331 protein-coding genes, 3 tRNA genes and 12 pseudogenes (2 of these 346 only partly in view) are annotated in these 461,373 nt (G+C 70.2%); 150 read left to right on the top strand and 196 right to left on the bottom strand.

Going from position 1 to position 461,373, the window contains the following annotated elements:
• A protein-coding gene (locus tag PZB75_RS17995) for a CGNR zinc finger domain-containing protein (protein ID WP_275536324.1) crosses the window boundary here: on the bottom strand, positions 1–28 show its 5' end (the start). It extends 575 nt beyond the left edge of the window; 28 of the gene's 603 nt are visible here — the first part of the coding sequence; its start codon is at positions 26–28; the stop codon falls past the left edge of the window.
• Positions 29–49: 21 nt separating this feature from the next.
• On the opposite strand from PZB75_RS17995, the gene PZB75_RS17990 reads away from it, so the two are divergent.
• Positions 50–502: a VOC family protein gene (locus PZB75_RS17990; RefSeq protein WP_275536323.1), complete on the top strand. Its 453-nt coding sequence runs from the start codon at positions 50–52 to the stop codon at positions 500–502.
• A gap of 371 nt (positions 503–873) precedes the next feature.
• Here PZB75_RS17990 and PZB75_RS17985 read toward each other — a convergent pair whose 3' ends face one another.
• On the bottom strand, positions 874–1,440 hold the full coding sequence (locus tag PZB75_RS17985) for a TetR/AcrR family transcriptional regulator (protein WP_275536322.1): 567 nt from the start codon (positions 1,438–1,440) through the stop codon (positions 874–876).
• 149 nt (positions 1,441–1,589) lie between these two features.
• Here PZB75_RS17985 and PZB75_RS17980 point away from each other — a divergent pair, with 149 nt between their 5' ends.
• Positions 1,590–3,059, top strand: coding sequence for an MFS transporter (locus tag PZB75_RS17980; RefSeq protein WP_275536321.1), 1,470 nt, complete (start codon positions 1,590–1,592; stop codon positions 3,057–3,059).
• Positions 3,060–3,392: 333 nt separating this feature from the next.
• Here PZB75_RS17980 and PZB75_RS17975 read toward each other — a convergent pair whose 3' ends face one another.
• Positions 3,393–4,010 carry a TetR-like C-terminal domain-containing protein gene (locus PZB75_RS17975; protein ID WP_275536320.1) on the bottom strand — a complete coding sequence of 206 codons (618 nt, stop codon included), beginning with the start codon at positions 4,008–4,010 and terminating at the stop codon, positions 3,393–3,395.
• Positions 4,011–4,078: 68 nt separating this feature from the next.
• Here PZB75_RS17975 and PZB75_RS17970 point away from each other — a divergent pair, with 68 nt between their 5' ends.
• Entirely contained in the window at positions 4,079–5,413 is a 1,335-nt protein-coding gene (locus PZB75_RS17970; protein ID WP_275536319.1) for an alpha/beta hydrolase, read from the top strand.
• A 222-nt stretch (positions 5,414–5,635) separates the two neighbouring features.
• Entirely contained in the window at positions 5,636–5,890 is a 255-nt protein-coding gene (locus tag PZB75_RS17965) for a hypothetical protein (RefSeq protein ID WP_275536318.1), read from the top strand.
• Between the two features lie 17 nt (positions 5,891–5,907).
• Here PZB75_RS17965 and PZB75_RS17960 read toward each other — a convergent pair whose 3' ends face one another.
• Entirely contained in the window at positions 5,908–7,569 is a 1,662-nt protein-coding gene (locus PZB75_RS17960; protein ID WP_275536317.1) for a TlrC/CarA/OleB/SrmB family ABC-F type ribosomal protection protein, read from the bottom strand.
• Positions 7,570–8,169: 600 nt separating this feature from the next.
• Here PZB75_RS17960 and PZB75_RS17955 point away from each other — a divergent pair.
• The 5 genes and pseudogenes from PZB75_RS17955 to PZB75_RS17935 all read left to right on the top strand — a co-directional run.
• Positions 8,170–9,218: pseudogene (locus tag PZB75_RS17955) on the top strand (tyrosine-type recombinase/integrase); the annotation flags it as partial.
• 166 nt (positions 9,219–9,384) lie between these two features.
• Positions 9,385–10,506, top strand: a complete 1,122-nt coding sequence (locus PZB75_RS17950; protein ID WP_275535476.1) for a tyrosine-type recombinase/integrase — start codon at positions 9,385–9,387, stop codon at positions 10,504–10,506.
• Positions 10,506–10,847, top strand: coding sequence for a helix-turn-helix transcriptional regulator (locus PZB75_RS17945; RefSeq protein ID WP_275535477.1), 342 nt, complete (start codon positions 10,506–10,508; stop codon positions 10,845–10,847). The genes PZB75_RS17950 and PZB75_RS17945 overlap by 1 nt, the downstream gene beginning before the upstream one ends.
• On the top strand, positions 10,844–13,288 hold the full coding sequence (locus PZB75_RS17940; RefSeq protein WP_275536089.1) for a site-specific integrase: 2,445 nt from the start codon (positions 10,844–10,846) through the stop codon (positions 13,286–13,288). Before PZB75_RS17945 ends, PZB75_RS17940 begins: the two co-directional genes overlap by 4 nt.
• Complete coding sequence (locus PZB75_RS17935; protein WP_275535479.1) at positions 13,285–14,013, top strand: SDR family oxidoreductase; 729 nt, start codon at positions 13,285–13,287, stop codon at positions 14,011–14,013. The genes PZB75_RS17940 and PZB75_RS17935 overlap by 4 nt, the downstream gene beginning before the upstream one ends.
• 1,609 nt (positions 14,014–15,622) lie before the next feature.
• On the opposite strand, the gene PZB75_RS17930 is transcribed toward PZB75_RS17935, so the two are convergent.
• The 11 genes from PZB75_RS17930 to PZB75_RS17880 all read right to left on the bottom strand — a co-directional run bounded on the left by PZB75_RS17930 (position 15,623) and on the right by PZB75_RS17880 (position 33,319).
• Positions 15,623–15,696 (bottom strand) — tRNA-Thr (locus tag PZB75_RS17930).
• Positions 15,697–15,825: 129 nt separating this feature from the next.
• Positions 15,826–17,355 (bottom strand): alpha/beta hydrolase, encoded by a 1,530-nt coding sequence (locus PZB75_RS17925; protein ID WP_275536316.1) that lies wholly within the window; start codon positions 17,353–17,355, stop codon positions 15,826–15,828.
• A gap of 172 nt (positions 17,356–17,527) precedes the next feature.
• Positions 17,528–18,733, bottom strand: a complete 1,206-nt coding sequence (locus tag PZB75_RS17920; RefSeq protein ID WP_275536315.1) for a DNA polymerase III subunit delta' — start codon at positions 18,731–18,733, stop codon at positions 17,528–17,530.
• A gap of 224 nt (positions 18,734–18,957) precedes the next feature.
• Positions 18,958–22,593, bottom strand: coding sequence for a dTMP kinase (tmk, locus tag PZB75_RS17915; protein WP_275536314.1), 3,636 nt, complete (start codon positions 22,591–22,593; stop codon positions 18,958–18,960).
• A gap of 240 nt (positions 22,594–22,833) precedes the next feature.
• On the bottom strand, positions 22,834–25,728 hold the full coding sequence (gene topA / locus PZB75_RS17910) for a type I DNA topoisomerase (protein ID WP_275536313.1): 2,895 nt from the start codon (positions 25,726–25,728) through the stop codon (positions 22,834–22,836).
• A gap of 586 nt (positions 25,729–26,314) precedes the next feature.
• Positions 26,315–26,512, bottom strand: a complete 198-nt coding sequence (locus PZB75_RS17905; protein ID WP_275536312.1) for a hypothetical protein — start codon at positions 26,510–26,512, stop codon at positions 26,315–26,317.
• 346 nt (positions 26,513–26,858) lie between these two features.
• Entirely contained in the window at positions 26,859–28,370 is a 1,512-nt protein-coding gene (locus PZB75_RS17900; RefSeq protein WP_275536311.1) for a class I SAM-dependent methyltransferase, read from the bottom strand.
• Positions 28,371–28,523: 153 nt separating this feature from the next.
• Complete coding sequence (locus PZB75_RS17895; protein ID WP_275536310.1) at positions 28,524–29,120, bottom strand: small secreted protein; 597 nt, start codon at positions 29,118–29,120, stop codon at positions 28,524–28,526.
• Positions 29,121–29,387: 267 nt separating this feature from the next.
• On the bottom strand, positions 29,388–31,886 hold the full coding sequence (locus PZB75_RS17890) for a sodium-translocating pyrophosphatase (protein ID WP_275536309.1): 2,499 nt from the start codon (positions 31,884–31,886) through the stop codon (positions 29,388–29,390).
• Positions 31,887–32,299: 413 nt separating this feature from the next.
• A complete protein-coding gene (locus tag PZB75_RS17885) occupies positions 32,300–32,782 on the bottom strand; it encodes an ATP-binding protein (RefSeq protein WP_275536308.1) in 483 nt (160 codons plus the stop codon).
• Between the two features lie 183 nt (positions 32,783–32,965).
• Positions 32,966–33,319 carry an STAS domain-containing protein gene (locus PZB75_RS17880; protein ID WP_003967428.1) on the bottom strand — a complete coding sequence of 118 codons (354 nt, stop codon included), beginning with the start codon at positions 33,317–33,319 and terminating at the stop codon, positions 32,966–32,968.
• Positions 33,320–33,423: 104 nt separating this feature from the next.
• Here PZB75_RS17880 and PZB75_RS17875 point away from each other — a divergent pair, with 104 nt between their 5' ends.
• Positions 33,424–36,048 carry a DEAD/DEAH box helicase gene (locus PZB75_RS17875; RefSeq protein ID WP_275536306.1) on the top strand — a complete coding sequence of 875 codons (2,625 nt, stop codon included), beginning with the start codon at positions 33,424–33,426 and terminating at the stop codon, positions 36,046–36,048.
• On the opposite strand, the pseudogene PZB75_RS17870 reads toward PZB75_RS17875, so the two are convergent.
• From PZB75_RS17870 to ssd, 7 genes and pseudogenes are all read right to left on the bottom strand, one after another.
• A pseudogene (locus PZB75_RS17870) lies at positions 36,026–36,385 on the bottom strand (Rv3654c family TadE-like protein); the annotation flags it as partial. The gene PZB75_RS17875 and the pseudogene PZB75_RS17870 overlap by 23 nt on opposite strands.
• A gap of 107 nt (positions 36,386–36,492) precedes the next feature.
• Positions 36,493–36,912, bottom strand: coding sequence for a TadE family type IV pilus minor pilin (locus tag PZB75_RS17865; RefSeq protein WP_275536305.1), 420 nt, complete (start codon positions 36,910–36,912; stop codon positions 36,493–36,495).
• The gene (locus tag PZB75_RS17860) at positions 36,899–37,075 is read right to left on the bottom strand and encodes a DUF4244 domain-containing protein (protein ID WP_275538752.1); all 177 of its coding nucleotides are present in this window, start codon (positions 37,073–37,075) and stop codon (positions 36,899–36,901) included. The genes PZB75_RS17865 and PZB75_RS17860 overlap by 14 nt, the downstream gene beginning before the upstream one ends.
• Positions 37,076–37,191: 116 nt before the next feature.
• On the bottom strand, positions 37,192–38,019 hold the full coding sequence (locus PZB75_RS17855; protein WP_275536304.1) for a type II secretion system F family protein: 828 nt from the start codon (positions 38,017–38,019) through the stop codon (positions 37,192–37,194).
• A 194-nt stretch (positions 38,020–38,213) separates the two neighbouring features.
• Entirely contained in the window at positions 38,214–39,065 is an 852-nt protein-coding gene (locus PZB75_RS17850; protein ID WP_275538751.1) for a type II secretion system F family protein, read from the bottom strand.
• Between the two features lie 50 nt (positions 39,066–39,115).
• On the bottom strand, positions 39,116–40,264 hold the full coding sequence (locus PZB75_RS17845) for a TadA family conjugal transfer-associated ATPase (protein WP_275536303.1): 1,149 nt from the start codon (positions 40,262–40,264) through the stop codon (positions 39,116–39,118).
• Positions 40,261–41,379, bottom strand: a complete 1,119-nt coding sequence (gene ssd / locus PZB75_RS17840; protein WP_275536302.1) for a septum site-determining protein Ssd — start codon at positions 41,377–41,379, stop codon at positions 40,261–40,263. The genes PZB75_RS17845 and ssd overlap by 4 nt, the downstream gene beginning before the upstream one ends.
• A gap of 504 nt (positions 41,380–41,883) precedes the next feature.
• Here ssd and PZB75_RS17835 point away from each other — a divergent pair.
• Entirely contained in the window at positions 41,884–42,723 is an 840-nt protein-coding gene (locus PZB75_RS17835; RefSeq protein ID WP_275536301.1) for an HAD-IB family hydrolase, read from the top strand.
• A gap of 578 nt (positions 42,724–43,301) precedes the next feature.
• Here the strand turns inward: PZB75_RS17835 and PZB75_RS17830 are convergent.
• Complete coding sequence (locus PZB75_RS17830) at positions 43,302–44,126, bottom strand: oxidoreductase (protein WP_275536300.1); 825 nt, start codon at positions 44,124–44,126, stop codon at positions 43,302–43,304.
• Between the two features lie 102 nt (positions 44,127–44,228).
• Between PZB75_RS17830 and PZB75_RS17825 the strand changes: the two genes are divergently transcribed.
• The gene (locus PZB75_RS17825; protein ID WP_275536299.1) at positions 44,229–45,224 is read left to right on the top strand and encodes an ATP-binding protein; all 996 of its coding nucleotides are present in this window, start codon (positions 44,229–44,231) and stop codon (positions 45,222–45,224) included.
• Positions 45,225–45,530: 306 nt separating this feature from the next.
• Here PZB75_RS17825 and PZB75_RS17820 read toward each other — a convergent pair whose 3' ends face one another.
• On the bottom strand, positions 45,531–46,844 hold the full coding sequence (locus PZB75_RS17820; protein WP_275536298.1) for a hypothetical protein: 1,314 nt from the start codon (positions 46,842–46,844) through the stop codon (positions 45,531–45,533).
• A 294-nt stretch (positions 46,845–47,138) separates the two neighbouring features.
• Between PZB75_RS17820 and PZB75_RS17815 the strand changes: the two genes are divergently transcribed.
• The 6 genes and pseudogenes from PZB75_RS17815 to PZB75_RS17790 all read left to right on the top strand — a co-directional run bounded on the left by PZB75_RS17815 (position 47,139) and on the right by PZB75_RS17790 (position 56,002).
• Positions 47,139–49,220: a SulP family inorganic anion transporter gene (locus PZB75_RS17815; RefSeq protein WP_275538750.1), complete on the top strand. Its 2,082-nt coding sequence runs from the start codon at positions 47,139–47,141 to the stop codon at positions 49,218–49,220.
• 700 nt (positions 49,221–49,920) lie between these two features.
• Positions 49,921–51,968: pseudogene (gene acs, locus PZB75_RS17810) on the top strand (acetate--CoA ligase).
• A 363-nt stretch (positions 51,969–52,331) separates the two neighbouring features.
• A complete protein-coding gene (gene nhaA / locus PZB75_RS17805) occupies positions 52,332–53,738 on the top strand; it encodes a Na+/H+ antiporter NhaA (protein ID WP_275538749.1) in 1,407 nt (468 codons plus the stop codon).
• 39 nt (positions 53,739–53,777) lie between these two features.
• Complete coding sequence (locus tag PZB75_RS17800; protein WP_275536297.1) at positions 53,778–54,374, top strand: phage holin family protein; 597 nt, start codon at positions 53,778–53,780, stop codon at positions 54,372–54,374.
• Complete coding sequence (locus tag PZB75_RS17795; protein WP_275536296.1) at positions 54,371–55,540, top strand: alpha/beta hydrolase; 1,170 nt, start codon at positions 54,371–54,373, stop codon at positions 55,538–55,540. The genes PZB75_RS17800 and PZB75_RS17795 overlap by 4 nt, the downstream gene beginning before the upstream one ends.
• Before the next feature lie 264 nt (positions 55,541–55,804).
• Complete coding sequence (locus PZB75_RS17790; RefSeq protein ID WP_275536295.1) at positions 55,805–56,002, top strand: hypothetical protein; 198 nt, start codon at positions 55,805–55,807, stop codon at positions 56,000–56,002.
• A gap of 74 nt (positions 56,003–56,076) precedes the next feature.
• On the opposite strand, the gene PZB75_RS17785 is transcribed toward PZB75_RS17790, so the two are convergent.
• From PZB75_RS17785 to nth, 3 genes are all read right to left on the bottom strand, one after another.
• Positions 56,077–57,282, bottom strand: coding sequence for a MarP family serine protease (locus tag PZB75_RS17785; RefSeq protein ID WP_275536294.1), 1,206 nt, complete (start codon positions 57,280–57,282; stop codon positions 56,077–56,079).
• Positions 57,283–57,374: 92 nt separating this feature from the next.
• Positions 57,375–58,094, bottom strand: coding sequence for a CoA pyrophosphatase (locus PZB75_RS17780; RefSeq protein ID WP_275536293.1), 720 nt, complete (start codon positions 58,092–58,094; stop codon positions 57,375–57,377).
• A gap of 226 nt (positions 58,095–58,320) precedes the next feature.
• Positions 58,321–59,409 carry an endonuclease III gene (gene nth / locus PZB75_RS17775; RefSeq protein WP_275536292.1) on the bottom strand — a complete coding sequence of 363 codons (1,089 nt, stop codon included), beginning with the start codon at positions 59,407–59,409 and terminating at the stop codon, positions 58,321–58,323.
• A gap of 371 nt (positions 59,410–59,780) precedes the next feature.
• Here nth and PZB75_RS17770 point away from each other — a divergent pair, with 371 nt between their 5' ends.
• Positions 59,781–60,455, top strand: a complete 675-nt coding sequence (locus PZB75_RS17770; protein WP_123460131.1) for a Crp/Fnr family transcriptional regulator — start codon at positions 59,781–59,783, stop codon at positions 60,453–60,455.
• 306 nt (positions 60,456–60,761) lie between these two features.
• Here the strand turns inward: PZB75_RS17770 and PZB75_RS17765 are convergent, their stop codons facing one another.
• From PZB75_RS17765 to PZB75_RS17750, 4 genes are all read right to left on the bottom strand, one after another.
• A complete protein-coding gene (locus tag PZB75_RS17765; protein WP_275536291.1) occupies positions 60,762–61,607 on the bottom strand; it encodes an MBL fold metallo-hydrolase in 846 nt (281 codons plus the stop codon).
• Entirely contained in the window at positions 61,604–62,581 is a 978-nt protein-coding gene (locus PZB75_RS17760) for an NUDIX hydrolase (protein WP_275536290.1), read from the bottom strand. Before PZB75_RS17760 ends, PZB75_RS17765 begins: the two co-directional genes overlap by 4 nt.
• Before the next feature lie 301 nt (positions 62,582–62,882).
• The gene (locus PZB75_RS17755; protein WP_275536289.1) at positions 62,883–63,353 is read right to left on the bottom strand and encodes a RidA family protein; all 471 of its coding nucleotides are present in this window, start codon (positions 63,351–63,353) and stop codon (positions 62,883–62,885) included.
• Positions 63,350–63,511 carry a DUF4177 domain-containing protein gene (locus PZB75_RS17750; RefSeq protein ID WP_275536288.1) on the bottom strand — a complete coding sequence of 54 codons (162 nt, stop codon included), beginning with the start codon at positions 63,509–63,511 and terminating at the stop codon, positions 63,350–63,352. Before PZB75_RS17750 ends, PZB75_RS17755 begins: the two co-directional genes overlap by 4 nt.
• Positions 63,512–63,582: 71 nt before the next feature.
• Between PZB75_RS17750 and PZB75_RS17745 the strand changes: the two genes are divergently transcribed.
• Both PZB75_RS17745 and PZB75_RS17740 read left to right on the top strand, forming a co-directional pair.
• Positions 63,583–64,569, top strand: coding sequence for an ArsA-related P-loop ATPase (locus PZB75_RS17745; RefSeq protein WP_275536287.1), 987 nt, complete (start codon positions 63,583–63,585; stop codon positions 64,567–64,569).
• Positions 64,566–66,215: an ArsA family ATPase gene (locus PZB75_RS17740; RefSeq protein ID WP_275536286.1), complete on the top strand. Its 1,650-nt coding sequence runs from the start codon at positions 64,566–64,568 to the stop codon at positions 66,213–66,215. The genes PZB75_RS17745 and PZB75_RS17740 overlap by 4 nt, the downstream gene beginning before the upstream one ends.
• Positions 66,216–66,536: 321 nt before the next feature.
• Here the strand turns inward: PZB75_RS17740 and PZB75_RS17735 are convergent, their stop codons facing one another.
• A complete protein-coding gene (locus PZB75_RS17735; protein WP_275536285.1) occupies positions 66,537–66,887 on the bottom strand; it encodes a WhiB family transcriptional regulator in 351 nt (116 codons plus the stop codon).
• A gap of 386 nt (positions 66,888–67,273) precedes the next feature.
• Between PZB75_RS17735 and PZB75_RS17730 the strand changes: the two genes are divergently transcribed.
• The gene (locus PZB75_RS17730) at positions 67,274–69,538 is read left to right on the top strand and encodes a transglycosylase domain-containing protein (RefSeq protein WP_275536284.1); all 2,265 of its coding nucleotides are present in this window, start codon (positions 67,274–67,276) and stop codon (positions 69,536–69,538) included.
• A 266-nt stretch (positions 69,539–69,804) separates the two neighbouring features.
• On the opposite strand, the gene PZB75_RS17725 is transcribed toward PZB75_RS17730, so the two are convergent.
• The gene (locus PZB75_RS17725; RefSeq protein WP_275536283.1) at positions 69,805–70,272 is read right to left on the bottom strand and encodes a GatB/YqeY domain-containing protein; all 468 of its coding nucleotides are present in this window, start codon (positions 70,270–70,272) and stop codon (positions 69,805–69,807) included.
• Positions 70,273–70,351: 79 nt separating this feature from the next.
• Here PZB75_RS17725 and PZB75_RS17720 point away from each other — a divergent pair, with 79 nt between their 5' ends.
• The 3 genes from PZB75_RS17720 to PZB75_RS17710 all read left to right on the top strand — a co-directional run bounded on the left by PZB75_RS17720 (position 70,352) and on the right by PZB75_RS17710 (position 73,425).
• Positions 70,352–71,290 (top strand): metallophosphoesterase, encoded by a 939-nt coding sequence (locus tag PZB75_RS17720; protein WP_275536282.1) that lies wholly within the window; start codon positions 70,352–70,354, stop codon positions 71,288–71,290.
• 319 nt (positions 71,291–71,609) lie between these two features.
• Positions 71,610–71,683, top strand: a tRNA-Pro gene (locus PZB75_RS17715).
• A 797-nt stretch (positions 71,684–72,480) separates the two neighbouring features.
• A complete protein-coding gene (locus PZB75_RS17710; RefSeq protein ID WP_275536281.1) occupies positions 72,481–73,425 on the top strand; it encodes a hypothetical protein in 945 nt (314 codons plus the stop codon).
• Positions 73,426–73,487: 62 nt separating this feature from the next.
• Here the strand turns inward: PZB75_RS17710 and PZB75_RS17705 are convergent, their stop codons facing one another.
• The 4 genes from PZB75_RS17705 to PZB75_RS17690 all read right to left on the bottom strand — a co-directional run bounded on the left by PZB75_RS17705 (position 73,488) and on the right by PZB75_RS17690 (position 76,730).
• A complete protein-coding gene (locus PZB75_RS17705; protein WP_275536280.1) occupies positions 73,488–74,330 on the bottom strand; it encodes a PE-PGRS family protein in 843 nt (280 codons plus the stop codon).
• A 115-nt stretch (positions 74,331–74,445) separates the two neighbouring features.
• The gene (locus PZB75_RS17700) at positions 74,446–75,975 is read right to left on the bottom strand and encodes a LacI family DNA-binding transcriptional regulator (protein WP_275536279.1); all 1,530 of its coding nucleotides are present in this window, start codon (positions 75,973–75,975) and stop codon (positions 74,446–74,448) included.
• A gap of 45 nt (positions 75,976–76,020) precedes the next feature.
• Positions 76,021–76,398, bottom strand: a complete 378-nt coding sequence (locus tag PZB75_RS17695; protein ID WP_275538748.1) for a helix-turn-helix domain-containing protein — start codon at positions 76,396–76,398, stop codon at positions 76,021–76,023.
• Positions 76,399–76,472: 74 nt separating this feature from the next.
• Positions 76,473–76,730 (bottom strand): XRE family transcriptional regulator, encoded by a 258-nt coding sequence (locus PZB75_RS17690; RefSeq protein WP_275536278.1) that lies wholly within the window; start codon positions 76,728–76,730, stop codon positions 76,473–76,475.
• A gap of 482 nt (positions 76,731–77,212) precedes the next feature.
• Here PZB75_RS17690 and PZB75_RS17685 point away from each other — a divergent pair, with 482 nt between their 5' ends.
• The 7 genes from PZB75_RS17685 (at position 77,213) to PZB75_RS17655 (ending at position 83,542) form a co-directional block, all read left to right on the top strand.
• Complete coding sequence (locus PZB75_RS17685) at positions 77,213–78,136, top strand: hypothetical protein (RefSeq protein ID WP_275536277.1); 924 nt, start codon at positions 77,213–77,215, stop codon at positions 78,134–78,136.
• A complete protein-coding gene (locus PZB75_RS17680; protein WP_275538747.1) occupies positions 78,133–78,828 on the top strand; it encodes an ATP-binding protein in 696 nt (231 codons plus the stop codon). Before PZB75_RS17685 ends, PZB75_RS17680 begins: the two co-directional genes overlap by 4 nt.
• 80 nt (positions 78,829–78,908) lie before the next feature.
• Positions 78,909–80,210: a hypothetical protein gene (locus PZB75_RS17675; RefSeq protein ID WP_275536276.1), complete on the top strand. Its 1,302-nt coding sequence runs from the start codon at positions 78,909–78,911 to the stop codon at positions 80,208–80,210.
• Between the two features lie 48 nt (positions 80,211–80,258).
• A complete protein-coding gene (locus tag PZB75_RS17670) occupies positions 80,259–80,705 on the top strand; it encodes a hypothetical protein (RefSeq protein ID WP_275536275.1) in 447 nt (148 codons plus the stop codon).
• Between the two features lie 113 nt (positions 80,706–80,818).
• Complete coding sequence (gene mobC, locus PZB75_RS17665) at positions 80,819–81,349, top strand: plasmid mobilization relaxosome protein MobC (protein WP_275536274.1); 531 nt, start codon at positions 80,819–80,821, stop codon at positions 81,347–81,349.
• Between the two features lie 4 nt (positions 81,350–81,353).
• The gene (locus PZB75_RS17660; protein ID WP_275536273.1) at positions 81,354–83,054 is read left to right on the top strand and encodes a mobilization protein; all 1,701 of its coding nucleotides are present in this window, start codon (positions 81,354–81,356) and stop codon (positions 83,052–83,054) included.
• A 98-nt stretch (positions 83,055–83,152) separates the two neighbouring features.
• The gene (locus tag PZB75_RS17655; protein WP_275536272.1) at positions 83,153–83,542 is read left to right on the top strand and encodes a hypothetical protein; all 390 of its coding nucleotides are present in this window, start codon (positions 83,153–83,155) and stop codon (positions 83,540–83,542) included.
• A gap of 149 nt (positions 83,543–83,691) precedes the next feature.
• Here PZB75_RS17655 and PZB75_RS17650 read toward each other — a convergent pair whose 3' ends face one another.
• The 3 genes from PZB75_RS17650 to PZB75_RS17640 form a co-directional block, all read right to left on the bottom strand.
• Positions 83,692–84,384 (bottom strand): hypothetical protein, encoded by a 693-nt coding sequence (locus PZB75_RS17650; RefSeq protein WP_275536271.1) that lies wholly within the window; start codon positions 84,382–84,384, stop codon positions 83,692–83,694.
• A gap of 97 nt (positions 84,385–84,481) precedes the next feature.
• The gene (locus tag PZB75_RS17645; RefSeq protein WP_275536270.1) at positions 84,482–84,931 is read right to left on the bottom strand and encodes a hypothetical protein; all 450 of its coding nucleotides are present in this window, start codon (positions 84,929–84,931) and stop codon (positions 84,482–84,484) included.
• Between the two features lie 97 nt (positions 84,932–85,028).
• A complete protein-coding gene (locus tag PZB75_RS17640) occupies positions 85,029–85,715 on the bottom strand; it encodes a DUF317 domain-containing protein (RefSeq protein WP_275538746.1) in 687 nt (228 codons plus the stop codon).
• 600 nt (positions 85,716–86,315) lie between these two features.
• Between PZB75_RS17640 and PZB75_RS17635 the strand changes: the two genes are divergently transcribed.
• Together PZB75_RS17635 and PZB75_RS17630 are read left to right on the top strand one after the other, a co-directional pair.
• A complete protein-coding gene (locus PZB75_RS17635) occupies positions 86,316–86,963 on the top strand; it encodes an HAD-IA family hydrolase (RefSeq protein WP_275536269.1) in 648 nt (215 codons plus the stop codon).
• 17 nt (positions 86,964–86,980) lie between these two features.
• Complete coding sequence (locus PZB75_RS17630; protein ID WP_275536268.1) at positions 86,981–87,853, top strand: DUF1932 domain-containing protein; 873 nt, start codon at positions 86,981–86,983, stop codon at positions 87,851–87,853.
• On the opposite strand, the gene PZB75_RS17625 is transcribed toward PZB75_RS17630, so the two are convergent.
• Positions 87,829–88,380 carry a guanylate kinase gene (locus PZB75_RS17625; RefSeq protein ID WP_275536267.1) on the bottom strand — a complete coding sequence of 184 codons (552 nt, stop codon included), beginning with the start codon at positions 88,378–88,380 and terminating at the stop codon, positions 87,829–87,831. The genes PZB75_RS17630 and PZB75_RS17625 overlap by 25 nt on opposite strands.
• Positions 88,380–89,417 carry an AAA family ATPase gene (locus PZB75_RS17620; protein WP_275536266.1) on the bottom strand — a complete coding sequence of 346 codons (1,038 nt, stop codon included), beginning with the start codon at positions 89,415–89,417 and terminating at the stop codon, positions 88,380–88,382. The genes PZB75_RS17625 and PZB75_RS17620 overlap by 1 nt, the downstream gene beginning before the upstream one ends.
• 179 nt (positions 89,418–89,596) lie before the next feature.
• Here PZB75_RS17620 and PZB75_RS17615 point away from each other — a divergent pair, with 179 nt between their 5' ends.
• Both PZB75_RS17615 and PZB75_RS17610 read left to right on the top strand, forming a co-directional pair.
• Positions 89,597–90,289, top strand: a complete 693-nt coding sequence (locus PZB75_RS17615) for a class I SAM-dependent methyltransferase (protein WP_275536265.1) — start codon at positions 89,597–89,599, stop codon at positions 90,287–90,289.
• Positions 90,286–90,786, top strand: coding sequence for a N,N-dimethylformamidase beta subunit family domain-containing protein (locus PZB75_RS17610; protein ID WP_275536264.1), 501 nt, complete (start codon positions 90,286–90,288; stop codon positions 90,784–90,786). Before PZB75_RS17615 ends, PZB75_RS17610 begins: the two co-directional genes overlap by 4 nt.
• Before the next feature lie 13 nt (positions 90,787–90,799).
• Here the strand turns inward: PZB75_RS17610 and PZB75_RS17605 are convergent, their stop codons facing one another.
• Entirely contained in the window at positions 90,800–91,807 is a 1,008-nt protein-coding gene (locus PZB75_RS17605) for an IS3 family transposase (protein WP_275533212.1), read from the bottom strand.
• Between the two features lie 20 nt (positions 91,808–91,827).
• Positions 91,828–92,211, bottom strand: a complete 384-nt coding sequence (locus tag PZB75_RS17600) for a hypothetical protein (RefSeq protein WP_275533213.1) — start codon at positions 92,209–92,211, stop codon at positions 91,828–91,830.
• 96 nt (positions 92,212–92,307) lie between these two features.
• Here PZB75_RS17600 and PZB75_RS17595 point away from each other — a divergent pair.
• From PZB75_RS17595 to PZB75_RS17575, 5 genes and pseudogenes are all read left to right on the top strand, one after another.
• Positions 92,308–93,129 (top strand): annotated as a pseudogene (locus PZB75_RS17595) (N,N-dimethylformamidase beta subunit family domain-containing protein); the annotation flags it as partial.
• A 13-nt stretch (positions 93,130–93,142) separates the two neighbouring features.
• Complete coding sequence (locus PZB75_RS17590) at positions 93,143–94,285, top strand: glycosyltransferase family protein (protein ID WP_275536262.1); 1,143 nt, start codon at positions 93,143–93,145, stop codon at positions 94,283–94,285.
• A gap of 6 nt (positions 94,286–94,291) precedes the next feature.
• On the top strand, positions 94,292–95,887 hold the full coding sequence (locus PZB75_RS17585; protein ID WP_275536261.1) for a hypothetical protein: 1,596 nt from the start codon (positions 94,292–94,294) through the stop codon (positions 95,885–95,887).
• Positions 95,839–96,393, top strand: a complete 555-nt coding sequence (locus PZB75_RS17580; protein WP_275536260.1) for an FkbM family methyltransferase — start codon at positions 95,839–95,841, stop codon at positions 96,391–96,393. The genes PZB75_RS17585 and PZB75_RS17580 overlap by 49 nt, the downstream gene beginning before the upstream one ends.
• A gap of 23 nt (positions 96,394–96,416) precedes the next feature.
• Entirely contained in the window at positions 96,417–97,055 is a 639-nt protein-coding gene (locus PZB75_RS17575; RefSeq protein ID WP_275536259.1) for a histidine phosphatase family protein, read from the top strand.
• Between the two features lie 32 nt (positions 97,056–97,087).
• On the opposite strand, the gene metG is transcribed toward PZB75_RS17575, so the two are convergent.
• Positions 97,088–98,809, bottom strand: a complete 1,722-nt coding sequence (gene metG / locus PZB75_RS17570; RefSeq protein ID WP_275536258.1) for a methionine--tRNA ligase — start codon at positions 98,807–98,809, stop codon at positions 97,088–97,090.
• Positions 98,810–99,162: 353 nt separating this feature from the next.
• Between metG and PZB75_RS17565 the strand changes: the two genes are divergently transcribed.
• The 4 genes from PZB75_RS17565 to PZB75_RS17550 all read left to right on the top strand — a co-directional run bounded on the left by PZB75_RS17565 (position 99,163) and on the right by PZB75_RS17550 (position 104,024).
• Complete coding sequence (locus PZB75_RS17565; protein ID WP_275536257.1) at positions 99,163–100,464, top strand: nucleotide sugar dehydrogenase; 1,302 nt, start codon at positions 99,163–99,165, stop codon at positions 100,462–100,464.
• An 11-nt stretch (positions 100,465–100,475) separates the two neighbouring features.
• Positions 100,476–101,510, top strand: coding sequence for an NAD-dependent epimerase/dehydratase family protein (locus PZB75_RS17560; protein WP_275536256.1), 1,035 nt, complete (start codon positions 100,476–100,478; stop codon positions 101,508–101,510).
• Between the two features lie 89 nt (positions 101,511–101,599).
• Positions 101,600–102,310, top strand: a complete 711-nt coding sequence (locus PZB75_RS17555; protein ID WP_275536255.1) for a hypothetical protein — start codon at positions 101,600–101,602, stop codon at positions 102,308–102,310.
• A 55-nt stretch (positions 102,311–102,365) separates the two neighbouring features.
• Entirely contained in the window at positions 102,366–104,024 is a 1,659-nt protein-coding gene (locus PZB75_RS17550) for an N-6 DNA methylase (protein ID WP_275536254.1), read from the top strand.
• Here the strand turns inward: PZB75_RS17550 and PZB75_RS17545 are convergent.
• Both PZB75_RS17545 and PZB75_RS17540 read right to left on the bottom strand, forming a co-directional pair.
• Complete coding sequence (locus PZB75_RS17545) at positions 103,999–105,288, bottom strand: restriction endonuclease (protein WP_275536253.1); 1,290 nt, start codon at positions 105,286–105,288, stop codon at positions 103,999–104,001. The genes PZB75_RS17550 and PZB75_RS17545 overlap by 26 nt on opposite strands.
• Positions 105,285–107,213, bottom strand: coding sequence for a DUF4357 domain-containing protein (locus PZB75_RS17540; RefSeq protein WP_275536252.1), 1,929 nt, complete (start codon positions 107,211–107,213; stop codon positions 105,285–105,287). The genes PZB75_RS17545 and PZB75_RS17540 overlap by 4 nt, the downstream gene beginning before the upstream one ends.
• Positions 107,214–107,349: 136 nt before the next feature.
• On the opposite strand from PZB75_RS17540, the gene PZB75_RS17535 reads away from it, so the two are divergent.
• A complete protein-coding gene (locus PZB75_RS17535) occupies positions 107,350–107,970 on the top strand; it encodes a hypothetical protein (RefSeq protein ID WP_275536251.1) in 621 nt (206 codons plus the stop codon).
• A gap of 56 nt (positions 107,971–108,026) precedes the next feature.
• Here PZB75_RS17535 and PZB75_RS17530 read toward each other — a convergent pair whose 3' ends face one another.
• The 4 genes from PZB75_RS17530 to PZB75_RS17515 form a co-directional block, all read right to left on the bottom strand.
• On the bottom strand, positions 108,027–108,560 hold the full coding sequence (locus PZB75_RS17530; protein WP_275536250.1) for a hypothetical protein: 534 nt from the start codon (positions 108,558–108,560) through the stop codon (positions 108,027–108,029).
• Positions 108,557–111,004: an AAA family ATPase gene (locus tag PZB75_RS17525; protein ID WP_275536249.1), complete on the bottom strand. Its 2,448-nt coding sequence runs from the start codon at positions 111,002–111,004 to the stop codon at positions 108,557–108,559. The genes PZB75_RS17530 and PZB75_RS17525 overlap by 4 nt, the downstream gene beginning before the upstream one ends.
• Before the next feature lie 211 nt (positions 111,005–111,215).
• Positions 111,216–111,491, bottom strand: coding sequence for a hypothetical protein (locus tag PZB75_RS17520; RefSeq protein ID WP_275536248.1), 276 nt, complete (start codon positions 111,489–111,491; stop codon positions 111,216–111,218).
• Positions 111,488–111,904, bottom strand: a complete 417-nt coding sequence (locus tag PZB75_RS17515) for a hypothetical protein (RefSeq protein ID WP_275536247.1) — start codon at positions 111,902–111,904, stop codon at positions 111,488–111,490. Before PZB75_RS17515 ends, PZB75_RS17520 begins: the two co-directional genes overlap by 4 nt.
• Positions 111,905–112,246: 342 nt before the next feature.
• On the opposite strand from PZB75_RS17515, the gene PZB75_RS17510 reads away from it, so the two are divergent.
• A complete protein-coding gene (locus PZB75_RS17510; RefSeq protein ID WP_275536246.1) occupies positions 112,247–113,095 on the top strand; it encodes a helix-turn-helix transcriptional regulator in 849 nt (282 codons plus the stop codon).
• A gap of 14 nt (positions 113,096–113,109) precedes the next feature.
• A complete protein-coding gene (locus tag PZB75_RS17505) occupies positions 113,110–113,301 on the top strand; it encodes a hypothetical protein (protein ID WP_275538745.1) in 192 nt (63 codons plus the stop codon).
• Between the two features lie 59 nt (positions 113,302–113,360).
• On the opposite strand, the gene PZB75_RS17500 is transcribed toward PZB75_RS17505, so the two are convergent.
• The 3 genes from PZB75_RS17500 to PZB75_RS17490 all read right to left on the bottom strand — a co-directional run bounded on the left by PZB75_RS17500 (position 113,361) and on the right by PZB75_RS17490 (position 126,943).
• Entirely contained in the window at positions 113,361–117,554 is a 4,194-nt protein-coding gene (locus tag PZB75_RS17500; protein ID WP_275536245.1) for a DNA methyltransferase, read from the bottom strand.
• Positions 117,554–120,475, bottom strand: a complete 2,922-nt coding sequence (locus PZB75_RS17495) for a DEAD/DEAH box helicase (RefSeq protein ID WP_275536244.1) — start codon at positions 120,473–120,475, stop codon at positions 117,554–117,556. The genes PZB75_RS17500 and PZB75_RS17495 overlap by 1 nt, the downstream gene beginning before the upstream one ends.
• A gap of 129 nt (positions 120,476–120,604) precedes the next feature.
• A complete protein-coding gene (locus PZB75_RS17490; protein WP_275536243.1) occupies positions 120,605–126,943 on the bottom strand; it encodes a protein kinase in 6,339 nt (2,112 codons plus the stop codon).
• A gap of 292 nt (positions 126,944–127,235) precedes the next feature.
• Here PZB75_RS17490 and PZB75_RS17485 point away from each other — a divergent pair, with 292 nt between their 5' ends.
• The 6 genes from PZB75_RS17485 to PZB75_RS17460 all read left to right on the top strand — a co-directional run bounded on the left by PZB75_RS17485 (position 127,236) and on the right by PZB75_RS17460 (position 138,452).
• On the top strand, positions 127,236–128,024 hold the full coding sequence (locus tag PZB75_RS17485; protein ID WP_275536242.1) for a hypothetical protein: 789 nt from the start codon (positions 127,236–127,238) through the stop codon (positions 128,022–128,024).
• A gap of 276 nt (positions 128,025–128,300) precedes the next feature.
• Positions 128,301–129,995 carry a TIGR02677 family protein gene (locus PZB75_RS17480; protein WP_275536241.1) on the top strand — a complete coding sequence of 565 codons (1,695 nt, stop codon included), beginning with the start codon at positions 128,301–128,303 and terminating at the stop codon, positions 129,993–129,995.
• 7 nt (positions 129,996–130,002) lie between these two features.
• Positions 130,003–131,331, top strand: a complete 1,329-nt coding sequence (locus PZB75_RS17475; RefSeq protein ID WP_275536240.1) for a TIGR02678 family protein — start codon at positions 130,003–130,005, stop codon at positions 131,329–131,331.
• Positions 131,328–135,590, top strand: coding sequence for a TIGR02680 family protein (locus tag PZB75_RS17470; protein WP_275536239.1), 4,263 nt, complete (start codon positions 131,328–131,330; stop codon positions 135,588–135,590). The genes PZB75_RS17475 and PZB75_RS17470 overlap by 4 nt, the downstream gene beginning before the upstream one ends.
• A complete protein-coding gene (locus PZB75_RS17465; protein ID WP_275536238.1) occupies positions 135,554–136,855 on the top strand; it encodes a TIGR02679 family protein in 1,302 nt (433 codons plus the stop codon). Before PZB75_RS17470 ends, PZB75_RS17465 begins: the two co-directional genes overlap by 37 nt.
• 739 nt (positions 136,856–137,594) lie before the next feature.
• Positions 137,595–138,452, top strand: a complete 858-nt coding sequence (locus PZB75_RS17460; protein ID WP_275536237.1) for a hypothetical protein — start codon at positions 137,595–137,597, stop codon at positions 138,450–138,452.
• Here PZB75_RS17460 and PZB75_RS17455 read toward each other — a convergent pair.
• Entirely contained in the window at positions 138,440–138,712 is a 273-nt protein-coding gene (locus PZB75_RS17455) for a hypothetical protein (protein ID WP_275536236.1), read from the bottom strand. The two genes, PZB75_RS17460 and PZB75_RS17455, sit on opposite strands and share 13 nt — an antisense overlap.
• 472 nt (positions 138,713–139,184) lie before the next feature.
• Here PZB75_RS17455 and PZB75_RS17450 point away from each other — a divergent pair.
• A pseudogene (locus PZB75_RS17450) lies at positions 139,185–139,351 on the top strand (cupin); the annotation flags it as partial.
• Between the two features lie 214 nt (positions 139,352–139,565).
• On the opposite strand, the pseudogene PZB75_RS17445 reads toward PZB75_RS17450, so the two are convergent.
• A pseudogene (locus PZB75_RS17445) lies at positions 139,566–139,712 on the bottom strand (phosphotyrosine protein phosphatase); the annotation flags it as partial.
• Between the two features lie 70 nt (positions 139,713–139,782).
• Between PZB75_RS17445 and PZB75_RS17440 the strand changes: the two are divergent.
• Both PZB75_RS17440 and arsB read left to right on the top strand, forming a co-directional pair.
• Positions 139,783–140,091 carry a metalloregulator ArsR/SmtB family transcription factor gene (locus PZB75_RS17440; RefSeq protein WP_275536235.1) on the top strand — a complete coding sequence of 103 codons (309 nt, stop codon included), beginning with the start codon at positions 139,783–139,785 and terminating at the stop codon, positions 140,089–140,091.
• Positions 140,088–141,215, top strand: coding sequence for an ACR3 family arsenite efflux transporter (arsB, locus tag PZB75_RS17435; protein ID WP_275536234.1), 1,128 nt, complete (start codon positions 140,088–140,090; stop codon positions 141,213–141,215). The genes PZB75_RS17440 and arsB overlap by 4 nt, the downstream gene beginning before the upstream one ends.
• Before the next feature lie 154 nt (positions 141,216–141,369).
• Here the strand turns inward: arsB and PZB75_RS17430 are convergent, their stop codons facing one another.
• Positions 141,370–141,735, bottom strand: a complete 366-nt coding sequence (locus PZB75_RS17430) for a metalloregulator ArsR/SmtB family transcription factor (RefSeq protein WP_275536233.1) — start codon at positions 141,733–141,735, stop codon at positions 141,370–141,372.
• 105 nt (positions 141,736–141,840) lie between these two features.
• Here PZB75_RS17430 and PZB75_RS17425 point away from each other — a divergent pair, with 105 nt between their 5' ends.
• Positions 141,841–143,235 carry an NAD(P)-binding domain-containing protein gene (locus PZB75_RS17425; protein WP_275536232.1) on the top strand — a complete coding sequence of 465 codons (1,395 nt, stop codon included), beginning with the start codon at positions 141,841–141,843 and terminating at the stop codon, positions 143,233–143,235.
• Between the two features lie 254 nt (positions 143,236–143,489).
• On the opposite strand, the gene PZB75_RS17420 is transcribed toward PZB75_RS17425, so the two are convergent.
• The 8 genes from PZB75_RS17420 to hemA form a co-directional block, all read right to left on the bottom strand.
• The gene (locus PZB75_RS17420; protein WP_275536231.1) at positions 143,490–144,224 is read right to left on the bottom strand and encodes an alpha/beta hydrolase; all 735 of its coding nucleotides are present in this window, start codon (positions 144,222–144,224) and stop codon (positions 143,490–143,492) included.
• Entirely contained in the window at positions 144,221–145,453 is a 1,233-nt protein-coding gene (locus PZB75_RS17415) for a M20/M25/M40 family metallo-hydrolase (RefSeq protein WP_275536230.1), read from the bottom strand. Before PZB75_RS17415 ends, PZB75_RS17420 begins: the two co-directional genes overlap by 4 nt.
• Before the next feature lie 88 nt (positions 145,454–145,541).
• Positions 145,542–146,807 carry a hypothetical protein gene (locus PZB75_RS17410; RefSeq protein WP_275536229.1) on the bottom strand — a complete coding sequence of 422 codons (1,266 nt, stop codon included), beginning with the start codon at positions 146,805–146,807 and terminating at the stop codon, positions 145,542–145,544.
• 120 nt (positions 146,808–146,927) lie between these two features.
• The gene (locus PZB75_RS17405) at positions 146,928–147,767 is read right to left on the bottom strand and encodes a GNAT family N-acetyltransferase (protein WP_275536228.1); all 840 of its coding nucleotides are present in this window, start codon (positions 147,765–147,767) and stop codon (positions 146,928–146,930) included.
• A complete protein-coding gene (locus tag PZB75_RS17400) occupies positions 147,764–148,555 on the bottom strand; it encodes a class I SAM-dependent methyltransferase (protein WP_275536227.1) in 792 nt (263 codons plus the stop codon). The genes PZB75_RS17405 and PZB75_RS17400 overlap by 4 nt, the downstream gene beginning before the upstream one ends.
• Entirely contained in the window at positions 148,552–149,544 is a 993-nt protein-coding gene (locus PZB75_RS17395; RefSeq protein WP_275536226.1) for a 3-oxoacyl-[acyl-carrier-protein] synthase III C-terminal domain-containing protein, read from the bottom strand. The genes PZB75_RS17400 and PZB75_RS17395 overlap by 4 nt, the downstream gene beginning before the upstream one ends.
• Positions 149,541–150,380, bottom strand: coding sequence for a TauD/TfdA family dioxygenase (locus tag PZB75_RS17390; protein WP_275536225.1), 840 nt, complete (start codon positions 150,378–150,380; stop codon positions 149,541–149,543). The genes PZB75_RS17395 and PZB75_RS17390 overlap by 4 nt, the downstream gene beginning before the upstream one ends.
• Positions 150,377–151,570, bottom strand: a complete 1,194-nt coding sequence (hemA, locus tag PZB75_RS17385; protein ID WP_275536224.1) for a 5-aminolevulinate synthase — start codon at positions 151,568–151,570, stop codon at positions 150,377–150,379. Before hemA ends, PZB75_RS17390 begins: the two co-directional genes overlap by 4 nt.
• A 698-nt stretch (positions 151,571–152,268) precedes the next feature.
• On the opposite strand from hemA, the gene PZB75_RS17380 reads away from it, so the two are divergent.
• The 3 genes from PZB75_RS17380 to PZB75_RS17370 all read left to right on the top strand — a co-directional run bounded on the left by PZB75_RS17380 (position 152,269) and on the right by PZB75_RS17370 (position 158,404).
• On the top strand, positions 152,269–153,465 hold the full coding sequence (locus tag PZB75_RS17380; protein ID WP_275536223.1) for an MFS transporter: 1,197 nt from the start codon (positions 152,269–152,271) through the stop codon (positions 153,463–153,465).
• 720 nt (positions 153,466–154,185) lie between these two features.
• Positions 154,186–156,933 (top strand): AAA family ATPase, encoded by a 2,748-nt coding sequence (locus tag PZB75_RS17375; protein ID WP_275536222.1) that lies wholly within the window; start codon positions 154,186–154,188, stop codon positions 156,931–156,933.
• Positions 156,934–157,444: 511 nt separating this feature from the next.
• The gene (locus PZB75_RS17370) at positions 157,445–158,404 is read left to right on the top strand and encodes a LuxR C-terminal-related transcriptional regulator (RefSeq protein ID WP_275536221.1); all 960 of its coding nucleotides are present in this window, start codon (positions 157,445–157,447) and stop codon (positions 158,402–158,404) included.
• 27 nt (positions 158,405–158,431) lie between these two features.
• On the opposite strand, the gene PZB75_RS17365 is transcribed toward PZB75_RS17370, so the two are convergent.
• The 5 genes from PZB75_RS17365 to PZB75_RS17345 form a co-directional block, all read right to left on the bottom strand.
• The gene (locus PZB75_RS17365; RefSeq protein ID WP_275536220.1) at positions 158,432–159,430 is read right to left on the bottom strand and encodes a proline iminopeptidase-family hydrolase; all 999 of its coding nucleotides are present in this window, start codon (positions 159,428–159,430) and stop codon (positions 158,432–158,434) included.
• A gap of 68 nt (positions 159,431–159,498) precedes the next feature.
• Positions 159,499–170,793: a type I polyketide synthase gene (locus PZB75_RS17360; RefSeq protein WP_275536219.1), complete on the bottom strand. Its 11,295-nt coding sequence runs from the start codon at positions 170,791–170,793 to the stop codon at positions 159,499–159,501.
• 8 nt (positions 170,794–170,801) lie between these two features.
• Positions 170,802–181,793, bottom strand: coding sequence for a type I polyketide synthase (locus PZB75_RS17355; RefSeq protein WP_275536218.1), 10,992 nt, complete (start codon positions 181,791–181,793; stop codon positions 170,802–170,804).
• Between the two features lie 49 nt (positions 181,794–181,842).
• Entirely contained in the window at positions 181,843–186,762 is a 4,920-nt protein-coding gene (locus tag PZB75_RS17350) for a type I polyketide synthase (protein WP_275536217.1), read from the bottom strand.
• Between the two features lie 145 nt (positions 186,763–186,907).
• A complete protein-coding gene (locus tag PZB75_RS17345) occupies positions 186,908–198,178 on the bottom strand; it encodes a type I polyketide synthase (RefSeq protein WP_275536216.1) in 11,271 nt (3,756 codons plus the stop codon).
• A gap of 479 nt (positions 198,179–198,657) precedes the next feature.
• Between PZB75_RS17345 and PZB75_RS17340 the strand changes: the two genes are divergently transcribed.
• From PZB75_RS17340 to PZB75_RS17325, 4 genes are all read left to right on the top strand, one after another.
• Entirely contained in the window at positions 198,658–198,894 is a 237-nt protein-coding gene (locus PZB75_RS17340) for an acyl carrier protein (protein WP_275536215.1), read from the top strand.
• 14 nt (positions 198,895–198,908) lie between these two features.
• Positions 198,909–200,111 (top strand): helix-turn-helix domain-containing protein, encoded by a 1,203-nt coding sequence (locus PZB75_RS17335; protein ID WP_275536214.1) that lies wholly within the window; start codon positions 198,909–198,911, stop codon positions 200,109–200,111.
• On the top strand, positions 200,080–201,780 hold the full coding sequence (locus PZB75_RS17330; protein WP_275536213.1) for an AMP-binding protein: 1,701 nt from the start codon (positions 200,080–200,082) through the stop codon (positions 201,778–201,780). The genes PZB75_RS17335 and PZB75_RS17330 overlap by 32 nt, the downstream gene beginning before the upstream one ends.
• A 142-nt stretch (positions 201,781–201,922) precedes the next feature.
• Positions 201,923–203,518 (top strand): MFS transporter, encoded by a 1,596-nt coding sequence (locus tag PZB75_RS17325; protein WP_275536212.1) that lies wholly within the window; start codon positions 201,923–201,925, stop codon positions 203,516–203,518.
• A gap of 432 nt (positions 203,519–203,950) precedes the next feature.
• Here PZB75_RS17325 and PZB75_RS17320 read toward each other — a convergent pair whose 3' ends face one another.
• From PZB75_RS17320 to PZB75_RS17265, 12 genes are all read right to left on the bottom strand, one after another.
• Positions 203,951–204,757: a TetR/AcrR family transcriptional regulator gene (locus PZB75_RS17320; protein WP_275536211.1), complete on the bottom strand. Its 807-nt coding sequence runs from the start codon at positions 204,755–204,757 to the stop codon at positions 203,951–203,953.
• A gap of 117 nt (positions 204,758–204,874) precedes the next feature.
• Complete coding sequence (locus PZB75_RS17315) at positions 204,875–206,263, bottom strand: FAD-dependent oxidoreductase (protein ID WP_275536210.1); 1,389 nt, start codon at positions 206,261–206,263, stop codon at positions 204,875–204,877.
• A 46-nt stretch (positions 206,264–206,309) separates the two neighbouring features.
• Positions 206,310–211,529 carry a type I polyketide synthase gene (locus PZB75_RS17310; RefSeq protein WP_275536209.1) on the bottom strand — a complete coding sequence of 1,740 codons (5,220 nt, stop codon included), beginning with the start codon at positions 211,527–211,529 and terminating at the stop codon, positions 206,310–206,312.
• A gap of 7 nt (positions 211,530–211,536) precedes the next feature.
• Positions 211,537–228,828, bottom strand: a complete 17,292-nt coding sequence (locus PZB75_RS17305; protein WP_275536208.1) for a type I polyketide synthase — start codon at positions 228,826–228,828, stop codon at positions 211,537–211,539.
• Positions 228,829–228,883: 55 nt separating this feature from the next.
• Complete coding sequence (locus PZB75_RS17300) at positions 228,884–230,203, bottom strand: methylaspartate mutase (RefSeq protein ID WP_275536207.1); 1,320 nt, start codon at positions 230,201–230,203, stop codon at positions 228,884–228,886.
• The gene (locus tag PZB75_RS17295; protein WP_275536206.1) at positions 230,200–230,715 is read right to left on the bottom strand and encodes a cobalamin-dependent protein; all 516 of its coding nucleotides are present in this window, start codon (positions 230,713–230,715) and stop codon (positions 230,200–230,202) included. Before PZB75_RS17295 ends, PZB75_RS17300 begins: the two co-directional genes overlap by 4 nt.
• On the bottom strand, positions 230,712–231,974 hold the full coding sequence (locus PZB75_RS17290; RefSeq protein WP_275536205.1) for a type III PLP-dependent enzyme: 1,263 nt from the start codon (positions 231,972–231,974) through the stop codon (positions 230,712–230,714). Before PZB75_RS17290 ends, PZB75_RS17295 begins: the two co-directional genes overlap by 4 nt.
• A 2-nt stretch (positions 231,975–231,976) precedes the next feature.
• Positions 231,977–233,506, bottom strand: a complete 1,530-nt coding sequence (locus PZB75_RS17285; protein ID WP_275536204.1) for an AMP-binding protein — start codon at positions 233,504–233,506, stop codon at positions 231,977–231,979.
• A 179-nt stretch (positions 233,507–233,685) separates the two neighbouring features.
• The gene (locus PZB75_RS17280; RefSeq protein WP_275536203.1) at positions 233,686–233,880 is read right to left on the bottom strand and encodes a ferredoxin; all 195 of its coding nucleotides are present in this window, start codon (positions 233,878–233,880) and stop codon (positions 233,686–233,688) included.
• A 10-nt stretch (positions 233,881–233,890) separates the two neighbouring features.
• Positions 233,891–235,120 carry a cytochrome P450 gene (locus PZB75_RS17275; RefSeq protein ID WP_275536202.1) on the bottom strand — a complete coding sequence of 410 codons (1,230 nt, stop codon included), beginning with the start codon at positions 235,118–235,120 and terminating at the stop codon, positions 233,891–233,893.
• An 86-nt stretch (positions 235,121–235,206) separates the two neighbouring features.
• On the bottom strand, positions 235,207–236,073 hold the full coding sequence (locus tag PZB75_RS17270) for a TIM barrel protein (RefSeq protein WP_275536201.1): 867 nt from the start codon (positions 236,071–236,073) through the stop codon (positions 235,207–235,209).
• A 418-nt stretch (positions 236,074–236,491) separates the two neighbouring features.
• On the bottom strand, positions 236,492–237,358 hold the full coding sequence (locus PZB75_RS17265; protein WP_275538744.1) for an ACP S-malonyltransferase: 867 nt from the start codon (positions 237,356–237,358) through the stop codon (positions 236,492–236,494).
• A gap of 881 nt (positions 237,359–238,239) precedes the next feature.
• Between PZB75_RS17265 and PZB75_RS17260 the strand changes: the two genes are divergently transcribed.
• Together PZB75_RS17260 and PZB75_RS17255 are read left to right on the top strand one after the other, a co-directional pair.
• Positions 238,240–239,004: a thioesterase II family protein gene (locus tag PZB75_RS17260; RefSeq protein WP_275536200.1), complete on the top strand. Its 765-nt coding sequence runs from the start codon at positions 238,240–238,242 to the stop codon at positions 239,002–239,004.
• A gap of 372 nt (positions 239,005–239,376) precedes the next feature.
• On the top strand, positions 239,377–239,646 hold the full coding sequence (locus tag PZB75_RS17255) for a PqqD family protein (protein ID WP_275536199.1): 270 nt from the start codon (positions 239,377–239,379) through the stop codon (positions 239,644–239,646).
• Between the two features lie 38 nt (positions 239,647–239,684).
• Here PZB75_RS17255 and PZB75_RS17250 read toward each other — a convergent pair whose 3' ends face one another.
• Both PZB75_RS17250 and PZB75_RS17245 read right to left on the bottom strand, forming a co-directional pair.
• Complete coding sequence (locus tag PZB75_RS17250; protein ID WP_275536198.1) at positions 239,685–240,314, bottom strand: TetR/AcrR family transcriptional regulator; 630 nt, start codon at positions 240,312–240,314, stop codon at positions 239,685–239,687.
• A gap of 318 nt (positions 240,315–240,632) precedes the next feature.
• The gene (locus PZB75_RS17245) at positions 240,633–241,268 is read right to left on the bottom strand and encodes an ATP-binding protein (protein WP_275536197.1); all 636 of its coding nucleotides are present in this window, start codon (positions 241,266–241,268) and stop codon (positions 240,633–240,635) included.
• Positions 241,269–241,586: 318 nt separating this feature from the next.
• Between PZB75_RS17245 and PZB75_RS17240 the strand changes: the two genes are divergently transcribed.
• Together PZB75_RS17240 and PZB75_RS17235 are read left to right on the top strand one after the other, a co-directional pair.
• Entirely contained in the window at positions 241,587–242,438 is an 852-nt protein-coding gene (locus PZB75_RS17240) for a helix-turn-helix transcriptional regulator (RefSeq protein ID WP_275536196.1), read from the top strand.
• Positions 242,439–242,449: 11 nt separating this feature from the next.
• Complete coding sequence (locus PZB75_RS17235; protein WP_275536195.1) at positions 242,450–242,641, top strand: hypothetical protein; 192 nt, start codon at positions 242,450–242,452, stop codon at positions 242,639–242,641.
• Between the two features lie 259 nt (positions 242,642–242,900).
• On the opposite strand, the gene PZB75_RS17230 is transcribed toward PZB75_RS17235, so the two are convergent.
• The 3 genes from PZB75_RS17230 to PZB75_RS17220 all read right to left on the bottom strand — a co-directional run bounded on the left by PZB75_RS17230 (position 242,901) and on the right by PZB75_RS17220 (position 244,552).
• A complete protein-coding gene (locus tag PZB75_RS17230) occupies positions 242,901–243,776 on the bottom strand; it encodes a glycosyltransferase (protein WP_275536194.1) in 876 nt (291 codons plus the stop codon).
• Positions 243,777–243,811: 35 nt separating this feature from the next.
• A complete protein-coding gene (locus PZB75_RS17225) occupies positions 243,812–243,985 on the bottom strand; it encodes a hypothetical protein (RefSeq protein ID WP_275536193.1) in 174 nt (57 codons plus the stop codon).
• A 132-nt stretch (positions 243,986–244,117) separates the two neighbouring features.
• Positions 244,118–244,552: a DUF2267 domain-containing protein gene (locus tag PZB75_RS17220; RefSeq protein WP_275536192.1), complete on the bottom strand. Its 435-nt coding sequence runs from the start codon at positions 244,550–244,552 to the stop codon at positions 244,118–244,120.
• A 259-nt stretch (positions 244,553–244,811) separates the two neighbouring features.
• Here PZB75_RS17220 and PZB75_RS17215 point away from each other — a divergent pair, with 259 nt between their 5' ends.
• Both PZB75_RS17215 and PZB75_RS17210 read left to right on the top strand, forming a co-directional pair.
• On the top strand, positions 244,812–245,642 hold the full coding sequence (locus tag PZB75_RS17215; protein WP_275536191.1) for an SGNH/GDSL hydrolase family protein: 831 nt from the start codon (positions 244,812–244,814) through the stop codon (positions 245,640–245,642).
• Positions 245,643–245,938: 296 nt separating this feature from the next.
• On the top strand, positions 245,939–247,222 hold the full coding sequence (locus PZB75_RS17210; protein WP_275536190.1) for an LPXTG cell wall anchor domain-containing protein: 1,284 nt from the start codon (positions 245,939–245,941) through the stop codon (positions 247,220–247,222).
• Between the two features lie 165 nt (positions 247,223–247,387).
• Here PZB75_RS17210 and PZB75_RS17205 read toward each other — a convergent pair whose 3' ends face one another.
• Complete coding sequence (locus PZB75_RS17205) at positions 247,388–248,239, bottom strand: class I SAM-dependent methyltransferase (protein WP_275536189.1); 852 nt, start codon at positions 248,237–248,239, stop codon at positions 247,388–247,390.
• 178 nt (positions 248,240–248,417) lie between these two features.
• Between PZB75_RS17205 and PZB75_RS17200 the strand changes: the two genes are divergently transcribed.
• Both PZB75_RS17200 and PZB75_RS17195 read left to right on the top strand, forming a co-directional pair.
• On the top strand, positions 248,418–250,433 hold the full coding sequence (locus PZB75_RS17200; RefSeq protein ID WP_275536188.1) for a prolyl oligopeptidase family serine peptidase: 2,016 nt from the start codon (positions 248,418–248,420) through the stop codon (positions 250,431–250,433).
• Positions 250,434–250,492: 59 nt separating this feature from the next.
• Positions 250,493–251,434 (top strand): SURF1 family protein, encoded by a 942-nt coding sequence (locus PZB75_RS17195; RefSeq protein ID WP_275536187.1) that lies wholly within the window; start codon positions 250,493–250,495, stop codon positions 251,432–251,434.
• Here PZB75_RS17195 and PZB75_RS17190 read toward each other — a convergent pair.
• The 7 genes from PZB75_RS17190 to PZB75_RS17160 form a co-directional block, all read right to left on the bottom strand.
• Positions 251,404–252,693: a hypothetical protein gene (locus tag PZB75_RS17190; protein ID WP_275536186.1), complete on the bottom strand. Its 1,290-nt coding sequence runs from the start codon at positions 252,691–252,693 to the stop codon at positions 251,404–251,406. The genes PZB75_RS17195 and PZB75_RS17190 overlap by 31 nt on opposite strands.
• 110 nt (positions 252,694–252,803) lie before the next feature.
• Entirely contained in the window at positions 252,804–253,379 is a 576-nt protein-coding gene (locus PZB75_RS17185) for a SigE family RNA polymerase sigma factor (protein WP_275536185.1), read from the bottom strand.
• A gap of 359 nt (positions 253,380–253,738) precedes the next feature.
• Positions 253,739–254,800, bottom strand: coding sequence for an aspartate-semialdehyde dehydrogenase (locus tag PZB75_RS17180; RefSeq protein ID WP_275536184.1), 1,062 nt, complete (start codon positions 254,798–254,800; stop codon positions 253,739–253,741).
• Entirely contained in the window at positions 254,797–256,068 is a 1,272-nt protein-coding gene (locus PZB75_RS17175; RefSeq protein WP_275536183.1) for an aspartate kinase, read from the bottom strand. Before PZB75_RS17175 ends, PZB75_RS17180 begins: the two co-directional genes overlap by 4 nt.
• 343 nt (positions 256,069–256,411) lie before the next feature.
• Complete coding sequence (locus PZB75_RS17170) at positions 256,412–257,071, bottom strand: DUF5063 domain-containing protein (RefSeq protein WP_275536182.1); 660 nt, start codon at positions 257,069–257,071, stop codon at positions 256,412–256,414.
• 59 nt (positions 257,072–257,130) lie between these two features.
• Entirely contained in the window at positions 257,131–257,730 is a 600-nt protein-coding gene (recR, locus tag PZB75_RS17165; RefSeq protein ID WP_275536181.1) for a recombination mediator RecR, read from the bottom strand.
• Between the two features lie 96 nt (positions 257,731–257,826).
• Complete coding sequence (locus PZB75_RS17160; RefSeq protein ID WP_275538743.1) at positions 257,827–258,162, bottom strand: YbaB/EbfC family nucleoid-associated protein; 336 nt, start codon at positions 258,160–258,162, stop codon at positions 257,827–257,829.
• Between the two features lie 358 nt (positions 258,163–258,520).
• On the opposite strand from PZB75_RS17160, the gene PZB75_RS17155 reads away from it, so the two are divergent.
• A complete protein-coding gene (locus PZB75_RS17155; protein WP_275536180.1) occupies positions 258,521–259,285 on the top strand; it encodes an SLATT domain-containing protein in 765 nt (254 codons plus the stop codon).
• A gap of 164 nt (positions 259,286–259,449) precedes the next feature.
• Here PZB75_RS17155 and PZB75_RS17150 read toward each other — a convergent pair whose 3' ends face one another.
• Both PZB75_RS17150 and PZB75_RS17145 read right to left on the bottom strand, forming a co-directional pair.
• Positions 259,450–260,100 carry a hypothetical protein gene (locus tag PZB75_RS17150; RefSeq protein ID WP_275536179.1) on the bottom strand — a complete coding sequence of 217 codons (651 nt, stop codon included), beginning with the start codon at positions 260,098–260,100 and terminating at the stop codon, positions 259,450–259,452.
• A 372-nt stretch (positions 260,101–260,472) separates the two neighbouring features.
• Complete coding sequence (locus PZB75_RS17145; RefSeq protein WP_275536178.1) at positions 260,473–261,282, bottom strand: GntR family transcriptional regulator; 810 nt, start codon at positions 261,280–261,282, stop codon at positions 260,473–260,475.
• Positions 261,283–261,523: 241 nt separating this feature from the next.
• On the opposite strand from PZB75_RS17145, the gene PZB75_RS17140 reads away from it, so the two are divergent.
• Positions 261,524–263,512, top strand: coding sequence for a serine/threonine-protein kinase (locus PZB75_RS17140; protein ID WP_275536177.1), 1,989 nt, complete (start codon positions 261,524–261,526; stop codon positions 263,510–263,512).
• Between the two features lie 55 nt (positions 263,513–263,567).
• Here PZB75_RS17140 and PZB75_RS17135 read toward each other — a convergent pair whose 3' ends face one another.
• From PZB75_RS17135 to PZB75_RS17115, 6 genes and pseudogenes are all read right to left on the bottom strand, one after another.
• Positions 263,568–264,197 (bottom strand): HD domain-containing protein, encoded by a 630-nt coding sequence (locus tag PZB75_RS17135; protein ID WP_275536176.1) that lies wholly within the window; start codon positions 264,195–264,197, stop codon positions 263,568–263,570.
• A 405-nt stretch (positions 264,198–264,602) separates the two neighbouring features.
• Complete coding sequence (locus PZB75_RS17130; RefSeq protein ID WP_275536175.1) at positions 264,603–265,331, bottom strand: isocitrate lyase/phosphoenolpyruvate mutase family protein; 729 nt, start codon at positions 265,329–265,331, stop codon at positions 264,603–264,605.
• A 4-nt stretch (positions 265,332–265,335) separates the two neighbouring features.
• Positions 265,336–266,550 carry a 3-deoxy-7-phosphoheptulonate synthase class II gene (locus PZB75_RS17125; protein WP_275536174.1) on the bottom strand — a complete coding sequence of 405 codons (1,215 nt, stop codon included), beginning with the start codon at positions 266,548–266,550 and terminating at the stop codon, positions 265,336–265,338.
• Entirely contained in the window at positions 266,547–266,831 is a 285-nt protein-coding gene (locus tag PZB75_RS32050; protein WP_343286280.1) for a hypothetical protein, read from the bottom strand. The genes PZB75_RS17125 and PZB75_RS32050 overlap by 4 nt, the downstream gene beginning before the upstream one ends.
• 180 nt (positions 266,832–267,011) lie before the next feature.
• Positions 267,012–267,863: pseudogene (locus tag PZB75_RS32045) on the bottom strand (lyase family protein); the annotation flags it as partial.
• 579 nt (positions 267,864–268,442) lie between these two features.
• Positions 268,443–270,374, bottom strand: a pseudogene (locus tag PZB75_RS17115) (FAD/NAD(P)-binding protein); the annotation flags it as partial.
• A 714-nt stretch (positions 270,375–271,088) separates the two neighbouring features.
• On the opposite strand from PZB75_RS17115, the gene PZB75_RS17110 reads away from it, so the two are divergent.
• Both PZB75_RS17110 and PZB75_RS17105 read left to right on the top strand, forming a co-directional pair.
• Entirely contained in the window at positions 271,089–271,871 is a 783-nt protein-coding gene (locus PZB75_RS17110; protein ID WP_275536173.1) for a LuxR family transcriptional regulator, read from the top strand.
• A 146-nt stretch (positions 271,872–272,017) separates the two neighbouring features.
• Entirely contained in the window at positions 272,018–273,091 is a 1,074-nt protein-coding gene (locus PZB75_RS17105; RefSeq protein ID WP_343286244.1) for a histidinol-phosphate transaminase, read from the top strand.
• Positions 273,092–273,252: 161 nt separating this feature from the next.
• On the opposite strand, the gene PZB75_RS17100 is transcribed toward PZB75_RS17105, so the two are convergent.
• From PZB75_RS17100 to PZB75_RS17035, 14 genes are all read right to left on the bottom strand, one after another.
• Positions 273,253–273,930 carry a DNA methyltransferase gene (locus PZB75_RS17100; RefSeq protein WP_275536172.1) on the bottom strand — a complete coding sequence of 226 codons (678 nt, stop codon included), beginning with the start codon at positions 273,928–273,930 and terminating at the stop codon, positions 273,253–273,255.
• 164 nt (positions 273,931–274,094) lie between these two features.
• The gene (locus PZB75_RS17095; protein WP_275536171.1) at positions 274,095–275,375 is read right to left on the bottom strand and encodes an MFS transporter; all 1,281 of its coding nucleotides are present in this window, start codon (positions 275,373–275,375) and stop codon (positions 274,095–274,097) included.
• Entirely contained in the window at positions 275,372–276,742 is a 1,371-nt protein-coding gene (locus PZB75_RS17090; RefSeq protein ID WP_275536170.1) for an ATP-grasp domain-containing protein, read from the bottom strand. Before PZB75_RS17090 ends, PZB75_RS17095 begins: the two co-directional genes overlap by 4 nt.
• Positions 276,739–278,037: an ATP-grasp domain-containing protein gene (locus PZB75_RS17085; protein ID WP_275536169.1), complete on the bottom strand. Its 1,299-nt coding sequence runs from the start codon at positions 278,035–278,037 to the stop codon at positions 276,739–276,741. Before PZB75_RS17085 ends, PZB75_RS17090 begins: the two co-directional genes overlap by 4 nt.
• Positions 278,034–278,645, bottom strand: a complete 612-nt coding sequence (epsC, locus tag PZB75_RS17080; protein ID WP_275536168.1) for a serine O-acetyltransferase EpsC — start codon at positions 278,643–278,645, stop codon at positions 278,034–278,036. The genes PZB75_RS17085 and epsC overlap by 4 nt, the downstream gene beginning before the upstream one ends.
• Positions 278,642–279,595, bottom strand: a complete 954-nt coding sequence (locus PZB75_RS17075; protein ID WP_275536167.1) for a cysteine synthase family protein — start codon at positions 279,593–279,595, stop codon at positions 278,642–278,644. The genes epsC and PZB75_RS17075 overlap by 4 nt, the downstream gene beginning before the upstream one ends.
• A 13-nt stretch (positions 279,596–279,608) precedes the next feature.
• Positions 279,609–280,811 carry an ATP-grasp domain-containing protein gene (locus PZB75_RS17070; RefSeq protein ID WP_275536166.1) on the bottom strand — a complete coding sequence of 401 codons (1,203 nt, stop codon included), beginning with the start codon at positions 280,809–280,811 and terminating at the stop codon, positions 279,609–279,611.
• A complete protein-coding gene (locus PZB75_RS17065) occupies positions 280,808–282,055 on the bottom strand; it encodes an MFS transporter (protein WP_275536165.1) in 1,248 nt (415 codons plus the stop codon). Before PZB75_RS17065 ends, PZB75_RS17070 begins: the two co-directional genes overlap by 4 nt.
• Complete coding sequence (locus PZB75_RS17060) at positions 282,052–284,901, bottom strand: ATP-grasp domain-containing protein (protein WP_275536164.1); 2,850 nt, start codon at positions 284,899–284,901, stop codon at positions 282,052–282,054. Before PZB75_RS17060 ends, PZB75_RS17065 begins: the two co-directional genes overlap by 4 nt.
• 125 nt (positions 284,902–285,026) lie before the next feature.
• Positions 285,027–285,662 carry a DsbA family protein gene (locus PZB75_RS17055; RefSeq protein WP_275536163.1) on the bottom strand — a complete coding sequence of 212 codons (636 nt, stop codon included), beginning with the start codon at positions 285,660–285,662 and terminating at the stop codon, positions 285,027–285,029.
• Positions 285,659–287,335, bottom strand: coding sequence for a class I adenylate-forming enzyme family protein (locus tag PZB75_RS17050; protein ID WP_275536162.1), 1,677 nt, complete (start codon positions 287,333–287,335; stop codon positions 285,659–285,661). The genes PZB75_RS17055 and PZB75_RS17050 overlap by 4 nt, the downstream gene beginning before the upstream one ends.
• A gap of 239 nt (positions 287,336–287,574) precedes the next feature.
• Positions 287,575–288,450: a prephenate dehydrogenase gene (locus PZB75_RS17045; protein ID WP_275536161.1), complete on the bottom strand. Its 876-nt coding sequence runs from the start codon at positions 288,448–288,450 to the stop codon at positions 287,575–287,577.
• Entirely contained in the window at positions 288,447–290,531 is a 2,085-nt protein-coding gene (pabB, locus tag PZB75_RS17040; RefSeq protein ID WP_275536160.1) for an aminodeoxychorismate synthase component I, read from the bottom strand. The genes PZB75_RS17045 and pabB overlap by 4 nt, the downstream gene beginning before the upstream one ends.
• Positions 290,528–290,830 (bottom strand): chorismate mutase family protein, encoded by a 303-nt coding sequence (locus PZB75_RS17035; RefSeq protein ID WP_275536159.1) that lies wholly within the window; start codon positions 290,828–290,830, stop codon positions 290,528–290,530. Before PZB75_RS17035 ends, pabB begins: the two co-directional genes overlap by 4 nt.
• A 318-nt stretch (positions 290,831–291,148) precedes the next feature.
• On the opposite strand from PZB75_RS17035, the gene PZB75_RS17030 reads away from it, so the two are divergent.
• Entirely contained in the window at positions 291,149–295,018 is a 3,870-nt protein-coding gene (locus PZB75_RS17030) for an amino acid adenylation domain-containing protein (RefSeq protein ID WP_275536158.1), read from the top strand.
• Positions 295,019–295,127: 109 nt separating this feature from the next.
• On the opposite strand, the gene PZB75_RS17025 is transcribed toward PZB75_RS17030, so the two are convergent.
• Positions 295,128–295,631: a hypothetical protein gene (locus PZB75_RS17025; protein ID WP_275536157.1), complete on the bottom strand. Its 504-nt coding sequence runs from the start codon at positions 295,629–295,631 to the stop codon at positions 295,128–295,130.
• A gap of 183 nt (positions 295,632–295,814) precedes the next feature.
• Here PZB75_RS17025 and PZB75_RS17020 point away from each other — a divergent pair, with 183 nt between their 5' ends.
• Positions 295,815–296,726 carry a DUF4232 domain-containing protein gene (locus PZB75_RS17020; RefSeq protein ID WP_275536156.1) on the top strand — a complete coding sequence of 304 codons (912 nt, stop codon included), beginning with the start codon at positions 295,815–295,817 and terminating at the stop codon, positions 296,724–296,726.
• A 96-nt stretch (positions 296,727–296,822) separates the two neighbouring features.
• Here PZB75_RS17020 and PZB75_RS17015 read toward each other — a convergent pair whose 3' ends face one another.
• On the bottom strand, positions 296,823–297,581 hold the full coding sequence (locus PZB75_RS17015) for a MerR family transcriptional regulator (protein ID WP_275536155.1): 759 nt from the start codon (positions 297,579–297,581) through the stop codon (positions 296,823–296,825).
• A gap of 127 nt (positions 297,582–297,708) precedes the next feature.
• Positions 297,709–298,287, bottom strand: a complete 579-nt coding sequence (locus PZB75_RS17010; protein ID WP_275538741.1) for a helix-turn-helix transcriptional regulator — start codon at positions 298,285–298,287, stop codon at positions 297,709–297,711.
• 96 nt (positions 298,288–298,383) lie between these two features.
• Between PZB75_RS17010 and PZB75_RS17005 the strand changes: the two genes are divergently transcribed.
• Positions 298,384–299,817, top strand: coding sequence for an MFS transporter (locus PZB75_RS17005; protein ID WP_275536154.1), 1,434 nt, complete (start codon positions 298,384–298,386; stop codon positions 299,815–299,817).
• 103 nt (positions 299,818–299,920) lie between these two features.
• Here PZB75_RS17005 and PZB75_RS17000 read toward each other — a convergent pair whose 3' ends face one another.
• Together PZB75_RS17000 and PZB75_RS16995 are read right to left on the bottom strand one after the other, a co-directional pair.
• A complete protein-coding gene (locus PZB75_RS17000) occupies positions 299,921–300,595 on the bottom strand; it encodes an isochorismatase family cysteine hydrolase (RefSeq protein WP_275536153.1) in 675 nt (224 codons plus the stop codon).
• Between the two features lie 548 nt (positions 300,596–301,143).
• Positions 301,144–301,998 (bottom strand): class I SAM-dependent methyltransferase, encoded by an 855-nt coding sequence (locus PZB75_RS16995; RefSeq protein WP_275536152.1) that lies wholly within the window; start codon positions 301,996–301,998, stop codon positions 301,144–301,146.
• Between the two features lie 659 nt (positions 301,999–302,657).
• Between PZB75_RS16995 and PZB75_RS16990 the strand changes: the two genes are divergently transcribed.
• Positions 302,658–303,242 carry a hypothetical protein gene (locus tag PZB75_RS16990; RefSeq protein ID WP_275536151.1) on the top strand — a complete coding sequence of 195 codons (585 nt, stop codon included), beginning with the start codon at positions 302,658–302,660 and terminating at the stop codon, positions 303,240–303,242.
• Positions 303,243–303,275: 33 nt separating this feature from the next.
• Here the strand turns inward: PZB75_RS16990 and PZB75_RS16985 are convergent, their stop codons facing one another.
• On the bottom strand, positions 303,276–303,929 hold the full coding sequence (locus tag PZB75_RS16985; RefSeq protein WP_275536150.1) for a TetR/AcrR family transcriptional regulator: 654 nt from the start codon (positions 303,927–303,929) through the stop codon (positions 303,276–303,278).
• Between the two features lie 139 nt (positions 303,930–304,068).
• Between PZB75_RS16985 and PZB75_RS16980 the strand changes: the two genes are divergently transcribed.
• The gene (locus tag PZB75_RS16980; RefSeq protein WP_275536149.1) at positions 304,069–305,211 is read left to right on the top strand and encodes an NAD(P)/FAD-dependent oxidoreductase; all 1,143 of its coding nucleotides are present in this window, start codon (positions 304,069–304,071) and stop codon (positions 305,209–305,211) included.
• 47 nt (positions 305,212–305,258) lie between these two features.
• Here PZB75_RS16980 and PZB75_RS16975 read toward each other — a convergent pair whose 3' ends face one another.
• Complete coding sequence (locus PZB75_RS16975) at positions 305,259–305,666, bottom strand: hypothetical protein (RefSeq protein ID WP_275536148.1); 408 nt, start codon at positions 305,664–305,666, stop codon at positions 305,259–305,261.
• Between the two features lie 155 nt (positions 305,667–305,821).
• Between PZB75_RS16975 and PZB75_RS16970 the strand changes: the two genes are divergently transcribed.
• The gene (locus tag PZB75_RS16970; RefSeq protein WP_275536147.1) at positions 305,822–306,658 is read left to right on the top strand and encodes a helix-turn-helix transcriptional regulator; all 837 of its coding nucleotides are present in this window, start codon (positions 305,822–305,824) and stop codon (positions 306,656–306,658) included.
• Positions 306,655–306,891, top strand: coding sequence for a DUF397 domain-containing protein (locus tag PZB75_RS16965; RefSeq protein WP_275536146.1), 237 nt, complete (start codon positions 306,655–306,657; stop codon positions 306,889–306,891). The genes PZB75_RS16970 and PZB75_RS16965 overlap by 4 nt, the downstream gene beginning before the upstream one ends.
• 397 nt (positions 306,892–307,288) lie before the next feature.
• Here PZB75_RS16965 and PZB75_RS16960 read toward each other — a convergent pair whose 3' ends face one another.
• From PZB75_RS16960 to PZB75_RS16940, 5 genes are read right to left on the bottom strand one after another with little or no spacing between them, the layout of a single operon-like run.
• Entirely contained in the window at positions 307,289–307,819 is a 531-nt protein-coding gene (locus PZB75_RS16960) for an ATP-binding protein (protein ID WP_275536145.1), read from the bottom strand.
• Positions 307,820–307,859: 40 nt separating this feature from the next.
• Positions 307,860–308,729: a glycosyltransferase family 2 protein gene (locus PZB75_RS16955; RefSeq protein ID WP_275536144.1), complete on the bottom strand. Its 870-nt coding sequence runs from the start codon at positions 308,727–308,729 to the stop codon at positions 307,860–307,862.
• On the bottom strand, positions 308,723–309,979 hold the full coding sequence (locus PZB75_RS16950) for a hypothetical protein (RefSeq protein WP_275536143.1): 1,257 nt from the start codon (positions 309,977–309,979) through the stop codon (positions 308,723–308,725). Before PZB75_RS16950 ends, PZB75_RS16955 begins: the two co-directional genes overlap by 7 nt.
• Positions 309,976–310,680 carry a hypothetical protein gene (locus PZB75_RS16945; protein WP_275536142.1) on the bottom strand — a complete coding sequence of 235 codons (705 nt, stop codon included), beginning with the start codon at positions 310,678–310,680 and terminating at the stop codon, positions 309,976–309,978. The genes PZB75_RS16950 and PZB75_RS16945 overlap by 4 nt, the downstream gene beginning before the upstream one ends.
• Positions 310,677–311,840 carry a glycosyltransferase family 1 protein gene (locus tag PZB75_RS16940; protein WP_275536141.1) on the bottom strand — a complete coding sequence of 388 codons (1,164 nt, stop codon included), beginning with the start codon at positions 311,838–311,840 and terminating at the stop codon, positions 310,677–310,679. The genes PZB75_RS16945 and PZB75_RS16940 overlap by 4 nt, the downstream gene beginning before the upstream one ends.
• A gap of 199 nt (positions 311,841–312,039) precedes the next feature.
• On the opposite strand from PZB75_RS16940, the gene PZB75_RS16935 reads away from it, so the two are divergent.
• Positions 312,040–313,434: a helix-turn-helix transcriptional regulator gene (locus tag PZB75_RS16935; RefSeq protein WP_275536140.1), complete on the top strand. Its 1,395-nt coding sequence runs from the start codon at positions 312,040–312,042 to the stop codon at positions 313,432–313,434.
• A 17-nt stretch (positions 313,435–313,451) separates the two neighbouring features.
• Positions 313,452–313,580 (top strand): annotated as a pseudogene (locus PZB75_RS16930) (DUF397 domain-containing protein); the annotation flags it as partial.
• A 76-nt stretch (positions 313,581–313,656) separates the two neighbouring features.
• Here PZB75_RS16930 and PZB75_RS16925 read toward each other — a convergent pair.
• The 4 genes from PZB75_RS16925 to PZB75_RS16910 form a co-directional block, all read right to left on the bottom strand.
• The gene (locus PZB75_RS16925) at positions 313,657–314,031 is read right to left on the bottom strand and encodes a nuclear transport factor 2 family protein (RefSeq protein ID WP_275536139.1); all 375 of its coding nucleotides are present in this window, start codon (positions 314,029–314,031) and stop codon (positions 313,657–313,659) included.
• Between the two features lie 133 nt (positions 314,032–314,164).
• Positions 314,165–314,455 carry a hypothetical protein gene (locus PZB75_RS16920; RefSeq protein WP_275536138.1) on the bottom strand — a complete coding sequence of 97 codons (291 nt, stop codon included), beginning with the start codon at positions 314,453–314,455 and terminating at the stop codon, positions 314,165–314,167.
• Positions 314,456–314,589: 134 nt separating this feature from the next.
• On the bottom strand, positions 314,590–316,698 hold the full coding sequence (locus PZB75_RS16915) for a trypsin-like serine protease (RefSeq protein ID WP_275536137.1): 2,109 nt from the start codon (positions 316,696–316,698) through the stop codon (positions 314,590–314,592).
• A gap of 146 nt (positions 316,699–316,844) precedes the next feature.
• Positions 316,845–318,416 (bottom strand): S8 family peptidase, encoded by a 1,572-nt coding sequence (locus PZB75_RS16910; protein ID WP_275536136.1) that lies wholly within the window; start codon positions 318,414–318,416, stop codon positions 316,845–316,847.
• Positions 318,417–318,673: 257 nt separating this feature from the next.
• Between PZB75_RS16910 and PZB75_RS16905 the strand changes: the two genes are divergently transcribed.
• Positions 318,674–321,571, top strand: coding sequence for a LuxR family transcriptional regulator (locus tag PZB75_RS16905; protein WP_275536135.1), 2,898 nt, complete (start codon positions 318,674–318,676; stop codon positions 321,569–321,571).
• Between the two features lie 214 nt (positions 321,572–321,785).
• Here PZB75_RS16905 and PZB75_RS16900 read toward each other — a convergent pair whose 3' ends face one another.
• Complete coding sequence (locus PZB75_RS16900; RefSeq protein WP_275536134.1) at positions 321,786–323,183, bottom strand: sporulation protein; 1,398 nt, start codon at positions 323,181–323,183, stop codon at positions 321,786–321,788.
• Positions 323,184–323,519: 336 nt separating this feature from the next.
• Between PZB75_RS16900 and PZB75_RS16895 the strand changes: the two genes are divergently transcribed.
• Genes PZB75_RS16895 through PZB75_RS16885 form a run of 3 tightly spaced genes read left to right on the top strand, consistent with a single transcriptional unit; the run spans position 323,520 to position 327,146 of the window.
• Positions 323,520–325,286, top strand: a complete 1,767-nt coding sequence (locus PZB75_RS16895; RefSeq protein ID WP_275536133.1) for an asparagine synthase-related protein — start codon at positions 323,520–323,522, stop codon at positions 325,284–325,286.
• 28 nt (positions 325,287–325,314) lie between these two features.
• Complete coding sequence (locus PZB75_RS16890; RefSeq protein ID WP_275536132.1) at positions 325,315–325,830, top strand: NUDIX domain-containing protein; 516 nt, start codon at positions 325,315–325,317, stop codon at positions 325,828–325,830.
• Positions 325,827–327,146, top strand: a complete 1,320-nt coding sequence (locus tag PZB75_RS16885) for a UDP-glucose/GDP-mannose dehydrogenase family protein (protein ID WP_275536131.1) — start codon at positions 325,827–325,829, stop codon at positions 327,144–327,146. The genes PZB75_RS16890 and PZB75_RS16885 overlap by 4 nt, the downstream gene beginning before the upstream one ends.
• Before the next feature lie 87 nt (positions 327,147–327,233).
• Here PZB75_RS16885 and PZB75_RS16880 read toward each other — a convergent pair whose 3' ends face one another.
• The 3 genes from PZB75_RS16880 to PZB75_RS16870 all read right to left on the bottom strand — a co-directional run bounded on the left by PZB75_RS16880 (position 327,234) and on the right by PZB75_RS16870 (position 330,077).
• Positions 327,234–327,596, bottom strand: a complete 363-nt coding sequence (locus PZB75_RS16880) for a hypothetical protein (protein ID WP_275536130.1) — start codon at positions 327,594–327,596, stop codon at positions 327,234–327,236.
• A gap of 62 nt (positions 327,597–327,658) precedes the next feature.
• Entirely contained in the window at positions 327,659–328,648 is a 990-nt protein-coding gene (locus PZB75_RS16875; RefSeq protein WP_275536129.1) for a hypothetical protein, read from the bottom strand.
• A gap of 724 nt (positions 328,649–329,372) precedes the next feature.
• Positions 329,373–330,077, bottom strand: coding sequence for a TetR/AcrR family transcriptional regulator C-terminal domain-containing protein (locus PZB75_RS16870; protein ID WP_275536128.1), 705 nt, complete (start codon positions 330,075–330,077; stop codon positions 329,373–329,375).
• Between the two features lie 125 nt (positions 330,078–330,202).
• Between PZB75_RS16870 and PZB75_RS16865 the strand changes: the two genes are divergently transcribed.
• Positions 330,203–331,360, top strand: coding sequence for an NAD(P)/FAD-dependent oxidoreductase (locus PZB75_RS16865; RefSeq protein ID WP_275536127.1), 1,158 nt, complete (start codon positions 330,203–330,205; stop codon positions 331,358–331,360).
• Between the two features lie 320 nt (positions 331,361–331,680).
• Here the strand turns inward: PZB75_RS16865 and PZB75_RS16860 are convergent, their stop codons facing one another.
• Positions 331,681–332,907: a cytochrome P450 gene (locus PZB75_RS16860; RefSeq protein WP_275536126.1), complete on the bottom strand. Its 1,227-nt coding sequence runs from the start codon at positions 332,905–332,907 to the stop codon at positions 331,681–331,683.
• A 407-nt stretch (positions 332,908–333,314) separates the two neighbouring features.
• Between PZB75_RS16860 and dnaN the strand changes: the two genes are divergently transcribed.
• Positions 333,315–334,499: a DNA polymerase III subunit beta gene (gene dnaN / locus PZB75_RS16855; protein ID WP_275538740.1), complete on the top strand. Its 1,185-nt coding sequence runs from the start codon at positions 333,315–333,317 to the stop codon at positions 334,497–334,499.
• A gap of 146 nt (positions 334,500–334,645) precedes the next feature.
• Here dnaN and PZB75_RS16850 read toward each other — a convergent pair whose 3' ends face one another.
• On the bottom strand, positions 334,646–335,560 hold the full coding sequence (locus tag PZB75_RS16850) for a glycoside hydrolase family 19 protein (RefSeq protein WP_275536125.1): 915 nt from the start codon (positions 335,558–335,560) through the stop codon (positions 334,646–334,648).
• Between the two features lie 594 nt (positions 335,561–336,154).
• Complete coding sequence (locus PZB75_RS16845; RefSeq protein ID WP_275536124.1) at positions 336,155–336,658, bottom strand: MarR family transcriptional regulator; 504 nt, start codon at positions 336,656–336,658, stop codon at positions 336,155–336,157.
• A 144-nt stretch (positions 336,659–336,802) separates the two neighbouring features.
• Between PZB75_RS16845 and PZB75_RS16840 the strand changes: the two genes are divergently transcribed.
• The 9 genes from PZB75_RS16840 (at position 336,803) to PZB75_RS16800 (ending at position 347,400) form a co-directional block, all read left to right on the top strand.
• Complete coding sequence (locus tag PZB75_RS16840) at positions 336,803–337,477, top strand: nitroreductase family protein (protein ID WP_275536123.1); 675 nt, start codon at positions 336,803–336,805, stop codon at positions 337,475–337,477.
• Between the two features lie 180 nt (positions 337,478–337,657).
• Positions 337,658–338,341: a phosphoribosylanthranilate isomerase gene (locus PZB75_RS16835; protein WP_275536122.1), complete on the top strand. Its 684-nt coding sequence runs from the start codon at positions 337,658–337,660 to the stop codon at positions 338,339–338,341.
• A 125-nt stretch (positions 338,342–338,466) separates the two neighbouring features.
• Positions 338,467–339,132 (top strand): uracil phosphoribosyltransferase, encoded by a 666-nt coding sequence (gene upp, locus PZB75_RS16830; protein ID WP_275536121.1) that lies wholly within the window; start codon positions 338,467–338,469, stop codon positions 339,130–339,132.
• A complete protein-coding gene (locus tag PZB75_RS16825) occupies positions 339,129–340,040 on the top strand; it encodes an EamA family transporter (protein ID WP_275536120.1) in 912 nt (303 codons plus the stop codon). Before upp ends, PZB75_RS16825 begins: the two co-directional genes overlap by 4 nt.
• 90 nt (positions 340,041–340,130) lie before the next feature.
• On the top strand, positions 340,131–343,919 hold the full coding sequence (locus PZB75_RS16820) for an amino acid adenylation domain-containing protein (RefSeq protein ID WP_275536119.1): 3,789 nt from the start codon (positions 340,131–340,133) through the stop codon (positions 343,917–343,919).
• A gap of 113 nt (positions 343,920–344,032) precedes the next feature.
• Positions 344,033–344,266, top strand: a complete 234-nt coding sequence (locus PZB75_RS16815) for a tautomerase family protein (RefSeq protein WP_275536118.1) — start codon at positions 344,033–344,035, stop codon at positions 344,264–344,266.
• A gap of 8 nt (positions 344,267–344,274) precedes the next feature.
• The gene (locus tag PZB75_RS16810; RefSeq protein WP_275536117.1) at positions 344,275–345,237 is read left to right on the top strand and encodes a pseudouridine-5'-phosphate glycosidase; all 963 of its coding nucleotides are present in this window, start codon (positions 344,275–344,277) and stop codon (positions 345,235–345,237) included.
• A 121-nt stretch (positions 345,238–345,358) separates the two neighbouring features.
• Positions 345,359–346,444: an alkene reductase gene (locus PZB75_RS16805; protein ID WP_275536116.1), complete on the top strand. Its 1,086-nt coding sequence runs from the start codon at positions 345,359–345,361 to the stop codon at positions 346,442–346,444.
• Positions 346,402–347,400, top strand: coding sequence for a ribose-phosphate diphosphokinase (locus PZB75_RS16800; RefSeq protein ID WP_275538739.1), 999 nt, complete (start codon positions 346,402–346,404; stop codon positions 347,398–347,400). The genes PZB75_RS16805 and PZB75_RS16800 overlap by 43 nt, the downstream gene beginning before the upstream one ends.
• Before the next feature lie 191 nt (positions 347,401–347,591).
• Here PZB75_RS16800 and PZB75_RS16795 read toward each other — a convergent pair whose 3' ends face one another.
• Complete coding sequence (locus PZB75_RS16795; protein ID WP_275536115.1) at positions 347,592–348,875, bottom strand: adenylosuccinate synthase; 1,284 nt, start codon at positions 348,873–348,875, stop codon at positions 347,592–347,594.
• A 186-nt stretch (positions 348,876–349,061) separates the two neighbouring features.
• Here PZB75_RS16795 and PZB75_RS16790 point away from each other — a divergent pair, with 186 nt between their 5' ends.
• From PZB75_RS16790 to PZB75_RS16780, 3 genes are all read left to right on the top strand, one after another.
• Entirely contained in the window at positions 349,062–349,940 is an 879-nt protein-coding gene (locus tag PZB75_RS16790; RefSeq protein WP_275536114.1) for a diacylglycerol kinase, read from the top strand.
• Positions 349,941–349,982: 42 nt separating this feature from the next.
• Positions 349,983–350,174, top strand: a complete 192-nt coding sequence (locus tag PZB75_RS16785) for a hypothetical protein (RefSeq protein ID WP_275536113.1) — start codon at positions 349,983–349,985, stop codon at positions 350,172–350,174.
• A gap of 134 nt (positions 350,175–350,308) precedes the next feature.
• Positions 350,309–350,659 (top strand): hypothetical protein, encoded by a 351-nt coding sequence (locus PZB75_RS16780; protein WP_275536112.1) that lies wholly within the window; start codon positions 350,309–350,311, stop codon positions 350,657–350,659.
• Positions 350,660–350,800: 141 nt separating this feature from the next.
• Here the strand turns inward: PZB75_RS16780 and PZB75_RS16775 are convergent, their stop codons facing one another.
• The 13 genes from PZB75_RS16775 to PZB75_RS16715 form a co-directional block, all read right to left on the bottom strand.
• Positions 350,801–352,006, bottom strand: coding sequence for a cytochrome P450 (locus PZB75_RS16775; RefSeq protein WP_275536111.1), 1,206 nt, complete (start codon positions 352,004–352,006; stop codon positions 350,801–350,803).
• A 238-nt stretch (positions 352,007–352,244) separates the two neighbouring features.
• The gene (locus PZB75_RS16770; protein ID WP_275536110.1) at positions 352,245–352,928 is read right to left on the bottom strand and encodes a response regulator transcription factor; all 684 of its coding nucleotides are present in this window, start codon (positions 352,926–352,928) and stop codon (positions 352,245–352,247) included.
• Positions 352,925–354,262, bottom strand: coding sequence for a histidine kinase (locus PZB75_RS16765; protein ID WP_275536109.1), 1,338 nt, complete (start codon positions 354,260–354,262; stop codon positions 352,925–352,927). The genes PZB75_RS16770 and PZB75_RS16765 overlap by 4 nt, the downstream gene beginning before the upstream one ends.
• A 196-nt stretch (positions 354,263–354,458) precedes the next feature.
• Entirely contained in the window at positions 354,459–355,367 is a 909-nt protein-coding gene (locus PZB75_RS16760) for an alpha/beta hydrolase (protein ID WP_275536108.1), read from the bottom strand.
• A gap of 86 nt (positions 355,368–355,453) precedes the next feature.
• Complete coding sequence (gene kynU / locus PZB75_RS16755; protein WP_275536107.1) at positions 355,454–356,680, bottom strand: kynureninase; 1,227 nt, start codon at positions 356,678–356,680, stop codon at positions 355,454–355,456.
• On the bottom strand, positions 356,673–357,521 hold the full coding sequence (locus PZB75_RS16750) for a tryptophan 2,3-dioxygenase family protein (RefSeq protein WP_275536106.1): 849 nt from the start codon (positions 357,519–357,521) through the stop codon (positions 356,673–356,675). The genes kynU and PZB75_RS16750 overlap by 8 nt, the downstream gene beginning before the upstream one ends.
• Positions 357,522–357,794: 273 nt before the next feature.
• On the bottom strand, positions 357,795–358,208 hold the full coding sequence (locus PZB75_RS16745; RefSeq protein ID WP_275536105.1) for a DUF3151 domain-containing protein: 414 nt from the start codon (positions 358,206–358,208) through the stop codon (positions 357,795–357,797).
• Between the two features lie 443 nt (positions 358,209–358,651).
• The gene (gene fbaA, locus PZB75_RS16740) at positions 358,652–359,683 is read right to left on the bottom strand and encodes a class II fructose-bisphosphate aldolase (RefSeq protein WP_275536104.1); all 1,032 of its coding nucleotides are present in this window, start codon (positions 359,681–359,683) and stop codon (positions 358,652–358,654) included.
• Between the two features lie 211 nt (positions 359,684–359,894).
• Entirely contained in the window at positions 359,895–360,434 is a 540-nt protein-coding gene (gene pyrE, locus PZB75_RS16735; RefSeq protein WP_275536103.1) for an orotate phosphoribosyltransferase, read from the bottom strand.
• Between the two features lie 144 nt (positions 360,435–360,578).
• Complete coding sequence (locus PZB75_RS16730; RefSeq protein ID WP_275536102.1) at positions 360,579–361,373, bottom strand: aldose 1-epimerase; 795 nt, start codon at positions 361,371–361,373, stop codon at positions 360,579–360,581.
• Positions 361,374–361,415: 42 nt separating this feature from the next.
• Positions 361,416–362,735 (bottom strand): SRPBCC domain-containing protein, encoded by a 1,320-nt coding sequence (locus PZB75_RS16725; protein ID WP_275536101.1) that lies wholly within the window; start codon positions 362,733–362,735, stop codon positions 361,416–361,418.
• 197 nt (positions 362,736–362,932) lie between these two features.
• Entirely contained in the window at positions 362,933–364,537 is a 1,605-nt protein-coding gene (locus PZB75_RS16720; RefSeq protein ID WP_275536100.1) for a polyamine aminopropyltransferase, read from the bottom strand.
• Between the two features lie 64 nt (positions 364,538–364,601).
• Positions 364,602–365,126, bottom strand: a complete 525-nt coding sequence (locus tag PZB75_RS16715) for a DUF2617 family protein (RefSeq protein WP_275536099.1) — start codon at positions 365,124–365,126, stop codon at positions 364,602–364,604.
• A 911-nt stretch (positions 365,127–366,037) separates the two neighbouring features.
• Between PZB75_RS16715 and PZB75_RS16710 the strand changes: the two genes are divergently transcribed.
• The 4 genes from PZB75_RS16710 (at position 366,038) to PZB75_RS16695 (ending at position 368,580) form a co-directional block, all read left to right on the top strand.
• On the top strand, positions 366,038–367,210 hold the full coding sequence (locus PZB75_RS16710; protein WP_275536098.1) for a pyridoxal phosphate-dependent aminotransferase: 1,173 nt from the start codon (positions 366,038–366,040) through the stop codon (positions 367,208–367,210).
• A gap of 169 nt (positions 367,211–367,379) precedes the next feature.
• Positions 367,380–367,796: a DUF4357 domain-containing protein gene (locus PZB75_RS16705; RefSeq protein ID WP_275536097.1), complete on the top strand. Its 417-nt coding sequence runs from the start codon at positions 367,380–367,382 to the stop codon at positions 367,794–367,796.
• An 83-nt stretch (positions 367,797–367,879) separates the two neighbouring features.
• On the top strand, positions 367,880–368,140 hold the full coding sequence (locus PZB75_RS16700) for a CopG family transcriptional regulator (RefSeq protein WP_275536096.1): 261 nt from the start codon (positions 367,880–367,882) through the stop codon (positions 368,138–368,140).
• The gene (locus PZB75_RS16695) at positions 368,137–368,580 is read left to right on the top strand and encodes a PIN domain-containing protein (RefSeq protein WP_275536095.1); all 444 of its coding nucleotides are present in this window, start codon (positions 368,137–368,139) and stop codon (positions 368,578–368,580) included. The genes PZB75_RS16700 and PZB75_RS16695 overlap by 4 nt, the downstream gene beginning before the upstream one ends.
• Before the next feature lie 133 nt (positions 368,581–368,713).
• Here the strand turns inward: PZB75_RS16695 and PZB75_RS16690 are convergent, their stop codons facing one another.
• Both PZB75_RS16690 and PZB75_RS16685 read right to left on the bottom strand, forming a co-directional pair.
• The gene (locus PZB75_RS16690) at positions 368,714–369,616 is read right to left on the bottom strand and encodes a LysR family transcriptional regulator (protein WP_275536094.1); all 903 of its coding nucleotides are present in this window, start codon (positions 369,614–369,616) and stop codon (positions 368,714–368,716) included.
• Positions 369,617–370,034: 418 nt separating this feature from the next.
• Positions 370,035–371,639 (bottom strand): CocE/NonD family hydrolase, encoded by a 1,605-nt coding sequence (locus PZB75_RS16685; RefSeq protein ID WP_275538738.1) that lies wholly within the window; start codon positions 371,637–371,639, stop codon positions 370,035–370,037.
• Between the two features lie 137 nt (positions 371,640–371,776).
• Here PZB75_RS16685 and PZB75_RS16680 point away from each other — a divergent pair, with 137 nt between their 5' ends.
• The gene (locus PZB75_RS16680) at positions 371,777–372,538 is read left to right on the top strand and encodes a TetR/AcrR family transcriptional regulator (RefSeq protein WP_275538737.1); all 762 of its coding nucleotides are present in this window, start codon (positions 371,777–371,779) and stop codon (positions 372,536–372,538) included.
• Between the two features lie 121 nt (positions 372,539–372,659).
• Here the strand turns inward: PZB75_RS16680 and PZB75_RS16675 are convergent, their stop codons facing one another.
• The 10 genes from PZB75_RS16675 to PZB75_RS16630 all read right to left on the bottom strand — a co-directional run bounded on the left by PZB75_RS16675 (position 372,660) and on the right by PZB75_RS16630 (position 383,552).
• Positions 372,660–373,076: a hypothetical protein gene (locus PZB75_RS16675; RefSeq protein ID WP_275536093.1), complete on the bottom strand. Its 417-nt coding sequence runs from the start codon at positions 373,074–373,076 to the stop codon at positions 372,660–372,662.
• On the bottom strand, positions 373,073–375,196 hold the full coding sequence (locus PZB75_RS16670; RefSeq protein ID WP_275536092.1) for an integrase: 2,124 nt from the start codon (positions 375,194–375,196) through the stop codon (positions 373,073–373,075). Before PZB75_RS16670 ends, PZB75_RS16675 begins: the two co-directional genes overlap by 4 nt.
• A complete protein-coding gene (locus PZB75_RS16665) occupies positions 375,193–376,251 on the bottom strand; it encodes a hypothetical protein (RefSeq protein ID WP_275536091.1) in 1,059 nt (352 codons plus the stop codon). Before PZB75_RS16665 ends, PZB75_RS16670 begins: the two co-directional genes overlap by 4 nt.
• A complete protein-coding gene (locus PZB75_RS16660; protein WP_275536090.1) occupies positions 376,248–376,376 on the bottom strand; it encodes a hypothetical protein in 129 nt (42 codons plus the stop codon). The genes PZB75_RS16665 and PZB75_RS16660 overlap by 4 nt, the downstream gene beginning before the upstream one ends.
• Positions 376,377–376,502: 126 nt before the next feature.
• A complete protein-coding gene (locus PZB75_RS16655; RefSeq protein WP_275535479.1) occupies positions 376,503–377,231 on the bottom strand; it encodes an SDR family oxidoreductase in 729 nt (242 codons plus the stop codon).
• The gene (locus PZB75_RS16650) at positions 377,228–379,672 is read right to left on the bottom strand and encodes a site-specific integrase (RefSeq protein WP_275536089.1); all 2,445 of its coding nucleotides are present in this window, start codon (positions 379,670–379,672) and stop codon (positions 377,228–377,230) included. The genes PZB75_RS16655 and PZB75_RS16650 overlap by 4 nt, the downstream gene beginning before the upstream one ends.
• Positions 379,669–380,010, bottom strand: a complete 342-nt coding sequence (locus PZB75_RS16645; protein WP_275535477.1) for a helix-turn-helix transcriptional regulator — start codon at positions 380,008–380,010, stop codon at positions 379,669–379,671. The genes PZB75_RS16650 and PZB75_RS16645 overlap by 4 nt, the downstream gene beginning before the upstream one ends.
• Entirely contained in the window at positions 380,010–381,131 is a 1,122-nt protein-coding gene (locus tag PZB75_RS16640) for a tyrosine-type recombinase/integrase (RefSeq protein ID WP_275535476.1), read from the bottom strand. The genes PZB75_RS16645 and PZB75_RS16640 overlap by 1 nt, the downstream gene beginning before the upstream one ends.
• A 14-nt stretch (positions 381,132–381,145) precedes the next feature.
• Positions 381,146–382,690: an integrase gene (locus PZB75_RS16635; RefSeq protein WP_275536088.1), complete on the bottom strand. Its 1,545-nt coding sequence runs from the start codon at positions 382,688–382,690 to the stop codon at positions 381,146–381,148.
• Positions 382,691–382,874: 184 nt separating this feature from the next.
• Complete coding sequence (locus PZB75_RS16630; RefSeq protein ID WP_275536087.1) at positions 382,875–383,552, bottom strand: type 1 glutamine amidotransferase domain-containing protein; 678 nt, start codon at positions 383,550–383,552, stop codon at positions 382,875–382,877.
• Between the two features lie 306 nt (positions 383,553–383,858).
• Between PZB75_RS16630 and PZB75_RS16625 the strand changes: the two genes are divergently transcribed.
• Both PZB75_RS16625 and PZB75_RS16620 read left to right on the top strand, forming a co-directional pair.
• Positions 383,859–384,629 (top strand): type 1 glutamine amidotransferase domain-containing protein, encoded by a 771-nt coding sequence (locus tag PZB75_RS16625; protein ID WP_275536086.1) that lies wholly within the window; start codon positions 383,859–383,861, stop codon positions 384,627–384,629.
• 225 nt (positions 384,630–384,854) lie between these two features.
• Complete coding sequence (locus tag PZB75_RS16620) at positions 384,855–385,151, top strand: putative quinol monooxygenase (RefSeq protein WP_275536085.1); 297 nt, start codon at positions 384,855–384,857, stop codon at positions 385,149–385,151.
• A 278-nt stretch (positions 385,152–385,429) separates the two neighbouring features.
• Here PZB75_RS16620 and PZB75_RS16615 read toward each other — a convergent pair whose 3' ends face one another.
• The 12 genes from PZB75_RS16615 to PZB75_RS16560 all read right to left on the bottom strand — a co-directional run bounded on the left by PZB75_RS16615 (position 385,430) and on the right by PZB75_RS16560 (position 398,782).
• Positions 385,430–386,116 (bottom strand): type 1 glutamine amidotransferase domain-containing protein, encoded by a 687-nt coding sequence (locus PZB75_RS16615; protein WP_275536084.1) that lies wholly within the window; start codon positions 386,114–386,116, stop codon positions 385,430–385,432.
• Positions 386,113–387,072: a glucose-6-phosphate dehydrogenase assembly protein OpcA gene (locus PZB75_RS16610; protein WP_275536083.1), complete on the bottom strand. Its 960-nt coding sequence runs from the start codon at positions 387,070–387,072 to the stop codon at positions 386,113–386,115. The genes PZB75_RS16615 and PZB75_RS16610 overlap by 4 nt, the downstream gene beginning before the upstream one ends.
• Positions 387,069–388,541: a glucose-6-phosphate dehydrogenase gene (gene zwf, locus PZB75_RS16605; protein WP_275536082.1), complete on the bottom strand. Its 1,473-nt coding sequence runs from the start codon at positions 388,539–388,541 to the stop codon at positions 387,069–387,071. Before zwf ends, PZB75_RS16610 begins: the two co-directional genes overlap by 4 nt.
• A 150-nt stretch (positions 388,542–388,691) precedes the next feature.
• On the bottom strand, positions 388,692–389,654 hold the full coding sequence (locus PZB75_RS16600; protein ID WP_275536081.1) for a hypothetical protein: 963 nt from the start codon (positions 389,652–389,654) through the stop codon (positions 388,692–388,694).
• A gap of 153 nt (positions 389,655–389,807) precedes the next feature.
• Complete coding sequence (locus PZB75_RS16595) at positions 389,808–391,025, bottom strand: MFS transporter (protein WP_275536080.1); 1,218 nt, start codon at positions 391,023–391,025, stop codon at positions 389,808–389,810.
• Between the two features lie 222 nt (positions 391,026–391,247).
• Positions 391,248–391,997 (bottom strand): HAD family hydrolase, encoded by a 750-nt coding sequence (locus tag PZB75_RS16590; RefSeq protein WP_275536079.1) that lies wholly within the window; start codon positions 391,995–391,997, stop codon positions 391,248–391,250.
• Complete coding sequence (locus tag PZB75_RS16585; RefSeq protein ID WP_275536078.1) at positions 391,997–392,551, bottom strand: DJ-1/PfpI family protein; 555 nt, start codon at positions 392,549–392,551, stop codon at positions 391,997–391,999. Before PZB75_RS16585 ends, PZB75_RS16590 begins: the two co-directional genes overlap by 1 nt.
• A 401-nt stretch (positions 392,552–392,952) precedes the next feature.
• On the bottom strand, positions 392,953–393,687 hold the full coding sequence (locus tag PZB75_RS16580) for a cupin domain-containing protein (protein WP_275536077.1): 735 nt from the start codon (positions 393,685–393,687) through the stop codon (positions 392,953–392,955).
• A 561-nt stretch (positions 393,688–394,248) separates the two neighbouring features.
• Complete coding sequence (locus tag PZB75_RS16575) at positions 394,249–394,794, bottom strand: YbjN domain-containing protein (RefSeq protein ID WP_275536076.1); 546 nt, start codon at positions 394,792–394,794, stop codon at positions 394,249–394,251.
• A gap of 139 nt (positions 394,795–394,933) precedes the next feature.
• On the bottom strand, positions 394,934–397,528 hold the full coding sequence (clpB, locus tag PZB75_RS16570; RefSeq protein WP_275536075.1) for an ATP-dependent chaperone ClpB: 2,595 nt from the start codon (positions 397,526–397,528) through the stop codon (positions 394,934–394,936).
• 631 nt (positions 397,529–398,159) lie between these two features.
• On the bottom strand, positions 398,160–398,480 hold the full coding sequence (locus tag PZB75_RS16565) for a (2Fe-2S)-binding protein (protein WP_275536074.1): 321 nt from the start codon (positions 398,478–398,480) through the stop codon (positions 398,160–398,162).
• The gene (locus PZB75_RS16560) at positions 398,477–398,782 is read right to left on the bottom strand and encodes a hypothetical protein (RefSeq protein ID WP_275536073.1); all 306 of its coding nucleotides are present in this window, start codon (positions 398,780–398,782) and stop codon (positions 398,477–398,479) included. Before PZB75_RS16560 ends, PZB75_RS16565 begins: the two co-directional genes overlap by 4 nt.
• Before the next feature lie 187 nt (positions 398,783–398,969).
• Here PZB75_RS16560 and PZB75_RS16555 point away from each other — a divergent pair, with 187 nt between their 5' ends.
• The gene (locus tag PZB75_RS16555; RefSeq protein WP_275536072.1) at positions 398,970–399,947 is read left to right on the top strand and encodes a helix-turn-helix transcriptional regulator; all 978 of its coding nucleotides are present in this window, start codon (positions 398,970–398,972) and stop codon (positions 399,945–399,947) included.
• A 365-nt stretch (positions 399,948–400,312) separates the two neighbouring features.
• Here PZB75_RS16555 and PZB75_RS16550 read toward each other — a convergent pair whose 3' ends face one another.
• The 4 genes from PZB75_RS16550 to dnaK all read right to left on the bottom strand — a co-directional run bounded on the left by PZB75_RS16550 (position 400,313) and on the right by dnaK (position 404,527).
• Positions 400,313–400,762: a helix-turn-helix domain-containing protein gene (locus PZB75_RS16550; protein ID WP_275536071.1), complete on the bottom strand. Its 450-nt coding sequence runs from the start codon at positions 400,760–400,762 to the stop codon at positions 400,313–400,315.
• A 1-nt stretch (position 400,763) separates the two neighbouring features.
• The gene (gene dnaJ / locus PZB75_RS16545) at positions 400,764–401,954 is read right to left on the bottom strand and encodes a molecular chaperone DnaJ (RefSeq protein WP_275536070.1); all 1,191 of its coding nucleotides are present in this window, start codon (positions 401,952–401,954) and stop codon (positions 400,764–400,766) included.
• A 69-nt stretch (positions 401,955–402,023) separates the two neighbouring features.
• Entirely contained in the window at positions 402,024–402,677 is a 654-nt protein-coding gene (gene grpE / locus PZB75_RS16540; protein WP_275536069.1) for a nucleotide exchange factor GrpE, read from the bottom strand.
• Positions 402,674–404,527 carry a molecular chaperone DnaK gene (gene dnaK / locus PZB75_RS16535; protein ID WP_275536068.1) on the bottom strand — a complete coding sequence of 618 codons (1,854 nt, stop codon included), beginning with the start codon at positions 404,525–404,527 and terminating at the stop codon, positions 402,674–402,676. The genes grpE and dnaK overlap by 4 nt, the downstream gene beginning before the upstream one ends.
• A gap of 524 nt (positions 404,528–405,051) precedes the next feature.
• Here dnaK and PZB75_RS16530 point away from each other — a divergent pair.
• From PZB75_RS16530 to PZB75_RS16520, 3 genes are all read left to right on the top strand, one after another.
• Positions 405,052–405,588 carry a sugar transferase gene (locus PZB75_RS16530; protein WP_275536067.1) on the top strand — a complete coding sequence of 179 codons (537 nt, stop codon included), beginning with the start codon at positions 405,052–405,054 and terminating at the stop codon, positions 405,586–405,588.
• Positions 405,589–405,669: 81 nt separating this feature from the next.
• Entirely contained in the window at positions 405,670–407,955 is a 2,286-nt protein-coding gene (locus tag PZB75_RS16525) for a (Fe-S)-binding protein (RefSeq protein ID WP_275536066.1), read from the top strand.
• Positions 407,956–408,288: 333 nt separating this feature from the next.
• The gene (locus tag PZB75_RS16520; RefSeq protein WP_275536065.1) at positions 408,289–409,206 is read left to right on the top strand and encodes a Yip1 family protein; all 918 of its coding nucleotides are present in this window, start codon (positions 408,289–408,291) and stop codon (positions 409,204–409,206) included.
• Between the two features lie 204 nt (positions 409,207–409,410).
• On the opposite strand, the gene PZB75_RS16515 is transcribed toward PZB75_RS16520, so the two are convergent.
• Together PZB75_RS16515 and dcd are read right to left on the bottom strand one after the other, a co-directional pair.
• On the bottom strand, positions 409,411–409,926 hold the full coding sequence (locus tag PZB75_RS16515; RefSeq protein ID WP_275536064.1) for a phosphoribosyltransferase: 516 nt from the start codon (positions 409,924–409,926) through the stop codon (positions 409,411–409,413).
• Between the two features lie 9 nt (positions 409,927–409,935).
• Entirely contained in the window at positions 409,936–410,511 is a 576-nt protein-coding gene (dcd, locus tag PZB75_RS16510) for a dCTP deaminase (protein WP_275536063.1), read from the bottom strand.
• Between the two features lie 583 nt (positions 410,512–411,094).
• On the opposite strand from dcd, the gene PZB75_RS16505 reads away from it, so the two are divergent.
• From PZB75_RS16505 to PZB75_RS16480, 6 genes and pseudogenes are all read left to right on the top strand, one after another.
• Positions 411,095–411,165, top strand: a tRNA-Gly gene (locus PZB75_RS16505).
• 273 nt (positions 411,166–411,438) lie between these two features.
• A complete protein-coding gene (locus PZB75_RS16500) occupies positions 411,439–412,605 on the top strand; it encodes a hypothetical protein (protein WP_275536062.1) in 1,167 nt (388 codons plus the stop codon).
• A gap of 171 nt (positions 412,606–412,776) precedes the next feature.
• Positions 412,777–413,454 (top strand): annotated as a pseudogene (locus tag PZB75_RS16495) (DUF3631 domain-containing protein); the annotation flags it as partial.
• Between the two features lie 224 nt (positions 413,455–413,678).
• Positions 413,679–414,737: a DUF2637 domain-containing protein gene (locus PZB75_RS16490; protein ID WP_275536061.1), complete on the top strand. Its 1,059-nt coding sequence runs from the start codon at positions 413,679–413,681 to the stop codon at positions 414,735–414,737.
• A gap of 407 nt (positions 414,738–415,144) precedes the next feature.
• The gene (locus PZB75_RS32040; protein WP_343286243.1) at positions 415,145–415,423 is read left to right on the top strand and encodes a plasmid mobilization relaxosome protein MobC; all 279 of its coding nucleotides are present in this window, start codon (positions 415,145–415,147) and stop codon (positions 415,421–415,423) included.
• 4 nt (positions 415,424–415,427) lie between these two features.
• Positions 415,428–417,137 (top strand): mobilization protein, encoded by a 1,710-nt coding sequence (locus tag PZB75_RS16480; protein WP_275536060.1) that lies wholly within the window; start codon positions 415,428–415,430, stop codon positions 417,135–417,137.
• Between the two features lie 19 nt (positions 417,138–417,156).
• Here PZB75_RS16480 and PZB75_RS16475 read toward each other — a convergent pair whose 3' ends face one another.
• Together PZB75_RS16475 and PZB75_RS16470 are read right to left on the bottom strand one after the other, a co-directional pair.
• Positions 417,157–417,699 carry a flavoprotein gene (locus PZB75_RS16475; protein ID WP_275536059.1) on the bottom strand — a complete coding sequence of 181 codons (543 nt, stop codon included), beginning with the start codon at positions 417,697–417,699 and terminating at the stop codon, positions 417,157–417,159.
• Positions 417,696–418,979 (bottom strand): helix-turn-helix transcriptional regulator, encoded by a 1,284-nt coding sequence (locus tag PZB75_RS16470; RefSeq protein WP_275536058.1) that lies wholly within the window; start codon positions 418,977–418,979, stop codon positions 417,696–417,698. Before PZB75_RS16470 ends, PZB75_RS16475 begins: the two co-directional genes overlap by 4 nt.
• A gap of 87 nt (positions 418,980–419,066) precedes the next feature.
• Here PZB75_RS16470 and PZB75_RS16465 point away from each other — a divergent pair, with 87 nt between their 5' ends.
• The 7 genes from PZB75_RS16465 (at position 419,067) to PZB75_RS16435 (ending at position 425,454) form a co-directional block, all read left to right on the top strand.
• The gene (locus PZB75_RS16465) at positions 419,067–419,603 is read left to right on the top strand and encodes an ATP-binding protein (RefSeq protein WP_343286242.1); all 537 of its coding nucleotides are present in this window, start codon (positions 419,067–419,069) and stop codon (positions 419,601–419,603) included.
• A complete protein-coding gene (locus PZB75_RS16460; RefSeq protein ID WP_275536057.1) occupies positions 419,600–420,919 on the top strand; it encodes a UDP-N-acetylglucosamine 1-carboxyvinyltransferase in 1,320 nt (439 codons plus the stop codon). Before PZB75_RS16465 ends, PZB75_RS16460 begins: the two co-directional genes overlap by 4 nt.
• Positions 420,916–422,130, top strand: coding sequence for a metallophosphoesterase (locus PZB75_RS16455; protein WP_275536056.1), 1,215 nt, complete (start codon positions 420,916–420,918; stop codon positions 422,128–422,130). Before PZB75_RS16460 ends, PZB75_RS16455 begins: the two co-directional genes overlap by 4 nt.
• On the top strand, positions 422,127–422,666 hold the full coding sequence (locus PZB75_RS16450) for a dCTP deaminase (RefSeq protein ID WP_275536055.1): 540 nt from the start codon (positions 422,127–422,129) through the stop codon (positions 422,664–422,666). The genes PZB75_RS16455 and PZB75_RS16450 overlap by 4 nt, the downstream gene beginning before the upstream one ends.
• The gene (locus PZB75_RS16445; RefSeq protein ID WP_275536054.1) at positions 422,663–423,199 is read left to right on the top strand and encodes a deoxycytidine triphosphate deaminase; all 537 of its coding nucleotides are present in this window, start codon (positions 422,663–422,665) and stop codon (positions 423,197–423,199) included. Before PZB75_RS16450 ends, PZB75_RS16445 begins: the two co-directional genes overlap by 4 nt.
• Positions 423,196–424,299, top strand: a complete 1,104-nt coding sequence (locus tag PZB75_RS16440) for a glycosyltransferase family 4 protein (protein WP_275536053.1) — start codon at positions 423,196–423,198, stop codon at positions 424,297–424,299. The genes PZB75_RS16445 and PZB75_RS16440 overlap by 4 nt, the downstream gene beginning before the upstream one ends.
• A 111-nt stretch (positions 424,300–424,410) precedes the next feature.
• Entirely contained in the window at positions 424,411–425,454 is a 1,044-nt protein-coding gene (locus PZB75_RS16435; protein WP_275536052.1) for a serine hydrolase domain-containing protein, read from the top strand.
• A gap of 128 nt (positions 425,455–425,582) precedes the next feature.
• On the opposite strand, the pseudogene PZB75_RS16430 reads toward PZB75_RS16435, so the two are convergent.
• A pseudogene (locus tag PZB75_RS16430) lies at positions 425,583–425,717 on the bottom strand (MFS transporter); the annotation flags it as partial.
• On the opposite strand from PZB75_RS16430, the pseudogene PZB75_RS16425 reads away from it, so the two are divergent.
• The 3 genes and pseudogenes from PZB75_RS16425 to PZB75_RS16415 all read left to right on the top strand — a co-directional run.
• A pseudogene (locus PZB75_RS16425) lies at positions 425,706–426,007 on the top strand (hypothetical protein); the annotation flags it as partial. The pseudogenes PZB75_RS16430 and PZB75_RS16425 overlap by 12 nt on opposite strands.
• Positions 426,007–426,753 carry a TIGR02391 family protein gene (locus tag PZB75_RS16420; RefSeq protein ID WP_275536051.1) on the top strand — a complete coding sequence of 249 codons (747 nt, stop codon included), beginning with the start codon at positions 426,007–426,009 and terminating at the stop codon, positions 426,751–426,753. The pseudogene PZB75_RS16425 and the gene PZB75_RS16420, both read left to right, overlap by 1 nt.
• 108 nt (positions 426,754–426,861) lie before the next feature.
• On the top strand, positions 426,862–427,218 hold the full coding sequence (locus tag PZB75_RS16415; RefSeq protein WP_275536050.1) for a hypothetical protein: 357 nt from the start codon (positions 426,862–426,864) through the stop codon (positions 427,216–427,218).
• 38 nt (positions 427,219–427,256) lie between these two features.
• On the opposite strand, the gene PZB75_RS16410 is transcribed toward PZB75_RS16415, so the two are convergent.
• Together PZB75_RS16410 and PZB75_RS16405 are read right to left on the bottom strand one after the other, a co-directional pair.
• A complete protein-coding gene (locus PZB75_RS16410) occupies positions 427,257–427,784 on the bottom strand; it encodes a hypothetical protein (protein ID WP_275536049.1) in 528 nt (175 codons plus the stop codon).
• Positions 427,785–427,991: 207 nt separating this feature from the next.
• Complete coding sequence (locus PZB75_RS16405) at positions 427,992–428,840, bottom strand: hypothetical protein (protein ID WP_275536048.1); 849 nt, start codon at positions 428,838–428,840, stop codon at positions 427,992–427,994.
• Between the two features lie 601 nt (positions 428,841–429,441).
• On the opposite strand from PZB75_RS16405, the gene PZB75_RS16400 reads away from it, so the two are divergent.
• From PZB75_RS16400 to PZB75_RS16390, 3 genes are all read left to right on the top strand, one after another.
• The gene (locus PZB75_RS16400) at positions 429,442–429,789 is read left to right on the top strand and encodes a transcriptional regulator (protein ID WP_275536047.1); all 348 of its coding nucleotides are present in this window, start codon (positions 429,442–429,444) and stop codon (positions 429,787–429,789) included.
• Complete coding sequence (locus PZB75_RS16395) at positions 429,786–430,457, top strand: nucleotidyl transferase AbiEii/AbiGii toxin family protein (protein ID WP_275536046.1); 672 nt, start codon at positions 429,786–429,788, stop codon at positions 430,455–430,457. Before PZB75_RS16400 ends, PZB75_RS16395 begins: the two co-directional genes overlap by 4 nt.
• Positions 430,458–430,970: 513 nt before the next feature.
• Entirely contained in the window at positions 430,971–431,186 is a 216-nt protein-coding gene (locus PZB75_RS16390) for a DUF6243 family protein (protein WP_275536045.1), read from the top strand.
• Positions 431,187–431,831: 645 nt separating this feature from the next.
• Here PZB75_RS16390 and PZB75_RS16385 read toward each other — a convergent pair.
• Positions 431,832–432,665 (bottom strand): NAD(P)H-binding protein, encoded by an 834-nt coding sequence (locus PZB75_RS16385; RefSeq protein WP_275536044.1) that lies wholly within the window; start codon positions 432,663–432,665, stop codon positions 431,832–431,834.
• A 562-nt stretch (positions 432,666–433,227) separates the two neighbouring features.
• Here PZB75_RS16385 and PZB75_RS16380 point away from each other — a divergent pair.
• The 4 genes from PZB75_RS16380 to PZB75_RS16365 all read left to right on the top strand — a co-directional run bounded on the left by PZB75_RS16380 (position 433,228) and on the right by PZB75_RS16365 (position 440,571).
• Positions 433,228–434,061, top strand: coding sequence for a PIG-L family deacetylase (locus PZB75_RS16380; RefSeq protein ID WP_275536043.1), 834 nt, complete (start codon positions 433,228–433,230; stop codon positions 434,059–434,061).
• 317 nt (positions 434,062–434,378) lie between these two features.
• On the top strand, positions 434,379–439,127 hold the full coding sequence (locus PZB75_RS16375; RefSeq protein WP_275536042.1) for a putative T7SS-secreted protein: 4,749 nt from the start codon (positions 434,379–434,381) through the stop codon (positions 439,125–439,127).
• 6 nt (positions 439,128–439,133) lie between these two features.
• Positions 439,134–439,508 carry a hypothetical protein gene (locus PZB75_RS16370; protein ID WP_275536041.1) on the top strand — a complete coding sequence of 125 codons (375 nt, stop codon included), beginning with the start codon at positions 439,134–439,136 and terminating at the stop codon, positions 439,506–439,508.
• A 316-nt stretch (positions 439,509–439,824) separates the two neighbouring features.
• On the top strand, positions 439,825–440,571 hold the full coding sequence (locus PZB75_RS16365) for a DUF1838 family protein (protein ID WP_275536040.1): 747 nt from the start codon (positions 439,825–439,827) through the stop codon (positions 440,569–440,571).
• 132 nt (positions 440,572–440,703) lie between these two features.
• On the opposite strand, the gene PZB75_RS16360 is transcribed toward PZB75_RS16365, so the two are convergent.
• Positions 440,704–441,468 (bottom strand): polysaccharide deacetylase family protein, encoded by a 765-nt coding sequence (locus tag PZB75_RS16360; RefSeq protein ID WP_275536039.1) that lies wholly within the window; start codon positions 441,466–441,468, stop codon positions 440,704–440,706.
• A gap of 356 nt (positions 441,469–441,824) precedes the next feature.
• On the opposite strand from PZB75_RS16360, the gene PZB75_RS16355 reads away from it, so the two are divergent.
• Positions 441,825–442,523, top strand: coding sequence for a DUF4232 domain-containing protein (locus PZB75_RS16355; RefSeq protein ID WP_275536038.1), 699 nt, complete (start codon positions 441,825–441,827; stop codon positions 442,521–442,523).
• 298 nt (positions 442,524–442,821) lie between these two features.
• Here PZB75_RS16355 and PZB75_RS16350 read toward each other — a convergent pair whose 3' ends face one another.
• On the bottom strand, positions 442,822–444,105 hold the full coding sequence (locus PZB75_RS16350; RefSeq protein ID WP_275536037.1) for a phosphatase PAP2 family protein: 1,284 nt from the start codon (positions 444,103–444,105) through the stop codon (positions 442,822–442,824).
• A 418-nt stretch (positions 444,106–444,523) separates the two neighbouring features.
• Between PZB75_RS16350 and PZB75_RS16345 the strand changes: the two genes are divergently transcribed.
• Together PZB75_RS16345 and PZB75_RS16340 are read left to right on the top strand one after the other, a co-directional pair.
• Complete coding sequence (locus PZB75_RS16345) at positions 444,524–444,922, top strand: nuclear transport factor 2 family protein (protein WP_275536036.1); 399 nt, start codon at positions 444,524–444,526, stop codon at positions 444,920–444,922.
• 524 nt (positions 444,923–445,446) lie between these two features.
• Positions 445,447–446,004, top strand: a complete 558-nt coding sequence (locus PZB75_RS16340) for an avidin/streptavidin family protein (RefSeq protein WP_275536035.1) — start codon at positions 445,447–445,449, stop codon at positions 446,002–446,004.
• A 188-nt stretch (positions 446,005–446,192) separates the two neighbouring features.
• Here the strand turns inward: PZB75_RS16340 and PZB75_RS16335 are convergent, their stop codons facing one another.
• From PZB75_RS16335 to PZB75_RS16325, 3 genes are all read right to left on the bottom strand, one after another.
• Positions 446,193–446,921, bottom strand: a complete 729-nt coding sequence (locus PZB75_RS16335) for a hypothetical protein (RefSeq protein ID WP_275536034.1) — start codon at positions 446,919–446,921, stop codon at positions 446,193–446,195.
• Between the two features lie 203 nt (positions 446,922–447,124).
• On the bottom strand, positions 447,125–448,414 hold the full coding sequence (locus PZB75_RS16330) for a family 16 glycosylhydrolase (RefSeq protein WP_275536033.1): 1,290 nt from the start codon (positions 448,412–448,414) through the stop codon (positions 447,125–447,127).
• Between the two features lie 100 nt (positions 448,415–448,514).
• On the bottom strand, positions 448,515–449,663 hold the full coding sequence (locus tag PZB75_RS16325; RefSeq protein ID WP_275536032.1) for an ROK family transcriptional regulator: 1,149 nt from the start codon (positions 449,661–449,663) through the stop codon (positions 448,515–448,517).
• Between the two features lie 140 nt (positions 449,664–449,803).
• Between PZB75_RS16325 and PZB75_RS16320 the strand changes: the two genes are divergently transcribed.
• From PZB75_RS16320 to PZB75_RS16295, 6 genes are all read left to right on the top strand, one after another.
• Positions 449,804–451,105 (top strand): extracellular solute-binding protein, encoded by a 1,302-nt coding sequence (locus PZB75_RS16320; protein ID WP_275536031.1) that lies wholly within the window; start codon positions 449,804–449,806, stop codon positions 451,103–451,105.
• Entirely contained in the window at positions 451,098–452,042 is a 945-nt protein-coding gene (locus tag PZB75_RS16315; protein ID WP_275536030.1) for a sugar ABC transporter permease, read from the top strand. The genes PZB75_RS16320 and PZB75_RS16315 overlap by 8 nt, the downstream gene beginning before the upstream one ends.
• A 1-nt stretch (position 452,043) precedes the next feature.
• A complete protein-coding gene (locus tag PZB75_RS16310) occupies positions 452,044–452,850 on the top strand; it encodes a carbohydrate ABC transporter permease (RefSeq protein WP_275536029.1) in 807 nt (268 codons plus the stop codon).
• An 11-nt stretch (positions 452,851–452,861) separates the two neighbouring features.
• The gene (locus PZB75_RS16305; RefSeq protein ID WP_275536028.1) at positions 452,862–454,121 is read left to right on the top strand and encodes a Gfo/Idh/MocA family oxidoreductase; all 1,260 of its coding nucleotides are present in this window, start codon (positions 452,862–452,864) and stop codon (positions 454,119–454,121) included.
• A 207-nt stretch (positions 454,122–454,328) separates the two neighbouring features.
• Positions 454,329–455,981: an aldehyde dehydrogenase family protein gene (locus PZB75_RS16300; RefSeq protein WP_275536027.1), complete on the top strand. Its 1,653-nt coding sequence runs from the start codon at positions 454,329–454,331 to the stop codon at positions 455,979–455,981.
• A gap of 192 nt (positions 455,982–456,173) precedes the next feature.
• Positions 456,174–456,737 (top strand): EF-hand domain-containing protein, encoded by a 564-nt coding sequence (locus tag PZB75_RS16295; protein ID WP_275536026.1) that lies wholly within the window; start codon positions 456,174–456,176, stop codon positions 456,735–456,737.
• Between the two features lie 183 nt (positions 456,738–456,920).
• Here PZB75_RS16295 and PZB75_RS16290 read toward each other — a convergent pair whose 3' ends face one another.
• A complete protein-coding gene (locus tag PZB75_RS16290) occupies positions 456,921–457,691 on the bottom strand; it encodes a VWA domain-containing protein (protein WP_275536025.1) in 771 nt (256 codons plus the stop codon).
• Positions 457,692–457,828: 137 nt separating this feature from the next.
• Here PZB75_RS16290 and PZB75_RS16285 point away from each other — a divergent pair, with 137 nt between their 5' ends.
• The 3 genes in view from PZB75_RS16285 to PZB75_RS16275 are tightly spaced (at most 4 nt apart) and all read left to right on the top strand, a layout consistent with a single transcriptional unit that may run on beyond the window.
• Positions 457,829–458,347, top strand: a complete 519-nt coding sequence (locus PZB75_RS16285; RefSeq protein WP_275536024.1) for a hypothetical protein — start codon at positions 457,829–457,831, stop codon at positions 458,345–458,347.
• The gene (locus PZB75_RS16280) at positions 458,344–458,997 is read left to right on the top strand and encodes a hypothetical protein (protein WP_275538734.1); all 654 of its coding nucleotides are present in this window, start codon (positions 458,344–458,346) and stop codon (positions 458,995–458,997) included. Before PZB75_RS16285 ends, PZB75_RS16280 begins: the two co-directional genes overlap by 4 nt.
• 4 nt (positions 458,998–459,001) lie before the next feature.
• Positions 459,002–461,373: the beginning of a putative T7SS-secreted protein gene (locus tag PZB75_RS16275; RefSeq protein ID WP_275536023.1), read on the top strand. 2,404 nt of this gene lie beyond the right edge of the window; the window shows 2,372 of its 4,776 coding nt (coding positions 1–2,372); the start codon lies at positions 459,002–459,004; the stop codon falls past the right edge of the window.

Below are 461,373 nucleotides of genomic sequence, written 5' to 3'. Positions count from 1 at the left end.
TCAGCCCCTTGGTTGCCGAGGAGTCCATGTAACCAATATAACTGGTTACATGGCATTGAGCTGGAAGCTGGTCATCGACAGCACGAACGCACCCGTCCTCGCGGACTACTGGGCCGCGGCCTTGGAGTACGAGACAGAAGACCCCAGCGCTCTCATCGAGCAACTGCTGGTCGCCGGCCAGATCGGCGAGGAGGCAGTCACCGAGCATCGCGGCCGCAAGACCTTCCGAGGCTATGCCGCGATCCGCCACCCCGAGGACCCGTTCGACGAGACCAGCGGTGTCGGCCGCGGGCGACGGCTGCTCTTCCAGGACGTGCCCGAGGGCAAGAGGGGCAAGAACCGTCTGCACCTCGACATCCACAGCGAACCCGGCGGCCTCGACGAGCTGTTGGCCAGGCTGGAAGACCTGGGGGCGACCCGCGTCCGAGAGGTGAACAAAGGGCCGGCCGGGCACTGGTGGATCATGCAGGACCCGGAGGGCAACGAGTTCTGCGTGGCGTAAGTCCGGCCCCGGCCGGCTACCGAGCACTGGTTCTCCGGTACCGGGGACGGGTCTCATACGCTGCTCAGGACGCCGATCGGCCGTGCCGTGCGGCGTCGGCCGCGGGGCCTTTGGGCCTGGCGCCGTGCGGGGGCCGGGCACCGTCGCCGGCTGGGCGGCCAGGTTCAGCTCCCAACTCCGGGCGGCTGTTCCCGTCCGGCTCGAAGCGGCCGTAGCAGTTCACGCGCGTCCAGAACGTCGGGGACGGGGCCGCAGGCGCCGGCCGCCGTCGTGAACACGCAGGGGGAACGTCTCCGGCTCCGGGGCGGCGCCCGCACCTCACGGAGCCCTGGTGCCGCGCCCGAGGGGTGATCGCGGGGGCCGGGTGGGGGTCACAGCAGTCGGTCGACCAGCCCGTCGACGTAGTCCGGGGTGAGCGGGACCATGCCGAACAGGACGCGGATATACATCGGGGCCAGGATGTGGTCCAGCACGTCGAGCGCGTCGGGTGCGTGCTCGCCCCGGTCGCGGGCGCGATCGAGCATGGACCGCAGTTGCCGGGTGCGTTCGGCGCGGAGGTCGGCACTGGCCCGCAGGCCCTGCTGGCCGCTGCCCGACAGGGCGACGGCCAGGTGCAGCACCGCCGGGCCGTCGGGTCCGGTGATCTCGCGGGCCACCTGGGCCGCGTAGGTGCGCAGGTCGCCGGCGAGGCTCCCGGTGTCGGGCATCGGCGACTGCGCGTTGAGGCGGGTGAGCGCCACGTCGGTGAGCAGGGTTTCCAGGCTGCCCCAGCGGCGGTAGACGCTGCTGTCCGCCACGCCCGCGCGGGCCGCGATCTCGCCGACGGTGAAGTTGCCGTAGCCGCGCTCGCCGATCAGGTCGGTGACCGCCTGATGCACCTGCGTGCCGACGCGGGCACTGCGCCCGCCGGGCCGCCGGGCTCGCTGTCGCTCGTTCATGCCCCCACCTTAACGCAGCAGGGACTTGCGTTTAAGGGGTGGGCCTCCTTATAGTCACCTAACGCAGTCGCGGACTGCTTTAGTGTGTTCGGGTCGGTCGCCCCCGCGTCGACCGTGACCGGGCGCACCTGACGACCGAGGGGGATTCCATGACTGCGACGCATGCGACCGCAGACAGCCGGTCAAGCCGGGCCGTGCTGCTCACGGTGACCTGTCTGGGCCAATTCATGGTCCTGCTCGACAACACGATCGTCGGAGCGGCGCTGCCCGATATGCAGCACCGGCTGCACATCCAGCTGACCGGTCTGCAATGGATCGTCGACGCGTATGTACTGCTGGTCGCCATGCTGCTGCTGTCCGGCGGTGTCTTCGCCGACCGGTTCGGCCGCAAGCGGGTGTACCTGACCGGCGTGGCGGTGTTCACCGCCGCGTCGCTGCTGTGCAGCCTCGCGCCCTCGGCCGGCTGGCTGGTCGCCGGCCGGGCGCTGCAGGGCATCGGGGCCGCGGCGCTGAGCCCTGCCTCGCTCGCCCTGCTCGCCGCCGCCCATCCCGCGCCGCAAGAACGAATCAGGGCGATCGGGCTGTGGGCCGGACTGAGCGGAATCGGTCTGGCCGCAGGCCCCGTGGCCGGCGGCGTACTGACAGAAGCCTTCGGCTGGCCCGCCATCTTCCTGGTCAACCTGCCCATCGGCGTGGTCCTTCTGCTGATCGGCCAGCGCCACCTCACCGAGTCCCGCAATCCGGGCGCCCCCGCGATCGACATCCCGGGCACGGCGCTGTCCGTCCCGGGGGTGGGGATACTGACCTACGGGCTGATCGAGGGCGGTGCACGCGGCTGGACGTCACCGGTCATCCTGGGCAGCTTCACCGCCGCGGTGATCCTCCTCGCCGCCTTCGTCGCCGTCGAAGCGCGGCGCTCCGCCCCGATGCTGCCGCTGCGGCTGTTCCGCCGGCGCCTGTTCACCGTGTCCAACACCGCCATGGTCGTGGCCGGATTCGCGCTCATGGGCTCGTCGTTCTTCTTCTCCCAGTTCTTCGTGTACGTCCAGGGCAGCTCGATCCTGCGCGCCGGCCTTCAGACCCTGCCGATGTCCCTCGCCATGGTCATCGTCAGCCCGTACGCGGGCCGGCTCGCCGCCCGGTACGGCTTCCGCATCGTGGTCACCACCGGCCTGGCTTTGGCCGGCCTGGGACTGCTGTCACTCGGCACGGTGCACGCCGACACCGGCTACGAGAACGTGTGGTGGCGCCTGGGACTCGCCGGCACCGGCTTCGCCCTGACCATGTCCCCCCTGACGGGAGCCGCCATCCAAGCGGTCAGCCCGCAGGAAGGCGGCCTCGCCTCAGGCATCAGCAGCACCACCCGGCAGATCGGCGCGGTACTCGGCGTCGCGGCACTCGGAGCCGTCGTCCGCACCCGGCAATCCGGCGGCGCCTCCTTCGAGACCGGCCTCAACAGCGCCTTCCTCACTGCCGGCGCCATCACATTGGCCACCGCCGCGTTCACCGGCCTGTGGCTGACCAGATCCAGGCCCGCAGAAGGCTCCACAGCGCCGCGACATTCCACCGATCCCGACGCGGTCACCACCTCGAACAAGACACCTACGAACAGCCGTTGACAACAACAACCGCCCCGGACGGCCACCGGACCGCGCCGGGAGCGCCCACGGCCCAGCCGACGCGTGGCCGGCTCGGATCGGCATGAAGTCACCAGACCGGCCGCCCGGTTCTCCCCGCTCCCGTACGGCCACATGACCCTCGGCGATACTCCTTCACCCGGCGCTTCGGCACCGGGCCCCGGATCAGTCTCATGGACGTCATTTCACCTGGTGCGTCGGTGGTGGTCGGTGAGGGCCGATATGGACAGCCACGAACCGATCCGTGCCGGCTGGGGAGGGTACTTCGACTCGGCTCTCCGCCAGCCGTCTCCGTGCGGCTGCGGAGCAATGGCTTCACAACGCCGAGTCTGCGCGTCGAAGGCCAGGGAAGGCGGCGGGAGTTGCCCAGCCGCGTAGTACTGCGTCAATCGTGGACCGGAACGCGGTCTCGGCTGCGGCGCCGTCAAGGCTGCCGGCGAGTTCGAGGGTCACGAGCCCGTGCAGGGCGACCCACAACGAGACGGCGATCTGTGTGGTGTCGCCTGCGAGGATGTGGCCCACCACGGCGCGGTCGATCGCCGCGACAAGCGGCCGCACTGGGTCGCGGTCGCCGATCCGGTGCGACGGGACGAAGGACTGCGCGCCGCCGAACAACACCGTGTACAGGTGGCGGTGTTCGCGTCCCCAATGGCGATATGCCGCGGCCAACGCGTGCAGATCCTCCAAGGCGGCCCCAGAGCCGGGAACGGCCGTCAGGTCCTGGAACAGGCCGGCGACCGCTTGGTCGCGCACCTCGCGGATCAGCCCGTCCTTGCCCTGGAACAAGGTGTACACCGCCGCAGTCGACGTTCCGGCGGCGGTGGCCAGCGCGCGGACCGTGACCGACCCCTGGGGACGGGTGGCGAACATCTCGGTCGCGCATGCCACGAGCCGTTCTCTGACGGCGGCGTCGTTCGTCCTCGGTCTTCCCATGGGAAGCAGTCTACCCGTGCTGTAACATCGTTTCAAAACAGCGTTTCAAAAGATTGGAAGAGATCACCATGCCACCGTCCGTCATACGTCCCCTGCGCTTCATGGCCCGCCTGCTGGCGGCCGCCGCCGCGGCGGTGGGGCTGGTCGCCTTCTTCCTGGCGCTGATCGTCGCCACCGACGGAGCGGGATCGGGGTTCGCCGCATGGTTCGCGGCTGTCGGGGTCGCGGTCATCGCGGCGCTGTGGTGGGGCCGCCGACGCTCCTGGCGGGGACGGCTGGTGCCATTCCTGCCGGTGCTCGTCGCAGCGGCCCTGACTCTGTCGGTGTGCGTCCCCACCGTCTCCACGACGCGCCACTACCCGCCCGCCCTGGCGTTCGTGACCACCGAGCACTGGCGCCTGTCCACCGGCGCCCGGGTCGCGGTCTACCACTACCCGCCCACCGGCAACAGCCCCCGGCGTCCCGTGCCGCTCGTCTACCTCAACGGCGGGCCGGTGCGCGGTATCTCGGTGCTCGACCACCACTTCCTGCAGCGGCTCGCGGGGCAGGGCTACGACGTGTACGCCTACGAGCAGGCCGGCGGCGGACGCAGCGACCTGCTACCCATGAACCAGTACTCGATCACCCGGTCCGTCCATGACCTCGGCGCCTTCGTCGGTAAGCTCGGCAAGGGCCGCGTCGACGTGCTGGGGTTCTCCTCGGGCGCGGTCGTGCTCACCCGCGCGCTCGCCGACCCGGCCACCGCCGCACACCTGCGCCGGGCGGTCGTCGCCGAGCCAGGCCCGATGGACGGCCCCACCGCCCGGATCGCGGGGCAGAAGGGCCGACCGTCAGCCCGCAGCGTCGCACCGGCCATGACCGGACCGCGCTCCACACACGTCCCGCGTTACGCGGTCGCGTTCGGCCTCATGCGGCTCGGACTGCTCAGCCCAGACAACGGGCTGGTAGGACAGGCGGAGGGCGACAACGCCTTCACCGCCGCTGATCTCGGCAGCGACACCGCGTCCGCCTACTGCGCGCGGGACGCGCAGCGCATCCCGGTCGAAGACACGGCGGGAAACTTCTCCTTCAGCGCCGCCGCCAGCCTTCGTATCCAGCAAACGATCAAAGACTCCGCTTCCATCGCTCCTCAGCTGAGGCGCTCCCGGACACCCGCGATGCTGATGATCGCCGAGTGCTCCTCCCAGGTCCGGCAGTGGGCGACGACCATCCTTGCGGACAACCCCGCCATCCAGCGCACCCAGTACATGCCAGGCGTCGGCCACCACATGTGGAACGGCCTGGGTGACAACGACCAACGAGCGGCAGCCGTCATCACCGCGTTCCTCCAGGACAAGCCCGCACCGCTGCCCGACTACCCGACCCGAGCTGACATCCCGGCCTTCCTCCGCGATCACAAGTAAGCGGGCAGGGGGCCTGTCCGAAGTGTGACGCACAAACCGGCTCACCGTGCCGCTCGCGCGGCGGCGCAGTCGCCTGCGCCTACCACACCCGCCGCTTCGCGTTCTTCGCCTCGATGGCGGAGACCCAGCGGGAGAACATCCGGGAGTCGACGCTGGAGGGGCTCGACACCGCGGCCCGCCAAGGGCAAGCACGGCGGCCGGGCGCCGGTCATCACCGACGACATGCTGCACACCGTGCTGCGACGTCGCGCGGGAGGTGAGTCCGCCGGGCAGATCCGGCCCGCCCTGATCAGCCCCACCGGCAAGCACAAGGGTCGGAACCCTTCGGTGGCCAACGTCTACCGGGCGCTCGCCGAGCACGCCAAGCGCGAGGCGTACCCGCAGGCCGTCGAACGGGCCCACGCCGACTTCGCCGCCCTCCAGACGGGCGGAGTCCCCGGACCCCGCCTCACTCCCCCTGACCGGGCATCACTCTGATGACAGAGAGCCACTTGTCACTTCGCCGTTGCTCCGGGGGAACAGGGCCGAGGCTGTGCGACGTGGCCGGCGTTCAGTTCCACGTGCCTGCCGGTGAAGCGGGTTCGCATGCGGCGGTCGTGGGTGACGACGACGACCGCGCCTCGGTAGCGGGCCAGGGCTCCTTCCAGTTCTTCGACCAAGACGGGGGAGAGATGGTTGGTGGGCTCGTCCAGCAGCAACAGGTCGATGGGTTCGCTGACGAGGCGGGCCAGTTCGATCCGGCGCCTTTGTCCGTAGGACAGTTCGCTCACTCTCAGGCGCAGGTCGGCAGGGCTGAACAGGCCGAGGGACAACAGATGGGCGATGTGCTGGTCCAGTTCGCCTCCGCGGCCGTGGGCGAACGCCTGTGGGATGGTCAGGCCAGGCGGCCACGGTGTCTCCTCCTGTCTCAAGTGCCCGACCCGGCCCCGCGTACGCACCGTCCCCTCATCGGGCTGCAACTCCCCCGCCAGCACCCGCATGAGCGTCGTCTTGCCGGCCCCGTTGGGCCCGGTGACCAACAGCCGCTCCCCGCCGCCGATCCGCAGCGAAGGTACGTGCAGCCGTTCCTCGACACGGATGCCGGTGAGTTCCGCCGCGGCCTGCGACGTCCGACCGTCGGTGGTGGTCATCCGAGCGGCGAAGACCAGCGGTTCGGGCGGCGGCGCGACAGGATTGTCCGTCAGCCGGTCGACACGCTCCTTCGCATTGCGGATACGGACCATCGCCCCGTGACCACGGCCGCGGGCACGGAAGCCGCCGTGGCCGAACACGGCAAACGGCAGCTTGCGAGGCACCGCCTCCAGCCGTGCCACGTTCGTGGCGGCCAACTTCTGGTTGCGGGCCAGCTCCGCGCACCAGTCCGCGTACTCCTGCAGACGGCGCCGCCGCTCAGCGGCCTTGGCGGCAAGGTAGCCGTTGTAGCCGTCGCCGTGACGCGTCACCTTGCCCTCGCGGACCTCCAGGATCGTGGTGGTGACCCGTTCCAGGAACACCCGGTCATGGGTGACCGCGAGCACCGTGCCGCGATGCGCCCGTAGGTGTGCCTCCAGCCAGCTCACCGCCTGGTCGTCCAGATCGTTGGTCGGCTCGTCCAGCAGTAGCAGCTCCGGCTGGGACGCCAGGGTCGCGGCCAGCGCCAGCCGTGAACGCTCACCGCCCGACAGCGTGCCCAGGGCCCGGTCCCGAGCCAGACCCGGCAGGCCGAGCCCGTGCAGGGCGACGTCCACCCGGGCGTCGGCCTCGTAGCCGGCGCGCGCCTCGTACTGGGCGACCATGCGGGCGTAGGCGTCCAGCGCGGCGGTGAGCTCCGCCCCCGCCGAGCCCGTGAGCCCGGCTTCGGCGTGGTGCATCCGCGCTTCGAGTTCACGCAGGTCGGCAAGAGCCATGTCCACCGCGTCCTGGACGGTGGCCTCGGATGGCAGGGTCAACGACTGGGCCAGATAGCCCGAGCCGCCTGGTGCGATCACAGTCAGTTCGCCGTTGTCGGGCCGGTCCTGTCCGGCGATCAGTCGCAACAGGGTGGATTTACCGGCTCCGTTGTCGCCGACGATGCCGGCCCTCTCGCCCGGCTTGACGCTGAAGGACACGTCGTCCAGCACGACGTGGTCGTCGTAGCGGCGGGTGACGTTCTGAAGAGATAGCTGTGCGGTAAGCATGGAGTCCCCTGTTCTCGGCCGGGCCGATCGGCACGGGTGGACGGACGCATCCGCGCACGCCGGAAACACTCCGCGGCACGCCGGGCAGACGGCATCACGGGAGGAACGGAAGCACGGATGAGAACGCGCGACGACGGAGCCGAGCTCAACGCGGCCGCACGGGGAATATCACAGAGAACCCATGCGCAGCACCGTAGGCGGGGAGCCCGTGGGGCTGCAAGCTGTTTTCTTCGGTGAGGTGGCAGAAAGGTGCAACAGAGGCGGGCGAATCCCCTCGGTCGACCGGCGACGACGAGTACGCGTACGGCACCGGCGCGGACGGCACGGGAAGCCGGATTCTCGCCGCCGGGAGGGCGGGTCCCACCTCCGCGAAAGCCAACCCGTTTGAGATCGCAACCGAACCGCGTTCCCGGACTCTCTGGAAGCTCCGCAGATCAGAGCCCCGTCACCCACCGACTCGAATGCGACAGGACAGGCGTCTCCGTCCCCGAGATCGCGGGCAAGCTCACCATCAAGACCATCAAGAACGCGGGCACCTCGCCGTCCGTCGCCTCGCTGTACCGCGCGTTCGCCGAGGCCGAGGAAGCCGAACCGGTGGTGCAGTGGCTCGACCGGTGGCTGGCCGGCAAGCGCATACGCAAGTCCGGCCTCAACCGCTACGAGACCGACATCCGCGTCCACCTGAAGCCGCGCATCGGAAACCGGCGTCTGGACCGGCTGCGCGTCAGCCACCTCAACGAGATGTTCACGGACATCCGCGACGCCAACGCCCAAATCCTGGAGGACAACGCCCAGCGGCGCGCCGCAATCGACGAGATGGCGACCGTGCCCTGGAAGGGCGTGGAGAACCGCGCCCACCGTAAGGCGATGAAGGCCGCGATCGACGAGATGCCGCCCTTCCGGCGCCCGACCGGACCCGCCACGCGCCTGCACGTCAAGACGACGCTCCGGCTGCCCTGAACGATGCGATCCGGCAACAAATCATCACGTTCAACCCCGCCGCCCATGTCGAGATCGATCCCGTGCGCAAACCGAAGGCGCTCGTCTGGACGGACGAGCGGGTCGCCAAGTGGGAACAGACGGGCGAGAAGCCGTCACCCGTGATGGTCTGGACACCCCAGCAGACCGGTGCCTTCCTCGACTTCGTCGCCGAGGACCGGCTATACGCGATGTGGCACCTGATCGCCTTCCGGGGCCTGCGCCGTGGCGAGGCGTGCGGGCAGCCATGGTCGGAGATGAACCTCGACACCCACTCCCCCACCGTCTCCTCCCAACTCGTACAGGACGGCTGGGAAGTCGAGTCGTCTGATCCCAAGACCGGCAGCGGCTTCCGCATCGTGGCGCTCGACGACGACACCGTCGACGTCCTGGAACGCCATCGCAAACAGCAGTACGCGGACCGCGCGGAGTGGGCGACAGCCTGGGTCGATACCGGACTCGTCTTCACCCAGGCCGACGGCTCCTGGCTCCACCCCGGTAAGGTCACTGACCTCTTCGAACGACTCGTCGCCGTCTCCGGCTTCCCTCCGATCCGCCTACACGACCTCCGGCACGGAGCTGCCACACTCATGCTCGCCGCCGGCATCGACGTCAAGATCGTCTCCGACACCCTCGGCCACAGCGATACCCGGATCACGCGGGACATCTACCCGAACCCTCAGGAATTGCATCAGGCGGGCGAGAAACCGCAGGTCGCGAGGTCAGGGCAGGTCCAAAGGAGGACTCTGTCCTCCTGCAACTTGGCGGCCTGAGCTGGGAGTTTGGTAATCGGATCCCATCTGATGCAGGATTTGCCCTCTGAAGGGGAGGGTGAAAGTGGGTCTACAGCGACGCGCCGAGCTGGCGGGGGCAGCTCACCTGGAGCTGGTGTCCGGGGTTGTCCAGCTGCGTCCGCAGGACGCGATGGTCGAAGCCATGGTGCGGGGCTGGCGGGCCCAACAAGCCGCTCGCGGGCTCCGGGAGGACACGGTCACCGCTCGGGAACGGCTCGTACGGCGGTTTCTGGAGCACACGAACGAATACCCGTGGGCCTGGACGCCCGGCCACGTGGACGAGTGGTCACTGTGGCTGACCAGCGAGAAGCACCTCGCGCCGTCCACGATCCGCAGTTATCAGGGCAGCCTGCGCCTGTTCAGCGAGTTCTTGATCGACGGCCGCTACGGCTGGTCGGTGGCCTGCGAGGACGCTTTCGGCACTCACCCCGTGGCCATCTGCCACGAGTGGAACACCATCGCCCACCTCAACGACTACGAGGGGCGCCCCGAGGCGAGGCCGTTCACCCGCGAGGAGATCCAACGCTTCCTCGACTACGCCGACGACCAGGTCGATCGAGCGGTACGGGCCAAGCGCAAGGGAGCCCTCGCCGCCTACCGCGATGCCACCCTCTTCAAGGTCATCTATGGGTGGGGTCTGCGCCGGACGGAGACATCGAAGCTGGATGTGGTCGACTTCGGGCGGAACGCGAAGGCACCGCAGTTCGGCCGGTACGGCACCCTCAACGTCCGCTACGGCAAGGCGAAGAAGGGGCAGCCGCCGCGCCGTCGGAACGTGCTGTCGGTGATGGACTGGGCGGTGGACGCGGTCGCCGATTACGTGGAGAACGTACGGCCGCGGTTCGGCTGCGAGGATCACCCCGCCTTGTGGGTGACCGAGCGGGGCGGCCGGGTCAAGCCGGCCGAGATCAACGCCCGGTTCGTCGCCTACCGCGACGCGCTGAAGCTCCCGAAGGCGCTGACGGTCCACTCCGCTCGCCACTCCTACGTCACCCACCTCACAGAGGACGGGGTTGACCGCCGGTTTCTCCAGCAGCAAGTCGGTCACGAGAATGACAGCTCCACCGCTATCTACACCCACGTCAGCGACGACTTCATGAACACCATGCTCCACAGGGCACTTGCGCCCGCGCTCGCCTCGTTCCCCGCAAACAAGGACCGCTGATGGCCGCGAAGCTCGACTACCACTGGCACTTGCGCAAGGTCATGGCCGACCGAGGGCTCTTCTCCACCACCGACCTCATCCCGCTGCTGGACAAGCGGGGCATCACCCTTTCGTCCAGCCAGGTCTACCGGCTCGTCGTCGAGCGCCCCGAGCGGCTCAGCCTGAAGATCCTCATGGCCCTGCTCGACATCCTCGACTGCACCATGGACGACCTCATCGAGCCGACCGCCGCGGCGGGTGCCGAAACCACTACCCGCACAAAGAAGGCTGTCGGTGCCGAGGCAGGTGTCGGTGACCTGCGACCCAAGCGAGCCCGCATCCGCGGTTTCGAGCGGCCGTGACCGCACCCGGGCACCCCGAGCGGGCCGTCTGCGACCCGATCGGGCTCATCGCGGACCTGGTCGCAGCCATCGAGCATCAGCTGGAACCGGACCGGATCCGTGCCGTGGTCGCCGGCGTCGCGGGCGGACGCTCGAAGTCACGCCTCCTCGCGGCACATCTCACTGAGCATCCTCGCGTGCTGAACGACGGTCGCTCGCCGGCGCCCAGGGCCGTCGGCGACCTGCTCATCGCCCTGCGTGAGGCCGGGGCCCAGACGGTCTCGCCGCCGCGTTGCGCCGAATGCGGCACGCAGATACGAACGCTCCAGCGCCGCGGCCAGGACTGGTACTGCTGGACCTGCGGACAGCCACAGCCCGAGCCGTGTGCTGCCTGCGGAAACACCCGCCGGGTCACTTCACGCGACCGGACCGGGCAGCCACGATGCGCCAAGTGCCCGGACGACGACGGACGCGACCCCATCGCAGTGATCGGCGCCCTGATCGCTGAACTGGATCCGCAGGCCGAACGGGAGACGGTCTCCGACGCGGTCCGTCGATCGGCGCCTCGCCCTTCCTACCAGCGGAAAATTGCCTGGGCCCTGGAAGCCCACCCCGCTCTGCTGACCGGCGACGGTCACCTCGCACCCCACCGCGCGATCCTCAAGCTGATCGACCTGCTGCACGAGGCCGGCATCGCCGGGATCGTCCGGCCGTCCTGCCCCGGCTGCCACAGAGTCGTACGCATCGACAAGCCTCTGGACGGAAAGCGGGTCTGCCGCATGTGCATCTCCCACTCCCGCATCGAGGAGTGCTCGGGATGCGGAGCCCGCCGAGAGCCCGCCACCCGCGACGACCAAGGCCGGCCAGTGTGTCCGAACTGCCTGGTCAGCGCCCCGGCGAACCTGGAGACCTGCATCAACTGCGGCCGACGAAGGGTCGTGAACACCCGCACACCGGACGGCCCGCTCTGCCAAAGCTGCCCCTCCCTGCCCACCGCGACTTGCAGTATCTGCGACGCGGAGAAACCCTGCGGCACCTCCCGCACTACGGGTCGGCCATGGTGCCTGGACTGCCAGCGTCACTCCGCGCCGTGCTCAGCCTGCGACAGCGTCGCGGCGGTCGTCTCCGGCACTCTCGACCAGCCCCTTTGCGCGGACTGCACCGTCTCTGAGGTCTGGCACACCTGCCCTACCTGCAGCGATCCCGACTACCCGCACCCCGGCCAGTGCGCTCGTTGTCTCATCAACCGACGCCTCAACGAGCTCCTGGGCCCTCCGTCCGATGCCCTCCACCCCGGTCTCCAAGCCCTGCGGAACAACATCGCCACCACCGAGCACCCACTCACCGCCAGGCGGTGGCTGAACAAGCCGTCCGTGTCTCCGGTCCTGGCCGACCTCGCGGCCGGCAGACGAGCCCTGACTCACGAGGCCCTCGACGAGCTGCCCGACAGCCCGCCCCTCGCCCACCTCCGCCAAGTCCTCGTCGGCGTCGGTGCCCTGCCCGAGCGGGACGAGTACATGGTCCGCCTCGAACGTTTCCTCACCGGCCTTCTCGCAGCACAGCAAGACCCCGAACAGCGCAAAGTCCTTCACCAGTACGCGATATGGCACCTGGTCCGTCGACTACGCCGACGCAGCAACGGCCGCCCCCTGACCCCGCAGCAGTTCGCATCAACGCGTCAACGCACCCACGCGGCCGTCGCCTTCCTTACCTGGCTTCAGGCTCACGACCTCGCCCTGGATACCTGCCGACAGGCCGACCTCGACGAGTGGCTTACCGACGACTCCGCGACCTACCGCCACACAGCCGGGCACTTCGTCCGCTGGGCTCGCACCAACAAGCTCACCACCGTCCACGTCCCCGCAATCCGCTGGAACGGCCCCACCCAGCCACTCGATGACGAGCACCGGTGGAACGTCGCACGCCGACTCCTGCACGACGACACCCTCAAGCCCGAAGACCGCCTCGCAGGACTGCTTCTCCTCCTCTACGCACAAGGGCCATCGGCGATCCACCGACTGACCATCGAGGACGTCGAGGTCGGCGCTCAGGCAGTACGTCTCCACCTCGGCGATGCACCCGTCCAACTGCCCGAGCCCGTCGCCGCACTGGCCCGCACTGTCGCCGCGAACCGCAAGGGTCACGCGACCATCGGCGCCCTGGCTCCCTCACCCTGGCTCTTCCCCGGTGGCCAGCCCGGACGCCCGATCAGCACCACACAGCTGACCCAGCGGCTGACCCAGCTCGGGATCCGGCCCAATCAGGCCCGCAGCACCGCACTCTTCCAGCTCGCCACCGAGATCCCCGCCGCGATCCTCGCCCGCACCCTGGGCATCCACACTGACGTCGCCGTCGCCTGGCAACGGCTCTCCGCGGGCGACTGGGCCACCTACGCAGCCGAGGTCGCCCGCCGCGCTTCACCGCAACAACAGCCGGTCCACGAACAAGGAACAAAATCATGAGATTCGACAACCACCGCGTCGTCATCACTGCTGCCGGGCGCGACTTCGGGCGAACTCTGGCCATCCGGCTCGCAGACCTTGGCGCCGAGGTCTTCCTGTCCGCACGCAGCCTCGCTGCCGCTGAGGGTGTCCGCGACGAGATCCGAGACCGAGGCCACCAGCGGGTCCACGCCTACGCCTGCAACCTGACGGATCCCGCCTCAATCCGCGACTTCGCTTCCAGCGTCACCCAGCACACCGACCGCGTCGACATCCTGATCAACAACGGCTCGCGCTACCTCGAAGGGCCGGATCTCCAGGCAGCATCCGACGCCGATATCGTCGACACCATCGCATCCGGCGCCACGGGCACGGTCCTGACCGTGAAGAACTTCCTCCCGCTCCTGCTCAACTCGGACAAGCCGGACGTCGTGACGATGGTCTCCGCCTGCGGAACGGCCGGACATCACCGCTCGGACGCACACGACGCCTTCTATGCAGCCAAGAGCGCACAGGCCGGGTTCACCGAGATCCTCTCCAAGCGCCTACGGCCCCAAGGTGTCCGGGTGATATCGCTCTACCCGCCCGACTTCGACAACGCCGACCCGCTCTCCGAGGAGTGGGAGACCACCCCGCGCGAGGCCAAGGATCCCCTCACCGGTCAGTCGCTCGTGGACTGCATCCTCTTCGCAGTCGCCCAGCCCCGCGACTGCTTCATCAAGGCGTTCCATTTCGAACAGGTCTGAGCGCTCGCATACTCAAGGCTGACGTCGGCTCCCAGGCCGCACACCGGGGGCTCCGGATCAGAGGCATTCGGATAGTTCCAATACCCGACGTCACCATTAAGCGTCCTGCCTCACGTCGGGAAGAGCGCCGCAGAGGCCACCGCCAAGCTGGTCCCCCTCCAGCGCAAGGCCGAGGCCGAGCAGGCCGCCCGTAAGGCGGCGAAGGCCGCCAAGAAGGCAAAGGTGAAAGCGAAAGACCGGGCCAAGGGCAAGAAGAAGGGCGACTTCTCCGGGATGGCCTGCCGCTCGCGGCCCCGGGTAAACCTCAGGTCTCAGCCGAGCCAAGATTCACTAGCACCGCACCGGCAACTCGCTCGTCGGCCGGTTCCCCCTCAGCGCCACGGACCATGGCTCGTACGCGTTGCGGAAGCCGGCCAACCGGACGGTCTGCCATTTCCCGTAGTTGTTCGCGAAGGGCACGTTCAGTTGGACTAAGCGGCGCTGCACCACGTGTCGCCTCGTGCTCGACGCGCCCGCGGTCATCCTCGCCATCGTGCTGATGACGACCAACCCGGCCCGGCTTCTCTGGGTTGGCCAGCCGGATCGGAGTTCTAGCCACTACCCGAAAGTTCTCCGAGAGCTCCGTCTCCCCCTCAAGCTCCGCAAGAGCCGTCTGGTGCAGACTCAGCACCCTCCCGTAAGCAATTTCCAGGCTTGGCGCCCTGGATTCACTCCCATCGCAAAGGATGCGGTTCCAAGGGCGACTGCGATCCTTCACGTATCGCGAGCTGGCGCGCGCTCCGCGAAGCGTCTGCTTTACAACCAGGGCTGACGCTATGGTGCATCCCAGCTGCCCCTCATTGAAGGTGCCATGGTCGCAGCCCAACCACGGCTTGCCTGGTCGTCTCTGTGGCCAGTTGAGGTGGTTGTAGAAGACATAGGCTGGAATGCAACCTGCGTTCATGGCGTCCTCGATCAGAAGATCATTCTGATACCTGTCACCATCGGGTCGATATCGTAGGTCGTATCCGCCGTTTCGGTTGGCACGCTTCGCTTGGACACGCATGCCGAACCCCACGGCACCAGAGTGAAACCACCACTCCCAGTCCGCTCCGTTCGAGCGTTCCTCATCGCTCGCGAACGGATGGATCGCCACCCGGTCACCATGAGCCCGATCGATGGCCCGAAGATTCTCCTCGGTGTGTGTCACTTCGCTCGACGGCCAGCCCCTACGGTGCTCGGCAGCCAAGGCTTCGAAGGTCAACTCGGCGCGTCGGCTGAGAGTTCTACACAGCGAGCTGGCCGAAGAGGTGCGCACACCACAGGCCCGACAAAAGGTGTCACTCTTGTCAACCTCCTGCCCACAGTTGCAGCGCGCCACCCCGTCTTCACCTCTCTGCGTTCCGAGTACCGAGCTTCGCCACCCTAAGCCGCTGATGGCACTGCGTCGCGCGGTTTGAGGCGAATGCCAGATCATGAACCGCAGCGCTCAGCCGTGCACCTCTTCCGGGCCCATCCGCTCACGCATCGCTCACACAAGCCCCTCCACGCCGCTGCGGCCGAGCACCCCGCCACGACCACAACATGAAAAAACCCCAGGTCACGGCGAGTGAGTCCTGGGGTAATTCCGAGCCGCCTTCGGGATTCGAACCCGAGACCTACGCATTACGAGTGCGTTGCTCTGGCCAGCTGAGCTAAGGCGGCACGCTCCGAACACACCATGGTGCGATCAGCAGCGACGCCAAGTCTACACAGTTCTGGAGAGTGCTTCGCACCGGCTGTTCGATGGTACGAATCCGCAGGTCGGAGTAGGCGTGGTGCGGTACGGGCGGGTCAGGAGCACTCTTTGCCGGCCGGGGGCGGGGTGCCCTCGACCAGGTAGGTGTTGATCGCCGTGTCGATGCAGTCGCTGCCCCGGCCGTACGCCGTGTGGCCGTCGCCCCGGTAGGTGAGGAGGGTGCCGGACGAGAGTTGCTCGGCGAGGGACCGGGCCCACTTGAACGGGGTCGCGGGGTCCCGGGTGGTGCCGACCACGACGATCGGGGCCGCTCCCTCCGCATGGATGCGGTGCGGGGTGCCCGTGGGCTTCGTCGGCCAGTGGGCGCAGTTCAGGGCGGCCCAGGCGAAGCCCCTGCCGAAGACCGGGGACGCCTTCTCGAAGCTGGGCACGGCCTGGGTGACGGCGTCCGCGTCGCGGAAGGCCGGGGGCAGGTCCACGCAGTTCACGGCGGCGTTGGCGAACATCAGGTTGGCGTAGGCGCCGTTCGGCTCGCGTTCGTAGTAGCTGTCGGCGAGGGAGAGCAATCCCGAACCGTCGCCGTCCTTCGCCCCGCCGAGGGCCTCGCGGAGCTGCGGCCAGGCCGACTCGTCGTACATCGCGGCGATCACCCCGGTGGTCGCCAGGGATTCGCCCAGCTCACGCGATTCACCGGTCGGGACCGGTTTCGTGTCGAGGTCGGTAAAGAGCCGCTTCAGCGCGGTGGCCGCCTCGGTCGTGGAGCCGGTGCCGAGCGGACAGTCCTGCTTCTTCACGCAGTCGGCGGCGAACGACTGGAACGCGGTCTCGAACCCGGCGGTCTGGTCGCGGTTCATGTCGATCGACGAGAGCGAGGGGTCCATCGCGCCGTCGAGGACGATCCGGCCGGTCCTGGTGGGGAAGAGCCCCGCGTACGTCGCGCCGAGGAACGTGCCGTAGGAGGCCCCGACGTAGTTCAGCTTCTCGTCGCCGAGGAGGCCCCGAAGGATGTCCATGTCACGGGCAGCCTCGACCGTGGAGACATGCGGGAGGATCTTGCCGGAACGCTTCTCGCAGCCCTGCGCGAAGTCCTCGAACGCCCCCTCCAGCTTGTCGACCTCGGCGGCGTCGTCGGGAGTCTGGTCGACCTGGGTGTAGGCGTCCATCTGCTTCCCGGTGAGGCATTCCACCGGCTCGCTGCGGGCCACTCCGCGCGGGTCGACGGCCACCATGTCGTAACGGGCACGGACCGGGGCCGGGTAGCCGATGGCCGCGTACCCCTGGAGGTAGCCGATGGCGGAGCCGCCCGGGCCGCCCGGGTTCACCAGGAGCGAGCCGATCCGCCGACCCGGCCCGGTGGCCTTCTTGCGGGAGACGGCCAGCTTGATGTCCCCGCCCTCCGGCTTCGCGTAGTCCAGCGGGGCCTTCATGGTGGTGCACTGGAAACCGGGCACGCCGCACTCCCGCCAGCTCAGCTTCTGGGCGTAGTACGAGGTGAGCCCTGCCGGTGTCGCCGATCCCGGCGAGGGCGCTCCTTTCGTCGACGTGCCGCTGGTGCAGCCGGAGACGAGCAGTCCGGCAGTGCCGAGCGCGGTGGCGAGGATACGGAGCAGGCGCCTGGATTCCATCCCCGGAGCGTAGTCGTCCTGAGCCGACTCGTCCGATTCGTTCCCCGTTCGGGTGAATGCGTGGGAGGACCGGAAACGGCAGTGCCGAGGTGGTCGGAGGGAGGGGGACGGGGCGGGACGCGGGTGGGGTGGGGGCAGGGCAAATGGGCGCCGGGAGGAAAGCCCGACCCGGTCAGCCCGCGCGCAGGGCCATCGTCATGGCCTCCACCGCGAGCAGCGGCGCCACGTTGCGGTCGAGCGCCCGGCGGCAGGCGATCACCGCCTCTATCCGGCGCAGGGTGCCCTCCGGGGTCGAGGACCGGACGACCCGGTCGAGTGAGTCCCGTACGTCCACATTGGCGATGGCGAGCTGCGAGCCGAGCTGAAGTGCCAGCACGTCGCGGTAGAAACCGGTCAGCTCGGTGAGCGCGAGATCGAGGCTGTCTCGCTGGGTGCGGGTCTTGCGGCGCTTCTGTCTGTCCTCCAGTTCCTTCATCACCCCCGCCGTACCGCGAGGCATCCGGCCTCCGGCCGAGGCACCGAGGGCTGCCTTCATGTCCTCGGTCTCCTTGCCGTCGACGCCTTCCGAGACCTCTTTCGCGTCGTCGGTCGCGGTGTCGATCAGCTCCTGCGCGGCCTTGAGACAGCCGCCGACGTCCTCGATCCTGAGCGGCAGCTTCAGCACGGCGGCCCGCCGGGCACGGGCCCGTTCGTCGGTGGCCAGACGGCGGGCCCGGCCGATGTGTCCCTGCGTGGCCCGTGCGGCGGCCATGGCGCGCTCGGGCTCGACGCCGTCCCGTCGGATCAGTACGTCGGCGACGGCCTCGACCGGCGGCGTTCCCAGCGTCAGGTGGCGGCAGCGGGACCGGATGGTGGGCAGCACGTCTTCCAGGGACGGCGCGCAGAGCAGCCACACCGTGCGGGGCGCGGGCTCCTCGACCGCTTTCAGAAGGACGTTCCCCGCGCCCTCGGTCAGCCGGTCGGCGTCCTCCAGGACGATGACCTGCCAGCGGCCCACGGCCGGCGAGAGCTGGGCCCGGCGGACCAGCTCCCGGGTCTCCTTCACTCCGATGGAGAGCAGGTCCGTACGGATCACGTCGACATCGGCGTGCGTACCGATGAGGCTCGTGTGGCAGCCGTCGCAGAACCCGCATCCCGGCTCGCCACCGAGCGCCCGGTCGGGGCTGGTGCACTGAAGGGCGGCGGCGAAGGCCCTGGCCGCGGTGGAGCGGCCGGACCCCGGCGGACCGGTGAACAGCCAGGCATGGGTCATCTTGGAGCCGGGCGGCACCGGCTCCCGCTCGGAGATGGCGGTCACCAGCACATCGGCGTCCTTGGCGGCGGCGCCGAGCTGTTCGCGCACTCGGTCCTGACCGACCAGGTCGTCCCAGACGGACATCGGCACCGCCCTTCCGGTGGTGATGGTGATGGTGGCGATTGGAGGTGGTGATGGGGGAGGTCGTGGTGATGGTCGTCGTGATGGGTGTCGGGGCAGTTCATGGCGGTGCGGCGCCATCGACCACCGTGGTGCCGCGACGCCGGAACATCCCGGGCATCGCGGCACCCACACCGACGGGTCTGTCGCGTTGCCTCCCATTGTGCGGGGAGGCACTGACAATCCCGTCAGCGGCGAGGACGACGGCCCCGGCCGGAGCTGCCCGGGTCCTCGTCGTCATGGCCGCCGAGCAGTTCGTCGGCCAGCGTCGGCAGGTCGTCCAGCGGAGTCTCCTCCGCCCAGTCCGGGCGGGGCCGGCGCCGGCGCGAGGAAGCGGAACCGGAAGCGGAAGCGGAACCGGAATCCTTGCGCCCCCGGCCGGTCCGCGCGTGCGGAGCCTGCGGCTCTTCGCTGATCTTCGGCAGCTCGCGGGTGCGCTCGTTCTCGCTCTCCGGTGCGGCCCTGGGCGGTGCCGGACGCTCGTCCCGGAAGATGCCCCGGGGCACCCGGTCGACCGGATCGGCGTCACGCGCTCCCCGGATGTCCCGTACGGGCGGAAGGACAGCCGTCTCGTCGGCGGCACCCGCCGGACCATGGCCGCTGTCGGGGCGGTCGGCCGGGTCCCGGTACTTCGGCAGCAGAGTCGTCTCGGCCTCGTCGGACGGCCTGACGACCGGTGAGGGCACCGGCTGCGTGATCTCGTTCGGGTCGACGATCGGGGTGGGCACCGTGATCTCGTTGTCCGGATCGGACAGACCGGACGACGACGCTCCTGTCGAGCCGGAAGGACCGGAAAGTCCGCGAGCACCGGACCCGCCCGCCCCATCCGACCCACCCGTCCTGCGCGGCTCGCCGGTCCCATCGGCCCCGGACCGCCTCGGCCGATCCGACCCGCCGGACCGCCGCGACCGACCCGAGGTCTCGTGCGACGACTCGGACGTCTCACGCGCGGCCCCGGCCTCGGCCTTACGTGCCGCCTCAGCCTCACGAGCCCGCGCAGCCTCAGCCGCCCGCGCCTCATCAGCCTCACGCGCCGCACGCGCCGCCTCGGCTTCACGCGCCGCCTCAGCCTCACGAGCCGCCCGAGCCACCTCCGCAGCCCGCGCCTCCTCAGCCGCCCGCGCAGCCTCGGCTTCACGCGCCTCATCAGCCTCACGCGCCGCCCGAGCCACCTCCGCAGCCCGCGCCTCCTCAGCCGCCCGCGCAGCTTCAGCCTCGGCCCGCGCAGCTTCGGCCTCCGCACGCGCCGCCGCCTCGGCCTCGGCCTGGCGGCGGGCCTCCTCGGCCCGCAGCAGAGCCTCCTCCGCCTTGCGCTGCTTCTCCAGGCGGCGTTCCTCCGCCTCCTTGCGCAGCCGGGCCTCCTCCGCCGCCTGCTTGCGGAGCCGTTCCTGTTCGGCCTCGCGGGCCTTCTCCTCGGCCTCGCGCCTGACCCGCTCCTCCTCTGCGCGTCGCTGCGCCTCCTCGGCCCGCAGCCGGGCCTCCTCCGCCTGCCGCTCGGCCTCGCGCTGCCGCGCCTCCTCCAGCTCGCGGCGCTTGCGCTCCTCCTCCTCGGCGCGGAGCTTGGCGAGCTGTTCCTGCCGCTCGCGCTCCAGCCGTTCCTCCTCGGCCTTCCGGGCGGCCTCTTCCTCCGCCTTGCGCCTGATCTCCTCCTCGGCGGCCTTCCGCGCCTCCTCCATGGCCTTGATCTCGGCCTCGGAGAGCGGAAGTACCCGGTCGAGCCGGTGACGTACCACCGTGGTGATCGCTTCGGGCTCCTGCCCGGCGTCCACCACCAGATAGCGGGCCGGATCGGCCGCGGCCAGGGTCAGGAAGCCGGAACGCACCCTGGCGTGGAACTCCGGCGGCTCGGACTCCAGCCGGTCCGGTGCCTCCGTGAAGCGTTCCCGCGCGGTCTCCGGGTCGACGTCGAGCAGCACCGTCAGATGCGGTACGAGTCCACTCGTCGCCCAGCGCGAGATGCGGGCGATCTCGGTGGGAGAGAGGTCACGGCCCGCGCCCTGGTAGGCGACGGACGAGTCGATGTAGCGGTCGGAGATGACGATCGCGCCGCGTTCCAGCGCGGGGCGTACGACCGAGTCGACGTGCTCGGCGCGGTCGGCCGCGTACAGCAGCGCCTCCGCGCGGTTCGACAGACCGGCCGACGACACGTCGAGCAGGATCGACCGCAGCCGCTTGCCGACCGGCGTGGCGCCCGGTTCGCGGGTGACGACGACCTCGTGGCCCTTCGCCCTGATCCAGTCGGCGAGCGCCTGGACCTGGGTGGACTTGCCGGCTCCGTCGCCGCCCTCCAGGGCGAGGAAGAATCCGGTCGCGGCGGGCGCCACGGCCGGTTCCCCGCCGCGCAGCGCCTCTCGCAGATCGCGGCGCAGCGGCACTCCGGCGCGGTCGTCCGTCTTGGCGAGGACGACCACGGCGACGGGCAGCAGCAGGGCTCCGACGAGTATCAGCGCGAACCCCGCGCCGCCGTCGGCGAAGACGAAACCGCCCGCGGTCAGCCGGTGCCGGCCGATGGCGGCGGCGAGCAGCGGGCCGGCGACCGCGCCGAGCGCGACCAGGACCCGGACGACCGCCTGAAGGTGTTCGGTGATCCTCACCCGGCGCGCTTCCTCGGTCTCCTGGTCGACGAGGGAGTGGCCGATCCGGGCGGCGACACCCGCCGCGTATCCGGCGAACAGGGTGATCGCCAGGGCCGTCGCGGTGTCCGGCACCAGGCCGAGGGCGAGGAGGGCGATCCCGGTCGCGGCGATGGCGAGGGCCAGCAGCCTGCGCCGCGACAGCGTGGGCAGGACCTTCTCCGCGGTGCGGATACCGAGACCGGTGCCGCCGGTCAGGGCGAGGACGATCAGCGCGAAGGCGGCGGGACCGGCGCCCAGATCGGCCGCGTGCAGTACGGCGACGGCCGCCGCGGCGGCGATCGCCCCGGCGACGGCGGCGCAGGCACCGACGAGCAGCGGCAGGACTCCGGTGCGCCCCTTGTCGGGACCGGCGGCCGTGGCCGGCCTGCGCAGTCCTTCCAGGGGTGAGCGCGGGCGGGGCGTGGGGACACCGGGCAGTTCGAGGAAGTACAGGGTCGATACGGAGGCGGAGAACAGCCCGGCCGCGACATACGAGCCGAGCGCCGCCTGGTGGAAGGAGAACCAGTCCAGGCCCGAGCCCAGCAGGTTGCCGATCAGGGTGGCGATCAGCAGGACCAGGGCGGCGGCGGGGACGGCCAGGAAATTCGTGCGGAGCGAGAGCCGTCGGAGGGCTCCCAGGTGGTCGGGGAGCGGGCGCACCGCGGCGCCTTCGAGCGGCGGTGCGGGCAGCAGCCCGGGGGCGGCGCTCTCCTTGGCCACCGTCCACAGGCGTTCGCCGGTACCGGCGAGGAAGACGGTGATCAGGATCATCATGAGCGCCTTGTCCGGCACCCAGTCGATCCACAGCGGCGCGACGACCAGCAGCGCCAGCCGCAGTACGTCGGAGCCGATCATCACCCATCGCCGGTCCAGTGGCCCGCCCGGCGCCGTCAGCGACGTCAACGGCCCCAGGAGTACGGCTCCGAAGAGCAGGGTGGAAAGGATTCGGGCGCCGAACACCGCGGCGACGGCGAAGGCCGCCCCGCGGTATCCGGCTCCGAACGAGCCCTCAAGGACCGCCGCTTGCAACGACAACAGCACAAGCACAAGAAGGGCGAGTGCATCGCCGATACTGCCGACGAGCTGGGCGCTCCACAACCGCTTCAGCGGAGGGTTGCGCAACAGGGCTCGTACGGCGCGCTCGCGTGAGTCTGCGGCAAGTGTGTCGGAGGTGGGGCTCACGACCGTTGGCTGCTCGGCTCGCGTCATCCGCCCAGCCTATCCGGAGCCGCGCGGTCGCCGATGGCCCCGTCCGAACACGTGCCCGTACGCGCCGATGCCCGGCACCACGTGGGTGCCGGGCATCGGACGAGAGCAGAACCGTGAACAGCGGCCCGTACGGCTTCCGTACTTCCGTACGACGGCCACTCGGCCGATCCTTCGGTCCGCCCGCTCAGCCGTCCTGTCGGCCGTCCTCGCAGCCGCCCTCCCGCTCGTTCACACGAGCGGTCACGAGGAGGACGAGGCGGAAGAAGCGGTCTCCTTCGCCCCGGCCGTCGTCTTCTTGGCCGCTGTCTTCTTCGTGGCGGCGGTCTTCTTCGTGGCCGTCGTCGTCTTCTTCGCGGCCGTCGTCTTCTTGGCGGCCGTCTTCTTCGCCGTCGTGGTCTTCGCCGCGGTCGTCTTCTTCGTGGCCGTCTTCTTCGCCGGGGCCTTCTTCGCCGTCTTCTTCTTGGCGGGCCCCTTGGCGCGCTTCTCGGCCAGGAGCTCGTAACCGCGTTCCGGCGTGATGTCCTCGACGCTGTCATCGGTGCGCAGCGTGGCGTTCGTCTCGCCGTCGGTGACGTACGCGCCGAAGCGCCCGTCCTTGACGACGACCGGCGCCCCGCTCACCGGGTCGGTGCCCAGTTCCTTCAGCGGCGGCTTGGCGGCGGCCCGCCCGCGCTGCTTCGGCTGGGCGTAGATGGCCAGCGCCTCGTCCAGCGTGATGTCGAACAGCTGGTCCTCGGAGGTCAGCGAACGGGAGTCCGTGCCCTTCTTGAGGTACGGGCCGTACCGGCCGTTCTGCGCGGTGATCTCGACGCCCTCCGCGTCCTCACCGACGACTCGCGGCAGTGACATCAGCTTCAGCGCGTCGGCCAGCGTCACCGTGTCCAGGGACATCGACTTGAAGAGCGAGGCGGTCCGCGGCTTCACCGCGTTCTTGCCGGTCTTCGGGGTGCCCTCGGGCAGCACCTCGGTGACGTACGGGCCGTAACGCCCGTCCTTCGCGATGATCTGGTGCCCGGTCACCGGGTCCGCGCCCAGCTCGAAGTCGCCGCTCGGCTTGGCCAGCAGCTCCTCCGCGTACTCCACGGACAGTTCGTCCGGCGCCAGATCCTCCGGCACGTCGGCGCGCTGGTGGTTCTCGGAGTCCTTCTCGCCGCGCTCGATGTACGGGCCGTACCGGCCGACCCGCAGCATGATGCCGTCGCCGACGGGGAAGGAGGAGATCTCCCTGGCGTCGATCGCGCCGAGGTCGGTGACGAGTTCCTTCAGGCCGCCGAGGTGGTCGCCGTCCCCGTTGCCCGCCGCGGACGCCGCTCCGGCGCCGTCCTTGTCGTCGCCGACACCGAAGTAGAACCGCCGCAGCCACGGCACGGACTGGGCCTCGCCCCGCGCGATGCGGTCGAGGTCGTCCTCCATCCGCGCGGTGAAGTCGTAGTCGACGAGCCGGCCGAAGTGCTTCTCCAGCAGGTTGACCACGGCGAAGGAGAGGAACGACGGGACGAGCGCCGTGCCCTTCTTGAACACATAGCCGCGGTCGAGGATGGTCCCGATGATCGACGCGTACGTCGACGGGCGGCCGATCTCGCGCTCTTCGAGCTCCTTGACCAGCGATGCCTCGGTGTAGCGGGCGGGCGGCTTGGTCGCGTGACCGTCCACCGAGACTTCCTCGGCGGTCAGCGCGTCGCCCTCGGCGACCTGCGGCAGCCGTCGCTCACGGTCGTCCAGCTCGGCGTTCGGGTCGTCGGCGCCTTCGACGTACGCCTTCATGAAGCCGTGGAAGGTGATCGTCTTGCCGGACGCGGAGAACTCGGCGTCGCGGCCGTCGCTCGCCCGGCCGCCGATCTTGACGGTGACGGAGTTGCCGACCGCGTCCTTCATCTGGGAGGCGACGGTCCGCTTCCAGATCAGCTCGTACAGCCGGAACTGGTCGCCGGTGAGTGTGGTCTCGGCGGGCGTACGGAAGCGGTCGCCGGACGGGCGGATCGCCTCGTGGGCCTCCTGCGCGTTCTTGACCTTCCCGGCGTACGTACGCGGCTTGTCCGGCAGGTAGTTCGCCCCGTACAACTGCGTGACCTGTGCCCGCGCCGCGGAGACCGCGGTGTCGGAGAGGGTCGTGGAGTCCGTACGCATGTAGGTGATGAAGCCGTTCTCGTACAGCTTCTGCGCGACCTGCATGGTGGCCTTGGCGCCGAACCCCAGCTTGCGGCTCGCCTCCTGCTGGAGGGTCGTCGTGCGGAAGGGGGCGTACGGGGAACGGCGGTACGGCTTCGACTCGACCGACCGCACGGCGAACGTCGTGTCGGCGAGCGCGGCGGCCAGCGCGCGGGCGTTGGCCTCGTCGAGGTGCAGCACCTGGCCGGAGGCGGCCTTGAGCCGGCCGTCGGGGCCGAAGTCACGGCCCTGGGCGATCCGGCGGCCCTCGACCGCGCTCAGCCGGGCGGTGAGCGTCGACGGGTCGGAGGAATCCCCGGCGCGGCCGGTGGCGAACGTCCCGGTGAGGTCCCAGTATTCGGCGGACCGGAAGGCGATGCGCTCACGCTCGCGCTCGACGACGAGCCGGGTGGCGACGGACTGGACGCGGCCGGCCGACAGCCGCGGCATGACCTTCTTCCAGAGGACCGGCGAGACCTCGTAGCCGTAGAGGCGGTCGAGGATGCGGCGGGTCTCCTGGGCGTCGACCATGCGCTGGTTGAGCTCGCGCGGATTGGCGACGGCGGCCCTGATCGCGTCCTTGGTGATCTCGTGGAAGACCATCCGGTGGACCGGGACCTTGGGCTTCAGGACTTCCTGGAGGTGCCACGCGATGGCTTCGCCCTCGCGGTCCTCATCGGTGGCGAGGAACAGTTCGTCGGACTCCGCGAGAAGCTGCTTGAGCTTCCTGACCTGGGCCTTCTTGTCGGCGTTGACGACATAGATCGGCTGGAAGTCATGTTCGACGTCGACGCCGAGGCGGCGGACCTCGCCGGTGTACTCGTCCGGTACTTCCGCGGCGCCGTTCGGGAGGTCACGGATGTGCCCGACGCTCGCCTCGACGACGTACCCGGGGCCGAGGTAGCCCTTGATCGTCTTCGCCTTGGCAGGCGACTCGACGATGACGAGTCGGCGGCCGCCCTGTGCGGTCTCGCTGGTCGGGGACAACTTCGCTCTTCTCTCCGGTCGGCACTCAATGGGCATCAGGGCAGCGCGATGACGCTGCCGACGGTGCTGTCGCTGCGGAGTGTGACGGTACAACCCGCCCCCGTGTCAAACGGCAAAAGCCCGCAACGGCCACTCGAACGGTAACCCGACTTCCGCCATTCCTGCCGCCCGGACCGCCCGGTACGTGGTGCGCACCCCTGCCGACCATGGGTTTCGCCGTGTATTCGGCACCTACTGGCGGACGCCCTTAGGGAGGCCGAATCCGGGCGTGTTCCCGGCCCGACGGTGGTGGGGCGGAAGGACGGCGGGAGGCGCGAGAGGCGGGAGAGGCACGCCGACGAGGGCTCGCGGCTGCCCGGCGGGTGCTCAGCCGGGGCGTCGTCGGCGTGTGGCGGGAGCGTCGTCGGCGCGTGACGGCGGCGTCGGCGGCGGGCGTCGGCGGCGGGAAATGACACCGACCCGGGAGCAGGGAAACAAAGAGGGAAAGACGAACAAGATGAACAAGAGGGAAAAATGGGGTCATTCGACAGGCGAAGGCCGCCCCGGCCCGGATCGAACGACTACCGAAGACTGACCGAACGTGCGCTCAGGCCCGGGTGAGACACCATGCGCCGAGGAGGAGGAAGAGTACGCCGCAGGAGACGGCGAGCGCGGTGGAGGCGACCAGGTCCGCGCCCTCCACCACGGGCCGGCGGTGCCGGGCGCGGGCCCCCGTCCACAGCAACAGCGCGGCGCCGAACAGCCCGAATGCCGTCGCGGCGAAGATCGCGGGTCCACTCTCCATGTCCGTACCGCCCTCTCCCGTAGCCTGTCCGGCCCGACCGGAGCCGACCTGTCCCGGAGGGGAGGCTGCCAGCCGGGGACGTCACCGACGCGAACTCCGGGTGAACAGCGACACACGGCAGCCGGACACGCCAACCGGGCACTCCAAGGGGGCGGAGTGGCCGCGTGGCCAGGCGGCGAGAACGATCCGGATGGGACGACCGGCGACGAGGGCCGAACCGGCCCCGGGCACGGACGGCAGGACCCCGGGACCCCGGACACGGACGGCAGGACCCCGCGCATGGACGGCAGGACCCGGGCACGAGCACGTGACGAGCCGAGTCCCGCCGGAACGGCCCACGCGCAGGTCAGGCTCCGGCCCGTACCGGTTCCAGGAATCCCTCCTCCACCAGCAGTCGGATCGCCTGGGGCGTGCGATCGCGCAGGAGCACGGGGTCCTCGCCCATCAGCTGGGCGATGGCGTCCAGGATGCGCCCCGCGGGCAACGTCCCGTCGCACACGCCCGCGAACCCGGCGCCGACCGCGTCGACCTTCGTCGCCCGCCGCATCCCCCGGTGCTGGCGCAGCACCACATGCTCCGGATCTTCCGCGCCGGGCAGCCCTACCTGCTCCTGCACCACCTCGCCGGCGAGAGTGAAGTGGGCGGCCAGCAGGGCCGCGTCGTCGTGGGCACGCAGATAGTCCTGGCGTTCGAAATGGGCCTGTACGGCGGTGCCGAGGGGCTGCTCCACGGAGTGCGGCCACTCCTCGATCACGATCGACGGGGACTGAGCGGCGGCCCGGGCCTTTCTGAGGGTGATCCAGCCGAAGCCGATCCCCTTGGTCCGACTGGCCTCGAACTCGTCCAGCCATGCCTCGTACCGCGCGGTGTACTCCGCGGGGTCGGTGCGGTGGTCGCCGCTGTCACGCAGCCACAACTCGATGTACTGCGTGACGTCCTGCACCTCGCGCTGCACGATCCAGGCGTCACAGCCGTACGGCACCCAGGAGCGCAGCCGGTCCTGCCACTCCTCGCCGTCGATGTGCTGCCAGTTGGCGAGGAACTGCGCGTAACCGTCCTCGTTCAGCCGGTCGCCCGCCTGCTCCACCAGCGTCCGGCACAGATCGTCGCCGCCCATGCCGCCGTCGCGGTAGGTCAGCCGGGCGGCGGGCGAGATGACGAACGGCGGGTTGGAGACGATCAAGTCGTACGTTTCGCTGCCGACCGGCTCGAACAGGGAGCCCTCTCGCAGATCGGCGGTCGCCGCGCCGGACAGGGCGAGGGTGAGCCGGGTGAAGGCGAGGGCGCGCGGGTTCAGGTCGGTGGCGGTGACCCGAGTCGCGTGCTGGGCGGCGTGCAGAGCCTGGATACCGGAGCCGGTGCCGAGGTCGAGCGCGGAGTCGACGGGCGTGCGGACCGTGATCCCGGCGAGGGTGGTGGAGGCGCCCCCCACCCCGAGGACCACGCCTTCCTCGTGCGATCCGATGCCGCCCGCGCCACCGACCGCGCAGCCGAGATCGGAAACGATGAACCAGTCCTGGCCCTCCGGTCCGCCGTACGGCCGGACGTCGACCGCGGCCCGCACCTCCCCGTCCTCGCGGGTCACCCAGCCGTCCTCGACGCACTCCTCCAGCGGAAGCGCGGCGCCGGCCTCCCGGTCCGGGACGGAGCGCTGGAGCAGAAACAGCCGCACCAGCGTGTCGAGCGGCGACTCGCCCCGGGTGGCCCGCAGGGCGGGCACCGTCTCGCTGCGGGCGAGCGCGGCGTAGGCGGACGCGCCGAGCAGGTCGAGGAGGCCGTCGACGGTGAAGCCGGCGGCGAGCAGGGCTTCGCGAAGCCGGGGCGAACGGTCGGACGCGGGAAGGCTGGTCGTACTCACCCGCCCATTGTGTCCGCTCCCACTGACAACGGCAGCGGGGACGACCCCGAAGCGCCTGTGCCGCACCGACGATCCGTCACCGGACACGGGAGGGACCGGACACGGGAAGGACCGGGGCCCGGCCTCCCGCTCAGGGACTGCCGGGCCCCGCCGTCACGCCTTGCCCGCTGACGGCCGCACCGTGGTGGGCGCGGAGGAGCCGTTCGGCTTCTGACAGCCCTCCTGCTTCGCCATCGCCTTGCCCAGGTCACCGGACTGGAGCTTCCTCAACGCCTGGTCACCGTTGTTACTGATCTTCTTCAGTTCGTCGGCGACGCCCTTGAGCCCGTCGGCGAACTTCGCCTGGTCCGTGGTGTCGAGCGCGTCGACCTTCTTCTGCAGATTGGCGTAGGCCGCGGAGGAGGTGTTCAGTTCCGCGACGGCCTTCTTCTGCGTGGTCTCGCCGTCGTCGACGGGCGGTGCGCCGGCCGACTGCACGGCGGCGCCCAGGGCCTTGTACGCCTGCGAGATCTGCTGGAAGGCGGCCGAGTCGGTCTTCTGGACGTCGGCGGGCTTGCTGTTGTCGGCGGTCTGCTGCTGGATCGAGGTGTTGGCGTTCGCGATCTTCCGCAACTGTGGCTGGACCTGGTCACAGACCTTCTTGGCCCAGTCGTTCACCTTGCTGTCGCCGTCGCTGTCGTCACTGCAACCCGACAGAGTCAGTACGAGTAGCGCACCGCCGGACAGTGCGGCCGCAAGCTTCTTGTTCACCGGATGGGTCCCTTCCAAGGCTCTCGGCCCCGGAACTTACACGCCACGTGGACGACATCCGGGTGCCCGCTGTCCGGTGGGCGAGCTTTTGCAGCCATTTGCACCAAAGGAATCGAGCGAGATACAACTCACCCGAATGGCCGCATGCCCACCGCCTCAAGCCATCGGACACCCGTACGAACCACCACACGATCAGCGGACGGCCAGTCAGAAGTGCCTCGCAGCACGCCCGCTGATCACGCGGCAGACGGTGACTGCCGACCGGGCTCAGGACGTCGTCGCCGGATCTGCCGAGGAGGCTGTCGGCGGACCTGCCGGTGCGCCCTCGCCGTCCTCTCCCGTCGCGATCCCGCGACGCTTCGAGACGTGGACGGCGCCGATGACGACCACGACGGCGAATCCGGCCACCGCGGCACGAATTCCGGGGCTCGCGTCCGGCCCGTAACCGAACTTCACGACCGCCGGGGCGATGAGCAGTGCCACCAGGTTCATCACCTTCAGCAGCGGGTTGATCGCCGGGCCCGCGGTGTCCTTGAACGGATCACCGACCGTGTCGCCGATGACCGTCGCGGCATGCGCGTCACTGCCCTTGCCGCCGTGGTGGCCGTCCTCGACGAGTTTCTTCGCGTTGTCCCAGGCGCCACCGGAGTTGGCCAGGAAGACGGCCATCAGAGTGCCGGTGGCGATCGCGCCCGCGAGATACGAGCCGAGCGCGCCGACCCCCAGCGCGAAGCCGACGGCGATCGGCGCCAGCACCGCGAGCAGGCCTGGCGTGGCGAGTTCCCGCAGGGCGTCCTTGGTGCAGATGTCGACGACGCGTCCGTACTCCGGTTTCTCGGTGCGGTCCATGATCCCGGGGTGCTCGCGGAACTGCCGCCGCACTTCGTGGACCACGGCCCCGGCCGACCGGGAGACCGCGTTGATCGCCAGACCGGAGAAGAGGAACACGACCGCGGCCCCCAGGATCAGCCCGACGAGGTTGTTGGGCTGCGAGATGTCCAGGCTCAGCCCCATCTCGTCGGTCTTCGCACCGACGTCGTCCACGGCCGTGGCGATCGCGTCGCGGTACGAGCCGAAGAGCGCCGAGGCCGCCAGTACCGCGGTGGCGATGGCGATGCCCTTGGTGATGGCCTTGGTCGTGTTGCCGACGGCGTCCAGATCGGTGAGCACCCGGGCGCCCGCGCCCTGTACGTCGCCGGACATCTCCGCGATGCCCTGCGCGTTGTCGGAGACCGGTCCGAAGGTGTCCATGGCGACGATGACACCGACGGTGGTGAGCAGGCCGGTCCCGGCCAGGGCCACCGCGAAGAGCGCCAGCGTGATCGACGCGCCGCCGAGCAGGAACGCCCCGTAGACGCCCAGTCCGATCAGCAGCGCGGTGTAGACGGCGGACTCCAGACCGATGGAGATCCCGGCGAGTACGACGGTCGCCGGGCCGGTCAGCGAGGACTTGCCGATGTCCTGGACGGGACGCCGGCCGGTCTCCGTGAAGTAGCCGGTGAGCTGCTGGATCAGCGCGGCCAGCACGATACCGATGGCGACGGCGACCAGGGCGAAGACCCGGGGGTCACCGCCGTGCCCGGCGACCGCGCCGTCGGAGACCCCGTCGAGGTCGCTGTACGAGGACGGCAGGTACACGAAGACCGCCACGGCCACCAGCACGAGTGAGATCGCGGCGGAGACGAAGAAGCCCCGGTTGATGGCCGTCATCCCGCTGCGGTCGCGGCGGCGCGGCGAGACGGCGAAGATCCCGATCATGGCGGTGACCACACCGATCGCCGGCACGATCAGCGGGAACGCCAGTCCGGCGTCACCGAAGGCCGCCTTGCCGAGGATCAACGCGGCGACCAGTGTCACGGCGTACGACTCGAAGAGATCCGCCGCCATACCGGCACAGTCACCGACGTTGTCGCCCACGTTGTCGGCGATGGTGGCCGCGTTGCGGGGATCGTCCTCGGGGATGCCCTGCTCCACCTTGCCGACGAGGTCGGCGCCGACATCCGCGGCCTTGGTGAAGATGCCGCCGCCGACCCTCATGAACATGGCGATGAGCGCCGCGCCGAGCCCGAAACCCTCCAGTACCTTGGGCGCGTCGGCCGCGTAGACGAGCACGACGGCGGAGGCACCGAGCAGGCCGAGACCCACCGTGATCATTCCGACCACACCACCGGTACGGAAAGCGATCTTCATCGCCTTGTGGGAAGCGTTATGGGAAGCCTCGCGAGAAACGCTGACGATATCCTTTCCCATTCCGTCACCCACACCACCCGTGCCACTCCCGCCGCTTTCCGGATCACCGTCCGCGGATGTCGCTTCCCGAGCGGCGGCGGCCACACGCACATTGCTGCGTACGGCCAGACGCATCCCGATGTACCCGGTGGCCGCCGAGAAAAGCGCGCCCACCAGGAAGAAAACGGAACGTCCGGCGCGCTGCGACCAGTTCTCGGCCGGCAGCAGCAGGAGCAGGAAGAAGACAACGACGGCGAACAGGCCGAGCGTCCGCAGCTGACGCACCAGATAGGCGTTCGCGCCCTCCTGCACGGCCGCCGCGATCTCCTTCATGCGGTCGGTGCCCTCGCCGGCCGCCAGCACCTGGCGTACCAGCAGCTGGGCGACGATCAGCGCCGCGACGGCCACGGCCGCGACGACGGTCACGATGGTCCGGTTGCCGTCGGTCAGCGTGGCGGCTGCGAGCGGGATGGGCCGGTCGGGAAACGCGGTGGTTCCGGCCAGTTCTGCCAGTGGGGTGGAGATGAGACCCGGCATACGTCCTCCTTGATGCTCAGCGCTCAAGTCGTGGACGGATTGTAGGGAGCGGAACCCGATCAAAACAGTGCCCGGTAAATACGATTGAGATTTTCCCGCCAATGAAACGATCAGTATCACCGAATGCGCCGGAGGACATTCCAAAAAGGTGGCAGAATCGGCGCGCGATAATTGATCAGGCCAAACAAAAGAGGCCCCGCTCAGCAGGGCCACGAGACAACCGGGGCGGTAGACCGGGACGGCAGTCCAGAGAGGTCGGCCCGGCGCGCGGACTTCACGGGGAGGGCGGGGCCAGGGGTCCGGGTGCGCGGGCATCACAGAGCACTTGTCGCCGGCTTGTCGCCGCCACACGAGTCCGGCCAGCCGCTCACCGCCGTTCGGGTACCTCGGTACCTACCGGAGTGACGACCGCTTCACGACAGCACCACACCGGGGGGCGTCGGCCAGGTCATCCGGATCACGCCGCCTTCGGCGCTGGATCTGACCTCCACGTCGTCGACCAGTCCGCTGATGACCGCGAGACCCATCTCGTCCTCGCCGTCCGCGTCGGCCTCGGGACCCGGTTCGTCGAGCCCCGCGCCGGACGTGGCCGCGGAAGCTTCAGGGGCCCCGGCGCGAGCATGGGCCGGACCGTCATGACCGATTTCAGGCACTTCGTCCCCGACCTCGATGGAGAAGGACTTCTCCTCGTCGGTGAGGACGACAGTGACCGGCGCCGAGATGCCACGGCTGCGATGCAGCCCGACAGCACGGCTGCACGCCTCGCCGACCGCGAGTCTGACCTCGTCGAGCACTGCTTCGTCCACCCCTGCCCTGCGTGCCACGGCGGCCGCCACGAGGCGGGCCGTCCTGACGTGCTCGGGCTGAGCGCTGAAGCGGAGTTCAACGGTGGCCATGCGATCCCCTCGGACGTACGAGCGTGCGTCTCAGGGGGCCGGGCGTGCCGCCCGGTTCCCCTGCTCTCTTCTTCCGGAGGCCGACGGAACCCTGCGGACCAGGACCCGCGGGACCGACAAAGCCGACAGCCGACCAACGATCAGCTGCCTGCCCGTCGGCCGTCGGCCGACCTGCACCGACCGTCAGTCGGTGGCCGCCACGGCCTCGTCGACCGTGGTGTGAATCGGGAACACCTTGGTCAGACCCGTGATCCGGAAGATCTTGAGGATGCGCTCCTGGTTGCACACCAGGCGCAGCGAGCCCTCATGGGCACGGACACGCTTCAAGCCACCCACGAGCACACCGAGTCCGGTGGAGTCGAGGAAATCGACTCCCTCCATATCGACGACCAGGTGATAGCTGCCGTCATTCACCAACTCGACCAACTGCTCGCGCAGCTTGGGCGCGGTATACACATCAATCTCGCCACCGACCTCGACGACCGTACGGTCGCCACCAGGGCCGGACACATTGCGAGTCGACAGGGACAGGTCCACGGATCCTCCAGCACCTTGCTATCGAGCGGTCGCCCCTCGGTCTCCCCGACGGAGCCAGGGGAGGGATCGCCAGCCGCGATGGCATTCAATCATTACCAGCAGCCATGCACGACGCCTTGGGAGCATTGTCCGTCACGCCAGTGACACACTCGGTGTCGATGGCCAAGAATCACCGCCCCAGTCGACCACCCGAGAGCGGGGACATGCGTCCCACTCCCGACATGATCCTCGACCGGCTCGCCGCAGGGGCGGGCCGAGCCGCGCGCATCACTCATACGGAGCACTTGCCCCCGCGTACGGGAACCCATGCCATCTGGCCCGATCGTATCCGCCCGGAGGTGATCACGGCCATCGGGAGGGCCGGAATCGATCATCCTTGGGCCCATCAGGCGGCGGCTGCCGAGCACGCCCTGGACGGTGAGTCCGTGGTGATCGCCACGGGCACCGCCTCCGGCAAGTCGCTCGCCTACCTCGCTCCGGTCCTGTCCGCCCTTCTGGACGGCTCGGAGGCCCCCAACGGCCGTGGCACGACCGCCCTGTACCTCGCTCCCACCAAGGCTCTCGCCGCCGACCAGAGGCGGGCGGTGAAGGCCCTGGCGGCCCCCCTCGGCAACGCCGTCCGGCCCGCGGTCCACGACGGCGACACCCCCGTCGAAGAACGCGAATGGGTACGCCAGTACGCCAACTACGTCCTCACCAACCCCGACATGCTGCACCGCGGCATACTTCCCTCCCATCCCCGCTGGGCCTCCTTCCTGCGGGCACTGCGTTATGTCGTCATCGACGAGTGCCACACCTATCGGGGCGTCTTCGGCTCCCACGTCGCCCAGGTACTGCGCCGGCTCCGCCGTCTGTGTGCCCGTTACGGGTCGCATCCCGTCTTCCTCCTCGCCTCCGCCACCTCCGCCGATCCTGCGATCTCCGCCGGGCGGCTCACCGGCCTGCCCGTCCAGGAGGTGGCCGACGACGCCTCACCGCGTGGCGAGGTGGTCTTCGCCCTGTGGGAGCCGCCGCTGACCGAACTGCACGGGGAGAAGGGCGCGCCCGTGCGCCGTACCGCCACGGCCGAGACGGCCGACCTCCTCACCGACCTCACGATTCAGGGCATCCGTTCGGTCGCCTTCGTACGGTCCCGGCGTGGCGCCGAACTGATCTCCGTCATCGCCAAGGAGCGCCTGGCCGAGGTGGACCGCTCGCTCCCGAGGCGGGTCGCCGCCTATCGCGGCGGCTATCTCCCCGAGGAGCGGCGGGCCCTGGAGCGAGCCCTGCACTCCGGCGAACTGCTCGGCCTCGCCGCCACGACAGCCCTCGAACTCGGCATCGACGTGTCGGGCCTCGACGCCGTCGTCATCGCCGGATATCCCGGCACCCGAGCCTCGCTGTGGCAGCAGGCGGGCCGCGCAGGACGCTCCGGTCAGGGCGCCCTGGCCATCCTGGTCGCGCGCGACGACCCGCTGGACACCTTCCTCGTCCACCATCCCGAAGCCCTCTTCCAGCAGCCCGTCGAGTCGACCGTCCTCGACCCGGACAATCCATACGTACTCGCCCCCCATCTGTGCGCCGCCGCCGCCGAGCTGCCGCTCACCGAGTCGGACATCGAACTCTTCGGGCCCGCGGTGCCCGATCTGCTGCCGCAGCTGGAGGCCGCGAAGCTGCTCCGCAAACGGGTGTCGGGCTGGCACTGGACCCGTCGCGAACGGGCCGCCGACCTGACCGACATCCGTGGCGAGGGTGGCAGCCCGATCCAGATCGTCGAGGAGGGCACCGGCCGCCTGTTGGGGACGGTCGACGAGTCCGCAGCGCACAGCGCCGTCCACGAGGGCGCCGTCCACCTCCACCAGGGCAGCACCTACCTGGTCCGGCGGCTGGACCTGGCGGACTCGGTCGCCCTGGTCGAGGAGGCGAACCCGCCCTACTCCACCACCGCACGCGACACCACGGCCATCGCCGTCCTGGAGACCGATACGGAGGTTCCGTGGGGGCAGGGGCGCCTCTGCTACGGCTCCGTGGAAGTCACCAACCAGGTCGTCTCCTTTCTCCGTCGCAAACTCATCACCGGTGAGGTGCTCGGCGAGACCAAGCTCGACCTGCCGCCCCGTGTTCTGCGCACCCGCGCCGTGTGGTGGACGGTCACCGAGGACCAACTCGACGCGGCTCGCGTCAATCCGGAAATCCTCGGCGGCGCCCTGCATGCCGCCGAACACGCGTCGATCGGCATGCTGCCCCTCTTCGCCACCTGCGACCGTTGGGACATCGGTGGAGTCTCCGTGCCGCTCCACCCGGACACCCTCCTGCCGACCGTCTTCGTGTACGACGGCCATCCGGGGGGCGCCGGGTTCGCCGAACGTGCCTTCCGCACTGCCCGCTCCTGGCTCACCGCCACTCGCCAGGCCATCGCCTCCTGCGAGTGCGAGGCCGGCTGCCCGTCATGCATCCAGTCCCCCAAATGCGGCAACGGCAACGAACCCCTGCACAAACGAGGCGCGGTGCGCCTCCTCGCCGAACTCCTCAGGGCAGCTCCCGAGGACCCGGAAGAGGTGGCGGCGGCGGGTGAAGTCGTGGAAGCGGGTGAAGTGGTGGAAGCGACAGACACCCCGCAGATCCCCGTCCCACCACTGTCACCGTTGTCGACGGAGGGCTCCCGGGTGATGCCCCCCACGTCCGCTCCAGAACTCCGGCCGTCCCGGAAGCAGCCGTCGGATCAACCGCCGGACCGGCCCGGGACCTGACCCGGGGGACGTACGGGCCGAAGCCCGCCCCAGCCGTCACATCGGCGATCTCCCCGCGGACCGCGCAGCGCACCAACTCCGCTCCCTGCGCACGTGCCACCCGCCGTGCCGCCCGGCACGCCTCCTCCGGGCCCCGCAGGGCGCGGTCGGCGGCGGCCAGAGCCGCGAGATCCGCCGCCGCACCGGCCCGATGACGAACGGCGATCACCTGTCCCAGTGCGAGGACGGCCCCGAACACGGCACACAACGTGGTCGCGGTCACCGCCACCCACACCGTTGCCAGTCCCTGGTCCTCGCGGCCCTGATACCTCTTCGCACGCTTCCACGTCCACCGCAGGACGGCCCACCGAACAGATCGGCGCGGGGCAGTCGGTCCGGATCGCGGCAGAGCCAACGACCTTGGGACGACCCTGCGCGGCGCGGAGGCGCGTCCGCCCGCTTCCGTCATGACTCCACCCCCACCGTGTCCTCGGCCAACGCCGCCGCTTCCGCGCTCAGCGTCATGGCCAGCGGGCCCAGTCCCGGTATCGGTGCCACTACCCGTACCCGCCACAGTTCGCCGGCTCGCTCCAGGACGACCCGAGCCCCGCCGGGCGCCGCCTCGCGGGCGGCGGCCAGGACTCCCGCCTCCGGTTCGGAGCGGGCCGCCGCCCGGGCCCCGGCACGCGCCGCGTCGACGCAGCGGATCTGTGCGGAGGCGGCGACCAGTGCCCAGACCAGAGCCAGCGCGAACGCCACCAACACCGGAATCACCATGGCCGCCTCCGCCGTCACCGCACCCCGATCGCCGTGCCCGCACCCACCGCGGAGTGCGCGTGCGCCACCCGGGAGGGGCCGGCCGGCGCCCAGCTCAGAACTTCGCATCGAGCGCGTTCTTCAGCAGTCCCTGAAGTGCCTCCAGGACAGGGGCACTCGTGACCACCTTGTAGAGCACCGCGGCGAATGCGCAGGCCGCGATGGTCCCGACCGCGTATTCGGACGTGGTCATTCCGTCATCCGTCCCCCCTTGTCGGACCCGGCGCACCATCCACCGCAACCGCTTCTTGATCTTCTGTCGCATGTCGATCCCCGAACTCGTGAGATACATCGGATGAACACCTGATGAGTGAGAAGGCCTTGTTCTGGCAGGTGTCGTGTGTTCTGTCAGGCGCCGTGCAGCAGGCCGGTCGCCAGGCCGATGACCACGGGTGCCACGCCGACCGCCAGGAAGGCGGGCAGGAAGCAGAGCCCGACGGGGGCTGTGATCAGCACCCCGGCCCGCTGAGCGCGCGCCAAGGCCGCGTCGGCGCGCTCGGCCCGTATTCCGTCGGCCAGACGCGAGACGGGCTCCGCTGCCGGGGCACCGGACGCTCCGGCTCGATACAGGCACCGAGCGAGTGCCGCGGCGCCCGGTATCTCCCCGAACCGCGCCCACGCGTCGGCGGGTTCACCACCGAGCCGGATCTCCGCGGCTGTGCGTGCCAGCCGCTCACCGGCCGGACCACCCAACGCCTCCCCCACCGCTTCCGCCGCCTCCCGCGGCCCGGCTCCGGCAGATACACATGCGGCCAGGAGATCTGCCAGCAAAGGCAGTTGACGTGCCACAGCAGCCGCCTCGGGCACCGAGGCCCCCGGATCACGCCTCCCCCGCCCGGCCCGCCACCGCCGTACGGCATATCCCCCCGCCGCCCCGACCGCACCACCCACAACGCCCCCGGCAAGAATCCAGCCGGTCACTGCCCCGGCCACCGGCGCCGACCATTCCTTCGCCGGACCGCACCACTTCAGCCACCGCCGCGGCGGCTTCTCCTGGTCAACTCCCAACACCGACGCGCCTCGTCGGCGGTTCACCCGTGCCTGTCTGTGGCGGACCGACAGCGCGACCAGCCACATCACCGCGCCCAGAGCGGCCACCATCGCCAGTTCGTGGACGAATTCCCCGACCGAGCTGACCCGGTCGACCGCACCACCCATGCCAATCGCACCACTCATTCCGACCGAGCCGACGTACCCCGGTGGCGAGACAGGCCCAGCTGCCCCGACCGCTTCGACTGACCCGGCGTAAGCCACCGAACCGAACGGGCCGGTCGAGCCCCCTTGACCATCCCAACCGCGCCAACCGGCCCAACCGGCGCACCCCGCTGAACCAAAGAGGTCAACCCTCCCCACCACTTCGCTCACCGCGCTCACGCCGCCTCCCCTGACCGGACGATCCGAGCCGCCCAGAAGAGACCCACGGCCTCCAACACGGCCCCCGTTGCGAGGCAGAGCAGTCCGCCTGGCGTGTGCAGCAGCACCCGTAACGGGTCGGCCCCCAGCGCGGCGCCCAACAACAGGCCCACCACCGGCAGCGACGCCAACACGACGACCGTCGACCAGGCTCCCGCGAGCTGGGCGCGCAACTCCTCACGCCGACGCCGTTCCTTCCGAAGCGCGGACTCAAGACGGTCGAGTCCGGTAGCGAGACCCGCACCACCGTCCACGGCCACCCGCCAACAGGCCGCCACTCCCGCCAGGCCCTCCAGCCCCGATTCACGTGCGGCCTGGCGCAGCGCCCACGGCACATCTCCGCCGAACTGCGCCGCCGCCAGCACCGCTGCCTCCGCACCGCCGAGCGCGCCGGTCTCCCGCGCACCGACCAGCAATGCCTGCCCCGGCTCGTGTCCGGACCTCAACTCCCCGACCACCGCGCCGCACAGGGCCATCACCTCGTCTGCCCGCAGCTCCCGTTCGCGCTTGAGGTTTCGCCGACGCAGCCATCTCCGGACCAGCGGCACCGCTACGGCTCCCGCGATCAATGGCAACAACGACTGACCCCACACGGCGAACACGACAGCCATGGGCAGGCACAGCCATTCCCGGCGTCCACCGGCCCATTGCTTCAACACCGGCAGCACCCGCTCCGCGGACAGTGGCGGTTCCGCCGCTTCGCCCGGGAGCCCCGAAAACAGCGTCCGCGCCCGGCGCAGCCCGCGGTCCCGTCCGGCCACCAGCCAAGCCGCTGCCCCCGCGCACAGCGCCGCGGAAGCGGTCACCAACACCGACAGTCCCACGTCCGTCCCCGACCCCGCGGCCGCCGGACCGCCGCTCACCTCGGACCTCCGAGCAACGAACGCAGCCGCTCCCAGCCACGCTCACGCACGAATCCATCGGACCCCCACCGCAGCGCCGGAACCGTGACGACCAGGCCGGCCGCATCCCGCTCCAGCACGTGTACCTCGGCGATGCGCCGCCGCCCGCCCCTGTCCCGTACGAGATGGACCACCACCGACAGCGCCGCGGCCAACTGACTGTGCAGCGCCACCCGATCCAGCCCGGCCGCGGTGCCCAGCGCCTCCAGCCGGGCAGGTACGTGCTCGGCCGCGTTGGCGTGGACCGTTCCACAGCCGCCTTCGTGGCCAGTATTGAGAGCGGCCAGCAATTCCGTGACCTCCGAACCCCGGACCTCCCCGACCACCAGCCGGTCGGGCCGCATCCGCAGCGCCTGGCGCACCAGATCCCGGAGAGTCACCCGGCCCGCCCCTTCCTGGTTGGCGGGTCGTGACTCCAGTCTCACGACGTGTGGGTGGTCGGGCCGCAGCTCCGCGGAGTCCTCCGCGAGCACGATCCGCTCCCGCTCCCCCACAGCGCCGAGCAGACTCGACAGCAGCGTCGTCTTTCCCGCGCCCGTACCTCCGCTGATCAGGTACGAGACCCGGGCCTCGACCAGCGCCCGGAGCACTTCCTCACCGCCCGGCGGAATCGTCCCCGCCGCAACCAACTCCGCCAGTGAGAAGGCCTGGGGGCGCACCACGCGCAACGACAGACAGGTCGAGCCGACGGAGACGGGCGGCAGCACCGCGTGCATGCGTGTCCCATCGGGCAGCCGTGCGTCCACCCAGGGGTGGGCGTCGTCGAGCCGCCGCCCGGCCACCGCCGCGAGCCGTTGTGCCAGCCGACGGACCGCGGCCGCGTCCTGGAAGGTCACCCCGGTGAGTTCGAGCCCGCCGCCCCGGTCCACCCAGACCCGGTCCGGGGCGGACACCAGCACGTCCGAAACGGCGGGGTCCGCGAGCAGAGGTTCCAGCACTCCGGTCCCGACCAGTTCGCCTCGCAGTTCCTTCGCCACGCCCAGCACCTCGGCGTCGCCAAGGATCCGCCCCTGGGCCCGCAGCGCGGCGGCGACTCCGGCCGGGGTCGGATCGGTGCCGTTCTGCGCCAGCCGCTGCCGCACGGCATCGAGCAGTCCCTCGGTCATGACTTTCCGCCCTGGTCCTGGTCGAGCGCCCGCTCCCAGAACTCGGTGCAGAACCGGGCAAGGGGTCCGCGCGGGCTGCCGCCCGGTGGCTCGCCGCCGTCCTGAGCGGCCGACAGGCCCGCTTCCGTCGGCAGCTCACCCACGAGTGGCAGTCCGAGCGCCTGAGCCACCCAGTGTTCGTCGATCCCAGCGGCGTAGGGCCCACGCGCGACGACCCTCAGATCATCGAGAACCGTTCCCGCTGCCACCACCACCCGTTTCGCCGCCGCGACGGCACGCAGCTCGCCCGGTACGACCACCAGCCCGAGATCGAGTTGTGCCAGCGCCTCCGCCACGCTCTCGTCGATCCGGCGCGGCAGATCGACCACCACCACACCACCGAGTCGGCGTGCCGCTGCCAGCACCGCCCGCATGGCCTGTGGCGGGATTTCCGCCGTGTCGTCCCTGCCCCAACTGAGAGCCCGGAGCCCGTGGAGGGCCGGCAGTGACTCCTCCAGCGCACCGCTGCCCACTCGCCCCTTGGAATGGGCGAAATCCGGCCACCTCATGCCTTCGGCACGCTCGCCGCCGAGCAGCACGTCGATACCACCGCCCAGCGGATCGCCGTCGATCAGCATGGTCCGCCGACCGGCCCTGGCAGCGGTCACCGCGAGGGCGCAGGCCAACGTGGACGCGCCCGCGCCGCCCCGCCCACCGAGCACCCCGACGGTGACCGCGGGGCGACCCACACCTTCTGCGGCATTGGCGATCTGGTCGACGAGCCAGTTCTCGGAATCGGGCAGCCGCAGCACGTACTCCGCTCCGATGCCCACGGCGTGCCGCCAGACGTCCGGGTTGTCCTGGGCCCGGCCGACCAGCATCACGCCGCGTCTGCGTGCCGCGCCGCGACAGCGGGGCGCCGCATCGTCGCCCACCAGGACCATGGGTGCCCGATCCCAGCCACTGCGGCGTTCGGGAAGCCCGTGGTGCACTTCCGGCTCCGCCCCCGCCGCCGCGCACAGCCGCAACAGATCGTCGAGCAGCTGCACGTCCTCGGTCACGATCAATGGTCCGCCACGGCGCTCCTCGGCGCTGGGCAGACGATCCCGTGCGACAGTTCCGGCCACGATGACCATCCCCCTTCTCACTGCGTCTCCACCGCGGATCGCGCCGATCTCAGGGCCTTCCGAGATCGGCGATTCCCGAGCCCACGGACTTCGTGGGTGGAATCACCGTGCAACGCTGCGGGAAATGGTGTGGATCTTGCTCAAAAACTGTGGACAACTCCGCAGCTGTGAATAACTCGCTCACTCAAACCGGCGACTTCCGGAGAGCAGCACACCTGTTACACACTGTGACGGTGCGGGCGGGCGGAGACATCCCGAGAAGCGGGTCGTCACACCCCGAGAGACCCCGAAAGAAAGGGGGAATGCCTGATTCCGGGTCCCGAAAAAGCATCCGGACATGCGACGACCCCCGCCGGGGGGGAGAGCGGGGGTCGTCCCCACGGCCGACTCGGGGGGGGGAGGAGTCGGACCGGGGTTAGCACGGTCGCGAACGATCCGTGACTTCCATGGTGTACCCGATAGCCTTCTCAGGCAAACCCACACGCCAGATTTTACGCCGAATGGTGGGCCCCTATGCTCAGCGTTGTGGAAAACTCCTTCTACCCGCGCACAGCAGCCTTCTTTGACCTGGACAAGACGGTCATTGCGAAGTCTTCGACTCTGACCTTCAGCAAGTCCTTCTACCAAGGAGGACTGATCAACCGACGCGCCGTACTGCGCACCGCGTACGCACAGTTCGTCTTCCTGGCCGGTGGCGCCGATCACGACCAGATGGAGCGGATGCGTGAATATCTGTCCGCCCTCTGCAAGGGCTGGAACGTCCAGCAGGTCAAAGAAATCGTCGCCGAGACGCTGCACGATCTGATCGACCCCATCATCTACGACGAAGCCGCGACGCTCATCGAGGAACATCACACCGCCGGCCGGGACGTCGTGATCGTCTCCACCTCCGGTGCCGAGGTGGTCGAACCCATCGGTGAACTGCTCGGCGCGGACCGGGTGGTCGCGACCCGGATGGTCGTCGGAGACGACGGATGTTTCACCGGGGAGGTGGAGTACTACGCATACGGACCGACCAAGGCCGAGGCGGTCAAGGCGCTGGCCGCTTCGGAGGGGTACGACCTGGCACGTTGTTACGCGTACAGCGACTCGGCGACCGACGTGCCCATGCTGGAGTCGGTCGGCCATCCGCACGCCGTCAATCCGGACCGCGCCCTGCGGCGCGAAGCGACCCTCCGCGAGTGGCCGATTCTCGTCTTCGACCGCCCGGTCCGGCTGAAGCAACGACTGCCGGCCTTCTCGATGCCGGCTCGTCCCGCCCTCGTCGCCGCGGCGGCGGTCGGCGCGGCGGCGGTCACCGCAGGGCTCGTCTGGTACGCGGCCCGCCGACGCGCCCTCCCCGCCCCCGCCTGAGTGGCCGCCCCTGCTCTCCAGCACTCCGGCACCGGCGCCTCAGCGCTCCAGCCACCTCACAGCACTCCAGCCGCTCCGTCATCTCCGGGCCACCGGCCTTCCCCACTCGTCCTGACCGGCTACGTGAGCCCGAAAACACCGAACCTCCACGGAGGCTCCCGTATCGCACATAACGCGCACATTTGAACATGAAAGTAAAGAAGAGGGGCCAGGGGTTCCACTTCCGTTCGCACGGGAGTACAAAGGAATCAACGGCCCACGAGACCAAGGACATCCGAGAGGATCACCTTCAACCGCGGAAAAGGCCCCACGGACCGGTACATGGAAGCCGAGCACCCACGCGACGTCGACCCGTCGATTACGGGCCAGCCACACCAGGTACGGGCAAAGAACCCGACCTGATGGGCATACATCGAGGACGCATGGTAACTAGGCCCACATGTCAGCGGCGGTACCGGTGACCGGTGCCGCCGCAACCCTTTCAGGTGATAGCCGTTCCACTTCAGGTGATAGCGGCTCCACCCGTCCGGTGAAATGGCATCCTCCCGCCGAACGGGCCTACGCCTGGACGTCGTCGACTACGCGGCTCCGCGCTGAAGCGCCTCGCACACCGCCGTCGACTCCCTGACGCCGAGCTCCACCGCCCGTCCGCAGTGCGCGATCCAGGCCACCATGCCGTCCGGTGTTCCCGAGAGATAGCCCTCGAATGCCGCGATGTATGCGGCCCTGCCTTCTTCGGCGTGCCCCACCTCGGCCGGGCAGACCGACTTGGGATCAAGCCCACTTCCGATCAGCACGATCCGCTGGGCCGTCCGCGCGACCAGTCCGTTGCACGAGCCGAAGGGGCGCAGCGCCAGCAGCTCTCCGTGCACGATCGCAGCCGTGACCAGGGCAGGGGCCTCGCTTCCGGCGAGGACCAGTCCGGCCAGCCCCTCCAACCGCCCCGTCATCTCGTCGGCGTGCGGTAGCGGGGCTTCGATCAGCGGTTCATCGACCGGCTCACCGGCCAGTCGCGGCCGTCCGACCGTGTCACCGGGGGCGGCACCACCGGCCGCCACCAGATGCAGACGTGCCAGGACCCGCAACGGCGACTGCCGCCAGATGGAGAGCAGTTGTCCGGCCTCCGAGGTCAGCCGCAGGGCCGCGCCGACGGTGCGCGCCTCGGTGTCCCCGCTGAAGTCGGTGCGCCGGCGCACCTCTTCCAGATTCCAGTCGGCGCCGGAGAGCGCCGCGGAGCCTCGGGCACCACGCAGCGCCGCCTCCCCGGTGATCTCATGGCTGCGGCGCCGCATGACACGGTGGCCGTAGACCCGGTCGACGGACTTCCGTACGGAGTCCACCGCGTCGGCGACTCCAGGCAGGGAGCCGAGGGTGGCGAGCGGGTCCGAGGCAGTCGTACTCATAAGTAGCGAGGCTACGCGCCCCGCACACCCGTACCACTCCCGAGTGGTCTTCTTCACGTGAGTCGACAGCGGTCGGCGATGACACCGCTACCCTAGGTGAACATGAAGATCGCTTTCGTGGGGAAGGGCGGCAGCGGCAAGACGACGCTGTCCTCGCTCTTCATCCGCCACCTCGCCGCCAATGAAGCCCATGTCGTCGCTGTGGACGCCGACATCAACCAGCATCTGGGAGCCGCACTCGGTCTGGACGACGAAGAGGCAGCCGCGCTGCCCGCGATGGGGGCACATCTGCCGCTCATCAAGGACTATCTGCGGGGTGACAATCCCCGCATCGCGTCCGCGAACACAATGATCAAGACCACGCCGCCCGGGGAGGGCTCGCGCCTGCTGCGGGTCCGGGAGGACAACCCGATCTACGACGCCTGCGCCCGCACGGTCCGGCTCGACGACGGGGACATCCGGCTGATGGCCACCGGACCGTTCACCGAGTCCGACCTCGGCGTGGCCTGCTACCACTCCAAGGTCGGCGCGGTCGAGCTCTGCCTGAATCACCTCGTGGACGGGCGTGACGACTATGTAGTGGTCGACATGACCGCCGGGTCGGACTCGTTCGCGTCGGGGATGTTCACCCGCTTCGACATGACGTTCCTGGTCGCGGAGCCGACCCGTAAGGGGGTCTCCGTGTACCGCCAGTACAAGGAGTACGCCCAGGACTTCGGCGTGGCGCTCAAGGTCGTCGGCAACAAGGTGCAGGGCGCGGACGATCTGGAGTTCCTGCGCGCCGAGGTCGGCGACGACCTGCTGGTCACCGTCGGCCACTCGGACTGGGTACGTGCCATGGAGAAGGGACGTCCCGCCCGGTTCGAACTGCTGGAGGCGGACAACCGCATGGCCTTGCAGGCTCTGCAGGACGCCGCTGAGGACTCGTACGCCGAGCGCGACTGGGAGCGCTACACACGGCAGATGGTCCACTTCCATCTCAGGAACGCGGAGAGCTGGGGCAACGAGAAGACCGGCGCCGACCTGGCCGCCCAGATCGACCCCTCCTTCGTGCTCGACGAACGAGCCGTGCCGAGCGGCACACCCCAGCCCGCCTGATCCAGCGCGGCAACCGAGGTCTTCCCGGCAATCTCCGGTGGGCGTCTCGCCGGTGGCGCCCCCGCGCTCACCGGCGGCACTCCGCAGCCGGCGCCAGCTGCGGGGCGCCGCCGGTGAGCGCCGGCGGAGGAGCCGCCCGGTGGTGATCGCCCGAACGTGGGGGGATTACATCCGGGTCCTCGCTGTTTCGGTCGGGATCGCCGTTCCGGTGTCGCTCCCGGGCACCAGGGGCTTTCGTTCGGATCACGCTGGGCTTCGCGTGTCCTGGCACCGCGTCTTTGTCCGACCTGATCCGAACGGAAGACCTTAACCCCTGTCCGCCACGTGGCCCGCAGGCTTCGTGGCAGGCTTCGAACCGGCCTTCTCCTGGGCCTGGGGGCCGAGGTATGCCTGCCACCCTCCCTGCGGGGCCTTGCCGACATCCAGCGTGCCGAGCTTCGCGAGCGTCGCCGGGTCCTGGACGTCCAGCCAGTCGGCGAGCTGACGGAACGACACGCAGCGCACGTCCTTCCTGGGGCAGACCGACTTGATGGTCTCCTCGATGGCGCGCATGTACGTACCACCGTTCCAGGACTCGAAGTGGTTGCCGATGATCAACGGAGCGCGGTTTCCGGTGTACGCGCGGTCGAACGCCTGGAGCAGGCCGTCCCGCATCTGATTGCCCCAGTACTCCTGCTTGTCAGGGTCACCCTGCGTCGTGCCCGACTGGTTGAACATGAAGTTGTAGTCCATCGACAGCGTCTCGAAGGCGCGGCCCGGGACAGGGACGAGCTGCATCGAGAGGTCCCAGAGGCCCCCCTTCTTCTTGGGCCAGACCTGGTTGTTGACACCGCTGGAGTCGTAGCGGAAGCCCATCGAACGGGCCGCGGCGATCATGTTCTTCTGCCCTTCCAGACAGGGGGTCCGGCCGCCGACGAGTTCCTGGTCGTAGTCGAACGGCAGCGGTTTCTCCGTCTTGAGGGACGGTTCGTTGGACTTCCATCCCTTCACGAAGGACTTGGCCTGGCTGATCTCGCTCTTCCACTCGTCCACGGACCAGGTGCCGACTCCACCGTCCTTGCCACAGAAGTGGCCGTTGAAGTGGGTTCCGATCTCGTTGCCGTCCTCCCAGGCACCACGCAGCTGAGTGAGGGTGTCGTGGATTCCCTTGTTGTCGTTGAAACCGATGTCGGAGCTGCCTGCCGAGTGCTTCGGCGGATCGTAGAGGCTCCGCTTCGCCTCAGGCAGCATGTACACGCCGCTGAGGAAGTACGTCATCTTCGCGTCGTACTTCTTGGCCACCTCGCGGAAGTGGGAGAAGAGCTTCTGGCTGTCCTCGCCCGCGCCGTCCCAGGAGAACACCACGAACTGCGGCGGCTTCTGACCGGGCGCCAGGCGGTGCGCCTTGGGGAGGTTCGGCTGGACCCCGGTGAAGGCGGTGGAGCCGTCGCCGATGAGCCGGACGGCACCCGCGGGGACGCCCTTCTTCGCCCCTTGGGCCCCTTCCTTGACCGCGGCGCCGGTCTCGGCGCCCGCGCCCGCTCCGGCCGAACCGGCACCACTTCCGGTGCAACCGGCCAGCCCCGCCGTCAGCGCCAGGGCCGTGAACCCCAGGGCAATCCTCTTCGTGGCGGCCATCATCCGCCCACCCTCTTCCCTCGCAGGTGATTCGCGGCATTTGCTCGTAAATGCCGACACAGCGGGGTCAAGGTCGCACACAAGTGCGGAGAAACCAGTATGACAAGCCGTATTAAATGCTTTTTATTCACTTGAATGGGTGATTCAGCGGATCGTTCACCTCAAATCCTGGACACGGATCTTTACCGTCCAATACGATCTCTTTACCAAAACTTGGCAATTCGTCATCGGATGCCTCTCCAGCTTCCGAGCTGGGAACTCTCGCTTCGCGTTTACGCCGACCGGAGGAGACGGACCATGTCTTTCCGCGTTCCCACTCACCACCGCATGTCCCGTGACCGATGCCCTTCACGGGCGCTCGGGATCAAGCAACCCCACAGCCCGCCACCGAGGCCGCCGAGTGGTAAGCGCTTCCGTGTCCCAGGTACCGACGTAGCCGCCTCGATCACCGTTTTCCTCATCGCCGTTCCCATGTCGCTCGGCCTCGCGGTCGCCATGGACGCTCCACTGGGAGCCGGACTGGTTTCCGCGGTGATCGGTGGCATCGTCGCCGGATCGCTCGGCGGGACACCTCTGCAGGTGAGCGGCCCCTCTGCCGGATTGACCGTCGTCGTCGCCGAGTTGATCCAGACGTACGGCTGGCGCACCACCTGCGCGATCACCGTCGCCGCCGGCCTTCTGCAGATCCTGCTGGGCTCACTGAGAGCGGCACGCGGCGCGCTCGCGGTCAGCCCCGCCATCGTTCACGGCACACTCGCGGGAATCGGCGTGGCGATCGCGCTCGGCCAACTGCACATCGTGCTCGGGGGTTCGCCACAGAGTTCCGCCACGGCCAACGCCCTCGCACTGCCTGACCAATTGACGCGGATCGAGCCTGCCGCTCCCGTGATCGGCGCACTGACGATCACCGTCCTGGTGCTGTGGCCACGCCTTCACGGAACGTTTGGACGGGTGACAGGGAAAGTTCCGGCAGCGCTCGTCGCGGTGGTGACAGCGACGGCTGTGGCCTCTGCCGCGGCACCCGGGATCGCCCGGGTCGACCTGCCGTCCTGGAAGTCACACGCACTGCCCGAGCTACCCAGCGGACCCGTACTCGCCCTGGCCACGGCGGTTTTCACGGTCATGCTGGTGGGCAGCCTGGAGTCGCTCCTCACCGCTGTCTCGGTGGACGGGCTCTCCGCCGACCGGGCTCCTGCCACCCGTGCCGGTGATGCCACCACCGCCGTACGGCGCTCCGATCTCGATCGCGAGTTGCGCGGGCAGGGGATCGCCAACACGGCGGCCGGTCTGCTGGGCGGATTGCCCGTGTCCGGTGGCGCGGTGCGAAGCTCGGCGAATGTACGAGCCGGGGCGACCGGCCGGGCGGCCACTGTGCTCCACGGCGTCTGGGTGCTGCTCGCCGCAGGTCTGCTGGTCGCCGTACTGGAATGGATTCCGCTGGCCGCGCTCGCCGCACTGGTGATGGTGGTCGGTATCCAGATGGTGAGCTTCGCCCACATCCGCAATGTCCGCAGGCACCGGGAGTTCCCGGTGTACGCGGTGACGATCATCGGGGTGATCGCCTTGGGCGTGCTGAAGGGTGTGACGCTCGGCATCGTGGTGGCCATGGCCCTCGCCCTGTACCGGCTGGCCGGTATCCGGATCACGGTGACGGAACAGGACAGCGGGCATCTCGTGATCGTGCGCGGACAGCTGACGTTCCTCGCCGTGCCGCGCCTGAGTAGAACACTCGGTTTCATCCCGCAGGGTGCGGACGTGATCGTGGAGCTGGACGGCTTCTTCATGGACCACGCGGCGTACGAGACGATCCAACAATGGAGCGACGCCCGGACGGCGCGCGGCGGCAAGGTGATATTCACCGGCAGGTCCGGCGAACGCATCGCGGCCGGACGCGAGGCAGACGCGGAGCCCTGCTGCCGCACCTGGCACCCCTGGCGCAACCACCACAGCCGCAGCCCGTCGACCGCCGAGACGGCCAGCCCCAGCCCCAGCCCCAGTATCGGTGTCGGCGTCGGCGTCGGCGTCGGCGTCAGTCCCGACCCTGGTGCCTGTTCTGATTTGGGTCCGAACCCTGGTGCGTCGAAAGGTCTGAAGCCACCCACCCTCCGTCCGGCGCACCCGGCGCAACCGGTGGACCCAGCGGCCCCGGCGCACCCAGCGGCCCCAGTGAACCCGGCGAGCGCAACAGACCCGCGGAACCCGCCGCCGGGCCTGCCGGACCTGCCGGGCCCGCCGGACTCATCGGACCCGCCGAACCCACCCAACCTGGTGTCCCCAGCGGCTCCTGTGGACCGGTCGAGCCCAGCGCACCCAGCGCACCCAGCAAACCCAGCGGATTCCAACGGAGACACAGGGGGGCCGGCGAGCAGCGTCTCGTAAACGGCTTGAGATCGCGGTCCGACGCGTCTCGGGGCGGCTGCCCACAGACACCGTGGAGCACTCGGCCTCATCGGCGACGCCCAGCAGCCGGATCGTTTCCTGGCCCACGATCGGTGGCGCGGTGGCGCGCGGTGCTCGCGCCGGGAAAGGCTGCGGGGTGCGTCCGCGCCGGTACGACCTGCACTTCCATGTGAACGAGACGCAGGCGTATCTTCTGACCGAGGGCGCCGGCACCGGTGCCGGTACGGACCTCGACGAGGTCTTCGCCCCTGTCAGCCCCGGCCACCCTCTCGGTAGCGGCAAGCCCCTCGCTACCGACAAGCCTGAGGGGTTTCGGCCGCCCTTACAGGATCGGGCGACCGAGATGTGCGAAGGACGTGATGGATACGGCAGGCAGTAGAGCGGACGTACGAGGCATCCGAAGTGCCCGGTACGCCTGGGACACCTGGAATGTCCTGAGCCACCGGGCAGGTTCTCCGAGACTGCGAGGCGAGTCGCGAGACGTGCAGGACATACCGGCGGCCGTCCAATATGTGAGCGCCTGAACCACGTTCGCCTCTCGTCCGTGAGACTTTGTGGTCCTGCTTTCCGTGTCGCGCCATGCCGCACGCAGAAACGGGCCCGGGCCTCCATACAGGAGACACAGGTCTAAACCAATTCCTGGTAGACCCTTGTCACCTGGCCTTTGGCCTGATGAGCTATGCCCTGGGACACAACGGACACCCTGGGAATGGGAGATGTCGTGAGCAACGTAAGCCTGGCCAATCTGCTCGAGGAGATGAAGGGACAGTGAGCGATCGTCCTTCCATCTCCAACATGCTCAAAGAGGAGCGGCGGTTCGTACCGCCTGCCGATCTGGCCGCGAACGCCAACGTCAAGGCGGAGGCCTACGAGCAGGCCGAGGCGGACCGGCTGGGCTTCTGGGCCGAGCAGGCCCGACGCCTGACGTGGGCAACGGAGCCGACCGAAACACTCGACTGGACGAACCCGCCCTTCGCGAAGTGGTTCGCGGACGGCAAGCTGAACGTCGCGTACAACTGCGTGGACCGTCATGTAGAAGCGGGCAACGGTGACCGTGTCGCCATCCACTTCGAGGGTGAGCCCGGTGACAGCCGTGCGATCACCTACGCCGAGCTGAAGGACGAGGTCTCCAGGGCCGCCAACGCCCTCACCGAGCTCGGTGTCGGTCAGGGCGACCGGGTCGCCGTCTATCTGCCGATGATTCCCGAGGCCGCCATCGCGATGCTGGCCTGCGCCCGTATCGGCGCCGCGCACTCGGTGGTCTTCGGCGGCTTCTCCGCCGACGCGATCGCCACCCGCATCCAGGACGCGGACGCCCGGGTCGTCATCACCTCCGACGGCGGCTACCGCCGGGGCAAGCCGTCCGCGCTGAAGCCCGCCGTGGACGAGGCCGTCTCTCGTATCGAGAGTGTCGAGCACGTCCTCGTCGTGCGCCGCACCGGGCAGGACACCGCCTGGACCGAGGGCCGCGACATCTGGTGGCACGAGATCACCGCCCGCCAGTCGGCGGAGCACACCCCCGAGGCGTTCGAGGCCGAGCAGCCGCTCTTCATCCTGTACACGTCGGGGACGACGGGTAAGCCGAAGGGCATCCTGCACACCTCCGGTGGCTACCTCACCCAGGCGGCGTACACCCACCACGCGGTCTTCGACCTCAAGCCGGAGACCGACGTCTACTGGTGCACCGCCGACATCGGCTGGGTGACCGGTCACTCGTACATCGTGTACGGGCCGCTGGCCAACGGCGCGACCCAGGTGATGTACGAGGGGACGCCCGACACCCCCCACCAGGGGCGTTTCTGGGAGATCGTCCAGAAGTACGGGGTGTCGATCCTCTACACGGCGCCGACCGCGATCCGTACGTTCATGAAGTGGGGAGACGACATCCCCGCGAAGTTCGACCTGTCGTCGCTGCGCGTCCTCGGTTCGGTCGGTGAGCCGATCAACCCCGAGGCGTGGATGTGGTACCGCAAGCACATCGGCGCCGACAAGTGTCCGATCGTGGACACCTGGTGGCAGACCGAGACCGGCGCCATGATGATCTCGCCGCTGCCCGGTGTGACGGCGACCAAGCCCGGTTCGGCGCAGCGCGCACTGCCGGGTATCTCCGCCACCGTCGTGGACGACGAGGCGAAGGAGGTTCCGGACGGAGGGGGCGGCTACCTCGTCCTCACCGAGCCGTGGCCGTCGATGCTGCGCACCATCTGGCGCGACGACCAGCGTTTCCTCGACACCTACTGGTCGCGTTTCGAAGGCAAGTACTTCGCGGGTGACGGCGCGAAGAAGGACGACGACGGCGACATCTGGCTGCTCGGCCGGGTCGATGACGTCATGCTGGTCTCCGGCCACAACATCTCGACCACCGAGGTCGAGTCGGCGCTCGTCTCGCACCCCTCGGTGGCCGAGGCGGCCGTGGTCGGTGCGGCCGACGAGACGACCGGTCAGTCCATCGTCGCGTTCGTGATCCTCCGTGGCACGGCGTCCGCGTCCGACGAACTGGTCGCGGACCTGCGCAACCACGTCGGTGCCACGCTCGGGCCGATCGCCAAGCCCAAGCGAATCCTCCCGGTGGCCGAGCTGCCGAAGACCCGCTCCGGCAAGATCATGCGTCGTCTGCTGCGCGATGTCGCCGAGAACCGCGAGCTGGGCGATGTCACCACGCTCACCGACTCCTCGGTGATGGACCTCATCCAGACGCAGCTGCCGTCCTCCTCCTCGGAGGACTGAGGACTGACCCAGCTCGGCGGCGCCGGCGGCGCTGGTACCGGTACCAGCGGCACGGCCGTACCGCTGGTACCGGCTACGCACAGGTAACTCTGTGCCTCCACCGGTGCACGCCGCCGAGACCGCCACGGCGGTGAGTTCGTCCCCGATGGGCATCCGGCAACGCGCCGGGTGCCCATCGGCCGCTTAGAGTCGTGATCACTGGATACGGCCCCGCGCACCCCCGGGTACAGTGTTCGTGCGTCAACAACGTGCCTACGTCACGTCAACAACTTCAAAAGAAACTCCACAGGGGTGCCGGGAAGTCTGGTCGGCAAGTGCATCAGCCATGCCATCGCTGCCGTACCGACCCGGAGGTCCTCACTCGTGGCCGCGCCCGCCCCCCTGCCCCCTTCCCCCCGCCGCAGCCTGCTCGGCCGGCTGCCCCTCCCCGAGCGGAACTTCGTCGCGGACGCTCTGCGTACCGAGACCGTCGGCGGGGTCATCCTGCTGGTCGCCGCCATCGGGGCGCTGATCTGGGCGAACACGTTCGGCGGGAGTTACGGCGCCGTCAGCGGCTTCCATTTCGGGCCGGAGTCGCTGGGGCTGAACCTCTCGGTGGAGCACTGGGCGGCCGACGGCCTGCTCGCCGTCTTCTTCTTCGTCGCGGGCGTCGAACTCAAGCGTGAGCTGGTCGCGGGAGAACTGCGCGATCCGAGAGCCGCCGCGCTCCCGGTCGCCGCCGCACTGTGCGGCATGGCCGTCCCGGCCGTCGTCTACACCCTGGTGAACGTCCTCGGCGACGGTTCCACCTCGGGCTGGGCCGTCCCGACCGCCACCGACATCGCGTTCGCACTCGCCGTCCTCGCGGTCATCGGAACCTCGCTCCCGTCCGCACTGCGCGCCTTCCTGCTCACCCTCGCCGTCGTCGACGACCTCTTCGCGATCCTGATCATCGCGGTCTTCTTCACCGCTGACATCGACCTCCTGGCACTCGCCGGCGCCTTCGTCGGCCTCGCCCTCTTCTGGCTGCTGCTGCGCGTCGGGGTACGCGGCTGGTACGTGTACGTCCCGCTCGCCCTGGTCGTCTGGGGCCTCATGTACAACAGCGGTGTCCACGCCACCATCGCCGGTGTGGCCATGGGGCTGATGCTGCGCTGCACCAGGCGTGAGGGCGAGGACCACTCCCCCGGTGAGCGGATCGAGCATCTGATCCGCCCGCTGTCCGCCGGTCTCGCCGTGCCGTTGTTCGCCCTGTTCTCGGCGGGGGTCTCCCTCTCCGGCGGCGCACTGGCCCATGTCTTCACCCGTCCCGAGACACTGGGCGTCGTTCTCGGTCTGGTCGTCGGCAAGACGATCGGCATCTTCGGCGGCACCTGGCTCACCACCCGTTTCACCAAGGCGGAGCTGAACAAGGATCTGGCCTGGGCCGATGTCTTCGCGGTCGCCTCGCTCGCCGGAATCGGCTTCACCGTCTCCCTCCTCATCGGCGAGCTGGCCTTCGATGCCGACACCGGTCTGGTCAACGAGATCAAGGCCGCCGTTCTGATCGGTTCGCTGATCGCCGCCGTAATCTCCGGTGTACTGCTCAAACTGCGGGTACGCAGACATCGTGAGCTGGTCGACGCGGAGGAGCGGGACGAGGACGAGTCCGGCGTACCGGATGTGTACGAGCAGGACGATCCGGCGTACCACCTGCGGATGGCCGCGATCCACGAGAGGAAGGCGGCCGAGCACCGACGCCTTGCCCAACTGGCGGGGGCAGCGAGCAACAAGCCGGACAGTCCGGCATGATCTGACATCGGACGTGTCGAAGAGGAGAGGGAGTCAGGGATGAGCGACCCCGGCAATTACGCGGGCGGTGCGGAGCGCAGTCTCGGGCAGTTGGTCGCGACTGCGACGGCCGAGCTGTCCGCACTGGTTCACGACGAGATCGCCCTGGCCAAGGCGGAAGTACGACAGGACGTCAAGCGCGGTGTCATCGGCGGGGTGGCGTTCATCGTCGCGGGCGTGCTGGTGCTGTTCGCCGTGCCGGTGCTGAGCTTCGCCGCCGCCTACGGAATCCACAATCTGGGACTCGGGCTCGCCTGGTCGTTCCTGATCGTGGGTGGCGCGTTCGTCCTGCTGGCGATCGTGCTGGCGCTGCTGGCCATCGCCAAGTTCAAGAAGGTCAAGCCGCCGGAGAAGACCATCGCGGCGGCCAAGCAGACCGCGGCGGTGCTCCAGGGCGTCAAGCCGCACCCCCGTCCGGAGGGCACGGGACGCACGAGCCGCAAGAGCATCGGCGGCAGCACGGTCAGCGCGGGCAGCGTAGCGGGTACGGGGACGAGTGCGGCAGCCACGGGTACGGGCAGCACGCTGCTGGAGAAGGCCGGTGCGTCCGGTGCGGCCCAGGACAAGGCGCCGTCTGTGACACGCTCGACCACATGACCGCACCCGATCCCCGCTCAACCGGCCCGGCCGACCCCGTCGACCCGGCGAACTCGATGGTGTCGGCGGACCCGGCCGACTCCGTCCGGACCGATGGGCCGTTCGTCGAAGCGGGCGCACCCGGTGGACCGGGCAGCTCAGGTGAACGAGGCGAACGGAGTGAGCCGGGTCAGCCGGGCATCGGCGGAGCTGCCGGGCTCCTCGTCCCGACAGGATCGTCGGTGGCCCCGACCGGCTCATCGATCGGTTCCGGGGGGCCCGTGCGTCTCGACGGCCCCTGGACACACCGTGACGTGGCGGCCAACGGGGCGCGCTTCCACATCGCCGAGATGGGTGACGGCCCGTTGGTACTGCTGCTGCACGGTTTCCCGCAGTTCTGGTGGACCTGGCGGCATCAGCTGACCGCGCTCGCCGACGCCGGTTTCCGTGCGGTGGCGATGGATCTGCGGGGCGTGGGCGGCAGCGACCGCACGCCCCGGGGCTACGATCCCGCCAATCTGGCGCTCGACATCACCGGTGTGATCCGTTCGCTCGGTGAGCCCGACGCCGCGTTGGTCGGCCATGACATGGGCGGATACCTCGCCTGGACGGCCGCGGTGATGCGCCCGAAGCTGGTGCGTCGGCTGGTCGTCTCATCGATGCCGCACCCGCGCCGCTGGCGTTCGGCGATGCTCTCCGACTTCGCGCAGACCCGGGCGGGCTCGTACATCTGGGGCTTTCAGCGCCCCTGGCTGCCCGAACGTCAGCTCGTGGCGGACGACGGGGCGTTGGTCGGCCGGCTGATCCGCGACTGGGCCGGGCCGCGCACGGCGGACTTCCCTGACGACGCGGCGGTGGACGTGTACCGGCGCGCGATGTGCATCCCTTCGACGGCGCACTGCTCCATCGAGCCGTACCGCTGGATGGTGCGTTCCCTGGCGCGCCCGGACGGCGTCCAGTTCTACCGGCGGATGAAGCGGCCGGTGCGGGTGCCCACGCTGCATCTGCACGGTTCGCTCGATCACGCGGTGCGCACGCGGAGCGCGGCGGGTTCGGGTGAGTACGTCGAAGCCCCTTACCGGTGGCGACTCTTCGACGGTCTCGGACACTTCCCGCACGAGGAGGACCCGGACGGGTTCTCCTCGGAACTCATCGACTGGCTGAAAGACCCCGAGCCGGATCGCTGACCCCTGCCCGTCAACCGCGGGGTCGTCGACCGCCTCACCGCTGAACGTCGTCTGCCGTCCCACGACCTTCTCCCACGATCGTTCTCCCCCACGGCGCCCCTCACAGCCGTCCCACGGCCGTCCCACAGCCGTCCTACGCCGCCCCGAGCCTGTCCCGGCCTCTTGCGCACAGTTGTCCTACGAACAGCCAATTGCCCGACGCATAGGCCAATTGGCTGAGCACGGTGCGATTACCGACCATGAGCCACGGGCACACGTCGAGGTATGGGCTGGACGCACGACTACGGTGATGCAACGCGCAACCGCCGCTCGGCCACAGGCATGAGCGCTCATGAGGGGGGCGGCCCGCAGGGCCGGGTGACCGATGTGCGAGAGCTGCACGACCTCCGGCTCGGCATTCCGCACATTCTTCGCCGCCGAGCCCGCTGGGTCTCGGCGCGACTGCGCCATCCCCGCAACTGACACCATCGGCCCCCCGCACCGTTGAGGGCGCCGCCGTCGGCGACTACGCGCGACCACCGGCAACCGCCGGCGTCTCAGAGCGCGCAGGACTGGCTGTCCACCTGTTGGTTGGCGGTACGGCCCTGTTCGATGTCCAGGCGGATCTCGTCCGCCGTGAGCGCGTACCCCGTCTGCGGATCGTCGAGGGACTTGGCGAACACCACCCCGTACACCTTGCCCTCCGGGGTGAGCAGCGGGCCGCCCGAGTTGCCCTGACGGACGGTCGCGAAGAGGGAGTACACATCGCGGCGGACGTTGCCCCGGTGGTAGATGTCGGGGCCGTTGGCGTTGATACGGCCGCGCACGCGCGCCGAGCGCACGTCGTACGCACCGTTCTCCGGGAAGCCCGCGACGATGGCGCTGCTGCCGCTCTTCGCGTCGCTGTCGGTGTCGGCGAAGGCGAGCGGCTCGGCGTCGAGGTCGGGCACGTCGAGTACGGCGATGTCGCGCCGCCAGTCGTAGAGGACGACCTTCGCGTCGTACAGCCGTCCCTGGCCGCCGATCTGGACGGTCGGTTCGTCGACTCCACCGACGACGTGCGCGTTGGTCATCACACGTCGGTCGGCGAAGACGAACCCGGTGCCTTCGAGGACCTTGCCGCAGCCCGGGGCCGTGCCCACGACCTTGACGATCGACTTCTTGGCCCGCGCGGCGACCGGGCTGCCCGCCAAGGCCGGGTCCGGTGCCTCGACGGCGGTGATCGGCTCGTTGGCGAAGGGGCTGAAGACCTGCGGGAAGCCGTTCTGCGCGAGGACCGAGGAGAAGTCCGTGAACCAGTTGGACGCCTGGGCCGGCATCACCCGGGAGATCCCGAGCAGCACGGATGAGCTGCGGACCTCCTTGCCGAGTGTCGGCAGTGCCGTACCGGCCAGTGCCGAACCGATCAGCCATGCGACCAGCAGCATCGCGACCACGTTCACCAGGGCGCCGCCCGTCGCGTCCACGGCGCGGGCGGGCGACCACGTGATGTACCGGCGCAGCTTGTTGCCGAGGTGGGTGGTCAGGGCCTGCCCGACCGAGGCGCACACGATCACGACGACGACCGCGACGACGGCTGCCGTGGTGGAGACCTCGGCACCGCTCGTCAACTGATCCCACACGATCGGCAGCAGATAGACGGCGACCAGTCCGCCGCCGAGAAAGCCGATCACCGAGAGGATGCCGACGACGAAACCCTGGCGGTAGCCGATGACCGCGAACCACACGGCGCCGACCAGCAGCAGGATGTCCAGCACGTTCACCGTCAATAGCCTCGCAGATTCTTCACCGGGCCCTGTCCGTTCGGCTGGGTCCGGGCCGGGGCCCGGAACAGCGCAGCACGGGAGTCAGCCTGTCATGAGCGCCAGTCGAGCGGGACCTGCTTGGACCGGTCCCAGGGCCGCTCCCAGCCCGAGTAATGCAGAATCCGGTCGATCACCCCGGCCGTGAAACCCCAGACGAGAGCGGATTCGACCAGGAACGCCGGGCCCTGATGGCCGCTCGGGTGAACGGCCGTCGCGCGGTTGGCGGGGTCCGTGAGATCCGCCACGGGAACCGTGAAGACTCTGGCCGTCTCCGCCGGATCGACCACACCGATCGGGCTCGGGCTCCGCCACCAGCCGAGGACCGGCGTCACGACGAAGCTGCTCACCGGGATGTAGAGCCGGGGCAGCACGCCGAAGAGCTGTACGCCCCGGGGATCGAGGCCGGTTTCCTCCTCGGCCTCCCGCAGCGCCGCCCTGAGTGGCCCGGTCGTCGCCTGGTCGCCGTCGTTCGAATCCAGGGCGCCGCCCGGGAAGGAGGGCTGGCCGGCGTGGGAACGGAGGGTTCCGGAACGCTCCATCAGCAGCAGCTCGGGCCCTCGCTCGCCCTCGCCGAAGAGCACGAGCACGGCGGACTGCCGCCCGGCACCGCTCTCGGGCGGCAGGAAGCTGCTGAGCTGTGCGGCCCGCACGGTCCGCGCCGTGCGGGCGACGGGGTCGAGCCAGCCGGGCAGGCCCTCGGTCGTGACGGTCACCGCGGCGTCCGGACCGAGGCCGGCTCCCCGCGCGTAACCGCTCTGTGCGTGCGTCATTGGCACCCCCGATGTTTCACAACGTCTTTCATCGCCCATTTCGTTCCGAGCCCCGAAACGCGGATTCCCGTGCCCCGGAACACGGCCTCCGGACCCGGGAACACGGCCTCCGATCCCGCGAACGCAGACTTCGGACCCGGGAACACGGCCTCCGGACGCCGGAACACAGACTTCGAACCCCAAAACGCCGGCTCCCGCGCCACGGGCCCCGGGCGGGCACTTCGCGTCATCCGGCACCGAGTGGAGGCGCGGGCTCGCCCGGGTAGTCCGGCGGCGGGCTCAGCCGCTGGCCCGGATAGCCGCCCTTCTCGTACTTCAGCAGCTTCCTGGCCTTCTCCGGGTCCGTCTCACCTTCCCCGTACGAGGGACAGAGCGGGGCGATCGGGCAGGCGCCGCAGGCCGGTTTGCGGGAGTGGCAGATCCGGCGGCCGTGGAATATGACCCGGTGCGAGAGCATCGTCCACTCGCTCTTCGGGAAGATCGCGGCGATGTCCGCCTCGACCTTCTCCGGGTCCTCCTGGTCGGTCCACTTCCAGCGGCGCACCAACCGGCCGAAGTGGGTGTCGACGGTGATGCCCGGCACGCCGTACGCGTTGCCGAGGACGACGTTGGCCGTCTTGCGGCCGACGCCGGGCAGGCTGACCAGGTCGTCGAGCCGGTCGGGGACCTCGCCGCCGAAGTTGTCCCGGAGGGAGGCGGAGAGACCGAGCAGCGACCTGGCTTTGGCCCGGAAGAAACCGGTGGGCCGGATAAGCGCTTCCAGCTCCTCCGGAACGGCCGCCGCCATGTCCTCGGGGGTGGGATAGGCGGCGAACAACGCCGGGGTGGTCTGGTTGACCCGCAGATCGGTGGTCTGGGCGGAGAGGACCGTGGCGACGAGGAGTTCGAAGGGGTTACGGAAGTCCAGCTCCGGATGGGCGTACGGATAGACCTCCGCCAGCTCTCGGTTGATCCGGCGAGCACGGCGGACCATCGCGGGACGAGACTCGGTCTTCGCCGCGCCCGAGCCGGAGCTTGAGCCCGAACCCGAGCCGGAACCGGAACCGGTCTTGGTGGCTTTCGCCGCGCCCGAGCCGGAGCCCGAGTCGGCCTTCGCGGACTTCGTGGCCTTCGCCGCCTTCGCCGCGCCCGAGCCGGAAGCCTTCTTCGCCGCGTTTCCGGCCGCCTTGCCCGATGCGCCACGAGGCGTTCCGCCGTCCGCCTTCCCGGCTGCCCCCGCCGCGTCGGCCTTCGTTTCCGCCTTCGTTTCCGCCTTCGACTGCTTCACCGACTTCCCCGCCCTCACCGACTCGTCCACGTCCTCCACTTCCTCCATGTCTGCTCCGCCTCCGACCTCTTGGCTCGTTCGACATCTGCCCGGTCAAGTGATCAGCAGGCTGCCCAATCGGGCTTTTTACGGCCTTTGCCGGGACCCGCGCAGCGTGTTCGCCCACAGCGGAATCACTGTCTTTCGCCACCCGGCCGACCGCTTCGGCCCGCATTCTCCGCGGCATTCCGGGCACCCGACCAGCCTATGGCCCACCGCTGACATCCACCCCGATCACCACTGATCCACCCCCGATCGGCCCCCTGCCGTACAACCGCGCACGTTGGTGCGTCAAACTGGTTTGTGATTGATCGCACTGTTTTACCGTCCGGCATGATGGGGACCACGGTTCCCTGAACAGGCCGACAAGGAGAGAACTCGTGGACGACGTTCTGCGGCGCGCCCCGCTTTTCGCGGCGCTCGATGACGAGCAGGCCGCGGAGCTCCGCGCCTCGATGAGTGAGGTGACCCTCGCACGCGGTGACGCGCTGTTCCACGAGGGCGACCCCGGTGACCGCCTCTATGTGGTGACCGAAGGCAAGGTGAAGCTCCACCGCACGTCCCCCGACGGGCGCGAGAACATGCTGGCCGTCCTCGGCCCCGGCGAGCTGATCGGCGAGCTCTCGCTCTTCGACCCGGGTCCGCGTACCGCGACGGCGACCGCGCTCACCGAGGTCAAGCTGCTCGGCCTCGGCCACGGCGACCTCCAGCCCTGGCTGAACGTCCGCCCGGAGGTGGCCACCGCACTCCTGCGTGCCGTCGCCCGCCGCCTGCGCAAGACCAACGACCAGATGTCCGACCTGGTCTTCTCCGACGTGCCGGGCCGTGTCGCCCGCGCGCTCCTCGACCTCTCGCGCCGCTTCGGCGTGCAGTCGGAGGAGGGCATCCACGTCGTCCACGACCTGACCCAGGAAGAGCTGGCCCAGCTGGTCGGCGCCTCCCGCGAGACGGTCAACAAGGCACTCGCGGACTTCGCGGGCCGCGGCTGGCTGCGCCTGGAGGCACGCGCCGTGATCCTGCTGGACGTGGAGCGCCTGGCGAAGCGCTCGCGCTGACGGCGCGAGCCGCCACCGGCCCCGCCCACGGACCAGTCATGGACCGCGGACCCACAGCCGCCGGATCACAGGCCGTGGGTCTCAGGCCGCGGCCACGGGTCACGGACCGTCGCCGCTGCCCCGCCCACCGGCTCCTGCCCCTGGCCCCGATGCCGGTTGTCGACCCCCGGCATCGGCCACTGTCAGGGAACGCTCCCTCCGCATGAGGGGCCCCGGCGCAACCGCGCCGGGGCCCCTCATCGCGCTTCCGCCTCCGCTCCACCCGCCTGTCCGTTCGAGCCGTCTCCGGCCTGCTCGCCCGCCCGTTCAAGCCGTCTCCGGCCCGATCAGTCCGTGCTCGGCGAGGTACTCCAGCTGGGCCAGCACCGAGAGTTCCGCCGCGGGCCACAGTGAGCGGTCCACCTCCGCGTACACCTTCGCCACCAGCTCGGACGACGTCCGGAGCCCGGCCTCCACGGCCGTCTCCACCTGGGCGAGCCGGTACGCCCGGTGCGCGAGGTAGAACTCGACCGCGCCCTGTGCGTCGTCCAGGACCGGCCCATGCCCCGGCAGCACCGTCCGTACCCCGTCGTCGACCGTCAGCGAACGCAGTCGCCGCAGGGTGTCGAGGTAGTCGCCGAGCCGCCCGTCCGGGTGCGCCACGACCGTCGTACCCCGTCCGAGGATCGTGTCCCCCGTCAGTACCGCCCGGTCGGCGGGCAGATGGAACGAGAGCGAGTCGGCGGTGTGCCCCGGGCTCGGAACCACCCGCAGCTCCAGCCCCCCGACCGTGATCACATCGCCCTCGGCCAGTCCCTCGTCACCGAGGCGCAGCGCGGAATCCAGGGCTCGTACCGGTGTACGTGTCAGCTCGGCGAACCGCCCCGCCCCCTCCGCGTGGTCCGGGTGACCGTGGGTGAGCAGGGTCAGGGCGACCCGCCGCCCCGCCCGCTCGACGGTGTCGACGACGGCTCTGAGGTGCACGTCGTCCAGCGGACCCGGATCGATGACGACCGCCAGGTCCGAATCGGGTTCGGCGACGATCCAGGTGTTGGTGCCGTCGAGGGTCATCGCGGAGGGGTTGGGTGCGAGGACGTTGACCGTACGGGTGGTGGCGGGACCGGAAACCACCTGCCCACGCGGCTGTCCGGGCAGCGCCGCGGCCTCACTCATATGCCCTCACCACCGACACCACCCGCGCCGCCGCGCCCACTCCCGCCGTTGCCGCCGCCACCCGCACCGCCGCCGGTTCCCGTCCGGGCTCCCGCTCCGGCAGGCATCCGCCGGGTGAACTCCTCGTGGCCCGGCCAGTCCAGCACCATCGCGCCGTTCTCGAACCGCGCACGGGCGAGCACGGGAGCGAGGTCCTGGGAGGCCGCTCCCCTCAGCGCGTCGGCCACGGTGGCGTACGGACGGAGCCGGCGCAGTGTCGACACGGTCGGCGGCAGCATCAGCAGCTCGCCCCGGTCATGGCCGTCGACGGCCTCGCCGGCCCCGATCCACACCGTCCGGTCGGCCTCGGTCGAGGCATTGCGGGTGCGCTGCCCCCCGGGAAGCGCGGCGACGAAGAACCAGGTGTCGTAGCGGCGCGGCTCGAACTCCGGGGTGATCCAGCGCGCCCACGCGCCGAGCAGATCGGAACGCAGCACCAGCCCCCGCCGGTCGAGGAAGTCCGCGAAGGACAGTTCGTGGGCGGCCAGCGCCTCGCGGTCGGCCTCCCAGTCGGCGCCCGTCGTGTCGCTCACGACGGTGTCGGAGGACGGTCCGGCGAGGAGCACCCCGGCCTCCTCGTACGTCTCCCGGACGGCGGCGCAGACGATGGCCTGTGCCTCGGCAACCGTGCCGACGCCGAGCCGCCGTGCCCAGCTCTCCAGGTCCGGACCGGCCCAACGGACATGGTGGTCGTCGTCGCGCGGGTCGACCCCGCCACCCGGATAGGCGTACGCGCCCCCGGCGAACGCCATGGAAGCGCGTCGGCGCAGCATGTGGACCAGCACCGGTCCACCGGCCGCGTCGGCGCCCTCGGTGCGATCCCTGAGCAGCATCACGGTGGCGGCCCGCCTGGCCGGCGCGGGTGTCAGCTCGCCGTCGGCGAGGGCCCGAATCCGGTCGGGCCATTCCGGTGGGTACCACTGACCATGGGACATGGCCGGAGGCTATCCGGAAGCGGGGAGATGTTCGAGAGCCCCCGGGGGGGGCCACCCGGACGGGAACCGGCCTCGGCCGACCGCGCACGGAGGACCCGGGAGGCGCGAGGAATTCCGTACGGACTCGGTCACGGACTCGTGGACCCCGAGCGCTCCGGGGCCGACCGGCACGCGACCGGTCCCGTCCGGTCACAGGCACGTCGCGGAGAAATCTCACGAACGTCACACGGAGCAGAAACGCGACCGGGCCGGACCGGACGGAATCCGGCCGGCGGCGACTCCCCCGCCGGTCGGCGGTGACTCAGTCCTCGACCAGCTCCACCTGGATCTCGACCTCCACCGGAGCGTCCAGGGGCAGTACGGAGACGCCCACCGCGCTCCGGGCGTGCACGCCCTTGTCGCCGAGCGCCGCGCCCAACAGCTCGCTCGCGCCGTTGACCACGCCGGGCTGACCGGTGAAGTCGCTCGCCGAGGCGACGAAGCCCACCACCTTCACCACCCGGGCGATCCGGTCCAGATCACCGGTGATCGACTTCACGGCCGCCAGGGCGTTGAGCGCGCAGGTCCTCGCCAGGTCCTTGGCCTCCTCCGGCGTGACCTCCGCACCGACCTTGCCGGTGATCGGAAGCTTGCCGTCCACCATGGGCAGCTGGCCCGAGGTGTAGACGTACACACCGGAGCGGACGGCCGGCTGGTACGAGGCCAGCGGCGGTACGACCCCCGGCAGCGTCAGTCCCAGCTCGGTGAGCCTGGCCTCGACGGCCCCGCTCACGACTGCTTCTCCCGCTTCAGGTACGCCACGAGCTGCTCGGGGTTGTTCGGTCCGGGAACGACCTGGACCAGCTCCCAGCCGTCCTCGCCCCAGGTGTCCAGAATCTGCTTGGTCGCGTGCACGAGAAGAGGCACAGTCACGTATTCCCACTTGGTCATGGGGCGACTGTAATGCCTGGCACGTACGGTCTCGTGCGTAGCCCGGGGCCCGACTGGTTAGGCTCGAATACGTGAGCAGGTTCCAGGTCGTCAGCGGTAAGGGCGGTACCGGTAAGACCACGGTCGCCGCCGCCCTCGCGCTCGCCCTCGCGACCGAGGGCAGGCGCACCCTCCTCGTCGAGGTCGAGGGCAGACAGGGCATCGCCCAGCTCTTCGAGTCGGACGCGCTTCCGTACGAGGAGCGCAGGATCGCCACCGCGCCGGGCGGCGGGGAGGTGTACGCCCTCGCGATCGACGCCGAGCGCGCGCTGCTCGACTACCTCCAGATGTTCTACAAGCTCGGCAGCGCGGGCCGGGCGCTCAAGAAGCTCGGCGCGATCGACTTCGCCACGACGGTCGCCCCGGGGGTGCGGGACGTCCTGCTGACCGGCAAGGCGTGCGAGGCGGTCCGCCGCAAGGACAAGCAGAACCGGTTCGTCTACGACTACGTGATCATGGACGCGCCGCCCACCGGACGCATCACACGCTTCCTGAACGTGAACGACGAGGTGGCCGGGCTGGCCCGGATCGGCCCGATACACAATCAGGCGCAGGCGGTGATGCGGGTCCTGAAGTCCCCCGAGACGGCCGTCCACCTGGTGACGCTGCTGGAGGAGATGCCGGTCCAGGAGACCGCGGACGGCATCGCGGAGCTGCGGGCCGCCGATCTGCCGGTGGGCCGGGTCATCGTGAACATGGTCCGGCCGCATCTGCTGGACGAGGACGCGCTGCGGACCGCTTCGGGCGGTCGGCGCGAGGAGATCGCGAAGGCGTTGACCCGAGCCGGCGTGACCGGTTCGGCGGAGCTGGTACGCCCCCTCGTGCATCAGGCCGCCGAGCACGCCCAGCGGGTCGGACTGGAGCGCGAGCAGCGGACCGTCCTCGCCGGACTGGGACTGCCGACCGATGAGCTCCCCCTCCTCGGCGAGGGCATGGACCTGGCCGGTCTGTACGAACTGGCGGCCGAACTGCGCAAGCAGGGTGCGGGAGCGGATCTGGGGGAAGGGACGGCTTCATGACACCGGACACCGGCAGAGGCACGGACGCGAGCACGAACGCCGGCACCGGCAGCGGCTCTCGTACGGGTACGGACGCGAGCACGAACGCCGGCACCGGCAGCGGCTCTCGTACGGGTACGGACAAGGGCACAGGCCCTCGTGCGGGTACGGACTCTCGTACGAGCCCAGGCACAGGCACAGACCCCCGTACGGGCACGGATGTGTCCCCCGCCCCCGCGCTGGACAGTGACGCGCTCCTCGACGACCCGGACATCCGGATCATCGTGTGCTGCGGTTCGGGTGGCGTCGGCAAGACCACGACGGCCGCGGCACTCGGCGTCAGGGCGGCCGAACGCGGCCGGAAGGCCGTCGTCCTCACCATCGACCCGGCCCGCAGACTCGCCCAGTCCATGGGCATCGACAAGCTGGACAACGTCCCGCGCCGGGTCGCGGGGATCAACGGCGCGGCGGGCGGCGAACTGCACGCCATGATGCTCGACATGAAGCGGACCTTCGACGAGATCGTCGAGGCGCACGCGGACGGCGAGCGGGCCCGCGCCATCCTGGAGAACCCCTTCTACCAGTCCCTGTCGGCCGGTTTCGCGGGCACGCAGGAGTACATGGCGATGGAGAAGCTGGGCCAGCTGCGGGCGCGCGACGAATGGGACCTGATCATCGTCGACACCCCGCCGTCGCGCTCGGCGCTGGACTTCCTGGACGCGCCGAAACGGCTCGGTTCGTTCCTTGACGGGAAGTTCATCAAGCTGCTGATGGCACCGGCGAAGATGGGCGGCCGGGCCGGGATGAAGTTCCTGAATGTCGGCATGTCGATGATGACCGGAACGCTCGGCAAGCTGCTGGGCGGTCAGTTCCTGCGGGACGTACAGACGTTCGTGGCCGCGATGGACACGATGTTCGGCGGCTTCCGTACCCGGGCCGACGCGACCTACAAGCTGCTCCAGGCGCCTGGTACGGCGTTCCTGGTGGTCGCGGCGCCGGAACGCGACGCGCTGCGTGAGGCGGCTTACTTCGTGGAACGGCTCGCCTCCGAACGGATGCCGCTGGCCGGACTCGTGCTCAACCGGGTCCACAGCAGTGACGCCGCCCGGCTCTCCGCCGAGCGGGCGCTGGCCGCCGCGGAAAATCTTGAGGAAGCCCGCATTGTCGATCAGACGACCGGGAAGGCTGAGCTTCGTGACCCGGTCGGCCCGGCGGTCGTCTCCCCCGAAGACCCCACGTCACCCGGCACACCCGTCGCCCCCGCTTCACCGGCATCCGGAACACCCACGCCATCCGCACCAGAGGTCCCCGAAGAACCCGAAGCATCTGAAGAACCCGAAAAATCCGAACGCGAAGTCGCCCCGCCACCTCCCGACCCCCTCCCCGGCGACGCCTTCCCCGCCGATGCCCTTCCCGGCTCAGGCGAGGACGAGGAGTCCGGCGATCTGCCGGTCGAGCTGCTGACCGCCGGTCTGCTACGACTGCACGCCGAGCGGATGCGGGTCGTCGCACGCGAACGGCGTACGAGCGACCGCTTCACCGCTCTCCACCCCGAGGTGGCCGTGACCGAGGTGACTGCCCTGCCCGGCGACGTCCACGACCTCGCGGGGCTCCGGTCCATCGGGGACCGCCTCGCGGCGAGCACGGCTCCGACCGGAGCCGCGTAACCAAGTCCCTGACCACATCCGGCGCATCCGTGACGACACCCTGCCGGCGCCGAGCCCGACGCGTCACCACGCACTGGCGTCAGGCGTCACCACGCCCGGCACGTCCCCACGCCCGACGTCCCACGCACCTGCACGTCCACGCGTGCTCCTGCGGCCCATGGCGTGGCCGGCCCGGTGGTCCTGTGACCCCGCATATGCGTAACCATGTACACGCCGAAGCACGTACACGGTTGACCACACATCTCTCCTGTCTCCGCAGCCACCGGCCTCTCAGCCGGCTGTCCGCGGTCATCCGGGCCTTTCGGCCCGCTGTCCGCGGCCCTAACCCACCGCGGCGTACGTCTCGTGCAGTACGTCGTCCTCCATGCCGACCGCTGCGGGCAGGATGCCCGTCGACCGCTCGTATTCACTGCGTGCGGTCTCCAGCAGTCGTCGCCATGACGTGACGGTGGGCCGACGACGCAGCAACGCGCGCCTCTCCCGTTCCGTCATTCCGCCCCACACGCCGAATTCGACGCGATTGTCCAGCGCGTCGGCCAGGCATTCCGTCCGCACCGGACATCCGGTGCACACCGCCTTGGCCCTGTTCTGCGCTGCCCCTTGTACGAATAGTTCATCCGGATCGGTAGTGCGGCAGGCTGCCTGCGCACTCCAGTCGGTTACCCAGCCCATCCCGGCGCCGTCCTCTCCCGAATCGAGGCTCCCCCACGGCGACAACGGCATATTCACCGCTGCCAGTTGAGGACGTTACGGAAGGCAGCGCAGGCACAACACCCCCTTCGGGCCCAATCTTGAATGGCCCGAACGGACTATGCGTACGCGACAGATCACCCAGAGGAGTGACGGGAGGACATGCCGGACCTACCCTGCGAAACACGGACCGTTCGATTCATCCACAACGGACGTTCGATGACACATGCGGCGCATTCGGGAGCGCCGTAAGTGCGGCTTGAACCGTGCAGGGGGCTTGCTGCGGAACGGTGCTGCTGTGACAGTTGTGAGCAGCCTAGGCCAAGGCATATACGTGTGTCCGGCGAATGAGAACGTAGGCTGCCCCCATGCCAAAGAAGCGCTCGGGCGGGGGTCTCACGACGACCCAGCAGGCCGCCAAGTTCGTCGGTGTCGCAGTGCTTTCGGGGGCCGTGCTCGCGGGTATCGCGCTGCCCGCCGCCGGAGCCCTGGGTCTAGCCGCCAAGGGAACGGTCGAGGGATTCGACGAGATTCCGGCCAATCTCAAGACGCCGCCGCTGATGCAGCGCACCAAGATCCTGGACAACGAGGGCGGCACGATCGCCACGGTCTATTCGCGCGACCGGACCGTCGTACCGCTCGAGGACATGTCCCCGTACCTCCAGAAGGCGATCGTCGCGATCGAGGACTCGCGCTTCTACGAGCACGGGGCCGTGGACCTCAAGGGCATCCTGCGCGCGATGAACCGCAATGTGCAGGCCGGCGGGACGGCCCAGGGCGCGTCGACGCTCACCCAGCAGTACGTGAAGAACGTGTTCGTGGAGGAGGCGGGTGACGACCCGGACAAGGTCGCGCAGGCCACCCAGCAGACGATCGGACGCAAGGTCCAGGAGCTGAAGTACGCCATCCAGGTCGAGGAAGAGCTCGGCAAGAAGAAGATCCTGGAGAACTACCTCAACATCACGTTCTTCGGGCAGCAGGCCTACGGGGTCGAGGCCGCGTCCCAGCGGTACTTCTCCAAGCACGCGAAGGACCTGAAGGTCGAGGAGGCCGCGCTGCTGGCCGGTCTGGTCCAGTCGCCGACCCTCTACGACCCGGTGAACAACCCGCAGACGGCGCTCAAGCGCCGCAACACCGTCCTTCAGCGCATGGCCGATGTGCGGGACATCTCGCAGGCCGACGCGGACAAGGCGAAGGACGTACCGATCACGCTGAAGATCAAGCGGCCGAGGAACGGCTGTATCACCGCTGTCAGCGGGGCCGGTTTCTTCTGCGACTACGTCCGCGAGGTCTTCCTGACCGACCCGGTCTTCGGGGAGACCAAGGAGGAGCGCGCCAAGGTCTGGAACCAGGGCGGCCTCACGGTCCGCACCACGCTGGACCCGCAGGCCCAGGAATCCGTACAGGACTCCATCAAGAAGCACGTCTACAAGTCGGACCCGGTCGCGACGGCCGTCTCGATCGTCGAGCCGGGCACCGGCAGGGTCCTCGGCATGGGGCAGTCGCGGCCGTACGGCTTCGGCAAGGACGAGACCCAGATCAACCTCTCCGTCGACCAGAAGATGGGCGGCGGCGCGGGTTACCAGCCGGGGTCGACGTTCAAGCCGATCGTCGCGGCGGCGGCCCTGGAGCAGGGCATCTCGCCGACGCAGCAGTACCCGTCCCCGTACCAGATGGACTACCCGAGCCCTGTCCAGACCTGTAACGGACCCTGGAACGACAAGGACGTCCCGGTCGAGAACGAGAACGAGTCCGAGGTCGGCCCGTACGGGATGAAGGAAGCGACCGCCAAGTCGGTCAACACCTACTACGTACAGCTGATCAGCCAGATCGGCGTCTGCCCGGTGACCAAGCTGGCGACGAAGATGGGCGTCGGACGGGCCGACGGCAAGAAGCTCCAGCAGGTCCCGTCGATCACCCTGGGCACCCAGGAGGTGTCACCGCTGACGATGGCGGGCGCGTACGCGACGTTCGCCTCCCGCGGCACGTACTGCACCCCCGTCGCGATCAGCTCGATCATCGGTCCGGACAAGAAGCCGATGGACGTCCCGAAGTCGAAGTGCTCACGGGCCATGTCCGAGCGGACCGCCGACACGATCAACACCCTGCTCAAGGGTGTCGTCGAGGACGGTACGGGCACGGAGGCCGGGCTCCAGAACAGGGCCAGCGCGGGCAAGACGGGTACGACGGACTTCCGCTTCGCGGCCTGGTTCGTCGGCTACACCCCGAACCTCTCCGCAGCGGTCTGGGTCGGAGATCCGCGCCACGACCGGAAGATGACGGACATCACCATCGGTGGCTCGTACTACCCCAAGGTCTTCGGTGGCCAGGTCCCCGGGCCGATCTGGAAGGACGCGGTCACCGGGGCGCTGGACGGCAAGCCGGCCCCCGGGTTCGACACGATCGACATCCCCGACCCGGTGAAGGACCCGGGCAAGGGGAACGGCAGGGGCGGGAAGGGCGACGACGGCAAGCCCGGCGACACCGACCCGGGCACCGGTACCGGCACGCCGTCGGGCGGTCTGCCCGGCGGAAACGGCGGTGACGGGGACGGCAACGACGGGGACGGCGGGGACGGCGGCCATCACGGCCGTCGGGGTGACGACGGCGAGGGCGACACGGACGGCCCCTGAGCCGCGTTCCCGTGCTTGCCTCCCGTTTCCTTCCGTTTCCCTCCCGCTGAAACACATCGCATGTGATCACACAGGAGGGTGGGGCGGTCCCGATCGGCATCGGGACCGCCCCACTTTTTTCCATTCTGTGCCGCCCCCGCAGCGACACAGGTACCCGTACCGGCACAGGCACCCGTACCCGCACCGGCACAGGCCGGACCCGGGCCGCAAGGCACTGGGGCCGGTAGGGGCCGGCAGGGCGAGGGCGTGGGCGCTGTCGGCGCACCTCAGCCGCCGGCGAGGAGCCTCTTCACCTCGGCGGACACCCGGCCGCCCTCCGCGCGCCCGGCGACCTTCGGGTTCACGATCTTCATGACGGCACCCATCGCGCGGGGTCCCTCGGCGCCGCCCGCCTTCGCCTCGTCGACGGCCGCCGCCACGATCGCGCCCAGCTCCTCGTCGGACAGCTGCTCCGGCAGGTAGGCGTCGAGCAGCGCGCCCTCGGCCTTCTCCCGCTCGGCCTGCTCGGTCCGGCCGCCCCGTGCGAACGCCTCGGCCGCCTCGCGGCGCTTCTTGGCCTCCTTGGCGATCACCTTCTGCACCTCGTCGTCGGAGAGTTCGCGCGCCGCCTTGCCGCCGACCTCCTCCTTGGTGATCTCGGTGAGAGTCAGCCGGAGCGTGGACGAGGTCAGCTCGTCACGCGCCCTGATGGCCGTGGTGAGGTCTTCCTTGAGCTTGGACTTGAGCGTGGTCATACGCCGATTGTGGCAGGTACGGACCGGATGACGCCCTCAGGTTTTCCTCGGGAGGTCCGGTGTCTGCGACGATGGACGCATGCGCGCACGGTACGGAGTTCCCCTGAAAATCACGGCAGTCGGCGCAGCGCTCGGCGCGGCCGGTCTTGCCTACGCCGCGGGCTTCGAGGCCCGCTCCTTCCGGCTCCGACGGGTCACGGTACCCGTACTCCCGCACGGGGCGCGGCCGTTGCGGGTGCTCCAGGTCTCCGACATCCACATGGTGAGCGGACAGCGCAAGAAGCGCGCCTGGCTGCAGTCCCTGGCGGGTCTGCGTCCCGACTTCGTCGTGAACACCGGCGACAACCTCTCCGACCCGGAGGCCGTACCGGAGGTGCTGGACGCGCTCGGCCCGCTGATGGAGTTCCCGGGGGTGTACGTCTTCGGGTCGAACGACTACTACGGCCCCAAGCTCCGCAACCCGGCCCGCTATCTCCTGGAGAAGGTCGAGGGCAAGCACGGCCTCAACGGGAACGCCCCGGCGGTCGGCGCGGTCCACAACCCGTGGGAGCCGATGCGGGACGCCTTCGACGCGGCGGGCTGGGTGGGCCTCTCCAACACCCGGGGCCGCCTCAAGCTCGACGGTTTCGAGATCGCCTTCACCGGCCTGGACGACCCGCACATCAAGCGGGACAGGTACGCGGAGGTCTCGGGCGGCCCGGAGAGCGGCGCGGACCTCTCCATCGGCGTGGTCCACGCCCCGTACCTGCGCTCGCTGGACGCGTTCACGGCGGACGGCTACCCCTTGATCCTGGCGGGCCACACGCACGGCGGCCAGCTCTGCATCCCGTTCTACGGTGCCCTGGTCACCAACTGCGACCTGGACACGGACCGGGTGAAGGGCCTCTCCGCCCACGAGGCGAACGGCAACCGCGCCTACCTCCACGTCTCGGCGGGCTGCGGCACCAACCGCTACACGCCGGTCCGCTTCGCCTGCCCGCCGGAAGCGACGCTACTGACGCTGACGGCCGGGGAATGAGGGGCGAGAAGCGAGTCTGCCGGACGGTCGGCGGGTCGGGGGAGGGCGGGACGTGTACGCCGTCGGCCGGCCCCGGCCTCCCGGGGGCCCACCCGTCGCCGCGGGACTGCCGCGCGAGACGCCGGCGCCGGCCTCCCGGGGGCCCACCTCTGGCACCACCTGGCACCACACGGCATCCGCCTCAGCATCCCGTCCCCGGACGCCCGGCATCCGGGCGCTGAGCGGCGCACGCCGCACCGGTCGCGGCGCCCGGAACCGGATTTCGCCTCCCGGCGCGGGTGAGCTAAAGTAATCGATGTCGCCGGGACACCGACGACATCGGGGTGTAGCGCAGCTTGGTAGCGCGCTTCGTTCGGGACGAAGAGGTCGTGGGTTCAAATCCCGCCACCCCGACAGCTGAAACACCAGGTCAGGCCCGGTTCTGAGAGATCAGAGCCGGGCCTGATTTGCTTTGCGACCCGGTTTTGGGAGCCGTTTGGGAGCCAACTGGGTGTGATCTTGGAGATCCGGCTCCCGGTGGCTCCCCGAGGAGCGGCCTTCTGCCTCCACTCGGCGCGGGCGTACGCATCGCGCCCCGGATCATTCACCGCACGGCTTGTGCCGAGCAGACCCAAGACGGTACGACGATTGCCATGCACCCTTGGTCTCCGTTGAATGACCGGCAGCTCGCACTCCTCACCCGCATCGGGGGCGGCACCGACCCCGTCACGTCGGACAGCCCCGAGCTCGCCGTCACGGCTCGCGCGCTCAGGGACCGGGGCTTGGTGACCATGCCCAGGAAGAAGGGGAGGTGGCAGGCGGAGATCACTGACGCGGGGCGCTTCTACCTGGAGCACGGGCATCATCCCGATCGTCCGGAGCTGGCTCCACGCAAGGCTCGCGCAGCGGCGTCTGAAGCCGAGGTGTCGACGGCCTCTGGTCCGTCGCAGGGTGCCGATCTCCCGACCGAGACGAAGCCTGCTCCGAAACGGGCTGTGAAACCTCCGCGTCCGTCGCCGGCGGCTGTCGGGCAGGCGCTCATCGCGCAAGTGCAGGAAGCCGGACGATTCCTTCGGATCCCGAACCCCAGCGAGGCGGAACGGGCTCGGTATCGCAGAGCGTTCGACGCGGCGCGGCAGTGCGCTCCGGAGGGGTACCACCTGAAGTACAGCGGGCGGGCGAAGGGTGACTTCTTCCTTGGCCTGCTCCGGGTGTCAGGCGAGGACGACACCGAGTGGAACCGGATCCGTCTGGCGCGCAGCCGTGTGATCACCGACGTCGAGGACGTGCTCGCCTCGGTCACCAAGGACCACAGCGCCTTCGAGATCTCCGAGGAGGTATTGCCGAGGGTGCTCGCACTGATCCAGCTCCTTGCCGATCAGGCACTCGCGCGGTACGGCGAGATCGCTGTGTCCAAGAAGCGCAGGCAGCCGAGGCCGCTGCTCACTGTCCACGGCAGGACGTACGAGATCAGCTTCCGTGAGCGGCAGAAGCAGGTCCGGTACGTACCCAAGCAGCCGGGCCGACGGACGTATGACTGGCAGCGGGTCACGCCGGCCCACAAGTTCGAGCCGTCCGGCGAACTGGAGCTGCTGGTCAGCGAGAACTCGGGGTACAGCTACGGCTGGAAGAAGGAATGGGCCGACACAGCCAAGAAACCGTTGGAGGAGCAGATCGTCTCAATCTTCCGGGCGTTGAAGGCGCGCGCGGAGGAGCAGGAGCGGACCCGGTTGGAGCGAGAGGCGGAGCAGCGGCGTCTGCGAAAGGAACGTGAGCGCCAGGAGGCCGAGCGTCGGCGGCTGGCGGCGGAGCGTGAGGAGCGTGAGCTGCGGGAATGGGAGGCGACGATCAGTGCGGCTTCGGTCAAGGCGGTTCACGCGGTACGGGCCGAGCACTTCGGCACGGCCCTTGAACAGTGGCGGGCCGCGGGTGAGATCCGGGCGTTCTGCGCCGCGCTGGATGAAATCGCCGCCGCGTCGGAAGATGTCCTCGAAGCTGAGAGGCTGCGTGAGTGGTCGGCGTGGGGGAACGCGGAGGCGGATCAGCTCGACCCCACGACGAACGGCAAGGGTCTGGGCGCCCGCGACTTCAACGCGGAGCCCGACGAAGAAGCAGCTGCGGCCGTTCCTCGACGGCTGGCACCCGGACCGGCCTGAGAAGGAGAAGCCCCAGGCTCAGCCAACGCCTCCGCAGCCGGAGCCAGACCCGTGGCGCGGCGTCATCGACGCACATCAGGATCAAGGGTGGCGATATGGACGCCAAGGTCGCGCTCAATGGTGGAGGCGATGACGCCGTGACCTCGGTCGCGTAGGGCCTTTGCCGCCTTCTCGACGAGTTCTCCGAGCCGGATGACCTCGGCACGCAGGGCGACCAGCTCGTTGTAGCGGTCAGCCTTGTCTTCGCCGCACCAGGCCCGGACGGTTCGCAGGACGGCCGACTCCGCGTCCAGCTTCCGGTCGTCCCGTCGGCTGTAGGAATACCAGGAGGACTGGGCACGCTCCTGCTCGATGCCCTGCTGCTTGCGGTCCACCTCCGGAAGGATCTCATCGGCGAGGCGGCTGGCGACCCGACGGGCGACGCGCTCGGTGACCGGCCACCCGGCCAGGCACAAGCCGTGTCGGTTCTCGTAGACCATGGCGTCGCCGCGGAGTTCAGCGGCGCCCAAGCCGATGAGCGGTGCCGTCTCATCGAGGCGGCTCAGCTCCAGGACCCCGGCGTCAGCCACGGTTCGGCGCAGGCGCAGCCTGTTCTTCGGACGGACGAATCCGAGGATCATGCGGGCGGCCTCGAAATCCGTACTGCCCCGGACGTGGCGAGAGGACTCCGCCAGCGCCAACTCCGCCGCGTCATCCGCGCAGAACGTCTCGGCCTCCGCCCACGGTGCCACGAGAGAGCCGGAACTGACCCACTCCTGCAAGCCAGCGGCATCGCCTTCGAGGAACCTCACGTGGACCCAGCCAGACCTACCGGGGCCGCCCACGCGAACAACCTCCACATGGAGGACCTCGCTGCCCAGGTCCTTCGACCTCGCGCGGTACGCCCAGTGCTCGCCAATCTCCATGTGTCTATTGAGCCAGGTCTACTGGCCCTCTCACCGGGCGTTTGCCATAACACCCGGAGCGAGGTGACCTCCAGGAGGTTGACGCTGCTCCCGCACGGCACAGCCATATTCACCCTTAGGACTCCACAGGCTGACGTGATTCCCTGCGCGCACGTAGGGCATCGCCGAGTACGCGCACTGGTGACGTGGGACTCATCGCCAAGCGAGCGTCGAGTGCCGTCTCCCACTGCTCGGTCAGTCCAAGCATGAGGCGCGTGCGCATCCCGGGGGTGACGTGGGCATAGCGCGCCGAAACGGAGCCGTCGATGTGGCCCATGCGGTCGTCCATGAGGACCTTCTCGGTACCGAGATCCTCCATCACCGTTCGGTGGGTGTGGCGGAGGCCGTGGGGTGTGAGGCCCTTGGCGATCGGTAGCCAGCAGGCGTCGGCCCGGTCGCTGGCGCCGCGCCCTCGGGCAGGGACTCCGGGCCACGGCTCGCTGAGCAGCGGTACGGGGCGAGGTAGCTGCGGTGCCTTCTTCGGATACCAGCCGGAGACAGCCGGCGTGAACAGCCACGTCCCGAATCCGTTTCGGCGCCAGTGGGCTGCGTGCTGCGCCACCGGGCCGCCCCGCACGAAGCCCAGGTCCGCGATGGCCTGCTCCACCTTCGCCCGCTTGGCTTCGGTCACGCGGTCGGGGTGGTTGAGGACGTTGGAGACGGTGCCTGTGGAAACCTCGGCGCGGCGCGCGACGTCGACGAGCTTCGCACCGTGGTGGCCACCGGTGCGGGCCGTGCCCTGGCCCCGGAAGACGTAGGTCCTGCCGTGGCACGGGCAGGGTTTCGGCTTCGTGTGGGCGACGTGGTTGGCGACCAGGGCCGAAAGCCAGTCCATCGCGTCGATGGTGCGGTAGCTGTCGTCCTTGGGCGGGCAGCGCACCATCTCGCCGGTGTCGAGTTCGTACAGCTGCCATTCGACGCGGACGGCCCCAGGGCGGGCGAACTCCGTTTCCAGGCCGACGATTTCACCCCAGCGCATGCCGGTGTAGCCCTTGAGGACGACGGCGACGAACTCGTCGTCGCGGCCAGAGAGCAGGGCGGCGCGCTCGGCGGTCAGCAGGATGCCGAGCGGGTCGGTGACGACCTTCTCCGGGCCGCGGTCGCGGGAACGGCCGGCGCGCTTGCCGCGCCCGCGGCGTCGGGCGGCCGGGTTGGACGTGATCAAGCCCTCGTCGATCGCGTCCTCGAAGATCAGATGGAGCGTCGAGCGCCAGGTCTTGACGCTGGAGGCCGCGTAGACGGCCTTCTCCTTCTTCTCCCACAGGTCGACGTCCGTGCGCAGGATGCCGGCGAGTGCCTTGTCCTCGAAGTCTGGGAGGAGGTGCTCCTCGATGTGGCGCTTGTAGTTCTGCATGGTCGAGGCGGCCAGGTCCTGGGCCTCGTACCAGCGGTTCGCGTACTCGCCGAAGGTCTCCTGGCCGAGTGCCGGGTCGCGCCAGTCGCCGCGCCGGTACTTGTTTTCGGCCTCGCTCGCGGCGCGCTGGGCCTCGCCCTTGGTGGCGAACCGGATCGCCTTGCCGGTGTCGTCGACGACCGTGAGGTGCTTGCCGGGCGCGGTTTTGTACCGGCCGCGCCAGTAGTTTCCGCGTTTCTCCGCGAAACCCAAGTTCCGTCTTCCTCTGCTCTCGGCTTGTGACTGGGCGCGGGCGCACTACGCGACGGTCTCGTACTGGGTGCGGCGCGGCGGTCGGGCCCGCAGACGCCCTGGCGTCGGGGCCGTAGTCGACTCAGGAGGCCGGGCGGCACGAGTTCGCGAGGGAGGGCTTGTCGCTGCCCGACTCGTCGGCGCGCTGCTGACGGATCGCTTCGGGCGCTCTTCGTGGAGGCAGACGATCTCGGCAAGGTGCGCGCCGGTGAAGCGGTAGGCGCGGCCGACGCGGGTGTGCGGGATGAGTCCGCGTCGGGCCCGGTCCTTGACCCACCAGGCGGAGCAGCCGAGGACTTCGGCGACTTCTTCGGGGCGGTAGAGACGAGGCAAGGGGGCTCCGCCCTCGGTGCCGGGAAGGCGTCGTACGAGGGCAGGGGGTATGTCGGAGTGGCGCAAGAAGGGCGGGTCCTTACTGGGTGGGGGCGTGCTCGGTCAGCGGTGCTGAGCGGTCCTCGTCACGTGGCGGTCGGCCTCTGCAGCAGCATGGGAGGCGAGACGAGAAGGGCTTCGGCGATCACGACGAGGCCGTCGGCATCACATCCTCGTTGGGCGCGTTCGATGCGGGACAGCATGGTGTTGGACATCGAGTGGCCGGGGGCGGTCACCCGGCCAGCCAACTGCCATTGTGAAAAGCCTTGTTCTGCGTGGAGGATTCCGATGGTGCGGGCCGCCTGTATTTCAGCGGATCCGACTTCCAATGAGCGTTGGGGCATGACTCCAATTGAAAGGTCCGATCGCCGGTTTTGGTAACCGGCGATCGTCGGCTATGTTGCGCTCGCGCGGTTCGCCGCGAAGTGGGTCGCAAGGGACCGGAAGCGGCTTGGAGCGGGGTGTCGGCCAGGGATCTGACGTGGGATGTTGTGTTGTAGCTTCCTCGTCGGCGGCGTGTCAACGGCTTGCCGATGTGATGCTTCTGGCTCTGCGGTCCGGGCAACTATTTGGTCAACAGCGGATCGCGCCTTAAGGTTTTGCTCCCGCCCGCCACACAGCCCCATTTCCACAGCCTTTCTGCCGTGAGAGATAGGGCCGGATAGGGCTGGACTTGCGCAACGGGGGTGTGGCTATGTTGACGACACCCCCGGAAAAGCAATCGCTTCTCTGCGCGCGTCCGCGCCAATACCCCCTCGAATCCCGCCCGACCGACGGTGAGCCGTACTGTCCACGCACAGGCCACCGAGTGAGGACGTCCCCGCACTTGGCACGAATCCGCACCATCAAGCCCGAAGCCTTCGTCTCCGAGTCCTTGGCCGCCGTCTCCCTGACCGCCGAGCGCACCTTCCTCGGCCTGCTCACCCAGGCCGACGACCAGGGCCGACACCGCGACCACGCCGCGATCATCGCCGGACAGTTGTGGGTCCTGCGCCCGGAGCACACCCCGTCCGAAGTCGAGACGGACCTCGCCCAGCTCGCCGACGCCGGGCTGATCTGCCGCTACAAGGCGCCGGATCACAAGCGGTACCTGCACATCGTCACCTGGGGCCTCCATCAGAAGATCAACCGGCCCAGCAAGAGCCGCCTCCCTGCATGCCCGCATCACGAGGTTCCGGCCGGAGTCACACCGAGCCCAGCCGAGACCGGATTCAGGGAGCCCTCGCTGCCGTCTCACGGAGCCCTCCGCGAGGGCACAAGGGGAATGCGCGAGCCCGCAGCGAATCCGGGTACCGCTTGCGAAACCACAGGTCAGGACGGATTTATGGAGGGCTCCATGAGGGCTCATGGAGCCCTCCCGGAGCCGTCGGTGAACCCTCACTGCCCGGATCTAGGACCTAGGACCATGGATCTAGGAGATACCCCTTCGGGGGGCGCAAGCGCCCACGCGCCCGACACCGTCTCGGCCAAGCAGCTCCTCGGCGAGTACATCGCGGCGTGCAACCACCGCCCGCCGGACGCCTTCCTGAACCATCTCGGCGGACAGGTGCGCAAGCTCCTCGACGAGGGCATCGCCCCCGCCCACCTCCGGGCCGCCCTCGAACGCCACCGGGCCAAGGGGCTGTCCCCGAGCGTCCTGCCCAGCCTCGTCCACGAGGTCATGAACGCCGCCTCCCCCGCCACGCCCGCCGCCCACCGGGCATGGACGAACCCCACGGACGTCGTCGCCGCCTACGGAGATGAACTCTGACCGCTACCCTCGCCCGCGCACCCCAGCGCGTCGGCCCGCTCGCCAACCGGCTCAACACGATCCTCGCCAACCGCGGCATCGACCCCGCCGCTGCCGCCCAGGAGCCGGCGCCCGAGACCGTCACCGCCCTGGAACTCGCCGATGCCCGCATCCCCGCCCGATACCGCCGCGCCCTGGCTGACCACCCCGAGATCGCCACGTGGGCCGACCAGATCGCCCGCACCGGACGCCCCGGCCCGAGCGGACCAGGCATCGCCGAGGGCCCGTCGCTGCTGATCGCCGGCCCCACCGGCACTGGCAAGACCCACCAGGCATACGGCGCCGTACGCGCCCTACTCACCCGAGGCGTCCGCCTGCGCTGGGAGGCCACCACCTCCGCCGATCTGCACGCGCGGCTCCGTCCCCGTGTCGGCCACGACGGCGAACGGGAGCTCCAGACGCTGTCCCGCAGCCCGCTGCTGCTCCTGGACGACCTCGGTGCGGCCAAGACCAGCGAGTGGACCGAGGAGCTGACCTACCGGCTGATCAACCACCGGTACGAGCACATGCTCCCCACCCTCATCACCACCAACCTCCCGACCGCCGAGTTGCGCATCGCGCTCGGCGACCGCGTCACCTCCCGTCTCGCCGAGATGACCGAGCGGGTCATCCTCACCGGCCCCGACCGACGCCGCACCGCGCCCGCCACCTGACAGGTACTCGCCCCCACCGCCCTGCCCGCCCTCGCTTCCGCCTGCCCTCAAACGCGCAGGCCCCTTTGGAGAGCCTCTGCATGACCCCTGGCACCACCACCCTCATCAGCGCCGAAAGCACCGGCATCCCCGTCCTGCCGCACTGGATCCCCGCGCCTGCAGCCATCGCGGTCCTGCTCATCACCCTCGCGCTGGTCACTCGATGGCTGTGGCCGCGCGCCCGCAAGCTAGGCGGCGGAAGGCGGCCTAGCAGCGCCGCCGTCCGGGTCGCCGCCGTCGCCGCGATCGGCTGCACCGCCTACAGCGCGGACACCAGCTGGCGCTTCGCCGCCGACTACCTCGGCATGGGCAGCACCGTCGAGCGCGCCTCCATGTTCGCAGTCGCTGAACTGGCCTTGTTCGCAATGGCATTGATGGCACGCCAGAACCTGAAGGGCCCCAGGCAGGCGCCGGGACCGCCGGGCGTCCTGGTATGGGTGATCACCGGAGGCCAGATCATCCCCGCCTACGCCGAGTCCGGTCCCGTAGGCGGCACGGTCCGCGCCCTGATCGGCCCAGTCATGGCCGCAGTCCTCTGGCACCTGGCCATGGGAATCGAGCTACGCCACCACACCCCCGAGGCCGCCTCACGCAGCCTGCCCGCAATCCTCGGCCGACAGGCACGCGAGCGACTGCTGGCACGCCTGGGCATCCACGACCAAGACGCCGATGCCGCACGACTCATCCGCGAACGCGCCCTGAGCCGGGCCGTCACATTGATCCTCCGCATCGAAGCGATGCCCGAAGCGAAGCGCAACAAGGGACGTGGCCGGCGTGCGACTCGGCGCCTGCACGAAGCGCTGGAGAAGGCCGACGTCGACGGTGATCTCCGCCAGGACGAACTGCTGCTGCGAAAACTCGGGACCCGACAGCAGGCCACACGGTTGGCCTCGCTCCCGCTGCCCGAACGGTGGGAGACGCCCGGAGACCGAGTCAGCCAGCCCCGCACTGCCGCGGCGAAGCGGGCAAGGCCCGAGCGCCCGGAGGGCGTACCGAATCCGGGCGACCAAGGCGTACACCGGTCGGACCGCCCGGAATTCATGGTCCGCCCTCAATCCGCTACTGATGGGGGCACGGACGTGAGCGCGGGCAGAGACGCGGGTGCCGAGCCTGGCGGGAAGCCGGAGCCGGTACGCCCGGGTCGCAAGCCCGACCTGCCGCGGGATGCCCTCATCGCGTACGCGGAGCGCATCTACCGCGAGACGGGGCGCCTCTCTCGTGACTCCCTCAAGGCAGCCGTCCGCGCCGACGGCCACCAGGTCGGCACGGACCTGGCCCAGAGCATCGTCAACACGGTCAAGGCCGAGCAACAGGACTCAGTCCGTACCGGCCACCCCCACTGAACTCTCCCTCGCACCTCTAACCACCCGCCGCTGAAAGGCCCTTCCGCCATGCCCCGCTCGACCACGCCCGCCTGGGACTGCCACAACTGGTCCTGCCCCATCTGCACCGCGCCTGAGCGCGACGAGATGACCCTGCTGCGCTGCGCCATCCTCACTCTGCTGGAGCAGGGACGATGGATGGCTCAGGACGAGATCTCCCTTCCCGACATCCTCTCTGCCGGCGGCCACTACCTGAGCCGACTCAGGATCGGCCCCCTCGGCCAGATCAATGAAGACACCCCGGTGCCCGCCATCGAGCAGTGGGCCTGGCTTGAGGCCGAGCTGCGCCTGGTTGTCGCCCGCGCCGCCGGACTGGATGCCGTCAGCACCCTCGACCCGCGCATCAATGGCGCCCTAGCCTCCGCGGCTTGCCTCCCGGAGCGGCGCCTGGTGGATCTGCTCGACCTCGCAGCCGAGCAGTTCGCCGAGCTCAACACACAACCGCGCGCCGCCTGACCCAACACCCCCGCAACCCCGACACAAGGACATCGCGTCGTGCGCGATCACTACCCCGAATTCCCCATCGCCCAAGAGCAGATGGTCACCACTCCCGTCACACGCGCAGCAAGTTGTCGGGTAAGGAGTCCTTACCCGGCCTCCGCCCCCTCCGGGGCGGAGGCATCCGGCGCCGGGGCGGCACCGGAGTCGGTCGGCCCAGGGGGCCGACCGAGGCTGGGGGTGCCGAACCGTCGCCGAGCGCGCCGCAGCAGCGTACGCCGCGTCGCCGTCTGCGTGACCAGCAGCTGCGCGAGCGCCGCGTCCATCCCCGCTACAACGACGACGAGTTCGCCCTCGTCCAGGGCGCCTCTGCCCTGAGTGGCATGGCGCCTGGTGGCTATGTGGCTGAGTGCTCGCTCGCTGCGGCCCGCGCCGATGACCCCACTGCGGCGGTGGCCGACTACCGCGCCATGGTCAAGGTGCTCATGACCGCCAACGGGCAACTCGGAAAGGTCGGCAGCAACCTCAACCAGCTCACCCACCACCTCAACAAGGACGGCGCCTGGCCCCACCCCGCCGCCGTCCAACAGCTCCTGGACCATATTGAGGCGTCCATCACCCAGCTGGACGCCGCCATCGCCCAGGTCACTGAAGGACGGTGAGCGGGTGATACCCAAGATCATCCTTGGCTCGGGCCCGAAAGCCGCAGGCCGCACGATCGGCTACCTCTTCGGCAAGGGCCGGGCGAACGAGCACACCGACCCGCACCTGGTGGCGTCCTGGAACGGCTTCGCCCCCGACCCCGGCCGCAGCCCTCACCGCGACCCCAAAGCGGTCGAGCGGCAGCTCGTCGCCCAACTCGACCAGCCCGTGAAAATGCTGGGCGACAAAGCACCCAAGGACACCGTGTGGCACTGCCCCGTCCGGGCCGCACCCGAAGATCCGATCCTCACCGACGCGCAGTGGGCGGACATCGCCCGCCGGATGGTGGCCGCCGCCGGCATCGCCCCCGAAGGGGACGATGAAGCCTGCCGCTGGGTGGCCGTCCGCCACGCCGAGGACCACATCCACATCGCCGCCACCCTCGTACGCCAGGACGGCCGCCGTCCCGAGCGCGGTTACGACCAGCGCGCCGTCCAGCGCGAGGCCCGCAAGATCGAAGTCGACTACGGGCTCAGGCGGCTGAATCAGGGCGACGGCACCGGCGCCAAACGCCACACCAGCAAGGAGCACTTCAAGGCCAAGCGCCTGGGCCAGGACGCCACCACCCGCGATGTCCTGCGCCTGCGGGTGCGCCGCGCGGTCGCCGCCGCGTCCGACGAAGCCGAGTTCTTCTCCCTGCTGGAAGCCACCGGCGTGACCGTGCGCCTCAAGCTCGGCCCCTCCGGCGACGCGCTCGGCTGCAACTTCGCCATGCCCAACGACATCAACGACCAGGGCCAGCCGGTGTTCTACGCGGGCTCCACCCTCGCCCCCGACCTGTCTCTGCCCAAGATCCGCAAAGGCCTCGCCACCACCAGCCCCGAACCGGCCCCTGCCTGGCCAGGTGACCCGTGGCACCAGGCCACCGCCGCCACCGAACGCATCCCCCACCACCTCACCCATGGCGACGATCCGACCGCCCAAGGCCAACTGGTCGCGCTCGGCGCCACGCTGGACCTACTGCCGATCGCCGCGCCGGCCGCGCTGAGGTCCGAACTCGAACAGGCCGCCGTCGCCTTCGAGCGCGCCACCCGCTCCCGTATCGCAGCCGACCTCGACAGCACCCGCGTCCTGCGCCGCAGCGTCCAAGCGATCTGGCGCGAGCAGCCCTCGGACGGCGACGGAGCCGGGTTCGCGATGCTCCTGGACACCGTGCTCACGACGGTGGCGTTCGCCATGCACTGGCACCGCACCCACCAGCACGCCCAGCAAGAAGCAGCAGCCGAACAGGCTCTCGTCCACCTGCAGATCGTGTGCGCGCAGGTCGCCGAGCCTGTCCTGACAGGACTCGCGCAACGCGCTCCCAGCCTCCAGATGAAGCACCGCTTCGCCTACCACCTCCAGCAGGCGGTCCCCGAGTACGCCGAGCGCATCCTGGGCGACCCTGCCTGGGACGCGCTGGCCGCCGTGCTCGCCGAAGCGGAGGCAGCCGGACATAACGCGACCGTCGTCCTCGACCAGGCGCTTGGCCAGCGCACCCTGGACGACGCCAACAACCCTGCCCGCGCCCTGACCTGGCGCGTCCGTCGCCTCGGCGAGCGCCACGCCCCCGGACCCCGAGCCCAGGCAGCCAAGGCCCGCAGCACCGCACAACGACCCGGTGTAACGGTGCATCCCGCGGCCGCCGTGCCGCTCCAGCAGCGGTCGCCAGCGCATCGCCGCTGACCAAAACGGGCGCAACATAGACGACGATCGCCGGTTAGCCCAACCGGCGATCGTCCGGAGACTTGATGCCTCAACCCCACTCCGGAAGGACTCCCTGTATGGCCCAGACCGACATCCGACCCCGTGCCGTCGTCCTCCTCACCGACGTAGACACCTCCCGCCGCGACGAACCCGGTCGCCTGTATCACCACGACGGACGCCCGTTCACCACCGCCGAGTACGACCTGCTCTGCACCTGCACCCGGGCGGAGATAGACATCGCGGTCGCGCACATGCAGCCAGTGGGCGCCTGGATGAGTGAACGCCACACGATGCAGAAGGCCCTTATCGGCCTGTATATGAAGTACGCATACCAATTCACCGACGCCTCCCCGGACAGCGTCTACGACCTCGTGACCGACGAGGACTACGCGAAGTTCGAGCGCCTGGCCGAAATCCTCAGTCCCGGCGATGCCGTCGAAGACCTCGCCGGACACGAACAGGACTGACCGGCCACACGCCAAGGAGCGGCTCTTCAAGACTCCGTCTGCTTGAACAGCACCCTCAGGGCCACGTGCCCGTCCACGTGGTCCCCGGCTCCGCACACGCCGCAGGCCCGACCGGCTTGTCCGGTCGGGCCTGCGGCATTCCTACCCATTCAGTGAGCCCCGCGGGCTTTCGCCACCGCCCTCTCCACGTGGGCATCGACGAGCGCGGACGAGCCCGAGACCACCGCAACCACCCTCCCCACACGAACGACTGTCTGCTTGACGACGCTGCTCCGTCCGCCGGCGGTGAAGGTGAGCAGCTGACTCCACCGCTCCTCGCCCAGCCGGGCCTCGGCAAGCACCTTCCGGGTCGTAATCGTGACGGGGGTACTGCCGAGGCGCACCTGATACGTGCGGCACGAAGTCATCGCATCGAAGATCCGGCCCACGACATCGGAGAGCCTCTGCTCGGTGTCGCTGTACAGCTCCTCGGCCACCTCGGAGTCGCTGCCGCCCGTGTAGGTGAAGGACGCCTTCGCCCTGCGTGGGAAGTCGAGGCTGCCACCGGCCGCGGCCTGGTCGCCGAGCTTCTCCAGCGCCGGGCAGCCGGTCACCGTGACGGCGTCGTGCCGCTTGGGCTGTTCCGGCTTACGGATGTAGCCCTCGCCCAGGTCGCCCTCGTCGAGGAGGCGCTTGCTCAGCGCGGCCGAGGACAGCGGCCTGGGCACAGAGGCATCCTTGCCCTCTGGGCGCACAGGGGCGGAAGCGGTCGGGGAGTCAGCGGAGGTGCTGCCGTTGGAACAGCCCGCCAGGGCCAGGACGGTGAGGGCGCTCAGGCCCAGGGTGGTGTTGTGAAGGCGCATGCGATACCCCAAAGTTGCTGCGGAATGGACGGTCTGACCAGGCCGGCCCTCCGGGCACCGGTGATACGGAGAAGTGGGGCGAGGGGTTTCGCGGAGGTCAGTGGCCGAGGTGGCGCAGGCCGTCCTCCAGGGTGGGGTGCCAGCGGTCGGCCGGACCGGAGTTGCGGTTGTACCAGGCGGTGTCCAGGCCGGTCTCCTTCGTCTCGTGGCCGGCCCGGCAGCGCAGCCATACCGAGTCGTCGCGCAGGTTGAAGATGATCCAGTTGCGGTACGCGCCACACGCGGGGCACTGACGGACCTCGCCGTCGATGACGAGCGGGGAGTCCCAGCGCATCATGAACCCCTCGACGTCCTTGCGGGATGGCGCCCGAAAGTCCGGCGGCAGGAAGGTGAGCTCCACCGCCCTGTCCGGTGTGGCCGGGACCGCAGCGGCGACCAGGCCGGGATCGGTGGGCCGCGGCTGCTGGGCGTACATGGCCAGCATCGCTTGGCCGGCGCGCTGGGCTTCGCGGAAGGCACGGTCGGCGCGAGCACGGCGTCGGAACATGAACTCTCCATCTCTGCCAACTGGCAGGCAAGGGGGAACGGGCCACTTGGGGAATGGGCGTCGAGCGGCACCACAGGCGCTCCAGGAGCGTGGGTCGTCAGCTGTGGCGGATGACGCTGAGCCGGTCCACGGCGCTCTCGGGCAGAGTGCGGCGAGCCACCGGGACCTGAGAAGCGAGCGAGGCAGCGAACGAGGCGACCAAGTCATGGGGGACGCTGGCGCTGAAACTGGCGCACCACAGATACGGTTCTGCCAGAGCGGGTTCCGCCCACGCCTGCCAGCCGACCAGGTCAGGGCGCGGGTCGGCATCCTCGATGAGCGGCGGCAACACCTCCAGGGACATGCTGCAGGAAGACCCGGGGGCCATGGCGGTAGTACCGGGCCGGTCCGCATCCCTGTACCAGCCCCGTGCGGCGAGTGCGTTCAAGACCGTCTCGGGACCCTCGCCCACGCCATCAGGCGCCTCGCGGGCGTCGATCACGACAAGGAGATCGGCGAGTGCCTCGCACGGGACGCCCGCGGTGAAGTACGCATTCCACTCCGTCATCGCGGAGGCGGCATGAGGGCGGGCAGACAACTGCCAGGCGACGGGCAGTCCGCCCAAGGAGAACGGGTAGGCCGAGAGGATCCACTCGGCGCCGCACAGCCCGTCCGGGCTCACAAACAGCAGGGTGTTGCGAGAGGTCGGCCACATACGCCAACCGAGGCCGACCAACGTGTCGCCGACCTGCTCGGCCAGAGCGCCGTCGTCACCGGCCAGGTGGCGCGGAGTAACCCAGTACACCGGGTCCGACGCGCCGGGGCGGAAGGGATCGTTGAAGTGGTGCGGGTACAGGGGCGCCTCCGTGGACTCGGGGAAGGATGCTCGGCTGGGTGTGTACGTTGACATGCCTTGCCGTAGCGCACCAGTCATTTCGGCGGAATTCATGTCTGCCCCTGGCGAACTGGTGAAAAGTGAACAGATTCGCCCCGCTAAGTGGGCCGCCCCCACCGCGCCCCGGGCCGCCTTCACCAGCGACATCTGGCGCGACCGCTCGCGAAGGCAGGGCCAGCACCGGTCTCCGGTTTCCCTAACCGGGGACCGGCGACTATCGCACCGCTTTCAGGGACCAGTCAGGGCGCATCCTCACCGGGCTGGTCGGTGTCGGTTTCACGTAGGACGGCGGGCCCGCGTTGGAGTGCTCACGCATCGCGCACGTGCGGCTCGGCCTCACCGTCTCGCGCAAAGACGCCCAGTCGTGTCCCCCATAGGGGGCGGTTCGGTCTTCGCGAGTGCGCGCGCTGAAGCGCACCGATGGACCCTCCGGATGCGCAACCTCAGGGTCACCACAGTGAAGTCCCCTCTTCAGTAACGGCGCATCCGTTCCGGCTAAGGTCGTCACCTATGCAGCGGCTGGTGCTCTTCGATCTCGACAACACCCTGATCGACAGGAACGGTGCCATCCACGATTGGGCTGTTCAGTTCGCCGCTCGGCACTCCCTCGCTGACGACGCCACTACGCAGTTGGTCGAGTTGGTCCAGGAACGAGCGTTCCCAGTCACCTTCGAAACCGTACGGGCGCAGTACCGTCTCCAGCCCTCCGCGAAGACGTTGTGGAGGCAGTACTGCTCCAACATCGCGGCGGCGGTCAGGTGTCCTGAGAGGGTACTCGCGGGCCTGGATGTCCTACGAGCCACCGGCTGGCGAGTGGGGGTCGCCACCAACGGAGCGACCGACATTCAGAACGCCAAACTCCAGGCAACCGGTCTGATCGATCGCATCGATGGCGTCTGCGTCTCGGAGTCCGTCGGGGCACGAAAGCCCGCACCCGCCGTCTTCGAGGCGGCAGCCGTAGCGTGCGGCTCCCTCCTTTCCCAAGGTGGCTGGATGGTGGGCGACAACCCGGAGACCGACATCGATGGAGGTCGTCGAGCGGGCCTACGCACGATCTGGATCCCCAACGGGCGGGCCTGGCCCAGCCGGCTCGCCGTACCTGACCATTGCGTACCCGACGCGGAGACGGCCATCGCGCTGTTGCTGGCCAGTGACTGATCGAGGAGTGTGACTACGTGAAGTGCGACATCACCGAGGTGGGACTGCTGCATCCGGGCAGCATGGGTGCGGCCTTCGCAGCTCAGCTCCGAGCCCAAGGCACGACCGTCCTCTGGTGTCCTGTCGGCCGCAGCGACGCTTCCCGGCGACGTGCGGAACTCGCGGGTATGGAAGCAGTCAACGATCTCGGACAGCTTCTACGGCGCGTCGGCCTGGTCATCTCCTTGTGCCCGCCGGCAGCGGCCGAGGAGGTCGCAGCTGAGGTGGCCGAGCATGGTTTTCGCGACGGGACGTACGTCGAGGCCAACGCGATCACTCCGCAGAGGGTCCGGGCTGTGGCCGCCTGCCTGCCTGACACAGCTGTTCTCGACGGTTCTGTCGTCGGGTCTCCGCCGGTCGGAGGAAAGCAGCCGACGCTCTACCTTTCCGGCCCCCCGCGGCACGTCGCGCTGGTTGCCGACCTCTTCGAAGGGACCGATGTGCAAACACGCTCCCTGGGGAATGAGATCGGGCAGGCTTCCGCTCTGAAGCTCGCGTACTCCAGCTACCAGAAGGCGTCCCGCGTCCTGGCCGCCGTGGCGTACGGGGTGGCCGATGCGAACGGCGTCGCGGACGAACTCCTGCAGATCGCCGCCAAGCGGACCGGCAGCTATCTGACGGAGACGGACTACATCCCCAAGACCGCCGCCCGCGCCTGGCGGTGGGCACCGGAACTGGAAGACGCCGCAGACCTGCTCGCCGAGTCGGGGCTGCCGGACCACTTCATGCGGGAAATCGCCGCTGTCCTTCACCGTTGGGATGAGATCCACGACGGGTCCGTCACCATCTCCCATGCCCTCGAACTGCTGTGTTCAGCGGACGATCGTCACACAGACGCGCGTACAAGCTGATCAATCAGGGCAGCCCCGTCCGCAGACGAGGAGACTTCGGTGTCCACGCGGAGATCCCAGGGAAAATGACCGTTGATGGCGAGGTCCTGCTCCGTCGCGTCCCAGGCAGCCAGACGAGCCTCCGTATCGCGATCACCTCGCCCCTTGGAGCGGACAGCCGTGGCCTCCCGAGAGCACCACACCAGCACCGTCGACCAAGCGGCAGGATAGTTGGCGGTCACCGCTTCGATGCCCGCGACCTGGCCGAGATGGAGGACCGGAATGCGCCCGCCTTCCATGGCCAGCCCGAGTCCCGGACGGTCGACAACGTAGGTGTTCCCATAACGGTCGTTGCGGTAGATAACGTCACCGCGTCCGTCCAGCTCTGCCAACTGGGCGGGCGTGCCCATTCGGTAGCCCTCCGACTTCCCGCTGCCGATTTTGAGCCGGCTGAAGAGGGCATAGCGTGAGTCGAGTTGGACGAGAGCTGCCGTCACGGTGTCCTTGCCGGCGGCAGGCGGTCCGTACAGCAGGATTCCCTGGTTCATCAGAACACCGTCCCCAGCACCTGTCGCACCTGATCAGTGAGGGATATCGCCGCGCCGAGGCGGTTGTCCACCACCAGGTGATCGACGACAGGACGTAGGTCGACGTCTACGGTCTTCACGTACTCGTCCCAGTGCTGAAGCTTCCAGCTGTCGCGGGCGGCAGACCGGAAGCCGATGTACTCGCGCATCGTCTCCACATCGCACTTGATCCAGACTATGGAGACGCTGACTCCTCGGGCCTCGCACCGATTGGTCAGCCGCTGGATCCACCGGGCATCCATCACCTCTGAGATGAACGGTGCTGTCAGCACCGTGCTGATGGAGCAGTCGATGTTGGCGTAGGCGGTCTCCAGCAGGCACTGGTACTCGAGAGGCCGCACCTGCTCGCGGTAGATCTGGGAATGCCGGTCGTTGGGCTCGCTGCCCATCTCCACCAGAAGTCGCTCGACCAAGGGACGCGTGATCGGGTCCTTGTCGAGGACGGGCCATCCCGTGAGCTGGGAGATGAAGCGCGAGAACTCCGACTTCCCGCTGCCTGCGAAGCCGCCGACGATGAACAGAGACGGGCGATGAGGATCTCCGCCCGTGTGCCGACGCTTCCACGCGTCGATGATCCGCTGCTGAACGTCGAGCTCTCCGGAGACATCCGTTCCTGGCGTGATCTGAGAAAGTGCCCGCTCGACAGCGAGGACGTGGGCCCCGTTGCGAGACTCCGCCGACGGCGTGAGGTCCAGGTGCGTGGCCTCGTCGGGCAAGGGGTGGCGGAACCCGAGCTCGGGTTCCGTACCGCGGTACAGAAGGCAGTACGCACGTCGGTAGTGCGGCCCCGGGTACACCTCGCCCTGCTCGTGCTGCCAGAGTGTCTGGAAGTTGGCAGCGGGCACCGCGATGGCAGCCCGCGTCGCCACTTCCCGCAATCGCTCGCCGGCACGCTCGAGGGTCAATCCGTGTGCCTCGCGCACCTCACGGAGCTTGTCCGGGCGCCATCCCGCACGGCTCCTCGCCACGTCAGTTACCGCCTGCCCATCGGTCAACATGATCGGGACTGTAAGTCTGCCCTGTGCGAAGTCGTGTGTAAGCGGATGTTGAAAAGTCGGGGTGCTCGACGTTGAACGGCCTCACTAGCTCGCCGTGATACACGGATGACCTGCGCCCCGCTGTCATGGACCTTGTCAGCCCGCCGAGTTCACAACTCGCGGCCGAACACAACAAGTTCATGAAGGAGCTGAGGATGCTCGACTTCGGAGAGCAGCACAGCGCATCGGCTGAGTGGTCCGAGCAGCAGATCGCCTACTACCGCGCAAGGGCCGACGAGTACGACACCGCATACGCGGAGCGCATGGGGATGCCTCAGCTTTCGCACGCGCTCGATCGGCTGCCCATCAGCGGAGACGTCCTGGAACTGGCGTGTGGCACGGGCCAGTGGACCCATCTGCTCTCCGGGCGCGCCCGGACCCTGACCGCGGTGGACGCCGCGCCCGAGATGCTTACCGTCGCGCGACGCCGCCTGGAGGGTTCGACCACTCGTTTCATCCAGGCGGACATCTTCAGCCAGGTTCCTGATCGCCAGTACGACACCGTGTTCTTCGCTTTCTGGCTCAGCCACGTGCCGCCCGCGTACCTGGAACCCTTCTGGAAGGCCCTCCGGGGGGCTCTGAAGCCCGGTGGCTGTGTGGTCTTCCTCGACGACTCCCGCGCGAAGGCGGAGATCGAGGAGACGATCGAGGGACGTGCGGTACCTACGGTTCGCCGGAGGCTCTCCGACGGGAGCCAGCACCTGACCGTCAAGGTGCTGTACGACGCCGACGGACTCGCGAAGCGGCTGGGCGCCCTGGGCTGGGAGTCTCACGTCGAGCAGGTCGATCGCTATCACTACATGGGAGTCGCGCGGCCCCAGGCGCACTCATGACCGGCATCAACGGATACCCGGCGTCCCCCACGGTCCGTGCCGGCCGCAGCATCCGACTGCACATCGCCACCTCCGCGGATCGCTTCCGGCTCGACTTCTACCGCTGGGGCTCGAAACCCAAGCACACGGGGCACGTCGAGTGGCCCGGACGGGACGCCGCACTCGGGCGGTATGACCAGGACTGGCAGTGGCCGGGCTACGACTTCCTCGTACCGCGAGACTGGCGGTCCGGTGTCTACATCGGAGTCCTGAGCACGGGCGACTGTCCGATCCGGCCGGCCATGGACGCTCGCGAGGCCAGATTCCTGCTGGTCGTCACGCCCGCAGTTCCCTCGGGCCGCAAGGTGCTCTACAAGGTCCCTGTTTCCACCTACCACGCGTACAACACGGCAGGAGGTGGAAGCCTCTACAGCGCCTCCCGGGTGACGCTGCGCCGACCGGGAGGAGGTGTCGGCGGTCCGGTCAAGGGCCTGCCCGGAAGATTTCAAGTCCAGTGAGACGGTCGTGATGCTATGAGGTTTGTGGTGCGGGTTCCCTGCGCTTGGCTGGGTCGTTGATCCATGCCTGCTGGGGTATCCGGGGTGGTCGGGGGCGGCGGCCGAAGCGTTCGGGGTGGCGGATGTATGCGTCGGCGAGGGTGACGGCCCGCTGGTCGCGGACCTCCTCGGCGGTGCCGAAGTGCACGCTGGCCGGTGTGTGCCAGCCGATGCCCGAGTGCCGGTGTTCGTGGTTGTAGTACGCGATGAATGCCTCGAACCACTCGCGGGCATGGGCCAGCGAGTCGAATCGTTCGGGGTAGTCGGACATGTACTTCGTGGTCTTGAAGTGTGCCTCGCTGTAGGGGTTGTCGTTGGAGGTCTTCGGCCGCGAGTGCGACCGGGTGACGCCGAGGTCGACCAGCAGCTGCGAGACCCTCTTGGAGGTCATCGAGGTGCCGCGGTCGGCGTGCACGGTCTGGGGCACGATGCCGTTGCGGATGATGGTCTCGCGGATCAACTCCTCGGCCCGCACCGCTGATTCGGCCCGCTCAACGGTGTGGCCGACGATGTAGCGGCTGAAGATGTCGATGATGACGTAGGCGTGATACCAGGTGCCCTTGACCGGTCCGGCCGCCTTGGTGATGTCCCAGGTGAACACCTGCGAGGGTCCGGTTGCGACCAGCTCGGGCACTGCTTTGGCGGGATGAGCGGCCTGCCGTCGGCGCTCACCGGACTGACCCTGCTCGCGCAGGATCCGGTACATCGTCGAGACGGAGCAGTAATAGCGGCCGGCGTCCAACTCGCGGGCCCAGATCTGGGCGGGCGCCAGTTCGGCGTACTCGTCGCTGTTCATCAGTTCCAGGACGGCAGAGCGCTCCTGGTCCGTCAGGGCCGAGGGCTGCACCTGCGCGTGGGAGCGGGGTGCGCGGACTGTCGGGGGCTTGAGGCTGCGATAGTGCGTGGCACGTGAGCGACCGGTCAGCCGACACGCGGCCGTGATGCCCAGCTGAACCTCGACGCCGGTGAACGCCTCGTCCACGACAGGGACTGCGGCAGGCTTCAGTCCGCGCTCTCGGAGATCATTTCCAAGAGCGCGGAAGCTTTTCCCATCACCTCGAGTGCGGCCCTGTTCCGGGCCAGGTCCTTCTCCAGCCGTGCCACCTGCTGCCGCAGTTTCTCGTTCTCCACCTCCGCGGCGGACTTCTTCCCACGGGCCGGGCTCGTGCGGCGGTCGACCAGGTTCTCCAGGGCCCGGGCGTCCCGGGCGGCCCGCCATTCCTTGACGTGCGAGTGGTAGAGCCGTTCCCGGCGCAGGACCGCGCCCTTCTCGTTCCTGGGCGCCGCGTCGTACTCAGCGACGATCCGCAGCTTGTACTCCGAGGTGAAAGTGCGGCGCTTCGGCCTCGGTGCCGGGTCGGACCCGACCGGTTCAGTGCTGGTCATAAGGGGCGATTCTCCTGTCCTACCCTCTCAGGCTAACCCGACAGAGCGGGATGTCTCACCCAAGGCTGGCAGAGAGGGCCCGACCCGTACGACGCCACATCGCCTCGGCAGTCGTTCGCGCACTGGGATGCTCCCTTCATCTCCTGGATGGAGGAGAACGGGATCCAGAGCGACTACTGCACGGACCTCGACCTCGACGAAGGCCGGCTCCTCGGCGACGGGTATCGCCTCCTGGTCTCCTCCGGGCACGACGAGTACTGGACGGCTCGGACCCGTCGGAACACGACCGCCTTCCGCGACGCAGGCGGCAATATCGCCAATTTCGGAGCCAACAGCTGCTGGTGGCGCGTGCGTCTCGACGAGAATCGCTCGGCACTGGAGTGCGCGAAGTTCCCTCCCGGCGCCCCCGCTGGAACGGACCCGGACAGCTCGTACGGCTGTCCCGACCACTGGTGGGGGTCGGACCCCGAAAACGCCCTGCTGGGTGTGAGCTACCGGAACGGCGGCGGGCACTGGGACGGCCCGCGCACGTCTCTCGGGTTCACCGTCACCGACGCGGACCACTGGGTGTTCTCCGGAACGGGCCTCAGGACCGGTGACACCTTCGGCCATGACCGAGCGCTCGTCGGCTACGAATGCGACGGAGCCGCATACGAGATCGACGAGCAGCGACGCCCGCGGCCCACCGGCCAGGACGGAACGCCCGAGGACTTCGAGATCCTCGGCATCGCCCCACTTCCCTCCGACTGGAACTTCGCAGCCCGAGAGCCGATACCCAGTCCCCGCGCGGCCACCCTCGGTCTCTACACGGCGACCGGCACCGTCTTCACCGCTGCCACCACTGACTGGGCCCGGCTACTCCCCACCGACCCCCAGGTCGCGGCCATCACCCACAACGTCATCACCCGGCTCGCCTGACGAAGGGATCGTCGTGTCCGCACTCACACAGCCGCTCAGCGTGATCATCGGCGTCAACGGCATCGGCATGGGGCATTCCGTCAGGCAGAGCGTGATCGCCCAGTACCTCCGCGACCGCGGCCACCATGTACGGATCATCACCAACGGGAGCACCCGAGTCGAGTACTTCCGCGACCTCGGATTCCCCGCGTGGGACGGGTGGATGCCGACGCTCCTTGCCCGTGACGACCGCATCCACGCGGCCGATGTCTTACGCACCAACATCCGGCGGACTCCCGCCGGCATCAGCCAGCACCTGCGGCTACGCCGGGCCATCAGGAAAACCGGCGCCCCGGACATGTTCATCACGGACTACGAGCCCAACACACCGCGCCTGGCCTACCACTTCGGCAGGCCCCTCATATCGGTGGACCAGCAGAGCAAGTACCGGCACCTCGACCTGCCGCCGGTCGGTCGGTACGCACGCACCGCCGACGAGCAGCGCCTGCGCTACTTCGCCCCTCGGGCCGACCGGTCCTTCATCTGCTCCTACGTCCCCTTGGAGGCCGACGACCGGAAGCTGGAGTTCATCGCCCCTGTCGTTCCGGACTTCGTCCGCTCCGCCCGGATCACGAGTGAACCTGTGTCCACGGCCTACTTCTCCCGGTACTTCGATCACGGCCCTGAGGACTCCGTCCGCGCCCTCGCCGACGTGTTCCGCCAGTACGTCCCCGATCGAACTCTGCGGATCTACGCGCACTCGGATGAGATCGAGAACCTGCGCCCGTACGCCGACGACAAGATCGAAATCTGCCCGTTCGACCGCCAGGCATTCATCTCCGACCTGGCCCGCTCCGAGGCCGTCTTCTCCAATGCCGGCTTCAACCTCATCAGCGAGGCGTTCGTTCTCGGTAAACCGGTACACCTGGTGCCGCTGCCGACGTATGACCAGCACTGGTGCGCCAAGGTGGTCCACGAGGCGGAACTCGGCACCAGCACTCCACGGATCGAGCGCGGGGCGGTACTCGACTTTCTCAACCGGGCGCGTGAGCTTCGCGTCAACGTCGAACGCCATCGGGACCTGCACCTCGTCCAAGACCCCCGGGAACGAATCGCCTCCTACCTGGAGACCCTGCCCGCAGCCTGTGGGCGGGTCCCCTCCCCGTCCGTCCGGTAGGCGGCCATGGAGCTGCCTTCACTGCCCGCGTACGTGACCACCGTCGTGATCGTGGCGGCCGTCGTGTTCTGCTACCGCTTCGCCGTCTCTCCGACGGTACGGACGCTGTCCTCTCGGCCGACGTTCTCGCGAGCGACGTTCGCGACTGCCGTTCCCTCCGTCCTGCTCGCCTTCCTCCCCCCGCCCGACCCCGGCCCCTTCCGCTGGTTCGTCGTATTCGTGATCGCCCTGCTGACTTGGCAGGGCACCACGAGCGACTACGACGTGACCCAACCCATCGGCCCACAGCGCTGGGCCAAAGTGGTGCTGCTGCTCCTCGCAGTAGCCTCCTGCTTCTGGGCACCGGCCCTGCTGCCGTGGCTCGCTGTCTACTGCGGCCGGCTGCGCGGGTGGAAGCACCACGCGATGATGCCGCTGAGGCTGCTCAAGGCGTACCTCGCTTGGTTCTTCGTGGGGACGGCTCTCAGCACGCCAGAACCCTCAACCGGGCTCGTACTGGTACTCGGATGCGTCTCGCTCTCCCACTACGTCAAACCGGCGTGGAGCAAAGCCCGGCTCGGGCCACGCCCCTGGTCGTGGGCCTGGCACAACCGCACCCACTACCTCACAGCCTCCGCCTACTCCTGGGGATGGGCACGCTTCCTGCCCGCTGAAACCGTGACCGGCTTCCTGCGCCGCGCACGCGCCGTGGACCGCCCCCTCAACATCCTGACGGTGCTTGTCGAAACCGCCGGCCTTGTCGCGTTCCACGACCGGAGCCTCCTCGTCGCTGTCTTGGTCGCGACGGCCGTCTTCAACCTCGCCGTCGTCCTCGCCTCCGGCATCTTCTTCTGGGAGAACATCTGCACCAACGCCGCACTCGCGCTGACCGTCGCACTGCTCCCTGATCAGGAGTACGACGCAGCGTTCGGCTGGCCGGCCGTCGTCATCGCACTCCTGATCTTCATCCTCAGCACGGCTGACCTGCTGTGGCAGCCATGGCACCTCGGCTGGTGGGACTCACCGTTCACGGCACGCGTCAACTGGCAGGTGGAGACAGCCTCCGGCGCAACACTCGGGCTCTACAACGACTTCATGTGCCCGTATGAGCGCGAATTCGGCCGAGTCCTGGGCTACTTCCTCACCAGCGAACCCATCCTCCATGGCCACCTCGGCATCGTCTGGGACCCAGGGCTGCGCGACCGCCTCGTTCGCGCAGCAGGCGACCCGGCCGAGCTCCACCGCCTCAAGCAGACCTACGGCCGAGCACAAACGAACGCGGAACAGGCACGCGAGCACATCGCCTTCCTGACCACGATGTTCATCCGCCTCAACTCCGGTACGCCGAAGGGCCCGCTGCCCCGGCGGCTGCGCCGGCTCAAGGCCCCCGGCGGCCAGCTCTACCAGTGGGGCGACCTTCCTCCCTACCGCGGTGAGGAACCGGTGCGCCGCATCACCATCCGCTACCAGGAACGCTGCTACCGGCCGGAAACCGGCGACTTTGTCCTGCTCGCCGACGGCGTCGTGCAGGAAATCCACCTACCCGCCACAACGACCAACCACGGGAGTCCTTCATGCGCAAAGTTTTCATCGACTGCGGGACCAACCTCGGAATCGTGCTGAGCCGCTTCATCGACGAGCTCCCTGACCACGACTTCTATGCCTTCGAGCCCAACACGGAGCTGCTGCCGGCCATCCGCTACGAAGTCGAACAGGCTGCTCACTCACCTCGCGTCGAGGTCTCTCACAGCGCCGTGTGGACGCACGACGGGGTGATCAACCTCTTCCTCGGCCACCACGAGAGCTCCACGGTGATGCCCGACAAGCGGGTCCCGCCGGTGTATGACCAGCAGATCGACTACGGATCGCCGGTCCCGGTACCTGCCGTCGACTTCAGCGCGTGGCTGCGCCAGACCGTCACCCCGAACGATCACGTCGTCGTGAAGATGGACATCGAGGGCGCCGAATACCCCGTGCTCACGAAACTGATCGCCGACGGGACGATCGGTCTCATCTCGGTCCTCTACATCGAGTGGCACTACGACCGCTTCCCCACCATGAGCCGAGCCGACCACGACCAACTCGTCGCCGCCGTATCCGCTTTCGTCGACGTCCGCGACTGGGACTGATCCGAGAAGAGGGACGGACCACCATGAGCACTAAACACATCTACCTGGTCAAGCACGGTGAGACCCAGGAAAACGCCCGCGGTATCCACCAAGGCAGGGCCGTCGGCGGCACACTGAGCAAACGTGGACGCGACGACATCCGCGCTGCTGGTCGCACCCTCGCCGCAGCCGGACTCGCGGTCGACCAGATGCTCGTCAGCCCGATGTCCCGATGCCGTGCGTCGGCCGCACTCCTGACGGCCGCGCTCACACCGGCCGACACCCGTGTGGACACCCGGCTGGCGGCGAAGAACAGCGGCCATCTCGGCGGCCGGCCCAGAGACTGCGCGGCGGCGGAGGCGGCCCGTCAGAGTGTCCCCATCCACCAGCTCCGAACGCCGGGCGGCGAATCCTCCGAAGACGTCCAGGCCCGTTACATGCGCCTGTGGGGCGAGGTCTGCACCGGACCGCACGGCACGACCGTCCTGGTCGGACACGGCGGCGGGATCGCCTGCCTCCTGCTGAAGCTCACGCAACACGGCTTCGAGCACTACCTCGAGTATGTGCCCGGATCCGGAGGCGTGACGTGGGTCGAGATCGACGAGGACGTCCCTCGAATGCGGCTGATGAACGTGCCACCCGCTGAGCTGGCCGGGCACCTAACCGCCCGTACCGCCCGATGAAGCCGGGATCGGTACGGGCACGAGAGGCACCGTCAGGCGTCGGCTCCGCCGAAGCGCTCCCGGTAGGACTCCAGGTCCTCCTCCGAGATCTTCGCGAAGAGCACCGGCGGCACAGTGAAGGCTGTACCGGCCGGGACAGCGTCCAGGGACTTGGCCTGCTCGGCGGTCACCCAGGTCGCGGTGTCGCTCTCCAGGGCGAAGGCACCGCGCATGGCGGCGGCCGAGGCCGGGATGAACGGCTCGGAGACGACCGCGTACAGGTGGATCAGGTTCATCGCCGTGCGCAGCGTCAGTGCGGCGCCGTCGGCGTCGGTCTTGATCTCCAGCCAGGGGGCCTTCTCCTCCAGGTAGGAGTTGCCCGCGGACCACAGGGCGCGCAGGGCGGCGGCGGCCTTGCGGAACTGGAGCGCCTCCATCTGCTCCTCGTACTCGCCGAGCAGCCGTGCGATCTCCTCGCCCAGCTTCGCCTCCGCCTCGCCGGCGGCACGACCTGCCGGGACCTCGTCGCCGAATCGCTTGCGGGAGAAGGACAGCACGCGGTTGACGAAGTTGCCGAGGGTGTCGGCCAGGTCCTTGTTGACGGTAGCGGTGAAGTGCTCCCAGGTGAAGGAGGAGTCGTCCGACTCGGGGGCGTTGGCGATCAGGAAGTAGCGCCAGTAGTCGCCGGGCAGGATCTCCAGGGCAGCGTCGGTGAAGACGCCTCGCTTCTGGGAGGTGGAGAACTTACCGCCGTAGAAGGTCAGCCAGTTGAAGCCCTTGACGACGTCGACCTTCTTCCACGGCTCGCGCACGCCGAGCTCGGTGGCGGGGAACATCACCGTGTGGAAGGGGACGTTGTCCTTGGCCATGAACTGCGTGTAACGGACGGTGTCGTCGGCCTCGTACCACCACGACTTCCAGTCGCGGCTCTCTCCGTCGGCGGACGCGCCCGCCCACTCCTTCGTCGCGCCGATGTACTCGATCGGGGCGTCGAACCAGACGTAGAAGACCTTGCCCTCGGCCGCGAGCTCCGGCCAGGTGTCCGCCGGGACGGGCACGCCCCAGTCCAGGTCCCGCGTGATGGCTCGGTCGTTCAGGCCCTCGGTCAGCCACTTGCGCGCGATGGACGTGGACAGGTGCGGCCACTCGGCGCTGACGGTCGCGATCCACTCCTCGACCTCGTGCTGGAGCTTGGACTGGAGCAGGAAGAGGTGCTTGGTCTCGCGGACTTCCAGGTCCGTGGAACCGCTGATCGCCGAGCGCGGGTCGATCAGGTCGGTCGGGTCGAGGACGCGGGTGCAGTTCTCGCACTGGTCGCCGCGAGCCTTGTCGTAGCCACAGTGCGGGCAGGTGCCCTCGACGTACCGGTCCGGAAGGAAACGGCCGTCGACCGGCGAGTACACCTGCCGGATCGCACGCTCCTCGATGAAACCGTTCTCGTGCAGCTTGCGCGCGAAGTGCTGGGTGATCTCGACGTTCTGCTGCGAAGAGCTGCGGCCGAAGTAGTCGAAGGCCAGCTCGAACCCGTCGTACACGGCCTTCTGCGCGTCGTGGGCCTGCGCGCAGAACTCGGCGACCGAGAGTCCGGCTTCTTTGGCGGCCAACTCGGCCGGCGTGCCGTGCTCGTCGGTGGCACAGATGTAGAGGACGTCGTGACCACGCTGGCGGAGGTACCGGGAGTACACATCCGCCGGAAGCATCGACCCGACCATGTTGCCCAGGTGCTTGATCCCGTTGATGTAGGGAAGCGCGCTGGTTACCAGGTGTCGAGCCATCCTTGGATGCTCCATTTCGTACGCATTGCGGCGCCGGTGCCACTGCCACGGCGGGCCCAGGTCGGGAGGCCGCAGCCGATGCGATCACTCCGATCGCACGCACACGTCACACACGGTGACGGAACGAGGCTGCAGGCCATCGTCATCGTATCGAACCGGGGGTTGGGCCAGCCTGCGGGTTTTCCCGGCTCCCCATGCCACACCCGAAAAGCACTCGGCCGTCCGAGACAGGCGGCCAAGCGAGTCCCGTACGGCCGAGGCGCGCCCCATCTTACGGCCACCACCCACCGCGGGTCCCGCGCCACGTATACGTCCCCGCTCCCCCAGCCCCCAATTTCAGCGAGGTGGACCGCATGACCAGGAAGCACAAGTCCCGCGGGCTCCGCGTCGTCGTCGTGGGGCAGGGATACGTCGGGCTCCCGTTGGCAGTGCGAGCCGCCGAGGTCGGTCACCAGGTCGTCGGCCTCGACGTGGACGCCGGGCGGATCAAGCGGCTCGTGATCGGTGAGTCGTACGTCGAGGACATCTCGGACAAGCGGCTGGCGCCTCTTCTCGCCGCCGGCGCCTACCGGCCGACCGTCGACCCGTCCGACTGCGCCGGGTTCAACGTGGCGGTCATCACTGTCCCGACGCCGCTGCGCGACGGCGCTCCGGACCTGTCGCACGTCGAGGAGGCGGCGCGGACGCTCGGCCACCACCTCACCCGCGGAGCGACCGTAATCCTGGAGTCGACCACGTACCCCGGGACGACCGAGGAGGTGTTCCGACCGCTCCTCGAAGGCGGCTCCGGGCTGACCGCCGGCCGCGACTTCCACCTCGGCTACAGCCCGGAGCGCATCGACCCCGGGAATCCCACCTGGAGGCTGGAGAACACCCCCAAGGTCGTCTCGGGCATCGACCCGTCCTCCATGGAGGCGGTCCGCGCCTTCTACGCGTCGCTCGTCGACACGGTCGTGTCCGTGGCCAGTTGCAAGGAGGCGGAGCTGACCAAGCTCCTTGAGAACACCTTCCGGCACGTGAACATCGCGCTCGCCAACGAGCTGGCAATCATCGCCCACGACCTGGGCATCGACGTCTGGGCGGCCATCGACGCCGCGTCCACCAAGCCGTTCGGGTTCATGCGCTTCACCCCCGGCCCCGGGGTCGGAGGTCACTGCCTGCCCGTCGATCCCTCGTACCTGTCGTGGCGGGTCGAGCGGGCCCTGGGGCAGAACTTCCGCTTCGTCGAACTGGCGAACGACGTCAACAACCACATGCCCGACTACGTGGTGCGGCGCCTCGTCGCGGGCCTCAACGAACGAGGCAAGCCGCTCAAGGGCTCCCGGATCCTGCTGCTCGGCCTGGCATACAAGGCCAACACCGGGGACGCCCGGGAGACACCGGCCACTCGCATCGCCGAACTCCTCACCGGCATGGGCGCCGAGGTCCAGGCCGCCGACCCCCACGTCCTGGACGAAGCCCATCCCCGCGCCGTCGGCTTGGCGAGCCTCCAGCAGGTCGATGTGACCCCAGCCCGCCTCGCGGCAGCCGACGCCGTCGTCCTCCTCGCCGACCACGACGCCTTCGACTACCCCCTGATCAGCGCGCACGCCCCGTACATCCTCGACTGCCGCCGTCGGCTCGCCGGCGCCGGCGCCCACGTCGACTCTCTCTGAAGGGCAACCCCATGCAGATCGTCATCACCGGCGGTGCCGGGTTCATCGGCGGCAACCTTGTCCGTGCCCTGACTGGGCAGCCTCAGGTCACCCGACTCCGAGTCGTCGACAACCTCTCCACCGGGGACAAGGCGAATCTCGGCGGCCTCGACGTCGACTTCTTCGAGGGAGACGTCCAGGACGCCTCTCTGCTCGACCAGGTGTTCCACGGCGCCGACGCCGTCGTCCACCTGGCCGCGCTTCCCTCCGTACCGCGCTCCTTACAGGACCCCCTGGCCAGCCACCACGCCAACGCGACCGGCACCCTCCAGGTCCTCGAAGCAGCCCGCCGCGCCGGGGGCCCGCACGTGATCGCCGCTTCCTCGTCCTCCGTCTACGGCTTCAACCCTCACCTGCCGAAGCACGAGGACCTCGCCACCGCCCCGATGAGCCCGTACGCGGTCACCAAGCTCACGACGGAGGCGTACCTGAGCGCCTACCATCACAGCTTCGGCCTGCCGGTCCTCCCCTTCCGCTTCTTCAACGTCTACGGCCCGGGCCAGCGCGCCGACCACGCCTACGCCGCCGTCATCCCGAAGTGGATCAGTGCCACCCTCGCCGGCGAGCCCGTAACCGTCTACGGCGACGGCACCCAGACCCGCGACTTCACGTACGTGGGCACCGTGTGCCGCATCCTCACCGACGCCCTCCTGCGCCGCGTGGTGGGCCCCCGGCCGGTGAACCTGGCTTTCGGGAGCCGGACTTCGCTGCTGGATCTGGTCCAGGAGATCGAGGCAGCCATTGGGCACGTCGTCAAACGACAGCACATGCCCGCGCGCATTGGCGATGTCGCCCACTCCCAGGCCGATAGCGTCCGTCTGCAAGCGCTCTTCCCGAGAGTGGCACCCATGACACTCGATGAGGGGATCTCCGCGACAGCGGACTGGATTCAGACCTCGATCATGAGCGCGACTCCGAGGGGGGCAGGTCTTGATCGAATGGGGTTGGAGAAGAAGCATGATCGCGGTGATGCTCCGCTTCTCTGCTGCCCAGAGGGCGGTTACTGAGAGCGCCACAAGGGCGTGCACTACTGGCAGGCTTAACTCTGTACCTGCTTGATAGTTCGGAGGACTGTGTGGGAACCGAGCTTGGGCCGATGGTCATCGCGCGTCGCAGCGGCGATGAGTTGATACACGCCAACGGCAGGACGGTGGGCAAGCTCGCCGACTTCTGGAGTTGGGCGTGCTCCGACCTGACCAGCAACACCATGCGAGGCGTGCTGGCCGAGTACCTCGTGGCCACCGCGCTGGGCGCTGCCACGGGTACCCGTACCGAATGGGACGCGGTTGACATCCGTACGCCCCAGAACTGGCGTATCGAGGTGAAGTCGACGGCCTACCTACAGTCGTGGGCACAGTCGCAGACATCGAGAGTCTCCTTCGGTATCGCGCCCGCCTCCGGTTGGGACGCCCGGACCGACATCACTTCAGCCGATGTACTGCGCAGCGCGGACGTGTACGTGTTCTGCCTTCTGCATCACCGGGAGAAGCAGACCCTAGATCCTCTGGACCTGGGCCAGTGGACCTTCTATGTCCTGCCCACTCACGTCTTGGACGAGCGTTGTCGGCTTCAGAAGACCATCACTTTGGCCAGCCTTGAGAGCCTCAAACCGTTGAAGGCCGGTTTCGTCGGCCTCCCGGAAGCTGTCTCAGCCTGCGCCGGAGGCTCGCGGCGGCACCATGGGTATCAAGCTCCAGATGATCGCTGTCGAACAACGCGGCCCACTCCGCCACGAGGGGATCTCGATGGCGATTCGCCAGCGAGATCGAGCGCCCGGCTCCCATCGGACGCAAATGATACTTGTTGACATCGCCAACGTATCAACTCTCGAATGTCAGGCGAACTGCGTGTACGGTGGAGTCATGAAGGAATCAACTCCACCAGCCGCCGAATCGCTGATCACCGGAGCAGAGATCGCCAGGCTGGCGGGGGTGACCCGGGCCGCCGTCTCCAACTGGCGACGGCGGTACAGCGACTTTCCCGCGCCTGCCGATGCCGGGGCGAGCACTCCGCTCTTCTCTCTCTCCGAGGTCCGTTCCTGGCTCGCCCGGCAGCAGAAGGGCACCGACGTCTCGGACGATGTCCGCCTCTGGCAAGCGCTACGTGGCGCCTTCGGCGACGACATCATCACGGGGGTCGCCGGCGTCGCCCGGATGCTGGCCCGTGGCGACGCCGACGGGCTGGACGAGACCCTGGTCGGCCTGGCCACCCGGCTGGCCGACCAGGAATCGTCGGCCCAGGTCGTCGAGCAGCTGGTGGAACGGTTCCGCGACTCCTCACGACGCGTCGGATCCGACCAGGTCACTTCGTTGCGCCTGGTCAAAGCGGTCAGCCACTTCGCGGGCCCGGTGCCCGGTGGCTCCGTCGTCCTCGACCCCGCATGCGGCATCGGGACGCTTCTCCTGTCCGTCGGGTCCACCGAGGGGCCGATACGACGCGGCCAGGACATCGATCCGGCGGCGGCCGGGCTGGCAGGGGCACGGGCCGAGCTGGCCGGGCAGCAGGACACCGTGATCGAGACAGGGGACTCCCTGCGACACGACCACTGGCCGGACCTCCGCGCCGACCTGGTCCTGTGTGACCCCCCGACCGCCGGTCCGGACTGGGGCCGAGAGGAACTGCTCCTCGACTCCCGGTGGGAGCTGGGCACGCCCTCGAAGGCGGAGGGGGACCTGGCCTGGCTCCAGCACTGCTACGCCCACACCGCGCCCGGCGGCAGAGTCGTCGCCGTCATGCCGGCCTCCGTGGCCTACCGGAAGGCCGGACGCCGTATCAGGGCAGAGATGGTGCGTCGGGGCATCCTCACGGAGGTCGTGGCCCTGCCACCCGGGATGGTGGCCTCCCACGCACAACCCGTCCATCTGTGGATACTGCGCCGCCCGGCCCACGCGTCCGGTGGCTCGGAGTCCGTGCGCATGGTGGATCTGACCTCCAACGCGCCTGACGGTCCGATGGAACCGGCGGCCGGGCAAGCGGTCGACGTACCCCTCATCGATCTGCTCAACGACGCCGTCGACCTCACCCCGAGCGCCCATGTGGACGCGGCGCGCGAGGATCTGCCGGCCGAGTACCACGCTCTGCGGCAGAGGATCGAGGAGCGGCTGGAGCGGTTGAGCACTCTACTGCCGGCGCTCTCGGCGGGCGAGGGGCCGGGAACGCTGGACGGTGCGACCGTCAGCATGGCCGACCTCTCCCGCGCCGGACTCGTCGACCTGGCCGACGGCGAACCCCGTTCGACGAGCGACCAGTTGGACACCGGCTATCTGCGGGGCTTCCTGCGCAGCGCGTCCAACAACCGCCGCTCGACCAGCAGCAGCGGCTCCTTCCGCCTCGACGCGAAGGGAGCGCGCGTGCCGCGGATGGCCGTGGAGGAGCAGCGCCGCTACGGTGCCGCCTTCCGCGCGCTGCGGGAGTTCGAGGAGTACGTGGCCGAGGTCGCCCGGCTCACGGAGCAGGCGGGTGCGCTCGCCCGTGACGGTCTCACCAGCGGAGCACTCACGCCTCCCGAGGATTCCGCCTGACGGCGACGTCACCGGTGTCCGTCCGGGCAGTGATGCCGGACGTGGCTCCGGACGCGGTGCCGGACGTGCCGCAGGTCATCGCGCGGGCGAGGGCGGCGATCTCGGCGAGCAGCTCCCCCGGGGGGCGGTCCAGGGTCAGCGCGTGCTGGTGGATGCGGATCTTGGAGTGGCGCACCTGGTGCGTCACGGTCGGCTCGTACCCCCGCGCGTAGACCAGGTGGCCCTCCCGGAGACCGAGCGCCGTGCAGTAGGCGAGCATCTGGTAGAGGTCGGCGTCCGGGAATCCTTCCGGCTTCTCCGCCTTGTACTTGGCGTCCGCCACGGCCCGAGGAGTCCGGTCCTCGCCGTACCAGACCAGGTCGGGGCGCATGCTGATCTCCCCGGCGTCGTCCAGGTACACCCCGCGGGCCTGGAGGGCCGTGCGTCCGCCGTACCGCGCCAGCGCCTCACGCAGGGCGACGCAGACGAAGTCCTCGAAGATCTTGTGTGTGTCGATGAGGTACCCGTCGACCGAGGCCCCACCCGTGCCGTGCTCCACCGACGCCCCGCGCAGGATCGTCTCGGCCAGCCTCAGCGCGGGCAGGTAGCGGTGGTTGAGCCGGCTCGGCCGCCACCGCGGCAGGTCCCGCGCTCCTCGCCCCAGCGGTTCGGCGTCCAGCAGGCGGGCCCGGTGGTGGCGGAGCCGGCGGCGTACGTCGCCGGGGACGCGATGCAAGGGGAGCAGCCGCTCCACCGCGCCCCTCAGGAGGCGGTTCTCCGCAATGTCAGTGCCGTAGTCGTCGTAGGCGATCTCGACGGGGAAGGACTGCCCGTGATGGCGGTTGACCTGGTCGGCCTCCCGGACGCGCCCGCGGACGACGGGTGATGCCTCCTCGGTGTGACGGTAGCCCTGGAGCACTCCTTGGCGCAGCGCGCGTTCGAGGGCCCGCTCGAACCCCTGGGCCAGTGCCGGAACGATCTCCTCGTGTTCGGTCACGTCCACCTCACCGTCCCGGTGGACCCGGGGGTCGGCGGCGTAGCCGATGAGGAAGAACAGCCTTCGCACCGGCACCTTGGGCGCGATGCGCAGGATCATCGGTTCCCGCCCCGCCGACTTCAGAGCCACCGCTCCGACCTTGCCTCCGGCGCGCAGCCGCCAGGCCCCGGGGCGGTACGGGTCCGGTGCCGCCTCCACGATGCGGGCGGCGGCGAGCGCCCGGCCCACCTCGTCGGGGAGCGACACGCTGACGGCGGCCCCGTGCTCGTCCAGCTCGACGGTCGTCACGGAGTCGCCGCGCCCGTGCCGCCGTCGCCGCCCGCTCCCAAGCCGCCTCCTCCCCCGTCCCTGCCCCCGCCGTCGCCGTCGCCGTCGCCGAGGGAGCGGGACAGGGCGTCGAGTCCGTACCGCTTCACGATGTCGAGGGACTCCCCGTAGTGGTGCTCCTCCAGGAGCGGCAGGATCTTGGTCCGCCAGGTCCGGTCCAGGCCGCCTTCCCGGTGCACGCTCTTCTTCATCAGGTACGAGGGACCGATGAGGAAGTCCTCATCGTCGATGCGTGCGTTGAGGGCGTCCAGGAGGTCCGCCGCACGGCTGCCGAGCCCCTGCCGCTCCAGCCAGCGCCGCAACAGGCCGCGGGTCGGTTCGGTGCGGGGTGACAGTTCGACGAAGGCGAAGCGGCGGCGCATGGCAGCGTCGACTAGGGCGATCGAACGGTCGGCGGTGTTCATCGTGCCGATGACGAACAGGTTGGGCGGGAGGGGGAAGTCGTCGCCGGAGTAGGTGAGCCGCACCGACCTGTTGCGGTACTCCAGGAGGAAGTACAGCTCGCCGAAGACCTTGGCCAGGTTGGCCCGGTTGATCTCGTCGATGATCAGGAAGTGCGGGATGTGGTGGCTGCCCTCGCGGGTGGCCAGGTCGGCCAGGTCGCGCAGGGGGCCGGGGGTGAGCCGGAAGGCGACCTCGCCCGTCTTCGGGTGCTCGCGGGGCCGGAAGCCCTCGAAGAAGTCCTCGTAGGAGTAGGACGGGTGGAACTGGACGAGCTTGACGCGCTCGGCCCCGCCGCTGAGGTGTTCGGCGAGCTTGATGGCGGTGTACGTCTTGCCCGTGCCCGGCGGCCCGTAGAGGATCAGCTGCTTCTCGTCCCGGAGCAGTTCGCGGACCTCCTGGAGCCAGTCCACGTCGTGGGTCAGCAGTTCGTCGGCGAGGGCCTGGTCCGGGACGGGCAGTTCCAGCTCGCGGCGGGCGGCGAGAGCGGGTGTCGTGCCGCCGGGGCCGCTCTCCGACTCGACGGCCTCGTCCTCCAGCTCCTCGTCGGAGCGGCCGAGCCCGTCGATGTGCGCCTGCACCGCCGTCAGGTCGACGACGTCGTGCTGGGCGGCGAGCCGCTGCTGGATCTCCTCCGGCAGGGTGTCGTAGGGGTGGCCGGTGCTCTGCCACTCCGCGGGCCGCCGGAGGTTCGACAAACCGTTCTCGGACGCCGTCTGCTCGGCCGCCCCGGAGATCTGCCCGACGTAGAACCGCCCGCCGGAGAGGGTGCACACGGTGTCTCCGGACTTCATCCGGGACAGGAAGGCGTGCAGTTCCTCGACCAGTTCGAGTTTCTGGCTGTACGTGGCGGTGGTGCCCCAGTCCTCCTCGACCAGGGCGCGCAGCCGTTCCTTGCTGACGCCCTGGTCGACTCCCTGCCGCAGCCGGGAGGCGGCGAGGGAGACACGTCCCTCGGGCAGCCAGAGTTTCTGGACGAGGTCGACCCCGGAGACGTTGTTGCCGCGTATCAGCCAGGACCGGGCGGGGCCGGACCAGACGCCCTCCATGAAGTCCGAGAGCGGCACGTCGTCCTCGGTCTTCCAGTCGATCCACCCGTTGCGCGGTGATCCCACCAGGACACCGGCCGCGAAGGAGGGTGAGCCGCAGTCGATGTCCTCGGCCGCCTCCAGCCAGCCGGGCCATCGGGTAGACGGGCGCAGGACGCCCGTCTGCTTCAGCAGGGCTCGTACCCGGGCCGTGGCGCTGAAGTGCTTCTTGAAGGACGGCATCTCACGGTCTCGGGCGGGTGAGCCGGCCAGGATACGGAACTTCCGGCTCCCGTTGGTCCCGACGGCATCCAGCAGGACGCCCCGGGCGTGGTCGACACCGCCCGCGCCGGGTAGCCGGAGCAGGAACTCTGGCGTCCGGTCCGGGCCGCTCGGCACTTCCCCCATGTTGCTCATCGTCCTCTTCCCGTTCCGGGCGAAAAACGCATCGCCACCTTTTCCCGCACCCGTACTTTCCTTACTGGTTCATCGCATAATCTCCACACAGGGGGGCGTGGTGTGCGCTACCTCACAGGGGAGGGGCGTGGTCTTCATGACCATCATGGATCAGTTCGTTCTGCGCCGGGACGGCCTGGTGCCGAAAGGCGTCGCGGCCACCTGTTCCGGTGAGCGGTGCGGAGGTACGGCGGCCGTGTGGAAGGTGAAGCTGGAGGGCCGCCCGGATCTCACGGTCCACGACACCCGGTGGGAGAACGGCGAACGCGATCTCGTCCTGTACCAGCCCGCCGTGGTGCCGGAGATGCCCGCGCCGCTGGCCAACCTCCACAACCGTCGCCGCGCCGGGGTCCAGGGCACGGGTGCGGGGAGCGGAGAGCTCCGCGTCATGGGGTGGGTCGCGGTCCCCGGGGACCGCCCGACCGTCAAGAAGACGTTCACCACCGCCGGTTTCGCCGAGGTGTGCGGCCTGGACGCGTTACGGGAGCTGACCAGTCGGCCCGGTGTGGAACTGGACACGGCCTTCGTCCTCGCGGACCCCGTCCGCGTCGATCTGGACGAGCCGCAGGACACCGTCGCCGTTCAGCACGCTCTCTTCTTCCCCGAGGAGGACGAGCGCTCGCCCGTCGTCTTCTACCTGCTCAGCCGGGTCGTGCCGACGCTGCGGCACATCGGGTGGCTGCCGAAGCCGGTCCTGCGGATGCCCGTACGGTTCTGAGGGGCGCCGTCCGCCGACGGCCGTGAGGCGTGCGGACGGCGCAACGTCACGGACGCTCACGGGCCGGCGGCGAACGGGGGCGCGGCCTGCCGCCCCGGCGGCGGGCCGGGCTTCGGAACGGAACGGACCGCCGCCGGGGCCGTCACGGAGGTGGCCGACGGCCCCTCCGCTTCCTCCGGAGCCGAGAGCGGGGACGGCACGGCGTACGGGACCGCCGGTCCCCTGCCCAGCGCGGCCAGCAGAGCCTCCACCTCCAGCAGGCGGCTCTGGATCTCCAGCGGCGCCGGGGGCAGTTCGTTCACCCGGTAGTGGCAGGCCGTGCTGAGCGCGGACCAGGTGAGGTAGCACCGCCTGGCGGTCTCCCGGCCGGTGTACGGCCCCAGGCACAGGATGCGGTGCTTCCCCACGCGCGTCATGTCCGGGGTCACGCCCAGCCAGAAGTCGTCCAGGCCGCGTTCGAGGGCCTGGCGCAGCAGCAGGGCCGCGGCACGGGCCCGCACTCCGGGGCCGAGCGAGGTCATCGTGCCGGCGGCGGGGCGCAGGAGGGACCGGGCGGCGTTCACGTCCGCCCGCGCGGTGTCGTCCGTCATCGGGCACCGCCCTGCGGGCCGACGGTGCCCCGGCCGAAGCGCCGGACGGCCTCTGCCAGTCGTTCCGTACGCTCCACCAGCCTCCCGCGCTCCGTAACGGTCGCCAGGCCCCCGTGAGAGCCCTCGTTCAGCTTCTCGATCAGGTCCCAACCTCCGCTGTGCAGCACTTCAACCGCTGCCTTGGGCCTTCCAGAGCGGTCCCCCAGAAGCGCGAACGCCACGTACTGCTTGGTGCTTCCCCGGGCCGGCACCCGCTCCTCGAACTCCGCGAGGCTCAGGCGGTTCCCCCGCTCGTCCCGCACAGTGCGGCGGGCGGTCTCCACGCATGCGGCCTCCAGGGCGGCGCGGCACATCGCCGGGATGACCCGGTCGGCCACGACCTGGGGCACGGACGGGTCCTTGGAGACGTCCTTGGCCTCGCCGATCGCCTGCAGGAAGGGGTCCATCGTCCGCTCGACGGTCACGCGCGACTTCTCCTCGCGGGAGATGCGGTGGACCGTCGCCTCGATCCCGAGGTGCGTGATGGCCTGTTCGAGGCGGGTGTCGTGGGTGAAGACGACGACCTGGCGGTACCGGGCGCACTCGCTGAGGACGGTGGCAAGACCCTCCACCTTCTGGGTGTCCATCGACTGTACCGGGTCGTCGATGACGAGGAAGCCGAACGGACTGGCCTCGTGCGTGGCCCGGGGGATGAACAACGAGAGGGCGAGCGAGTGCAGTTCGCCCTGGCTCATCACGCTGTACGCGGCCGCCTCGTGGTCGTCGACCGAGACGTCGAGCTCCACTCCGCCCTGCTTGGCCGTTCCGGTCAGGTCGACGGGGCCGAGGGAGACGTTGCTGCTCTCGCACAGCTTCGTCCAGACCTCCTGGGACTGCTTGCTGAAGTGGCGCATCCGCTCGGCCCGCAGCTCGTCCGTCAGCTTCCTGAACCACTTGCGGGCCGCCTCGGCCGTCTTGCGCCGCCCGGTCGCGTCCGCCGCCTCCTCGGCCGCCTCGGCCCACTCCGCGAGCCGCACGGCCGCGGGCCGCCAGGCGGTGTCACGGTCGGTCAGCCGACGCGCCGCCTCCTCTCCGGACTGGCGGCAGGCAGCCGCCAGCCTGGGCGCGAGGCGTCCGACGCACTCGGCCAGTTCGGCGGGGTCCGTGAGGCTCCGGCAGAGCGACCACTCGCGCCACAGCTCCGCCAGCTCGGAATCCTCCGTCCGCAGCAGGTCGGGAACGGGCTGCACCAGGTCGTGCACGGCGCGCTTGGCGCCGCTGAGAGTACGGCGTACGGCATCGGCCTCGGCCGCCTCCGCCTGAAGCCGCTCGATCTCGGCCCGGGTCGCCTCGGCCCACGCCTGGTCGAGACGGTCCTCGGTGCCACAGACCGGGCAGTGCGGACTCCCCGACCGGCGACGCTGCTCGAAGGCGGCCTCCAGCAGGGCGGCCAGGCGGCGCGCGTCCTCCGCGTCGGAGTGCCGTACGTCCTCCAAGGCCGCGATGGCCTCCCTCAGCCGGGCCAGCGCCCCGACGACCTCCGACTCATCGGGTCCGGTCAGGGAGGCGCGTGCCCGGAGCCGGGCCGCGTCGCCCTGGTCGGCGACCGCGTCCTGGTCGAGCAGGGACCGTACGGCGTCGACATCGGGGACGCGCCCGCCGAGAGCCGCCATCGCGTCGACGGCACGCCGGTCGTTCAGACCGGTCAACGCCTCGACCGCCGCGGCCTTCAGCGGGCGGGGCCTCGCCTCGATGTCCTTGCACTCCTTGACCCGGTCCGCGAGCCGGACGTCCATCTCTCCGAGCCTGCCGAGCCCGATGAACGTGGAAATCTTGCGGTACAGATCGCTCATCGTGCCGTCCACCATCGAGCCCAGCTCGCTGTAGGGCAGGAAGGGCCGGTAGACGTCGAGCATGTCGGCGTTCACGCACTCGTCCAGCTTCAGCTCGGTGCCGTCCTCCCGGATCACCGTCGTGCGCGCCTCCTCGACCTCCACTCCGTACCAGGTCCGGCGTACCGTTACCGGCTCGGCGGAGTCGTCCAGGGTGAGGCTCACTGCGACCTGGGGCGCCGTGGCCTCGTGCAGGTTGCACCATCCACTCCGCCAGACCTTCGTCCGGGGCTTACCGCCGTTGCTGCCGTCCCAGCGGGCGTTGAACCCGGTGAGCGCGATCTCGGCGGCCTCCGCGAAGCTCGACTTCCCGGTGCCGTTGGCACCCGTGACCACGGTGAGGCCGGGGCCATGGGGGAGATCGAGCGTCGCCTCGGGGCCGACACCCCGCCAGCCGGCCGCCGTGATGGACCGGAGATAGACGGGACCGGCCCGCCCGGCCTCCTCCGGAGCCGGGTCCGGGTCCGGGAGCGTGTCGCGCAGCAGGGCGGCGGCCTCGGGCGACAGCTCGGACGGCTCCGCGCTGTCGATGCGCTGGGCGATCAGCTGGCGCAGGGGGGTCTTGTGGCGCATGGCGTGTTCCTCACAGGAGTGGTCAGCGGTCGCAGCGGGATCGCCGGACCGTTCACTCCAGAATCATCACGTACACACGTTGGCGATGTCAACAGACATTCACCATGGGCAATATCGTTCACGTTGACGCCCATGGAACATCCGCTCGACTCCACCGCCCCTCACCCCGCCCCCAGGCGCCGATGGCGCGAGCACCCGGTAGCCGGAACCGTCAGGCAGCCCCCTCCTGGACACCGCCCGGGCCTGACGCGTCGGTCAGGCCCGCACCGATCGCCACCCAGGTGCACACGCCCGTCGCGGGCGGGTGCGCGGCGGCGAACCCGCACTCGCCGCCCCACCCCTCCGCCAACTCCCGTGCCCCCGTCAGCGACACCCGGCGACGCTCGGCGCACTGCCGGGCCAGGCGCGAGTGGAGGTGCGGGGCGTGCGTGTCGTGCGCGACCACCTGGAGGACACCGCCGGAGCGCCGCAGCACGAGGTGGATCATCTCCCCGGCCCCGTGAACCGGCATGCGTGGACGGCGAGTTCACGGACCAGCTCAAGCGCCGGCCCGACCAGCTCGTCCTCGACCTCATGCACGTCGAGCACGGCGTCCGCCGTCTCGGCCGCGATCAGCGGCGTCGCACCGGCCGAGGGCAGCGTCAGTCCGTAGACGAAGTGGGACGGCGAGGGCTCCCGGAGGTCCGGCGGGGGCGGCGGGCACTGGGTGATCCGCGACGCGACCTGGAGGGCGTACGGGGAGCCGAAGGCGTAGGCGGGCAGAGCGGACCGCCTTGCCGCGAGGGGGAGTTCACCGTTCGGGCGGCACGCGGCCGTGGGAGGCGCGGGCCGGACGGGGAGGGGATCGACAGGGAGGGCGGTGGAGGACTTCGCGGGCACCGTGGGCAGGCTTTCGGACATGGCGACTCCATTCGGCTGTGAACACCGGGACGCGAAAGCGTCGTTGACGAGGTGATGCGACTACGGAGGTACGACCCCGATGCGTGCGGGGTGGGTCGAGTCAGGTCGGAACGGTTCGACGACGCAGCGAGGCAGTGGCCCGTCTCCCTGGCGCGAGCACACCCCTCCCAGGGCAGGAGGACGCGGGCAGGCTCGCGCGATGCTCTTCTCGTTCACCTTGCGTGAGCGTCGCGTGACTTAAGGCAGGGCAGTGGGGTGGCAATTGCCACCCGCTCAAGGACTTTGCCACCTATCGCACCACCCGGTGCACCCCACACGGTTCGATCCGGGGAGAATCACGGCATGCCACCACGGAGTGTCCCCAGCGAGCGCCAGAAGCGTCTCGGGGCTGAGCTGCGAAGAATGAGGAACGACGCGGGCGAGAGCACCGACTACGCCGCTCGGCTACTCGGGCTGGACAGAGCGAAAATCTCGAATATGGAAGCAGGTGTTCGGGCAGTCACCCCTGAGCGGGTGCGTACCCTCGCCACCAACTACGGTTGCAACGACGAGCAGTACGTCGAAGCGCTGGTCGCCATGGCCAAGCCCCGCCCTAAAGACTGGTGGGAGACCTACCGAGGTCAGTTGCCAGCTGGGCTACTCGACATCACCGAGATGGAGTGGCACGCATCAGCAGTGCGAGCCGGCGCCTTCCTGCACGCACCAGGGCTCCTCCAGACCGACGGATACGTCAGAGCCGTTGGCAGCGCAGCCCTGCCGCCCCTGTCAGAGCATGAGATCGAACTGCGGGTCGCCATGCGCATGCAGCGGCAGCAGGTCCTGCACCGCCCCACCCCGATCTCGTACACCGCCTACATCCACGAGGCGGCCCTGCGAATCGAGTTCGGCGGAATGAAGGTCATGCGCGCCCAGTTGCATCATTTGTGCGAGATGAGCGAGCTCCGCAACGTGGAAGTGAGAGTCGTGCCGTTCTCCTCCGGTGCGTTTCCGGGCGCTGGTCAAGCCCTCATGTATGCGACGGGCGTGGTGCCCCAGCTGGACACGGTCCAACTCGATTCGGCGCACGGCCCCGGGTTCACTCACGCACCCGCTCAGCTCGACAAGTACCGTGCGCAGCTGGACTGGATGCAGGCGGTGTCCTTCGACCCCGGCAAGTCACGGGACTTCATACTCACCCTTGCGAACGCTTGATGGGAGATTTCAACGTGCCGGACATCGCCTGGGAAGCCCCCTACTGCGCAGAAAGCTCGAACTGCTTCCGCATAGGGACCGACGCAGACGGCAACGCGTACATCGCCGTGGCCGGCCAGGAGGACTCCTACCTCACGGACAGCCGCGAGGCACTGCGCGCGCTCATCCAGGACATCAAGGCGGGCAAGGCCGACCACCTGCTGTGACAGCCCGGGGCGGGGACAGAAGGCGCGCCCCCTGCCCCCGCCCGAAACTGCTTTCCGCTTCAGCCAGCCGCCAGCTCGGCCGGGTGACGCGGACCCTGGCCCGGCGGCGGGGTGAGCGTGGAGGTGTAGCTCTCCCCATCCACGAGAGGCGCGGCAAGGCTCATACCGGCGGCAGCCATGCGGTCGTACTCGGCGAGAACGAGATCCTTGGTGCGGTAGTGGCCGTACTTGGCGATCTCGTTGTTCTTGAGGCCGCCGGTCTCCGACTGGAAGGTCTCCAGGATGTAATCCGTGTCGTCGCGGCTGATGCCGTAGAGATGGAAGAAGTAGGCGTCGAGTTCGGCACGGATCTGAGCGCGGCGGGACTCGTCCCAGAGGAAGGGGGCTCCGTCATCTCCCAGGTCCTGAGCGAGGGGAATCATGTCCTCGGCTGTGAAGACAAGCTCTCTGCAACGTGCGACAACGAACGCCGCATGGCGCTCCATATCGCCTGGCGGCGGCACGGGAAGCTGCTTCCACGTCATCAGCGCCATGTGGATACCGCCGATCTTCTGGCGACTCACGAAGTCGAAAACCAGAGAACTCTGCACCGCCGCAAGAACCGCCACGAGCTCGGCAGAAACGCCAGGCATCATCAGAGGATAGGTGTGGCCCACCGAGCTCATCGGCAACAACGCAGCGATGGCCGTGCGTTCATCAGTAGTGCGGCACACATCCCGCCACCCGTAGAGCCACTGGTTCTCCCAGCCGAGTTCCTCCAAACGCACGGCGACACCTGGCACATCGACAGGCTTGCCTTTGCGCTCAGTCGAGATGGATCCCTCCTCTGCGATCCAGTACCGCGGCATCGCGGCCACACCGGCGTCCTGCTTCTCATCCAAGCTGAGCCGGCGACGGTCCTCGCTACCCGTGCCGTAGTAGCTGTTCCACCGATGGTCGAAATGGTGAGCCATCTTCCCCTCGTACAAGGGAAGCATCCGCTTGCCGTCGCGCGAGAACACGTTGCCGTGCAGCTCCCAGCCGTCCCGCTCCAAGTCCTCCCGGGTGCGAAACAAATCTGAGTCGTCAGACATGTTGAAGAGGTTCTTGAAGACAACACCCCACGGGTTGCCCCCCTTCTCCCCCTCATTCCACAACACCGGAACCCGCCGGTAGATCCCCACCGTAAGATCCGCATCCCGCCGCGTCCGGAAAATCGGCAGCGTCCCCGTGTTCGGGTTGATGAGCGTGATCTCTTCGGGGCTCAACGCGAACACACGCTCCGCGTCACCCAGGTCCGACGGGTCCTCCAGGAAGAACGCGTACCGCGCCGCAGGCTCCCGCAGCTCCCGGCCGACCAACGCCAGCACGCAGAACTTGTAGCGGGAGTCCACCCCCACGAACAGCGGCTTCCGGTTCTCGAAGTCGTACAGCGCCGCCACCGCGCCCCGCCGGGTCAAGTCGCTGAACAGGTACTGAGAGCCTGCCCCCGTCGCGATGGCCGTCGGTACGATGCAGCCGAAACGGCTTCTGGGCGCCGCGATCGTCGCGAACTGCTCAGCGAACAGCTGGTCCGTCTGGAGGGAGTTGACGCCCTTGATCGTCAATCCCTTCCCACACAACGGAAACGCCCCCGACGCCCCCGCGAACAGGAACGTCGACTTCACCATCCGCCGCGCGAGCCGGTACCGCCGTCCCGCCTCCGGGTTCCCGGCCCGCTCGTTCTCGGCCTCCCACTCCGCGATCTTCGTACGCCGGGCCGTGCCCGCGATGGCCGCGATCGACGGCTCGACCACGCTGAAGTACTTCTTGTCCTCGAAGTCGACCTTGTCCCACGGCGGATTCCCCACCACACAAGAGAACCCACCCGACCACCCCGTAGCCGGGTCCACCCCCTCCGCGGGCTCCCCCTCCCCCGAGGCACCCGCCTTCCCCTCCTGCGCCGCCTTCTCCGGGACCGTGAACACCTCTGGGAACTCCAGGTGCCAGTGGAAGAAGCGGTACCGGTCCCGCAGCTTCCGAATCTCCTTGTGCGTGGCCTCCGGCGCCGCGCTGCCCTCCGGGTCCCGCAGGGACTGGAAGACCTCGTGGGTGACCGGTGGAGGGGCGTCCTTCGTCTTCCGCCACATGAACGCGGCGCACCAGGCGTCGGCCAGGTGGCGGGCGTGGACGTACTCCTCCTGCCCGCGCCAGTCCTCGTACGCCGCCTGCTGGGCGCGCACCTCGCGCAGTTCATCGGAGGGGGCCGCGATGATGCTCCGCAGGCCCGAGGCGAACGCGGTGTTGGAGACCTTCGGGTCGAGCTCCACGTCGAACAGCCCGCGCTGGCCCTTGCGTTCCTGGTCGTTCCGCTTCTCCAGGAATCGGGCGAACTTGTCGTCGTCCCCCTCCACCGCCTTGAACGCCTTGTTCGGGATGCCGTCCAGCATCAGGCTCGGCGTCGTGCCGACCAGGCCGTTGCCGTGCTTGATGTGCGCGTCCAGGAAGCCCAAAGCCTTTCCCGGCTCCAGGGCCTCCAACCACAGGGACACCTTGGCCAGTTCGACCGCCATCGGGTTGAGGTCCACCCCGTAGAGGCAGCGGGCGACGACCTTGTGCAGCGCACTGCGTACGGCCACGGGGGGCGGCTCGGGATTGTTCTCATCCACCGCGGCCACCCGCTTGGCGATGCGGCGGGCCGCCGCGACCAGGAAGTGACCCGAGCCGCAGGCCGGGTCGCAGACCGTCAGCGACAGCAGTTCGCGGATGATCGCCTCCCTCGGGTCCGGCTCGCCCGCCTCCGCCGCCGCACGCTCGCCGCGCTTCTGGGCGTCGTCTATCACCGGGTCGAGGGTGGAGTCGAGCAGGGTCTCGATGAGGGAGGCCGGCGTGTAGTAGGAGCCGGTCTTCTTGCGGTCGTTGCCGAGGCGGTTGACCAGTTCGAAGGAGCGGTCGGTGGCGCTGTGCTTGGGGACCAGTTCGAGCAGGGACTCGTAGATGGAGCCCAGTTCCTCCGAGCCCATGTTGCGGTAGTCGACCGGCCGCCAGCGGGCCGTCTTCTCGTCCCGGACGCGCGCGAGGTGGCGTACCGCTTCGAACAGGGAGGCGTTGGTCAGGACGCAGTCGCGCAGCGGGGCGTCGGCCTCGGTGTCGTCGAAGAGGCCGCCGAGGCCCGGGAGGCCCAGTTCGGGGCGGCCGTCCTCGCGGCCGAGCGCGTCCAGGACGATGCGGAGGACCGCGTACTGGTCGGCGTGGGCCGTCCCCTGCCTGCGCAGGGCGAGGCGGCGGAGGCGGGCGGAGCCGAAGTATGTGGCGTAACGCTTGCGGGTCTCGGCACTCGCGTCCGGGCTGTGCAGGGCGTCGCGGTCCTCGGCGACGAAGAGGAAGATCATCCGGTAGGCGAGGCGGAGCAGGGACGCGTGGAAGCGGTCGGCGTCCAGGTTCTCGCGCAGGGCGGTGTTGTCCGGGTGGCGCAGGAAACCGGTGCCGAGTGCGGTGATGGCCCGCTGGACGCCGTCGCGGTGGTGGTCCAGTGCCCGGGTGCCCGAGGCGATGGCCTCCGTACGCCACTTCTCCAGCCAGCACGCGGAGGGGGCGCCCTTCTCCCCGGTCTCGAAGCGGGAGACGTGCAGCAGCCGGTAGAGCAGGACGAACTCGCTGAACAGTTCGCCGTCGAAGATCGCTTCGAGGTCGAACTCGACGTACGAGGCGGTGGCCAGGGCGTTGGAGTCCCGCAGCAGGCGGAGCTGGCGGCCGTTGGTGAGTACGCCCCAGAGGTGGGCGTCCCGGCGGTTCAGGCACTCCTGGACCAGGGAGTGCGGGGGTACGGTGCCGATGGCTCCGGGGCGCCTGTCCAGCACGGAGTTCCAGGCGGCCAGGTGGACGGGCACATGGTGCCAGCGGTGGCTGACGGGGAAGACACGCTCCGGGTCGCTGTCGGCCCGGTACTCCCCGGGGGCCACCGTCGTCAGGCGGCCGAACCCCAGCTCGGTGAAGAGCGGTTCGAGCCACTGGCCGATCGCGAGGCCGGTCGGGTCCGCCGGCAGATCGGCCTCGGGGCTGACGGGGAGCTTGTCGCGGAGCTCGCGCCAGATCGACTTGAGGTAGTCCCAGTGGCGTTCCGCCTCGTCGCGGACCGACCGGCGGGGGCCGATGACGTGGTAGTCGGCGGGGCCGGACCCGGGGACGTCCTTGCCCTCCTTGCTCTCCGAGATACGGACGAGCATGTCGGCGGGGAGCAGGCCGCCGACGGTGTGAACGGCGGAGAAGACCTGGTTGCGGGTGGTGGCGGACATCAGGCGGCCTCTCCGTCTGCGGTGATCGGGGGCAGGTAGACGTAGACGCCGAGGATGTCGGCGGGCTGCTGGGCGGTCACCTTGAGGCCCTGCACGATCTCGTCAGAGGCGCGCCGGACCCGGCGGTGGGACTCGTGCAGCTCCTCGGCCAGGCGATCACCGTAGGCGTCCATGTGGTCCTGAACGGCGCCCAGTTGCCCCAAGGTTCGGCTCATCGTGCGTTCCTGGAAGTAGTCGTCGGTGCTCTCGGCGGCCTTCGCCGTGAGCAGGGCGAGCGCCTCGTCCTCGGGCAGCCAACGGGGGTTCTTCGCCGAACCCTCGTAGGCGAGGAGGCGCGCGTCCTCGGCGACCATCCTGCGGGTGCCCTGGCGGGAGGGCAGGGTGAGGTGGAAGCGGTAGCGGAGCAGAAGGAGCGTGGTGGGGGCGGTTACGGCGGCCGTGGAGACCACACCGCAGCGCCGGGCGGGCCGGCGGCCGGGGACCTTCGCGTCGAGGGCCGTGTTGAGGACGTGCGCCGCGACGGCCCCGACCACGGGGTCCGTGCGGACGAGGGCGGCCTCGCCCCGGGCCACGGCCGCCGTGGTCCGGAACGGAACGGGCCGCCCGGACTCGACGGCGTCGGCGCCGGCCACCGGGGCGAGGGCGTCGCGCAGCCCGGCGGGCACACCGCTGACCTCGGCGGTGAAGTCGCCCGTGCCGTCGTCCGCTTCGACGACATGGGCTTCGAACGCCTCCAGCGCGTGGCGGACGAAGCCGGTCACCTCGTCCGCCCGGCCCAGGGCGTCGCGGACGGCGGCCACCTCGCGGGCGACCTCCTCGGGGTGGATGGCGCGCTGGGCGAACCGGGAGCGGGAGGCGGTCTCGCGTTCGGCGGCGGAGACCCACCGGCTCTCCAGCTCGGCAGCCCGCTCGTCCACGGTCTTCAGCTCCTCGACGCCGAACAGCCCTTCCTGTTCGGGCTGCCGGCCGCGCAGGAGGAGCCATTCGACGATGGCGTCGGTGACTCCGGAGGACGCCTCGTCGGGGACGGAGACGGAGATGCCGAGGTCCTTGCGGATCTGGCGGTGCTTGGCGATGAGGACTTCCAGGACCTTGCCGTCGATGCCGTTGTCGATGCCGTACAGGGTGATGACGCGGACCTTGTCGCGCTTCTGCCCGTACCGGTCCACCCGGCCTTCGCGCTGGTCGTGGCGGGTGGGGTTCCAGGCCAGGTCGTAGTGGACGACGGCGTCGAAGTGGTGCTGGAGGTTGACGCCCTCGGAGAGGCAGTCGGTGGCGACGAGGACCCGGCGGGCCGCCGGGTCGTCGCCGGCGAGCGCGGCCAGTTCCTCGATCCGGCCCAGGCGCTGCTGCGGGGAGAGGCTGCCGGTGACGGCCTTGACCACCGTCTTCGAGCCGAGCTTCTTCGCCAGGTGCTCCGCCACGTATTCGGCGGTGGGGATGTACCGGCAGAAGACGATCGGGTGGTAGCCGTCCTTGAGGAGGGCCTTGAGATGCCGGACGAGGGCGGCGAGCTTGAGGTCCTCCTCCGGGCCCTCCAGGGCGGCGGCGCGCTCGGCGAGGTCCGCGAGCCGGGCCCCGGCGCCCTCGGTCTCCGCACCGGGGGCGGCGTCGAGCCCTTCGAGGGCGTCGCTGTCGGCGGAGTCGCGGGTCAGGGGGGCGGCGAGCCGGTCGGCCTCCTCCGCGCTGGCGGCTACGGCCGCGGCCGACCGGGTCGAGAGGGTCTGGGCGGCGGCCCGGGGCGAGGAGACCAGCGAGCGCAGCAGGGCGATCGCCGACCACCAGGCGATACGGGCCTCGCGCCGGCCCTGTTCACCGGCGGCCTGGACGCGTTCGCTCGCGTAGGCGATGGCGTCGTCGAGCAGCGCGCGGTAGGCGGGCGACAGCTTGTACTTCTCGTCCTTGGACTCGCGGTCGGAGGGGAAGACGGTCTTCTCGGTGAGGCTGTCGTCGGCGAGCCCGCTCTCCTTGGTCAGGTACTGGCGTACGTCGGCGCGCTTGCGCTGCACGAAGTGCTGGGCGAGCAGCCGCCGGCCGCGGTCCGTCTCCAGGTCCACGTCGGCCAGCTCCGGCCGGACCAGGCCGAGCAGGTTGCGGAAGCCGGACTCCTTGCCGCTGTGCGGGGTCGCGGTGACCAGGAGCAGGTGGCGCTGGGTGTCCTCGGCGATACGGCGCAGGAGCTCGTAACGAAGCTGGTTCTGGGTGGAGACGGTGTCGTCGGCGGCCACGCACGTGTGGGCTTCGTCGACGATGACGAGGTCGGGGCAGTGGCGCACGAAGTCGTCGCGGTGGCGGGTGGACTTGATGAAGTCGGTGGAGATGATGACGTGCGGGTAGCGGTCGAAGAGGGACTGGCCGAAGTCCAGTCCGCGTTCCAGGCGGGAGACGGTGGAGGCGAGGACGAGTTCGGCGTCGATGCCGAACTTGGTGCGCAGCTCCTCCTGCCACTGCTCGGCCAGCGCGGGCGAGCAGAGGACGGCCAGGCCCCTGGCCTCGCCCTGGGTGAGGAGTTCCTTCGCGATCAGGCCCGCCTCGACGGTCTTGCCGATGCCGACGTCGTCGGAGATCAGCATCCGTACGGTCTGCTGCCGCAGCGCCATCAGCAGGGGCACGAGCTGGTAGGCGCGGGGTTCGACGGCGATACCCGCGAGGGAGCGGAAGGGCCCGGCACCGGAGCGGAAGCCGATGCGCAGGGCGGAGCGCAGCAGCCCGGCCGCCCGCTGGTCGCCGAGGTCGGCTGGTGAGGGGGGCGCGAACTGCGCGTCGCGCACCTCCTCGAACGAGGGGAAGACGGCGGAGATGCCGTCGTCGGACCCGCCCAGTGGCCGCAGCACGAGCAGGTCGGGCTCGCTCTCCGGGAGAACGACCCACTCCCGGCCACGGGCGGTGACCAGCGAGCCGGGGGTGTAGGTGCGCGTCATCGGGTCTTCCTCCGGGCGGTCCCGGCCGGGTCGCGGGCCGGGAGGGTTGATCGGTGCGGGCGGGGTGGTCGGAAGCGGCACGGGGGGGGGCGGTGCGGGTCGCGGGAGCCGCGACCGGGCGCGGGCGGGTCAGGACGAGCCCCGGCCGAAGTAGCGGGCGTGCTCGGCCGCGATGGCTTCCCAGTCTCCCCCCTCCGGGAAGCGGATCACGTCCCAGCGGGCGAGGAAGAGCCGGTCCTCGGCATCCTCGTCCCGGGCCGGGTCGTCCTCGCCCCCGACGAAGACGGCGAGCCTGACCCCGGGCATCCGGTAGACGAAGTCGGGGCGGGCGTGCGCCTCCGGGACGGTGACCGCCGCCTCGTCGGGAAGCCGCAGACCGTGGTCCCTGAGCCAGTCCAGGAACTGCCTTTCGACCGGGGTCAGGGCACCGCCCGGACCGCTGCCGGGCTCGGCGGCCGGTGTGGGGGCGGCGGAGCCGGTGGCCGAGGCGGTGCTGGTGGCGGTCGTGAGCCTGAGGTGCTGCTCCGTGGTGCTCTCCCCGCGCTTCTCTCTCGTCGCCACGGCGGACGCGAGCCGCACCAGCAGGTCGGCCACGTCGTGGCGGTTGATCGCGCCGTGGTGCAGCTGGTTGCCGTAGGTGAGCAGGCAGTCGTAGCAGCCTCGCGCGCAGGGGCGCTCGGAGCCCGGCCCGGCCTCGTCCACGCCGAGCTCGTCGAAGTGGCAGAGGGCCAGAGCCTGCCGGGCGGCCTCCGCGAGGGCGTCCGGTTCGGCCTGGAGACGGCGCAGGACACCGGCGCCGCCCTCCGCCGCCTCGGTGAACAGCAGCCGGTCGCGCGAGCCGTCGGCCGGTGGCAGCAGCTCGCTGGTCAGCTCGGAGTCCTCCAGCTCGAAGGCGGTCTCGATGCCGCGCTCCAGGGCGTACATGAGGGTCAGGGCGACCTGCTCGGGCAGCGGCTCGTCCAGAGTGAGGACCAGGATGTTGCGGCGGTCCTCGACGAACGGGATGACCCTCTTCTTGCGGCGCTTCTCCTTGCCGTTCGCGTCGACGACGGGCATCTCGCTGGAGTCGCCCGACGCGTCGGAGGCGTCGCGCTCGTTCAGCCACCGTCCGTCAGCCGGGTCGAGCCAGTAACCGGGCGGCTCGTTGTCCTTGGCGCGGAGCCTGCCGACGTTGGTGATCCGGACCGTGGCGGAGTCGCCGTAGGTGAGTGTGGCGAGCCCTCCGGCGGCGTCCGCCGCGCGCGCGTCCTGGCGCCCCGTGCGGGAGCCGTGCCGCCGGAAGCGGTACGACGTCTCCAGCCGGTAGCCCGCCCGGCGGCGCTCCTCCTCGTCGGAGGAGATCCGCTCGCGGCGCTGGGTGAAGACGGTGTGCAGGTGCAGGAGGCCGTAGGTGGGCGCGCCCAGTGGCTTGTCACACATCTCGCAGGTGTCCCGGCGCTGTTCGGGGTCGTCCAGGTAGCCGCAGTGGGCGCAGCGACGCGCCTCGCCGGTGGAGATGTCGCCGGTGGAGTCCGGCGGGAGCTGGATGCGGGTGACCTGGTAGCGGGCGCCCTCGTGGTAGATGAGCGCGCCGGGGCCGAACTCGCGGATCGCGAGGAAGCGGGGGCGCTGGAGGTAGTCCCCGTCGCCGTGGCGGCCTCCGGGGCTGGGGATATAGGCGGCCAGCGGCAGCCGGGGGAAGGAGTAGCCGGGCAGGAACCCCTCGGACGCCAGGTAGCGGTAGGGGTTGAAGTCGGAGAGGACGGAACGGTTGTCCGCACTCTCGTTCTTGAGCAGGTTGAGCTGGGTCTCGGCCTGCGTACGGCGGCGGAAGGCGCGCCTGCGGTCGCCTTCGGTCAGGCTGTGGTCGAGAACCCTCCTGTTCTGCACGTACTGGTCGAGGAGGGCGGTGCGGTACAGCTCGCGCCAGCGGTCGAAGGCCCGGTCGAAGCTGCGCGGGGCCTTGGCCACGGCCTCCTCGATCCACCGCTCGTCCCACCAGGTCGTCTCGCCGAACCGGGGCAGCAGCGGGCCGAGGACGCGCCGCGCGGCGGCCACCGTACGGGCCTGGGCACCGGGGTCGTGGGAGGCGGCCCGGATGTCGTCGAGGAGGGCGAGGGCGGGAGCGGGGGTGCCGGAGGTCTCGTCGTGGGCGATGTCGAGGACCTGCGGGACGGCCCGGCCCAGGACGAGACCGGCCTCGGCGAGCCAGATGGCCTGGAGGTGCGAACGGACCAGGTCCTCGTTGGCCAGGTCCAGACGCGGCGGGGCGACGGCTCCGGCGACCATCCGGTGCGAGCGGCGGAAGTAGTACTGGTCGTGGCTGTTGCCGGTGGCGCAGTACGTGGTGACGAGAGCGGGCTGCCCGCTCCGCCCGGCCCGGCCGCTGCGCTGGGCGTAGTTGGCGGGGGTGGGCGGGACGTTGCGCATCATGACGGCGTTGAGCGAGGAGATGTCGACGCCCAGTTCCATCGTCGGGGAGCAGTAGAGCAGCTTCAGGTCGGCCTTGCTGAAGTCCTCCTCCCGGCGCTGCCGGTCCCGGGGGTCGACCTGTGCGGTGTGCTCCCGGGCGAGGAGCCCGGAGAGACCGTCGGCCGCCTCGCGGTAGAGCTGCCGGAAGAAGGTGTTGACGCGGGGGCCCTCGCCACTGGCGTACGTACGCGTGAGCGGGTCGTGCGCGCCGGTCTCCCCGGTGCCGGCGCGCCAGATGATGGCGGCGGCGGTCACCCGGTAGCCCGTGGCGGTCGGCGAGGACCGGCGGAAGTGGCCCGCCTTCTGTGGGGCGAGGGACACCTCGGTCACGATTCCTGCGTCGCGGAGGACCTTGAGCAGGTCCGCGATGACCGTCTGGAGTCCGGCGTTGTCCAGGTCGTCGCGGAACCCCCGGTGTGTACGCCGGAGGTACTTGCCGTACTTGCCGCGGGCCGAGAGGAACAGTCCCGCGCGGTCCATTCCGGGCTTGGAGGGCTGCGGGTAGGCGGTGGCGACCTTGGGGCTGTCGCTCTTGCCGAGCCGCCAGGGGTCGACGAGCCGCTCCTCGCTGGCGCTCTGGAGGGAGTCGAAGTCGTCGCGGAAGTACTGCACGTCGATGGCGAGCGACCGGCGCATCTCGTCCAGCAGTACCTTCATGATCTCGGTGCGCAGCGGGGCGTCCGCCTGGCGCAGCGCCGGATGCGCCCGCTCCCAGCGGTCGTCCCGCTCGGCCAGCCACGGGAGGTCCGCGTAGTCGATCTCCAGGAGGCCGGTCTGCTCCAGGTTCGGCATGGTCACGCGCCAGCCGCGTTCCAGGTCGAGGTAGAGGCGGAAGGCGATCACCTCCCGCAGGGTCTTCGCGGCGGCTGCCGCCAGGCGCGGCGGCAGGTCGCTCTCGCCCGTGTACACGGCCGGATGGAGGGCCAGCGCGTTGGCGACCCGCGTGGCCAGCTCCTCGTGCGGGATGCCCTCCTGACCGGCGTCCAGCGCCGCCCGGTACAGCGCCCCGCGCAACTCGGTGACCTGGACGAAGTCGTTGAAATGTCCGGCCTGGAGGGAGGCGTCCTGGCGGTTGTCGACGAACGTGAGGAGCTTGCGGGCCTCCTTGGGCAGGGCCGCCTCCGGCACGCTGTCCAGGGAGCGGACGACGGATGCGGAGATCAGCGACGTCGCCGAGGAACGGCCCTCCTGGTCCAGGGTCGCCAGCTTCGCGAAGTCCTTGCCGCGGGTCTGCTCGTAGGAGATGGAGCACTGCGGGCAGAACAGGAAGGGCGCGGGGATGAAGGCGGCGTGCAGTTCGCCCCTGCCCTCGTTTCCGTACGGGTCGACGGTGACGGCTCGGGGCAGCCGGTCCCGGTAGGACTTCTTGACGACCTCCTGCCCCCGGTCGTCGATCTCCAGCCAGGACTCGGGCAGCCTGCGGTCCGCTATGGCCTCCTCCGAGGTCGGCGGCCAGGGAGAGGAGCCGGGGAAACGGTCGGTGTCGATGTAGAGATAGCCGTCACCCGCCCGCCCGCCGGTGGCGACGGCGTCGCGGCGCGGCTCGTAGCGGATCTCGCCGTCCTTCTCGGTACGCCACACGGTGAGGTAGTCCTGACCGCACTCGCGGCAGAAGGCGAGCGGCATCAGGGCGTGCCCGTCGGTGCCGGGTCGCACCCGCTGGTAGTCACGGGTGACATGCCGGTCGGCCTTGCTCTCCAGGGTGACGTAGACGGTGTCGCCCTTGGACAGGAACTGGTGCAGCCGGAAGGCGAACAGGGGGCGCTCGGTGACCGGGTGGTACGCCTGCGAGCCGGCCTCCAGGGTGTCCCGCAGGGCGGCCGCGCAGTCCTCCTCCGCGACACCGCTCAGCCGGTGCAGTTCGGTGGCCGCGTCCTCGATCCTCCGGGGCTTCTGCCGTACGAGCAGTCCTGTCGCCTCGTCGGCCGCGAGACCGAAGTACGTCTCGATCCAGCGGGCGAGGGGATCGGTGACGAGGTCCGCGTAGGCGCTGGGCGCGGTGCGGGCGAGCCGCTCGGCGGTCACCGTGGCCGGGGCCTCGCCCGTGGCCCGGACGAGCGTCTCACCGATGACGTGCTCGGGGCCGACCACAGTGCCGAAGAGCTTGGAGGCCATGTCGGCCACCGCGGCCTTCTGCTGTTCCAGGCTGCCCTCGGTGGACATGGTGGCGGAGGTGCCGATGCACTGCACGTCCTCGGCGCGGCAGGCGTCACGCACACGGCGGATGAGGAGCGCAACGTCCGCGCCCTGGCGGCCGCGGTAGGTGTGCAGTTCATCGAAGACGAGGAACCTCAGCCCCTCGGCCATGGCGACGAGGCTGTCCCGGTCGTCGGGCCGGGTGAGCATCAGCTCCAGCATCACGTAGTTGGTGAGCAGGATGTCCGGCGGGTTCTTGCGGATCTTCCGCCGGGTCTCGTCGTCCTCCTGGCCGGTGTAGCGGGCGAAGGTGACGGGCTCGGCGCCCTCGCCGTACCCGTGGCGCAGGTACTTCTCCAACTCCTTGAGCTGGCTGTTGGCGAGGGCGTTCATCGGGTAAACGATGATCGCCCGCACGCGCTTGGGTGCGTCGGGGCCGGCTGCCTGCCGCTCCTTGAGCACCTGGTTGACGATCGGGACCATGTAGGCGAGGGACTTCCCCGACCCTGTTCCCGTGGTCAGGACGTAGGAGACGCCGGCCGCCGCCGCGTCGATCGCCGCACGCTGGTGCCGGTGCAGGGTGAGCGGGCGGCCGTCGCACACGGTGGTGCCCTCGGACTTGCCCGCCTGGAAGATCCTCGCGCACTCGTCGTGGAGGACCTGCTGGGCGGCCAGTTCGGCGACCGTGCCGGCGGCGGCGAAGAAGGGGTTGAGCGACAGCCAGGGGTTGGGCCACTGGGACTTGGCGTCGAGGTCCTTCTTGACGAAGTCCTTCACGCGCTCGTCGCGGATGACCGTGCCCGCCTCGGTGAACGAGCGGTAGTCCTCGATGAGCTTGGCGTGTACGCCAAAGACATCCATGGCGGAGCCGGACAGAGGGCGCTTCGCGGTCTCCGGTACCGCTGGGTCGGCGAGCTGAAGCCCGGCCTCCGTGGCAGCCTGTCCGGCCGGCCGGAGCAGCCGCTTCACGGGGTCGAAGTCCTGCCACACGGGGAGGGAGGCTTCTTCCTTCACGTACGGCAGCAGGGCGTCCCGCACCGCGACGGCGTCGGCCGGGCGGTCAGCCGGATTCTTGGCGAGGAGGTGGTCCACGAGGCGGGCCAGCGCCTCCGGCACCTCCGGACGGACGGACCTCACCGGCGCGGGCGCCTGATTGCAGTGCTTGTCGCGGAAGTCGAAGGGCGTGTTGCCGACGAAGGGCGGGACACCCAGAAGCATCTCGTGCAGCACGCAGCCGAGGGCGTACAGGTCGGCGGCACGGGTGACGAGACTGGCCTCGAACTGCTCCGGCGCCATATAGCGCGCCGTACCGATCGTCATGCCCGTGCTGGTCAGTTTGGTTCCGTCGGGATCGTCGACGATGCGCCCGATGCCGAAATCCAGAACCTTGACCACGCCGCCACGGGTGAGCATGACGTTGCGGGGCTTGAGGTCGCGATGGACCACGTCGGCGGCGTGAGCGGCGGCCAGGGCCGCCGCCATCTGCACCCCGAGGGCGGCGGCCCAGGAGACCGGGATCTGCCCCTCGTCATCGATCAGGACGTCGAGGGTGTGACCGTCCAGGAACTCCATGGCAAGGAACGGAAGATCGTCGTTGGTCTCGTCCACCCCGCCGTCGATGGTGCGGGGCAGGTTCGGATGGTTCAGCAGGTGCATGATGTGCACTTCGCGCGCGAACCTCTCCACCGCGTGCGGGTCGGCCTGGGTCTGCACGAGCGCACCCGAACGACGGCGGCGGATGAGCTTGAGGGCGACGGTACGCGCGGGAGAGTCCTCGGCCTCGCGCAGGTCCTCGGCCCGGTGCACCTCACCCATGTTCCCGGAGTCCAGGGGGCCCAGCAGGCGGAACCGCCCCGCGATCATCCCGGCGTCCTCGCTCATCCCGCTGCCTCCCCGTACGGCCCCGCGAGAGGGCCTGTTGCTTCCCCGTGTGGCGGGGGCGTCCATCGTGACAGACGGCACCCCGAGGGCAAACGTACACGGAGCGGGACGTAGAAGCAAAACTTTAATGCGTTTACATCGTCAACACGCTTCTCGTGGTAGCGTGACCGCTGAGCGCTTCGGGTGACGGCGTGCCCCGGTCGGGAACGGCCCCATGCATGTCGCTCCGGGCCGACGAAGGCGTTGGGTAGGCCGGGCAAGCAGATCATCGCAGCCGAAATGGAGACAGAACATGGGCGATCTGGCCAACACCGTGGCGAAACTCGAAGAAGCAGCAGCGGAAAGCCGCGAACTGCGAAGCATCGTGGAACGGCTCGACACGGAGATCTCCTTCCGTATGGACACCGTCCAGGAGGTCGGCGGGGAACTTCTCGAACTCCACGGATCTCTCGACGACCAGATCGCCGAACACGACTACATGGCCGTCGAACAATCCGCCGCGTCCGTTCGGGGACTCGTGGACGTGGAGACCGTTCTTCCCGCGATCGACGCCGTTCTCCTTCTCACCGCCCTGCGGGACGACGGGGCCATTCCGGATCTCACCCTGCCCCTCGCATCCTTCGCCGACGACTCCTGGGACCACCCTCGACTCACGCAGGGCGACCTGGACCGCGTCTTCGAAGCCGCGCTGGTCCGAGCCGAGGAGCAGTGGCAGGAGATCTGGGGCGATCATGTCTGGGACGACGAGAACGAGCGGGACACCCACAGGGAGCAGCACCGGGCCGAGGCCGAGCTGAAAGCGGTCAAGGAGCGGGCCGCACGAGCCGGAGCCCACCTCATGGCTCTCGTCGACCACATCGGCGACACCCTCTGGCCCGAGGTCGTGGAGGCGATGGAGCTCGGCGATCGTGACCGTGCCGTCCGGGCGCTGGCCGCCGCGAACTCCGCCGGACGGGAAACCGAAGCCGCGTACAAGCTGTACGAGGTCAACCTGTCGATCCAGTTCGAGAAGGCGCCGGAGTCGATGGGCGCCATGGGCGAGTTCCTGAGCGACGCCCGGGACTGGTTGCTGTCGCAGTAGCCCGGGTGACGGCGCCGGCCCCTGGGGACGACGGGGCGGGCGTCAGTTCCTCCCGCAACCGGCTCGCCCGCCACGTCGGCGTCTACACGCCCCACTGCGGAACCGCGGCACCGCGCGCCTGCTCGCCGTCGTCGCACGGGCACCCTGCTGTCGCATCGCCGCTGCCCACCGGTCCGGAGCGAACCACGCCCTCACCCGAGCACTGCATCGGTGGCCCCGCGACCAGTTCCAGCCACCCCACACCGTCTGTCACCCCCTCCACGTAACCTCGCGAACATGGAGGACTCCATGCCCGGCACACCGCCGGAACCCGGCAACGCGCCCTCGGCACCCGACGCCGACGAGACGCGCCGCCGCCTCGACGCGTACGCGTACCTCAGCGCGCCGGAGCGGCTGGAGTACCTCGCGATCATGCGGGTCTTCTGCGGCACCCTCCTGGCCGATCTGGCCGTCCCGGACGTGATGGCGAAGCTGCGTGAGGGCGGCGGGCCCGCCTCGGGGCTCGACGCCGACCCCCTCACCGTGCGGCTGGAACAGCTGGTGAAGTGGGGGAACCTGCTGCGGGGCAGCCACACGGTGAAGGCGTCCAGCATCACGGAGTACCAGCGTTCGCGGGCCCGTTACCAGCTGTCGCGGCTGGGCGAGCGCGTCCAACGGGACGCCGACGGGGTGCTGGCCGAGGCCGACGCCGCCCGCGAGGTGAGCAACGAACTGTTGGCCCTGGTCGAGCGGGGGCTGCGGGAGCTGGCCGAGCTGGTGGCAGAGCCGGGCGGCATCGCCCCGCAGGACGGGCTGGAGCGGATCAGCACGTTGTTCGTGCAGTTCACCGGATTCGCCGACTCCGTCCGGGACTTCTACGCCTATCTCGGCCAGGTGCTCGCCCGGTACGACCTGGACGGCGGCGAGTACCAGGGCTTCAAGGAACTCCTCCTGGACTATGTCGAGGCGATCACGGAGGACGTGTCCTTCCGCGCCCCCCGCATCTCGGCGGCCCTGGACTCACTCTGGCCCCACCTCCCGGGCCTGCTGGAGCAGTTGGACGCTCACGCGCAGGGGCTCGCCGGGCTGCCGACACGGAGCGAGAGCCGTACGGAGACCCGCGTGCAGCGCAGCCGGGGTCGCGAGCTCGCGGACTGGGAGGGGCTGCGGGGCTGGTTCAGGGACACCGACGGGCAGGGCAGCCAGGTAGACCAGCTGCGCGACGCCACCCTGCGGGCGCTTCAGTCGCTGCTGGCCAACGCCAAGCGGATGCTGCGCTCGGCCACCGGCGAGATGTCGCGGCGCCGGGACCTGCTGCGGCTGGCCCGGTGGTTCGACGAGGCCGCGCCGCAGGACGCGCACGACATCGCCGTCGCCGCCTTCGGGCTGTACGGCGCCCGCCACCTGGGCATACCGCCCGCCTCCGACGAGGTGGTGCCCGCCTACACCAGCTGGTGGACCGGCCCGGTGGTCGAGGTGCCGGTCGCACTGCGCGAGAGGGGCAGCCGCGCCCAGCGGGGCCGGACAGCATCGGTGGAGGACCATTCCGCGCAGAAGGAACGACTGCGGGAGGCGGCGCGTCAGCGGGCCGCCGAGAGAAGCGCCGCCGCGGACGAGCTGTGCAGCGCGTCCGGCCGCTTCGACGACGTACGGCTCACGTCGGCGGCGCTCAGCCTGCTCCTGGAGCTGCTGGCCACGGCGCTCGGGAACGCCCAGCTCAGGCAGCGGACCGCGGAGGACGGGCAGGAGGAGCGGGGCTTCGGGCTGGACGCGGCGTGGAGCGAGGACGTCGATCTGGGCATCCGGCTCACGGTGCACCGTACGGCGGGAGCGCGCACGCTTCTGCGCTCGGCCGACGGGGATTTGCTGCTGGACGACCTGGAGCCGACGGTCCACAGGACGGCCGGCTCGGTCGGCGGAGCGGAGCCGACCGGGAGCGAGGCGCTTCCCACGCGGTCGCACGGCGCGTCCGTCGGCGGCAGCGGGAGATGAGCGCGCCATGACACTTCCCTCCGCCCACGACGTGGCTCTGGCCACCGAACGCCGCACCGCGGCACGGCTGTTGCTCGCACACCCGCTGGTCACATCGGACGGCCCGCACGCCGACCTCTTTCCGCTGGTCCGCAGGCACGCCGATTGGCTGGGCGGCCGGTTCCAGCAAGTGCTCGGCTACCGCCTCCTGGTCGACAGCTCCTACGCCCGGCTGTTCAAGGCCGGGCTCGGAGCCCGGTCGGGGCACCGGCTCGTACGATCCACCGGCACGCCCTTCACCCCGCACACCTACGCGTGTCTGGCTCTGGCCCTGTCGGTGCTGGTCACCGCGCCGGAGCAGGTACTGCTGTCGCAGCTCGTCGCCGACATCGGGGCCGCGGCGGCCGACGCGGACATCGAGCTGGAGGAGACCGGACGAGCGGCCGGGAAGCGGACGCTGGTCGCGGCGCTACGGCAGCTGGTCGAGTGGGGCGTCCTGATCGAGACCCACGGCCACGTGGGCGTCATCGCCCAGGAGGCCGACGGGGAGGCGCTGATCACGGTCGACCGGGAGCTCGCCCGTGTCATCGTGGCCGGACCGCTCGCCCAGTCGCGGGACGGCGCCGACCTGGTCAGGCGGGCGGCGGACCCGGGGTTCGGAGGGCCGCGCACCTATGTGCGCCGGATGCTCGTCGAGACCCCTGTCGTTCACCTCGACGAACTGACCGACACCGAACGTGACTGGCTCCGCACCCGCCAGCGCCGGGAGGCCCAGGCGTTCCTCGAACTGCTGGGCCTGGAGACGGAGATCCGGGCCGAGGGAGTGGCCCTGGTCGACCCCGAGGAGGAGCTGACCGATCTCCACCTGCCGGGGACGGGGACGGTCGCCCAGGCGGCGTTGCTCTTGGTGGAGAGGCTGGTGAAGCGGCTCCGCCCGGCTGAACCCGGACATCCCGCGACCGGGGGTGTCCTCGTCGTCGGGGTCGCCGTTCCGGACGGTGTGGTGGATGAGCTGCTGGCCGAGCTGATCACCGAGTACGGGCAGCGCAGCAACTGGCAGCGCGGTTACCTGGAAGACCCCGACGCCCTGCGCGAAGCCGTGCTGGACCTGCTCTCCCGCATGCGCTTGATCGCCCCGGCCGGCCCGCTGCGATCCGAGGGAGCGGGGCTGCCGGAGGAGTACGCCGACGAGCTGCCGGAGGGACGCCAGGTCACCGACGTCCGGGCGGCCCGCCCCAGCGGCGGCGAGGGCTGGGTCCTGCTCGCCCCAGCGGCCCGTTACGCCACCCAGGTCACCGTGCCGACGACGGGCGGACGGAACAAATCCACCGACGCACAGCAGGAGTTGCCGCTATGACCGCCGATGCTCGTGGTCTCGTCCCCCTTCCACGTTCAGGTCACACGCAGGCGGCGCGTACGCGCTTCCGGCTGCACCGGGCGGGCATCCAGAACGTCTGGCAGTACGACGAGCAGGAGTTCGCCTTCGGCGACGGGCGGCTGCTGCTGCGCGGCAAGAACGGGGCGGGCAAGTCCAAGGCCCTGGAGATGCTGCTCCCGTACCTCCTAGACGGCGACTCCCGGGCCCTCGATGCCACCGGCACCGGGCGGACGACGCTCGCCTGGCTGATGCTGGACGGCTTCGAGCAGACCAACCGCCTCGGTTATCTGTGGGTGGAATTCCGAGGTACCGACGAGGCAGGCGACCACCGCTGTCTGACAGTCGGCGCCGCGATCCGCGCCTCGAAGTCAGCGCAGAAGGCGGTGCCGACCTTCTTCATCACCCCGCTGCGCGTCGGCGAGGACCTGCACCTCGTCGAGGCGGGCAAACCCCTTGCCGTCGACCGGCTCAAGGAGATCGTCGGCTCCGGCAACACGACGGACCGACCGGTCGAACACCGGGCCCGCGTGGCCCGGGACCTCTTCGGGATCACGGACGCGACGCGCTACCGCAACCTCACCCAGCTCCTGCACCGGCTGCGGCGGCCCACGGTCGGGGACCGCATCGAGCACGGCGGTCTCGCCGTCCTGCTGGGCGAGACCCTGCCCGGACTCGACGAGGACGTGGTCGAGAAGGTGGCGCGCAACCTCCACGATCTTGACACCGTGCGGGCCGAACTGGGCCGCCTGGAACGCACCGACGCGGCCTTGCGCACCTTCCTCTCCGACTACCGCCACTACCTCGCCGGAGTCCTGCGCACCGCGGCGCGGGACGTGAGCCAGGAACTGGACACGCTCGCCGAGCGCCGCCGGAACGCCGGGGACGCCGCCCAGCAGACGAGCGTCCTGAGGGAACGTGAGAAGGAATCGGAGGAGGGGCTGAGGACACTCCGCGAGGAGGAGGAGTCCGCCCGGACGGAACTCGCCGCCCTGCACGACAGCCACGCCTACCGCAGCCTGCGCGAGCTGTCGGAGCGCCGCAGCACGGTGGAAGCCCTGCACACTGCGGCCATGACCGCATTCGCCGCGTTGCGCGGCGCGCACGAGGCGGAGGAGAGCGCGGCCGAACGGCTGGACGAGGGCGGCCAGGAGTTGGGCGCCCGGCTCACCGAACTGGCCACGGAGCACCGGGAGCTACTGGTCCAGGCGGAGCGGGCGGTACTTCCCGCCGCACATCTCGGCGAGGCGGTCGCTCTGCCGCACACCGTGCGTTCCCCGTCGACACGGACGGAGCTGACCGGCCCGGACGGGGAATCGCCGACCGTACGGCACCGACCTGTGGTGCGGGTGGACCTGGCGACGGCGGAGGCCGGACTGCGGTCCTGGCAGCAGCAACTGGGGGCCGCCGAGACCGTCGTACGGAACCGGCAGCGGACCGTCCAGGACGTGACCCGTCTCTTCGCGCTGGCCGACGAGGCGCGAGGCGGCGCGGTGCGGGCCGACGAGGTGCGGGAACGGCTGGAGGGCGAGGTGGAGGAGGCTGCTGACCGTCTCGAAGTCAGCCGGCAGAAGGTCGCTGAGGAGAGCCGGGAGTACGCTGACGAGGTCGCCGCGTGGGTGCGCGAGACGCGGGCCGCAGCGGGGCCCGAGTGCCCGCCGCTGGACACCGTCCTCTCCGAAGTGGTCCGCGCGGCCGACTCCGCCGCGGCGTTCTCCTCCCGCACGCTGCCGGCCGGCATCGACACCGTCGCGCGGCAGACGGCACATCTGGCTCTTGAGCCGTACGCGGACGCCCTCACCCGGCATCGCGACACCCTGGCGGTCGGCGTCGGCCGGCTCGGTGAGGAGATGGACCGCCTGGCGGAGGAGAGGCGAGCTTGGGAACGCCGTACGGACCCGGAGCCTCCGGCCCCGTACCACCGAAGCGCGGGGCGAAACCCTGCCAACGGGGCACCGTTCTACCGGTTGGTGGACTTCGCCGAGCACCTGAACTTTGCCGAACGGGCCGGTCTGGAGGCGGCGTTGGAGGCGAGTGGCCTTCTCGACGCGTGGGTCAGCACGGGCGGCGCCCTTCTCGACCCGCTCTCCGGCGACACCCTTCTCGACCCGGCTCCGGCCCACGACCCGCTGCCGGTGGCACAGACCCTCGCCTCGGCGCTGCGACCGGTCACGCAGCCGGACAGTGGCATCACATCCGACCAGGTGGAGCACTTGCTGTCAGCCATCGCGCTCGCACTGGCCACGAGGACGACGGACGGGGGGACGGCAACCGCGAGTACGGTTCATTTCGACGGTAGCTGGCGACTGGGAGCCCTCCGCGGGCAGCACCACAAAAGCGCCGCCGAGTACGTGGGCGCAGCGGTGCGGGCCGAGACCCGGCGACGGGCACTGGCCGAGCTGGAAGACCAGCTCGGGCAGACGGAACGGCAGCTGGCCGAAGCCCGTACCGAGCTCGCCGCAGCCGATTCCCGGCGACGGGCCCTCGCGCAAGCGGAACGCGATTTCCCTCGGGCGCAGCGGCTCTCCGACGCCTGGAGCACCCATGCCTCGGAGGAAAGGGCGGCACGAGCGCTGTCCGCCAAGACGGCCGAGGCGGCACGCCAGGCGGAGGAGGCCCGCGCCCTGGCCGTTTCGACGCGCTCCGAGGCGGACGCCACCGCGACCGCCCACGACCTGCCCACCGACACCGTCGCACTGGACCGCGTGCGCACCGCCCTGGCCTCGCTGCTCACCGGCGTCGGCCACCTGCGCAGGGCGGTCAACGGTACGGTCGCCCGGCTCGGCGGAAGCCAGGCGGACGACCGGCGGTACGCGGCGGCCCGCGAGAAGCGGACGGAGGCGGAAGAGGGCTACCGGCTCCACCACCGGCAACTCCTCGCCGCGCAGCAGGATCTGCGGACCCGGGAAACCGCCGTCGGATCGTCCGAGGAGAAGATCCTCGCCGACGAACAGGCGGCCAAGGGCCGTATCGCCCATGCCGTGGGTGCCATCCCGTCGAGGGAGCGCGACCACAACGGTCTGCGCGACCAGCGTGTACGAGCTGAAGAGAAGGAGGAGCGTCTGCGCGAGGAACTGGCGGACCAGGAAGCAGCCGTGATCGAGACCGGCCGCGCACTGCGCGGCGCTCTCAGCCGCCAGGAGATCGTCATCGGAGTGGGACTGGATCGTACGGCCCTCCCCGATCAGCTACAGGACGACTCGGGCACCAGCGCACGCGACCGCCTGCGCTCACTGCGAACGCTGGCGGAAGCGGTGGATCGGAGTCTCGGCCGTCACCAGGAAGAGGTGTCCGACGGCCTTCTCCTCAAACGGCACACAACGCTGCGTGATCAACTGGCGGGCGGCTACGACGCACAGCTCGACGAACACGACGGCATCAAGGTGTGTCGCCTGCTCGACGACCACGGTTCGCACGACGTCGCGGTCGTGGGCGAGCGGATCGCCGTGGAGGCCGCCGAGGCACGAGGGCGGCTCACCGAACGCGAGAGCGACGTGTTCCAGCGCTTCCTGACCGGCGAGCTCGGCGACCACCTCTCCGCGCAGGTCATCACGGCGGCCAACATGGTCGCGGCACTCAATGACACGCTGAAGACCGTACGGACCTCGCACGGCCTCGGTGTGGAACTCCTCTGGAAGCTCAACGACGACGCCGAGGCCGACGTGCGGGTGGCCGTCGAACTGCTGCGCAGCCCGTCGAGCCTCCGGACACGCGAGCAGACCGAGCAACTGCGCGACGTACTGCAACGCCGCATCGAGGAAGCCCGCCGCGCCGACCCGTCCGCCGGATACACCGCCCACCTCCGCACCGCACTCGACTACCGCACCTGGTTCACCTTCCACACCTTCGTGGTCGAGGACGCCGCCCCCGGGCGCAGAAGGAAGCTGACCGGCCGCACCGGCCTGAGCCAGGGCGAGCAGCGCGTGCTCTCCTACCTCGTGCTCTTCGCCGCCGCTGCCGCCCACTTCACCAGCCTCGCCGACGCGGCCCCGCACGCGCCCCGGCTGATCCTCCTGGACGACGCCTTCGCCAAGGTCGACGAACCCACGCATGGACGGCTGGGCCGCATCCTGGTCGATCTGGACCTCGACTTCGTCCTCACGAGCGAGCGGCTGATGGGCAATTGGGCCGAAGTCCCTTCCCTGCACATCTACGAGTGCCTGCGCGACCCCCACGTACGCGGAGTGGCCACGTTGCACTACACATGGAACGGTCGCCACCGGCGGCCGGCATCGGGATGAGCGCCCTTCCGCCCGCCACGCGCGACTGGCTGGCAGGTCCCGGCCTCGTCCGGCTCTGGAGCGCGGCACGCAAACGGCTGGAGAGCAACGGGGTGCGGTCCACCGGCTCCCTCCGGCTGACGGCGGTGAGTTCCCAGGAGCGGAACGACCTGTCGCTCCTGCTGGGCAAGCCCCTCACCGGTACGGCGGTGACGGTGAGGCTCGACGTGCTCGACGAACGCCTGCGGGCCTCGGCCGCGGGGCTCGGGCTCAGGCAGGTCCTGGAGGAACTCGGCCCTCCGCTCGTCGACCGCCGCGCGGCCCGCGAGGAGAACGCGGCAGAGCGTCAGCGCGTCTGGGCCGCGCTCGCCTCGTCCCTCGACGCGTCGCCGCTGGCCGGGCTGGCGTGGGTGGAACAGTGGTCGGATGTGCTGCGCCGCACAGGCGTCCCGAAAGGTGTGGCACCGGAAACGGCCGTACGCACGCTTCAGCAGGCCGTCCAGGTGCTCGGCGTGCTGCTCGACCCACACCGTACGGGCACACGGGGCCGCGGCGAGCTGGCCGCTTCGGTAACAGGTTCGGCGCACGGGCTCGACGACGGCACCTGGCTCGCTCGCCTCGTCCAGCGCGGTATCACGCTGGCCCACGACACGGATCTTCCCGGTGACGCGGTCGGCCGACGGGCACTGTGGCGGCTGGTCGCGGTCACCCCGGACGAGGTCTCCAGCACAGTGCTGACGTACGGCCTCCGGCCCCTCGGCGAGGACTGGCGCGCGAGGTCCCTGCGGGAGCGAGCCGACCACCGTGCGGAGACCCACCTGACGTCCCGGGACCTCCGTGACGTGCCACTTCGCCTGCCAGCCGACTCCGTCGTCCACATCTGCGAGAACCCCCGTGTGGTGGAGGCCGCAGCGGACGCGGGCTGTTCGCAGGCCCTGGTCTGCACCTCCGGCAGCGCCGCGACGGTGGTCCTCACCCTTCTCGACGCCCTCGCCTCGGGCGACTGCCGCTTCGCCTACCACGGCGACTTCGACTGGCCGGGCATCGCTCTGGCGAACCGGATCATGCGCCGTTACGGAGCCCGACCTTGGCGCATGGGCGCTGACGACTATGAACACCTGGCTACGCGCAGCCAGGCCGAGGGAATCCCCCCACTGCCGCTGGTCGGTGAGCCCGTCAGCGCGGTGTGGGACGCCGGTCTCGCCCCTGCCATGGCAGCGCTCGGGGTGGCGCTCCACGAGGAGGCGACGCTGGACCTGTTGGTAGACGACCTGGGTATCCCGTAGCAGAACACGGTGCCCGACCTGGCTCGGTCCCGCTCACGCTGCCCATTCCTGGGAGCCATCTGGGAGCCAACCCGCTCCCCAGTCCCCTTCGAGACCGCCCGAGACCACGACAGACCGATGCCCTGACCAGGGCAAACACCATCCGCACTGGCAAGATCAGTAACCGACCCTCATTCGGGACGAAGAGGTCGTGGGTTCAAATCCCGCCACCCCGACAGCTGTAAGACCAGGTCAGGGGCCATCTTGTGAGCCAAGTACGGGAGGCGGCTCCCGAACGGACCCGCCCCGACTGTCGGGGTCTCCGGCTAGCGTCGACGCCAACAGGTTCCCTCGACCATGAGTGGTGAGGTAGACATGGCAGACGGTGTGGCCGAGGGCGGGCACAGACCCTCGCAAGGTGTCTGTGATCCACGGGCGCAACAGACTCGCCCGCAAAGCGCTCTTCGATTCCCCGCGGGCGCTTGGCCTTGATCCAATCGAGTGGTCCCTCGCCGCCCAGGCACGCACCACCACGACGGCAAGGCTGACGCCCAAGCCCCCGGCCGTGCCCGGCCCTGCTGCACTGCTGAGCCCGACGACACGGCCCGTTCCGCGCCGACAGGCCGACCTCTGATGGCCTCCTCCACCACACAGGAAGGAGGCCATCAGCGTGCTCGAACCGCACTGACAGAGGCCGGTAACCGCTCGTCCTTGGCTCATATGCCTCTGCGGCACCTCGCCTCGCTGCTACGGTCCCCGCATGACGCACTCGGTCTCCGCTGTTCGCGCTGTTGACCTCCGAGTCGAGCCGGTCGACGAGCTGCTTGATCACGTCGAGCGTTCCCTTCAGACGCGCTTGGACACGGACACGGTGGTGCGCAAGCGCCGGTCGGTCGGCGTCCGGACCGAGCGCGATACCTGGGTGCGGGTGGAGCGGCGCCCCCTTGAAAAGATCACCGACCAGGGGTGGAACGGTACGGAGAGCGCCGCCCGGCTGGAAGGGGTCGCCCAGCCGGCCTGGCAGGGATGTGTGGTCTGGCGGGACGCGGACGAGCCGGTGATGTGGCGGGCCGACGAGACCGGGCTCCTTCCCGGCGAGCCGGTCGGGACAGCCGTGTTGAGCGAAGAGCCCGCACTGTCCGAGGAGTGGTGGCGGGCCTTCGGAGCCTCCCTGGACGCGCTCGCACGGAACAGCACCCGGCGAGTGGCCACCCCGGACACCATCACGATCACGCGGGACCTGGTCACCGAGTCGATCCGCGGCGTGTTCCCCGAGGAGATCGACACGACCGTCGAGCGGTGGGTGCCGGCCCACGCCGACCTGAATTGGGCCAACATGAGCGCACCCGTCTTCTCCCTCTTCGACTGGGAGGACTGGGGAAACGCCCCCCAGGGCCTCGACGCCGCCACCCTGTGGGCCGCCTCCCTCGCCGTCCCGGCGCTCGCCGACCGCGTATGGAGCGAGCGGCGGCACGACTTCGAGAGCCGGGACGGCAAGCTGATGACGCTCTTGGCGGCCTCGAAGATCCTCGGACCGGACGCCCATCCGGAGGACCCCCGCAGCGAACCCGCCCGGCACATGGCGCGGCAGGTCATCGCGGAGCTTCAGGCGGGCTGACCGCTGGAACACTTCCGGAGGAGGGCGCGGTACTCGTGGATCGTCTCCTCGTCGGCTTCGGCGGCGAGGGCATCGAGCAGTTCCGCCAGATGAGCGGGCTCGTCCGTGCCGACGGCCAGGGTGCCGACCGCCCGGGGGAGGCGGTAGGCAGCCCGGAAAGCCGCCTGGGTGCGGGAAAACCCGTCACCGTTCCGGAGGAACATCCGAGGATCGACTCGGTCCCACACCGGATCGCCCGTGCTTCCTCCGAAGGGGCTCATGCCCCACACGCTGCCACTGCCCAAGCCCCAAGCCGCTGTGAGGGCATCTACGGCGTCGAGCGTTCTGACACCGACCAGCAGCCCGGCTCTCGCCATGAGGATCGACGGCCTCGGTGTAGTCGAATCGACCAGGCCGATCAGTGGGTACGGGTCCCAGGAGGAGACGCCCCAGGCACCGCACAGCCCCTTCGAGGCGGCATCGTCCTGGGCCGTACATGCCTGGGCGAGTGCGTCCCGACCATGGCCGCCGTTGTCGCGGAGGGAGTGTTCGGGGTTGTGGAGGAACACCAGGTCAGGCTCTCGCCCAAGGTCCTGGGCGGCTTGCTCCACGGCCTCGTACAGCCGTACCGGTTCCAGGGAATGAATGCTCCGAGCGTTCCGGCCCGGGGAAGTAACCCACCTTCGTGGAGACCGTGAGTCTCGGCAGGACGTCGTCGGCCACTCGTGCCAGAACCGTGTGCGAGGGGAAGCCGAGGAAGTACACCCGGCCGTCTACTTCACCGACAGCGTGAGCCCTCGGGGCCAGAGCATCCCATGGTGAACATGCGCAGCCTCGGCCGGCTGCTGGGAAAGGGTGCCACGGTGATTCTCGACCAGGCCAACGTCTTCGACCCGACGATGGAGGTCGCCTGCCGGGCCCGGTACTTGATTCCGGGCGTCGCCCGGCTGTGTCCGGTTCGCGGAGGTAGCCGTCCGACGTATCGAGGGTGGGTCTACGCTTCGGAGCGCACCCCTGCCCCCGGCGGTCCCTGACCGCACGGCCCGAAGCAGGTGAGGATTGTGGCGCGTATCCCCCCTGGTCACGTTTTTCGAAAGCCCGTCCTGGTCGATGTACGGATCGGGCGGCCGGGCTTGCGGAGCGGACCTCGACGCGATCCCCGGCCAGGTGGGTCAGCCAGGCGGCCGCCATCTGCGAGCGGCCGGCGTTGTGGACGCAGATGAACAGGACGGACGGCTTGCCGGTGGACTCGGCCGTGTTGATCGTTCTCCCTGGTCGCACGGCGGGATCAGTTGGCAATGACTTCACTTCGCACTGGCATCAGTGGACGCTGATGTGAAAGTATCAGTGCATGCTGACTTCAGTCGATACTGATCTGATTCGGGTGCTGGGCGATCCGCTCCGCCTCCGGATCGTGACCCTGCTGGCGCGCGAGACGCTCTGCACGACGCACCTGGTCGAGGAGACCGGCGCGAAGCAGACCAACCTGTCCAACCACATGAAGGTCCTCCGGGAGGCCGGCGTGGTGGAGACCGAGCCGTGTGGCCGCTTCACCTACTACAAGCTGCGCCCGGAGGTCCTCGCCGGGCTCTCGGCGCAGTTCGCGGCGCTGGCCGAGTCCGCCCGTACCGCCGTCGGGAACAAGAGGGCCTGTCCGTGACCGCCGAGCACACCGCGGCGGATACCGCAGCCGATGCGGGCGGGGGCGGGGGCGACTCGATCGTCGGGAAGCTCTCCACCCTCGACCGCTACCTCGCGGTGTGGATTCTGCTCGCCATGGCCGTCGGCCTGGGGCTGGGCCGGCTGATCCCCGGGATGAACGACGCGCTGGCGAAGATCGAGGTCGGCGGCGTTTCCCTGCCGATCGCGTTCGGTCTGCTGGTGATGATGTATCCGGTGCTGGCCAAGGTCCGCTACGACAAGCTCGGCACCGTCACCGGCGACCGCAGGCTGATGGTGTCCTCGCTGGTCATCAACTGGATCGTCGGCCCCGCCGTCATGTTCGCCCTGGCGTGGATCTTCCTGCCCGACCTGCCCGAGTACCGCACCGGTCTGATCGTCGTCGGGCTCGCCCGCTGCATCGCCATGGTCATCATCTGGAACGACCTCGCCTGCGGTGACCGCGAAGCCGCCGCCGTTCTCGTCGCCCTGAACTCGGTCTTCCAGGTCCTGGTCTTCGGTGTGCTGGGCTGGTTCTACCTCGATCTGCTGCCCCGGTGGCTCGGCCTGGGCGACGGACAGGGTCTCGACGTGCCCGTGTGGCACATCGCCCTCAACGTCATCGTCTTCCTCGGCGTCCCGCTGCTCGCCGGTTTCCTCACCCGCCGCATCGGCGAGAGGAGGATGGGCCGCGAGTCCTACGAGGCGAGGTTCCTGCCGAGGATCGGCCCGTGGGCGCTGTACGGGCTGCTGTTCACGATCATCGTCCTGTTCGCGTTGCAGGGGAAGACAATCACCTCACAGCCGCTGGACGTCGTACGTATCGCGCTGCCGCTGCTCGGCTACTTCGCGATCATGTTCTTCGGCAGCTTCCTGCTCGGCAAGGCACTCGGTCTCGCCTACGACCGCACCGCGACCCTGGCCCTCACCGCGGCGGGCAACAACTTCGAGCTGGCCATCGCCGTCGCCATCGCCACCTTCGGCGTCACCTCCGGCCAGGCGCTCTCCGGCGTGGTCGGCCCGCTCATCGAGGTCCCCGTCCTGATCGGGCTGGTGTACGTGGCGCTGGCCTGGCGCGGGAAGTTCGGCCCCGCGGCCCTCACCACCCCAGGACGGAACGCCTGACGCCCCGCGCCACGGAGAGGGACGTCTGACGCTCCGCGGCACGGAAGGGACACCTGACGCGCCGCCTCGGCCGCCGCGCCGCGGGTACGAACAGCCCTGCCGTCGGCATCCGCCCGTGCCAGGGCTCCCGGCGTGCGGGCGCCGGACCGGGGGTTCAGGGGCGCACGTCGAGCATGGCGGACATGGCCGCCACGACGGACGGGGCGACCTGGTAGTAGACCCAGGTCCCGCGCCGCTCGGAGGTCAGCAGCCCGGCCTCGCGCAGCTTCTTCAGGTGGTGCGACACGGTCGGCTGGGAGACGCCGACGTCGGAGATGTCGCACACGCACGCCTCGCCGCCGGGGTGTGAGGCGACCTTGGAGAACAGGCGCAGCCGCACCGGGTCGGACAGCGCCTTGAACATCACGGCCATCCTCTCCGCGTCGTCCCGCGACAGCTCTCCCGCGGTGATCGGCGGGCAGCACGGCACCACGACTCCCGCGTCCAGGACCGGCGGCCCGGCAACCTCTGACTTCGACATATGTCTATGTTGACACCCATCGATACCGGGTGGCAAGGTCCGCATATAGACAGCAATCGAAACAGTGGCCGGTCGCGGTCGCTCATCCGGGAGGACATCACCGTCATGACCACCACCGCAGACCTTCCGGTCGTCGTCATCGGCGCCGGCCCCGCCGGGCTGGCGGCCGCCGCCCACCTGGTCGGGCGGGGCATCGAACCCCTGGTCCTGGAAGCCGGGCCCACGGCCGCCACCGCGGTGCGCGACTGGTCGCACGTGCGGCTGTTCTCCACCTGGGGCGAACTCATCGACCCGGCCGCCGAGAAGCTGCTGGCACCGACCGGCTGGACCAGGCCCGAAGCGGACGTCCACCCGACGGGAGGCGACTGGGCCGAGCGGTACCTCCAGCCACTCGCCGCCGCCCTCGGGGACAAGGTCCGGTGCGGCGCCACCGTCACCGGCGTCTCCCGCCTCGGCCGTGACCGGATCGTCGACGCGGACCGGGAGCGGCAGCCCTTCACCGTCCGCGTCGCGCTCGCCGACGGCGCCGAGGAGCGGGTTCTCGGCCGGGCCGTGATCGACGCGTCCGGCACCTGGTCCATCCCCGGCCCCATCGGTGCCGACGGGCTCCCCGCCCTGGGCGAACACACCGCGTCCGCCCGCGTCTCCTACCGCGTCCCCGACCTCAAGGACCCGGCGGTCCGCGCCCGTTACGCGGGCGGGCGTACCGCTGTCATCGGCTCCGGAGCCTCCGCGTTCACCGCCCTGGCCGCCCTCGCCGACATCGCGAAGGACGAGTCCGGCACGCACGCGGTGTGGATACTGCGCCGCGGCATCAGCGGCTCCACCTTCGGCGGCGGAAGCGCCGACCAACTCCCCGCCCGCGGCGCGCTGGGTCTGGCGGCCGAGGCCGCCGTCGACGACGGACACGCCGACGCCGTCACCGGATTCCGCACCGAAGTCATCGAGCCCACCGACGACGGCCGCCTGGTCCTGGTCGGTGAGGACGGCCGGCGCCTCGATCCGGTGGACGAGGTCATCGTCCTGACGGGTCTGCGCCCCGACCTGTCCTTCCTGTCCGAGCTCCGCCTCGCCTTGGACGAGCGCTTGCAGGCGCCGGTGGGGCTCGCCCCGCTCATCGACCCGAACCAGCATTCCTGCGGCACCGTCCCCCCGCACGGGCACCGCGAACTGTCCCATCCCGAGCAGGGCGTGTACCTGGTCGGCATGAAGTCCTACGGCCGGGCCCCGACCTTCCTGGCCATGACCGGTTACGAGCAGGTCCGCTCCGTCACCGCCGCCATCGCCGGTGACACCGAGTCCGCCGACCGGGTCGAACTCGCCCTCCCCGAGACCGGGGTCTGCGGTGGCGCCGGACTCTTCGACGATCCGGCCGCCGGCCGGGCCGACGAAGGTGGCTGCTGTGCTGCGGCCCCCGCCCTCGTGCGGATCGGCACCGGCATCTCTCCGCCGGTCGCAGCCGCTGACGACACGGCGTCCGGCGGCTGCTGCGGGTCCTGAACCCACCGTGCCCCGACCGGTGCCATGCCGGCCGGGGCACGCACCCCGCGTTCGGAACGAAGCGGTCGTGGGTTCGGAGCCCGCCGCCCCGACAGCTCACGTACCGGGTCGAGGTCCTGATCCGCGGCGCGTGATCTGCGGTGCGTGATCCGCGGTGCGTGATCCGCGGTGCGGGTCGGGTTCCTGGATCATCCCCCGCCCGCCGTGCGCCCGTGCGCCCGTCAACCCGCCCGCCCTTCCACACGTGTTGACGGTCAGGTCGCCTCCGCGTCCCGCGCACCGGCGGAGGATGCCCCGACGGACGCGGCCATGCGGAGAATGTGATCGCTCAGCTCGGCCGGGTGGCTGTAGAAGGGGGAGTGGCCCGAGGACAGCGTCACCGTTTCCCCGTCGAGGCGCGACGCGTAGGCGGCCTGTACCGCGTACGGGATGGCGCGGTCCTCGGTGCACAGTAGGTAACTCGTGGGCAGAGCCGACCAGTTGGTGTCGTCGGGGGTGCCGGTGGCGCACGGCAGGTGCACCGGCCGCAGCCGGTTCGCCCCTGTCTCCGCCAGGCCGGCCGGGCAGTCGTGGTAGAACAGCGCCTTCGCGTCGTCCGCCGACACCGTGGTGCGGTCCTCGGCGAACCGGATGGCGGCGACCAACTCCGGGGTGAGCACCGACTCGTGGCCCTCCGGCAGCGCGCCGCCGGTGAGGTCCTGCGGTTCGCCGGTGCCCACGACCTTCGCCGTCACGTACAGCACCGCCGCCACACCGGGCGCGGCGGACGCCGCGCTGACCACGGAACCGCCGTAGCTGTGTCCGACCAGTACCACCGGCTCCCCGGCCTCCGCCACGGCGGCGCGCACCACGGCCACGTCGTCGGCGAGGCTGGTGAAGGGCAGCTCCACCGCCACCGGTGTCACCCCGCCGTCACGCAGCAGTGGGGTCACCAGGTCCCAGCACCACGCCCCGTGCCAGGCGCCGTGCACCAGTAACACCGTCGTCATCGCAGGCTCTCCGTGTCCAGTCGGGTGAGGGCGAGGGCGAGCACGTCGGCCGCGGCGACGACATCCGCCTCGGCCACCGACTCGTCCGGCCCGTGTGCCCTGGACACCTGACCGGGTCCGAACACGGCGGTCGGGACCCCCGCGGCGCCGAAGTAGGCGGCGTCCGACCCCGCCGTGAAGCCGGTGAACCGGGGTTCGCCGAGCACCGTCTCCCGGGCGGCGGCCAGTGCCTTGATCAGCGGGTGGTCCTGGGCGGTCTCCCAGCCGAGCAGGCCGTGGTCCCAGCGCACCTCCGGTGCGGGCAGCGACGGGTCGTCCGCAGGCGCCGCCGCCACCGCGGCGAGGAATTCGGCGCGCACCGCCTCCAGGGACTCACCCGGGCGCACCCCGATCCGGCCGGACATGGTGGCCGACGCGGGCACCGCCGCCCGCCAATGGCCCGCCGTCACCGTGCCGATGGCGAACGGGATCGCCGTGGGCACATCGGCGAACAGCGGGTGCCGGTAGGCCGCGCCCCGGCGCTCGGCCAGGTCGAGCAGGGCCGCGCGCACCCGTAACAGCCGGTCGAACGCGTCCACCCCGCGCCACGGCGCCGACGTGTGCGCGGAACGCCCGGCGACGTCCACGGTGAAGAACTGCAGGCCCGTGCTCACCGGCACGATCACACAGTCGGTGGGTTCCAGGACCAGTGCCGCCGCCGGCCGGGGGAAGCCCTCCAGCAGGGTCCTGGTGCCTATGCCGGTGGTTTCCTCACCGGCCACGAGCTGCACCGCGATGTCGAAGGGCGGGTCGAACCCGGCGTCGGCCAGGGCGGTCAGCGCCAGCAGACCGGACGCGATGCCGCCCTTCATGTCGATCGAACCGCGCCCGTGCACCAGCCCGTCGGCGCGGACCCCGTCGTACGGTGGTCTGCTCCAGCCGTCCTCCTGCCTGGCGGGCACCACGTCCATGTGGCCGTTGAGGACCACGACCGGCCGGCCGCGCCGCCGCGGCCACCAGGCGAGTACGTTCGCCCGCTCCTCGGCCCTGTTCTCGGTCGCCGACGCGGCCAGCGGCAACCGTTCGGCCTGCCAGCCGTGTTCGGCGAACCAGTCCAGGTACAGACCGTCCACCCTGTCCTCCCAGCCGCTCTCGCTGGGTCGGCGGACGCTCTCGGCGAGCAGTTCCAGCAGGGCGTCGGCGTGGGTGACTGTCCGGTCACGGATCTCGTCCGGTGCGAGTGGGAACATCGACGCTGACCTTTCGACGACAGGTTGTCCCGACCCGCCCACCGCGGGGCGTGGCGTCGGGAGAGGGAAAGGGCGGTCCGGCGCCCGGTCAGGTGGCGGTGCCCGCCATCCGGCCGGCCAGGGCGCCGGTCTGCCGGGGGGCGCGGATCACCCGCGACACCTCCGCGCGTGCGTCGGCCAGTGCGGTGCGTTGGATCACGGTCAGCTCGTCCTCGTCCCGTTCCAGCACCCGGGCGAGGACGGCCGCGGCCAGATCCGGGTGGCCGAGAGCGGCGTGACAGCGGGCGAGCTGGATGTGCGCCAGCATCTCGACCGACAGGAACCGCTTGCCCGGCGGGGACGCGTCGAAGAGTTCGAGTGCCCGGTTCAGCTCGTCCAGCGCGTCGGACGCCTGTCCCAGCAGCACCAGCGCCGTGCCCGCCATGCACGCCTGGACGTCCGGTGGCGGCTCCGTCATCGGGTGCGCTGCAGGCCCCGGTGCCACCGGCCGCAGGCTCCGCCACGCGGCCAGAGCCCGTTCCGCCTCGCCGGGCATCTTCGCCGCCGCCAGCGCCATGGCCCGCTGGAGCAGCAGCATCGCGTCGGAGTTCTCCGAGGGGTGGGTCAGGCCGTCGGCGGCCATCTCGGCCGACTCCACCATGTGCCCCATGGCGTAGGCCACCCGGGACTGCGCGGTGCGGACCCACCTCCGCGCACCGGCCTGGCCGGAGAGGTCGGCCAGGTCCCAGGCGGCGGTGAGGTGGTTCTGCGCCGCCTTGCGCTCGTCGAGGTCACTGGCCATCCAGCCCATCACCGCACAGCTCTGGGCGGCCATCGCCAGCAGCCGTACCCGCTGGTTGGGCCGCTGCTGCCCGCGCAGCAACTCGGCCACCCGGTCGCGCAGCAGGGTCGCCCGGTGCATCAGCGAGACCGGCGGCACATGCGCGTACGACTGCCCGATGGCCAGCAGCTCCAGGTCGAGCTGCTGGAACGTCGATTCGTCCGTGTTGGTCGCCGCCACCTCCCTGGCCATGGTGAGTGACCCGCACGAATCCCTCACCACGGGCGTGTAGTCCGAGGTGTCGTACGCGACGGACTGCGGTACGGGCTCCGGCTCGGCGACCGACGGTGCGGCCGCCTCGGCCAGGCCGTCCGGCCAGATCACGCTCACGTCGATGCGCTCGCGCAGATGCTCGGACAGGATCTCGGCCACCGCACAGGGGATCTGGCGGCGCGGATAGGCACCCTTCAGCCAGTGGTACGGGGCCTTGGGGCTGATGGTGCCCTCGCCGCACCTGCGGTTGATCTCCCTGGCAAGCCTCTCCGGCGGCCAACCGAGCCGGTCGAGGAAGACGCGTAATCGGGTCGTGGACAATGAGCCCCCCAGCTCCGCTCGCGGCCATCACCGAGACAGTGACGCCCGTCATCATGGGGTCATTACGCGTACTGTAATTGAGCGTCTGCGCATCCGCCCCGCTGGATCGAGTCGTTCTCATCAGCCGACGGCCCCGGTCGCCGAGGCCACCAACAGGTGCCGCTCGCCGGGTGGTTCACCGCCGAACACCATCACATCGGTGCCGCCCGCCGCGCGCAGGCCGTGCCCGACCGCCCATGACGTCAACGCCGTCCGGCACGGATCGAGATCCACCCGCACCGGCCGGACCGCGCCGCCGACCAGGTCGGACAGCAGGGTGGTGGCCACCCTGTCCGACGTGGCGACCACCGGGCCGATGACGTCGGCGTCGACGCCGTTCCACCGCGCCCCGTAGCCCGCGATCCCGTTGCAGCCGTCCACGACCCGGACTTCCTCGGCCACCGCCAGCAGATAGGCCAGCACCCTGGGCCGGGCCGCCCCGAACGCCTTCGCGTCCAGCCGCACCGCGCCGGCCAGGTCGGCGACCGACGCGGTGCGCGAGGTCAGCGGGCCGGTCGGGTCCGGGACGCCCTCGAACCGCACCTGCCGGCCCACCGCGCGGAACCCGGCGCCGGAGTAGAGCGGGACGCCCTGCGGGGTGGCGGTCAGCCAGACACAGTCCGCGGTGACCCGGTCGAGCACCTGCCGCAGCAGCCGCCCGCCCATGCCCTGGCCCGCGTGCTTCCTGGCCACCAGCATGGCGCCGAGGGTGGCCAGGCGAGGGCCGTAGCGCAGCAGCGACACGGTCGCGGCCAGCCCGCCCGCGTCGTCGCGCACCCCGTACACCTCGCCGAACTCCAACAGGAGCGACCACGCCCGCAGTTCGGGGGGCCAGTCCCGGTCCTCCGCCAGACGGAGACAGGCGTCGAGATCGGCGTGTCCGAGCAGGACCATCTCGCCCGACCGCCTCACGGTGGTCACGGAACGCGCCCCACCACGGCGGCGACCAGTCCGAACCACTCGGCCATCTCCGGGCTGTCCGGGGTGGCCAGGAACCGGTCCAGCTCCTCCTGGGTGAGCAACGCCTTCTCCACCAGGCTCGGCCCGATCTGGTGCACGGTCGAGCGCAGCCATTCGTGGTGCTGCGCCCCCCAGCCGTCCCACCCGCTCAGCGAGGGGGCCAGCTTCACCGACATGTCGGTCAGCCCGAGCCGGACCATCCGCGACGGCAACTGCCGTGTCCAGCGCATCAGTCCGCCCTGGGACTCCATCTGCCGCACCACCGCGTCGACCACCCGCGACCACTCGGGGTGGGCGCTCTCGTCCGACGGGAACCAGTAGCCGTCCACCACCACCATCCATCCTCCCGGCCTGACCCAGTCACGCATCCGGGCCAGCACCTCCTCGCGCTCGGGGATGTGCTTGAGGGCCGACCGGGTGTAGACGAGGTCGAACGAGTGCTTGGGGAACTCCTCCTCCCTGGCGTCGAACGTGACCACGTCCAGATTCGGCGCCCGGGTCCCGTCCAGATATCTGGGGTCGATGTCGGCCGCGGTGACGCGCCCCCTGAAGAAACGTTCCGCCATCCAGTAGGAGATCGATCCCCGCCCGGCCGCCAGGTCAAGGCAGCGTGCGTCCACCGGCAGCGGCAGCGCCTCGATCGCCTCCCGGCTCAGCGGGTCCAGCGCCTGCTCCAGCTCGGCGAGCCGGTCGCTCTCCGAGGGGATGTCCTTGCTCAGTACCCCGGTTCCATACGGATCGTGCTTCATCGCCGGCCTCCCGGTCCGTCGTGGCCGCCACCCTCGTAACGCAGGGCGGTGATCCCCCAGCTGAATCCCATGGCGCTGGTCGCCAGCAGCAGCAGATCGCCCGGCCGCAGCGCGTCGTCGTCGAGCAGACCGCGCAGCGCGATCAGCGTGTCGGACGCTCCCATGTGGGCGAGGTGGTCGTAGTTGAAGACACTGCGCGAACCCGGGATGCCGAGTTCACCCAGCAGTCGTACGTGCATGTCCCGGTCCCCGTGGTTGATCAGGAACCAGTCGACGTCGTCGACGGTCCTGCCCAGCGCGTCGAGCACATCGGCGGTCAACGCGGTGAAGTTGGCCACGTAGGCCGACGCCAGACCGGAGCGGTGTGCCTCGCGGCGGATCACGAGCCGGTCGTCCCGGTACTCGCCGTGGTAGTAGCTCGACCAGTCCGGGTCGGTGCGCATCCGGGACGCGGGGACGGTGAACAGGGGGTCCGGGCCGAGCAGGGCCACCGCCGCCGCGTCGCCGAAGTTGAACAGCTCCTTCGACATCGGATCGTCCTGGTCGAGCATGGTGCTGAGCCGGTCGGCCATCACCACCAGCACGGACCCGGCCCGCCCGAGGGCGAGCCGGTCCAGGCCGATCTGAAGGGCGGTGCTGCCCGCGTTGCAGAAGTTGGCCACCTCGAAGCAGTGCGCGCCGGTGATGCCCAGCTCCCCCGCCACGTGGGCGGCGGGCGACCAGAACGGCACGTCCCACTCCGCCGAGCCCGCCCAGAGCACCAGGTCGATGCCGTCGACATCCACAGCGGTGCGTTTGAGCAGGGTCCGCGCCGCGTGCAGGGCCACGTCGACCGAACGCTCACCCGGGCCCAGCGCCGGGAACCGGCGGCAGTGCGTGATCCTCAGCGCGTCCGCCAACGGCACCCCCGCCCTGGCCGCGACCTCGCCGATGTCGACCGTGCCACCGGGCAGCGCCACTTCGAGATCGACCAAGCCGTGCACGGTCATGCCGCTATGCTCACGCGGTGCACGGTTCTGCCGACACCGGGTGTCACGTCGGTCGCCGCGTGCAGCGTCGTCCTGGTCTTCCACACGATCAGGTCGTTCGTCGTCCACCGGTGCTCGTAGACCCGGCTCGGCTCCTGGATCAGCCCGTCGAGCATCTCGAAGAACGCCGCGTTCTCGTTGTGGTCGAACCCGGTGACCGAGTCCAGGTACTCCGGCGCCCCGTAGACGAACTTGCGGCCGGTGTACGGGTCGGTCTCCACCAGCGGGCGTTCGACCAGCGGGTGCTCCTCCTCGATCCACGCCTTCAGTTCGGCCACCGACAGCCCGATGTGGTCCTCCCTGATCCGCAGCCGCTTCGCCACGGTGTGCAACGCGGTCCGGTCCTCGATGCGGTCCCTCCACTCCCGCGGCATCCGGTCGTAGACGTCGATCGCGCTGGCGAACAGGGTGTGGCCGGTGGTGCTCGGCACGTTCACCCCGTGCAGCATGGTGTACGGGGCCGGGTCCGCGACGAACGACGAGTCCTGGTGCCAGAAGTTGCCCACCCTGGCCACACCGACCGGCCGGCCGTCCCGCTTCTCGTTGGAGGAGATCATGATCTCCGGCATCTCGGGATGCCTGTAGCGCTGCAGCACGAACGGCACCGGCTTGCCGATCCGGGCGGCCAGCTCCACCTGCTGACGCGGCGTCATGTCGAAGCCGCGCACCACGACGAGTTCGTGCTCGCGCAGCGCGCGCAGGAACTCGTCGAAGACCTCGGGGCGGTCCAGGTCGTCGTAGTGGTTGACGTCGGTGATCTCGGCACCGACGAATTCGGTGATCCGCTTGAGAGTCATACGGCCTGCTCCCTCTTCTCCGCAGCGACGCACTCGGCCAGCGCGTTCGCGAATCGTTCGATCTGTTCCTCGGTGCGGTTCGGTGCGACGGTGACCCGAAGCCGCTCCTGGCCCATGGGGACCGAGGGGAAATTGATCGCCTGCACGTAGATGCCGTGCTTGGTGAGCATGCGCTCCGCCACCCGCTGGGCCGCGGTCCGCCCGGGGACCATCACCGGCAGGACGTGCGACTCGGTGCCCGCCACCGTGATGCCCAGCCGTTGCAGCCGGCGCTTGAGCGATTCCGACTTCGCCGCGAGTTCCCGTCGCAGTTCCACGCCCTTCTGCACCAGCCGCAGACCGGTCATCGTGGTGTCCATCGTCGCCTGCGGCAGCGCGGTGGTGAAGATGAAGCCCGGGGCGTGGGAGCGCACGTAGTCCAACGCCACGTCGGGTCCGGCGACATAGCCGCCGACCGTGCCGATCGCCTTGCCGAACACTCCCTGGACGAAGGTCGGACGGGTCTCGCCCAGTTCCTCGGCCAGCCCCGCGCCGGTCGGTCCCTTGACGCCGATCGCGTGCGTCTCGTCGAGGTAGGTGAGCGCGTCGTGGCGGTCGGCCAGGTCACAGATCTCGCTGATCGGTGACCGGTCGGCGTCCATCGAGTAGATGGACTCGAAAACGATCAGCTTGGGCGCCGAAGGTGGACTCTCCTCCAGTAATCGCTCAAGGGCCTTCACGTCGTTGTGCGGGACCACGTGCCGTCTGCATCCGGAGCGGCGGATGCCCTCGATGAGCGAGCGGTGGTTGTTCTCGTCGGAGAAGACGATGATGTCCGGCACGGCGGTCAGCAGCACCGACAGCGTCTCGAAGTTCGCGACGTACCCGCTGGAGAACACCAGCGCCCGTTCCGTACCGTGCCAGTCGGCCAGGGCTTCCTCCAGCGCGACATGTGTCGTGCTGGTACCGCCGATGTTGCGCGAGCCGCCCATGCCCACCCCGTGCGCGGCGGCGGACCGTACCTGCGTCATGATCAGCTCGGGATGCTGGCTGAGACCGAGGTAGTCGTTGCTGCACCAGACCTCGACCTCCTCGACGCCTTCCCGCGCTGTGCTGCCCGGCACCGCCGCGTTGTGCGCGGTCGGCATGTAGGCACGGTAAAGGCCGTCGGCGCGCAACTGTTTGATGCCGTCGCCACAAATGGACAACATGGCGTGCGATTGCGTCAGACTCTGTCCAGGCATGTGTCATCCATATCTCGTCGTTACGGGATCATGAGGTGCGACGAGGAGAACAATCCAGATCGGCCGAAGCCGGCAGAAGTGCGACGAGCCTTTGAGCGGCCACGCGAATACAGAACGCGTTCACTGAAAGGTTCCCCCTGAAGCCCCCGACCCCCGGTACAACCTTCAGGGTCGCCTTGTCAGCACGTTCGCCATGGTTTCTATCCTGACCCGAGCGCCGGGCGAAAGCATTCAGACAGTCAGCTCAGTCAGCATGGAGTCAGATTGGTAAGTTTTTCGAGCACGTCGGCCCGCAGCCGGGCGCTTACCAGGCACTGTCACATCCCGTGACCGTCACGGGGTGAACAGCGCGCTGACCATGCGGTCAGGACCCGCTGACACCGACCACGGCACACCACACGCCGTCGTCCGACCGGCTGCGGCCGCGACGGCGTGGCCCGGCGGCGATTCCATTGTGTCAGCAATGTTTCGTTCCACGTTCTCACCTGTGTCGAGATCACTCGGTCAACTCCGCGCAATTGACCAAGCTGACCTCGCTGACCAGCGACAACGGCGACGTGGCGATGCGATTATTCGTGCACACCGAGGCGCCCTGGCGTGCACTCGGCGCTATCGACGGTTGCACGCATGCGTCCCGTCGTCCGGGTTTCTGGAGGAGGTTGATTATGCCAATCGCCGTGTTCGCGTTAGCGCTCTGCGGCTTCGGCATCGGGACGACGGAGTTCGTCGTCATGGGATTGCTGCCCGATATCGCGAAGGATGTGAGCGTCAGCATCACCACGGCGGGTGGCCTCATCTCCGGATACGCCCTCGGCGTGGTGATCGGCGGTCCGGTCCTCGTCGCGTCGGCCATCCGGATTCCGAGGAAACGGATGCTGCTCGCGCTGATGGCGATCTTCGTCCTGGGCAACCTGGTATCCGCCCTGGCGCCGAGCTACGGACTCCTGATGGTCGGCCGGATCGTCACCTCCGTCTGCCACGGAGCGTTCCTGGGCGTGGCTTCCGTCGTCGCGGCCCAGCTGGTCGACGCGAGCAGGATGGGGCGCGCGGTGTCGTTGGTGTTCGCCGGCGGTGCCATGGCCAATGTGCTCGGCGCTCCGCTCGGTACGTTCATCGGGCAGAACCTGGGCTGGCGGTCCACCTTCTGGATGCTGGTCGGCATCGGGGTCGTCGGTTTCTTCGGCATCGCCAGGCTGGTGCCCGCCATCGCGGTGTCCACCGACACGAAGCTGAGCAGCGAGCTGGGTGTGTTCCGAAAACCGCAGGTGATCATCGGTCTGCTGATGACCGCGCTGTCCCTGGGCGCCCTGTTCACCTCGTTCACCTACATCGCCCCGATGCTCACCGAGGTCACCGGGTACGCGTCGAGCGCGCTCACCCCGCTGCTGGCGCTCTTCGGTGTGGGGCTGGTCGTGGGCAACACCCTCGGCGGCAAGATGTCCGACCGTATCGGTCTGATCAGGACGCTGACCCTGGCGCTGGCGATGCTGGCCGTGGTGCTGGGCCTGTTCGTGTTCACCGCGCACGCCAAGATCCCGGCCGCCATCACCTTCCTGCTGGTGGGTTTCGCGGGCTTCGCCACGGTGCCCCCGCTGATGACCCGGGTCATCTCCAAGGCGGAGGGCGCTCCGACACTGGCCGCCGTGGTGACCGTGTCGGCGTCCAACGTCGGCATCGCCCTCGGCGCGTACCTGGGTGGTGTCACCATCGACGCGGGCCTCGGCTACACCTCGCCGAACTGGCTCGGCGCGATCATGGCCGGACTGGCCCTGGTGCTGACCCTGGTCTCCGGCGCGATGGACCGGTCGCGTACGACCCCCGCCGTGGCCGCCCGGCCCGAGCCGAGCCCCAGCACGAACTGATCAGGACCGTCAGGACCCGGGCCGGCGCAGGGTTCGGCGGGTGTGACACGCGGAGCCGTTCCCCGAACGGCTCCGCGTTCACGTGTGTGGCCGATCGCCCGCCCGGCCTTGTCCGGCCCCTCCGTCCCGCATGGCCTTGCCCCGGCCCGCCCGGCCTCTCCGTCCCGTATGGCCTCGTCCCGGCCCGCCCGGCCTTGTCCGACCCGCCCGGCCTCTCCGTCCCGCATGGCCTTGCCCCGGCCCGCACGGCCTCTCCATCCCGTATGGCCTCGTCCCGGCCCTGCCCGGACTCGTCCGGTCCACCCGGCCTTGCCCAGGCCCGCCCGGCCTCGTCCCGGTCCGGTGCGCGGCCCCGCCTTCCGTCCCGCCGCCCTCGCCCTTCCGGTGGAGGACCCCGAGCCGAGGGAACCCTGAGACCGGTCGCCGCGCGGTCCGACCGGAGCCGGCCCGGCTTCCCCCGAAAAGTCCGGTGAAGGGTCCGGCGAAGAGTCCGGTGAAAAGTCCGGGAGAGGGCCCGTTCACCCTCGCCGCCCCAGCCGTGGGACGCATGAGGAAGCGTGCAGCTTATGGCCACTAGAGGTTCGACCGGGTGTGGGCCACACTCGTAGGCGTGTGACGTACGCACACGCGTTCCACGTACGCCACATACGTTCCCCCTCACTTCCACCTGCGCGGGAACGGTACGAGTGACGGTCGGCGTGAGACATCGGGGGAGACAGAGTGGCACTGATCGAGCGCGAATCGGAAGTGGCGGCCCTGCGCGTCGCCCTGGACGAATGCCTCAGCGGACAGACCCGCATCGCCCTTGTCGAGGGAGCGGCCGGCTGCGGCAAGAGCGAGCTCGTCGACACCGTCACCGAATGGGCCGAGGACGCCGGGGCCCTGGTACTGCAAGCCTTCGGTTCCCTCGCCGAGAAGGAGCTGCCGCTCGGCGTGATGCGGCAGTTGGCCCACGACGCCCCACCCGGCACCCTGCCCGAGGTCTCCGCCGCACCCGACGGGCAGCCCCAGGTCAGGGCGATGCGCGAATTCCGCTCGGCGCTCGCCAAGTTGAGCACCACGACCCCCGTGATGCTCAGCATCGACGACCTGCACCACGCCGACGACGCCTCCTTGCGCTATCTCCAGCACCTCGTCCGCCACAGCCGCACCACCAGCATGCTGCTGCTGCTCGCCGGCCCCCTGCATCACGCGGGTCAGGACGCCGCCTTCGGTACGGAGCTGCTGCGCAGCCGCAACGTCCAGCGCATCCGCCTGCGGCCGCTCAGCCGCGAGGGCACGGCCGGCTTCGTGACCGACGTGCCGCAGCCCGCCCCGCCCGCCGAGTTGGCGGACGAACTCCACGCCATCAGCGGCGGCAACCCCCTGCTCCTGCGCGCCCTGCTGGAGGAGTACCGGTCCGTACAGCCGGGCCGGGGCGACGCCGGGCACCTCCTCCCGGAACCTGAGGAAATCTTCGGTCAGGCCGTTCTGACCTGTCTTCGCCGCAGCGGACCGCACGCACCCGAACTCGGGGCGGTACTGGCCGTGCTGGGGGATTCCTACACACCCGAACGCGCCGGCCGGCTCCTCGGTCAGCCCGCGTTCGCCACGGCCCAGTCCGTGGCCTCGCTCGCCGCGTCGGGGATTCTGGACGGTCACCGCTTCCGCCATCCGAGCGCCGAGAGCGCCGTGCTGGACAGGGCCAGCTCCACGACGCTGGCCGGCCTTCATCTGCGTACCGCCGAATTCCTCTACGCCGAAGGGGAGTCGGTCACCCAGGTGGCGGGGCACCTCCTCTCCGTGGCCCAGCACGGCGGCTGCCTGTCCGGCACCCCTTGGGCCGCGGGCATCCTGAGCAAGGCGGGCGAGCGGCTGGTACTGGACAACGATGCCACCCGGGCGACCACCCTGCTGGAACTCGCGCACGAGCTGAGCGAGGACGAACAGCAGCGGGCCGCGATCAAGACCCGGCTGGCGGCCATCACCTGGCGGGTGGATCCGGCGACGGCGGAGAACCACCTGTCCGTACCCCTGGAGGTGCTGCGCTCCGGGCGGCTCCCCTCCGAGCGGATGGCCCCCCTGGCCGCGCTCCTGACCGGACAGGGCCGGATCGCCGAAGCGGCCGAGGTACGAGCACGGCTGCTCTCGGTGGACCGGGAATCCGACCTCGACGGTTTCGCCCGCACGGGAGCGGGCGTGGGTACGGGAACAAGCGTGGGTACGGGCGCGGTACGGGACGCGGTGGAGTCCGAGCCCCCGCTTCCGGCGGGCGAGGAGCCGGTCGGCTGCGATGCCTGGCCGTTGCCCGAGACGGAGAGCGAGACGGAGACCGCCACGGCCGAGCGCTTCCTGCGGGCCGTGGTCCTCGCCGACGCGACCCTGGAACCGATCATCCGCGCGCTGCGGGTCCTGGTCCACTCCCGCCGCCCCGAACGCGCTGCCCTGTGCTGCCGCGAACTGATCGCGGAGGCGGAGCGTCAGGGCGCCCCCACCTGGCAGGCACTGTTCTCGTCGAAGCTCGCCGAGGTACTGCTGCGTCTGGGCGACCTGCACCCGGCGGAGGAGTACGCGAACAGGGCGCTGGCCTACCTCCCGGACCGGTGCGGCAGCGCGTTCGCCGGCGGGCCGACCGCGGTCGCGATCCGGGTCCGCACGCTGATGGGTGATCACGCCACCGTCGCCCGCCTGTTGCAGCAGCCCCTCTCGGACAACCTCTTCAGGAGTGTCCACGGGCTCTACTACCTCCGCGCCCGGGGCCTCTACCTCATGGCCACGCACCAACTCGACGCCGCCTTGGCGGACCTGAGGGAGGCGAGCCGGCTGGCCCGCCGGTGGGGCGTGGACCGGCCGGCCATGCTGCCCTGGCGCACGGACACGGCGGAAGTGCTCATCCGGCTCGGCGAACCCGCGCGCGCGGAGCGCCTGGTGGAACAGCAGTTGGCCACCCCGGACGCCCAACGTCCGTGGGTCCGTGGCATATCGCTACGTCTACGCGCAGAGACCGCTGATCCCAGGCAGCAACTGTCCCTGCTCAACCAGGCGGTGGACGAACTGGCCCGCTCCGGGGACCGGGTCGAGCAGGCACGTGCCCTGGCGGACCTCGGCCGGGCGCTGCGTACGCTCGGCGAACCCGCACGGGCCGACCTGATGACCCGCCGGGCCTTGATCCTGGCGCGCGAGAGCGGCGCCGAGGCGATGTGCGCGGAGATCGCCCCCGAGCTGGGACCGGAGGACGGGGCATCGGGGTACACCGTCCACTCCTCGTTCCGGTCGGACGTCGACACGAAGCTCAGCGACTCGGAGCGCCGGGTGGCCACGCTCGCCGCCAGCGGATACACCAACCGCGAGATCTCGCTGCGCCTCCACATCACCGTGAGCACGGTCGAGCAGCACCTCACCCGGGTCTACCGCAAGCTCAACATCACCCGGCGCCAGGACCTCCCTTTCGATCTGCAGCTGACCGTCTCGACGACCGAGGTCGCCTGAGCGGGACCGACCGATTGGCTTGAATCCGCCGCTCACGGCGTGGCTGAAAGATGCCCATTACCGGGGTCCACTCCCCCACAAAAGTCCCACTTGAACGAAATAACCGACTCTCCGCCGAGGCGAATGATCGCAAAGAGAAAGCAAACTTTGGGTCTACGATTGGCAATCAATGTCACGCCCTCGCAATCACCACAGCTAGTGTCTTGATTCAGCCAAGAAGAGAGTTAGTTTCGGCATACACAAATATGCCCCACTCGACACACCGAGCGGAACCGCCAGCTGGACGCCTCAAAACCAGGCAGACCACCCCGCGCGCACCGCGGAACCGACACCCACTCGGCTCCGGCCCACCCCAGCGGGGTCGCGTCCCGTACGACCAGTCGTAACCCCCACACCCCATCCGTATTTATTGAATTCGCAAGGAAGTATTCATATGCGAAGTTCACCACACGGAATTCACATGCCTTAGATTTGACTCCGACGATCAACGGCACAAGGGGGTAGTGGGCGAATGTCGGCGGCGAGCGACAAGAACTCGAACGGTGAATTCACAACCCTGGACCGCAGTCCGTCTGGTTATCGCTTCCCTGACAAAGGGGAACTGGGCAGGGATCTCGGCAGGGACCTGGGCGGGTGTGAAGCGCTGGCCGAAGACCATCGCCCGGCGTGCGCGGAAGCAGGCGAAGCCGAACGCATCCTGCAACTGCTTGGCCTGATAAGGCCCGTCGCCGAGCGCGGCTCGCTCCACACGTATCTGCTCGGACTGGACGCCCATTGTTGCGAGGAGCTGCTGCTCGTCCTGCCGAAAGGCAGCCGCCCCTGCAACATCCTGCCCACCCTCCGCAGCATCGCGCTGCGCCTCCTCAACCGCGATGTACGGGTCCGGATGCTGTACCAGCACGCGGCGCGGGGAGATCTGGTGACCCGCGCGTCCGTACGCGAACTGACCCATCACGGAGCCGAGGTACGCACAAGCGCCGAACTCATCGGCCCTCTCGTGGCCAGTGACCGGGAACTCGTGCTCCTGCCGGCGACTCAGGACTGGGCGGCGGAAGGGCCGGAGGGTCCGGAAGGCCCGGAAGCGACGGTGGCCGCGGCCCGCGACCCGGCCATCGTCTCGTTCGTCCGCGGCGCGTTCGAGAACCTGTGGAACACCGCGACCCCGTTCATGCCGGACTGCAAGGACGTCCCGCCCGCCATCGACGATCTGAAGAAGTCGATAGTGCAGTTGCTGGCCATGGGGCACAAGGACGAGCTGGTGTCCCGGCGCCTCGGCATCTCCATTCGCACCTGCCGCAGGCACATCGCCGAAATCATGGAGGAGCTGAGCGCGACCAGCCGCTTCCAGGCGGGCGTCAATCTCGTGCGGGCAGGCATTCTCGACGGTGGGCACGGCGGGCATGGTGCGCACGGCGGCCCCGGCGGGCACGGTGGGCACGGTGGGCATGGCGGGGGTACCGGGCTGCGGTAGGAGGCCGCCCTCGGGGCACCGACGGGTTCAGCTTCTGAGTGCCCGGCCCGGGTCCCGGTCCGATGCCACGGCCGGGTCCCGGTGCGACGGCGCGGCCGGGTCCCGGTCCGGCGCCACGGCCGGGTCCCGGTCCAGCTCGTCCAGGAAGGCCCGCATCACCTCGGTGAAGCGCTCGGGCTCCTCCAGGTGCGGCAGATGGCTGGACTCCTCGAACATCTCCCACCGGATGTCGGGAATGAGGTCCTGGAAGGGCTGGACCGTCGCCGGGGTCGCCTCGTCGTGGCGCCCGGATATCAGCAGGGTGGGCACGGCGACATCGGGGCAGTGGTCGATGACGGACCAGTCCCGCAGGGTTCCGGTCACATGGAACTCACTCGGCCCGTTCATCGCGTAGTAGACCGTGGGGTCGTTGTAGACCTCGTAGAAGGAGGCCAGGTAGTCGCGCGGCCACGGCTTGAGTCGGCAGACGTGCCGCTCGTAGAAGGGGCGCATCGCCGCGTGGTACTCATCGGTGTCGGTCGTCCCGGCGGCCTCGTGCCGCAGCAGGGTCTCGTTGACGCCATCCGGCAGCCTGCTCCTGAGCAGTCCGACCTCCCGTAGCCAAAGCTGGTAGGAGGCTGGGGAGTTGGCGATGACCAGACCGCGCAGCCCGGCCGGACGGTCGCTCGCGTGACGGGTGATGAGCATCCCGCCCCACGACTGCCCGAACAGTACGTAGTTGTCGGCGATGCCCAGGGCGCGCACAAGGTTGTCGAGCTCGGCCGCGAACAGGTCGACGGTCCAGAAGTCCGGCCCCTTGTCAGGCAGATGGGTGGAGCCGCCGTTGCCGAGCTGGTCGTAGTGGACGACGGCTCGGCCGTCCTCGGCGAGACCGGCCAGGTTCTGCAGGTAGTCGTGGGTGCTCCCGGGGCCGCCGTGGACGACGACCAGGACCGGCCGGTCCGATGTCAGGTCGCCCGTGACCCTGTACCACGTCTCGTACTCGCCGAAGGGCACGGTGCCCTTCGAACTCGGTCGCGTATTCACGTTGGTTCGCCTCGTCTCGCAGGAAATCGGGGGCCGGAGGTCGGGGGCCGGGGATCAGGGGCCGGGGGTCAGGACGGGGTGGTCGCGGGTGGGTTCATGTCCTCGGATGTCAGCCACTCCTCGATGACGTGGGCCGTCTCGTCCGCCCGGTCGTCGACGATGGTGAAGTGGTTGGCCCGTACGGTTCGCAGGGTGTGGTCGGCCTCCCACGGCTCCGCGCGCCCCTCCATCAACTCCGGCGAGGAATCGTCCCCGTCGGGTACGAAGGACTCCGTGCACTGCACGAAGAGGACCGGAGCCTCGACCGGTTCGAGGGGCAGCTGGGGTACGAGTTCGACCCAGCGGCCCATCGCCGACAGCCGGCTGCTGTCGAAGCGCCCGAACACCGCTTCCTTGTCGAACATGCCGAGGGCCAGATCGCCCATCGGTACGCCGTCACCACCGCCGTCGTGCACCTGGAAGGTGTCGAGGAGGATGACGGCCGCGGGGGTGACACCCAGTTCCCTCTCCAGGTATCCCGCGGTGGAGTAGGCGAGGGTGCCGCCGGACGAGTAGCCGAGCAGTGCGAACGGTTCCCCGTCCGCCGCCTGGAGCACGCTCCGGGCGAGGGCCTGGAGTGCCGCGTCGGAGGAGTCCGGCAAGCTCTCCCCCGCGATGAACCCGGGGACGGGAAGCGCCGAGATCCTGCGCCTGCCCTGGAGGTGGGAGACGAGCCGCGCGTGCTGGTGCACACCTCCGGTGGCCATCGGAGTACTCAGGCAGATGAGGTGCGGGCCCGCACCTGACTCGGAGAGCCGCACGGCCGAGGGCAGCCGGTCCAGCTCGTCCGCCGAGGCGAATGAGGGGCGGGTGCCCGCCGCGGCCTGCAACAGGGCGAAGCCCTTGTCCGCGTGTCCGGCGACGACGGCGGCGTGAAACATGTCGCGCAGGGTCTCGGGTACGGCGTCGGCCGCGCCGACTGCGGTATGGCCGTCCGCACCGGGATGCGTGTTGTCGGTGCTGTCGTCAACGGCCGTTGTGGCCGCCTCTGAGGCGGGAGGGGTGAGCGGGGCGGCGAGCGGGGCGGTGACCGCGCGAAGTCCGTCGCGCAGAAGGTGCGCGAGCCGCGCCGGACTCTTGCTGTCGAAGACCACCATGGGAGGCAGCCGGAGTCCGGTGTCCTTCATCAGGGCGTTACGGAGTTCCATCGCGCTCAGCGAGTCGAACCCGGACTCCAGGAAGTCGCGTTCGGCATCGAGTGCGGCGGCACTGCCGTGTCCGAGGAGGCCGGCTGCCCGTTCGAGCACCAGCTCCTTGAGGACGGCTTCCTGCTCGGCCTCGTCCGCCTGAGCGATGCGCCGGAGGAGGCTGTCCCGATCCGTTTCCGTGGCGGTGGCGGTGGCGGTGGCCACGCTGCGCCGCCGTGTTGTCGCCGCCAGATCGCGGAGGAGGGCGGGGACGGTGTCGGTGCGCGAGCGCAGGGCGGTGATGTCGATGGGGAGCGGGACGACCGCAGGCCGGCCCGAGGCCAGCCCCGCGTCGAACAACGCCAGACCCTGCTCCGGCTCCAACGCCGGCAGCCCCTGACGCCGCATCCGCTCCAGATCCGCCTCACCCAACCACTGCCCCATCCCCGCACCCGCCCACAGACCGTAAGCGAGAGACGTCGCGGGCAGCCCGAGCGACGCCCGATACACCGCCAACCCGTCCAAAAACACATTCGCCGCCGCATAATTCGCCTGCCCCGCCGCCAGCACCAGACCACCCGCCGACGACAACAACACAAAGAACGCCAACTCCCGCCCCAACGTCAACTCATGCAAAAACCAGCCACCATCCGCCTTCGCACCCCACACCCCCTCCAACCGGCCCACATCCATCGAACCCACCAACCCGTTGTCCCCCGCACCCGCCGCATGCACCACCCCCACCAAATCCTCGATCCCCCCCACCAACGAAGCCACCGCCCCCCGATCCGACACATCACACACCACCACCTCCACCTCAGCCCCCGCACCCACCAACCCCTCCACCAAACCCTCCACACCCGGCGCACCCCCACCCCGCCGGCTCGTCAACACCAACCGACGAACCCCACACACCTCCACCAAATGCCGAGCAATCAACCCACCCAAACCACCCGTACCACCCGTCACCAACACCACACCCGACGACACATCCACCGACACGTCAGCAGTACCCGCCCCGGAGCCCTCCACCGCCACCAGACGCGGAACCCACACCACACCACCCCGCACAGCCACCTCCGGCTCACCCAACGCCACCACCCCCGCCACATCCACACCAGCCACACCCTCCACATCCACATCCACATCCACATCCACATCCACATCCACATCAAGCAACACAAAGCGCCCCGGATTCTCCGCCTGCGCCGCCCGCACCAGACCCCACACCGGCGCCTGACACACATCCACACCCTCACCAACACCCACAGCAACCGCCCCACGCGTCACCACCACCAACGGACCACCACCCCCATCCCCACCAGCACCCGACAACCACTCCTGCACCACACCCAAAACCCGACCCGTCACCAACCGAACACCCGACACAACATCCGACCCCGACACCTCCCCACCACACTCCGCCACCACATCGAACACCGTCGCACCCGACACGGCGGACCCGACAGATATGGCAGCCCCGGCACCCGACACCGGACGCCACACCACCTCCCACAACCCACCCGAACCACCAACCGACAACTGCCCCACCGACACCGGACGCAGAGTCAGCCCATCCACCGACATCACCGGTATTCCGGTCGCATCGGCGATGGCCAGCGAGACGGTGTCCTCGCCTGAGCCCGACAGCCGTACGCGCAGAGCAGTGGCACCCGTCGCATGCAGTCGCACTCCTTCCCAGTGGAAGGGCAGGGCAGGCCGTTCGTCCTCCGGGGCGTCTCCACCCGGGGCCGCGTCCATCCCTGACAGGCCAAGTGCGTGCATGGTGGCGTCGAGGAGGGCAGGGTGCACACCGAACCGTTCGGCGTCCGCGTGCGCCGACTCGGGCAGCACGACCTCCGCGAACACGTCATCCCCGCGCCGCCAGGCAGCCTTGAGCCCCCGGAAGACGGGACCGTACTCGTAACCTCGCGTCGCCAACGTGGCGTACAGGTCGGCCACTTCGGTACCGATGGCTCCGGGCGGGGGCCATTCGGTGAGGTCCATCTCCGGGACCGGCCCCGCCTCCGCGAGCACACCCTCCGCGTGCAAAACCCACGCTTCACCCACCCCAGCACCCTCACGCCGGGAATACACCCGCAACGAACGCCGACCACCCTCACCCACACCACCCACCACCACCTGCACCGCAACCCCACCAGACCCCGACAACACCAACGGAGCCCGCAACGTCAACTCCTCCACCAACCCACAACCCACCTCATCACCCGCACGAACAGCCAACTCCACAAACGCCGCACCCGGCAACAACACCGAACCCAACACACCATGATCAACCAACCACGGCAAACCATCCACCGACAACCGACCCGTCAACACCACCCCACCCGAATCCGCCAACACCACCACCGCACCCAACACCGGATGCTCCACCACCACCTGCCCCACACCCACCACATCCCCACCCGACACCGACCCCAGCCAAAACCGCTCACGCTGAAACGCATACGTCGGCAAACCCACCCGCCGAGCACCCGAACCCCCATAAAAACCAGCCCAGTCCACCCGTACACCGGCCGTGTGAAGCCGCCCCAGAGCGCCGACCGCTGTCTGCGCCTCCGACCGGCTACGACGCTGAACCGGAACGAACAGCCCGTCCTCCACACTCTGAGTGCCCATGCCGGCCAGTACCGCGTCCGGACCGATCTCCACGAACGAGGTCACGCCATGGGCGGCCGTGTACGCGACGGCGTCGGCGAACCGCACCGCCTCCCGCACATGCCGTACCCAGTACCCCGGCGACCCGATCTCCTCGGACACCCCACCCGTCAGACCCGACACCACAGGCAGCACCGGAACGGAGAACGACAGACCCGAGACCACCTTCTCGAAGTCGGCCAGCATCGGTTCCATCAACGGCGAATGGAAGGCGTGCGACACCCGCAGCACGCTCGTCCGTCGCCCCAGACCGGCGAAATGCTCCACCACGGATGCCACAGCGTCCTCGGCGCCCGAAACGACCACCGAACGCGGGCCGTTGACGGCGGCGATATCCACCGCACCATCGAGCAGGGGAATGACTTCGGCTTCCGACGCCTCGACCGCCACCATCGAACCGCCCCCGGGCAACTCCTGCATCAACCGACCACGTGCCATCACCAGTTCGGCGGCATCGCCCAACGACAGCACCCCCGCCACATGCGCGGCAGCGATCTCCCCCACCGAATGCCCCACCAGGAAATCCGGGACCACACCCCAGGACTCCACCAGCCGGAACAACGCCACCTCGAACGCGAACAACGCCGCCTGAGCAAACTCCGTCCGCTCCAACAGCCCAGCGTCCTCACCCCACATCACCCCACGCAACGGACGCAACAGAAGCAGGTCAACTTCATCGACTACCGCGTCGAACGCCTCCGCGAACACCGGGAACGCCTCACACAACTCCCGGCCCATCCCCAACCGCTGCGCACCCTGACCTGAGAACAAGAACGCCGTGGACCCAGTGCCACGAGCCACACCCCGCACCACCAAGGCCGAGTCCTCACCCGCCACCAGAGCCTCCAACCCGGCGACCAGCTCCTCCTGATCCCCGGCCGTGATCACCGCACGGTGCTCCAGCACCGCACGCGACACCACCGACGAAAACCCCACATCAACAAGCGCCGCACCCGACGAACGCACATGCTCCAGCAACCGGGCCGCCTGGGCGGTCAACGCCTTCTCCCCCCGCGCCGACAACACCACCGGCACCACCGGCACCACAACCGACCCCGGCATCTCCTCTTCCACCACCGCCGGAGCCTGCTCGACGATCACATGCGCATTCGTCCCACTCAGACCGAACGACGACACCCCCACCCGACGCGGACGATCCCGCACCGGCCACTCACGCGCCTCCGCCAACAACTCCACCGCACCCGCATCCCAATCCACCTGCGGCGACGGCTCATCCACATGCAACGTCCTCGGCATCACCCCATGCCGAACCGACAACACCGCCTTGATCACCCCACCCACACCCGCAGCCGCCTGCGCATGACCAAGATTCGACTTCAACGACCCCAACCACAACGGATCACCCTCAGGCCGCCCCTGCCCATACGTCGCCAACAACGCCTGCGCCTCGATCGGATCACCCAACCGGGTCCCCGTCCCATGCGCCTCCACAAGATCGATATCCGCAGCCGTCAACCCGGCTTGGTCCAACGCTGCTCGGATGACTCGGCGTTGAGATGGACCATTGGGTGCCGTCAGGCCGTTGCTCGCGCCGTCCTGGTTCACGGCCGTGCTCCTCACCACCGCCAGGACCTCATGCCCGTTCCGGCGCGCGTCGGACAGCCGTTCCACCAGCAGCACACCCACACCCTCCGACCACGCGGCACCGTCCGCCGCACCCGCGAAGGACTTGCACCGGCCGTCCTTCGACAGACCACGCTGACGACTGAACTCCACGAACATGTCGGGCGTCGACATCACCGCGACACCACCCGCCAGCGCGAGCGAGCACTCGCCCGACCGCAACGCCTGAATCGCCAGATGCAGAGCGACCAACGACGACGAACACGCCGTGTCCACCGTCATCGACGGACCTTCGAGCCCAAGCGTGTAGGACACCCGGCCCGACACCAGGCTTCCGCCCGTGGTCGCCGCTGCCTCCGTACCCTGCCCGTAGTCGTGATACATCAGGCCGGCGAAGACCCCGGTCCTGGTGCCCTTCAGGGACCGCGGATCGATACCCGCTCCTTCGAGGACTTCCCAGGACGTCTCCAGCAGCAGCCGCTGCTGCGGGTCCATGATCAACGCCTCGTTCGGACTGATCCCGAAGAACCCGGGATCGAAGTACCCCGCGTCATGGAGGAATCCCCCATGGTTGGCGTACGTCTTTCCGGGCGTGCCGGGCTTGGGGTCGTACACCCCGGACACGTTCCACCCCCGGTCCTGTGGGAACTCCGAGATCGCGTCCCGGCCCTCGACGACGAGATCCCAGAGGTCTTCGGGCGAGGTGACCCCTCCCGGGTAGCGGCAGGCCATTCCCACGATGACGATGGTTTCGTCGGCCTGGTCGCGCAGCACCGGAGAAGTGGTGGGCGCTGCTGCCTGGGTGACTCCGCCCGCTAGTTCGGCATCGATGAACTCGGCCACGGCCCGCGAGGTCGGAAAGTCGAAGACCAGGGTGGCCGGGAGCCGCAGCGCGGTGACCGCGTTGAGCGAGTTACGGAGTTCGACAGCGCTCAGTGAGTCGAAGCCGAGTTCCTGGAAGGGGCGGTCCAGCTCGATCGCGTCGGACGAGGTGTGGCCCAACACCTTGGCGACGTGGGTCCGGACCGTGTTCAGAAGGGCCTGCGCGCGCTCGGTGTCAGTGAGGCCGGCCAGGCTGTCGAGCAGTTCCGAGCCGTTGGACGAGCTCGTGGCGCGTGCCACAGAGCGCGTGGGACGGGGCATGAAGTCTCGGAGGAGGGCGGGGACGGTGTCGGTGCGCGAGCGCAGGGCGGTGATGTCGATGGGGAGCGGGACGACCGCAGGCCGGCCCGAGGCCAGCCCCGCGTCGAACAACGCCAGACCCTGCTCCGGCTCCAACGCCGGCAGCCCCTGACGCCGCATCCGCTCCAGATCCGCCTCACCCAACCACTGCCCCATCCCCGCACCCGCCCACAGACCGTAAGCGAGAGACGTCGCGGGCAGCCCGAGCGACGCCCGATACACCGCCAACCCGTCCAAAAACACATTCGCCGCCGCATAATTCGCCTGCCCCGCCGCCAGCACCAGACCACCCGCCGACGACAACAACACAAAGAACGCCAACTCCCGCCCCAACGTCAACTCATGCAAAAACCAGCCACCATCCGCCTTCGCACCCCACACCCCCTCCAACCGGCCCACATCCATCGAACCCACCAACCCGTTGTCCCCCGCACCCGCCGCATGCACCACCCCCACCAAATCCTCGATCCCCCCCACCAACGAAGCCACCGCCCCCCGATCCGACACATCACACACCACCACCTCCACCTCAGCCCCCGCACCCACCAACCCCTCCACCAAACCCTCCACACCCGGCGCACCCCCACCCCGCCGACTCGTCAACACCAACCGACGAACCCCACACACCTCCACCAAATGCCGAGCAATCAACCCACCCAAACCACCCGTACCACCCGTCACCAACACCACACCCGACGACACATCCACCGACACGTCAGCAGTACCCGCCCCGGAGCCCTCCACCGCCACCAGACGCGGAACCCACACCACACCACCCCGCACAGCCACCTCCGGCTCACCCAACGCCACCACCCCCGCCACATCCACCCCAGCCACACCCTCAACATCCACATCAAGCAACACAATGCGCCCCGGATTCTCCGCCTGAGCCGCCCGCACCAAACCCCACACCGGCGCCTGACACACATCCACACCCTCACCCACAGCAACCGCCCCACGCGTCACCACCACCAACGGACCACCACCCCCACCAGCACCCGACAACCACTCCTGCACCACACCCAAAACCCGACCCGTCACCAACCGAACACCCGACACAACATCCGACCCCGACAACCCCCCACCACACTCCGCCACCACGTCAAACACCGTCGCACCCGACACGGCGGACCCGACAGATATGGCAGCCCCAGCACCCGACACCGGACGCCACGCCACCTCCCACAACCCACCCGAACCACCAGCCGACAACTGCCCCACCGACACCGGACGGGAGACCAGTGCACCGACAGTGAGTACGGGCTGCCCGGCTCCGTCGGCCACCAGTACCGCGACGCTGTCCGGCCCGGCCGGTGCTATACGTACCCGCAGGGTCGAAGCGCCGGCGACATGGAGAGCGACATCGGTCCAGGCAAAGGGAAGGACAGTCGTCTCTTCGGTACCGGACGCACTGTCGAGCAGCGCCACGTGCATCGCGGCGTCGAGGAGGGCCGGGTGCACGCCGAAGCGTTGGGCTTCCGCGTGAGCTGACTCGGGCAGCGCAATCTCGGCGTACAGCTCTTCGCCCGAAGACCAGGCGGCCTTGAGCCCCTGGAACACGGGGCCGTAGCCATAGCCCCTCTCCGCGAGGAGGTCATAGGCGCCATCCATCCGAATCGGAACGGCTCCTGGAGGAGGCCACTCGGTGAGCACCGCCGCCGGGACCACCGTGGCGTGCCCGAGGATGCCTTCCGCGTGTCGAATCCAGGGGGCTTGATCGCTGTCCTCGTCACGGGAGTACACGCTGACCGAGCGCCGACCGGACTCGTCGGCTGCACCGACCGCGATCTGGACGACCACTCCGCCCCTTTCGGGGAGGACGAGTGGGGCCTGGAGCGTCAGTTCCTCCAGAAGGTCACAGCCGACGTGGTCGCCGGCCCGGACAGCCAGTTCCACGAACGCGGTGCCCGGCAGCAGAACACTTCCGAGCACATTGTGATCGGCAACCCACGGGTGACTACCGACAGCGAGCCTTCCCGTGAACAACGTCTCGTCCGCATCGGCGATCGTCACAACCGCTCCGAGAAGCGGGTGATCGGCACTGGCCAGCCCGAGCGCCCTGGGGCTACCTCCGGCCGTATCGTCCACGAGCCAGTACCGTTCGCGCTGGAAGGCGTACGTCGGCAGGTCCACGCGCCGGGCATCGGAACCCGCGTAGAAGCCAGCCCAGTCGACCCGTGCGCCAGCTGTGTGGAGTCGTGCCAGGGCACTGACTGCTGTTTGTGTCTCGGACCGGTTACGGCGCTGAGCCGGGACGAACAGCCCGTCCTCCACGCTCTGAGTGCCCATGCCGGCCAGTACCGCGTCCGGACCGATCTCCACGAACGAGGTCACGCCATGGGCGGCCGTGTACGCGACGGCGTCGGCGAACCGCACCGCCTCCCGCACATGCCGTACCCAGTACCCCGGCGACCCGATCTCCTCGGACACCCCACCCGTCAGACCCGACACCACAGGCAGCACCGGAACGGAGAACGACAGACCCGAGACCACCTTCTCGAAGTCGGCGAGCATGGGCTCCATCAACGGCGAATGGAAGGCGTGCGACACCCGCAGCGTGCTCGTCCGCCGACCCAGACCGGTGAAGTGCTCCACCACGGATGCCACGGCGTCTTCGGCGCCCGAAACGACCACCGACCGGGGGCCGTTGACGGCGGCGATTCCCACCGGGCCGTACAGCAGGGGCAGAACCTCGGCCTCCGACGCCTCAACCGCCACCATCGAACCGCCCCCGGGCAACTCCTGCATCAACCGACCACGCGCCACCACCAGTTCGGCGGCATCGCCCAACGACAGCGCCCCCGCCACATGAGCGGCAGCGATCTCCCCCACCGAATGCCCCACCAGGAAATCCGGGACCACACCCCACGACTCCACCAGCCGGAACAACGCCACCTCGAACGCGAACAACGCCGCCTGAGCAAACTCCGTCCGCTCCAACAGCCCAGCATCCTCACCCCACATCACCCCACGCAACGGACGCGACAGACCCGCGTCCAACTCCCCCACCACCGCGTCAAAAGCCGCCGCGAACACCGGGAACGCCTCACACAACCCCCGGCCCATCCCCAACCGCTGCGCACCCTGACCCGTAAACAGGAACGCCGTACCGCCCACGTTCCCGGCCACTCCCCGCACCACCAGGCCGGACTCCTCGCCTGCCGCCAGCGCCTCCAAGCCCGTGACCAGCTCCTCCCGATCCCCGGCCGTGATCACCGCACGGTGCTCCAGCACCGCACGCGACACCACCGACGAAAACCCCACATCAACAAGCGCCGCACCCGACGACCGCACATGCTCCAACAGCCGGGCCGCCTGGGCCGTCAACGCCTTCTCACCCCGTGCCGACAACACCACCGGCACCACCGGCACCACAACCGATCCCGGCATCTCCTCTTCCACCACCGCCGGAGCCTGCTCGACGATCACATGCGCGTTCGTCCCACTCAGACCGAACGACGACACCCCCACCCGACGCGGACGATCCCGCACCGGCCACTCACGCGCCTGCGTCAACAACTCCACCGCACCCGCATCCCAATCCACCTGCGGCGACGGCTCATCCACATGCAACGTCCTCGGCATCACCCCATGCCGAACCGACAACACCGCCTTGATCACCCCACCCACACCCGCAGCCGCCTGCGCATGACCAAGATTCGACTTCAACGACCCCAACCACAACGGATCACCCTCAGGCCGCCCCTGCCCATACGTCGCCAACAACGCCTGCGCCTCGATCGGATCACCCAACCGGGTCCCCGTCCCATGCGCCTCCACCATGTCGACCTGGTCCGTCGATATCTGGGCATCGACGAGCGCCGCCCGGATGACCCGCTGTTGCGACGGGCCGTTCGGGGCCGTCAGGCCGTTGCTCGCGCCGTCCTGGTTGACGGCGCTGCCCCGTATGACAGCGAGGACGGGGTGACCGTTCTTGCGTGCGTCGGACAGCCGCTCAAGGAGGATGACGCCCGCGCCTTCCGACCAGCTGGTGCCGTCGGTCGAACCGGCGAAGGACTTGCACCGGCCGTCCTTGGAGAGGCCACGCTGACGGCTGAACTCCACGAACACCTCAGGCGTCGACATGACCGCCACGCCTCCGGCGAACGCCATCGTGCACTCACCCGACCGCAACGCCTGCGTCGCCAGGTGCATGGCGACCAGCGACGACGAACACGCCGTGTCCACCGTCATCGACGGGCCTTCGAAGCCGAACACGTAGGAGACCCGGCCGGAGGCGATCGATCCCGTGGCGCTGTTGTGGGCGTAATCGTGGTACATCATCCCGGCGAATACGCCGGCCTTGCTTCCCTTCAGGGAATGCGGGTCGATACCGGCTCGTTCGCAGGCTTCCCAGGAACATTCGAGCAGCAGTCGCTGCTGCGGGTCCATGATCAGTGCCTCGTTCGGGCTGATCCCGAAGACCGCCGCGTCGAAGGTGTCCGCCGAGTGGAGAAATCCACCCTTGTTCACGTAGCTGGTGTTCTGGCGGATTCCTTCGGGGTCATAAATCCCGTCGAGATCCCAGCCGCGGTTCTCCGGGAATTCCGATATGGCATCCACTCCGTCGTGGACCAACCGCCACAGGTCCTCGGGTGATTCGACGCCTCCGGGGAACTTGCAGCTCATCGCGACGATCGCAATCGGCTCACGGCCGACGGACGACAGCTTGCGGTTGTGGGCCCGCAGCCGGTCGTTCTCCTTGACGGACGCCCGGAGTGCGGCTACCAGCTTCTCTTCGGAATTGCTCATCGGTGCACTCACATTCCCTGCGTCGCGTCGTCCTGGCCAGCACCTTCGAGAACCATATTGATCAGATCCTCGGCATCCATCGAGTCGATGTCGTCGCCCGACGGTTCATCGTCCGTGTTCACGGTGTCCTCCGGCTCCTCGCGGACGCCGGCCAACTCGAAGAGGACATCCATCAAACCGGCATCCCTGAGCCTCTTCAGCGGAATCCCCTGAAGGATGCGGCGGACCCTCTCGTCGGTTTCGGAGTCCTGATCCGACAGCAGGTCCGGACGGATTTCCCCAGCCAGGTACTGCGCCAGGCCGAGGGAATTGGGATAGTCGAACACCAGGGTGGCGGGCGGGCGCAGTCCGGTGGCCTCGGCGAGACCGTTGCGGAACTCCACCGCCGCCAGGGAATCGAAGCCCAGCTCCTTGAAGGACCGCTCCGGCTCGATTGCCAGCGGCCCGGAGTAGCCAAGGATGGCAGCCGCGTGTGCCCGCACGAGATCCAGCAGCTGTTCCTGGCGTTCCTCGTCGGACAGGGCGGCCATCCGCAGGCGGAACGACCCGGCCCCGTCGGCCCGGACGGAGCGGTTGCCGGGCTTGGTCCTCACGAGTCCCTTGAACAGATCGGGCAGATTCGCCGCCCCCCGGGCCTCGGCCGCGGCGAGGTCGATGTCCATGGTGACCAGAGCAGGAGCGCCTGTGGCCTCTGCGGCATCGAAGAGGGCCGTGCCACGGTCGTACGACAGCGCGCGGATACCGATCCGGCCCATCCTCTGGACATCGGCCTCGTCCAGGTCCCCGGTCATGCCTCCCGCTGCCCAGGGTCCCCAGGCCAGTGACTGGGCGGTAAGTCCGGCCGCCCTGCGGTGCTCGGCGAGGGCGTCCAGGAAGGCGTTGGCCGCCGCGTAACTCCCCTGACCCGCATTGCCCAACGTACCGGCAGCGGAGGAGAAGAGCGTGAACAGGGACAGATCCATGCCCTGAGTCAGCACATGAAGATTCAGCGCCGCATCCACCTTCGGCCGCAACACACCCGCAACCCGCTCCGCCGTCAACGAACCGATCACCCCGTCATCCAGCACACCCGCCAGATGCACCACACCCACCAACGGACGATCAACCGGAATCCCCGCCAACACCCCCGCCAACGCCTCCCGATCAGCCACATCACACGCCACCACCTCCACCTCCGCACCCAACCCAACCAACTCCGCGACCAACCCCGCCACACCCACAGCCCCACCACCACGACGACTCACCAACACCAACCGCCGCACCCCACGCTCCACCACCAAATGCCGAGCGAACACCGCCCCCAACGCCCCGGTGCCACCCGTCAACAACACCGTCCCCGCGCCATCGAGATGCGCCACCGAAGCGCTCGCGCCCGCATCCACGCCCGCTGTCACCAGCCGGCCGACGTACATCCGTCCCTCACGCACCACCACCTGCGACTCACCCAACGCCAGAGCACCCGCCACATCACCCACCACACCATCCACCAACACAATCCGACCCGGATTCTCCGACTGCGCAGACCTCACCAACCCCCACACAGCCGCACCCACCACATCCCGCACACCCTCACCCTCCAACCCCACCGCACCCCACGTCCGCACCACCAAACGCGAATCCACAAACCGCCCGTCCTCCAACCACCCCTGCACAAACTCCAGCACACGACACACCCCATCACGCACCACCCCACCCGACACACCCTCAACACCCGCACCCCACACCGCGTCGAACACCACCACATCCGGCGGCACATCCGACGTACCACCCGACACCGACACCGACACCGGCACCGGCACCGGCACCGGCACCGGCACCGGCACCGGCACCCACTCCACAGCGAACAACGACCGCCCCACCCCCGAACCCGCCAACACCGCCCGCTCCACACCCACCGACCGCAACACCAACGAACCCACCGACGCCACCACACCACCCACACCATCAACCAACACCACCGACACCCGACCCTCACCCACCACAGACACCCGCACCCGCACACCCGAAGCACCCACCGCACCAACCCGCACACCCGACCACACAAACGGCAACGCAGCACCCTCACCCACCACACCCAACAACGCCACCCCATGCAACGCAGCATCGAAGAGAGCGGGATGCAGAGCGAAGGCGCCGGGCTCGGTCCCTTCGGGGAGATGGGCCTCGGCGAAGATCTGGTCGCCGTACTTCCAGGCGGCGGTCAGGCCACGGAACGCAGGCCCGTAGCCGAGGCCCGCGTCACCCATCGCCTCGTAGAAACCGTCCAGATCCACCGGCACCGCACCCGCAGGCGGCCACGACACCGCATCGAACGCACCCCCCTCCGCCACCACCAACGACTCCGGCATCACCGACTCCCGCGCCAACGACTCCGGCGCCAGCGTGCCGACCGCGTGCCGCGTCCATTCCGTATCACCGACTTCGTCGCGCGAGTGGACGGTCAACGGGCGGCGACCGGATTCGTCGGGGGCACCCACGCCCACCTGTAGAGCGACACCTCCCTGGGCGGGAAGGATGAGAGGCGCCTCGTGCGTGAGCTCTTCCAGCACCCGGCATTCCACCTCCGCGCCCGCTCGTATCGCCAGCTCCACGAAACCGGTGCCCGGGAAGAGAATGGTGTCCCCGACCGCATGATCGGCGAGCCACGGGTGCGTAGCCGTGGAAAGGCGTCCGGTCAGCAGCACGCCGTCTGTGCCGGGTGTCCTCACCGCAGCGCCCACCAGCGGGTGGCCGGTCGTCTCCTGGCCCATCGCTTCCATGTCCGCGCCACGCTGTTCACCGTTGATCCAGTAGCGCTGGTGCTGGAAGGCGTACGTCGGCAGGTCCACGCGCCGGGCCCCGGAACCCGCGTAGAACCCCGCCCAGTCGACCCGTGCGCCAGCTGTGTGGAGTCGTGCCAGGGCGCCGACCGCTGTCTGCGCCTCCGACCGGCTACGACGCTGAGCCGGGACGAACACCCCGTCCTCCACGCTCTGCGCGGCCATGCCGGCCAGCACCGCATCCGGGCCGATCTCCACGAACGTCGTCACACCACGAGCAGCCGTGTACGCGACGGCGTCGGCGAACCGCACTGCCTCCCGCACATGCCGCACCCAATACCCCGGCGACCCGATCTCCTCGGACACCCCACCCGTCAGACCCGACACCACCGGCAGTACCGGGACGGAGAACGACAGACCCGAGACCACCTTCTCGAAGTCGGCCAGCATGGGCTCCATCAACGGCGAATGGAACGCGTGCGACACCCGCAGCACGCTCGTCCGCCGACCCAGACCGGCGAAGTGCTCCACCACGGATGCCACAGCGTCTTCGGCGCCCGAAACGACCACCGAACGCGGGCCGTTGACGGCGGCGATATCCACCGGGCCATCGAGCAGAGGAATGACTTCGGCCTCCGACGCCTCGACCGCCACCATCGAACCGCCCCCGGGCAACTCCTGCATCAACCGACCACGCGCCACCACCAACGCCGCCGCATCCGCCAGTGACAACACCCCCGCCACATGCGCGGCAGCGATCTCCCCCACCGAATGCCCCACCAGGAAATCCGGGACCACACCCCACGACTCCACCAGCCGGAACAACGCCACCTCGAACGCGAACAACGCCGCCTGAGCAAACTCCGTCCGCTCCAACAACCCAGCATCCTCACCCCACATCACCCCACGCAACGGACGCGACAGAAGCAGGTCAACCTCATCGACCACCGCACCGAACGCCTCCGCGAACACCGGGAACGCCTCACACAACTCCCGGCCCATCCCCAACCGCTGCGCACCCTGACCGGAGAACAGAAACGCCGTGGACCCCGCACCACGAGCCACACCCCGCACCACCAAGGCCGAGTCCTCACCCTCGACCAGAGCCTCCAACCCGGCGATCAGCTCCTCCTGATCCCCGGCCGTGATCACCGCACGGTGCTCCAGCACCGCACGCGACACCACCGACGAGAACCCCACATCAACAAGCGCCGCACCCGAGGAGCGGACATGCTCCAGCAACCGGGCCGCCTGACCCCTCAACGCACCCTCACCCCGCGCCGACAACACCACCGGCACGACCGCCGATTCCGGTGTCTCCTCTTCCACCACCGCCTCTTCCACCACCGTCGGGGCCTGCTCGACGATCACATGCGCGTTCGTCCCACTCAGACCGAACGACGACACCCCCACCCGACGCGGACGATCCCGCACCGGCCACTCACGCGCCAGCGTCAACAACTCCACCGCACCCGCATCCCAATCCACCTGCGGCGTCGGCTCATCCACATGCAACGTCCTCGGCATCACCCCATGCCGAACCGACAACACCGCCTTGATCACCCCACCCACACCCGCAGCCGCCTGCGCATGACCAAGATTCGACTTCAACGACCCCAACCACACGGGGTCGTTCGCCGGACGGCCCTGACCGTAGGTCGCCAACAACGCCTGCGCCTCGATCGGATCACCCAACCGGGTCCCCGTCCCATGCGCCTCCACCATGTCCACATCACCCGACGTCAGCCCCGCCAGCTCCAACGCTGCGCGGATGACTCGCTGTTGCGACGGGCCGTTGGGAGCCGTCAGGCCGTTGCTCGCGCCGTCCTGGTTCACGGCCGTGCTCCTCACCACGGCCAGCACCTCATGCCCATTGCGCCGCGCGTCGGACAGCCGTTCCACCAGCAGAACGCCCACACCCTCCGACCACGCGGCACCATCCGCCGCACCCGCGAAGGACTTGCACCGGCCGTCCTTCGACAGACCGCGCTGACGACTGAACTCCACGAAGACCTCGGGCATCGCCATGACCGCCACACCACCCGCCAACGCGAGCGAGCACTCACCCGACCGCAACGCCTGAATCGCCAGATGCAGAGCGACCAACGACGACGAACACGCCGTGTCCACCGTCATCGACGGACCTTCAAGCCCGAGTACGTACGAGATGCGGCCGGAGGCGATGCCGCCGGTACTCGCGTTGTGGGCGTAGTCGTGGTACATCATCCCGGCGAACACACCGGTACGGCTTTCCTTGAGGGACAGCGGGTCGATGCCGGCCCGTTCGAACGCTTCCCAGGACGTCTCCAGCAGCAGTCGTTGCTGCGGGTCCATGATCAGCGCCTCGTTCGGGCTGATCCCGAAGAAGGCCGGGTCGAAGCCGGCCGCGTCGTCGAGGAAGCCGCCCCGGGCCACGTAACTGGTGTCCGGACGCGTTCCCTCGGGGTCGTACAGCTTGCGCAGGTCCCAACCGCGGTCGGTGGGGAAGTCCCCGATCAGGTCGGCGCCTTCCGACACGGCGCGCCAGAGGTCTTCGGGTGAGCCGATGCCTCCGGGGTAGCGGCACGCCATCGCGACGATGGCGATCGGCTCGTCGTCCGGGCCGACGGCCGTGGTGGCGTTCCGCGGACGGGAGCCTGTGGCCGGGCGGTGTGCATCCGTTCCCGGCAGTTCACCGAGCAGGTGACGGGCGAGTGTGACCGGGCTCGGGTAGTCGAAGACGACCGTGGCGGGGAGGCGAAGCCCGGTGGCCTCGGCGACCCCGTTGCGGAACTCCACGGCCCGCAGTGAGTCGAATCCGAGGTCCTTGAAGGCTCGTTCGGGTTCGATGGCCTGGAGCGACTGGTATCCGAGGATGTCGGCGACCTGCTGGAGGACGATCCCGAGGACGGCCTCTTCCCGCTCGGTCCCGCTGAGCCCCGCGAGGCGCTGCTGAAGAGCGCTCGTCTCGGCCCTGCTCGATGCCTTGCGTCGTGCGACGACCGGGACCAGGGAGCGGAAGAGATCGCGACTGCTGTCTCCCTGGGCACGGATCGCGGCCAGGTCGAGCTGTACGGGCACGACGACGGCTTGCGGGAGTTGTCCGGCCGCGTCGAACAGGGCGACGCCGGTCTCCGAGTCGATGGGGAAGACACCGCCGACCGAGGTGATACGTGCGCGCTCCGCTCCGGAGAGCCCTCCGGTCATGCCGCTGGCTTCGTCCCAGAATCCCCAGGCCAGTGACTGGGCGGTGAGTCCGGCCGCCCTGCGGTGCTCGGCGAGGGCGTCCAGGAAGGCGTTGGCCGCCGCGTAACTCCCCTGACCCGCATTGCCCAACGTACCGGCGACGGAGGAGAAGAGCGTGAACAGGGACAGATCCATGCCCTGAGTCAGCACATGAAGATTCAGCGCCGCATCCACCTTCGGCCGCAACACCCCCGCAACCCGCTCCGCCGTCAACGAACCGATCACCCCGTCATCCAGCACACCCGCCAGATGCACCACACCCACCAACGGACGATCAACCGGAATCCCCGCCAACACACCCGCCAACGCCTCCCGATCAGCCACATCACACGCCACCACCTCCACCTCCGCACCCAACCCACCCAACTCCGCGACCAACCCCGCCGCCCCATCAGCCCCACCACCACGACGACTCACCAACACCAACCGCCGCACCCCACGCTCCACCACCAAATGCCGAGCGAACACCGCCCCCAACGTCCCCGTGCCACCCGTCAACAACACCGTCCCCGCAGCGTCCAGTTCCACCACAGAGCCATCCGCACCGGCACCGGCACCGGCTGCCGCAGCCGCGTCCGTTGTCGCAGCTACCAGCCGGCCGACGTACATCCGTCCCTCACGCACCACCACCTGCGACTCACCCAACGCCACAGCACCCGCCACATCACCCACCACACCATCCACCAACACAATCCGACCCGGATTCTCCGACTGCGCAGACCTCACCAACCCCCACACAGCCGCACCCACCACATCCCGCACACCCTCACCCTCCAACCCCACCGCACCCCACGTCCGCACCACCAAACGCGAATCCACAAACCGCCCCTCCTTCAACCACCCCTGCACAAACTCCAGCACACGACACACCCCATCACGCACCACCCCACCCGACACACCCTCAACACCCACACCCCACACCGCGTCGAACACCACCACATCCGGCGGCACATCCGACGTACCACCCAACACCGACACCGACACCGGCACCCACCCCACAGCGAACAACGACCGCCCCACCCCCGAACCCGCCAACACCGCCCGCTCCACACCCACCGACCGCAACACCAACGAACCCACCGACGCCACCACACCACCCACACCATCAACCAACACCACCGACACCCGACCCTCACCCACCACAGACACCCGCACCCGCACACCCGAAGCACCCACCGCACCAACCCGCACACCCGACCACACAAACGGCAACGCAGCACCCTCACCCACCACACCCAACAACGCCACCCCATGCAACGCAGCATCGAGCAGGGCGGGATGGACGCGGAAGCCGTCCACGTCCGTTCCGTTGGGCAGGGCCACCTCCGCGTACAGGTCGTCCCCCGACCGCCAGGCGGCGGTCAGGCCACGGAACACCGGGCCATAACCGAGGCCCACCTCACCCATCGCCTCGTAGAAACCGTCCAGATCCACCGGCACCGCACCCGCAGGCGGCCACGACACCGCATCGAACGCACCCCCCTCCGCCACCACCAACGACTCCGGCATCACCGATTCCCGCGCCAACGACTCGGGCGCCAGCGTGCCGACCGCGTGCCGCGTCCACGCCTGGTCGCCGTTCTCCGGCCGGGCGTGGACGGTCACGGGGCGTCGGCCGTCGTCCTCGGCGGCGCCGACGGTGACGCGTACGGCGACACCCGCGCGTTCGGGGAGGACCAGCGGAGCTTCCAGGGCCAGATCATCGATCACGGGGCAACCGACCAAGTCGCCCGCGCAGATGGCGAGTTCGACGTATCCCGTACCGGGGAAGAAGACCTGTTCCCCCACGCGGTGGTCGGCGAGCCAAGGGTGCGAGCGCAGGGAGAGCCGGCCGGTCAGGCTCAGGGAGTCCGTCTCGGGTGCCGGTACGACGGCGCCGAGCAGCGGGTGGTCGGCGGGTTCCAGGCCGGCCGCGACGACGTCCCCGGTGGCGGCCGGGGCGGCGGCCCAGTACCGCTCGCGCTGGAAGGCGTACGTCGGGAGGTCGACGCGGTTCGCGGAGGCGGCGTCGAAGAACGGCGTCCAGTCGACCGAGGCCCCGTGGGTGTACGCCTCGGCCAGCGAGGTGACGAACCTGTCCATGCCGCCCTGGTGGCGGCGCAGCGAGCACACGGGGGTCGCGGTCGCTCCGGCGGCGGCGACGGTCTCGCCGAGGCCGACGAAGAGTCCGGGGTGCGGGCTGGCTTCGACGAAGAGGGTGAAGCCGTCGTCGAGGAGTGCGCGGGTGGTGTCCTCGAACCGGACGGTCCGGCGCAGGTTCTGGTACCAGTAGTCGGCGTCGAGTCCGCTGGTGTCCATGGGACGGCCGGTCACCGTGGAGTAGAAGGTGGTCGTGGAGGGGCGGGGGCTGACCTCGGCGAGTTCGGCCAGCAGCCGGTCCCGTATCTCTTCGACGAACATGGAGTGCGAGGCGTAGTCCACCGGGATGCGGCGGGCCTGTACGCCCTCCTTGTCGAGGTGGGCGTACAACTCGTCGAGTGCGGTGGTCTCGCCGCAGACGACGGTGGACGCGGGGCTGTTGACGACGGCGAGCTGGAGTCGGCCCTCCCATCCGCCCAGGACGGCTTCGACGCGGTCGGCGGGCAGACCGACCGACATCATCCCGCCGCGCCCGGCCAGGTCCTGGCGGATGATCCGGCTCCGTAGCGCGACGACGCGGGCGCCGTCCTGGAGGGTGAGCGCTCCGGCGACGCAGGCCGCCGCGATCTCGCCCTGGGAGTGGCCGACGACCGCGGCGGGCTCGACACCGAAGGAGCGCCACAGTTCGGCGAGGGACACCATGACGGCCCACAGGACGGGTTGTACGACGTCGACCTCGTCGAAGGTGGGAGCGCCCGGCCGCTGGTGCAGGATGTCGTGGAGGTTCCAGTGGTCCCAGTCGGTGAACGGGGCCAGGGCGTCGGCGCATTCGGCCATGCGGGCGGCGAACACGGGTGAGGTGGCGAGGAGTTCGACGGCCATGCCGGGCCATTGGGAGCCCTGGCCGGGGAAGACGAAGGCCACCTGGGCCGGTCCGGTCGTGGTGCCCCGGACGACGTGCGGGGCCTTCGAGGTGGCGGCGAGGGCGTCCAGCCCGGACAGCAGGCCCTCGATCGCCGCTTCGGAGGAGTCGGTGGGGCCCAGGACGACGGCCCGGTGTTCGAAGGCACTGCTGCGGGTGGTGCTCAGCGCGTGACCGAGGTCGTGCGGGTCGGCCGGGGCGTTGTCCCGGACGTACGCGGCGAGGCGTTCGGCCTGCGCGCCGAGCGCGGCGGCGCTCCGCGCGGAGACGAGGAACGGGGTCACGGGGCTGTCGACGACGGGGCGGGGTGCCGCCTCCTCCGGCGCGGGTGCTCCAGCGTCCGCCGCCGCAGGGCGTGCTGCCACGGGACTCGCCGCCGCAGGACTCACTGCCGTGGGACTCGATGCCGTCGGACTCGCCGCAGCAGCACTCGATGCCGTGGGACTCGCCACCGTCGGACTCGATGCTGTGGGACTCGATGCCGTCCGGTCCGTCGAACCGGGCCTGGCCACCGGCTTGTTCGCCGCACCGGACCCCGCCGCCGCCGGATTCACCGCCCCGGGCCCGGCCACCGCCGGATTCGCCGCGCCCGGCCCCGATGCCGTCGCCTTCGGTGTCGCGGGCTCGGGTTCCGGGGTCTCCTGGAGGAGGAGGTGGACGTTGGTGCCGCTGAGACCGAACGCGGAGACTGCCGCCGTACGGGGGTGGTCCCGCTCCTTCCAGGGCTCCGCCTCCGTGAGCAGGCTGACCTGACCGGTGGACCAGTCGACATGGGTCGTGGGCCGCTCGATGTGCAGGGTCTTCGGCATCAGGCCGTTGCGCAGCGCCATGACCATCTTGATGACACCGCCGACGCCGGCCGCCGCCTGGGCGTGCCCGATGTTCGACTTGAACGAGCCGAGGCGCAGCGGGTCGTCGGCGGGGCGGTCCTGCCCGTACGTGGCGAGGAGGGCCTGCGCCTCGATGGGGTCGCCGAGCGTGGTGCCGGTGCCGTGGGCCTCGACGATGTCGACGTGGGCGGCGGGAATCCGGGCGTTGGCGAGTGCCTGGCGGATGACGCGCTGCTGGGAGGGGCCGCTGGGGGCGGTGAGTCCGTTGCTCGCGCCGTCGGAGTTGACGGCCGAACCGCGGATGACGGCGAGCACGGGATGTCCGTTGCGGCGGGCGTCCGAGAGGCGTTCCAGGAGGAGGACTCCGGCGCCCTCGGCCCAGCCGGTTCCGTCGGCGCTGTCGGAGAACGCCCTGCACCGGCCGTCCGGGGACAGGCCGCGCTGTTTGCTGAACGCGACGAAGGGCGCGGGGGTCGACATCACCATCACACCGCCGGCCAGGGCGAGGCCGCACTCGTCCTGCCGCAGTGCCTGCGCGGCGAGGTGCAGGGCGACCAGGGAGGAGGAGCAGGCGGTGTCGACGGTGAAGGAGGGGCCTTCGAGACCGAAGGTGTACGAGATGCGGCCGGAGATGACGGAGGCGGCGCGCGCGGTCGCCATGTACGCCTCGACGGACTCGGGGACGCCTTCCGGGAAGTCGCCGTAGTCCTGGATGCCGGAGCCCATGAAGACGCCGACCCGGCCGCCGCGCAGTGTCTCGGGGTCGATGCCGGCGCGCTCGAAGGCTTCCCAGGCGACTTCGAGGCTGAGGCGCTGCTGGGGGTCGGTGGCTTCGGCCTCCATGGGGCTGAGGCCGAAGAACCCGGCGTCGAAGTCGGCGGCGCCCCGGAGGAATCCGCCCTGGTGGACGTAGCTGGTGCCGGTCCGGCCGGGGTCCTGGCTCATGAGCTGTTCGAGGTCCCAGCCCCGGTCGTCGGGCATGCCGGACACGGCGTCATGGCCCTCGGCGACGAGCCGCCACAGTTCCTCGGGGGTGGTGATCCCGCCCGGGTAGCGGCAGCCCATGGCCACGATGGCGATGGGTTCCTGTGCCTGGGCCTCGACGTCGTGCAGGCGGCGGCGCGTCCGCTGGAGGTCGGCGGTCACCTTTTTGAGGTAGTCGAGGATCTTCTCGTCGTTAGCCATGTCGGGTCTCACCGATTCCTTTGGGTCAGATGCCGGCAGCGTGCCCGTGTCAGGCGAGGCCGAGTTCTTGGTCGATGAAGGCGAGGACGTCCTCCGCGGAGGCGGATTCGAGCGTGCTCTCCGCCGCGGGGGTCTCCTCGCCGCTCCGCCGGTCGGACAGTTTGTCGAGGAGCGTCCGCAGCCTGGACGTGATGCGGCTGCCGCGTATCTCGTCGATGTCGGAGGCCAGGACGAGGTCTTCGAACCGGTCCACCTCGGCGAGCAGCGGCAGGGCGGAGGTGTCGCCGTCCGGGAAGAGCCGGGTGTGGAGGTGGTCGGCGAGCGCGGTGGGGGTGGCGTGGTCGAAGACCATGGTCGCGGGCAGCCGGGTGCCGGTGGCGGCGGTCAGGGTCCGGCGGAGTTCGACGGCGGCCACGGAGTCGAAGCCGAGGTCCTCGAAGGCGCGTTGGGGGTCGAGCTGGGCCGGGGAGTCGTAGCCGAGCTGTGCGGCCACGCGGGTGCGCACGAGGTCCAGCAGGGCCCGGCCGCGTTCGGCGGTGGTCAGTCCGGCCAGCTCCGCCATGAGGGAGGTCGCGTCGGGTGCCGCCGTGCCGGTGTCCGGCGCCAGGATCTCCCGTACCTCGTCAAGCGCGTCGAGCAGCGGCCGGGGGCGGGCCAGGGTGTACGTCGGTGCGAAGCGCGACCAGTCGAACTCGGCGACGACCAGGTGGCTCTCGTCGTGTTCCAGGGCCTGGCGCAGGGCGCCGACGGCGAGTGCCGGGTCCATGGCGGGGGCACCGATGCGTTCCATCATGGCGCTGATCCCGGCGTCCACCATGCCGCCTTCCCAGGAGCTCCAGGCCAGCGAGGTGGCGGTGCGCCCCTGTGCTCTGCGCCGGTGGGCGAGGGCGTCGAGGTGGGCGTTGGCGGCGGCGTAGGCGCCCTGTCCGGCGCTGCCCCAGACGGCGGCGCCCGAGGAGAAGAGGACGAAGGCGTCCAGCGGCCGGTCTCCGAGCAGTTCGTCCAGGTGCAGGGCGCCGGTGACCTTCGCGTGGCCGACCTCGGCGAACTCGTCGGTGGTGAGGTCGGTGAGGGGCGCCATGCGCTGCATGAGACCGGCCGCGTGCACGACGGTGGTCAGGGGGAGTTCGGCGGGTACCGCGTCGAGGACCGCGCGCAGCGCCTCGCGGTCGGTGACGTCGCAGGCGGCGAGGGTCACCCTGGTCCCGGTCGTTCCGAGTTCGGCCGCCAGCTCCCGGGCGCCCCGCGCCGCGCCGCCGCTCCGGCTGATGAGCAGCAGGTGTTCGATCCCGTCCGCTGCGAGCATGCGTGCCACGTGGGCGCCGAGTCCGCCGGTACCGCCGGTGATGAGGGCGGTGCCGTGGGGCTGCCAGGTGCGGCGCGGGGGCCGGTCGCCGACGGGTGCCCGGACGAGGCGGCGGGCGAGTGTCCCGTGGGGGCGGATCGCGACGGCGTCCTCGCCGGACGTGCCGGCCAGTACGTCGCAGAGGCGGTCCACGGCGGTGGCGTCCAGGGTGGCGGGGAGGTCGACGGTGCCGCCCCAGGTGTCGGGGTGGTCGAGGGCGAGGCCGCCGCCGAGGCCCCAGACGGGGGCCTGTGCGGGTGCGGTGAGTTCGGGTGAGCCGCTGGTGGCGACGGCGCCCTGGGTGGCGCACCAGAGGCGCGCGGTGCTCGCGGTGTCCGTCAGCGCCTGTACGAGGAGGACGGTGGCGGTCATGCCGTGCGACAGGGGCGGGTGGGCGGGGTCGGGGCGGTCGTCGAGTGCCAGCAGGGAGAGCACGCCTGTGGTCCCGGGCCGGGCGGCGAACAGTTCGGCCGTCGCGGCGCGGTCGGTGCCGGGGGCGATCTCGACGGCGTGGGCGGTGGCGCCCCGGGCGGTGAGGCCGGTCAGGACCGCCGTGGTGCGGGGATCGTCCCGCTGCCCCCGCGCCACGACGACGAGCCAGCCGCCGTCGAGGGAAGCGGCCGGGGCGGCGGGCGCGGACCGCTGCCAGACGACGCGGTAACGCCAGGTGTCGAGTGTGGCCCGTTCCTGGTGGAGCCGGTGCCAGTGGGCCATCGCGGGCAGTACGTCGTCCAGGGCGCTCTTCGGCAGGTGGAGCCGTTCGGCGAGTGCGCCGGCGTCCTGTCGCTCGACGTCCGCCCAGAAGGCCCCTTCCGCCGGGCCGGCCGGAGTGGTCGCGGCATGGGTGGCGGGGACGGCCGGTGCGGTACGTGCCCAGTGGGCGCGCCGCTGGAAGGCGTACGTCGGCAGGTCCACGCGGTGTGCTCCGCGGTCCGCGAAGAAGGCCGTCCAGTCGATCGCGGTGCCGCGGGCGTGTGCCAGTGCGACGGCCGACACCAGGGTGCGTTCCTCGCCGTGTCCCCTTCTGAGCGCGGGGGCGCACACGGTGTGGTGGCCCTCGTCCTCGGGGAGGCAGTCGGCGGCCATGGGGGTGAGTGCCGCGTCCGGGCCGAGTTCGAGGAGGACGCGTGCCCCTTCGGCGTACAGGGTCCGTACGCCGTCGCGGAAGCGGACGGGTTCCCGTACGTGCCGGACCCAGTAGTCGGGCGTGGTCAGTTCGTCGGGTCCGGCGAGCTGTCCGGTGATGTTCGACACGAGGGGCAGTCGGGGCCGGTGGTACGTCACCTTGGCCGCGACTTCGCGGAACTCGGCGAGCATGGGCTCCATCAACGGGGAGTGGAAGGCATGCGACACCCTCAACCACTTGGTCCTGCGCCCCGACGCCGCGAAATGATCCACGATCCGCGACACCCCCTCACCGGACCCGGACACCACCACGGCCGACGGACCATTGACCGCGGCAAGAGCCACCTCATGCGACAACAACGGCCGCACCTCGTCCTCCGACACCCCCACAGCCGCCATCGCACCACCCACCGGCAACGCCTGCATCAACCGACCCCGCGCCACCACCAGATCAACCGCATCACCCAACGAGAACACCCCCGCCACATGAGCAGCCACGATCTCCCCCACCGAATGCCCCACCACCACACCCGGCCGCACACCCCACGACCCCAACAACCCGAACAACCCCACCCCCACCGCGAACAACCCCGCCTGAGCGAACTCCGTACGATCCAGCAACTCCCCGTCCGAACCCCACATCACCCCACGCAACGAACACCCCAACCGCACATCCAACTCCCCCACCACCCCATCCAGCACACGCGCAAACTCCGGAAACAGCCCGTACAACTCACGCCCCATCCCCAACCGCTGCGCACCCTGACCCGAGAACAAGAACGCCGTCGAACCCGACACCTCGGCGGATGCCCGCAGGGCGGTCGTCCCGTCGCCCGTCGCCAAGTCGGTGAGTCCGCTGAGGAGTTCGTCGTGGCCGGAGGCGAGGAGCACGGCGCGGTGTTCGAGGGCGGCGCGGGTGGTGGCGAGGGAGAAGCCGAGGTCCGGGACGGTCGGGCCGCCGGCCTCCGGGGCCGCCGTCCGGAGGTGTGTGAGCAGCCGGGCGGCCTGGTCGCGCAGGGCCTCGGGGGTCTTCGCGGAGAGGGGCAGCGGGGTGAGCGTGGGCGCGGGCGCGGGGGCGGGTGTCGAGGAGGCGGCCGACGCGGGAGGCTGTTCGGTCGGTTCGGGCGCTTCGGTCGGCCCGGGTTCCGGTGGGGCCTCTTCGATGATGACGTGGGCGTTCGTACCGCTGAGGCCGAACGCCGAGACCGCCGCGCGGCGCGGGCGCCCGTGGTCGGGCCAGGGGCGCGCCTCGGTCAGCAGGGAGATGTTGCCGGCCGACCAGTCGACGGCGGGGGTCGGCTCGTCGATGTGGAGGGTCTTCGGCAGGACGCCGTGGCGGATGGCCTGCACCATCTTGATGACGCCGCCGACTCCGGCCGCCGCCTGGGCGTGTCCGATGTTCGACTTGATCGATCCGAGGTGGAGGGGCCGGTCGGCGGGGCGGTCCTGCCCGTACGTGGCGAGCAGGGCCTGCGCCTCGATGGGGTCGCCGAGCGTGGTGCCGGTGCCGTGCGCCTCGACGGCGTCGACCTGGTCGGCGGTGAGCTGCGCGGAGGCGAGTGCCTGCCGGATGAGCCGTTGCTGGGCGGGGCCGTTGGGCGCCGTGAGGCCGTTGGAGGCACCGTCGGAGTTGACGGCGCTGCCCCGGACCACGGCCAGCACCGGGTGGCCGTGGCGCCGCGCGTCGCTGAGGCGTTCGACGACGAGCATGCCGGCTCCTTCGCCCCAGCCGGTGCCGTCGGCGGCGGCGGCGAAGGACTTGCACCGGCCGTCCGGGGCGAGGCCGCGTTCCTGGCTGAAGCCGACGAAGGAGGTGGGGGTCGCCATCACGGTCACCCCTCCGGCCAGGGCGAGCGTGCACTCGCCCGCCCGGAGGGCCTTGACCGCCCAGTCCAGCGCCACCAGCGAGGAGGAGCAGGCGGTGTCCACGGTGACGGCCGGGCCCTGGAGGCCGAGGGTGTAGGAGATCCGGCCGGACGCGACGCTGGCCAGGCCGCCGGTACCGCCGTCCGAGGCGTAGTCGTGGTAGACGACGCCCGCGAACACTCCGGTGAGGCTGCCCTTGAGGGAGAGCGGATCGACTCCGGCGCGCTCCAGGGCCTCCCATGAGGTCTCCAGGAGGATGCGCTGCTGTGGATCGGTCTCGCGGGCGTCCTTGGGGCTGATCTTGAAGAAGTCGGCGTCGAACAGGTCGGCCTCGTGCAGGAAGCCGCCTTCGCGCGCGTACGTCCTGCCGGGGGTGGCGGGCTCGGGGTCGTACAGGTTGTCGAGGTCCCAGCCACGGTTGACGGGGAAGGCGCTGATGCCGTCGTCCCCGGCGGCCACCAGGTCCCACAGCTCCTCGGGGGAGGTCACGTCGCCGGGGTAGCGGCAGCTCATGCCGATGATCGCGATCGGCTCGTGCTCGCGTGCCTCCACCTCCCGCAGCCGGCGTTTGACCTGCCGCAGATCGGTGGTGGCGCGCTGGAGATAGTCGCGGAGCTTGTCCTGCGTTGCCATCTGTACCTCAACCAGTCTCGGAGCGTGGGTCGTTGGTGCCTGAGGGGGCCGGTGGGGGCGGGCGCGCCCGGGGGCCCGGGTCGGCCGGAGCCCGGCGGGCCCCGGGGGCCCGGGTCGGCCGGAGCGCCCAGCGCCCGGGTCGGCCCTAGAGCAAGCCGATCTCCTGGTCCAGCACGTCGAACAGCTCGTCGTCGGTGACCGAATCGAGGTCGTCCTCGGGCTCGGTCCGTGTCGTGCCGTCGCGGTGGGTGTCCTGCCAGCGGCGCAGGACCGCCTCAAGCCGTGAGGTGATCCTCGGCAGGTCCCCGGCGTCCGGTGCCGAGGCCGTGAGTGTCGCGTCGAGCCGGTCCAGGAGCCCCAGCAGTTCCGTGGTCCCGTCGTTCCCGGCGGCCTCGTCCCCGATCAGGGTGGTGAGGTGCCCCGCCACCGCCCGGGAGTCCGGGTGGTCGAACACGAGACTGGCCGGGAGGGTCAGCCCGGTGGCCGCGCCGAGCCGTCGGCGCAGTTCGACGGCGGCCAGGGAGTCGAAGCCCAGCTCCTGGAAGGCCCGGTCCGCCCCGATCGCGTCGGGGGTGGGGTGGCCCAGGAGGTTCGCGACGTGCGAGCGCACCACGTCGAGGAGGATGCGCAGACGTTCGTCCTCGCCCCGGCCGGTGAGCCGCCGACGCAGTTCCGCCGCACCGGCCGCCGCGCCCCCGGTGCGAGGGCCGGGCCGGCCGGGTGCGCGTACGAGCGTCCCCAGCACGGGGGGCAGTTCGTCGGCGAGGGACCGCAGCGTGCCCCGGTCGATGTGCAGCGCGAGCAGGGCGGGTTCGTCGGTGCGCAGCGCCTCTTCGAGAAGGGCCGGACCACGGTCGGCGGGGAACGGTGGCAGGCCGAGCGCGGTCATGCGCCGCTCCCGCTCGGTGTACGTGTCCCCGTCACGCCGGTCGTCCCCCGCCTCCACTTCGTGGGGGCCCAGCGCGAGGGTGGTCGCGGGCAGTCCGAGGGTGTGCCGGTGGTGGGCGAGGGCGTCCAGGAACGTGTGGACGGCCGCGTCGTGGGCCGCTCCCGCTCCATGGACGAGCCCGGTGGACGACGACAGGAGCACGAACGCCGACAGGTCGTGGCCGGCGGTGAGTTCGTGCAGGTTCCACGCGGTGTCGGCGTCACGCCGCAGGGCGGCTTCCAGGAGTTCCGGGGTCCGTTCGCCGACGAGCGCGTGACCGGTGGGCGCGGCGATGTGGACGACGGCGGTGAGCGGACGGTCGGCGGGGATACCGGCGAGCAGTTCGCCCAACGCCTCGCGGTCGACCGGGTCGCAGCGCAGCAAAGTGACTCCGGGCCGGGTGAGGAACTGCTGGACGACGGTACGGCCGACATCCCCCGTACCCTCCGTGCTCCCCGTATCCCCGGAGACCAGGACGGTGCCCGGGGTCGGTGTCCGGGAGGACCGGAACGCCCGGGAGCCCTCGGGTGTCCGGCCGTGGGGTGCCACTTCGCTGAGTCCCGGCAGCAGCACGGCACCGGCCCGGACGGCGAACTCGTCGCCACCGCCCGCCAACGCGCTGTCCAGGGCTCGCGCGGATGCGTCGCTCCTGTCGAGGTCGGCGAGGACGAACCGCCCCGGGTGCTCACTCCCGGCGGCGCGCACCAGACCCCACAGCGGGGCCTGACGGATGTCGACCGGTTCCTCACCGGCGGCGACCGCGCGGCGGGTGACCACGACGAGCCTGGTCGCGCCGCTCGGCTCATGGGCAAGGAACTCCCGTACGGCGGTGAGGGTCCGGTGCGTGTGGGCGCGCACGTCCTGGGGCACCGGGCCGGACAGGTCCGGTACGGGCAGCAGGACGAAGTCCGGTACGGGGCCGGTGCCCGGGTCGCGCGGGTCGTAAGACGGGTACGGGCGGCCGGTGAGCGGGTCGGTCATGCCCGGGTGGCCGGTGAGTACGGCGGTCCGGTGCGGGGGCCGCCCTGATGTGGGCGCGGGGGCGGGGGCCGGGGTCCAGTCGACGCGGTACAGCGCCCCGGCGGGCTTCCCGGCGGTCAGGTCCTGCGCGGTGACGGGCCGCGAGACGACCGTTCCCACCGACAGGACGGGCCTGCCCCGCTCGTCGGCGAACTCGTACGAGGCGGTGTCCTCGCCGGTGACGCGTACGTGTATCCGCAGTCCGGTGGCGCCGCTGCCGTGTGTCCGCACGTCACTCCAGACGGCGGGGGCCAGGGGGCCGTGCTCCGGCTTCCGCTCCAGCGGCCGGCCTGCCTGTACGAGCTGCGCGGCGGCGTCGAGCAGGGCGGGGTGCAGGACGCACCGGTCGCCCGCCGTGTTCTCGTCCAGTACGGCCAGGGCGAACAGTTCGTCGCCGCGCCGCCAGATCTCCCGGAGCGTCCGGAAGGCGGGGCCGTGCCCGTGGCCGAGGGTGAGCAGCCGGTCGTACACGTCGTCCGGATCGACCGGTACGGCCCCGGGCGGCGGCCAGGCCGCCGGTTCCTGGCCCGCGCCGGACGCGCCGGCCTCGGACGCGCCGGCCTCGGACGCACCCGCGCCGGACATGCCCACTTCGGACGCACCCGGGTCGGACATGCCCGGTCCGGCGGCGCCCGCTCCGGACGCGCCTACTCCGGCGGCATCCGTTCCGGCGGCGCCCGGGGACAGGATTCCTCCGGCATGCCGCACCCAGGGCGCGTCCTCGTCGTCCGCCGGCCGGGAGTAGACGCCGACCGTCCGGCGGCCGTCGTCGTCGGACGGCCCGGCCGTGACCCGCAGCGCCCTCGCGCCGTCCACGGGCAGCGGCAGCTGGGCCAGGACGGTCAGCTCGTCCAGGCGGGCGCAGCCCGTCTCCGTACCGGCCCGCAGTGCGAGGTCGACGAAGCCGGCGGCGGGGAGGACGACGGTGCCCAGCAGGTCGTGGTCGCCGAGCCAGGGCACGGAGGCCGGTGACAGCCGGCCGGTGAGCAGTGTCCCGCCCGTGTCGGGTGCGGTCACGACCGCTCCCAGCAGGGGGTGGTCGGCGGCGCCCAGGCCCGCGGCGGACAGCCCACCGCCGGTGTGCGCGGGCAGTGCCCAGAACGTCTCGCGGCGGAACGCGTACGTGGGCAGAGGAACCCGGCGTGCGCCGCTCCCCGCGAAGAACCTGCCCCAGTCGACGGGCACTTCGTGCCGATGCGCGAGCGCCACGGCCCGGACGAGGGTGTCCGCCTCGTCGTGGCCGCGCCGGGCCAGGGGCAGGAACGCGGCCGTGCTCCCGTCGGGCAGACAGGCCGGACCCAGCGCCGACAGCACCGCGTCGGGGCCGACCTCCAGATAGGTGGTGACGCCCGCCTCGTCCAGGGCGCGTATCCCGTCCGCGAACCGTACGGCTTCACGCACATGACGTACCCAGTGGGCGGGGTCGGCGAGTTCGGCCTCGGTGGTGAGGGTGCCGGTCGTGTTGGAGACGAGCGGGACGGCGGGGCTGGTGATCCGGACGCCCGCCGCGACCTCCGCGAACTCGGCCAGCATGGGTTCCATCAGCGGGGAGTGGAAGGCGTGCGACACCGTGAGCCGCTTGGTGTCACGGCCCAGCGCGGAGAAGTGGCCGACGACGGCCCGTACGGCTTCGTCTGTGCCGGACACGACGACGGATTCCGGACCGTTGACCGCGGCGATCGCGACGCCCTGGGTGAGCAGGGGGGCCACCTCCGCCTCGCTCGCCCGCACGGCGGCCATGGCCCCGCCCTCGGGCAGTGCCTGCATCAGCCGGCCGCGCGCGGCGACGAGCCGCGCGGCGTCGGGGAGGGACATCGCGCCTGAGACGTGGGCCGCGACGAGTTCACCGATGGAGTGTCCGGCGAGGAGATCGGGGCGGATGCCCCAGGACTCCAGGAGCCGGAACAGCGCCACCTCGAAGGCGAACAGCCCCGCCTGGGTGTACGCGGTGCGGTGCAGCGCCGCCGCGTCGGAGCGGATGACCTCGGCGAGCGGCCGGTCCAGATGGGGGTCGAGTTCGGCCACGGCCGCGTCGAAGGCCCGCGCGAAGGCGGGGAACGCCTCGTGCAACCGGGCGCCCATGCCGAGGCGTTGGGCGCCCTGCCCGGAGAAGAGGAACGCGGTACGGCCACCGGACGCGACCCTGCCGGCCGTCGTGCCGGCGGCGCCGTCGCCGTCCGCGAGGACCGCCAGTTCACGCAACGCGTCCGCCCGGTCGGTGACCACGAGGGCGGTGCGGTGTTCCAGGGCGGTACGGGAGGTGGCGAGCGAGAACGCCACGTCGAGCGGGTCCGCCTCCGGCGTCCCGTGCAGATGGTCCAGCAGCCTCCGGGCCTGTCGGCCCAGCCCCTCGGGGTCACGGGCGGACAGCAGCCAGGGGACGGGTACGGGGGGTGCGGGGAGCACGGGGCGTACGGGGAAGGGGGCGCCTGTCGCCGCACGGACGTCCGCCGGGGTACCCGCGTGGGCGGGTTGAGCATCCGAAGGGGCGGGCGGAGTTCCCGCCACGGTCGGCGAGACTTCCGCTTGGGCGGGCGGTACTTGTACGTCCGTAGGCAGGGTTTCCGCGTCGGCGGGCGAGACTTGTGCGCCCGTGGACGGGACTTCCACGTCGGCGAGCGGGACTCGTACGCCCGTGGACGGGACTTCCACGTCGGCGAGCGGGACTCGTACGCCCGTGGACGAGGCTTCTGCGTCCGTGGCTGGGGACTCCGCATCAGCGAGTGAGGCTTCCGCCTCGGCGGGCGGGGCCTCGATGATCACGTGGGCGTTGGTGCCGCTGATACCGAACGACGACACACCCGCCCGGCGCGGGCGGTCGGCCTCGGGCCAGTGCCGGGCCTCGGACAGCAGGGCCACATGGCCCGCCGCCCAGTCCACCTGCGGCGAGGGCTCGTCCAGGTGCAGGGACTTCGGCAGCACTCCGTGGCGCATCGCCTCGACCATCTTGATCACCCCGGCGATGCCCGCGGCGGCCTGGGCGTGCCCGATGTTCGACTTGATCGACCCGAGGTGGAGGGGCAGGTGGGCGGGGCGTTCCTGCCCGTACGTCGCGAGAACGGCCTGTGCCTCGATGGGGTCGCCCAGCGTGGTACCGGTGCCGTGCGCCTCGACGGCGTCGACGTCGGACGGAGAGAGGCCCGCGTTGGCGAGCGCCTGGCGGATGACCCGCTGCTGTGCGGGGCCGTTGGGGGCCATGAGGCCGTTGCTGGCGCCGTCCTGGTTGATCGCGCTGCCCCGGAGGACGGCGAGGACGGGGTGACCGTTGCGGCGGGCGTCGGAGAGCCGTTCGACGACCAGCATGCCGGCGCCCTCCGACCATGCCGCTCCGTCGGCGGCCGAGGAGAACGACCGGCACCGGCCGTCGCGGGACAGCCCGCGCTGCCGGGCGAACTCGACGAACGTCTCGGGGGTGGACATCACCGTCACTCCGCCGACGAGCGCGAGTCCGCACTCGCCGGACCGTACGGCCTGCGCGGCCAGGTGCAGTGCCACCAGGGACGACGAACAGGCCGTGTCCACCGCCAGCGAGGGGCCTTCGAGCCCGAAGGTGTACGAGACCCGACCCGGGCCCAGCGAACCGGCGGCGCTGTTGCCCGCGTAGTCGTGGTACATCGTCCCGGCGAAGACACCGGTCGGTGTCCCCTTCAGCGACAGCGGGTCGATAGCGGCCCGCTCCAGCGCCTCCCACGCCACTTCCAGCAGCAGACGGTGCTGCGGGTCGGTCGTCAGGGCGTCGGCGGGGCTGATGCCGAAGAAGCCGGGGTCGAACTCGGCGGCGTCGTGGAGGAACCCGCCGTGGCGTACGTAGCACTTGCCGGGTGTGCCGGGCTCGGGGTCGTACAGCCCGTCGAGGTCCCAGCCCCGGTCCCGGGGGAACTCGGTGATGGCGTCCACCCCGTCGTCGACGAGCCGCCACAGGTCGTCCGGGGTGCGCACCCCTCCCGGATAGCGGCACGCCATCGACACGATGACGACCGGATCGTCCGCGTCGGCCCGCCCGGCCGACGCGCCGCCCGTGACGGCCGCGGCCTCCGCGCCCGCCGCCCCGGCGAACAGGGTGTCGACATGGGCGGCGACGGCGCGGGCGCTCGGATGGTCGAAGACCAGGGTGGCCGGGAGCCGCAGACCGGTCACGGACGTGAGCCGGTTGCGCAGTTCCATCGCGGTGAGGGAGTCGAACCCGATCTCGGTGAAGGCCCGGTCCGGTTCGACGTCGGCCGCCGAACCGTGTCCGAGGACGGCCGCCACCTGGGTGCGTACGAGATCGAGCAGTGCGCGCGGCCGTTCCTCCGGTGACAGCCGCGCGAGACCGTTCCCGGGAGCCGCGTCCGGTCCGGTCGTGGTGGCGGCGCGCGGACGCTGCCGCACGAGTCGGGAGAAGAGACGCGGCAGCGGGTCGGCCGCGCGCAGTGCCGTCAGGTCGAAGCGGACGGGCAGCAGTGCGGCCGTGTCCCCGTCGTCGTGTGCCACGGCGGCGTCGAAGAGGGCCAACCCCTGGGAGGCGGTGAGCGGTTCGACCCCGGAACGGCTCATGCGCAGCAGGTCGGTGTCGGCCAGACCGCTCGCCATGCCGTCGCCGTCGGCCCACAGCCCCCAGGCGAGGGACTGCCCCGCGAGACCGCGTGAGCGGCGGTACGCGGCGAGTGCGTCCAGGAAGGCGTTCCCGGCCGCGTAGTTGGCCTGGCCGGGGTTGCCGAGCACTCCGGCGACCGACGAGAAGAGCACGAACGCGGACAGTTCGAGCCCCTGGGTCAGCTGGTGCAGGTGCCACGCGGCGTCGGCCTTGGGACGCAGTACGGCGGCCAGCCGTTCGGGGGAGAGCAAGGTGAGCGTGGCGTCGTCGAGCACACCCGCGCAGTGCACGACCGCGGTCGGCGGGTGCCGGTCGATCAGGTCTCGGGCGGCTGCCGGATCGGCGAGGTCGCAGGCGACGACCGTGACGTCGGCCCCGAGCCCGGTGAGTTCCGCGCCCAGCTCGGCCGCCCCGGGTGCTGCCGGACCGCGTCGGCTCGTCAGCACCAGCCGTCGCACGCCGTGCGCGGTGACGAGGTGCCGGGCGACGAGGGCCCCGAGGGTGCCGGTGCCTCCGGTGACGAGGACGGTCGCGTCCTGGCCACCGCCGAAGGGGCTGTGCGGTCCTTGGCCCGGTTCGGCGTCCGGTCCGGCGTGTGGTTCGGCGTGTGGTTCGGCGTGTGGTTCGGCGTGTGCTGCGGCATTCGGCCTGGTGCCGGGTTCGACGTCCGGTCCGGTATCCGACGCGGCGTACGGTTCGGGGCGCGTGGGGGTGCGGATCAGTCTCGGCACCCAGGTCGCGCCGCCGCGTACGGCGGCCTCGGGCTCGCCGGAGGCGAGGAGCGCGGCGACGAGTGCCGCGATGCCCTCCGTACCGTTGATACCTGCGTCGATACCCGCGTTGATACCGGTGTCGATCTCGGTGTCGGTGTCGGTGTCGGTGTCGGTGTCGGTGTCGGTGTCGATCTCGGTGTCGGCGAGCAGGATGCGGCCCGGGTTCTCCGCCTGGGCGGAGCGTACGAGTCCGACGACGGCCGCCGCTGCCGGGCGGGTCAGGGCCTCTCCCGGCAGGGCGACAGCCCCGCTGGTCAGGACGAGCAGTCGGCACCGGTCCAGTCGGCCGTCTCCCAGCCATTCCTGTACGACGTCCAGCGCGCGGGCCGTCACCGCGTGCGTATCGGCCACCACATCGCCGACGGGCGGTGGGCACTCCCACACCAGTACGGTCTGACCTGAGAGGTCATCGACGTTCTCGCGCTCGTCCCAGCGCAGCACGGGCACCGCTGGGGCGGCCGGTACCGGGCCCGCCGGGGTCCACCGTACGGAGAAGAGCGCTCCGCGCCGCCCCTGTACGGGGCCTTCGACCGCGACGGGCCGGGTGACGAGGGAGGCGACGGAGAAGACCTGCCGTCCGCTCGCGTCCGCACCGGCCACCGCGATGCTGTCGGGGCCGGACGGGGTGATCCGCACCCTGAGCCGGGTGGCTCCGGTGGCGTGGAAGCGCACGCCCTTCCACACGAAGGGCAGCCGGGTCAGGTCCTGATCGCTCTCAGGCGCTGTGCCGGTGAGGAGCGAGGCGTGCAACGCGGCGTCGAGCAGGGCGGGGTGCAGTCCGTAGTCGGCCGCCTCGGACTCGGCCGACCGGGCGAGGGCGACTTCGGCGAACACCTCGTCGCCCTGCCGCCAGGCGGAGGTGAGGCCCTGGAAGACGGGGCCGTACGCGTACCCCTGGGCGGCCAGGTGTTCGTACACGCCGTCCAGGTCGAGCGGGGTGGCACCGGCCGGCGGCCATACGGATGCCTCGAAGGACGGCAGGGACGCCTCCGGCACCAGTACGCCCTCGGCGTGCAGCGTCCACGCGCTGTCGACGCCACCCCCGGTGTCGGGCTCGGCGTCGTGCTCGGAGCGGGAGTGAATGGTGACGTCTCTGGCCTGCTCGGCGTCGCCCGCCCCGACCCGTACCCGTATCTGGACACCGCCGTGGTCCGGCAGTACCAGCGGCGCGTGGAGCGTCAGCTCGTCAAGCACCTCGCGCCCGACCCGCGTACCGGCGCAGAGCGCCAGTTCCACAAGTCCGGTGCCGGGGAAGAGCACGGTCTCCCCCACCCGGTGGTCGGCGAGCCAGGGCTGCGCGTCGACCGACAACCGTCCCGTCAGGACCGTCCCGTCCGCGCCGGGCAGAGACACCACGGCACCGAGAAGCGGATGCTCCACGGTGTCCAGCCCCAACGCCCCGGGGTCGACGCCGCCCAACTCGCCCAACAGCCAGTAGCGTTGACGCTGGAAGGCGTATGTCGGCAGGTCCACGCGCCGGGCCCTGGTACCTGCGTAGAAGCCAGCCCAGTCGACCCGTGCGCCAGCTGTGTGGAGTCGTGCCAGGGCACTGACTGCTGTCTGTATCTCGGACCGGTTGCGACGCTGAGCCGGGACGAACAGCCCGTCCTCCACGCTCTGCGCGGCCATGCCGGCCAGTACCGCGTCCGGACCGATCTCGATGAACGTCGTCACGCCATGGGCGGCCGTGTACGCGACGGCGTCGGCGAACCGCACCGCCTCCCGCACATGCCGCACCCAGTACCCCGGCGACCCGATCTCCTCGGACACCTCTCCCGTCAGACCGGAGACCACGGGCAGAACCGGGACGGAGAACGACAGACCCGAGACCACCTTCTCGAAGTCGGCCAGCATCGGCTCCATCAACGGCGAATGGAACGCGTGCGACACCCGCAGCACACGCGTCCGCCGACCCAGACCGGCGAAATGCTCCACCACGGATGCCACAGCGTCCTCGGCGCCCGAAACGACCACCGAACGCGGACCGTTGACGGCAGCGATATCCACCGCACCATCGAGCAGGGGAATGACTTCGGCCTCCGACGCCTCGACCGCCACCATCGAACCGCCCCCGGGCAACTCCTGCATCAACCGACCACGCGCCACCACCAACACCGCCGCATCAGCCAATGACAACACCCCCGCCACATGAGCGGCAGCAATCTCCCCCACCGAATGCCCCACCAGGAAATCCGGGACCACACCCCACGACTCCACCAGCCGGAACAACGCCACCTCGAACGCGAACAACCCAGCCTGAGCAAACTCCGTCCGCTCCAACAGCCCAGCATCCTCACCCCACACCACCCCACGCAACGGACGCGACAGACCCGCGTCCAACTCCCCCACCACCGCATCAAAAGCCGCCGCGAACACCGGAAACGCCTCACACAACTCCCGGCCCATCCCCAACCGCTGCGCACCCTGACCCGAGAACAAGAACGCCGTGGACCCAGCGCCACGAGCCACACCCCGCACCACCAAGGCCGAGTCCTCACCCGCCACCAGAGCCTCCAACCCGGCGACCAGCTCCTCCCGATCCCCGGCCGTGATCACCGCACGGTGCTCCAGCACCGCACGCGACACCACCGACGAAAACCCCACATCAACAAGCGCCGCACCCGAGGAGCGGACATGCTCCAACAGCCGGACCGCCTGGGCCGTCAACGCCTTCTCACCCCGTGCCGACAACACCACCGGTACCACCGGCACCACAACCGACCCCGACGCCCCCTCCGTGTCCCCCGCCTCTTCCACCGCCGGAGCCTGCTCGACGATCACATGCGCGTTCGTCCCACTCAGACCGAACGACGACACCCCCACCCGACGCGGACGATCCCGCACCGGCCACTCACGCGCCTCCGCCAACAACTCCACCGCACCCGCATCCCAATCCACCTGCGAAGAACGGGACTCGCAGTGAAGGGACCTGGGCATCACCCCATGGCGGATCGACAACACCGCCTTGATCACCCCACCCACACCCGCAGCCGCCTGCGTATGACCGAGGTTCGACTTCAACGACCCCAACCACAACGGATCACCCTCAGGCCGCCCCTGACCATACGTCGCCAACAACGCCTGCGCCTCGATCGGATCACCCAACCGGGTCCCCGTCCCATGCGCCTCCACCACATCCACATCACCCGACGTCAACCCCGCCTGCTCCAACGCCGCCCGGATAACTTTCTGTTGTGCGGGACCGTTCGGTGCGGTCATCCCGCTCGACGCCCCGTCCTGGTTGACCGCGCTGCCCCTGATCACGGCGAGCACCTGGTGCCCGTTCCGCCGCGCGTCGGACAACCGCTCCACCAGCAGCACACCCACACCCTCGGAGCACCCCGTACCGTCCGCATCCGCCGCGAACGACTTGCACCGGCCGTCCGCCGCCATACCCCGCTGATGACTGAAGTACAGGAACATGTCCGGCGTCGGCATGACGGTCACGCCGCCGACCAGCGCCAGCGAGCATTCGTCGGAACGCAGGGCCTGGGTCGCGAGGTGCAGGGCGACCAGCGAGGAGGAACACGCGGTGTCGATCGTCACGGAAGGGCCTTCGAGGCCGAGCGTGTAGGACACCCGGCCCGACACGAGGCTTCCGGCCGTGGTCGCCGCCGCTTCCGTGCCCAGCGCGTAGTCGTGGTACATGACGCCGGCGTAGACCCCGGTCCGGCTGCCCTTCAGCGACAGCGGATCGATACCCGCCCGCTCCACCGCCTCCCAGGACGCCTCCAGCAACAACCGCTGCTGCGGGTCCATCCCCAACGCCTCACGCGGCGAAATACCGAACGCCTCAGCATCGAAATCAGCAGCCCCGTAAAGGAAACCGCCCTCCCTCGTCACCGTACGATTCGGCTTCCCCGGCTCCGGATCATAAATCCCCTCCACATCCCACCCACGATCCACCGGAAAACCGGACACACCATCCCGGCCCTCCACCAACAAATCCCACAAACCCTCCGGCGACTCCACCCCACCCGGATAACGACACGCCATACCCACAACCGCGATCGGCTCACTGCTCGATTTCCGCTCGGCGGCGGCAAGCCGTTTGCGCGCCTCACGCAAGTCGGTTGTCGCCCGGCGCAGGTATTCGAGAAGTTTCTCCTCGTTGTTCACCGAGCATGCCCTTCTGTGTCATGACGTGGCAGCGGACCGCAGGCCGGAACGACGTTCGGCACGAGACCGGAACAGCTCGGAAATTACGGCGTCGCCGGCTCGCTGCCCACCCCTGATCAGGCTTCGGCGCCCCCACATCTCAGCCCCTGCTCCGCCCCCGTACCCCAGAGTCCGCCGGGTCGGCCGGTCGTCGGCCGACCGGGGCGGACATGGGTACGAGGCCCGGTTCAGGGGTCTCGTCGCCCGCCCGTCCGGCCATAGGGGCGGTGGATAGGGGTACTGATTCCATCGTCGCCCCGATAGCGTCTGCGGCCGGGAAGGACTGTCCGTCCGGATGTCACCGGGCGGGACCCGTTCCCATGTCTCCGCTCTGCCGCCCGCTGTTTCCATCCGCCCTTTCCGACGTATGGCGATTTCGCGCGGCATCGAGTGAACCGCCCTTCGTGCGCCATGGCGTACGCGTCGAAACCGGAGTCATCATGTGGGACGAACAGTTCGAGGCCCTTCTGCGGAAGCAGCTTTCCTTCCTCCCGCCCGACGAGCCGATCGAGGGCACCATGCGGCTGCGTGACTACGGGCTCGACTCGCTCGGCATGATCGAGCTCCTGGCGGGTCTGGAGTCCACCTATGACGTCCAGTTCCGCGACGAGGCACTGACGCTGGACACGTTCGAAAGTCCGGAAAGACTGTGGCGCACGTTGCAGAGCCTGCTCTGAGGGTCGCGGTTCCCGTGCCCATCGCTTCCGCGCTCCGACTGCGTGAGGGGGACCGGGCCCGGCTTGAGGCGCTGACCCGGATGTCGACCGCGCCGGCCGGGCTGGTGCGGCGTGCCCGGATCGTGCTGCTCGCCGCCCGGGGCGTCTCCAACACGGAGGTGGCCGCCAGTCTCGGGGTCTCCCGTCCCACGGTCCTCAAGTGGCGTGCCAGGTACGAGGCTTCGGGAATCGACGCGCTGGGCGATCTGCCCCGGCCGGGCCGCCCGGCCGCGGTCGACGAGACCGCCGTCCTGGGCGCGACGCTGGCAGACGGTGGCAGGCCCCCGATGCGTCTGGGCGCCGCCCGGTGGTCCTCGCGGCTGCTCGCCGCGGAGCTGGGGCTCGCCCACTCCACGGTTTCGAAGGTGTGGCGCCGCTGGGGTGTCCAGCCGCAGCGACCGGAGTCGTTCCGCCCGCCCACGGTGCCCGCGTTCGAGCCGGAGGCCCGCGAGGTGGTGGGGCTCCGGCTCGCGCCGCCGTGGAACGCGGTGGTGGTCAGGGCCGGCGGGCAGCCGGGGCTCGGCCCAGGGGTCGGTGCGGGGCTCGGCCCAGGTGCGGGGCTCGGCCCAGGTGTGGGTGCGAGGTTCGGCCCAGGTGTCGGTTCGGGTATCGATGGTCCGGGGGCCGGCTCGGGTATCGGCTCAGGCGTCCGCACGGTTGACCTCTCCGCCTCCACCTCCTCCTCCGCCGCCCTCTCCCCCTCAGCGTCCTCGTCCCCGTCGGCGGCGGACCGGGCGCGGCAGGTGCGTGCCGTGGTGGCCGAGCCGTCCGCACCGGCGGCGTTCCTCTCCTTCCTGGAGTCGGTGACGGCGGCCCACCCACGTACGAGACTTCTGGTCGTCGTCGACGGACGGGCGCCGGTGAACTCCCCTCGGATGCGGGCGTGGTTGGCCAGAAACATCGACATCACCGTGCATCGGACGGCGGCGGACCGCTCCTGGTGGACGCTCGCGGAAGTCCTCATCCGTACCACCGGTCGCACCGCTTTCCGCGGCGGCACCTTCGAGGCGGCGCCCGCCATGCGGAACTCCTTGCGGGCCCTGCTCGACATCCCGACCGGCTCCTGGCGCGAACACGCCGTTCCGCTGCCGGACGCCGTGGACCGCAGGACTCCCCCACCCATCCACCGTCTCCTCGGGGTACACCATGGACCAGATACCGGCGCACGCCCTCTATGACCGTTTCCTGCGTGGTCTCGCCCGCTCTCCGCACCAGGTGGCCGTCCGCTCGGACGGCGCGGAGCTGACGTACACGGAGCTGTACGAGCGGGCCCTGACGTGGGCCGGTTCGCTGCTGGCCTCGCTTCCCGAGCGGCCGGGGGCCGTCGGTGTACTGGTGGGCAAGGGGCTCGACGCCTACACCGGCATACTCGCCTGCCTGTTCACGGGTGTGACGATGGTGCCGCTCCAGGCGTCCTTCCCGGTGCTGCGTACCCGGCAGATGATCGAGGCGGCCGGAGTCGAGGCGCTGTTCGTGGACGGCGGTTCGGCCACGGAACTGGGACTGCTGCGGGCGGAGGGCGTCGATCTACCGGCACTCTGCCCGGACACCGGCCCGGACACGGGCGCGGATACGGGCGCGGATACGGGCGCGGCCCCGGTCACGGATACGGGCGCGACCCCGGTCACGGTCCCGGTCCCGGTCCCGGTCACGGGCGCAACCCCGGAATCGGCCCCGGGCGCGGGCGCGGGCTCAGCCCCGGACCCCGGGCGGACCCTCGTACCCGACCCCCGGCTGCGCCTCCCCCGCCCCCGCCCGGTCGAGCCCGACGACGTGGCGTACATCCTGTTCACCTCCGGGTCCACGGGCCGTCCCAAGGGGGTGCCGGTCACGCACCGGAACACCGCGCATTACTTCGGCGTGCTGGACGACCGTTACGACTTCGGTCCGGACGACGCCTTCTCGCAGAACTTCGATCTCAACTTCGACTGCGCCGTGTTCGACCTCTTCTGCGCGTGGGGGGCCGGGGCGACGCTGGTGTCCGTGCCGGCGGAGGCGTACCGGAACCTTCCGGAGTTCGTGACCGAGCAGGGCATCACCGTGTGGTTCTCCACCCCCAGCGCGATCGGCCTGGTCCGGCGGACCGGCAGGCTCACGGAGGGGGCGCTGCCGTCCTTGCGGCTGAGCTTCTTCGCGGGCGAGGCGGTGACCTGTCAGGACGCCGAGGACTGGTCCGTCGCGGCGCCGAGGTCGGTGGTGGAGAACCTGTACGGGCCCACCGAGCTGACCGTCACCATCACCCGGCACCGCTGGTCGCCCGAGCGGTCGCAGCGCATCGCGGTGGCCGGTGTGGTGCCCATCGGGAGGGTGCACGAGGGCCACGCGTGGGTGCTCCTCGACAAGGACGGTGAACCCGACCCGGTGGAGGGCGAGTTGTGCGTCGCGGGTCCGCAGCTCACCGACGGATATCTCGATCCGGCCGACGACGCGGGCCGGTTCGTCGACCGGGACGGTCTCCGGTTCTACCGGACGGGGGACCGGGTGCGGTCCTCCGGTGGAGGCGAGCTGCTGTATCTCGGCCGCCTGGACCAACAGGTGCAGGTGCGCGGGGTACGGGTGGAGCTGGCGGAGATCGACGAGGCGCTGCGCCGGTGCGCCGGGGTCGAGGAAGCGGTGGCGGTCGCGGTGGCGGCGGCCTCGGGGCAGACCGTCGAGGTGGTCGCCTTCCACATCGGTGAGCCGGTGGCCCCCGTACTGCTGGCGCGCGAACTGAGCCGGACGCTTCCGCGAGCCGTGATCCCCCAGCACTTCTTCCATCTGCCGGAGTTCCCGCTCAACCCCAACCGCAAGATCGACCGTCGCGCGCTGGCCCGCCGGGCCGAGGAGCGTCTCGGGAGGACTCGCTGAGAACCGGGGGAACCCGCGCTCGCGGGCACCCCCCTCGCCATTGGGTACGCAACACGCAGAGCGTATGACGTACGCGCGTACGTGGTACGCTCTGCGTGTTGCGTACCCAACATGTGACCGCAGGAAGGCATGGACGTTCGCCATGACAGAAATCAAGCCCCGAGCGGGGCTCAAGGAATGGCTCGGCCTCGTGGTGATCGTCCTGGTCACCCTGCTGATCGCCATCGACATCTCGGTGCTCGGGTTCGCCATCACACCCGTCAGTGAGGCGCTGAAACCGAGCGCCACCCAGCTGCTGTGGATCATGGACATCTACAGCTTCGTACTGGCGGGCGCCCTGATCACGATGGGATGGGTCGGCGACCGGTTCGGCAGGCGCAAGCTGCTGATCATCGGCGCCGTCGTCTTCGGCGTGGCCTCCGCGCTCGCCGCCACGGCCGACAGCGCGGTCATGCTCATCAGCGCGCGGGCCCTGCTCGGCCTGGGCGCGGCGACGCTGACGCCCACCTCGCTCGCGCTGATCCGCAACATGTTCCAGGACTCCGGGCAGCGCAAGACCGCCATCGCGGCGTGGAGCGGCACGCTCGCCACGGGCGCGGCCGTCGGCCCGGTGGTGGGCGGACTGCTGCTCAACAACTTCTGGTGGGGCTCGGTCTTCATGATCAACACCCCGGTGATGGTGCTGGTCCTGGTGCTGGCCCCGATCCTGCTGCCCGAGCGCCGCGACCTCTCGCGCGGCAAGCTGGACGTGCTCGGCGCGCTGCTCTCGCTGGCCGGGATCATGCCGTTCATCTACGGGCTCAAGGAGCTGGTCGTCGACGGCTACAGCCGGAACGCCACGATCTGGGCCGTCGTCGGTGCCGTCCTGCTCATCGCCTTCGTCCAGCGGCAGCGCACCACGCGGCACCCCATGATCGACATCTCCCTGTTCCGCTACGGCGGCTTCACCGGGGCGATCCTGACCAACCTGATGGTGATGTTCTCCTTCATGGGCGTCAGCATCCTCACCAACCAGTTCCTGCAGATGGTCCTCGGCATGACCCCGTTCCGGGCGGCGCTGTGGTCCATGGCCGTCATGCCCGCCATCGGTATCGCCGTGGGCCTGGTGTCGGCCCTGTCCCGCAAGGTCAAGCCCGTCTACCTGGTCGGCAGCGGCATGCTGGTGATGGCGATCGGCTTCGGGGTGCTGAGCCGGCTCACGGTCGACTCGAACGTCGCCGTACTGCTGGTCGGGGTCGGACTGATGGCGGCCGGCATGACGGCGTCGAAGACCCTGACCGCCGAGATCGTGGTGACCTCGGCGCCCAAGGAGCACGCCGGGTCCTCCACCGCGACCTCGGAGACCTTCACCGAGTTCGGCAGCGCGTTCGGCTTCGCGGTGATCGGCAGCATCGGTTCCGCCGTGTACCGCGACAACATGGCCGGGGTGAGCCCGCCCGGACTCGGCGGCGAAGCCCTCGACGCGGTACGCAACACCATCGGCGGCGCCGCCACCGTCGCCGCTCACCAGCCGGCGGCGATCGGCGCGCAACTCCTCGCCACCAGCCGGGAGGCATTCACCCACGGTCTGCAGATCGCCGCACTCTCCGGGGCCGGAGCCATGGTCGTGATGACGGTGATCGTGTCCTTCCTGCTCCGCAAGGTGCCGATCGAGACGGGCGACCCCATCGACCCGCACGACCTGGACGCACCGGCGACCGTCCCGGCCGACAACCGGATGCAGCCGACCACCGGCTGACCCCTGCCCGACGGGCCGCCGTCCCCACGGCCCGTCGCTCCCGCCCCACGGGCCGTCGGGCCACCACCCGTCGGCCCGCGTCCCGTTGGCCCCGTCGCCCCAGCGCGCCATCGCCCCAGCGCGCCATCGCCCCAGCGCGCCATCGCCCCAGCGCGCCATCGCCCCAGCGCGCCATCGCCCCAGCGCGCCATCGCCCCAGCGCGCCATCGCCCCAGCGCGCCATCGCGCCATCGCGCCATCGCGCCTGCGGCACGTCGCCGAGTGGACGGCGGACATGCTGCGGGCGGTGCACGTGCGGAGGGCCGGTCCGGAACCCCGTCACTCCAGGTTCCGGACCGGCCCTCCGCGTGTGCGCTCACCCCATGTGTTCACCCCTGCGCCCACCCCGCGCACTCGCTCCGGGCGCTCATTCCGGGCGTTCATTCCGGGCGCTCAGGTGAGGGGCTTCTCTCCCTTACGGATTCTGACCAGCACCTCGGTACCGTCGAGGACGCGCTGGAGGCCGAAGGTGAAATCGTCCTCCGGCGCCTCGAACGCTCCGGCCTCCAACAGCTCGGCGAGCGCCGGGAACGACGCGGCATCCGTGTACTTCGCCAGCGCCCGCCCGTAGTTGGCCATCAGATCGGCCTCGCTGATGTCCTGGGTGACGACCCCCAGCGACAGCTGCACGTAGTTGCGCACATAGCCGATCATCAGCATCATCACGGACAGCTTCTCGTCCGGCCGCAGCGCGGTACCGCCGAGGGTGCGCAGTCCGCACTCCAGCCAGCTGAGCTGTCCCGGCTCCAGCGGCGGACCGCTCACAGAGATCTGCAGCATCCACGGATGGCGGCGAAAGACCTCCTGGAACGCCCGCGCCCACTGCTCCAGCCCCGCCCGCCAGTCGTCCGGCCCGGCGTCGATGGGCGGCGGGGTGCCGTACGCCATGTCCAGCATGAGCTGTTGCAGTTCGTCCTTGCTCGACACGTGTCGGTACAGCGACATCGTGCCGAAATCCAGGCTCTTGGCGACGCGGGACATGGACAGCGCGCCCAGACCGTCGGCGTCCGCCGACTCGATCGCGGCCGTGACGATCCGCTCCACGCTCAACCCGGTCCGGGCCGTGCGCTGCTCACGGTTGCGCAGCTCCCACAGCACTCCGATGCTGTTGGGCAGGCCGGCCCCGTCCGTACCCGTTCCCTCGCCGTTCTTCATGTCGTGCCTGCCTTCATCGGAAGCCTTGGCGTGCGTATCACGCACGCATAGGGTATCGCATACGCCAGATGTACCCATACGCGGCTCGCGGGGGAATCCCGGGTCGACGGAGCCCGTGGGGTGCGGGGCCGGTCGCACCCCGGCCCCGCACCCCACGGGAAATCAGACGCCGGCCGAACCCGGCGCGACGGACACGGCGGGAGCGGGAGCAGAAGCCGGGGCGGACACGGCGGGAGCGGGGGCGGAAGCCAGGTCGGTCACGGCGGGAGCCTCAGCAACGGCCGGGACGTACGCCGAGGCGGAAGCCGGGACGTATGCCGAGGCGGAAGCCGATCCGGATACCAGGACGGAAGTCGAGGCGGAGGCCGGGGCGACGAAATCCGCCGAAGGACGGCCGAGCGACATCCGGCACTGACGCATCCCCCGCGCGCTGTTCCAGCCCAGCGCGCCGACCAGGCGGCCGTCACGGTGGTACGCGGCGACGAACTCCCCGCTCTCCGGAGAACCGCTGACGATCTCCGTACGCGCGTCCGGTGAGCACCACCCGATGGTCTGGATCTTCGTCCCGAACTGATGTGTCCAGCCGAACGGCACCGGCGCGTAGGGCCGTTCCGCGCCCTCCCCGGCCAGCAGGTTGGCGACGACCGCCATGGCCTGCTGGGCCGCGTTGGTCCGCTGCTCCAGCCGCACCCGGCCGCCCGCCGTCGGGTGCGGCCAGTTCGCGACGTCCCCCGCCGCCCACACCCCGGGCGCGGCGCGGCAGTACGCGTCACAGAGCACCCCGTCGCCGAGGGCGAGCCCCGAACCGGCGAGCCAGTCCACCGCGGGCACCGAGCCGATCGCCACGACGACGAGATCCGCCTCGACCCGCGAACCGCCGGCCAGCAGTACCGCCTTTACTCCCCCGGGCCCCTCCGCGAGGCCCGCCACACCCGCGCCGAGAACGAGCCGCACCCCGTGCTCCCGGTGCAGCGCGGCCACCCCGGCCCCGACGCCGGGCCCGACCTGAAGGGCCAGCGGCGTGGAGTTGGTGTCGATGAGCGTGACGTCGAGCCCGGCCTCCCGCGCGGTGGCGGCGATCTCCGAACCGAGGAAACCCGCCCCGATCACCGCGACCCGCGGTCCGCGCAGCAACTCCTCGCGCAGCCGTAGGGCGTCGTCGAGCGAACGCAGCACATGGACGCCCCGTACGCCGTCGCCCCACGGCAGCCGACGGGGACGCAGACCGGTGGCGATGATCAGTTCGTCGTACGGAAGCTGTTCTCCGGTGGAGAGCGTGACGGTGCGCGCACCCGTGTCCAGACCGGTGGCCCGGCAGCCCAGCCGCAGTTCGGTGTCCACCGCGGACAGCACGTCCTCCGGCCGCAGCCACGTCTGCCCGGGGTCCCAGGTGTCCCGCAGCAGTTCCTTGGAGAGCGGTGGCCGGTCGTACGGGGGATGCGCCTCGTCACCGACGAGGGTGAGCCCACCCTCGTACCCCTTGGCGCGTAGGGTCTCCACGGCGGTGAGACCGGCTGCCGCCGCGCCCACGACGACTATCTGCTTCCGCACGTGGGCTCCTCATCGGGTCGGTCGGCGTTCGTACCGTTCGTGCCGCTCATGCCGACACCTCGGCCCCGCCGTCGAGGATGTCGAACAGCTCGTCCGCGGTGGCGGAGCTGAGATCGTCCTCGGGAGCGTCCTCGCCGAACAGGACCTGCCGCAGATGAGCGGCCAGTTCGGCGGCCGACGGGTAGTCGAAGATCAGCGTCGGGGTCAGCCGGCAGCCGGTGAGGGCGTTCAGCCGGTTACGGAGTTCCAGCGCCGTCAACGAGTCGAACCCGATGTCGAGGAAGCCCCGCTCCGCCGGAACGGCGTCCCGGCCGGCGTGCCCGAGGACGGCGGCGGCGTGGTTGCGCACCAGGTCCAGCAGCGCCTCTTCACGCTCCTTGGTGCCCAGCCCCGACAGCCGGGCGACCAGCGCGGCCGGATCGGCTCCTTTCGTACGGCTCCGTGACACGGGAAGGTCGGCGGGGCGCACGAGGTCGCGCAGCAGCGCGGGCAGTTCCTCCCGGGCACGCAGGGTCGGTACGTCCACGGCGAGCGGCACGAGCGCCGGCCGCCCCGAGCGGAGTCCCGCGTCGAACAGTGCCAGCGCGTCGGCCGCTCCGAGCGCGGGCAGGCCGCGTGCGGCCATCAGCCGTACGTCCTCTTCGAGGGATTCGGTCAGCCCGGTCCGTACGTCCCACAGGCCGTAGGCGAGAGACGTCGCGGGCAGCCCGAGCGACGCCCGATACACCGCCAGCCCGTCCAGGAACACATTCGCCGCCGCATAATTCGCCTGCCCCGCCGCCAGCACCAAACCACCCGCCGACGACAACAACACAAAGAACGCCAACTCCCGCCCCAACGTCAACTCATGCAAAAACCACGCACCATCCGCCTTCGCACCCCACACCCCCTCCAACCGGCCCACATCCATCGAACCCACCAACCCGTTGTCCCCCGCACCCGCCGCATGCACCACCCCCACCAAATCCTCGATCCCCCCCACCAACGAAGCCACCGCACCCCGATCCGACACATCACACACCACCACCTCCACCTCAGCCCCCGCACCCACCAACCCCTCCACCAAACCCTCCACACCCGGCGCACCCCCACCCCGCCGACTCGTCAACACCAACCGACGAACCCCACACACCTCCACCAAATGCCGAGCAATCAACCCACCCAAACCACCCGTACCACCCGTCACCAACACCACACCCGACGACACATCCACCGACACACCACCCAACACGTCAGCAGAACCGGTCGCGGGCGCCTCCACCGCCACCAGACGCGGAACCCACACCACACCACCCCGCACAGCCACCTCCGGCTCACCCGACGCCACCACCCCCGCCACATCCACCCCAGCCACACCCTCCACATCCACATCAAGCAACACGAAACGCCCCGGATTCTCCGCCTGCGCCGCCCGCACCAAACCCCACACCGGCGCCTGACACACATCCACACCCTCACCCTCACCCACAGCAACCGCCCCACGCGTCACCACCACCAACGGACCACCACCCCCACCAGCACCCGCCAACCACTCCTGCACCACACCCAACACCCGACCCGTCACCAACCGAACACCCGACACCACATCCGACCCCGACAACCCCCCACCACACTCCGCCACCACATCGAACACCACCGCACCCGAACCACCAGGCACAGCAGCCCCGGCACCCGACACCGGACGCCACACCACCTCCCACAACCCACCCGAACCACCAGCCGACAACTGCCCCACCGACACCGGACGGAAGGAGAGTCCACCGATCGTGGCCACGGGCGAACCGTTCTCGTCGGCCAGCTTCAGCGAGAGGCTGTTGGGGCCCTGTCGCGACAGATGGACCCGAAGTGCCCGAGCCCCGTTGGCGTGCAGGGAGACGTTCGTCCAGGAGAAGGGAAGCTCTGTCGCCTCCTCACCCGTTACGTGCTCGCCGACCCCGAGTGCGTGCATGGTGGCGTCGAGGAGGGCAGGGTGCACACCGAACCGTTCGGCGTCCGCGTGCGCCGACTCGGGCAGCACGACCTCCGCGAACACATCATCCCCGCGCCGCCAGGCAGCCTTGAGCCCCCGGAAGACGGGGCCGTACTCGTAGCCCTGCTGGTGCAGCAACTCGTAGGCGTCGTCGACGAATACGTCGGTCGCACCGGGCGGGGGCCATTCGGTGAGGTCCATCTCCGGGACCGGCCCCGCCTCCGCGAGCACACCCTCCGCGTGCAGAACCCACGCTTCACCCACCCCAGCACCCTCACGCCGCGAATACACCCGCAACGAACGCCGACCACCCTCACCCACACCACCCACCACCACCTGCACCGCAACCCCACCAGACCCCGACAACACCAACGGAGCCCGCAACGTCAACTCCTCCACCAACCCACAACCCACCTCATCACCCGCACGAACAGCCAACTCCACAAACGCCGCACCCGGCAACAACACCGAACCCAACACACCATGATCAACCAACCACGGCAAACCATCCACCGACAACCGACCCGTCAACACCACCCCACCCGAATCCGCCAACACCACCACCGCACCCAACACCGGATGCTCCACCACCACCTGCCCCACACCCACCACATCCCCACCCGACACCGACCCCAGCCAAAACCGCTCACGCTGAAACGCATACGTCGGCAAACCCACCCGCCGAGCACCCGAACCCCCATAAAACCCAGCCCAGTCCACCCGTACACCGGCCGTGTGAAGCCGCCCCAGAGCGCCGACCGCTGTCTGCGCCTCCGACCGGCTACGACGCTGAACCGGAACGAACAGCCCGTCCTCCACACTCTGCGCGCCCATACCGGCCAGCACCGCGTCCGGACCGATCTCGATGAACGTCGTCACACCACGAGCAGCCGTGTACGCGACGGCGTCGGCGAACCGCACCGCCTCCCGCACATGCCGCACCCAATACCCCGGCGACGCCACCTCGTCCGAAACCTCACCCGTCAGACCCGACACCACCGGCAGAACCGGGACGGAGAACGACAGACCCGAGACCACCTTCTCGAAGTCGGCGAGCATCGGCTCCATCAACGGCGAATGGAACGCGTGCGACACCCGCAGCACACTCGTCCGCCGCCCCAGACCAGCGAAATGCTCCACCACGGATGCCACAGCGTCCTCGGCGCCCGAAACGACCACCGACCGGGGGCCGTTGACGGAGGCGATTCCCACCGGGCCGTCCAGCAGGGGCAGAACCTCGGCCTCCGACGCCTCGACCGCCACCATCGAACCACCCGCCGGCAGCCCCTGCATCAACCGGCCACGCGCCACCACCAACGCCGCCGCATCCGCCAGTGACAACACACCCGCCACATGAGCGGCAGCGATCTCCCCCACCGAATGCCCCACCAGGAAATCCGGGACCACCCCCCACGACTCCACCAGCCGGAACAACGCCACCTCGAACGCGAACAACCCAGCCTGAGCAAACTCCGTCCGACTCAGCAGCTCAGCATCCTCACCCCACACCACCCCACGCAACGGACGCGACAGACCCGCGTCCAACTCCCCCACCACCGCGCCGAAAGCCGCCGCGAACACCGGGAACGCCTCACACAACTCCCGGCCCATCCCCAACCGCTGCGCACCCTGACCCGTAAACAGGAACGCAGTCCCGCCTACATTCCCGGCCACTCCCCGCACCACCAGGCCGGACTCCTCGCCTGCCGCCAGCGCCTCCAACCCGGCGACCAGCTCCTCCTGATCCCCGGCCGTAATCACCGCACGGTGCTCCAGCACCGCACGCGACACCACCGACGAAAACCCCACATCCACCAACCCCGCACCCGACGAACGCACATGCTCCAGCAGCCGGGCCGCCTGGGCGGTCAACGCCTTCTCCCCCCGCGCCGACAACACCACCGGCACCACCGGCACCACAACCGACCCCGGCATCTCCTCTTCCACCACCGCCGGAGCCTGCTCGACGATCACATGCGCGTTCGTCCCACTCAGACCGAACGACGACACCCCCACCCGACGCGGACGATCCCGCACCGGCCACTCACGCGCCTGCGTCAACAACTCCACCGCACCCGCATCCCAATCCACCTGCGAAGAACGGGACTCGCAATGAAGGGACCTGGGCATCACCCCATGGCGGATCGACAACACCGCCTTGATCACCCCACCCACACCCGCAGCCGCCTGCGTATGACCAAGATTCGACTTCAACGACCCCAACCACAACGGATCACCCTCAGGCCGCCCCTGCCCGTACGTCGCCAACAACGCCTGCGCCTCGATCGGATCACCCAACCGGGTCCCCGTCCCATGCGCCTCCACAAGATCGATGTCCGCAGCCGTCAACCCGGCTTGGTCCAACGCCGCCCGAATGACCCGCTGTTGCGACGGACCGTTCGGAGTGGTCATCCCGCTCGACGCGCCGTCCTGGTTGACCGCGCTGCCCCTGATCACGGCGAGCACCTGGTGCCCGTTCCGCCGCGCGTCGGACAACCGCTCCACCAGCAGCACACCCACACCCTCGGAGCACCCCGTACCGTCCGCATCCGCCGCGAACGACTTGCACCGGCCGTCCGCCGCCATACCCCGCTGATGACTGAAGTACAGGAACATGTCCGGCGTGGTCATCACGGTCACCCCGCCGACCAGCGCCAGCGAGCAGTCCCCCTGCCGCAGTGCCTGCGCCGCCCAGTGCAGGGCCACCAGGGAGGAGGAACACGCCGTGTCGACCGTGACCGCGGGTCCTTCGAGGCCGAGGGTGAAGGCGACGCGCCCCGTGACCAGGCTTCCGTCGCTCGTTCCGGGGCCGTAGTCGTGGTACATGACGCCGGCGTAGACCCCGGTCCGGCTGCCCTTCAGCGACAGCGGATCGATACCCGCCCGCTCCACCGCCTCCCAGGACGCCTCCAGCAACAACCGCTGCTGCGGGTCCATCCCCAACGCCTCACGCGGCGAAATACCGAACGCCTCAGCATCGAAATCAGCAGCCCCGTAAAGGAAACCGCCCTCCCTCGTCACCGTACGATTCGGCTTCCCCGGCTCCGGATCATAAATCCCCTCCACATCCCACCCACGATCCACCGGAAAACCGGACACACCATCCCGGCCCTCCACCAACAAATCCCACAAACCCTCCGGCGACTCCACCCCACCCGGATAACGACACGCCATACCCACAACCGCGATCGGCTCCTGGGCCGCGTCGGTGAGCTGGTCGTTGCGGGCGCGGAGCCGTTCGTTCTCCAGCATGGTCGTGCGGAGGGCGGCGACCAGCTGCTCGACAGAAGATTCCATGATGTTCTCAGCCCTCGCTCGGGTTCATCGGGTCGGCGGACGCGAGCGCGGCGCGAACGAGGTCGTCGACGTCCATGGTCCTGATCGCTTCACCGGTCGCGGTGTCGCTCCGGTGGGGTGCCTGCACGGATTCGGCCAGCTTCAGCAGGTCGTCCAGCAGGCCCGCCTGCCGGATCGCGTCCAGCGGGATGGCGGCGAGCACTTCCCGGAACGACGCGTCGTCCGAAGCGCCACCCGCACTGCCCGTACGCCGCGCACTACCCGTACGCCCCGCACTCCCCGTACCCCCCGCACTGCCTGTGCCTGGGACGTCGGGTGCGGACGACTCGTCCTCGTCGCCGCCGGGCAGTTCCTCAAGGAGGTGTTCCGCGAGCCCGAGCGGGCTCGGGTAGTCGAACATCATGGTGGCCGGAAGCCGGAGCCCGGTGGCCTTCTGCAGCCGGTTGCGCAGGTCGATGGCCGCGAGTGAATCGAGGCCCAGCTCGGTGAAGCCCTTGCCGACGTCGATGGTGCCGGGCTCGCTGTGGCTGACTCCGGCCACTTCCGTCCGGATGACCTCCAGCACGGCGCGTCTGCGTTCGGCCGGCTTCATTCCGCTGATCCGCTGTTCCAGCGAAAGGGGGGCCGGGGCCGGGTGGGAGGCGGAAGCGGGGGCCTGTGCGGTGGTGACCACCGCGGGGGCGCTGACCTCGTTCTTCCCGGGCGTGGTGCGAGGCGGTGCGCGCAACACGTCCTTCAGCAGCAGCGGGGGCTCGGTCGCCTTGCCTTCCGCCCGCTTCACCCGGAGCGGTACGAGGACGGGCCGGTCGAGGCCGATCGCTTCGTCCAGGAGGGCCAGGCCCTCCTCGGTGGAGAGCGCGGGCATTCCGAGGTTGCGCATGCGCCGCAGGTCGGCGTGGGTGACCCCGCCGCCGAGGCCGGTCGTGGTCTCCCACAGGCCGAAGGCCAGCGACGTGGAGGGCAGGCCCTCCGCCCGGCGGTGCAGGGAGAGCGCGTCCACGAAGCGGTTGGCCGCCGCGTAGTTGCCCTGCCCGACCCCGACCACCAGGCCGGCGCAGGACGAGAAGAGGACGAACGCCTTGAGGTCCGGGACCAGGTCCCGGGTCGCCTCGTGGAGGTTCCACGCCGCGTCCACCTTGGGCCGCATCACCGTGTCGACCTGCTGGGCGGTGAGCGCGCCGATCAGCGCGTTGTCCATGGTCGCCGCGGCGTGCACCACGGCGGTGAGCGGGTGCGCCGCGGGGACCCGGGAGAGCAGCGCGTCCACCGCCGGGCGGTCGGCCGCGTCGCAGGCCGCCACGGTGACCTGGGCGCCGAGGGCGGTCAGTTCGTCGCGGAGTCCGGTCGCGCCGGGTGTGTCCTCGCCGCGCCGGCCGGCCAGCAGCAGGTGCCGGACGCCGTGTTCCCGTACGAGGTGACGGGCGACGAGGGCGCCGAGGCCGCTGGTACCGCCGGTGATGAGTACGGTGCCGGTGGAGTCCCACGGCGGTGCCACCGTGGGGGTGGCCGCGCTCACCCGGGCCAGCCGGGGAACGCGTACCTCCGCTCCGCGCAGTACGGCCTCCGGCTCCCCGGACGCGGCCACGGCGGGCAGGGCGTCGAGGGCCGTGGCGGATGCGTCCGAGTCGACGACGACGAAGCGGCCCGGGTTCTCCTCCTGCGCCGAGCGCAGCAGGCCCCACACGGGTGCCTGGGTGAGGTCGACGGTGTCGGAGTCCGCGACGGCGACGGCGTTCCGGGTGACGACCATGAGCCGGGAGCCCGTGTACCGGGGGTCGGCGAGCCAGCCCCGCACGGTGTCCAGGACGTGCCCGGTGACGGCGCGGACGGCTGCCGGGACGCAGTCGTCGGGTCCGGCGTCCGGTACGCGCAGGACGACCACGTCCGGTACGCGGGCGCCGGCGTCGACCGCGTCCCCGAGCGCGGACAGGTCGGGGTGGTGGGGGAACGCGCCGCCGCTGTCCGGATCGGCACCCAGCACCGCCCAGTTGTCGGGCACGGCGGTGACCGCGCCGCCGAGCGGGAGTTGGTGGGAGACCAGCTGGAACACGGCTTCGCGTTCGCCGGCCCCGGCGGCCGCCGCCGCGTTCACCTTGGCGGCGGTCACGGCCCGGACGACCAGGGACTCGACGGTGGCGACCGGGGTGCCGTGCGGGTCGGCGAGTTCGAGCCGTACCGCGTCCGATCCCTGCGAGCGGTGTGATTCCACGGCGGTGATGCGCACCCGCAGCCGGGAGGAGCCCGCCGCGTGGAGGGTGACCCCGGACCAGGCGAAGGGGAGCTGGGTTCCGCCGACGTCCTGTGGTCTGCGCCCGTCCATGAAGTCGGTGGCGCTCAGCGCGGCGTCGAGGATCGACGGGTGGAGCCGGAAATCGGCGCCGACCGCCAGTGAGTCCTCGGGCAGGGACACTTCGGCGAAGGTCTCCTTGCCGCGTGACCAGATGCCCCGCAAACCCCGGAACATGGGGCCGTAGCCGTATCCCTGGCCGGTGAGGTAGTCGTACACACCGTCGATGTCGACCTCGGTGGCCCCCTCGGGTGGCCAGGTCCCGGTGCCCGCGCCGAAGGAGGCGGGGGCGGGGGCCGTCCGGGCGCCGGGGGCGAGTACGCCACTGGCGTGCTTGGCCCACGGGGTGCCGGCGGGCGCGTCCTCGGCCCGTGAGTAGACGCCGAGCGAGCAGCGGCCCGTGGCGTCGGGCGCGTCGACGACGACCTGGAGGGCGAGGCCGCCGTGCGGGGGCAGTGGCATCAGGGCCTCGATGGTGAGTTCCTCGACGACATCGCAGCCGACCTCCTCACCGGCCCTGATGGCGAGTTCGATGTATCCGGTGCCGGGCAGCAGGACCGTGCCGAGCACGTCGTGGTCGGCGAGCCAGGGGTGGGTACGGATCGACAGGCGTCCGGTCAGCACCGCGCCGCCCGCCTCCGGGGAGGTGACCACCGCGCTGAGCAGCGGGTGGGCGGCAGCGCTCTGGCCGAGGCTCAGGACGTCCCCGCCGGTCGCGGTGGGCGCGTCGAGCCAGTAGGTGTCGCGGGCGAAGGCGTACGTGGGCAGGTCGACGCGTTGTGCGTCGTGGCCGTCGAGGACCGCCGCCCAGCGGGGGGCCTGCCCGGCGACATGCAGGGCGGCGAGCGCGGCGAGCAGTGTGGCGGCCTCGGGGCGGCCCTTGCGCAGGGCCGGCACGGTGACGGCGGCCGGTCCGTCGAGCGCGGCCCCGGTGGACGACGTCTCGGTGAGGGCCGTCCTGGTGAGCGCGGTCAGTACGGCATCGGGGCCCAGCTCCAGATAGCGGGTCGTTCCCTCGGCGCGCAGATGCCGGACACCGTCGGCGAACCGTACGGTCTCCCGCACATGGCGCACCCAGTAGTCGGGCGAGGTGAGTTGAGCGGTCGTGGCGGTGGTGCCCGTCACGTTGGACACCACGGGGATCGTCGGGCTGTGGTACGAGATGCGTTCGGCGACTTCGCGGAACTCGGCGAGCATGGGCTCCATCAACGGGGAGTGGAAGGCGTGCGACACCCTCAACCACTTGGTCCTGCGCCCCGACGCCGCGAAATGATCCACGATCCGCGACACCCCCTCACCGGACCCGGACACCACCACAGCCGACGGACCATTGACCGCGGCAAGAGCCACCTCCGCCGACAACAACGGCCGCACCTCGTCCTCCGACACCCCCACAGCCGCCATCGCACCACCCACCGGCAACGCCTGCATCAACCGACCCCGCGCCACCACCAGATCAACCGCATCACCCAACGAGAACACCCCCGCCACATGAGCAGCCACGATCTCCCCCACCGAATGCCCCACCACCACACCCGGCCGCACACCCCACGACCCCAACAACCCGAACAACCCCACCCCCACCGCGAACAACCCCGCCTGAGCGAACTCCGTACGATCCAGCAACTCCCCGTCCGAACCCCACATCACCCCACGCAACGAACACCCCAACCGCACATCCAACTCCCCCACCACCCCATCCAGCACACGCGCAAACTCCGGAAACACCCCATACAACTCACGCCCCATCCCCAACCGCTGCGCACCCTGACCCGAGAACAAGAACGCCGTCGAACCCGACACCTCGGCGGGGCCGGTGCCGGTGACGATGCCCGCTCCGGGGCGTCCGGCCGTCAGCCCGTCGAGTGCGCGCAACGCCTCCTCGCGGTCGGAGGCCAGGAGCACGGCCCGGTGGTCGAGGACCGCGCGGGTGGTGGCGAGGGAGTGGGCGATGTCGGTGACGGACTGCTCGGGACGGGCCCGCATGTGGTCCCGGAGCCGTTCCGCCTGGGCGGACAGCGACTTCGCGCTCCGCGCGGACAGGACCAGCGGTACGACGGGCAGCGGGTCCGGGGCGGGCAGGGAAGCGGGTACGCGTACGGGGGCCGGGTATTCGTCGGCGGCCGTCCCCTGCGGCGCGGGGGCCTCCTCGATGATGACGTGGGCGTTCGTACCGCTCAGTCCGAAGGAGGAGACACCGGCCCGGCGGGGGCGTTCCCCCGGGGGCCAGGCGACCGGTTCGGTGAGCAGCCGTACCGCACCGGCCTCCCAGTCGACCTGCGGGGACGGTTCGTCCACGTGCAGGGTGCGGGGCAGCAGGTCGTTGCGGAGGGCCATCACCATCTTGATGACACCGCTGACCCCGGCCGCCGCCTGGGCGTGCCCGATGTTCGACTTGACCGAGCCCAGCCACAGCGGCCGGTCGGCGGGCCGGTCCTGCCCGTACGTGGCGAGCAGGGCCTGCGCCTCGATCGGATCGCCGAGCCGGGTGCCGGTCCCGTGGCCCTCGACGGCGTCCACGTCGGCCGTGGTGAGTCCGGCGGCCGAGAGGGCCCTGCGGATGACGCGCTGCTGCGAGGGGCCGTTGGGGGCGGTGAGACCGTTGGACGCGCCGTCCTGGTTGATGGCGCTGCCCCGGACCACGGCGAGGACGGGGTGGCCGTTGCGCCGGGCGTCCGAGAGCCGTTCCACGAGCAGCAGGCCGACCCCCTCCGACCAGCTGGTGCCGTCGGCCGCCCCGGCGAACGCCTTGGAACGGCCGTCGGGTGCGAGGCCGCGCTGTCGGCTGAAGTCGACGAAGATGTCCGGGGTCGGCATGACTGTCACCCCGCCCGCCATCGCCAGGTCGATCTCTCCGGCGCGCAGGGCCTGGCAGGCCATGTGGAGGCCGACCAGGGAGGAGGAGCAGGCGGTGTCGACGGTGACGGCGGGTCCTTCGAGTCCGAGCGCGTAGGCGACCCGGCCGGAGGCGATGCTTCCGGCGCTGCCGTTGCCGAGGTAGCCCGCCAGGTCGTCCGGGACGTCCGTGACCCGGCTCCCGTACTCGTGGTACATCACTCCGGCGTACACCCCGGTCTGGCTGCCCCGGAGGGTGTCCGGGTCGATTCCGGCGCGCTCGAACGTCTCCCAGGCCGCCTGGAGGAGCAGCCGTTGCTGCGGGTCCATGGCAAGGGCCTCGCGCGGCATGATGCCGAAGAACCCGGGGTCGAACTCGGCCGCGTCGTAAAGGAATCCGCCCTCGCGCACATAGGTACGGCCGGGCAGTCCGGGCTCGGGGTCGTAGAGGGCGTCGCCGTCCCAGCCCCGGTCGGTGGGGAAGTCCCCGATGGCGTCTCCGTCGCGGACGACGAGGTCCCACAGCTCCTCGGGGCCGGTCACGCCGCCGGGGAAGCGGCAGCTGATCGCGACCACGGCGATCGGCTCGTCGGTGGCGGTGGCGGTGGCGGTGGCGGCCGGAGCGGGGGCGGACGGGGGCGCCGCCTTCACGGTGCCGGTTGCGGTTGCGGTTGCGGTGAACAGCGTGTCCAGATGTTCCGCGACCGCCCGGGAGTTGGGGTGGTCGAAGACCAGCGTGGCGGGCAGCTTCCGGCCGGTCACGCCGACGAGCAGATTGCGCAGCTCGACGGCGGCGAGGGAGTCGAACCCCTGGTCGCGGAAGGCCGTACCGGCTCCGACCGCTTCGGCGGAGGGCTGGCCGAGGACGGAGGCGACCTGGGTACGGACCACGTCGAGGAGGATGCGGGCCCGCTCCTCGGGCGACGCCCCGGCCAGCCGGTGTTCTAGGGCGGAGCCGACGGCGCCGGTCCGTGCGGTACGGCGGACGGCGCCCCGGGTCCTGCCGCGCAGCAGGGCCGGCAGTTCGTCGCTCCGGGCGGCGAGGGCGACCGCGTCGACGGCCAGCGGGACGACGACGGCGTCCCCGGTGGTGAGGGCGGCGTCGAAGAGGGCCAGTCCCCGGTCGGCGGGGAGGGCGGGCAGTCCGAGCCGCCCCATCCGGTCGAGGTCCGCGTCGGTGAGGTCGCCGAGTCCGGTGCTGACCTCCCACATGCCGAAGGCCATGGCGGTGGCGGGCAGTCCGGCGGCGCGGCGACGGGTGGCGAGTGCGTCCAGGAAGACATTGGCCGCCGCGTAGTCGGCCTGGCCGGCGGCGAGGACCAGTCCACCGGCCGAGGAGAACAGGACGAAGGCCGTGAGGTCGGTGTCCTCGGTCAGTTCGTGCAGGTGCCACGCCCCGTCGGCCTTGGGCCGCAGCACCGCGTCGAACCGTTCGGGCGTCAGCGTGCCGACCAGGCCGCCGTCGGCGACCCCGGCGGCGTGCACGACTCCGCGCAGCGGGTGGTCCGGGTCGATGTCCGCGAGCACGGCGGCCAGTGCGTCCCGGTCCGCGACGTCGCACGCGGCGACGGTGATCTCGGCGCCCAGCGCGGTGAGTTCGGCGACGAGTGCGTCCGCGCCGGGCGTTGCCGCACCGCGCCGGCCGATGAGCAGGAGGTGCCGCACCCCGTGGCCGGTGACGAGGTGGCGGGCGACGAGTGCGCCGAGGCCGCTGGTTCCGCCGGTGATCAGTACGGTGCCGTCGGTGTCCCAGGGGGCGTCCGGCGCCGGCTCGGGGACGGCCGCCCCGGTCAGACGCGGGACCCACCACCGGCCCTCACGGAGAGCCAGTTCGGATTCACCGTTGCCCGTGGCGGCGGCGAGTTCGGCAGCGGTGTGATCCGTGCGGTCCGTGCGGTCCGCATGATCCGTGTGGTCCGCGTCGTGATCCGTGCGGTCCGTGCCGTCGGTGTCCACCAGCAGGAACCGGCCGGGGTTCTCGGCCTGTGCCGCGCGCACCAGGCCCCACACGGGCGCCTGGACCGGGTCGACGTCCTCGCCGGGGCGGACCGGCACGGCGTGCCGGGTGACCACGGCGAGGCGGCGGGAGACGGTGGCGGGGTCGGCGAGCCAGGTCTGTATCTCACCGAGCACCCGGTGGGCGACCTCGCGCACGGCGTCCGGTACGGCGAGGCCGGCCGGGGTGGGCGGGCAGCGGAAGACCGTGACACCCGTGACACCGGGGTCCGAGGGCCCGGCGGCGGCCTCCGGCTGTGCGACGCGCTGCCAGGTGACGCGGTGGAGCGAGGCGGACGGCGCACCTGAGGCCGCCGCGATCTGCTCGGGCGAAACCTCCCTGGACACCAGGGACTCCACGGTCGTGACCGGCGCCCCGGTGTCGTCGGCGACCATGATGGCCGAGACCTCGTCGCCGCGTATCCGCCGGATGTGGACCCGTACGGCGGGCGTTCCGGCGGCGTGGAGGGTGACACCGTTCCACGAGAAGGGCAGCAGGGTCGGGGCGGTGTCGGTCCCGGCCCCGGTCAGCAGGTCGGCGTGCATGGCCGCGTCCAGCAGCGCGGGATGAATCCCGTAGCGGGGTGCCTCGGCGCGGGCCGGTCCGTCGAGCGCCACCTCGGCGAAGACGTCGTCGCCGCGCCGCCAGGCGGCCCGCAGGCCCTGGAAGGCGGGCCCGTAGGCGTAACCGCGTTCCCGCAGCCTGTCGTACGCGCCCTCCACGTCCACCGGTGTCGCGCCGGGCGGCGGCCACTGCGTGAGGTCGAAGGCGGGGGCGGGCGCCTCACGGCTGAGGGTGCCGTGGGCGTGCCGTGTCCAGGGGGTGTCCGGGTCGGTGCCCGGGCGGGAGTGGATGCCGACCGGGCAGCTGCCGGTGGCGTCCGGTGCGCCGACGACGACCCGGACGGCGGCGGTGGCGCGTGCGGGGAGGACCAGCGGTGCTTCGAGGAGAAGTTCCTCGACCCGCCCGCAGCCGACGCGGTCACCGGCCCGTACCGCGAGTTCGACGAAGGCGGTGCCGGGGAGCAGCACGCTGCCCAGTACGCCGTGGTCGGCGAGCCACGGTTGACCGGTCGCGGACAGTCGTCCCGTCAGGATCACGCCGCCGGAGTCGGGGGTCGTGACCGCCGCGCTCAGCATCGGGTGTCCGACCGGTTCGAGACCGGCGGCGTCCAGGTCGCCGGAGTCGGCCGGGACGTCCAGCCAGTAGCGCTGGTGCTGGAAGGCGTAGGTGGGCAGTTCGGTTCCGTCGGCGTTCCCGGGGAGCCCGTAGAAGGCGTCCCACGCGACGGGGACGCCGCGTGCCTGCGTACGGGCCAGGGCGGTGAGCAGTTCGCGGGCCTCGGGGCGTCCTCGGCGCGAGGAGGGGATGAACGCGGTGTCACCTTCGACGGCGTCGACGTTCTCCGCTCCCATGCCGGTGAGCACCGCGTCGGGACCGATCTCGACGAACGTCGTCACGCCACGCTTGGCTGTGTACGTGACCGCGTCGGCGAACCGCACCGCCTCCCGCACATGCCGCACCCAATACCCCGGCGACCCGATCTCCTCGGACACCCCACCCGTCAGACCCGACACCACAGGCAGAACCGGGACGGAGAACGACAGACCCGAGACCACCTTCTCGAAGTCGGCGAGCATCGGTTCCATCAACGGCGAATGGAAGGCGTGCGACACCCGCAGCGTGCTCGTCCGCCGACCCAGACCGGTGAAGTGCTCCACCACGGATGCCACGGCGTCCTCGGCGCCCGAAACGACCACCGACCGGGGGCCGTTGACGGCGGCGATTCCCACCGGGCCGTCCAGCAGGGGCAGAACCTCGGCCTCCGACGCCTCAACCGCCACCATCGAACCACCCGCCGGCAGCCCCTGCATCAACCGACCACGCGCCACCACCAACGCCGCCGCATCCGCCAGTGACAACACACCCGCCACATGAGCGGCAGCGATCTCCCCCACCGAATGCCCCACCAGGAAATCCGGAGCCACACCCCACGACTCCACCAGCCGGAACAACGCCACCTCGAACGCGAACAACCCAGCCTGAGCAAACTCCGTCCGCTCCAACAGCCCAGCATCCTCACCCCACACCACCCCACGCAACGGACGCGACAGACCCGCGTCCAACTCCCCCACCACCGCGCCGAAAGCCGCCGCGAACACCGGGAACGCCTCACACAACTCCCGGCCCATCCCCAACCGCTGCGCACCCTGACCCGAGAACAGGAACGCCGTTTTGCCCTCGCGGACCGTGTCCTGAACCGTTCCGGTGCCCGAGGCGGCCAACGCGTCGAGAGCGGCGGCCAGTTCCGCCCGGTCCGCGCCCAGGGCGACAGCCCGGTGTTCGAGCGCGGCCCGGGTGGTCGCCAGGGCGTACCCGGTCGCGGCCAGCGCGTCGCCGGGCAGGCCGGCGAGGTGGTCCCGCAGGCGCTCGGCCTGGGCGCTCAGGGCCTCCGGGGTCCTGGCCGACAGCGGCCAGAGCACGATCCCCGGCGCCTCGCCCGGCGCCTCGCCCGACGTACCCACCGGCGCATCGGCCGGCGTACCCACCGGCGCCTCGCCCGACGGCCCGGACTCCGGCAGTGAGCGGGAGAGGGAGCGGGCGCGGGCGGGCGGCTCCTCGACGATGACATGGGCGTTCGTACCGCTGATTCCGAACGAGGACACCCCGGCCCGGCGGGGACGGTCCCGCGCGGGCCACTCGGTGGGCGCGGTCACCAGCCGTACGGCGCCCGCCTCCCAGTCCACCTGCGGTGAGGGTTCGTCGGCGTGCAGGGTCGCGGGCACCACTCCGTGGCGCATGGCCTGGATCATCTTGATGACACCCGCGACGCCCGCGGCCGCCTGCGTGTGGCCCAGGTTGGACTTGACGGACCCCAGCAGCAGGGGGCTGCCGTCCTCCGGACGTTCCTGCCCGTACGTGGCCAGCAGCGCCTGCGCCTCGATCGGGTCGCCCAGCGTGGTGCCGGTCCCGTGGCCCTCGACCACGTCGACATCCGCGGGAGTGAGGCCGGCGCCGGCCAGGGCGCGGCGGATGACGCGCTGTTGCGAGGGGCCGTTGGGGGCGGTGAGGCCGTTGGACGCGCCGTCGGAGTTGACGGCGGAGCCGCGTATCACCCCGAGGACGCGGTGGCCGTTGCGTTCGGCGTCCGAGAGCCGTTCGAGGAGCAGCAGGCCCACTCCCTCGCCCCAGCCGGTGCCGTCCGCGCCGCTGCCGAAGGACTTGCACCGGCCGTCGGCGGCGAGGCCGCGCTGGCGGCTCATGTCGACGAAGGTGTCGGGGGTGGACATGACGGTGACGCCGCCCGCGAGCGCGAGGCCGCAGTCGCCCCTGCGCAGCGCCTGCGCCGCCCAGTGGAGGGCGACGAGGGAGGACGAGCAGGCGGTGTCGACGGTGACGGCGGGTCCCTCGATGCCGAGGGTGTACGCCACCCGCCCGGACACGACGCTGGCGAGGCTGCCGTTGCCGTGGTAGCCGGCCATGTGCTCGGGCAGCGGGCCGAGCCGCAGACCCCAGTCGTGGTACATGACTCCGGCGAACACGCCCGTGTCGCTGCCGCGCAGGGATTCGGGGTCGATGCCCGCGCGTTCGACGGTCTCCCACGCGGTCTCCAGCAGCAGCCGCTGCTGGGGGTCCATGGCGTGGGCCTCGCGCGGGCTGATCCCGAAGAACTCGGGGTCGAACTCGGCCGCCTCGTAGAGGAATCCGCCCTGGTCGGTGCGGCTCTTGCCGGGCCTGCCCGGTTCCGGGTCGTACACGTCGGTGTCCCAGCCCCGGTCGGTGGGAAACGCGGATACGGCGTCGCGGCCCTCGGCGACGAGCTGCCACAGGTCCTCGGGCGAGGTGACCCCGCCGGGGTAGCGGCAGGCCATGCCGACGACGGCGATGGGCTCGTCGTCGTCGGCCGGGCCGGTGGTGCGGCGGTCCGTGGTCCGCTCGGTGACGCCGCCGAGCCTGGCGGCCAGGTGGTCGGCGAGTGCCCCGGGGGACGGGTGGTCGAAGACGAGGGTGGCGGTCAGGGGGACACCGGTCGCGGAGCTGAGGCGGTTGCGCAGTTCGACGGCGGCGAGCGAGTCGAAGCCCATCTCGTTGAAGGCGCGGGCCGGACCGATCCGGCCCGCGCCGTCGTGGCCGAGCACGGCGGCGACCTGGACGCGGACCAGGTCGAGGAGGGCTTCGGCCCGTTCAGCGCGGGTCAGGCCCGCGAGCCGGTCGGCGAGGGACCGCTCGACGCTGACGCCGCCCGCGTCGACCGCGCGCCGGGGCGGGCGGACGAGGCCGCGGAGCAGCGCGGGGACGTCGGCGGCGCGCGCGTTCAGGGCGCGCAGATTCAGGCGTACGGGGACGGCCGTCGGCAGGTCGTCGGTGGCGGCGGCCCGGTCGAGGAGGGCAAGGTTCTCGGCGGCGGACAGCGGCTGGAGGCCGAGGCGTTCGATGCGCCGGAGTGCGGCCTCGTCGAGCCCGCCGCCCATTCCGCCGGTGCCGGTCCACAGGCCCCAGGCGAGGGAGGTGGCCGGGAGGCCGAGGGCCGCCCGGTGGGTGGCGAGGGCGTCGAGGAAGACGTTGGCGGCGGCGTAGTTGGCCTGGCCGGCGCCGTCGAGGAGGGTGGCCGTCGAGGAGAACAGGACGAACGCCGACAGGTCGGCGTCGCGGGTCAGTTCGTGCAGGTTCCAGGCGCCGTCGGCCTTGGGACGCAGCACGGTGTCGAGACGTCCGGCGTCCAGGGAGTCGACCAGCCCGTCATCGAGGACGCCGGCGGCGTGCACCACCGCGGTGAGCGGAAGCCGGTCCGGTACGGCGGCCAGTACGGCGGCCATGTCGTCCCGGTCGGCCGCGTCGCAGGCGGCGACGGTGACCTCGGCGCCCAGGGCGGTGAGTTCGGCGCGCAGTTCCTCGGCGCCGGGGGCCGCGAGGCCCCGGCGGCCGGTGAGCAGCAGCCCGCGTACCCCGTGCGTGGTGACGAGGTGCCGGGCCAGGGTGGCACCGACTCCGCCGGTGCCTCCGGTGATGAGGACGGTGCCGTCCTTGTGCCAGGGCGCGGTGTCCCGCGGGGGCGCATCGGTGGCGTCGGTGGCCTTGGCCGTTCCGGTGGCCCCGGTCGCTTCGGTGGCCTTGGCCGCTTCGGTGGCCCCGGTCGCTTCGGTGGCCCCGGTCGCTTCGGTGGCCTTGGCCGCTTCGGTGGCCCCGGTCGCTTCGGTGGCCGCCGTGGCGCCGGTCGTCTCGACGGCTCCGGCCTCCCCGGCCTCCCCGCTCGCCCCGCTCGCCCCGCTCGCCCCGCTCGCCTCGATCAGTCTCGGTACGAGGAACTGCCCTGTTCGCACGGCGAGTTCGGGTTCGTCGGTGCTGGCGGCGACCCGCAGCAGCTCGTCCGTGTCCATCGAGCCGTCGGTGTCGACCAGCACGAAGCGGCCGGGGTGCTCGGCCTGTGCGGAGCGGACCAGGCCCCACACCGGGGCCTGGCTCAGACCGGCCTGTTCGTCGGGGCCGGTGGCGACCGCGCCGGAGGTCAGGACGACGAGCCGGGCGCCCGGACCGTCCTGCGGCGAGGGTTCGGCGAGCCGGGAGCGGACGGCGGCCAGGGCGTCGCCGAGGACCGCCCGGACGGCGGCCGGTACGTCCACGCCCTGACCGGTGGAGCCGAGGGGACCGGGGGCGTCGGCACCACCGGCGCCGGGGACTCCGGTCGGGCCGACGGCGCAGGTGTGGAGTACGGCCGTGACGGCGTCCCCGACCGGCGCCGGGCCGGCCGGCGGGGTGGGCAGCGGGGTGGGCAGCGGGCTCCACCGGACGCGGAACAGCGAGTCCTGGCGGGCGCGGGCGGCCGTCAGCCGGCCGGCGTCGACGGGGCGGACCAGGAAGGAGCCGACACTGGCGACGGGAGCGCCGGTGGGGTCGGCCAGTTCGAGGGTCACCTCGTCGGGGCCGGTCGCGGAGACACGTATCCGCAGTGCCGTGGCGCCGGACGCGTGGAGGGTGACCCCGCTCCAGGCGAAGGGCAGCCGAATCCGCTCGTCGGCGGTGCCGTCGGGGTCGGTCGCGAAGTCGGTGGCGTGCAGGACCGCGTCCAGGAGGGCGGGGTGGAGGCCGAAGGAGGCGGTACGGTCGGCGACCGTGTCGGGCAGCGCGGCCTCGGCGAAGACCTGCCCGTCGGGGGTGCGCCACACCGCTCGCAGTCCGTGGAAGGCGGGCCCGTAGCCGTAGCCCTGCCGGGCCAGGTCCGCGTAGAGCCCGGTGACGTCGACGGGCCGGGCGCCGGCCGGGGGCCAGGTGCCCTCGGCGAGGTCCCCGTGCGGCTCGCCGGTCCGGGGGGCGGGGGCGAGCCGGCCGGACGCGTGCCGGGTCCACGACGCGTCGGCGGGGGCGTCCTCGTCCCGGGAGTGGAAGGTGATCGGCCGGGTGCCCCCGGTGTCCGGGGCGCCGACGACGATCTGGAGTGCGACGCCGCCCGTGGCGGGCAGCACCAGCGGCGATTCCATGACGAGTTCGTCGAGGCGGGCGCAGCCGGTCTGTTCACCGGCCCGCAGCGCGAGGTCGACGAAGGCGGTGCCGGGCAGCAGCACGCTGCCCGCGATGACGTGGTCGGCGAGCCACGGGTGGGAACGCGGCGACACTCTGCCGGTGAGGACGGCGCCGTCCGTACCGGCGAGTCCCACGACGGCACCCAGCAGCGGATGGTCGGCGGCGACCTGACCGAGGTCGGCGGCGCTCCCGGTCCGTTCCGGGGCGCTCAGCCAGTAGCGCTCGCGCTGGAAGGCGTACGTGGGGAGTTCGGTGCGGCGGGCGCCGCCGCCCGCGAAGAACGCCTCCCAGTCGGGGCGGGCGCCCCGGGCGTGGGCGACGGCCAGCGCGGTCAGCGCCTGCCGGGACTCGTCGTGTCCGCGCCGGAGCACGGGCACGAACTCGACGCCCCCGTCGACGCATTCGCGGCCCAGTGCGCACAGCACCGGGTCGGGGCCGAGTTCGAGGAAGGTGGTGACGCCCCGGTCGGCCAGCAGACGGATGCCGTCGTGGAAGCGGACGGAGTCCCTGACGTGACGTACCCAGTACTCGGGGTCGCACAGTTCGTCGGCGGTGGCCGCGCGACCGGTGACCAGGGAGACGACGGACAGCTTCGGTGGTGTGTAGGTGAGGACCTGCGCGACGCGGCGGAAGTCGTCCAGCATCGGTTCCATCAGCGGCGAGTGGAACGCGTGGCTGACCCGGAGCCGCTTGGTGCGGTGCCCGGCGGCCTCCAGCAGGGCGGCGACCTCGGAGACGGCCCGTTCGTCGCCGGACAGCACGACCGCTTCGGGGCCGTTGACCGCGGCGACGGCGACCGTGTCGGAGCGGTCGGCGAGCAGCGGCCGTACCGTCTCCTCGGAGGCGGCAACGGCGAACATCGCGCCGCCCTCGGGCAGTTCGTCCATCAGCCGGCCCCGGGCGGCGACCAGGGTGGCCGCGTCGTCGAGGGAGAGGACCCCCGCGACATGCGCGGCGGCCAGTTCGCCGATCGAGTGCCCGGCGACGTGGTCGGGGCGTACGCCCCAGGACTCCAGGAGCCGGAACAGGGAGACCTCGACGGCGAAGAGGGCCGCCTGCGCGTACCCGGTGCGGTTCAGCAGCTCCGCGTCCTCGGAACCCTCCTCGGCGAACAGCACGTCCCACAGGGACCGTTCGAGCTGGAGGTCGAGGTAGCCGATCGCGTTGTCGAGGGCCTTGGCGTACAGCGGGTGGGCGGCGTAGAGCTGCCGTCCCATGGCGAGCCGCTGGCTGCCCTGGCCGGTGAAGAGGAACGCGGTCTCGCCGCCCGCGACGGACCGGTGCGTGCCGGGGCCGTCCTGCCCGTCGGCGAGCGCGCCCAGCGCGCCCATCAGCCCGTCCCGGTCGTCGGCGAGGACGACGGCCCGGTGCTTCAGCGAGGTACGGGTGGTGGCGAGGGAGTACGCGAGGTCGCGCGGGCGGACGGCGGGGCGGTCCTCGATGTGGGCGAGGAGCCGGCGTGCCTGGTCGCGCAGGGCTTCGTCGTTCTTTGCGGAGAGCACGAAGGGCAGGGTCCTCGGAGCGCCTACGCCGTCACCCGTACGATCGTCGGCCCCGGCGCCCTCGGCGCCCCCGGCGACTCTGGCGCCCCCGGCGACTCTGGCAGCCTCGGTGACCCCGACAGCTCCGGCGACCCCGGCAGACTCGGTGGCCCCGACAGCCCCGATCACCCCGACACCCTCGGCGTCCCTGACAGCCTCGATGACCCCGACAGCCCCGGTCACCCCAGCAGCCCCACCAGCCTCGCCACCTTCGCCAGCCCCACCAGCCTCGCCGTCTTCGCCAACCACACCAGCCTTGCCAACCCCACCAGCCTCGCCAACCCCACCAGCCTCGCCAACCCCACCAGGCCCACCAGACCTGACAGACCCGTCAGCCCCAACACTCCCGTAACCCCCACCGACCCTGTCGTCCCCGCTGTCCCCGCTGTCCCCACCGACCCCACCGACCCAGTCATCCCCCGCCCCCCGCGTCGGCGCTTCCTCGATGACGATGTGCGCGTTGGTGCCGCTCACGCCGAAGGACGAGACCCCGGCCCGGCGCGGCCGGGGCCCGGGGGCCCACGGCACGGCCTCGGTCAGCAGTCTGACGTCGCCCGCCGTCCAGTCGACGTTGGGCGAGGGAGCGTCCACGTGCAGTGTCGCGGGAAGCACCCCGTTGCGCAGCGCCATGATCATCTTGATCAGCCCGGCCGAGCCCGCCGCGGCCTGGGTGTGTCCGATGTTCGACTTGACGGAGCCGAGCCACACCGGGTCGCCCTCGGAGCGTCCCCGCCCGTACGTGGCCAGCAGGGCCTGCGCCTCGATCGGGTCGCCGAGCGTGGTGCCGGTGCCGTGCGCCTCGACGGCGTCGACGTCCCCCGGGGTGAGTCCGGCGTCGGCGAGCGCCTGCCCGATGACCTGGCGCTGGGCCCGGCCGCTGGGCGCGGTCAGGCCGTTGGAGGCACCGTCCTGGTTGACGGCGGTGCCTCGGACGACCGCGAGGACCGGGTGCCCGTTGGCCCGCGCGTCCGAGAGCCGTTCCAGCACGAACACACCGACGCCCTCGGCGAACGCGGTCCCGTCCGCCGCCGCGGCGAACGCCTTCACCGTCCCGTCGGGCGCGAGCCCGCGCTGTCGGCTGAACGCGGTGAACGTACCGGGGCTGCCCATGACGGCCACCCCGCCCGCCAGGGCCAGGGAGCATTCGCCGCGCCGCAGGGACTGGACGGCCAGATGGAGTCCGACCAGGGAACCGGAGCAGGCGGTGTCGACGGTCAGCGCCGGTCCTTCGAGTCCGAGCGCGTACGAGACCCGGCCGGAGACCACACTGGGGGTGTTGCCGCTGAGCAGGTATCCGTCGAGGCCGTCGGGCGCCTCGTGCAGGCGCATGGCGTACTCCTGCGGTTCCGCCGCGACGAACACGCCGGTACGGCTCCCGCGCAGGGTGTCCGCGTCGATCCCCGCCCGCTCGACCGCCTCCCACACGGTCTCCAGGACGAGCCGCTGCTGCGGGTCCATGGCCAGCGCCTCACGGGGGCTGATGCCGAAGAAGTCCGCGTCGAAGTCCGCGGCGTCGGCGAGGAACCCGCCGTGCCTGGCGTAGGTGGTGCCGGGGGTGGAGGGGTCGGCGTCGAACAGCCGGTCGAGGTCCCAGCCCCGGTCGGTGGGGAACTCGTCGCGGATGTGCGTGCCGTCGGCGACCAGCCGCCAGAGGTCGTCGGGCGAGGACACGCCGCCGGGGTAGCGGCAGCCGATGCCCACGACGGCGACGGGGTCGTCGTCCGCCGTGCTGCGTGCCGCGACGGGCTCGGGCCGGTCGGGCAGCCCCAGCACCTCGGAGCGCAGATGGGCGGCGAGGGCGGCCGGCGACGGGTGGTCGAAGACGACGGTCGGGGGCAGGGCGAGGCCGGTGGCCGCGTTGAGCCGGGTGTGCAGGGCCAGCAGGGCGACGGAGTCGAGCCCCGTCTCCCGGAACGGCCGTTCCGCGTCGACGTCCGCCCCGGTGTCCGGCCGGGTCCGCCGCAGCACGGCGAGCGTGTGTTCCCGTACGAGATCGAGCAGCACCCTGGTCTGCCCGGTGGTGGGGAGGGCGTCCAGCTCACGCACGAGCGCGGCCCGCCGCACCGTCCTCCCGCCGGACGCACCGTCGGTGCCGGAGACGGGGTTTGCCGACTCGGTCATCTGCACTCCACACAATCGTCGCCCGTCGTCTGACGGAAACCAGCAGGGAAAGGCATCACTTGGACGTCTCGATCGGATCGAGGACCGCCCTGTCGTACGTCCGCCGCACATGGGAGAGATCGGCGAGCAGACCGGCCGAGGTCACCCGGCGGGCGGGGCCGTCACCGGTCCGGCCGTCGATCGGCAGCCGCCCGGTGTCCGCCCACCGCAACCGGCCGTCGCGGTCGATGTAGCTGCGGGTCAGGCCCCGGTTGTCCGGGTGCAGGCAGTAGGGAATGTCCAGCCGGCCCTGCTCGAAGGCGAGGGACAGGGCGCGCCCGATGTCCGGGTGGAGCACGAGTACCCCCTCGACCAGGGCCCTGGCCTCCCGGTACGTCTCCGAGTCGGTGACGGCCGGGACGTCACCGGTTCCGCGTACGCCCTCCTCGGCCACCCGCGCCGCCGACTCCAGCGCCGCCACGTTCTCCTCGATGGTGGGGATACGGACCGACTCGGCCACCGTCTTGACGATGAGCCGTTCCGACCCCGACGCCACCGCCAGCCGGGTCGCCTCGTCGAGCAGGCGGTAGCAGCCCTCCTCGGTGGCCGGGTAGACCCCCATGTACGCGTAGATCACCACGTGCCAGTTGTCGGTGGGCAGCAGTTCGCGGGCCAGCCGCCGCAGTGCGGCGACGGCCTCCAGGTCCTGCCCGGGATGCGTCTGCTGGGCGTAGCTGAGGGAGACGCTGCGCATCCCGTACCGGCAGAAGAAAAGGGCCTCCAGCACGCTGATCGCGACGAGTTGGCCGGGCGGGCACAACTGGCCGAGCATGCAGCCGCCGAACGTCTCCAGATGGGGCTCCACCCCCGACTCCCGCATCCGCGCGAAGAGTTCGGTGCAGCGGACCCAGTTGCGCACCGAGTCCCCGAGCGGAGTACGGCCGTAGGGCAGGCAGTACGAGACCGGGCCGCCCTCGGTCGCGTTGATCAGCGAGGTGCCGAGCGCGGCGAAGATGTCGTGGGGCACCGCCGATCCGTGGCGCACCTGGACGGGGAAGTCCTCGGACCGGATGCCGTCGAGGACTCCGGCGGTGACGGCCGGGGGGAGGCTGACGACGGGGTAGCCGTTCAGCCGCTCCCCGCTGCGCAACGCAGTGTCCACCGAGGCCAGTTCGCCGACGCGGGTGAAGCTGTCGACGGTGATGGTGCCGACGGTCGTGGCGTCGGCGGCCCGGGTGGCGGCCAGCCCCGCCCGCATGGTGGCGGGGTCGCTGAATCCCATGCGGGGCTGGACCACCAGACGGCCCGCGCGGCTGCGGGCCCGGACGAACGCGCCGAAGTCCACGGGGCGTTCCTCGCCCGCGAAGGGGTCCGGCAGCCGCGCGCCGGGTCTCACGCTCCGACCTCGGCGGGTGTCGCGGGCGCGCCCGGCAGTGCCGGGAGGGCGGCGACGAACCGGGTGAACGCCGCCGTGGCGGTGGAGGCGTCGTCGAAGACGGCGTCGAAACCGGCGTCCGTCAACGCCCGGTTCGCCGCCTGGCTCCGCTGTCCCTCGACGCCGAGCTTCCCGCCGATGACCACGGGGGTGGCCGCCAGGGCGGCGCAGGAGCGCAGGGTGGTGATGAGCCGCAGCCCGTCCTGGTGGCCGTGGCCGTTGACGCTGCTGATCACGACGAAGTCGGGGGCGATCTCCCGGCAGGTCTCGACGAGGAGGTCGTCCGGGACGCAGGGGCCGAGGTTGACCACGTCGTACCCCAGTTCCTCGATGAGCAGTTGGAGGAAGACCAGGTTCCAGGTGTGCGAGTCGGACGCCACCGTGCTGACGACCACGGTGCCGCGCCGCCGGTCGCCGCCGTGCGCCGGGCGGGCCCCCGCGGCCCCGGCGGGGTGGGTGAGGTCGGTGGTCATCCGGCCGCTCCCGGGGCGTCCGCGGACGGGGCCGTGTCCTCGGTCCGGTAGGCGCGCCGGTGTTCGATGCGGGAAACGGAGAGCACGTCGTCGCCGCGGACGATCACCTCGACCGGGGCCGGCCGGCCCAGGAACATCAGCAGGCTCGCGGTCGGACCGTACGCGCCCGCGTTGGGAATCCGCACGGTGTCGCCCGGCTCCAGGGCGGGCAGGTCGATCTCCCGGCCGAGGATGTCGCCGGGGGTGCACAGGGGGCCGACCAGGCTGGCCCGCTGGGCCGTCTCCCCGGATTCCGTGCCCACGGCCACGGGGAGCAGCCTTCCCAGGCCCGACATGCCGCCGAAGGTGTTGATACCGGCGTCCAGGATGACGAAGGTGCGTCCCCGGCTGGTCTTGACGTTGCTGACCCGGGCCACGAGCGTGCCGCTCGACCCGACGAGGTAGCGGCCCGACTCGCAGGCGATCTCGGGCCCTTCGGTACGCCATCGGGGGAAGTGGGTGTCCAGCGCGGCTTCGAGTTCGCCGCGGAGCTTCGGGTAGGAACCGCGTGCGCCGGGCACCGCGTAGGGGACGGTAAAGCCGCCACCGATGTCCAGGAACCGCAACGGCAGGCCGAGTTGGCGCTGGAGCTCCGCCGCCAGCTCGATGGTGTGCCGGAACTCTCCGACGAGGTCGGCCTCGTCCTTGGCGTTGCTCAGCGGGAAGAAGTGCATCCCCGACAGGCGTACGCCCTCGATCTCCCGCAGCCGCGGCATGAGTTCGGGCAGGGTCTCGCTGTCGAAGCCGAACTGGGACGGGGTGCCGGTCATCCGGATGCTGCTGGTGGCGCTCGCCGTGACGCTGTTGACGCGCAGCAGGCAGTCGGCGGTCACACCGTGCGTGCGGGCGGCGTCGGCGACGTGTTGTACGTCGGTGACCGAGTCGGTGGAGAAGAGCCGCACGCCGAGCGCGACGGCCTCGGTCAGTTCCCCGGCGGTCTTGCCGGGCCCGGTGTAGAGGCAGTCCTCGCCGCGGAAGCCCGCGGTGAGGGCCGCTTCCAGCTCGCCCGTCGAGCTGATCTCGGGCCGGCAGCCGCGTCCGTCGCCCTCCCGCAGGGCCCGGACGAGACCGGGGTGGGGGTTGGCCTTGAGCGCGTAGAAGAGCGTGAATCCGTCGGGCAGCGCGTCGAACAGGTCCCGGCGGGCCGCGTCCAGCTCGTCGAGGTCGTACACGTACAGCGGTGTGCCGTGGCGTGCGGCCAGTTCCTCGTAGCGGTCCATGGTCATTCCCCGTCGATCATCTCGGCCAGGAGCTGACGGGAGTTCTTCCCGTGGAGGCTCAGCGGCAGTTCGTCCAGGACCCGGCAGAGGGCCGGGACCTTGGCCTGCTCCAGGCGTTCGGCCAGTTCCTTGAGCACGGTGTGCGGGGCGAGTTCCGTCTCGGCGAACAGCACCAGGTCACGGGTGTCGGTGGGCGGCAGCGCGGTGGCGTTCCGGACGCCGGGGACGTCCATCGCGGCGGCCTCGATCTCGACCGTGCTCATCCGGATGCCCTTGCGTTTGAACATGTCGTCGCGGCGGCCGTCGAAGTAGAGGTAGCCGTCCTCGTCGAGGTGTCCGTAGTCGCCGGTGTGCAGCCGCAGGGCGCCGGTCTCCGGGTCGCGGCGGAAGGTCCGGTCGGTGAGTTCGGGCCGCCGCCAGTAGCCGGGCATGACGTGCGGGCCCACGGCGACGATCTCCCCGGTCTCCCCCGTCGGCACGGACCGGCCCTCCGCGTCGAGGACGAGGACCGACGTGCCGGGCAGCGGGAGGCCGACGGAGTGGGGCCGCAGGCCGTCCTCGTCCGGCGGCATGATCGTGACGCGCTTGCACTCGGTCTGGCCGAACTGGCGGACCACCCGGACTCCGGGGAACGCCTCGCGCAGCGCGGCGACCGCGTGGGGAGGCAGCGCGGCCCCGGTGTTGGTGAACATCCGCACCGGGGCCCGGCCCTGGGTCTCGCGCCGGGCCAGAGTGCCGATCATGGTCGCCAGCGACGGGACGATGGGGACGACGGTGGCGCCCGTCTCCCGCATCCGGCTCAGCAGCACGAGGTCCGACTCACCGCCCGCGAGGACGAGTCCGGACCTGCCGAGGCAGGCGAGGAGCACTTTGTACAGGCCGTAGTCCCAGGAGATCGGGAAGCGGCAGAAGACGACGTCGTCCGGGCGGTAGCGCAGCACCCGCTGGATGGCGCGGGAGGCGAAGACGACCTGTGCGTGCGGGCAGATGACGGCTTTGGGGGCGGCGGTGCTGCCCGAGGTGTAGACGAGGAAGGCGGTGTCGTCCGGCCGTACGCCGTCGGAGGTGACCCGGGCGGACGGTGCCCGTTCCTCGATCCCGGGCCACAGTCCGGCCAGATCGTGCACGGGCACGTCCGCGACGCGTTCCAGGACCTCGGTGGCGGCGCCCTCCGCGATGACGAGCGCCGGTTCGGCGTCGGCGACGACCGAACGCAGGTGGTACTCCTTCATCGCCGGGTTGAGCGGCACCAGGATCACACCGGCCCGGGAGGCCCCGTAGACCATGGCGACCAGCTCGCGCCGGCTGGGGAGCTGTACGAGCAGCCGGTCGCCCCGGCGCACTCCCCGCTCGGTGAGCCAGGCCGCGAAGGCGTGACTGAGCCGGTCCATCCGGCGGTACGTCAGTTCTCCGTCGGGGTCGCGCAGACAGAGGCGGTCCGGTGCGTCGGCCACGGCCTCGTCGAGCAGGGAATGGACCGTCCCACCGTCCCCGTGCGGCGTCCGCGCGTAGGGGGTCTTCGGATTCTCCACGGTTCCAACGTCGCTTTCGGGTGTGGGTGGCGAGCGGGCCGCCCGCCGTCGCGACGGGGCCTGGCTCGTGCGGAAGAGGGGCGCCCGGGAGGCCGGGTCCGGGGCCCGGAGGGGGCGGGTTCCGGACCCGGGGTTCCGGGGCCGCCGGGCGTCCGGCCCGGTGGGTCCCGTACGGACCGCTACTCGGCGATGCTCAGGGCGGCCACGGGGCAGACGTTGACGGACTCCACGACCGTTCCGCGGAGTTCGTCGTCGGGCGTCTCGATCAGCAGCACCACTTTGCCGTCGTCCTCGTCCTGGTCGAAGACGGCGGGTGAGGTGATCACACAGGACCCCGCCGCGACACAGCGCTCCTTGTCGACGATCACACGCATGTAAATCTCCTTACCAGGTAACCGGCAGCTCGTGGACGCCGTCGATGAGTGCGTTGGCCTTGAAGGGCAGTTCGCCCAGGGGGGTGTGCAGACGCAGTCCCGGGATGCGGCGCAGCAGGGTCGTGAAGACGACCTCCAGCTGCATCCGTACGAGCATCTGGCCGGCGCACTGGTGCCGTCCGAAGCCGAACGCCACGTTGGCGCGCGCCTCACGGCGGGTCAGGTCCAGCTTGTTCGGCTCGGTGAAGACGGCCGGGTCGTGGTTGGAGGCGGACAGCGAGCAGATGACGCCCTCACCGGCCCGGATGAGCTGTCCGCCGATCTCGACGTCCTCCAGGGCGACCCGTACGGTGCCGTGGTCCGAGATGCTGGAGTAGCGGGACAGTTCGTCGACGGCCTGGCCCGACATCTCGGGGTGCTCCCGCAGCCAGTCCGCCTGCTCCGGGTGCTGGAGGAGGACCAGGGTGCCGATGGAGATGCCGTTGACGGTGGACTCGTGTCCGGCGGCGATCATCGCGCGGACGAGGGCGCTGATGTCGGAGGGCTCCAGCTCCCGCTTCTCGGCGTTGCGCTCCAGGAGGCTGCTGATCAGGTCGTCACCGGGGTTCTCCTGGCGCTCGGCGATCAGCTTGTAGAGCAGCACCTCGACCTCGGCGTTGGCCGACGCGTGTTCCTCGGCGCTGCCCTGGGTGACGAGCAGGGTGACCCAGCGGTGGAAGAGGTCCCGGGCCTCGTGGGGCACGCCGACCAGTTCGCACATGGCGATGGACGGCACCGGCATCGACACCATGGAGACCAGGTCGACCGGGCCGCCCCTGGCCAGCATCGCGTCGACGCACTCGTCGACGATCTCCTGGGTACGGGGCCGCATGGCCTCGACCCGCTTCACGCTCAGCTCCGGCATCAGCATCATGCGGTGCGTGGTGTGGTCGGGCGGGTCCATGTGCAGCAGGGCGGGCTTGACCTTGCCGAGCAGTTCCATGGGGAAGTGGAACTGCAGCGGGTAGCCGGGGTCGGCCATGTTGGAGCTGAAGCGGGGGTCGACCAGCATCTGCCGGACGTCCTCGTACCGGGTGAGCAGCCAGGCCTCACGGCCGTTGAACGTCAGCCGGACCCGGGAGACGGGCTCCTTCTCCCGCAGTTCGTCGTACTCGGGGGCGGGCTCCAGCGGGCAGCCGGTACGGGCCAGCGGGAAGGGTCGTGGTGCGGCGTGGGGACATGTGTCGACGAGGTCCGACATGGTTTCCTCTCTCGTGCTCTTCCGCGCTCGGGACGCGGGTCCGGTGTCTGTCGTCGTGCGGCCCGTCCGGGTTCACGGGACAGCTCTCAGGCGGCGCGGGCGGTCTCCAGGGACCTGCGGACGGCGGTGAGGGTGCGGGCGATGTTCTCGCTCGGCGTCAGCGCGCGGAGTTCCGTCGACAGCACCTCGACCGAGGGCGCCACGTCGACCCCCTTGGCGTCGAGGGTGCGCAGCAGGCCGGTGATGTCGCACTCGCCCTCGCCGGGCAGCAGCCGGGCGCTCAGCACCTCGTGCATCACGTCCTCGTCCGGGACGAGCGGGGCGTCGCCGAACTCGACGCCCACGATCTGCGAACCCTTCAGCCCGTCGATGGCGGCCACACCGGCCGGGTCGCGGAAGAGGTGCCACATGTCGATCACCAGACCGGCGTTGGGGCGGTCGGCCGCGGCGACGACGTCGGCGGCGACCTGGTACGTGAAGCCGGGCATCACCGCCATGGCCTCCAGCGCCACGGTGAAGTTCCGGGCGGCGGCCCGGTCGCACAGGGCGCCGAACCGCTCGGCGAGTACCTCGACCGGGGGCATCTCGACCCCGGGCGGGTAGACCGCGCAGGTCTTGACCGTCGGGACGCCGGCCGCCTCGGCCAGGTCGAGGAAGCGCGCCTCCGCCTCACGGGCGGCGCCGCTCTCCTCCGGGCCGGCGTTCCAGCCGAAGAGCACCTCCAGCTCGTACAGACGTACTCCGTACTCGGACATCAGGCCATGCAGCTTGTCGGCCGAGTGCTCGGCGATGAACTTCTCCAGCTCCTCGGAACTCATGCCCATCGCCGGGACGCCGTGCTCGGCCAGCGCGGCCAGCCGTGACTCCAGGGAGTCGCGCACCGGCTCCTGCCAGGCCGCGCCCGTCAGATGCAGATAGCTGAAGCGGATGTCGTCCCTGTTCAGGATGGTCATGAAGGGCCTCTCGGTCGGGTCGGTCGGATCGTCGAGCCGTCGGGTCAGGTGGGTCGTTCGGGTCGGTCGGGTCGGTCGGGTCGTCGAGCCGTCGGCTCGTTCGGGTCGGTCGGGTCGTCCGCCCCTCGGGTCGTTCGGGTCGGCGGTTCCGGCGGTCGTCCCGTGCGTCGCGCGCCGTGTCGCCGTGTCGCCGTGTCCGGAACGCGGCGCCGGCCCGGGAGCGACCCCGCCGGAGCCGCGTGCGGGGCCACCGCGGCGAAGGGCCCCGCGCTCCCCGGTGGACGGTCGCGTGGCGTCGGGACCGGTGCGCCGCGAGGTGCGGGGGTGTTCGTCGTACCGGATGCGCGCGGACGTTCCGGCGACGCGGGGCGAGGTGCTGGGACGGACATGGCGCGCCCGCCCGGGATCGAGGGGCGCCTCAGGCGGCGAGGCTCCGGCGGACGGGCAGCAGCGCCGACCGTGGATCGACGGCGACGACCTCGAAGGCACCGGTGGTGACGGGGACCCGGCCGAACAGGCTGTCCTGACCGGCCACGTACAGCCGGGTGACGCCGTGCTCCCGCAGCGTCCCGACGACGGCGGGCCAGCGCACGGGCCGGGTGAATCCGTCCAGGAGCATGGCGCGCACCTGCGCGCCGGTGGTCAGCAGGGTGCCGTCCTGGTCGGCGACGACGGGGATGTCCGGGTCACGGAAGGTGAGGCCGTCGAAGAGTTCCTTCTCGGCCAGCTCGCGCAGCGGGGCGAAGCGGCTCGCGTGCATCGGCGGACGCATCGTATACAGCGGGAGGCCGCCGACCGAGCGCAGCCGCCGGCCGAGCGGTTCCACCAGGTGCTCGCGCAGCGACACCATGAAGAAGTCCTCGTCGACGTGGCAGGAGATCTCGTACCACTCGCCCTGTTCGTCGAGTTCGGCCAGCACCTTGTCCAGTTCGCGGCGCGGGACGCGGGTGAAGGAGTGCGTGACGACGTCGTGGTAGTTCTCGGCGAACCACGCGTCCAGCAGACGCGCCCAGCGCGCGGTCAGGAGCACCGCTTCGGGGAAGTCCAGCACACGGCAGTAGGCCGCCGCGGTCTTCCCGCCGAAGCTGGGGCCGACGCAGAACGCGGGCTCGGGGTCGAACCGGTCCCGCGCCCACCGCGCCAGGGCGAGGCAGTTGACGAGGAAGGCGACCTGCGCGTACTCGGAGTAGTCACCCTCCGCCTGCCGGTACCTGTCGACGAGGGAGTAGCCGAGCACCGCGTCGGCCTCGGCGACCATGCGGCGGGCGACGGGATTGACGAGCATGAACTTGGCGGACTCCTGGAACCGGGTCGGACTCATGCCGGGGAAGACCAGCGCACCGCCTGCCCGGAAGTCGGTCGTCATGTGTGTCCTGCCTGCCCTTCACCACGTCGCCCTGCCGGGACCGGCCCGGCGGTGTGTTCCGTGTACGGCCCCGATTCGGCCTTCAGGCTGCGGTCTGCGCCACCGATGCCAAAACCCCTAAGGTTCCGGACGCGAAGTACGTTGACGGTGGCCCGGCCCGGAGGCTCGGGCACGGCGACGCACTCGGTACGGTCGCGCCGACGCACTCGGTACGCGTACGCCCACGCATTCGGTACGGACCCGGCGCGCGCTCGGCGCGACCCCGGCGCACGCTCGGCGTGGAAAGGGACTTCGCGTCCACCGGGCGCCGCCCCGTACAGCCCCTACGGGTCGGTCGGGCGGGTACGGACAGGCCGACGGGCAGGGGGCGGGGAAGCGGGGACCGGTGTGGGACGGCGCCGGGGCGTAGGGGGCGCCGGACGGAACTTAGGGGAGTCCACGACCGCCGCCCACGGCTTCAATGAGGACCGTTCCCACCGTTCCCACCGTGCTCACGTTCTCCGGGTCCCCGAACTCCCGGACTCGGGCCCGCCGCACCCGCGGGGCCGGGGGCGCGGCCGGCCGAACAGCGGCCCGCCCGGGGCGGAGCGACCGTACCGGACCGCCGGACCCGTCGATGTGGCCGGTTGACCGGCTGACCGGTTCCCGCCCGGCGGGGACCAGGAGCACCCGGGCGTGCTCCGGCACCACGCCGGACCACTCCGCACGGACCGCTCCACGCCGGACCGTTCCGTGCCGGACCGCTCCACGCCCGCCGCGGCTCCACGGTCCCGCGGGTCCTACAGAAGGATGTCCAAGAGATGACACGAGCCCCCCGGGAGACCGGCCCCTGGATTCGCCGTTTCCACCCGGCGCCCGAAGCCGCCGGGCGACTGGTCTGCTTCCCGCACGCCGGCGGTTCGGCCACGTACTACTTTCCGGTGTCACGTTCGCTGTCGCCGGAGACGGACGTGCTCGCCGTGCAGTACCCCGGCCGCCAGGACCGCAGGCACGAGCCCTGTGTCGAGGACATCGAGGCGCTGGCCGATCTCGCCGTCGGGCAACTGGCCCCGTGGACCGATGTGCCGGTGACCCTGTTCGGTCACAGCATGGGAGCCATGGTCGCGTACGAGGTGGCTCGCAGGCTGGAGGCGGGCGGCACACCGGTGACGGGGCTCGTCGTGTCGGGGCGGCGCGCCCCCTCACGGGTGCGGCGGGAGACCGTGCACCTGGCGGACGACGACCGCCTCGTCGAGGACATCACCCGGCTGAGCGGGACGGACTCGGCCGTGCTGGGCGACCCGGAGATCCTGCGGATGATCCTTCCGGCGGTCCGTAGCGACTACAAGGCGGTGGAGACCTACCGGCACCGGCCGGGCCCACCGCTCGCCTGTCCCGTCGTCGCGCTCATCGGTGACAACGATCCCCAAGTGACCGTCGCCGAGGCCGAGTCCTGGGAGGACCACACCACGGGCGCGTTCCGCCTCCAGCTGTTCCCCGGCGGCCACTTCTTCCTCAACACCCACACGGCGGCCGTTCTCGACATCGTCCGGTGTTCCCTGCGGGGGACCTCTCCGGCCCTCTGAGCAGAAGCCGGCCCGGCCCGCGCGAGACGCGCCCACCCACAATGCCCTCGGAGTCCGCTCCGGGGCATTGTGCCGTCCGCGCCGCTTCCCGCCCTCCATCCCCGGAGAGGCCCCTGCGGCCCTGCGAACAGACGCGATTCGGCCAGAGTCTTTCAAGGCGCCCCAGAATCTAGACGACCGTACTAGACTAACGTCTATAAACGGCGAGGGCCCGGTTCGTCCGCTCACCGCCCGGAGCCCGCACACACAGCCGTCCCCGGTCGACGTCCGTGGAACCCAACGGATCTCTCGATGCCTCACCCCCCACTCACCGGCCCCACGCCCTTCTCGTGGTCGGCCGCCACTGCCCGGCTATCGACTACGGAGGCCAGAGTGCCGGTACGACCCGAGCGCGGTGTCACCACCCGGGTGACCGAGGACGGATCGCTCGAACTGCTCCTGGACGCCTGCGGTACCAGCTTCCGCTGCGGCCCCGTGGCCGCGGCCATGTGGATCGCGTTACGCCAGCACGACGGCCATCTCGAACCCGCCGCCGAGATGCTGGCGCGCCTGTGGTCCACGGACCCGGAGAACACCCGTACCGACATGGACATCTGGGTGAGCGAGCTGCGGGACGCCGGACTGGTGCGCGTGGAGCCGTAGGTGGCCTGACGGGCCGTCCGGGGCCCGTGCGCACCGGGTCAGCGGGCGGCGGGGACCGGCCCGCCCGGACCGGCGGCCGCCTCGCCGCCGTGGAGAGCCAGCATGGCGCGCATCGCCTCGGCCAGGTTCCGCCCGGAGGGGGCGGTCTCGGGGGAGAACAGCCAGAGCGACATCACCCCGTTCAGGAGCGCCGCGTAGAGCTGGCCGAGAGTCATCGCGAGTTGCTCGTCGACCTCGCTCTCGTCGATACCATGGAAGAGGGCGACCAGCGCCGACCAGCCGAACGGCTGGGCCCTGGACAGCCCTTCACGCACGTCCGGCAACTTTTCGGCCCGCACCGCGACCTCCACGCTCAGCACCCAGAGGGACTTGCGGGCGGGGAAGAGTTCGATGATTCGGTTCCAGACCATCTCGAACCGGTCGATCGCGGACTCCGCCGATTCGAGATCGGCGCCGATGGCCGTGTCCGGCTCGAATTCGTCGGCCCAGTCCTGGATCGCCTGTACGTACGCCTGGGCCAACAGGGCGTCCTTGGAGCCGTAGTGGTACCCGATGGATGCCAGATTGGTCCCCGACGCGGCCACGATGTCACGCGCACTCGTGCGGGCGAACCCCTTCTCCAGCAGACAGCGCTTCGCGCCCTCCAACAGATCTTCACGGTGACCCACGGCACCACCCTCGTCTTGAAGCTGTCAGGGCATCTTAAGGGCTGACGCACAACTAACCTGTTGCTTCTCGGACTTGCCTTCGCAAGGCAACGCGCCGAACGCCCGGACGCCGTTCTTCGGGAAGTTCGGAAAGCCCTGACACCGGGAACGTCTCCGGGTGACGGACGAGCGGATCACGGCGTGAGCCCCCGCTTCGTCCACGGCGGCCGACGCGGGCAAGCTCGGGCGCCCGGCGTACGTCCGGATCTCTCCGCGATGCGACGCGAGGTCACCGCGCCCGCTTCAGCGGGGCGGCCTCGCGCGACCTGCGGCCGGTGGTCAGGCGGCCCGGCCGGGCGGAGTGCAGGCCAGGCCGGCCCAGGTGCACGTTCCGGCGCCGGGCGGGTACGTCGCGCCGAAGCCCCAGGCACCGAGATGCGCCTCCACCAGTTCCGGAATCCGTTCGAGCGCGGCCCGGCGGCGCTCGTCGCAGAACGCCGCGAGCCGGGGGTGGGAGTGCGCCGCGTGCGTGTCGTACACCGTGACCTGGAGGCCGTCCTCCACCGACCGCAGCGCCAGGTGCACCTGCTCCCCGGCCCCCGTGAACCGGCAGGCGTACGCAACGAGTTCGTGGACCAGGAGGAGCGCCGACCCGATCACCTTCTCGTCCAGGAGGTGCGCGTCGAGAATGACCTCGGCGGCCTCCCGGGCGATGGCGGGCGAGACGGCCGCCGAGGGCAGCGCCATCTCGTACGCGAGGTTTCCCGCGTCCGGCTCCGCCAGGTCCAGGAGCGGCGGCGGGCACTGGGTGAACCGCGGGACGGCCCGCAGGCCCAGGGGCGCGAAGACGATCGGGGGCGCCTGGTCCAGGCGCGGTCCACCCCTGGACGGGACCTGGCGGGCGACGGTTCCGGTGGGCGCGCCGCTGACTGAACCGTGTGCGGCGGGCACGGGGGTGGAAGCACTCTCAAGCATGACAACTCCGCTCGCTGATGCGGTGATGGGGGGTGGTGAGGTGAGTGGACGGGCAGGCGGGGCTGCCCTCGGGCATACGACGGCACGGCGAGACAGTGGCTCGTCTCCCTGACGCGAGCACACCCCTCCCAGGGCAGGAGCAAACGGGCAGGCTCGCTCGATGCGCTTCGTTCTCGCGTTGAGTGAGCGTCGCGTCACTTAAGGTAGAGCAATAATCACAGCATGCGCCACCTTGATGGTGGGAAATTAACCACCTCCATGGATCGCGCTGGTGATTCCCGGCAGACTGAGCAACAGATCGGACATGAAAGGCATTCGATGCCACCAAGAACCATCCCCACACAGCGGCAGCGGAGGCTCGGTGCGGAGATCCGCAAGATGCGCACGGAGGCGGGACTGTCGGCCGAGTACGCGGCCGGTCTGCTCGGCGTCGACCGGGGCAAGATCTCGAACATCGAGTCAGGTGTCCGCAACATCAGCCCCGAGCGCCTGCGCACCCTCGCCACCCACTGCGAGTGCACGAACGAGCGGTACCTGTCCGCCCTTGTCGATCTCACGGAGACACCACAGCGCAACTGGTGGGACGAGTACCGGGGAAGGTTGTCGCCGGGGCTCTTGGACATCGTCGAGTTGGAGTGGCACGCGGCCCGAATCCAGACGATCCAGACGGTGCACGTGCCAGGGCTGCTCCAGACCGAGGACTACGCCCGCAGCGTCTTCGCTACAGTGCTTCCCGCGCTTTCACCACTCGAAGTCGAACTACGCGTGGCTCATCGGACGGAGCGGCAACGCGTGCTGAGCCGGGAACAACCCGTCGATTACATCGGATACGTGCACGAGGCCGCCCTGCGCATGCTCTTCGGCGGACGCGCTGCAACCAGAAGCCAGCTCAGCGCCTTGGCCGAGGCGAGCGAGCAGGACGCCATCACCATTCGCATAGTGCCTTTCGAGTGCGGCAGCTTCCCAGGCGCCGGACATGCTCTGCTCTACGCCGAGGGGCCCGTACCTCAGCTGGACACGGTACAACTCGATTCGGCGCACGGGCCGGAGTTCATGCATGCGGAGCCTCAACTTGCCAAGTACCGAGCCCACTTGGAGTGGATGAACGAGAAGAGTCTGTCGCCACAGGACTCGCGCGACTTCATCCACGGTGTCATCAGAGAACTATGAGGAGCTTGACCATGACAGAGATCAACTGGGAAGACGCCTTCTGCGGCGAAGGCAACAACTGCTTCCGCATCGGCACCGACGCCGAGGGCAACGCATACATCTCGGTCGCCGGTCAGGAGGGGAACTACATCACGGACACCCGCGAAGCCCTGCGCAACCTCGTCCGGGACATCAAAGCCGGTAAGGCCGACCACCTGTTGTAGCGCTCCACGCATGTCCCGAGAACGCCGCACCCTCGCCGCACCGCGATCGCGGGGTCACCGGGGCGGAACAAGAGCGTCAAGTGCACGGCGACCGATCCGGACGGCCGGCGCATTCCCACGCGCGTAGGCAACGGCGCGCGCCGTCCACCTTGTCGGCATTACCCCCGATGGGGATGTTGACGATCGCGCACTTCTCGACATCGCGCTTTCCTGAGAAGTAGTTCCACGCCATGACCGTCCGGCCGGACGCCGGAGTCGCTCAAAGGATCGGCGGGCGCCCCAACCGCGTCATGCGCCACACCGTGCGCCACCTCATCGGCTTGCGCGGGCCGCACGACGTCCGTACGCCCTCGAAGAAGCCGCCCCACCACGCCTTCAGGCCCATCAGGGACCGGGTCCGCGCCATGGTGAGCAGAATCCACACACCGAGATAGACCGGAAGCAGGAGGACCGGAAGCCGCCGACGGGCCAGCCAGACCCGGTTACGGGCGGTGAACCGGTAGTAGACCGCGTGCCGGGCCGGCGAGGTCTTCGGGTGCTGGAGGACTAGATCGGGTTCGTAAAGGATCTTCCATCCAGCGTCGAGCGCACGCCATGCCAGATCGGACTCTTCATGCCCGAAGAAGAACTCCCCCGCCCACAGGCCGGTCTGCCGGAGCATGGGCATCGAGAAGGCGTGACCCCCGCCGAGGAAGGCGGTCACCGGACCACGGCGCATCGGATCGTCCGCCCGCAGCCGGGGCACCCAGCGTCGCTCGGTGTGCCCGTGCTCGTCAGCGACCCTGAATCCGATGATCCCCAGCTTCGGGTCTTCCGCGAACAGCCGCTGGACCTTGCGGAACACGTCGTCGGCGATGAGCAGGCCGTCGTCGTCAAGCTCGATGACGACGTCGACGTCGCCCGAGTCACGCAACAGCTCCAGCCCCACGTTGCGACCACCGGGACAGCCCAGATTCTCTTTCAGTGGGATCTTGGTCGCGTCCGTCGCGACCTCGGTGAGGGATGTCGCGTTGCCCACCAGAACCACCCGTGCCGCAGGGACATCCTGCTTCTCCACTGAAGCGAGCAGAGCCTCCAGCTCCCGTGGGCGGGTGCCCATGGTCACGACGACGACTCCGATACGCGGCAACGACATAGTGGCGAACTCCAGTGGTCGGCGGAGTGCCGATGCTAGCGTCGCGCGAGGTGTCCCTCGCACCGCCTGTTGCGGGTGCACTCGGCAACGTCGGCCAGTGCCACAGCGTGGACGACGTAGTCGCTGCGCGGGATGAGGTGGTCCATCAGCGCGGAGTCCGTGATGTCGCCCGCGATCACGTCCGGCTCGGCGGGGGAGATCCCGATCACGATCGAGTAGATACGGCTTCCGACCAGCCCGAACACCAGGTCGCTGACCGACTGGTAGCCGACCGGCAGCGGGTCCGCGACACCGCGCCGGACAGGGCGAACGCCGCCGCGAGGGCCCGTTCCCGTACTCCCCTACTCCTCCGGCCCGTCCCCGGTCCGGGCCGTGGGCAGGAGTCCGCCGATGTCCACGGGGAGCGCGGCCGTCACCTTCTCCATCAGCTCGGGGGAGACAGCCGCGTCCAGGACCTCGAAGACGGCCGCCGTCTGCTCCAGCGCGGTGTCCTCGGACGTTCCCGTGCGCCAGGCCACCCGGCCCGCGAACGCGGTGATGTCGAAACGCTCGCCGCTGCCCTTGCTCCGCGGTTCCGGGTGGGCCGGGTCCTCCGCCGTCCCGGACACCGCTGTTGCCAGTGTCGACGGCAGCTGGGCGAGCAGATGCCCGGCAAGCCCGTCGGGCAGCCGTTCCACCAGTGTCCGCAGCACCGCTCCCGTCACCCGCTCGGCAGCGCCCCGGCCCGGTAGCTGAGCCCTGGCCTGCACCTTTCCGATCAGCTCCTCGTACTGCATGGCGCCCGCTCCCTTCGTCCGTACCGGCCCCGCTCCGGCGTGCACCGGAACCCTGGCCAGGCGTGCTCGCTCCGAGTACCCGTATCCGGGGCAATCCCACCAAGGAGTGCGAAAAGGTTCCGCCCCCGGCCCGGGTCGGCCGTACGGGCCAAATGGGCGACTTCCCCCGGAACCGGGCACCGGCCGGTTCCGGCGGCTGCTAGACATCGTGACGCTCGACCAACCCTCACCCACCCCACATTTCGGAGGGCTGACAGTGATGTCAGTACGGAGATTCCGGGCGTCCGCATCCGCTCTGGTCCTTGCCGCCGTGACCGCCCTGGGCCTCGCGAACCCAGCGTCGGCGGCGGGCACCACCGCAAGCACGTCGGCGGGCACCGCCGCGGTCGGCGGCTATGTCGCGCTCGGTGATTCCTACTCGTCCGGCGTCGGCGCCGGGAGCTACATCGCCGACAGCGGCGACTGCCGGCGCAGCACCCTGGCCTACCCCTACCTCTGGGCGGCGAAGAAGTCACCGTCCTCGTTCGCGTTCGTCGCCTGCGCCGGCGCCACCAGCGCCTCGGTGGCCAAGAGCCAGCTGAGCGCGCTCCGTCCGTCGACCGCGCTGGTCAGCGTCACCGTGGGCGGCAACGACGTGGGATACGCCGACGTCATGCGGGACTGCGTCCTGTCCACCGAGGCCACCTGCCTGAAGAGCGTGAAGACCGCTGTCTCCCGGATGAACAAATCGCTGCCCTCGGGCCTCGACTCCCTCTACCGGGGCATCCACGCCAAGGCGCCACGGGCCCACGTCGTCGTCCTCGGCTACCCCCGCTTCTACCACCTCGGCGGCGGCTGCGCCGCCGGGCTCAGCGAGGCCGAGCGGTCGGCGATCAACCGCGCGGCGGACGTCCTGAACGGAGTGCTCGCCAAGCGGGCGGCGGACATCGGATTCACGTACTCCAGCGTCGTGGACGAGTTCACCGGGCACGAGATCTGCTCGCGGGCCCCCTGGCTCCGCAGCGTGGCGTTCCCCGTTCACAACTCGTACCACCCCAACGCCTCGGGCCAGGCGCACGGCTATCTGCCCGCACTCCGCTCGGCCCTCTGAGACGGGGAGAGGAAGTACGGGAGGAAGGAGCGGCGGCGAGGGCGCCTGACCAGGCCCGAGGAGACCCGGAAGGGCTGTTGCACAGTAGTGACGATTCCGGGTCACTTTGGATGATCAGGAGATGTGAGGATAAGCACATCGCAAACCGCAGGGGGGTCGAAAGACCGAGCGGGACGCGATGACCGATCCACCCCGGTGCGCCTCTGAGTGCGGGCCGGTTCGCGACTCCCGCACCACCTCGACCGCCGCTCGTCACGATGTTCTTCCGCTCGTCATGTCCTTTGGGGGATCTCCGCATGTCCATCCGTCTGCGCTCCGCGGCAACCGTCGCCGCCGCCGTCATCGGCACCACGCTCGTCCCGCTCGGCACCGCCCACGCGGCCCCGGCCGCCGGTGAGAAGCCGTTGCGCATCGAGCTGGGCTCTCCGGTCCCGTCCGGGCCGCTGACCCGGGGCGGGGCGACCGAGACCTTCACCTTCGCGGTGAAGAACTCCTCCGACAAGGCGGTGGAGTTCAACCCCTGGATGACCGGCGGGTCGAGCGGTCCGAGCCCGATCACCGGCACGCAGCTCTCCGTCGATGTGCAGGCGGTCAACGCCCCGGCGACCGAGGAATCCCTCAGCTCGCAGGACGAGGCCGCGGTCGTGTCCATCTATCCCAAGGCCGGCGGCAAGGGCTCGGCGTTCTCGGTCCCGGCCTCCGGCGAGCTGAGCTGGAAGGTGACGATCGGGCTCGGCGCGAACTACCCGACCAACAACCCCGATCTGGAACTCATGGTCTCCGACCTGCTGGGCAACGCGCCGGTCGAGCGTGACGACACCCTGGTCCTCAAGGCCGCGCCCGCGGTCGTGGCCGGAAAGCTCGACATCGGCTTCGTCAAGGGCGGCTCCCCGGCCCGGCCCGGCAGCCCCCTCCCGATCTCCGTCCAGCACACGGCGAAGGGTGAAGGGGTGTTCGACTCCGCCCTGGCCACCACCGTGAGGATCACGGGCCCCGCTTCCGGTCCCGCGCCGAAGCTGGCGGTCGAGATCGAGTCGGCCAAGGGGGTCTGGAAGAAGCTGGAGCACGTCCAGGGCACCACCAACACCTGGAAGCTGCCGAACATCGCCAAGGGCTTCGGCGGCAAGGAGCGGACCCACACCACCCCGCTGCGTGTCGTGGTCCTCGACCTGAACGGCGTCATGAAGGCCACCTCGCTGGACCTCGCGGCCTCCACCGCCCTCACCGAGGGCAACACCTACCCCTTCGCCGACGGCAGGACCCGGTTCGAGGTCGCTCCGGCGAGCAGCACCTCCACGCCGCCCGCCACCCCCGGGACTCCCGGCACCGGCTCGACCCCGTCGACCCCGGCGTCAACCGGCACGCCCACGGCTGAGCCGTCCACCTCGACCCCGCCGGCCACCACCACGACCGGTGGCGGCACGGGGACGGGCACCGACCTGAACACCACCTCCGCGAACAGTTCCCTGGCCAGCACCGGCTCCTCGAACACCACCTGGTACGCGGCCGGTGCCGCGCTCCTGATCGCCGCCGGTGGGGCGCTCGCGTTCGGTATGCGCCGCCGCGCCTCCCGCTCGTAACCACGTCTGCGCGCAGCCGATCACAGCGCGGCCCCGTCCGGTTCCATCCGGGCGGGGCCGCGCCGCGTCCGCACGGCGAAGGACGCGCCCGAAGAACGCGCGGCCGTGTGTGCCCTCTTCACCTGAACGCGACGCCCCTCCTCGAACGCGACGCCGCGGGAAAGGTCAGTCGCGCCGACGCGAGGACTCCGCCGGGCGCGACGCCTTGATCGAGTACATCAGGGGAATGCGCGGCCGGTCCGCCGGGAACCGGTAGTAGCCGTCCGCGTGCCGCTCCAGCGCCGAGAAGCGGGCGAACAGCGAGACGGCGTGCTCGCGCAGGAATTCGATCCGCAGCCCGGCCCCGGCCAGCGCCGTCACCACCTCGCCGATCGGGTGCTGCCACTCGACGCTCCGGTTGTGCACGGTCGGGGCGTCGAAGTCGGCGTAGGTCCCGGGTGTCTCGTCCACCCACGCCTCACGGCTGAAGTAGTCGTGGGTGATCCGTGAACCGGTCGAGTCGTCCAGGGTGTCGGTCAGCGGATGGAACTCGGCGAGGTAGAGGAAACCGCCCGGCGCCACCAGCGAGGCCGCGGTGTCCGCCCAACGCTCCAGGTCCGGCAGCCAGTTCAGCGCGCCGACACCGGTGTAGACGATGTCGTACGAGGAGTCGGGCACCGCCTCGGCCGCCTCGTACACGTCCGCCGCGACGAACGCCGCCCGCTCCGGGCCGAGCCCGAGGTCGCGGGCGAGGGCGCGGGCGGTCTCCACGGCGGGTTCGGAGAAGTCGAGGCCGACGACGTGCGAGGCGCCGTGCCGGGCCCAGGACAGGGTGTCGACGCCCAGGTGGCACTGGAGGTGCAGCAGCGACTTCCCGGTGACGTCCCCTACCTCCGCCAGCTCGAAGTCCCGCAGCGCCTCCTTGCCCGCGCGGAAGGCGGCGAGTCCGTAGAAGTCGCTCGCCGCGTGAATGGCCGCGCGTTCGTCCCAGCGGGCGCGGTTGGCCTCGTGCCAGTCCTCGGGGGTCGGTGAGTACATGGCCGAAAAGTTACCCACAGGTTGGGGACGACGCGAGCGGAATACGGGCCGCCCCGCGATTCCGGGCTTCCGGGCCCCGCTCCGGGCTTCCCCGGGACCGTGCTCGGACCGCGTCAGCGCCGTACGCCCCCGTACGACCCCGTACGACGTCACCGGCCCATCGGGTTGGATGGTGGGCATGAGCGATACACAGAACCATCAGCCCGCACCGGAATGGGAGCAGCGCTTCCGGGCACCCCGCGTGTCGCTGCCCGAGTGGGCGGAGGACGCGCCGGACCGGGCGCTGTTCATCTCCAACGCGACCGGGACGTTCGAGCTGTACGCGTGGGACCGGGCGACCGGCGGACAACGGCAGATCACGGACCGCGCGAACGGTACGACCGACGGGGCGCTGCCGCCCGACGGCGAGAGCGTCTGGTGGTTCGACGACACCGACGGCGACGAGTTCGGGGTGTGGATGCGGCAGCCGTTCCACCCCCGCGACGCGGCCGGGGACGTGCGCGACGAGCCCGCCACGCCGGGGCTCGCGCCCTCCTACCCGGCCGGGCTCGCCATCGGACGGGACGGGACGGCGGTGGTCGGCCGGTCGACCGACGAGGACGGTACGACCGTCCACGTCGTACGGCCCGGTGAGGCGCCCGTCGAGATCTACCGCCACCGGGAGTCGGGCGGGGTCGGCGACCTGTCGCGCGACGGCACGCTGATCGCCCTTGAGCACACCGAGCACGGCGACTCGATGCACGCCGCGCTGCGGGTGGTTCGCCCGGACGGGTCCACGGTCGCCGAGCTGGACGACACCAAGGGCGGCACGGAGGAGCTGGGCCTCACGGTGATGGGCTTCGCGCCGGTCGCCGGGGACTCCCGGCTGCTGATCGGGCACCAGCGGCGCGGCCGTTGGGAGCCGATGATCTGGGACCCGCTCACCGGGACGGAGACCGCGCTGGACGTCGATCTGCCCGGTGATGTGGGCGCCGAGTGGTATCCGGACGGCTCCGCGCTGCTGCTGGTGCACGGCTTCGAGGCGCGCAGCGAGCTGTGGCGGTACGAGCTGGCCGCCCCCCACGCGGCCCCCGACGCCGCCCCCGACACCGCTCCCGACGCGGCCGACGACGCGGCCGCACCCGGTGACGCGGCCCCCGGCACCACCGCCACCGCCGCCACGACCCCCGCTCCGGCCGGCGACCGGCGCCTGGTGCGCGTCGAGACGCCCGCCGGATCGGTCTCCGCCGCCACCGCCCGGCCGGACGGCACCGTGGAATACCTCTGGTCGTCGGCCGCCCGGCCGCCCGTCGTGCGCTCCACGACCGGTGACGTCGTCCTCGACCCGCCGGGCGCCGAGGCCCCCGCCTCCGTGCCCGTGGAGGACGCCTGGGTGGACGGTCCCGGCGGCCGGGTCCACGCCCTCGTGCAGCGGCCGGCCGGCCGGGGCGACGGGCCGTTCCCCACGGTGTTCGAGGTGCACGGCGGACCGACCGCGCACGACCGGGACTCGTTCGCGGCGGGCCCGGCGGCCTGGCTGGACCACGGTTTCGCGGTGGTACGGGTCAACTACCGGGGGTCCACCGGCTACGGCCGCGCCTGGACGGACGCGCTCAAGCACCGGATCGGGCTCATCGAGCTGGAGGACATCGCCGCGGTCCGTGACTGGGCGGTGCGGTCCGGGCTCGCGGACCCGGCGCGGGTGGTGCTCGCGGGCGGCTCCTGGGGCGGCTATCTGACGCTCCTCGGCCTCGGGACGCAGCCGGACTCCTGGGCCGTGGGACTGGCCGCGGTCCCGGTCGCCGACTACGTCACGGCCTACCACGACGAGATGGAGGCCCTGAAGGCCCTGGACCGCACCCTGCTGGGCGGCACCCCGGAAGAGGTGCCCGAGCGGTTCGAGGCGTCCTCCCCGATCACGTACGTGGACGCGGTGCGCGCCCCGGTCTACATCTCGGCGGGGCTCAACGATCCGCGCTGCCCCATCCGCCAGATCGAGAACTACGTCGACCGGCTGAAGGCCCGCCGGGCACCGCACGAGGTGTACCGGTACGACGCCGGGCACGGCTCGCTCGTCGTGGAGGAGCGGATCAAGCAGGTGCGCCTGGAGATCGACTTCGCGCTCAGGCACCTCGGGGAGCGGGACGGGGACCGGGACGAGGACCAGGGACGGCCGGAGCCGTCCGCCGGGTCGGGCCGCCCGGCGTCCGCGTAGGGCGTGCGCCACGGGACCCCGCTCCGGAACTTCTGAGCGGGGAACCGTACCGTGGAGGGGTGTACCGGTTCCTGCTGACCCCACGATGGTGGGGGATCAACCTCTTCGTCGTGCTGGCCATCCCGTTCTGCGTGTTCATGGGCACCTGGCAGCTCGGCCGCTTCGAGGACCGTGTCGAGACGCACCGGGAGGCCGAGAAGCTGCCCGATCCGTCCACCCGGGCGGCGAAGCCGCTCGACGCCCTCCTCCCGGTCAGCACGGAGACCTCGGGCCGCCCGGCCACCGCGACCGGCCACTACGCCGACCAGTTCCTGGTGCCCGGCCGCGAGCTGGACGACAGGACCGGTTTCTACGTCCTCACCCTCCTGCGCACCGACGGCGGTAAGGCGCTGCCGGTGGTACGGGGCTGGCTGCCCGGCACTCCGGGGCGCACCCCGGTCCCGGCCGCACCGACCGGTGAGGTCACCGTGACCGGCGACCTCCAGGCGTCCGAGAGCGCGGGCAGCTCGGGCGCGCGGGCCTCGGGCGGGCTCCCGGACGGGCAGCTCGGGATGATCAGCGCGGCGTCGCTGGTGAACCTCGTCCCGTACGACGTCTACGACGCCTGGGTGACGCTCCCCGGCACGGGCGCGCCGGGTGGCGTCATGAAGCCCGTGCCGGCCGTCGCACCGCAGGGCAGCGGGCTCGATCTGAAGGCGTTCCAGAACCTCGGCTACACCGGTGAGTGGTTCGTCTTCGCCGGGTTCGTGCTCTTCATGTGGTTCCGGCTGATCAGGCGCGAGGCGGAGGCGGCGAAGGACCTCGCGCTGGGCCTCGTACCGGACACCGGGACGGCACCCGCCACAGCCGCCGCGCCCGCCGACACGGAAACTTCCGGTACGGACACGAAGACGAACACGAACACCGGCACCGACACCGAGACGAAGACGAACACCGACACGATCCCGGCCACGGACACCGGCGCCACCGGCTACGAGGCCCCGAGCATCCCCGTCCGGTAGATCGTCCCCGTACACGCGTTGGGGATCGTCGTCTCGGCGACCGGGGCGCCCGGTTCCGGGGTGTGCCGCACGGAGACGCTTCCCTCGCCCTTCGTACCGCTCCCGCCGTCGTCACCGCCCGGCTGCGGTTCCGCCCCGACGGGGCCCGTGTTCGGGCCGTCCGTCGTGGAGCCGCCCGGCCCTCCGGAGGGCGGCGAGGTCGGGGTGGGTGACGCGGCGGCGCCGGTGCAGCTCTCCTTCGGCACCCAGGCGAACCTCACCTCGTACGCCATGGCCGGCTTCAGCGTCACCGACGCCTCCTCCTCGGAGGGGTCGGGCAGTCCGGTGGCCGCGTCGCCCGCGGTGTGTTCGACGACATCGATCCTGGACCGGACGGCCGCTCCCCGCGCCTGGAACCCGACGATTCCCTTGCTGGTCACCGAGCAGCCCCGGTGCGACACGTTGGCGATCCGGAAGCTCCCGTACACCGTGCCGTCCGCGCCCGCGGCGCCGGTCGTGGCGGAGGCGACGCCCAGCTGTTCGGGGCCGCAGACCGGCATCGTGAGGGTTTCCGGGCGCGAGGGGTCCGCGGAGCCGCCGGTGGGTGAGGCGCCCGCCTCCGCGCCGCCGGCCTCGGCGGGGTAATCCACGCTGTCGGACTCGCCGTCGCCGCCCGCGTTCAGCTCGGTGCCGACGCCGTCGGACCCGCGGGTGCCCGTCTCCGCACCGGGTTCGGCGCCACTGCCGCCCTGGGCCTGTTCACCGTGGCCGGCGATCGAGGGCCGGTCACGGGCCGGGCCCTCGGAGTTCGCGACGTGCACGAAGGCCGGGACCCCCGTGCCGATGAGCAGCGCCGCGGCGGCCACCCCGACGACGGCCTGCCGCCGCCGGGCCCGCCGGGCCGGTACCGCCCGGTGCAGTTGGTCGAGGGAGCCTTCGGAGGGTTCGATGCTCCGTACCGCTCCGCGCAGCATCCGGCGCAGCGCGACCTCGTCCAGATCGGTGACACCGGTGGCGGCACGATCGGTGGCGCCGCCACCGGCCCCCCCGCCGCCGACCGTGGCGGGAACCCCGCCGCCGGTCCTCCCGCCGCCCGCACCGGGAACCCGGCCCCTGGCGGCCCCGCCGCCCGACGCGATCCCGAGCGGGCGGGCCGGATTCCGTACCGGGGCGGTGTCGGCGCAATCACCGGCCGCGTCCGCCCCCGAGCCCCGCCCCGCCGTTTCCGCGTCGCCCGCCGCGCCCGGCGCGTCCGACGTACCGTTCGTCGCCTCGTTCACCACGCCATGTCCGGATTCGCTCCGGTGCGCGCCGTCCGCGCCCCCATGCCCCGGTCCCTCACACACAGGTCCCTGCCCATTTCCACGCCCCGGTCCGTTCCCACGCCCACTCACGCCTGCGCCTCCATCACCACACGCAGAGCCGCTATCCCCCGGGAGCCGTACGCCTTCACCGAGCCGAGCGATATGCCCAGCGTCTCGGCGACCTGGGCCTCCGTCATGTCCGCGAAGTACCGCAGCACCAGTACCTCACGCTGGCGGCGTTGCAGCCCTCGCATCGCTTTGATCAGCGCGTCCCGTTCCAGTTGGTCGTACGCGCCCTCCTCGGCGCTCGCCATGTCCGGCATCGGCTTGGAGAGCAGCTTCAGCCCGAGGATGCGGCGGCGCAGCGCGGAACGCGAGAGGTTGACGACGGTCTGGCGGAGGTACGCGAGTGTCTTGTCCGGGTCCCTCACCCGGTTGCGCGCCGAGTGCACGCGGATGAACGCCTCCTGCACCACGTCCTCGCACGACGCGGTGTCGTCCAGCAGCAGGGCCGCGAGGCCGAGCAGCGAACGGTAGTGGGCGCTGTAGGTCTCGGTGAGGTGGTCGATCGTGGTCCCGGCCACCACGGAGTCGTCAGCGCCCTCGCGTTGCGACGGCAGCCTGGTGGGGCGCGCGGCCGGCAGGGGCGCGATCACCGGCATGCCACCGGGCGTACGCGTCCGGCGGCGCGGTCGCACCGAAGTGCCGCGCAGCGGACCCACCACTGTGATATCGAGAACCTCTGCCACGCCAGTTGGACACGTTTCCCCCCATCAGGGTTGTACGCGTACGGCAGCGCGTTCGGTACCGTGCGACATGCCCTCATACGTACCTGCTCTTCCCCAAATGCCCCTTACAAGCGCCCCGCCGCGCAAGAAGTGACGGCATAGACGCCTTCCGCCCGACCGTTGGTTGCGCCTGGCGGCGAGTTCATGGTCGAACACCGCGCCACCCCACCTCAAGAGGCTCAGACCAGTTACTTGCCCACAGAGCTTTCACAGATCCTACAAAACAGGTTCGATCAGGTGCGGGGGCGTTCCGCGGCGACAGATTCGGCGATCTGGGCCACGTTGAGCGCGGCGCCCTTACGGAGATTGTCGCCGCAGACGAAAAAGTCCATCGCTTGGGGGTCGTCCAGCGAGCGGCGGACCCGGCCGACCCAGGTCGGGTCGGTGCCCACGACGTCGGAGGGGGTCGGGAAGTCCCCGGCGGCCGGGGAGTCGAAGAGCACCACGCCGGGCGCGGTCGCCAGGATCTCGTGCGCGCGGTCGACGGTGACCTCGCTCTCGAACCTGGCGTGCACGGCCATGGAATGGGTCGCGACGACGGGTACGTACACACAGGTCGCCGTGACCCTGAGGTTCGGCAGGCCGAGGATCTTGCGGCACTCGGCGCGGATCGCCAGTTCCTCGGACGACCAGCCGTCACCGGCGTCCGTCCCGGCCCACGGCACGACGTTGAGCGCGACCGGCGCGGCGAAGGGGCTGCCCTGGGTGTCGCCGACGATGCGGCGTACGTCTCCGGGCCTCGTGCCCAGCTCGGTGCCCGCGACGAGCGACATCTGCTCGCGCAGCGACGCGACGCCCTCACGGCCCGCGCCGCTCACCGCCTGGTACGAGGAGACGACCAGCTCGCGCAGCCCGAACTCGGCGTGCAGGGCGCCGACCGCGACGATCAGCGACAGGGTGGTGCAGTTGGGGTTCGCGATGATGCCGCGGGGCCGGAGCCGCACGGTGTGGGGGTTGATCTCGGGGACGACCAGCGGCACGTCGTCGTCGAGCCGGAACACCGCCGAGTCGTCGATGACGACGGCGCCCTTGGCGGCGGCGATCGGGCACCACCGCGCGGAGACCTCGTCGGGCACCAGGAAGAGGGCCACGTCCACGTCGTCGAACACGTCCTCGGTGAGGTCGAGGACCGCGCTCTCCTCGCCGCGTACGACCAGCTTGCGGCCGGCCGAACGCGGCGAGGCGATCAGTCTCACCTCGCCCCAGACGTCCGCGTGCTGCGAGAGGATCTGGAGCATCACGCCGCCGATCGCCCCGGTCGCTCCGACGACCGCGAGCGTCGGCCCGCGGTTCATCGCCCGGTGCCCCCGTAGACGACGGCCTCGTCGGAGTCGCTGTCGAGCCCGAAGGCGGTGTGCACGGCGCGCACGGCCTCGTTGACGTCGTCGGCGCGGGTGACGACCGAGATGCGGATCTCGGACGTCGAGATCAGCTCGATGTTCACGCCCGCGTCGGACAGCGCCTCGAAGAAGCCGGCGGTGACGCCCGGGTTCGTCTTCATGCCCGCGCCGACGAGGGAGATCTTGGCGATCTGGTCGTCGTAACGCAGCGACTCGAAGCCGATGATGCCCCGGTTGCGCTCCAGGGCGTCGATGGCCTTGCGGCCCTCGGCCTTGGGGAGCGTGAAGGAGATGTCGGTCAGACCGGTCGACGCGGCGGAGACGTTCTGCACCACCATGTCGATGTTCACTTCCGCGTTCGCGATGGTGCGGAAGATCGCGGCGGCCTCGCCGGGCTTGTCGGGCACGCCGACGACGGTGACCTTGGCCTCCGAGACGTCGTGGGCGACTCCGGAGATGATCGCGTGCTCCACCTGCTGGTCCCCTTGCGGCTCGTTGCTGACCCAGGTGCCGCGCAGCCCGGAGAAGGACGAGCGGACGTGGATCGGGATGTTGTATCGGCGTGCGTACTCGACGCAGCGGTGCAGCAGCACCTTGGAGCCGGACGCGGCCAGCTCCAGCATGTCCTCGGAGGAGATCCAGTCGATCTTACGGGCCTTCTTCACGACCCGCGGGTCGGCGGTGAAGACACCGTCCACATCGGTGTAGATCTCACAGACCTCGGCGTCCAGCGCCGCCGCGAGCGCGACGGCGGTGGTGTCCGAACCGCCCCGGCCGAGGGTGGTGATGTCCTTCTTGTCCTGGGACACCCCCTGGAACCCCGCGACGATCGCGATGTTCCCCTCGTCCAGCGCCGTACGAATCCGGCCCGGCGTCACATCGATGATGCGCGCTTTGTTGTGGACCGAGTCGGTGATGACGCCCGCCTGGCTGCCGGTGAACGACTGGGCCTCGTGGCCCAGGTTCTTGATCGCCATGGCCAGCAGGGCCATGGAGATCCGCTCCCCGGCGGTCAGCAGCATGTCGAACTCACGCCCGGCAGGGATCGGGGATACCTGCCCGGCGAGATCGATCAACTCGTCCGTCGTGTCGCCCATCGCTGACACCACGACAACCACCTGGTTGCCGCTCTTCTTGGCATCGACGATTCGCTTGGCGACGCGCTTGATGCCCTCGGCATCGGCTACGGAGGAGCCTCCGTACTTCTGCACGACAAGGCCCACGTGCGCTCCTCGCTCGGTCCATTACTGCGGTCGGCTCAGTTTAACGAGCAGTCCGAAAACGCCTCGCCGATACCACATCCTGAGATGTTCCGCTCAAGAAATGATCACCGACACTCCGGCGCGGGCTGCTCGTAGGGGTTGCTGCCCGATGATCCGCACCGCATTCAGGATGTGTCCCACCCCACACCGCCGGGGCCGACCGGGGCCCGGCCGGTCAGCCCGCGTAATCCTTCAGCTTCTCCGTGTCGAGGACGACGCCGACCGGCTCGGGAAGCCCGGCCTCCGCCCCGAAGGGCCGGGACAGACGTCCGCGCGCCAGGTCCGGGGCCCGTCCACCGCTCGGTTACTTCACCGGGCGCAGGCCCAGCGGGCCCGCGATCTCCTCCACCATCACGCGGCCCGCCTCCTCCGCGAGGTCTTCCTCTCCGAGGTCCTGGTCCGTGTCCAGGCCGTCCAGCTCCTGGAGGGGCTGGTTCAGGCGGATGTGGGCGACCAGGGAGTGCAGGGCGCGCAGGGCGGACGAGGCGGTGGAGCCCCAGTTGGAGAAGTACGAGAACTGCCACCACCACATGCCCTCGGTGGTGCGGCCCGCGCGGTAGTGGGCCAGGCCGTGGCTCAGGTCCGTGACCAGGTCGGCCAGATCGTCCGAGAGGCGGCAGGCGACCGGCGGCTTGTGGGGCTCGTACGGGTCGAACACCTCGGAGTAGATGTCGATCGGCTCCAGCAGCCGCGCGAACCGCTCACGGAGGTCGTCGGGGTCCGGCTCGGCGCCCAGGTCCGGCTCGTAGCGCTCGTCCGGGAGGATGTCCTGGTACGCGCCGAGCCGGCCACCCGCCAGCAGCAGCTGGGAGATCTGGAGCAGCAGGAACGGAACGGCCTCTTCCGGTTCCTCGACCTTGGACACCTCGGTCACCGCGACGACGAAGGACTCGATCTGGTCCGAGATCTGGACCGCGAAATCGTCCGGATCCTGCGTGACGGAGTGCAGCGTGGCGTCAGACATCGAGGAGACCTCCCGTGGACACGGTCGCGGACGGTGAGTACAACCTAGCGCCGTCGGCGTCAGACATCGAGCAGTCGCCTCCCCTCGAACGCACGCCCGAGGGTCACCTCGTCCGCGTACTCCAGGTCACCGCCCACCGGCAGCCCGCTCGCCAGCCGGGTGACCCGCAGTCCCATCGGCTTCACCATCCGGGCGAGATACGTCGCCGTGGCCTCGCCCTCCAGGTTGGGATCGGTCGCCAGGATCAGCTCGGTGATGTCGCCGTCGGCCAGCCGCGCCAACAGCTCGCGTATCCGCAGATCGTCCGGGCCGACGCCCTCGATGGGACTGATCGCACCGCCGAGCACGTGGTACCGGCCCCGGAACTCACGCGTCCGCTCGATCGCGACGACGTCCTTCGGCTCCTCGACCGCGCAGATCACCGTCCGGTCGCGGCGCGGATCGCGGCAGATCCCGCACAGCTGCTCCTGCGCCACATTGCCGCACACCTCGCAGAACCTGACCTTGTCCTTGACCTCCAGGAGCGCGTGGGCGAGACGCCGCACATCGGTCGGCTCGGCCTGGAGGATGTGGAAGGCGATCCGCTGCGCGCTCTTGGGACCGACGCCGGGCAGCCTGCCCAACTCGTCGATGAGGTCCTGGACCACGCCTTCGTACACGGAACGCCTTCCTGTCGGTTCGGTGCTGTCTGTGTTGTCTGTGCGTCCGTGCCCGTACGTGTTCCGCGCGGGTCACGTGTCCCGTACGGGTACGGGTCAGAACGGCAGGCCCGGCATTCCGCCCAGTCCCTGCGCCAGCGGGCCCAGCTTCTCCTGCTGGACGCGCTGCGCGTTCTCGTTCGCCGCCTGGACCGCCGCGACCACGAGATCCGCCAGTGTCTCGGTGTCCTCGGGGTCCACCGCCTTCGGGTCGATCACCAGAGCGCGCAGATCGCCCGAGCCCGTCACCGTGGCGCGCACGAGTCCGCCGCCCGCCTGACCTTCGACCTCGGTTCTGGCAAGCTCTTCCTGGGCCTCCGCGAGGTCCTGCTGCATCTTCTGGGCCTGCTGGAGCAACTGCTGCATATTGGGCTGGCCACCACCGGGAATCACGGTCACTCCTGGCATTTAGACGACGAATGTTTCGGTGTTCCGAGCCTACGTGGTCACCGGGCAGCGCGCCCCACTCGCCCGGCGGCAACTCTTTCGGGTGAGATTTCAGCAGCGACGGTTGAACTCCTATACCTGATCACGGCCCTTAAGCACCCGGGAATACCGCGCTTTTGACCCCATGGCCCACCATTCGGCGGTAGGAAGAGCACAGGCCCGGTACCCACATGCGCCTCGCTCGTCACGCAAAGTTACCTGGGCCGGGTAGCCGGCCGTGCGCGCAGAACCAGCAGAAGCCGACCGCAGTAGATACACGCGACACATGAACGCGTCGATTCGCAGAGTGCAGAGGAGTGCCCCGGTGAGTCAGCCGGAGATGCAGCCCGAGGGGCCGCCCCGCAACGAGTCCGGCTCGTCCGGGCCGTCCGGGTCGGACTCCGGTGCGAGGGCCCGGGACCTGACAGGGACACCCTTCCCGCTCGGCGACTGGGGCGAACCCGCCGAACGTCTCGACGAGCTGTACCGCTGGGTCGAGGCGAGCGCGCTGCGCACCGCCGACTGGTACCTCCACGAACGGGTCTGGAAACGCCGTGGCGCGCGGCTCCTGCGGCTCGGCACGGCGGCCGGTGTGGTCTCGGGCGCCGCGCTCCCCCTGCTCGACGCGACGCAGTCGGTGCACGGCTCGGCCGGCTGGGGCTATCTGTCGCTGCTGCTGGGCGCGGCCTGCATGGCGTGCGACCGCTACTTCGGCATGACCTCCGGCTGGATAAGGAATGTCGCGACGGCACAGGCCGTGCAGCGGCGCCTCCAGGTGCTCCAGTTCGACTGGGCGTCGGAGTGCGTGCGGGAAGTGCTCGGTCCGACCGAGGGCACGGCGAGCGAGGCCGCCGACCGCTGCCTCGGGGTGCTGCGCCGCTTCTCGGAGGACATCACGGAGCTCGTACGGTCCGAGACGGCCGACTGGATGGTGGAGTTCCGGGCCGGGCCCGCCCCGATGGGGATGCAGGCCCTGGTCTCGGGCAGCGGCGGGCGTACGGAACAGGGCACACCGCCCGGCCGGTACCCGATGCCCCCCGTGACCCGGCCGAACATGCCGCGCCAGCGGCCCCCGGAGTCGCCCCGCTAGCCGGGAAACCAGGGGCCGTGCGTGGCCGAGAAGCGGAACGGGGACGGGGGGACAGGGCGGCGGAGGCCGTGGGGACGGCTGGGGCGGTCGGGACGGCTGGGGCGGTCGGGACGGCGGAGGCGGTCGGGGCGGCGGAGGCGGTCGGGGCGGATGGGAGCGTCGGCTCAGCTGAAGATGATCATCGAGCCCTGGGCGAGGCTCCGGGTCGCCGCCGCGTGCAGACCCAGCCAGACGTGCCGCTCCCGGGCGAACGGTCCGTCGTCGTACGGGACCGGAGCGGCGGGCTCCTCCAGCGAGGTGGGGTGGTCGGGGGGCAGCGGCGCGGCCGGCGGGTTCGCCGGGTCGATGCCGATGGCCGGGGCGACGAACTCCAGTTCCCTGAGCAGCCCGTGCGCGGACCCCACCGGTCCGCCGCCCGCGAGCAGTTCGTCGTTGGAGAGGGGGACGGGGAAGTCGACCGGGACGTACGCCCCGGCGTGGTCGTAGTGCCAGACGAGGTGCGACTGCTGGGCCGCCTGCTCGAACATTTCGAGGAGTTGTTCGTAGTCCCCGCCCAGTTCGTCGACGGGGGACACGGCGAGTCCGCTCAGCCGGAGCAGATGGGCGCGGCGCAGGAAGTGCAGCGCCTCGTAGTCGAACCCGGCCACGGGAGCGACGTCCCCGGACAGTCCCGGCATGTACGGATAGACGGGCACGGACGGCAGCCCGGCGTCGTTCAGCGCCCTGTCGTAGAGGGCGAGCTCTTCGGCGAACGGATTGTCGGGGCTGTGGCACAGCACATCGACGAGGGGGACCAGCCACAGGTCACAGGCCACGAAGTCTCGCTCTCCAACGGGTTTCCCGGCGGCGGTTCGGATCGTCCGACGGGATTGCGGCAGGGTGCACCGAAGTGCGACGGCGTTCCGCACGGCACGGCGGGGCTCAACAGCGCCCGGCGGTTCGCGCGATGGTCAAGCAAGCGTAATGCGAGGGGTACGCGTCGGACAGGGCCCCCCGCACCCCCGGTTCGGTCCCGGTCCGGTCCCGGTCCGGTCCCGGTCCGGTCCCGGTCCGGTCCCGGTCCGGTCACCTGGTCCCGGTCCCGGCTCCGTCCCTGGCCCGGTCCCGGTCCGGCCCCCGGCTCCATTCCGGCTCCGCTCCCGTCCCCGGTCCCGGCTCCGCCCTCCGCCCACGTGCCACCGCGGCTGTCAGGAACGCCCGGGTCGTTCGGGTCGCTCCGATCGGTCGGGCGGGTCCAACGGGCATATGTGGCGCATCTGTTGGACCGGGTCGACGGGCCCGGTGAATCGGCCGGGGTGTTCCGGGTTCCCGGCGGCGAGCCGGGCCGCCCAGGTCATCGCGTGGGTGTTGTACGCGTCGACGACCACGCCCACCGCCTCGCGGTCACCGGCCGCGATGGCGGTGACCAGCTCCGGGTGACGGTTCCACAGCCAGTCCCGTACATCGGCGTCACCGCGCAGATACGGCACGGCGAACACCCATGCCTGGACGCGCAGTCGGTGCAGGAAGTCGGTGATGTACGAGTTGGACACCAGGGCGCCCAGCTCGCGCCAGAAGCGGAGGTCGTAGCCGATGAGGATGTCGAGGTCGCCGCCACGGGCCGCCCGCGCGGCCTCCTCGGCCCTGCGGCGCACGGAGATCAGCTCGGTGACGTGCCCGGCGACGATCCGGGAGATCGGCGGGTCCTCCCCGTCGAACAGGGTGCGGTAGACCGCGTCCGTCACCAGCGCGCGGGCATCGACCATGGACCGGTAGTCGGCGACGGTGAACTCGTGGACCCGGAAGCCGCGGTGCTGGTCGGATTCGAGCAGCCCCTGGGCCGAGAGATCGAACAGTGCCTCACGGACGGGGGTCGCCGAGACCCCGTACTGATCAGCGATCTGCTTGACGGTGAACTCCTGCCCCTGACACAGGCGTCCCGCGAGGACCTCGTCACGGAGCGCGTCGGCGATCTGCTGGCGCAGCGTACTGCGCGTCACGGCTGCGCTCGCGCACATGGCGTCCCTCTCCCTCTTGGCTTCGGTCACCATAAGCCCAGGTCCGCCCTGCCCGAATCCGGGCAGGCGAAGGAGCCCGTATCCCGTCGGGCCTCGTCCGGCATCCGCTCCCGTACTCAGTCCGTACCCGGCCCGTGTGCGACTCACATCCGAGTGCCGAACACCAGGACCGTGCCGGTCCCGCCCGGCTATTCTCAAGCCGCGTCCGGCGTGTCGTCGTACGGGGGAAGGGCTGCACACCATGGAGAACCTCGGGTCCGGCGACCCACAGCGGATCGGCGCGTACCGCCTGCTCGGGCGGCTCGGCGCGGGTGGCATGGGTCAGGTGTACCTCGCCAGGTCCGACCGGGGCCGTACGGTCGCGATCAAGCTGGTACGCGGCGAGCTGGCTCAGCAGCGCGAGTTCCGCGACCGCTTCCGCCAGGAGGTGCGGGCCGCCCACCGGGTCGGCGGCAGCTGGACGGCGCCCGTCCTGGACGCCGACACCGAGGCGCCCGTGCCGTGGGTCGCCACCGGATATGTCGCCGGGCCCTCCCTCCAGACGGTCGTCACCGGGCGGGCGGGCGCCCCGGTGGGGCCGGCGTCGGGGGCGTACGGACCACTGCCGGAACGTTCCGTTCGCATCCTGGGCTCCGGTCTCGCCCACGCGCTCCAGGACATCCACACCGCCGGGCTCATCCACCGCGACCTCAAGCCGTCGAACGTCCTGCTGACGATCGACGGGCCCCGGGTCATCGACTTCGGCATAGCCCGCGCGCTGGAGACCGTCACCGACGGCGGCCTCACCCGCACCGGCGCCCTGGTCGGCTCCCCCGGATTCATGGCGCCCGAGCAGGTGAAGGGCGAGCGGATCACCCCGGCGTGCGACGTGTTCTGCCTCGGCTCGGTGCTCGCGTACGCGGCGACGGGCCGACTGCCGTTCGGCGCGAAGGACAGCGGGGCGCACGCCCTGATGTACCGGATCGCGCAGGAGGAACCCGATCTGGCGCGTCTCCCCGTGGGTCTGCGTGATCTGGTCCACGACTGCCTCGCGAAGGACCCGGAGGCCCGCCCGACGACGGCCGCGATCCTGGACCACCTGGCCGAGGCCGGGGGAGGGGCAGGGAACGGGGGCGGGGGCGGCGGCGAGCCCTGGTTGCCGGGTGCGTTGATCGCCCAACTCGGCCGACACGCGGTGGGGTTGCTGGATTCCGAGGACCCGGAGACGATCGGGGACGCGGCGCGTCCCGGCGAGCGGCCACCGACGGTTCCCGAGCAGGACGCCGCTCCCGCCACGCCCTTCCCCCTACACCCGCCGACGGCATCGCCGTCCGCCGCGCCCCCGCCGTCCGTTCCCCCGTTGTCCGCTTCCCTGCCGCCCGTGGACCCGCAGTACACCCCGCCGTACCCGCCCACCGCCGTCCCCGCCACGCCGCCGGACGGACCACACGCCTTCCCCACCACGGCCGGTCCCGTCGCTCCCCCGCCCCCGCCGCCCGGCTACGGCCATCCACAGCAGCCCCCGCCCCCGCCCGGCTACGGCTATCCGCAGCACCAGCCGCCCGCGCCCCTGCCCCCGCTCGCCCACGGCTCCACGCCCCCGTACGGTCCGCCGTACCCGACGCATCTCGGCCCCGTCCCCACCCCCGAGCCGGAGCGCCGCCGCGTCAAGGGCTCCACGATCGCGCTCGTCGTGGTGGCGATCCTGGTCGCGGTCGGAGCGGGCGGTTCGGTGTACGCGTTCATGAACGGCGACGACGGGAACTCCGCCGCCCCCTCCCCCACCACGTCCGCCACACGCGCGGACACGGAGACGGGCACCGAGGGCGGCTCCCCCGACCCGTCCCGCTCGCCGTCTTCCTCGCCCTCCCCCGACGAATCCGACCACGAGGGCTCGATCCCCAGCGGCTATCTGGGCAGCTGGTCGGGCACCATCGACGGCGCGGCGGGCCGGTCGACCCGCGAACTCGTCATCCGGCAGGGCGAGGTGGGAGAAACGGTTCTCACCCTCACGGCCAAGGGGCCCACCGACACGGGCGGCTCGTACCGTTGCGTCTTCCAGGCGGACCTGGAGTCGGAGCCTTCCCCGGACGCCCCGATCCACGTCGGCCCGTCCGTGGTCACGGTCGGCGAACCGATGACGTCCTGCACCCCGGGCAGGCCGACCACGCTCACCCTGCTCCCGGACGGCACCCTCCGCCGCGAGACGACGGACACCGGGGAGCGGGTCACGTACACGAAGACGGGCTGACGGGGACGGGGACCGCGCGTGCCTGGGATCGCGGTCCCCCGGCCCGAGCGGCTGGTCAGCCCTGAGGCACGGCCCCCAGGGCGGCCAGGTCCGGATCACCGAAGGCCGCGCGCAGCGCCTCGAAGGCGGCGACCTTGTCCGCGCCGAAGCGGCCGACCTGGACGGCGTACTTCTCGGGCGGGACGAACCTCGGCGGTGTCGACTTGCTGTGGAACTTGTCCGCGTACATCACCAGCTTCTCCTCCGTCGACACGGCGACGTAGTCACCGGGCGGCAGCGGGAGGCCCTGACGGGCGATGTCGTCCCGGGTGAGGCCCACGCCCGTGTGACAGGAGCAGAACCGGCGCAGCGGCTCTGGGAATCCCTCCCGCTCCAGGATCTCGTGCCCGAGCAGGCCGTGGCGCAGGTAGTTCGGGTAGTCCAGCGTGCCGTGCTCGTCGTAGAGCCGATAGACACCGATGTCGTGCAACAGGCATCCGGCGCGGACCAGTTCGGGTTCGATACCGGCGAAGGCACCGGTACCGCCGCCCGGCACCGCGTCGGGGGCGAGCCGGGAGGCTCCGATCAGCTGCTCGGCGATGCTCCACACCGTCTCGCAGTGCGAGTGGACGAGGTCGAACGCCTCGGCGGTGGGTGCGTACTTCTGGTGCAGCGCACGGATCTCTGCGGGGCTCGGAATCCTCATCGGGGGAGCGTAACAACCGTGAGGGGCGGGGCTTCGTGGTCGGGGCGCGGCCCACCGGACAGAGCGGCGCCTTCGGTCCGCGCGACTGCCCGTACGACCGCGGGTTCCGGGCGGCGGTCTCCATGAATCCGGAACCGGAGTCCGAAACCGAAGTCCGGAACCGAAGTCCGGAACCGAAGTCCGGAACCGAAGTCCGGAACCGAAGTCGGGAACCGAGGTTACGGACGCGCCGGGCCGCGAGGGGGCGGGCACGCCTCACGCCCGTCCCCTCATCCACCCGTCCGACACCGGTCGTCCGACACCGGTCGTCCGGTCGTCCGTCCCGGGACCCCCCTGTCCGTCGTCGTCTGCCGCTGTCCGCCGTACGAGCGGGCGGGCGGGCGGGTCACTCCGTCATGGCCGGCCTCACAGCTCTCCGGCCAGTCCGCGTACGCCCTCCATGGCGCGGGTGTACAGGGTGTGGCCGAAGGTGACCCTGGCCGCCCCCAGCTTGCCCAGTTCCGCCGGACGCGGGCCGCCCGGCAGGCACAGGGCGTTGACCGGCCGGGTGACGCACTCCGCGATGTCGGGCAGGAGTTCCACCGGGGCCAGGATCGGGAAGATCACGTCGGCGCCCGCCTCGATGTAGCGACGGGCCCTGCGCACCGCCGACTCCACCGACCGGTCGCCGTACAGGAAGGTGTCGACGCGGGCGTTGAGGACGAGCCGGTCGCCCGCGGCCACACTGACCTCGGCGAGCCAGCTCGCGTGCTCGTCGACGTCCCTGAGTTCGCCGGTCAGCGGCTCGGAGTCCTCCAGATTGCAGCCGACCACGCCCGCTTCGAGCAGCCGGTCCACGATCTCCCGCGGTTCCAGTCCGTAACCCGCCTCGATGTCGGCCGTCACCGGTACGTCGACCGCGCGTGCGATCCTCGCGATCGCCGCGAACATCTCGTCGGCGGGGGTGCGCCCGCCGTCCTCGTACCCCAGCGTCGCCGCGACCGCGCCGCTGGACGTGGCGAGGACGGGAAAACCCCTCTCGGCGAAGGCACGTGCGCTTCCCGCGTCCCACACGTTGGGGATGACCAGGGGGTCCTCGGGGTCCGTACGTTCATGCATGGCCCGGAACGACTCGGCGGCCTTCGGGTCGGTCATGTGGTTACCTCCTAGTGGGCGGATGTTGGGCATACAGGTCAGCCAACTCCCGCGCCAGATCGATCGCCTGACATCGGTTCAGTCGCGGGTCGCAGGCTGTTTCGTACCGGACCGGCAGGTCCTCGGGGGTGACCCCGGGGGTTCCGCCCAGGCACTCGGTGACGAGCATGCCCGTCAGTTCCGCGTGAACTCCTCCCGGACGCGTGCCCAGGTGGGCGTGCACCTCGAAGAATCCCCGGACCTCGTCCATGATCCGGTCGAAGTGCCGTGTCTTGTGACCACTCGGCGCCACGAAGGTGTTGCCGTGCATCGGATCGCACAGCCACACCACCCTGGCGCCCGACGCCTCGACCTTCGCCACGAGATCCGGCAGCACCTCGCGCACGACGTCCGCGCCCATCCGGGAGATGAACGTCAGCCGGCCCGGGATGCGCTCCGGGTCGAGCCGGTCGACGATGGCCAGGGCGTCGTCCGGGGTGCTGGTGGGGCCGAGCTTCACCGCGACCGGGTTGCGGATACCGGCCACGAAGTCCAGGTGCGCGCCGTCGAGTTGGCGGGTGCGTTCGCCGATCCACACCAGATGGGCGGACAGGTCGTAACCGCCCGACGGGGTGTCGCGGGTCAGCGCTCGCTCGTACTCCAGGACCAGCGCCTCGTGGCTGGTCCAGAACTCGGTGCCCCGCCGGGCCGCCAGGGCGCGCAGCAGGTTGAGCGTGGTCGCCGAGATCCGGTAGCCCCGGTAGAGGCGCGCGGCGTCGGGTGTCCGCGACCGAGGGGTGAAGGCGAGGCCGTTGACCAGGTCGCCCCGGTAGGCGGGCAGGGTCTCCCCGTCCCGGGTCTCCAGCGGGCTGGACCGCGGCTTGGCGTACTGGCCCGCGATCCGGCCGAGTCGCACCACGGGCAGCGCCGTACCCTCGGTGATCAGGGCCGCCATCTCGTCCAGGGCGCCGAACGTGCCGCGCACATGCTCCTCCGACACGCCGTCGAAGGTCTCGGCGCAGTCACCGCCCTGGAGCAGCACGGCCTCACCGCGCGCCACGGCGCCCAGCCGGTCGCGCAGCCGGTCGCATTCCTCGGCGAGCACCAGGCCGGGCAGGGAGCGCAGTTCGTCGGAGACCGCGCGCAGCGCCGCCGGGTCGGGCCAGTCGGGACGCTGGGCGACGGGCCGGGTCCCCGGTGCGCCGAGAGCGGTCCCGGTGTTCCCCGTGGTGACCGTCATGTGGTTCTCCCCTCCCGCAGCGCCCGGTCGACGAGTGCGCCCGCGGCTCCGGTGTACTGGGCGGGGTCGAGCAGCGCGGCCAGCTCGGCGGCGCTGAACACCCCGTGTATCTCGGGTAGTTCGGTCAGCACGGCGCCGAGTGCGACGCCGTCCCGGTCGGCGCGCTCGGAAGCGCGGGTGAGCAGTTGCTTGGCGGTCACCTTGCCCAGTCGTGGTGCGAGGACCGCGGCGATCCGCTCGGAGACGATCCGGCCGCCGGTGATCCCGAGGTTGTCCCGCATCCGCTCCGGGTGGATGCCCAGTCCTTCCGTCAGCTCGACCGCGGTGTGGGCCGCCCCGCCGGTCAGCCGCAGGCATTCGCGCAAGGGCAGCCATTCGGCGTGCCACGCCCCGGCGGAGCGTTCGTCCTCGGTGGACAGGCTCTGGGTCAGCACGGTGGCCAGGCACGGCACCTGGAGCGCCGCGGAGCGGATGAGGGTGGCCAGGACCGGGTTGCGTTTGTGCGGCATCGCGGACGAGGCACCGCGTCCGGCCGGGCCCGGTTCGACGGCCTCGCCGATCTCGGTGCGCGCCAGCACCTGCACGTCGAGGGCGATCTTTCCGAGCGCCGCGGCGGTGTACGCGAGCGCGGCGCCGAGGTCGGCGAGCGGGGTGCGCAGGGCGTGCCAGGGGAGTACGGGGGCGGTGAGCCCGGTCTCCCGGGCGTAGGCGGCGGTGAGCCGCTCCTGGTACTCGCCGGGCGTCGCGGCGCTGCCGCCGATCGCGGCGTGCTCCAGATAGCCCGCGAGTGTTCCGGCCGCGCCGCCCAGCGAGACGGGCAGCCCGTCGCGGACCCGGGTCAGCCGGTCGGCGGAGTCGAGGACCAACTGCCGCCAGCCCGCCGCCTTGAGGCCGAACGTGGTGGGCACGGCGTGCAGCGCGAGGGTGCGCCCGGCCTGCGGGGTGTCCCGGTGCCTGACGGCGAGGTGGGCGCACGCGTCGGCGGTGCGGCGCAGATCGGCGATGACGCCCGCCAGGGTGCGGTGGGCGACGAGCATCGCCCCGGTGTCGAAGATGTCCTGGCTGGTGGAACCCCGGTGGACGTACTCGGCGGCCTCGGGGTCGGTGGCGGCGACCACCATCGTGAACGCCGCGACCAGGCCCACGACCGGGTTGGCCGTCTCGCGGGAGGCCACGGCGAGGGCGCGCGGGTCGAGCCGGTCGGCCCGCGCCGCCGCGGTGATCGTGGCGGCCGCCTCGGCCGGCAGGGTGCCGAGCCCGGCCTGGGCGCGGGCGAGCGCCGCCTCGGCGTCGAGCATGGCCTGGAGCCAGGCCCGGTCGCTGGTCGACGCCTCGGCCGGGGTACCGGCCCGGACGGGCGACAGGATGCCGGAGTCGAGCGGGTCCGGCAGATCCGCCGTGTCGGTCACGGCCGGAGCGGCCCCGGACCCCGAGGAGTGGACGGCGCCGGCCACCGCGTGCGGGGCCCGGATGGCCGTGGCGTCGGGGGCGGAGTCCGTGGGTACGGCCCCGGCCCTGGTGTCGGGCTCCGTGGCCACGGCCTCGGCGCCGCGATCTGCCGACGCCGCCCCGGCGCCGGAACCCGACGGTGCGGTCCCGCCCCCGGCATCGAACCCCGCCGGTACGGTCCCGACCCCGGCATCGGGCTCCGTGGGCACGGTCCCGGCCCCGCGATCCGCCGATGCCGCCCCGGCGCCGTAACCCGCCGGTGCGGCCCCCGAGGCCGCGACCCGCGCGTCCATCCCTCCCTGGGCGACCCGCGCATCCATCCCTCCCTGGGCGACCCGCGCATCCATCCCTCCCTGGGCGACCGGGGAGGCCGCCCCTCCCCGGCCGTCCGGCTCCCGTTCGGCGGCCGGTGGCTCGCCGCCCCGTACCTCCCGGGCGGACGGCAGCGACAGGACCGCCGCCGCGATGGCGTCGGAGTCCTCCAGCGTCACCGAGCCCACGCCCGGCCTGATCCCGGCGGCGGTGACCCAGTGCACGGATTCGGTGGGCACTCCGTAGGCGAAGCGCCGTGGATGTGCCCGGCCCTCGGCGTCGAGCAGCCGATAGGGCCGCTCGGTCACCGCGAGCCCGCCCGTCTCGTACCGCGTACCGTCCTCGCCGGATATGCGGTACGGGGCCGCCTGTCCGGTGTCGAGCAGGTGGCGCAGGAGCGGATCGGCGGTACGGCTCAGGTCGGGTTCGGGCAGCCGCGCCTCGACGAGCGCCGTGGCCCGCAGCCGGACCTCGGGGAACGCAGCGGAGCGCACGACGAAGGCCGCGCCTTCCGCGTCCGCCACGGTCTCGACACGCATCCCGGGCCCGGTCGGCTCGACGATCCCGGCCTCGACGAGGGCGATCAGCTCCTCGATGCGGGAGGCGGGTGGCCCGATGGAGAGGAAGGCGTTGAGCGGGGTGTACCAGCCTTCGAGTTCGTCGCGGTGCGAGGTGCCTTCGAGCCCGCCGTGGTCGACGGCGAGCCGGATCTCGTTGCGCAGGTCCCGCAACACGTCCAGCGCGGCCTTGACCGGTCCGGAGACATTGCCGAGCCGCGCGTGCGCCACATCGGCGCGCAGGTGCTCCAGGAGCCAGCTCCGGAAGTCGGTGTGGTCGGTGAACGCCCGCTGTTCGTGGGGGCGTTGGAGGCGGTCCCAGGACCAGAGGTCGGCGTCCGTGATGCCCGCCCCGGCCAGCAGCCGCGCCTCCTCGGGGCCCGCCGGGACCCGCAGGTAGCGCTCCGCGAAGGCGGCTCCGTCCGCACCCCGGGCGGTGAGCAGCGTCGCGTAGTAGACGCTCTCCACTTCCTTGGTGATCAGCGGCCACAGATCGGCGCGGAACCGCACCGGGTCGCCGCCACGGGTCCGTTCGCGCAGCGCGGTCGCCCGCTCGGCGGTCAGCAGCCGGGGGACGTGGCGCCCGTGCGGGCCCTTCTCGTTGTCGCCACGGGCGTGGTACGGGATTCCGCGCCGTGAACCCGCGTACAGCCGGGGCTCCTCGCCCGAGGCGCGGTAGACCAGGCGGTCCCCCTCGCGGACGAAGGAGCCACCGCGGCCGAGCGTGAACAGGGCCATGTAGTCGAAGAAGTTGAGCCCCAGGCCGCGCATCGCGACGCCCTCACCGGGCCGGACGGCCTCCAGGTCGACGTCGGCCGGGTTGGCCGGTGGCAGATAGGTCAGCGTGTGCCGGGCCGCGAAACGGGCCAGCTCCGCCTCGGTGCGGGTCGGCTCGGCCGGTACGTGGCCCTGCGCGAACACCACCGCGTCCAGCCCGGTCAGCCGGGTGCCGTCGGCCAGCAGCACCTCCTGGGGGCCGTGGGGCCCGCCGTCCTGCCCGTCCTGGCCCACGGGCGCGTCCTGTACGGCGACGGCGCGCGACGCGTGCACCCGGACGGTGATGTGCGCGGGCGCGGTGTCGACCAGGCGCTGGAAGACCCACTCCAGATAGCGGCCGTAGAAGGCCCGGGTGGGATACGAGTCGGGCCCCAGGGCGCGGGCCTCCGCCAGGGCGGTGTCGTCAGGTCCGCCCGCCGGGGTCTCGCCGCCGGAGAGCAGCCGCTGCGCCCACTCGTACAGGCTCGGCCCCTCCTCGATGGGGCCCGCCATGGTCACGCTGGCGTCGGTGAAGACGCTGACCTGCGAAGCCACGGTGTTCATCAGGAGGTGACCGGACTGCCCGGTGCGCCAGACCGCGCCCGCGCCGGGCGTCGCCGGGTCGACGACATGGACGGTCAGCCGTTCACATGACGGGGACTTCCGCTCCTGGGCGCACAGCCGCTCCAGTACGGACACACCGCGGGGCCCGGCCCCGATGATGGAGAGTTCCGAAAGTCTGCTGTTCACGTGTTCGTTCTCCGCGTGACGTGGGACGGATGGACGGAAGACGCGCGGGCCTGTCCGTCCGTCGCCGGAGCGAGAGCGGAAGGAACAGGTCCGGGGCGCGCGCAGACGGTTTTCAGACCTGGAGCCCGTTCCACCCGATGTCATTTGTTGCCGACATGTGAAGCGAATTCCAGCCAATATCATCAGCCCCGCCCGACAGCGCGATCGAGCCACCGAGGGCGAGAAGGAGAGCGACACCGAGTACATCGGTGACCAGACGCGTACGGATCGATTGCACGTACATAAAATCCCCCCAAAGCATAGATTTTCATCCCGTTCCACGCACCCGGCAGCCCACTCCTATGAGCGAAAGGGAGAAGCGGCGCGAATGACCGGAAGTGGAATTCTTGATACCGCTCAGCGGACGCGTCGAGACCGGTCGACGATGGAAAGGAATGAGCCTGGAAACGACACTCCTCAGGACAAGGCTCTTTCCAGCCACACCAACACGCCCGTACGATCCCGCTGTTGACCCTGTCACCCCTGGAGCATTCGCGGATGATCACGGATACTTCGGGTCAGTGCAATGCCACGAAACGGGGGATTCAAATGGGAACAAAGAGTCACACAAGATCGGCGCGCGGTGCCGCGCCCGACACCCCGAACCGTTCTAAGCATCCGGTCGGCGGAGGGCTCGGCGACATCGCGGTGAGCCCCGGGGAGACCATGCTCCGGATGGCGGAGACGCTCACCGAGCTGTCCCGGACTCTCGCCGTCCAGACCGCGCCCCGGCCCGGGACCGACGGTCCCGGCACGCCGCACGGGGCGTCCTCCGGAATCGGTTTCGTCTACGTCAAGGGGCTCCCGGAGATCGCCGAGGCCATCCAGCGCGTGGTGGACGGGGCGCGGAAGGAGATCCTGACGGCCCAGCCCGACGGGCCGCGCCCCGGTGCCGTGCTGGACAAGGCGCTGGCCGGGGTGCGCGCGCAGATCGACGCGGGCGTGTTCATGCGCACCCTCTACCAGCACAGCACCCGGTTCGACGAGCCGACCAAGGATTACGTGCGGACGGTCGCGGGATACGGCGCCCAGGTCCGTACCCTCGCGGAGTTCTTCGACCGGCTGATCATCGTCGACCGGCACACCGCGTTCATTCCGGCCAATGCCGAGCGCACCGTCATGGTGCTCGTCACCGAGCCCGCCGTGGTGAAGTTCCTGACGGACATGTTCGAGCGGGCCTGGGACCGGGCCGAGCCCTACCCCTTCCTGCCGGTACGGGCGGCCGACGCGGCCGCGGAAGTGATCCCCGACATGCGGGACACGATCCGCAAATTACTGATCGAGGGACGTTCCGACCGGGAGATCGCCCGCCGGCTCGGGCTCAGCCTGCGTTCGCTCCAGTCGCACATCGCGCGGCTCAAGGACGAGTACGCCGCGCAGCACCGGCTGCAACTCGGCTATCTGATGGGGCGGGGCGAGGCGACCGGGAAGCCGCCCGGCCCTCCCCGCCAGCCCTGACCCTCCGCCGCCGGCACACGGCTTCCGGGTGGTCGCGGACAGTTGACGGCGGGATCTTGCGAGGCGCCGACGCACCTCGTAGGGTTGTCGCAGCGACGCCCCCGAGCAGTCAACTCCTCGGATGCAGGCGCGCATTACCCATCCCCATGCTTGCGCCGAAGCGCGCGTCGACCGGTTTCCGGTGGCGTGCCCCCGGTGTCGGAAGGTGCCGCGTGCCGCCCTTTTCCCTTGCTGCCAACGAGAACCCCCATCCGCCCCTGCCCTCGGTCCGGGAACTGCTCCGGGACGAAGGCGGCCGGATCAACCGCTACCCCGACCGGTCCGTCACCGAGCTGACCGAAGCGCTCTCCGCGCACCTCTCGGTCCCCGCCGCGCATCTCGCCGTCGGCGCCGGCTCGGTGGGCGTCACCGCGCATCTCCTGCACTCCGTGCTGGGGCAGGAGGGCGGCGAAGTGGTGTACGCCTGGCCCTCGTTCGAGGCGTATCCGCACCTCACGGACCTCTACGGCGGCACCGCCGTGGAAGTGCCGCTGAGGGCGGACCACAGTCACGACCTGGACGCCATGGCCCGTGCGGTGACCGACCGGACCAGGCTCCTGTTCGTCTGCACCCCCAACAACCCCACCGGGACCGTCGTCGATCAGGCGGAGCTGGAACGCTTCCTGGACCGGCTCCCGGCCCATGTGCTGGTCGTCCTCGACGAGGCGTACCGGGAGTTCGTGCGTGACGCGCGGGCCGTTCCGGACGGCATCGCGCTCTACCGTGACCGGCCGCGGGTGATCGTGTTGCGCACCTTCTCCAAGGCGTACGGACTGGCGGGGCTGCGGGTCGGCTTCGCGGTCTGCCACGAACCGGTGGCGGCCGGTGTCCGAAGGTCGGCCGTTCCGTTCGGCGTCAGCGCCATGGCACAGAGCGCGGCCGTGGCGTCACTGGCGGCCGAGTCCGAACTCCTGGAGCGAGTGGAGGAGTTGGTCAAGGAACGGGACCGGGTGCAGGACGCACTGCGCGAGGCCGGGCTCGACTTCCCGCCCTCGCAGGCCAACTTCGTGTGGCTGCCGCTGGGCACGGCCACCGAGGACTTCGCGGCCGCCTGCGAGAACGCGGGCGTACGGGTCCGGGCGTTCCCCGGAGAAGGCGCCCGGGTCACCATCGGCGAACCGGAGGCCAACGACATCGTGGTACGTGTCGCCGCGCGCTTCGCCGGCCCCGGCTCCGCCTGAACACCGCCGGCCGGGCCGACCCGTCGAGTCCGTCAGGCACGTCCGCCGCTTCCACCACGGCGGAGGCGGCGGACGCGGGTAGGCCGGCCGGACGCAGGCCCGGCGGACCCGCCGGAGCCGGCCCGGCCTACGGGCCCGGCCGGTTCCGGCGACGGCGCCCGTCAAGCGGTGGGCTTCACCGCCGTCAACAGGTACTCGTGCGAGCGGTTCGACAGCATCGGATCGTCGCCGCCCACCGGCCGGTCGTAGAGGTGGACGCGCTCGTCGCCCAGTGTCAGATGACGGCCGAGCACACGGGAGGCGTCCCAGGCGAGCGGCACGAACGAACCCCCTGTCCGACGGTTCTGCACGGCGATCACGGCGTACGCGCCCGGTCGCATCACGTCGGCGACGGCTCCGAACACCTCGTCGAGCGCCGTCAGGTAGTCGTCGTAGTCGCGCAGCGCGTACATCTGGCCCGTGCCCTCGGCCTCGACGTCCAGATCCGTGCCGAAATAGGGGAGATCACACAGCACCAGGTCCACCGAGTCCGGGTCCAGCGGCGGCTTGCGGGCGTCCCCGCAGAGCATCCGCTGCTCGGGATAGACCGCCACGCGCCGCCGGGCCTCCTCCGCACGGGACTCGTTGATCTCCAGTCCGACCCCCCGCCGCCCCTCGGCCGCACACGCCACCAGCGTCGTCCCCCACCCGGCGAACGGGTCGAACACCAGGTCACCGGGGCTGCTCAGCTCGGCGATCAACGGCCGCAACTGACTGACCAGACCACTCTGCCCGGCCGCATCGGCAAGGGCGTACTCCGGGTCCTCGCCACCCAGCACCAACCAACTGGAAACCCCCATCGGGATCACGCAACCTCTCCGCGTTCTCGCCGCCGTCGACGCGATGCCGGGCGGCCTTCGAGCTGGACACATCTCATGACGGCCCGTTCCACGGAACCGGCCGTCCGCACGCCGGGGCGCGAAGCCCCTTCGTCAACCCTCCTCCGGAGTTCCCGGCCCCGCTGTCAGGTCCCCACCGGGCGCTGCTCCCCGGCCGACTGCTCCCCGGCCGGCTGCTCATCGGCCGGGCGCACACTCGGCCGCGGATGCACCGCCGCCTCCGGGAGCCGCCGCTCCAGCCGGAGCACGCCCAGCGCGGCACCGGCCACGCCGACCGCGAGGAGCAGCCACATACCGATCGCGGAGACCGACAGCAGGGCGGTCAGCACCGCGGGCGCCAAGGCGATCGGGACCGCCCAGGAGAGCTGGTAGATCGCCAGGTGCCGGCCCCGGGTCTCCTCCGGGGCCGTCTGCGCGACCAGCGCGGACGCCGTGGCGCCGTGCAGCAGTTCCCCGGCGGTGAACGCCATCGTGGCGGCGAAGACACCGACGATCACCGCGGTCCCCTTCGGGAAGGTGCCCAGCACCGCGAAGAACACGAAGGACGCGGCGAAGACCGCCGCGCCCAGCGCCATGGCCCTCGTCCTCCGGTATCCGCCGAGCACCCGGGTCACCGGGATCTGGAGCAGCGCGATACCCACCGTGTTGACCGCGTACAGGACACCCACCATGGAGCTGGACGCGCCCAACTCCTGTGTGAGGTACACCGGGAGGCTCACCGAGAGCACCATGTACCCGAAGGCCGTGGGGACGTTCAGCAGGGACAGCGCCATGAACGGACGGTTGCGGGCCACCAGGAGGTAGCCGCCCTTGCGGGACGGTCTGCCGCCGACCGGCGGGGCGGCCCGGTCGGTGGGGATCGTCCGGATGAGCGCGGCGGCCACCAGGTATCCGACGGCCACGCAGATCACGATCAGGTGGTACGCGGAGTCGCTGCCCAGCGCCAGTGCCGCGCCCGCGAGCAGTCCGCCCACCCCCATGCCGGCGTTGCGCAGACTGCGCTGGGCGGCGAGCAGCTTGTCCCGGTCGGTGCCGCGCGCGATCTCGGCCACGAAGGACTGGATGGCGGGCGGGAAGGACATGTCCCCCAGCGCGACCGGCAGCACCACGGCGAACATGAACACCCCGTTGTCCACGAACGGGTAGGCGCAGAATCCCGCGGCGCGCAGGACGTACCCCCCGACGACGACGGTGCGGGCGCCGAACCGGTCGATGAGCACCCCCGCGACCGGGTTGCTCACCAGGCCGACCACCGCGGCCGAGGTCATGATGACGCCGACCTTGGTGATCGGCAGCCCGGTGACGTAGTGGAAGTACAGCAGGGAGAGCGGGAGGTACATACCGCTTCCGGTGGCGTCGACCACCATCCCGATCATGTACCTGACCTGTTTGGACGGCTTCTTCACGAGGTCACCGCGATCTCCGTGGCGGTCCGCGCCTCGTCGGCGGCACCGGCCCGCGGGCCGTCGGCACCGGCGTCGGCCGGCCCGCCCTCGTCCTCGGCGCCGACCGGCACGATCTCCGTACCGGCCTGCACCCGTGCGCCGAGTCCGCGCAGCCTCCGTTCGCACTCCGCCCGGGTGGGGGCCGAGGCCACCGCCGCGGTCAGGAAGTCCGCGGAACCGGAGGCGGGTGCGATCACCTGGCCGGGTTCGGCGAAGAGCCAGAAGCCCTCCACCCAGGGGTCGTCGGGGATCTCGGGCAGCGCGCGCACCAGGCCCGGCCGCTTCATCGTCAGCACCTGTCCCGACATGCACCGGGGCCGCGGCGGGGGCCCGTCGCCGACGCCGTCCTCGAACCCGGGAAGCGGCATGCCGGCCTCCGCGCGGGTCACGTACTGCGCGAGGTGGATGCCGAACATCGTCCGGAACACCTCCCGGATCTTGGCGCCGCCCGACCGGCAGGCGATCTCGCACAGCACGAGCCGCCCGTCCGGGGTGTGGAAGACCTCCGCGTGGAAGGCGTGGTCCCGGAGCCGGGTCCCCTCCGGTCTCAGCGCCGTGAGGACCCGGTCGACCAGGTCCAGCAGCCGGGGCGTGAGCGGATCGTCCGGGTCCAGCGTCAGATCGACGCGCGGTCCCGGATCGGCCGCGAACGACGACAGGTCGTACTGGTACTGGGAGGGCCAGGCCGCCACGGTCCTGCCGTCGACCACCAGACCGTCGACGTGGCACATCCGGCCCGGTACGAACGCCTCCAGCAGTACGTCGTCACGCGGCGGGCCCGGGAAGACGTCGGCGAGGCAGCTCTCCAGCTCGTCCTCGTCCCGCAGGATACGCAGTCCCACGGAGTTGTAACCGGCCCGCTCCTTGCACACCAGCGGGAGTCCGTACCGCCCCGCGAACTCGCGCGCCTCGTCGGCGGTGTGCGCCAGGACGTGCGGGGCGACCTCGATACCGGCCTGCCGGGCGAGCCGCTTCATCAGGAGCTTGTCCCGGAACGGCCGGACGTCCTCGGTCCACGCCCCGTCGAGGCCGAGGCGTTCCCGCAGCCGGGCGGCGCGGTCCACGTCCGCCTCGTGGTGGGCGACGACGTGGGTGACGCGGAACTCCTCGGCCAGTTCCAGCGCCCGGGTGTCGACCGCCTCGGCGTCGAAGTCGTCGAAGACCTCCAGGCGGGTGAATCCGAGGTCGCCGCCGTCCGGCACCTCCTCGCCGGGAAGCCCCAGCTTGTCGCGGGCCGCGAGGACGACCACGTCACCGGTGCGGCCGGTCAGCCACTCCTGGTAGGGGAAGGGGCGGAACGGGTTGCGGTGGAGGATGAGGACACTCACGCGGACGCCACCGCCCGCTCCGTCACCGGGGCCACCTCGGCCAGGCCCGTCCGGCCGTCGTCGGCGACCACCCGCACCCTGATGGTGTCCCGGACGACCTCGGCGCCCCGCCGGACCGCCGCCGTCGTGTCGGGGCCTGCCACCGCCACGAGACCGAGCCGGTCCCAGTTGTCCCGGACCCGCCGGACGGTGTCCCCCGGCCGGGCGCTGATCCGCACGTCGATCACCCCGTCCTGGCGCCGGGCCTCCGCCACGCCGTCGACCGACTCCACCCGTCCCGGCTCCCCCACCAGGACGCGCACACTGGCCCCGCCACCGGCCACCGGGCGGTCGGGAAGTTCGTCGACCAGCCCGAACGGCCGGCCGAGGGCGAGGGTCATCAGATCGATGCCGTACGCGCTCAGGACCAGCTCCGGGATGGCGTCGCCCGCCACCCGGTTGTGGCTCTCGATCACCCGGGGACCGTTCCCGCCGATCCGGATCTCGGTGTGGGCGACCCCGTCCCGGTATCCGATCACGTCGAGGAAGCGGACCACGCGGTCACGCACCCCCTCCGCCACGTCCGACGGCAGCCGGGCGGGCAGCGCGTGACCCAGTTCGGCGCAGTGGCCGGGGTCGGTGAACTTCTCCGTGATCGCCACGACGACATGGCGGCCCGCGAAGCTGAAGGACTCCACGCTGTACTCCGGCCCGTCCAGGTACTCCTCCATGAGGAAGTCCCGGAGGACGAAGAGCGTCGACACCCGGTCGGTCCTGGTGCCGGTCAGCCGCCGTACCTCGTCCCACACCTGATCGATGTCGGAGGGACCGTCGACCCGGCGCACCCCGATGCTCGCGGTGGCGTCGGTCGGCTTGACGATGAACGGGTAGCCGTGACGGCCGCCGAACGCCGCCAGGTCCTCGCGCTCGCGCAGCGGCGCGGCCTTGACCGCTTCCGGGTCCAGGGCGGCGAAGTGACGGCGCATCACGCCCTTGTCCCGGAACCTCAGGGCGACTTCGTGGCCGGTGCCGCCGAGACCGAACAGGTCGTTGACGCGGGCGGCGCCTTCGAGTCCCGGCTCGGTGAGCGATATCGCGGCGCTGAACCCGGGCGCCTCCCGCAGTTCGCGGGCGATCGGCTCCACCAGCTCCCACCGGGTGTAGTCGACGATCAGGACGAGGTCGGCGAGACGTTCCTGCTCCGGGGTGATCTTGCTGGGGTGCTGGAGCAGCAGGACGTGCAGGCCCAGCGCCTTGGCCTTGGCTACGGTCTCGTCGGTGGCACCGACGAGCAACAGTGCGCGCTCGGGGTTCATCGGTCCGTTCCATTCTCGGAGGGGGGTGTCGGAGGGTGCGTGACGGTACGGGCGCGGTCCCCCGGCGCCCGTACGTGTGCGCCCTTGGGCACGTCGTCCAGGACGAGGGACATCGCGCCGATCAGGGCGTCGTCGCCGATGGTGATCGGGCCGAGCAGCGTGGCTCCCGTGCCCACCGTGACGCCGTTGCCGAGCCGGGGATGGCGCCTCCCGCCGCCCGCCCCGTCACGCTCACGGTCCTGCCACCAGCCGGTGGAGCCGATCGTGACCTGGTGGAACAGCGAGACGTCGTCGCCGATGACGGCGGTCTCCCCGATCACCACGCCGCAGCCGTGGTCGATGAAGAGGCGCCGCCCGATCTGCGCGCCCGGGTGGATCTCGACCCCTCCCGTGAGCGCCTTCGTCATCATGCAGATCAGCCGCGCGGAGCGGTAGTGCCGGTGCCGGTAGAGGTAGTTGCCGGTCCGGTGACCGGCCAGCGACATCAGGGTGGGGTGCAGCCACGCCTCGCTCCGGGAGCGGACCGAGGGGTCGCGGGCGACGACGACGTCCAGCGTCTCCCGTACCCGGCGGCGCAGCCCTCGGGTACCTCTCAGCGCGCCTGTCATCCGGCGGGCTCGGCTTCGGCGGGCCACCAGCTGAGGTAGCGCTCCCCCGTGTCGGGGAAGACGGTCACGACGGTGGCACCCGACAGGTCGTGACGGCGGGCCAGTTCGAGACAGGCGTGCGCGGCGGCGCCGGAGGAGACACCGACGAGCAGCCCGCTGGTGGCGGCGACGGCCCGGGTGGCCGCGGCGGCGTCCTCGTCGGAGACCGCGACGACCTCGTCGATGAGGGTGACGTCGGTGACCGGGCTGATGAAGCCGCCGTTGAGGCCGGGGATGCGGTGCGGTCCCGGCGGGCCGCCGGACAGCAGCGCGGAACCCTCCGGTTCGACGGCGACGACGTGGAGGTCCGGGTTCCGCTCGCGCAGGAAGCGGGCGATGCCGGTGAGGGTGCCGCCGGTGCCCACCGCGCACACCAGGTGGTCGACCCGGCCCCCGGTGTCCCGCCAGATCTCCGGCCCGGTGGACTCGTAGTGGGCGCGCACATTGGCGGGGTTCTCGTGCTGGCGCGCGTACCAGGAGCCCGGTGTCCGCGCGTGCAGTTCCTCGGCGCGTTCCACGCACCCGGCGAAGCCCAGGGTGTGGTCGGTGAACTCGACGTCGGCCCCCAGCATCCGCAGGGTCAGGACGCGTTCGCGGGAGGCGTTGTCGGGCAGCACGATCCGGCACGGGTGGCCGCGCACGGTGGCCAGCGAGGCGAGCGCGATCCCGGTGTTGCCCGACGTCGACTCGATGACGGTCGCGCCGGGCAGCAGTTCGCCGGACTCCTCGGCGGCCCGCATCATGAAGAGCGCGGCCCGGTCCTTGATGCTGGACAGCGGGTTGGCCGCCTCCAGCTTGGCCAGTACGTGGGCGTCGGCGGGCAGCCCGTGGAGGCGGAGCCTCAGCAGCGGGGTGTCGCCGATCAGGTCCTCGGACGAGGCGGCGACGCTGACGGCGAGTGGGTTCGCCACGGGTACCTCCGGGTCAGTTCTGCTCGGCGTGGATCGACAAGGTGTGGCGTACGTGCTCCAGAGCGTCCTCGCGCTCGTCCGGCGACGAGGCGTTGACCAGGACGTGCCCCATCCGCTGGGACGAGGAGGACAGCGGGCGCACGGCGTCCCCGACCCCCTTGCGCAGCCGGACCCGTACCACCGCCGGATGGGCCAGGACCTCCGGCACCCCGGAGATGGCGCTGATCGTGCCGGGCGCGGCCGTCGGGAAGACGGTGGCCGCCCAGGACACCGGACGGCCGGTCACCGGACCGTCCAGGGGCATCCCCAGGGAGAGCCGGATCACCGCCTCGTACAGGTCGAAGCCGTACGCCAGACCGATCGCGTCCGGCAGGTAGTCGCCGGGGGTGCGCACCGCGATCTCGATCAGCGCCGGTCCCCGCGGCCCCACCTTGAACTCCAGGTGGACCAGGCCCGTCCGCATCCCGATCGCGTCGAGCACCGACCGCGTCAGGGCCGTCACCCGGTCCGCGAGCGGCTGCTCGAAGACGTGGCCGACGCGGTGGCACAGCTCGACGAAGTACGGCGGCGCGGTGGTCTCCTTGGCGGTGACGTTCTCGAAGAGCACCTCACCGTCGGCGACCAGCGCCTCCCAGCTGTACTCGGGCCCCTCGACGGCCTCCTCGACGAGCACCGCGCCCTCGCCCGAGCGGCGGGCCACGACATCGGCCACCTCCGCCGGGGTGCGGACCAGTTCCACTCCCTCGCTCCCGGCCAGCGTCAACGGTTTCACGACGACGGGCAGCCGCTCCAGCATCCAGGCGCGTGCCCGGTCGACGGACGGGACGTGGAGATGCGCCGGCTGCGGCACCCCGTACGCGGCGAAGGTGGCGCGCTGCAACGCCTTGTTGCGGGAGATCACCGCCGCGTGGAGCGAAGGGCCGCGCAGGCCCAGCCGGTCCTGCGCGAGTGCGGCGGAGAGCACATGGGGTTCGGCGAAGGCGACCAGGCCGTCCGGCGCGCGCTCGGCGACGGCCCTGGAGACACCGAGGGCCCAGGACTCGTCCTGGCCGCCCTCGACCCGGTAGAAGCGCTCGGCGAGATCGACCGGGCGGTTCTCCCAGACGGCGGCCGACTCGACGGCCCGCACCCGCAGGCCGAGCCGGGCGGCGGCGTCGAGGTAGGGGCGGCCCATCGTGCCGATGCCGACGAGCAGCAGCTCCCTGGGGTCGTTCATCGGCTGAGCCCTTCCACGGGTACGGGGGCGGTGACCCGCAGCAGCCGGGTCACGGGGGTGACCAGCACGGCGGCCACGCCGAACACGACCGCGAGGCCGAGCCAGCCGGCCGGTCCCGCGGCGATCACCACGGAGGTGACGAGGGCGGGGCCCACGATGCGCTGGCCGGTGCCGCCCAGGCTGAAGACCGAGAGGTAGACGCCCTTGCGGTCCTCGGGGGCGAAGTCGTACGAGAGCTCCCAGCCGCCGGTGGCCTGCCACATCTCACCGAACGTCAGCAGCACACAGGCGACGACCAGGACCGCGGCGGCGGCCCACGGGGAACCGGGACCGGCCGCCGCCGCGAGCGCGACGCAGCACAGGACCATCGCGAGGCCGCCCAGGCGCAGCGCGCGGACCGCGCCGCCCGCGCGCTCGGCCGCCCGGGAGACGGGGACCTGGAGCACGATCGACATCAGGGTGTTGATCAGCACCAGGACGGGCAGCAGCCCGGCGGGCATCGAGGTGGACCCGATCACCCACAGCGGGATGCCCACGGCCAGGATCGTCACGTGCAGGTTGAGCACGCCGTTGAGCCCGGTCAGCAGCAGGTACCGCCAGTCGCGGAAGTCCCTGAGCGCCGTCAGCGGTCCGACCTTGCGCTGGACCGCGTCGGCCCCGTCGATCCGCAGCCGGGTGAGCATCAGGGCGGAGACGACGAAGGCGGCGGCCGTGCCGAGGACGATGCCCCGGTACGCCCAGAGGCTGTCGGCGGCCAGCAGCGGCGCCGCGAGCAGCGCGCCCAGCGAGAAGCCCGCGTTGCGGACGGTACGGATGATCGCCATGGTGCGGGTGCGGTCGGTTCCCGCCACGGTCGCGGAGGCCACCGCCTGCGTCATCGGCTGGGTGGCGGCCTCCGCCGCTGCCAGACAGGACGAGACGACCGTGAAGCCGACCGGACCGTGCACCAGACACAGCGCGGCGAAGCCGCAGGCCCGCCAGAGCTGGAGCACGATCAGGGTGCGGCGGGCGCCGAAGCGGTCGGCCGCCGCCCCGATCGGCACCGTCGTCAGGAAGCCGACGATGCCCGAGACGGCCAGCCCGGCACCCACCTGGGCGGGGGTGAGGCCGACCGAGCGGACGAAGAACACCGCGGAGGCGGCGAGGAAGAGACCGGTCCCGACCGCGTTGATCAGGGAGATCGACGCGAAGGTGCGGCCCGCCGGGGTGGTGGGCAGGTAGTCCCGCCAGGACATCCGTCTCATCGGGCCACCCCGTCCCGCGCACGAGCCCCGCCGGGGACGGGCACACCGCCCCCGGAGCCGCCCCCGGCCGGGACCGCTCCGGCGCCCGTGGGTCCGGTCGGTACGGAGACCTGCCCGGCCTCCGGCTCGGCTCCGGTCGGTACGGAGACCTGCCCGGCCTCCGGCTCGGGCCCGGTCCTCCCCCGCACGGACTCGGACGCGACGGCCGCGCGCTCCGGCCCGGTCCGCACGGACTCGGACGCGGCGCCCGCCGACCCGGTCCGTACGGTGATCAGTCCGGCCGCCCGCTCCGCGTTCTCTCCGGCTGTCGCGCCGTCCGCGCCCGTGGCGATGACGAACCCGGCCCGCTCCCAGGAACTGGTGGTCGGCAGCACGGTCGCACCCGGCTCGACCGCGAGGTGGACCATGTGCACCCCGTCGGCCGCGTGGGCCTCCGCCGTGCCCGTGACCTCCCGGACCTCGCCGGGGGCCGCCGCCAGGAACCGTACCGCCGCGCCCTGCCGCACGGGCAGCGCCTCGACCGCTCCCTCGCCCTCCAGGACGTGCAGCAGGTTGTCCAGGATGTCGGTGTCGTACGCGAGGTCGATCAGCGCGGTGATGCCGCCGCCCGGGAGGCGGCCCGCGCACTCGACCAGATGCGGTCGGCCGTCGTGCAGAATCCACTCGGAGTGCAGCACCCCGGAACGGAAGTCCACGGCCTCGGCCAGTGCGGCCAGTGCCGCGCGCAGCGCGTCCGCGGTCCCCTCCGGCAGGTCGGCGGGCACGGTGTGGCCGGTCTCGACCGGGTGGCGGGAGTCCTGGACGCTCTTGGCCGTGATGTTGGTGAAGCCGACGACGCCCTTGTGCACCACGGCCTCGACGCTCACCTCGGGACCGGTCAGCAGTTGCTCCACCAGGTAGCGGTCGGTGCCCGGCGGCTTCGGGGCGCGCAGCGAGGGTTCGTCGGCGGTGGTGGTGTGCGCCCACGCCTCGGCCACGTCGTCGTCCGGGCCGAGCAGTTGGACACCCAGGCTGGCCTGCCGGTTGGCCGGCTTCAGCACGCACCGCCCGCCCTGGGCGGCCCGGAACCCGGCGACGTCCTCGGCGCTCCCGGCGATCCGCCAGGCGGGCTGGGCGATCTCGGTGCCCGCCAGCGCGGCGCGCAGCACGCCCTTGTCGCGCAGTGTCCGGGCGGCCGTCGGTCCGGCCCCGGGCAGTCCCCACGCCTCGGCGAGGGCCGCGGCGACCACCACCGCGTACTCGACGACGGGCACGACGACGCGCACCCCGGGCGGGCGCGGAACGCTCTCCGCCATCCGCTCGGGGTGCTCCTCGTCCTGGCTCGGCGCGGGCAGCAGCGCGCCGACGCAGGCGTACCGGTCGGCGAGGCCCTGGAGGTTCCGGGCGGCGATCACGGCCGGTTCCTCCAGGACGAGCACCGAGTCCGGGGGCAGCTGTCCGTCGAGCTTGCCGAGCATCACCGGGCTGTGGCCGACCAGGACGTGGGTGACCGTGTCCGGTACCGAGGGCACGGTGGTGATGGTCAGCGCGTCGCGCACCCGGCGCTCCAGCGCGTCGAGTTCCCCGACGGTCGGCGCGTCGATGAAGAAGGAGACGGCACGGTCCTCGGAGCTGTGCAGCGGCCCCAGTTCGGCGCCCCGGTCCTTGTGCACGAGGACGGCGCGCAGGGTGGGTCCGTCGTCGGGGGCGCCCGGTTCGACGCGCGGCCACAGTCCGCCGTCGCCCACCCAGGCGGGCTCGGTGTCGAAGCCGTCCAGGGTGACGTCCCGGAGGACGCCGGGTATGTGCTCGGGGTAGACCTGGCGGGTCATCCGGGTCGGGGCCGGGTAGGCGGCGGGCTCACCCAGCGCGATCTTGATGATCTCGGGTTCCAGCGGGACGCCGGTGGCCAGTTCGTAGAGGACGCACAGGCCGTCGCCGGGCGTGCGGGCGGCGACCTCCATGAGGTAGGCGCGACCGCTCGCGTCGATGCGCCACTCGGCGTGCGCGATGCCGTCCCGGAAGCCCAGGGCGTCCAGCATCCGCGCGTTCGCGTCGAGGAGCGTCGCGTCGGCGTCCGGACGGTCGTTGGGCACGGTGTGGGCCAGCTCGACGAAGGTGTTCGCGTGCGAGTCCGTGGTGTCCTTGCGGGTGGCCGAGGCGAAGACGGTGCGGCCCCCCTGGACCAGGCTCTCCACCGAGTACTCCTGACCGGTGATCTTCTCCTCGATCAGCACGGTCTCGTACGGCGGGTACGTGGCGAGCCGGGCCCGCAGCGCGTGGGGCCCCTCGACGGTCGCCACGCCCGAACTGGAGTGCCGGCCGGTGGGCTTGACGACGGCCGGGTAGGTCAGGGAGTCCATGTCGATGGCGTCTCGCCCGTCGCCCGCGACGACCGTCGAGACCGGGCCGAACTCGGGGAGGTACCAGCGCTGGAGCTGCTTGCTGCGGCACGCCCGGGTGGCGCGCAGCCCGGGTCCCGGCAGGTCGAGCGCGTCGGCGAGCAGTCCGGTCGGCTCGACCTGGGTCTCGCCCACGGCGTACGCGCCGACGAGGTGGTACTCCTGGCGCCAGCGGGTGGCCGCCGATATGACGCCCGGCAGATAGGAGTTCTCGCGCGTGACATCACCGTCCACGAAGGCCACTTCGTGGATGGCGGAGGCCGGATGGGACAGGTCCTTCATCGCGATGTGTGCCTCGTCGCGCCACGCGGACGGTGTGATGAGCAGGATCTTCAGACCTCGTCGGGACAGCTCGGCGAGGTACTGGGGCGCCCGGCACACCACGAGGAACGAGCCGGTGAGCACGAAGGCGTCGGGTCGTTCCGGGGAGCTTCCGGCCGCCGCGGCGGGAGGCGTTGTGTTCATGTCTTCCTTGGTCCCTCGTCGGTTCGCTGGTCCGGCCGTCCGGCCGGCGCCCGTGGACGGTGCGGCTGTGGCACGGCGCCCGCTCCCGGCCGCTTCCACAGCCGGGAGCGGGCGCCTCGCCCGGATCAGTCGAAGTTGAGCTTCCCGGTCCGGGTCCTCTTCAGCTCGAAGAAGTCCGGGTAGTTGGCGAGCGCGCGGGCGCCGTCGAAAACGCGCGCGGCCTCCTCGCCCCGGGGGATCGAGTTGAGGACGGGCCCGAAGAAGGCGACCCCGTCGATGTGGATGGTGGGTGTGCCCACGTCCTCACCGACCGGGTCCATGCCCTCGTGGTGGCTGCGGCGCAGCTGCTCGTCGTACTCCTCCGAGTCCGCTGCGTCGAGGAGTTCGGCGGGCAGGCCCACCGCGTCGAGCGCCTCGGCGGCGACGGCGAGGTAGTCCTTGTTGCCGCCGTTGTGGATTCGGGTGCCGAGTTCGGTGTAGAGGCCGCCCAGGACCTCCTCGCCGTGCCGCTGCGCGGCGGCGGCGCAGATCCGGTTCAGCGCCAGCGAGTTGTCGACCAGGGTGCGGTACCAGTCCGGCAGCTCCCGGTTCTCGTTGAGCACGTACAGGCTCATGAGGCGGAAGCGCAGGTCGAGTTCGCGGTGCTGCTGGACCTCCAGAATCCAGCGTGAGGTGATCCAGGCGAACGGGCAGGCCGGGTCGAAGTAGAAGTCGACCCGGGCGCGTCCGGTGGGTCCGTTCGTCGTGCTGGTGGTGCTCATGCTCCGACCTCCGCGGTGGCAGCCAGGAACCGGTCGTCGGCCTCCTGGACGTGGGTAACCAAGTCTGCATATTTTTCACGCAGTTCGCGCTTGAGTACCTTGCCTGTTACACCGCCGGGGAAGTCCGCCTCGGTCCGGGCGATCTCCAGCACGGCGAGCTGCGGGTGGCCGGCCGCCTCCAGCGCCTCGTTGGCGAGCAGCAGCAGCTTCGCCGGGTCGCCGACGCCGTCCGGGACGGTGACCACCGCGACCGGCAGCACGGACCCGTTGCGGCGCCCGGCCACCACCGCGACGTCGCCGATGCCGGGCACGTCGTTGAGCATGATCTCCTCCATGAACACCGAGTAGCCGGTGCCCTTGTCGGTCCTGATGGCGTCCACGACCCGGTCGACCAGGAAGTGGTCGCCGGTCTCGTCCCGGTACGCCATGTCGCCGGGCAGCCAGTAACCGGCCAGCTTGCAGCGGTAGGTGGTGTCGGAGTCCGCCCAGTACCCGGGCGTGACGGCCGGGCCCTTGGCGGCGAGGAAGCCGACCTCGTTGTCGTCGGCGTGGCTGCCGTCCGGGCGCAGGATGGCGACCTCGGCGACCCCGACGGCCTGGCCCGCGCAGCGGTCGTTGCGCTCGGTCTTCAGCGTGCGGACCTTGAGCAGCACGCCCCAGCCCAGCTCGGTGGTGCCCAGCCGGTCGAAGAAGGCGGACGGCTCCAGGTGCTCGCTGCGCAGCGAGAGGACCTTGGTGATGTGCGCCTGGTGGACGGCGTCACCGATGGAGGTCCACACCTGGACGGAGTCGAGCGAGCCGACGGGCAGGTCGAGGTTGGCGAGTTCGGCGTAGCCGCGCGCGAAGGACATCACCGCGGTCGGCCGGTGCTTCTGCACGGCCGCGGCCAGGGAGGACCCGCTGCTGTCGCTCAGGGCGACGAACGGGGTGCCGCCGAGCATCGCGTACACGGTGTACGCGACGCAGCCCAGGTGCGACTGGGGCAGCGCGGTCATCATCAGCGCGCCGGGCTGCTCGGTGTGGTCGACCAGCCGGAACTTCGGCCCCGAGATGATCGACTTGTGGGTGTGGAGGGTCGGCTTGGGACGGCCGGTGGTGCCGGAGGAGTGCAGGATCACGACCGGGTCGTCGTCGTGGTGGTTCCAGTACGAGGACTCGGGGAGCGTGGCCGCGGGCGGCGCGGGCAGCTCTTCGAGGGACTGGACCCAGTTCGGGCTCAGCTCGGCGGTGTCGCCCAGGATGTCCAGCCGCGCCTGGTCGGCGTAGAGGCCGACCGGGGTGGTCTGCCGCAGCAGGGACACGGCGATGGCCTGCGGCGCGTTGGAGTTGATCAGTACGGCGACGGCGCCGATCTGGGCGAGCGCGTAGAAGTGCAGGGAGTACGCGATCGAGTCCTCGATCCAGACCGCGACCCGGTCGCGGGTCTGCACGCCCTGTGCGAGGTACCACGCCGACCACGCCTGTGCGAGCGCGTCGAACTCCACCAGGCTGAAGTCCTGCCGCAGTTCGCCGGAGGCGGTGGCGATGGGCTGGGAGGAGTGGATGAACCGCTCGTCGGGCCGCGGGTTGGCGGCGATCGCGGAGCGGAGCAGGTTGCCGCCGCCCACGGTGGTGTCGGCGGCGAGATCGGTCCGCTGCTGCGGCGTCAGGACAGTGGGGGCGAACGTGGACATGGATGCACCTTCCGGAGTGACGCGTGAGGGAGTACCGCGGTGGGTCGGTGGAGCGTTGGTTCTTGGCAGGGGGTCGGCCCGGACGGAGCGCCGGCCGCGAACTGAGCGCCGGGCGCGGACGGAGCGTTGGTTCCGAACAGAGCACCGGTCGCGGACAGGGCATTGGTTCTGGACAGCGCGTTGGTTCTGGACAGGGCATTGGTTCTGGACAGCGCGTTGGTTCTGGACAGAGCTTTGGTTCATACGGAGGAGAAGAGCCGGGCGCAGGTGTCCCGGTGGTGGGCGAGGTCGTCGCCCAGGTAGTCGCGCAGTTCGGTGAGGACCGCGGTGAAGTCGGCCTCGGTGCCGGACTCGACGACGGAGGCGAGCCGTTGGAGGTTGTCGGCGAGCGCCTTGCGCACGCGCGGCGCCTCCGGGTTGGCGGCCTGCACGTCCCGGTAGACCTCCGGGGTCCCGGACGCGATCCGGGCGAGCAGGGCCAGCAGGGTGTTCGCGGGCGGTGGCGCGATCCTGCGCAGGTCGGCGGCGGGCACACCGAGTCCGGCGAGGGTGAGTCCGAAGCCGAGGACGGCGGCGTGCGTCAGCACCTGGGCGGCGCCGGCCAGCCGGTCGTGCTCGACGGCGTCGACCTGTACGACATCGGCGCCCCAGCTCCTGACGAGCGCCAGGAACTCCGCGACGCGCGGGCCGCCGTTGACCGTGACGGCCGCGACCGGCCGTCCCGGGAAACCGAGCGAGGGCGCGAACATCGGGTTCAGGCCGACGGCCTGCACGCCCGGTGCCCGTGCGCGGATCGCCTCCGTGATCGGCTGCTTGACGGACAGCGTGTCCACCAGCAGCGCGTCCGGTCGCAGTCGCTCGGTGACGGGGCCGACCGCCGCCAGGGCCACGGCGTCGGGCAGCGCGAGGACGACGACGTCCGCGCGGCCCAACTCCGCCGCCAGGGCCGGGTCCACCGCCGTGACGTCCCCCTGCAGCCGGCGTATCCGCTCGTCGGCCCGCCCGGGAGCGACGCGGTCCACCACGGTGACCGCCACCCCCGTCTCCAGGAGCCGTTCGGTGAACAGCGCGCCGACCGCGCCCGCCCCGCCGACGACCACGGCGTGCTGGATCACCGGTGGCCGCCCAGCCCGGCCTCGGCCGTCCCGAGGTCCAGCGCCGTGTCGAGGACCGCGGTGACCACGGCCCTGGACTTGACGACCGTCTCCTCGAACTCCTCCTCGGGATCGGACAGGGCGACGATCGCACCGCCCACCCCGAAGCTGACCCGGTCCTCGGTGGCGACCAGGGTGCGGATGACGATGCTGAGATCGGTCGCCCCGCTGAGCGAGAACCAGCCGAGCGACCCGGAGTAGACCCCGCGCGGCCCCCCTTCGAGCCGGTCGATGATCTCCGTGGTGCGCAGCTTGGGGGCGCCGGTCATGGAGCCGCCGGGGAACGCCGCGCGGGTGCAGGAGACCGCCGACTCCCCGGGCCGCAGGGTGCCGCGGATCGTGGACACCAGCTGGTGGACGGGCGCGTACGTCTCGACGTCGAAGAGCTTGGGCACGTGCACCGAGCCGACCTCGCAGACCATGTTGAGGTCGTTGCGGATCAGGTCCACGATCATCAGGTTCTCGGCGCGGTCCTTCTCGTGACCGAGGAGGTCCTGCCGCAGCGCCTCGTCCTCGGCGGGTGTCGCGCCGCGCGGCCGGGTGCCCTTGATGGGCTTGGACTCGGCGACCCGGTCGGTGCCCACCGTGAGGAACCGTTCGGGGGAGGCGCTGAGCACCGCGAGCCCGGGGTAGTGGAGCAGCGCGCCGTACGGGACGGGGCTGACGCGGCGCAGTCGGGAGTAGGTGCGCAGCGGGTCGATGCGGGCCTTGAGGTTGACCGTGTTGGTCAGGCACACCTCGTACGTCTCGCCCTGTCTGATCTCCTCCAGGCTCTCGGCGATCCGGTCCAGGTAGGCGTCCTTGCCGTGGCGTGCCACGACGATGCCCTCGGCGGCGGGATCGGTCATGCCGACGCCCACGAACGGCAGGGGTTCGCTCTCCGGGACCGGCGGCAGGCGCAGCAGCCGGGCCTCCGTCTCCGCGAGCCAGCGCAGGGCGTCGGTGTCGTCGCCGTCCCGCGAGAGCGCGAGGAGGTGGCTGACCCCCGTGGAGTGGTCCACGGCGAGCATCCGGTCGGCGAACAGGAAGGCCGCGTCGGGCGTTTCGGCCTTGTGCACGGTGTTGCCGGTGGTCTCGGTCTTCATCTCGTAGCCGAGGTATCCGACGTAACCGAGGTTGAACTCGAACGGCAGGCCCTCGGGGACCGGCACCTCACGCAGCCGCAACTGCTCGTCGAGGTAGTCGAAGAAGCCCTGTTCGACGATCTCCTCGCCCTGCCCGGCGAGGCCCGGTGAGGTGACGGTGGCGAAGCCGTCGCTGATCCGGTACGTGACGTATTCGGCGAGCGGTCCCGATCCGTCACCGAGGAAGGAGAAGCGGGACAGGCCCTCGATCACGCTGCCGCTGTCCAGCCAGAAGCTGTGGTCGCCGCCCGCGAAGAGTTCCCGGTAGGCGGCCTCGGTGTCGGTGCGCGTCGCGACCTCGCGTGCGTGCACGGTGTACGCGGCCGGCCGCTTCCCGGTCCGTCCGTGCGCGAGTGCCAGGTCACGGAAGTTGGCGAGCAGTTCGCGGCCGTACTCACTGCTGATGGACTCGGGGTGGAACTGGACGCCCCAGATGGGGCGCGTCCGGTGCCGCACGCCCATGACCACGCCGTCCTCGGTACGGGCGGTGATCTCCAGGTCGTCGGGGACGTCGGTGGCGGCCAGCGAGTGGTAGCGCACGACGTCGTACGGGGACGGGAGCCCCGCGAAGAGTCCGGTGCCGCTGTGGTGCACGGGCGAGACCCTGCCGTGCATGGGCTCGGGGGCGAGACCGACCTGGCCCCCGAAGAGGTGGGTGATGCCCTGGTGGCCGAGGCACACCCCGAGCACCGGCAGCCCGCTGTCCGTGATCGCGCGGGCGCTGATGCCGAAGTCGCGCTCCCGGTCGGGGCGTCCCGGGCCGGGCGAGACGACGACCGCGTCGAATTCGTCGAGGCGAAGGTCCGCCCAGTCCGTGCCGTTCCTGACGACCACCGGAGGGCAGCCGTTCACCTCGCCGAGCAGCTGGTAGAGGTTGTAGGTGAAGGAATCGTAGTTGTCGATCAGTAGGGTTCTCATACGGCTTTCCCGATGACGAGATCCTCGACCCGGCAGGTCTCCTCGATGATCAGGTCGTACAGTCGGCGGAGAAAATCCTTGTTGATTCCGTGCTGTTCACCGAACACGGCCGCGCGTTCCTGGACGATACCGATGCGGTGCGGCTGCATCATGGGCACATCATGCTCCCGCTTGAAGTGACCGATTTGCACGCACTTCTCGATTCGAGCACGCAACTCCTGAAGGAAACGCTCATCGATCGCGTCGAGTTGTGCCCGAAGAATTTCAATGGTGAGTTCTGGCGCCGGGTTTTCCAGCATGATTCGTCCCTCCCCCGGGTATTCCACTCCCCGAAGTCTGCCGCGCGCCCCGGGGGTGCGCCATGACCCCCATGGCTCGGGTCCACGCACTGCACACAATCCAGGGGTGGACATAGAGGACCAAATCACCTTATGGCGACGTGGAGAACAAGTCGCGGAGGCCGAATGCACGGCCCGCCGGGACAGAGGCGGCCAAACGCGACCCGGCCTCGCACACGCCGACCGTGGACAGGCACCCCCTTGCCAAGCGCAGTTGGCCGATCCCATACTTTCCAGCATTCCGGGGCCGACCAGTCGTAGGACAATCAGGGGGACACGATGGGAAATCCTGGTGCCGTCAATAAATGTCTGACAGATCTGCTGATCGAACAGGTGCGCAGGCACCCCGACGACATCGCCGTCCGGCACGGCAGCTCCACCCTCACCTACGGCGAACTGCTCGCCGAAAGCCTCGACCTCGCCCGTCACCTGCACCAGCTCGGGGTCGAGAGGGACAGCCCGGTGGGCGTCCTGGTCGGCCCCTCGCTGGATCTCATGATCGGCACCTGGGGCACGCTCTTCTCCGGCGGAGCCTATCTTCCGCTGTCACCGGATTATCCGGACGCACGGCTGCAATACATGCTGGAGGATTCCCGCGTATCGGTCGCTTTCTGCGAGGAATCACTCCGCGACCGACTGGAGCAGATCGCTCCGCGCGGGATCACGATCACCACCCTGGAGGACGCGGCGGAATACCGGAAATCCGGTCGGGCCGAAACGCATGACACTCCGCTCGACAATCCGGAACCGCAGGGCCTCGCATACGTCGTCTACACCTCGGGAAGCACCGGGAAGCCCAAGGGTGTGATGATCGAGCACCGCAGCATCGTGCACCAGATGAACTGGCTCCTGCGCAAGTCCTACCTGGGCCCCGCACGCGTCGTGCTCCAGAAGACCCCGATGAGTTTCGACGCCGCGCAGTGGGAGATCCTGGCCCCGGCCTGCGGCAGCGAGGTCGTCGTCGGAGTCCCGGGAATTCATCGCGATCCGCATCTGATCATCCAGACCGTGGTACGTGACGGAATCACCACACTCCAATGCGTTCCCACCCTGCTGCAAGCACTCGTCGACACCGACGAACTGCACCGCTGCACCTCGCTCACCCATGTGTTCAGCGGCGGCGAAGCCCTTTCCGGCAAACTCGCACGGCAGTGCGCGGAAATCCTGCCGGACTGCGCCCTCGTCAATCTCTACGGGCCGACCGAGTGCACCATCAACGCCTCGGCGCTCACGGTCGGCCCGGCGGTGCTCGGCGACGGAGCACGGTCCCTCCCGATCGGCACCCCCGTGGACGGACTGCGCCACCACGTCCTCGACGCCCACCGCCGGCCACTGGGCCCCGGTGAGACGGGCGAGCTGTACATCAGCGGGGTCCAGCTGGCCCGCGGCTACCTGCACCGCCCGGACCTCACAGCGGAACGTTTCGTCACAAGTCCCGTCGCGGACCCCGCCCCCCACGACCGGCTCTACCGCACGGGCGACCTGGCGCACTGGAACCCGGACGGCACCCTCCAGTTCGCGGGACGGGCGGACAACCAGGTCAAGCTGCGCGGCCACCGCGTCGAACTCGACGAGATACGCCTCGCCATCGAGGCCCACGACTGGGTGCGGAACGCGGCGGTACTCGTCCGCGACGACCCGCGCACCGGCTTCCAGAACCTGATCGCGTGCATCGAACTCAGCCGCCGCGAAGCCGCGTTGATGGACCAGGGAAACCACGGGGGCCACCACCTGTCGAAGTCGTCCCGGCTCCAGGTGAAGGCCCAGCTGGCCGGCGGAGGCGTCCGCGACTCCGACGACCTGGCGGGCCGCACGGCCGTCGCCCTGCCGGGCGCCACACCCACCCCGCAGCAGCGCCGCCGCGCGTTCGCCCGCAAGACGTACCGCTTCTACGACGGCGGCCCCGTCAGCGCCCAGGACGTGACGGCGGCACTGGAGCGACGGGTGACGGGGGCCGCGCCACGCTCCCCCGAGGACATCACCCTCGCCGAACTCGGCGCACTGCTCAGGAACTTCGGCCGGTTCACCAGCCAGGACCGGCTGCTGCCGAAGTACGCGTACGCCTCACCCGGATCGCTGTACGCCGCACAGCTCTATCTGGAGCTCGCCGGGATCGGGGGCCTGAGGCCGGGGTGCTACTACTACCACCCGCTGCGCCACGAGCTGTACCTGATCCGTGCCGCCTCCGAACCCCGCCCCGCACCCGGCGTCCGGCTGCACTTCATGGGCCGCAGAGGCGCGATCGAGCCGGTGTACCGGAACAACATCCGGGAGGTGCTGGAGATCGAGGCGGGCCACATGGTCGGCCTGTTCGACGAACTCCTCCCGGCCCACGGCCTCGCCGTCGTCGAGGCGCCCCACGACCCCGGCGCCCCCGCACGGCTGGAGTGCCCACCGGAGGACTTCCACCTGGGCAGCTTCGACCTGACCGGCTCGGACCCGGAGCACCGGCCGCACGGCGGGAGGGACGCGGCCGACATCCACGTCCAGTTCCATCCGGGCGGCGGACACGGCATGCGCAGCGGACAGTACGAGTACCGCGACGGCCGACTGGAGTGGTACTGCGACGAGTTGGTCCTCAAGCGCCATGTCATCGCCATCAACCAGGCGGCGTACGAGCGGTCCGGCTTCGGCATCACCGTCGTCAGCCGGGCGGACCAGGACCGGGGCGGCTACCTCGACCTGGGGCGAAGGCTCCAGCACCTGATGCTGAACACGTCCGGCCTCGGCTTCATGTCGGCCGGTTACAGCTCCCGCACCGGCCAAGACCTGCCCGCCGCCCGGCGGATGGAGGGCATCCTCCGGGAGAACGGGCGGGCGACCGGCCCCTCGTACTTCTTCGTCGGCGGCCGGGTGAGCGACGAACAGCTCGCCCACGAGGGGATGAACGAGGACGCCGTCCACATGAAGGGCCCGGCGGAGCTGATCAAGGAGGACCTGGTCGCCTCGCTGCCCGAGTTCATGCTCCCCAACCGGTTCCTGGTCATGGACAACCTGCCGCACACGCCCAACGGGAAGATCGACACCAAGGCCCTCGAAGCACACGCGGACCGGACCGCGGCCCTCGACGACCGTCCGGTCGTCGCCCCGCGCAACAGGACCGAGTCGAGGCTCCGCGACCTGTGGAGAGCGGCCATGAAGCGCGATGTCGTCTCCGTCCGGGACGACTTCTTCGAGTGCGGAGGCAACTCCCTCATCGCGGTCTCCCTGGTGAACCGCATCAACCGCGAGTTCTCCCGGACGCTCCCGTTCCAGGTGATCTTCGAGGCCCCGACCGTGGAGCAGTTGGCGGTACGCGTCGACGCCCCGGACGCCGCGCCCTCGTCCCGGCTGATCCCGCTGGCGGCCGGGGGCACCGCCCGCCCGGTCTTCTGCTGGCCGGGCCTGGGCGGCTACCCCATGAACCTCCGTCCGCTGGCGGCCCGCACCGCCGCCGACCGGCCGTTCCACGGCGTCCAGGCCCACGGCCTCAACAGCGGGGAGACCCCGTACGCCGACATCGGGGAAATGGCCGCCGCCGACATCGAGGCGCTGCGCCGGGTCCAGCCGGACGGCCCGTACACCCTGTGGGGGTACTCCTTCGGCGCCCGGGTCGCCTTCGAGACGGCCCGGCAGCTGGAACGGTCCGGCGCCCGGGTGGACCAGCTGTTCCTGCTGGCCCCGGGCTCCCCCCGGATACCCGGCGACCGGGCACCGGGCCGGTCCGCGGCGGACTTCGCCGACCCGGCCTTCGTCACGCTCCTCTTCTCCGTCTTCGCCGGCACGATCAGCGGCCCGCTCCTGGACTCCTGTCTGCGGACCACCCGGGACGAGGAGAGCTTCACGGAGTTCGTGATCCGCCGCTTCCCGCAGCTCGGCGCGGGACTGATCCGCCGGGTCATCGCCGTGGTCCGCCTCACGCACCGCTTCACGTACGACGTCACCGACCCGGCCCACCGCCCGCTGCGGGCGCCCGTGACGGTCTTCAAGGCGCGCGGCGACACCCCTTCCTTCATCGAGGGCACCCCGGCCCACACCGCCGACGCGCCCGCCGTCGTCCACCTGGACGCGGACCACTACGGGGCGCTCCGGGACCCGGGCGTGGACGAACTCGCCAAGGCGATCCGCCGCGCACGTGCCACCGCGGCGCAATCACCCGGACACCGATGAGTCCGGGCCGGCGGGACGGGCGGGGCCGGCCGGTCCGGAGAGGGCAGAGGGCGGGCGTCGGGCGACGCCCCGGAACGCCGAGGCCGGTGCACCGCCTGCCCGGCGCCCGTCAGTCCGAGGGGTGATCGAGCCTGTCGAGGTGCCGGATCATGCCGTCCCGGACGGGCTCGACGTCCAGCATCGAGTTGACCTTGTGGAGGTGCGACCAGCACACGAACTCCTCCTTGGGCCAGTACCCCCGGAAGAACCGCTTCGTGGGGCGCTTGACCAGCCCTTCGGTCAGCGGCATGACGAGGGTGCGGCCGTCCTCCATGAGCACCAGGCGGGTCCCGCCACTGCCGTCGGACGTCTCCCAGTAGCTGCTGAACACCCACCCGTGACCGTGGATGTCCGGCGTCACGTAGAAACGCCGGAAGTTGTTCGCGGTCGGCTCGACGGTCCGGTAGCCGTGGACCGCGACCGACGGCCGCCGACCACGCTTGCGCAGCGCATCGGCGAACTCCCCGAGCAGCGGAGCGAGAGCGTTCTCCGCGTCCTCGGCCTGTCGCCGACGACGCTCCGCCTCCGCCTGCCGTTCCGCTTCCAGCCGCCGCGCGCCCTCTTCCAGAGTCATGGGCGCACGTTACGCCCATCCGACGAACGTGCAGAAGGCGCAGAAGGCTATGAGGCGGTACGCACACCACACCTGCGGTCGACCGACCGGGAACTGTCCCGCGGGCCCCCTTGTGACGCCACTGTGACGGGATATGTGGCCTGCCTCACAGCCCGTTCGAACAGCCCCTGGTGTCCTGAGCGGATGCGTCCCGCCACTCCTCTCGCCCTGTCCGCCGTCCTCGCGAGCGCGTTGCTCCTCACCGGGTGCGGAACACGGGACGCCGACTCCGCCGGCCCCGGCTCGTCCGGTGCGTCCGCCGCCTCCGGTTCCCCGACGTGCACGCCGTCCCCACCCGTCGGCGATCCCGACCGGCTGAAGCGGGACGGCGTGACCGTCCTCGGCCGGGGCTGCGGTCCGTCGGCGACGGCCACCGAGTTCGAGGTCACCAACTCCGGGTCGCAGGCGCTCACGTACACCATCAACTTCGCCCTCATGAACGACGCCGGTGAGGCCATGGACAGCACCATCCGGACAGTGGCGTCCGTGGGTCCCGGCCGCACTGTCAGGGACATCGTCGACACGGCGAGGACGGGGGCCGACGGCAACGGCTGGCCGCGCGTGCAGATCACCAAGGTGCGTGCCGTTCCCGCGAACGAGGCGTCCGGTTCGGCCGGGGCGTGTCCGCCCTCCGGTATCCGGGTCACGACCGACGAGGGCGACGCCGCCATGGGGCTGCGGGTCGTGGGGCTCCATCTGACCAACTGCGGAACCGGTGACTACCGCCTCGACGGCTATCCCCAGCTCCAGCTTCTCGACGCGAACCATGAGCCGGTGACCGGCGTACGAATCCTCCGGGGCACCTCCGAGATCTCCACCGGTCTCGGCTCGGACGCCCCGCCCGGACCCGTGACACTGAAGCCGGGCGAGTCCGCGTTCGCCCGGCTGGCCTGGCGCAACACCACCGGGTTCGGCGAGGCCGTGAACGCCCCGTACGCCAGGGTGACGGCGAGGCCCGGGGCCACGGCGGTGACCGTGACACCGGAGTTCGACCTGGGCACCACGGGGAAGCTCGGCACGGGCCCGTGGCAGAAGGAGCAGCCGAAGGCGCGGTGAGGTACGACCGGCGCCGCAGACGCGGGCGGCGTGGCGGCTTGCACGGGCGGTGGTCGCTCCGGCTGTGTGACCGGCACGATCGCCACTGCCACGCCGTCAGCCGTTGCGGGCGGCGTTCGCGAGCATCGCGTCGCGCATGTACACCGCCAGGCCGGGCCGGATCGCCTCGTAGGTGGCGGTGAAACGCTCGTCCGCCACGTACATCTCGCCGAGGCAGGTGTGGATCTCGTACGAGCACGCGTAGTGGTTCCGGGCGATGGTCTCGCGGTGTTCCTCGGCGCCGTCCATGGCCTCACCGGAATCCGCCGGGACGCCGCGCACCAGTAGCTCGCCCATGCGCCGGTGGACGGCGTCGAACTCCTCGGTGATGCGTCTCCAGTCGTCCTTGCCGTACGACGCGGCCTTGCGCTGCGATTCCCGGTACGCCTCGGTGTCACCCCAGCGCTGTTCGACCTCCTCCGCGTGGTCGTCCGGGTCGAAGTCACCGAAGACCTCGAACTTCTCCTCCGGGCTGAGATCGACGCCCGTCTTCTTCGCCTCCATAGCGTTGCCAACGGCCGCGGCCATCTCCTGGAACCTGGCGATCCGGGTGGTCAGCAGGTCGTGCTGACGCCGCAGGTGTTCCTGCGGATCGGCGTCCGGGTCGTCCAGGAGGGCCGCGATGTCGTCGAGCGGAAAGCCGAGTTCCCGGTAGAACAGGATCTGCTGCAACCGGTCGAGGTCGGCGTCGTCGTAACGCCGGTGTCCCGCATGGCTGCGGCCCCCCGGCACGAGCAGTCCGGTCTCGTCGTAGTGGTGCAGGGTGCGCACAGTGATCCCGGCGAAGCCGGCGACCTGTCCCACCGAGTAACCCATGTCCGCTCCTTCATCGGTACGTCCCCCACCATGTGCCCTCACGTGACGTGAGGTGCAAGCCGGGCCGGGAGGGGAACTGCTGCCGGTGGGCGCGGACCCCCGCGAGATCGTCAGGAGCCCGTGCCCGTCAGCCCTTCGCCTTCGGGTGGGTGCGGACGACGGCCTGGTCGCCGTGGGGGCCGAACAGGTGCAGGATTTCCACCACTTCGGTATCGGCCGGGCCGAACCAGTGCGGTTCGGTGGTGTCGAACTCGGCCACCTCGCCCGGTCGCAGAGTGACCTCCTGCTCCCCGATGACGAGGCGCAGCTCGCCTGCGAGGACGTAGAGCCATTCGTAGCCGGAGTGGGTCACCAGTCTCGGTTCGCGGTGCGCGAGGACCTGTTTGAAGACCTGGACCCGGCCCGGGTACTGCGTCAGCGGGACGAGGACGCTTCCCCGGCCACGGCTTCGCGGTTTCAGGTGGACCCGCGGATCACCGGTGGCCGGAGCCGCCACCAGTTGGTCCAGCGCGACGCGGTGGGCACGGGCGAGCGGGATGAGGAGGTCGAGTGTCGGACGCCGCCGGCCCGACTCCAGGCGTGACAGCGTGCTCACGGAGATCTCGGTGTCCTCCGCGAGGTCTTCGAGGGTGAGACCGCGGTCGCGCCGCAGTGCGCGCAGCCGTGGTCCGATGCTGTCGAGCAGTTCGGCGAGGTCGGCTTCCATGCCCGTCATTTTGCGGTCTCCGCAAATTCCCTGGGCCTGGGCCCCCGCCCGGCCCGAGCCTGGGCGGCAGTCGATCCCGTTGAAGGGGGACCTCCCGTGCTCACGTCATCCTTGTCCGCCCCGCCCTCACCACCGAGCGCGCGTCGGCGCTGGACGGTATTGGCGGTCTGCGCGCTCAGCATGTTCCTGGTGGGTGTGGACACCACCATCGTCAATGTGGGTCTGCCCGAGATCGGGCGGGGCCTCGACGTGGGCATCCATGGTCTTGAGTGGGTCGTCGATGCCTACACCGTGGTCCTGGCCGGCCTCCTCGTCGTCTCCGGCGCGCTCGCGGACCGCTTCGGACGCCGCCGGATCTTCCGGTGCGGACTGCTCGTCTTCGGTCTGGCCTCCCTCGTGTGCGCCCTCGCCCCCTCGCTCGGCGTGCTCGTCGCGGCTCGGGCCGTCCAGGGGGCCGGGGCCTCGATGCTGAGCCCCGTGGCCCTGGCGATCGTGGTGAACGCGATGCCCGACCCGAGGGAACGGGCTCGGGCGATCGGCGTGTGGGCGTCGGTCTTCGGCCTCAGCATGGCGGTGGGGCCGGTCACCGGCGGGGCGCTCATCGCCGCGTTCGGCTGGCGTTCGGTGTTCTGGATCAACGCACCGGTCGTCGTCACGGCCCTCGTCCTGGTCGCCGTGTTCGTACCGGAGTCCCGCGCGGAGCGTGCCCGGCGCCCCGACCTGCCCGGCCAGGCGCTCCTCACTGCCGTCCTCTGCCTCTTCGTCGGCATCCTCATCGAAGGGCCCCGCATCGGCTGGGCCTCGCCCGCTGCCCTCACCGGCTACGCCCTGCTCACGGCGGCGACGGCCGGGTTCGTCCTGGTCGAGCTACGCCGCGACGAACCCCTCATGGACCTCCGCCTCTTCCGTCGACCGCCGTTCGCGACCGCGGTGCTCGGCGCGACGGCGGTCTTCGTCGCGCTGAACGTGAGCCTGCTGCTCAACACCCTCTACCTCCAGCACGCCCGCGGCTGGACACCGCTCGCGTCCGGGGCCGCGACCCTGCCCATGGCGCTCGGGGCCGTCCTGTGCGCCCCCTGGTCCGGGGCGCTGGTCGGCCGTCTCGGACCACGGCGTCCGCTGCTCCTCGCGGGCGGGTTCACCACGGTCGGCGGTCTGTGCCTGATGAACCTGGGCCAGGACACGAGCGTGCCGCTGATCCTCTTCTCCTACCTGCTGATCGGTGTCGGGTTCGGCTTCGCCAACGCCCCCCTCACCAACACCGCGGTCAGCGGCCTGCCGCGTTCCCGGGCGGGCGTGGCAGGGGCGATCACGTCCACCGCACGCCAGGTCGGTGCGGCGATCGGCATCGCTGTCGCCGGTGGCCTCGTCGCGGGCACCGACCCCGCCGGTCTCGCCGCCGCGTCGCATCCGGGATGGCTGCTCGTGGCGGCCTGCGGACTGTTCCTCTTCGTCGTGGCGCGGGCCTCACGGCCGACGGCCGTCGGCACTCCCGCCGGAAGACCTGGAGAGCCGGGCACCACCGGCTGATCCGCGCGCACGCGCAACAGCGTCAGGGCCCCACACCCCGGCGGGTGTGAGGCCCTCGGCACGCGTGCCCTGTCCGCGACACCGGCCTCCGCTCGTGCGGGGACTACGGTGTCGGCGCCCGGCCGGGCAGGTGGCCGATCAACTCGGCGGCGGGCACCAGGTGCACGCCGAGGCCGGAGATCTCCGCCAGCCCCACCTCGGTTGCGCGGGACACGGCATCGGGGACGAGCACGACGCGGTAATCGCGCTCGCACGCCTCGATGACGCTGGCCCGAGGGCAGTTGGGCAGGTTGCACCCGGCGAAGACCAGCGTGTCCACCCCACGCGCACGGAGCAACTCGTCGAGCCCGGTGCGGTAGAAGGCCCCCCACCTCGGCTTGAACAGGACGAACTCGTGCGGACCTAGCTCCTGCGGCCTGCCCGACTTGAGCAGGTCGACATCGAGTTCGGCCGCACCGGCCGGAGCCATTCCCTCGGCGAGCTGGCTGCCGGGAGTGCCGGGAGCGGCAAGGTCCACCCCGCTCTCCAACAGGCGGCGGCGGGACGGTTCGGCGTTGCCGCCACCGACGTCGTACAGCCGGACGATGTGCACCACCGGGCGCTGAGCGGTACGGAACGCGGAGACAACCTCACGGATGCGGGGAAGCGCCTCGGTCGTCCCGGCGACGCCGTACGGCGCTTCCGACAGAAAGTCCCGCTGCACGTCGATGGTGATGAGCGCGGCGGAGGCGAACCGCGGCGCGGTGTAAGGGTCGTCGAATATCTGGTCGATGCTCAAGGGAACGCTCCCTGCGTTCGCCGGCCCTGTCGGAGGGCGGCTTCTGAATCGTGGCTGAGATGACGAAGTCCGGACGCCGGGCAGGAATGCCACCCGCAGGCCGTACAGAGCTGGGCGTACGTGCGCCCGGCACGGCGTCGGAGGGGCTGGTGGCCACCGCGCTCGGTCCCGGAGGGCAGCCAGGTCCGACGAAGCCGCCCCGGTGGTACTGCCCTCAGCGGAGTGAGGCCGATGAGCCGTTCACGGTGGCGGGCGGGCTGCGCCAGGCGCTTCTTCGTGAGAGCGCGGCTGGGCACGGCCCGGACAGACCATGGGGAGATGAGAGTAACTGCCGGGAGATCACGCACCATCGCCCAGGCTGTCCGCGCGGGCTTTTGCGCCGTCACACCATCGGTCGTCAGGCCACTTTACTCGTCGTGTTCCTTCACCACGCCGTCACCGGCCGGACGAGCGCACTCGGTCGACACCCCACGACCACCTCCTGGATCAGCTCTTCGGGACGGTCCGTCGACCTCCGGGACCCGGACCCGGTCCATCAGCGGCTCGGCCTACCGGGTCGGGGCCGCCCGGCGGGCCGGGACGCTCGCACGGGCGAGGACGGACAACTCGAACGGGCGGAGCGCGTCGGTACGTTCCCACTCCGCGGGGCCGATCGTCTCGCGTTGCCGGACGTACTCGATCGGCTGGAGCCGGTGCTCAAGCAGAAGCGCGTCCATCTGCTCGATGCCGAGGAACGTGCGCCAAGGCTCGCCCTGCTCGGCCGCCGCAGCCATGACCAGCTCCGCGTACGACTGACCGGCCTCGTCGCGGACTCCGGCCGGCAGAAGGTGCTCCACGACGATCTCCGTGCCGGGTGCGAAGCCGCTGACGACGGCCAGGGTCTGCCCGATCGCCTCCGAGGTGAGGTACATCGTGACCCCGAGCCAGCTGACCAGCGCGGGGCGGCCCGGGTCGAAGCCGGACCGCACGAGGTGATCGGCGAGTGACCGGGCGGACTCCTTCTCGAAGTCGACGGGGACGAAGAAGGCGGATGGCGGCACCTTCGTCGCCGTCTCGGCCAGCAGCGTCTGTTTCCAGTGCTGGGTCGCGGGCTTGTCCACCTCGAACACCCGGACGCGGTCGGCGAGTTCCGACCGGTAGGCGAAGGAGTCCAGCCCCGCGCCGAGGATCACGTACTGGTCGACGCCCCGGCCGACAAGCTCAGCCAGCCGGTCCTCGGTGTAGCGGCTGCGGGTGACGGCCGCCGTCCGAGCGCCGGACAGGGCTGGGTGGCCGCCGTGGGACCGGTGGTAGCCGAGGAGTTCTTCGGCGCGCTCCCCCAGGAAGGTCTGTGCGAGGGTGTCGGCGAAGATCGGAGGGGTTCCGTCGACGAGAAGGTGCGCCGCGCGTGCTGCGGCCGACATAAGGGCTGTCCGACTGGGTTGCGCCTTGTTCATCATGACGCAGGACATTAACCCAGCAATTTGAGATTATACCACAAAAACAAAACTTTCGGAAGAGCTTCCGAGTTCCGTCTCGATAACGAATGCGATCCCCGCGATTTCCGAAATGACCTGCGGATCAGCTCCGAAAAGCACCGAACCACTACGCGTTCCACCCCTCACGGGAATGCCCGGCGGCCGACAACACCGAACCGATTACGGGCCGACCTGTGGAGCAGAGCCACCAGGCACCTCGCGGCGGGCACGGTGCAGACGTACCCGAGTTCCCGCAGGGGCGGCAGGGGCGGCAGGGGCCGCAGTACGCGGTGGGGTGGCGCCCGACGACGTAAATGAGGTCTCCTCGGCGATGTGACGGCTGCGGTGTGTGACAGCCTGCGTGTGCCCGTCCAAGAACCCCCTTCCTGTCTCCCTGCTGGACGCGGGGGGCGGGATTTCGCTGTTTCGCCGACAGAACACCATCCGGCGTCCATTCTGATGAGCGTGAGCTGTGGGTGCGTTTCGCGCCGGAGGAGTGACCGGAGTGCCTGAGCTGACCAGTACGGCCGCGCTGAACGACCTGTTCGAGGAGTTCGAGCACACGGCTTGGCGGCTTGAAACGGCCCCTCACCCGGAGGTGTGTGTTGTCGGACTTCGATGATCTGGTCGCAGCCGAGCGCCGCAGGATCGCGGCCGGGGAAATGGAGCGGGAGGCACAGGAACGGTCGAAGCACGAGCAGTGGGAGGAGACGCTGAGCAGCGCGCGTGCTCTCCTCAAGGCGGCCGTGGGGTCGTTGCGCGCCGCGCGGGCGGAACCGGTCCCGGTTCTGAGCAGGCGCAAGGCGGGTCTCTTCGGTTCGACGGATCGGACGGTGATCGTCGACCGGCGTTGGCCCCTCGGCCGGTTCGCCCTGGACGCGGAGGCCCGCGCGTACAGGTGCGGTCGCGTCATGCGCCTGAGGGACACGTGGGAGAACGTCGACCATCCCCTCGTCCTCCCCAAGGTACGCAAGTCCCGTCTGCGCACCGGGCTGTCGGAGGACCAGTGGGTGATGTGGGACGAAGAACCGATCGCGTGGAGTGTCGCCGAGGCGGTTCGTACCGGCGGGGCTGCCTGCTTCGGACGAGCCGAGGACGGTACGCCCCTCCTGCTGCCGGCGCATTCCGATGACGAGCCGGTGCCGCTGAAGCAGTACCTGGCGACTTCCGCAGCGGGCTACAACAGATAGGCGCGGGTCCTGCCGAGGCGCGGACCCGTAGCCCTATGCGACCGGCGAGGGACCGGTGGCGGGACCGCCAGGTCCGGGGGCGTCCTGGGCGGCCGTGGTCGTCCAGCCCTGGTCGAGCAGGAGGCATGCCTGGTCGATCGCGGCGGTGGGGTCGGGGCGGGAGCCGGCGAACGCGAGGGCTTCGAGGGTGAACCGGGCGTAGGCGGCGCAGAGCAGGTCGTCGTGCGGCCGGCCGGTCTGGTCGGCGAGAGCGCGGGCCAGAGCGTGTTCGTGGCGCAGCCACATCGCGCGGGAGTACTCGCGCAGGGCCGGGGTCTCCTGGACGAGCCGCTGGAAGTCGGCGAAGCGGGGGTCTCGGGAGTGGGCCGAGTCGACACAGCCGGTGAGATGGGCGCGCAGCGCCTGGGGGATGCTCCGGCCCGGCGGCCGGTCGGTGACGGCGTCGACCAGGGCGGCCTCGTTGCGGGCGTCCTCGTCGAAGACCAGGGCCTCTTTGCCCCGGGGGAAGTAGTTGAACAGGGTCGACACCGACACGTCGGCGCCCTCGGCGATCTCGCGCACGCCCACCTGCTCGTAGCCGCGTTCCAGGAACAGCCGCAGCGCCGTATCGGCGATCGCCTGGCGGGTGGCGGCCTTCTTGCGTTCGCGCCGCCCACCCGTTCCCGCGCGGTCGATCGTCTCTGCCATGTCTCCGACCTTACCCGGCGCACGGCTAATCTGGAACTGTTGCATTTTTGTAGTCGTTGCAAATACCGTGGATGGTGTCCGACGGGTCCGCGGCACAGGTCGCGGACGTACGTGATCCGGCGTCGGCGGAAGGAACACCATGAACTCCGTAGCACCCACCCAGGCCAGGATCAGCGTCATCGGCGCCGGGCCCGGCGGGCTGACCTGCGCCCGCGTCCTCCAGCGGCGCGGCATCGCGGTCACCGTCCACGACCGCGCGCCCAGCGCCGACGCCCGCGACCAGGGCGGCACCCTGGACCTGCACGCCGACAACGGCCAGATCGCCCTGCGCGAGGCCGGTCTGCTCGACGAGTTCTTCACGCTGGCCCGCCCCGAAGGGCAGGAAATGCGGCAGATGGACCCGACCGGCACGATGACGTCCCACAAGGTCCCGGCGGCCGACGAACTCTTCAAACCGGAGATCGACCGCGGCCGGCTACGCGATCTGCTGCTCGCATCCCTGCGACCGGGAACCGTGCGCTGGGGACAGGCCCTCGACACGATCAGCGGGCCCGCCGACGGACCGCGGCGGCTGCGCTTCGCCGACGGCACGACCACGGAAGCCGATCTCGTCATCGGCGCCGACGGCGCCTTCTCCCGGGTACGCCGGGCCGTGTCTCCCGCCAAGCCCCGGTACACCGGGGTGAGTTTCCTGGAGGCGTGGTTCTCCGACGTCGAGAACCGCCACCCCGACATCGCCGAACTGGTCGGCCCGGGCGGCGCCCACGCAGCCGACGGCGACCGCGGACTGTTCGCCCAGCGCAACGGCGGAGACCACATCCGCGTGTACGTCATCCAGCGGGTCCCGGTCGACTGGATCAGCCGGAGCGGCCTGACCGCCGACGACACCGATGGCATCCGCGCCCTGCTCCTCGACGAGTACGCCCACTGGTCGCCCCGTATGCGCCGGATGATCACCGACAACGACGGCCCCTACGTCGACCGTCCGATCCTCGCCCTCCCCGTCCCGCACACCTGGGACCACAACCCGACCGTGACCCTGCTCGGCGACGCCGCCCACCTCATGCCCCCGCTCGGCGTCGGCGTCAACCTCGCCATGCTCGATGCCACCGAACTCGCCCTCGCCCTCGCCGACTCCGCCACCGTCGACGACGCCATCCGCACCTACGAGAGGACCATGCTCCCCCGCTCCACCGAGACGGCCAGGCTCCTCGAAGGCGGCGCCGAGCACCTGCTGTCCGCCGACGTCCCCGACTTCGGCGACGACGACGCCCGCCCCTGAGCCCCCACCGCGAGAACGACACACGTCGGTGCGGACCCCGGCGCGGCTCAACCGAGCAGTGAGTTTGCCGCGTTGAGGAGAAGCAGCGGATGTACGAACCTGTCGGGGGTCGTGGGCGGTACGTACCACGACAGCGGCCAGGTGCGACCGGTGAGTGCCGGAACGGGTACGTAACACACGTGGCCCGGCGCCGAGTTCAGACGCGTCACACCCTCGGGCCATGATTTGTGCGCGGCACTGCCCGCCGGGAGCAGGAAGTAGACCCCACGCCGGCCGTTCGCCGCGATGATGATCGGACCGGGTTCACCGGCCACCATCGACCGCATCGCCTTCGCCAGTCGACGCCCGTCACCGCCGTCGACCCGTACGGCGTCGAATTGGACGCCGGCCTTTCGCAGCTGGAATCCGGAAGACGGAATCCAATCAAGGTTCAGGGTGGAATTTTTGGTATTCACAGGACCAGTCTGGCCCCGGCTGGTTACCTTTTGCCATGACTACGAGGGGTCGTCAGTCACTCGTTGAGCTGCGCGAACTCACGTGGTGAACAGTCGAATTCGACTGGGTCGAGTCGGGACCGGTTGAGACCGGTTGAGTCAGAATGGTGATCGGTATGGCACGAGCGCAGAACAAGGAAACTGCTGGTCCAGCGGCCAAGATGATTGCCGGGGTCGCCCGGCGGGCGCGCATCCGGAAGGGGTGGACACAGGAATACCTCGGCACTCAACTCGGCTACTCCGGGGCGGCGGTGAGCGCCATGGAGACGCTTGCGCAGCCCGCGAGTGACGAGATGCTGGTGGAGTTGGAACGGGTGCTCGGCGACAACATGGGCATCTTCGAGGAGGCGCGACTGTACGTACGGTTGGAGAAGTACCCCCGGCAATTCCAAAACTACGCGCTTTTGGAGCAGACGGCGGTGTCTCTGCGTCTGTACGCGGCAGTCGTCGTGCATGGTCTCTTCCAGACGGAGGCGTACGCCCGCGCGTTGATCGGCGGCAGCTATCCACCACTCCCGGACCAGCGGGTGCAGGAACTGGTGGAGAACCGGATGATTCGCAAGGCGCTCTTCGAGCGTGAGCCCACCGCGCTGATCGAGGTGGTCCTGGAGGAGGCCGTTCTCACTCGCGTCATCGGGTGCCAAGACGTCATGCGCGACCAGATGCGCCACCTGGCCGAGTGCGCTCGACGTCGTAACGTCACGCTTCAGGTGCTTCCACTTGACTGTGGTCTCTCGGGCGAGCATGCAGGGGCCTACGGAGACGTAAATTTGGTGGAGACGCCAGAGCACGACAACCTCGTCTACCTGGAACCGCAAGAAGAGAGCCTGCTGATCAGCGATCCTGATGTGGTGAGCAGGTACGCCCAGCGGTATGCGAAGATCCGAGCACAGGCCCTGGGTCCTCGTGAATCGCTGGACCTTATCGAGCGGTTGGCAGGAGATCGGGAATGAACAGCACCCTCCAGTGGTTCAAGTCCAGCTACAGCAGTGACAGCGGCGGCAACTGCGTCGAGGTCGCCTACGACTGGCACAAGTCCTCGTACAGCAATCCCAGCGGCGGTGATTGCGTGGAGGTGGCCGCCTGCCCCCACGCCGTCCACATCCGCGACTCCAAGGTGCCCGAAGGCCCCACCTTCACAGTCGCTCCGGACGCGTGGTCCACGTTCGTCGGCTGGGCAGACTGAAGCGTACGGGGCCGGGCTGACCCCGGCCCCGTAGCAGCCGCACCACCCCCTCAGGACCTCGTCGAGCGACCGACAGGAGATCGGGTATGGGCAGCACCCTCCAGTGGTTCAAGTCGAACTACAGCGAGGGTGGTCAGTTCACGTGACTGCCCTGATCGGCTCCACAGAACTGCCAGTGCGGACTCGTCCGGGCCGGAAGTTCCTTTCGTACGGGAACTTGTTCGGCAGAGGCGACTGGCCGCACAAGACCAGTTGAAAGGCACCTGTCAGGATCGCGTGCCGATTCGGGCCGTGTCTCGATCCGCGGCGCATCGGGCAGGCGGGGACGGCACGGCGCCCGCACAGCCCCTGCCAGGAACATCGGCCACCCAGTGCATGGCGGTATCCGACCTGATCTTCAAGCTGTGCGACGTGCCCGTTCCAGCAGCACGGCCAGTGCCTCCGCATCGCCGGGACGCACCACTGGGTTCTCGTCGGCGCTGGGTGGTTCGAAGCGGGCGAAGAAGTCGTCGAGGGCTTCAGGAGTGACGGCGAGGGCGTTCGCATCGGCCCGCAGGTTCCGCTCGGTGAGGCGGCGCAACAACCCCTGACGGTCGGCGGGCAGATACACAAGCACGGGGAGGCCGCCCGCATTACGGGCGGCCGCCTTCCATGCCTCGCGGTCCGCGCGCTGCCACAGGCCGTGGTCCAGGACCACGTCGTGGCCGACTCGCAGTTCGGCCGTGAACTGCCCTCGAATGGTGGCCAGGGCGGGGCGCTCGCGGGCGAAGTAGGTGTCCTCGGGATAGTCGACACCGTAGCGGCCGTGCAGCCGGTGGACTTCCTCGTCCACGGACAGCCGGGTGAAGCCGCGTACGACCAGTGCCTGGGCGAGTGTCGTCTTTCCGGATCCGGTGAGTCCGGCGAGGAGAACCGCGAGGGGTGGCACGCTCTTCAGTCCTTTGCTCGCTGTCGGTCCAGGGGTGTGATCATTGTCCATCCTGTCGGCCGCTCCCGGTACGGGGGAGCCAAGTGGTGTGGATGGTCCGGGCTTCGGTGGGCCAGCTGTGCGGCATGAGGTCCAGACCCACCCGGCGGAAGGCGAAACGCGGGTCGGCGACGTTCACCCTGCCCTGATATCGACCGACATGAGCGAGAAACCGGCCGGCCTCGGCCCGTACGGCGGGACTCTGTTCCCGCCACAGGCCGGTGGAGAAGTGATGGACCCGGCGGCGCAGATCGTCCAGAATTCCCGTACGCCATTTGAAGTGGTGGACCGCACTGAGCCGATCCGGGTCGGGCTTGTGGCCGGGCGCACGGTGGTTGCCTGAGGAAAGGGGAATGTCGTGGCGGGCGAGGACGATCTTGCGTGGGTCTCCGTGCAGAAGCCGGTGCGTGAGGTGCCCGCCGAACGGATAGGCATGATCGAGTCCGTCGCGTTGGTTCCAATCGGTCAGATCGCCACTGGCCGAGACACGGTCCAGGAGCAGGCCGCCCACCACCCGCCGGCGGCTGCGTTCGGCCTGGGCGACGACCTCGTGCAAGGGCGCAGGGTACTGCTGGAACTCGTCCGCGTCCGCGAACAGGTGCCAGCCTTGCCCCGCCTGGTGCCGCAACGCGTCGCGGATCCGCGTGTTGGTGTGCTCGTGCCACGGCCCGCTACTGGTCCCGGCGGGCACGATGCCCGCTTGGCGGCACACTGATTGCAGTTCATGGCGGAGTTGGTCGGGGACGTGCTCGGGGAAGTGGAAGGCGAGAAGGAACCGTTCGACGCCCAGCCATCGGTAGTGCTTGATCCAGTCGGTGAGCAGGGCGGGTTCGACGGGCCCGATGACGGCGATCAGCGTAGGCGTCAGCACCTCGCCCCCTTTCCGCACAGGCCGTGGGCGGTCCGGGTCAGGAACCGGACTTGCTCGGCGGCACTCCACAGGTCCAGGGCCTTCAGCGCGCCGGGACCCGGCACGTCGAAGGGCCGACGCACCAGGTCCTCCAGAACCGAGGCGAGCGAGGCAGGGTCTCCTGCGGGGAAGATCCGGGCCCAGGACTGTTCCCGCAGCCGTTGGTTGAGATCCGGGTCGTGGTCGGAGACGATCAGCGGCACGCCGTAGCGGGCCGCGTCCATCACGAGCCCGGACTCCTTCCCTACCGCCGCGTACCGGGCCACCAGGGCCGCGTCGGCCGCCGCGTAGACCAGTCTCAGCACGGGTTCGCCGAGCGGTCCGGGCTCGATATGGAGCCGGACATTCGGCAGGGCCTGCCACCGAGCGAGGACGGAGTCGTCGAGCGGGTGGCCGGTGACGATCACATGCAGCGGTTCCTTCAACGAGCCGAGCGCCGCGCCGATCACTCCGATGTCTTTGTGTGGCCACCAGCCGCCGACCAGACACACCGCGGCCTCCGCTCGGGGGATCGAGAAGGCGGCCCGGCCATCTCGGCGTTCGCCTTCGGTGAGGCGGCGACCGTCGTCGACCGCGAACGCCCGTACCTCCGACGCCATACCGGGGAAGAACCGGGCCACCTGGTCGCGGACCGTGGCGGTCGGACACAGGGCGACCACCCGCCGCCGGCCACAGCGGGTGAGCCGTCCGAACAGGCGCAGGGGCGCGTCCTCGGTGGTGACTGTTTCGTGGACGAACCGCAGGTGAGGGAGTCCGCCCAGCACGGCTGCGGCACCGTGCAGGGCCTCGCTCGCGCTCAGGATCACCACCGCCCCCGCACCCCGACCCTCGCGGCGGGCCGTCCGCAGTGCGGCGGCCTCCACCAGACACCGTGCGACGAGGGTGATCTGGTGCGGACTCCGCCGCACAGCACGAGGCCAGCGGCGGGAGCGAAAGACCCGTTGGGCGACCCAGGAAAGCCTGGCCAGCAGGACGGAGGCCCGCAGCAAGAGACGCGCGCAGTGCCCGGCCCCACCGGTGACCAGCCGCGCCCTGGCCCCGCGCAGGCCGGCGGCCGTCTGCCGGACGATGCCGTTGGGGGCGATCACCAGGGTGCCGGGGCAAGCCCGTGCGAGGGCGAGGAGTGTGTGCTGATGGTGGCCACCCAGCCGGTACGCGTACGGCTCGATCAACACCAACAAGCGCGGGGAGACGCTCGGTTCGGTGTTCATGCCGATCCCTTCCGGATGCCGTGCGCGGAGGCGAACCGCGTGCGTAGCCAGAGCGGGTCGTTCAGCTGCTCGAACTCCTGCGGATCACGGGCAGCTTGGCGGGCGAAGGCGACGCCGTGGCGGGCACCTGAGGCGACGAAGAGCGCGTACTCACCGTCGTGGCTGTCGGTCCAGGCCCTGATCCGGTCTGCTGTGCGGCTGGCACTCATGCCGTATTCACTGCCGCGGGTGAGCATGGCGCACTCACGGAAACCGGCCTTCCAGGCGTGGAACGGGCTCTGGTTGAACCGCGTGACCCCGGCGCTCTCCGGAGCGAATTCGGCCTTGCCGGGCAGGGCGGCCAGCACATCGACCGCATTGCCCATCTGCCGCAGGGCGGTGCGGCGCAGAAGCTTCAGCCCGCCGTACCCGTACGCGTGGCCGGTGACGGGGTTGACCGCCCGCCACACCCGCATCGACACCCCCTCACCGAGTGGTTCGACGGCGGCCGTGTCGAATGCGGGGTGGATGTCGAAGTCCCCGTCAGCGAGGAAGAACTGCTCGTGGTCCACGACCTCCGCGCACAGCCGGTACGCGCGCCGCATTCCGTGCACGCCGTGCAGCCGCTTCACCGGCCCGCCGAACACCCCTTCCAGGCGGGTGTGGAATTGATTGGCAAGGGGCTCGTCGTAAGAGAGCAGTACCGCGCCGAAGCCGCTCATGCGATCGCCTCCAGGTAGCGAACCGCCACGGAGGCCGGGGTGAGGCCGGTGGTGGAGGCGAACGCACGCCGGGCGTGTTCGGCGTGGAAGGCGTCGTCGGTGGCCAGCCGCTCGGCCAGGGCGACGGCCTCGGCCGAGGTGGAGAAGCGGAGGGCGGGGTCGATGTGTTCGGCGAGCCAGCCCATGTGCGGGGAGATCACCGGCAGACCCATGCCCTGGCAGTCGATCACGCTCATCGACCAAGGACAGCCGGGGCGGAAGGGGGCGATGCCGAAGCGGGCGCCGGCCAGCAGCTGCCGGTAGCGGATCCGGTCACCCCGGTCGGAGACCACCTGTACATGCGGCAGGGCCGCCAGTTGGTCGCGCATCCGCTCAGGGCTGTCGTCCAGGCCCGTGCGCTCGGTCCGCCGCGTGCCGAAGAGGTCCATCACCCGCACCCGCACCATCCCGGACGCGGTCAGCTCCCTCGCCAGGTCCACGAACCGCCCGGTGCCGTAGTGCGCGTAGAGCCGGTGGTTGTACACCCCGATCGCCCCCGCACCGGAGCGGTCCGCCGCGGCGACGGTGGCGGGGCCGCGGACCAGGCGCCCGTCGCGTGGCGGGGGCACAACCCGCGTCCGGCCGACGAGGTTCACACCAGCCTGGGTGGCGGCGGCCGATACCCAGGACTCGGCCGTGGCGGAATGGACCATCACCCGGTCGCAGGCGGAAAGGCCCGCGGCGAACGCCAGCAGCACACTGCGCCCGAGTCCCGCGTCGTCCAGTGAGGGATCCAGCACGATCTGCCCGTCGTCGGTGAGAGAGAAGGGGAGATAGTGGCAGTACCCGGCCAACAGGGCACCTGCACCGGCCTCCAGCAGGGCCGCGCGGACGGCGGGCGCCTCCTCGATCTGGTTGGCCACCACCGCATCCGGCTTCGCGGCCCGGATCATGGCCACCAGCCCATCCATGTCCGTACCGAACCGGGCCCGGTACTTCGTACCGTGAACCCTCGTACGGTGGAACACGGCCCGGTTGTCCCCGGCGGGTGACGGTGCCGCGACCGTCACCTCGGCACCGGCGTCCGCCAGAGCCGGTGCGAGGAGATCCGCGAAGATCCACCCGGAGTCGGCGGCCAGCCGGTCGGGGTTGGAGATGTTGAGCAGATACAGCACACGCATGATGCCCCTGCCTCCCATTGCGGCAGCCCGGGTCTCGGACCGGCCGTTCAGGCAGACAACCGCCACCCCCGTCCTCTGGGCAGGGGCGACCACGTACCGCGTACACGGTATGCACGGGGTGTAAGCGACGTGCAAAAACCCGTACGCTGCCCCGTGTTGGCGGGACGATTGCCCCAGCACCGGCGGAAGGCAGCGGGCCGTGACCCTTCACGACACCCACTCGATCTGGCACACCCCAGAAATGCGCGAGGCCATCACCCGGGGCGACCCGGGAGCGGTCGTGCGCCTGGCCCGCCGCGCGGCCGAACTCACCCAGGCACAGCTCGGTCAGGCCACCGGCTACACCGCCGCGTCCATCTCCCGGATGGAACGCGGCAAACAGCCGATGCGGGACATGCACCTCCTCCAGCAGATCGCCGACGTGCTGACCATCCCGCCCCAACTCCTCGGCCTTGCGTCCCGACACGCCCCGCCGTCAGGCCCTGAATCCGTCCCCCGTCCGGCCGCCGGTGGGACTAGGGTTGCCGCACGAGACGGACGAGACCTGTTCGGTGAAGAGGGTGAGAACCCGGTGCGACGCCGCAATCTCCTGGCCGGCCTGGCCGCCGCCACCGCCGGTACCGTCCTCGGTGCCTCCCCGGCCGCTGCCCGTCCGACGCTGACGGGCCTGGAAGACCTGCTCCTGCACCGCGGCGGCGATCTCACCGGCACCGAACCCACGCGCGCCGCGGTCACCGCAGCCCTGGATGCTTCCCGCCGGGACTTCGGAACCTGCCGCTACGACAGCCTCGCCCGCGCCCTGCCCTCCCGCATCGCCCTCGCCCAAGCCCTGGGCCGCCACCGTGCCACGGAAGAGTCGGCCGCGGCCGTCGCAGAGCTCTACAACATCGCCACCCGGCTGTGCATCAAACTCGGCGAGGACGGACTGGCCGCCGTCACCGCAGACCGCGCGCTGACCGCCGCTCTCTCAGGTGCCGACGCGCTGACCATCGCCGAGGCACACCGCATGGTCTCCAGCTCCTGGCGACGCCAGGGCCACTACGCCCGCGCCACCGATGTCGCCGTCACCGCCGCTGAACAACTGGCCGCCGACCGCACCACCTCTCAAACCCAGCGTCTCTCGGTGCAGGGCAACCTCTACGCGACCGCCGCCTACACCGCCGCCAAGCACGGCGACCGCAACACCGCCCACAACCTGATCGCCGAAGCCGAAGCCACTGCGAGGCGTCTGGGCCAGGACCAGTCCCCTGGCGGCACGGCGTTCTTCGGCCCCAGCCAGGTTCTCCTGCACCAGATCTCCATCAGCCACCTCCTCGGCGACGCCGGCACGGCCATCGACCACGCCCGCCACGTCAACACCGGGCAACTGCCGACCGCTGAGCGCCGGGCCCGCTACTGGATCGACGTGGCCCGCTCATTCGACCAGTGGAACAAACCCGACCGCTGCTACCGCGCCCTGCTGGCTGCCGAGGAAGCCGCCCCGCAAGAAGTGCGCCGTGGCGCGGTACGCACCATGGCGGGCGGGCTGCTCCGCCACGACCGCACCCTGCCTGGCGTACGGTCCTTCGCCCACCGTGTCGGCGCACTCACCTGACCTCAACCCATGGTGACGGCGGTGATTGCGTCGAGATGGCCACCTGCCCCCACGCCGTCCACATCCGCGACTCCAAGGTCCCCGAAGGACCCACCTTCACAGTCGCTCCGGACGCGTGGTCGACGTTCGTCGGCTGGGCAGACTGAAGCGTACGTACAGGGCCGGGCCGTCCCCGGCCCCGTCGGCCGCTCCTCAGTCAGGCGTTCCTCAGGCGGGCGCTCCTCAGGCGGGCGTTCCCAGGTCGCCCGCGAAGACGATCATCTGGTCGATCCGCCCGTCGCGCAGGTGCACGACATCCGTGCCCGCCAGCCGTGGGCCGTCGGCCGGTGTGCTGAGGGCCCAGCGGTAGCGGGCCCACTCGTCGGGGGCGTCCACGGCCGAGCACCGCACCATGGTGCCGGGCCCCGCCGGGTGCTTTCGCATGTCCAGCACGAACCGTTCGACCGCCTCGATGCCATGGCTGCGTCCCAGGGGTCCCCAGAAGATGACGTCCGGGGTGAGGGCCTGGAAGAGGAGGTCGGTCACATAGCTGTCGCTGGAGGCGTTGAAGGCGGAGAGGAAGGTGTCGATGGCTTCTTGAGCCGAGCGTTCCTGCATCCTTCTGTCCTATCAGACCCGACGCGACGCGGGCCGGGGACGGGAACAAGACCCGCGGGGCCGGACGGGCAGGCGGACGCGCGGACGGACAGGTGACCGGACCGACAGGCGGGCCGCCGGGCCGTCGGGCGGGTCACTCCATGACGAACCGCGCGACACCGGATTCCAGGAGTGCGCCTGCCGAGTCCAACAGTGGTTCCAGCGCCGCGAGTTGGTCGTATTCCGTCCGGAGGACGGGGATGCGGAAGCACTCGATCACGTGCGCCAGGTCGTCCAGGGCCAGTTCCGCCTCATCGTTGTCGATCATGTCGATGACCGAACGCAGTGCCGAGGCCGCGTTCTTCTCCATGGCCGATCGGCGGGCGATGGTCTCGGCGGTGGAGCGCAGAAGGTCCTCGGGGGAGCCCGGTCGGGGTGGTCGCATCCGCCCAGTTCACCAGGCCACCGTCGGTCACCGGCCTCCGCCCCCGGGGGACATGGCACGCGAAGGACCCGCGAGCGTGCGCTCGCGGGTCCTCGTGTGTCGCCGTGTCGCAGACCGGGTTCGTCAGTGGATGGTCAGCGGACGGTCAGTGTGAACTCCGCGGTGCCCTTCTTCCCCGCCTGGTCCGTGGCCGTGACGGTGACCTTGTAGACACCGGCCTGGAACGGAGCGAAGACGGTCATCTGCGAGGTCCCGCCCTGCGCCACCGTCGACGGGAAGAACATCGGGTCCATCGTCACGCCCGTGGCGGTGAGCTTGCTGGAACCCTGCCCACCGGTCACCGTGACGTTCGTCTGGAACATCTGGCCGCGGCTGATGGTGCCGGAGGAGACCGCCAGCACCGGCTTGGGGCCTTCGGTGGTGGTGGTGCCGTCGACCGTGAGCGTGTACGTCGCGGTCTTGGTGCCCGAGGCGCTCTTGGCCTGGACGGTGATGGCGTAGTTGCCCTTCGGCGTCTGCGCGGAGGTCTCGAAGGTGACCTTCGCGGCGTCGCCGGCCTGGATGGAGGTGGGCTGGAACATGGCGGTCGTACCGGCGGGGAGGCCGGTCGCCGACAGCGCGATGTCCTCGGCGCCCGCGCTACCGGCCTGGGTGGTCAGCGCGGTGGACACGTGGTTGCCCGCGTCGACCCGTCCGGAGGTGGGGTTGAGGGCCACCGAGAACGTACCCTCGCCCGGGTCGGTGCCGCCGTCGACCGTGAGCGTGTACGTCGCGGTCTTGGTGCCCGAGGCGCTCTTGGCCTGGACGGTGATGGTGTGGTTGCCCTTCGGCGTCTGACCGGTGGTCTCGAAGGTGACCTTCGCGTTCTCACCGGTGCGGATGGAGGTGGGCTGGAACGTGGCGGTCGTACCGGCGGGGAGGCCGGTCGCCGACAGGTCGATCTGCTCGGCGCCCGTGCCACCGGCCTGGCTGGTCAGCGTGGTGGACACGTACTTGCCCGCGTCGACCCGACCGGAGGCGGGGTCGAGAGCCACCGAGAACGTACCGTCGCCGGGGTCCGTGCCGCCGTCGACCGTGAGCGTGTACGTCGCGGTCTTGGTGCCGGACGCGCTCTTGGCCTGGACGGTGATGGTGTGGTTGCCCTTCGGCGTCTGACCGGTGGTCTCGAAGGTGACCTTCGCGCCTTCGCCCGCCTGGATGGAGGTGGGCTGGAACGTGGCGGTCGTACCGGCGGGGAGACCGGTCGCCGACAGGTCGACCTTCTCGGCGCCCGCGCCACCGGCCTGGGTGGTCACTCCGGTGGAGACGTACTTACCGGCGTCGACCCGACCGGAGGCGGGGTCGAGAGCCACCGAGAACGTACCGTCGCCCGGATCGCTGCCGATCTCGCCCTTGGCCCAGTCACCCATCGTGTTGGTGAGGCGGGACATGATGCTGTAGCGGTCGCAGTTGCTCGCGCCCCATGACACGAGGCCGACCACGACGCCGTCCACGGTGAACGGGCCACCGCTGTCACCCGAGCAGGTCGCGGTGCGTCCGTCGTTGTAACCGATGCAGACCATCAGGTCGGGGTTGACCCGGATGTCGAACACCTGGCAGTTGGCGGCGTCGTTGACCGGCATCGTGGTCTTGTTGAGCACGCCGGTGGAGCCGTTGGCGGAGGTCTTGCCCCAGCCGAACGCCGTCCCGGTCCTGCCGGGCTGGGTGAGCGCGCTGTCACCCGAACCGGCGACCTTGGCCCACTGGCTCGGGGGCACCGGGATGTCGTCCACCGTGGTCACGACGGCGACGTCGTAACCGTTCTGCCAGCTGTTGGTGCCGGTGTACTTCGGGTGCACCTTGTAGGAGGCGAGCTTCGTGCGGAAGGTCTCGTCGCCCGGGGTGTTCAGGTCGTCGTCGCCGTACAGATAGCTCTTCGCGCCGGTGGCGTCGATCATGCAGTGCGCGGCGGTGAGGATCTTGTTCCGGCCGACCACCGACGCGGTACAGGAGGCTCCCTGGGGGCCGCCGCCGCCGACGCGCAGGCCGGTGATGAGGGACGGGTTCTCCCTGACCGTGGTGCGCTGCCCGTTGACCACCTTGGGGGTGGCGGCGCTCTCGTCGGGATGCAGTTGATCGGTGGGGATGGCGGCGTGGGCGGGGGTGGGCCCGCTGTGCGTGGCGGCCGCGGCCGGTATGGCGGCCGGCAGGAGGGCTACGGCCACCGCCACGATCAGCGGCCGTAGCAGATGTCTTGCTCTCATGGACGATCCCTTGGTGGTGTGGTGAGTGGGGGGGCGAGGAGAGGACGGCCGGGAAAGGGGTGCGGAAGGAGTTGTCCTCGGGTGTGTTTCGCTGAAGCGCCGGGGACGGTCCCGGGAGCGGACCGGTGCCCGGCTCTCCCGGCGACTCAGAAGGTGATCGACCAGCCGGTGAGCACGCCGGTGTCGTACCGGTACGCGTCCTTGACCCGCAGCTTCCAGACGCCGTTGGCCTTCTCGGCGGAGGCGTCGACCGTGAAGGTCTTGTGGACGCCGCCCGCGGTACCGACGCCGCCCGAACGCAGCAGCGAGTAGCTTGCGCCGCTCGGCCCGACGAGGTCGATGGACAGGTCGGCGCTGTACGTGTGGTCGATGTCGACCTTCACCGCGAGCGCGGACGAGGCGTTGCCGGCGCAGGAGTCCTGGGTGATGTCGCTGCTGCCCTCTCCCGCGTCGGGGATGGTCACGGCCTGGGCGTTGGACTTGGTGCCGCAGACCGGACTCGGGCCGCTGCCTCCGATGAAGCCGGTGTACAGCAGCTTGTTCGGCGAACCGGACCCGGCGTTGGTGACCAGGTTCGGCGTGGCGTTGTTGACGAGCGCGTCGCGCACCTGCTGCGGGGTGGCACTCCGGTTGGCCTCCAGGTACATCGCCGCCGCACCCGCGACGTGCGGAGTCGCCATGGACGTACCGCTGCCGGAGCGGTAACCGCCGGTGTTGTCGGCGGAGGTGATGTTGCCGCCGGGTGCGAACAGGTCGAGGCAGCTGCCGTAGTTGCCGCTGCGGCTGCCGCCCTGGTTCATCCAGCCGACCGTGATCGCCTCGGGCACCCGGGCGGGGCTCACACCGCAGGAGTCCACACCGTCGTTGCCGCCCGCGACCACGACGACGAAGCCCTTGGCCACCAGCGCCTTGACCTGCTGGTCACCGACGCCGACGGAGTCCATGCCGAGGCTCATGTTGACCACGGCCGGGCCCTTGCCGTTGGTGGCGACCCACTCCATGCCCGCGATGGTGGCCGAGTCGGGGCCGCTGCCGTCACAGCCGAGCGTCCGCACCGCGACGACCTTGGCCTTCTTGGCGATGCCGACGGTCTTGCCGGCGATGGTGCCCGCCACGTGCGTTCCGTGCCAGAAGCAGTCGGTGGCATCCGTGTCGTTGTCGACGAAGTCGTAGCCGAAGCCGGCCCGGCCCTCGAACTCGGTGTGGTTCTTGGCCACACCGGAGTCGATGACGTAGGCGGTGATGCCGTCAGCGGTGTTCGGATAGGAGTACTTCTTGTCGAGGCTGGTGGTCTTCTGGTCGCTCTGGTCCAGCCCCCACGAGGGCGGGTTCAGCTGGTCGGCCGTGGCGCGGGTGGTGCCGTCCTCGTACACCGCCTTGACGGACGGGTCGGCCGCGAGCCGCCGGGCCTCCTGCGCACTGGTGCCGTGGACGGTGAAGCCGTTGAACGTGGCGGAGAAGGTCCTGGAGACCGAGGCGCCGTAGCGCTTGGCCAGGCTGGTGGCCTGCCCGGCCGCTGCCTTGGGCGCGTCGTCCTTCAGAACGACGATGTACTGTCCCTGAACGGGGTGGGAAGCCTTCTGGACCGCGGCTTCGGCCATGGGACCGGCGGCCTGGGGCGGCTGTGCGCCGGCCGTGCCGCCGACGGCCAGCGCGGCGGCGGCCAGCACGGCCACCGTGCCGGCACGTCGTGTGCCGTGCAAGGATCTGTCTCGCATGAGAACTCCGTCTCCCCGCTCAGGGTCCGGCGATCCGGACATGAGGAGTGGCCGCCGGGGGTCGGGGAACGGTGAACCACTCGGCGAGAACGATCCCCCCGGCCCGGTCGCCCGAACAACCGTGGGAACTACCCGTAGAGGTACGGGATTTTGCCGACCGGGAACACGGCCTTCCGGAACAACACCGCCTTGGCTATCCTCTGGACACCTCATCAATGATCAACGGTCAAGCCAGGATTTTTGGCGGGAGCGGGACGATGACGAATGGTGCGCAGCCGGCCAGAGCCCCGTCCCCGGCGGTGCTGCGGACCAGCTCACCGGTGCTTGTGGGCCGCGACCGGGAACTGCGGGCCCTGATCACCGCCGTCGCCGCCGCACCATCGGTGATCTTCGTCGAGGGGGAGGCGGGCGTCGGCAAGTCCCGCCTGATCGCCGAACTGATCACCGGACTGACCACCGAACCGATCGCCGGCCCGCGCGGACGTCCACCACGGACCCTGGTCCAGTACTGCCAGCCGCTGCGCGATCCGTTCCCGTACGGCGTCGTCCTCGACTGCCTGCGCCAGTGCGCGGGCCAACTGGGGCGAAGACGGGAGAAGCTGAGCCCCGTCGTCGGTGCGCTCCGCCCCTATCTGCCCGAGCTCGCCGACTCGCTGCCGCCCGCGCTGCCACCGCTGGGCGATCCCGGCGCCGAGCAGCACCAGGTCTTCCGCGCCGTCCGCGACCTGCTGGCCGCGCTGGGCCGGGTCGTCCTGGTCATCGAGGACATGCACTGGGCGGACGAGGGCACCCGGCAGCTCCTGCGGTTCGTGATGACCGACCCGCCCCCCGGCCTTTCGCTGGTCATGACCTACCGCCGCGAGGACCTGGCGGGCAACGCGCCGCTGGGCCGGCCGTTCCGCGCACCGCCGGGCGCCACCGGGGCGCACCTGACCCTGGGGCCGCTGGACACCGACGGCGTACGGGAGCTGGCCGAGGCGATCCTCGGCGCTCCGGTGGCCGAGGGGTTCGCCGAGATCGTGCGGCAGCGCACCGCCGGTATCCCCTTCGTGGTGGAGGAGACGACGTGCGCGCTGCGCGCTCTGGAGGAGCGGCTGTGCGCCGACGAGGAGACGGCTCGCCGTCTGCTGGACATCGTCGAGGTGCCCGTACTGCTGCGTGAGGCGATGGCCGAGCGCATGCACGCGCTGCCGGACGACGCGCGTACCGTCGCGCAGGCGTCGGCGGTCCTCGGGGTCCCCGCGTCGGTCGCGCTGCTGAGCGCGGTCGCCGGAGTGAAGGGGAGCAGGGCGCACGTCACCCGGCTGCTGGAGCAGGCGGTGCTGGTGGAGGCCGCGGAGAACGCGTACGGCTTCCGGCACGCGCTCGGCCAACGGGCGGTCTACGAATCGCTCTCGGGCCCGTACCGCCAGGAACTGCACGTGCGCGCGGTACGGGAGCTGGCACGGATGGACCCGCCGCCGCTGGTCCAGCTGGCCTCGCACTGCAAACGCGCCGGGCTGACGGCGGACTGGCTGCGCTACAGCGAGGCGGCGGCCGACGCGGCGGTACGGGCCGGGGACACCTTCACCGCGATGGAACTGCTCTGCGCCGCGGTGGCCGAACCCACCGTCCCGGCCGGGGACGTGGACCGGCTCGCGGTCAACCTGTGCGAATCCGCGCTGATGGGCCTGCACCACCAGGAGGTCACCACACAGATCGAGCAGTTGTCGTCCGATCCCCGCCTCTCGGACGAGGTGCGCGGCGAGGTGCACCTGTGGCTGGGGTTGCTGCTGATCCGCAGGCCGGGCGGGATGGGCCGGGGCCGGGCGGAGATCGAGCTGGCCGTCGAAGCGCTGCACGGCCGGCCCGAACGCCGGCTGCGCGGCATGTCCGTGCTGGCCCTGCCCTACATCAGCACCGGCCCGTACGCCGACGACCTGGTCTGGCTGGAGCGGGTGGACGCGCACGTGGAGGCCCTGGAGCCGGGCGGTCTGCGTACGGAGCTGCTGGCGTCCACCCTCGGAGCCCGGGTGCACGTCGGCGACCGGCGGGTGTGGGACCGGCTCGGCCTGCTGCCCCCCGCGTCCGGACCGGTCGACGCCGAGACGCTGCGCGCGCTGGCACGCGCGCACTGCAATCTGGCCGACGGCTGCTCGTGGACCGGACACTACGGGCGGGCCCGGGAGTTCCTGCACAGCGGCCTGGACCTGGCCAAGCGCGCGGGGGCGTCCTACGTGGTGGGCACCGCCGAGGCCACCCGCGCCCGGCTCGACTGGCACGTCGGCGACTGGGACGGCCTGGCGGAACGGGTCGAACGGCTCATGCAGACCTACGCCCACCTCTTGTGGGTGACCAGCGAACTGAATCTGGTGAAGGGCTGGCTGGCGACCGCGCGCGGCGACTGGGGCCGCGCGGAGACCGCCTTCAAGGCCACCCGCATGGATCAGCCCGACTCGGCCATCATCCCGGTCGCCGCCGCCGCGCTCGGCGCGATGGTCACGCTGCTGTCGAACCGCGACGACACGGCGGCGGCCTGCGAGTACGCCGACCGGGGCGCGGCACTGATCCGGCGCAAGGGCGTGTGGTCCTGGGCGGGGGAGCTGGCCTGCCCGGCCGTGGAGGCGTACGTGGCCGCCGGACGCCACGACGACGCGCACGCCTTCGTGGCCGACCTGGCCGCCGGGCTCGACGGGATCGACGCGCCGCTGGCACAGGCGTCGCTGATCGCCGCCCGAGCGCGACTCGCGGAGGCGGCGGGGGACCTGACCGGCACGGACCGCCTCTGCGACGAGGCGATCGGCCGCTTCGAGGCCCTCGGGTTCCCCTACCGGGCGGCCCGGCTCACCGAGTCGGTGGCGGCGCGCGCGGCCGACGTCACCGCGCTCACCGATCTCGCGCGCACCTACGAGGAGTTCGGCGCGACCACGGACGCGGCCCGCTGCCGCCACCTGATCCGCGGCGCCGGTGCGAGCACCCCCTCGCCGCGTGGCCGACGTGGCTACGGCAACGAACTCTCGCCCCGGGAACGCGAGGTGACGCGCCTGCTGGCACACGGCCGCACCAACCGCGAGATCGCCCAGGCGATGTTCCTGTCCCCTCGGACGGTCGAGGAACACGTGGCCAAGGTGCTGCGCAAACTCGGGGTGAGATCACGGCAGGAGATCCACCTCTGACCGTCGACGCGGATCGGGCCCGTATCCACCCGAGCTGACCGTGACCAGGCACGCACTGTTGGGTGGGTGGCCGCCTGGCTGAGGGCTGTCCCGCACGCCCACCAGGGATTGCGGGACAGCCCTTTAGGCGCGCATACACGACGAGGCATTCGATCACCCGCGCCGAGGCGTTGCGCTGGGTGGCCGGGGCGGGCGTCGGTGTCCTGGCCGCCGGTCAGGCGGCGACGGCGAGTTCGGCGCGGGCGCGGTGGATGAAGTCGCGCACGGCCGGTTCGCGCCTCCAAGGGGCCAGTGCGGTGTTGAACTCGCGGACGTAGTCCAGGGCCCGGCTGGACTGGACACGGGCGAGGATGTCGACGGAGCGATGGCCCAGTTCCAGGCCGAGGTCCAGGTCGCGGGCCTGGAGGTGGGCGGACCCCACGATCGCCAGGCGCATGCCGACGGAGCGGGTGAAGACGCCCGAGGGCATGGCCGCCGCCCGCTGGTTCCAGGCCAGGGCGGCCTTGGGCTTCTTCAGGTCGCGGAAGACCTCGGCGGCATCGGCGGACAGGCGGGCGTGGTGATAGAAGTCGATCCACGCGGGCTCGTCGCCACTGTCGTCCTTCGTCTGTTCCAGCAGCGTCTCGGAGGCGGCAAGGGCCCGGGAGGCGGCCCGGGGGTCGTTCTCGCGGGCGTGAGCACGGGCCTCGATCAGCTTGGTGAACGCCAGTACTCGCGGCACCGCCTGGCCCTTCGCCCGCTCGTAGGCACCCTGGGCCATGTCGACGGCCTCACCGGCGAACCCGCGCAGGAGCGACTGCATGGCCATCGTGGTCAGGACATAGCAGCCCAGTTGCACGTCGCCGCCGGCGCGGGCGAGGCGGAGGGCCTGGATGAAGTGCCGTTGGGCGACGTCGTGCTCTCCGACATCGAAAGCCGTCCACCCGGCCAGCCGGGACAGCTCCGCGGTGACGGAGAACAGCTCGCGGCCGACACCGTCAGCGAAAGAGCCTCGCAGCAGTGGGGCCGCCCGCTCCTGGAGACAGGTGGTGACGGAGTTGGCCTTCCAGTTCCCGCCCCCGTATTTGGAGTCCCAGCGCCGGGCGTCGTCAGCGGCCTCGCGCAGTTCGTCGAGGTCCGCTCGGCCGACCCGGTGGCCGCCGTCGTGATCGGCGGTCTCGTCGGCGGGAGTGACCAGCCAGCGGGTTACCGGGGTGGTGAAGGCGGACACGGCGAAGCCGGATGCGCCCGTGGTGAGGAAATCGCGGCGGTTCACGGAGCTCCAGAACGAAGTGGCGACGCGGACGGCGTCAGTGGGATCTCGCGGAAAATCCAACCCCACGTTCGCATCCGGTGTCTGCGCATCGCCCATACCTATTTCGGCAAGGCTGACGGGCCGCCCCAGCCGTTCACCGATCGCCTGGGCGAGGAGCTTGGGAACGGGCCACTTCGGCTTCATCCCGCGCCGACACCAGTTCGCCACCGAGGTATGCGAGTAGTCGGTGGTGATTCCGGCCTGCTGAGCGAGCTGATTGATCCGGAGGGCCAGGGACTTGCGGCTCGCACCGCAGTTTTCGATGAGTTGGGCCAGATCCGCGTTGGGCGGGCGGCTCCGACGGACGGTCGATGTCACGACGGCCCCCTTGACCAGTCACTGAAGCGTTGCGCACACGAAGAGTCGCCCTGCCCGAAGCCCAGAAGTCGTACGCCGCTGAGTACGTTCAGCGGCACGCGACGGCAGCTGAGCATTTTCGTCCGGGCACGTTTCCCGTGTGTCGGGCCACCGAGGGTATTGCCTTGCGGGCTCGCGGTGAACCGCGCACGCGAGTTGTGAGCCTCCCTGCGAGCCCTCCCCGCGATCACCTGCGACCGGTGTGATGAGGGTCCAGGCCACCGCAGGAACCGGAGAGACCTCTTTCCGGTGGTGGTCGCCGCCAAGGCATCCCAACCACCCTCGGGGGTGAACCAGATGTGTGGAATCGCAGGACTGGCCGGAGGCGACGCCTCCCGGCACGAGACGACGGTAGAAGCGATGGGCCTCTCGCAGGCACACCGCGGACCGGACGGCACGATGCACGTCACGTCGGTCGACGGGCGGGCGGTGCTGGCGATGAACACGCTGCTGATCGTCGACCCGCAGGCCATGCCCGGCCCCTACCTCGACCGCCCCACCGGGGTGCTGCTGGCCTTCAACGGCGAGATCTACAACTTCCGCCGACAGGCGAAAGCCTGGGGAATCGAGCTGGCCGCCCGGGAGTCGGACGCGCACTTCTTGCTGCGGGCCTGGGCGAAGATCGGCCCATCCTGCTTGGACGGTCTGGACGGCATGTTCGCCCTGGCGATCTACGACCCACGCGTTCGCAAGCTCTTCCTCGCCCGGGACCGGCTGGGGGAGAAGCCGCTCTACTGGCGGCTGGACGGCGGCCGGCTCGCGTTCGCCTCCGAGGTCACGACCCTGACCGGCTACGGCAGTGCCCCGCCGGTCCTGCGGCCCGAGACGGTCTCCATCGAGACCCCGACCGGCGCCGACACCCCCTTCCAAGGCATCCAACTGCTGTCCCCCGCCACCCTGATGGCCTTCGACACCGCCACCGGCTCCCTCGATCAGCACACCTGGTGGTCGCTGGAAGGAACCCGGCCCTTCGACGGCGACTACAAGGAGGCTCTGGCCCGCTTCTCGGTGGTGCTGGCCGAGCAGGTCCCGCTGCGGGTCCCGACCGGAGATTTCGCCCTGCTGTTGTCGGGCGGCCTGGACTCCTCGGTGCTGGCATACCTGATGCGCCCTCCGGCCTGCATCACGGTCCGCTACCCGGGCCAGGACCGCCTCGACGAGTCCAAAATCGCAGCAACGATCGCCCGTGACATCGGGGCCGAGCTGGTGGTGGTCGAGCCGGACAGCGCCGACTTCGCGACGGTGCTGCCGCACATGGTCTCGGCGCTGGACTATCCGATGGGCAACGCGTCGACGTTCTCCGAGTACATGGCCTACCGCAAAGCGTCCGATCTCGGACTCAAGGTCGTCGTCGGCGGGCTGGGGCCGGACGAGTTCCTGATGGGCTATGTCCGTCACGCCCTCGTCCTCTTCGGCCCCGATGCTGTCCTGGCTGCTGGGCTGGAGGCGTACCGACCGCTGGCCGCGAAGCTGATGCACATCGCCGGGCAAAGCCTGGACCCGGCGGAGGCTGTCACCCGGCTCGTCCTGCGCGGCCCTGACCCCGAGGGGCGAATCCGCGACCTGGTCGGCAGTGCGATGAGCCGAGCCTGCGGAGATCCGGCCCGCGCGCTCACGTTGGCCGACCTGGCCACGGCCTGGCGTCCGCTGGTGATGACCAGCGACAAACTCGCCTCTGCCTACGGCCTCGAACGCCGGTCGCCCTACCTCGCCCGCGACCTGATCGAGCTGTCCTACCGGCTCCCGGTTGAGCACAAGATCTGCGATCCGGCCGAGGGAAAGCGGATCCTGCGTGATGCGGCGAAGGCCCTGGGGCTGCCGCGGGAGGTCTGGGGCAGCCGGGACAAGCTCGGCTTCGCCAGCCCCGTCCCCACGTGGCTCAACGGGCCCCTCGCCGCCTGGACCGATGATCGGATCCGCACCGCCCTCACGGACGCGCCGGCGGTCTGGCGGCCGTTGCTGGAGAGCGGGCTGAAGCCTGGCGGCCGGTTCGACCGCACCCGGATGCAGGCTCTGACGGTAGCCGCCTGGCTTTCGAAGCAGACGGTGGGGGCTGCGGCATGACCTTCAACTCCGTTACTACGGTGGTCGGATGCGATCCGACACCAACAGCTCACCACAGCCGTCCACCGCCCGCGGAGCGGTCGCGGTCATCGTCAACCGGCGCGGTGAACTCCTCCTCCACCTGCGCGACGACCTGCCGGGCGTCATTGCCTGGCCCGACCACTGGAGCCTGCTGGGAGGCGGTGCCGACGGCGATGAAACCCCGGCCGCAGCGATCGTCCGTGAGCTCGACGAAGAGGCCGGTCTGACCGTCGCCGACCTGGCCGAACTCTTCGAGATCCGAGACACCCACGGCTCCGGCCAAATCATCACCTTCTTCTGTGGCAGCTGGGACGGCGACGAGTCCCGGCTGCCTCTCGCCGAGGGCGTCAAGCTCCAGTTCTTCGCCCCCGAACACCTCGACATCCTCACGATTCCGCCGTTCATCCGTGACGGGATCCACCGCTATCTGGCCGCCCGGCCCGCCACCTCTCCCCGCCCTTTTCGGGCGGGGAGAGGTGGGGCCGCCGCAAGCGGCCTCACCTGGAAGGAAACCTGCTCGTGAAGCTCACCGTCATCGGTTGCGGCTACCTCGGAGCCACCCACGCGGCCTGCATGGCTGAACTCGGCCACGAAGTGATCGGCATGGACACCGACATGGACAAGATCCATGTCCTCAACACCGGAAAGGCCCCGTTCTTCGAACATGACCTGGATGACCTGCTGGCCAAGCACATCGCGACGGGCCGGCTGAAGTTCAGCGCCTCCTACGCCGAAGCCGCCGCCCACGGCGACCTGCACTTCATCGGCGTCGGCACCCCGCAGCAGGCCGGAGAAGACGCCTACGACCTCACCCAGCTGTTCTCCGCCGTTCGTCGGCTCGCCCCGCACCTGCACGGCCCGGCCGTGATCGCGGTCAAGTCGACCGTCCCGGTGGGTACCGCACCACGCGTCGCGGAAATCCTGCGCAAGTGCGCTCCGGCGGGCGAGAAAATCGAGGTCGCCTGGAACCCTGAGTTCCTGCGCGAGTCGTTCGCCATCGAGGACACCCTCCGTCCCGACCGACTCGTCCTCGGCTTCAACACCGCACGCACCCGGGCCGAAGCCGTCCTGCGGCAGTGCTTCGGCAAGATCATCGAGGCGGGGACACCGACGATCGTCACCGACTGGGCCACCGCCGAACTCGCGAAGGCTTCCGCGAACTCCTTCCTCGCCACGAAGATCTCGTTCATCAACGCGATGGCCGAGGTCTGCGAGACAGCGGGTGCCGATGTCGGCCGACTCGCCGACATCCTCGGCCACGACGTCCGCATCGGTCGACGCGGCATGCGGCCCGGTCTCGGCTTCGGTGGCGGCTGCCTGCCCAAGGACATCCGTGGCTTCATGGCCCGCGCCGCTGAGCTCGGCGCCGACCAGGCCCTGACGTTCCTACGCGAGGTCGACGCGATCAACACCCGGCGCCGCGAACGCATGGTCGACCTCGCCCGCGAACAGCTCGACGGCAACCTCATGGGCAAGCGGATCACCGTCTGGGGCGCCGCCTTCAAGCCGAACACCGACGACATCCGCGACTCACCCGCCCTCGCCGTCGCCCACAAGCTCCACGAACTCGGGGCCGCCGTCACCGTCACCGACCCCAAAGCCCTCGACAACGCCCGCAAGACCTACCCCGAGCTCGACTACGTCGACGACCCGATCGCCGCAGTCCAGGACGCAGACCTGCTCCTGCACCTGACGGAGTGGCCGCAGTTCAACCACGTCGACCCCTGCTGTCTCGCCCACCGCGCTACGAGCCAGAAGGTCATCGATGGGCGCGGCACCCTTGACGCCGACACCTGGCGCGAAGCGGGCTGGACCGTTCGCGCTCTCGGCCGCCCCTGATCTCAGGGGACTGACAGGGGCTGATTCTCCGAGCGCGCCCGTGCCGTGGCTGCCGTCGTGCCCACGCCCGGGAGTACGCGGCGACCCTCAGGGCTTGCGGTCCGGCAGCGGTTCCGGCAGTCCCTCGTACCAGCGCTCGACCACAGACCAAAATCTGGTCAGCGCTACGGCGGCGAGTGCGACGCGCCCCGCGTACCCGGCCGCGTACCGTCCTGCCCGCAGGCGTCGGGGCAGCAACCATGCCGTCAGGGCCACCGCCACACCCGCGAGGACGGTCAGCGGGAGTTCCGCGTACAGGACGTGCCAGGCCGGTCCTCGCTGGTATCCGGCACGTGCCCGGAGTTCCGCGTCGGCAGCCCATCCCAGCAGCCCCGCGAAGCCGCCGACCAGGGCCACCCCGCTGCCGCTCAGTGCCTCGACGCCTCTCAGTGCTTCGATGCGTTCCCTCATGATCGTTGAGGACGCCGACCGCGGCTTGGGGGTTCCTGGAGAGCGACGGTCGAGGCGGTCGCTCACAGTGCGCCCTGGGCGACCGCGGGCCTTGCTGTGCGGTCGTCCGAGCCGTCGCGAGCGCCCAGGGCCGCCCGTACCGCCGCGCGGCCCCTCTGCGCGGCCTGGATGTATCCCTGGAGCTCCGGTCGCCGTGCGGGGGCCGGGGTCGTACAGGCGCGGCACTCCCCCGCCGTGTTCACGGGCGCCCCGCACTCCGCGCACTCGCCGGGGCGGGGCGGTGACTGCGGCGGTGCTGCCGGGGGCGGGGTGGGCAGCTTGCGGCGCAGTCGGTCCATGACCAGTCCGGGCGCCGAGAGCACCTGCGCGGGCAGCCCGGCCGTCAGCGCCTCGCGGAGCTGCGCGTCGCTCGCGCCCGCCGCCCGCCACTCCTCGACCTTCGGGGCCAGCCGGACGGCCTCCGCCGTGCCCAGGGTGAGCCGGACGTCGCGGCGGCCCAGCGACAGCAGCAACTCGGTCGCCGACCTGAGCTGTTCGGGCACGGAGAGCGCGGAGAGCCTGGGCAGCACGGGCTTCCGCCTGCGGGAGGGGGCCGGTCGGGGCCTCGGTCGCCGAACCGGGCGCTGGTCCGGGTGCGGCTCGTGCTCGTGTGCCGGGGAGGGAGGTACTTGTTCTCCTGTCCTTTCTCCCTTGGGGAGCGGGCCCGCCACGCCGGTGTCCGGCTCCCCGGAGGCCAGGTTCTGGACCATTTCCTGGTCGTACGGGGAGTCGAACACCTCGTACACCGTGATCAGTTGGCCGGTGTCCGCGTTCTTGAGGACCAGGCGGCGCAGATACCGCGAATCCTCCAGCTCACGCAGGGCGTTGGCGATCGTGGCGCGGCCTTCCCTGCGCTGCGCGGCAAGGGCGCGAACGGAGGCGCGGGCGCCCTCGGGGAGGCTCAGGAGGTACACCAGTACGCCTGCCGCGCACCAGGAGATGCTGCGGTCGCGGAGAAGGGCGTTACCGAAGGTGGAGAAGCACGTGGTCTGCCTTGTACGGTGGATACGCATTGGGAGGTCGCTCCTAATGTCATGCCCCCGGGTGGGCCAACACCGCGGGGGCTCTTCTGTGCTCGACGGGCACGTTGAGGTCGATTGCGGCGAATGTAGTGCTACGCGTCATGACCCCTCCAACGGCAACAAAACGGGCGCGTACGGGGCTCGTTGCACCTCTCGGTCCCCTGTCCACCTGCGGTTTTCCTGTGGGGGTGGGGCGTCGGGGCATCGCCGCGGCAGGTCGTCGTCGCCGCACAGTTCACCCGACGGAGTGATCACCCCGTGTGCGGTGGGATCGAACTCCCTTACGGGTGGAGTGGGTTGCGTACGCCGTGAGGCTCGTACCGGGGAGAGACATCCGCGTCTGGTGCCGGGCCGGTGACCGGCGTCCGGCTGCTCGGCGCGCGCCGGGAATCGAGGGGTGGTGGGGGCGGTGGGGGCGGTGGGGGTGGTGGGGGGCGGTGGGGTGGTGGGCGTGGAGAGCCTGTCGGCGTGGGTGGACACGCTTCGGCGGGTGTGGCGGCTGGCGCCGCTTGCGGGCGTATTCGCGAGCGGGTTCGCGAGCGGGTTCGCGGGCGGGTTGGCGAGCCTCTTCGCGGACTATTCGCGGCGAACGCGGCCCGCTACAAGCGCACGGCGGCGGTGAGGACGGTGACAGCCGCGGTGACGGCCGGGCGATCGGCCGCGCACCGCCCGGGTCGCCCGGGTCACCGCGTCACGTGGGCGGTCACGTGGGCGGTCACATGGACGGTCGCGGGTCCGTGCTCGCCGTCAGGCCGTTCAGGAGCAGGTCGAGGCCGGTGATGAACTGATCGCGGTCGTCATGGTCGCGCAGGTCGGTGGTGGCGCGCGTCAGGAAGGGGTACTCGGCGGGGTCGAGTTCCGCCCAGCGTTCCGCGGTCTCGGCGAGGAAGGCGTCACGGCTGGTGGTCGCGCCGACGGTGACGCCTGGGGCGACGATCTGCGCGCTGACACCGGTGATGTAGTAGAAGACCGCGGTGCAGACCGCGAACTGCCGCTCGGCGGGCAGCCCCGTTCGTGCGACAAGGGTGCCGATGCGGTCGAACAGGCGCAGCGTATGCGCCAGCGTGGCCGGCGCGGTGACGTGGAACGCGGCCCACGGGTGCCGGTCAAGGGCGTCGAAGACCGCGACGGCGAGCGCGCGCAGCCCGGCGCCGGCCGCGACGCCTTCGTCGGGACACCGGGCCGTGGCGACGGCGTGGCCGATCACCTGATCAGCGGCCAGGGCGACCAGCTCGTCCTTGTTCGCCACGTGCCAGTACAGGGCGCCGGGACCGGTGTTCAGCCGTTCGGCCAGCAGCCGGAAGGTGAGTCCCCGCTCGCCGCGCTCGTCCAGCAGTGCGACGGCGGCGCCGACCACTATGTCCCGCGAGAGGGCGTCGGCCCGCCCCCCGGCGGGTGCTCTTCCTCGCGTCCGTGGCATGACCTCATTTTGGCACATTCTTGACACGTTATGGAACCGCGTTCCATACTCTTTATGGAACATCGGTCCATTTGGCGCCCCGGGCAGAGGCCCGGTGCGGCGCCCGCACAGAGACGAGGGAGCCCATGACCGCCACCCCCCACCCGATCGCCATCGTCGGCGCCGGACTCGGCGGCCTGACCCTCGCCCGGGTCCTGCACGTCCACGGCATCCCCGCGACGGTCTACGAGGCCGACGCCTCGGCCGAGTCACGCACGCAAGGCGGCCAGCTCGACATCCACGAGGACGACGGACAGCGTGCGCTCGCGGACGCCGGTCTCACCGACGAGTTCCACGCGATCATCCATGAGGGCGCTGAGGCGTTGCGCGTGCTCGACCAGCACGGCACGTTGCTCCACGACGAGCCTGCCGACGGCACGGCGGCGCGTCCCGAAGTGCTCCGCGGAGACCTGCGCCGCATCCTGCTCGACTCCCTGCCCGACCGGACGGTGCGGTGGGGACGCAAGGTCACCGCTGTCCGGGCCCTCGGCGACGGCCGTCACGAACTCGTCTTCACCGACGGCTCCACCGTGACCAGCGGCCTTCTGGTCGGAGCCGACGGCGCGTGGTCGAAGATCCGCCCCCTGCTCTCCGACGCCGAGCCCGAGTACATCGGCACGACGTTCATCGAGACCTACCTGTACGACGTGGACGAGCGGCACACCGCGACGGCCCAGGCGGTCGGTGCCGGCGCGATGTACGCGTTGACCCCGGGCAAGGGGATCGTGGCGCACCGCGAGGCGGGAAACATCCTGCACACGTACGTCGAGCTGAACCGTCCCGCCGAATGGATCACCGGCATCGACTTCACCGACGCCGCCGCCGCGACCGCCCGGATCGCGGCCGAGTTCGACGGATGGACACCGCACCTCACCGCGCTGATCACCGACGGCGAGACCGCTCCGGTCGCGCGCATGATCCACACGCTCCCGGACGGGCACCGATGGGACCGTGTGCCCGGGGTGACGCTCCTCGGGGACGCCGCGCACCTGATGCCGCCGTCCGGCGACGGCGCGAACCTGGCCATGTTCGACGGCGCCGAACTCGCCAAGGCGATCGTCGCGCACCCCGACGACATCGAAGCGGCACTCACCGCCTACGAAGAGGCGCTGTTCCCCCGCAGCGAAGCCTTCTACGCCGACGCTCACGAGATCCTGGACCTCTGCCTCGGCGACCGGGCACCGTTCGGACTCATCGACCTCTTCAACGGCGTCCCCCAGGGCGGGCACGGGGCACCCGAGTAGTGCGGGGGAGGCGCACGGCGTGACGTGGCGCCCGGGACGGGCCGCCGGGCCGGGCGCACGGCAGGACATGGCGCCCGGGACGGGCCGCCGGGGCCGGACGCACGGCAAGACGTAGCGCCCAGGACGGGCCGCCGGGGCCGGACGCACGGCAAGACGTAGCGCCCAGGACGGGCCGCCGGGGCCAGGCGCACGGCAAGACGTAGCGCCCAGGACGGGCCGCCGGGGCCAGGCGCACGGCAAGACGTAGCGCCCAGGACGGGCCGCCGGGGCCAGGCACACGGCAAGACGTAGCGCCCAGGACGGTTCGCCGGGCGGCCGGTTCAGCCCCGGACCCCGCTCACCACGAATCCGCTGCGGGGACGGGTCGGGACGCGCCGCAGCGGAATGCTCAGGTCCTGTTCCGGCACGTCGTACTCCAACCCGGCCAGCCGCGGACCCAGTGCGGTGAGGACGGCCAGGGTGATGTCCTCACCGGGGCACCGATGGCCCGCGTCGGCCTCACCGCCGCCTTGCGGGATCAGCTCGTCACGCCCGGGTTCCCGGTCGACGAACCGCTGGGGCGAGAAGACGTACGGGTCGTCCCACAGCTCCGGGTCGTGGTTCTGGCCGTAGATGTCGAGCAGCACCATGGTGCCCTCGGCGATCGGCTCGTCGTGCCACCGCAGGTCGGCGACGGCGAGACCGCCGACGAACGGCGCGAAGGGGTAGAACCGGCGGACTTCCTGGGCGAACGCGAGCGCGTAGGAGGCATCGCCCGACGCGAGCCGTTCCCGGACGTCCGGCCACCGGTGCGTCGCGTGGGCGGCGAAGGTGACGAACCACGTGACGGCGACGGTCGGACGGATGACGTTGAGGAGTTCGACGGCGGCGGTACGGGCGTCCAGCAGAGAGCCGTCGCTGTCCCGGTGGGACGCCACGCTCATCAGGATCGACCCCTCGGACACACCCGCGGGCGCACCCGTCGTACGGCACTCCGTGACGAGCCTCCCCAGACGCTCCTCCTGGCGAGCGCGGGCGCGACGGGCCCGCCAGTGCCGCGGCCCGGCAGTGGCGAAGCCGTCCACCATCGCCACCAGGTCCGCCGCCGTGCCGTCGTCCTCGCCGATGGCGTCCGGAATCCCCGCCCAGGAACAGACGGACCGGGTCAGCACCTTGCTCACCTCGTCGAACAGCACGAGCTGTTCCCGCTTCGCCCAGTCGGCCCGCGCGCGCTCCCACTCCTCCTCCACCCGGTGGACGAGTGCGGCGACGCGCTCCCGGTCCTTGAGCAGCGAGACGAACATCGCCTTGCGCACCCGGTGTTCCTCGCCGTCGAGGGTGTGCACCGCCCCCTGGCCGAAGAGCGTGTCGACGACCGGCTCCGGAAGCGCCGAAGTCCGTCGCACATGCGTCTCGTCGTAGAAGAAGCGCACCGCGTCCACACCGTGGAGGGCGATCGCCGGCTTCCCCAGGAGCCGCGTACGGACGGGCGCCCCGCCGTCGCGGCGCCGCCGGTCGGGGAGCCAGGCGTATCCCTTGGCCAGCAGGGCGAGCGTGCTGTCGTACATGGGGCCTCCGGGGCACAGGGTGGAGCGGGCTTTCGGTCGCGCGCGGGGACGAAGAGCGCCCTACCGCGCGTTCCCTTCCCTTACCGCGCAAAACACGACGCGTATCCGGCGCGGGCTCCGCCGAACGGATGCGGCCTCCGCCGAACGGGGGCGAACGAGGCGGGAGCGACGGTGGATCGTGATGGCCGGCAGTCCCATCGGCCGACGCCCCGGTCAACCGGTCAACCGGTGGGTCGTGATCGACCGGCGGCCCAGCAGGGCGCGTCAGCCGATGAGGCTGCCGGTCAGTGGCCGGGCCGTCACGACCACCAGAACCCGGGCAGCGGCGTCGTTGTCAGTGGCGGCACATAGCGTCGGTGCACGCACAAGGAGTGTCCCCGACCGACCCGACCGACGAGAGGCCCGCCATGGAGTTCCGGATCGAGCGCAGCGCACTGACCGATGCCGTCGCCTGGGCGGCGCGGGTGCTTCCCACCCGGTCGCCCGTCCCGGTGCTGGGCGGGCTGTTGCTGGAGGCGGACGGCGGATCGCTGCGCATCTCCGGCCTCGACTACGAGGCGTCGGCGTGCGTCGAGGTCGAGGCGGAGACCGCGCGGGCCGGGAAGGTCCTGGTCATGGGGCGACGGCTGCTCGACATCTGCCGGGTGCTGTCGGACGGCCCGGTGGAGTGCGCGGTGGAGGCGGCGCGGTTCACGGTGACGGGCGGCGGTGCCCGGTTCGGGCTCTCGGTGCTGCCGCTGGACGACTACCCGTCCCTGCCACCGCTGCCCCCGGTGCGCGGTGAGGTCGACGCGGAGGCGTTCGCCGCCGCCGTATCCCATGTGGCGGTCGCGGCGGGGCGGGACGACACCCTGCCCACGCTGACCGGCATCCGGCTGGGCCTCGACGGCGACACCATGACGCTGGCGGCCACGGACCGGTACCGCTTCGCCGTGCGCACCCTGCCGTGGAAGCCGCTGGAGGCGGACGTGTCGGCGGACGTGGTGGTGTCGGCCCGGCGGCTGACGGAGATCGCGCGCTCGCTCGGCCGGGCGGGCACGGTCCGGGTGGCGCTGGACGGCGGATCGGCCGGGTTCGAGAACGCCGGGGCGCGTACGACGGTGCGTCTCCTCGACGGGCGACTGCCGCGCCACGACAAGCTGTTCGCGATGGCCGACCCGGTGGTGGCGGTGACCGACCGTGAGTCGCTGACGGAGGCGGTCAAGCGGGTCGCGGTGGTCGCGGACGGCGACAGCCCGCTCCAGCTCGCGTTCACGGGCGACTCGGTGCTTCTCCAGGCGGGGTACGAGGACGATGTGGCGTCGCAGCGGCTGCCGGCCGTCCTGGAGGGGGCCGCCGACATGACCGTCGCGTTCAACCCCTCGTACCTGATGGACGCCCTGGCCTCGTTCGAGGAGCCCGTCGTCCGCTTCCAGTTGGCGGGGCCCGGTCAGCGGGCGATGCTCACCGGGCTTCCCGCGTCCGCGACGGGGGCGGGTACGGGAGCGGGGTCGGGTACGAAGTCGGGTGACGCGGGCGACGGAGGTGACGCGGGCGACGCGGGTGTCGGCACGCATCGGCATCTGCTGATGTCCATCAAGCCGTTGGTCTGACTCGGCGAGAAGGCGCGGCCTCCGCTCCGGTGCCGGAGCGGAGGCCGGACCACGGGCGAGGCCCGGATACCGGAGCAGGGGGCGGGCCCGGCCTTCTCGGCCGGGCGCGCCCCCTGTCGGGTGGGGGGAACTGAAGGTCCAGGACCTCAGCAGCTCAGGTTCGAGCCGGGGGTGGTGCCGAGGATCTGAACGAACGCCTGGTAGCGGTCGATGCGGCTCTGGACCTGGGCGGGGTTGCCGCCGTTGCACTCCAGCGAACCGTTGATGGCCCAGATCGTCTGACCGAAGCCGGCGCCGTTGACGATGGCGTTGTGGGCGGTCATCGTGCCGGGACCGTTCTGCGTGTTCCAGTACCAGAGGCCGGTCTGCCAGGCCACCGACGCGTTCGTCTGGACCAGCGACGGGTTGTGCAGCAGGTCGATGCCGAGCGCGTCACCGGCCGCCTTGTAGTTGAAGTTCCAGCTGAGCTGGATCGGACCGCGTCCGTAGTACGCGGCCTGGCCCGCCGGGCAGCCGTAGGGCTGGTTGGCGTCGCAGTAGTGGGGGTAGTTGGCCGTGTTCTGCTCGACCACGTACACCAGGCCACCCGTCTCGTGGCTGACGTTGGCGAGGAACGCCGCCGCCTCCTGGCGCTTGACCGTGTCGCTGCCGGTCTTCGCGAAGGCCGGGTACGCCTTCAGCGCGTCGGTCAGGCCGGCGTACGTGTAGAAGGGGTTCCGGTTCGGGAACATCTGGTTGAACTGCGCCTCGCTGACGACGAAGCCCGAGGTGTTGCCGCCGCCACCGTTGTCACCGCCGCCGCCGTTGTCACCGCCGCCGGTGCCGCAGGCACCCTTGTCGGCCCAGACGTCGGACTTGCCCGGGGTCTCGTTCTGGGTCCACCACTTGGCCGACCAGTTGTGGCCGTTGTACGAAGCGGCGCCACCTCCGGTGTATACGGACGAAGCGCTCCAGGGGGTTGTGCAGGCCACCGCCGCGGACGCGAGAGTCGCGGGGAGGACGACGATCGTCGCCACGACCGCCCCGAGGGCGGCCAGCAGGCTGATGATTCGTCTGAACACGTGATCACTCCTTCGGCGCGGTACACCGCACGAGTCGGCACACCGCCATGGGGGGTGCCCCGTACTCAATCCGGATGGTCTGGACCTGTCAAGGTCTAGACCATCCTTCGGGAAATTACCGATGCCGGGGCACGTCACCTGGTAGTGACGATCACTACGCACCGAAACCGGCGCCAACAGCCCTTTCCTCGCCGAACGTTCCGACCCGGTGACGCGCGACCGCCGGCACCGACATTGGCGCGAATCCCTTCACCGCGTCCACGATGCGGACGGCACACCACTCGATCGGGTGCGGCCCGCACCCCACGACGGCCCGGCATAGTCCTCTGACACAGTCCCCAAGCGGAAGCACGGCCACCTTGTCAAGTTGTGATGATTTAGCCGTCGGCGGCAGACCGAACTTGTCAGAAAGGCGCAATTTTCGGCGCGGTTGGCCGATAAGGCGCTGGGAGTGAACGCGGGAAAGCGCTACCTTGCGCCATGCACCGACCCCGGGGGGGTTGGCGCCTGAAAAAGGAAACGGACCGCGCCCTCCACGAGTGGGCGCGGTCCGTTTCCGGCGCGGGTCGGTTCGAACCCGGTCCGACCTCAGGACTACCTGAACTGATCGGTGTCGCCAAGAGACTCCAGCAGGCGCCGGAGATCCCTCGCGAGCCGGTCCCGCTGAGCGGGGGTGAGACCGACGAGCAGCCGGCCCTGCGCCCCGACGTTGTCGATCTGCGCGTTGTCGATGAGCGCCAGGCCCTCGTCGGTGAGCGCGACGCTGAAGCTGCGCCCGTCCAGCTGGCTGCGGGTCCGGGTCACCAGCCCCCGCCCTTCGAGCCGGTCCAGCCGTTGCGTGATGGCACCCGAGGTGACCATCGACGCGCGCATGAGTTCGGCGGGTGTCAGCCGGTGGGGCGGAGGACTGCGCCGCAGTGTGGCCAGTACGTCGAAGGCCGCGGCGTCGAGCCCGTGCTCGTTGTAGGTGGTGCGCAGCTCGCCCTCGACGATCTGGGCGAGGCGCTTGATCCGGCCGATGACGGCCATGGGTGAGGCGTCCAGCGCCGGGGCTTGTTCCGCCCACTGCGCCAGTACGTGATCTACGTGGTCAGCCATGTGGTCACCTTAGTCGACTTCCTTAGCGTTGAGGTATCGCCTCGCCGAAAGTTGTCTCGATCATCATCCTTAGCGCTCAACTATTTACCTTAGCGTCGAGCATTGGCCTTGCCTTAGTCCTAAAACACCTCTACCGTGGTTGTCATGACCGAGGACAACGCCCCACTGACAGTGCCGCAGGCCATCCACGCTCGTCGCGCGGTCCGTCACTACCTACCGGACCGGATTCCGGCAGCCCAGCTCACCGAACTGCTGGAACTGACGCTGGAGGCACCCTCCAGCTTCAACATCCAGGCACGTTCCGTGGTCGTTGTCTCCGATCAGCGGGGCCGCTCCGGCCTCACCTGGGCCACCGGCGGCCAGCCGCATCCGGAGGAGGCTCCGGTGACGTTGGTGTTCGTCGGCTCCAGCAGGGCGTGGAGCGAGGATCTGAGCGACATCCACGGCCAGGCGGGACGCAACGGCGCGTGGAACGACCAGTACATCGCCGGATTCCCGCAGGCCACCCTGGATTTCTACGAGGATCAGGAGAAGCGCGGTCTGCTGCGTGAGTGCGCGATCAAGGACGCCATGATCGCCGCCACACACGCCATGATCGTCGCCGCCTCCATGGGTCTCGCCACCTCCCCGATGAACGGGTGGGACGAGGCCAAGGTCAAGCAGGTCATCGGCATCGAGGACCGCGACGACCTGCACATCGCGCTGCTGCTGCCGGTCGGCAAGCCCGCGGAGAACCGCAGGCACCCCGGCCGCCGGCCGCTCGGGCGCAACGCCTTCGACGGCACGTACGGCCACGGCTACACGCCCGAGCGCGCCTGACCTTCACCGGACCACCGGACCGCCGGACCGCTCGGGCCACCCCCGGGCCGTCCCCCGATCCGCCGCGCCATCCGCCCCACCCGATCCACCAGCCCCACCTGATCCGCGCAGGTACACACCCAGCACCGCCACGGGGGACTTCGTGCTGCCCCCACCCACCACGGACCAAAGGGAAACACCATGTCTGATGTGAAGAATCTGGTACAGGTCGCCGGGATCATCGACGCCGAGGAGGCGGCGATGCTCGTCGAGGAGGGCGTGGACTGGCTCGGCTTCCCCCTCCGCCTGCCGTCCGGCAAGGACGACATCACCGAGTCGGCGGCCACCCGCATCATCGGCGGACTCACGGCGCCGCAGGCAGGGGTCCTGATCAGCTACCTCACCGACGCCGACGAGATCAGCGCCTTCACCAGCCAGCTCGGGGTGAGAGCGGTGCAGCTCCACGGTGACGTGGAGCGGGTCCAGCTCGCCAAGCTCAAGGCGAACCGCCCCGACCTGTACGTCCTCAAGAGCCTGGTGGTCCGTGAGGACAACGCCGAGGAGCTGCTGAACCTCGTGGACGAGGTGGCCGACTCGGTGGACATGTTCATCACCGACACGTTCAACCCCGCGACCGGCGCCAAGGGTGCCACCGGCCTGACCCACGACTGGTCGGTCAGCGCGGAGCTGGTCCGCCGCTCGCCGAAGCCGCTGATGATGGCGGGCGGTCTGAACCCGGAGAACGTCGCCGCCGCGATCCGCGCCGTACGGCCCGCCGCGGTCGACGCGCACACCGGCCTGGAGGGCGCCGACCGCCGCAAGGACCGCGCGAAGGTCGCGAAGTTCGTCGCGGAGTCCCGCCTCGCCTTCGCCGAGATCGGCTGAGACACCACCCCGCCACCGGAACCGAGCCGAGCCCCGGTACCGGACCCGGGCCACGAGCCGCGAGCCACGAGCCCCGGCCCCCGTGCGCCCGGACCCGGTCCCCGTCCAACGACAGGCAGGTAGTCATGACCGTCGGCCACAACGTCCACTTACTCCCGCAGACGAACCAGCTGCGGGCCATGCACACCATCATCCGCGACCGCGAAGCTCCCCGCGCGGACTTCGTCTTCTACTCCCGGCGCATCATGCGCCTGCTGCTCGAAGCGGGCCTCGACCTCCTCCCGTTCGACAAGCACGAGGTCACCACCCCCGTCGGCGAGACCTACGACGGTCTGACGTTCGCCACGAAGCTGTGCGCCGTCCCCGTCATCCGGGCCGGCGAGTCGATGGAGGCGGAGCTGCGGGACATCCACCCCGGCATCCGGATCGGCAAGATCCTCATCCAGCGGGACAAGAAGACCAAGCTCCCGCACCTGTACTACTCGCACCTGCCGGACGACATCGCCGAGCGCCACGTACTCCTGCTGGAGCCGATGCTCGCGACCGGAGGCAGCGCTCTCACCGCGATCGGTGTCCTCCTCGACGCCGGCGTACGGGAGGAGAACATCGTGTTCGTCAACTTCCTCACCGCCCCCGAAGGCATACACACCGTCTGCCGCAAACACCCCAGGGTCAAGATCGTCACATCGGCGATCGAGGACCGTCTCAACGAGAACGCGTTCATGGTTCCCGGAATCGGCGACTTCGGCGACCGGTTCTTCGGCACAACGGATTCGGCAGTGCACCAGTGAAGTCCAACCGAGTCGCGACAGACTCCGCTCTCACCGCTCTCGCCCCGCTCATCTGGGGCTCCACCTACGTCGTCACCACCGAACTCCTGCCCCCCGACCGGCCGTTGCTGGCCTCGGTGGTCCGCGCCCTGCCCGCCGGCCTGGTGCTGATGGCAGTCGGCCGCACCCTGCCCCGCGGCATGTGGTGGTGGCGGGCGCTCGTCCTCGGCGTCCTGAACATCGGCGCCTTCTTCTACCTGCTGTTCGTCGCCGCCTACCACCTGCCGGGCGGGGTCGCGGCGCTGGTGATGTCCGTCCAGCCGATGATCGTGCTCTTCCTGTCGGCGCTGCTGCTGAAGGACAAGATCAAACCCGTCCACGTGGTGGCGAGCGTGTTCGGGGTCGTAGGTGTGGGGCTGCTCGTCCTGCGACCACAGGCCGAACTGGACGCCGTCGGCGTCGGAGCCGGTCTGCTGGGCGCGGTGAGCATGGCCTCCGGGATCGTGCTCACCAAGAAGTGGGGCAGACCGGAGGGCGTCGGCCTGCTGACCTTCACCGGCTGGCAGCTCACCGTCGGCGGGCTGGTCCTGCTGCCCGTGACCCTGATCGGCGAAGGACTGCCCGGCAGCGTCAACGGCCACAACCTCATCGGATTCGCCTATCTCGGCCTGATCGGCGCCCTGTTCGCCTACGCGATCTGGTTCCGCGGCGTGGAGCGGCTGCCCGCCCTCGCCGTCTCCTTCCTGAGCTTCGCCTCACCGCTGGCCGCGACCGTCCTCGGCTATCTCGTACTGGACCAGTCGCTGACCGCCCTCCAGTTCGTGGGTGCGGCGGCCGTGATCACCGCGGTGGTGCTCGCCCAGCCCCGGCAGAAGCGTCCGAAACCGGCCGAACCTCAGGCCGACTCCAGACAACCCGTACACACCTGAGTCACGTACCAAGTAGTGGGGGGATTCATGGAAACGCACACCTTCGGAAGACTGAGATCCAACGGCCTCCGTGACACCAGACTGCCCGGAATGCTCAGGCAGCAGGTCGCCACCCGGCCGGAAGCCGTGGCGGTCGTCCACAACGGCCGGGAGCTGAGCTACCGGCAGCTGGAGGCGGCGGCAGACGAACTCGGCGATCGGCTAGGCGAGTTAGGGGCCGGGGCGGACACCCCGGTGGGCCTCTACGTCGAACCGTCACTGGAACTGATGGTGGGGGCCTGGGGCATTCTCGCCTCGGGGGGCGCCTATCTGCCGCTCTCTCCGGAGTACCCGCAGGACCGCCTCCGCTACATGCTGGAGAACTCCGGCACCCGGATCGTGGTGACCCAGGAACACCTGGCCGACCGCGCCCGGGAGCTGTCGGCCACGGGCGTCACCGTCGTCGTGATCGGCGACAAGGACCCCGTGGCCGACAGCGGCCCCCGGCCGTCGGCCACCGCCGGCCCGGACCTCGGCTCGGACACCCTGGCGTACGTCATCTACACCTCGGGCTCCACCGGCCGCCCCAAGGGGGTGATGATCGAACACCGCAGCATCGTCTCGCAGTTGCGCTGGATGCAGGACTGCGGGCACCTCGGGCCTGACACCACCGTGCTCCAGAAGACCCCGATGAGCTTCGACGCCGCCCAGTGGGAAATCCTCGCCCCCGCGGCCGGCGGCCGGGTCGTGATGGGCCCCAGCGGGGTCTACCGGGACCCCGAGGCGCTGATCGAGACCATCGCTAAGAACGACGTCACGACGCTCCAGTGCGTCCCCACCCTCCTACAGGCGTTGCTGGACACCGAATCGCTCCCCGCCTGCACCTCGCTCAAGCGGGTCTTCGCCGGAGGCGAGGCCCTCAGCTCCACGCTGGCCCGCACCTTCGCCGAGGAGATGCCGCACACCTCGCTCGTCAACCTGTACGGGCCGACCGAGTGCACCATCAACACCACGGCCCACCTCGTCGACCCGCACGACCTCGCCGGGAACGAGGCGGCCTCGATCGTCTCCATCGGCGTCCCGGTCGACAACACCACCTGCTTCATCCTCGACAAGAACCTCCAGCCGGTGGACATCGCCGAGAAGGGCGAACTCTACGTCGGCGGCATACAGGTGGCCCGCGGCTATCTGAACCTGCCGGACCAGACCAGGGAACGCTTCGTCACCAACCCCTTCATGCCGTGCGAACGGCTGTACCGGACGGGTGACCTGGCCTACTGGAACTCCGACGGGACGATCCAGTTCTGCGGACGCGCCGACTCCCAGATCAAACTGCGCGGCTACCGCGTGGAGCTGGAGGAGATCGCCTCCGCGATCGAGGAGCACACCTGGGTCAAGCGGGCCGCCGCCGTCGTCACCGACGACCCCCGCACCGGCTTCCAGAACCTGGTGGCGTGCGTCGAGCTGAACCCCAGGGAAGCCGCCCTGATGGACCAGGGCAACCACGGCTCGCACCACCAGTCGAAGACCAACAAGCTCCAGGTCAAGGCCCAGCTGTCCAACGCGGGTGTACGGGACCCCGAGGAACTGGCGGGCCGGCCCGCCGTCCCGCTGCCCGGCGCCGAGGAGACCCCCGCCCAGCGCCGCGAGGTCTTCGCCCGGAAGACGTACCGCTTCTACGAGGGCGGCAGCGTCTCCCACGCCGACCTGCGAGAGCTGCTGAGCCCCCGGACGACCCCCGCCTACTCCCGCGGCACCGACCGCCTCACGCAGGCCGAACTCGGCACGATCCTCAGGTGGTTCGGGCCGTTCCACAGCGAGGAACGGCTGCTGCCGAAGTACTCCTACGCCTCACCGGGAGCGCTGTACGCCACCCAGATGTACCTGGAGACCGGAGGCGTGGCCGGACTCGACCCGGGCGTCTACTACTTCCACCCCCTGGACCACACGCTGGTCCGGATCGCCGACGCGCGATGTCCTGCCCCCGAGGGCCTTGAGGTGCACTTCGTCGGCAAGAAGCGGGCGATCGAACCGGTCTACAGGACCAACATCCAGGAAGTGCTGGAGTTCGAGACCGGCCACATGCTCGGTGTGTTCGAGGAGGTGCTGCCCGAGTACGGGCTGGCGATCCACCCCGCCGGATTCGACCCGTCGGCGCGGGGCCTCCTGGACGTGGCCGAGGAGGACTACTACCTCGGGACGTTCGAGATACGCGCCAACGACGGCCGCCCGGCCGCCGACCCGGTCGAGATCTTCCTCCAGACCCACCCGGGCGGGGTGGCCGGACTGCCCACGGGCACCTACCGCCACCGCGGCGGTGACTTCGAGCGGATCTCGGACCGCACGGTCCTGAAGAAGCACGTGATCGCGATCAACCAGGGCGTGTACGAGTCCGCCCCCATCGGGATCACCGCCGTCAGCAGGGAACCCGAGGACTGGCTCTCGTACATCGTCCTCGGCCGGAAGCTGCACCATCTGCAACGCAACGGGCTGAGGATGGGCTTCATGTCCTCGGGCTACTCCTCGAAGACCGGGCACCCGCTGCCCGCCGCGCTGCGCGCCGACGACATCCTCGCCGAGGCCGGCATCGGTTCCGGCCCCTCCTACTTCTTCCTCGGTGGGAAGGTCAGCGACGAACAGCTGCGCTCCACCGGGATGCGCGAGGACTCGGTGCACATGCGCGGACCGACGGAGATGATCCGGGACGACCTGGCGCGGCTGCTGCCCGACTACATGATCCCGAACCGGCTGCTGATCCTCGACGAACTCCCGCTGACCGCCAACGGAAAGATCGACTGCAAGGCGCTCGCCGCCTCGGACGTGGTCAACGACGCCTCCGGCAGTACGGTCCACGTCGCTCCCCGCACCCCGGTGGAACGCTGGCTGGCCGCGGAGTGGGGCAAGGCGCTGAAGTACGCGGACGTGTCGGTCGAGGACAACTTCTTCGCCTCCGGCGGCAACTCCCTCGTGGCGGTGGTGCTCACGCACCGGATCAACCGGGAGTTCGGCATCTCGCTGCCCCTCCAGATCCTCTTCGAACACCCCAGGCTGGCCGACCTCGCGGCGCGGATCGAGGACGACAGCCCCGAACCCTCCTCACGGCTGATCCCCCTCCACGAGAGGAGCGGCACGGCGGCGCCCGTGTTCTGCTGGCCCGGCCTCGGCGGCTATCCGATGAACCTGCGGCTGCTCGCCCGGGAGTCGGACGTGCCGGGCACCTTCTACGGGATACAGACGGCCGGGATCAACGCGGGCGAAGTGCCCTACGGCACCATCGGCGAGATGGCGGCGGCCGACATCGCGGAGATCCGCCGGGTGCAGCCCGAAGGGCCGTACACCCTCTGGGGCTACTCCTTCGGCGCCCGGGTGGCCTTCGAGACCGCGTGGCAGCTGGAGCGGGCCGGGCAGCGGGTCGAGCACCTGATGCTGCTGTGCCCCGGCAACCCGAAGGTGCGGCAGGCGAACGGACGGCGGTACGGGCGTGAGGCGTCGTACCGCAACCCCGGATACGTGAGCGTCCTGTTCTCCGTGTTCGCCGGGACGATCAGCGGACCCGCGCTGGACGCCTGCCTGCTGGCCACCCGCGACGAGGACAGCTTCGTGTCCTTCGTCCACGCCGCGTTCCCGGCGCTCGACGAGGGGATGGTGCGGCGCATCACCCGCATCGTCGGCGCGACCTACGAGTTCGACTACTCCTTCGACGAGCTGGTCGAGCGCCGGCTGGACGCCCCCGTGACGATCCTCAAGGCGTCCGGTGACGACTACTCGTTCATCGAGGAGCACTCCGGCTATTCGGCCACCCCGCCCACCGTGCTCGACCTGAAGAGCGACCACTACCAGGTCCTCCGGGACCACGGCATCACCGAACTGGTGTCGGCCATCCGCTCCCGCACCACCTGAGCGCACCATCACGCACCACCGGCGGCGCCTCTCCCGGCCCCCTCAACGGCCGGGACGGGAGGAGCGCCCCCGTAACAACCTGATCCGCCCGCCCGATCCGAAGGAGCGCAGCCGTGCCCCATGTCCACATCCAGCACTATCCCCGGAACTTCACCGAGGAGCAGCGCCGGGCCGTCGACGCGGCGATCACCCGGGCGGTCATGACGGCCTTCGAGACCGGCGAGGAGACCATCTCGATCGCGCTGGAGCCGATCGAGCCGGACGACTGGACCGCCCGCGTCCTCGACCGGATCGAGGCGCGCGAGGACCTGCTCCTCAAAGCCCCCGCCTACTGGAAGCGAAAGTGAGAGATCCCATGCGCGCATACGACGGCGTCCCGATCGTCTTCGGTCCCGAGGTCCGCTCCACCCTCGACGAGGGCGGACCGGTGGTGGCGCTGGAGAGCAACGTCATCACGCACGGCCTGCCGTACCCGGACAACGCGGCCACCGCCCGGAAGGTGGAGGACGCCGTCCGGGCGGGCGGGGCGGTCCCGGCCACGATCTGCGTGCGGGACGGCGCGATCCACGTGGGGATGTCGGACGAGGAGATCGAGCGGTTCGCGTCCACACCGGGCATCCCCAAGGTCTCCAGCCGGGACCTGCCGGTGGTGCTGGCGAACGGCGGGCTCGGCGCCACGACCGTGGCCTCCTCGGTGGTCGCCGCCGAACTGGCGGGCATCCCCTTCTTCTCGTCGGCCGGGATCGGCGGGGTGCACCGGGGGGCGCAGGAGACGTTCGACATCTCCTCGGACCTCGTCCAGTTCACCCGGTCCAAGGTCGCCGTCGTCTGCGCGGGCGCCAAGATGATCCTGGACCTGGGGCTGACCCTGGAGTACCTGGAGACGCAGTGCGTCCCGGTGGTCGCCCACCGGTCCGACGACTTCCCCGCCTTCTACTGCCGCACCAGCGGCCACCGCGCCCCGCACCGGATGGACGACGAGACGGCCATCGCCCGCGCCGTCGAGAACCACTGGGCACTGGGCAACCACAGCTCCTTCCTCATCACCACCCCGGTCAGGGAGGAGGACGCCATCGACTCCGTCGAGGTGGACGCGGCCATCCGCGATGCCGTCTCCGCCGCCGGCCGGGACGGGGTGTCGGGCCAGAGCCTGACGAAGTACCTCATGCGCGCCGTCGACGCGGCCACCGACGGGCGGTCGGCCAGGGCGAACATGGCGGTCCTCGCCACCTGCGCCGAGACCGCGGGCCGGCTGGCCGCCGCGCACAGCCGTCATCTGGCGGAGCGGGACGCCGGTGCCGCTCACGGCACCGGCTGACGCCCGGCCGGTTCCGGACCCCGGCCCCCTTCTCACCCGGGCGACTTCAGCGCCTCTCAGCACCTTCAGCGCCTCTCACCACCTTTCAGCGGCTCAGCTCTCGTACACAGGAGAAGACACCATGTCCTCGAACCTCTTCGAACCGGTCACCCTCGGCAAGCTGGCCCTCAGCAACCGCATGGTCATGGCCCCCATGACCCGTAACCGCGCCACCCCCGACGGCCAGGCCACCGAACTCATGGCCACCTACTACGGTCAGCGCGCCGCCGCCGGGCTGATCATCACCGAGGGCATCCAGCCCAACGCCGTCGGCCAGGGCTTCCTCCAGACACCGGGCCTGCACACCGAGGAGCAGGTCGCCTCCTGGGTCCCCGTCACCGAGGCCGTGCACCGCGGCGGCGGCCGGATCGTGGCCCAGCTGATGCACTCCGGGCGCATCGGCCACCCGTCCCTCTACCCCAGCGCGCACCGGTCGGTCGCCCCCTCCGCCATCGCCGCCGCCGGTCAGTGCTTCGGCCCCGAGGGCCCGTTGGACTACCCGGTCCCGCACGAGCTGACCGTCGAGGAGATCGCGCGGACCGTGGACGACATCGCGACCGCGTCCCAGCGCGCCGTCGACGCCGGTTTCGACGGGGTGGAGCTGCACGCGGGCAACGGTTTCCTGCTGCACCAGTTCCTGTCGGCCAACACCAACCACCGCACCGACGCGTACGGCGGTGACATCGCGGCCCGTATCCGCTTCACCGTCGAGGTCGCGGAGGCCGCGGCCGAGCGCGTCGGGGCGGACCGGGTCGGGATGCGCGTCTCGCCCGCGAACCCGTACAACGACATCGCCGAGCACGACACGGCCGAGCTGTACGCGGCCCTGGTCGAGGCGCTGCCCCCGCTGGCGTTCCTGCACGTCATGGAGTCCGCGAACCGGCCGCAGACGCTGGCGGTGCGCGGACTGTGGCAGGGCAAGCTGATCCTCAACCCGCACCCCACCGCCGACTCGGGCCCGGTCAGCCCGGAGACGGCCGCCGACACCCTGGAGTCGGGCGCCGCCGACGCGGTGTGCATGGGCGCCCTCTTCCTGGCCAACCCGGACCTGCCGGACCGCATCAAGGCCGGAGGCCCGTACAACTCCGTCGACGAGAGCGCCCTGTACGGGGGCGACCACCGCGGATACACCGACTACCCGACCCTGCGCGGGACGGACGCCGCGTGAGCGGCGGCAGAGAGCTGCTGCTGTTCTCCGGCCGGGCGCACCCCGCGCTGGCCGAGGGCATCGCGGCCGAGCTGGGCACGACGCTGGTCCCGACGAAGGCGATCGACTTCGCCAACGGCGAGATCTACATCCGCTACCACCAGTCCGTGCGGGGCGCGGACTGCTTCGTGATCCAGAGCCACACGGCCCCGGTCAACAAGTCGATCATGGAGCAGTTGATCATGATCGACGCGTTGAAGCGGGCGTCCGCCCGGAGCATCACCGTCATCGTCCCGTTCTACGGCTACGCCCGTCAGGACCGTAAGCACAGCGGCCGGGAACCCATCTCGGCCCGGCTGATGGCCGATCTGCTGACGACCGCGGGCGCGGACCGGATTCTGACCATCGATCTGCACGCCGACCAGATCCAGGGTTTCTTCGACGGCCCGGTCGACCACCTGTCCGCGATGCCGGTGCTCGCCGACCACGTCGGTTCGGTGGTGGACCGGAGCAGGCTGACGGTGGTCTCCCCGGACGCGGGCCGGGTCAGGGTGGCGGACAGCTGGTGCGACCGGCTGGACGCCCCGCTGGCCATCGTGCACAAGCGGCGGGACAAGGACGTCGCGCACCAGGTCACGGCGCACGAGGTCGTGGGAGAGGTTCAGGGCAGGGTGTGCGTCCTGGTCGACGACATGATCGACACCGGGGGCACGATCTGCGCGGCGGCGGACGCGCTGTTCGCCCATGGCGCGGAGGAGGTGATCGTCGCGGCCACGCACGGGGTGCTGTCGGGGCCGGCGGCGGCGCGCCTGGAGCAGTCGAAGGTGGGCGAGTTCGTCTTCACTGACACCCTGCCGGTGCCGGGCGGCCTCTCGCTGGACAAGGTGACGGTCCTGTCCGTCGCGCCGCTGATCGCGAGCGCGGTGCGGGAGGTGTTCGGGAACGGGTCGGTGACCCGCCTCCTGGCGGGGCGGTAGCGGGACCCGGAACGCGTACGGGCCGGGTCGGGCCGGAGTGTTCCGGCCCGGCCTTCACGCATGCGCGAGGCCGGAACGGAAGTGTTCCGGCCCGGCCGTACACACGCGTGAAGGCCGGAACGGAGCGCTCCGTTCCGGCCTTCACGCGTGCGCGGCGTGCGAATCCCCGAAACCGGGGCCCCTCCTCCGTCTCAGAGGAAGGAGTTGATCTCGATCGTCTCGGTCCGGCCGGGGCCGACCCCGATCGCGGAGATCGGTGCGCCGGACATCTCCTCCAGCGCCTTCACGTACGCCTGCGCGTTCTTCGGCAGGTCGCCGAACGTCTTCGCCTTCGTGATGTCCTCGGTCCAGCCGGGCAGCATCTCGTAGATCGGCTTGGCGTGGTGGAAGTCGCTCTGGCTGTACGGGAGTTCATCGACCCGCTTGCCGTCGACCTCGTACGCCACACAGACCGGGATCTGCTCCCAGCCGGTCAGCACGTCCAGCTTCGTGAGGAAGAAGTCCGTGAGGCCGTTGACCCGGGTCGCGTACCGCGCGATCACCGCGTCGAACCAGCCACAGCGGCGGTCGCGGCCCGTCGTGACCCCGTATTCACGGCCGATGCTGCGCAGGGCCTCGCCGTCCTTGTCGAACAGCTCCGTCGGGAACGGTCCGGCGCCGACGCGCGTGGTGTAGGCCTTGAGGATGCCGATGACCCGGCTGATCTTCGTCGGCCCCACACCGGACCCGGTGCAGGCGCCGCCCGCGGTCGGGTTCGACGAGGTGACGAAGGGATACGTACCGTGGTCGACGTCCAGCAGCGTGCCCTGTCCGCCCTCCATCAGGACGACCTTGCCGTCGTCGATGGCGTTGTTCAGGATCAGCGTCGTGTCGGCGACGTACGGCTTGATCTGCTCCGCGTAGGTGAGCAGTTCCTCGACGATCCTGCCGGAATCGATCGCGCGCCGGTTGTAGAGCTTGGCGAGGATCTGGTTCTTGAAGTCGAGCGCCGCGTCGACCTTCTGGATCAGGATCGACTCGTCGTAGAGGTCCTGGACCCGGATGCCCACGCGGTTGATCTTGTCCGCGTAGGTCGGGCCGATCCCGCGACCGGTGGTGCCGATCTTGCGGGAGCCGAGGAACCGTTCCGTCACCTTGTCGACCGTGGTGTGGTACGGGGTGATCAGATGAGCGTTGCCGCTGAGCAGAAGCTTGGACGTGTCGACGCCCCGCTCGTTCAGACCGCTCAGCTCGGAGAGCAGGACCGCCGGGTCGACCACGACACCGTTTCCGATGACCGGGGTACACCCCGGCGACAGGATTCCGGAGGGGAGGAGATGCAGTGCGTACTTCTGGTCACCTACGACCACCGTGTGGCCGGCGTTGTTGCCGCCTTGGTATCGCACCACATAGTCCACGGAACCACCGAGGAGGTCGGTGGCCTTTCCCTTGCCCTCGTCACCCCACTGAGCACCGAGCAGCACAAGTGCGGGCACAGGCGTACACCCCTTCCGGGCGGGGCATGTCCAAGGTCAGGGGGCGTACGTAAACGCCGTACACGCGGTACGTCGATGTACGACGAAGCCTGAGCCGTCGAACCGGGTGCCCCGGAATAGACGAAGCCCCTGGCGCAATAGCGAAAGGGGCTCTTGCACCAAGATGCTACCCGAGGAAGGACCGAGGTGTCGGCTGCAGAGCCCCCCGGTGACGGCACACGCCAGCTACTGGTGGTGATCGACCCGGTCGCCCGCCGGTCGGACGGCGAGTCCGTCCGCATCGCGAAGGACGTGCTGAGCGCCGGTTCGCACGCCAAGATCTGTCTCCCCCAGGACCACGACGAGTTCTCCCGCGCCCTCTCCAGGCGGGGCAACCGCAGGCCGGTGGTCGTGGGCGACGACCGCGCGCTGCTGCGGGCGGTGGCCACCTTGCACCGGGAGCGGGAGCTGGCCGACGGGGTGCTCTCGCTGGTGCCGGTGGGACCGGCCGCCGGGCTCTCGGTGGCGTACGCGCTGGGCGTGCCGTCGAGCACGGTGGCGGCGGCCCGTACCGCGCTCGACGGGACCGCGCACCGGCTCGACCTGCTGGTCGACGACAGCGACGGCGTCGTCCTGGGCGATCTGCGGATACCGGCACGGGCGGCGGTGCCCGGCACGGCGTCCGGACATCCGGGGGTCACGGCGGTCTGGGACACCTGCCGCTCGCTGGTACGGACCCTGGTGCGCCCCGCGCCCCCGGAGATCCCGCCCGCCCCCGCCACGGCGGGGTACCGGCTGCGGGTCGAGGCGGACGGGGCGCTGCTGACCGACCTGGACCGCCAGGTGGAGTCGGTGCACCTCACCACGCGCAGCTCCGGAGGGGTGATGGACGTGGTGATCAGAACACCGGACGGCCCGCCCGTGACGGTCGGGGCGAAGCAGGTCACGGTCTCCGGCGCGGACTTCCGCTACCGGGCGGACATACAGATCGGGGGGCCGGTGCGGACCAGGACCTGGACGGTGCGGGAGGGCGCGTGGGCGCTGATGCTCCCGGCCGCGCTTCCGGCCCGGGGACCGGACGGATAGCCTCCACGCGGGGACACTGTGCGTGGGGGACGTGAAGAAACGGTGTGTGCGAGCGGTACGGGGCAGTCGTCGGCGGGCGCGGACGAGGCGGGAGCGGGCACGGGGACGGGAGCGGGCGCTGCCGACGGCGCGGGGGCGAACAAGGCGGTGAGCGCGGGGGCGGGCGCGGACGAGGCGGCGGGCGCGGGGCCGGGAGCGGGCGCTGTCGACGGCGCGGGACGAGCAAAGCGGTGAGCGCGGGGGCGGGAGCTGTCGAGGCCGCGGGCGCGGGGCCGGGGGCCGTACCGCTTCCCCCCGCACGGCCGGTTCGGAAAGCGGTCTGCCTCTCCCCCGGGAACCGCCTACCGGTCGTGGGTCGTGCGTGAGGTGTGACGACGAGAGAGACGGGGAGTGTGCGGGAGGCCGCCGCGGACGCGGCCGGCTGCCTGGTCGCCCTGGCCGGGGCCGTGGCGGGGCTGCTGCTCTGGGCGCCCTACGGCGGACACGGGCTGCTGGGCGGCTTCGAGGGCGCGACCGCCTGGAGGGTGCTGTGGCTGGGGCTGCCCGTCATGACCGTGGGCGGGGCCGTCGCCGCGCTCACCGTCCGGGCGCTCGCCCGGCGGCGGTGGCGGCGGACACTCGGGCTGGGACTGCTGCTCGTGGCGCTGGCCGCGATCGGCACGGGATACGAGGTGCTGGCGGGGCCGCCATCGGGGTGCGGCACTCCGGGGCCCTGCTGAGGGCCGGGCGGGGAGCATGGGCGCACCGCTCGCCGGGGAGCTGAGGAGAGTGCGGTACGGACCTCAACTCCCCGCGGTCTTCCGGAGGTTCCTCGGGCGGCTCGTCGCGCGGTCCCCGCTCGGGCGGGAACGCACCGGCGCTCACAGCTCGACGCGGAGTTCCTTGAGGCCCCGGATCACGTATCCCGGGCTCCACTCCGGTTCGGCCGCCAGCCGCATGTCGGGCGCCTGGCGCAGCAACTCACCGAAGGACGCCTGGAGTTCGATACGCGCCAGTGGGGCGCCCAGACAGTAGTGGATGCCCGCCCCGAAGGTGATGTGGGGGTTGTCCACGCGCGCCAGGTCCAGTGTGTCCGGATCGGTGAAGCGGGCGGGGTCACGGTTGGCGGAGGCGAACAGCAGGGCGACCTCCGATCCGCGCGGAATGACCGTGCCGCCGATCTCGATGTCGTCGAGCACCCACCGCTCGAACATCTGGAGCGCGGTGTCGTACCGCATCAACTCCTCGACCGCCGTGGGCAGCAGCCCGTGGTCCGCGCGCAGGGCCGCCAGCTGTTCGGGGTGCCGGAACAGCGTCCACCAGCCGTTGACGGTGGTGTTGACGGTCGCCTCGTGGCCCGCGTTCAGCAGCAGGACGCAGGTGGAGACCATCTCCTGCTCGCTCAGCCGCTCGTCCTCGTCGTGGGCGGCGATGAGCGCGGAGATCAGGTCGGGTCCCGGTTCGCGGCGGCGTTCGGCGATCAACTCGCGCAGATACGCGGAGAAGTCGACCGAGGCGCGGACGGCCGCGTACGCGGTGTCCTCGTCCGGGTTCAGCTCGAACATCCCGCAGATCGCCGCCGACCACGGGCGCAGCGGAGCCCGGTCGGACTCCGGGATGCCGAGCATTTCGGCGATGACGGCGACGGGCAGCGGTTCGGCGACCGCCGTGAGCAGGTCACCACCGCCCGAGACCACGAACGCCTCGACCAGTTCGGCGGCCACCCGGTGCACGGTCGGGACCAGCAGTTCGACCGTGCGCGGGGTGAACGCCTGGGAGATGAGGCGGCGGATGCGGGTGTGGTCGGGGGCCTCCAGATCGAGGAGGCCGTGGCCGTTGAGGGTTTCGAACGGTTCGTGCCAGGAGGGTGGCGGCGTACGGCCGAACTCGTCGTGGCTGAAGCGGTGCAGATACGTCCGGCCCAGCCGGCGGTCGCGCAACAGGGCGGAGACGTCGGCGTGATGCGGGACGAGCCACTGCCGGGTCGGTTCGAAGTAGTGCGCCCGGCCCGTGGCGCGCAGGTCGGAGTAGGCCGGATACGGATCGGCGACGAACGCCGGTGACCAGGGTGAGAAGGGTGCGTGCACAAATGGAAGCTAACCGGTCGGGACAGGACTTGCCAGATCCCCTTGGAGTGACCTCCCGACCGGGTACGGACCGCCGCCGCACCGGTCGGGGCCCGCCCGGCGCCCGCTCAGGAGACGCCCGGCGCCCGGTCGGAGCCCGCGCAGGAGACGCCCGGCGCCCGCCCGGGTCCCGCCCCGCGCCCGCCCCGGACCGGTTCCGGCCGCCCGCGGGACAACCGGTGCGGCCGGCGCGGGCCCCTCAGGACGGTGTCACCAGCCGTGCCTCGTACGCGAACACCGCCGCCTGGGTACGGTCGCGCAGCCCCAGCTTCACCAGCACCCGGCTCACATGTGTCTTGATCGTGGACTCGGCGACCACCAGGTGGGAGGCGATCTCGGCGTTCGAGAGACCCTGGGCGATGAGGACGAGCACTTCCGTCTCGCGCTCGGTGAGGTCGCCGACCTGAGTGAGGGCGGGGGCGCGCGGCGACTCGGCCAGCCTGGCGAACTCGGTGATCAGCCGACGGGTGACGGCCGGGGCGAGCAGCGCCTCGCCGGACGCCACCACCCGTACGCCTTCCGCGAGTTGGCGGGCCGAGGCGTCCTTGAGCAGAAAGCCGGACGCCCCCGCGCGCAGCGCCTGGTACACGTACTCGTCGAGGTCGAACGTCGTCAGTACCAGCACCTTGGCGTCCGCGTCGGCGGCGACGATCTCGCGGGTCGCCTCGATGCCGTTCAGCTCCGGCATCCGGATGTCCATCAGGACCACGTCCGGTCGCAGGGCCGCGACCTGGGCGACGGCCTGCCGCCCGTCGACCGCCTCGCCGACGACCTCGATGCCGGGCATGGCGTTCAGCAGGACCGAGAAGCCCTCGCGGACCATCATCTGGTCGTCGACGATCAGTACCCGGATGGCGGGCGTCACGCGCGGTGTCGTCGTCATGCCGGGTCCACCGGCAGGGTCAGGGTGGGTTCCTGGGAGGCGTTCTCGACGCGCGCCGGACGCGCTTCCTCGGTCCGCTGCACGGGGATGAACGCCGTGACCTCGTACCCGCCGTCCGCCGTGCTCTCGGCGGTCATCTCGCCGTTCAGCATCGCGACCCGCTCCCGCATCCCCGTGATGCCGTGCCCGGCGCCCGGTGACGGCTTGACCAGGCCGGTCGGCGGCCCGTTCACCACCCGCAGCCCGAGACCGCCGAGCACATATCCGATCTCGACCCTGGCGGTGGCGCCCGGCGCGTGCCGCAGGGTGTTGCTGAGCGCTTCCTGCACGATCCGGTACGCCGACAGCTCGACGCCCTGCGGCAGCTCCCGTACCGCGCCGGTCACCGCCTTCTCCGTCTCCAGACCGGCCTGGCGCACATTGGCGAGGAGCCCGTCCAGCTCGGCGAGGGTGGGCTGCGGGGCGTCGGGGGCTTCGTAGTCCTCGGCCCGTACGACGCCGAGCACCCGGCGCAGTTCGGTGAGCGCGGCGACCGCGTTCTCCCGGATCGTGACGAATGCCTGTTCCAGCTCGGGCGGCGGGTTCTCCACCCGGTAGGGGGCGGCCTCCGCCTGGATCGCGACGACCGACATGTGGTGGGCGACCACGTCGTGCAGTTCCCGGGCGATGGTGGTGCGCTCCTCCAGCAGGGTGCGGCGGTCGCGCTCGACGGCGGTGACGGTGCGCTGCGCGGTCATCTCACGCTCCGCGTTCCTGCGGACCTGGACCACGGTGACCACGAGCAGCGCGAAGGCGGAGCCCATGGACAGGCCGATGGTGGTGAAGGACGACGAAGAGTGGGTGGCGTTCTCCATCACGATGCCGTACACCAGCGTGCAGGCCCACATCCAGGCGGCGGTACGCGGCCGGGTCCTGGCCGCGACCACCACCATCACCACGATGTGGCCGAGGACCGTGCCCGGCGTCCAGGGCCATTCCGCGGTGCTGACGAACGCCACGACCGGGACCGACGCCATCGATGCCCAGAACGCGGCGATCGGCCTGACCAGGGTCATCAGTACCGCTGCGGGCGGCAGCAGGACGGCGATCACACCGCCCCCCGTCGCGACGCCGAACAGCATCGCGAAGAGCGCGGCCAGCACCACCAGGGCGTGCGGGACCCACCGGGCGAGTTCGCGGGGCCGGGGCGGCAGCAGCCTCAGCAGCGGGCCGAGAGCGGGCCTCGGGGGCATGGGCCGGTAGGCGAACACGTCATGGAACAGGTCCTGCCGCAGGCCGCCCAGCACGGTCGCGGCATGCCGGTACTCCGGGCTTCTGCTCTTGGTCTCGGTCACGTCTCCACGGTAGGCGGCGGCGCGCGGCCGGTCGTCAGCAGTGATACGGATTCCGGGCCGTCCGTCGCAAGGACTACGCGCACCGCCGGGGTGTGTACGGGCGGGGTGTGTACGGGCAGGTGCGCGGGCGGCGGGAGGTGTGCGGGCGGGGTGCCCACGCGTACGGGCTTCGGGGCGGGCGGCGCCGAGGCCGTCGTCACCAGGCGAGTTGGGCCAGTTCCTCCGCGACGACCGCGCAGGCGTCCGCCGACGGGTCGATCAGCGGGAAGTGGCCGACGTCCGGCAGCAGCGTCAGACCGACCAGCTCCCCCGCCTTGGCCGCCGCGTCGACGAACGCCTCGGCGACCGACTGCGGCACGGTCAGGTCGGTGGTGCCCTGTACGACGGTCGTCGCGATCCCGGTCGGAAGCAGCGCGGCCGGGTCGGCGTACCGCGCCCGTATCGCGAAGTCCGCCTCGGCGCCCAGGAGTTGACGGACAGCGCCGGAACAGACGTCCTGTTCGACGGCGGTGGCGAGGTCGGCGATCGGGGCGAGCGCGACGACTCCGCGCAGCGGCGGCACGGTGGCCGGGCGCCACGGGGAGTCGGCGGGGAGGACGTGCCGGGCGGCTGCCCACAGCGCGAGGTGGCCACCGGCGGAGTGCCCGGTGACCACGGTCCGGCGCGGATCGGCCTCCGGAAGCTCCCGGGCGGCCAGCGCGGGCATCGCGTCCAGCGCGGCGGCGACGTCGTCGAAGGTCTCCGGCCAGCGGCCCGCGACCGGTCCCGAGCCGCGCTGCTGGGGAAGCTCACTGCCGCGCCGGTACTCCACGTTGGCGACGGCGAAACCGCGCCGGGTCAGGAAGTCCGCGAACGGCGTCACATGCTGCCGGTCGACCCGGTCGCGCCACGCACCGCCGTGCAGCAGGACGACGAGCGGGGCCCCGGGCCGGCTCCCGGCACGCGGCGGATGGAAGTCGACGACCTGGTCGGGGTGGGAGCCGTAGGCGACGGTGGAGCGGGGAGCGACCGGCGGGTGCGAGAACAGCGACTCAGTCTCGGCCGCGTCCCGGGCGACCGCCTCGCGCGTTGCTGCGTCACTGTCACGCGCGGCAGAATCCGACATGCTGCTCCAACCTCCGATGGCAATGCCAACTGGCCTGACCTGCGGGGACGGTACCAGTACGGAACCGGTCCGCCCCCGCCCGCCGGTCAGTCGCCGACCACCACCCCGGCCCCCCGGTCCGCCAGCACCTCGGCGAGGGTCCGCGCCGCGCGTTCCGCGTCCGCGAACCCGACGTACAGCGGGGTGAAACCGAACCGCAGCACATCGGGCCGACGCAGATCGCCGACGACGCCCCGGGCGACGAGTTCCGTCATCACCGGTCCGGCGTCCGCGCAGCGCAGCGAGACCTGGCTGCCGCGTTCGGCGTGCGCGTCCGGGGTGACGGAGGTAACCAGGCCGTCCCCCGGCACGTACCGGCCGACGCACTCCAGGAAAAAGTCCGTCAGCGCCAGGCTCTTCGCCCGTACCGCCGCCATGGACACCCCGTCCCACACGTCCAGCGCCGCGTCGAGCGCCAGCATGGAGAGGATGTCGGGGGTGCCGACCCGGCCCCGCGGCGCACCCTCGGCGGGGGCGTATCCGGATGTCATCGCGAACGGGTCCGCGTGCGACGTCCAGCCGGGCAGCGGGGAGTCGAAGGCGCCCTGATGCCGCTCGGCGACGTACAGATAGGCGGGCGAACCCGGCCCGCCGTTCAGGTACTTGTACGTGCAGCCGACCGCCAGGTCCACACCGTGCGCGTCCAGGCCCACCGGCAGGGCGCCCGCGCTGTGGCACAGGTCCCACACGGCGAGCGCGCCCGCCGCGTGGGCCTCGGCGGTCAGGCCGGGCAGATCGTGCAGCCGTCCCGTGCGGAAGTCGACGTGGTTGAGCAGGACGGCCGCCGTACGGGGTCCCAGGGCGTCCGGCACGTCGGCGGGGGCGACCGGGACGAGCCGGTGGCCGGTCAGCCGGGCGGCGGACCCGGCGATGTAGCCGTCCGTCGGGAACGTCGCCGCGTCGACCAGGATCTCGTCCCGCCCCGGCGCCGCCAGCCGGGTGGCGGCGACCACGGCCTTGAAGACGTTGACGCTGGTGGAGTCGCCGACGACGACCTGGCCGGGAGCCGACCCGACGAGCGGGGCGATCCGGTCGCCGATCCGCTCGGGCGCGGTCCACCAGCCGCTCTCGTCCCAGGAGCGGATGCGCAGGGCGCCCCACTCGCGGGTGATGACGTCGTGGAGCCGGTCGGGGACGTGGCGGGGCAGCGCGCCCAGCGAGTTGCCGTCGAGATAGACGGTGTCGTCGAGGGCGAACAGCGCGCGGCGGCCGGCGAGTTCGTCGACGGCGTCGAGGGCCGCGGCCTCGTCGGTGAGCGTGCGGGTCTCAGACATGGCTGCGCGCCGTCCACAGCTCGGGGAACACGTTCTTCGACGCCCGCTTCTCCAGCCAGGCGACTCCGGCGGAGCCCCCCGTACCGGTCTTCGAGCCCATCGCCCGCCGGGTGGCGACGAGATGGTCGTTGCGCCATCGCCACACCAGTTCGGCGACATCGGTCAGTGCCTCGCCGAGCCGGACGATCTCGTCGTGCTGGTCCGGCCGGGCGTAGATCTCCGTCCAGACGGCCTCGACCTCGGGGGACGGCTCGTACTTCTGCGACAGGTCCCGGCCGAGCACGGACTGCGGTACGGAGTGTCCGCGGCGGGCGAGGAACGCCAGCACCTCGTCGTACAGGCTCGGCTCGTGGAGCGCCTTCTCCAGCTCCGCGTGCACCCGGGGCGCGCCCCGGTGCGGCACCAGCATCGACGCCGACTTGTCGCCGAGCAGGAACTCCATCCGCCGGTACATCGCCGACTGGAATCCGGAACCCTCGCCGAGCGCGCCCCGGTAGGAGTTGAACTGTGCGGGGGTCAGCCGGCTCAGCGGCTTCCACGAGTCGTTCAGTGCCTGGAGTTCCGGTACGGACCGGTCGAGCGCGTCCCTGGCGGCCGGGACGTCGTCCTGGCGCAGGGCGTGCGCGGCGGTGTCCCACTCATGGACGATGACCGTGAACCACAGCTCCATGACCTGGGTGGTGACCAGGAAGACCATCTCGCCGGGATCATCGGAGCGCAGGTGCTGGAGGTGGGTCAGGACATCCGCCTGGACGTAGTCCTCGTACGGAGTCGTTCCCGCGAAGTCGAGGTACGGGGTCTCCGCACCGGGGGCTTCGGAATCGGGGTGTTTCGTCGACATCTCTGTCTCCTCGACGCGAGCTTCCGGGTAGCGGTCCGCCCCTTCCTGGTGAGGTGGTGGAGCTCCGGTCCCCTGTTCGCATCCTAAGGCCGGGCGGTGGACATGGCAGGGGCTCGGGTCCACGGAAATCCCCGTGAGCACAGGACGAACACAGCGCACGGAGAACACAGGGACCCCGCAGGCGATGTCACGCCTGCGGGGTCCATGAGAACGCCTGGGCCGACCGGATCGGCGCGGGGCCCCAGGAAACGCGGGCCCGGCGGTGTCCGGCCGTCAGCCCAGGGTGTCGGCGGCGGTCGGCGACGAGTCGCGGAGGAACGCCGAGCAGCGCTCGTACTCCTCCTGCTCACCGATCACCTGCGCGGCCCGCGCGAGGGCGTGCAGGGCGCGCAGGAAGCCCCGGTTCGGCTCGTGCTCGAACGGTACGGGGCCATGGCCCTTCCAGCCGGCCCGGCGCAGGGCGTCGAGGCCCCGGTGGTAGCCGGTGCGGGCGTAGGCGTACGACTCGACGACCCGGCCGGCCTCGAACGCCTCGTCGGCGAGCTGAGCCCAGGCCAGGGAGGAGGTCGGGTACTTCGCGGCGACGTCGGCGGGCGGCGTGTCGTTGGCCAGCAGCTCACGCGGCCCCGGGTCGTCGGGCAGGTGGGTCGGGGGAGGCCCCCCGAGCAGGTTCTCGTGGATCGACATGCGTCCCAGTGTGCCTGCCACCGCCCCCGTACCGGCACCCGGTACGAACCCTGGGCGGGAACCCGTACACCTTCGTGGCGGGAAACGACGAAATCACGCGAAGCCCGCACCCGTGCATGCGCACCACCCGGACCGGACCGCAGAGCCACACCCGGGGACGCGTACCCCTGGACCGGACGGGGCCGCTTGGACCGGACCGGGCCGCTTGGACCGGATCGCTTGGACCGGACCGGACCGAACCCCCGGAGCGGACCGGGCCGCCGGGCGGCCATCACACCGCTTGGACCGGACCCCCGGACCGAACCCCCGGAGCGGACCGGACCACCGGGCGGCCACCGCGCCGTCGGGCGCCACCGCTCCGGCCGCCCCACCGTACGGACATGCCAGGGGCCCAGCACTCCCGAGGGGAGGCCGGGCCCATGGCCGCCGTACGTGCGATGTGCCTACTTCAGCTTGGTACCGGTGGAACGCAGGTTGGCGCAGGCCTCCGTGACGCGCTTGGCCATGCCCGCCTCGGCCGACTTGCCCCAGCTGCGCGGGTCGTAGACCTTCTTGTTGCCGACCTCGCCGTCGACCTTCAGGACGCCGTCGTAGTTACGGAACACGTGGTCCACGATCGGACGGGTGAAGGCGTACTGGGTGTCGGTGTCGAGGTTCATCTTCACGACGCCGTTCTCCAGCGCGGTGGCGATCTCCTGCTCGGTGGAGCCGGAACCGCCGTGGAAGACGAAGTCGAACGGCTGGCTGCCGGCGGCCTGGCCGTACTTGGCCGCGACACCCTGCTGGAGGTCCTTCAGCAGCTCGGGACGGAGCACGACGTTGCCCGGCTTGTAGACGCCGTGGACGTTGCCGAAGGAGGCGGCCAGCAGGTAGCGGCCCTTCTCACCCAGGCCGAGGGCCTCGGCGGTACGCAGCGCGTCGTCCACGGTCGTGTACAGCTCGTCGTTGATCTCGTGCGTGACCCCGTCCTCCTCGCCACCGGTCGGGGTGATCTCGACCTCAAGGATGATCTTGGCGGCGGCGGCCTTGGCGAGCAGTTCCTGGCCGATGGACAGGTTGTCGGCCAGGGTCTCGGCCGAACCGTCCCACATGTGCGACTGGAACAGCGGGTTCAGGCCCTTGGCGACGCGCTCCGCGGAGACCTCGATCAGCGGACGTACGTAACCGTCCAGCTTGTCCTTGGGGCAGTGGTCGGTGTGCAGGGCGACCGTGACGTCGTACTTGGCGGCGACGATGTGCGCGAACTCGGCCAGGGCGACAGCGCCCGTCACCATGTCCTTGTTGTACTGGCCGCCCAGGAACTCCGCCCCACCGGTGGAGATCTGCACGATGCCGTCGCTCTCGGCCTCCGCGAAGCCGCGCAGCGCAGCGTGCAGCGTCTGGGTCGACGTCACATTGATGGCCGGGTAGGCGAACTTGCCTGCCTTCGCCCGGTCGAGCATCTCGGCGTAGACCTCGGGGGTTGCGATGGGCATCTGTCCGCTCCTTGGGATGTGCGGGTGTGCGTTGCTGGTCCCTGACCTGGGGGCGACGTCATCGTCTCCCCCATCTTTCCAGACTCCTGTACGGGCTCCACCCGGCGGACCCCACCGATCGCATGACCGAGATGCGACAGGGGCGCCCGGTTTCACGTGAAACCGACCACCCCTGACAAAAACCGCAGGTCAGCCTTGTGAGAGAAGCGGATCAGCCCAGGTCGAGGTCGGCCACCGAGTAGACGTGGACATAGGGCAGACCGGCCTCGGCGATGGCCGGAGCAGCGCCCCGCTCGACGATCACGGCGACGGCGACGACCTCGCCCCCGGCCTCGCGGACCGCCTCGACGGCGGTCAGCGGCGAACCGCCGGTGGTCGAGGTGTCCTCGACCACCAGACAGCGGCGGCCCTTGACGTCCGTTCCCTCGATCCGGCGCTGCATCCCGTGCGCCTTCTGCGCCTTTCGCACCACGAACGCGTCCAGGCGCTGCCCACGCGCGGCGGAGGCGTGCAGCATCGACGTGGCGACCGGGTCGGCGCCGAGCGTCAGGCCGCCCACGCAGTCGAAGTCCAGCTCGGCGGTCGCGTCGAGCATGACCTGACCGACCAGTGGTGCGGCCTTGCCGTCCAGGGTGATCCGGCGCAGGTCGATGTACCAGTCGGCTTCCAGACCCGAGGAGAGGGTCACCTTGCCGTGGACCACGGCCTTGTCCTTGATCTGCTGGAGCAGGTCAGCGCGTACGTCAGTCATGGAAAAGAGGGTAGCGCCGGGCAGGGGCCCGCCCTCCCGCGCAGGCCCGGACGGGAGGGCGGGGAGGGCAGGAGAGTGGTGCGGGGGCGCACCCGAGCCCGCGTCCGCACCCGAGCCCGCGTCCGAGCCCGCGTCCGCGTCCGCTCAGAGCCGTGCCCAGCTCCAGGTCGCGGCGATCTCCAGCGGCTCGATCGGCGTGACATACCTGGGCGTGGTGTTCAGCCCGTTCGGCGGCCCGGACTGCGGTTCCACACAGACCGCCTCGTCCTGCTCGTCGTAGACCACGACCCACGGGTCGCGGCTCCGCACGGTCAGCTCCAGCCGCTCCGGCCAGGTGAGCTTCACCTCGACACCGTCCGGCATCCCGAAGCAGTCGTCCCACGGACCCGGCAGCGGGTCGATCCGCCGACCGGTCGGCAGATGGTCGTCGCCGCGTTCCTCCTGCCAGGCGGCGTCGAAGTCGATCCGCACCTCCTGGCCGTCGACGGTCCGGTGGAACCACGGATGCCAGCCGGCCTGGGCCGGGAAGGAGTCCCCGTACGTCTCGATCCCCATGCCCAGCGTGAGCGAGTCCTCGGCCAGCTCGAAGGACTGCGTCACCCGGCCCCGGTACGGCCACGGGTCGGCCAGGTCGTAGTAGAACGCCGCTTCCGTCCCGGTCAGCCGGGCCGTCCGCCACGACGTGTCACGGCCGGTGCCGTGAATGGCGTACGGCGGGGAGTTCAACGGGAGCTGGTGGACGGTGTCGCCGTTGCGGAACCGCCCGTTCTCGGTCCGTCCGCACCACGGCACCATCGGGAAGGAGCCGTACCGCTCCCCCTGCCGCAACAGCTCGGTACCACCGATCCGCAGGCTGCTGATACGGCAGCCGTTGGCGGGGTCCACGGTCAACTCGGCGTCGCCGACGGTCAGCCGGACGCTCTTCTCATCGCTGCTCACGCCACGACACTACTTGTCGCGCCCGCGTCCCGGCCGGTACGGCTACCGGTGCCGCCGCAGCACGCGGCTCACCACCACGGCGGACGCCAGGGCGAGGGCGGCGGCCGGAACCACCCAGCGCAGAGCGATTCCCGCCGTGGACGATTCGGGCGGGGGCAGCGGGGCGTACCGACCGCGCGGCGGCGCGTGGTCGACCTCCTCGGCACTGCGCCCGATCATGGTCCGCCGTGCGTGCGCGGCCTCGGCGGGCGGCTCGTCGTCGATCGGGAACTCCACCTCGCCCATGACGTCGTCGGCCATGGGATCGAGCGACGGCGGCTCCGCGACCGCCTCGAACATGGACGATCCGTTGTCCGACGGCATCTCGGGCAGCACCGCGTCATCGGCCACGGACCCCGGGGCGGCGGACGGCATCTCCCCGATGTCGTCGACCGTGAACTCGTCCAGCAACTCGGCCAGCTCTTCGGGCTCCACGCCCGCGTCGGCGGCCGGGCCACCGGGAGTGTCGATCCCGCCCGGCCCGTTCGCGACGGCGGACGAACCGCCACCGGCCGCACCCTCGGAACGATCCGCCCCGGACTCGCCGCGTCCGCCGCCCCCGCCGCTCTCGTCGCTCCCGCCGCTCTCGCCGCCCCCGGCGCTCTCGTCGCTCCCGCCGCTCCCGTCGCTCCGCGAGCCATCGGCTGCCGAGCCGTCCGCCCCGGAGCCCCCGGCCCCCGAACCCCGGGCCGAGGAGTCGTCGGCCGCGGCGAGATACCCGGGAGAGGCGGGATCGGCCGGACCGACAGCCTCACCGACGGCACCCGGCACACCACCCGCCTCAGCGGTCGCCTCACCGGGGCGCTCCCCGCCAGGACCCTTCCCGCCAGGACCCTTCCCATCAGGGCCCTCCCCGTCAGAGCCCTCCTCGCCAGGACTCTCCCCCTGGGCGGCGAGCGACTCCGTCACCAGTTGCTGGGTGAAGCGGTCCAGCAGCCGGTGGGCCGTCGCGAGCGCCGCCCCCGGGCTCAGCTCGCCGAACCGGCCGTCACCGCTCGCCGTACCCATGTACGCGATCGTCGTGCCGCCGTCCGTCTCGGTGAGCCGGATCGTCAGGGCCAGCTTCGCCGAGCCGGTGCCGCGCGCCTCGACGCCCTCACCGGTCACGGAGAACGTGTCGGTGCCCTCCGGGGCCGTACTCCAGGCTCCCCGGTACGTGATGGTGTGACCGCCGACCCGGACCTTGAACCGGGCCGCGGGCGTACCCGTCGACGCGTCGGCGTCCTGTTGGAGACCCGGCACACAGCGGGCGACACGGGCGGGATCGCCCAGCGTCTCGCGAAGAGAGCGGGCCGGAACCGGAACGAACGTCTCATGCTCCATGGAAACCGAGACTACTCAGCCCCGGCCGTCACGTCAGTGCTTCCGCGCCCGGAAGGCGTGCCGGAAGCACCCGAGCGCCACCCCGCCCAGCCACTCGGCGCACCCGAGCGCCACCCCGCCCAGCCGTCACTCGGCCGCCCAGCCGCACAGCCGCGCCAAGCCACTCGATCGCCCGTACCTCCGCCGTCGGCCGCGGGCTACTCCCAGTACCGGGGATGCACCAGCGTCGATGGTTCCACCCCCGGCAGCCGCCCCGCCTCCGCCGCCCGCCCGGCGGCGGACAGCTCGGCGCCGCTGAGAGAACGCAGCTCCGGCGCCCCGGCGACCAGCCCCAGCGCGGGCGGTGTGCGCGGTGCGGCCAGGACGAACCCCCAGTCCTGCGGCTCCCCCGAATGCCCCGACACGGCCGCGGCCCGGTCAGGGCCCGTGTGGAAATCGGCGAGCCGGCCGTTCATCTCGTACGGGCGCGTCGCCAGGCCCGCCGCCCTGATCGACGCCTCCACGGTCCAGTACGAACCCGGCCTGGTGGCCGGCGGCCCCGCGTGCACCGCCAGCCGCCCGCCCGGGGCGAGGCTTTCGGCGGCCAGGCCGTAGAACTCCGTGGAGTACAGCTTCGTGCTCGCCGTGATCCCCGGATCGGGAAGGTCGGATATCACCACGTCGTACCCGTCGCCCCGCGCCTCCCGCAACCAGGTGAAGGCATCACCCACGACCGCCGTCAGCCGGAGATCGCGGTACGCGTGCCCGTTCAGCGAGGCGAGGGCGTCGTCCGTGCGGGCCAGCCGGAGCACGTCCGGGTCCAGCTCGACGAGGGTGACGCTGCGCACGTCCGGGTAGCGCAGCACTTCCCGCGCGGCGAGACCGTCGCCACCGCCCAGGATCAGCACCCGGCCGTGCGGCCCGTTCATCGCGGGGTGGACCAGCGCCTCGTGGTAGCGGTACTCGTCGCGGGCGCTGACCCGCAGGCGCCCGTCCAGATACAGGTCGAGGGTGTCCCGCCCCTCCCCGGTGAGTACGACCTCCTGGACGCCGGTCTGCACGGCGACCCGTACCCGGTCCCCGTACACCGCCCGCCGCGCGGCCCGTTCGAAGTCGTCGACCAGCACCGTCGCGGTGGCCAGCAGCGCGATCACCGCCACATTGACGACGATCACCAGCCACCGGGCACGCGGGCCGAGATCGCGCCGGAACAGGAGCAGTACCAGCGCCCCGCCCGCCACCGCGTTCACCACCCCCGTCGCCAGCGCCCCGGTGAGCTGCCCGAGCCTCGGCAGCAGCAGAAAGGGAAAGGCGAGCCCACCGACCAGCGCACCCACGTAGTCGGCGGCGAAGAGATCCGCGACGGCCCCGTCCGCGTCCTGCCGGTCGACCCGCTGGATCAGTGTCATCAGCAGCGGGATCTCCGCGCCGATGAGCACCCCGATCGCCAGTGAGAACCCGACCAGCGCGAACCGCGACCCACCGGCCCAGGCGAACGAGGCGTACAGCGCCAGCGCCGAGCAGCCGCCGACCAGCGCGAGCGACGCCTCCAGCAGCCCGAACCCCACCGCGGCACGGCAGCGCAAACGTTTCGCGAGAAGTGAGCCGACGCCCATCGCGAACACCATCACGGAGAGTACGACCGACGCCTGAGTGACGGAGTCCCCGATCAAGTACGAAGCGAGCACGACCAGTTCGAGTTCGTACACCAGTCCACACGCCGCGCAGACGAAGACGGCGGCCAGTACGAGGAGCCGGGCGGTCCTCGGCCGCACGGGAAGCCGCGTCCCGCCGTTTCGTAGCGGCACCTGCTGGTCGATCATAATTCTTACGCTACGTCACAATGCGACCTCACTCTGTCACCCACAAGGATGTAAGTAGGAGAATTCAGAGAGCGACGGCTGCGGGCGTCCGCACACCCACACGGGTGCGGGTCACCACCAACTGCCCCTCCTGTGGGTACGCGTGCCAGGTCCGCCACCGCACCTGCCCCTCGGAACGCTGCGCCAGCATCGCCGTGAAGGCGTGCGGACTGCCGGGGAACGTACCGGCGAGACCGTGGGGGTGGTCGGTCACGAGCGCGAGCAGCTCCTGGGCGCGCCCGGCGAAGGAACCGGGCGTCAACGTCTCGACGCGCGCCGCGAATTCGTACTCCCAGTCGCCCAGCCGCTTGGCGACCCCGAGGGGAAGTGGCGTACTGCTGCCGGGAATACAGGCGACCGTCTCTGAACAGGTGCCCCGGTCCTCCTCCAGGAGGACCTGGTGAGAAGCGCCGAGAAGTCTCATCTGGAGGGTGGCGCCCGCGAGCTGGAGGTCGAGCACGGCGAGGGCGGGAAGCGGCTCCCGCCCCAGCGCCCAGGCCAGGTCGGCAGCGCGGGTGTCGGAATAGGCCGTCTGGAGGGTCGTGAGCATGGGTGGGCTCCGCAAACACGCATGGACAGGTGGACATGAGGGCACCCCGGCAGACAGGTAAGGGGTGAGGGGGCCCGATCAGGTCCGACTGGGGTCCGAGGGCTGGATGTTCTCTACAAATAGGGAATCATGAACTACGTCGGTCTCGCAGCGCTTTTGCCCAACTTGACGGGGTTTCCATCCAACCGGGGGCTGCACGGTTCACCTGTTCAAGCGGAACCCGCCCTCACCCAACCAAAAGGTGCCCGGCGGGAGTTCACCCTCCGGGCACCTTAGGTCACGCACTGCGACGAAGGACCGGCTGCCCCGTGACAGCCGCCTCCTCAGCTACCGCAGCCGCCCCCTCCACCGCACGACGAACCACCGCCGCACGAAGACCCGCCACCCCCACACGAGTGGCCACTGGAACTACCGCACGAGTGACCGGAATGACCCCCGGAGTGCCCGCCGGAGTGCCCACCCTGCGGAGCGTCCGCGCTCCCGGTGCCACCGAGGTCCCCGCCCCCGGCCCACCAGCTGCCGCCGGCCGCGGCGGCACCGCCGTCCGCCCGGCGCCGCCCGCCGACCCCCACCCTCGGCGCCCTGCGCGACCGGTGCGCGGCGTTCGCCACCAGCCTGACACCCACGGCCACCGCGACGACCGAACCGACCACCCAGAAGATTCCATCCCCCATCACGCCCACTCCCCTTCTCTTCCCCCGGAGCGAGGCCCCCGCCTCTTCCGCTTCTCGCGTGCAGGGGAGATGCCCTCGGCCGCACGGAGCCAAAGCAGACTTGAGCAAGTCCAGAGCTTCCCCACCCGCCCCCGCCATCCGACAGGATGGAGCCGTACGACACACCGCACCGCACCACACACCGCGACACCGACCGCCCCGCACCGCGATCGAGCCCGCACGAGGATTGGTGGAGACATGAGCGACAGATCACTGCCGAGGCCACTGCTGAACCGCGGCCTGGCCGGACTCGGCACGACGATCTTCGCGGAGATGTCGGCGCTCGCGGCCAGGACGGGCGCGATCAACCTGGGCCAGGGCTTCCCCGACACGGACGGCCCGGAGGAGATCCGCGAGGCGGCGGTACGCGCGCTGCGCGCGGGCCACGGCAACCAGTACCCGCCCGGCCCCGGCGTCCCCGAACTCCGTAACGCCGTCGCCGAGCACCAGCACCGCTTCCACGGCCTGACCTTCGACCCCGACACCGAGGTCCTGATCACCACGGGCGCCACCGAGGCCATCGCCGCCACGATGCTCGCCCTCCTCGAACCCGGCGACGAGGTCATCGCCTTCGAACCCTTCTACGACTCGTACGCGGCCTGCATCGCCATGGCGGGCGCGGTCCGCGTCCCCCTCACCCTCCACGCCCCCGCCTTCCGCCCCGACCTCGACGCCCTGCGGGACGCCGTCACGCCCCGCACCCGGCTGCTCCTCCTCAACAGCCCGCACAACCCCACCGGCATGGTGCTCACCCCCGCGGAACTCGCGACGATCGCCGAACTCGCGGTGGAACGCGACCTGTTGGTGGTGACCGACGAGGTGTACGAGCACGTGGTCTTCGAGGGTGAACACATTCCGCTCATCTCGCTCCCCGGCATGCGCGACCGCGTGGTATCCATCTCCTCCGCCGGCAAGACCTTCTCGTTCACCGGCTGGAAGGTCGGCTGGGTCACGGCCGCCGCCCCTCTGGTCACGGCGGTCCGCACGGCGAAGCAGTATCTGACCTTCGTCAGCGGAGGCCCGCTCCAGTACGCCGTCGCCGAGGCCCTGCGCCTCCCCGACAGCTACTTCACCGGCTTCCGCGAAGACCTCCGCGCCAAGCGTGACCTGCTGTCCGCCGGGCTCACGGCCGCCGGATTCGAGGTCCACCAACCGGCGGGCACGTACTTCATCACGACCGACGTCGCCCCGCTGGGCGAGAAGGACGCCATCACCTTCTGCCGCGCCCTCCCCGAACGCTGCGGCGTGGTCGCCGTCCCCAACTCCGTCTTCTACGACCACCCCACAGCGGGCCGCACCCAGGTCCGCTTCGCCTTCTGCAAACGCGTGGACGTACTCGCGGAGGCAGCGCGACGGCTCCGGGGCCTCTGAGGCCTCCCGGTCGTCACCCGAACGGGAGGGACATCGGCCGCTCCCTGGCGTCCGTTCACCGTGCGGAACACCCTCCACACACCAAAACTTCAAATCTCCATTGACGGGAGTCTTCCAGAGTGGCATCCTGGAGAATATTCCGATACCGGAGGTGCCCATGTCCCGTCCCATGCGAATCATCGAAGTCGACGAAGAGGTCTTCTCCTACCTGCAGAGCCGCAGCGAACCCCTGGTCGACACCCCGAACGACGTGCTGCGTCGTGAGCTGCTGGGGAAGACCGGGGAAGCCGTCAGCAGGGCCACGGGGCGCCGCGACGGAAGCCTGACGCCACTCATCGAGGCGGGGCTCGTGTCCGCCGGAGACACGCTCCAGCACCATCAGTCGCGCCTCAAGCGCACCCACACGGCCACTGTCACCGCCGACGGCTGGATCGAGATTCCGGACGGGCGGGCATTCCCCCAGCCCTCTCCCGCCCTCAAAGCCCAGACGGGCAGTTCCATCAACGGCTGGGGCCAGTACACGCACGTACCCAGCGGGCGCCGACTACAGGAACTGCGTGAGGAGGCCGCCACGCATCAGCCCTGACGGCAGCGACCGCCGCGCTCCCCGCACTCCGGGCCGCCCGCCGGGAGACCCGGCCCGAGGCGTACATGGACTACCCTTGGTACATGTCCATGAAGCGCACCAACGTCTACGCCGACCCCGAAGACCTCGCCATCATCAAGGAAGCCGCCGCCCGCCGGGGCATCAGCGAAGCTGAGATCATCCGGCAGGGCATCCACCTCGCCGCCATGGCGAATCGCGTCTGGCACGAGCCGCTGTTCAGCCGTGTCTTCGAGGGCCCAGGCAACACGCCCTCACGGGAGGACACGCGCAACGCGGTGGCCGACGCAGTCCTCAAGGAAAGCGGGACAGAGAACCCTTCGTGATCATCGTCATCGCCGACACGTCGGGGCTGCTGGCCGCGCTCGACTCGTGCCACCCGGACCACCGGGGAGCCAGCGAAGCGATCATGGCCGCTGGGCTGCTCGTGATGTCACCGCTGCTGCTCGCCGAGATCGACCACGTCGCAACGCGCGAGCTGGGCCGGGACGCGGCCATCAGCGCGGTTGACGACATCCGCCGCTGGATGCGCGTGAGCCGCGTCACCGTGCCCGAGATCACCGAGGCACACCTCGCCGCCGCACAGTCCGTAAGGGCCCGGTACGACTCGCTCAAGCTCGATCTGGCGGACGCCGTGAACGTCGCCCTCGCGTCGGACTACGACACCGACGCGGTCCTCACGCTCGACCGTCGGGACTTCCGTGCCGTGCGCCCCCTGGGCCGCCACAAGTCGTTCCGGGTGCTGCCCGACGACCTTCCTCTCTGACTTCTCCCGCACTCCGGCGGCAGGCCCGCCTTCGTCCGTCCGAGGGTCCGCCTCGCCCTCTGCGAACGCGTGGACGTGCTCGCGGAAGCGGCCGAGCGACTGCGGCGTCTGTGAGGCGTTCGGGGCCGGGCCGTCAGGTCCAGAGCTGGGCCTTCATCAGCAGATGGCCGTGCAGCAGCGTCAGTTCGGGGTGCCGCGAGCCGCCCCGGCGGGTGGCGAGGTAGAACGTGTTGAGGGGCGGGAGTTCGGGTTCGAGGAGGGGTGTGATGTCCCCGTTGGCCAGCTCCTCGGCGCAGAGATAGGTGGGTAACACGGAGATGCCGGCCGAGGACTTGACGGCGGCCAGGACACCGCGCAGATCAGGAATGACGAGGGCCGGCGGGGTGGTGAGGGGCCGCTCGAAGACGGTGTGCCAGTAGCGGCGGACGATCGGCAGGGACTCCGCGTAACTGATCATGGGAACGGCATCGAGGGGGCCGGGGCTCCCGCTCGCGAGCTCGTCCAGGGGCAGTCGGGCGGCGAGCTCGGCGGAGGCCACCAGGACGAACTCCTCGTCGACCAGCGGGGTCGCGGTGATGCGCCGGCTCCGGGGGCGGACCGTGGAGATGACGAGGTCGAACTCGTCCTCCTCCAGGCGGCCGAGGAGATCGTCGGCCAGGCCGAAGGTGAAGCGCATCTTCATCCCGTCGGCGGCGAGGTCGCTGACCGCCGGGATCACTCGGGTCGTGGTCAGCTCGACCGGTCCGGCGACGGACAACGCACGGGCGGCGGGGTCGTTGTCGAAGGCCCGCTCGATGGCGCTGCTGAGCAGATCGATGGGGCCCTGCACCTCACGTATGAGGCCGTCGGCGGCCGGGGTCGGCTGCGCTCCGTGCGGAAGGCGCTCGAAGAGCGGCCGGCCCAGCTCGTTCTCAAGGTTACGGATCTGATGGGTCACCGCGGGCTGGGACAGGCCGAGTTGCTGAGCGGCCTTGGTGAAGGAACCGAGCCGGTAGACGGCAACGAACGTGCGTACCCAACCGAGTTGTACGGACAAGCCAGCCCCCCGGAACCTCTCCCGGCCCCGGCACGGGCGGAGCCAGTGGTGCGCACGACATTACGCGATCGGGTGATGGCCGCCGGGCTCACGGATGTGCGGAGAGGGGGTGGGACCGCGTACGGGTGCCTGGCGGTCCCGTCCGGGGCAGAGACACACGGGTGGGTGCCCGCAGGTCCCGTCAGGATCAGACGTAGACGCACGGATGCCCGCAGGTCCCGTCAGGATGAGATGTAGACGCGCGGATGCCCGCAGGTCCTTCCCTGTCAAGTTCAGCGTGTCGAAGTGAATCGTGGCCCCGTGGCCCCGTGGCCGCTGCGTAACCCTGATTTGGTTGACCTGGACGGCGAAGAGGGGTGGAGGAGTGAGCCGGGCCCGACGGCCCGGCTCGTCGACCGTTCCCCGGAGGGCTGACGAATTACGCGAGCCCAGAGCTGCTGGGAAGTACCAGTGCCGAGTCCGTATGGAGCGTGATGCGCACCGGTGTGAAGGTGGTGGCGTCCACCGGCGACTCACCGGTGCCGGGATTGCGGGCGTAGCGTGGGTGGGCGCCTCCGCTGATCTGCCAGCGTATGCGGTGGCCGACGGGGAAGCGGTGGGCGGTGGAGCTCATCGGCACGGTGACCTGCGAGGGCGCCTGTTCGGCCGTCCGTAGTCGGCCGAGCCCGTCACAGATGTTGACGGAGCGGCCTTGTGGGTCCACGTCGCACAGGCGGGTGAAGACGTCGGCGTGTCCGGTGTCCGTGGAGATGCTCAGCCGTGCGGAGACGGGGCCCAGGATGTCTATGGGCTCGGTCAGTGGTGGGCCGGTGAATGTCAGGACGTCGTCTCGGGCCTCCAGGGTGCCGTTGTCCCGGGGGCCGGCAGTGCGGGAGAGCAGTGGGCCGCCGAGGGAGGGGGTGGGGTCGGCCGGGTCGTAGCGGAACGCCGCCACGGGTGCGGAGTCTGCGCGGGCCTGCTGGGTGAGATGCCCGCCGGGAATGGGGTGCCACGAGGTGGCAGCCGTGGCTGGCGGCCAGTCGTCGAGGTCCTGCCAGGTGTTTTCGCCGCCGATGTGCACACGCACTGCGGTGGGACGCAGGCCGGAGGGATCGGCGTACAGGTGGGCGCGCAGCCACGCGAGGCTCTCGGCGAATACCTCGGGCCATCCCTGCTGCAGGGCGGAAGTGTGGGTCCAGGGACCGACGAGCAGGGCGGTCTCACATCCGGCTCGGCGCAGCCGGTCGTACTGCTCGAAGGTCTGCTCGACCAGTGCGTCGTGCCATCCGGTGATCAGAGCTGTGGGCACGCGGAGCCGCTCCGCCGACTCTGCCAACGACGCGCCGCGCCAGTAGGCGTCCTTGGCGTCCGGGTGTGTCACCACGTCGTCCAACCAGGGCAGTTCGCTGCCGAGAGCTGACACGTACGCACCGCGCAGGGGCTGCGCGGTGGTGACGTCGCGCAGGCGGCGCTGCAGACGCAGTGTCGCCCTGAGGAACGGTGCCATGCCCTGGTGCTGGTAGTGCATGCCCGCGCCGACGGCGAGGGCGTTCTCCAGGCGGAGCGCACCGTCTGCGTGGAACAGGGCGTAGGGATCGTGCAGCCCTACTTGCACCACCATTGCCTTCAGTTCTGGCGGTGGGTCCAAAGCGAGGGCCCATTGCACGTAGCCCAGGTAACTGGGGCCGACGGTCCCCAGTGTTCCGTTGAACCAGGGTTGCTCGCGCATCCAGGACACTGTGGCCCGGCCGTCGGCGGCCTCGTTGCGCCACAGGTCGAACACGCCGCCCGAACCGCCGGTGCCGCGGCAGCTCTGCAGGACCACGTGGAAGCCCTGTTCGGCGAAGAGCAGGCCGTACTGGGGTGACCACGGCAGGCCTCGGCCATAAGGCGAGCGGACCAGGAGGGTGGGGAAGTCGCCCTGGGCGCGCGGAAAGTAGTGGTCAGTGATCAACGGGCTGCCGTCGGCGGCCGGCACCACCAGTCCCGGCTCCCATCCGGCCTCGTGCCGTTTCGCCGGCAGACCTCGCCAGGTCGCCCTCATCATCCGGGAGGAAAGTGGCGGCTTTCCGGCGGGTGGCACCCAGGCTGGCCTGCCAACGGCGTCGGGCGTGCGTGATGGCATCGTTCCCCTCCTCTATTCTCGTACGATGTACGAGAATAGAGGATGCTTGGATGAACATGGCAAGAACCGCCTCAACCACCAAGGGGAAGGAGTGCGAGGCCGTGTCCAGTGACGGGAAGCCAGGTGCCGTGGGCGTCGATCCCGAACAGCTCTGGCTGCGTCCCACCGAGCCCCGCAGGGGCCGCAGACCCTCCTTCAGCCGGGAGGCGATCATCGCGGCAGCCGTCACTCTGGCGGACGCGGAAGGACTTGAAGTGGTCACCATGCGGCGAGTGGCCGCCGAGGTCGGAGCGGGCGTTATGTCGCTCTACAGCTACGCCCCTGACAAGGAGACGCTGCTGGAACTGATGGTCGACCACGTCAGCGGGGAACTCCCGGTGACGGACCCACCCAGCGGCGACTGGCGTACCGATCTGAAAACCGTGGCCCACTTGCAGCGCGCCCACATGCTGCGCCATCCCTGGTTGCCCGCCGCCTTGTCCACCCGTCGCGTCCCGGGCCCCAACACACTGGCCTTCCTGGAACACGTGCTCGCCGTCCTGCGGCCCACCGGGCTGGACGGTGCGGCGAAGCTAGAGGTCTTCGCCCAGCTCACCGCATTCGTAGCCGGGCACGTTGCCCATGAGATCGTGCAGGCCGCAGTCTCACGATCACCGGACCGGGCCGCCGCCGAGGGCCGCTACCTCGCCGCTGTCGCCGCCGACGGCTGCCACCCGGAGCTCGCCGAAGCCCTTTCCGCCCCCGGACGTCCCCTCACCCCCGAGGCCACCTTCACCCGGTTCCTCAACCGCCTGATCGACGGCCTCGATACTGACTGATGCCACGCAGCTGTGACTGCCGTCCCGCCCGCGGCACCTCCGAGGAACAGACCATCGCCCTCTCCGAGGCCACGGCCGCGACCAAGGCTGCCGCCAGCTTCCGTTTTCGGCGGTAGACCGGCTACCTGCCGAGTGGGGCCTGCGTGGGCAGCGCGCGGATCACAGCATGGCGGTCGGCGAGCTGCTGGCGCAGGTGAAGGTTCTCCATCGTGGCCTGGTGCAGGGCGCCCACCAGTGCCTCGACGTCGGCCTTGAGCTGGGCGAGCTCCTCGGCGTCGGCGGCTCGTAGTTCCTTGAGCCGGCGGATCTGCTTGCGCAGGCGCCGTTCACTGTCCGGAGTGCCACCCCGGGCGCGGACCTTGTCGTAGAACTCATTCTTCAGGTCGGTGTGCCGCTGGGTCAGTGCGTTGCGCGGGACACCGGCTTCGAGCGCAAGAGCAACGATCGTCAGGGCGCCGTTGGAGAGCTCGGGGGTGCCGCCCAGGATGCGTTCCATCGCGGCACGGATGCGGTCGCGTTCATCCGGGGCGGGGCTCATGATGTCGGCTCCTGGAAGTGGATGCAGTCGTGTTTGTGACGGTCGGCTACGTCCCGGAGGCGCCCGGCGCGTTGCGCGAGCCGGCCGGCAAGTGGGCCAGGCACCGCCTCCGAGGCGGCCTGCTTCTCCAGGGCCCAGGCGTGCTGCAGGAGTTCGTCGGCGTGCCGGTCGCTGCGCGCGATGTTCGCACAGGATGGTCGGCACCGATCTAGGCTCGGGGCGTCAGCGATGTCCAAGCGGTGGCACAGGGCGCGGTCGGGGTTGTAGACGCACATCAGGAACGAGTGCGGGTTGTCGTAGACGGCCAGGGCCGGGTTGCCCAGGATGTCCCGGGCCTGGCGGTGCGTGCGGATGGACCCGGCGAAGGTGGGGGCCTGGGCCGCGGCGTGGATCGCTCGCCGGGCGGCCGGTCCTGAGATCCCGGTTCCGGCGGCGAGGTCGTCGTGGAGGGTGGTGAGGGTGTCGGCGGTAGCCCGGACGGTTTCGATGTCGAGCAGCTCGTGGATGCCGCCGCGGCCGCGGGCGGCGTAGCCGGCACTCATTGCGGTGCGCACGTGCCCGTACTGGATGGCCAGGGCCACCAGCCCGCCAGGTCTGCGCGCGATATGCCAGGCCAGCGACCGGCGGAAGCGCGCCACGCCGAGTGCCCCGAAGGGATCATCTGGGATGACTTCATGGGGACGCTCCAGGCCCACCGCGAGGCCGGAGGCCCATTCGATGAAGCCCTCAATCCGGTTGCGCATCGCCTCGAAGCCGACGACCCGGCCGGTGGAGATGCGACCGCGCGGGATCGCGTGGACGACGCTGTCGAAGAGGAGCCCGTCCGGGACGATGCGTTCCAGCACACGGATCGCGCCAACCACCGGTGGAATGGCGACCCAGGGGACCTCCCGCACCTGCCCGGCGGAGTAGTGGTTACCGTCCTGGTCGTGGACGCCCTTGAACACTCGGCCGTAGATCAGGTGCCGTCCTGGCGACGGCGGTTCGGGGCAACAGCCGCTCTCCAGGCCCATCACCTCACCGGGCCGCATGCCGGTCAGATACGCCAGGACGATGAAGCAGGCGACGCTCAGGTGCCGCATGAGCTGTGGGACCTCGGTGAAGTCGATCGATTCGGTCCACGGCTGTCCGGCGACCCGCCCGGTGATCGGTGTGGAGAGCGGGCAGGGGCCGGGGTGGCGCTGGGCGTAGTCGCGAAAGCCCTCCCGCAACTCGGTCCGCAGATGGCTGTTGACCTGCTTCGGAGAGCAGCCGACCAGCGCGGCCATGTAGGTCATGCTGATCTGGTGCTCGCCCTTGTGCCATCGGGTGGGTACGGGGGCACCACGTTCCACGGGCTGATCGAGGTAGGTCCTCAGCCGCGCCATGGACTCCCATGTACCGACGGCCTGTTCGGCCTGTTCGGCCTGTTCGGTCAGGCGCTGCGTCTTTGTCCAAGCGGACAGGATGTCGTCGGCGAAGTCCTCGACCACGCGCAGCGCCCAGATCAGCAGCGGCCCCATGGTAGCCGGAGCAATCGGCTCACGGCTGTTCTCCCCAGGGCCGGGGGCAGGCGCGGCCGGGAGGTAGTCGTCGACGCCGTGCCGGTGCCAGGGAGGAACCACCAGGCCGGCCGGGCGGGCGCTCGCGGCGTCGAACCCCCACAGGCGGGTCAGAGCGACCAGCTCCTTCGTGCCATCGTTGCGGTTGGCTCTTGACCGGCGGGCCAGGTGATCGGCGTACGCGGTGAAGGCCTCGGCCGTGCAGGCACCGAGGCCGGACAGCCCCTGCGTGGTGAGCCAGTGGGCGAAGCGCTGCCACCGGCGGACGGTGTCGTAGATTCCGTGAGGTCCCAGGCGGGAGTGCCAGGCCGGGTGACCGACCAGAACGCTCGCAGGCAACGCCGTATTGATCATCATCCAGGCCGCGAGACGCATCTCTTCCCGGAAAGCGTCCGGGAAATTCGCCCAGTCCACGCTGACCCGCGATGCGCTGGGGTTGGCGATCAGCGGTGCGAGGGACCAGACGTCGTCGCCGTAGATCGAGATCGGGACTGGACCGGGCGCAAGGATCAGGGACGGTGCGATGACCGGTGTCCTCCATCCGGGCAGTGCTGGCAGTTCGGTGGGCAGAGCGGTCACAAGTCGTAGTCCCCGTGGAGAAGTTGATTGATGACATCGCGGTCGGTCTCGCTGACCGAGGTGAGCGCGGCATTCCAGACCGGTTCACCGAGGCGGTCGCGTAGATCGGTGTCGGTGAGGTTGCGGCTCTCGAAGCGGCCGCGATGACCTGCACGGCGCCGTTTCTCCAGCCGTAGCCGGTAGACCGGCATTGCCGCCTCTGCCGTGCCGGGCAGCGTCTTGGGCGCGGGCATCTCGGAGATCGTGGTGGAGTTCAGGCCGAGCTCCGCAGCGATGAGCACCGCCAGCGCGGCCGCCTCCTTGCGGCTGAGGTAGAGCCGCTTCCAGGTGTGTTCCGCCGAGCCGCCGCCCAGCGCCGGACGGTAGCGACGGCGGACGACGCGGCGCCACTCGTAGAGCGGTACATCGCCAGTGCGGGCCAGCACGCCCAAAGCCTCCCCGACCAGCCACTCCCGGCTGCCCGGCGCAATCGCGCCCGCGCGCCAGGCCGCCAGATGGTCGGTGTTCTCCCGTATCCGCAGCAGCGCCGAGCGGAACGTACGCCGGGCCGCGATGCGGATCTCCTTGAACTCCTCGGGCCGATAGGCCTGTACACGGCCCGTCTCCCACGCGAACCGCTTGGCCATCGCCTCCCGTACCGGCTGCGGGAGCCGCGGATCCATCTGGAGAAGGCCGGCGACCGACGCGTACTTGCTGTAGCCGTTCGACCGTGGCGGCAGGCTCATCCGCCACGCATTCCAGTGCGCCGTCGTCAGCCCGTGCACATCCGGCGGCACGTCGTTAAGGCCGGCGAGGAACTCGGTGAAGGGCCGCACGAGATACCAATGGGCCTCGCTGGTCTCGACGCTGTCCCAGCCTCCGCCCGGGGCACACTTGGCCGCGTACAGGGCGGCCAACGACCGCTGGAACGCCTCCGGGACCGGCAGCGCGCCGAAGTCGTAACTGCGCGCCATGCCCTGCGCGTCCCGGTGCCGCACGACCAGGCTGTCCTCAAGGACCGCCGGACGCTGATGCAGGCCGTCGGGCAAGGCGGCCGTGCGACCGCGGCGACTCACCGGGCCACCAACTGATCGTCCAGGTCCTGGATGCCCTCGCTCTCCCGGGCCAGCCGGGCGAACAGCCCTGCAAGCTCCTGCTCCGACACCGGTCCGCCGGCGGGCACGAAGTCAGCCAACAGCAACCGCAGCTGCAGATCCGCAACCGGGGCTAATGGTGACGTCGGGTATTGGAACTATCCGAATGCCTCTGATCCGGAGCCCCCGGTGTGCGGCCTGGGAGCCGACGTCAGCCTTGAGTATGCGAGCGCTCAGACCTGTTCGAAATGGAACGCCTTGATGAAGCAGTCGCGGGGCTGGGCGACTGCGAAGAGGATGCAGTCCACGAGCGACTGACCGGTGAGGGGATCCTTGGCCTCGCGCGGGGTGGTCTCCCACTCCTCGGAGAGCGGGTCGGCGTTGTCGAAGTCGGGCGGGTAGAGCGATATCACCCGGACACCTTGGGGCCGTAGGCGCTTGGAGAGGATCTCGGTGAACCCGGCCTGTGCGCTCTTGGCTGCATAGAAGGCGTCGTGTGCGTCCGAGCGGTGATGTCCGGCCGTTCCGCAGGCGGAGACCATCGTCACGACGTCCGGCTTGTCCGAGTTGAGCAGGAGCGGGAGGAAGTTCTTCACGGTCAGGACCGTGCCCGTGGCGCCGGATGCGATGGTGTCGACGATATCGGCGTCGGATGCTGCCTGGAGATCCGGCCCTTCGAGGTAGCGCGAGCCGTTGTTGATCAGGATGTCGACGCGGTCGGTGTGCTGGGTGACGCTGGAAGCGAAGTCGCGGATTGAGGCGGGATCCGTCAGGTTGCAGGCGTAGGCGTGGACCCGCTGGTGGCCTCGGTCTCGGATCTCGTCGCGGACACCCTCAGCGGCAGCGAGGCTGCGTGCGGACAGGAAGACCTCGGCGCCAAGGTCTGCGAGCCGGATGGCCAGAGTTCGCCCGAAGTCGCGCCCGGCAGCAGTGATGACGACGCGGTGGTTGTCGAATCTCATGATTTTGTTCCTTGTTCGTGGACCGGCTGTTGTTGCGGTGAAGCGCGGCGGGCGACCTCGGCTGCGTAGGTGGCCCAGTCGCCCGCGGAGAGCCGTTGCCAGGCGACGGCGACGTCGGTGTGGATGCCCAGGGTGCGGGCGAGGATCGCGGCGGGGATCTCGGTGGCGAGCTGGAAGAGTGCGGTGCTGCGGGCCTGATTGGGCCGGATCCCGAGCTGGGTCAGCCGCTGGGTCAGCTGTGTGGTGCTGATCGGGCGTCCGGGCTGGCCACCGGGGAAGAGCCAGGGTGAGGGAGCCAGGGCGCCGATGGTCGCGTGACCCTTGCGGTTCGCGGCGACAGTGCGGGCCAGTGCGGCGACGGGCTCGGGCAGTTGGACGGGTGCATCGCCGAGGTGGAGACGTACTGCCTGAGCGCCGACCTCGACGTCCTCGATGGTCAGTCGGTGGATCGCCGATGGCCCTTGTGCGTAGAGGAGGAGAAGCAGTCCTGCGAGGCGGTCTTCGGGCTTGAGGGTGTCGTCGTGCAGGAGTCGGCGTGCGACGTTCCACCGGTGCTCGTCATCGAGTGGCTGGGTGGGGCCGTTCCAGCGGATTGCGGGGACGTGGACGGTGGTGAGCTTGTTGGTGCGAGCCCAGCGGACGAAGTGCCCGGCTGTGTGGCGGTAGGTCGCGGAGTCGTCGGTAAGCCACTCGTCGAGGTCGGCCTGTCGGCAGGTATCCAGGGCGAGGTCGTGAGCCTGAAGCCAGGTAAGGAAGGCGACGGCCGCGTGGGTGCGTTGACGCGTTGATGCGAACTGCTGCGGGGTCAGGGGGCGGCCGTTGCTGCGTCGGCGTAGTCGACGGACCAGGTGCCATATCGCGTACTGGTGAAGGACTTTGCGCTGTTCGGGGTCTTGCTGTGCTGCGAGAAGGCCGGTGAGGAAACGTTCGAGGCGGACCATGTACTCGTCCCGCTCGGGCAGGGCACCGACGCCGACGAGGACTTGGCGGAGGTGGGCGAGGGGCGGGCTGTCGGGCAGCTCGTCGAGGGCCTCGTGAGTCAGGGCTCGTCTGCCGGCCGCGAGGTCGGCCAGGACCGGAGACACGGACGGCTTGTTCAGCCACCGCCTGGCGGTGAGTGGGTGCTCGGTGGTGGCGATGTTGTTCCGCAGGGCTTGGAGACCGGGGTGGAGGGCATCGGACGGAGGGCCCAGGAGCTCGTTGAGGCGTCGGTTGATGAGACAACGAGCGCACTGGCCGGGGTGCGGGTAGTCGGGATCGCTGCAGGTAGGGCAGGTGTGCCAGACCTCAGAGACGGTGCAGTCCGCGCAAAGGGGCTGGTCGAGAGTGCCGGAGACGACCGCCGCGACGCTGTCGCAGGCTGAGCACGGCGCGGAGTGACGCTGGCAGTCCAGGCACCATGGCCGACCCGTAGTGCGGGAGGTGCCGCAGGGTTTCTCCGCGTCGCAGATACTGCAAGTCGCGGTGGGCAGGGAGGGGCAGCTTTGGCAGAGCGGGCCGTCCGGTGTGCGGGTGTTCACGACCCTTCGTCGGCCGCAGTTGATGCAGGTCTCCAGGTTCGCCGGGGCGCTGACCAGGCAGTTCGGACACACTGGCCGGCCTTGGTCGTCGCGGGTGGCGGGCTCTCGGCGGGCTCCGCATCCCGAGCACTCCTCGATGCGGGAGTGGGAGATGCACATGCGGCAGACCCGCTTTCCGTCCAGAGGCTTGTCGATGCGTACGACTCTGTGGCAGCCGGGGCAGGACGGCCGGACGATCCCGGCGATGCCGGCCTCGTGCAGCAGGTCGATCAGCTTGAGGATCGCGCGGTGGGGTGCGAGGTGACCGTCGCCGGTCAGCAGAGCGGGGTGGGCTTCCAGGGCCCAGGCAATTTTCCGCTGGTAGGAAGGGCGAGGCGCCGATCGACGGACCGCGTCGGAGACCGTCTCCCGTTCGGCCTGCGGATCCAGTTCAGCGATCAGGGCGCCGATCACTGCGATGGGGTCGCGTCCGTCGTCGTCCGGGCACTTGGCGCATCGTGGCTGCCCGGTCCGGTCGCGTGAAGTGACCCGGCGGGTGTTTCCGCAGGCAGCACACGGCTCGGGCTGTGGCTGTCCGCAGGTCCAGCAGTACCAGTCCTGGCCGCGGCGCTGGAGCGTTCGTATCTGCGTGCCGCATTCGGCGCAACGCGGCGGCGAGACCGTCTGGGCCCCGGCCTCACGCAGGGCGATGAGCAGGTCGCCGACGGCCCTGGGCGCCGGCGAGCGACCGTCGTTCAGCACGCGAGGATGCTCAGTGAGATGTGCCGCGAGGAGGCGTGACTTCGAGCGTCCGCCCGCGACGCCGGCGACCACGGCACGGATCCGGTCCGGTTCCAGCTGATGCTCGATGGCTGCGACCAGGTCCGCGATGAGCCCGATCGGGTCGCAGACGGCCCGCTCGGGGTGCCCGGGTGCGGTCACGGCCGCTCGAAACCGCGGATGCGGGCTCGCTTGGGTCGCAGGTCACCGACACCTGCCTCGGCACCGACAGCCTTCTTTGTGCGGGTAGTGGTTTCGGCACCCGCCGCGGCGGTCGGCTCGATGAGGTCGTCCATGGTGCAGTCGAGGATGTCGAGCAGGGCCATGAGGATCTTCAGGCTGAGCCGCTCGGGGCGCTCGACGACGAGCCGGTAGACCTGGCTGGACGAAAGGGTGATGCCCCGCTTGTCCAGCAGCGGGATGAGGTCGGTGGTGGAGAAGAGCCCTCGGTCGGCCATGACCTTGCGCAAGTGCCAGTGGTAGTCGAGCTTCGCGGCCATCAGCGGTCCTTGTTTGCGGGGAACGAGGCGAGCGCGGGCGCAAGTGCCCTGTGGAGCATGGTGTTCATGAAGTCGTCGCTGACGTGGGTGTAGATAGCGGTGGAGCTGTCATTCTCGTGACCGACTTGCTGCTGGAGAAACCGGCGGTCAACCCCGTCCTCTGTGAGGTGGGTGACGTAGGAGTGGCGAGCGGAGTGGACCGTCAGCGCCTTCGGGAGCTTCAGCGCGTCGCGGTAGGCGACGAACCGGGCGTTGATCTCGGCCGGCTTGACCCGGCCGCCCCGCTCGGTCACCCACAAGGCGGGGTGATCCTCGCAGCCGAACCGCGGCCGTACGTTCTCCACGTAATCGGCGACCGCGTCCACCGCCCAGTCCATCACCGACAGCACGTTCCGACGGCGCGGCGGCTGCCCCTTCTTCGCCTTGCCGTAGCGGACGTTGAGGGTGCCGTACCGGCCGAACTGCGGTGCCTTCGCGTTCCGCCCGAAGTCGACCACATCCAGCTTCGATGTCTCCGTCCGGCGCAGACCCCACCCATAGATGACCTTGAAGAGGGTGGCATCGCGGTAGGCGGCGAGGGCTCCCTTGCGCTTGGCCCGTACCGCTCGATCGACCTGGTCGTCGGCGTAGTCGAGGAAGCGTTGGATCTCCTCGCGGGTGAACGGCCTCGCCTCGGGGCGCCCCTCGTAGTCGTTGAGGTGGGCGATGGTGTTCCACTCGTGGCAGATGGCCACGGGGTGAGTGCCGAAAGCGTCCTCGCAGGCCACCGACCAGCCGTAGCGGCCGTCGATCAAGAACTCGCTGAACAGGCGCAGGCTGCCCTGATAACTGCGGATCGTGGACGGCGCGAGGTGCTTCTCGCTGGTCAGCCACAGTGACCACTCGTCCACGTGGCCGGGCGTCCAGGCCCACGGGTATTCGTTCGTGTGCTCCAGAAACCGCCGTACGAGCCGTTCCCGAGCGGTGACCGTGTCCTCCCGGAGCCCGCGAGCGGCTTGTTGGGCCCGCCAGCCCCGCACCATGGCTTCGACCATCGCGTCCTGCGGACGCAGCTGGACAACCCCGGACACCAGCTCCAGGTGAGCTGCCCCCGCCAGCTCGGCGCGTCGCTGTAGACCCACTTTCACCCTCCCCTTCAGAGGGCAAATCCTGCATCAGATGGGATCCGATTACCAAACTCCCAGCTCAGGCCGCCAAGTTGCAGGAGGACAGAGTCCTCCTTTGGACCTGCCCTGACCTCGCGACCTGCGGTTTCTCGCCCGCCTGATGCAATTCCTGAGGGTTGAGGTACACCGCCTTCGTGGTCTCCAGCTGGGCATGACCGAGCAGGTCCTGCACCATCCGCCACGGATCGCCGTACAGCAGACGGAAGTCCCTTCGCTCCTCCGGCGTCAGCCCCATGCGCCGGTCCATGGTGGTTGAGGACCACGAGCATCAACAACGCGAAGCTGTGCCGGCACATGTGCGGCGTGCAGAACGGCGGTTCATCCATCACCGGCGACAGCACTGCCTCGCAGCGCTCGTTCGCGGCCCGGAACACGCCCTCCCACGAAGCCGACTGGAGCGGCAGACCCGCCTCGTTCAGCCACAGCCACAGCGGCTCCGGACCATCCTGGCCCTCGGTGAAGAAGCTCATCCGCTCCTCCACCGTCGCCTCGGCCAGCGGAGTCTGCCCGATCACCCCGTCCCGATCGCGCCAGTGCAGCACACGCCGGTGTCGACCGGTCTCGTGGGTCACCAGCCGCGTCGGCAGATCGTCATAGCGGCCCAAGGCCTGTGCGCGTCGAACAATCCGGGCGCGCGAGGACTCGACGTACCCCTCGATCTCCCCCGCCACCACAGAGGAGACGTAGAACGTGCGCGCCCGCTTCGACTTCGTCACCACCCGAGCGAGCCGCCCCACGTAGTACCGACCACCCTCCAACCGAAGACGCGGGATCTCCAGAGTCAACAACGAAGCCCCCTCCGTCAGCCGCAGACCAGAAGAGAACAGCAGATCAGCGAAGGCGCCGTTGCGGTCCGCAAGCCGCCCTGCCCACCCCAGTGACGGGACGCCGTTCGCGCCGTACCCGAGTAACCCGACCTCAACCCAGCGGCGAAACGCCCGTGGCGTCAGCCAACGGACCTCGCTGCTGCGGGCGTTTTTCGCCCGAGCCGCCGGTACCAGAAGCCGCTCGCCGTTCCTGCCGACGAACGAGCGCATGATCACCGGGTTGACCATCACGTGCTCGCGCTGCACCGCCCACTCGTACAGCCTGATCAGCGCGGCAAGCCCGCGGTTCCACCGCGCCCCACCGACCCGGCGCGGATTCCGCATCGACCGGGTCCGCCAGTCCTCGAAGTCCCACAGATCGTCTGACGACGCCTCGCTCCACCACTTCCCACGGCCCCACAGGAAGTCGAAGAACAGGCAGTAGTCGTCGGTGTAGTTCCGCTTCGTCTCCGGCGCGAGACGGGCGAACGACGACCGGCACAGGTACCGACTCAGCGCCTCATCGATCCGGTAGTCCGGAGAAAGAAGAATTGGATCCCCAGGATGAATTCCAACTCGGTCCTCACGCTCCGCCAGGTCCTTCCACCCGGCCAGAGCGGGCACTCGGTCCCCCGCCACCCGGCGGTCCCTCGGCACCAGTACGTACGCCAACCCGGCACGCGTCCACCCCTGTTCGATCCGCTTCAACACGTCGATCCAACAGGGAAGACGACCGTCAGGATCAGACGTAGACGCGCGGATGCCCGCAGGTCCCGTCGGGGTCAGATGTACGGGGTGCTCGCCGGTCCCGTCAGGACCGGGCGTACGGGTTCCCGCCGGTTCGCGTCGGCGGGCACCCGGACGTCTGGTGCGGTTCGGCGAGGGCTGTGGGTCAGCGGGTGGTCAGCTGCTCGACGACCAGTTCGGCCACGCGGGCGGCGGAAGCGGGGTTCTGGCCCGTCACCAGCCGCTGGTCGGCGACGGCGTGCTCGGCGAAGTTGCCGGTCTTGGTGATCTTCGCGCCGCGTTCGGCGAGGGTGCTCTCCAGCAGGAACGGCACGACATCGGTGAGGCCCACCGCGGCCTCCTCCTCATTGGTGAAGGCCGACACCTGCTTGCCCTCCACCAGATACGAACCGTCGGCGAGCTTCACGTTCACCAGACCGGCGGGGCCGTGGCAGACCGCGGCGACCGTGCCACCGCGCTCGTAGATCGCCGCCGTGAGCGAGGCGAGGTCTTCGGCCTCCGGGAAGTCCCACATGGTGCCGTGGCCACCGGCGAAGTAGATCGCGTCGTACTCCTCGGCGTCGACCTCCTTCGCGGTGACGGTCGTGGCCAGCGCGTCCTGGGTCGCGGGGTCGGCGAGGAAGTCGGCGACGACGCCGTCATCGGGGTTGATGCCGTCCTGCGGGGCGGCGCCGCCCCGGACCGAGACGTAGTCGAGTGCGTAACCGGCCTTCCGGAAGACGGCCGCGGGATGGGCGACCTCTGGCACGTAGAAACCGGTCCTTCGCCCGGTGGAACCGAGCGAGTCATGGCTGGTGAGGGCGAAAAGGATCTTCTTCGGCATGGCGGGATCTCCCGAGGGGTCACGGATGGCTTCACCACACCCGCCGGGCCGTGCTCGGGGCCGGGACGGGTCGTCCGGTGGCAGGTGCCGCGTCGGCGGCCCGGACACCAAGAAATCTAGGACCACCCGCCCGGACCGGCAAATAGACGAATTCATGCCCCGTATAAGCAGCCCTATAGCCCGTCACGATTAGCCGTTTGCCTCTGGGGCAGGAATCGCGCAATGAGTTATGGTGCTTCTTCGTGTTACTGCCGCGTGTCACCGATCGAATGAATACGGCCACCCCCTGATGAAAGTAAGGCTAAAGTGCCTGCACACCCCCCCAATGGGCTCATCGTCCTCAGCAGCACCGAGCGCCTTCCCAACGGCAGATCCGCAGGCTTCTGGCTGCCCGAAGCCGCATATCCGTGGCGGGCGCTGCTGGCCGCGGGATGGGACTTCGAGTTCGCCAGCACCCGCGCGGGCCGGCCCCCGATGGGCGGGGTCGACCGGTCGGACCCGCCCCAGCGGATGTTCCTGGAGGACCCGACGGTGCAGGACCGGCTGGACCGGGCGCGCACCCCGGACCAGCTCTCCCCCGCGGACTACGGCGTCGTCTTCGTCGCCGGAGGTCATGGGGCGATCATGGATCTGCCCGGCGACGAACGCCTCATCCGTTTCCTCGGTGACTACTGGGCCGGACGGGACTTCGCCGTGATCGCCGCCGTGTGCCACGGGGTGGGCGCGCTGCTCGACGTACCGGCCCCGGACGGCACGCCGCTGGTGGCCGGGCACCGGGTGACGGCGTTCACCCAGGAGGAGGAGCGGGCCGTCGGACTGGACGAGGTGGTCCCGTACTTCCTCGGCGAGGCCCTGACCGAGCGGGGCGCCCACTACGAGGCGGGGGAGCCGTTCCGCCGCCATGTGGTCACCGACGGGGCGCTCATCACGGGCCAGAACCCGGCGTCGAGCGCCGCTCTCGCCCAGAAGGGCGTCGAACTGGCCGACGGCCGGCCGCTGCCGCGGCACTGGCTCCGGCGCACGGCCCCGGCGGCTTCGGTGGCTTCGGCTGCTTCGGGGCCCCCGGGGGCCCGGTGACCGCCTGCCCCTGCCCCTGCCCCTGTCCCTGTCCCTGTCCCTGTCCCTGCTGCCCCTGCCCCCGCCGACCTCTGCCCACCGACCGTTCACAGGCGATAGGGATTCTTATTCGGGCAACGTCGTATTCTATTTGTTCGGGACCTGCTTCCGGTGTTCTCCTTGAGCGGCACGAAGATACGGATGATTGATCCGAGTATCCGAGCAATAGCACTCCGGAGGTTTATCATGTCGATTACTGTCATGGCGCACTGGACCGCACGCGAGGGCCGGGAAGAAGACATAGAGCGATTCCTGGCCGAAATTACGGAAAAAAGTCTCGCGGAGCCCGGATGTCTGGCATACCGGTCGTTCAGGTCACTTGAGAACGGCCGCGAATTCGCACTCTTCGAGGAGTATTCGGACGCGGATGCCCTGGCACACCACAAGGCATCGGCCCACTACCGCGAACTGGTCCTGGAGCGGGTGGTGCCGCTTCTGGTGAAGCGGCACGTCGGTCGTTACGGGACGCTTCGAGCGGTCTGACGCCTCACGAGCGAGTGCCCCAAGGCACCCCGGGCGACACCCCGGGCGCACCCCGGGAGCCGGATGCCGCCGAGGCGGTCCGGATGGACGGACGCGCGGTCCGCCTCGGAGAGGACCCCGGGAGGACCACCGGGAGCACACCAGGAGGAGCGCCGGAGGACCGCCCGGAGGACGCGGGAATCGCCGGGAGGACGCTGCCGGTACGCGGAGCGCCCGGAGGACGCCGGTACGCGAAAGGGCCCAGGGGGATCTCCGTCCCCCTGGGCCCCCGCCGGTTCTCAGGAACCGAGCAGTTCCGCGACCGCCCTGGCCATCCCGGCCGCCGACGCCGGGTTCTGGCCGGTGACGAGACGTCCGCTGACCACCACATGGGGCTCCCGGTCGGGCGCGCAGCTGTACGCCGCGCCTCGCTCCTCCAGGGCGCGCTGCAACGAGAACGGCACCACGGTGTCCAGACCGCGGGCCGCCTCGCCCTCGTCCGAGAAGGCGGTGAGCCGGTGGCCGTCCACCAGGTGACGTCCCGTGCTCAGCCGCAGATCGACGAGCGCGGCGGGGCCGTGACAGATCGCGGCGACCACTCCCCCGCTCTCGTACACCGTCCGGCCGATCTTCTCCAGGGCCGGGTGCCCCCGGAAATCCCACATCGTCCCGTGCCCGCCGACGAAGTAGACGGCGTCGTAATCCCCGGGGTCGACTTCCTCCGGGCGGGGAGCCGCATCGATCAACGCTCCCCCTTCCGGATGGGAGAGAAATGCGGTGTGCGCCTCATTGGTTGAATCGTGTCCGATCATCGGGGGCCGGCCACCCCCGACCGAGACGAACTCCACCCGGTGGCCCGCCCGCCGCAGGATCTCCCAGGGCTCGATTGTCTCGCCCAAATGGAAGCCCGTGGGGCGCCCGGCCGGGCCCATGGAACCGTGGCCGGTCAGTACGGACAGGACCGTCCCGCGAGCAGTGGGCTTCATGCCGCCTCCACATTGTCTGAATCACGCGTTACGGAAAGGGCGTTCACGTACGCGAGGTCGGCGCGGGCACACCCCGCCTCTTCTCTCAGCAGTCGGGCGCGGGTCGGACGCCGGAAGGCCACGTGATGCGTCGCTCCCGTCGCGGTGCGCACCCGCGCGAGCCCGCCGCCCCGGCCCACGTCGACGGTGACCGTACCGGGGCGGCCGGGCACCTCCACAGCGGTGACGCCCCCCGTCCCCCGCCCGCCGACGCGCTCCACCGGTCCGCCGGACCGGAGCGAGAGCCAGTGGGCCAGCAGTTCCGCCGACGGGTCGTAGGCGCCTGCGTGCCACACCCGGGCGGACGGGTACGGGGCCCCGGGCACCGCAGCCCGTCCGGCTCCGCGCCCCGCGTCCGGCGGGGGTTCCAGGAGCGACGAGAGCGTGGCCCGCCACCACGCCGTACGTGTCCACGCCAGATCGGCGTCACCCGTGGTGTGCAGCGCGGCCCGGTGGCTCAACGCGGTCCGTGGCGCGCGGTGGGCGGCGGTGTCGACGATGCGGCGATCGGCGAGGCGGCCCACCGGGGTGGCCGCGGGCGCGCCCGGTGCCTCACCCGGCCACCACACCAGCAGCGGGGTGTCCGGCGGGAGGAGCGGGAGCAGCACCGTGTCGGCGTGCCGGGCCAGTTCCCCGTGGAGCCGGAGCACGACGCTCTCCGACCGGCCCGCCACCCGGACGCGGGCGTCGAACCGGGGGGCGCCGGTCTCCGGTCCCGGCAGGACGGCCAGCGTCCGCGCCGGAACGTCCCGGAACGCCGTGCCGACGTCCTTCATGGCGTCGCGCGCGTTCTCCTCGTCGGTGACGACGACGAGGGTGAACGCCAGGCCGGTGGCCGGGGCGCCGACCGCCCGGCGACCCCGTGCCAGCGTCCTGTCTATCTGTTGGGAGGTGGTCCCCGTGAGGTCGGTCCTCATGGTCTGCGCCAGCTCCGTCCGTCACGTGCGAGCATCGTGTCCGCCTCGACCGGACCCCAGGTGCCCGCCGGATAGGGGACGACCGTGCCGTTGTCCCTCCAGTGCCGCTCGATCGGGTCGAGAATCCGCCAGCAGAGCTCGACCTCCTCGGTGCGGGGGAAGAGGCCGGCGTCGCCCAGGAGCACATCGAGGATCAGTCGCTCGTACGCCTCGGGGCTGGACTCGGTGAAGGACCCGTCGTACGCGAAGTCCATCGACACGTCGCGGATCTCCATCGAGGTGCCGGGCACCTTGGCGCCGAGGCGGACGGTGACGCCCTCGTCGGGCTGGACGCGGATGACGATCGCGTTCCGGCCGAGCGCGTCGGTCGCCGTACGGCCGAAGAGTGAGTGCGGGACGCGTCCGAGGACCACCGCGATCTCGGTGACCCGGCGGCCGAGGCGCTTGCCGGCGCGCAGGTAGAAGGGGACGCCCGCCCAACGGCGGTTGCGGACACCGACCTTGATCGCGGCGTACGTGTCGGTCGTGGAGCCGGGGTCGATGCCGTCCTCCTGGCGGTAGCCCGGCACCCTCTCACCGCCCTGCCAGCCCGCCGCGTACTGGCCGCGCACGGTATGGGCGGAGAGGTCAGCGGGCAGTTCGACGGCGGCCAGGACCTTGCTCTTCTCGGCGGCCAGTGCCTCGGCCGTGAAGGAGCCCGGTTCCTCCATGGCGGTGAGCGCGAGCAGTTGGAGGAGGTGGTTCTGGATGACGTCCCGGGCGGCGCCGATGCCGTCGTAGTAGCCGGCCCGGCCGCCGATGCCGATGTCCTCGGCCATGGTGATCTGGACGTGGTCGACGTACGACCTGTTCCAGACCGGCTCGAACATCGTGTTGGCGAACCGCAGCGCCAGGATGTTCTGGACCGTCTCCTTGCCCAGGTAGTGGTCGACCCGGAACACCGCGTCGGGTGCGAACGCGTCGAGGACGGTGGCGTTCAACTCGCGGGCCGACTCCAGGTCGTGGCCGAACGGCTTCTCGACGACCGCGCGCCGCCAGGCGCCCTCGGGCGGATCGGCCAGCCCGTGCTTCTTCAACTGCCGTACGACGGTGGCGAAGCACTTCGGCGGTACGGAGAGGTAGAAGGCGTGGTTGCCGCGGGTTCCGTCCCGCGCGCCGACCTCCTTGGCCAGCAGCTCGAACGCGTCGTCGTCCGCGAAGTCCCCCTGGACGAACCTCATTTCCTGCCGGAGCTGTTGCCAGACGTCCTCGCGGAAGGGGGTACGCGCATGCCGCGCGGCCGACTCGTGGAGGACGTCGGCGAAGTTCTCGCCCTCCCAGCGGGGCCGGGCGAAGCCGGTGAGCGCGAAGCCCGGTGGCAGCAGTCCCCGGTTGGCCAGGTCGTACACGGCGGGCACCAGCTTCTTGCGGGACAGGTCACCCGTGACGCCGAAGACGACCAGGCCCGAGGGCCCCGCGATCCGCGACAACCGGCGTTTCTCCCGGTCCCGTCGGTCCTGTCGGTCCCGCCGTCCTTGTCGGTCCTGTCGGTCCCTCGCGGCGTGTTCCTGTTCCCGTTCCGGGGGTCCGTCCTGATCCGGTAGCGAACGCACAGCTCTCACATCCCTCGGGGCTCGATGTCAGCGGGCGAGCGGGACGCTGAGGACATTGGGGTCGTGGGCGGTGAAGTAGGCGGCGCTGGTGACCACGATCCGACGCCCTCGCAGTGCGACGGCGGTGGGCCCGGACAGGCCGTCGGCGCTGTTCAGCACGGTGGTGCGCGACTTCCCGGGCACGATTCTCGTCAGCGTGTCGGCCTTGATGTCGGTCGCGAGCAGTTCGTCGCCGCGGCCGGTGAAGGCGAAGTCGTCCACCGAGCCCAGTCCGCGCAGGACCTCCCTGGCGGCTCCCGCCCGGCCGTCCGCGCGCACCGGCACCCGCAGCAGGGTCCCGGCGTCCAGATTGGACACCCATACCGCTCCGTCGTGCAGCTTCAGCCCGTTCGCCCCGAGGAATCCGCTCTCCGGCGCGAGCGCCGCGTCCCGCAGCCACCGGGTCGGCGTCCCGCCTCGCAGCGGTACGGTCCAGATCGTGGAGCCGGTCGAGTCCGCCACGTAGATCCGGCCGCGTCGCTCGTCGACGGCGAGCCCGTTGAGCAGGCTGTCGGCGGGCAGCGCCGCGACGCGGGTCGGGGGCCGGTGCTCCCGGACGCGCCAGATCCCGGTGCCGGACGAGGTGCCCGTACTCACCGCGACGTAGAGGGTGCCGTCGTCGGTACGGTCGATGCCCGCCGCGAAGACCTTGCTGTGCAGGACGGGTGTGTCACCGTCGGTGGGTACGGGCAGCCGGGCGAGCACCCGGACCCGGCCGGTGCGGGAGATCTCGGCCACCTGACCGGTCAGCGCGAAGGTGACGGCCACGGAGCCGTCCGGCAGCGGGGCCAGGTTCTCGGGCTGCTGACCGCTCGCGAGGTCCAGGTGCGTGAGGTGGGCGGGGCGGTGGTGCGACCGGGCCCCCGGAAACGCCTGGGCGGGAGCGCTCAGGGCAGCGGTCAGGGCGAGGGGAAGAGTGACGAGCAGCGGGACGATACGACGCGTACGCATGGTGTGACCTCCGAGGGGTTCCGATGGCGATGAGTTGCGAGGGGCTGCGACGAGTTGCGAGGGGACCCGGGAGTTCCGACGGGCCCGAGGGTTCCGGGAGCCGATGGGAGTAGCGGTTCCGGGAGCTGACGCGCGTCACAGATGAGTGGTCGGTCAGTGGCGGGCGGGCGGCCGGCCGGCTCGGGCCACGGCGAAGGCCGCGAGGAGCACCGCGGCGGCGAGGATCGCCAGCGTCGTCCGGTAGCCGGTGTGCGCGGCGACGAGCTGTCCCGCCGACGCGCCGACGAACAGCAGGAAGGTGTTGAAGGAGACCGCCGTACCGGCGCTGTGGGGTGCGATCCGGTGCAGCGTCCCGACCAGGCCGGGGACGACCAGGCTGATGCCCGCGACGAAGACGACGCTGCCGAGGACCAGCGGGACCGGCGCGGACCTGAACTGCGCCACGAGCAGACCCGTCAGCGCGGTGAGGAATCCCGCCGTCGCGAGGCGTCGCGGCCCCCGGGCGGCGGCGAAGCGATGGACGACGGGCGCCGCCAGCAGCCCGACCGCACCGATCGCCTGGACGCCGAGCACCTGTCGGCCGCTCATCCCGAGAGCGCCCTCCAACTGCCGGTCGAGTACGGCGTAGAACGCCACGAAGCTTCCGAACACCGTGAGCGCCGAGGCGAAGACGGCGACGGCCTGTGGGGTGCGCAGCAGTCCGCGCAGCACGGCCAGCGTGGAGGCGACGGTGACCGACGGGTCGGTCACGGGGTCGCGCAGCAGCAGACGGAGCCCGGCCGCGGCCGTGAGGTAGAGGACGGCGGCCGGCCAGAAGGCGGTCCGCCAGGAGGCGTGGTCGCTGACGGTCTGACCGAGCACCTGGCCCGCGATGCCGGAACCGAGCAGTCCGGTGGTCAGTACGGACAGCGCCAGGGAGCGGCGGACGTCCGGCGCATGGCGCGCGACGTAGGCGAGCGCGACGGGGGCGATGCAGGCCGCCGCGGCTCCCTGCATCGTGCGGAAGGCCAGGAACCAGCCGTAGTCGGGGCTGAGGGAGAGGACGGCGGTGGTCAGCGCGGTCGCCACCGTACCGGCCACGAGGACCGGGCGGTGGCCGACGCGATCGGCGAGCGCCCCGAACAGCAGGAAGCCGAGGGCGTAGGCCAGGGAGAAGCAACTCCCGGCCCAGGCCGCCGAGCCGGCGTCGACGCCGAACACCGTCCGGAAGCGCCCGGCCATCGGGATGGCCAGGTACAGCTGGGCGGGGACGGCCACCGCGAGGACGGTCAGCAGCGTCAGCTGGAGGGCGAACCGCGGGGCGGCTGGGGCGGGGGCGGGATCGTGCGGACCGGTACCGGTCCGGGCGAGCTGCGAGGTCGGCGCGGTCATGACGGCGTCTCCAGGTCGGGGGAGGGAGGGTCGGTTCGGACTGCGACGGATCGGGATGTGGTCGGTACGGGGCACGGTGGCCCGGCCGTCCCGCGGAACGGCGGTGGCCACCGCCACGTGGACAGGGGCGGGACCCGGCAACCCGCACGGACGGGAACGGGACCCGGCCACAGGTGACGCGAGGCCGGGTCCCGTCCGTGCCGATGACACCCGGGGTACGGGTCAGACGGCGACGGGAACGAGCGCTTCCAGACCGTCCAGGGACAGCGGGCTCACTCCCAACTCCTGCGCCAGCGCCTGGTGTTCGGGAGTCTGATAGCCCCACTGGGCCCACCGGGACAGCGCCCCCGTGGCGGCGACACCGACGGCGTTGGGGAGGTTGTCGTCGATGAAGGTCACGTCCCTCAGATCGACGCCCCGCTCCGCGCTGACCTCGCGCACCACGTCCGCCTTGCGTCCGCACTCGCCGAAGACCGCCGAAACCGTGTCGTCCAGGCCGTGCCGGTCGAGGATGGCGTGCACCGAACCCTCGTCCTTCGCCGTGACGATCACGATCGAGCCGCGGTGCCGGCGCAGCAGGTCCGCCACCCCCGGATACAGGGTGTGGAGATCGAGCCAGAAGTCGGCCTCCTGAGTGCGGAACCACTCGCGCGCCGCATTGGCCGCGGTGGTGAACCGCCGTACGTACGAAGGGGAAAGTGCCTCGTGGAGGCGGTCGAAGTCCGCCTGCGAACGAATGGAGCCCGCCTCGGGGAGGTGGGCCACCACGAAGTGGTCGAGGACCCGGGCGTAGTTCCGTACGGTACGGAAGCGCTCCACGAACTCCTGGGGCACGAGCCGTAGTTGCTGTGCCCCGGAGATCGCCCGGTCGTGCGGATGGATGCCGAGCCAGCTGACCAGGGCGCACTCCTCCAGGGCGTCACAGATGACTCCGTCGAAGTCGAGCGCCAGGAGTGAGGGCCGGGCGCCCATCACGCGACCTGCTTCTCGGCCGCGATCTTCGCTGCGGTCTCGAAGACGGATCTCATGAACGCGCCCATGTACCCGTAGTAGGAGCAGGTGATGATGTTGCCGTCGACGATCACGTCGCTGTCGACGACATCGGCTCCGGCGTTGATCACGTCGTCGCGCAGACCGATGTAGGCACACGCCTTGCGTCCGTTGAGGACGCCCGCGCTGACCATGATCCAGGGGCCGTGGCAGAGACCGGCGACGACCTTGCCCGCCCGGTCCATGCCCGCGACGAAGTCGAGCACGTTGCGGTCCTGGCGCACCCGGTCGGGCGCCTCGTGGCCGCCGGTCAGTATGACGACGTCGTACTGGTCGACCGACAGGTCCTCGAAGGCGATCAGCGGCCGGGCGGTCTTGTCCATGGGCAGCGGGATGCCGTACTTGCCGGTGACGGCGTCGGCGTTCTTCGTGGCCACGTCCACGTGCCAGCCCTCCTCCATGAGGCGGTAGTACGTGAAGACGACGTCGTGGTCCTGGAAACCGGGGCCGGTGATGATGACGGCGTTGCGGGACATGAGCGAGCTCCTTCGGGCAGCCGGCCGACGGCCGGGCGGAATCTGATGGGGGTGTCCGTGTCCCCGGACGACGAAGGACACGGACACGGAGCAGTACGAACACGAAGTACGGACGCGGAGTACGGACAGGGAGTACGGACGCGGACGCGGAGTACGGCTGTCGGCACGGAGTGCGGGGCACCACGAGTGCGGGCACGAAACGCGAGACGAGGGCGCGGAGCACAGGGCTCGGGCACCCACGGCACCGGATGCCGGACACAGAAGGCGGATGCCGGCCGCAGGGCGCGGGCTGCGCCGGATGCCGGGCACTCGATGCCGAACACGGGGCGCCGGGCACACGGTCCTCGCCCGCCGCGAAGCGCCCCCGTACCGGGTACGGATCGCGCGCCAGCGCGTACGGCTCAGAGGTTCTTGCTGATGCAGAGGTACTGCTTGTCGGTCTGCGGCCGACGGGTGTCACCGGGGTGCCCGGTCAGAATTTCGACGTCATTGCGAATGACGCCAGAAATGTGCAGGGGGATGTGGAAGAGATCCGTCTCCTGCGGCCGGTAGAAGACGTCCATTCCGGTACGCAGATCGAAACGGAATCGCCGGTCCGGTGTCTGGGACCGCATCTTCGTATTCGGCAGGGACCGGACCTTCCGCATACGGTGCTGGGGCTCTTCGAGGGAAGTGCTCTCATACGCGGTGCCGGCCCGGTTGTAATCGTCCTGGAGCCGGATGAGATCGAACTTGTTCCTCGGGACCTCGACCTCGATCAGCTCCAGGGGCTCGTCCCCGGTGGAACGGGTCCCGTGAAACGCTCCGGCGGCGATACGGAGGATGGAGCCCTCCCTGACGCGGATCTCCTCGCGGTCGATCCCCGTGGTCACTCCCTGCCCGCCGAGGCACAGCAGATAGGTGAGCTTCCGCGGATGCACATGGACCGACGTGCTGTGACCACCGTCGATGTGGAGGGACCAGAGGTCGAAGAAGTCGTCCACGTACGCCCGGTACTCGTAGCCCCAGGGCTTCGGTATCACCTCGTCCAGGTGCGCGTCCTGGTCGAACTGCTCGTTGGACGGCCGCGCCCCGTCGCGCAGCAGTCCGGTCAGCTTCGCGATGTCGGCCCGGCCGGCGTCCACGCGAATCGGCATGAAGTCCGCCGTGTCGAGATGCTTTCCGGGCAGAATTTCCACACCTTGAGTTACCGTCACGTCATCCCCCTGATGGCTGGAAACTATATGTTCCGACCCCTTCGGCATGTGCCGTTCGGTGCCGTCGCAGACTTAACCAGCTAGGTGACAGCGGCCTCAAATAGAAGAACGTTGGTGCCCCATAACGGTGTTTGTGACACCTAGTCAGGGCCACTACTACCGCAGAGTAGCGATCATGTCGTAATTCGGAATTCGCTCTTCCTCCGTTTTCCCCGCGCCCCCTCTCCTCCGGCCGCACCGCCCGGGGCGTCGGACCGCCCTCGGAACGCCGCGTTCCCCGGAAGCGGCCGAATGTCTCCGGGGCCGGGGGAAAGAGTCGAGCCGAATCGCCCCCGACAGAGCGAACCCGGCCGGGGGCGGCGGTCATGATGACCGCCGCCCCCGGCCGGGTGGACGTGCTGCGCGAGGCGCGGGTGCCGATCCGCCGCGCCGGGGCCGCGTCGCCGGGAGAACCGGGCCACGAACCCGGCCGACCGGACCGCGAACCCGGCCGCGAACGGCTCAGGCCTGCTCGGTGCCCTCCGGCGACGGCCTGTCGGCGGCCGGGTCCAGGCCCAGGCGCTCCACGAGCCACTTGTCGAACTCGATCGAGGCCCGCACCCAGCTGACCGTCGACGAGACGAAGTGCTCCAGGCTGACGCCCGTGCCGATGAGCATCTGCGCCTCACCGATCAGCCGGACGGATGCCTCGGCGCCCTCCTCGGGCTCGTGGTTGTGGGTGTAGACCTTCGGCCACAGGGTGCGGCGGTTCCAGTCGTCGATCGCGTCGAGCAGCACCGGACGCTGGTCCGTGGCGTGCGGGCGGTCGTAGAACGTACGGACCGAGAAGACCTGCTGCTCCTCCTCGCCGCGGAACATGAAGTACGTGCGGAAGTCCTCCCACGGCGCGGCGAGGTCGCCCTCGTCGTCGACGACGTACTTCAGCTCCATCTGTTCGAGCAGCTGCTTGACGAGATCCTGGTCAGGGACGACGGGGCCCTCCGGTCCTGCCGCCTGCGGTTCGGGCTGGCCCCCGAAATTCGGAATCGAGGACGGGTCGATGCTCACCGTGTATTTCCCTTCGTACGGTTGGCCGCCATCCTCTCCCATGCCGGGCGGGGCGTGGCAAGCCCCGACGGGCCCGATCCGCCAGAAGCTGACAAAGCCCTGGCCGGACCGGGCACCGCCGGGGTGACGGGCGGGGCGGTCAGCGGGCGCGGCCCACGATCAGGCCGTCCCCCGCACGGTCCACCCGGACCGTGTCGCCGTCCTTGATCTCGCCCGACAGGATCTCCTTCGCGAGCCGGTCGCCGATCGCCGTCTGGATCAGGCGGCGCAGCGGCCGTGCCCCGTACGCCGGGTCGTTGCCCTCGTCCGCCAGCCAGGTCAGGGCCTCGGGCGTGATGTCGAGCGTGAGCCGGCGGTCGGCGAGCCGCTTGGCGAGGCGGCCGATCTGGAGTTCGGCGATGTGCGCCAGCTCGTCGCGGGACAGCGCCGAGAAGACCACCAGGTCGTCGAGCCGGTTGAGGAATTCGGGCTTGAAGGAGGCGCGTACGACACCCAGCACCTTCTCCTTCTTCTCCTCCGGCTTGGTGAGCGGGTCGACGAGGAACTGGCTGCCGAGGTTGGACGTCAGGATCAGGATGGTGTTGCGGAAGTCCACCGTCCGGCCCTGCCCGTCGGTGAGCCGGCCGTCGTCGAGGACCTGGAGCAGGATGTCGAAGACCTCCGGGTGGGCCTTCTCCACCTCGTCCAGCAGGACCACGCTGTACGGGCGGCGGCGGACCGCCTCGGTGAGCTGGCCACCCTCCTCGTACCCCACGTAACCGGGCGGGGCGCCGACCAGCCGGGCGACGCTGTGCTTCTCGCCGTACTCGCTCATGTCGATGCGGACCATGGCCCGCTCGTCGTCGAAGAGGAAGTCCGCGAGCGCCTTCGCCAGCTCGGTCTTGCCGACCCCGGTCGGGCCGAGGAAGAGGAACGATCCGGTGGGCCGGTCGGGGTCGGCGATCCCGGCGCGGGTGCGCCGTACCGCGTCCGACACGGCCTCGACCGCCTCGCTCTGCCCGATGAGGCGCCTGCCCAGCTCCTGCTCCATGCGCAGCAGCTTCCGCGTCTCGCCCTCCAGGAGACGGCCGGCCGGGATGCCGGTCCAGGCGCCGACGACGTCCGCGATGTCGTCCGGGCCGACCTCCTCCTTGACCATGGTGTCCTTGGTGTCCTTGGCGGCCTCCTGCTCGGCCTCGGACGCCTCCGCCAGCTCGCGTTCCAGGCCCGGGATCTCCCCGTACAGCAGCTTGGACGCGGTGTCGAAGTCGCCGTCGCGCTGGGCGCGTTCGGCCTGTCCGCGCAGTTCGTCGAGGCGTTCCTTCAGCTCACCGACGCGGTTGAGGCCCTGCTTCTCCTTCTCCCAGCGCGCGGTGAGCCCGCGCAGCTCCTCCTCCTTGTCGGCGAGGTCGCGGCGCAGCTTCTCCAGCCGCTGCCTGGACGCCGGGTCGGTCTCGTTCTTGAGGGCCAGCTCCTCCATCCGCAGGCGGTCGACGGCCCGCTGGAGCTCGTCGATCTCGACGGGCGAGGAGTCGATCTCCATGCGCAGCCGGGACGCCGCCTCGTCGACGAGGTCGATGGCCTTGTCGGGGAGGAAGCGGGACGTGATGTAGCGGTCGGAGAGAGTGGCGGCGGCGACCAGCGAGGAGTCCGCGATCTGCACCTTGTGGTGCGCCTCGTAACGGCCCTTGAGGCCGCGGAGGATCGCGATGGTGTCCTCGACGGACGGTTCGGCGACCAGGACCTGCTGGAAGCGGCGCTCCAGGGCGGGGTCCTTCTCGATCCGTTCGCGGTACTCGTCGAGGGTGGTGGCGCCGACCATGCGCAGCTCGCCGCGGGCCAGCATCGGCTTGAGCATGTTGCCCGCGTCCATCGAGGAGTCGCCGCCCGCGCCCGCGCCGACGACGGTGTGCAGCTCGTCGATGAACGTGATGACCTGGCCGTCGCTCTCCTTGATCTCGGAGAGTACGGTCTTCAGCCGCTCCTCGAACTCGCCCCGGTACTTGGCGCCCGCCACCATCGCGCCCAGGTCGAGCGAGACCAGCCGCTTGTTCTTCAGCGACTCGGGGACGTCGCCCTTGACGATGCGCTGGGCGAGTCCTTCGACGACGGCCGTCTTGCCGACGCCGGGTTCGCCGATGAGCACCGGGTTGTTCTTCGTACGCCGCGACAGCACCTGTACGACCCGGCGGATCTCCTGGTCGCGTCCGATGACGGGATCGAGCTTGCCCTCGCGCGCGGCGGCCGTGAAGTCGGTGCCGAACTTCTCCAGGGCCTTGTACTGGCCCTCCGGGTCGGGTGTGGTCACCCGGCGTCCTCCCCTGGTGTTCTCGAATGCTTCCAGCAGCTTCTTCGCCCCGGCCCCGTGCCGGGTGAGGACCTCACCGGCCCGGCCGCCCTCGGCCGCGACGGCGATCAGCAGGTGCTCGGTGGAGAGGTAGTCGTCGCCCAGCTCCTTCGCGCGCCGCGCGGCGTCGGCGATGACGGCGAGCAGTTCGCGGTTGGGCTGCGGCGGGGCGACCGTCGAGCCCGTGACGCTGGGCTGGGCGGCGAGCAGCTGCTCGGTATCGGCCCGCACGACGGCCTGGTCGGCCTCGACGGCCGCCAGCAGGTCGGTGATGTTCTCGTTGTCCTCACCCGCGAGGAGCGCCAGCAGCAGATGCGCGGGGGTGAGATCGGGGTGCCCGTCCTTGACGGCCCTGCTGGTGGCCGCGTTGATGGCGTCCCGGCTCCTGTTGGTCAGCTCGGCGTCCACGTGCGCTGTCTCCTCCTCGCCCGGTGTGTCTGTCCGGCGTCTCTCGTGAAGTGAACTCTGACTCGAACAACCTGTACAAAGTTGAGTCTATTCCACTCAAGGCAAGTTCGGTACGCGCCCCGCCTCGTCGCGGCCTCGGATTCGAGTGAACCGGCCTCATCGGCCTCCCGCCACCGCGGCGATCCTCGGTCGGCCACTGCCGGGACCACGCCGCACGCCCACGTCTGCCCCACGGCCGTGGACGTACGCGGGGCCGTACGCGCACCCGGCCCGGAGCAGGAAGGTCGTCGGCGCCCGGCCCGCGTCGGCCCGGTGTGATCACGGGCCGCGGGTCCGCCAGGTGCGCCGGCCCGTCACGGCCGCCGGCGACGCCGGAGGGGGCGCGGCGAGGGCGCGCACGCGGCGGGAGGGGGCGGGAGGGAGGCGGGGAGCGGGTCCGGAGCCGGAAGGCCGTCACGGGCGCGGTACGCCGCCACACGGAGCGGTACGGGCCGGGGCGCCGGGGCCCGGCGAAGCAGCCGAGGGCCGGAGCCCGGGTCCGGGCAGCACAACGGCGCCACCGTGTTCAGGTCACGATGGCGCCGTTGTGTGGGGGAAGTACCTGAGCGACACGTAACGACGGGGGAATCGCTCAGGCACTGCGGGGGGTGGCGATGATGGTTTCGGGCTCGCTCAGCTGGTGGTCACGCTGGTCGAGATTGACAAAGATCATGTCGTACCTGATCTCACACCGCACGGGTTGCGGGGCCCCTCGGGGCCGCCGCAAGCAGCGGTACGCACGGACTTCCTCGTTCTCCTCGCGGACGACGACGATCGGCTCGCCGAACAGAGTGACCATCAACGAATCGTCACGGTGCGGTATCGCCGAGACGAGGTCGATGAAGTGCCACCCTGACCGGTACGCCGTGGCCATCTCACGCCGGAAGACCCGATCGTCCGGCGGGACGGTCATGCGCTCGTACGGGCCGGAGTGGTGCCCCAGCCGGTGTCCTGCTGAACACCCGCCGGAGCGCTGCCCCAGCCGGTGTCCGCGGGTCCGAATCCCCAGCCGGTGTCCGGCGGGAGGTAGCCCCGGCCGGTGCCCTGCTGAACACTCGCCGGGGTGCTGCCCCAGCCGGTGTCACCAGGGGCGAGACCCCAGCCGGTGTCCAGGCGCACCTGTGTCGGCGCGCTGCCCCAGCCGGTATCCTGCTGAGCCGCCCCAGGAGTGCCGCCCCAGCCACCGCCCGCGACGCCCAGAACCCCGTAGGCCACGGCAGCGGAGAAAACTGCCGCAAGTACCGAGCGAAGCAATCTCTTGTACATAGTCGGCTTCGTCCTCACTTGATGGATTCCTCTCCCCCGCATGACAAGACGATGTCTTATTGAGGCACGTCAATGCCACAGGAACGATGCATCATGTTCTTGTACGTTCAGGACCCTGGGGGGTGGAGTTTTGCCCATGATCGACGCAAACCAGACACATCCCCATGCTGTCACCGAACTATGTGACGAAGGGGCGCACCTTTACGCCAGCGCGCTGAGCGTCGGCCGCATCGCCCGCGTCGAGGTGGAGGCGGCTCCCTGCCTGCTGGAATTCGCTCTTCTGCACCCCGATCCCGACGACCCGAACTGGCTGCGGCCCGTCACACCGTCCGTCGCGCTGGCCCAGCGGCTGCACCCCGTCGAGCGGGAGATCCAGGAGCGGCGCCGGCTTTCCATCGACCTGACGGAAGCTTTTGAGCCATTCATGGCCATCAGCGCGCTGAATCCGGCCCCGACCCACGCCATCACCGTCCTTGAGGGCTTCAACCGGATCAACGCCGCCCTGAACCTGGCCACCGCCGAGTGCCACACCGAGGTCCTGACCGTCCAGCCCGGCGGCGGCCGGCGCGAGCACATCCTGAGCCAGGCCCTGGAGCGCGACCGGCCGCTGATCGACCGCGGCGTCAGCATGCGCACGCTCTACCAGCACACGGTCCGGCACAGCCAGGGCACGATGGCGTACGTCGACCGCATCGCCAGCGGCAAGGTCGAGATCCGCACCCTCGAAGAGCTGATAGAGCGTCTGATCATCTGCGACGAGACGGTGGCGTTCATCCCCGTGCGCAACGACCAGCAGGTCGCCCTGGAGCTGCGCCACCCCGGCCTCGTCAGCTACCTCGTCAAGGTCTTCGAACAGCTCTGGCAGCGCGCCACGCCCCTCAACGAACCGGTGTCGTACGAACCGACCCCCGCCGGCATCACCGGAGTCCAGCGGACCATAGCGAAGATGCTCGTCGAGGGACACGTGGACGAGGCCATCGCCCGCCGCCTGGGCATGAACGTGCGGACCTGCCGCGCGCACATCGCCAAGCTCGCCGCCACCCTGGGCAGCGGCAGCCGCGCCCAGCTCGGCTACCTCATCGCGCACTCGGGGATTCTGCGGCACGAGGACTGAGACCCGTGGGCGCGCCCGGAAGGACCGCGGGCCGTGCGAGGTCCGCGTGGGAGCGCGGCCACATGCCGGAGGGCCGGCCCCCGCCGACGTGCGACGGGAAACCGGCCCTCTGCCGTGCGATGTGCGCACCGGCCCACGCGGTACGCGTACGAGGCCCAGCCCCGTCACCCGTACCCCCGCGTACCCGCGCGCCTGGACCGGTCCAAGGGCTGTCCCGCGATCCGTGGTGGATCAGCGTGCGGCGTCGGATGCGGTGCGTCGCAAGGCGCAGGAGCGTCCGCGTACTGGACGTACGGGGACGCTCCGACAACGCCGCGAGGCGCCGTAGCTGTCGTCGCACCCCACCAGGGAGTGCGGGACAGCCCTTACTGTCCGCGCCGGTCCGCCGGGCGCCAGATCACCAGCGCGCTGGTCTGCTGCACGTCCTGGTACGGCACCAGGTCACGGCGGTACGAGGCGTGCACCTGCGCCTCGCGCTGCTGGAGCGCGACCGCCGCGCCCTCCACCGCCGCCGACAGCTCGGCGACGCGCTGCTGAAGGGCGGCGACCTGGTTCTCCAGCTCGATGATGCGCTTGATGCCCGCGAGGTTGATGCCCTCGTCCTGCGACAACTGCTGCACCTGGCGGAGCAGTTCGATGTCACGGGCCGAGTAGCGCCTGCCCCGCCCGGCCGTGCGGTCCGGGGAGACCAGGCCGAGGCGGTCGTACTGGCGCAGTGTCTGCGGGTGCAGCCCCGAGAGCTGGGCCGCGACCGAGATCACGTACACCGGTGACTCGTCGGTCAGCTCGTACGGATTTCGCCGTCGGCCGTCCATCTCAAGCTCCCTTCGCGGCCTGGAACAGCTCCGCCCGCGGGTCCTCCCCCGCGGTCGCCTTCCGGTAGGTCTCCAACGCGTCCCTGGCCTCCGGGTCGAGGTCCTTGGGCACCGAGACCTCCACGGTGACCAGCAGGTCCCCGCGCGTCCCGTCCTTGCGCACCGCTCCCTTGCCACGGGCGCGCATCGTGCGTCCGTTCGGCGTGCCCGCAGGGAGCTTGAGGGTCACCGGGGGCCCGCCCAGGGTGGGCACCCTGACCTCGCCACCGAGCGCCGCCTCCGGGAAGGTGACCGGCACGGTGACGGTGAGGTTGTCGTCCTTGCGCCCGAACACCGGGTGGGTGTCGACGTGCACCACGACGTACAGATCGCCGGCCGGGCCGCCGCGCTCACCGGGAGCGCCCTTGCCGCGGAGCCGGATGCGCTGCCCGTCGGAGACGCCCGCCGGAATCCTGACCTGCATGGTCCGCGACGAACGCGCCCGGCCGCTCCCCTTGCAGACCTCGCAGGGGTCCTGGGCGATGAGGCCCCGGCCCTTGCAGTCCACGCAGGGATCGGTGAGCGAGAACCCGCCGCCGCTGCCGCGTGACACCTGGCCGGTGCCGACACAGGTCGGGCAGACCCTCGGTGTGCCGTTCTTGTCACCCGTGCCGGAACACGCCTTGCAGGGCGCCTGGCTGGACATCCGCAACGGGACCGTGGCCCCGTCGACCGCCTCGGTGAAGCTGAGCGTCACCTCGGACTCGACGTCCTGGCCCCGGCGCGGCTGCGGACGCGTGCCCGCACCACCCCGGTTGAAGAGGCCGCCGAAGACGTCTCCCAGACCACCACCACCGCCGCCGAACCCTCCGGCGCCGCCGGGCTGGCCCCCGCCCTGGGCGCCTCCGAAGAGGTCGCCCAGGTCGAAGTTGAAGTTGCCTCCCGCGCCGCCGGGTCCGGGGCGGACGCCGCCGTTGCCGAACAGGGCGCGTGCCTCGTCGTACTCCTTGCGCTTCTTGGGGTCACCGAGGACGTCGTTCGCCTCGGAGACCGACTTGAAGCGCTCCTCCGCCTTCGCGTCGCCCTTGTTGGCGTCCGGGTGCGACTCGCGGGCGAGCTTCCGGTACGCCTTCTTGATCTCTGCGTCGGTGGCGTCCTTGGGGACGCCGAGAACCTTGTAGTAGTCCTTCTCGACGAAGTCCTTCGTGCTCATCGACGTCCCTCCTTCCGGACGACTGGCGCGGGGGCACCGAGGTGGTCAGGCCGGTTGTCGCACCGGCCGTCAGACCTCCTCCGTGCCACCGCTCTCCTCGTCGGTTGCCTTCTCTTCCTTGTCCGCGGCGGGCGTCGCGCCCGGCTGCGGCTCGGCCACCGCCACCCGCGCGGGGCGGATGGTGCGCTCGCCGATGCGGTACCCGGGCTGCAGGATCGCCACGCAGGTCGTCTCGGTGACGTCCGGCGCGTACGAGTGCATCAGGGCCTCGTGGATCGTCGGGTCGAAGGGCTCGCCCTCCTTGCCGAACTGCTGGAGGCCCAGCTTGGCGACGACCGTCTCCAGCGACTCGGCCACCGACTTGAAGCCGCCGACCAGCTCGCCGTGCTCGCGCGCCCGGCCGATGTCGTCGAGCACGGGCAGCAGCTCGGACAGGAGGTTCGCGGAGGCGATCTCCTTGACCGTGACCCGGTCCCGCTCGACGCGGCGGCGGTAGTTCTGGTACTCGGCCTGGACCCGCTGGACATCGGCCGTGCGCTCACTGAGCGCGGAACGGGCCTGGTCCAGCTGGGCCGTCAGCCCGACTGTCTCTTTCGCGTCCCCGGCCTCGGCCTCGGGGGCCTCCTTCTCGGAGGCCCCTTCGGTCTTCGGCTCGGCGTCTTCAGGAGTGGCGCCGGAGGGGACGTCGGGCTTCTCCTCGAAGCCCGGGGTCTCCTCAGTCACGCCGCACCGCCCTTGTTGTCCTTCTCGTCGTCCACGATCTCGGCGTCGACCACGTCGTCGTCGGCCTTCGCCTGCTCGGTGCCCGGCGCGTCGGCGCCCGGAGCGGCACCCTCGGCCTGGGCGTTGGCGTACATCGCCTGGCCCAGCTTCTGCGAGACGGCGGCGACCTTCTCGGTGGCCGTGCGGATCTCGGCGGAGTCCTCGCCCTTGAGCTTCTCCTTCAGCTCGGCGAGCGCGGCCTCCACCTCCGTCTTGACGTCGGCCGGGACCTTGTCCTCGTTGTCCTTGAGGAACTTCTCGGTCTGGTACGAGAGCTGCTCGCCCTGGTTGCGGGACTCGGCGGCCTCGCGGCGACGGTGGTCCTCGTCCGCGTACTGCTCGGCCTCCTGGCGCATCCGGTCGACCTCGTCCTTCGGCAGCGAGGAGCCACCGGTGACGGTCATCTTCTGCTCCTTGCCCGTGCCCAGGTCCTTCGCGGTCACGTGCATGATGCCGTTGGCATCGATGTCGAACGCGACCTCGACCTGCGGCACGCCACGCGGGGCCGGCGGCAGACCGGTCAGCTCGAACATCCCGAGCTTCTTGTTGTACGCCGCGATCTCGCGCTCGCCCTGGTAGACCTGGATCTGCACGGACGGCTGGTTGTCCTCGGCCGTCGTGAAGATCTCGGACCGCTTGGTCGGGATCGTGGTGTTGCGCTCGATCAGCTTGGTCATGATGCCGCCCTTGGTCTCGATACCCAGGGACAGCGGGGTCACGTCGAGGAGCAGGACGTCCTTGACCTCACCCTTGAGGACACCGGCCTGGAGCGAGGCGCCGATCGCGACGACCTCGTCCGGGTTGACACCCTTGTTGGCCTCCTTGCCGCCGGTCAGCTCCTTCACGAGCTCGGCGACGGCGGGCATACGCGTCGAGCCACCGACGAGAACGACGTGGTCGATCTCGGAGAGCTGGATGCCCGCGTCCTTCACCACGTTGTTGAACGGGGTCTTGCAGCGGTCCAGCAGATCGGCCGTCAGCTGCTGGAACTGGGCGCGCGTCAGCTTCTCGTCCAGGTGCAGCGGGCCCTCGGCGGACGCCGTGATGTACGGAAGGTTGATGCTGGTCTCGGTCGAGGACGACAGCTCGATCTTCGCCTTCTCCGCGGCCTCGCGGAGACGCTGGAGAGCCATCTTGTCCTTGGCCAGGTCCACACCGTGGCCGTTGGCGAACTGCTTCACCAGGTAGTCGACGACGCGCTGGTCCCAGTCGTCACCACCGAGGTGGTTGTCACCGTTGGTGGCCTTCACCTCGACGACGCCGTCACCGATCTCCAGCAGCGAGACGTCGAAGGTGCCGCCACCGAGGTCGAAGACGAGGATCGTCTGGTCGTCCTTGTCGAGCCCGTACGCCAGAGCGGCGGCCGTCGGCTCGTTGACGATGCGCAGGACGTTGAGCCCCGCGATCTCGCCGGCCTCCTTGGTCGCCTGGCGCTCGGAGTCGTTGAAGTACGCCGGGACGGTGATGACCGCGTCGACGACCTTCTCGCCCAGGTACGCCTCGGCGTCCCGCTTCAACTTCTGCAGGATGAAGGCGCTCATCTGCTGCGGGTTGAAGTCCTTGCCGTCGATGTTGACCTTCCAGTCGGTGCCCATGTGGCGCTTGACCGAGCGGATGGTCCTGTCGACGTTCGTCACTGCCTGGCGCTTGGCGACCTCGCCGACCAGCACCTCGCCGTTCTTCGCGAAGGCGACGACGGACGGCGTGGTCCTGGCGCCTTCGGCGTTGGTGATGACGGTGGGCTCGCCGCCTTCGAGAACGCTGACGACGGAGTTAGTCGTGCCCAGGTCGATGCCGACCGCACGTGCCATTTCGATTCCTCCAACTGACTACTTGAGTGGATCTGACTCAAGGATGCATGACACCAGTCCCGGAGTCAACAGACATGAGTCAGGGTGGCTCAACTATCGTGCACGCACCGCACGCCACCCGCGCATCCTGCCCGGGACAACCGCGATGAATCCCGTTGACGGGCGTTCGATCGGCCGACTCGACAGGGACCACGGGCCGGGAATCCCGCGACCCCGCCGCCGGGGCGGCGCGTCGCGCTCCGAACGGGCGCCGTTTCGTGAACCACACCCCCGCCCCACCTTGCCACCATAGGGGCGCTATGTCACAAAATGCCGGGGAAGCCCACGACTGGAGGACCCCGGCTCCCCATCCCCCGATCCCCAGGCAGGCAGACGCGATGCGGCCGACAGAGAACCAGGCGGCGGGCCGGGCGCCGAACCGGCGGACCTCCCCGCACCCACACCCGTACCCGTACAACCGTCCACACCCGCATCCGCACTCCTACCCGCTCCCGCCTCCCCCGCCCCTCCCGGCGGCCAAACGCGTGCTGGACCTCCTCCTGGCCACCGCCCTCCTGATGGCGGTCGCCCCGCTGCTGGCCGCCACCACCCTGGCGCTCGCGGCGCGACGGCCGCCCGGCGGCGTGCTCGTACGGTCCGTACGCACCGGGCTCGGCGGCCACCCGTTCGTCCTGCGCTCCCTGCGCACCCGCAGCCCCCGGCTGAACGCGCTGTCCCGGCTCCCCCACGTCGTACGCGGGGATCTCTCGCTCGTCGGCCCCGAACCCCTCGCCCCCGGCGACCCCCGGGCCGACGAGTGCGGACCCTGGCGGCACGAGCTGCGGCCGGGCCTCACCGGCCTGGCCCAGGTCCGCTCCCGCTCCGGACTGCCGTGGGACGAACCGGCACTCCTCGACCAGCACTACGCCGACCACCACCGGACAGGGCTCGACCTGGCGATCCTGGCGAAGGCGGCACGCCTGCCACCGCGCACCGCGACACGCACGACGCACCCGGACGACCTCCTGGCACGTCTGAGCGACACAGATCACCGGCCACTCGGCTACAGCGCGCCGGGATAAGTGGATAGGGTCAGCACAGACTGATTAAGTTACTGCTTAGTAAGTGCGGTATCCCACCCTCGCAGGCCCGAGGAGCCCTTCATGCAACTCGCCGCGATCATCGTGTCGCTGGTGCTGACCGTTGTCGGCGTCGCGCTCATCGCCCGAGCCGTCGCGCAGATCTACCGGTTCGTCACACTCGGACAGCCGGTCCCGGCAGGCAGCCGCACCGACCATCCCAAGCAGCGCACCCTCACCCTGGCCAAGGAATTCCTGGGGCACACCCGGATGAACCGCTGGGGGATCGTCGGCGTCGCGCACTGGTTCGTCGCCATCGGCTTCCTGACGCTGCCGCCGACCCTGCTCCAGGCGTACGGGCAGCTCTTCAAGGCCGACTGGGTCCTGCCGGTCATCGGCGACTGGCTGCCGTTCGAGCTGTACATCGAGTTCATCGGTCTGATGACGACCGCCGGCATCCTCGTGCTGATGGCCATCCGGCTGCTGGACCTCCCCTCCCGGGCCGGCCGCAAGTCCCGCTTCACGGGCTCCAAGGCGTGGCAGGCGTACTTCGTCGAGTACGTCATCCTCGTCATCGGCCTCGCCATCCTGACGCTGCGCGGCCTTGAGGGCGCGATCCACCACGTCGGCGGCTACGAGGCCGCGTACTTCGTCTCGTACCCCTTGGTCCTGGCGTTCAAGGGGCTCTCCCTCGGCACGCTCCAGAACCTCATCTACCTCACCGCGATGATCAAGATCGGCACCTCGCTGATCTGGATGATCACCGTCTCGCTGAACACCAACATGGGTGTCGCCTGGCACCGCTTCCTCGCGTTCCCGAACATCTGGTTCAAGCGGAAGGCCGACGGTTCCACCGCGATGGGCGCCCTGCTGCCGATGACCTCGGGCGGCAAGGAGATCGACTTCGAGGACCCGGGCGAGGACGACGTCTTCGGTGTCTCCCAGGTCGAGCAGTTCTCCTGGAAGGGCATCCTCGACTTCTCCACCTGCACCGAGTGCGGTCGCTGCCAGTCGCAGTGCCCGGCCTGGAACACGGGCAAGCCGCTCTCCCCCAAGCTCCTGATCATGTCGCTGCGCGACCACGCGCACGCCAAGGCCCCGTACCTCCTCGCGGGCGGCGGCAAGGACATGGAGGGCGACGAGAAGGCGACGCCCGAGCAGCTGAAGGACGTACCGGCCGCCGCGCTCGCCGAGGCGGAGCGCCCCCTCATCGGCACGGCCGAGGAGAACGGCGTCATCGACCCCGACGTCCTCTGGTCCTGCACCACCTGCGGTGCCTGTGTCGAACAGTGCCCGGTCGACATCGAGCACATCGACCACATCGTCGACATGCGCCGCTACCAGGTGATGATCGAGTCGTCGTTCCCGTCCGAGGCGGGCACGATGCTCAAGAACCTGGAGAAGAAGGGCAACCCCTGGGGGCTGGCCAAGAAGCAGCGCGTCGAGTGGACGAAGGAGGTCGACTTCGAGGTCCCGATCGTCGGCAAGACCGTCGAGGACCTGTCGGAGGTCGACTACCTCTACTGGGTCGGCTGCGCGGGGGCCCTGGAGGACCGGGCCAAGAAGACGACGAAGGCGTTCGCGGAGCTGCTGCACATCGCGGGCGTGAAGTTCGCGATCATGGGCGGCGACGAGAAGTGCACGGGCGACTCGGCCCGCCGCCTCGGCAACGAGCCGCTGTTCCAGCAGCTCGGCCAGGAGAACGTCGCGATGCTGAACATGGCGTACGGCGAGGACGACGAGGACCCCTCCACGAGGAAGCCCACGTCGTCGAAGAAGATCGTCGCGACCTGCCCGCACTGCTTCAACACCATCGCGAACGAGTACCCGCAGCTCGGCGGCGAGTACGAGGTCATCCACCACACCCAGCTGCTCCAGCACCTCGTCGACGAGGGCAGGCTGGTCCCGGTGACGCCGGTCGAGGGCCTGATCACGTACCACGACCCCTGCTACCTGGGCCGGCACAACAAGGTCTACACACCACCGCGCGAGATCATCGCGAGCGTGCCGGGGCTGCGGAACGAGGAGATGCACCGCCACAAGGAACGCGGCTTCTGCTGCGGTGCCGGTGGTGCCCGGATGTGGATGGAGGAGCGGATCGGCAAGCGCGTCAACAACGAGCGCGTCGACGAGGCGCTGTCCCTCAACCCGGACATCGTCTCGACCGCCTGCCCGTTCTGCCTCGTCATGCTGACCGACTCGGTCAACGGCAAGAAGAACGACGGTGAGGCCAAGGAGTCGCTGAAGGTCGTCGACGTCTCGCAGCTGCTGCTGGAGTCCGTGAAGACCCCGGCGGACGAGCCGGACGAACCGGGTCCGCCGGGTCCCCAGGGAACGACGGACGCGCCGGAACCGGAGCCGGTGAAGTAACCGCGTCCGCGCTCATGTTCGCGTTCATGTTCGTGCCCGCGCCCGCGTTCATGTTCGCGTCCGCGTCCGCGTTCACGTCCCTGTCCGGGGCCGTGTCCGCGCGGACATGAGCGGCCGGACCCGCCTCGGGGGCGGGACCGGCCGCTTCTGTCTTCCCCCCTCCGCCCAGGGAATCCCCGGAACCCCCACACCCCCCGGGCCCCCCGAATCCCCCCGGCTTTCCCCGGATTTCCCCGGATTTCCCCCTAAGGGATGTCACAGCTAGGCCGCAATGGCAGGCGGGTGCCGTCGGCGCTTCCACCGCCCACACGCGGACCAGGTACGTTCGATGCCGTGGCTGGATTCAGGATCGGACGCGGCCGGGACAACCGCACCCCGCAACAACAACCGCAACAGCGGCAGCGGCAACAGCCGCCGTACGGCACGCCGGCACCACCGCCGCCGCCGTACGGTGGTCAGCCGTGGCCGCCGCCGGGAGGCAACGGAGCCCCGTACCCCAACGCCCCGTACGCCGGGCAGGCGCAGCAACCGGGCGGCAACGCGCACGGCGAACCCGAGTACTTCGGCGACCCGTACCACCAGCCCCACTCCCCGCAGAGCGACCCGTACGCCAACAACCCCGGTCACACGCAGGCGTTCAGCGTCGGTGACGACCCGTACGGCGACGGCAACACCTACCGCGCCGGCCAGTCGCCCCCTCCGCCCGTGGGCCCCCGACTGCACTGGAAGCAGCTGCTGAGCGGAATCGTGCTGCGCCCCGGGCCGACGTTCTGGCAGATGCGCGACCACTCGGTGTGGGGTCCGGCGCTCATCGTCACGTTCCTCTACGGCCTGCTGGCCCTCTTCGGCTTCGACCAGGCCCGTGACGAGGCGATCCACGCGACGATCTCGACGGCCATCCCGTACGTGCTCTTCACGGCCGTGGGCTTCGTCATCGGCGGGCTGGTGCTCGGCGCGGTGACCCACACCCTCGCCCGCCAGCTCGGCGGCGACGGCGCCTGGCAGCCGACCGTGGGCCTGTCCATGCTGATCATGTCCCTCACGGACGCGCCCCGTCTGATCTTCGCCGTCTTCCTGGGCGGTGAGAACGGGCTGGTCCAGGTGGTCGGCTGGGTCACCTGGCTGGCCGCGGGCGCACTCTTCACCTCGATGGTGAGCAAGTCGCACGACCTGCCGTGGCCGAAGGCACTGGGCGCGTCCGCGATCCAGCTGATCGCCCTGCTGTCGATCATCAAACTGGGCACCATCTGAGCACCGCCCGACGCGGTGCCCGGCACGCGCCGCACAGGAGAGAACCCCCGGACGACGACAACGACGTCCGGGGGTTCCCGTACAACACCGACTCCGGACACCGCCCCTGGGCACGACCCCTCCGAGTCGCGTCACCGGCACCGGCACCTGACTGCGGCTGCGGCTGCGGCTGCCATCTGCGGCTGCGGCTGCTCCCGCTCCGCCTCAGGCGTCGAGCACCTGCCCACCACGCCGTACGACGGGCTTCTCCACGCTCCACGGGAAGTTGATCCAGCGATCGGTCCGCTTCCACACGTACTCGCACCGCACGAGCGACTGCGGCTTCTCGTAGACGACCGCGCTGCGCACCTCGGCGACATGGTCGATGCAGAAGTCGCGTACCAGCTTCAGCGTCCTCCCGGTGTCGGCGACGTCGTCGGCGATGAGGACCTTCTTGTCCGAGAAGTCGACGACGTCGGGCACGGGCGCCAGCATGACCGGCATCTCAAGGGTGGTCCCGACCCCGGTGTAGAACTCGACGTTCACGAGGTGGATGTTCTTGCAGTCCAGGGCGTACGCGAGTCCGCCCGCGACGAACACCCCGCCGCGCGCGATGCTGAGGATCACGTCCGGCTCGTACCCGTCGTCGGCGACGGTCTGCGCCAGCTCACGCACCGCGTGACCGAACCCGTCGTAGGTGAGGTTCTCCCGCACGTCCGTGCCCGCGTCCGTGTCACCCATGGCCCGGCCTCACACCTGTGTCCGGTGGAAATTCATGAAGGAGCGCGAGGCGGTGGGCCCGCGCTGCCCCTGGTAACGCGACCCGTAGCGCTCGGAGCCGTACGGGAACTCGGACGGCGAAGTCATCCGGAACAGACAGAGCTGCCCGATCTTCATGCCGGGCCACAGCTTTATGGGCAGGGTCGCGAGGTTGGACAGCTCAAGGGTCACGTGCCCCGAGAACCCGGGATCGATGAACCCGGCCGTCGAGTGCGTCACCAGCCCGAGCCGCCCCAGCGAACTCTTGCCTTCCAGCCGCGAGGCGAGATCGTCGGGCAGCGAGACGACCTCGTACGTCGAAGCCAGCACGAACTCACCGGGGTGGAGGATGAACGGCTCGTCCCCGTCCGGTTCGACCGTACGGGTCAGGTCCACCTGCTCGACCGCTGGATCGATATGGGGGTAGCGGTGGTTCTCGAACACCCGGAAGTAGCGGTCGAGCCGCACATCGATGCTCGAGGGCTGCACCATCGACGCGTCGTACGGATCAATGCGAACCCGCCCGGCGTCGATCTCGGCCCGGATGTCCTTGTCAGAGAGAAGCACGTCCCGAGGATACGCAGAACGCGCGGACCGGCCCCAACCGGACCACCCCGCGCGTTCCACCGAACCCGCCGTACACCTCGCGTCCGCGTACGCCCCGCTCCGCCTAACGGTCCTCGAAGCTCCGCCTAACGGTCCTCGAAGCTCCGCCTAACGGTCCTCGAACGCCACGGGCACCGCGTGCCGCAACCGGGCACAACGCGGACAGCGAATGAGCCGACCCGGCCCGATCCGCCCGGCCCCGAGCTGCTGCATCGGGAACGAAGCGGTAGCGAAAACGTGCCCTTCGGCACAGCGGACGACGGTGCGCTCCATCGAATCCATCAAGTCCCTTCCCCAACCAAGCCGTGGACGAGAGCGCCACATTAGGGGATGAACGGGACGCCACTCCAGGCGGCACTCCGACCCCGCACGTTACGCCCCCAACTCCCGCCCCGAGCACCCCCACCACCCGCCCGGACACGCCCGCCCTCCGCCCACCTCGACTCACCCGGCCCACAGGACGAAGACCCCACGGCGCATACGCCGGGGGTCTGGCATGGGGTAGAGTGAGCGAGGATGCACAACAGGTCATGCGGTGTGTCAGGCGGGTGTAGTTTAATGGTAGAACATGAGCTTCCCAAGCTCAGAGCGCGAGTTCGATTCTCGTCACCCGCTCTTTCGTGAAGCCCCAGGTCGGAGACCTGGGGCTTCGTTGTTGTCTAGACCTCCAGGTGGCCACGTGCCATTCGCGTGCCATATGGGACCTCGGGCGACGTCACGATGGAGGCCGATCCAGACCCTGATCGCGAATCGTGAACCTGAGTGAGATTGATCTAGCTCGCTCACGAACCGAAGGATTGCGCCTGCACGCCGGAAATTCGACATGGTCCCGACAGAGGCTGGCAGACCCGACGCATACCCTTGGAGCCCGCTCCGCTCTGCGCACGAATGGGTGATGATGGCGCCGTGATCGTGGATGTGAGCAACTACGAGCTGGTGTGGCCGACATCGCTGTTCGTATCGGAAGGGGAACGCATCCTGAGGACGCCGACCTCTCAGTGGGAGGACCGTGCGGAGTGGCTCCTGACCGAGGCGATGGTCGGGTCAACTGCGGTGACGGACTTCCGAGAGGTCGATGCTTTCCGTGATCCCTGGGCCACCACGCGGGAAAGCCGGACCCTGACGAGAACGCGCGAGAACTGGTTCTCGGAGCTCATCAGTCGCGCTTCGGAGATACGGCCCGCGCTCGCGCCCCGGCCTTACTGGCCTCAGCGACAGGGACGCGGCTTGATTGCCGACGGGAGCACCGATCGAGATGCACGCCGTGACTTCGCACGGATCGTCGCCGACTTCGCGGACAACGGCTACCTGGTCGAGCAGTTCGGCGAGGAGTGCGTCGACGGGTCGGACGACCTACCCGACGCCTCCGCGCTGATCGAACGGCGCCTGGGCATTCCAGACCTGTGGCCCCTGGCTCCGGCCACCTGGGACGAGGACACCTTCTACGGTCTGATCGAGGTCTTCCACGACCTCGTCAGCCGTCCCCGACGCCGGAGCTTCCACTCCTATAGCGGTTGCGGTTGGCACCACTCGGAGTTCCACAACGGACCGGCCCGAATCCTCTATCGCGCGAAGATCAACGATCTACTGCGCGAAGCCGGGATCGAGTACGAGCTCGCGGCTGAAGGTGAGGACCTGGGGCGGCTTGTTGCCATAACCGACGACGCGCGTCGTCAGCTGGTGCACCATGTCCTCAAAGACAGTCCTCCCGCCGTCACCGACCGCGTCCGGCACGCCATCGCACTCTTCCGCGCCCGCGACGCATCTCTGGAGAGCAAGCGGTCGGCCATCGTTGCCGCCGTCGGCATCCTGGAGGAGCGCCGCGCCCTGATCCGCGAGGACCTGGGAAAGCCTGACGATGGCGCGCTGTTCGAAATCGCCAACAGATTCGGCCTGCGTCACCGTCGCGCGGACCAACTCGCTAACTACAGCGACGCTTTCCTCGACTGGATCTTCTGGTGGTACCTCGCCACCGTCGAACTGACCAACAAGCTGATCGAGGCAGCGGAACCCCCGGCTGTCGGCCCCGCATCCGAGCCGCCTTTTAGGGGCTGAGAAGCAGCAGGTGGAGGTCCGCTCTGGACCCCCACCTGTGCCTGTCACCTCGCCCGCGCAGCTCCGCCAGAACCCGAGGGCGAACCCGGAAACCTGTGGACAGCAGCGGCTCCGCCCTCACCCGGGTCCCGCACCGCCGTGCGCTGCTGGCGTACGTCGGCGTCGATGTCGTTCGACACCTTCGCCATGGCTGCCTTCGCCGGAATCGGCGACCTGCCCGACACGATCATGGACCGGTCGGTCGTCATCCGCATGCGCCGCCGAGCCGAGAGCGAGAAGGTCAGCGCCTGGCGCTACGGCCGCGACGACCTGGCAGTACGCGAACTCCGTACGCGGCTGGCGGCCTGGCTGACCTCCGTACGTGAGAAGGCACTCGTCCTGGAGCCGAAGATGCCGGTCGATAACCGCGCAGCCGACACCTGGGCACCGCTGGTCAGCGTCGCCGACCTCGCTGACGGACACTGGCCCGTCCTGGCCCGTACCGCGTGCACGGCCATGACGGACTACGAGTCCGGGCGCGACGAGGACGGCGGCCTGAAGACCCGCGTCCTCGCCGACATCCGCCGCGCCTTCGCTTCCGAGGGGGACCAGCCGACGATCCGCACCGGCCGGCTGCTGGAGATCCTCAACCAGGACCAGGAAGCGCCCTGGGCCGAGCACAGCCCCAACGGGCTCACCCCGCGCGGCCTGCAGATCCTGCTCCAGGACTACGGCATCAAGTCGGCCAACCGCCGCTTCCCCGGTGGCAACCAGGCCAAGGGCTTCACACGCGCCCAGTTCACCGACGCCTGGACCCGCTATTGCCCGCCCGAGGCAGTCACCACCCTTTCGGCCGAGCCCGGCGCCTGACCCTCTTCGACTCGTCCCACTCGTCCCCGCGCAGGTCAGCGCGGGGACGAGTCACCGACCCGCAACGAGTCGACTCGACATCACCGCCCCACCTGTACCTGCGCTGACCAGCGACGGGACGGGTGGGACGACTCCGCACCGCTCACGGTTGCCCACACCGGCAGCCACACCCAGCCCTGGAGCTCTCCACCTTGCACTCCCCTGCTCCAAGCACCCCGGCAGCCATGCGCAGCATCCGCGTCGGCATCGCGCGATTCGCCTTCGGCGCCAAGAACGACGACCGCAAGCGGCGTGCCAATCTTGGCGACGCTCGCCGAGCACCCGCTCCCGCTGGGAGTCGTCGCGTAAACCGCACGGGAGGCATCGCCCTCGTCATCGGCCTGGTGGCCGTCGTCCTCATGGCCTTCCGAGTCTCGTGGAACGCACTGTCCGACGTGGCCCGCGCCATCAGCGCCGACTCCACCGCCGCCCTGCTCTACCCGATCGTGGTCGACGGGCTCATGGCCCTCGCGCTGACCGCCACGCTCGTGCTGACCGGTGCCGACCGGAAGTTCGCACTACGCGTCCTGGCGACCTACACGATCGCCAGCCTCCTACTGAACTACGTGCACGGTCTCGTACCGGCCCTGCACACCGACTCGATCCAGTGGGGCCGGCTGACCGACCTGGACTACGCGAACTGGGCCCTCGTCCTGCTGGCAACCTCACTCCCAGTCGGATCGATCTACTTCGGATCGGAGCTCGTGGCCAAGGTGCTGCACCACAAGCCGGAGGAGTCGGCCGACTCCTCCGAAATGGCCTCCGGCCAGTCGGCCGGCGAGCCGACCTCACAGTCGACGCCTGACCAGCCCGCATCGATTCCCGAGCAGCTGCCCGAGTCGACCCCCGCTAAGGTCACCGAGGCACCCATGACGGAGCTGGCCGAGGAATCCGAATCGTCCCCCGTCACCCGACCGCCCAGGTCGGTCACAGCAGCGGAGACGACCGGAGCCGCCACGCGCCGGGCGACCGTTCGGGGCCCCGCCCCCGCCAAGTCGACCACCGGCCCCACCGGCATCTCGGCCGAACTCCTGAGCCGGGCCCGACTCCTGACCGCCGACTGGCCCGACGGCCAGCTCACTGCCGTGCGGCTGCGTACCGAACTGCGGATCGGTCAGAAGCCCTCCCGACTCCTGCGCGACCAACTACAGGCCGACCACACCGGTCAAGTCCAACCCGTCACGGACAACGCCTTCGAGGCCGGATCGCTCGACGAAGCCGCCTCCCCCACGCGCACCGTCTGAACCCGCCCTTCAGCACACCCCGTGTCCCCGTGCTGCCGAGCGCTGGGACACGGAGCCTCGCACAGCCGAGTCCTCGGCATCATGACCCCACGGAGAAGCGACCCATGCACGACCCGCACCACGAACTCCCCACCACCCAGAAGGAGACGATCACCGGCCTCAACAGCGCAGCAAGTTGTCGGGTAAGGAGTCCTTACCCGACCTCCGCCCTGGGGAGGGCGGAGGTATCCGGCTCTGTGGGGGCGCCGGTGTCGGTCGGCCCGGGGGAGCCGACTCGGGGAGAAGCCACGCAGTCGTCCGCGCCGCGCCGCCGTCTTCGCGAACCCACGCAGCGCGAGAAGCGCGTCCACCCACGTTACAGCCACGACGAGTTCGCCCTCCTCGCGACGGCCGCTCACCTCAGCCGTATGTCGGTAGGTGGCTACGTCGCCGAGACCTCGCTCGCCGGCGCCCGCTCCGACGACCCCACCGCCGCGGTCGCCGACTACCGCGCCATGGTCAAAGCGCTGATGGCCGCCAATCGCCAGCTCGGCCTGATCGGCAACAACCTCAACCAGCTCACCTGGCACCTCCACAAGGACGGCGCCTGGCCCGCGCCGGACATCGTGGCGCGACTGCTGGACCGCATCGAGGCATCGGTCGAAGACGTGGACACGGCCGTCGCCCAGGGGATCTCGGGGCGGTGACCACGTGATACCGAAGATCATCCTCGGCAAGGGCGCCCGCGCCACACGCCGCCTCATCAGCTACCTCTACGGACTGGGCAGCGCCAACGAACACACCGACCCTCACCTGGTCGCTTCCTGGAACGGCTTCGCCCCCGACCCCGGCCGCAGCCCCCACCGCAACCCGAAGGATGTCGAGAACCAGCTCGCCACACAGCTCGACCAGCCCGTGAAGATGCTCGGCGACAAGGCGCCGGCGACCACGTTGTGGCACTGCCCCGTTCGCGCCGCACCTGAGGACCCGATCCTGACCGACACCCAGTGGGCGGACATCGCCCGCCGAATCGTGGCCGCCGCCAGCCTCGCCCCTGAAGGCGACGAGGAAGCCTGCCGCTGGGTCGCCGTCCGCCACGCCGACGACCGCATCCACATCGCCGCCACCCTCGTACGCCAGGACGGCCGCCGCCCCCGCCGCGACCACGACATCCGCGCCGTCCAGCGCGAAGCCCGCAAGATCGAGATCGACTTCGGCCTGCGCCGGCTCAAGCCCGGCGACGGCACCGCCGCCAAACGCCCCACCAGCAAGGAACACTTCGAGGCCAAACGGCAAGGCCGGGAGACCACGAGCCGCGAGATCTTGCGCACGCGGGTACGGCGGGCAGTGGCAGCCGCCTCCAGCGAGACGGAGTTCTTCGCCTTGCTCGAAGCCACCGGCATGAACGTACGGCCCAAGACCGGCCCGTCCGGAGACACCCTGGGCTACAGCGTCGCCCTGCCCGGCGACCTCAACAAACACGGCGAACCGGTCTGGTTCTCCGGCTCCACCCTCGCCGGTGACCTCTCCCTGCCCAAGATCCGCCACCGCCTCACCGCCACCAGCCCCGAACACGCTGCCGCCCGAGCAGCCGATCCATGGCACCAGGCAACCGCCGCGACCGAACGCATCCCCCACCACCTCACCCATGGCGGAGCCGAGACGGCCCAAGGCCAGATCGTCGCGCTCGGCGCGGCCCTCGACCTGCTACCGCTCACCGCACCTTCCCAGGCACGACGGGAACTCGAACGGGCAGCCGCCGTCTTCGAGCGCGCCACCCGCTCCCGTATCGCCGCCGACCTCGGCAGCACCCGCGCGCTCCGCAACAGCATCCAGACCATCCTGCTCACCCCCACCGCCACAGGCGACGGGGCCGCGCTAGCGATGCTGCTGGACGCCGTCCTCATCGCCGTGTCCTTCGCCCGGCACTGGCACCACACTCACCAGCACGCCCAACAGGAAGCAGCAGCCCACCAGGCCCTCGTCCACCTCCAAACCGCATACGCGCAGGTAGCCGTCCCGCTCCTGGACACCCTCGCTCGCCGCGTTCCCGGCCCCCAGACCACACACCGCTACGCCCGCCACCTCCAGGAAGCCGCTCCCAAGCACGCCGACCGCATCCTGAACGACCCCGCTTGGGACGCCCTCGCCGCCGTCCTCGCCGAAGCCGAGACAGCGGGCCACAACCCGGCCACACTCCTCGAACAAGCCCTCGGCCGACGCACCCTCGACGACGCCCGCAACCCCGCCCGCGCTCTGGCCTGGCGCATCCACCGTCTCGGCCAACGCCACACACCCAGCTCACGCGCCCAAGCGGCCATGGCCCGCAGCACCGTCCGACGTTCTACCGCTCCGATCCCGCCCCCGACAGGCAGCACGCCGACTGCCGCTCGGTCGTCCTCACACAGTCGCCGGCGTTGACCAGCGACCCAAGCGGCGATCACCTTCCGGGAAGATCGGCGACCTTGCCCTCCAACAGCTCCAGCGCCTCCCCCCACCGGAAGCGGTCCGCCCCACCGCCTGTCTTCGGCCTGTGCGGCTCGTACGACCCGATGAGAACGCCCATCTCCCGGAGCTGTTCCAGGCTCCGGCCGTATGCCGGGTGGGCGGCCATGGCCGTGTTCACATAAGGGAGGACGGCGGTCGGGATGCCCATCCCGTATGCCTCGCACAGGATGCCGAGGGCGAGGGTGTCGGCGATGCCGGCCGTCCATTTGTTGATCGTGTTGAAGGTGGCGGGCGCGACGGCGATGGCGTCGGCGGGCGGCAGCGGACGCGGGTCTCCGGGACTGCGCCAGGCCGAGCGGATCGGATAGCCCGTTTGCGTCTCGATCGCTTCTGCGTCGAGGAAGCCGAGTCCTTGGGGTGTGGCTACGACCCCGACGCCCCAGCCCTTGTCCTGTGCGGCGGTGATCAGCTTGTGGGCGTCGCCCGCGATGCCGGCTGCGCAGACGACGACGTACAGGAAGGGTGGTGTCGTCATGCTGGGGCTCCCAGTCGTCGGCTCAGTCGGTGGAGTTCGGGCAGCGTGCGTCGCCGGTCGCGGGCGGCCATGTCGACCACCAGGTCGCGAACCGCGGGGCGGCGTACGTCCTGGGCGGCGCAGGATTCGGCGATGCGGAGAGCTTGGTAGCCCTCCGCGAGGCGGCCCTGCTGGTTGTACGCGCGGGCCGCTTCGACCCACAGGGCCGCTCGGCGTTCTGGGACGGGGATGTGCCGCCGCATGAGGGGCGCTGCGGTATTCAGGGCGATGCCCGCGTCACCGAAGGCGACCGCGGCGCTTACGGCGTGAAGGGAGAGATTGGTGGGGCTGAAGTTCGCCCAGGCGTCGGGCTGGTCAAGCGCGACGTAGCGGGCGACGTTCCGGGCTTCGTCGAGGAATTCGCGTGTAGCTGCGCGGTCTCCGGCTGTGCTGGCGGCTGTGACGCCCCGGAGGAGGAGTAGCCCCACAGCGGCCAGGTAGCGAGGGGACCGCTGGTCGTATGCCCCGGCGAGCTGGCCCGCCGTGTGCCGGACGAGAGTGACTGCCTGGGTGGTGTGTTTTTCTCTGGTCAGGACGTGGGCGTGTACGCGGACGCTGGAGGCGAGGACGACAGGGTCGCCGGAGCGCTCGGCTTCGGAAAGGGCGCGGCCCACCGCGAGCCAGGCGTTGCCGTGGTCGCCCTGCTTGAGCAGCAGGCTGGTCGACGTCTGATACGCGGTGGCCAGGAGACCGGAGGCTTCGGTCCCGTTGCGGTGATCGGCTGCGGCCTCCCGCAGGTCGGTGAGCAAGTCGGGCAGGACGGCTTCCAGCTGTGCGTAGTCGCACATGGAGAACAGGCGCCGGGCGGCGGCGACGTGGGACTCCAGAGTGGCTGTGTCCGAGGCTCCTGCCTGAGCGGACGTGATCTGGGGGCCGGGGAGGAGGGCGCGGACGAGGTCGGCGTGGGCGGCCGTGGCAGGTGCGGTGTGGGCCGTGAAGGAGGCGATGCTCCCGGCGAGGAAGGTGCGGCGGCGCATGTCTTCTGTCTCGGGATCGTCGGTCGGTTCTGTGGGCGGGCCGGCAGTGCTGAGGCCGAGGAGGCTTAGGGGGATGCCGAGTTCGGCTGCGACTGCGCGTAAGACCCGGGTGTCTTCCGTACCCCGCCCGTTCTCAAGGCGGCTGAGCTTCGACTGGTGGTAGCCCAGGGCGGTGGCGACGTCGGTCTGCGAGCGGCCGGCGCGCTGGCGGGCGTGCTTGATCGCCTCGCCGATCTTCTCGGCTTCGGTCTTCACGTCTGCCACCCATGCCCTTCCGTCCTCACCGAGCATGCCCTCGTGTACGAGCGTAGGCGAGCGGTGCAGGGGCTTCATGCAGCTTCTGCATAAACGATGCGGTACGGGCACGAGGCATCGCGAACTGCGTTGTGGGCGCGGTTCCTTGGGGTGGTCGCAACCGACTCCTGGAGGCCGCTCGTGGAAGCGCACCAGCTCACCTTTACTCTCCCGCCGACACCGGTTGCCGTGCCCGTGGCACGACACCGGGTGCGGGAGGCCATAGCCGCATGGCCGACAGTGCTCGCGATGCCGGAAGCCGTCGACACGGTCGAGTTGGTGGTCAGCGAGCTCGTCACGAACGCAGTCCGTTATGCCGGTCACCAGCCGATCGGCGTCAGGGCTCAGCTCTCCGGCGGGGTTGTGCGGGTGGAGGTCAGCGACGCGAGCCGCGCTGCGCCGAAGCCGGCGCTGCCGGACACGGACAGCGAGGGCGGACGCGGCCTCTTCCTCGTCGGCGTCCTCGCGGACCGCTTCGATACGGCCCCGACGGACTCCGGCAAGTGCTGCTGGGCCGAGATCGACGCGGCGGTTCCACCTTCCGCCGGGGCTGTATCCGCCTCGGCCCCTCCTAAGCAGAGGAGTTGCACGTGAATACCTGTGCCCCCGCAGTCACGTCCGAAGTCATCGCGATCCGGCCCGGACGACCCCTCACCGGTTCCGTGAGGGTCGACGGTTCAAAGAATGCCGCGCTCCCGCTCGTCGCGGCTGCAGCCGCCCTCCTTCGACCCGTGCGCTTCGACAACGTGCCTGCCAGCTCCGACGTACGGACACTGCTCGACCTGCTACGGCAGGCGGGCTGGACCGCCGCTCACCCGGTCAGTGACGGCCCAACCACCCTTGTGCTCCCTGGCGAGACGACCCTGACGCCCGAAGATCTGGGTGAGGCCGCGTCCAGCATCCGTGCTTCGTACTACCTCGTCCCCGCCCTTATCGCCCGGTGCGGCCGGGCCCGGCTCCCCTGGCCCGGCGGGTGCCGGATCGGCGACCGTGGCATGGAACAGCACTTCAAGGTGTACGAAGCCTTCGGCGACCGGATCCGCGTGGATGATCGCGGGTACCTGGTCGAAGTCGGCAAGGCGGTCCGGGGCACGGTGTCGTTGGTCCTGCCGTTTCGCTCACGCGGGGCGACGATCGCCGCGATCCTGCGCGCCGTGGTCGCCGGTACCCCGCTTCGGCTCGGTCAGCCGAACCTCTCTCCGGAGGTCCTCGGCGTTGTGAACGCGCTGAAGGCCATCGGTTACGAGTGCCGTGCCGGTGAGCGCGTCCTCACCCTCGTAGCACCGTCCTCCGTTTCGCAGGACGTACCTGCCTGGAAAGTGCCCGGAGACAAGATCGAGGCCGGGACACTGGCCTGTGCCGTGGCGGCGACCGGCGGCACAGCCCGGGTCGAAGGTATCCACGGCTCCGACATAGCACCGCTGATCACGGCGCTGAACCGGGTGGGCATCCCTACCGCCTACGAAGCCGAGGCGCTCGTCGTGCAAGGTCAGGACATGCAGCCGACCGGTCGGCCGCTCCGGGCCATGGCCTCCCTCGCTCCCAACGGCCTCGACGCCGACTTCGAGCCACCACTCCTCGGCCTCGCCCTGGGATTCCCCGGCACGCACTTCTTCTCGGACCCGATCAACCCCGGCCGCCACAGCAACCTCATCCCTCAGCTCGTCCGCATGGGCGGAGTCATCACCGAACTGTCCACCACCGAATGCCGGTTCACCGGACCGCAGCGCCTGACGGGCGCCGGGGTGGAGGCGACCGACATCCGTACGGGTTCGGCGCTGATGATCGCCGGGCTCACCGCCCGAGGCGTCACCACGCTCGGCAGAGTCGACCAGATCCGCCGCGGCCACGCCGATCTGCCCGGCAAGCTCCTCGCACTCGGCGCCGACATCTGCGAGGTCACCCCATGACCGCCCCGAGACGCCTCCAGCGCATCATCGCCACCACCGATTTCCACTCGACGTTCGACGACGCCGCACCGATGCTCGCGCACCTGCACGCCGTGAGACACGACAGCCTCATCGTCGACTGCGGGGACTTCTTCGAGGGCACGGGTTACTACCAGCTCGGCCGGGGACGGATCGAGAGGGAGGTCCTCCTCCGTCTCTACGACGCCGTCGTTCCTGGCAATCACGGCTGGAGCCACCACCTCGAACCCGCCCTCCACGACATCAGCGTGTGCGCGAACGTCGTCGGCGACGACACCGGTGAGCCGCTCTTCCACCAAGTCCGCCTGGTGCGCATCGGCACCCGCCGTATCGCCCTCACGGGCGTCATCGGGCCGCAGGCGTTCAACGCCATCCCGCCCGACCAGCGCGCCGGCCACCGTGTCGTCGAGCCCGTGCGTGCACTGCGCGAGCTGATGCTGGCCCATCACCACAAGGCGGACTCCTGGGTGGTGCTGAGCCACTCCGGGTTCGACGAGGACCTCAAGCTGGCCGCCGCCTGCCCGTTCCTGGACGTCGTCTTCGCCGGACACTGCCACAGCGACCGTCCGAAGCCGGTGCCCGTCGGAGACACGCTCGTCCTCAAGGGACGCGAGCTGGCAGCGGGATACGCACTCGCGCGGCCCTTGCACTCCGGCTGGGCAGGTCGGCTGGCGGACTTCCCAGCAGCGGGCGGGCTTCCGGACGAGCTCACGCACGTACGAGAAGCCATCGACACTGTCCGCGAGGAGCTGCGCACACCGCTCGGGCCGATCCGGCATCCGCACGAGAACCGCCCTCTCGAACGTCGGGCCCTTCTCCAGGACCTCTCCAACCGCCTCCACAGCGGCCTGGGCGCCGAAGCCGTCGTACTCAACGAAACGGCCCTCCGCACAGTCCAGCTCGGGACCACGCTCACCACGGGAACGCTCCTGGCCATCGAGCCCTTCAACAACCAGCTCGTCCACGCCCGCGTGCCCGAGCCCTTCGCCACAGACCCGGCGGCCCTCCTCTCCCATCTCGCGGAGAGAGCCGGCCCGATCGTGTTCGCCCCCGAGCCCCTGCCCGACCGCGTGCCGACCGTACTCACCACCGGCTATCTGGCCGAGACGTACCTCGGAGGCCGTACCCAACAGGCCGGCATCCCCCTCAGCCAAGCCGTGCAGCACACGCTCACCGATGGAGGCTTGCGATGATCCTCACCGGCCCCGAGATCACCCAGGCCGCGACCGACGGCCGCATCCGCATCTCCCCGTTCGAACCGACGCAGGTCAACCCGAACAGCTACAACGTCCGTCCCGGCGGGACCCTGCTCACGTACGCCGCCGACACGCTGGACGCCCACCAGCCGAATCCCACCGTGCCGATCGAGATCGGGTCCGACGGCTACGAACTCCAACCCGGCCAGCTCTACCTCGGCCACACCATCGAAGAGGTCGGCTCCAACACGTTCGTGCCGCTGCTCTTCGGCCGGTCCTCGGTAGGCCGCCTCGGCCTGTTCGTGGAGATCACCGCCCCCATCGGCGACATCGGCTTCCACGGCCAGTGGACGCTCATGCTCTCCCCGATACGACCCCTGCGCGTGTACCCCGGCATGCGAATCGGCCAGATCATGTTCTTCGTGTCCGTCGGCCCGGTGGCGCTCTACTCGGGCAAGTACCAGTCCGCGGCCGGCCCCCAGCCCTCCGCGTACTGGCGCGACCTCGCCGCCTTACGGGCGGTGGCCTCGTGATCCTCACCGGCCCCGCCATCACCGCCGCCAGAGCCGCCGGCGAGATCACCATCGAGCCGTACGAGCCGCAGAGGGTGTCCCCCAATGCCTACGACTGGAGCCTCGGCGACACCCTGCGCTTCCACGACGGCTCCTTGGACGCAGCCAAGCCGACCGAGTTCCAGGAGGCGCCGATCCCCGCCACCGGCTACGTGCTGCGGCCCGAGGTCCTCTACCTGGGAACGACGTACGAGCGAACCGGCTCGGAGACGTACGCGCAGTTCCTCAACGGCAACCGGACGATCGGCGCGCTCGGCATCTGGGTCCACGTCTCCGCTCCCCTCGGACACCAGGGCCACGCCATCCGCTGGACCCTGGAGATCCGCGCCAGCCGACCGGTTTGGGTCTACCCACGCATGACCTTCGGAAAGCTGGTCTTCCTCCAGGCCCTGGGCGCTGCGGCCAGCTACCAGGACCACGGCCTCAAATACCGAAGCAGCCAGGGGATCGAAACGTCCCGCCTCTACGAGGAGGACCCGGGAGGCCCCGCGTGAACCCCACCATCATCACGGCCCTCGACCTGCCGTTCCCGAGCCCCGGCGGAAGCGTCGAGCTCTTCCTGGACCTGTACACCGGCAGCGATCCGCTCCTGCCCGCCCGAGCCTTCATGCTCGCGCCGGAGGGCAGGGGGCCGAGGCCGACAGCACCAGTAGGTCTGGGTCTGGTGGAGGCGCCGGGCAAGTGCCTGACTGGTTATGCCTTCCGGCGCTACGTTGCCACCCTCCAGCGGACGCTGGTCAGGGCGGTAGATCCAGCAGACGTCGGAATCCTGCATCTGCAACACCTCGCATTCGGGGCGACACCAGCGCTGGTCCGGGCCTTCCCTAAGCATCCCCGAATCGCATTGGTGCACGGCACCGATCTGATCTTCGCCGAAGCCCACCGCAAGCAGCTCCAGGTCCTGCGAGCGACCGCCCGCGCCGCAGACGCCATCGTCGTACCCACCAACGCGATGGCCGATCACCTTCTCAAGCTCGCCCCGGAGACCGACCGACGCAAAATCACCCGCATCCCGTGGGGAATCCCCGACCACCTCCTCACTCAGCCGCCGGCCCAGCCCGTACGCACGACCAGGGGCCACTTCCGCTTGTTGTACGCGGGTCGACTTACCGCTGAGAAGGGCGTAGAAGCGCTGATCCGGAGCGTGGCCACGCTCCAGGGCGTCGAACTGTCGATCGCCGCTCCCAGCTCTCAGTTCCGGGCGTTGGCACCGCAGCTACAGCAAGCGGGAGTGAGGGCCCGCTATCTCGGCTGGCTCCGCCGCCCCCAGCTGTGGAGAACGTTTGGCGAGCACGACCTACTCGTCATGCCCTCCACGACCCTGGAGGCCATGGGCCTGGTCGCCCTCGAAGCCCAAGCCTGCGGACTCCCCGTCCTGTACCAGCCGGTCCCCGGCCTCAGCGAAGCCCTCGGTGGCTCCGGTATGACCGCCGACTTCACTCGCCCCTCCGTGCTCAGCCGGGACCTGGATCGCTTTCGAATCGAACGTGGACTCCTCGCGGCCCTCAGGCAGGCCGGATACGCCAACGCTGCCCGCTACCCACTGTCGAAGACCGCCCGAGAACTGGCCAGCCTCGGCCGCCAGCTCACCTGAGACCAGCGGGCCGGGCAACGCACCCTGCATCCCAGCGGCACGCCGCTGCCCGTCCCGCACCACTCACGTCACTACGCTGGCCGCCGAGGTGCCCACACGAAGAGGGAGACCATGCCGTACAACACCGACCGGATCGAGAACCTGCTGAGCGAAGGCGTCCGCGACAAGGTCTATCCGGGCGCGGTGTGGGCTGTCGGCGACTCCGGCGGAGTCCAGGAGGCTGGTGCCGCCGGGGCTTTGAATCCCGATGAACCCGACGTGAGGATGCGGCCGGACACCGTCTTCGACGCGGCCAGCCTGACCAAGATCCTCGCGGTCTGGGCGTCCATCGGTGCGCTGTGGGAAGACAGCGTCCTCGACCTCCACGCCCCGCTCGGCACCTTCTGGGACGAGGCCGCAGGTCACCCCCTCGCCGCCGTAACAGCCCGCCAGCTCCTGACCCATACCGCCGGTCTGCCCCTGCGCGCCCAGCTGAAGAACCTCTACAGCAGCGATCCCATCGCCATTCGTCGCGGGGTTCTGCGCGAAGCCCTCAACCGGCCGCCCGGGGAAGCCGTCGAGTACACCGACCGGGCCGCCCTCATTCTCGGCTACCTCGCCGAACACCTCTCTGATCAACCGCTCGACCAGCTGGCCGAGAAAAGGACTTGGCGCCCACTCGGCATGAACTCCACCCGGTACGGGCCGCTGCCCGCCGACCTCGCGGCCAAGTGTGCTCCCACCGAACTCGACCAGGACACCGACACCCACCTCAAGGGCGTCGCCCACGACTTCTCCGCCCGGCTCCTCGGCGGCGTATGCGGTATCGCCGGCGTCTTCACTGTCCTCGACGACCTGGCCGTCTTCCTGCGCTACATGCTCGACCACACCACAGCCCCCGCCGAAGCCGGCTTCGGCGCGGAGTGGAGTGCCTACTCCCTCACCGTGCAGACCGGCGGCCTCCAACCGGTGCGCGGCCTGTTCTGGCACCCGGCGCCCGGCACCACGGACGAGCAGGACGTCTGGGTCCACTACGGCTTCACCGGCACCGGTATGTGGATCTCCCCCGCTCAGGACCGATGGGCGGTGCTGCTGACCAACAAGCTCTACTACACCCGCGACCGCCAACCACTGACCGACGTCCGCAACGCCTTCCGAGAGCTGGCGTTCGCCTGAGACGGCCCTGGCATGCTCCCTGTGGGAACGACGGATCCGCTCCGTCCCGGAACACCAAGCCCATTCTGGCTTGAGACGCCCCTGGCGTTCCGATACGGAACGGCCACGAACAGCCAGCCTCTTCCCGTCGCCCACCAGCCGGTGTCATTAGTGATGCGGGAAAGCAGGACGGGGAAGGCGTAAGAGACGACCCCCCAGCCGGTCATCTGCGTCAGGCAGAGCGCGGCCAGCGCGGCGCGGGGCCCCGACCGGTCCCCGTCCATTCCGACGCCCGTGGTCAAAGCGTCGCCTCCGTGTTGCTGAAGACGCTCATCGACTCCACCGAGGCGGCCGGGGTCTGGACCATTCAGTCTGGCATCTTCCCCGAGAGTGCCGCTAGCCTCACCGTCCACGAACGGGCCGGTTCCGGGTGATCGGCACCCGTGGGCGCATCACACAGCATCACGGGGTCTGGCGCGAGGTCGTGCTGGTCGAGCGGTGCAGCACTGCCGTCTCCCGATGCTGGCCGTGCCAAGCGGGTTCGGTGTCGGTGGGTGTGTGGATGATGGCGTGATGACTCTCGACATCCACTGGGCACGCGGCGAGCTCGCCCGTTTCCTGGAACTGACCGAGCTGTACCGGCTGCCAGACCCGCCCGGCGTGATGATCTTCAGCAGCAGCCTCTCCAACAGGGGATCACAGCGAGACATCGTCGCGAGCGCTCACGTCGTGGAGAAGATCCTCGACCGCGTGCTGCCGCACTGGAAGACGGACGTCCCGTCCGACCGAAACGAGGAGATCAACCGCTGGTGCCAGCACCGGGAGGCCGCACAGCGCGCCGACGCGGCACTCCAGCGGGATACAGAAATCAGCGAACGCCTGGGGGACAACGCCCCTCAGCTGAGCGCCGCGACCATGCACCCGTGGGTCTGGCAGGGGGCGGGGGCACTATGGCAAAGCAGTCACTTCCGCGAGGCGGTTACCGCCGCGGCGAGGAAGGTCAACGCCGAGACGCAGAACAAGGTGCAGCGGCGGGACCTCAGCGAGACGAAGCTCTTCCAGAACGCCTTCTCGTTGGCTCCGCCCAAGGAGGGTGAGCACCGCCTTCGCCTGATGGAGGATGACGGCGGAGACACCTTCCGCAGCGTCCATCGCGGAGCCATGGCCTTCGCCGATGGCTGCTACGCGGGCATCCGTAATCCCAACAGCCACGAGGACGGCCTGCCGGAGCTGCCCGAACATGAGGCGCTGGAACAGCTGGCGGCGTTGAGCGTCCTGGCCCGCTGGGTGGACAAGGCCGCAGTTACAGGACCGAGTTGAGAACTAGTTCCGGCCGGTAACGTGATCAGCTTTCCGGCTGGGGGCCGGTGTCGGCGCCGCGTCGTAAACTGCGGAGAAGGCGCGGGGCCGACAAAAGAATGAGATGCCATGCGTCACTACCGTGTCAGCGCTGCGAACTTCATCGCCCGCGTGCTTCCCGATCCGTATGAGGCCCTACTCGGCGGGCCGGATTCGGAAGCAATCCATCACCTGCTGGCCACTGTCCACGCGGACTTCGTCTGCCCGCCGAGTGGCCACTCGATCTCGTGGCAGGACTGCTACGAGGGGGTGATGATCCGCCCCCTGCCGCACAAGGCCGAGTTCCTCCTGGACGAGCGGGGCGATCCGAAGCCCCTCCCCGCCCACGTAACGAACGAAGCCGCTGCCCGAGCACGAGAGGCTCAAGCCATCGCCGTACGCATCCGCCGAGAGTCCCGGCACATGCCTCTCGGCAACCAGGGATGAACCGACCGGCCGCACCCCTTTTCGGGGTGCGGCCGCCCTCAACCGATGCGCGGCGGGACTCGCAGCAGGACTGGTTCGTCCTGTCCCTCCCAGACGACACGAAGGACGGAGGGAATGGGTTCCTGCATGGACCCGGCCATCATGAACGGGTACACGTCCCCCGCCGCGATGGAGAGGCCAGCCGGCCATTCGTTTCGTGCGCCGGGTGCGTCGAGACATCGAACGTTCTCGGCAGAGGCAGTCCCGCAATTGATCAGCTCCCAGACGGCCTTGTTGCGGTGCTCAATGCGGAACTCAGCACGGGGCCGGTTGGCCTCTTGCTCTTGCCTGCGCCGCTCGGCTGCCCCGCGCCGCTGGTCGGCAAGAGCCTCTTCTGCGGCTGTCGCGGAGTGTTCCGCCGCATCGCTTGAGCGACGTGTCTCCACCACCGACTGCTGAGCAGCGGTGGCCGAGCCTTCGGCAGCGTTAGCTGCACGTTTGCCGTGCTTCACCGATCGCAGGCTGACGACGAACGCAGCCAGTCCCAGACCTGCTCCCGCCCACCCCGGGGCATCTCCCATGTTCATGCTGTGAACGTACGCCGCTGGTCTGACACCGATGCCTCTCGCAAGCGCGGGAGTACCGGTCAGTCGCCCACCCGGGCACACGGCATCTTTGCGACGTGGAATGCCTATCTCACCTCACCGCAGCCGCCCCGCGCCTGCATACATGAATCGAGAGAGAAACACCTCCGGCGGCCGAGGCGACCGACTCAAATTAGCCGCCTACTTGATTCACGGTTTGAATTTTTCAGTCCCGACCACAGGAATAATACCTTCGCCATCAAGGGTCTTAAGAGTTCCTAGCAGCTTGGCCTGTGCCCAGCTATTCCAAGATTTTGCGATCAAATTATAGGAGGCTCGACGCCCCCCACTCGTCCCAAGAACTACACGATCCCGGAAAAATCGATTCCTAAGTACGAGGCGAGGGTCTTTTGCATCCATATTGGCACCAGAAATCAGGCCACTAGCCCAATCTTCGATCTTTTCTGCGTGCTCGGTCCGTGCCGCTTGAGCGAGAACCACTAGGTGAGTCGGCTGATTAATCCCGGAGGCTCGATATGACGCTGCAGCAATAGGCGCCATGGTCGTAAGCTCTGGCCATGCTGCAACAGCCCTCAAGATGTCCGAGGTGGGCGCTTTCGTGTCGTAAAAACCGTCGAAAAGAGTTACAGGATCCCACATTTGATACATTTGCCCGATGATTCGCGCTGCCGCAGCAACGATAACTCTGTGGGGGATCTTGAGTAGCTGAGCCGCTTGCCGACGATGCCCCGAGTCAAGCACGTCGAACGTCTCCGCCTCACAGTTGGGAATAACAAGCATCTCAACTGACACGCCTGAGTTCTTGATACCCATCAACCTATGTTGCCCGTCAAGCAGCATTCCATTTTTATCGAAAGCGATACCCTGGTGCGTTGTCCTCCAAGCCCCGTTCGCCATCGCCTTAGCATATCGCTCGTAGACAGTGTCGGAGAGAACTCGATTATGCGCCGGGTTGCAGTGGGTCAACCACAGATCAGCCATATGTGGACTAATCGTCATGTATTTGGGTCCGGTAGGCAGAGCCGGGAGATCAATCATGCTTCGCCTGCACCTCTCGATATAGATATGAGAACAGCATGATCGCAGATCGAAGGCGCCACTTTACACACTTGCACCTAAGTGATGAAGTTAGACCCATATTGCGCTAAACGCTTCGTTGCTGCGCAACTAGCGATGCTTTTCGACTCCGCCATCTTCGTCTCCGACCGGAATCTTCGGCTGTCAGAATCCGCTCCACCCGCCTACGCGGCGGGCACGGTCCAGGTCGACGGCATACGCTCGCAACACCCACCACACCGTCGGCAATCGGGCTCGCAGGTCACACATAACCGGCATACGTTGGACATGCATCGCGGGCCCCTCCCGTCGCCGTGCCTCATCCGTGCCCTTCGGGGCGGACATCAGCGGTCAAGTACGGCGCCCAGAGACCTCGCCGACCTCACCTGGACCGGTCAAACATGCAGGTCAAGGCGACTGCACCGGTCCAAGCACCGCTGATTCCCAAGCTCAGAGCGCGAGTTCGATTCTCGTCACCCGCTCCATGAAAAAGCCCCAGGCCAGCGGCCGGCGGCTTCTTTGTATGCAGCACCTCGTCACCGTCCGGTCGGCCCCCAGCGGCCCCTCCCTGGATAATCGGGGTATGGCATCACAGCCCAGCCTTTCCGATCTCCGTCGTGCCAAGTTTGCCCGGCGCGCACCCGCAGCGCTCTCCGAGCTCGTCGGCCCCGAGCACGGCACAGTGAGCCTGCCACTCCACCTGGCGTGGTCGGGACTGACCACTTTCAACCTCGATCAGCCCCGGTTGCGGATGAGCTACTACCGCATCGTCCTGGCCGAGGGCCAGCATGACGATCTGATCCGGTACCTCAATCATGGCCTTCTCATCAGCCTGTGGCCCACACTGCGCATGCTGATCAGCCGTGATGTCCGTGAAGTCTGGGAACGCTCCTTCGACGAGTTGGCTCACAGGGCCCAGGCCGCGGCGTGAACCTCACCGACCTGCACCGTCGCTTGCTTGCAGACGTGCTTGCCGTAGGCGGTGCATACCCTCTGGCGCTTACCGGTGGCTACGCGGTCCAGGCGCACGGCCTCGTCGACCGGCTCAGCCAGGACCTCGACGTCGCGACCGAGAACCCCGAGCGCATGGAGGACATTGCGACTGCCGTGCGCATCGGCTTGGAGCAGCGCGGGTGGCAGGTCAGCGCTCTGGAAACAGACCCGCTGTCCGCGCGCCTGATCGTCACCGACCCCACCAGCCGTGAAGAGTGCGAAGTCGACATCCTCAAGGAAGCACTCTGGCGACCGCCTGTGCACACCGAGCACGGCTTGGTGCTGTCACTCGAAGATGTCGTTGGAACCAAGGTCCGCGCGCTGTCCGACCGCGGGCTCGCCAGAGACCTGATCGACGTTCAGGCCGCAGCGAACCACTGGAGTCACGTCGAACTCGAAGAGCTCGGACGGCGCCATGCCCGCGACTCCTTCGATCTGAGCGAGCTCCAAGCGCGACTGGGTGGAGCCGACTGGATCGACGACACAGAATTCGCCGCCTACGGACTCGACGAGCAGGCAATCACCGGGCTGCGGCAGTGGGCACAGGCATGGGGCGACGACATCGGCGAACGACTCCAGGAGCAGGAGGCTCCGCACGAAGACTGATGACTGCAAAGAGACCATGCGCTAACAGGATGCACATCAGGCTGCTCAGACCTCAACGACCGTGCCCCATCCGTGCCCTTCGGAGCGGACAACAGCGGTCAAGAGCAGTGCCCAGAGACCGCGCCAACCTCGCCCCACCCAGACGAAAATGCAGGTCAAAGGAACTTTGACTGCCCAAGAGCCGTTGATTCCCAAGCTCAGAGCGCGAGCTCGATGCTCGTCACCCACCCCATGAAAAGGTCACAGCCGACTTGAGTTCCATTGGTTGTCGCAACACCCCGGTTGAAGGGGTGCGATGGGCTTCGACATCCGGGAGGACCGGGGGCTTCTTTGTTGTCTGGATCTCTTTGACGCGTGCCATCCGTGTGTCGTGACTGCCTTGGCCTCGCCTCGACCCCGGACTTTCGTGACGGGCCGGCCGGGTTCTCCGGCGGCCCGTGACATCCCCCAGTCGCCGTACCCGTCCCCCACCGATGAATCCGTAGATCACTTCACATCATTCCGGGAGAATCCATGACCGTGAGCAAGAACATCAACAACCCCGTGGGCATGGGCGGCGGCCAGCGCAAGAGGCTGTCCCGCGCCGAGCGGCAGAACAACGGCCCGCACCGCAACCTCGACCGCAAGAGTGCCGCCGACCAGAAGGCGGAGCTGGTGCGCAAGATGCGCGAGAAGGCAGGTGCGGCCGAGGACGCAGGACAGGCAGGCGACGACACCGCGCAGAGCTGACGCACCGCCGCCGCAGGGCGGCACCGCACGGGGCAGGGCCCGGACCGCGACACACGCGCGACACACGGTCCGGGCCCTGCGGCCGTACCGGGCCCCGCGGCCGGCCGGTCCCGCTCTCGGACGACCATCCGCGTCTCGGCCGGCCATCCGCGTCTCAACCGTCCACCGCGTCTCAGCCGAACCACCCGCCTCAGCCGGCCACCCGGGGAGCGTGCCACCACGTGCCAGTCAAAACGACGAACAGCGGTCAGCAAAGGCCCGAACGAAGCCGCTGCGGCACGACCCCGGGGCGACGCAGCGGCGGGCATGCCTACGCAGCGTCGGGTGGTCCCCACGTCACTCGCCAGGCGGCGATCCTGCGGCGAGATCGGAAGTACCGGGTCACCGAGCCGAGCATGACGTCCACCCCCAGGACTCCACCGCGGGCCGTACCCTCCAGTCGGCTACCGGAGCCTGAACGTGCAGATCGCCTTCGTGTCCTGACAGCCACGATGAACATCGACGCCGCAGCCGGTCGTTCTCCAGGTCAGCGTCTCCCGAAGAGACTCAGGACTCCCTCAGCGCCATGGCCGGCTCCCTCAGTGCGTGAAAGGCGGCCGGCCGCCCGGCCGTCGGCCAACGGTGAGTGCGTATCGGATCGTCGGCTCATGCGAAGGCCGCGGCATTCTCCGAGGCCCATTGATGAAACGTCCTCGCCGGGGAACCGGTGATCCGGGAAACCGTGTCACGCACTGTGAGCAGCTCCTCGTTGACATCGCCGCCGGTCACGTCGAGCACCGCGTCAGCGGCTTCGTCGCCGAGGAAGGTGGCCATCTGGCGATGAGCCTCCTGCCGGCCGATCTCGGCGAAGGGCACCTCCCGTCCCAGTACTGCCGCGATGGCCCCGACCTGCTGACGGGCGGTGATCCTCTCCGGACCGGTCAGCGCATATGTCCGCTCGCGGTGGCCGGGCTCGGTCAGCGCCGCACGGGCCACCGACGCTATGTCCGCGGGGTGGATCGTGGGGAGGCCGACCTCCGCATAGGGCACGCGGACCGTCCCGTGTTCGCGGATCACCTCCGCCCACCACATCGCGTTCGAGGCGAACTGCGTCGGCCGCAGGATCGTCCACGCCATCCCGCTGTCCTTGAGCAGGCGTTCGACAGCCGAGTTCTCGCCGGCGGGACCGAGGTGCGGATGAGTCTCGACGGTGATGGACGACACCAACACCACGTGTTCCACCCCCGCCCGGCCGGCAGCGTGGAGGATGTCGGCGTCCGAGCCCACGCGTGAGACGAGGAACAGCGAACGCACGCCCTCCAGCGCCGGCTTCAACGAGGCCGTCCGGGTCAAGTCCCCCTCGACGGCTTCGACCCCATCCGGAAGCGCGGCCCGCACGGTGTCGCGAGTGAGCCCCCTCAGCGGCCCGGCGCCGAACGCCTGGAGCTCCTTCACGAGGGCTCGTCCAATATTTCCGGTGGCCCCGGTCACGAGGATCATGGGGTCTTCTCCCGTCGTCAGGCGTTGGTCACTGGAGGCTTGACGCTAAAGCCTCAACCGCACTTGAACTCAAGGCGACTCGACAAGTTCCGTGACCCGGGTCCGTCCCTGTGCGCGTACGTCTCCAGCCAGGGACCTGCGCCACATGCTCCGGGTTCGGCACCCCTGAGAGGGGTTCGTCTGCCGACGGCGATTCGTCCTGCACGAGCCGGTGCTAGGCGGGTGCGCCAGCCGTGCCCTTCGGAGCGGTGGACAGCGGTCACCAGGTCGGACCCGGCGTGGCACTGAGACGTACGGGTCGCGCCGGGTCCGACGTGGCACTGAGACGTACGGGTCGCGCCGGTACCTCGTTCACGTTGAAACGCCGATGTCCGGAAGGCCGAGCGGCCGCGCCGGGAACAACCGGTCCGGCCGGCACGGTTGCAACCGAGGGACCGGTGCCGTACCGGCGGGGAACACGGAGACGACAAGGTCGTCCGCCCCGCCAGAACCCGGGCCCAGGATCGCGGTACGCCGCCGCGCACTCGGAGCGAGACGTAGTTCTGCAGGAGGACTGTTTTTCATGACTGGCCGGCCCTTGACGCTCATGGCAGTACACGCCCACCCCGACGACGAGGCCACCGGAACCGGAGGGGTCCTCGCGCGGTACGCGGCGGAGGGCATCCGCACGGTTCTCGTGACATGCACCGACGGCGGTTGCGGTGACGGACCGGGGGGTGTCAAGCCGGGCGATCCCGGGCACGATCCGGCGGCCGTCGCCTCGATGCGCCGTCAAGAACTCGGGGCGAGCTGTGAAGCCCTGAAGATCAGCGATCTGGAGACGCTGGACTACGCCGACTCCGGGATGGCGGGCTGGCCGAGCAACGACGCCCCCGGTTCCTTCTGGCGGACCCCCGTGGAGGAAGGCGCCGCCCGCCTTGCGGAACTCATGCGGCACTACCGACCCGATGTGGTCGTCACCTACGACGAGAACGGCTTCTACGGCCACCCCGACCACATCCAGGCCCACCGCATCACGATGGCGGCGCTGGAGATGACCGCGCTGACACCGAAGGTGTACTGGACGACGATGCCCCGCTCGATGATGCAGCGGTTCGGGGAGACCATGCGCGAGTTCCAGGAGGACATGCCGGAGCCGGATCCCGCCGAGGTCGCCGCGCTGGCCGAGATCGGCCTCCCCGACGATGAGATCACCACGTGGGTGGACACCACGGCGTTCAGCGGTCAGAAGTTCGATGCGCTGGCAGCGCACGCCAGTCAGGGCGAGAACATCTTCTTCCTCAAGATGGGCAAGGAGAGGTTCGGCGAGTTGATGGGCACGGAGACCTTCGTACGCGTAAAGGACGCCACCGGGGCTGCCGTACCCGAGAACGATCTCTTCGCCGGACTGCGCTGATCCGCCCGCCCGCCCGCCCGCTCGATCCGGGCGCGGGACGGCTCATCCGCCTCGACGGGCCTTCCCTCCCCCGTCTCACTCCGAGGAGCCGCACCGGCCCCCTACCGGCATCGTCACGAATGACCTGGAAGGATACGGGGAGGGCCGGTGTTCGGGGGAACAGCGGTCCAGGGCAGGGCAGTTGTGCAACTTGCTGGGCGCAGGCCAGGGGCGTTCGACCGGTCCGTGGACGACATGTTCGGACTTTCGCCCGAGGAGCCGGCCCGAGGAAGGGGCCCGGCAACGACAGCAGTAGGGCAACGGGGGGATGGGAGTACATGGGCTTCGGGGATTTCGTCCGGGACATCACTCCCGACGTCGTCGAGAACGCGGTCGAGGACGGTGTCGAATGGGCCGGTGACCGGGTCGAGGACGCCGGGAACTGGACCGGTGGCCGACTGGAGGACGTCGGTTGGGAGTCCGGGGCGGACTGGGTCCGCGAGAAGTCCCGCTCGGTGGCGAACCGGATGGGCGCCGAGGTCGACGAGATGGACCTCGGGCAGACCGAGGACAAGACGAAGCTGATCTACGGCAGCCCTTCCAAGATCCGTTCCACCGCCACCCACCTGCGCAGACTGCAAGGCGCGTTGGACAAGGTCGGCAGTGGGCTGAAGGGGCTGAATTCCTCCGCGATCAAGGGGCAGGCCGCGGACGCGTTCCGGGAGTCGGTGGCCATCGAGCCGCCGAAGTGGTTCAAGGCCGCCGACGCGTTCGAGAAGGCGGCGGGCGCGCTGGACGCGTTCGCCGGGACCGTGGAGTGGGCGCAGGGCCAGGCGCAGACCGCGATCGACAAGTGGAAGGCCGGGACGAAGGCGTCGGAGGAGGCCAGGGACGCGTACGACGAGAAGACGTCCACGTACAACAAGGCCGTCGATGCCTACAACGCCAAGCCCGCCGACGAGCGTGACCCTGCCGCGCTGCCGCCGAGGCCGGGCGCGTTCAGCGATCCGGGCAAGGCGGGGACGGACGAGGCGCAGGAGTTGCTCGCGGAGGCGCGTAAGCAGCGCAACACGGCGGCGGAGACGGCCCGCCGTGCGGTGACCGCGGCGCGGGACGCGGCGCCGGAGAAGCCGCGGTACGCCGAACAGGCCATGGACGGGCTCGCCGAGTACCAGGTGATGCGGACCCACATCGCGGGCGGAGCCGTCAAGGGCACGGCGGGAATCCTGGCCTTCGCGCGCAGCGTCAATCCCCTGGACGCGTACAACATCACGCACCCGGCGGAGTACGCGCTGTCGCTCAACAACACCGTCGCCGGACTCGTCCAGGTTGCCAACGACCCGTGGGGCACCGGCAGGCAGATGGTCACCGACTTCATGAAGGACCCGGCCGAAGGGTTCGGCCGGGTCCTGCCCGACGTGGCCCTCACCGTGGCGACCGGCGGCGCGGGGGCGGGCGTCAAGGGGGCCCGGGTGGTGAAGGACGCCGTCGACCTGGCCTCCGACGCCAACCGGGCCCGCCGACTCGTGGACGACGCACCGGAAGGCACCCACAACCGCCCGGACGGCGAGCGCACCACCGAGGGCACGGACCCGGTCGACCTCGCCTCCGGCCGCATGTTCCTGCCCCAGACCGACGTGGTGCTCCCCGGGGTGCTGCCCCTGGCCTTCACCCGCCGGGTGGAGTCGGGCTACACCGCCGGCCGGTTCTTCGGCCCCTCGTGGTCCTCCACCGTCGACGAACGCCTGGAGATCGACGCCACCGGCGTCATTCACGTCACCGACGACGGACTGCTGATCACCTATCCGCACCCCGCGCCCGGACTCCCGACCCGCCCGGAATCCGGCACATCACGCAGCACTCTCAGCCGCGACGAGGCGGGCGACTACACGGTCACCGACCGCGACAGCGGTCTCGTACGCCATTTCGGCGCACCGTCCGGAGCTGAGCCAGGAGGCGACGGTGATGCCTGGCTCGGGCAGATCGGTGACCGCAACGGCAACACCATCACCTTCGACCGCGCTGACGACGGCGCGCCCACGGCCCTGGTGCACTCGGCTGGCTACCACCTGGGACTGGCGCTGACGGACGGGCTCGTGACGGGTCTGGCGCTGCTCACCCCCACGACCCGCGGGGAAGCGCTCACGGCCGTCGGTGCAGAGGCGCCCCATCCTCTGCGCACCTACGGCTACACGCACGGCAACCTCACCACCGTCGTCAAACCGTCGGGCGCCGCCCTCACCTTCGTCTACGACGATCGCCGCAGGGTGACGACCTGGATGGATTCCAACAACAGCCGCTACAGCTACGTCTACGACGACCTGGACCGGGTCGCCGCGGAGGGCGGTGAGGCGGGTCACTTCCATCTCACCCTGGCATACGACGAACCCGATCCGTCCACGGGCAACCGAACCACTACCCTCACCACCGCCGATGGTCGCTCCACACGGCATCTCGTCGACGGCGGGTGCCGGGTCCTGGCCACCACGGACCCGTTGGGCAACACCACCCGCCACGCCTTCGACGCCGACGGGAACCAGCTGAGGCACACTGACGCGCTGGGGCACACCACCACGTTCTCGTACGACGAAAAGGGCAGAGTTTCCGGGATCACCCAGGCGGACGGCACCCGACTGGATGTCGTCCGGAACCGGTTGGGGCTCGTGACCGCGCTCATGAAGCCGGACGGCTCCCGACGCCTCCAGGAGTTCGACGACCGCGGCAACCGCACCGCGGTCACCGAGCCGGGCGGCAGCACCACCCGCTACACCTATGACGCGGCGGGCCGGGTCGCCTCGGTCACCGACGCACTGGGGAACGTGACCGGTGTCCGTTGCGACCCTGCCGGATTGCCCCTGGAGATCACCGACCCGCTCGGGGGCACCACCCGCTACGACCGGGACCCGCTGGGCCGTCCCGTACGCGCCACCGACCCTCTGGGACGCGTGACCCTGCTGCGATGGACCGTGGACGGTGAACTCTCCGAGCGCACGGGCCCCGACGGGGCCGTGGAGTCATGGACCTACGACGGTGAGGGCAACCCACTCAGCCATACCGATCCCGTCGGCGGAACCAGCCGTTTCGAGTACACCCACTTCGACCTGCTGTCGGCCCGGACCGATCCCGACGGGTCCCGGTACGAGTTCACGCACGACGCGGAGCTGCGCCTCACTCAGGTCACCAACCCGCAGGGACTCACCTGGTCGTACGCTTACGACCGGGCCGGCCGGTTGGTCTCGGAGAACGACTTCGACGGGCGCACCGTGGGCTACACCGTCGACGCGGCCGGGAGGATGACCGCCTCCGTCACCCCGCTCGGGGAGACCATCTCCTATGCTCACGACGCACTCGGCCGTGTGATCCACAAGGATGTCGTCGGCCGGGTGACCACGTACGCGTACGACGCCGCGGGACGGATGGTGCAGGCGACCGGCCCCGACACCGAGTTGATCCGCCAGTACGACCGCGCCGGGCGCGTGAAGACGGAGCTTGTGGACGGCCACGCCACCACGTATACGTACGACGCTCTGGGTCGGCGCACCCGCCGGGTCACTCCCACCGGCCAGCGCACCACCTATGGGTACGACGCAGCGGGCCGTCCCACCGAAATGACCGCCGGTGAAAGGCGCATCACCTTCGCCCACGACGCCGTCGGCCGTGAACTGGAGCGCGCTGTCGGTGACGCCTTCACCCTCACCTCCACCTGGGACGAGGCGGGCCGGCTCAGCACCCAGCATCTTGTCGGCCGCGACCGCGCCACCCTGAACTCACGCTCCTACACCTACCGTGCCGACGGATATCTCACCGGCCTGGACGACTCCCTGAACGGGGCCCACCGCTTCGACCTGGACGACGCCGGCCGCGTCACCCGGGTCACGGCCGCCAACTGGAACGAGTCGTACGCCTACGACGCCGCCGGCAATCAGACCGCCGCCTCCTGGCCCTCGTCCCACCCGGGTCACGAAGCCACCGGCACCCGTTCGCACACCGGCACAACCATCACCCGTGCTGGGAGGACGAGGTACGAGCACGACGCCGCCGGCCGCATCATCCTGCGCCAAAGGACCAGGCTCTCCCGCAAGCCGGACACCTGGCGGTACGAGTGGGACACGGAAGACCGCCTGGCCGCGGTCACCACCCCGGACGGCACCTGTTGGCGGTACCGCTACGACCCGGTGGGCCGCCGAGTCACCAAGGAGCGCCTCGGCGGCGACCGCCGGACCGTGGTCGAGAGGACCCGTTTCACCTGGGACGGCACCACCCTCTGCGAACAGACGACCACCGCGACCGGACTGCCCCGACCCGTCGTTCTCACCTGGGACTACCAGGGGCTCCGGCCGTTGGCCCAGACCGAACGAATCCTTTCCGCCGATGGCTCCCAGCGCACGGTGGACGAACGCTTCTTCGCCATCGTGACCAATCTGGTCGGCGCACCCACGGAGCTCGTCGACGAATCGGGCTCCTTGGCCTGGCACACCCGCACCACCCTCTGGGGCACCACCACCTGGGCCAGACGCAGCACGGCGTACACACCCCTCCGCTTCCCCGGCCAGTACTACGACCCCGAGACCGGTCTGCACCACAGCCACCACCGTTACTACGACCCCGAGACCGCCCGCTTCCTGACACCGGACCCGCTGGGTCTGTCTCCGGCGCCCAACCCATCGACGTACGTGCACAATCCGCATACCTGGTCCGACCCCCTGGGCTTGGCTCCTCGCTGTCTGAACGACACGGGCCGGGAGGGCAAGGACGTCAACGAGAACTTCGTGCCGGGCTCGTCCGAGGGGCAGCGGCTCGCCGAACAGCTGCGCAGGGAGTCGGCGGGCTCGATCTTCAACGAGAACGGCCGGCTCACGCCCGAGGCCATCACCGACTCGCGGCGGGTGATCGATGGGGAAAAGATCGGCAACCCCGCGGTGCGTGAGGCCATGACGTCGGACGGAAGCAATCTCAGCGACTGGGGAAAATACACGACCAGGACGCATCAGTCACCTTACGGGGACTTCCAGGTGCACTATTATTACAATCCCGAGACGGGGCGAGTTCTGAACTACGATTACAAGGTAATCATGAACAGGAGATGATTCAGCATGCGCGTCCGCGTGAACACCGGCAGGGTCTCGGACCCCAAGGCTCTACAGGGAATCACCGCACTCACCGATGGACATGAATACGTGGTGCTCGAAATTTCCGCACGTTTCAAAGTGGCCACCTCTTTCCGTGTCGAATTTACTGAGGGTGGGCTGAGGCAGTCCGCCCTCTTCGACACCCGGGCCTTCACCGTCGTCTCCCACTCCCTGCCGCCGACCTGGAAATATTTTCAGCTCGAATCAGGCTCCTTCTCCTTGTGTCCGGAATCATGGAACACGCCCGGTTTCTGGGATGCCTTTTACGACGGCGACCCGCAAGCGATCGCGGTGTACGAAGACGAGCGGACGGCGATCCTGTCCCATTACCAGAAGTAGGGTTGTCGGGCTCCATGATGAAGACCTTGGCCGTGGGCCCGGGCCTTGCCCATGGTCCGGACCACATATGCGGCGCCTGCCGTGGGCACCTCCAGCCCCCATCGATGGTGTGCGATGCCCCGGGTGAAGGTCTCACTCCGTCGTCCCGCCTCGCGAGATCGAACGAATGTGGCCCGCATCCCGCACGCGGCCAGTTCGGCTCTCTTCGGATCTTGCCGGGTCCGTCGGCCCGGGAGCGGCTTCTTCCGGTCGCCTCCGCCGCCGGCCGGGGCGATTCCCGTCCGGCCCGGGGCGGCGGCCGGGCAGAGTACTCCGTATGACGACACCCGCAGAGCTGCTCCGCTCCTTCGCCCGAACCCGCGCCTCGCTGGACGGCGAGGAGGTCACGTACTGGTGGTCCGGAGACGTGTACTCCTGGGGCCCGGACGAGCCCTACCAGCGCGTCTTCGGCTTCGAAGGGCTCAACGTCTCCCGCCTGGTCCAGGACGCCGAAGCCGGTCCGGACGCCTACCAACTGCTCACCCGTGAGGCCGCGTTCTACCTGGACCCCGCCACCCGCGAGATCCTGGAGTCCTGGCAGGACCTGCCGGTGGTGCACGTCTGGAACGACCCGGCGAACCAGAAGTGGCGTCCCTTCCCGATCCCGACGACCGAGCTCGGCGGACAGGTCTGCTTCAGCCTGGAGATCCCGCTCGCCTATCCCTCGCCGCTGCCGGTCGCCCAGTACCCCGTCCACTCGGCCGGTGACACGTACAAGGCCCTGGAGCTGTTCCAGTTCTTCGCCGATCGCGCCGACCTGGCCGGACCGGCTCCCAGCGTCCCGGCCACCATGTCGTGGTCCCGGATGTCCCCCTGGCTCCCGTGGATGGCACGCGGCCTGCGGCCCGGCGGGCTCACCTTCCACTGCCGGGGCCGCAAGCTCGGCTCGTACGCCGAGGTCCCCGAGCGCACCCGTGCCTACATCGCCGGCCGGCACCCGGAGTTCGCCCAGGCCCCGGAGACGTGGAGCGAGCCGAACGAGACCAGCTGGACGTACTTCCGCAAGCTCAACCCGCCGCAGTAGACGCCCGGCCACCACGCCGCCCGGCCGGCCCGGCCGCCCAGGGTCCGGATCGGCGCTCCTCAGGTGCTGGCACGGCCGGCCTCGCGCGACCGGTCAGCAGTTGGGGCGCGCGGGCGTGGCGAGACGCGACGCCTAGCGCACCGGGAAGCCGAAGGTGTAGCCCTGCTCCTTGAGCCGGGGAAGGACGCGGCGCAGGGCCTCGACGGTCTGGGTACGGTCGCCGCCCGCGTCGTGGAAGAGGAGTGTCGGTCCGTTGGGCAGCTCCCGCTCGACGGTGGCCACGATGGTGTCCGTACCCGGGCGCTCGAAGTCCTTGGTGTCCACGTTCCAGCCCAGCGGGCGCATGCCCCGGGAAGCGGCGAGCTTGCGGCTGTACGGGGTGAAGGCTCCGCCCGGCGCCCGGTAGTACATCGGCCGTACGCCCCCGGACGCCTCGGTGATCATGCGTTCGGCGTCGAGTATCTGCTGCGACTGGTAGGTCTGGGAATCCTTGTCCATGGCGGTGTTGTGCGACACCGAGTGGTCGCACAGCCGGTGCCCGGCCGCGACCACCTTCTTCACGAGGTCCGGGTGGGCCTGGGCCTGCGTCCCCACCATGCAGAACGTGGCCTTCACCCCGTATTCGCGCAGCAGGTCGAGTACTTGAGGGGTCCACACGGGGTCGGGGCCGTCGTCGATGGTGAGGTTGACGCCGCGCGGCCCCTCTTCCGAGGCGTGCGCGATGGTCTCCGCGACCTGCTTGATGTCACTGACCGGCGCGGTCGCCCTCGGTGCCGAGTCGCCCGCGGAACCAGCCTGCGCGGACCACACCGAGGCACCGGTGGCGAGCATCGTCACCCCGAGCGCCGCCCCGACCACTTTGCCGTACCAGCCCCGTCCGCCGCCGTGCCGTGCCATGTCCGCCCCTTGTCTCGCAGTCCCTCGCCGGTCCCGGTCACCTTGCGACCATCTGACAGGACGAGGCACACGGGCCAAGGGGTGCGTCCGTTACCGATCAGGGACACTTCCAGAAGAGATCGCGGACAATGCTCCGCGAACGGCGCCCGGGGCCGCACCGGTTCGCCCGGCCCCGCCCGCACGGGCGTCGGCGCGTGTCCCGTGACCTCGTGACCATGTCACCGGCCCGCGACAGCGGTGTCGTGGAACGACGACGCCGGTAACCCTTCGGTTCCCCGCCCCTTCATAGTGATCAGGCACATACCGGAAAGCCGGAGCCGCTTCGGCTTCAACCACTGGTCACCAAGGGGTGTTTCATGTACGGCAACCGTCGCAAGGCCCTTCTCGTCTCCGCGGTCCTCGTCGGCGGCACCATGCTGGTGACAGCGTGTCAGGACACGGACTCCGGCGCCGCGCGGAAGTCCTCGTCCGCCGCTCCGACCGGCCAGGCAGTCGCCCCCTCCGACTCCGACTCGTCGACCACGGGCGGCGATCAGGGCGGTGGGAAGGGCTCCACCGGGAACAACAGCTCCGGCGGGCAGGGCGCGGCCTCCGGGTCCGGGTCCGGGCCCGGCGAGAAGGGCAAGGCGGGCAAGGCGGGCACGTGCCGCACCGACGAGCTGAAGATCACGGCGACGGACAACACCATCGCCGGCGACCCCGACGGCACCGTCACGGTGCAGCTGAAGAACGGCGGCGGCCGGGACTGCGCGATGTCCGGGTACGCGGGCGTCGACCTGAGGACCAGCGCGGGGACACTGTCCGCGAAGCGCACCGGCGAGCGGGCCAACCCGGTCATGCTCAAGAGCGGGCAGTCGGTGGCCTTCGGCATCAACTACCCGATCAACGACTCCGGCGGCTCCGGCGTCCGTGTCACAGCGCTGCTGGTGACCCCGCCGAACGAGACGAAGACGGTCACCCTCCCATGGCCGGGCGCCGGCACGCTGCCCGTCACCGAGGGCGGCGGCTCCCCGGTGAGGGTCGGCCCGGTCGGAAACGCCGGTCAGGGCGGCTGACCCGCAGACGCGTTCGACACCACGAATCCTTCATCGCATTCGTCTCGCGTTTGACTCGCGTTTGACTCGCATTCGTCTCGCATTCGTCAGGATCGGTGGGGACTGGACTCAGGCAGCGGAGTCCCGTCACGGGCTCCGGTCGAGCCCGTCCGTTCCGGCGATACGGCACTGCGATCACTTCTCGGGATCAGGGGTCGGAAGCACTGCGCCGAGGGGCCTCTCGGTCGGCGACGACGTGAAGTCACGTGATTGATGAGTCGCACGTCTGAAACTCGTACGCCTCCTGATTCGACACGACTCAGACCAGTTCTGGTTGCGGTTCCGGTTGCCGTATCGGCACGGCCTTCGGTTCCCACAGTCCGGTGGTCCGTACATAGCCGTGGATCACCGAGGCCATCGCCAGAACGAGAAGCGGTCCGAACACCCACGGATGTTCGGCCATCTCCGTCGACAGATAGCGATAGGACACCAGGAGTGCGGTGAAAATCGTCGCACCGTGGACGACCAGCAGGATTCCCGACCGGTCCCAGCCACGTTCGAGTGAGCGCAGAGCTGCCTCGATCGTGACCGTGAAGACCACCCCGGCGACGATGTCCGCGCCGTAGTGGTAGCCGAATCCCAGCGTGGCGGCGAGCGTGGCAACCAGCCAGAACGCGCCTGCGAATCGCAGAATGCGCGGGCCCTTGCGGGAATGAATGAAGATCGCGGTGGCCCACGCCGTGTGCAGGCTGGGCATGCAGTTGCGTGGGGTGATCTCGTCGAACGTCATGTGGTGCGGGGCACTGACCGGGGGCGGCGTGTTCGGCCACAGGTTGGCCACCGCCCAGTGTCCGCCTTCGGCGCCGTAGGCGAAGATCGGCCCGACCACCGGGAAGATCATGTAGATGGCGGGCCCGAGGAGGCCGATCACCAGGAAGGTGCGCACCAGGTGGTGGCCCGGGAAGCGGCGCTCGACCACCACGTGACGCAGCTGGTACAGCGCGACGGCGACCGCGGCCACCGGAAGCTGGGTGTAGACGGAGTCGAGGAAGTGGGCGCCGACCGGGCCGGTGGCCGTGACGATCCGGCCCACCAGCCACGACGGGTCGCCCAGGGCGTGGTCGGCCGTCGCCACGTACTGGTCGAGCACCGCCGGGCGCGTCTTCGATGTGATCAGCAGCCAGGTGTCGCCGGTCTTACGGCCTGCCACCAGCAGCAGGCCCAGTCCGACGCCCTTCAGCAACAGGACCCGTTCCCGGCCCGTGCGGCGCGTGACGGCGATGACCGCGTAGCCGAGAATCACCCACAACGCGCCGTTGCCGAAGGGGTGGCCTTCGGTCACTGGGGCATCGGCCACCCATCGCACCAGCAGGAACACGACGTCGATGCCGATCGCCACGGCAGCCGCGACGAGCCGTTGCCGCCAGGTGAGTACCACCGTCATCAGCGCCATGCTGGCGTACAGCAGGAAGCCGGATTGGGGCGCGAATATCACTTCCTGCGCCTGGGCGACGATCGGCCCGGGTATGCCGTAGTGACGCGCGGCGATCTCCAGCATGATGAGGAATCCGAGGGTCACCACACCCGCCGCGGCCCACAGCATCGTTCGTGGTTGACGCCATGCGGTGAACGTATCTCTTCGGTTTATTCGCGAAAACACCCGCGATACTGTAGGTATCAATTGTTTGGCCGATTTGTTAGATGTCAGTTGAATAGCTCACCCTTCATGCCGGACGACATGATCTCCCCGTCAGGAGCGTGGTCTTCCGGTGAAGGGCGGGCGATAGGGGCGCTCGCCGTAAGTCCGGTCATGTTATCGGAGCGGTGCGGTGGGTTCGCTGGTCACGGGTGGTACGAAGGTCAGCCGATCCTGGCTCGACGGTCCGGCACCCCGCCCGTGGCCGTCCGGCCTCGGATCACGGGCTGCTCCGCCATGGGACGAGGTGCCCGCGTCCGGCCTCCGGCCGTCCGGACGGTATCGGCGAACACCCCCTGGCCTCTTCGGTGTTAGCGTCGCGCCCATGTCCAAGACCGAGATCGACACAGTGACCGCCGAGTTCTTCGGCGCCTTTGACAACCGGGGCGGCAAGGCTGCCGACGTGGACCGGATCAGGCTGCTGGTTCTTCCCCGCGGCGTGATCGTCAAGACGGCCCCGGAGTTCACGGTCTACACCGTGGACGAGTTCATCGAGCCCCGTCGGCGGCTGCTGTCCGACGGCCGACTGGTCGAGTTCTCCGAGTGGGAGACCTCCGAGCGGACCGAGATGGCGGGCGACATCGCGTCGCGGTTCAGCGAATACAGCAAGTCCGGGGTCCTGGACGGTGAGCCGTTCGAGGGGGCGGGGACCAAGACCATCCAGTTCGTCCGTACCGAGGACGGCTGGCGGATCACGGCCTTCGCCTGGTTCGACCGGCCCTGAGTCCCGCGCGGTGGCGCTCGGTGCGTGGTTGTCGGCATGGCGGAGCGGGGGCCGGCAGTGCGGGGGCCGGGCGGGGCGAGGGCATATGGAACCTCCGCGACCGTTTACCGTCGCCATCCGATCAGCGGCCACGCCGAAAGAGCTCAACGCGCAAGAACGAGCCATCGGCTCACTCAAGCCATCATGGCTCACTGATGACTCTTGCGGAAATACGATCATCGCTTTCACGGCGCTGGGCGCGATAGCGGAATCCGAGTGCGACAGCCGGTCCCGGCAGCAATTTCCGAGTCGTTGTCGAGTCGAGTCGCATTCGCAGACAATCGCAGCGCCTGCGGCTACACTTCGTCGTGCGGAAGTCCCTGGCCACGATTGATCGCGATTTTCCACGATCACACATAGCAGCGGAAAGATCGCCTCCGTGCGGGTCAGGATCATTTTCGCAGTGTTGGTGCCGGCCGCCCGACACCGACGCGAAGATCGGTTCGGACCATATCAGCCATGAATTCCCAGACAGGGGAGTCATCATGTCTCATTTACGACGGGTCGCCTTCACGGCGCCTGCGCTCATTGCCGTAGTGGCGCTTTCGGCCACCGCGTCGGCGGAGTCCCGGAGCACCCCGAAGGAAAGCCCACCGAGCGTCACTTCGGCCATCACCGGTACGTGGTACAACCAGCTGGGCTCCACGATGGTCGTCAAGGCCACGCCGAGCGGATACCTGACCGGAACGTACAACTCGGCCGTCGGCAACGCCGAGAACACCTATGTGCTGACCGGCCGCTACGACACCGCTCCCGCCACCGACGGCAGCGGTACGACGCTCGGCTGGACGGTCTCCTGGCGTAACAGCTACCGCAACGCCCACTCGAACACCACGTGGAGCGGTCAGTTCTTCGGGGGCACCGGCGCCCACATCAACACCCAGTGGCTGCTGACCCGTGCCACCGTCAGCTCCAACGAGTGGGAGTCGACGTACGTCGGCCACGACGAGTTCACGAAGACCCCGCCGACAGCCGCCGAGATCGCCAAGGCCAAGAAGCTGGGCGTCAACTCGGCCAATCCGCTGGACCACGTGGCGAAGTAGCCCGCCGGGCACGACGCCGCCCACCGGAGCGAATGCCCAGGTCGGACACCTGGGCATTCGTCGCCGTCGGGTTTCCGTCGCCGTCGGGCATTCGTCGTTGTCGGGCATTCGACGGGGCGTCGGCCATGTGGGGCACCCGAAGACCGGCTGCCTTCAGGAGGACGCCGCCCGGCGGAAACCGGCCGCCTTCAGGAGGACGCCGGACGGGAGGCGTCCTTCACCATGGGACTCTTCTGGATCGCCGTGATCTTCCACTGGCCGTCCCGCTTGGCAAGGCTGACCGTGCGGTGCTGGGTGTACGGCGTGTTCAGCGCGAAGCCCCCCTTCTTCAGGTAGCCGGGCGCGGCGGCGGTGAACTCGATGACCGTGTCCATGTCGGCCTTGGCCGTCGCCCGGTCCTTGTAGATCGTGGAGCGGTACCAGGCGGTCTTCACCTGCCGCGTGGTGAGTTGGTTGCCGCGGAAGAGGGTGGCGAGTTGTGCGCCGTAACCCTGTCCCTTGAGTACCTGTACGAACTCGGGAGCGTAGAAGGTGAACTCGTTCTCGGTGCTGTCGGCGATGGACCGGTGGTCGCGGTTGTCGGTGGTTACGGAATGCAGGGCGACGGTCTTGCGCACGGCGACGACGTCCGCATCGTCGTCGGGCAGCGTCGCGATGGTCGCGCCCTTGTCGTCGATGAGCGTCCACAGGGATCGGCCCGCCGGTCCGGTGGGCGGGCCGCCTTGCGGGGACGGGTCGGCAGGGGACGGGTCGGCCGGGGCCGGTGTGGTGCGGGCCGGGGCGTTCGGGTCCGACGTGGCCGGTGCCGGGGCGGTCGGGTTGGCGGTGGTGTCGACCGGTGCGGAATCGCAGCCGCTCAGCACAAGGACCAGGGCAGTGGTGAGGGTGACGGCGAAGGCGGCTGTCGGCTGGCGCATCGGGGTTCGCTCCTGGGGGAGGGAAGAGCGGGCGCGCCCCTCGGCGGGGGCGCGCCCGGAGGTTCAGCAGGCGGTCAGGGGCGGTGTCTCAACCAGCGCCCGGATGGACGAGGCTCCGCGGACGGTCAGGGAACCGGTCCTCAGCGGGCCGCCCGGGGGCGGGAGTTCGGCCCGCGATCCGGGGCCGGATGGTCGGCCGCCGGTCAGAGGACGGGTTCGCGAGTCCACTGGCTGGTCCAGTACGTCGCCGGCACGGAGCCGTACTGGACGTATCCGGTGGCGCCCTCCGTGTGCATGTACTGGCCGGTCTGGCGGTTCTTGAACCGGATGCGGCCGTCCACGCTCTCCTCGGTCCACTGGCCGCTCCACCAGGTGGCGGGGAACGTCCCGTACTGCACGGTGCCGGTCCCGCCCTCCGTGTGCAGGTACTCCCCGGTCGCCCGGTTCTTGTAGCGGTAGCGGCCGTCGGTGGTCTCCCGGGCCCACTGGGAGGTCAGATCGGTGACGGGCACATTGCCGGACCGCAGTTGACCGGTGTTGCCCTGGATGTTCATGTACTGGCCGGTCTGGCGGTTCTTGTACCGGTCGTACGTCTGCGGGTAGCCGCCGTTCTTCTTCCAGACCCGCAGGTAGTCGACGTTCCACGACTTGGGCCAGACGTCGTTGTGCTGGCCGGAGCCGGCGTCGGTGTACAGGCCGAGGATCATGCCCATGGGCATGTTGGGCGCGTCGTTGATGGTCTTGAAGAGCTGGTTGTCGTAGTAGAACTTCAGCTCCGTCGGAGTCCACTCCATGCCGTAGACGTGGTACTCCTCCGTCGGCTTTCCGCTGGGCACCGCGTTCTCGGAGCCGTCCCAGGAGCCGAGGAAGTTGGGGTCGCCCCACCCGTAGGCGGCGATGCGCCAGGTGTCGGGCTTGCTGAAGAACGTCTCGATGAAGTCGATCTCGGAGTTGGCCGAGGCGCTGGAGGTGTCCTCGGTCCCGACCAGCCAGAGTGCCTGGTGGCCTCCGCCGCCGACGTTCGAGAACTTCGCCCGTGTCTCGAAGTAGCCGTACTGGGTGGAGTATCCGTCGAAACGCGGCTCGTGATGGTCGTTCGGCATGGAGTAGTTGAAGCGGTGCCACCAGTCCTGGTTGAAGGTCTGGATGCTGGAGATCTTCACGGTGCCGTCGTACTGGGGGTTCCAGGCCGGGGTGTCCGGGTCAAGGCGCTCGGTGAGCACACCGTTCGCGACGGTGTAGCGCGCCTTGGCGTTCTCCCGCTGCGGGGTCCAGTGGGGCAGGTAGTACGGCAGCCACTTGTCCGTGTCGAGCGAAGAGCCGTTGAACTCCTCCTGGAAATCGAGGGTGTAGCCCGTCTTGTTGACCGGACTTGGCGGGAAGTCGGCCGCGTGCGCGCTCTGGCCGCCGATGGCGGTGCCCATGAGGCAGAGAGCGGAAGCCAGCGCACCGGTGAGCAGGGTCCGCAGGGACCGCGGAGAACGGCGTCTCACAGGAGCTCCTTAGGGGATCTTCCGTAGGTAACTTTCCTTCGAAAGTGTGCCCGCAATGTGCCGGTGTCCCCCGGGCGCTGTCAATGCCCGCGTCAGGAATTCAGGAACTCAGTACCTGATCGACCGTCACCCGCATGCCGGCGCGGACCAGATCGCGCGCGGCCTCCACCCCGCCGACGCTCACCACGTCGCCCACCAGTGCCGCCAGGGCGAGCGGCGGAGCCTCGTAACAGATCTCCGCCAGGCGGCGCCGGATCGGGTCGAGCACCACGGCGCCCGATCTCGCCAGGCTGCCGCCCAGGACGATCAGCCGGGGATCGACGGCCAGCACCATCGCGCCTATGCCGTCGGCGAGGGTGCGGGCGTAGGCGTCGACCGCGGCCCGCGCCTCCGGATCGCCGTGCGCGGCGCGGGCGAAGGCCAGCGCCCCCGCCTCCTCCTCGCTGTCGCGCGCCGACCCGGACGCCGCGAAGAGCTTCGCCGGAGCGTCCTGCCAGCCCAGCTCGGGATGACGCCCGATCTCGCCGGCCGCCCCGGTACGCCCCGTGAACGGAAGCCCGTCGACCAGCACGCCCACGCCGAGCCGGCCGCCCATCTGCACGTAGAGGATGTCGGGGGTGCCCTGCGCCGCACCGATCCGGTGCTCGGCGAGCGCGGCCAGATTGGTGTCCTTGGCCGTCACCGCCGGGCAGCCCAGCCGCTCGCCGAGCTCGCGGGTCAGCTCCGTACCCGTCCATCCGGGGATGGCGACGCTCAGCCGCACGGTGCCGGCGCTGTCGACGATTCCGGGAGTGCCCGCGCCCACGGCCCACAGCGGGGTCTCCGGCGAGGGGAGGTGCCGCCGGACGAGGGCCGCGGCCGCGTCGACGCGCTGTCCGGGGGTGGTCTCGGCGGGCAGTACGACATGAGCCGTCACGACCGACTCCCCGGCGAGGTCCGTCACCCGGGCCCACACGCCGTCCGTGTCGAAGCGGAGCCCCGCGAGGCGGCCCGCGCTCCGGTCGAAGGCGTAGCGCTGGGCGGGACGGCCTCCCGTGCGGACCGCGTCCTGGCCGTCCGGCTTGAGCAGCCCGGCTTCGAGGAGGGTCGTCACGATTCCCCGCACGGTCGGCCGCGAGAGGCCGGTGACGCGCGAGAGCGCGTTGATGGTCAACGGGACGCCGTCGTACAGGAGATGCAGCACCCGGCTGGTGTTCAGATGCCTGAGAGAGCTCTGGTCCCCGCCCGGCGGAACCTCCGCGTCGCTCATCGGCCCCCCTTGACAGGCGTTATATGACATGAGTCACTTCGATAGAAAACTTTCTTACGAAACCTCGGGGACACGGCTAGTCTCCCGACTCGTCATCCTGCCACATGGCGCCTGCGCCTTTCCCGAAAGCGATCAACCCGATGAAGCTCAGAACAATGCTGGCCGGGACCGTGTTCGTGGTGCTCGCCGCGACTTCCTGCTCGCCGGGCGCCGGCAGCGAGGCACCGGCCGACTCGTCCGGCCCCGTCAAGACCGGAGTGCCCGAGGGCGAGGCCACCCTGTCGCTGGTCTCCACGCCCGAATCGGGTGCCGCCGTCAAGGCCATCATCAAGGCGTTCGAGGCGAAGCACCCCAACGTGACCATCAACTACCAGGACACCAACTACGACGACTACAACAAGAGCCTGAACCTCTCCCTCGCCTCCGCCCAGGCACCGGACATCGCCCTGCTGAACTCCGTGGGCACCACCGTCAAGGACAACCTCGTCCGTGACCTCTCCCCCTACGCGAAGGCGTACGGCTGGGACAAGACGTACGCGAGCACCCAGCTCGACCAGTGGCGGGTCGGCGCGGACGGCTCCACGCTCGGCGAGGGCAAGCTCTACGCGGCACCCGCCGGGTTCTCCCTCGTCGGCGTCTACTACAACAAGGCGAAGGCCGCGCAGCTCGGCATCACCGCGCCTCCGGCCACCCTCACGGAGTTCGACGCCGCGCTCGCCAAGGCCAAGAAGGCCGGCGAGACACCGCTCCAGATGGGCAACGCCCAGGGCCACGCCTCCTTCCCGATCCAGCTCGCCGGCCAGTCCCTGGACGGGGCCGGGGCCGCCGCCAAGTGGACCTTCGGACAGAAGGGCGCCACGTTCGACACCGCGGGCAACCGGGCCGCCGTCACCAAGGTCGCGGAGTGGGCCAAGAAGGGCTACCTCCCCGCGAGTGCCAACGGCACCGACCTCCAGGCCGCGACCGACAAGTTCGCCAAGGGCGAGGGCCTGTTCTTCGTCGACGGGAACTGGGACGCCGCGAAGATCGGCGAGAAGCTCGGCAAGGACGCGGGGTTCTTCGCCTTCCCCGGCCCGAAGGCCACCGCCATCGGCACGTCCGTCGCCTACGCCGTCTCCACCCGTACCAAGCACCCCGACGCGGCCGCCGCCTTCCTGGACTTCCTGCACTCGCCCGAGGCGTCCGCCGAGCAGTTCAAGGCCGGCTTCATGCCCGCGGACATCACCGCGGCCAAGCCCGCGGAAGGCACGGTGATGTCCGACATCGTCGCCGCCTGGACCAAGGTCAACGCCGACAACGGCCTCGTCGGCTTCAACAACAACGCCACCGCCACCATGAACGACAAGCTCACCGCCACCACTCAGGAACTCCTCGCGGGCAGGACCGACACCTCCGGGTTCGTCAAGGCCATCCAGGACGAATGGGCCGGCACCCATGGCTGACGTGCTCGTCGGCGCCGGGCGGGCGGGCCAGGACGCCGCCCGCCCGGTGCCCGCACCGAAGCCGTCGGCACCCCGACCGGGGCGGCACCGCCTCGTTCCCCTCCTCTACGTCCTGCCGGCCTTCGTCTTCTACGCCGCCTTCGTCATCGGACCCTGGCTGCACAGCGTGTGGATCTCGTTCTGGAACTGGAACGGCATCGGCGTCGCCACCTGGGCCGGACTCGACAACTACGCCGCGGTGTTCAGCGAACCCGCCCTGCGCAGCGCCCTGCTCCACGCCTTCGTCTTCATCCTCTTCTACACCGTCATCCCGGTGGGCCTGGGACTCGTCCTGGCGGCGCTGGTGGCCTCCGTGCCCTGGCGCGCGATGCCGGTGATCCGCACCGTCATCTTCCTCCCCCAGGTCCTCCCCCTCGTCGCCGTCGGCGTCGTCTGGAAGTGGATCTACAGCGAGGACGGCCCCCTCAACCAGCTGATGCGCGCCGTCGGCCTCGGCGACTTCACACGCGCCTGGCTCGGTGACTTCACCTGGGCCCTGCCGACCGTGGGCCTCATCGGCACCTGGGTCTCCACCGGCCTGTGCTTCCTCCTGCTGCTCTCCGGCATCGGCAAGATCGACCCGTCGCTCTACGAGGCCGCGGGCCTCGACGGAGCGGGCCGGCTACGGCAGTTCTGGCACATCACGGTGCCCGGTCTGCGCAAGGAGATCGGCGTCGCCTGCACCGTCACCGTCATCGCCGCCCTCGCGGGATTCGACGTCGTGTACGTCATGACAGGCGGCGGTCCCGGCTACTCGACCATGGTCCCCGGTGTCCAGGTCTACCAACTCGTCTTCACGGCCGGTCGCGTCGGCACCGCCTGCGCCCTCGCCACCGTACTGTCCGTGCTCACCTGCGCGGTCATGTACATCCTGAACAGGCTCACCCGGGAGCGATGAAATGACCAAGCACCTGCCCCGGCTCATCCTGCTCCTGGCCGCCGCGTCGGTTCTCTTCCCCTTCCTCGCGCTCTTCAGCGCCGCCCTCCAGCCGCAGACCGAGCTGTCGCCGGGCCTCGCCTGGCCGTCCGATCCCCACTGGGAGAACTTCGCCACCGCCTGGACCACCGCGGGTTTCGGCTCACTCCTGAAGTCGAGCGCCGTGATCGCCCTCGGCGTCGTACCGATCGCGCTGATCCTCGCGACACTCGCCGGATACGGCCTGGCGTCCATGCGTCTGCGGGTCAAGGGCCCCCTGTTCGCGTCGCTGATGCTGGGCATGGCGCTGCCGTACGAGGCGATCGTCATCCCGCTCTACTACGACCTGCAAACCGTCGGCCTGCTGAACAGCTACTGGGCGGTGATCCTGCCGCTGATCGGACTGTTCATGCCCTTCGGCGTGTACTGGATGCGCACACACTTCGAGTCCCTGCCCCACGAGATCACCGAAGCCGCGGCGGTCGACGGGGCGGGCAGCTGGCGCACCCTGACCAAGGTGCTGCTGCCGACGGCCGGTCCGGCGCTCACCACGCTCGGCCTGCTGTACTTCATGTGGGCCTGGAACCAGTTCCTGCTCGCCCTGGTCCTGATCCAGGACCCGGCGATGCGCACCGCGCCCTCGGGACTCGGCAAGTTCGTCCAGCAGTTCGGCAAGAACATCCCGCTGCTGTCCGCCGGAACGATCATCGTGATCACGCCGATCGTCCTGCTCTACCTCTTCTTCCAGCGCCACTTCATCAAGGGCATCCTCCAGGGTGCCGTCAAGTAAAGGACTTTTCCGTGACCGTCACTCTGGCGATCGTCGGCGCGGGGGCCCGGGGGGCCTCGTACGCGCGCATCGCAGTGTCCGAGGGACTCGCGACCGTCACCGCCGTGGTCGATCCCGATCCCGTGCGCAGGGGGGCCCTCGCCGAGGAGTTCGGCCTCCCCGACGACCACGTCTTCCACGACTGGGCACAGCTCGCCGCCCGGCCGAAACTCGCCGACGCCGCCATCGTCGCCACACCCGACCGGCTCCACGCCGACCCGGCCGTCGCCCTCGCCGATCTCGGGTACGCCCTCCTCCTCGAAAAGCCGATGGCACCGTCCGAGGAGGACGCGCGCCGGATCGTCGAGGCCGCGGTACGCAACGACATCCTGCTCGGCGTCTGCCATGTCCTGCGCTACACCCCGTACTCGGTGAAGCTGAAGCAGCTGATCACCGACCGCCGGATCGGCGACATCGTCAGCGTCGAGCACCTGGAGCCCGTCGGCTGGTGGCACCAGGCCCACTCCTACGTACGCGGCAAGTGGGCGGTCGAGGCCCAGTCGTCCTCCATGCTGCTGGCCAAGTCCAGCCACGACATCGACTGGCTCGGCCACATCGTCGGCCGCCCCGTCGAACGGGTCTCCTCCTTCGGCGGCCTCCACCACTTCCGCCCCGAGAACAAGCCCGAGGGTGCCGGGGACCGCTGCGTCAGCTGCCCCGTCGAGCGCGCCTGCGCGTACTCCGCGGTCCGCATCTACGAACGCTTCCTCGGCGACCCGGTGTACGAGCAGTGGCCACTCGGCGTGCTCACCGACGACGTCTCCCCGGCCGGTCTGCGCACCGCACTCGCGGAGGGCCCCTACGGTGCCTGCGTCTACGCGGGGCACAACGACGTGGTGGACCACCAGGTCGTGAACCTGGAGTACGAGGGCGGGGTCACCGCCTCGTTCACCATGACCGCCTTCACGGCCCTCGACTTCCGCAAGACCCGGGTCTTCGGCACCCACGGTTCGCTTGAGGGCGACGGCCGTCGGATCACGCTGCACGACTTCCTCACCGACACCCAGCACACCTTCGACCTGGACCCGGACGGCGGGGCGTCGGCCGCGGACGGACACGGCGGCGCCGACACCGAACTCCTGCGCGCCTTCATCGCGGCGGTCGCCAGTGGGGACCGGTCGCTGGTGGGCTCAGGACCGTACGAGACCCTGGAGTCCCACCTGGTCGTCTGGGCCGCCGAACGGGCCCGGCGGGAGCGGACGGTCGTGCAGATGGCACCGGTGTCTTCCTGACGCCCCGCCCCCACGCGTGCGGCGGGGCCGTATCCCGGGTGCTTGGGTGTCGCGTCAGCGCCGGCCTAAGGGCTGTGCCGCAATCCCTGGGGCGTGCGGGACAGCCCTTAGCAAGACCGAATCCGGCCAAGGGGAAATACCACTCGTTCAGGGTAAAAGTCAGTCCGGACGGGTGAGAGTGGCGGACGGCCGCGAACAATTCGGGGCGTGACCCGTTCCCCCGGCGCGACGCCGCCCGCCTACCCCGTCCTCCTGGGCGGTGTGCCCGAGCCCGGTGAGGGCTGGGTGCACTGGCCCAGGAGCAGCGCGACGCTGTACGAGACGTACGACGTGCTCGCGCTCAAGGCACGCCTCGACCACTGCCGCGCCCAGCCGGAGGACCACACCGATCCGCGGCTGGCCGGGAAGGTGGCCCGGTCCACCGGTACGCAGGCCCTCGCGGCGCTCTCGTCGGCCCGCGCGGCGCAGCCCGCCTGGGCGCGGGTGCCGCTGGAGCGTCGGCTGGACTTCGTCCGCGCCTTCCACGACCTCCTGCGGGACCGGGCGGAGGAGTTCATCGCGGTCCTGGTGTCCGAGGGACATCCGGTACGCGTGGCCGACTGGGCCCTGTCGGCGGCGCTGAACCTGACGCACCCGGACACCGTCGACCACGCGCGGGCGGCCATGGTGTGGGAGGGGAGCCAGGCGGGCCGGCGGGTGCGGCTGGTGCGCAAGCCGGACGGAGTGGTGTGCCTCGACCCGGCCCGCAACGCTCCCCTGCTGACCGCCCTGGCCGGAATCCCGACGCTGGCGGCGGGAAACGCGCTGATCGTCAACGCCCCGCCGTCGGTCCCGCTGAGCGTCGCGTACCTCTTCCACGATCTGGTCGCCCCGCTGCTGACGCGGTACGGGGCCCCGCCCGGCACGCTCAGCGTGCTCTGCGCGCCGGCGCGGCCGGTGCTGCGGACGTGGCTCAACTCGCCGGACTGCGACGACATCTTCTTCTTCGGCGGCTCCGCCCAGGGCGCCGAACTCACTCGGTCCTGTCTGGAGCACGGCAAGAAACCCATCATGGAACTCGCCGGGAACGACGCCCTGGTGGTGTGGCGGGACGCGGACCTGCCGCGAGCGGCCGACGCGGCGATGGAGCGGTACCAGGGGTCGGGTCAGCTGTGTCTGGCGCCGAAGTTCGCGCTGGTCCACCCGGCGGTGGCCGAGGAGTTCACCGAGCTGGTATGCGAGCGGGTGGCCGCGCTGCGGGTGGGGCCGCCCGAGGACCCCGATGTCGTACTCACTCCCGTGGTCAAGCGTTCCCAGTGCAAGGACGTCCTCGACGACGCCGTGGCCAGGGGCGCCGAACTGCTCTGCGGGGGCGAGTTGGTCGACGTACGGGACGAGCCGTCGCTCCGGGGGCCCTTCATCAGACCGGTGCTGCTGCGCGTACGGGGGCTGCGGACGGCGGCGGCGATGCGGGCGGTTGCCGAGGAGACGTTCTTCCCGTTGATGTGCGTGATCGTGCCCGACAGCGCGCCGGGCGAGGCGACGGAGGCCGACCGTCAACTGCTGGGCTCCCTCATCGCCTTCGTCGATGCGAACCGGTACGGACTGCGCAACTCCCTGTGGGCGCGTGATCCGTACGTCATCGAGCGGTTCACCGACGAGGTGACCAACGGCGGCGTGCTGAAGGTCAACGACAGCCACATCGGCACCCTGCCCGTCCTCCCCATCATCGGCGGTACGGGACTCTCCGGCGGGGTGTTCGGCGAGGCCAACATCCCCTTCCTGCGCACCACCCGGCTCCAGGGGATCAGCATCGGCACCGGCGAGGCGGCGAGCTTCGACCACCTCGCCGCCGCCGGGTTCCACCACGCCCCCGAATAACGGACCGGAACCGGCCGTCCCCACGAGCCCGAGCACGAGCGCGAATCCGAGCACACCCAGGCAGAGGCACAGTCACAGTCACAGGCACACACAAACAGGCACACAGGCCCGAGCACGAGCAGAGCACCGCACACACACCGCGCACACGCACCCACGCACCCACGCACCCACGCACACGAGAGAGGCACGCCCATGACCACGCTTTCCGGCACCCCCCTGCTGCACCACAAGATCGATGTCTGTTTCCGGCACTTCGACGCCGACGACAACGGTTCGATCGACCGGGACGACCTGCTCACCCTGGGCTCCCAGCTGCTGTCGAGGTTCGGTGAGCCCGTCACCTCCCCCAAGGGCACCGCGCTGATGGACGGGATGACGCGCTTCTGGGACGCCCTCTCGGCCGTCGCCGACCTGGACGGGGACGGGAAGCTCTCTCCGGAGGAGTACCGCACGAGCATGACCGGCGCGTTCGTCACCTCCACCGAGGGCTTCGACGCATCGTTCCGGCCCCTGGCCGAGGCGGTCTGCGCGCTGCTCGACACCGACGGGGACGGCGAGGTGGACGAGCGGGAGTTCGAGGCGTGGCAGGAGGTGTTCCGTACGGCACCCGCCGACCGGGCCACCGCGTTCCGGAAGCTCGACGCCAACGGCAACGGCAGGCTGAGCGTCGACGAACTCCTCGCCGCCATCCGGCAGTACTACATCAGCCCCGAGGCCGACGCGGCGGGCAACTGGCTCTACGGGCCGCTGGCCTGAGGCGCGTGGTCGAAGGACCGGCAAACCGGCGACGTACCGCGTCGCCGGTCGCGGGTGCCCGGTCGCCGAAGTGCCGTCCCTCAGTTCTCAGTTCTCAGTTCTCGGCTATCGGTCCCCATCCCCTGACCGGTCCCGTCCTCGGCCCCTGTCCCCTGAGCGGTCCCGTCCCCGGCCGGTCGGCCCTCAGCCCTTGACGATGCCCGCGGCGCGGGCCGCGACCAGCCACTGCGGGAACTCGTTCAGCAACTCGTCGTAGAGGTACCCGTCGGAGAGTGACTTCGGTGACCACCCGGCGGCGAAGAACCCGGCGTTGTCGACCACGCGCCGCTCCGGCACCGGCAGGTCGTCGAGCTTGTGCAGGAAGCGGAACTCGTCGTTTCCGAACCCGACGAACTGCCAGAAGATCGGCAACTTCGCGGCCGTGCACAGCACATGCTCGGCGGCGGCCTTGGAGGTGGGCGAACCGTCGGTCTGGAAGATGACCAGCGCCGGGTCGGTGGCCCCGCAGGACTCGTAGTGGTCGATGACGGCCTGCATCGCGACGTGGTAGTTGGTGCGTCCCATGTGCCCCATGGACTCGTGGAGCGCGTTGATCCGGCCCCGGTAGGCGTCGAGGCTGATCTCGGCCGTTCCGTCGATGCCCGTGGAGAAGAAGACGACCGGCACCACCCCGTCGTCGTCGAGGTTGGCCGCCAGGGCGAGCGTCTGCTCCGCCAGGTGCTGCACGGAACCGTCCCGGTAGTACGGGCGCATGCTGCCGGAGCGGTCCAGCACCAGGTACACGGCGGCACGCTGCCCACCGACGTCGTGCTTGGCCAGCGAGACCGCGGCGGACTTGTAGAGGCTGACCAGTTCGGGAGCGCCGGCGGCGACCTTTTCCAGACTGATACCGACGGACACCGACAGCCGCTTGTCCTGATCGGTGCTGGGGCGCTTGCGATAATCGATGGCCATGCGTCGTGATTATCCTCCATTCCCGTCGGAACCGGCAGGTGTTGCACCGTGCTTGGGCCGGTACGACGGGGCTTGGACCGGGCATCTACGGTGCTTGGACCGGTAGGCGGGGGAAGACCTGGCGAAGGGGGTCCGGGATGGGTACGAGGCTTGCGGAGCAGATCGCCGAGCGGCGGGCGGGAGTGGGTGATCCACGGGCGCTGGTGGGTGAGTTACGGCGGGCGCTGGTGCTCGTCCCGTTGGACGGTGGGAGGTTGTGGACCGCTGCGTCGGGCGGGGTGCGCTGGGTGTACGGGTTCACGGACGAGGCGGCGCTCGCCCGGTTCGCGCGGGCACATGAGGCCGGGCCGGAGATTGGCAACGGTCGACTGCCGGAGAGCGACCGACCGGGGGCAGGTGGCCGGCCGGCGGAGAGCGGGCGGCCGACGGAGGGCCGTCGGCCGTGGGAGTACGCCGTGTTGCGTGGGGCGCGGTTGCTGGACGAGATCGTGCCGGCGATGGGTGAGCCCGCCGGGGTGGCCGTCAATGTGGCCGATCCGGACGGGTCGATGTTGTTTCCGCCGGTGTTGGGGATCGTGCCCGACGCCGTCGCCGTCGACACGGACGTACCGAGTGAGCCGAGTGAGCCGAATACGCGGGGCGGGGGGCGGGGCTGATGGGAGACGGAGCGGGGGATCTGCACGTCGATCCGGCGAGTGTTCAGCGGATCACCGAGGGACTGCGGGCCGCGGTCGCGGAGTTGCGTGAGGTCGGCACCGGGACCGGTGCGGTGCTGGGCAAGGGTTTCTCGGACCTGTCGATGACCGGTATGGAGGCCGGGCACCACGGTCTGTCGGTGGACTTCGAGGACTACTGCGAGCGCTGGGAATGGGGAGTCCGGGCGCTGGTCCAGGACGCCAACACCATCGCCACGAAGCTGGGGCTGGCGGCGGGGATCGTGTGGGAGGAGGACCAGTACGTCCAAGGCGCGTTCAAGATCGCGGTGAACGCCGGGGTGGGCAATCCGCACGCCTCCGAGGACGAGATCGTCAAGCAGAGCTGGGGTGATGTGTTCACGCCGGACTATCTGGATGTGGACTACAGCACCGAGTCGTTCCGGCAGGCGGGCGACGAGGCCGGGCAGACCTGGAAGGACACCGCGCGGTCGGTGGTGACCGAGGGCTCCGGAGGCAGCCGGGTGAGCGCGCTGAACGCTCTCATCGGCGTCGACCAGGACGACTTCGAGCGTGCCGTGGACGGTGCGCTCGGCCCGTCCCCCGAGGAGCGCGCCCAACGGCAGCCGGACGAGGGCAACGGGGGGAACTGACACCGTGGGCATAGGTGACCTGATCCGTGACGTCACTCCCGATGTCATCGAGGACAAGATCGAGGCCGGTACGGAATGGCTCGGCAACCGGGTCGAGGACGCCGGCGACTGGACCGCCGACCGGCTGGACGACGTCGGCTGGGACTCGGGCGCGGACTGGGTACGCGAACGGTCACGTTCGGTCGCCAACCGGATGGGCGCCGAGGCCGACGAGATGGACCTCGGGCAGACCGAGGACAAGGCGAAGCTGATCTACGGCAGTCCGTCGAAGATCCGATCCGGGGCAGCCCATCTCCGGGTCATGCAGGGCGCGTTCGACCAGGTCGGCGAGGGGCTCGGCGGCCTGGACTCCTCCGCGATCAAGGGGCAGGCGGCGGACGCCTTCCGTGCGACGGTGGCGATCGAGCCGCCGAAGTGGTTCAAGGCCGCCGACGCCTTCGAGAAGGCGGCCGGGGCCCTGGAAGCCTTCGCCGGGACGGTGGAATGGGCCCAGGCCCAGGCGCAGACCGCGATCGAGACGTGGAAGGCCGGGACCAAGGCGTCCGAGGAGGCGAGGGACGCGTACAACGAGCAGGTCGGCACCTACAACAAGGCCGCCGACCGCTACAACGCCCAGCCCGCCGACCAGCGCGACCCAGCCACTCTGCCGCCCAAGCCCGGCGCGTTCACCGACCCCGGCAAGGCGCGCATGGAGGAAGCACAGGAACTGCTCGCCGAGGCCAGGCGGCAGCGCAACACCGCCGCCGAGACCGCCCGCAGCGCGGTACGGACGGCGCGGGACGCCGCGCCGCCCAAGCCGTCGTACTCCGAACAGGCCTCGGACGGTCTGGAGGAGCTTCGGGTGGTGAACACCCATGTCGGCGGGGGCCTGCTCAAGGGCACCGCCGGGATGCTCACGTTCGTACGCGGCGTCAACCCTCTCGATCCGTACAACCTGACCCACCCCGCGGAGTTCGCGCTCTCACTGAACAACACCGCCGCCGGACTCGTCCAGGTCGCCAACGATCCCTGGGGCACCGGCAGGCAGATGGTCACCGACTTCATGAAGGACCCCGGCGAGGGTTTCGGCCGACTCCTGCCCGATCTGGCGCTGACCGTCGCCACCGGAGGCGCCGGGGCGAGTGTCAAGGGTGTCCGGGTGGCGAAGGAGGCGGCGGACCTGGCCTCCGGCGCCCGCAGGGCGCGTACCCTGCTCGACGACGCACCGGAGGGCACGCACCGCAGGACCGACGGCGAGCGCACCACCACCGGCACCGATCCGGTCGACCTGGCGTCGGGCCGGATGTTCCTCCCGCAGCTCGACGTGGAACTGCCCGGCGTACTGCCCCTGGTGTTCACCCGCCGCGTGGAGTCCGGCTACACCGCCGGGCGGTTCTTCGGCCCGTCGTGGTCGTCCACCGTCGACGAACGCCTGGAAGTGGACGCCACCGGGGTCATCCACGTCACGGCCGACGGCCTGCTGATCAGCTATCCGCACCCCGTCCCCGGCCTGCCCAGCGTCCCCGGCTCCGGCACCACCCGCGCCGCCGTCCTGGCCCGCGCCGAGAACGGCGACTACACCCTCACCGACCCGGACACCGGCCTCGTACGCCACTTCGCCGCTCCTCCCGGGACGGAACCGGGCGACGACGGCGATGCCTGGCTGGTCCGGACCGGCGACCGCAACGGCAACACCGTCACCATCGACCGCACCGACGACGGCACCCCTCTCGCGGTGGTGCACGACTGCGGGTACGAGCTGACGCCGACCGTGACCGAGGGCCGAGTTACCCAACTCGCCCTGCTGGAAAGGCCCGTGGCACGGGAAGGGCCGACCGCTTCCGAGGGGCCATCAGGCACGGAGGCCGGACGTGTCCGCCCCCTGATGACGTACGGGTACACGGACGGCAACCTGACCACCGTCACCAGGCCGTCCGGCGCGGCCCTGACCCTTGAGTACGACGAGCGCCGACGGATCACGGCGTGGATCGACTCCAACAACAGCCGCTACGACTACGTCTACGACGACCAGGACCGGGTCGTCGCCGAGGGCGGCGAGGCAGGCCATTTCCAACTCGCCCTGGAATACGGCGAGCCGGACCCCACCACCGGCTACCGCACCACCACGCTCACCACCGCCGAGGGACACGCGACCCGCCATCTGATCGGCGACGGCTGCCGCGTGCTGGCCACCACGGACCCGCTCGGCCACACCACCCGCTTCAGCTACGACGCCCACGGCAACCGGCTCACCCGTACCGACCCGCTCGGCCGGACCACCGCCTTCACCCACGACGGACACGGCAGACCGACCGCCGTCGTCCGCCCCGACGGCAGCGAGGTGCGCACGGAACGCGACGCCCTCGGCCTGCCCACCGCGTTCACCGGGCCGGACGG

It is taken from the genome of Streptomyces sp. AM 4-1-1 (assembly GCF_029167625.1).
Taxonomy (GTDB): Bacteria; Actinomycetota; Actinomycetes; order Streptomycetales; family Streptomycetaceae; genus Streptomyces.
The sequence above is the reverse complement of the archived record's forward strand: the minus strand, read 5'-3'. Positions and strand labels throughout refer to the sequence as shown.

Bases quoted from the DNA above. Each gene is read 5' to 3' on its own strand.
- PZB75_RS16500 (WP_275536062.1), top strand. From the start codon at position 411,439: ATGGGTGATGATGGCGCCGTGATCGTGGATGTGAGCAACTACGAGCTG.
- PZB75_RS16355 (WP_275536038.1), top strand. From the start codon at position 441,825: ATGTACGGCAACCGTCGCAAGGCCCTTCTCGTCTCCGCGGTCCTCGTC.
- PZB75_RS17245 (WP_275536197.1), bottom strand. From the start codon at position 241,268: ATGCTTGAGAGTGCTTCCACCCCCGTGCCCGCCGCACACGGTTCAGTC.
- PZB75_RS17060 (WP_275536164.1), bottom strand. From the start codon at position 284,901: ATGAACACAACGCCTCCCGCCGCGGCGGCCGGAAGCTCCCCGGAACGA.
- PZB75_RS17050 (WP_275536162.1), bottom strand. From the start codon at position 287,335: ATGTCCACGTTCGCCCCCACTGTCCTGACGCCGCAGCAGCGGACCGAT.
- PZB75_RS16350 (WP_275536037.1), bottom strand. From the start codon at position 444,105: ATGCTGTGGGCCGCGGCGGGTGTGGTGACCCTCGGATTCCTCATCATG.
- PZB75_RS16845 (WP_275536124.1), bottom strand. From the start codon at position 336,658: ATGGCTGACCACGTAGATCACGTACTGGCGCAGTGGGCGGAACAAGCC.
- PZB75_RS17585 (WP_275536261.1), top strand. From the start codon at position 94,292: ATGGAGCTGCCTTCACTGCCCGCGTACGTGACCACCGTCGTGATCGTG.
- PZB75_RS16760 (WP_275536108.1), bottom strand. From the start codon at position 355,367: ATGTCGGATTCTGCCGCGCGTGACAGTGACGCAGCAACGCGCGAGGCG.
- PZB75_RS17720 (WP_275536282.1), top strand. From the start codon at position 70,352: ATGCGCGCACGGTACGGAGTTCCCCTGAAAATCACGGCAGTCGGCGCA.
- PZB75_RS16405 (WP_275536048.1), bottom strand. From the start codon at position 428,840: ATGATTGATCTCCCGGCTCTGCCTACCGGACCCAAATACATGACGATT.
- PZB75_RS17360 (WP_275536219.1), bottom strand. From the start codon at position 170,793: ATGAGCAATTCCGAAGAGAAGCTGGTAGCCGCACTCCGGGCGTCCGTC.
- PZB75_RS17820 (WP_275536298.1), bottom strand. From the start codon at position 46,844: ATGATGGCCGCCACGAAGAGGATTGCCCTGGGGTTCACGGCCCTGGCG.
- PZB75_RS16835 (WP_275536122.1), top strand. From the start codon at position 337,658: ATGTCTGATGTGAAGAATCTGGTACAGGTCGCCGGGATCATCGACGCC.
- PZB75_RS17220 (WP_275536192.1), bottom strand. From the start codon at position 244,552: ATGCAGTACGAGGAGCTGATCGGAAAGGTGCAGGCCAGGGCTCAGCTA.
- PZB75_RS17390 (WP_275536225.1), bottom strand. From the start codon at position 150,380: ATGACTCTCAAGCGGATCACCGAATTCGTCGGTGCCGAGATCACCGAC.
- PZB75_RS16750 (WP_275536106.1), bottom strand. From the start codon at position 357,521: ATGTCGACGAAACACCCCGATTCCGAAGCCCCCGGTGCGGAGACCCCG.
- PZB75_RS17380 (WP_275536223.1), top strand. From the start codon at position 152,269: ATGCCAATCGCCGTGTTCGCGTTAGCGCTCTGCGGCTTCGGCATCGGG.
- PZB75_RS17760 (WP_275536290.1), bottom strand. From the start codon at position 62,581: ATGTCCCATGGTCAGTGGTACCCACCGGAATGGCCCGACCGGATTCGG.
- PZB75_RS16315 (WP_275536030.1), top strand. From the start codon at position 451,098: ATGGCTGACGTGCTCGTCGGCGCCGGGCGGGCGGGCCAGGACGCCGCC.
- PZB75_RS17430 (WP_275536233.1), bottom strand. From the start codon at position 141,735: ATGTCGAAGTCAGAGGTTGCCGGGCCGCCGGTCCTGGACGCGGGAGTC.
- PZB75_RS17750 (WP_275536288.1), bottom strand. From the start codon at position 63,511: ATGACCAAGTGGGAATACGTGACTGTGCCTCTTCTCGTGCACGCGACC.
- PZB75_RS16340 (WP_275536035.1), top strand. From the start codon at position 445,447: ATGTCTCATTTACGACGGGTCGCCTTCACGGCGCCTGCGCTCATTGCC.
- PZB75_RS17730 (WP_275536284.1), top strand. From the start codon at position 67,274: ATGCCAAAGAAGCGCTCGGGCGGGGGTCTCACGACGACCCAGCAGGCC.
- PZB75_RS17920 (WP_275536315.1), bottom strand. From the start codon at position 18,733: ATGTCCGTCTGGGACGACCTGGTCGGTCAGGACCGAGTGCGCGAACAG.
- PZB75_RS17105 (WP_343286244.1), top strand. From the start codon at position 272,018: ATGCTTGCGCCGAAGCGCGCGTCGACCGGTTTCCGGTGGCGTGCCCCC.
- PZB75_RS17515 (WP_275536247.1), bottom strand. From the start codon at position 111,904: ATGTCCGAAAGCCTGCCCACGGTGCCCGCGAAGTCCTCCACCGCCCTC.
- PZB75_RS16745 (WP_275536105.1), bottom strand. From the start codon at position 358,208: ATGTCGATCCACGAGAACCTGCTCGGGGGGCCTCCCCCGACCCACCTG.
- PZB75_RS17180 (WP_275536184.1), bottom strand. From the start codon at position 254,800: ATGAACCGCGGGCCGACGCTCGCGGTCGTCGGAGCGACCGGGGCGATC.
- PZB75_RS17560 (WP_275536256.1), top strand. From the start codon at position 100,476: ATGCAGATCGTCATCACCGGCGGTGCCGGGTTCATCGGCGGCAACCTT.
- PZB75_RS17740 (WP_275536286.1), top strand. From the start codon at position 64,566: ATGACACCGGACACCGGCAGAGGCACGGACGCGAGCACGAACGCCGGC.
- ssd (WP_275536302.1), bottom strand. From the start codon at position 41,379: ATGGTCATCGTGGCCGGAACTGTCGCACGGGATCGTCTGCCCAGCGCC.
- PZB75_RS17580 (WP_275536260.1), top strand. From the start codon at position 95,839: ATGCGCAAAGTTTTCATCGACTGCGGGACCAACCTCGGAATCGTGCTG.
- PZB75_RS17260 (WP_275536200.1), top strand. From the start codon at position 238,240: ATGACACGAGCCCCCCGGGAGACCGGCCCCTGGATTCGCCGTTTCCAC.
- PZB75_RS17610 (WP_275536264.1), top strand. From the start codon at position 90,286: ATGACCGGCATCAACGGATACCCGGCGTCCCCCACGGTCCGTGCCGGC.
- PZB75_RS16615 (WP_275536084.1), bottom strand. From the start codon at position 386,116: ATGAAGCCCACTGCTCGCGGGACGGTCCTGTCCGTACTGACCGGCCAC.
- PZB75_RS17875 (WP_275536306.1), top strand. From the start codon at position 33,424: ATGCACGACGCCTTGGGAGCATTGTCCGTCACGCCAGTGACACACTCG.
- PZB75_RS17135 (WP_275536176.1), bottom strand. From the start codon at position 264,197: ATGAGGATTCCGAGCCCCGCAGAGATCCGTGCGCTGCACCAGAAGTAC.
- PZB75_RS16805 (WP_275536116.1), top strand. From the start codon at position 345,359: ATGTCCTCGAACCTCTTCGAACCGGTCACCCTCGGCAAGCTGGCCCTC.
- PZB75_RS16455 (WP_275536056.1), top strand. From the start codon at position 420,916: ATGACCGCCCCGAGACGCCTCCAGCGCATCATCGCCACCACCGATTTC.
- PZB75_RS17205 (WP_275536189.1), bottom strand. From the start codon at position 248,239: ATGTACTCACCGACCCCCGAGGACTGGCACGAGGCCAACCGCGCCCGC.
- PZB75_RS17485 (WP_275536242.1), top strand. From the start codon at position 127,236: ATGGGCGATCTGGCCAACACCGTGGCGAAACTCGAAGAAGCAGCAGCG.
- PZB75_RS17970 (WP_275536319.1), top strand. From the start codon at position 4,079: ATGCCACCGTCCGTCATACGTCCCCTGCGCTTCATGGCCCGCCTGCTG.
- PZB75_RS17555 (WP_275536255.1), top strand. From the start codon at position 101,600: ATGGTCATCGCGCGTCGCAGCGGCGATGAGTTGATACACGCCAACGGC.
- PZB75_RS16860 (WP_275536126.1), bottom strand. From the start codon at position 332,907: ATGTACGACAGCACGCTCGCCCTGCTGGCCAAGGGATACGCCTGGCTC.
- PZB75_RS17125 (WP_275536174.1), bottom strand. From the start codon at position 266,550: ATGACGGTCACCACGGGGAACACCGGGACCGCTCTCGGCGCACCGGGG.
- PZB75_RS16895 (WP_275536133.1), top strand. From the start codon at position 323,520: ATGTGTGGAATCGCAGGACTGGCCGGAGGCGACGCCTCCCGGCACGAG.
- epsC (WP_275536168.1), bottom strand. From the start codon at position 278,645: ATGACAGGCGCGCTGAGAGGTACCCGAGGGCTGCGCCGCCGGGTACGG.
- PZB75_RS17625 (WP_275536267.1), bottom strand. From the start codon at position 88,380: ATGAACCAGGGAATCCTGCTGTACGGACCGCCTGCCGCCGGCAAGGAC.
- PZB75_RS16710 (WP_275536098.1), top strand. From the start codon at position 366,038: ATGAGCGACAGATCACTGCCGAGGCCACTGCTGAACCGCGGCCTGGCC.
- PZB75_RS16410 (WP_275536049.1), bottom strand. From the start codon at position 427,784: ATGAACATGGGAGATGCCCCGGGGTGGGCGGGAGCAGGTCTGGGACTG.
- PZB75_RS17020 (WP_275536156.1), top strand. From the start codon at position 295,815: ATGCGTCCCGCCACTCCTCTCGCCCTGTCCGCCGTCCTCGCGAGCGCG.
- PZB75_RS17215 (WP_275536191.1), top strand. From the start codon at position 244,812: ATGTCAGTACGGAGATTCCGGGCGTCCGCATCCGCTCTGGTCCTTGCC.
- PZB75_RS17085 (WP_275536169.1), bottom strand. From the start codon at position 278,037: ATGAACCCCGAGCGCGCACTGTTGCTCGTCGGTGCCACCGACGAGACC.
- pyrE (WP_275536103.1), bottom strand. From the start codon at position 360,434: ATGACTGACGTACGCGCTGACCTGCTCCAGCAGATCAAGGACAAGGCC.
- PZB75_RS32040 (WP_343286243.1), top strand. From the start codon at position 415,145: ATGTCGGTAGGTGGCTACGTCGCCGAGACCTCGCTCGCCGGCGCCCGC.
- PZB75_RS17765 (WP_275536291.1), bottom strand. From the start codon at position 61,607: ATGAGTGAGGCCGCGGCGCTGCCCGGACAGCCGCGTGGGCAGGTGGTT.
- PZB75_RS17510 (WP_275536246.1), top strand. From the start codon at position 112,247: ATGCCACCACGGAGTGTCCCCAGCGAGCGCCAGAAGCGTCTCGGGGCT.
- PZB75_RS17885 (WP_275536308.1), bottom strand. From the start codon at position 32,782: ATGGCCACCGTTGAACTCCGCTTCAGCGCTCAGCCCGAGCACGTCAGG.
- PZB75_RS17645 (WP_275536270.1), bottom strand. From the start codon at position 84,931: ATGTTCCGACGCCGTGCTCGCGCCGACCGTGCCTTCCGCGAAGCCCAG.
- PZB75_RS16700 (WP_275536096.1), top strand. From the start codon at position 367,880: ATGTCCATGAAGCGCACCAACGTCTACGCCGACCCCGAAGACCTCGCC.
- PZB75_RS17935 (WP_275535479.1), top strand. From the start codon at position 13,285: ATGAGATTCGACAACCACCGCGTCGTCATCACTGCTGCCGGGCGCGAC.
- PZB75_RS16865 (WP_275536127.1), top strand. From the start codon at position 330,203: ATGACCGCCACCCCCCACCCGATCGCCATCGTCGGCGCCGGACTCGGC.
- PZB75_RS16965 (WP_275536146.1), top strand. From the start codon at position 306,655: ATGAACAGCACCCTCCAGTGGTTCAAGTCCAGCTACAGCAGTGACAGC.
- dnaJ (WP_275536070.1), bottom strand. From the start codon at position 401,954: ATGAGCACGAAGGACTTCGTCGAGAAGGACTACTACAAGGTTCTCGGC.
- PZB75_RS16585 (WP_275536078.1), bottom strand. From the start codon at position 392,551: ATGTCCCGCAACGCCGTCATCATCACCGGCCCCGGTTTCCAGGACCAC.
- PZB75_RS16360 (WP_275536039.1), bottom strand. From the start codon at position 441,468: ATGGCACGGCACGGCGGCGGACGGGGCTGGTACGGCAAAGTGGTCGGG.
- PZB75_RS17565 (WP_275536257.1), top strand. From the start codon at position 99,163: ATGACCAGGAAGCACAAGTCCCGCGGGCTCCGCGTCGTCGTCGTGGGG.
- PZB75_RS17815 (WP_275538750.1), top strand. From the start codon at position 47,139: ATGTCTTTCCGCGTTCCCACTCACCACCGCATGTCCCGTGACCGATGC.
- PZB75_RS16525 (WP_275536066.1), top strand. From the start codon at position 405,670: ATGCAACTCGCCGCGATCATCGTGTCGCTGGTGCTGACCGTTGTCGGC.
- PZB75_RS16450 (WP_275536055.1), top strand. From the start codon at position 422,127: ATGATCCTCACCGGCCCCGAGATCACCCAGGCCGCGACCGACGGCCGC.
- PZB75_RS17860 (WP_275538752.1), bottom strand. From the start codon at position 37,075: ATGGTGCGCCGGGTCCGACAAGGGGGGACGGATGACGGAATGACCACG.
- PZB75_RS17235 (WP_275536195.1), top strand. From the start codon at position 242,450: ATGACAGAGATCAACTGGGAAGACGCCTTCTGCGGCGAAGGCAACAAC.
- PZB75_RS16295 (WP_275536026.1), top strand. From the start codon at position 456,174: ATGACCACGCTTTCCGGCACCCCCCTGCTGCACCACAAGATCGATGTC.
- PZB75_RS17330 (WP_275536213.1), top strand. From the start codon at position 200,080: ATGGACCAGATACCGGCGCACGCCCTCTATGACCGTTTCCTGCGTGGT.
- PZB75_RS16310 (WP_275536029.1), top strand. From the start codon at position 452,044: ATGACCAAGCACCTGCCCCGGCTCATCCTGCTCCTGGCCGCCGCGTCG.
- PZB75_RS16335 (WP_275536034.1), bottom strand. From the start codon at position 446,921: ATGCGCCAGCCGACAGCCGCCTTCGCCGTCACCCTCACCACTGCCCTG.
- PZB75_RS16705 (WP_275536097.1), top strand. From the start codon at position 367,380: ATGCGAATCATCGAAGTCGACGAAGAGGTCTTCTCCTACCTGCAGAGC.
- dnaN (WP_275538740.1), top strand. From the start codon at position 333,315: ATGGAGTTCCGGATCGAGCGCAGCGCACTGACCGATGCCGTCGCCTGG.
- PZB75_RS16945 (WP_275536142.1), bottom strand. From the start codon at position 310,680: ATGAGCGGCTTCGGCGCGGTACTGCTCTCTTACGACGAGCCCCTTGCC.
- PZB75_RS16465 (WP_343286242.1), top strand. From the start codon at position 419,067: ATGCGGTACGGGCACGAGGCATCGCGAACTGCGTTGTGGGCGCGGTTC.
- PZB75_RS17830 (WP_275536300.1), bottom strand. From the start codon at position 44,126: ATGAGTACGACTGCCTCGGACCCGCTCGCCACCCTCGGCTCCCTGCCT.
- PZB75_RS17280 (WP_275536203.1), bottom strand. From the start codon at position 233,880: ATGCGTGTGATCGTCGACAAGGAGCGCTGTGTCGCGGCGGGGTCCTGT.
- PZB75_RS17620 (WP_275536266.1), bottom strand. From the start codon at position 89,417: ATGTTGACCGATGGGCAGGCGGTAACTGACGTGGCGAGGAGCCGTGCG.
- PZB75_RS16320 (WP_275536031.1), top strand. From the start codon at position 449,804: ATGAAGCTCAGAACAATGCTGGCCGGGACCGTGTTCGTGGTGCTCGCC.
- nth (WP_275536292.1), bottom strand. From the start codon at position 59,409: ATGGAGGAAGTGGAGGACGTGGACGAGTCGGTGAGGGCGGGGAAGTCG.
- PZB75_RS17070 (WP_275536166.1), bottom strand. From the start codon at position 280,811: ATGAACGACCCCAGGGAGCTGCTGCTCGTCGGCATCGGCACGATGGGC.
- PZB75_RS16475 (WP_275536059.1), bottom strand. From the start codon at position 417,699: ATGACGACACCACCCTTCCTGTACGTCGTCGTCTGCGCAGCCGGCATC.
- PZB75_RS16580 (WP_275536077.1), bottom strand. From the start codon at position 393,687: ATGCCGATTCGCGTGGACGCCGGCCGGGCCGACATCGCGAAGCTGACC.
- PZB75_RS16515 (WP_275536064.1), bottom strand. From the start codon at position 409,926: ATGGGTGACACGGACGCGGGCACGGACGTGCGGGAGAACCTCACCTAC.
- PZB75_RS17965 (WP_275536318.1), top strand. From the start codon at position 5,636: ATGCTGCACACCGTGCTGCGACGTCGCGCGGGAGGTGAGTCCGCCGGG.
- PZB75_RS17530 (WP_275536250.1), bottom strand. From the start codon at position 108,560: ATGACGGACGACACCGCGCGGGCGGACGTGAACGCCGCCCGGTCCCTC.
- PZB75_RS17265 (WP_275538744.1), bottom strand. From the start codon at position 237,358: ATGCTCGTCAATCCCGTCGCCCGCCGCATGGTCGCCGAGGCCGACGCG.
- PZB75_RS17030 (WP_275536158.1), top strand. From the start codon at position 291,149: ATGGGAAATCCTGGTGCCGTCAATAAATGTCTGACAGATCTGCTGATC.
- PZB75_RS17015 (WP_275536155.1), bottom strand. From the start codon at position 297,581: ATGGGTTACTCGGTGGGACAGGTCGCCGGCTTCGCCGGGATCACTGTG.
- PZB75_RS17395 (WP_275536226.1), bottom strand. From the start codon at position 149,544: ATGACCGTGCACGGCTTGGTCGATCTCGAAGTGGCGCTGCCCGGTGGC.
- PZB75_RS16550 (WP_275536071.1), bottom strand. From the start codon at position 400,762: ATGGACGGCCGACGGCGAAATCCGTACGAGCTGACCGACGAGTCACCG.
- PZB75_RS16435 (WP_275536052.1), top strand. From the start codon at position 424,411: ATGCCGTACAACACCGACCGGATCGAGAACCTGCTGAGCGAAGGCGTC.
- PZB75_RS17495 (WP_275536244.1), bottom strand. From the start codon at position 120,475: ATGACGCGCACCTACACCCCCGGCTCGCTGGTCACCGCCCGTGGCCGG.
- PZB75_RS17140 (WP_275536177.1), top strand. From the start codon at position 261,524: ATGGAGAACCTCGGGTCCGGCGACCCACAGCGGATCGGCGCGTACCGC.
- PZB75_RS17310 (WP_275536209.1), bottom strand. From the start codon at position 211,529: ATGGAATCTTCTGTCGAGCAGCTGGTCGCCGCCCTCCGCACGACCATG.
- PZB75_RS17735 (WP_275536285.1), bottom strand. From the start codon at position 66,887: ATGGGCTGGGTAACCGACTGGAGTGCGCAGGCAGCCTGCCGCACTACC.
- PZB75_RS17275 (WP_275536202.1), bottom strand. From the start codon at position 235,120: ATGTCGGACCTCGTCGACACATGTCCCCACGCCGCACCACGACCCTTC.
- PZB75_RS17480 (WP_275536241.1), top strand. From the start codon at position 128,301: ATGGAGGACTCCATGCCCGGCACACCGCCGGAACCCGGCAACGCGCCC.
- PZB75_RS17540 (WP_275536252.1), bottom strand. From the start codon at position 107,213: ATGAGCAACATGGGGGAAGTGCCGAGCGGCCCGGACCGGACGCCAGAG.
- PZB75_RS17305 (WP_275536208.1), bottom strand. From the start codon at position 228,828: ATGACCGAGTCGGCAAACCCCGTCTCCGGCACCGACGGTGCGTCCGGC.
- PZB75_RS17490 (WP_275536243.1), bottom strand. From the start codon at position 126,943: ATGAGCGAGGACGCCGGGATGATCGCGGGGCGGTTCCGCCTGCTGGGC.
- PZB75_RS17500 (WP_275536245.1), bottom strand. From the start codon at position 117,554: ATGTCCGCCACCACCCGCAACCAGGTCTTCTCCGCCGTTCACACCGTC.
- PZB75_RS16345 (WP_275536036.1), top strand. From the start codon at position 444,524: ATGTCCAAGACCGAGATCGACACAGTGACCGCCGAGTTCTTCGGCGCC.
- PZB75_RS17295 (WP_275536206.1), bottom strand. From the start codon at position 230,715: ATGACCACCGACCTCACCCACCCCGCCGGGGCCGCGGGGGCCCGCCCG.
- PZB75_RS17370 (WP_275536221.1), top strand. From the start codon at position 157,445: ATGTCGGCGGCGAGCGACAAGAACTCGAACGGTGAATTCACAACCCTG.
- PZB75_RS17705 (WP_275536280.1), bottom strand. From the start codon at position 74,330: ATGGAGATTGGCGAGCACTGGGCGTACCGCGCGAGGTCGAAGGACCTG.
- PZB75_RS17240 (WP_275536196.1), top strand. From the start codon at position 241,587: ATGCCACCAAGAACCATCCCCACACAGCGGCAGCGGAGGCTCGGTGCG.
- PZB75_RS17800 (WP_275536297.1), top strand. From the start codon at position 53,778: ATGAGCGACCCCGGCAATTACGCGGGCGGTGCGGAGCGCAGTCTCGGG.
- PZB75_RS17340 (WP_275536215.1), top strand. From the start codon at position 198,658: ATGTGGGACGAACAGTTCGAGGCCCTTCTGCGGAAGCAGCTTTCCTTC.
- PZB75_RS17010 (WP_275538741.1), bottom strand. From the start codon at position 298,287: ATGGAAGCCGACCTCGCCGAACTGCTCGACAGCATCGGACCACGGCTG.
- PZB75_RS17440 (WP_275536235.1), top strand. From the start codon at position 139,783: ATGCTGACTTCAGTCGATACTGATCTGATTCGGGTGCTGGGCGATCCG.
- PZB75_RS16680 (WP_275538737.1), top strand. From the start codon at position 371,777: ATGGCAAGAACCGCCTCAACCACCAAGGGGAAGGAGTGCGAGGCCGTG.
- PZB75_RS16610 (WP_275536083.1), bottom strand. From the start codon at position 387,072: ATGAGGACCGACCTCACGGGGACCACCTCCCAACAGATAGACAGGACG.
- PZB75_RS17170 (WP_275536182.1), bottom strand. From the start codon at position 257,071: ATGTCTGACGCCACGCTGCACTCCGTCACGCAGGATCCGGACGATTTC.
- hemA (WP_275536224.1), bottom strand. From the start codon at position 151,570: ATGTTGTCCATTTGTGGCGACGGCATCAAACAGTTGCGCGCCGACGGC.
- PZB75_RS16970 (WP_275536147.1), top strand. From the start codon at position 305,822: ATGGCACGAGCGCAGAACAAGGAAACTGCTGGTCCAGCGGCCAAGATG.
- PZB75_RS16720 (WP_275536100.1), bottom strand. From the start codon at position 364,537: ATGATCGACCAGCAGGTGCCGCTACGAAACGGCGGGACGCGGCTTCCC.
- PZB75_RS16920 (WP_275536138.1), bottom strand. From the start codon at position 314,455: ATGCGACCACCCCGACCGGGCTCCCCCGAGGACCTTCTGCGCTCCACC.
- tmk (WP_275536314.1), bottom strand. From the start codon at position 22,593: ATGACGCGAGCCGAGCAGCCAACGGTCGTGAGCCCCACCTCCGACACA.
- PZB75_RS17420 (WP_275536231.1), bottom strand. From the start codon at position 144,224: ATGACGACGGTGTTACTGGTGCACGGCGCCTGGCACGGGGCGTGGTGC.
- metG (WP_275536258.1), bottom strand. From the start codon at position 98,809: ATGGCTCGACACCTGGTAACCAGCGCGCTTCCCTACATCAACGGGATC.
- PZB75_RS16645 (WP_275535477.1), bottom strand. From the start codon at position 380,010: ATGGCCGCGAAGCTCGACTACCACTGGCACTTGCGCAAGGTCATGGCC.
- PZB75_RS16770 (WP_275536110.1), bottom strand. From the start codon at position 352,928: ATGACGACGACACCGCGCGTGACGCCCGCCATCCGGGTACTGATCGTC.
- PZB75_RS17460 (WP_275536237.1), top strand. From the start codon at position 137,595: ATGACGCACTCGGTCTCCGCTGTTCGCGCTGTTGACCTCCGAGTCGAG.
- PZB75_RS17975 (WP_275536320.1), bottom strand. From the start codon at position 4,010: ATGGGAAGACCGAGGACGAACGACGCCGCCGTCAGAGAACGGCTCGTG.
- PZB75_RS17230 (WP_275536194.1), bottom strand. From the start codon at position 243,776: ATGTCGTTGCCGCGTATCGGAGTCGTCGTCGTGACCATGGGCACCCGC.
- PZB75_RS16420 (WP_275536051.1), top strand. From the start codon at position 426,007: ATGACTCTCGACATCCACTGGGCACGCGGCGAGCTCGCCCGTTTCCTG.
- PZB75_RS17110 (WP_275536173.1), top strand. From the start codon at position 271,089: ATGGCGGAGACGCTCACCGAGCTGTCCCGGACTCTCGCCGTCCAGACC.
- PZB75_RS17790 (WP_275536295.1), top strand. From the start codon at position 55,805: ATGGGCTGGACGCACGACTACGGTGATGCAACGCGCAACCGCCGCTCG.
- PZB75_RS17675 (WP_275536276.1), top strand. From the start codon at position 78,909: ATGACCCCTGGCACCACCACCCTCATCAGCGCCGAAAGCACCGGCATC.
- PZB75_RS16285 (WP_275536024.1), top strand. From the start codon at position 457,829: ATGGGTACGAGGCTTGCGGAGCAGATCGCCGAGCGGCGGGCGGGAGTG.
- PZB75_RS16910 (WP_275536136.1), bottom strand. From the start codon at position 318,416: ATGCGAGACAGATCCTTGCACGGCACACGACGTGCCGGCACGGTGGCC.
- PZB75_RS16630 (WP_275536087.1), bottom strand. From the start codon at position 383,552: ATGCCGAAGAAGATCCTTTTCGCCCTCACCAGCCATGACTCGCTCGGT.
- PZB75_RS16380 (WP_275536043.1), top strand. From the start codon at position 433,228: ATGACTGGCCGGCCCTTGACGCTCATGGCAGTACACGCCCACCCCGAC.
- PZB75_RS17200 (WP_275536188.1), top strand. From the start codon at position 248,418: ATGAGCGATACACAGAACCATCAGCCCGCACCGGAATGGGAGCAGCGC.
- PZB75_RS16655 (WP_275535479.1), bottom strand. From the start codon at position 377,231: ATGAGATTCGACAACCACCGCGTCGTCATCACTGCTGCCGGGCGCGAC.
- PZB75_RS17055 (WP_275536163.1), bottom strand. From the start codon at position 285,662: ATGAGCACCACCAGCACGACGAACGGACCCACCGGACGCGCCCGGGTC.
- PZB75_RS17905 (WP_275536312.1), bottom strand. From the start codon at position 26,512: ATGGAGAGTGGACCCGCGATCTTCGCCGCGACGGCATTCGGGCTGTTC.
- PZB75_RS17425 (WP_275536232.1), top strand. From the start codon at position 141,841: ATGACCACCACCGCAGACCTTCCGGTCGTCGTCATCGGCGCCGGCCCC.
- PZB75_RS17185 (WP_275536185.1), bottom strand. From the start codon at position 253,379: ATGCCGGTGATCGCGCCCCTGCCGGCCGCGCGCCCCACCAGGCTGCCG.
- PZB75_RS16880 (WP_275536130.1), bottom strand. From the start codon at position 327,596: ATGAGGGAACGCATCGAAGCACTGAGAGGCGTCGAGGCACTGAGCGGC.
- PZB75_RS16365 (WP_275536040.1), top strand. From the start codon at position 439,825: ATGACGACACCCGCAGAGCTGCTCCGCTCCTTCGCCCGAACCCGCGCC.
- PZB75_RS17985 (WP_275536322.1), bottom strand. From the start codon at position 1,440: ATGAACGAGCGACAGCGAGCCCGGCGGCCCGGCGGGCGCAGTGCCCGC.
- PZB75_RS16940 (WP_275536141.1), bottom strand. From the start codon at position 311,840: ATGCGTGTGCTGTATCTGCTCAACATCTCCAACCCCGACCGGCTGGCC.
- PZB75_RS17835 (WP_275536301.1), top strand. From the start codon at position 41,884: ATGCTCAGCGTTGTGGAAAACTCCTTCTACCCGCGCACAGCAGCCTTC.
- PZB75_RS17465 (WP_275536238.1), top strand. From the start codon at position 135,554: ATGGAACGGTCGCCACCGGCGGCCGGCATCGGGATGAGCGCCCTTCCG.
- PZB75_RS17865 (WP_275536305.1), bottom strand. From the start codon at position 36,912: ATGCGAAGTTCTGAGCTGGGCGCCGGCCGGCCCCTCCCGGGTGGCGCA.
- PZB75_RS17025 (WP_275536157.1), bottom strand. From the start codon at position 295,631: ATGACTCTGGAAGAGGGCGCGCGGCGGCTGGAAGCGGAACGGCAGGCG.
- PZB75_RS17145 (WP_275536178.1), bottom strand. From the start codon at position 261,282: ATGTGCGCGAGCGCAGCCGTGACGCGCAGTACGCTGCGCCAGCAGATC.
- PZB75_RS16415 (WP_275536050.1), top strand. From the start codon at position 426,862: ATGCGTCACTACCGTGTCAGCGCTGCGAACTTCATCGCCCGCGTGCTT.
- PZB75_RS16950 (WP_275536143.1), bottom strand. From the start codon at position 309,979: ATGAACACCGAACCGAGCGTCTCCCCGCGCTTGTTGGTGTTGATCGAG.
- PZB75_RS17415 (WP_275536230.1), bottom strand. From the start codon at position 145,453: ATGTTCCCACTCGCACCGGACGAGATCCGTGACCGGACAGTCACCCAC.
- PZB75_RS16490 (WP_275536061.1), top strand. From the start codon at position 413,679: ATGCGCAGCATCCGCGTCGGCATCGCGCGATTCGCCTTCGGCGCCAAG.
- PZB75_RS17130 (WP_275536175.1), bottom strand. From the start codon at position 265,331: ATGACCGACCCGAAGGCCGCCGAGTCGTTCCGGGCCATGCATGAACGT.
- PZB75_RS17795 (WP_275536296.1), top strand. From the start codon at position 54,371: ATGACCGCACCCGATCCCCGCTCAACCGGCCCGGCCGACCCCGTCGAC.
- PZB75_RS16915 (WP_275536137.1), bottom strand. From the start codon at position 316,698: ATGAGAGCAAGACATCTGCTACGGCCGCTGATCGTGGCGGTGGCCGTA.
- PZB75_RS17290 (WP_275536205.1), bottom strand. From the start codon at position 231,974: ATGGACCGCTACGAGGAACTGGCCGCACGCCACGGCACACCGCTGTAC.
- PZB75_RS17550 (WP_275536254.1), top strand. From the start codon at position 102,366: ATGAAGGAATCAACTCCACCAGCCGCCGAATCGCTGATCACCGGAGCA.
- PZB75_RS17270 (WP_275536201.1), bottom strand. From the start codon at position 236,073: ATGACCATCCTGAACAGGGACGACATCCGCTTCAGCTATCTGCATCTG.
- PZB75_RS16620 (WP_275536085.1), top strand. From the start codon at position 384,855: ATGTCGATTACTGTCATGGCGCACTGGACCGCACGCGAGGGCCGGGAA.
- PZB75_RS17725 (WP_275536283.1), bottom strand. From the start codon at position 70,272: ATGACCACGCTCAAGTCCAAGCTCAAGGAAGACCTCACCACGGCCATC.
- kynU (WP_275536107.1), bottom strand. From the start codon at position 356,680: ATGTCTGAGACCCGCACGCTCACCGACGAGGCCGCGGCCCTCGACGCC.
- PZB75_RS17065 (WP_275536165.1), bottom strand. From the start codon at position 282,055: ATGAGACGGATGTCCTGGCGGGACTACCTGCCCACCACCCCGGCGGGC.
- PZB75_RS17925 (WP_275536316.1), bottom strand. From the start codon at position 17,355: ATGGAATCCAGGCGCCTGCTCCGTATCCTCGCCACCGCGCTCGGCACT.
- PZB75_RS17890 (WP_275536309.1), bottom strand. From the start codon at position 31,886: ATGCCGGGTCTCATCTCCACCCCACTGGCAGAACTGGCCGGAACCACC.
- PZB75_RS17525 (WP_275536249.1), bottom strand. From the start codon at position 111,004: ATGCGCCACAAGACCCCCCTGCGCCAGCTGATCGCCCAGCGCATCGAC.
- PZB75_RS17520 (WP_275536248.1), bottom strand. From the start codon at position 111,491: ATGATCCACCTCGTGCTGCGGCGCTCCGGCGGTGTCCTCCAGGTGGTC.
- PZB75_RS16555 (WP_275536072.1), top strand. From the start codon at position 398,970: ATGATCGACGCAAACCAGACACATCCCCATGCTGTCACCGAACTATGT.
- PZB75_RS17100 (WP_275536172.1), bottom strand. From the start codon at position 273,930: ATGGGGGTTTCCAGTTGGTTGGTGCTGGGTGGCGAGGACCCGGAGTAC.
- PZB75_RS16400 (WP_275536047.1), top strand. From the start codon at position 429,442: ATGGCATCACAGCCCAGCCTTTCCGATCTCCGTCGTGCCAAGTTTGCC.
- upp (WP_275536121.1), top strand. From the start codon at position 338,467: ATGACCGTCGGCCACAACGTCCACTTACTCCCGCAGACGAACCAGCTG.
- pabB (WP_275536160.1), bottom strand. From the start codon at position 290,531: ATGAGAACCCTACTGATCGACAACTACGATTCCTTCACCTACAACCTC.
- PZB75_RS17575 (WP_275536259.1), top strand. From the start codon at position 96,417: ATGAGCACTAAACACATCTACCTGGTCAAGCACGGTGAGACCCAGGAA.
- PZB75_RS17690 (WP_275536278.1), bottom strand. From the start codon at position 76,730: ATGCCCCAACGCTCATTGGAAGTCGGATCCGCTGAAATACAGGCGGCC.
- PZB75_RS17325 (WP_275536212.1), top strand. From the start codon at position 201,923: ATGACAGAAATCAAGCCCCGAGCGGGGCTCAAGGAATGGCTCGGCCTC.
- PZB75_RS17855 (WP_275536304.1), bottom strand. From the start codon at position 38,019: ATGAGTGGTGCGATTGGCATGGGTGGTGCGGTCGACCGGGTCAGCTCG.
- PZB75_RS16385 (WP_275536044.1), bottom strand. From the start codon at position 432,665: ATGATCCTCGTGACCGGGGCCACCGGAAATATTGGACGAGCCCTCGTG.
- PZB75_RS17980 (WP_275536321.1), top strand. From the start codon at position 1,590: ATGACTGCGACGCATGCGACCGCAGACAGCCGGTCAAGCCGGGCCGTG.
- PZB75_RS32050 (WP_343286280.1), bottom strand. From the start codon at position 266,831: ATGCGGGACAACCTCGGGATCACCGGCGGCCGGATCGTCTCCGAGCGG.
- PZB75_RS17960 (WP_275536317.1), bottom strand. From the start codon at position 7,569: ATGCTTACCGCACAGCTATCTCTTCAGAACGTCACCCGCCGCTACGAC.
- fbaA (WP_275536104.1), bottom strand. From the start codon at position 359,683: ATGCCCATCGCAACCCCCGAGGTCTACGCCGAGATGCTCGACCGGGCG.
- PZB75_RS16870 (WP_275536128.1), bottom strand. From the start codon at position 330,077: ATGCCACGGACGCGAGGAAGAGCACCCGCCGGGGGGCGGGCCGACGCC.
- PZB75_RS17400 (WP_275536227.1), bottom strand. From the start codon at position 148,555: ATGAAGCACGATCCGTATGGAACCGGGGTACTGAGCAAGGACATCCCC.
- PZB75_RS16810 (WP_275536117.1), top strand. From the start codon at position 344,275: ATGCGCGCATACGACGGCGTCCCGATCGTCTTCGGTCCCGAGGTCCGC.
- PZB75_RS16675 (WP_275536093.1), bottom strand. From the start codon at position 373,076: ATGAGCCCCGCCCCGGATGAACGCGACCGCATCCGTGCCGCGATGGAA.
- PZB75_RS17990 (WP_275536323.1), top strand. From the start codon at position 50: ATGGCATTGAGCTGGAAGCTGGTCATCGACAGCACGAACGCACCCGTC.
- PZB75_RS16590 (WP_275536079.1), bottom strand. From the start codon at position 391,997: ATGGGCGCCCGGCCCTCACTCCTGGCGCTCGACTTCGACGGAGTCATC.
- PZB75_RS16600 (WP_275536081.1), bottom strand. From the start codon at position 389,654: ATGCGTACGCGTCGTATCGTCCCGCTGCTCGTCACTCTTCCCCTCGCC.
- PZB75_RS16905 (WP_275536135.1), top strand. From the start codon at position 318,674: ATGACGAATGGTGCGCAGCCGGCCAGAGCCCCGTCCCCGGCGGTGCTG.
- PZB75_RS17600 (WP_275533213.1), bottom strand. From the start codon at position 92,211: ATGACCAGCACTGAACCGGTCGGGTCCGACCCGGCACCGAGGCCGAAG.
- PZB75_RS17780 (WP_275536293.1), bottom strand. From the start codon at position 58,094: ATGACGCACGCACAGAGCGGTTACGCGCGGGGAGCCGGCCTCGGTCCG.
- PZB75_RS17650 (WP_275536271.1), bottom strand. From the start codon at position 84,384: ATGCGCCTTCACAACACCACCCTGGGCCTGAGCGCCCTCACCGTCCTG.
- PZB75_RS17035 (WP_275536159.1), bottom strand. From the start codon at position 290,830: ATGCTGGAAAACCCGGCGCCAGAACTCACCATTGAAATTCTTCGGGCA.
- PZB75_RS17210 (WP_275536190.1), top strand. From the start codon at position 245,939: ATGTCCATCCGTCTGCGCTCCGCGGCAACCGTCGCCGCCGCCGTCATC.
- PZB75_RS16595 (WP_275536080.1), bottom strand. From the start codon at position 391,025: ATGACCGCGCCGACCTCGCAGCTCGCCCGGACCGGTACCGGTCCGCAC.
- PZB75_RS17355 (WP_275536218.1), bottom strand. From the start codon at position 181,793: ATGGCTAACGACGAGAAGATCCTCGACTACCTCAAAAAGGTGACCGCC.
- PZB75_RS16840 (WP_275536123.1), top strand. From the start codon at position 336,803: ATGACCGAGGACAACGCCCCACTGACAGTGCCGCAGGCCATCCACGCT.
- PZB75_RS16290 (WP_275536025.1), bottom strand. From the start codon at position 457,691: ATGGCCATCGATTATCGCAAGCGCCCCAGCACCGATCAGGACAAGCGG.
- dnaK (WP_275536068.1), bottom strand. From the start codon at position 404,527: ATGGCACGTGCGGTCGGCATCGACCTGGGCACGACTAACTCCGTCGTC.
- PZB75_RS16820 (WP_275536119.1), top strand. From the start codon at position 340,131: ATGCTCAGGCAGCAGGTCGCCACCCGGCCGGAAGCCGTGGCGGTCGTC.
- PZB75_RS17615 (WP_275536265.1), top strand. From the start codon at position 89,597: ATGAAGGAGCTGAGGATGCTCGACTTCGGAGAGCAGCACAGCGCATCG.
- PZB75_RS17535 (WP_275536251.1), top strand. From the start codon at position 107,350: ATGACCATCATGGATCAGTTCGTTCTGCGCCGGGACGGCCTGGTGCCG.
- PZB75_RS17455 (WP_275536236.1), bottom strand. From the start codon at position 138,712: ATGAGCCCCTTCGGAGGAAGCACGGGCGATCCGGTGTGGGACCGAGTC.
- PZB75_RS16980 (WP_275536149.1), top strand. From the start codon at position 304,069: ATGAACTCCGTAGCACCCACCCAGGCCAGGATCAGCGTCATCGGCGCC.
- PZB75_RS16685 (WP_275538738.1), bottom strand. From the start codon at position 371,639: ATGAGGGCGACCTGGCGAGGTCTGCCGGCGAAACGGCACGAGGCCGGA.
- PZB75_RS16565 (WP_275536074.1), bottom strand. From the start codon at position 398,480: ATGACCGTCCCGCCGGACGATCGGGTCTTCCGGCGTGAGATGGCCACG.
- PZB75_RS17655 (WP_275536272.1), top strand. From the start codon at position 83,153: ATGGCCCAGACCGACATCCGACCCCGTGCCGTCGTCCTCCTCACCGAC.
- PZB75_RS16370 (WP_275536041.1), top strand. From the start codon at position 439,134: ATGCGCGTCCGCGTGAACACCGGCAGGGTCTCGGACCCCAAGGCTCTA.
- PZB75_RS16325 (WP_275536032.1), bottom strand. From the start codon at position 449,663: ATGAGCGACGCGGAGGTTCCGCCGGGCGGGGACCAGAGCTCTCTCAGG.
- PZB75_RS17825 (WP_275536299.1), top strand. From the start codon at position 44,229: ATGAAGATCGCTTTCGTGGGGAAGGGCGGCAGCGGCAAGACGACGCTG.
- PZB75_RS17845 (WP_275536303.1), bottom strand. From the start codon at position 40,264: ATGACCGAGGGACTGCTCGATGCCGTGCGGCAGCGGCTGGCGCAGAAC.
- PZB75_RS16875 (WP_275536129.1), bottom strand. From the start codon at position 328,648: ATGCGTATCCACCGTACAAGGCAGACCACGTGCTTCTCCACCTTCGGT.
- PZB75_RS16375 (WP_275536042.1), top strand. From the start codon at position 434,379: ATGGGCTTCGGGGATTTCGTCCGGGACATCACTCCCGACGTCGTCGAG.
- PZB75_RS17635 (WP_275536269.1), top strand. From the start codon at position 86,316: ATGCAGCGGCTGGTGCTCTTCGATCTCGACAACACCCTGATCGACAGG.
- PZB75_RS17350 (WP_275536217.1), bottom strand. From the start codon at position 186,762: ATGGCAACGCAGGACAAGCTCCGCGACTATCTCCAGCGCGCCACCACC.
- PZB75_RS16390 (WP_275536045.1), top strand. From the start codon at position 430,971: ATGACCGTGAGCAAGAACATCAACAACCCCGTGGGCATGGGCGGCGGC.
- PZB75_RS16925 (WP_275536139.1), bottom strand. From the start codon at position 314,031: ATGCAGGAACGCTCGGCTCAAGAAGCCATCGACACCTTCCTCTCCGCC.
- PZB75_RS16890 (WP_275536132.1), top strand. From the start codon at position 325,315: ATGCGATCCGACACCAACAGCTCACCACAGCCGTCCACCGCCCGCGGA.
- PZB75_RS17475 (WP_275536240.1), top strand. From the start codon at position 130,003: ATGACACTTCCCTCCGCCCACGACGTGGCTCTGGCCACCGAACGCCGC.
- PZB75_RS16985 (WP_275536150.1), bottom strand. From the start codon at position 303,929: ATGGCAGAGACGATCGACCGCGCGGGAACGGGTGGGCGGCGCGAACGC.
- PZB75_RS17945 (WP_275535477.1), top strand. From the start codon at position 10,506: ATGGCCGCGAAGCTCGACTACCACTGGCACTTGCGCAAGGTCATGGCC.
- PZB75_RS17670 (WP_275536275.1), top strand. From the start codon at position 80,259: ATGCCCCGCTCGACCACGCCCGCCTGGGACTGCCACAACTGGTCCTGC.
- PZB75_RS16725 (WP_275536101.1), bottom strand. From the start codon at position 362,735: ATGGAGCATGAGACGTTCGTTCCGGTTCCGGCCCGCTCTCTTCGCGAG.
- PZB75_RS17470 (WP_275536239.1), top strand. From the start codon at position 131,328: ATGACCGCCGATGCTCGTGGTCTCGTCCCCCTTCCACGTTCAGGTCAC.
- PZB75_RS16995 (WP_275536152.1), bottom strand. From the start codon at position 301,998: ATGTCGGCCGCAGCACGCGCGGCGCACCTTCTCGTCGACGGAACCCCT.
- PZB75_RS16715 (WP_275536099.1), bottom strand. From the start codon at position 365,126: ATGCTCACGACCCTCCAGACGGCCTATTCCGACACCCGCGCTGCCGAC.